Annotated in this window: 430 protein-coding genes, 2 tRNA genes, 1 other RNA gene and 2 pseudogenes (2 of these 435 only partly in view); 180 read left to right on the forward strand and 255 right to left on the reverse strand. The window is 66.2% G+C overall.

The features are described from left to right. Nucleotides 1-267: the 3' portion of a peroxiredoxin gene (locus K1T73_RS15025; RefSeq protein ID WP_220601479.1), read on the forward strand. 195 nt of this gene lie to the left of the window's left edge; 267 of the gene's 462 nt are visible here — the last part of the coding sequence; the start codon falls outside the window, past its left edge; the stop codon is at nt 265-267. 35 nt (nt 268-302) lie between these two features. Here the strand turns inward: K1T73_RS15025 and K1T73_RS15030 are convergent, their stop codons facing one another. Beyond that, on the reverse strand, nt 303-1,067 hold the full coding sequence (locus K1T73_RS15030) for a hypothetical protein (RefSeq protein ID WP_220601480.1): 765 nt from the start codon (nt 1,065-1,067) through the stop codon (nt 303-305). A gap of 274 nt (nt 1,068-1,341) precedes the next feature. On the opposite strand from K1T73_RS15030, the gene K1T73_RS15035 reads away from it, so the two are divergent. Then, entirely contained in the window at nt 1,342-2,658 is a 1,317-nt protein-coding gene (locus K1T73_RS15035; protein WP_220601481.1) for a M23 family metallopeptidase, read from the forward strand. Next, nucleotides 2,648-3,196, forward strand: a complete 549-nt coding sequence (locus K1T73_RS15040; protein ID WP_220601482.1) for a polymer-forming cytoskeletal protein — start codon at nt 2,648-2,650, stop codon at nt 3,194-3,196. The genes K1T73_RS15035 and K1T73_RS15040 overlap by 11 nt, the downstream gene beginning before the upstream one ends. A gap of 79 nt (nt 3,197-3,275) precedes the next feature. Here the strand turns inward: K1T73_RS15040 and K1T73_RS15045 are convergent, their stop codons facing one another. Beyond that, nucleotides 3,276-3,905 carry a TetR/AcrR family transcriptional regulator gene (locus tag K1T73_RS15045; protein WP_220601483.1) on the reverse strand — a complete coding sequence of 210 codons (630 nt, stop codon included), beginning with the start codon at nt 3,903-3,905 and terminating at the stop codon, nt 3,276-3,278. Between the two features lie 191 nt (nt 3,906-4,096). Here K1T73_RS15045 and K1T73_RS15050 point away from each other — a divergent pair, with 191 nt between their 5' ends. Then, the gene (locus tag K1T73_RS15050; RefSeq protein WP_259400292.1) at nt 4,097-5,035 is read left to right on the forward strand and encodes a homocysteine S-methyltransferase family protein; all 939 of its coding nucleotides are present in this window, start codon (nt 4,097-4,099) and stop codon (nt 5,033-5,035) included. Between the two features lie 63 nt (nt 5,036-5,098). On the opposite strand, the gene K1T73_RS15055 is transcribed toward K1T73_RS15050, so the two are convergent. The 7 genes from K1T73_RS15055 to K1T73_RS15085 form a co-directional block, all read right to left on the reverse strand. After that, nucleotides 5,099-6,553, reverse strand: a complete 1,455-nt coding sequence (locus tag K1T73_RS15055; protein WP_220601485.1) for an amidohydrolase family protein — start codon at nt 6,551-6,553, stop codon at nt 5,099-5,101. Next, nucleotides 6,550-7,485 carry a DUF6963 family protein gene (locus tag K1T73_RS15060; RefSeq protein WP_220601486.1) on the reverse strand — a complete coding sequence of 312 codons (936 nt, stop codon included), beginning with the start codon at nt 7,483-7,485 and terminating at the stop codon, nt 6,550-6,552. Before K1T73_RS15060 ends, K1T73_RS15055 begins: the two co-directional genes overlap by 4 nt. A 195-nt stretch (nt 7,486-7,680) precedes the next feature. After that, on the reverse strand, nt 7,681-8,265 hold the full coding sequence (locus K1T73_RS15065; protein ID WP_220601487.1) for an HNH endonuclease: 585 nt from the start codon (nt 8,263-8,265) through the stop codon (nt 7,681-7,683). Between the two features lie 248 nt (nt 8,266-8,513). Continuing rightward, nucleotides 8,514-9,254 (reverse strand): YebC/PmpR family DNA-binding transcriptional regulator, encoded by a 741-nt coding sequence (locus K1T73_RS15070; protein WP_220601488.1) that lies wholly within the window; start codon nt 9,252-9,254, stop codon nt 8,514-8,516. A gap of 108 nt (nt 9,255-9,362) precedes the next feature. Beyond that, complete coding sequence (locus K1T73_RS15075; RefSeq protein ID WP_220603770.1) at nt 9,363-11,078, reverse strand: SLC13 family permease; 1,716 nt, start codon at nt 11,076-11,078, stop codon at nt 9,363-9,365. Nucleotides 11,079-11,140: 62 nt separating this feature from the next. Then, entirely contained in the window at nt 11,141-12,085 is a 945-nt protein-coding gene (locus tag K1T73_RS15080; protein WP_220601489.1) for a DMT family transporter, read from the reverse strand. Beyond that, nucleotides 12,082-12,894: a TIGR00282 family metallophosphoesterase gene (locus K1T73_RS15085; protein ID WP_220601490.1), complete on the reverse strand. Its 813-nt coding sequence runs from the start codon at nt 12,892-12,894 to the stop codon at nt 12,082-12,084. Before K1T73_RS15085 ends, K1T73_RS15080 begins: the two co-directional genes overlap by 4 nt. A 103-nt stretch (nt 12,895-12,997) precedes the next feature. Between K1T73_RS15085 and K1T73_RS15090 the strand changes: the two genes are divergently transcribed. Further along, nucleotides 12,998-14,023 carry a hypothetical protein gene (locus K1T73_RS15090; protein WP_220601491.1) on the forward strand — a complete coding sequence of 342 codons (1,026 nt, stop codon included), beginning with the start codon at nt 12,998-13,000 and terminating at the stop codon, nt 14,021-14,023. A gap of 62 nt (nt 14,024-14,085) precedes the next feature. Here K1T73_RS15090 and K1T73_RS15095 read toward each other — a convergent pair whose 3' ends face one another. Both K1T73_RS15095 and upp read right to left on the reverse strand, forming a co-directional pair. Further along, a complete protein-coding gene (locus tag K1T73_RS15095) occupies nt 14,086-15,477 on the reverse strand; it encodes an SPOR domain-containing protein (protein ID WP_220601492.1) in 1,392 nt (463 codons plus the stop codon). 65 nt (nt 15,478-15,542) lie between these two features. Next, nucleotides 15,543-16,175 (reverse strand): uracil phosphoribosyltransferase, encoded by a 633-nt coding sequence (gene upp, locus K1T73_RS15100; RefSeq protein WP_220601493.1) that lies wholly within the window; start codon nt 16,173-16,175, stop codon nt 15,543-15,545. 177 nt (nt 16,176-16,352) lie between these two features. Here upp and K1T73_RS15105 point away from each other — a divergent pair, with 177 nt between their 5' ends. Beyond that, nucleotides 16,353-18,656 (forward strand): NADP-dependent malic enzyme, encoded by a 2,304-nt coding sequence (locus tag K1T73_RS15105; RefSeq protein ID WP_220601494.1) that lies wholly within the window; start codon nt 16,353-16,355, stop codon nt 18,654-18,656. A gap of 386 nt (nt 18,657-19,042) precedes the next feature. Then, a complete protein-coding gene (locus K1T73_RS15110; protein WP_220601495.1) occupies nt 19,043-20,935 on the forward strand; it encodes a propionyl-CoA synthetase in 1,893 nt (630 codons plus the stop codon). 78 nt (nt 20,936-21,013) lie between these two features. On the opposite strand, the gene K1T73_RS15115 is transcribed toward K1T73_RS15110, so the two are convergent. Together K1T73_RS15115 and K1T73_RS15120 are read right to left on the reverse strand one after the other, a co-directional pair. Beyond that, on the reverse strand, nt 21,014-21,211 hold the full coding sequence (locus tag K1T73_RS15115) for a CsbD family protein (protein ID WP_220601496.1): 198 nt from the start codon (nt 21,209-21,211) through the stop codon (nt 21,014-21,016). A 223-nt stretch (nt 21,212-21,434) separates the two neighbouring features. After that, nucleotides 21,435-22,196, reverse strand: coding sequence for an NAD kinase (locus K1T73_RS15120; RefSeq protein WP_220601497.1), 762 nt, complete (start codon nt 22,194-22,196; stop codon nt 21,435-21,437). 179 nt (nt 22,197-22,375) lie between these two features. On the opposite strand from K1T73_RS15120, the gene glyA reads away from it, so the two are divergent. Together glyA and K1T73_RS15130 are read left to right on the forward strand one after the other, a co-directional pair. Beyond that, entirely contained in the window at nt 22,376-23,659 is a 1,284-nt protein-coding gene (glyA, locus tag K1T73_RS15125) for a serine hydroxymethyltransferase (protein ID WP_220601498.1), read from the forward strand. Between the two features lie 68 nt (nt 23,660-23,727). Next, nucleotides 23,728-24,642 (forward strand): DUF817 domain-containing protein, encoded by a 915-nt coding sequence (locus K1T73_RS15130; RefSeq protein ID WP_220601499.1) that lies wholly within the window; start codon nt 23,728-23,730, stop codon nt 24,640-24,642. Here the strand turns inward: K1T73_RS15130 and K1T73_RS15135 are convergent. Next, a complete protein-coding gene (locus K1T73_RS15135; RefSeq protein WP_220601500.1) occupies nt 24,581-24,955 on the reverse strand; it encodes a hypothetical protein in 375 nt (124 codons plus the stop codon). The genes K1T73_RS15130 and K1T73_RS15135 overlap by 62 nt on opposite strands. 62 nt (nt 24,956-25,017) lie before the next feature. Here K1T73_RS15135 and K1T73_RS15140 point away from each other — a divergent pair, with 62 nt between their 5' ends. After that, nucleotides 25,018-25,797, forward strand: a complete 780-nt coding sequence (locus K1T73_RS15140; protein WP_220601501.1) for an alpha/beta fold hydrolase — start codon at nt 25,018-25,020, stop codon at nt 25,795-25,797. Here K1T73_RS15140 and K1T73_RS15145 read toward each other — a convergent pair. After that, entirely contained in the window at nt 25,773-26,774 is a 1,002-nt protein-coding gene (locus K1T73_RS15145; protein WP_220601502.1) for a polyprenyl synthetase family protein, read from the reverse strand. The genes K1T73_RS15140 and K1T73_RS15145 overlap by 25 nt on opposite strands. 55 nt (nt 26,775-26,829) lie before the next feature. Between K1T73_RS15145 and K1T73_RS15150 the strand changes: the two genes are divergently transcribed. The 3 genes from K1T73_RS15150 (at nt 26,830) to K1T73_RS15160 (ending at nt 28,078) form a co-directional block, all read left to right on the forward strand. Next, nucleotides 26,830-27,045, forward strand: coding sequence for a DUF2007 domain-containing protein (locus K1T73_RS15150; RefSeq protein WP_220601503.1), 216 nt, complete (start codon nt 26,830-26,832; stop codon nt 27,043-27,045). After that, nucleotides 27,038-27,799, forward strand: coding sequence for a tRNA1(Val) (adenine(37)-N6)-methyltransferase (locus tag K1T73_RS15155; RefSeq protein ID WP_220601504.1), 762 nt, complete (start codon nt 27,038-27,040; stop codon nt 27,797-27,799). The genes K1T73_RS15150 and K1T73_RS15155 overlap by 8 nt, the downstream gene beginning before the upstream one ends. Before the next feature lie 108 nt (nt 27,800-27,907). Next, nucleotides 27,908-28,078, forward strand: a complete 171-nt coding sequence (locus K1T73_RS15160) for a DUF465 domain-containing protein (protein ID WP_220601505.1) — start codon at nt 27,908-27,910, stop codon at nt 28,076-28,078. A gap of 64 nt (nt 28,079-28,142) precedes the next feature. Here the strand turns inward: K1T73_RS15160 and phbB are convergent, their stop codons facing one another. The 4 genes from phbB to K1T73_RS15180 all read right to left on the reverse strand — a co-directional run bounded on the left by phbB (nt 28,143) and on the right by K1T73_RS15180 (nt 31,941). Continuing rightward, nucleotides 28,143-28,865: an acetoacetyl-CoA reductase gene (gene phbB, locus K1T73_RS15165; RefSeq protein WP_220601506.1), complete on the reverse strand. Its 723-nt coding sequence runs from the start codon at nt 28,863-28,865 to the stop codon at nt 28,143-28,145. A 19-nt stretch (nt 28,866-28,884) separates the two neighbouring features. Then, complete coding sequence (locus K1T73_RS15170) at nt 28,885-29,727, reverse strand: patatin-like phospholipase family protein (RefSeq protein ID WP_220601507.1); 843 nt, start codon at nt 29,725-29,727, stop codon at nt 28,885-28,887. A 49-nt stretch (nt 29,728-29,776) separates the two neighbouring features. Beyond that, nucleotides 29,777-30,952, reverse strand: coding sequence for an acetyl-CoA C-acetyltransferase (locus K1T73_RS15175; protein WP_220601508.1), 1,176 nt, complete (start codon nt 30,950-30,952; stop codon nt 29,777-29,779). A gap of 152 nt (nt 30,953-31,104) precedes the next feature. Then, nucleotides 31,105-31,941 carry an EAL domain-containing protein gene (locus K1T73_RS15180; protein ID WP_220601509.1) on the reverse strand — a complete coding sequence of 279 codons (837 nt, stop codon included), beginning with the start codon at nt 31,939-31,941 and terminating at the stop codon, nt 31,105-31,107. 105 nt (nt 31,942-32,046) lie between these two features. Between K1T73_RS15180 and K1T73_RS15185 the strand changes: the two genes are divergently transcribed. Both K1T73_RS15185 and K1T73_RS15190 read left to right on the forward strand, forming a co-directional pair. Further along, the gene (locus K1T73_RS15185) at nt 32,047-32,625 is read left to right on the forward strand and encodes a DNA-3-methyladenine glycosylase I (protein ID WP_220601510.1); all 579 of its coding nucleotides are present in this window, start codon (nt 32,047-32,049) and stop codon (nt 32,623-32,625) included. A 205-nt stretch (nt 32,626-32,830) separates the two neighbouring features. Further along, a complete protein-coding gene (locus K1T73_RS15190; protein ID WP_220601511.1) occupies nt 32,831-34,339 on the forward strand; it encodes a D-alanyl-D-alanine carboxypeptidase family protein in 1,509 nt (502 codons plus the stop codon). A 39-nt stretch (nt 34,340-34,378) separates the two neighbouring features. Here the strand turns inward: K1T73_RS15190 and ccoS are convergent, their stop codons facing one another. The 5 genes from ccoS to K1T73_RS15215 all read right to left on the reverse strand — a co-directional run bounded on the left by ccoS (nt 34,379) and on the right by K1T73_RS15215 (nt 39,609). Then, a complete protein-coding gene (gene ccoS / locus K1T73_RS15195; RefSeq protein ID WP_220601512.1) occupies nt 34,379-34,537 on the reverse strand; it encodes a cbb3-type cytochrome oxidase assembly protein CcoS in 159 nt (52 codons plus the stop codon). A 3-nt stretch (nt 34,538-34,540) separates the two neighbouring features. Further along, nucleotides 34,541-36,724: a heavy metal translocating P-type ATPase gene (locus K1T73_RS15200; RefSeq protein ID WP_220601513.1), complete on the reverse strand. Its 2,184-nt coding sequence runs from the start codon at nt 36,722-36,724 to the stop codon at nt 34,541-34,543. 4 nt (nt 36,725-36,728) lie between these two features. Continuing rightward, a complete protein-coding gene (locus K1T73_RS15205; protein ID WP_220601514.1) occupies nt 36,729-37,184 on the reverse strand; it encodes a FixH family protein in 456 nt (151 codons plus the stop codon). Next, nucleotides 37,184-38,626, reverse strand: coding sequence for a cytochrome c oxidase accessory protein CcoG (ccoG, locus tag K1T73_RS15210; RefSeq protein ID WP_409077716.1), 1,443 nt, complete (start codon nt 38,624-38,626; stop codon nt 37,184-37,186). Before ccoG ends, K1T73_RS15205 begins: the two co-directional genes overlap by 1 nt. 89 nt (nt 38,627-38,715) lie before the next feature. Next, nucleotides 38,716-39,609, reverse strand: coding sequence for a LysR substrate-binding domain-containing protein (locus tag K1T73_RS15215; RefSeq protein ID WP_220601516.1), 894 nt, complete (start codon nt 39,607-39,609; stop codon nt 38,716-38,718). Between the two features lie 101 nt (nt 39,610-39,710). Between K1T73_RS15215 and K1T73_RS15220 the strand changes: the two genes are divergently transcribed. Further along, nucleotides 39,711-39,857, forward strand: a complete 147-nt coding sequence (locus K1T73_RS15220) for a hypothetical protein (protein ID WP_220601517.1) — start codon at nt 39,711-39,713, stop codon at nt 39,855-39,857. A 265-nt stretch (nt 39,858-40,122) separates the two neighbouring features. Here K1T73_RS15220 and ccoP read toward each other — a convergent pair whose 3' ends face one another. From ccoP to ccoN, 4 genes are read right to left on the reverse strand one after another with little or no spacing between them, the layout of a single operon-like run. Next, nucleotides 40,123-40,989: a cytochrome-c oxidase, cbb3-type subunit III gene (gene ccoP, locus K1T73_RS15225; RefSeq protein WP_220601518.1), complete on the reverse strand. Its 867-nt coding sequence runs from the start codon at nt 40,987-40,989 to the stop codon at nt 40,123-40,125. A gap of 5 nt (nt 40,990-40,994) precedes the next feature. Next, complete coding sequence (locus tag K1T73_RS15230) at nt 40,995-41,195, reverse strand: cbb3-type cytochrome c oxidase subunit 3 (protein ID WP_220601519.1); 201 nt, start codon at nt 41,193-41,195, stop codon at nt 40,995-40,997. A 9-nt stretch (nt 41,196-41,204) separates the two neighbouring features. Beyond that, nucleotides 41,205-41,975, reverse strand: coding sequence for a cytochrome-c oxidase, cbb3-type subunit II (ccoO, locus tag K1T73_RS15235; RefSeq protein WP_220603771.1), 771 nt, complete (start codon nt 41,973-41,975; stop codon nt 41,205-41,207). A gap of 58 nt (nt 41,976-42,033) precedes the next feature. Then, nucleotides 42,034-43,638, reverse strand: coding sequence for a cytochrome-c oxidase, cbb3-type subunit I (ccoN, locus tag K1T73_RS15240; protein WP_220601520.1), 1,605 nt, complete (start codon nt 43,636-43,638; stop codon nt 42,034-42,036). Between the two features lie 203 nt (nt 43,639-43,841). On the opposite strand from ccoN, the gene K1T73_RS15245 reads away from it, so the two are divergent. Beyond that, complete coding sequence (locus tag K1T73_RS15245; protein ID WP_220601521.1) at nt 43,842-44,681, forward strand: universal stress protein; 840 nt, start codon at nt 43,842-43,844, stop codon at nt 44,679-44,681. Nucleotides 44,682-44,752: 71 nt separating this feature from the next. Here the strand turns inward: K1T73_RS15245 and fnrL are convergent, their stop codons facing one another. Further along, nucleotides 44,753-45,499, reverse strand: coding sequence for a transcriptional regulator FnrL (gene fnrL, locus K1T73_RS15250; protein ID WP_220601522.1), 747 nt, complete (start codon nt 45,497-45,499; stop codon nt 44,753-44,755). A gap of 73 nt (nt 45,500-45,572) precedes the next feature. Here fnrL and hemN point away from each other — a divergent pair, with 73 nt between their 5' ends. Beyond that, a complete protein-coding gene (hemN, locus tag K1T73_RS15255; RefSeq protein WP_220601523.1) occupies nt 45,573-46,928 on the forward strand; it encodes an oxygen-independent coproporphyrinogen III oxidase in 1,356 nt (451 codons plus the stop codon). Between the two features lie 15 nt (nt 46,929-46,943). Here the strand turns inward: hemN and K1T73_RS15260 are convergent, their stop codons facing one another. The 5 genes from K1T73_RS15260 to K1T73_RS15280 all read right to left on the reverse strand — a co-directional run bounded on the left by K1T73_RS15260 (nt 46,944) and on the right by K1T73_RS15280 (nt 53,384). Continuing rightward, the gene (locus K1T73_RS15260; RefSeq protein WP_220601524.1) at nt 46,944-48,539 is read right to left on the reverse strand and encodes an ABC transporter ATP-binding protein; all 1,596 of its coding nucleotides are present in this window, start codon (nt 48,537-48,539) and stop codon (nt 46,944-46,946) included. Continuing rightward, entirely contained in the window at nt 48,536-49,642 is a 1,107-nt protein-coding gene (locus K1T73_RS15265) for an ABC transporter permease (RefSeq protein ID WP_220601525.1), read from the reverse strand. The genes K1T73_RS15260 and K1T73_RS15265 overlap by 4 nt, the downstream gene beginning before the upstream one ends. A 4-nt stretch (nt 49,643-49,646) precedes the next feature. After that, nucleotides 49,647-50,735, reverse strand: a complete 1,089-nt coding sequence (locus tag K1T73_RS15270) for a microcin C ABC transporter permease YejB (RefSeq protein WP_220601526.1) — start codon at nt 50,733-50,735, stop codon at nt 49,647-49,649. Nucleotides 50,736-50,742: 7 nt separating this feature from the next. Next, entirely contained in the window at nt 50,743-52,674 is a 1,932-nt protein-coding gene (locus K1T73_RS15275) for an extracellular solute-binding protein (RefSeq protein WP_220601527.1), read from the reverse strand. Between the two features lie 179 nt (nt 52,675-52,853). Beyond that, on the reverse strand, nt 52,854-53,384 hold the full coding sequence (locus K1T73_RS15280; RefSeq protein ID WP_220601528.1) for a cytochrome c family protein: 531 nt from the start codon (nt 53,382-53,384) through the stop codon (nt 52,854-52,856). A 120-nt stretch (nt 53,385-53,504) separates the two neighbouring features. Here K1T73_RS15280 and K1T73_RS15285 point away from each other — a divergent pair, with 120 nt between their 5' ends. After that, nucleotides 53,505-54,338, forward strand: a complete 834-nt coding sequence (locus K1T73_RS15285; RefSeq protein WP_220601529.1) for a prephenate dehydratase — start codon at nt 53,505-53,507, stop codon at nt 54,336-54,338. Between the two features lie 334 nt (nt 54,339-54,672). Then, nucleotides 54,673-54,999, forward strand: coding sequence for a magnesium transporter MgtE N-terminal domain-containing protein (locus tag K1T73_RS15290; RefSeq protein WP_220601530.1), 327 nt, complete (start codon nt 54,673-54,675; stop codon nt 54,997-54,999). An 81-nt stretch (nt 55,000-55,080) separates the two neighbouring features. Here K1T73_RS15290 and K1T73_RS15295 read toward each other — a convergent pair whose 3' ends face one another. Both K1T73_RS15295 and nudC read right to left on the reverse strand, forming a co-directional pair. Next, on the reverse strand, nt 55,081-55,548 hold the full coding sequence (locus K1T73_RS15295; RefSeq protein ID WP_220601531.1) for an SRPBCC family protein: 468 nt from the start codon (nt 55,546-55,548) through the stop codon (nt 55,081-55,083). Nucleotides 55,549-55,601: 53 nt separating this feature from the next. Further along, entirely contained in the window at nt 55,602-56,579 is a 978-nt protein-coding gene (nudC, locus tag K1T73_RS15300; RefSeq protein ID WP_220601532.1) for an NAD(+) diphosphatase, read from the reverse strand. A gap of 187 nt (nt 56,580-56,766) precedes the next feature. On the opposite strand from nudC, the gene K1T73_RS15305 reads away from it, so the two are divergent. The 3 genes from K1T73_RS15305 (at nt 56,767) to serS (ending at nt 60,209) form a co-directional block, all read left to right on the forward strand. Further along, nucleotides 56,767-58,662 (forward strand): bifunctional 2',3'-cyclic-nucleotide 2'-phosphodiesterase/3'-nucleotidase, encoded by a 1,896-nt coding sequence (locus K1T73_RS15305; protein ID WP_220601533.1) that lies wholly within the window; start codon nt 56,767-56,769, stop codon nt 58,660-58,662. 46 nt (nt 58,663-58,708) lie between these two features. Then, an RNA gene (gene ffs / locus K1T73_RS15310) (signal recognition particle sRNA small type) lies at nt 58,709-58,807 on the forward strand. A gap of 109 nt (nt 58,808-58,916) precedes the next feature. Beyond that, complete coding sequence (gene serS / locus K1T73_RS15315; protein ID WP_220601534.1) at nt 58,917-60,209, forward strand: serine--tRNA ligase; 1,293 nt, start codon at nt 58,917-58,919, stop codon at nt 60,207-60,209. Nucleotides 60,210-60,245: 36 nt separating this feature from the next. Here the strand turns inward: serS and K1T73_RS15320 are convergent, their stop codons facing one another. After that, nucleotides 60,246-61,328, reverse strand: coding sequence for a DUF2235 domain-containing protein (locus K1T73_RS15320; protein ID WP_220601535.1), 1,083 nt, complete (start codon nt 61,326-61,328; stop codon nt 60,246-60,248). 90 nt (nt 61,329-61,418) lie between these two features. On the opposite strand from K1T73_RS15320, the gene K1T73_RS15325 reads away from it, so the two are divergent. Continuing rightward, nucleotides 61,419-62,117, forward strand: a complete 699-nt coding sequence (locus K1T73_RS15325; RefSeq protein WP_220601536.1) for a hypothetical protein — start codon at nt 61,419-61,421, stop codon at nt 62,115-62,117. Nucleotides 62,118-62,132: 15 nt separating this feature from the next. On the opposite strand, the gene der is transcribed toward K1T73_RS15325, so the two are convergent. Genes der through K1T73_RS15340 form a run of 3 tightly spaced genes read right to left on the reverse strand, consistent with a single transcriptional unit; the run spans nt 62,133 to nt 65,681 of the window. Further along, nucleotides 62,133-63,599 (reverse strand): ribosome biogenesis GTPase Der, encoded by a 1,467-nt coding sequence (gene der, locus K1T73_RS15330; RefSeq protein WP_220601537.1) that lies wholly within the window; start codon nt 63,597-63,599, stop codon nt 62,133-62,135. A 52-nt stretch (nt 63,600-63,651) separates the two neighbouring features. Further along, entirely contained in the window at nt 63,652-64,977 is a 1,326-nt protein-coding gene (locus tag K1T73_RS15335) for a PQQ-like beta-propeller repeat protein (protein WP_259400296.1), read from the reverse strand. Nucleotides 64,978-65,015: 38 nt separating this feature from the next. After that, nucleotides 65,016-65,681, reverse strand: a complete 666-nt coding sequence (locus K1T73_RS15340; protein WP_220601538.1) for a hypothetical protein — start codon at nt 65,679-65,681, stop codon at nt 65,016-65,018. Between the two features lie 219 nt (nt 65,682-65,900). On the opposite strand from K1T73_RS15340, the gene K1T73_RS15345 reads away from it, so the two are divergent. After that, nucleotides 65,901-67,226, forward strand: a complete 1,326-nt coding sequence (locus K1T73_RS15345) for an efflux RND transporter periplasmic adaptor subunit (protein ID WP_220601539.1) — start codon at nt 65,901-65,903, stop codon at nt 67,224-67,226. Beyond that, nucleotides 67,223-70,960: an efflux RND transporter permease subunit gene (locus tag K1T73_RS15350; RefSeq protein WP_220601540.1), complete on the forward strand. Its 3,738-nt coding sequence runs from the start codon at nt 67,223-67,225 to the stop codon at nt 70,958-70,960. The genes K1T73_RS15345 and K1T73_RS15350 overlap by 4 nt, the downstream gene beginning before the upstream one ends. A gap of 284 nt (nt 70,961-71,244) precedes the next feature. On the opposite strand, the gene K1T73_RS15355 is transcribed toward K1T73_RS15350, so the two are convergent. The 10 genes from K1T73_RS15355 to K1T73_RS15400 form a co-directional block, all read right to left on the reverse strand. Beyond that, nucleotides 71,245-71,595 (reverse strand): hypothetical protein, encoded by a 351-nt coding sequence (locus K1T73_RS15355; RefSeq protein ID WP_220601541.1) that lies wholly within the window; start codon nt 71,593-71,595, stop codon nt 71,245-71,247. Further along, nucleotides 71,592-73,403 carry an ABC transporter ATP-binding protein/permease gene (locus K1T73_RS15360; RefSeq protein ID WP_220601542.1) on the reverse strand — a complete coding sequence of 604 codons (1,812 nt, stop codon included), beginning with the start codon at nt 73,401-73,403 and terminating at the stop codon, nt 71,592-71,594. The genes K1T73_RS15355 and K1T73_RS15360 overlap by 4 nt, the downstream gene beginning before the upstream one ends. A gap of 90 nt (nt 73,404-73,493) precedes the next feature. After that, nucleotides 73,494-74,753 carry a LysM peptidoglycan-binding domain-containing protein gene (locus K1T73_RS15365; protein ID WP_220601543.1) on the reverse strand — a complete coding sequence of 420 codons (1,260 nt, stop codon included), beginning with the start codon at nt 74,751-74,753 and terminating at the stop codon, nt 73,494-73,496. 163 nt (nt 74,754-74,916) lie between these two features. Then, a complete protein-coding gene (locus K1T73_RS15370) occupies nt 74,917-75,516 on the reverse strand; it encodes a superoxide dismutase (protein WP_220601544.1) in 600 nt (199 codons plus the stop codon). A gap of 142 nt (nt 75,517-75,658) precedes the next feature. Continuing rightward, nucleotides 75,659-76,702 (reverse strand): Hint domain-containing protein, encoded by a 1,044-nt coding sequence (locus tag K1T73_RS15375; RefSeq protein ID WP_220601545.1) that lies wholly within the window; start codon nt 76,700-76,702, stop codon nt 75,659-75,661. Between the two features lie 123 nt (nt 76,703-76,825). Further along, complete coding sequence (locus tag K1T73_RS15380) at nt 76,826-78,139, reverse strand: aspartate aminotransferase family protein (protein WP_220601546.1); 1,314 nt, start codon at nt 78,137-78,139, stop codon at nt 76,826-76,828. After that, complete coding sequence (locus tag K1T73_RS15385; RefSeq protein ID WP_259400297.1) at nt 78,136-79,218, reverse strand: phosphotransferase; 1,083 nt, start codon at nt 79,216-79,218, stop codon at nt 78,136-78,138. Before K1T73_RS15385 ends, K1T73_RS15380 begins: the two co-directional genes overlap by 4 nt. Beyond that, a complete protein-coding gene (locus K1T73_RS15390) occupies nt 79,215-80,501 on the reverse strand; it encodes an ArgE/DapE family deacylase (RefSeq protein ID WP_220601547.1) in 1,287 nt (428 codons plus the stop codon). The genes K1T73_RS15385 and K1T73_RS15390 overlap by 4 nt, the downstream gene beginning before the upstream one ends. Before the next feature lie 11 nt (nt 80,502-80,512). Then, nucleotides 80,513-82,075: an acetolactate synthase large subunit gene (locus K1T73_RS15395; protein ID WP_259400298.1), complete on the reverse strand. Its 1,563-nt coding sequence runs from the start codon at nt 82,073-82,075 to the stop codon at nt 80,513-80,515. Next, entirely contained in the window at nt 82,072-83,100 is a 1,029-nt protein-coding gene (locus tag K1T73_RS15400; protein WP_220601548.1) for a histone deacetylase family protein, read from the reverse strand. Before K1T73_RS15400 ends, K1T73_RS15395 begins: the two co-directional genes overlap by 4 nt. Nucleotides 83,101-83,251: 151 nt before the next feature. Between K1T73_RS15400 and K1T73_RS15405 the strand changes: the two genes are divergently transcribed. The 5 genes from K1T73_RS15405 (at nt 83,252) to K1T73_RS15425 (ending at nt 89,110) form a co-directional block, all read left to right on the forward strand. Beyond that, nucleotides 83,252-83,914 (forward strand): GntR family transcriptional regulator, encoded by a 663-nt coding sequence (locus tag K1T73_RS15405; protein ID WP_220601549.1) that lies wholly within the window; start codon nt 83,252-83,254, stop codon nt 83,912-83,914. A 106-nt stretch (nt 83,915-84,020) separates the two neighbouring features. Continuing rightward, nucleotides 84,021-85,586, forward strand: a complete 1,566-nt coding sequence (locus K1T73_RS15410; protein WP_220601550.1) for an ABC transporter substrate-binding protein — start codon at nt 84,021-84,023, stop codon at nt 85,584-85,586. 97 nt (nt 85,587-85,683) lie between these two features. After that, the gene (locus K1T73_RS15415) at nt 85,684-86,655 is read left to right on the forward strand and encodes an ABC transporter permease (protein WP_259400300.1); all 972 of its coding nucleotides are present in this window, start codon (nt 85,684-85,686) and stop codon (nt 86,653-86,655) included. After that, nucleotides 86,652-87,491: an ABC transporter permease gene (locus tag K1T73_RS15420; protein ID WP_220601552.1), complete on the forward strand. Its 840-nt coding sequence runs from the start codon at nt 86,652-86,654 to the stop codon at nt 87,489-87,491. The genes K1T73_RS15415 and K1T73_RS15420 overlap by 4 nt, the downstream gene beginning before the upstream one ends. After that, nucleotides 87,488-89,110 carry an ABC transporter ATP-binding protein gene (locus K1T73_RS15425; protein WP_220601553.1) on the forward strand — a complete coding sequence of 541 codons (1,623 nt, stop codon included), beginning with the start codon at nt 87,488-87,490 and terminating at the stop codon, nt 89,108-89,110. The genes K1T73_RS15420 and K1T73_RS15425 overlap by 4 nt, the downstream gene beginning before the upstream one ends. 53 nt (nt 89,111-89,163) lie before the next feature. Here the strand turns inward: K1T73_RS15425 and K1T73_RS15430 are convergent, their stop codons facing one another. From K1T73_RS15430 to K1T73_RS15455, 6 genes are all read right to left on the reverse strand, one after another. After that, complete coding sequence (locus K1T73_RS15430; protein ID WP_220601554.1) at nt 89,164-89,730, reverse strand: sarcosine oxidase subunit gamma; 567 nt, start codon at nt 89,728-89,730, stop codon at nt 89,164-89,166. Then, entirely contained in the window at nt 89,723-92,734 is a 3,012-nt protein-coding gene (locus tag K1T73_RS15435) for a sarcosine oxidase subunit alpha family protein (RefSeq protein ID WP_220601555.1), read from the reverse strand. Before K1T73_RS15435 ends, K1T73_RS15430 begins: the two co-directional genes overlap by 8 nt. Next, the gene (locus K1T73_RS15440) at nt 92,731-93,060 is read right to left on the reverse strand and encodes a sarcosine oxidase subunit delta (RefSeq protein ID WP_220601556.1); all 330 of its coding nucleotides are present in this window, start codon (nt 93,058-93,060) and stop codon (nt 92,731-92,733) included. The genes K1T73_RS15435 and K1T73_RS15440 overlap by 4 nt, the downstream gene beginning before the upstream one ends. Nucleotides 93,061-93,171: 111 nt before the next feature. Continuing rightward, entirely contained in the window at nt 93,172-93,375 is a 204-nt protein-coding gene (locus K1T73_RS15445) for a hypothetical protein (protein WP_220601557.1), read from the reverse strand. 114 nt (nt 93,376-93,489) lie between these two features. Next, nucleotides 93,490-93,798 carry a hypothetical protein gene (locus tag K1T73_RS15450; protein ID WP_220601558.1) on the reverse strand — a complete coding sequence of 103 codons (309 nt, stop codon included), beginning with the start codon at nt 93,796-93,798 and terminating at the stop codon, nt 93,490-93,492. A 139-nt stretch (nt 93,799-93,937) separates the two neighbouring features. Continuing rightward, nucleotides 93,938-95,182 carry a sarcosine oxidase subunit beta family protein gene (locus K1T73_RS15455; RefSeq protein WP_220601559.1) on the reverse strand — a complete coding sequence of 415 codons (1,245 nt, stop codon included), beginning with the start codon at nt 95,180-95,182 and terminating at the stop codon, nt 93,938-93,940. Nucleotides 95,183-95,445: 263 nt separating this feature from the next. On the opposite strand from K1T73_RS15455, the gene ccmI reads away from it, so the two are divergent. From ccmI to K1T73_RS15470, 3 genes are read left to right on the forward strand one after another with little or no spacing between them, the layout of a single operon-like run. After that, the gene (ccmI, locus tag K1T73_RS15460; RefSeq protein ID WP_220601560.1) at nt 95,446-96,678 is read left to right on the forward strand and encodes a c-type cytochrome biogenesis protein CcmI; all 1,233 of its coding nucleotides are present in this window, start codon (nt 95,446-95,448) and stop codon (nt 96,676-96,678) included. Then, on the forward strand, nt 96,675-97,151 hold the full coding sequence (ruvX, locus tag K1T73_RS15465) for a Holliday junction resolvase RuvX (protein ID WP_220601561.1): 477 nt from the start codon (nt 96,675-96,677) through the stop codon (nt 97,149-97,151). Before ccmI ends, ruvX begins: the two co-directional genes overlap by 4 nt. Further along, on the forward strand, nt 97,148-97,387 hold the full coding sequence (locus K1T73_RS15470) for a DUF1289 domain-containing protein (protein ID WP_220601562.1): 240 nt from the start codon (nt 97,148-97,150) through the stop codon (nt 97,385-97,387). Before ruvX ends, K1T73_RS15470 begins: the two co-directional genes overlap by 4 nt. A 56-nt stretch (nt 97,388-97,443) precedes the next feature. Here the strand turns inward: K1T73_RS15470 and K1T73_RS15475 are convergent, their stop codons facing one another. From K1T73_RS15475 to K1T73_RS15530, 14 genes and pseudogenes are all read right to left on the reverse strand, one after another. Beyond that, entirely contained in the window at nt 97,444-98,232 is a 789-nt protein-coding gene (locus K1T73_RS15475) for a hypothetical protein (RefSeq protein WP_220601563.1), read from the reverse strand. Then, the gene (locus tag K1T73_RS15480; protein WP_220601564.1) at nt 98,226-99,050 is read right to left on the reverse strand and encodes a sulfite exporter TauE/SafE family protein; all 825 of its coding nucleotides are present in this window, start codon (nt 99,048-99,050) and stop codon (nt 98,226-98,228) included. Before K1T73_RS15480 ends, K1T73_RS15475 begins: the two co-directional genes overlap by 7 nt. A gap of 67 nt (nt 99,051-99,117) precedes the next feature. Further along, nucleotides 99,118-100,140 (reverse strand): tRNA dihydrouridine(20/20a) synthase DusA, encoded by a 1,023-nt coding sequence (gene dusA / locus K1T73_RS15485; protein WP_220601565.1) that lies wholly within the window; start codon nt 100,138-100,140, stop codon nt 99,118-99,120. 132 nt (nt 100,141-100,272) lie between these two features. Beyond that, nucleotides 100,273-100,497 carry a hypothetical protein gene (locus tag K1T73_RS15490; RefSeq protein WP_220601566.1) on the reverse strand — a complete coding sequence of 75 codons (225 nt, stop codon included), beginning with the start codon at nt 100,495-100,497 and terminating at the stop codon, nt 100,273-100,275. Between the two features lie 19 nt (nt 100,498-100,516). Continuing rightward, nucleotides 100,517-100,915: an L-lactate permease gene (locus tag K1T73_RS18090; protein ID WP_409077748.1), complete on the reverse strand. Its 399-nt coding sequence runs from the start codon at nt 100,913-100,915 to the stop codon at nt 100,517-100,519. A 136-nt stretch (nt 100,916-101,051) separates the two neighbouring features. Continuing rightward, nucleotides 101,052-102,215, reverse strand: a pseudogene (locus K1T73_RS15495) (L-lactate permease); the annotation flags it as partial. A 93-nt stretch (nt 102,216-102,308) separates the two neighbouring features. Further along, complete coding sequence (locus K1T73_RS15500) at nt 102,309-102,755, reverse strand: universal stress protein (RefSeq protein ID WP_220601568.1); 447 nt, start codon at nt 102,753-102,755, stop codon at nt 102,309-102,311. Nucleotides 102,756-102,829: 74 nt separating this feature from the next. Further along, nucleotides 102,830-103,972: a gamma-glutamyltransferase family protein gene (locus K1T73_RS15505; RefSeq protein WP_220601569.1), complete on the reverse strand. Its 1,143-nt coding sequence runs from the start codon at nt 103,970-103,972 to the stop codon at nt 102,830-102,832. Between the two features lie 46 nt (nt 103,973-104,018). Then, a pseudogene (locus tag K1T73_RS17940) lies at nt 104,019-104,492 on the reverse strand (gamma-glutamyltransferase); the annotation flags it as partial. A gap of 42 nt (nt 104,493-104,534) precedes the next feature. Beyond that, a complete protein-coding gene (locus tag K1T73_RS15510; RefSeq protein WP_220601570.1) occupies nt 104,535-104,744 on the reverse strand; it encodes a hypothetical protein in 210 nt (69 codons plus the stop codon). Nucleotides 104,745-104,756: 12 nt separating this feature from the next. Next, nucleotides 104,757-106,397, reverse strand: coding sequence for an L-lactate permease (locus tag K1T73_RS15515; protein WP_220601571.1), 1,641 nt, complete (start codon nt 106,395-106,397; stop codon nt 104,757-104,759). Between the two features lie 563 nt (nt 106,398-106,960). Next, nucleotides 106,961-107,758 carry a hypothetical protein gene (locus K1T73_RS15520; protein ID WP_220601572.1) on the reverse strand — a complete coding sequence of 266 codons (798 nt, stop codon included), beginning with the start codon at nt 107,756-107,758 and terminating at the stop codon, nt 106,961-106,963. Nucleotides 107,759-107,794: 36 nt separating this feature from the next. After that, on the reverse strand, nt 107,795-108,778 hold the full coding sequence (locus K1T73_RS15525; RefSeq protein ID WP_220601573.1) for a hypothetical protein: 984 nt from the start codon (nt 108,776-108,778) through the stop codon (nt 107,795-107,797). Nucleotides 108,779-108,835: 57 nt separating this feature from the next. Next, nucleotides 108,836-109,222, reverse strand: coding sequence for a hypothetical protein (locus K1T73_RS15530; protein ID WP_220601574.1), 387 nt, complete (start codon nt 109,220-109,222; stop codon nt 108,836-108,838). A gap of 152 nt (nt 109,223-109,374) precedes the next feature. Between K1T73_RS15530 and K1T73_RS15535 the strand changes: the two genes are divergently transcribed. From K1T73_RS15535 to K1T73_RS15550, 4 genes are all read left to right on the forward strand, one after another. Continuing rightward, nucleotides 109,375-109,848, forward strand: coding sequence for a molybdopterin-dependent oxidoreductase (locus tag K1T73_RS15535; protein ID WP_220601575.1), 474 nt, complete (start codon nt 109,375-109,377; stop codon nt 109,846-109,848). After that, nucleotides 109,845-111,596: a PAS domain-containing sensor histidine kinase gene (locus K1T73_RS15540; protein WP_220601576.1), complete on the forward strand. Its 1,752-nt coding sequence runs from the start codon at nt 109,845-109,847 to the stop codon at nt 111,594-111,596. The genes K1T73_RS15535 and K1T73_RS15540 overlap by 4 nt, the downstream gene beginning before the upstream one ends. Beyond that, nucleotides 111,593-112,642 carry a response regulator gene (locus K1T73_RS15545; RefSeq protein ID WP_220601577.1) on the forward strand — a complete coding sequence of 350 codons (1,050 nt, stop codon included), beginning with the start codon at nt 111,593-111,595 and terminating at the stop codon, nt 112,640-112,642. Before K1T73_RS15540 ends, K1T73_RS15545 begins: the two co-directional genes overlap by 4 nt. 129 nt (nt 112,643-112,771) lie before the next feature. Further along, nucleotides 112,772-113,515, forward strand: a complete 744-nt coding sequence (locus K1T73_RS15550; RefSeq protein WP_220601578.1) for a Crp/Fnr family transcriptional regulator — start codon at nt 112,772-112,774, stop codon at nt 113,513-113,515. Between the two features lie 2 nt (nt 113,516-113,517). On the opposite strand, the gene K1T73_RS15555 is transcribed toward K1T73_RS15550, so the two are convergent. After that, the gene (locus K1T73_RS15555) at nt 113,518-113,952 is read right to left on the reverse strand and encodes a CBS domain-containing protein (protein WP_259400302.1); all 435 of its coding nucleotides are present in this window, start codon (nt 113,950-113,952) and stop codon (nt 113,518-113,520) included. Nucleotides 113,953-114,174: 222 nt separating this feature from the next. Here K1T73_RS15555 and K1T73_RS15560 point away from each other — a divergent pair, with 222 nt between their 5' ends. Further along, a complete protein-coding gene (locus tag K1T73_RS15560; RefSeq protein ID WP_220601579.1) occupies nt 114,175-114,660 on the forward strand; it encodes a hypothetical protein in 486 nt (161 codons plus the stop codon). A gap of 45 nt (nt 114,661-114,705) precedes the next feature. Here K1T73_RS15560 and K1T73_RS15565 read toward each other — a convergent pair whose 3' ends face one another. The 10 genes from K1T73_RS15565 to K1T73_RS15610 form a co-directional block, all read right to left on the reverse strand. After that, on the reverse strand, nt 114,706-116,598 hold the full coding sequence (locus tag K1T73_RS15565; RefSeq protein WP_259400303.1) for an alpha/beta hydrolase: 1,893 nt from the start codon (nt 116,596-116,598) through the stop codon (nt 114,706-114,708). A 181-nt stretch (nt 116,599-116,779) separates the two neighbouring features. Beyond that, nucleotides 116,780-117,664 (reverse strand): MBL fold metallo-hydrolase, encoded by an 885-nt coding sequence (locus K1T73_RS15570; protein ID WP_220601580.1) that lies wholly within the window; start codon nt 117,662-117,664, stop codon nt 116,780-116,782. 25 nt (nt 117,665-117,689) lie between these two features. Continuing rightward, a complete protein-coding gene (locus K1T73_RS15575; protein ID WP_220601581.1) occupies nt 117,690-118,127 on the reverse strand; it encodes a DUF6691 family protein in 438 nt (145 codons plus the stop codon). Nucleotides 118,128-118,131: 4 nt separating this feature from the next. After that, a complete protein-coding gene (locus tag K1T73_RS15580) occupies nt 118,132-118,566 on the reverse strand; it encodes a YeeE/YedE family protein (protein ID WP_220601582.1) in 435 nt (144 codons plus the stop codon). Beyond that, nucleotides 118,566-118,775 carry a DUF2892 domain-containing protein gene (locus K1T73_RS15585; RefSeq protein ID WP_220601583.1) on the reverse strand — a complete coding sequence of 70 codons (210 nt, stop codon included), beginning with the start codon at nt 118,773-118,775 and terminating at the stop codon, nt 118,566-118,568. Before K1T73_RS15585 ends, K1T73_RS15580 begins: the two co-directional genes overlap by 1 nt. Before the next feature lie 104 nt (nt 118,776-118,879). Next, nucleotides 118,880-119,554 (reverse strand): Crp/Fnr family transcriptional regulator, encoded by a 675-nt coding sequence (locus K1T73_RS15590; RefSeq protein ID WP_220601584.1) that lies wholly within the window; start codon nt 119,552-119,554, stop codon nt 118,880-118,882. Between the two features lie 252 nt (nt 119,555-119,806). Continuing rightward, nucleotides 119,807-121,132 (reverse strand): HlyD family type I secretion periplasmic adaptor subunit, encoded by a 1,326-nt coding sequence (locus K1T73_RS15595; protein ID WP_220601585.1) that lies wholly within the window; start codon nt 121,130-121,132, stop codon nt 119,807-119,809. Between the two features lie 25 nt (nt 121,133-121,157). After that, complete coding sequence (locus tag K1T73_RS15600; protein ID WP_220601586.1) at nt 121,158-123,104, reverse strand: calcium-binding protein; 1,947 nt, start codon at nt 123,102-123,104, stop codon at nt 121,158-121,160. Further along, the gene (locus K1T73_RS15605; protein WP_220601587.1) at nt 123,101-124,879 is read right to left on the reverse strand and encodes a type I secretion system permease/ATPase; all 1,779 of its coding nucleotides are present in this window, start codon (nt 124,877-124,879) and stop codon (nt 123,101-123,103) included. The genes K1T73_RS15600 and K1T73_RS15605 overlap by 4 nt, the downstream gene beginning before the upstream one ends. Nucleotides 124,880-124,971: 92 nt before the next feature. After that, a complete protein-coding gene (locus tag K1T73_RS15610) occupies nt 124,972-133,947 on the reverse strand; it encodes a peroxidase family protein (RefSeq protein WP_220601588.1) in 8,976 nt (2,991 codons plus the stop codon). A gap of 488 nt (nt 133,948-134,435) precedes the next feature. Between K1T73_RS15610 and K1T73_RS15615 the strand changes: the two genes are divergently transcribed. Next, entirely contained in the window at nt 134,436-135,725 is a 1,290-nt protein-coding gene (locus tag K1T73_RS15615; protein WP_220601589.1) for a sensor histidine kinase, read from the forward strand. 26 nt (nt 135,726-135,751) lie between these two features. Here K1T73_RS15615 and K1T73_RS15620 read toward each other — a convergent pair whose 3' ends face one another. From K1T73_RS15620 to K1T73_RS15635, 4 genes are all read right to left on the reverse strand, one after another. Further along, on the reverse strand, nt 135,752-136,423 hold the full coding sequence (locus K1T73_RS15620) for a response regulator transcription factor (protein ID WP_220601590.1): 672 nt from the start codon (nt 136,421-136,423) through the stop codon (nt 135,752-135,754). A gap of 175 nt (nt 136,424-136,598) precedes the next feature. Next, nucleotides 136,599-137,396, reverse strand: coding sequence for a metal ABC transporter permease (locus tag K1T73_RS15625; protein ID WP_220603777.1), 798 nt, complete (start codon nt 137,394-137,396; stop codon nt 136,599-136,601). Next, complete coding sequence (locus K1T73_RS15630) at nt 137,396-138,163, reverse strand: metal ABC transporter ATP-binding protein (protein WP_220601591.1); 768 nt, start codon at nt 138,161-138,163, stop codon at nt 137,396-137,398. Before K1T73_RS15630 ends, K1T73_RS15625 begins: the two co-directional genes overlap by 1 nt. Further along, entirely contained in the window at nt 138,160-138,678 is a 519-nt protein-coding gene (locus K1T73_RS15635; RefSeq protein WP_220601592.1) for a Fur family transcriptional regulator, read from the reverse strand. Before K1T73_RS15635 ends, K1T73_RS15630 begins: the two co-directional genes overlap by 4 nt. Nucleotides 138,679-138,734: 56 nt before the next feature. On the opposite strand from K1T73_RS15635, the gene K1T73_RS15640 reads away from it, so the two are divergent. Genes K1T73_RS15640 through K1T73_RS15650 form a run of 3 tightly spaced genes read left to right on the forward strand, consistent with a single transcriptional unit; the run spans nt 138,735 to nt 141,194 of the window. Beyond that, nucleotides 138,735-139,676 (forward strand): zinc ABC transporter substrate-binding protein, encoded by a 942-nt coding sequence (locus tag K1T73_RS15640; RefSeq protein ID WP_259400305.1) that lies wholly within the window; start codon nt 138,735-138,737, stop codon nt 139,674-139,676. Then, nucleotides 139,660-140,328 (forward strand): DUF1007 family protein, encoded by a 669-nt coding sequence (locus K1T73_RS15645; protein ID WP_220601594.1) that lies wholly within the window; start codon nt 139,660-139,662, stop codon nt 140,326-140,328. The genes K1T73_RS15640 and K1T73_RS15645 overlap by 17 nt, the downstream gene beginning before the upstream one ends. Beyond that, a complete protein-coding gene (locus tag K1T73_RS15650) occupies nt 140,319-141,194 on the forward strand; it encodes a nickel/cobalt transporter (RefSeq protein WP_259400306.1) in 876 nt (291 codons plus the stop codon). The genes K1T73_RS15645 and K1T73_RS15650 overlap by 10 nt, the downstream gene beginning before the upstream one ends. A gap of 13 nt (nt 141,195-141,207) precedes the next feature. On the opposite strand, the gene K1T73_RS15655 is transcribed toward K1T73_RS15650, so the two are convergent. The 9 genes from K1T73_RS15655 to K1T73_RS15695 form a co-directional block, all read right to left on the reverse strand. Then, nucleotides 141,208-142,167: a GlxA family transcriptional regulator gene (locus tag K1T73_RS15655; protein WP_220601595.1), complete on the reverse strand. Its 960-nt coding sequence runs from the start codon at nt 142,165-142,167 to the stop codon at nt 141,208-141,210. A 43-nt stretch (nt 142,168-142,210) separates the two neighbouring features. Then, entirely contained in the window at nt 142,211-143,107 is an 897-nt protein-coding gene (locus tag K1T73_RS15660; protein WP_220601596.1) for a homocysteine S-methyltransferase family protein, read from the reverse strand. 212 nt (nt 143,108-143,319) lie between these two features. Continuing rightward, nucleotides 143,320-143,808, reverse strand: coding sequence for a LysE family translocator (locus K1T73_RS15665; RefSeq protein WP_259400307.1), 489 nt, complete (start codon nt 143,806-143,808; stop codon nt 143,320-143,322). A 210-nt stretch (nt 143,809-144,018) separates the two neighbouring features. Next, nucleotides 144,019-146,463: an FAD-dependent oxidoreductase gene (locus K1T73_RS15670; protein WP_220601597.1), complete on the reverse strand. Its 2,445-nt coding sequence runs from the start codon at nt 146,461-146,463 to the stop codon at nt 144,019-144,021. Nucleotides 146,464-146,577: 114 nt separating this feature from the next. Continuing rightward, complete coding sequence (locus K1T73_RS15675; protein ID WP_259400308.1) at nt 146,578-147,204, reverse strand: LysE family translocator; 627 nt, start codon at nt 147,202-147,204, stop codon at nt 146,578-146,580. Continuing rightward, nucleotides 147,201-147,575, reverse strand: coding sequence for a GFA family protein (locus tag K1T73_RS15680; RefSeq protein ID WP_220601598.1), 375 nt, complete (start codon nt 147,573-147,575; stop codon nt 147,201-147,203). The genes K1T73_RS15675 and K1T73_RS15680 overlap by 4 nt, the downstream gene beginning before the upstream one ends. Next, a complete protein-coding gene (locus tag K1T73_RS15685; RefSeq protein WP_220601599.1) occupies nt 147,572-147,952 on the reverse strand; it encodes a GFA family protein in 381 nt (126 codons plus the stop codon). The genes K1T73_RS15680 and K1T73_RS15685 overlap by 4 nt, the downstream gene beginning before the upstream one ends. A gap of 1 nt (nt 147,953) precedes the next feature. Next, entirely contained in the window at nt 147,954-148,529 is a 576-nt protein-coding gene (locus K1T73_RS15690) for a helix-turn-helix domain-containing protein (RefSeq protein WP_220601600.1), read from the reverse strand. 450 nt (nt 148,530-148,979) lie between these two features. Further along, nucleotides 148,980-150,152 carry an acetyl-CoA C-acyltransferase gene (locus K1T73_RS15695; protein WP_220601601.1) on the reverse strand — a complete coding sequence of 391 codons (1,173 nt, stop codon included), beginning with the start codon at nt 150,150-150,152 and terminating at the stop codon, nt 148,980-148,982. A 98-nt stretch (nt 150,153-150,250) separates the two neighbouring features. On the opposite strand from K1T73_RS15695, the gene K1T73_RS15700 reads away from it, so the two are divergent. The 5 genes from K1T73_RS15700 (at nt 150,251) to K1T73_RS15720 (ending at nt 155,429) form a co-directional block, all read left to right on the forward strand. Further along, nucleotides 150,251-150,589: an STAS domain-containing protein gene (locus tag K1T73_RS15700; RefSeq protein ID WP_220601602.1), complete on the forward strand. Its 339-nt coding sequence runs from the start codon at nt 150,251-150,253 to the stop codon at nt 150,587-150,589. A gap of 47 nt (nt 150,590-150,636) precedes the next feature. Continuing rightward, nucleotides 150,637-151,083, forward strand: a complete 447-nt coding sequence (locus K1T73_RS15705) for an ATP-binding protein (RefSeq protein WP_259400309.1) — start codon at nt 150,637-150,639, stop codon at nt 151,081-151,083. Nucleotides 151,084-151,206: 123 nt separating this feature from the next. Beyond that, nucleotides 151,207-153,009: an ABC transporter ATP-binding protein gene (locus K1T73_RS15710; RefSeq protein ID WP_220601604.1), complete on the forward strand. Its 1,803-nt coding sequence runs from the start codon at nt 151,207-151,209 to the stop codon at nt 153,007-153,009. Next, nucleotides 153,006-153,857 (forward strand): EamA family transporter, encoded by an 852-nt coding sequence (locus tag K1T73_RS15715; RefSeq protein ID WP_220601605.1) that lies wholly within the window; start codon nt 153,006-153,008, stop codon nt 153,855-153,857. Before K1T73_RS15710 ends, K1T73_RS15715 begins: the two co-directional genes overlap by 4 nt. 174 nt (nt 153,858-154,031) lie before the next feature. Continuing rightward, on the forward strand, nt 154,032-155,429 hold the full coding sequence (locus K1T73_RS15720) for an aspartate aminotransferase family protein (RefSeq protein ID WP_220603780.1): 1,398 nt from the start codon (nt 154,032-154,034) through the stop codon (nt 155,427-155,429). A 122-nt stretch (nt 155,430-155,551) separates the two neighbouring features. On the opposite strand, the gene K1T73_RS15725 is transcribed toward K1T73_RS15720, so the two are convergent. Then, nucleotides 155,552-155,686 carry an aa3-type cytochrome c oxidase subunit IV gene (locus K1T73_RS15725; protein ID WP_220601606.1) on the reverse strand — a complete coding sequence of 45 codons (135 nt, stop codon included), beginning with the start codon at nt 155,684-155,686 and terminating at the stop codon, nt 155,552-155,554. A 335-nt stretch (nt 155,687-156,021) separates the two neighbouring features. Here K1T73_RS15725 and K1T73_RS15730 point away from each other — a divergent pair, with 335 nt between their 5' ends. Beyond that, nucleotides 156,022-157,596 carry a gamma-glutamyltransferase family protein gene (locus K1T73_RS15730; protein ID WP_220601607.1) on the forward strand — a complete coding sequence of 525 codons (1,575 nt, stop codon included), beginning with the start codon at nt 156,022-156,024 and terminating at the stop codon, nt 157,594-157,596. 35 nt (nt 157,597-157,631) lie between these two features. Here the strand turns inward: K1T73_RS15730 and hspQ are convergent, their stop codons facing one another. Continuing rightward, on the reverse strand, nt 157,632-157,958 hold the full coding sequence (gene hspQ, locus K1T73_RS15735) for a heat shock protein HspQ (RefSeq protein ID WP_220601608.1): 327 nt from the start codon (nt 157,956-157,958) through the stop codon (nt 157,632-157,634). Nucleotides 157,959-158,179: 221 nt separating this feature from the next. On the opposite strand from hspQ, the gene K1T73_RS15740 reads away from it, so the two are divergent. Continuing rightward, nucleotides 158,180-158,764, forward strand: a complete 585-nt coding sequence (locus K1T73_RS15740; protein ID WP_220601609.1) for a lytic transglycosylase — start codon at nt 158,180-158,182, stop codon at nt 158,762-158,764. 46 nt (nt 158,765-158,810) lie between these two features. Here K1T73_RS15740 and K1T73_RS15745 read toward each other — a convergent pair whose 3' ends face one another. From K1T73_RS15745 to K1T73_RS15760, 4 genes are all read right to left on the reverse strand, one after another. Next, nucleotides 158,811-159,419 (reverse strand): outer membrane lipoprotein carrier protein LolA, encoded by a 609-nt coding sequence (locus tag K1T73_RS15745; protein ID WP_220601610.1) that lies wholly within the window; start codon nt 159,417-159,419, stop codon nt 158,811-158,813. Between the two features lie 80 nt (nt 159,420-159,499). Next, entirely contained in the window at nt 159,500-160,087 is a 588-nt protein-coding gene (locus tag K1T73_RS15750) for an exopolysaccharide biosynthesis protein (protein WP_220601611.1), read from the reverse strand. A gap of 59 nt (nt 160,088-160,146) precedes the next feature. Further along, nucleotides 160,147-163,155, reverse strand: coding sequence for a DNA translocase FtsK 4TM domain-containing protein (locus tag K1T73_RS15755; protein ID WP_220601612.1), 3,009 nt, complete (start codon nt 163,153-163,155; stop codon nt 160,147-160,149). A 450-nt stretch (nt 163,156-163,605) separates the two neighbouring features. After that, complete coding sequence (locus tag K1T73_RS15760; protein WP_220601613.1) at nt 163,606-164,937, reverse strand: amidase; 1,332 nt, start codon at nt 164,935-164,937, stop codon at nt 163,606-163,608. Nucleotides 164,938-164,992: 55 nt separating this feature from the next. Between K1T73_RS15760 and K1T73_RS15765 the strand changes: the two genes are divergently transcribed. Further along, nucleotides 164,993-166,246: a UbiH/UbiF/VisC/COQ6 family ubiquinone biosynthesis hydroxylase gene (locus K1T73_RS15765; protein WP_220601614.1), complete on the forward strand. Its 1,254-nt coding sequence runs from the start codon at nt 164,993-164,995 to the stop codon at nt 166,244-166,246. Between the two features lie 27 nt (nt 166,247-166,273). Here the strand turns inward: K1T73_RS15765 and K1T73_RS15770 are convergent, their stop codons facing one another. From K1T73_RS15770 to K1T73_RS15825, 12 genes are all read right to left on the reverse strand, one after another. Then, nucleotides 166,274-167,149, reverse strand: a complete 876-nt coding sequence (locus K1T73_RS15770; RefSeq protein ID WP_220601615.1) for a hypothetical protein — start codon at nt 167,147-167,149, stop codon at nt 166,274-166,276. Between the two features lie 309 nt (nt 167,150-167,458). Next, complete coding sequence (locus K1T73_RS15775; protein WP_220601616.1) at nt 167,459-168,004, reverse strand: hypothetical protein; 546 nt, start codon at nt 168,002-168,004, stop codon at nt 167,459-167,461. Between the two features lie 205 nt (nt 168,005-168,209). Beyond that, on the reverse strand, nt 168,210-168,500 hold the full coding sequence (locus K1T73_RS15780) for an SCP2 sterol-binding domain-containing protein (protein ID WP_220601617.1): 291 nt from the start codon (nt 168,498-168,500) through the stop codon (nt 168,210-168,212). 70 nt (nt 168,501-168,570) lie between these two features. Beyond that, entirely contained in the window at nt 168,571-169,017 is a 447-nt protein-coding gene (locus tag K1T73_RS15785; RefSeq protein WP_220601618.1) for a molybdenum cofactor biosynthesis protein MoaE, read from the reverse strand. Between the two features lie 5 nt (nt 169,018-169,022). Continuing rightward, entirely contained in the window at nt 169,023-169,268 is a 246-nt protein-coding gene (moaD, locus tag K1T73_RS15790) for a molybdopterin converting factor subunit 1 (RefSeq protein ID WP_220601619.1), read from the reverse strand. After that, nucleotides 169,268-169,933, reverse strand: a complete 666-nt coding sequence (pgsA, locus tag K1T73_RS15795) for a CDP-diacylglycerol--glycerol-3-phosphate 3-phosphatidyltransferase (protein WP_220601620.1) — start codon at nt 169,931-169,933, stop codon at nt 169,268-169,270. Before pgsA ends, moaD begins: the two co-directional genes overlap by 1 nt. A gap of 56 nt (nt 169,934-169,989) precedes the next feature. After that, nucleotides 169,990-171,849: an excinuclease ABC subunit UvrC gene (gene uvrC, locus K1T73_RS15800; RefSeq protein ID WP_220603781.1), complete on the reverse strand. Its 1,860-nt coding sequence runs from the start codon at nt 171,847-171,849 to the stop codon at nt 169,990-169,992. A gap of 34 nt (nt 171,850-171,883) precedes the next feature. Further along, the gene (locus tag K1T73_RS15805) at nt 171,884-172,168 is read right to left on the reverse strand and encodes a hypothetical protein (protein WP_220601621.1); all 285 of its coding nucleotides are present in this window, start codon (nt 172,166-172,168) and stop codon (nt 171,884-171,886) included. A 37-nt stretch (nt 172,169-172,205) separates the two neighbouring features. Beyond that, the gene (locus K1T73_RS15810; RefSeq protein WP_220601622.1) at nt 172,206-172,988 is read right to left on the reverse strand and encodes an SDR family oxidoreductase; all 783 of its coding nucleotides are present in this window, start codon (nt 172,986-172,988) and stop codon (nt 172,206-172,208) included. Next, entirely contained in the window at nt 172,985-173,938 is a 954-nt protein-coding gene (locus K1T73_RS15815) for a calcium/sodium antiporter (RefSeq protein ID WP_220603782.1), read from the reverse strand. Before K1T73_RS15815 ends, K1T73_RS15810 begins: the two co-directional genes overlap by 4 nt. Next, nucleotides 173,935-174,105, reverse strand: coding sequence for a hypothetical protein (locus K1T73_RS15820; RefSeq protein ID WP_220601623.1), 171 nt, complete (start codon nt 174,103-174,105; stop codon nt 173,935-173,937). Before K1T73_RS15820 ends, K1T73_RS15815 begins: the two co-directional genes overlap by 4 nt. Further along, a complete protein-coding gene (locus K1T73_RS15825; protein WP_220601624.1) occupies nt 174,102-174,923 on the reverse strand; it encodes a S49 family peptidase in 822 nt (273 codons plus the stop codon). The genes K1T73_RS15820 and K1T73_RS15825 overlap by 4 nt, the downstream gene beginning before the upstream one ends. Before the next feature lie 192 nt (nt 174,924-175,115). On the opposite strand from K1T73_RS15825, the gene K1T73_RS15830 reads away from it, so the two are divergent. Beyond that, complete coding sequence (locus K1T73_RS15830) at nt 175,116-176,630, forward strand: YifB family Mg chelatase-like AAA ATPase (protein ID WP_220601625.1); 1,515 nt, start codon at nt 175,116-175,118, stop codon at nt 176,628-176,630. Here K1T73_RS15830 and K1T73_RS15835 read toward each other — a convergent pair. From K1T73_RS15835 to rsmI, 4 genes are all read right to left on the reverse strand, one after another. Further along, a complete protein-coding gene (locus K1T73_RS15835) occupies nt 176,617-177,513 on the reverse strand; it encodes an alpha/beta hydrolase (protein WP_220601626.1) in 897 nt (298 codons plus the stop codon). The genes K1T73_RS15830 and K1T73_RS15835 overlap by 14 nt on opposite strands. Next, nucleotides 177,510-178,445, reverse strand: coding sequence for a glutathione synthase (gene gshB / locus K1T73_RS15840; RefSeq protein ID WP_220601627.1), 936 nt, complete (start codon nt 178,443-178,445; stop codon nt 177,510-177,512). The genes K1T73_RS15835 and gshB overlap by 4 nt, the downstream gene beginning before the upstream one ends. Nucleotides 178,446-178,502: 57 nt before the next feature. Further along, a complete protein-coding gene (locus K1T73_RS15845) occupies nt 178,503-178,919 on the reverse strand; it encodes a YraN family protein (protein ID WP_259400312.1) in 417 nt (138 codons plus the stop codon). A 138-nt stretch (nt 178,920-179,057) separates the two neighbouring features. Beyond that, nucleotides 179,058-179,924, reverse strand: coding sequence for a 16S rRNA (cytidine(1402)-2'-O)-methyltransferase (rsmI, locus tag K1T73_RS15850; RefSeq protein WP_409077718.1), 867 nt, complete (start codon nt 179,922-179,924; stop codon nt 179,058-179,060). 88 nt (nt 179,925-180,012) lie between these two features. Here rsmI and K1T73_RS15855 point away from each other — a divergent pair, with 88 nt between their 5' ends. Beyond that, on the forward strand, nt 180,013-181,203 hold the full coding sequence (locus K1T73_RS15855) for a penicillin-binding protein activator (protein ID WP_220601628.1): 1,191 nt from the start codon (nt 180,013-180,015) through the stop codon (nt 181,201-181,203). Between the two features lie 46 nt (nt 181,204-181,249). Next, entirely contained in the window at nt 181,250-184,018 is a 2,769-nt protein-coding gene (locus K1T73_RS15860; protein ID WP_220601629.1) for a [protein-PII] uridylyltransferase, read from the forward strand. An 11-nt stretch (nt 184,019-184,029) separates the two neighbouring features. On the opposite strand, the gene K1T73_RS15865 is transcribed toward K1T73_RS15860, so the two are convergent. Beyond that, nucleotides 184,030-184,449: a hypothetical protein gene (locus K1T73_RS15865; protein ID WP_220601630.1), complete on the reverse strand. Its 420-nt coding sequence runs from the start codon at nt 184,447-184,449 to the stop codon at nt 184,030-184,032. A gap of 232 nt (nt 184,450-184,681) precedes the next feature. On the opposite strand from K1T73_RS15865, the gene K1T73_RS15870 reads away from it, so the two are divergent. Further along, on the forward strand, nt 184,682-185,974 hold the full coding sequence (locus K1T73_RS15870; RefSeq protein ID WP_259400319.1) for a peptidoglycan-binding protein: 1,293 nt from the start codon (nt 184,682-184,684) through the stop codon (nt 185,972-185,974). 84 nt (nt 185,975-186,058) lie between these two features. Here the strand turns inward: K1T73_RS15870 and K1T73_RS15875 are convergent, their stop codons facing one another. Together K1T73_RS15875 and trpA are read right to left on the reverse strand one after the other, a co-directional pair. Beyond that, the gene (locus tag K1T73_RS15875) at nt 186,059-186,511 is read right to left on the reverse strand and encodes a methylated-DNA--[protein]-cysteine S-methyltransferase (RefSeq protein ID WP_220601632.1); all 453 of its coding nucleotides are present in this window, start codon (nt 186,509-186,511) and stop codon (nt 186,059-186,061) included. 42 nt (nt 186,512-186,553) lie between these two features. Further along, entirely contained in the window at nt 186,554-187,345 is a 792-nt protein-coding gene (trpA, locus tag K1T73_RS15880; RefSeq protein WP_220601633.1) for a tryptophan synthase subunit alpha, read from the reverse strand. Nucleotides 187,346-187,513: 168 nt separating this feature from the next. Here trpA and ychF point away from each other — a divergent pair, with 168 nt between their 5' ends. Continuing rightward, nucleotides 187,514-188,611: a redox-regulated ATPase YchF gene (ychF, locus tag K1T73_RS15885; protein WP_220601634.1), complete on the forward strand. Its 1,098-nt coding sequence runs from the start codon at nt 187,514-187,516 to the stop codon at nt 188,609-188,611. Nucleotides 188,612-188,638: 27 nt separating this feature from the next. Here ychF and K1T73_RS15890 read toward each other — a convergent pair whose 3' ends face one another. Further along, complete coding sequence (locus K1T73_RS15890) at nt 188,639-190,054, reverse strand: UdgX family uracil-DNA binding protein (protein ID WP_220601635.1); 1,416 nt, start codon at nt 190,052-190,054, stop codon at nt 188,639-188,641. An 8-nt stretch (nt 190,055-190,062) separates the two neighbouring features. Further along, the gene (locus tag K1T73_RS15895) at nt 190,063-191,295 is read right to left on the reverse strand and encodes a putative DNA modification/repair radical SAM protein (protein ID WP_220601636.1); all 1,233 of its coding nucleotides are present in this window, start codon (nt 191,293-191,295) and stop codon (nt 190,063-190,065) included. A 211-nt stretch (nt 191,296-191,506) separates the two neighbouring features. Between K1T73_RS15895 and K1T73_RS15900 the strand changes: the two genes are divergently transcribed. Further along, a complete protein-coding gene (locus tag K1T73_RS15900; protein ID WP_220601637.1) occupies nt 191,507-192,745 on the forward strand; it encodes a hypothetical protein in 1,239 nt (412 codons plus the stop codon). A gap of 163 nt (nt 192,746-192,908) precedes the next feature. Here the strand turns inward: K1T73_RS15900 and K1T73_RS15905 are convergent, their stop codons facing one another. Beyond that, nucleotides 192,909-193,892: a tyrosine-type recombinase/integrase gene (locus K1T73_RS15905; RefSeq protein ID WP_220601638.1), complete on the reverse strand. Its 984-nt coding sequence runs from the start codon at nt 193,890-193,892 to the stop codon at nt 192,909-192,911. 183 nt (nt 193,893-194,075) lie between these two features. On the opposite strand from K1T73_RS15905, the gene K1T73_RS15910 reads away from it, so the two are divergent. Continuing rightward, complete coding sequence (locus tag K1T73_RS15910) at nt 194,076-195,041, forward strand: IS1595 family transposase (RefSeq protein WP_220601639.1); 966 nt, start codon at nt 194,076-194,078, stop codon at nt 195,039-195,041. 55 nt (nt 195,042-195,096) lie between these two features. Here K1T73_RS15910 and K1T73_RS15915 read toward each other — a convergent pair whose 3' ends face one another. After that, nucleotides 195,097-195,999 carry a hypothetical protein gene (locus K1T73_RS15915; protein WP_220601640.1) on the reverse strand — a complete coding sequence of 301 codons (903 nt, stop codon included), beginning with the start codon at nt 195,997-195,999 and terminating at the stop codon, nt 195,097-195,099. Nucleotides 196,000-196,587: 588 nt separating this feature from the next. Between K1T73_RS15915 and K1T73_RS15920 the strand changes: the two genes are divergently transcribed. Continuing rightward, nucleotides 196,588-196,737 carry a hypothetical protein gene (locus K1T73_RS15920; RefSeq protein ID WP_220601641.1) on the forward strand — a complete coding sequence of 50 codons (150 nt, stop codon included), beginning with the start codon at nt 196,588-196,590 and terminating at the stop codon, nt 196,735-196,737. Between the two features lie 173 nt (nt 196,738-196,910). On the opposite strand, the gene K1T73_RS15925 is transcribed toward K1T73_RS15920, so the two are convergent. Continuing rightward, the gene (locus K1T73_RS15925; RefSeq protein WP_220601642.1) at nt 196,911-197,186 is read right to left on the reverse strand and encodes a hypothetical protein; all 276 of its coding nucleotides are present in this window, start codon (nt 197,184-197,186) and stop codon (nt 196,911-196,913) included. Nucleotides 197,187-197,467: 281 nt separating this feature from the next. On the opposite strand from K1T73_RS15925, the gene K1T73_RS15930 reads away from it, so the two are divergent. After that, nucleotides 197,468-197,833, forward strand: coding sequence for a helix-turn-helix transcriptional regulator (locus K1T73_RS15930; protein ID WP_220601643.1), 366 nt, complete (start codon nt 197,468-197,470; stop codon nt 197,831-197,833). A 66-nt stretch (nt 197,834-197,899) separates the two neighbouring features. Continuing rightward, entirely contained in the window at nt 197,900-198,205 is a 306-nt protein-coding gene (locus K1T73_RS15935; RefSeq protein WP_220601644.1) for a hypothetical protein, read from the forward strand. Nucleotides 198,206-198,274: 69 nt separating this feature from the next. Here K1T73_RS15935 and tnpC read toward each other — a convergent pair whose 3' ends face one another. The 8 genes from tnpC to K1T73_RS15975 all read right to left on the reverse strand — a co-directional run bounded on the left by tnpC (nt 198,275) and on the right by K1T73_RS15975 (nt 211,575). Next, nucleotides 198,275-199,900, reverse strand: coding sequence for an IS66 family transposase (tnpC, locus tag K1T73_RS15940; RefSeq protein WP_220601645.1), 1,626 nt, complete (start codon nt 199,898-199,900; stop codon nt 198,275-198,277). 60 nt (nt 199,901-199,960) lie between these two features. Next, the gene (tnpB, locus tag K1T73_RS15945) at nt 199,961-200,308 is read right to left on the reverse strand and encodes an IS66 family insertion sequence element accessory protein TnpB (protein ID WP_220601646.1); all 348 of its coding nucleotides are present in this window, start codon (nt 200,306-200,308) and stop codon (nt 199,961-199,963) included. Then, the gene (gene tnpA, locus K1T73_RS15950; RefSeq protein WP_220601647.1) at nt 200,305-200,673 is read right to left on the reverse strand and encodes an IS66-like element accessory protein TnpA; all 369 of its coding nucleotides are present in this window, start codon (nt 200,671-200,673) and stop codon (nt 200,305-200,307) included. The genes tnpB and tnpA overlap by 4 nt, the downstream gene beginning before the upstream one ends. Nucleotides 200,674-200,937: 264 nt before the next feature. Then, nucleotides 200,938-204,039: a type III restriction-modification system endonuclease gene (locus K1T73_RS15955; RefSeq protein WP_220601648.1), complete on the reverse strand. Its 3,102-nt coding sequence runs from the start codon at nt 204,037-204,039 to the stop codon at nt 200,938-200,940. A 1-nt stretch (nt 204,040) separates the two neighbouring features. Beyond that, nucleotides 204,041-206,074 carry a site-specific DNA-methyltransferase gene (locus K1T73_RS15960; RefSeq protein WP_220601649.1) on the reverse strand — a complete coding sequence of 678 codons (2,034 nt, stop codon included), beginning with the start codon at nt 206,072-206,074 and terminating at the stop codon, nt 204,041-204,043. A 19-nt stretch (nt 206,075-206,093) separates the two neighbouring features. After that, the gene (locus K1T73_RS15965) at nt 206,094-206,765 is read right to left on the reverse strand and encodes a DUF4391 domain-containing protein (RefSeq protein WP_220601650.1); all 672 of its coding nucleotides are present in this window, start codon (nt 206,763-206,765) and stop codon (nt 206,094-206,096) included. Continuing rightward, nucleotides 206,762-210,022: a helicase-related protein gene (locus K1T73_RS15970; protein WP_220601651.1), complete on the reverse strand. Its 3,261-nt coding sequence runs from the start codon at nt 210,020-210,022 to the stop codon at nt 206,762-206,764. The genes K1T73_RS15965 and K1T73_RS15970 overlap by 4 nt, the downstream gene beginning before the upstream one ends. 347 nt (nt 210,023-210,369) lie before the next feature. Next, a complete protein-coding gene (locus tag K1T73_RS15975; RefSeq protein ID WP_220601652.1) occupies nt 210,370-211,575 on the reverse strand; it encodes an IS256 family transposase in 1,206 nt (401 codons plus the stop codon). Between the two features lie 336 nt (nt 211,576-211,911). Here K1T73_RS15975 and K1T73_RS15980 point away from each other — a divergent pair, with 336 nt between their 5' ends. After that, on the forward strand, nt 211,912-213,006 hold the full coding sequence (locus K1T73_RS15980; protein ID WP_220601653.1) for a tyrosine-type recombinase/integrase: 1,095 nt from the start codon (nt 211,912-211,914) through the stop codon (nt 213,004-213,006). A 915-nt stretch (nt 213,007-213,921) separates the two neighbouring features. Here K1T73_RS15980 and K1T73_RS15985 read toward each other — a convergent pair. From K1T73_RS15985 to K1T73_RS16035, 11 genes are all read right to left on the reverse strand, one after another. Further along, nucleotides 213,922-215,046 (reverse strand): hypothetical protein, encoded by a 1,125-nt coding sequence (locus tag K1T73_RS15985; RefSeq protein ID WP_220601654.1) that lies wholly within the window; start codon nt 215,044-215,046, stop codon nt 213,922-213,924. A 219-nt stretch (nt 215,047-215,265) separates the two neighbouring features. Beyond that, complete coding sequence (locus tag K1T73_RS15990) at nt 215,266-215,901, reverse strand: hypothetical protein (protein ID WP_220601655.1); 636 nt, start codon at nt 215,899-215,901, stop codon at nt 215,266-215,268. After that, nucleotides 215,876-217,069: an XRE family transcriptional regulator gene (locus K1T73_RS15995; protein ID WP_220601656.1), complete on the reverse strand. Its 1,194-nt coding sequence runs from the start codon at nt 217,067-217,069 to the stop codon at nt 215,876-215,878. The genes K1T73_RS15990 and K1T73_RS15995 overlap by 26 nt, the downstream gene beginning before the upstream one ends. Next, nucleotides 217,066-218,433 (reverse strand): 7-cyano-7-deazaguanine synthase, encoded by a 1,368-nt coding sequence (locus K1T73_RS16000; RefSeq protein WP_220601657.1) that lies wholly within the window; start codon nt 218,431-218,433, stop codon nt 217,066-217,068. The genes K1T73_RS15995 and K1T73_RS16000 overlap by 4 nt, the downstream gene beginning before the upstream one ends. Further along, nucleotides 218,430-219,008, reverse strand: a complete 579-nt coding sequence (locus K1T73_RS16005; protein WP_220601658.1) for a hypothetical protein — start codon at nt 219,006-219,008, stop codon at nt 218,430-218,432. Before K1T73_RS16005 ends, K1T73_RS16000 begins: the two co-directional genes overlap by 4 nt. A 623-nt stretch (nt 219,009-219,631) precedes the next feature. Further along, on the reverse strand, nt 219,632-219,982 hold the full coding sequence (locus tag K1T73_RS16010; protein WP_220601659.1) for a hypothetical protein: 351 nt from the start codon (nt 219,980-219,982) through the stop codon (nt 219,632-219,634). Nucleotides 219,983-220,243: 261 nt separating this feature from the next. Next, nucleotides 220,244-220,639, reverse strand: coding sequence for a hypothetical protein (locus K1T73_RS16015; RefSeq protein WP_220601660.1), 396 nt, complete (start codon nt 220,637-220,639; stop codon nt 220,244-220,246). A gap of 455 nt (nt 220,640-221,094) precedes the next feature. Further along, nucleotides 221,095-221,718: a hypothetical protein gene (locus K1T73_RS16020; RefSeq protein ID WP_259400320.1), complete on the reverse strand. Its 624-nt coding sequence runs from the start codon at nt 221,716-221,718 to the stop codon at nt 221,095-221,097. A gap of 29 nt (nt 221,719-221,747) precedes the next feature. After that, the gene (locus K1T73_RS16025; RefSeq protein WP_220601661.1) at nt 221,748-222,710 is read right to left on the reverse strand and encodes a DUF2971 domain-containing protein; all 963 of its coding nucleotides are present in this window, start codon (nt 222,708-222,710) and stop codon (nt 221,748-221,750) included. Between the two features lie 350 nt (nt 222,711-223,060). Beyond that, complete coding sequence (locus K1T73_RS16030; protein ID WP_220601662.1) at nt 223,061-224,731, reverse strand: hypothetical protein; 1,671 nt, start codon at nt 224,729-224,731, stop codon at nt 223,061-223,063. Continuing rightward, a complete protein-coding gene (locus tag K1T73_RS16035; RefSeq protein ID WP_220601663.1) occupies nt 224,721-226,550 on the reverse strand; it encodes a hypothetical protein in 1,830 nt (609 codons plus the stop codon). Before K1T73_RS16035 ends, K1T73_RS16030 begins: the two co-directional genes overlap by 11 nt. A gap of 941 nt (nt 226,551-227,491) precedes the next feature. On the opposite strand from K1T73_RS16035, the gene K1T73_RS16040 reads away from it, so the two are divergent. Beyond that, a tRNA-Ser gene (locus K1T73_RS16040) sits at nt 227,492-227,581 on the forward strand. 166 nt (nt 227,582-227,747) lie between these two features. Next, entirely contained in the window at nt 227,748-229,505 is a 1,758-nt protein-coding gene (locus K1T73_RS16045) for a DUF2793 domain-containing protein (RefSeq protein ID WP_220601664.1), read from the forward strand. A gap of 56 nt (nt 229,506-229,561) precedes the next feature. Here K1T73_RS16045 and K1T73_RS16050 read toward each other — a convergent pair whose 3' ends face one another. From K1T73_RS16050 to K1T73_RS16060, 3 genes are all read right to left on the reverse strand, one after another. Further along, on the reverse strand, nt 229,562-230,125 hold the full coding sequence (locus K1T73_RS16050; RefSeq protein WP_220601665.1) for a 3-hydroxyanthranilate 3,4-dioxygenase: 564 nt from the start codon (nt 230,123-230,125) through the stop codon (nt 229,562-229,564). 111 nt (nt 230,126-230,236) lie between these two features. Further along, nucleotides 230,237-231,121, reverse strand: a complete 885-nt coding sequence (locus K1T73_RS16055) for a DMT family transporter (protein WP_220601666.1) — start codon at nt 231,119-231,121, stop codon at nt 230,237-230,239. Nucleotides 231,122-231,131: 10 nt separating this feature from the next. Next, on the reverse strand, nt 231,132-232,085 hold the full coding sequence (locus K1T73_RS16060) for a dihydrodipicolinate synthase family protein (protein ID WP_220601667.1): 954 nt from the start codon (nt 232,083-232,085) through the stop codon (nt 231,132-231,134). Nucleotides 232,086-232,241: 156 nt separating this feature from the next. Between K1T73_RS16060 and K1T73_RS16065 the strand changes: the two genes are divergently transcribed. From K1T73_RS16065 to K1T73_RS16075, 3 genes are all read left to right on the forward strand, one after another. Beyond that, nucleotides 232,242-233,024 (forward strand): aspartate dehydrogenase, encoded by a 783-nt coding sequence (locus K1T73_RS16065; protein WP_220601668.1) that lies wholly within the window; start codon nt 232,242-232,244, stop codon nt 233,022-233,024. Between the two features lie 7 nt (nt 233,025-233,031). Next, a complete protein-coding gene (locus tag K1T73_RS16070; protein ID WP_220601669.1) occupies nt 233,032-233,976 on the forward strand; it encodes a LysR substrate-binding domain-containing protein in 945 nt (314 codons plus the stop codon). Nucleotides 233,977-234,084: 108 nt separating this feature from the next. Then, nucleotides 234,085-235,521, forward strand: a complete 1,437-nt coding sequence (locus K1T73_RS16075) for an NAD-dependent succinate-semialdehyde dehydrogenase (RefSeq protein WP_220601670.1) — start codon at nt 234,085-234,087, stop codon at nt 235,519-235,521. A gap of 19 nt (nt 235,522-235,540) precedes the next feature. Here the strand turns inward: K1T73_RS16075 and K1T73_RS16080 are convergent, their stop codons facing one another. The 13 genes from K1T73_RS16080 to K1T73_RS16140 form a co-directional block, all read right to left on the reverse strand. Then, entirely contained in the window at nt 235,541-237,154 is a 1,614-nt protein-coding gene (locus K1T73_RS16080) for an alkaline phosphatase family protein (protein WP_220601671.1), read from the reverse strand. Continuing rightward, nucleotides 237,151-238,347 (reverse strand): kynureninase, encoded by a 1,197-nt coding sequence (kynU, locus tag K1T73_RS16085; RefSeq protein WP_259400321.1) that lies wholly within the window; start codon nt 238,345-238,347, stop codon nt 237,151-237,153. Before kynU ends, K1T73_RS16080 begins: the two co-directional genes overlap by 4 nt. A 165-nt stretch (nt 238,348-238,512) precedes the next feature. Next, on the reverse strand, nt 238,513-239,340 hold the full coding sequence (locus K1T73_RS16090; RefSeq protein WP_220601672.1) for a DUF4328 domain-containing protein: 828 nt from the start codon (nt 239,338-239,340) through the stop codon (nt 238,513-238,515). A gap of 99 nt (nt 239,341-239,439) precedes the next feature. Next, entirely contained in the window at nt 239,440-241,395 is a 1,956-nt protein-coding gene (locus K1T73_RS16095; protein ID WP_220601673.1) for an FAD-dependent oxidoreductase, read from the reverse strand. Beyond that, a complete protein-coding gene (locus K1T73_RS16100) occupies nt 241,392-241,577 on the reverse strand; it encodes a hypothetical protein (RefSeq protein ID WP_220601674.1) in 186 nt (61 codons plus the stop codon). The genes K1T73_RS16095 and K1T73_RS16100 overlap by 4 nt, the downstream gene beginning before the upstream one ends. Continuing rightward, nucleotides 241,574-242,056 (reverse strand): hypothetical protein, encoded by a 483-nt coding sequence (locus K1T73_RS16105; RefSeq protein WP_220601675.1) that lies wholly within the window; start codon nt 242,054-242,056, stop codon nt 241,574-241,576. Before K1T73_RS16105 ends, K1T73_RS16100 begins: the two co-directional genes overlap by 4 nt. Further along, nucleotides 242,053-244,134 (reverse strand): FAD-dependent oxidoreductase, encoded by a 2,082-nt coding sequence (locus K1T73_RS16110; RefSeq protein WP_220601676.1) that lies wholly within the window; start codon nt 244,132-244,134, stop codon nt 242,053-242,055. The genes K1T73_RS16105 and K1T73_RS16110 overlap by 4 nt, the downstream gene beginning before the upstream one ends. Continuing rightward, nucleotides 244,134-246,185, reverse strand: a complete 2,052-nt coding sequence (locus K1T73_RS16115) for an NAD(P)-binding protein (protein ID WP_220601677.1) — start codon at nt 246,183-246,185, stop codon at nt 244,134-244,136. Before K1T73_RS16115 ends, K1T73_RS16110 begins: the two co-directional genes overlap by 1 nt. Next, nucleotides 246,182-246,841 (reverse strand): TetR family transcriptional regulator C-terminal domain-containing protein, encoded by a 660-nt coding sequence (locus K1T73_RS16120; RefSeq protein WP_220601678.1) that lies wholly within the window; start codon nt 246,839-246,841, stop codon nt 246,182-246,184. Before K1T73_RS16120 ends, K1T73_RS16115 begins: the two co-directional genes overlap by 4 nt. A gap of 34 nt (nt 246,842-246,875) precedes the next feature. Next, on the reverse strand, nt 246,876-247,979 hold the full coding sequence (locus K1T73_RS16125) for an ABC transporter ATP-binding protein (RefSeq protein WP_220601679.1): 1,104 nt from the start codon (nt 247,977-247,979) through the stop codon (nt 246,876-246,878). Beyond that, nucleotides 247,976-248,803, reverse strand: coding sequence for an ABC transporter permease (locus K1T73_RS16130; protein ID WP_220601680.1), 828 nt, complete (start codon nt 248,801-248,803; stop codon nt 247,976-247,978). Before K1T73_RS16130 ends, K1T73_RS16125 begins: the two co-directional genes overlap by 4 nt. Then, a complete protein-coding gene (locus K1T73_RS16135; protein WP_220601681.1) occupies nt 248,800-249,741 on the reverse strand; it encodes an ABC transporter permease in 942 nt (313 codons plus the stop codon). The genes K1T73_RS16130 and K1T73_RS16135 overlap by 4 nt, the downstream gene beginning before the upstream one ends. A 113-nt stretch (nt 249,742-249,854) precedes the next feature. Beyond that, entirely contained in the window at nt 249,855-250,982 is a 1,128-nt protein-coding gene (locus K1T73_RS16140; RefSeq protein WP_220601682.1) for a PotD/PotF family extracellular solute-binding protein, read from the reverse strand. Nucleotides 250,983-251,223: 241 nt separating this feature from the next. On the opposite strand from K1T73_RS16140, the gene K1T73_RS16145 reads away from it, so the two are divergent. Beyond that, nucleotides 251,224-251,838, forward strand: coding sequence for a GNAT family N-acetyltransferase (locus tag K1T73_RS16145; RefSeq protein WP_220601683.1), 615 nt, complete (start codon nt 251,224-251,226; stop codon nt 251,836-251,838). Between the two features lie 74 nt (nt 251,839-251,912). Here K1T73_RS16145 and K1T73_RS16150 read toward each other — a convergent pair whose 3' ends face one another. From K1T73_RS16150 to K1T73_RS16165, 4 genes are read right to left on the reverse strand one after another with little or no spacing between them, the layout of a single operon-like run. Continuing rightward, a complete protein-coding gene (locus K1T73_RS16150) occupies nt 251,913-252,947 on the reverse strand; it encodes an extracellular solute-binding protein (RefSeq protein WP_220601684.1) in 1,035 nt (344 codons plus the stop codon). A 34-nt stretch (nt 252,948-252,981) separates the two neighbouring features. Continuing rightward, nucleotides 252,982-253,788 (reverse strand): ABC transporter permease, encoded by an 807-nt coding sequence (locus K1T73_RS16155; protein WP_220601685.1) that lies wholly within the window; start codon nt 253,786-253,788, stop codon nt 252,982-252,984. Continuing rightward, nucleotides 253,788-254,717 (reverse strand): ABC transporter permease, encoded by a 930-nt coding sequence (locus K1T73_RS16160; RefSeq protein ID WP_220601686.1) that lies wholly within the window; start codon nt 254,715-254,717, stop codon nt 253,788-253,790. The genes K1T73_RS16155 and K1T73_RS16160 overlap by 1 nt, the downstream gene beginning before the upstream one ends. Continuing rightward, nucleotides 254,717-255,829, reverse strand: a complete 1,113-nt coding sequence (locus K1T73_RS16165; RefSeq protein WP_220601687.1) for an ABC transporter ATP-binding protein — start codon at nt 255,827-255,829, stop codon at nt 254,717-254,719. Before K1T73_RS16165 ends, K1T73_RS16160 begins: the two co-directional genes overlap by 1 nt. Nucleotides 255,830-256,070: 241 nt before the next feature. Between K1T73_RS16165 and K1T73_RS16170 the strand changes: the two genes are divergently transcribed. After that, complete coding sequence (locus K1T73_RS16170; protein ID WP_220601688.1) at nt 256,071-257,108, forward strand: agmatine/peptidylarginine deiminase; 1,038 nt, start codon at nt 256,071-256,073, stop codon at nt 257,106-257,108. Nucleotides 257,109-257,365: 257 nt separating this feature from the next. On the opposite strand, the gene K1T73_RS16175 is transcribed toward K1T73_RS16170, so the two are convergent. After that, complete coding sequence (locus K1T73_RS16175) at nt 257,366-258,520, reverse strand: amidohydrolase (RefSeq protein ID WP_220601689.1); 1,155 nt, start codon at nt 258,518-258,520, stop codon at nt 257,366-257,368. After that, nucleotides 258,517-259,479, reverse strand: coding sequence for a LysR family transcriptional regulator (locus K1T73_RS16180; protein WP_220601690.1), 963 nt, complete (start codon nt 259,477-259,479; stop codon nt 258,517-258,519). The genes K1T73_RS16175 and K1T73_RS16180 overlap by 4 nt, the downstream gene beginning before the upstream one ends. 118 nt (nt 259,480-259,597) lie before the next feature. Here K1T73_RS16180 and K1T73_RS16185 point away from each other — a divergent pair, with 118 nt between their 5' ends. The 5 genes from K1T73_RS16185 to K1T73_RS16205 all read left to right on the forward strand — a co-directional run bounded on the left by K1T73_RS16185 (nt 259,598) and on the right by K1T73_RS16205 (nt 265,036). Then, nucleotides 259,598-260,608, forward strand: a complete 1,011-nt coding sequence (locus tag K1T73_RS16185) for a TAXI family TRAP transporter solute-binding subunit (RefSeq protein WP_220601691.1) — start codon at nt 259,598-259,600, stop codon at nt 260,606-260,608. 100 nt (nt 260,609-260,708) lie between these two features. Further along, the gene (locus tag K1T73_RS16190) at nt 260,709-262,925 is read left to right on the forward strand and encodes a TRAP transporter fused permease subunit (RefSeq protein ID WP_220601692.1); all 2,217 of its coding nucleotides are present in this window, start codon (nt 260,709-260,711) and stop codon (nt 262,923-262,925) included. Between the two features lie 4 nt (nt 262,926-262,929). Beyond that, the gene (locus K1T73_RS16195; RefSeq protein WP_220601693.1) at nt 262,930-264,201 is read left to right on the forward strand and encodes an FAD-binding oxidoreductase; all 1,272 of its coding nucleotides are present in this window, start codon (nt 262,930-262,932) and stop codon (nt 264,199-264,201) included. A 74-nt stretch (nt 264,202-264,275) separates the two neighbouring features. Further along, complete coding sequence (locus tag K1T73_RS16200) at nt 264,276-264,485, forward strand: DUF2945 domain-containing protein (RefSeq protein ID WP_220601694.1); 210 nt, start codon at nt 264,276-264,278, stop codon at nt 264,483-264,485. Then, nucleotides 264,485-265,036 carry a DUF488 family protein gene (locus tag K1T73_RS16205; protein WP_220601695.1) on the forward strand — a complete coding sequence of 184 codons (552 nt, stop codon included), beginning with the start codon at nt 264,485-264,487 and terminating at the stop codon, nt 265,034-265,036. The genes K1T73_RS16200 and K1T73_RS16205 overlap by 1 nt, the downstream gene beginning before the upstream one ends. A 78-nt stretch (nt 265,037-265,114) precedes the next feature. Here K1T73_RS16205 and hisD read toward each other — a convergent pair whose 3' ends face one another. Genes hisD through K1T73_RS16220 form a run of 4 tightly spaced genes read right to left on the reverse strand, consistent with a single transcriptional unit; the run spans nt 265,115 to nt 270,042 of the window. Further along, nucleotides 265,115-266,392, reverse strand: a complete 1,278-nt coding sequence (hisD, locus tag K1T73_RS16210) for a histidinol dehydrogenase (RefSeq protein ID WP_220601696.1) — start codon at nt 266,390-266,392, stop codon at nt 265,115-265,117. 4 nt (nt 266,393-266,396) lie between these two features. Continuing rightward, nucleotides 266,397-266,528 (reverse strand): hypothetical protein, encoded by a 132-nt coding sequence (locus K1T73_RS17945; RefSeq protein ID WP_259400322.1) that lies wholly within the window; start codon nt 266,526-266,528, stop codon nt 266,397-266,399. A gap of 8 nt (nt 266,529-266,536) precedes the next feature. Beyond that, the gene (locus K1T73_RS16215; RefSeq protein ID WP_220601697.1) at nt 266,537-267,550 is read right to left on the reverse strand and encodes a D-cysteine desulfhydrase; all 1,014 of its coding nucleotides are present in this window, start codon (nt 267,548-267,550) and stop codon (nt 266,537-266,539) included. 56 nt (nt 267,551-267,606) lie between these two features. After that, the gene (locus tag K1T73_RS16220) at nt 267,607-270,042 is read right to left on the reverse strand and encodes an FAD-dependent oxidoreductase (RefSeq protein WP_220601698.1); all 2,436 of its coding nucleotides are present in this window, start codon (nt 270,040-270,042) and stop codon (nt 267,607-267,609) included. Between the two features lie 178 nt (nt 270,043-270,220). On the opposite strand from K1T73_RS16220, the gene K1T73_RS16225 reads away from it, so the two are divergent. Further along, on the forward strand, nt 270,221-271,744 hold the full coding sequence (locus tag K1T73_RS16225; RefSeq protein ID WP_220601699.1) for a trimethylamine methyltransferase family protein: 1,524 nt from the start codon (nt 270,221-270,223) through the stop codon (nt 271,742-271,744). 7 nt (nt 271,745-271,751) lie between these two features. On the opposite strand, the gene K1T73_RS16230 is transcribed toward K1T73_RS16225, so the two are convergent. After that, nucleotides 271,752-272,726, reverse strand: a complete 975-nt coding sequence (locus K1T73_RS16230) for a LysR family transcriptional regulator (protein WP_220601700.1) — start codon at nt 272,724-272,726, stop codon at nt 271,752-271,754. Nucleotides 272,727-273,081: 355 nt separating this feature from the next. On the opposite strand from K1T73_RS16230, the gene K1T73_RS16235 reads away from it, so the two are divergent. From K1T73_RS16235 to K1T73_RS16245, 3 genes are all read left to right on the forward strand, one after another. Further along, nucleotides 273,082-274,083 (forward strand): ABC transporter substrate-binding protein, encoded by a 1,002-nt coding sequence (locus K1T73_RS16235; RefSeq protein WP_220601701.1) that lies wholly within the window; start codon nt 273,082-273,084, stop codon nt 274,081-274,083. Between the two features lie 78 nt (nt 274,084-274,161). Continuing rightward, nucleotides 274,162-274,971, forward strand: a complete 810-nt coding sequence (locus K1T73_RS16240; protein ID WP_220603787.1) for a taurine ABC transporter ATP-binding protein — start codon at nt 274,162-274,164, stop codon at nt 274,969-274,971. Then, complete coding sequence (locus K1T73_RS16245) at nt 274,968-276,233, forward strand: ABC transporter permease (protein WP_220601702.1); 1,266 nt, start codon at nt 274,968-274,970, stop codon at nt 276,231-276,233. The genes K1T73_RS16240 and K1T73_RS16245 overlap by 4 nt, the downstream gene beginning before the upstream one ends. A gap of 99 nt (nt 276,234-276,332) precedes the next feature. Here the strand turns inward: K1T73_RS16245 and K1T73_RS16250 are convergent. Beyond that, a tRNA-Thr gene (locus K1T73_RS16250) sits at nt 276,333-276,408 on the reverse strand. Nucleotides 276,409-276,462: 54 nt separating this feature from the next. Beyond that, the gene (locus K1T73_RS16255) at nt 276,463-277,347 is read right to left on the reverse strand and encodes a hypothetical protein (RefSeq protein WP_220601703.1); all 885 of its coding nucleotides are present in this window, start codon (nt 277,345-277,347) and stop codon (nt 276,463-276,465) included. A gap of 175 nt (nt 277,348-277,522) precedes the next feature. On the opposite strand from K1T73_RS16255, the gene uvrB reads away from it, so the two are divergent. Next, nucleotides 277,523-279,718 (forward strand): excinuclease ABC subunit UvrB, encoded by a 2,196-nt coding sequence (gene uvrB / locus K1T73_RS16260; protein WP_310794399.1) that lies wholly within the window; start codon nt 277,523-277,525, stop codon nt 279,716-279,718. Nucleotides 279,719-279,755: 37 nt separating this feature from the next. Here the strand turns inward: uvrB and K1T73_RS16265 are convergent, their stop codons facing one another. From K1T73_RS16265 to rfbC, 5 genes are all read right to left on the reverse strand, one after another. After that, nucleotides 279,756-280,043, reverse strand: a complete 288-nt coding sequence (locus K1T73_RS16265; protein WP_220601704.1) for a hypothetical protein — start codon at nt 280,041-280,043, stop codon at nt 279,756-279,758. A 334-nt stretch (nt 280,044-280,377) separates the two neighbouring features. Continuing rightward, the gene (gene rfbA / locus K1T73_RS16270; RefSeq protein ID WP_220601705.1) at nt 280,378-281,256 is read right to left on the reverse strand and encodes a glucose-1-phosphate thymidylyltransferase RfbA; all 879 of its coding nucleotides are present in this window, start codon (nt 281,254-281,256) and stop codon (nt 280,378-280,380) included. Between the two features lie 111 nt (nt 281,257-281,367). Next, the gene (rfbD, locus tag K1T73_RS16275; protein ID WP_259400323.1) at nt 281,368-282,210 is read right to left on the reverse strand and encodes a dTDP-4-dehydrorhamnose reductase; all 843 of its coding nucleotides are present in this window, start codon (nt 282,208-282,210) and stop codon (nt 281,368-281,370) included. Then, nucleotides 282,207-283,253, reverse strand: coding sequence for a dTDP-glucose 4,6-dehydratase (rfbB, locus tag K1T73_RS16280; RefSeq protein ID WP_220601707.1), 1,047 nt, complete (start codon nt 283,251-283,253; stop codon nt 282,207-282,209). Before rfbB ends, rfbD begins: the two co-directional genes overlap by 4 nt. Continuing rightward, complete coding sequence (gene rfbC, locus K1T73_RS16285) at nt 283,250-283,816, reverse strand: dTDP-4-dehydrorhamnose 3,5-epimerase (protein WP_220603789.1); 567 nt, start codon at nt 283,814-283,816, stop codon at nt 283,250-283,252. The genes rfbB and rfbC overlap by 4 nt, the downstream gene beginning before the upstream one ends. Before the next feature lie 229 nt (nt 283,817-284,045). Between rfbC and dtd the strand changes: the two genes are divergently transcribed. After that, nucleotides 284,046-284,492, forward strand: a complete 447-nt coding sequence (gene dtd / locus K1T73_RS16290) for a D-aminoacyl-tRNA deacylase (protein ID WP_220601708.1) — start codon at nt 284,046-284,048, stop codon at nt 284,490-284,492. Here the strand turns inward: dtd and K1T73_RS16295 are convergent. From K1T73_RS16295 to K1T73_RS16305, 3 genes are read right to left on the reverse strand one after another with little or no spacing between them, the layout of a single operon-like run. Beyond that, nucleotides 284,483-285,151 (reverse strand): alpha/beta hydrolase, encoded by a 669-nt coding sequence (locus tag K1T73_RS16295; protein ID WP_220601709.1) that lies wholly within the window; start codon nt 285,149-285,151, stop codon nt 284,483-284,485. The two genes, dtd and K1T73_RS16295, sit on opposite strands and share 10 nt — an antisense overlap. Beyond that, on the reverse strand, nt 285,148-285,777 hold the full coding sequence (locus tag K1T73_RS16300; protein WP_220601710.1) for a DNA-3-methyladenine glycosylase: 630 nt from the start codon (nt 285,775-285,777) through the stop codon (nt 285,148-285,150). The genes K1T73_RS16295 and K1T73_RS16300 overlap by 4 nt, the downstream gene beginning before the upstream one ends. After that, nucleotides 285,774-286,502, reverse strand: coding sequence for a cobalt-precorrin-6A reductase (locus K1T73_RS16305; protein ID WP_220601711.1), 729 nt, complete (start codon nt 286,500-286,502; stop codon nt 285,774-285,776). The genes K1T73_RS16300 and K1T73_RS16305 overlap by 4 nt, the downstream gene beginning before the upstream one ends. 139 nt (nt 286,503-286,641) lie before the next feature. On the opposite strand from K1T73_RS16305, the gene K1T73_RS16310 reads away from it, so the two are divergent. Beyond that, on the forward strand, nt 286,642-287,859 hold the full coding sequence (locus K1T73_RS16310; RefSeq protein ID WP_220601712.1) for an MFS transporter: 1,218 nt from the start codon (nt 286,642-286,644) through the stop codon (nt 287,857-287,859). Nucleotides 287,860-287,878: 19 nt separating this feature from the next. On the opposite strand, the gene K1T73_RS16315 is transcribed toward K1T73_RS16310, so the two are convergent. After that, on the reverse strand, nt 287,879-288,697 hold the full coding sequence (locus tag K1T73_RS16315; protein WP_220601713.1) for a sulfotransferase family protein: 819 nt from the start codon (nt 288,695-288,697) through the stop codon (nt 287,879-287,881). A gap of 146 nt (nt 288,698-288,843) precedes the next feature. On the opposite strand from K1T73_RS16315, the gene K1T73_RS16320 reads away from it, so the two are divergent. Both K1T73_RS16320 and K1T73_RS16325 read left to right on the forward strand, forming a co-directional pair. Continuing rightward, a complete protein-coding gene (locus K1T73_RS16320) occupies nt 288,844-290,421 on the forward strand; it encodes a DUF5928 domain-containing protein (protein WP_220601714.1) in 1,578 nt (525 codons plus the stop codon). Nucleotides 290,422-290,434: 13 nt separating this feature from the next. Beyond that, nucleotides 290,435-290,818: an HIT domain-containing protein gene (locus K1T73_RS16325; protein WP_220601715.1), complete on the forward strand. Its 384-nt coding sequence runs from the start codon at nt 290,435-290,437 to the stop codon at nt 290,816-290,818. A 46-nt stretch (nt 290,819-290,864) separates the two neighbouring features. Here K1T73_RS16325 and K1T73_RS16330 read toward each other — a convergent pair whose 3' ends face one another. Next, the gene (locus K1T73_RS16330; protein ID WP_220601716.1) at nt 290,865-291,224 is read right to left on the reverse strand and encodes a cupin domain-containing protein; all 360 of its coding nucleotides are present in this window, start codon (nt 291,222-291,224) and stop codon (nt 290,865-290,867) included. Beyond that, nucleotides 291,221-292,171, reverse strand: a complete 951-nt coding sequence (locus K1T73_RS16335; protein ID WP_220603790.1) for an ABC transporter ATP-binding protein — start codon at nt 292,169-292,171, stop codon at nt 291,221-291,223. The genes K1T73_RS16330 and K1T73_RS16335 overlap by 4 nt, the downstream gene beginning before the upstream one ends. A gap of 74 nt (nt 292,172-292,245) precedes the next feature. Between K1T73_RS16335 and K1T73_RS16340 the strand changes: the two genes are divergently transcribed. The 3 genes from K1T73_RS16340 to K1T73_RS16350 all read left to right on the forward strand — a co-directional run bounded on the left by K1T73_RS16340 (nt 292,246) and on the right by K1T73_RS16350 (nt 295,692). Then, a complete protein-coding gene (locus K1T73_RS16340) occupies nt 292,246-292,425 on the forward strand; it encodes a zinc-finger domain-containing protein (RefSeq protein WP_220601717.1) in 180 nt (59 codons plus the stop codon). A 100-nt stretch (nt 292,426-292,525) separates the two neighbouring features. Then, on the forward strand, nt 292,526-295,327 hold the full coding sequence (polA, locus tag K1T73_RS16345) for a DNA polymerase I (protein ID WP_220601718.1): 2,802 nt from the start codon (nt 292,526-292,528) through the stop codon (nt 295,325-295,327). Next, nucleotides 295,324-295,692 (forward strand): hypothetical protein, encoded by a 369-nt coding sequence (locus K1T73_RS16350; protein ID WP_220601719.1) that lies wholly within the window; start codon nt 295,324-295,326, stop codon nt 295,690-295,692. The genes polA and K1T73_RS16350 overlap by 4 nt, the downstream gene beginning before the upstream one ends. Before the next feature lie 39 nt (nt 295,693-295,731). Here the strand turns inward: K1T73_RS16350 and K1T73_RS16355 are convergent, their stop codons facing one another. Together K1T73_RS16355 and K1T73_RS16360 are read right to left on the reverse strand one after the other, a co-directional pair. Further along, on the reverse strand, nt 295,732-296,535 hold the full coding sequence (locus tag K1T73_RS16355) for a hydroxypyruvate isomerase family protein (protein WP_259400325.1): 804 nt from the start codon (nt 296,533-296,535) through the stop codon (nt 295,732-295,734). Beyond that, a complete protein-coding gene (locus K1T73_RS16360) occupies nt 296,481-297,059 on the reverse strand; it encodes a DUF1285 domain-containing protein (RefSeq protein ID WP_220601720.1) in 579 nt (192 codons plus the stop codon). The genes K1T73_RS16355 and K1T73_RS16360 overlap by 55 nt, the downstream gene beginning before the upstream one ends. Nucleotides 297,060-297,128: 69 nt before the next feature. Between K1T73_RS16360 and K1T73_RS16365 the strand changes: the two genes are divergently transcribed. The 4 genes from K1T73_RS16365 to K1T73_RS16380 are packed head-to-tail and all read left to right on the forward strand — an operon-like array spanning nt 297,129 to nt 303,830. Next, nucleotides 297,129-298,136, forward strand: a complete 1,008-nt coding sequence (locus tag K1T73_RS16365; RefSeq protein WP_220601721.1) for a MoxR family ATPase — start codon at nt 297,129-297,131, stop codon at nt 298,134-298,136. Beyond that, nucleotides 298,133-299,023: a DUF58 domain-containing protein gene (locus tag K1T73_RS16370; protein WP_259400327.1), complete on the forward strand. Its 891-nt coding sequence runs from the start codon at nt 298,133-298,135 to the stop codon at nt 299,021-299,023. Before K1T73_RS16365 ends, K1T73_RS16370 begins: the two co-directional genes overlap by 4 nt. Beyond that, nucleotides 299,020-301,779, forward strand: a complete 2,760-nt coding sequence (locus K1T73_RS16375) for a DUF4159 domain-containing protein (protein ID WP_220601722.1) — start codon at nt 299,020-299,022, stop codon at nt 301,777-301,779. Before K1T73_RS16370 ends, K1T73_RS16375 begins: the two co-directional genes overlap by 4 nt. Continuing rightward, complete coding sequence (locus K1T73_RS16380; protein ID WP_220601723.1) at nt 301,776-303,830, forward strand: hypothetical protein; 2,055 nt, start codon at nt 301,776-301,778, stop codon at nt 303,828-303,830. Before K1T73_RS16375 ends, K1T73_RS16380 begins: the two co-directional genes overlap by 4 nt. Before the next feature lie 108 nt (nt 303,831-303,938). Here K1T73_RS16380 and K1T73_RS16385 read toward each other — a convergent pair whose 3' ends face one another. Further along, nucleotides 303,939-304,310 (reverse strand): hypothetical protein, encoded by a 372-nt coding sequence (locus K1T73_RS16385; RefSeq protein ID WP_220601724.1) that lies wholly within the window; start codon nt 304,308-304,310, stop codon nt 303,939-303,941. Between the two features lie 168 nt (nt 304,311-304,478). On the opposite strand from K1T73_RS16385, the gene K1T73_RS16390 reads away from it, so the two are divergent. Genes K1T73_RS16390 through glcF form a run of 5 tightly spaced genes read left to right on the forward strand, consistent with a single transcriptional unit; the run spans nt 304,479 to nt 309,050 of the window. Further along, a complete protein-coding gene (locus K1T73_RS16390) occupies nt 304,479-305,918 on the forward strand; it encodes an FAD-linked oxidase C-terminal domain-containing protein (protein WP_220601725.1) in 1,440 nt (479 codons plus the stop codon). Then, complete coding sequence (locus tag K1T73_RS16395) at nt 305,918-307,039, forward strand: FAD-binding protein (protein WP_220601726.1); 1,122 nt, start codon at nt 305,918-305,920, stop codon at nt 307,037-307,039. The genes K1T73_RS16390 and K1T73_RS16395 overlap by 1 nt, the downstream gene beginning before the upstream one ends. Next, complete coding sequence (locus K1T73_RS16400) at nt 307,036-307,377, forward strand: hypothetical protein (RefSeq protein ID WP_220601727.1); 342 nt, start codon at nt 307,036-307,038, stop codon at nt 307,375-307,377. The genes K1T73_RS16395 and K1T73_RS16400 overlap by 4 nt, the downstream gene beginning before the upstream one ends. A gap of 14 nt (nt 307,378-307,391) precedes the next feature. Further along, entirely contained in the window at nt 307,392-307,754 is a 363-nt protein-coding gene (locus K1T73_RS16405) for a hypothetical protein (RefSeq protein ID WP_220601728.1), read from the forward strand. Nucleotides 307,755-307,760: 6 nt separating this feature from the next. Then, on the forward strand, nt 307,761-309,050 hold the full coding sequence (glcF, locus tag K1T73_RS16410; RefSeq protein WP_220601729.1) for a glycolate oxidase subunit GlcF: 1,290 nt from the start codon (nt 307,761-307,763) through the stop codon (nt 309,048-309,050). A gap of 6 nt (nt 309,051-309,056) precedes the next feature. On the opposite strand, the gene K1T73_RS16415 is transcribed toward glcF, so the two are convergent. The 6 genes from K1T73_RS16415 to K1T73_RS16440 form a co-directional block, all read right to left on the reverse strand. Next, nucleotides 309,057-309,353 (reverse strand): 4a-hydroxytetrahydrobiopterin dehydratase, encoded by a 297-nt coding sequence (locus K1T73_RS16415; protein ID WP_220601730.1) that lies wholly within the window; start codon nt 309,351-309,353, stop codon nt 309,057-309,059. Then, on the reverse strand, nt 309,350-310,537 hold the full coding sequence (locus K1T73_RS16420) for a GNAT family N-acetyltransferase (protein WP_220601731.1): 1,188 nt from the start codon (nt 310,535-310,537) through the stop codon (nt 309,350-309,352). Before K1T73_RS16420 ends, K1T73_RS16415 begins: the two co-directional genes overlap by 4 nt. 33 nt (nt 310,538-310,570) lie before the next feature. After that, on the reverse strand, nt 310,571-311,338 hold the full coding sequence (locus K1T73_RS16425) for a glycerophosphodiester phosphodiesterase family protein (protein ID WP_220601732.1): 768 nt from the start codon (nt 311,336-311,338) through the stop codon (nt 310,571-310,573). Beyond that, on the reverse strand, nt 311,335-311,796 hold the full coding sequence (locus tag K1T73_RS16430) for a RidA family protein (RefSeq protein WP_220601733.1): 462 nt from the start codon (nt 311,794-311,796) through the stop codon (nt 311,335-311,337). The genes K1T73_RS16425 and K1T73_RS16430 overlap by 4 nt, the downstream gene beginning before the upstream one ends. A gap of 1,052 nt (nt 311,797-312,848) precedes the next feature. Further along, entirely contained in the window at nt 312,849-314,153 is a 1,305-nt protein-coding gene (locus tag K1T73_RS16435) for an HlyD family type I secretion periplasmic adaptor subunit (RefSeq protein ID WP_220601734.1), read from the reverse strand. Then, on the reverse strand, nt 314,150-315,877 hold the full coding sequence (locus K1T73_RS16440; protein ID WP_220601735.1) for a type I secretion system permease/ATPase: 1,728 nt from the start codon (nt 315,875-315,877) through the stop codon (nt 314,150-314,152). Before K1T73_RS16440 ends, K1T73_RS16435 begins: the two co-directional genes overlap by 4 nt. A 150-nt stretch (nt 315,878-316,027) precedes the next feature. On the opposite strand from K1T73_RS16440, the gene K1T73_RS16445 reads away from it, so the two are divergent. Both K1T73_RS16445 and K1T73_RS16450 read left to right on the forward strand, forming a co-directional pair. Further along, the gene (locus tag K1T73_RS16445; RefSeq protein WP_220601736.1) at nt 316,028-316,831 is read left to right on the forward strand and encodes a VacJ family lipoprotein; all 804 of its coding nucleotides are present in this window, start codon (nt 316,028-316,030) and stop codon (nt 316,829-316,831) included. Then, nucleotides 316,821-317,426 carry a phospholipid-binding protein MlaC gene (locus K1T73_RS16450; RefSeq protein ID WP_220601737.1) on the forward strand — a complete coding sequence of 202 codons (606 nt, stop codon included), beginning with the start codon at nt 316,821-316,823 and terminating at the stop codon, nt 317,424-317,426. The genes K1T73_RS16445 and K1T73_RS16450 overlap by 11 nt, the downstream gene beginning before the upstream one ends. Nucleotides 317,427-317,447: 21 nt before the next feature. Here K1T73_RS16450 and K1T73_RS16455 read toward each other — a convergent pair whose 3' ends face one another. Together K1T73_RS16455 and K1T73_RS16460 are read right to left on the reverse strand one after the other, a co-directional pair. After that, on the reverse strand, nt 317,448-318,257 hold the full coding sequence (locus tag K1T73_RS16455; protein ID WP_220601738.1) for a zinc-dependent peptidase: 810 nt from the start codon (nt 318,255-318,257) through the stop codon (nt 317,448-317,450). After that, nucleotides 318,257-320,419 carry a transglycosylase domain-containing protein gene (locus K1T73_RS16460; protein WP_220601739.1) on the reverse strand — a complete coding sequence of 721 codons (2,163 nt, stop codon included), beginning with the start codon at nt 320,417-320,419 and terminating at the stop codon, nt 318,257-318,259. The genes K1T73_RS16455 and K1T73_RS16460 overlap by 1 nt, the downstream gene beginning before the upstream one ends. A 329-nt stretch (nt 320,420-320,748) precedes the next feature. On the opposite strand from K1T73_RS16460, the gene K1T73_RS16465 reads away from it, so the two are divergent. Next, nucleotides 320,749-322,032: an ammonium transporter gene (locus K1T73_RS16465; RefSeq protein ID WP_220603793.1), complete on the forward strand. Its 1,284-nt coding sequence runs from the start codon at nt 320,749-320,751 to the stop codon at nt 322,030-322,032. A gap of 150 nt (nt 322,033-322,182) precedes the next feature. Here K1T73_RS16465 and K1T73_RS16470 read toward each other — a convergent pair whose 3' ends face one another. Next, nucleotides 322,183-322,560 (reverse strand): rhodanese-like domain-containing protein, encoded by a 378-nt coding sequence (locus K1T73_RS16470; RefSeq protein ID WP_220601740.1) that lies wholly within the window; start codon nt 322,558-322,560, stop codon nt 322,183-322,185. 112 nt (nt 322,561-322,672) lie between these two features. Here K1T73_RS16470 and mutL point away from each other — a divergent pair, with 112 nt between their 5' ends. Both mutL and K1T73_RS16480 read left to right on the forward strand, forming a co-directional pair. Then, the gene (gene mutL / locus K1T73_RS16475; RefSeq protein ID WP_220601741.1) at nt 322,673-324,517 is read left to right on the forward strand and encodes a DNA mismatch repair endonuclease MutL; all 1,845 of its coding nucleotides are present in this window, start codon (nt 322,673-322,675) and stop codon (nt 324,515-324,517) included. Further along, nucleotides 324,514-325,686 carry a DNA recombination protein RmuC gene (locus tag K1T73_RS16480; protein ID WP_220601742.1) on the forward strand — a complete coding sequence of 391 codons (1,173 nt, stop codon included), beginning with the start codon at nt 324,514-324,516 and terminating at the stop codon, nt 325,684-325,686. The genes mutL and K1T73_RS16480 overlap by 4 nt, the downstream gene beginning before the upstream one ends. Before the next feature lie 28 nt (nt 325,687-325,714). Here K1T73_RS16480 and K1T73_RS16485 read toward each other — a convergent pair whose 3' ends face one another. The 9 genes from K1T73_RS16485 to K1T73_RS16525 all read right to left on the reverse strand — a co-directional run bounded on the left by K1T73_RS16485 (nt 325,715) and on the right by K1T73_RS16525 (nt 332,225). After that, on the reverse strand, nt 325,715-326,092 hold the full coding sequence (locus tag K1T73_RS16485) for a hypothetical protein (protein ID WP_220601743.1): 378 nt from the start codon (nt 326,090-326,092) through the stop codon (nt 325,715-325,717). A 9-nt stretch (nt 326,093-326,101) separates the two neighbouring features. Beyond that, nucleotides 326,102-326,872, reverse strand: a complete 771-nt coding sequence (locus K1T73_RS16490) for a DUF6478 family protein (RefSeq protein ID WP_220601744.1) — start codon at nt 326,870-326,872, stop codon at nt 326,102-326,104. Nucleotides 326,873-326,934: 62 nt separating this feature from the next. Next, nucleotides 326,935-327,645, reverse strand: coding sequence for a hypothetical protein (locus K1T73_RS16495; RefSeq protein WP_220601745.1), 711 nt, complete (start codon nt 327,643-327,645; stop codon nt 326,935-326,937). 4 nt (nt 327,646-327,649) lie between these two features. Continuing rightward, on the reverse strand, nt 327,650-329,407 hold the full coding sequence (gene ilvD, locus K1T73_RS16500; RefSeq protein WP_220601746.1) for a dihydroxy-acid dehydratase: 1,758 nt from the start codon (nt 329,405-329,407) through the stop codon (nt 327,650-327,652). A gap of 154 nt (nt 329,408-329,561) precedes the next feature. Continuing rightward, nucleotides 329,562-330,119, reverse strand: coding sequence for a F0F1 ATP synthase subunit B (locus tag K1T73_RS16505; RefSeq protein WP_220601747.1), 558 nt, complete (start codon nt 330,117-330,119; stop codon nt 329,562-329,564). Between the two features lie 5 nt (nt 330,120-330,124). Further along, nucleotides 330,125-330,682, reverse strand: a complete 558-nt coding sequence (locus K1T73_RS16510) for a F0F1 ATP synthase subunit B' (protein ID WP_220601748.1) — start codon at nt 330,680-330,682, stop codon at nt 330,125-330,127. Nucleotides 330,683-330,778: 96 nt separating this feature from the next. Continuing rightward, nucleotides 330,779-331,015, reverse strand: a complete 237-nt coding sequence (locus K1T73_RS16515) for a F0F1 ATP synthase subunit C (RefSeq protein ID WP_220601749.1) — start codon at nt 331,013-331,015, stop codon at nt 330,779-330,781. Nucleotides 331,016-331,081: 66 nt separating this feature from the next. Further along, nucleotides 331,082-331,867: a F0F1 ATP synthase subunit A gene (locus K1T73_RS16520; protein ID WP_220601750.1), complete on the reverse strand. Its 786-nt coding sequence runs from the start codon at nt 331,865-331,867 to the stop codon at nt 331,082-331,084. Beyond that, nucleotides 331,857-332,225: an AtpZ/AtpI family protein gene (locus K1T73_RS16525; RefSeq protein WP_220603794.1), complete on the reverse strand. Its 369-nt coding sequence runs from the start codon at nt 332,223-332,225 to the stop codon at nt 331,857-331,859. The genes K1T73_RS16520 and K1T73_RS16525 overlap by 11 nt, the downstream gene beginning before the upstream one ends. A gap of 266 nt (nt 332,226-332,491) precedes the next feature. Between K1T73_RS16525 and K1T73_RS16530 the strand changes: the two genes are divergently transcribed. Beyond that, on the forward strand, nt 332,492-333,778 hold the full coding sequence (locus K1T73_RS16530) for an ABC transporter substrate-binding protein (RefSeq protein WP_220601751.1): 1,287 nt from the start codon (nt 332,492-332,494) through the stop codon (nt 333,776-333,778). Nucleotides 333,779-333,784: 6 nt separating this feature from the next. Here K1T73_RS16530 and K1T73_RS16535 read toward each other — a convergent pair whose 3' ends face one another. After that, nucleotides 333,785-334,513: a FadR/GntR family transcriptional regulator gene (locus K1T73_RS16535; protein ID WP_259400335.1), complete on the reverse strand. Its 729-nt coding sequence runs from the start codon at nt 334,511-334,513 to the stop codon at nt 333,785-333,787. Between the two features lie 109 nt (nt 334,514-334,622). Between K1T73_RS16535 and K1T73_RS16540 the strand changes: the two genes are divergently transcribed. Together K1T73_RS16540 and K1T73_RS16545 are read left to right on the forward strand one after the other, a co-directional pair. Continuing rightward, nucleotides 334,623-334,952 carry a helix-turn-helix transcriptional regulator gene (locus K1T73_RS16540; RefSeq protein ID WP_220601752.1) on the forward strand — a complete coding sequence of 110 codons (330 nt, stop codon included), beginning with the start codon at nt 334,623-334,625 and terminating at the stop codon, nt 334,950-334,952. Next, nucleotides 334,942-335,937, forward strand: a complete 996-nt coding sequence (locus K1T73_RS16545) for a DUF563 domain-containing protein (RefSeq protein ID WP_220601753.1) — start codon at nt 334,942-334,944, stop codon at nt 335,935-335,937. The genes K1T73_RS16540 and K1T73_RS16545 overlap by 11 nt, the downstream gene beginning before the upstream one ends. Before the next feature lie 2 nt (nt 335,938-335,939). Here the strand turns inward: K1T73_RS16545 and K1T73_RS16550 are convergent, their stop codons facing one another. The 3 genes from K1T73_RS16550 to K1T73_RS16560 all read right to left on the reverse strand — a co-directional run bounded on the left by K1T73_RS16550 (nt 335,940) and on the right by K1T73_RS16560 (nt 338,381). Then, complete coding sequence (locus K1T73_RS16550) at nt 335,940-336,851, reverse strand: DMT family transporter (RefSeq protein ID WP_220601754.1); 912 nt, start codon at nt 336,849-336,851, stop codon at nt 335,940-335,942. Beyond that, a complete protein-coding gene (locus K1T73_RS16555) occupies nt 336,848-337,729 on the reverse strand; it encodes a LysR family transcriptional regulator (RefSeq protein ID WP_220601755.1) in 882 nt (293 codons plus the stop codon). The genes K1T73_RS16550 and K1T73_RS16555 overlap by 4 nt, the downstream gene beginning before the upstream one ends. A 112-nt stretch (nt 337,730-337,841) precedes the next feature. Beyond that, the gene (locus tag K1T73_RS16560) at nt 337,842-338,381 is read right to left on the reverse strand and encodes a prolyl-tRNA synthetase associated domain-containing protein (RefSeq protein WP_220603796.1); all 540 of its coding nucleotides are present in this window, start codon (nt 338,379-338,381) and stop codon (nt 337,842-337,844) included. A gap of 111 nt (nt 338,382-338,492) precedes the next feature. Between K1T73_RS16560 and K1T73_RS16565 the strand changes: the two genes are divergently transcribed. The 17 genes from K1T73_RS16565 to sseA all read left to right on the forward strand — a co-directional run bounded on the left by K1T73_RS16565 (nt 338,493) and on the right by sseA (nt 350,471). Continuing rightward, nucleotides 338,493-339,299 carry a carbon-nitrogen hydrolase family protein gene (locus K1T73_RS16565; protein ID WP_220601756.1) on the forward strand — a complete coding sequence of 269 codons (807 nt, stop codon included), beginning with the start codon at nt 338,493-338,495 and terminating at the stop codon, nt 339,297-339,299. A gap of 158 nt (nt 339,300-339,457) precedes the next feature. After that, nucleotides 339,458-340,960, forward strand: coding sequence for a signal recognition particle protein (gene ffh, locus K1T73_RS16570; RefSeq protein WP_220601757.1), 1,503 nt, complete (start codon nt 339,458-339,460; stop codon nt 340,958-340,960). A gap of 120 nt (nt 340,961-341,080) precedes the next feature. After that, nucleotides 341,081-341,647, forward strand: a complete 567-nt coding sequence (locus K1T73_RS16575; RefSeq protein WP_220601758.1) for a GNAT family N-acetyltransferase — start codon at nt 341,081-341,083, stop codon at nt 341,645-341,647. Continuing rightward, the gene (locus tag K1T73_RS16580; protein WP_220601759.1) at nt 341,644-342,180 is read left to right on the forward strand and encodes a GNAT family N-acetyltransferase; all 537 of its coding nucleotides are present in this window, start codon (nt 341,644-341,646) and stop codon (nt 342,178-342,180) included. The genes K1T73_RS16575 and K1T73_RS16580 overlap by 4 nt, the downstream gene beginning before the upstream one ends. Nucleotides 342,181-342,210: 30 nt before the next feature. Beyond that, nucleotides 342,211-342,507 (forward strand): chorismate mutase, encoded by a 297-nt coding sequence (locus K1T73_RS16585; RefSeq protein WP_220601760.1) that lies wholly within the window; start codon nt 342,211-342,213, stop codon nt 342,505-342,507. A gap of 48 nt (nt 342,508-342,555) precedes the next feature. After that, nucleotides 342,556-342,969, forward strand: a complete 414-nt coding sequence (gene rpsP, locus K1T73_RS16590; protein ID WP_220601761.1) for a 30S ribosomal protein S16 — start codon at nt 342,556-342,558, stop codon at nt 342,967-342,969. A 21-nt stretch (nt 342,970-342,990) separates the two neighbouring features. Next, nucleotides 342,991-343,620: a 5,6-dimethylbenzimidazole synthase gene (bluB, locus tag K1T73_RS16595; RefSeq protein WP_220601762.1), complete on the forward strand. Its 630-nt coding sequence runs from the start codon at nt 342,991-342,993 to the stop codon at nt 343,618-343,620. Between the two features lie 124 nt (nt 343,621-343,744). Then, nucleotides 343,745-344,251 carry a ribosome maturation factor RimM gene (gene rimM / locus K1T73_RS16600; protein ID WP_220601763.1) on the forward strand — a complete coding sequence of 169 codons (507 nt, stop codon included), beginning with the start codon at nt 343,745-343,747 and terminating at the stop codon, nt 344,249-344,251. Nucleotides 344,252-344,354: 103 nt separating this feature from the next. Further along, a complete protein-coding gene (locus tag K1T73_RS16605; protein ID WP_220601764.1) occupies nt 344,355-344,516 on the forward strand; it encodes a DUF1328 family protein in 162 nt (53 codons plus the stop codon). Nucleotides 344,517-344,579: 63 nt separating this feature from the next. Then, on the forward strand, nt 344,580-345,392 hold the full coding sequence (gene trmD, locus K1T73_RS16610) for a tRNA (guanosine(37)-N1)-methyltransferase TrmD (protein WP_220601765.1): 813 nt from the start codon (nt 344,580-344,582) through the stop codon (nt 345,390-345,392). 275 nt (nt 345,393-345,667) lie between these two features. Further along, nucleotides 345,668-346,072, forward strand: coding sequence for a 50S ribosomal protein L19 (gene rplS / locus K1T73_RS16615; RefSeq protein WP_220601766.1), 405 nt, complete (start codon nt 345,668-345,670; stop codon nt 346,070-346,072). Then, the gene (gene rpmE, locus K1T73_RS16620) at nt 346,069-346,290 is read left to right on the forward strand and encodes a 50S ribosomal protein L31 (RefSeq protein WP_220601767.1); all 222 of its coding nucleotides are present in this window, start codon (nt 346,069-346,071) and stop codon (nt 346,288-346,290) included. Before rplS ends, rpmE begins: the two co-directional genes overlap by 4 nt. A 186-nt stretch (nt 346,291-346,476) precedes the next feature. Further along, complete coding sequence (locus K1T73_RS16625) at nt 346,477-347,967, forward strand: phospholipase D family protein (RefSeq protein WP_220601768.1); 1,491 nt, start codon at nt 346,477-346,479, stop codon at nt 347,965-347,967. Between the two features lie 2 nt (nt 347,968-347,969). Continuing rightward, on the forward strand, nt 347,970-348,683 hold the full coding sequence (locus tag K1T73_RS16630; RefSeq protein ID WP_259400338.1) for an endonuclease/exonuclease/phosphatase family protein: 714 nt from the start codon (nt 347,970-347,972) through the stop codon (nt 348,681-348,683). A 96-nt stretch (nt 348,684-348,779) separates the two neighbouring features. Further along, nucleotides 348,780-349,256 (forward strand): SsrA-binding protein SmpB, encoded by a 477-nt coding sequence (gene smpB / locus K1T73_RS16635; RefSeq protein ID WP_220601769.1) that lies wholly within the window; start codon nt 348,780-348,782, stop codon nt 349,254-349,256. A gap of 10 nt (nt 349,257-349,266) precedes the next feature. Continuing rightward, nucleotides 349,267-349,536 (forward strand): hypothetical protein, encoded by a 270-nt coding sequence (locus tag K1T73_RS16640; protein ID WP_220601770.1) that lies wholly within the window; start codon nt 349,267-349,269, stop codon nt 349,534-349,536. A 77-nt stretch (nt 349,537-349,613) separates the two neighbouring features. Continuing rightward, entirely contained in the window at nt 349,614-350,471 is an 858-nt protein-coding gene (sseA, locus tag K1T73_RS16645) for a 3-mercaptopyruvate sulfurtransferase (RefSeq protein WP_220601771.1), read from the forward strand. An 18-nt stretch (nt 350,472-350,489) separates the two neighbouring features. On the opposite strand, the gene K1T73_RS16650 is transcribed toward sseA, so the two are convergent. The 3 genes from K1T73_RS16650 to K1T73_RS16660 form a co-directional block, all read right to left on the reverse strand. Continuing rightward, complete coding sequence (locus K1T73_RS16650; RefSeq protein WP_220601772.1) at nt 350,490-350,828, reverse strand: hypothetical protein; 339 nt, start codon at nt 350,826-350,828, stop codon at nt 350,490-350,492. A 134-nt stretch (nt 350,829-350,962) separates the two neighbouring features. Then, complete coding sequence (locus tag K1T73_RS16655; RefSeq protein WP_409077719.1) at nt 350,963-351,592, reverse strand: TetR/AcrR family transcriptional regulator; 630 nt, start codon at nt 351,590-351,592, stop codon at nt 350,963-350,965. A 132-nt stretch (nt 351,593-351,724) separates the two neighbouring features. Continuing rightward, nucleotides 351,725-351,916, reverse strand: a complete 192-nt coding sequence (locus K1T73_RS16660) for a hypothetical protein (protein WP_220601773.1) — start codon at nt 351,914-351,916, stop codon at nt 351,725-351,727. 181 nt (nt 351,917-352,097) lie between these two features. On the opposite strand from K1T73_RS16660, the gene K1T73_RS16665 reads away from it, so the two are divergent. The 8 genes from K1T73_RS16665 (at nt 352,098) to K1T73_RS16700 (ending at nt 359,507) form a co-directional block, all read left to right on the forward strand. Next, entirely contained in the window at nt 352,098-353,030 is a 933-nt protein-coding gene (locus K1T73_RS16665) for an AEC family transporter (protein ID WP_220601774.1), read from the forward strand. 71 nt (nt 353,031-353,101) lie between these two features. Next, the gene (gene fghA / locus K1T73_RS16670; RefSeq protein WP_220601775.1) at nt 353,102-353,932 is read left to right on the forward strand and encodes an S-formylglutathione hydrolase; all 831 of its coding nucleotides are present in this window, start codon (nt 353,102-353,104) and stop codon (nt 353,930-353,932) included. A gap of 33 nt (nt 353,933-353,965) precedes the next feature. Continuing rightward, nucleotides 353,966-355,396 (forward strand): Si-specific NAD(P)(+) transhydrogenase, encoded by a 1,431-nt coding sequence (sthA, locus tag K1T73_RS16675; RefSeq protein ID WP_220601776.1) that lies wholly within the window; start codon nt 353,966-353,968, stop codon nt 355,394-355,396. A gap of 79 nt (nt 355,397-355,475) precedes the next feature. Next, nucleotides 355,476-355,925: a YaiI/YqxD family protein gene (locus tag K1T73_RS16680; protein WP_220601777.1), complete on the forward strand. Its 450-nt coding sequence runs from the start codon at nt 355,476-355,478 to the stop codon at nt 355,923-355,925. A gap of 162 nt (nt 355,926-356,087) precedes the next feature. Beyond that, on the forward strand, nt 356,088-357,053 hold the full coding sequence (locus tag K1T73_RS16685) for a DMT family transporter (RefSeq protein WP_220601778.1): 966 nt from the start codon (nt 356,088-356,090) through the stop codon (nt 357,051-357,053). After that, complete coding sequence (locus tag K1T73_RS16690; RefSeq protein ID WP_220601779.1) at nt 357,050-357,670, forward strand: HAD family phosphatase; 621 nt, start codon at nt 357,050-357,052, stop codon at nt 357,668-357,670. Before K1T73_RS16685 ends, K1T73_RS16690 begins: the two co-directional genes overlap by 4 nt. Further along, nucleotides 357,667-358,584 (forward strand): ornithine cyclodeaminase family protein, encoded by a 918-nt coding sequence (locus K1T73_RS16695; RefSeq protein WP_220601780.1) that lies wholly within the window; start codon nt 357,667-357,669, stop codon nt 358,582-358,584. The genes K1T73_RS16690 and K1T73_RS16695 overlap by 4 nt, the downstream gene beginning before the upstream one ends. Further along, nucleotides 358,581-359,507, forward strand: a complete 927-nt coding sequence (locus K1T73_RS16700) for an alpha/beta fold hydrolase (protein ID WP_259400339.1) — start codon at nt 358,581-358,583, stop codon at nt 359,505-359,507. The genes K1T73_RS16695 and K1T73_RS16700 overlap by 4 nt, the downstream gene beginning before the upstream one ends. A 62-nt stretch (nt 359,508-359,569) precedes the next feature. Here K1T73_RS16700 and K1T73_RS16705 read toward each other — a convergent pair whose 3' ends face one another. After that, nucleotides 359,570-360,886 (reverse strand): FAD-binding oxidoreductase, encoded by a 1,317-nt coding sequence (locus K1T73_RS16705; RefSeq protein WP_220601781.1) that lies wholly within the window; start codon nt 360,884-360,886, stop codon nt 359,570-359,572. A gap of 73 nt (nt 360,887-360,959) precedes the next feature. On the opposite strand from K1T73_RS16705, the gene K1T73_RS16710 reads away from it, so the two are divergent. The 3 genes from K1T73_RS16710 (at nt 360,960) to K1T73_RS16720 (ending at nt 363,055) form a co-directional block, all read left to right on the forward strand. After that, nucleotides 360,960-361,589: a TetR/AcrR family transcriptional regulator gene (locus K1T73_RS16710; RefSeq protein ID WP_220601782.1), complete on the forward strand. Its 630-nt coding sequence runs from the start codon at nt 360,960-360,962 to the stop codon at nt 361,587-361,589. Continuing rightward, nucleotides 361,586-362,488, forward strand: a complete 903-nt coding sequence (locus K1T73_RS16715) for a fatty acid desaturase (protein ID WP_220601783.1) — start codon at nt 361,586-361,588, stop codon at nt 362,486-362,488. The genes K1T73_RS16710 and K1T73_RS16715 overlap by 4 nt, the downstream gene beginning before the upstream one ends. Nucleotides 362,489-362,575: 87 nt before the next feature. Beyond that, nucleotides 362,576-363,055 carry a cytochrome c family protein gene (locus K1T73_RS16720; RefSeq protein WP_220601784.1) on the forward strand — a complete coding sequence of 160 codons (480 nt, stop codon included), beginning with the start codon at nt 362,576-362,578 and terminating at the stop codon, nt 363,053-363,055. 175 nt (nt 363,056-363,230) lie between these two features. Here the strand turns inward: K1T73_RS16720 and K1T73_RS16725 are convergent, their stop codons facing one another. After that, nucleotides 363,231-363,596, reverse strand: coding sequence for a hypothetical protein (locus K1T73_RS16725; protein WP_220601785.1), 366 nt, complete (start codon nt 363,594-363,596; stop codon nt 363,231-363,233). Between the two features lie 319 nt (nt 363,597-363,915). Between K1T73_RS16725 and ctaD the strand changes: the two genes are divergently transcribed. After that, the gene (ctaD, locus tag K1T73_RS16730) at nt 363,916-365,589 is read left to right on the forward strand and encodes a cytochrome c oxidase subunit I (RefSeq protein WP_220601786.1); all 1,674 of its coding nucleotides are present in this window, start codon (nt 363,916-363,918) and stop codon (nt 365,587-365,589) included. A 161-nt stretch (nt 365,590-365,750) separates the two neighbouring features. Here the strand turns inward: ctaD and K1T73_RS16735 are convergent, their stop codons facing one another. The 3 genes from K1T73_RS16735 to K1T73_RS16745 form a co-directional block, all read right to left on the reverse strand. Continuing rightward, nucleotides 365,751-366,605 carry a DUF1989 domain-containing protein gene (locus K1T73_RS16735; RefSeq protein WP_220601787.1) on the reverse strand — a complete coding sequence of 285 codons (855 nt, stop codon included), beginning with the start codon at nt 366,603-366,605 and terminating at the stop codon, nt 365,751-365,753. A gap of 66 nt (nt 366,606-366,671) precedes the next feature. Continuing rightward, entirely contained in the window at nt 366,672-367,907 is a 1,236-nt protein-coding gene (locus K1T73_RS16740; RefSeq protein WP_220601788.1) for a DEAD/DEAH box helicase, read from the reverse strand. A gap of 235 nt (nt 367,908-368,142) precedes the next feature. Further along, nucleotides 368,143-368,328, reverse strand: a complete 186-nt coding sequence (locus tag K1T73_RS16745) for a hypothetical protein (protein ID WP_220601789.1) — start codon at nt 368,326-368,328, stop codon at nt 368,143-368,145. A gap of 136 nt (nt 368,329-368,464) precedes the next feature. On the opposite strand from K1T73_RS16745, the gene K1T73_RS16750 reads away from it, so the two are divergent. Continuing rightward, nucleotides 368,465-369,349: a DMT family transporter gene (locus K1T73_RS16750; RefSeq protein ID WP_220601790.1), complete on the forward strand. Its 885-nt coding sequence runs from the start codon at nt 368,465-368,467 to the stop codon at nt 369,347-369,349. A 13-nt stretch (nt 369,350-369,362) separates the two neighbouring features. Here the strand turns inward: K1T73_RS16750 and K1T73_RS16755 are convergent, their stop codons facing one another. The 11 genes from K1T73_RS16755 to K1T73_RS16805 form a co-directional block, all read right to left on the reverse strand. Next, nucleotides 369,363-370,082, reverse strand: coding sequence for a ZIP family metal transporter (locus K1T73_RS16755; protein ID WP_220601791.1), 720 nt, complete (start codon nt 370,080-370,082; stop codon nt 369,363-369,365). Nucleotides 370,083-370,089: 7 nt separating this feature from the next. Then, a complete protein-coding gene (locus K1T73_RS16760) occupies nt 370,090-370,869 on the reverse strand; it encodes a succinate dehydrogenase iron-sulfur subunit (protein ID WP_220601792.1) in 780 nt (259 codons plus the stop codon). Between the two features lie 15 nt (nt 370,870-370,884). Further along, entirely contained in the window at nt 370,885-371,205 is a 321-nt protein-coding gene (locus K1T73_RS16765) for a succinate dehydrogenase (protein WP_220601793.1), read from the reverse strand. After that, complete coding sequence (locus tag K1T73_RS16770; protein WP_220601794.1) at nt 371,202-371,489, reverse strand: hypothetical protein; 288 nt, start codon at nt 371,487-371,489, stop codon at nt 371,202-371,204. Before K1T73_RS16770 ends, K1T73_RS16765 begins: the two co-directional genes overlap by 4 nt. Then, complete coding sequence (sdhA, locus tag K1T73_RS16775) at nt 371,489-373,291, reverse strand: succinate dehydrogenase flavoprotein subunit (RefSeq protein WP_220601795.1); 1,803 nt, start codon at nt 373,289-373,291, stop codon at nt 371,489-371,491. Before sdhA ends, K1T73_RS16770 begins: the two co-directional genes overlap by 1 nt. A 10-nt stretch (nt 373,292-373,301) precedes the next feature. Then, complete coding sequence (gene sdhD, locus K1T73_RS16780; RefSeq protein WP_220601796.1) at nt 373,302-373,673, reverse strand: succinate dehydrogenase, hydrophobic membrane anchor protein; 372 nt, start codon at nt 373,671-373,673, stop codon at nt 373,302-373,304. A 14-nt stretch (nt 373,674-373,687) separates the two neighbouring features. Continuing rightward, nucleotides 373,688-374,071, reverse strand: a complete 384-nt coding sequence (sdhC, locus tag K1T73_RS16785; protein ID WP_220601797.1) for a succinate dehydrogenase, cytochrome b556 subunit — start codon at nt 374,069-374,071, stop codon at nt 373,688-373,690. 213 nt (nt 374,072-374,284) lie between these two features. Then, nucleotides 374,285-375,316 carry a MaoC family dehydratase gene (locus K1T73_RS16790; RefSeq protein WP_220601798.1) on the reverse strand — a complete coding sequence of 344 codons (1,032 nt, stop codon included), beginning with the start codon at nt 375,314-375,316 and terminating at the stop codon, nt 374,285-374,287. Between the two features lie 2 nt (nt 375,317-375,318). Beyond that, the gene (locus tag K1T73_RS16795; protein WP_220601799.1) at nt 375,319-375,522 is read right to left on the reverse strand and encodes a DUF1737 domain-containing protein; all 204 of its coding nucleotides are present in this window, start codon (nt 375,520-375,522) and stop codon (nt 375,319-375,321) included. Between the two features lie 11 nt (nt 375,523-375,533). Then, nucleotides 375,534-376,085, reverse strand: a complete 552-nt coding sequence (locus K1T73_RS16800) for an NnrU family protein (protein WP_220601800.1) — start codon at nt 376,083-376,085, stop codon at nt 375,534-375,536. 3 nt (nt 376,086-376,088) lie between these two features. After that, on the reverse strand, nt 376,089-376,949 hold the full coding sequence (locus tag K1T73_RS16805; protein WP_220601801.1) for a CoA ester lyase: 861 nt from the start codon (nt 376,947-376,949) through the stop codon (nt 376,089-376,091). A 218-nt stretch (nt 376,950-377,167) separates the two neighbouring features. Here K1T73_RS16805 and K1T73_RS16810 point away from each other — a divergent pair, with 218 nt between their 5' ends. Next, entirely contained in the window at nt 377,168-377,461 is a 294-nt protein-coding gene (locus K1T73_RS16810; protein WP_220603800.1) for a hypothetical protein, read from the forward strand. 320 nt (nt 377,462-377,781) lie between these two features. Next, the gene (mdh, locus tag K1T73_RS16815; RefSeq protein ID WP_220601802.1) at nt 377,782-378,747 is read left to right on the forward strand and encodes a malate dehydrogenase; all 966 of its coding nucleotides are present in this window, start codon (nt 377,782-377,784) and stop codon (nt 378,745-378,747) included. A 62-nt stretch (nt 378,748-378,809) separates the two neighbouring features. Here the strand turns inward: mdh and K1T73_RS16820 are convergent, their stop codons facing one another. Next, on the reverse strand, nt 378,810-379,823 hold the full coding sequence (locus K1T73_RS16820; RefSeq protein ID WP_220601803.1) for a hypothetical protein: 1,014 nt from the start codon (nt 379,821-379,823) through the stop codon (nt 378,810-378,812). A 384-nt stretch (nt 379,824-380,207) separates the two neighbouring features. Between K1T73_RS16820 and sucC the strand changes: the two genes are divergently transcribed. The 12 genes from sucC (at nt 380,208) to lpdA (ending at nt 392,008) form a co-directional block, all read left to right on the forward strand. Then, the gene (sucC, locus tag K1T73_RS16825; protein WP_220601804.1) at nt 380,208-381,401 is read left to right on the forward strand and encodes an ADP-forming succinate--CoA ligase subunit beta; all 1,194 of its coding nucleotides are present in this window, start codon (nt 380,208-380,210) and stop codon (nt 381,399-381,401) included. Between the two features lie 5 nt (nt 381,402-381,406). Further along, nucleotides 381,407-381,997 (forward strand): hypothetical protein, encoded by a 591-nt coding sequence (locus K1T73_RS16830; RefSeq protein ID WP_220601805.1) that lies wholly within the window; start codon nt 381,407-381,409, stop codon nt 381,995-381,997. 92 nt (nt 381,998-382,089) lie between these two features. Continuing rightward, nucleotides 382,090-382,974 carry a succinate--CoA ligase subunit alpha gene (gene sucD / locus K1T73_RS16835; protein WP_220601806.1) on the forward strand — a complete coding sequence of 295 codons (885 nt, stop codon included), beginning with the start codon at nt 382,090-382,092 and terminating at the stop codon, nt 382,972-382,974. Between the two features lie 78 nt (nt 382,975-383,052). Next, on the forward strand, nt 383,053-383,718 hold the full coding sequence (locus tag K1T73_RS16840) for a hypothetical protein (protein WP_220601807.1): 666 nt from the start codon (nt 383,053-383,055) through the stop codon (nt 383,716-383,718). A 190-nt stretch (nt 383,719-383,908) separates the two neighbouring features. Continuing rightward, the gene (locus K1T73_RS16845; RefSeq protein WP_220601808.1) at nt 383,909-386,869 is read left to right on the forward strand and encodes a 2-oxoglutarate dehydrogenase E1 component; all 2,961 of its coding nucleotides are present in this window, start codon (nt 383,909-383,911) and stop codon (nt 386,867-386,869) included. Between the two features lie 3 nt (nt 386,870-386,872). After that, nucleotides 386,873-388,480 carry a 2-oxoglutarate dehydrogenase complex dihydrolipoyllysine-residue succinyltransferase gene (gene odhB, locus K1T73_RS16850; protein WP_220601809.1) on the forward strand — a complete coding sequence of 536 codons (1,608 nt, stop codon included), beginning with the start codon at nt 386,873-386,875 and terminating at the stop codon, nt 388,478-388,480. Nucleotides 388,481-388,483: 3 nt separating this feature from the next. Further along, nucleotides 388,484-388,747: a BrnT family toxin gene (locus tag K1T73_RS16855; protein ID WP_220601810.1), complete on the forward strand. Its 264-nt coding sequence runs from the start codon at nt 388,484-388,486 to the stop codon at nt 388,745-388,747. Beyond that, nucleotides 388,744-388,977 carry a hypothetical protein gene (locus K1T73_RS16860; RefSeq protein WP_220601811.1) on the forward strand — a complete coding sequence of 78 codons (234 nt, stop codon included), beginning with the start codon at nt 388,744-388,746 and terminating at the stop codon, nt 388,975-388,977. The genes K1T73_RS16855 and K1T73_RS16860 overlap by 4 nt, the downstream gene beginning before the upstream one ends. Before the next feature lie 231 nt (nt 388,978-389,208). After that, nucleotides 389,209-389,619 carry a hypothetical protein gene (locus K1T73_RS17950; protein WP_259400340.1) on the forward strand — a complete coding sequence of 137 codons (411 nt, stop codon included), beginning with the start codon at nt 389,209-389,211 and terminating at the stop codon, nt 389,617-389,619. A 34-nt stretch (nt 389,620-389,653) separates the two neighbouring features. After that, on the forward strand, nt 389,654-390,037 hold the full coding sequence (locus K1T73_RS16870; RefSeq protein WP_220601812.1) for a VOC family protein: 384 nt from the start codon (nt 389,654-389,656) through the stop codon (nt 390,035-390,037). A gap of 98 nt (nt 390,038-390,135) precedes the next feature. Continuing rightward, complete coding sequence (locus K1T73_RS16875; protein ID WP_220601813.1) at nt 390,136-390,546, forward strand: MAPEG family protein; 411 nt, start codon at nt 390,136-390,138, stop codon at nt 390,544-390,546. 73 nt (nt 390,547-390,619) lie between these two features. After that, nucleotides 390,620-392,008 carry a dihydrolipoyl dehydrogenase gene (gene lpdA, locus K1T73_RS16880; RefSeq protein WP_220601814.1) on the forward strand — a complete coding sequence of 463 codons (1,389 nt, stop codon included), beginning with the start codon at nt 390,620-390,622 and terminating at the stop codon, nt 392,006-392,008. Between the two features lie 206 nt (nt 392,009-392,214). Here lpdA and K1T73_RS16885 read toward each other — a convergent pair whose 3' ends face one another. From K1T73_RS16885 to K1T73_RS16895, 3 genes are read right to left on the reverse strand one after another with little or no spacing between them, the layout of a single operon-like run. Continuing rightward, on the reverse strand, nt 392,215-392,967 hold the full coding sequence (locus K1T73_RS16885) for a 1-acyl-sn-glycerol-3-phosphate acyltransferase (protein WP_220601815.1): 753 nt from the start codon (nt 392,965-392,967) through the stop codon (nt 392,215-392,217). Next, on the reverse strand, nt 392,964-393,839 hold the full coding sequence (locus K1T73_RS16890) for an ABC transporter permease (protein ID WP_220603801.1): 876 nt from the start codon (nt 393,837-393,839) through the stop codon (nt 392,964-392,966). The genes K1T73_RS16885 and K1T73_RS16890 overlap by 4 nt, the downstream gene beginning before the upstream one ends. A gap of 38 nt (nt 393,840-393,877) precedes the next feature. Next, a complete protein-coding gene (locus K1T73_RS16895) occupies nt 393,878-394,555 on the reverse strand; it encodes a cell division ATP-binding protein FtsE (protein ID WP_220601816.1) in 678 nt (225 codons plus the stop codon). 174 nt (nt 394,556-394,729) lie between these two features. Here K1T73_RS16895 and K1T73_RS16900 point away from each other — a divergent pair, with 174 nt between their 5' ends. Both K1T73_RS16900 and K1T73_RS16905 read left to right on the forward strand, forming a co-directional pair. Further along, on the forward strand, nt 394,730-395,605 hold the full coding sequence (locus K1T73_RS16900; RefSeq protein WP_220601817.1) for a zinc-ribbon domain-containing protein: 876 nt from the start codon (nt 394,730-394,732) through the stop codon (nt 395,603-395,605). 13 nt (nt 395,606-395,618) lie between these two features. Then, complete coding sequence (locus tag K1T73_RS16905) at nt 395,619-396,515, forward strand: DMT family transporter (protein WP_220601818.1); 897 nt, start codon at nt 395,619-395,621, stop codon at nt 396,513-396,515. Here the strand turns inward: K1T73_RS16905 and K1T73_RS16910 are convergent. Both K1T73_RS16910 and K1T73_RS16915 read right to left on the reverse strand, forming a co-directional pair. Then, nucleotides 396,512-396,925, reverse strand: coding sequence for a group III truncated hemoglobin (locus K1T73_RS16910; RefSeq protein ID WP_220601819.1), 414 nt, complete (start codon nt 396,923-396,925; stop codon nt 396,512-396,514). The two genes, K1T73_RS16905 and K1T73_RS16910, sit on opposite strands and share 4 nt — an antisense overlap. Nucleotides 396,926-397,040: 115 nt before the next feature. Then, nucleotides 397,041-397,628: a hypothetical protein gene (locus K1T73_RS16915; RefSeq protein WP_220601820.1), complete on the reverse strand. Its 588-nt coding sequence runs from the start codon at nt 397,626-397,628 to the stop codon at nt 397,041-397,043. Nucleotides 397,629-397,943: 315 nt separating this feature from the next. Here K1T73_RS16915 and ileS point away from each other — a divergent pair, with 315 nt between their 5' ends. Beyond that, nucleotides 397,944-400,919 carry an isoleucine--tRNA ligase gene (gene ileS / locus K1T73_RS16920; RefSeq protein ID WP_220601821.1) on the forward strand — a complete coding sequence of 992 codons (2,976 nt, stop codon included), beginning with the start codon at nt 397,944-397,946 and terminating at the stop codon, nt 400,917-400,919. A gap of 105 nt (nt 400,920-401,024) precedes the next feature. On the opposite strand, the gene K1T73_RS16925 is transcribed toward ileS, so the two are convergent. After that, the gene (locus tag K1T73_RS16925; protein WP_220601822.1) at nt 401,025-402,905 is read right to left on the reverse strand and encodes an acyl-CoA synthetase; all 1,881 of its coding nucleotides are present in this window, start codon (nt 402,903-402,905) and stop codon (nt 401,025-401,027) included. Between the two features lie 214 nt (nt 402,906-403,119). Here K1T73_RS16925 and K1T73_RS16930 point away from each other — a divergent pair, with 214 nt between their 5' ends. After that, nucleotides 403,120-404,145, forward strand: a complete 1,026-nt coding sequence (locus tag K1T73_RS16930; protein WP_220601823.1) for an extracellular solute-binding protein — start codon at nt 403,120-403,122, stop codon at nt 404,143-404,145. Nucleotides 404,146-404,201: 56 nt separating this feature from the next. On the opposite strand, the gene K1T73_RS16935 is transcribed toward K1T73_RS16930, so the two are convergent. Continuing rightward, the gene (locus K1T73_RS16935; RefSeq protein WP_220601824.1) at nt 404,202-405,620 is read right to left on the reverse strand and encodes an FAD-binding oxidoreductase; all 1,419 of its coding nucleotides are present in this window, start codon (nt 405,618-405,620) and stop codon (nt 404,202-404,204) included. 213 nt (nt 405,621-405,833) lie between these two features. Between K1T73_RS16935 and K1T73_RS16940 the strand changes: the two genes are divergently transcribed. From K1T73_RS16940 to K1T73_RS17025, 18 genes are all read left to right on the forward strand, one after another. Further along, nucleotides 405,834-406,172, forward strand: coding sequence for a hypothetical protein (locus K1T73_RS16940; protein ID WP_220601825.1), 339 nt, complete (start codon nt 405,834-405,836; stop codon nt 406,170-406,172). After that, a complete protein-coding gene (locus K1T73_RS16945; RefSeq protein ID WP_220603802.1) occupies nt 406,099-407,454 on the forward strand; it encodes a DNA-packaging protein in 1,356 nt (451 codons plus the stop codon). Before K1T73_RS16940 ends, K1T73_RS16945 begins: the two co-directional genes overlap by 74 nt. An 83-nt stretch (nt 407,455-407,537) precedes the next feature. Beyond that, nucleotides 407,538-408,722, forward strand: a complete 1,185-nt coding sequence (locus tag K1T73_RS16950; RefSeq protein WP_220601826.1) for a phage portal protein — start codon at nt 407,538-407,540, stop codon at nt 408,720-408,722. Beyond that, nucleotides 408,719-409,021: a hypothetical protein gene (locus K1T73_RS16955; RefSeq protein WP_220601827.1), complete on the forward strand. Its 303-nt coding sequence runs from the start codon at nt 408,719-408,721 to the stop codon at nt 409,019-409,021. The genes K1T73_RS16950 and K1T73_RS16955 overlap by 4 nt, the downstream gene beginning before the upstream one ends. Beyond that, the gene (locus K1T73_RS16960) at nt 409,014-409,427 is read left to right on the forward strand and encodes a hypothetical protein (RefSeq protein ID WP_220601828.1); all 414 of its coding nucleotides are present in this window, start codon (nt 409,014-409,016) and stop codon (nt 409,425-409,427) included. The genes K1T73_RS16955 and K1T73_RS16960 overlap by 8 nt, the downstream gene beginning before the upstream one ends. 31 nt (nt 409,428-409,458) lie before the next feature. Beyond that, nucleotides 409,459-410,013, forward strand: a complete 555-nt coding sequence (locus K1T73_RS16965) for an HK97 family phage prohead protease (RefSeq protein ID WP_220601829.1) — start codon at nt 409,459-409,461, stop codon at nt 410,011-410,013. Nucleotides 410,014-410,050: 37 nt separating this feature from the next. Further along, nucleotides 410,051-411,232, forward strand: coding sequence for a phage major capsid protein (locus K1T73_RS16970; protein WP_220601830.1), 1,182 nt, complete (start codon nt 410,051-410,053; stop codon nt 411,230-411,232). A 127-nt stretch (nt 411,233-411,359) separates the two neighbouring features. Next, nucleotides 411,360-411,959 carry a head-tail connector protein gene (locus tag K1T73_RS16975; protein ID WP_220601831.1) on the forward strand — a complete coding sequence of 200 codons (600 nt, stop codon included), beginning with the start codon at nt 411,360-411,362 and terminating at the stop codon, nt 411,957-411,959. After that, nucleotides 411,959-412,297 (forward strand): head-tail adaptor protein, encoded by a 339-nt coding sequence (locus K1T73_RS16980; RefSeq protein ID WP_220601832.1) that lies wholly within the window; start codon nt 411,959-411,961, stop codon nt 412,295-412,297. Before K1T73_RS16975 ends, K1T73_RS16980 begins: the two co-directional genes overlap by 1 nt. Continuing rightward, nucleotides 412,294-412,707, forward strand: a complete 414-nt coding sequence (locus K1T73_RS16985; RefSeq protein WP_220601833.1) for a DUF3168 domain-containing protein — start codon at nt 412,294-412,296, stop codon at nt 412,705-412,707. The genes K1T73_RS16980 and K1T73_RS16985 overlap by 4 nt, the downstream gene beginning before the upstream one ends. Nucleotides 412,708-412,730: 23 nt before the next feature. After that, a complete protein-coding gene (locus tag K1T73_RS16990) occupies nt 412,731-413,144 on the forward strand; it encodes a phage major tail protein, TP901-1 family (RefSeq protein WP_220601834.1) in 414 nt (137 codons plus the stop codon). 3 nt (nt 413,145-413,147) lie between these two features. After that, on the forward strand, nt 413,148-413,468 hold the full coding sequence (locus tag K1T73_RS16995; protein ID WP_220601835.1) for a gene transfer agent family protein: 321 nt from the start codon (nt 413,148-413,150) through the stop codon (nt 413,466-413,468). After that, the gene (locus tag K1T73_RS17000; protein WP_220601836.1) at nt 413,465-413,665 is read left to right on the forward strand and encodes a rcc01693 family protein; all 201 of its coding nucleotides are present in this window, start codon (nt 413,465-413,467) and stop codon (nt 413,663-413,665) included. Before K1T73_RS16995 ends, K1T73_RS17000 begins: the two co-directional genes overlap by 4 nt. Next, nucleotides 413,658-414,320 carry a phage tail tape measure protein gene (locus K1T73_RS17005; RefSeq protein ID WP_220601837.1) on the forward strand — a complete coding sequence of 221 codons (663 nt, stop codon included), beginning with the start codon at nt 413,658-413,660 and terminating at the stop codon, nt 414,318-414,320. Before K1T73_RS17000 ends, K1T73_RS17005 begins: the two co-directional genes overlap by 8 nt. Nucleotides 414,321-414,338: 18 nt before the next feature. After that, nucleotides 414,339-414,971, forward strand: coding sequence for a DUF2460 domain-containing protein (locus K1T73_RS17010; RefSeq protein WP_220601838.1), 633 nt, complete (start codon nt 414,339-414,341; stop codon nt 414,969-414,971). Beyond that, entirely contained in the window at nt 414,968-415,858 is an 891-nt protein-coding gene (locus tag K1T73_RS17015) for a DUF2163 domain-containing protein (RefSeq protein ID WP_220601839.1), read from the forward strand. Before K1T73_RS17010 ends, K1T73_RS17015 begins: the two co-directional genes overlap by 4 nt. After that, nucleotides 415,855-416,301 (forward strand): NlpC/P60 family protein, encoded by a 447-nt coding sequence (locus K1T73_RS17020; RefSeq protein ID WP_220601840.1) that lies wholly within the window; start codon nt 415,855-415,857, stop codon nt 416,299-416,301. Before K1T73_RS17015 ends, K1T73_RS17020 begins: the two co-directional genes overlap by 4 nt. Next, nucleotides 416,301-420,311, forward strand: coding sequence for a glycoside hydrolase/phage tail family protein (locus K1T73_RS17025; protein ID WP_220601841.1), 4,011 nt, complete (start codon nt 416,301-416,303; stop codon nt 420,309-420,311). Before K1T73_RS17020 ends, K1T73_RS17025 begins: the two co-directional genes overlap by 1 nt. Here the strand turns inward: K1T73_RS17025 and K1T73_RS17030 are convergent. Next, complete coding sequence (locus K1T73_RS17030) at nt 420,308-420,646, reverse strand: TraR/DksA C4-type zinc finger protein (protein ID WP_220601842.1); 339 nt, start codon at nt 420,644-420,646, stop codon at nt 420,308-420,310. The two genes, K1T73_RS17025 and K1T73_RS17030, sit on opposite strands and share 4 nt — an antisense overlap. An 87-nt stretch (nt 420,647-420,733) precedes the next feature. Between K1T73_RS17030 and cysE the strand changes: the two genes are divergently transcribed. Then, nucleotides 420,734-421,540, forward strand: a complete 807-nt coding sequence (cysE, locus tag K1T73_RS17035) for a serine O-acetyltransferase (RefSeq protein ID WP_220601843.1) — start codon at nt 420,734-420,736, stop codon at nt 421,538-421,540. A gap of 74 nt (nt 421,541-421,614) precedes the next feature. On the opposite strand, the gene K1T73_RS17040 is transcribed toward cysE, so the two are convergent. The 8 genes from K1T73_RS17040 to K1T73_RS17070 all read right to left on the reverse strand — a co-directional run bounded on the left by K1T73_RS17040 (nt 421,615) and on the right by K1T73_RS17070 (nt 428,594). Beyond that, entirely contained in the window at nt 421,615-422,544 is a 930-nt protein-coding gene (locus K1T73_RS17040) for a hypothetical protein (protein WP_220601844.1), read from the reverse strand. Nucleotides 422,545-422,728: 184 nt separating this feature from the next. Continuing rightward, on the reverse strand, nt 422,729-422,860 hold the full coding sequence (locus K1T73_RS17955; RefSeq protein ID WP_259400343.1) for a hypothetical protein: 132 nt from the start codon (nt 422,858-422,860) through the stop codon (nt 422,729-422,731). 121 nt (nt 422,861-422,981) lie between these two features. Further along, nucleotides 422,982-424,337, reverse strand: a complete 1,356-nt coding sequence (locus tag K1T73_RS17045) for a pyruvate dehydrogenase complex dihydrolipoamide acetyltransferase (protein ID WP_220601845.1) — start codon at nt 424,335-424,337, stop codon at nt 422,982-422,984. Between the two features lie 95 nt (nt 424,338-424,432). Next, nucleotides 424,433-424,690 carry a hypothetical protein gene (locus tag K1T73_RS17050; protein ID WP_220601846.1) on the reverse strand — a complete coding sequence of 86 codons (258 nt, stop codon included), beginning with the start codon at nt 424,688-424,690 and terminating at the stop codon, nt 424,433-424,435. Continuing rightward, nucleotides 424,687-426,102 carry a pyruvate dehydrogenase complex E1 component subunit beta gene (locus K1T73_RS17055; RefSeq protein ID WP_220601847.1) on the reverse strand — a complete coding sequence of 472 codons (1,416 nt, stop codon included), beginning with the start codon at nt 426,100-426,102 and terminating at the stop codon, nt 424,687-424,689. Before K1T73_RS17055 ends, K1T73_RS17050 begins: the two co-directional genes overlap by 4 nt. Nucleotides 426,103-426,105: 3 nt before the next feature. Next, nucleotides 426,106-426,495: a VOC family protein gene (locus K1T73_RS17060; protein WP_220601848.1), complete on the reverse strand. Its 390-nt coding sequence runs from the start codon at nt 426,493-426,495 to the stop codon at nt 426,106-426,108. A gap of 3 nt (nt 426,496-426,498) precedes the next feature. Next, on the reverse strand, nt 426,499-427,494 hold the full coding sequence (gene pdhA, locus K1T73_RS17065) for a pyruvate dehydrogenase (acetyl-transferring) E1 component subunit alpha (RefSeq protein WP_220601849.1): 996 nt from the start codon (nt 427,492-427,494) through the stop codon (nt 426,499-426,501). A gap of 98 nt (nt 427,495-427,592) precedes the next feature. Further along, the gene (locus K1T73_RS17070) at nt 427,593-428,594 is read right to left on the reverse strand and encodes a type I glyceraldehyde-3-phosphate dehydrogenase (protein WP_220601850.1); all 1,002 of its coding nucleotides are present in this window, start codon (nt 428,592-428,594) and stop codon (nt 427,593-427,595) included. Nucleotides 428,595-428,697: 103 nt separating this feature from the next. On the opposite strand from K1T73_RS17070, the gene ttcA reads away from it, so the two are divergent. From ttcA to yihA, 5 genes are all read left to right on the forward strand, one after another. Further along, entirely contained in the window at nt 428,698-429,582 is an 885-nt protein-coding gene (gene ttcA / locus K1T73_RS17075) for a tRNA 2-thiocytidine(32) synthetase TtcA (RefSeq protein WP_220601851.1), read from the forward strand. Between the two features lie 87 nt (nt 429,583-429,669). Further along, nucleotides 429,670-431,196: a GGDEF domain-containing phosphodiesterase gene (locus tag K1T73_RS17080; RefSeq protein ID WP_220601852.1), complete on the forward strand. Its 1,527-nt coding sequence runs from the start codon at nt 429,670-429,672 to the stop codon at nt 431,194-431,196. A 131-nt stretch (nt 431,197-431,327) separates the two neighbouring features. After that, on the forward strand, nt 431,328-433,172 hold the full coding sequence (gene yidC, locus K1T73_RS17085) for a membrane protein insertase YidC (RefSeq protein WP_220601853.1): 1,845 nt from the start codon (nt 431,328-431,330) through the stop codon (nt 433,170-433,172). Then, nucleotides 433,169-433,921 carry an MOSC domain-containing protein gene (locus tag K1T73_RS17090; protein WP_220601854.1) on the forward strand — a complete coding sequence of 251 codons (753 nt, stop codon included), beginning with the start codon at nt 433,169-433,171 and terminating at the stop codon, nt 433,919-433,921. The genes yidC and K1T73_RS17090 overlap by 4 nt, the downstream gene beginning before the upstream one ends. 2 nt (nt 433,922-433,923) lie before the next feature. Next, nucleotides 433,924-434,574 (forward strand): ribosome biogenesis GTP-binding protein YihA/YsxC, encoded by a 651-nt coding sequence (yihA, locus tag K1T73_RS17095; RefSeq protein WP_220601855.1) that lies wholly within the window; start codon nt 433,924-433,926, stop codon nt 434,572-434,574. Nucleotides 434,575-434,588: 14 nt separating this feature from the next. Here yihA and K1T73_RS17100 read toward each other — a convergent pair whose 3' ends face one another. Then, complete coding sequence (locus K1T73_RS17100) at nt 434,589-435,566, reverse strand: zinc-binding dehydrogenase (RefSeq protein WP_220601856.1); 978 nt, start codon at nt 435,564-435,566, stop codon at nt 434,589-434,591. A 283-nt stretch (nt 435,567-435,849) separates the two neighbouring features. Here K1T73_RS17100 and argB point away from each other — a divergent pair, with 283 nt between their 5' ends. Genes argB through K1T73_RS17120 form a run of 4 tightly spaced genes read left to right on the forward strand, consistent with a single transcriptional unit; the run spans nt 435,850 to nt 438,662 of the window. Then, complete coding sequence (argB, locus tag K1T73_RS17105; protein ID WP_220601857.1) at nt 435,850-436,698, forward strand: acetylglutamate kinase; 849 nt, start codon at nt 435,850-435,852, stop codon at nt 436,696-436,698. A gap of 46 nt (nt 436,699-436,744) precedes the next feature. Beyond that, nucleotides 436,745-437,539: a sterol desaturase family protein gene (locus tag K1T73_RS17110; protein WP_220601858.1), complete on the forward strand. Its 795-nt coding sequence runs from the start codon at nt 436,745-436,747 to the stop codon at nt 437,537-437,539. Further along, nucleotides 437,515-438,168, forward strand: coding sequence for a ferredoxin (locus K1T73_RS17115; protein WP_259400344.1), 654 nt, complete (start codon nt 437,515-437,517; stop codon nt 438,166-438,168). Before K1T73_RS17110 ends, K1T73_RS17115 begins: the two co-directional genes overlap by 25 nt. Then, nucleotides 438,165-438,662 (forward strand): histidine phosphatase family protein, encoded by a 498-nt coding sequence (locus K1T73_RS17120; RefSeq protein WP_220601859.1) that lies wholly within the window; start codon nt 438,165-438,167, stop codon nt 438,660-438,662. The genes K1T73_RS17115 and K1T73_RS17120 overlap by 4 nt, the downstream gene beginning before the upstream one ends. 47 nt (nt 438,663-438,709) lie before the next feature. Here the strand turns inward: K1T73_RS17120 and K1T73_RS17125 are convergent, their stop codons facing one another. From K1T73_RS17125 to crcB, 8 genes are all read right to left on the reverse strand, one after another. Beyond that, nucleotides 438,710-439,480, reverse strand: coding sequence for an amino acid ABC transporter ATP-binding protein (locus K1T73_RS17125; RefSeq protein WP_220601860.1), 771 nt, complete (start codon nt 439,478-439,480; stop codon nt 438,710-438,712). Between the two features lie 15 nt (nt 439,481-439,495). Further along, nucleotides 439,496-440,797, reverse strand: coding sequence for an amino acid ABC transporter permease (locus K1T73_RS17130; RefSeq protein WP_220601861.1), 1,302 nt, complete (start codon nt 440,795-440,797; stop codon nt 439,496-439,498). A gap of 1 nt (nt 440,798) precedes the next feature. Continuing rightward, complete coding sequence (locus tag K1T73_RS17135; protein WP_220601862.1) at nt 440,799-442,013, reverse strand: amino acid ABC transporter permease; 1,215 nt, start codon at nt 442,011-442,013, stop codon at nt 440,799-440,801. A 123-nt stretch (nt 442,014-442,136) separates the two neighbouring features. Then, entirely contained in the window at nt 442,137-443,156 is a 1,020-nt protein-coding gene (locus K1T73_RS17140; RefSeq protein ID WP_220601863.1) for an amino acid ABC transporter substrate-binding protein, read from the reverse strand. A 298-nt stretch (nt 443,157-443,454) separates the two neighbouring features. After that, a complete protein-coding gene (locus tag K1T73_RS17145) occupies nt 443,455-444,165 on the reverse strand; it encodes an ATP12 family chaperone protein (RefSeq protein ID WP_220601864.1) in 711 nt (236 codons plus the stop codon). Further along, the gene (locus K1T73_RS17150; RefSeq protein ID WP_220601865.1) at nt 444,162-444,848 is read right to left on the reverse strand and encodes an HAD-IA family hydrolase; all 687 of its coding nucleotides are present in this window, start codon (nt 444,846-444,848) and stop codon (nt 444,162-444,164) included. Before K1T73_RS17150 ends, K1T73_RS17145 begins: the two co-directional genes overlap by 4 nt. Further along, nucleotides 444,845-445,891 carry an RluA family pseudouridine synthase gene (locus K1T73_RS17155; protein ID WP_220601866.1) on the reverse strand — a complete coding sequence of 349 codons (1,047 nt, stop codon included), beginning with the start codon at nt 445,889-445,891 and terminating at the stop codon, nt 444,845-444,847. Before K1T73_RS17155 ends, K1T73_RS17150 begins: the two co-directional genes overlap by 4 nt. After that, nucleotides 445,888-446,265, reverse strand: coding sequence for a fluoride efflux transporter CrcB (crcB, locus tag K1T73_RS17160; protein ID WP_220601867.1), 378 nt, complete (start codon nt 446,263-446,265; stop codon nt 445,888-445,890). The genes K1T73_RS17155 and crcB overlap by 4 nt, the downstream gene beginning before the upstream one ends. Nucleotides 446,266-446,383: 118 nt before the next feature. On the opposite strand from crcB, the gene K1T73_RS17165 reads away from it, so the two are divergent. Continuing rightward, a complete protein-coding gene (locus K1T73_RS17165) occupies nt 446,384-447,655 on the forward strand; it encodes a glycerate kinase (RefSeq protein WP_220601868.1) in 1,272 nt (423 codons plus the stop codon). Between the two features lie 15 nt (nt 447,656-447,670). Here the strand turns inward: K1T73_RS17165 and rsmD are convergent, their stop codons facing one another. Continuing rightward, nucleotides 447,671-448,234 (reverse strand): 16S rRNA (guanine(966)-N(2))-methyltransferase RsmD, encoded by a 564-nt coding sequence (gene rsmD, locus K1T73_RS17170; RefSeq protein WP_220601869.1) that lies wholly within the window; start codon nt 448,232-448,234, stop codon nt 447,671-447,673. Continuing rightward, nucleotides 448,231-449,399, reverse strand: the 3' portion of a protein-coding gene (locus K1T73_RS17175) for an NAD(P)/FAD-dependent oxidoreductase (protein ID WP_220601870.1). It continues 43 nt past the right edge of the window; only the last 1,169 of its 1,212 coding nucleotides appear in the window; its start codon lies beyond the right edge, outside the window; the stop codon is at nt 448,231-448,233. The genes rsmD and K1T73_RS17175 overlap by 4 nt, the downstream gene beginning before the upstream one ends.

The raw sequence follows: 449,399 nt of genomic DNA on the forward strand, positions 1-449,399 counted from the left end.
ATCGGCATCTCCAAGGACAGCGTGGCGAGCCATGACAAGTTCGTGAAGAAACACGATCTCGGCATCCCGCTGCTCTCGGACGAGGACTCGGACGTCTGCGAACGCTACGGCGTCTGGAAGGAAAAGAAGATGTACGGCAAGACTTTCATGGGGATCGAGCGCACGACCTTCCTCATCGACGGCGAGGGGCGCATCGCGCGCGTCTGGCGCAAGGTGAAGGTGCCCGGCCACGCCGAGGAGGTGCTCGACGCGGCGCGCGCCCTCTGACGGCGCGCACGGAAAATGTCAACGATCCCGAGGCCTTATCCCTTCTGGCGCTCCGCCACCTCGGCCAGGCGCTCGTAGAACGGGCGGTGATGCGCGAGATAGTCGCGCAGGTGCGGCGCCTCCTGCGCGGCCGCCTCGAACTTCTCCCGCGCACGCTCGGCATAGCCCTCCTCCATCGGGCGGATGCCGCTCGTGGCGCTCGCGGTGCCGTGCCACTTCTCGATCGCCTCCCAGTCGTCGGGCGTCTCCTCGCTCCAGTCGAAGGCCTGCGGCGCATCGCCCAGACCGTAGCCCTCCCAGAGCCGTGTCATTTCGGCGCGCGGATCGTTGCGGATGTCCTCGGCCCGAAGCACGACCGGGTCGTGCCCCGCATCGCGCAGCCCCTCGTAGTGACGCCACTGCGCCTCGATGCCGATTTCCTCGCTCGTGAAGTTCTTGTCGAGCCTGTAATAGGACGCGATCGCCGCCTCGGGCATCCGCACGAGGAACGCGTGGCGCAAACGGTCGCGAAACCCCTCGTCCCCGAGCAGCCTCGGCATCACGTAATAGCTCATGTCCTTGAAGAAGACCGGCGCCGCCTCGGCGCGCGTCTCGATCATCTCGCGGATGTCCTCGTAGTGCTTCGGATGCTCCGGATCCACGTCGAAATGCGGCGTGACCCCGGCCCGGCGCCCGACGTAGTAGTCGTACATGAAAGGCTCGTGGGCACAGTCCAGGTCGCCGCGCTCGCGCATGATCCGCTCGGTGGCGGTCGACATCGACCTCGGATGTGCCCAGAGGGCCAGGACGGGATGAGCCATCGGCGAATACTCCTTTTGCGTGCCTTCATGGGCAAACTTGCGCCGACCGACGCGGTTGTCAAACCGCCCCCGGCTTCGCGTTCCGCATACACTTCACCGCCCAAACCGTTGCATATCGGCAATAATTCGCCACTCGGCGGGGATCAGCCGGGTTTTCTGGGCCCGGACTCGCAAATTTCTTGCCCACGGGTTATCCGCTCGGTATCGACTTGCCCCAAGGTGTGCCACCAGATGCGCACCATCCGAGGGCACGGACGAATTCAGAGGACGGATCTTGCGAACACGTTTGGCTATCCGGCTGCACGCCATTCTCGAGCGGTATTTCCCGGAACGCAGGGTCTTCCTGCGCTCGGATACCGAAACCCGGTTCATACGTCTGAAACCCGGCTCCCAGCTTCTCGCCTTCGCGGGCGCCTCGCTGGTGGTGTCGTGGACGATCATCGCGACGGCGATCCTGCTGATGGACAGCATCGGCTCGGGCAATTTCCGCGAACAGGCCAAGCGCGATCAGCGCATCTACGAAGAGCGGCTCAACACGCTCTCGGCCGAACGCGACAAGCGCGCCGAGGAAGCCCGCGAAGCGCAGGAGCGTTTCAACTCCGTTCTGGCACAGGTTTCGATCATGCAGTCGGAACTCCTGGCCTCCGAAACCCGCCGCCGCGAGATGGAAAAGGGTGTCGATGTCATCCAGACGACGCTGCGCCGCATCATGCGCGAACGCGACGATGCGCGTGAACAGGTGGCCTCGCTCACCGAAGCCGCGGGCGCCGACGGCGCCACGACCCTCGCCGGGGGCGACCCGGCCGACGGGCAGACGCTTGATTTCGTCACCGCCGCGCTCGCCGAGACGGCCGAGGAGCGCGACAAGGTCATCGCCGACGCGCAATACGCGATCCAGCAGGCCGAGGAGATGGAATACGAAATCCGCCTCATGCAGGACCGCAACGACCAGATCTTCCGCCAGCTCGAAGACGCGATGTCCATCTCGGTCGAGCCGCTCGACAAGATGTTCCGCAAGGCCGGCCTCAACACCGACTCGCTGCTCGATAGCGTGCGCCGGGGCTACTCCGGCCAGGGCGGCCCGCTCACGCCCCTCTCGATCTCGACCAGCGGAGGAGAGCTCACGCCCGACGCGATCCGTGCCAACGCCATCCTGAACCAGCTCGACAAGATCAATCTCTACCGGCTCGCCGCCGAACGCGCGCCCTTCGATACCCCGCTCAAGACCTCCTTCCGCTTCACCTCCGGCTTCGGTCAGCGGTGGGGAAGGCTGCACGCGGGAACCGATTTCGCGGGCGCACACGGCTCGCCCATCTACGCCACCGCCGACGGCGTCGTGATTCACGCGGGCTGGCAGTCCGGCTATGGCCGCCTCGTCAAGATCCAGCACGATTTCGGCATCGAAACCCGCTACGCTCACAATTCCAAGCTCTACGTGAAAAAGGGGCAAAGGGTATCGCGCGGGGACAAGATTGCTGCTATGGGTAACACCGGACGTTCGACCGGCACCCACCTGCATTACGAAGTCCGCGTCGGCGGCAAAGCCGTAAACCCCATGACCTACATCAAGGCTGCACGAGATGTTTTCTAAGAGCAAGATCAACGATCCGAGCCCCAAGCCCGCCGACCAGGGCGCGCCCAAGGCCGACACCAAACCCTCCGAGTCGTCGAAGCCCGCCACCTCCTCTTCGAGCGATTTCAAGGCCACCGCGCCCAAGGCGAAACCGCCCGCATCGGTCCTGTCGTCGGATTTGCACATCACCGGCAATCTCAAGACGACCGGCGACATCCAGGTCGAAGGCACCGTCGAGGGGGACATCCGCGCGCATCTGCTCACCGTCGGCGAAGGCGCCACCATCAAGGGCGAGATCATCGCCGACGACGTGGTCATCAACGGCCGCATCGTGGGCCGCGTGCGCGGCCTCAAGGTCCGCCTCACCTCCACCGCGCGGGTCGAGGGCGATATCATCCACAAGACCATCGCCATCGAATCGGGCGCGCATTTCGAAGGCTCGGTCCAGCGTCAGGACGATCCGCTGAACGGCAAGGCCAAGACCGGCACCCAGCCGCAGCAGGCCGGCGCCAGCGCGGCCCCCGCCCAGGCACAGGCGACCAGCTCCGCCGGCTGAGGCACGCCCCGGACACTCGCGGCGCGGCCCACCGCCGCCCGTTCGCAAAAGGCACCCTGTTTCGGCAGCGGTGCCTTTTTCATGCCGCCTCGCCCGATCCGGGCGGCGCGAACAGCAGCTTGATGTAGGTCCGCAACTGCATGATCTGCCGCGCGACCAGTTCCCGCTCCTCCAGCACCTTCTGCAGGATGATGGCGCCCTCCATGACCCCCGACACCATGTCGCCCAGCGCGTCGAGGTCGATCTCCTGCCGCGGCGGATGACGCGCGGCGATCTCGGCGAACATCGCCCGGAACCGCGCCCGCCAGGCAAGGATCGCGTGCCGGTTCAACGCCCGCACGCCATCGTCGAACAGCCGATCCTGGTAGGCTGCCGCCGCGATGATACAGCCCGGATGCCCGTTCGGCAGATCGCTCAGCATCTCCGCCATGAGCTTCAGCCCGATCAGCATCGCGTGCAGCGGATCGTCGTCGAGATCGCGCGCGCGATCGAAGATATCGTCGAAAAGCGCGTCCTCCGCGGCGATGTATCGCTCCAGCATGGCGCGGGCCAAGGCGTTCTTGTCCCTGAAATGATAGAAGAACCCGCCGCGCGAGATCTCCGCTGCCGCCACGATCTCCTCGATCGAGGTGGCATCGAATCCCTTCTCCAGCACCGCCTTTTCCGCGATGTCGAGGATGACGGATCTGCGGTCGGTTTTCCGCGCCATGCGCCCTGATCCACTGTACCACGAGTCCACTTGACCGCGGCTCCATGAGGGCCCCGCCAGCGGCAGCGCCTCAAGCATCTGAAATTACGAACGAAAAAATTGCCTCCTACCATACCACGCGTTCACTCGTCGCGCCACCGTTCCGCCCTGTATTCCCCTCCTATCGCAAGACAAGGAGAGACCCGATGCGAATGGACACTCTGAAAAACACCGACAGGTTCTACCTGTCCGACGGCGGGCTCGAGACCTGGATGGTCTTCGAGGAAGGCTTCGACCTGCCCTGCTTCTCGGCCGCCGTCCTTCTCGACACCGCCGAGGGCCGCGCCGCGCTCACCGCCTATTTCGAGCGGTTCATCGCGCTTGCCCGCGACAGCGGACGCGGCTTCGTGATGGACACGCCCACCTGGCGCTGCGGCGCGGCCTGGGCAGCCCCGCTGGGGCTCGGCCTGCACGAGACGCTGGCCATCAATGGCCGCGCGACCGCGTTCATGGCGGCCATCCGCGACCGGCACGAAACCGCGCAGCTTCCGATCCTGCTCAACGGGCTGGTGGGTCCGGCGGGCGACGCCTACGCACCGGACGTGGCGCTCGGCCCCGATGAGGCGTGTCTCGTCCACACGCCGCAGGTCCGGGCACTCGCCGCCGCGGGTGTCGACATGATCAGCGCCATGACCCTCACCCACGCGGGCGAGGCCGCCGGGATCGCGCAGGCCGCGGCCGAGATCGACCTGCCGGTCGTGATCTCCTTCACGCTCGAGACCGATGGCCGCCTGCCCTCGGGCGAGCCGCTGGACGAGGCCATCGCCGAGGTCGATGCATGGACGGGCGCCGCGCCGCTGCACTACATGATCAACTGCGCGCATCCCGACCACTTCCGCGATGTCGTGGCAAACCCCGCCCCCTGGCTCGACCGGATCGGCGGCGTTCGGGCCAATGCCTCGAGGATGAGCCACGCCGAACTCGACGCCTCCGAGGTGCTCGATGACGGTGACCCGGTCGAGCTCGGCGCGCTGCACGGGGATCTGCTGCGGCTGCTTCCGAACCTGCGGATCATCGGCGGCTGCTGCGGCACCGATCACCGGCACGTGGGTTGCATCGCGGGCCACGCCCACCGGCGCAGGGCCGCCTGAACCCGACCGGAAAGGGGCGGCGGGCACGACCACGCCCGCCGCCCGGGGCGGGCCGCCAAGGCCCTACGCCACCTCGCGCCGAAGCACCTGCCCGGGCCGCGCCCCCGTCGCGCGGCCCTCGCGCCAGATCACCTCGCCATTGGCGATCACCTGCGCGATCCCCTCCGCCCGCTGCGTCGGTGCCTCGAACGTCGCGCGGTCGCGCACCGTATCCGCGTCGAACAGAACGAGATCCGCGAACGCCCCTTCCCGCACCACCCCACGGTCGCGAAACCCGAACTCCGCCGCCGTCAGACCCGTCATCTTGTGCACCGCCGTCTCGAGGTCGAAAAGGCCCATCTCCCGGCTGTAGCGGCCCAGGACGCGCGGGAATGTTCCCCAGAGGCGCGGATGCGGGAACGTGTCATGCGGCAACCCGTCCGAGCCGATCATCGTCGGCGCGAAGGCCAGGATGCGGCTCACATCCTCCTCGACCATGGTGAAATAGACCGCTCCCGCCGGTTGCAGCCGCGCCACCGCCTCTTCGAGCGTGCCGCCAAGCTCGGCCACCACCTCCGCGAGGTCGCGCCCCGCCATATCCGGCCTCCCCCGCGACCACGTCACCAGCGTCCGGGGCGACCGCGCCGCATGTTCCGCCGTCAGGATCGTCGAGGACGCGACATAGGGATAACAGTCGAGGCTCACGCCCTGCGCCTCGCGCGCGCGGGCGATCGTGGCCAGCGTCTCGACCGAGCGGCCATGCATGGCGGTATCCGACAGCTTGTGATGCGAGATGAGCGTCTGCACCCCCAGCGCGCGCCCGATCTCGAAACTCTCGGCCAGCGCCGCGTCGCTCGCCTTGCCCTCGTCGCGCATATGGGTGGCGTGCAAGCCGCCGAATGGCACCATCGGGCGGCAGACCTCTATCACCTCCTCGGTGGTCGCGGCCCGCGCGGGCGGATAGGCGAGGCCCGTCGAGACCCCGATCGCGCCGGCTTCCATCGCCTCCTCGACCAGCGCCTGCATCACCGCGATCTCGTCCCCGGTCGCCGCGCGCTCGAGGTCCGCCATCGCGATCGCGCGCAGCGTCGTGTGACCAACGTAGCACGCCACGTTGACCGCCGCCGGTGTCTCGCGCAACGCCGCGGCATAGTCGGCGAAGGACTTGAAGCGGTACCACTCCCCGCTCGCATCCAGCAGATCGAGCGGCGGCGTCACCGGCTGCGGCACGGGCACCGGCATGGGGGCGAGCGATATGCCGCAATTCCCGGCCACCACCGTGGTCACCCCCTGGCTCACCTTCGCGGCCATGTCCGGATCGGCCAGCACGGCGCGGTCGTCATGGGTATGCGCGTCGATGAATCCGGGGGCGAGGATCAGCCCGCTCGCATCCACCTCCCGCGCGGCCCGCGCTGCCGACAGATCGCCGACCGTCGCGATCCGGTCACCGCTCACGCCGACGTCACCCGTCATGCGCGGCGCGCCCGTGCCGTCGATGATCGTCGCATTGCGGATGATAAGGTCATGGCTGCGTGTCATCGCGCGTCTCCTCCGGGGTCCCGGCACCAGACCATCGCCTCTTCCGCGCCACCGTCAAGCCCGATCCGGCCCTCAGCGATCCGCGCGTCGACATCCGACAGCACGACGCCCACGCGGCGGCCCCGCTCCCAGACCGGCGCGCCCGAGGCGATGACGGTCACGGGCCGCGTGCCCGTCGCGGGGCGCGGCTCCGCCACCGTTACCTCCGCCACCTCGCCCCGCGCCCCCAGCACGACCCGATCCGCGCCGCCGCCGGTCACCGGCACCCCGCCCGCGACCGGCGCCAGCGCATAGCGCCCCTCGCGGCCCATCAGCCGGGCGGCGATCACCTGGCTCACCACCTCTGCCACCTCGACCCCCGGCGGCGCGTGCAACGAGTTGCACAGAAGCGCAAAGCCCCGGCCCTCCGCGATCTCCGAGGCGTGACCGAGGTCGCGCCGCCGCGCCACCCGTTCGGAATTGGCCCAGGCCACCGCGCCCCCGGCGGCCACCGCGATCAGCCCCGCATCCGCCTCGGGCGCCGCGGCCATCACCGCGCCGACCGCCTCCGCAACCGGCACACCGCGCGCCATCCGGTCCAGCACCGCGCGGTTGAGCGGCACGCCATCCGGCCCCGCCCGGTTCGGCAGGCGATGCCCGGTAACAAGCCCGACCTGCCCCGCGCCGACGAGGAACTGGCCCAACGGCTCCGGCCGATCCGGCCCGCTCGAGATGATCGCGGCGACGCGCGCCTCCTCCATCCCGGCGCAGGGCCCGAGCGCGCGCACCCCGCCCCGCTGGCACGACACCTGCCGGTGATGCCCCGCCCGGTCGAGCACCGACAGCACCGCAAAGCCGCCCACGTCGCCGCGCCCGATCACCTCGGCGGCGCGCACGCCCTCGCGGACGGCCCGCGCCGCGCCCTCTCCGAATGCCGCGATGCCGATGGTCATCCCCGCTCTCCCCGCGCGATCTCGTTAACCTTTCGCGCCGCACGCCGCGTTAACGCCACCCGCGACTCGGCTTTCACCGACACGATACCGACATGATACCGACGTCGGAACCGACGCTCCGGACCCCGTTAACCAAGGGGCGCCCCGCCTTTGGAAGAATTTTCGACACCGAAGGCCGCGCGCCGCGTTAACCGCTCACGCTTCGAGCTCGGCATCCCAGTAGAGGAAATCGAGCCAGCTCTCATGCAGGTATCCCGGCGGGAACCTCCGGCCCATGTTGCGCAGTTCCTCGGCCTCCGGCGCCCTCGGCGCCTTGCGCAGGCTCATGCCCGCCCGGCGCAGGCTCTTCGCGCCCTTCTTCAGGTTGCAGCCCGAGCAGGCTGCCACCACGTTCTCCCAGCTTGTCCTGCCCCCCGCCGCGCGGGGCACCACATGGTCGAAGGTGAGGTCCCCCTTCGCCCCGCAATACTGGCACCGGAATTCGTCCCTCAGGAAAAGATTGAAGCGCGTGAAGGCCACGCGCTTCTGGGGTTTTACGTAATCCTTCAGGACGATGACCGAGGGGATCCTGATCTCCATCGAGGGGCTTCGGACGACATCCTCGTATTCCGCCACGATGTCCACCCGGTCGAGCCACCGGGCCTTCACCGCCTCCTGCCAGGTCCAGAGGCTGAGCGGGTAGTAGCTCAGCGGACGGTAATCGGCATTCAGCACCAGCGCCGGGTGATCCCGAAGCGCGCCCGGACTTCGCACGAATTCCGTCCTGAACTCCCCATCCATCCTCGGCGCCTCCACCCTCGCGCGGTCCCGTCTGGTGCCACTATATCCGGTGGACGACATCTGACAAGCCACCAGATGCAAGGGCGGTCTCGCGCGGGACCGGACGCTGCGCCTTGCGCGTATACGCCTTCTTAACCCGGCTGTGTCATCCTGGCACGATCACGTTTCGTGGGCCGTCCGGTCACCGCGCCCGCGCCCCAAGGATAAAAGGAGGATCCGCTCGCACGCGTGGGCTTCGCCGCCATGGGCTAAAGCTCCGCCATCACCTCGTCGGAGGCTTCGAAATTGGCCGTGACGCGCTGCACGTCGTCGTCATCTTCCAGCGCCTCGATGAGCTTCATGAGCTTCTGCATCCCCTCGAGGTCCATCTCGGTGGTGGTCACCGGCTTCCAGACGAGGCGCGTCGCCTCGCTCTCGCCAAGCGCGGCCTCGAGCGCGTTCGACACCTCGTTGAGGTCGGTATCCGCGCACCAGATGTAATGCGCGTCCTCGCCGCTTTCGACGTCCTCGGCGCCCGCTTCGATCGCGGCCATCATGATCGTGTCCGCGTCGCCCGCATCCGCCGGGTAGACGACCTCGCCCTTGCGCTCGAACATGAAGCCCACGCTGCCGGTCTCGCCGAGGTTGCCGCCGTTTTTCGAGAAGGTCGAGCGCACGTTCGACGCCGTGCGGTTGCGGTTGTCGGTCATCGCCTCGACGATCACCGCCACGCCGCCCGGTCCGTAACCCTCGTAGCGGATTTCCTCGTAATCCTCGGCGTCACCGCCCATCGCCTTCTTGATGGCGCGGTCGATATTGTCCTTGGGCATCGACTGCGCCTTGGCCTCCTTCACCGCAAGGCGCAGGCGCGGGTTCTTCTCGGGGTCCGGGTCGCCCATCTTGGCGGCCACGGTGATCTCCTTCGAGAGCTTGGAAAAGAGCTTTGCCCGCACCGCGTCCTGCCGCCCCTTGCGGTGCTGGATGTTGGCCCATTTCGAATGCCCTGCCATAGGGTGCCTCCGCTCAGATGGTTGGTTCGCGCCCCATATAGGGCAAGCCCCCCGTGCCCCGCAAGACAAGGCGCGCCGCCACCGCCCGCGCGCGCCCCGCCCCCGGGTTCAGAGCGGCCAGATCAGCGGGATGAGCGCCGAGGCCAGGAGCCCCACGCTCAGGTTGAGCGGCACGCCCACCTTCAGGAAATCGGTGAAGCGATAGCCGCCGGGCCCGTAGACCAGCGTGTTGGTCTGGTAGCCGATGGGCGTCGCGAAGCTCGCGCTCGCCGCCACCATCACCGCCACCACCAGCGGGCGCGGGTCTATGCCCATCGCCTCCCCGAGACCGATGGCGATCGGGGTGATGACGACCGCGACGGCATTGTTGCTGATCATCTCGGTCATGATCGAGGTGATGAGATAGACCGCGTAGATCACCACCACGCCGGGCATGAGCGCCAGGTAAGGTGCCAGCGCCTCCACGATGAGCGCCACCGCGCCCGAGGATTGCAGCGCGGCGCCCACCGCCAGCATAGAGAAGATGAGCGCCAGAAGCTGCCCCTCCACATAGGAAAAGGCTTCGTCCGCATCGACGCAGCCAGTGAGAAGCACCACCGCCATCGCGATCACCGCGAGCACGAGGATCGGCGCGACCCCGAGCCCCGCCAGCACCACGAGGCTCAGCAGCGCCGCCACCGCGAGCGGCGCGTGCCCCCGGCGGAACGCCCGCGCCGAGGGCTGCGAGACATCGACGAGGTTCATCTCCGAGGCCAGCCGCTTGATGTCCTCGGGCGCCCCCTCGAGCAGGAGCGTATCGCCGACCCGCACGATCAGGTCTTCCAGTTGCCGGCCGATATTCTGGTTCCGCCGATGCACCGCCAGCGGATAGACCCCGAAGCGCCGGCGCAGCCGGAGCGAGCCGAGCGAGCGGCCCACCATCTTGCAGTCGGGCGTGATGAGCACCTCGACCGTCTTCGTCTCGACGGCCGAGACCTGGTCGACGCGCTTGAGGCTCTTGTTGCGTTGCAGGCTCAGCAACTCCGTCATCTGCGTCCGCAACACGACCCGGTCCCCGACCTGGAGCTCGACCCCCTCGAGGTTGCGCCTGAGCGACTGGTCGCCGCGGATCACGTCGACGAGGCGCACGCCCTCCCGCTTGAAGAGCTGCACGCCCAGCACCTCGCGCCCGATGAGGTTGCTGTCCGGCGGGATCACCGCCTCGGTGAAGAACTTCATCTTCGAGCGATCCGACAGCATGTCCGCCATGCTGTCACGCCGCGGCAGCAGGTAGGGTCCGATGAACCGCAGATAGATCATGCCCCAGGCCACCAGCACCGCCGCCAGCGGCGTCACCTCGAAGATCGTGAAGGGCGCAAGCCCCTGCGTCCGCGCCACGCCATCCACCAGGAGGTTGGTCGAGGTCCCGATCAGGGTGAGCGTGCCGCCCAGGATCGCCGCATAGCTGAGCGGGATGAGCAGCTTCGACGCCGGGATGCCCATGGTCCGCGCGATCTGCACGAAGACCGGGATCATGACCACGACGACGGGGGTATTGTTCATGATCGCGGACCCCACCACCACGAAGAGCATGAGCATCGCCACCGCGAGCTTGGGATGCGTCCGCGCCTTGGTGTCCGCGATCGCGGTGAACGCCTCGAGCGCGCCGGTCCGCACCAGCGCCCCCATGATGATGAACATCACCGCGATCGTCCACGGCGCCGGGTTCGACAGCACGTCAAGCGCCGCGTCATAAGGCAAAAGCCCCAGGACCAGGAGTGCCGCGACCCCGCCCATCGCGACCACCTCGACGGGATAGGTCTCGCGGATGAACAGGACGAACATCACGGCGACGACCCCCAGGGCGAGCAACGCCTCGGCGGTCTCCGACAGGATGAAATAGGATGTCACGCGCGTGGTGCCTCTTCTGCTGGACGCCCATCATCCGTCATGGCGCGCCCCGGCACAAGCACCCGCACCGCCCTCGGTTGCACAAGGAACATCCCCACCATCATCACCGCGAGCGCGAGCCAGACCCAGGCCGAATAGCGCTCGTCGAGAAGGCCCATGGACCAGAGCACGCCGGTCGCCGTGACCACGTAGCTCGTCTGCGCGGCAAAGACCGACCCCGCCCGCCCGACGAGCCACACGTAACAGGCATAGACGATTCCGTGGACCGCCGCCCCCACCACGAGCGCAAGCTCCGGCAGGCCCACGCCCTCGAGCGGGTTGATCCACTGGCCCGTGACCAGCGACACGGGCAGCATGATGCAAAGCCCGATGAGCGACGCGCTGAAGATGACCTGCATCGGGTCGAGGCCCTGCGTGCCCCATTTCGCCACGAGGTTGCCCTCGGTCGCGTAGAGCATCGGCGCCAGCAGCGCCACCAGCACCCAGATCCCCGACCCTTCCGACAGGCTCGCCTTCGGACCCACGAGCAACACGATGCCCAGAAGGCCGCAGGCCACGCCGAGGAACCTGCGCGCCTCGAACCGTTCGTTCCCCAGCAGAAGCGCGATGGGCAGCGAGAACATCGCGACCGTCGAGGTGGTGATCGACATCACGCCTCCCGACAGGGTGATCGCGGCGATGTAGTAGAAGATGTCGGGCAACACCGCCCCGCAAAAGGCCACCATGACGAAAAGAGCGAGGTATTTCCGCCCGAAAACCAGCCGCTTGCCCCGCATCAGGATGATCGCGCCCAGCACGACGATGACCGTGACAAGCTGCCAGAAGATCAGGCCGAAGGGCTGATGCCCCGTGCTCACCGCCACCTTGGCCAGCGGGATCGTGAGGCCCCAGCCCGTCCCCATGACCAGCAGGACGGCATAGAGGAAAAGCCGCTCTCTCACACGCCGGCCTCCCGCAGCCGTCCGCCCTGCCGCACCATCTCGATCCGCGTGGCGCGGCCCGTGCGGTCGTCGGTCTCCACATAGACACCCGACAGCGTCGCCTCGCCCGTCGCGGGCTCGAACCGCGCGCCCGGCATCCCGGTGACGAAGCGGCGCATGGGCTCGTCCTTCTCCATGCCGATGACGCTCAGGTAATCGCCGCACATCCCGGCATCGCTCAGGTAGCCGGTGCCCCCCGGAAGGATCATCGCGTCGGCGGTCGGCACATGCGTATGCGTGCCCACGACAAGACTTGCGCGGCCGTCGCAGAAATGGCCAACCGCCATCTTCTCGCTCGTGGCCTCGCAATGGATATCGACCAACGCGGCCTGAACCGCACCGCCCAGCCGATGCGTGTTCAGCACCCGGTCCAGCGCCGAGAACGGATCGTCATAGGGCTGTTTCATGAAGACCTGCCCCAACGCCTGCGCCACCAGCACCTTGCGCCCCCGCGCATCGGTGAAGACCCGCGCCCCCTGCCCCGGCGCGGATTTCGCCACGTTGAGCGGGCGGATGATGCGCGGCTCCGCATCCGCGAATTGCAGCATGTCCTTCTGGTCGAACGCATGATCGCCCAGCGTGAGCACATCGGCCCCCGCCTCCAGCAAGGCGCGCGCATGACCGGCGTTGAGGCCACGGCCATTCGTCGCGTTCTCGCCGTTGACGACCACGAAATCGAGCCGCCACGCCTCGCGCAGGGCGGGAAGCCCACCGATCACGGCCTGCCGCCCGGCCCGGCCCATCACGTCACCAAGAAAAAGCAGTCTCATGCCGCGGAGTTAATGCGTTTCCCGCGCCCGCCGCAAGGCAATTGCCGCCCCATTCGCACGCTGTTACTATCGCCCCGAAGAGGCAGAGCAGGCCCGCACATATATGACCGCACTGAGCGAGTATGACCGGCTCGAGGCGACCGGCCTCTGGCGCGCCTCCCCCGAGGCACAGCGCAGCGAGGTGATCGTCTCGCTGGGCGACGCGACGCTTGTGCTCTCGGACATGGCCGAACGGCCGCTTGCCCACTGGTCGCTGCCGGCCGTGATCCGCGCGAATCCCGGCGAACGCCCGGCGGTCTATCATCCCGACGGCGATCCGGGCGAGACGCTCGAACTGGGCGAGGATGCGCCCGAGATGATCGCCGCCATCGAAAAGCTGCGCTCCGCCATCGCCCGGTCCCGGCCCCGCCCCGGCCGCCTGCGCCGCGCCATCGCCATCGCCATCGTCGCCGCGATCGTGGGCATGATCGTCTTCTGGCTGCCCGGTCAGCTTCGCCGTCACGCCGTCGCCGTGGTCCCCGCGGTCAAGCGGGCCGAGATCGGCGACGCCCTGCTCGCACAGATGCAAAGCGTCACGGGCGCCCCCTGCGCCGAACCGGGCGGCAGCGCCGCCCTCGCCCGTCTGGCCCAACGCCTCGCGCCGCCCGATGGCAGCTCGCGGCTCCTCGTCATGCCCGACGGCGTTACCGACACCGTGGCGCTTCCAGACGAGACGATCCTTATCTCGCGGCGACTCGTCGAGGATCACGAGGATCCCGACGTGCTGGCCGGCCACGTCATCGCGGCGCATATGCGGGCGCGCGGCGCCGACGAATTGTCGCGCCTGCTCGAGCGCGCGGGCACATTGGCCACGATCCACCTTCTGACGACCGGCGAACTGCCCGGCTCGGCGCTGCGGCAATACGCGCGCCACCTGCTCTCGACCAAGCCCGCGCCGCTCTCGGACGAGGTGCTGCTCGACGGGTTCCGCACCTGGTCCGTCCGCTCGACGCCCTACGCCTACGAACGCGACATCTCGGGAGAAAGCACGCTGGGGCTGATCGAGGCCGATCCCTTCGCGGGCCAGACGCTCGAGCCCGTCCTGCCCGACAGCGACTGGCTCCGCCTCCAGGGCATCTGCGAAAGCTGAGCCCGCCACGAAAAAGGGGCCACCGTCGCCGATGACCCCTTACTGGATTTCTGCGTGGCCTTTCAGCGGACCCGAGCGTTCCCGAACCCGGAGGCGCGCACCCGCGCGAGGCCCGCGCTCAGCGCGCTCTCGCCGCGAAACGGCCCGGCCATCACGACCGCATAGCTCTGGCCGCCCTTGTTGAGCGTCCCGAGCCGCGTGGTGATCCCCGTCCGCGCAAGCTGCCGGCCCGCGGCCTCGGCCTGCGCGCGGCTGGCATAGACACCCGCCTGCACGTAGCTGGGCGTCGCGCCCTCGCGCACGACCCTCGCCTGCGGCTGCGCCACGGCCTGCGGCTGCACCGCTTGCGCGGCGGCCCGCGCCTTCTCGGGGATCGCGCCCCGCGACGACACGATCGGCTGGCCCGCATGGCTCATCTGCTCGTAGGAGGTGTAGGGATGGCGCAGCCCGGGATAGGCCGGCGTCACCACGCGCCCCGTCTCGCGCACGATCAGTTCACGCGGCACCGTCTTGGTCCAGATCAGCTCCATCCGCCGCTTGCCCTCGAAATACTGGTGCGCCCGATGCGGGTTGAGCCGTCCGTCCATCCAGACCCGCTTGTAGCCCTCGGGCACCTGCACGCCCGCGGTCGCGATGCGCTGCTTGGCATAGACATGGCGCGGCGCCACGCGCACCGGCGGGCTCTGCACCGTTGCCGGGGTGACGGCAGGCTTGGTCACGACCACGACGGGTGCGGCGACCGCATGGCTCGGCGCCGCTGTCGCGGTGGTGGTCCGGTAGGTCCTGACCGGGGTATGGCCGCGCATATCGCCCGCCACGATCCCGTCATGCGGCGCCTCGGCCTGCGGGCCACAGCGCACGTCGGCGCCGCGCATGTGACGCGCCGAAACGGGGCTCAGACCCGGGCAGGCCGTGGCGACCCGGCGCACCGTCTTCGTCGGGGCGGGCTTGGCGACCACCTTCGGCGCCGGCGCGGTCTCGACCACGACGGGCTTGTAGACCGTCTGTGCAACCGGCCGCACGAGCTGCGGCGCGGGCTTGCGCGCCGGCTGCGCCTTGACCGCGACGGTCGGCTTGGGCTGCGGCTTGGGTGCGGCCCGCACCACCTTCTTCGGCGCGGGCTTGGCCTGCGCCACGGCGGCGGGTTTCGGTTTCGCCGCCGGGGCAGTCGCCGCGGGCGCGGGATCGGGCGCAGGCCGCGCCCCCGCCAGCGTCGGCTGATACCCGCAGACGACCTTGCGGCTCCGAGCGACGCGCGGCACCCATGTCACGTTACCGTCGATCCCCGCGCGGATGAACACACAGCCCCGGCTGTCGACATATTGCCGGCCCTGGTAGGATGCGGGCGGAAACTCCGCCGGCTCGGAGATGTCTCTCAAGGTCTGTGCCTGGGCCAGGCCCAACGCACCGGACGCCGCGATCACGGCGATCGCGATAACTCTGGTCAGTTTCATTTTGCCCCCACAAGATGTAGGGGAAGCTTGCCGCAATTCGGCTACGCAGTAAACCTAAATCCGCGTCACTTCGTCCCGAACATGCGGTCGCCGGCATCGCCGAGACCAGGCAGGATATACCCGATGTCGTTGAGCTTCTCGTCGAGCGACGCGGTCACGATCGGGACGTCCGGGTGCGCCTCCTTCATCCGCGCCACGCCCTCAGGCGCCGCCAGCAGGCAGAGGAAGCGGATATCCGTGGCCCCGGCCTTCTTCACGAGATCCACCGCCGCCGCGCTCGAATTGCCGGTGGCGAGCATCGGGTCCACGAGGATCACCAGCCGTTCATGCAGGTTGTCGGGCACCTTGAAATAGTATTGCACCGGCTGAAGCGTCTCCTCGTCCCGGTAAAGCCCCACGAAGCCGACCCGCGCCGAGGGGATGAGCTCGAGCATCCCGTCCAGCAGCCCGTTGCCCGCCCGCAGGATCGAGATGAGGGCAAGCTTGCGCCCCGCCAGGACCGGCGCATCCATCTCGCACAGGGGGGTCTCGATCCGCCGCATCTCCATCGGAAGCTGGTAGGTCACCTCGTAGGCCAGAAGCTGGCTGATCTCGCGCAGAAGCTGCCGGAACACGGCGGTCGAGGTGTCCTTCTCGCGCATGAGGGTAAGCTTGTGCTGCACGAGCGGATGTTTCACGACGGTCAGATGCTGGTCCATGGGCGCTCCCGGATTTCTGCCGGGCCGCCCCCGGGGCGGCCCTTCCTTCTTTCGGGTCCAAATACCCACAAACCCGGCCCGACGCCAGAGCACAGGACGCATTTGCACGTGCGCGGCCGCCGTGCGAACGTGACGTGACGACCGCCAACACCGCGTTTTCACGTGCAAGGACCCCCCATGACCGACACGCCCGACAGCGACACGCCCCCCTCCGCCCGCGAACTGGCCCGCAAGGCCGCGCTCGACTACCACGAGTTTCCCGAACCCGGAAAGCTCGAGATCCGCGCGACCAAGCCGCTCGCCAACGGCCGCGATCTCTCGCGGGCCTATTCGCCGGGCGTGGCCGAGGCCTGCCTCGAGATCGGGGCCGACCCCGCCAACGCCTCGCGCTTCACCGCGCGCGGCAACCTCGTCGCGGTGGTGACGAACGGCACGGCGGTGCTGGGGCTGGGCAATATCGGGCCGCTCGCGTCCAAGCCGGTGATGGAGGGCAAGGCGGTGCTCTTCAAGAAATTCGCCGATATCGACTGTTTCGACATCGAGCTCGACGAAAGCGACCCCGAGCGCCTGGCCGAGATCGTCTGCGCGCTCGAGCCCAGCTTCGGCGCGATCAACCTCGAGGATATCAAGGCGCCCGACTGCTTCATCGTCGAGAAGATCTGCCGCGAGCGCATGAATATTCCCGTCTTCCACGACGACCAGCACGGCACCGCGATCGTCGTCGGGGCCGCGGCCACCAACGCCCTGCGGGTGGCAGGCAAGCGTTTCGAGGATATCAAGATCGTCTCGACGGGCGGCGGCGCCGCGGGCATCGCCTGTCTCAATCTGCTGCTCAAGTTGGGCGTCCGGCGCGAGAACGTGTGGCTCTGCGACATTCACGGCCTGGTGTACAAGGGCCGCTCCGAGGACATGACCTCGCAGAAGGCAGCCTACGCGCAGGCCACCGACAAGCGAACGCTGGACGACGTGATCGAAGGCGCGGACCTCTTCCTGGGGCTCTCGGGCCCCGAGGTCCTGACGCCAGCGATGGTCGCGCGGATGGCGCCTGCGCCCATCGTCTTCGCGCTCGCCAATCCCACCCCCGAGATCATGCCCGATCTCGTGCGCGAGGTGGCGCCGCAAGCGATCATCGCGACGGGCCGGAGCGATTTTCCCAATCAGGTCAACAACGTCCTCTGCTTTCCCTTCATCTTCCGCGGCGCGCTCGACGTGGGCGCGACCGAGATCAACGACGCGATGCAACTCGCCTGTGTCGAGGGGATCGCGGCGCTCGCGCGCGCCACGACCTCGGCCGAGGCGGCGGCGGCCTACAAGGGCGAGGACATGAGCTTCGGGCCGGACTACCTCATCCCCAAGCCCTTCGACCCGCGCCTCTCCGGGATCGTGTCGACCGCCGTGGCACGCGCCGCCATGGAAACGGGCGTGGCCACGCGCCCCATCGCCGATCTCGACGCCTACAAGACCCGTCTCGACGCAGCACAGTTCAAATCCGCCCTGCTCATGCGTCCCGTCTTCGAGGCCGCCCGCAAGGAAACCCGCCGCATCGTCTTCGCCGAGGGCGAGGACGAGCGCGTGCTGCGTGCCGCGCAGGCCGTGCTCGAGGAGACCAACGAACAGCCCATCCTCATCGGCCGCCCCGACGTGATCCAGACCCGCTGCGAGCGTCTGGGCCTCGACATCCGGCCCGACCGCGACGTGACCATCGTCAACCCGCAGGACGACCCGCGCTATCGCGACTACTGGGGCAGCTATCACCGGATCATGCAGCGGCGCGGCGTGACGCCCGACCTCGCGCGCGCCGTGATGCGCACGAACACCACGGCCATCGGCGCCGTCATGGTCCATCGCGGCGAGGCCGAAAGCCTCATCTGCGGCACCTTCGGAGAGTTTCGCTGGCATCTCAACTACGTCAACCAGGTGCTCGGCAATGACGGCTACAGCCCGCATGGCGCGCTGTCGATGATCATCCTCGAGGATGGGCCGCTCTTCATCGCCGACACCCATGTGCGCGTCTTTCCCAGCCCCGAGAACCTCGCGCAGTCGGCCATCGGCGCCGCGCGCCACGTCCGCCGCTTCGGGATCGAGCCCAAGGTCGCCTTCTGCTCGCAATCGCAATTCGGCAACCAGGGCGAGGATTCCGGCAAGCGTCTGCGCGCGGCGATCCGCCTCCTCGATGAGCGCGACCCCGGCTTCTGCTACGAGGGCGAGATGAATGTCGACACGGCGCTCGATCCCGAACTGCGCGCGCGGCTCCTGCCCGACAACCGGATGGAGGGTGCGGCCAACGTGCTCATCTTCGCCAATGCCGACGCCGCCTCGGGCGTGCGCAACATCCTCAAGATGAAGGCCGGCGGGCTCGAGGTGGGGCCGATCCTGATGGGCATGGGCAACCGCGCCCATATCGTCACGCCCGGCGTGACGGCGCGCGGGCTTCTCAACGTGGCCGCCATCGCCGGAACGCCGGTCGCGCATTATGGCTGAGGCGAAATCGGGTGTAAGCAAGAAAAAACCGCCGGCACTCCTCGTGCCGGCGGTCGCCATTCGGAAGAAGATCACTTCTTCGTGGTTTTCTCACCCGGCTTGGCCGGCTTCTGCTTCTTGTCGCCCATGGCAACGTGACCCTTGAAAGCTGGACAGGCCCCATGCCCGTCCGCCCCGCCACGCTAGCGCGACTCGCCCCGCGCCTCTGTCGGATTTTCGACATGCCACAGGTCGAAAACCGACCTCGCGGGGATCGCGCCGACGACTTCCGCGGCCAGGGGATACAGCCGAGGTCGCTGCCAAGACGATATGTCACCGCCAACCCCCTTGCCGCCACGGCCCGCGCTGCGTAACACGTTTACCCAGTGGAAAGGCAGGAGGGTCTCATGCGCTACGAAGATGTCTATCAGGGCTGGAAGGACGACCCCGAGGGGTTCTGGATGCGTGAAGCCGAACGCATCGACTGGGTCACCCCACCCTCCCGCGCGCTTTTCGACCGGGGCGACCACATCTACGAATGGTTCGCCGACGCCGAGGTCAACACCTGCTGGAACGCTGTCGACCGCCATGTCGAGAACGGGCGCGGCGACCAGGCGGCGATCATCCATGACAGCCCCGTCACCGGCAGCAAATCGACCCTCACCTTCGCCGAGTTGCGCGACCGCACGGCCTCGCTCGCCGGCGCATTGCGGGCCAAGGGGGTCGAGGCGGGCGACCGGGTCATCATCTACATGCCCATGGTCCCCGAGGCCGTCGTCGCCATGCTGGCCTGCACGCGCCTCGGCGCGATCCATTCCGTCGTCTTCGGGGGCTTCGCATCGAGCGAGCTTGCCGTGCGCATCGACGATGCCAAGCCCAAGGCCATCATCGCGGGTTCCTGCGGGCTCGAGCCGGGGCGCGTCGTGGCCTACAAGCCGCTCGTCGACGGAGCCATCGAACAAGCGAAACACAAGCCCGACTTCACCATCATCTACCAACGCGAGCCCGAGACCGCCGACCTCAAGCACGGCTTCGATTTCGACTGGGACGAGGTGCAGGAGGACGTGGAGCCCGCCGAATGCGTGCCCGTGCGCGGCGACCACCCGGCCTATATCCTCTACACCTCCGGCACGACCGGCGCGCCCAAGGGCGTGGTGCGCCCCACCGCGGGTCATCTCGTGGCGCTCAACTGGTCGATGAAGGCTGTCTACAACGTGGATCCCGGCGACGTTTTCTGGGCCGCCTCGGATGTGGGCTGGGTCGTGGGACACTCCTATATCTGCTACGCGCCGCTCATCCACGGCAACACCACCGTGGTGTTCGAGGGCAAGCCCATCGGCACCCCCGACGCCGGCACCTTCTGGCGCGTCATCTCCGAGCACGGGGTCAAGAGCTTCTTCACCGCCCCCACGGCCTTCCGCGCGGTCAAGCGCGAGGATCCCAAGGGCGAATTCATCGAGAAATACGACCTGTCGTGCCTCAACGCGATCTATCTCGCCGGAGAGCGCGCCGACCCCGACACGATCGAATGGACCATGGAAAAGACCGGCAAGCCCGTCTACGACCACTGGTGGCAGACCGAGACGGGCTGGCCCATGGTGGCCAACCCCACGGGGATCGAGGTGCTTCCGGTCAAGATCGGCTCGCCCACCGTGCCGATGCCGGGTTACGACATCCACATTCTCGATCCCGAGGGGCATGAACGGGCCCCGGGCGAGCTTGGCTCCATAGCGGTCAAGCTGCCCCTGCCGCCCGGCACGCTGCCGACCCTCTGGAACGCGCCCGAGCGGTTCCGCAAATCCTACCTCTCCACCTTCCCCGGCTATTACGAGACGGGCGACGCGGGCATGAAGGACGAGGACGGCTACCTCTGGATCATGGCGCGCACCGACGACGTGATCAACGTCGCGGGCCACCGCCTTTCGACCGGCGGAATGGAAGAGGTGCTGGCCTCCCACCCCGACGTCGCCGAATGCGCCGTCATCGGCATCTCGGACGAGTTCAAGGGACAACTTCCGGTAGGGTTCGTCTGCCTCACCAAGGGCGTCGACCGCCCGGCCGAGGAAGTGGCGAAGGAGTGCATCCAGCTCGTTCGCGACCGGATCGGCCCCGTGGCCTCCTTCAAGCTCTGCTGCGTCGTGGACCGCCTGCCCAAGACGCGCTCGGGCAAGATCCTGCGCGCCACGATGGTCAACATCGCCGACGGCCGCGAATTCAAGATCCCCGCCACGATCGACGACCCGGCCATTCTCGAGGAAATCCGCGAGGCGCTCGAGGGGCTGGGACTGGCCAGGGAGTAAGGCGGCACTCCGCATGGAGACGAAAAAGGGCGGCCCGTCGGGGCCGCCCGTTACTCGTTACGCGATGCTGGCTGAAGTTCAGACGCGGGCCGCGAAGTCGTCGACCTGGCGTTCCGCTTCTTCCTTCGCGATGCCGTATCTCTCCTGGATCTTGCCGACGAGCTGTTGACGCTCGCCCGCGGCCTCGTCCAGTTCGTCATCGGTCAGTTTGCCCCATTGTTCCTTGGCCTGACCCTTGAGCTGCGTCCAGTTGCCTTTGATCTGGTCCCAATTCATGGCGTGTCTCCTCTCGGTGTTTCATGTCTGCGGCGCGCTCACGCGCCGTCCTGATCTGACAACCGGAGGCACCCCCGAAATGTTCCAGCCGACGGGTGCAATTCGTGAAAGCGGGCGAAATGCCGCGCGCGCCGTGTTCAGACCTCGGGCGACTCACCCTTCACCGACACGATACCGACATGATACCGACGTCGCACCGACGTGGGGTCCGGTCCGTTAACCTTCAGACGAACTGTTCGCGCAGAAGCCGCTCCTCGAGCCCGTGGCCGGGATCGAAAAGGATGCGGTGCCGGATATCCGGGCGCGATGTCACCTCGACCCAGAGGACGTTTTCCACGTGCCGGCTGTCGGCATCGGCCATCACCGGGCGCTTCTCGGGATTGAGCACGTCGAAGCGCACCTTCGCCGTCTTCGGCAAGAGCGCGCCGCGCCACCGCCTGGGCCGGAACGCCGCCACCGCCGTCAGCGCCAGAACATCGGATCCGATCGGCAGAATCGGGCCATGCGCGCTGTAATTATAGGCCGTCGAGCCCGCCGGCGTGGCCAGCAGCGCCCCGTCACAGACCAGCTCCTCGAGCCGCATGTGCCCGTCCACGTGGATCTGGAGCTTCGCCGCCTGCTGTCCGCCGCGCAGGAGCGATACCTCGTTGATCGCCAGCGCCTCGTGCAGTTCCCCGTCGGTAGTCTTCGCCTTCATCTCGAGCGGGTTGATCACTTCCTCGATCGCGGCCTCCAGCCGCTCAGGCAGGTCGTCCTCGCTGAAATCGTTCATCAGGAAGCCGACCGTGCCGCGGTTCATGCCATAGACCGGCACATCCAGTTCCTGCGTGCGGTTGAGCGTGCTCAGCATGAAACCGTCCCCGCCCAGCGCGACGATCACGTCAGCCTCGGCCTCGGGCACATGCCCAAACCTCTGGGCCAGTCGCGCGCGCGCATGTCCGGCCCGGTGCATCTCGCTTGCGACAAAGGCGATGCGGCGGCTCATGCGGGCCCTTGCTCCCCGTTTCCCATCGGCACAGACGGGCGCGCATCCACGACGCCCCGTCCCGACCTGCACCATCCATGTCGCAGGCTCAAGCTTTATTGTCGATTTAGCGGCTTACACGACGTCACCGTTTCCGATAGGAAATCGGGTCAACGACACCTTTTGCGGAGCTTTTCCCGATGTCTTCATCCGAGTTCTTCACCCAGCCTCTCAGCGAGCGGGACCCCGACGTCTACAAGGCCATTCGCGACGAGCTTGGCCGTCAGCGCGACGAGATCGAGCTCATCGCGTCCGAGAACATCGTCTCTGCGGCGGTGATGGAGGCGCAGGGTTCGGTCATGACCAACAAGTATGCCGAGGGTTATCCCGGCCGGCGCTACTACGGCGGGTGCCAGTATGTCGACGTGGCCGAGAACCTCGCCATCGACCGCGCCAAGCAGCTTTTCGGCTGCGAGTTCGCCAACGTGCAGCCCAACTCCGGCAGCCAGGCCAACCAGGGCGTCATGCAGGCGCTCATCCAACCGGGCGACACCATCCTCGGCATGAACCTCGCGTCGGGCGGGCACCTCACCCACGGCGCGGCCCCGAACCAGTCGGGAAAATGGTTCAACGCCGTGCAGTACGGCGTGCGCAAGCAGGACAACCTCATCGACTATGACGAGGTCGAGGCGCTTGCCAAGGAGCATCGGCCCAAGATCATCATCGCCGGCGGCTCGGCCATCCCGCGCCAGATCGACTTCGCCAGGTTCCGCGAGATTGCGGACATGGTGGATGCTTATCTGCACGTCGACATGGCGCATTTCGCGGGCCTGGTGGCGGCGGGCGAACATCCCTCGCCCTTCCCGCATGCCCACGTGGCGACCACGACGACGCACAAGACCCTGCGCGGCCCGCGCGGCGGCATGATCCTCACCAATGACGAGACCATCGCCAAGAAGGTCAATTCCGCGATCTTTCCCGGCATTCAGGGCGGCCCGCTCATGCACGTCATCGCGGCCAAGGCCGTGGCCTTCGGCGAGGCGCTGCGCCCCGAGTTCAAGGACTACCAGAAGCAGGTCCGCAAGAACGCCGTGGCGCTCGCCGACCAGCTCATGAAAGGTGGGCTCGACATCGTGACCGGCGGCACCGACACGCATGTGATGCTGGTCGATCTGCGGCCCAAGAAGGTGACGGGCAACATCACCGATGCGGCCCTCGGTCGCGCGCATATCACCACCAACAAGAACGGCATCCCCTTCGACCCCGAGAAACCCACGGTGACGAGCGGCATCCGCCTCGGCACGCCCGCCGGCACGACGCGCGGCTTCAAGGAGGACGAGTTCCGCGAGATCGCCGACCTCATCGTCGAGGTGGTGGACGGCCTGGCGGCCAACGGCCCCGACGGCAACGGAGAGGTCGAGGAGCGGGTCAAGGGCAAGGTCGCCAAGCTCTGCGCGCGCTTCCCGCTCTACCCGGACCTCTGATGCCCGCGAGGGATTGAATACCGGGGGCGGTGTTGGACAGACCGGCGCCGCCCCTGTCTTATGAACCGATGACAAAGCGCCCTGCGCACACCCCCACCACGACCCGCCGCCTCGAGCGCGCGCTCGGCGACCGGATGCGCGCCTGTCTGCCCGGATGGGTGGCGGAACTCGTGATGTTCGTGCTCAAGATGGGGTGGTCCGCGCTTTTCGGAATTTCTTTACTTTTCGCCATCATCCTCACCAAGGCGATCTGGCAGGGCGGATGGACCGTTCATCGCTACGACGCGCTTGTGCTGATCGCGGTGGGGCTCCAGGTGCTCTTTCTCGCGCTCAAACTCGAAACATGGGCCGAGGCGCGGGTCATCCTGCTCTTTCACGCGACCGGCACCGCGATGGAGATTTTCAAGGTTCACGCGGGATCATGGGCCTACCCCGAGGCCGGATTGCTGAAATTCTTCGGCGTGCCGCTTTTCTCGGGCTTCATGTATGCCAGCGTGGGCAGCTTCATGGCCCGGACGATTCGCGTCTTCGACATGCGATTCGCGCCCTACCCGCCTTTCTGGGCCACGCTTCTGCTCGCCACGGCGATCTACGTGAACTTCTTCGCGCATCACTTCGTGCCGGATATCCGCGTGGGCCTTTTCGCGGCGACCCTGATCCTCTTCTCGCGCACGCGGATCTGGTACCGGATCGGGGCCAACCTCTACTGGATGCCGCTCCCGCTCGCGGCGTTTCTCTCGGCGGTCTTTCTCTGGATCGCCGAGAATATCGGGACGATGACAGGCACCTGGGTCTATTCCGGGCAGGCACGGCTCGAGCTGGTGAGCATCGGGAAACTCGGCTCGTGGTACCTGCTGCTCTACGTGGCATTCGTGACCGTCACCATTGTCGTGCGCGGCCCGCTCAGCGCCGCGCCCCTGGTCAGATCAGATCTTGCCACCACAGAACCGCCAGAAGAAATGCCAGCACGATCAGCAGGTTGAAGACGATCCCGCCAAGCAGACCAAGGATCACGCCGCGCCGCCGGTCCTTGGGGTCGATCGTGTCGAGATGACTTTCGATCCGCTCGAAGGCGCGGTCGATCTCGGCCTCGTTAACCTGTCGCCAGATACGCGGATGCCCCCGCCTGGCCTGCGCATCGACCAGCACCGCGCCCTCGCGCCGCACCCATTTCGGAAGTCGCCGCCCCGCATGGCGAAGCGCGCGCGCAAGCGTCTTGCCCCGCGCGCCGAGCTTCTCGCGCAAGCGGGCTTTGAGCGCCTCAATCCGCGCGTCGAAGGCATCTGGGTCAATCATCGGCCACATCCCAAGGATTTCAGCGGTTTACGCGATTCCCCCGAGGCGGTAAACCTGCGCATATGCTGAACACCATCACTCATGGCCAACCGACCGGGCGCACCGGACTTCTGATCGCGCACGGGCTTTACGGCTCGGCGCGTAACTGGGGCGTGATCGCCAAGCGGCTTGCGGACACCCGGCAGGTCACTGCCGTCGACATGCGCAACCACGGGGACAGCCCCGGCACCGAAACGCACAGCTATCCCGAGATGGCCCACGACCTCGCCGAGGTGATCGAGGCCGGCGCCGTCCCACGGCATGTCATGGGGCATTCGATGGGCGGAAAGGCGGCGATGCTTCTGGCGCTCGAACGTCCCGACCTCGTGCAAAGCCTCATCGTGGCCGACATTGCGCCCGTGGCCTATGCGCATAGCCAAAAGGGCTATGCCGAGGCGATGCGCGACACCGACCTCGCGGGCATCGAGCGCCGCTCCGACGCGGCCGAGCGCCTCATGCCGCGCGTGGACAATCCCGACCTGGTGCCGTTCTTCCTGCAATCGCTCGACGTGAAAGAGCGACGCTGGAAACTCAACCTCGACACGCTCATCTCGGAAATGCCGAAGATCATGGATTTCCCCGATGTTTCTGGGAGTTACGCCGGGCCGACGCTCTTTCTCACAGGCGCAACCTCGGACTACGTGACCCGCGCCCACCGCGACCGCATCACGGCGCTTTTCCCCGCCGCCCGCTTCGTCAGCATTCCCGAGGCGGGCCATTGGCTCCATGCCGAGAAACCGCGCGAATTCGAGGCGGCGGTGCGCGCGTGGCTCGATCGTCAGGACACCCGCGCCACCACGTAGTCGGCCAGATCGGCCAGCAGTCCGCGCACGGGATGTTCGGGCAGACGCCGCAGCGCGTCATGCGCCTTCGCGACCCAGCCATGCGCGTCCTCGCGCGTGGCCTCGAGCGCGCGATGCCGGTCGAGCAGGGCGATGGCATGGTCGAGATCACCCTCCTCCTGCCGCCCTTTCTCGATCGTGCGGCGCCAGAACGCGCGCTCCTCGTCATCGGCCCGCGCGATCGCCTTGATCAGCGGCAAGGTGAGCTTCCGCTCGCGGAAATCGTCGCCCACATTCTTGCCCGTGACCGCGCTATCCCCTTGGAAATCAAGCAGATCATCAGCGATCTGGAAGGCAACCCCAAGCGCGTCGCCATAATCGAAAAGCGCGCGCGTCACGTCGTCTTCGGCCCCGGCGATCACGCCGCCCGCCTCGGTGGCCGCCGAGAACAGGGCCGCCGTCTTGCCCCGCACGACCTGGAGATAGGTGGCCTCGTCCGTCCCGATATCGCGCGACGCGGTGAGTTGCAGCACCTCGCCCTCGGCGATCGTCGCCGAGGCGTTGGCAAGAATGTCGAGCACCCTGAGCGAGCCGGTTTCCACCATCAACTGAAAGGATCGCGCGAAAAGATAGTCGCCCACCAGAACGCTCGACTTGTTGTCCCATAGCAGGTTCGCCGTGGGACGCCCCCGGCGCTGCGCGCTCTCATCGACCACGTCGTCATGCAGAAGCGTGGCCGTATGGATGAACTCGACTGTCGCCGCGAGGCGCACGTCGTGATCGCCCTCGTAGCCGCACAGGTCCGCCGCCGCGAGCGTGAGCATGGGGCGAAGCCGCTTGCCTCCCGCATCGACCAGATGTGCCGTCACCTCGGGGATACGCGGCGCGTGCTGCGACGACATGCGCCGGGCAATCTCGGCATTGACCGCGGCCATCTTCGGGGCGAACCGCTCTGCAAGGCGGTCATGAGGCTTCTGCGCGGCTTCGTCGAGGCTCATCCCTGGTCCCATCCTGCCGCTCGACAAACCGGGGCGGCAACCTTAAGTCCGTCTCATGAAACTACTTCTTCGCAGCACCGACCCGGCAACGCTTGCCTTCGCGCGGGCCCTGCTTCAGGGCGAGGGTATAGACTGCTTTGAAATGGACGTAAACATGAGCGTCCTCGAGGGCGGGATCGGCATTTTCCCCCGCCGCCTCATGGTGCGCGAGCGCGATCACGTCGCCGCAATGCGCGCCCTCCGCGACAACGGGATCGAGGTCGATGCCTGAGACGCGACGCGATGCGTTTCTGGGCGGGCGGCTTCATGTTCATCAGCCTGTCTCGGGCTACCGGGCGGGCGTGGATCCGGTGCTCCTGGCCGCGACAATCCCCGCCCGGGCGGGCGAGCAGGTGCTCGATCTCGGCTGTGGCGTCGGGGTGGCGGGCCTCTGCGTCGCGCAGCGTGTTCCCGGCGCGGCGGTCGCAGGGCTCGAACGGCATCCGGCCTACGCCGCGCTCGCCCGTCGCAACGCGCGCGAGAACGCGGCAGATTTCACCGTTTTCGAAGGAGATCTTGACCGGATGCCGGCCGAGCTTCGCGCGCGTCGCTTCGATCACGTGCTGGCCAATCCCCCTTATTTTCGGCGTGATGCCGGCACCGCCGCAGCCGACCCGGCGCGCGAGGTCGCGTTGGGTGAGCAGACCCCCCTCGCCCACTGGGTCGAGGCCGCCTCCCGCCGCACCCGGCCCGGCGGCACGGTCACCTTCATTCAACGCGCGGCCCGCCTGCCCGAGCTCCTGTCGGTGATGGCCGAACAGCTCGGAAGCATCGAGGCCCTGCCCCTCCTGCCACGCGGGGGCCGTGCGCCGCGCCTCGTGATCGTGCGTGGCCGCAAGGGCGGTCGCGCAGAATTCTGCCTTCACGCGGGCTGGATCCTGCACGCGGGCGAGCGACACGAGAAAGACGGCGAAAATTACACGAAAGCAACGGCTTCGGTCCTGCGTGACGCCGCGCCGCTGCCGTTTCCCGCGCGTGTCCGGTAAAACTCGCGGCAAAATGCCCGGCAGGATGCTGCGCGTGCGGCGTGACAGGTGCCGTGTTTTATGATGCACTCGGGACGTTGAACATTCATCCACGAGAGGAGATCGTCCATGAGCCTGAGTTCGCATGTCGAGGAACTGAAGAAAAAGCACCACGCGCTCTCGCTCCGGGTCGAGGAGGCGCAGCGCGCCCCCGGATCGACCGATCAGGAAATCGCGGAACTCAAGAAACAGAAGCTCAAGCTCAAGGAACAGATCGAGAAATTGTCGGCCCCGGCCTGACGACCATCCGATCCGTCACCAAGGCCGGCCTCATCGAAGGCCGGCCTTTCTCGTTTGGACGCACTCAGGCGAAATATTGTGCCCCGTTCGCCGAGATCGTCGATCCGTTGATGAACTGCGCATCATCCGAGGCAAGGAAGGTGACGCAGCGCGCGATCTCTTCCGGTTCGCCCAAGCGGCCCGCAGGGATCTGGGCGATGATCGATTCGCGCACTTTCTCGGGCACCGCCATGACCATCTCGGTGGCGATATAGCCGGGGCAAATGGCATTGGCCGTGATCCCCGCCCGCGCGCCTTCCTGGGCGAGGCTCTTCACGATGCCCAGATCGCCCGCCTTCGTCGCGGCATAGTTGACCTGCGCGAACTGGCCCTTCTGCCCGTTGATCGAGCTGATGACGATGACGCGTCCGAACTTGCGCTCGCGCATGCCGGGCCAGACCGGGTGGATGGTGTTGAAGACCCCGGTGAGGTTGGTATCGATCACCTCTTTCCACTGCTCGGGCGTCATCTTGTGGAAGGGCGCATCACGCGTGATGCCGGCATTGGCCACGACGATGTCGATGGGTCCGACCTCCTCCTCGACTTTCTTGATGCCCGCGGCGCTTTCCTCGTAATCCGCCACGTTCCACTTGTAGGTCTTGATGCCGGTCTCCTCGGTGAACTTGGACGCGGCGTCGTCGTTGCCCGCGTAGGTGGCCGCAACGGTATATCCTTCCGCTTGAAGTGCCTTGGAAATGGCTGCGCCGATGCCGCGGCTGCCGCCGGTGACGAGTGCGGTTCTACCCATGAATGATCTCCTCTGCTGGTTAGTTTTTCTGCAGGTTGTTCAGGAACAACTCCGCATCCTTGATACCCTGTTCCCACGTCCGGGCAATCTTTTCGGGATCGGTGAAGTCGATCTTGTCCGCCTCGGTCTCTTCCGAAGGTGCCAGGTAGAGCCTGTCGTCACGCTCCGGGATCCTGTCATAGTCGCGCGTCAGAAGGATGAGTGTCGTCCCTTCGTCCGGCTCCGGCAGCGGCGCCTGATCGGACATGCCTCCGTCGATCACGTCCTTTCCTTCCCACTTGGCCAGCGCGAAAAGCGGGGGAATCACGGCAGCGGCACAGATGAGCTCGACGAGCATACCCTCGCGCGCGGCCTTGCGCGCATCGACGCGCGAGGTGGTGATGCCCATGCGTTCGGCCCAGTTGAAATGCGGCCCCGAGACAAGATGCAGCTCGGCCTCGTAGGCAAGCGTCGCAGCGGTTGCGCTCAGATCGGCGAACGGCCCTGTCGGTGGGTGCGCGAGCAGGACGTGATAGTCAGGTCCCTCCGCCACGGCGTCGATCGCCTCGGGCGGGAAAGCCTCGGTGACGACCTCGCGATAGATTCGCTGGTGCGGCGTGATCCCCTCGTCCTCGATCAGATCGTCCAGCTTCAGGTTGCTGTCGAGATCGGAAAACGCCTCGCTCATGAGGCTCAGGATCTGCTCGCCCCTGTGGGCGATGAACCCGGCGCCGGTGAGCACGCCACCACTCACTGCCGTGATCCGCTCCGGGTTCGGCGCCACGCGGTCGCGGGCGACGTGCATGAACCCCCCTTGCCAGAAACAGCGCGTGCCGCCGCCGGAGAAGACGACCTGATCGAAGGGGGGATGCGGCCGGGCCATGTCGGAAAACGGCGAGGGCCCGCCCGAGCGGACCCCGCCTGCGCTTGGCTCAGCCGCGCTCGACGCACATGGCGACGCCCATGCCGCCACCGATGCAAAGGGTCGCGATCCCTTTCTTGGCGTCGCGTCGTTGCATCTCGAACAGCAGGGTGTTCAGAACGCGACACCCGGACGCCCCGATGGGATGGCCGATGGCAATCGCGCCGCCGTTGACGTTCACGATCTCGGGATCCCACCCCATTTCCTTGTTCACGGCGCAGGCCTGGGCGGCGAAGGCTTCGTTTGCCTCGACGAGATCGAGATCATCGACGCTCCAGCCCGCTTTCTCGAGCGCCTTGCGCGAGGCGCTGACGGGACCGACGCCCATGATCGCCGGGTCCAGACCGGCGGTCGCGTAGGACGCGATGCGGGCGAGCGGCGTGATGCCGCGTGCCTCCGCCTCCTCGGCGCTCATCAGGAGGACGGCCGCGGCGCCATCGTTGATCCCGCTTGCGTTGGCCGCCGTGACCGAGCCGTCCTTGGCGAAGGCCGGACGCATCTTCTGCATCGCCTCGATCGAGGCACCGTGCCGGATATATTCGTCATGCTCGACCACCGTCTCGCCCTTGCGGGTCTTGACCGTGAAAGGCACGATTTCATCCTCGAACCGGCCGGCCTTCTGCGCGGCCTCGGCCTTGTTCTGGCTTGCAAGGGCGAACTCGTCCTGCTGCTCGCGCCCGATCTGCCACTTCTCGGCCACGTTCTCGGCGGTCTGCCCCATGTGATAGCCGTTGAACGCATCCCAAAGGCCATCGCGGATCATCGTGTCGATGAGCGTCATGTCGCCCATCTTCTGACCTTGCCGCATGTTCTGACAATGGGGCGACATCGACATGTTCTCCTGCCCGCCCGCGGCGATGATCTTGGCATCGCCAAGCTGAATATGCTGAGCCCCGATCGCCACGGCCCGAAGTCCCGAACCGCAGACCTGGTTGATGCCCCAGGCCGCGCTTTCGATGGGAAGCCCGGCGTTCACATGCGCCTGCCGCGCGGGGTTCTGGCCCTGGCCGGCCGTCAGAACCTGGCCGAGGATCGTCTCGGAGACCTCCCCCTTGTCGACCCCGGCCCGCGCGCAGATCGCCTCGAGAACCGCGGCGCCGAGATCATGTGCCGGGGTATTGGCGAAGGCGCCGCCGAACGAGCCGACCGCGGTGCGCGCTGCGGATGCGATAACTACGTTTGTCATGAAAACTCCCACCGATGTTGCTGCGGGTCGGCGACGTGGCGGCCGAACTGCCACCCACGTGCGAATCCCCCGCCAGGTCGAGGTGGAATGTACCCCAGCCGCCGCAGTGCGGCAACGGGCCTGCCGTGCGCGCCGCGAAAGCCGTTCCGCGATCACGCATCGCGGCGTCGCGCCTCCTCGCGCAGCCAGTCGGGCCGCACGGTCGGCGCACCGAAGAAGTAGCCCTGCAGGCAGTCGACGCCGATCGATGCAAGGTAGCGCGCGTCGTCGGGCCGCTCGACGCTTTCGGCCACGACGAACATGTCGAACTGTCGTCCGATCGTGGTCAGTGCCTGGGTCAGGACCTGGTTGTCGGGATCGGTCGCGATACCGCGAATGAACTGACCGTCGATCTTGAGGATGTCGAAGAAGAACTGCTTGAGATAACGGAACGACGTATAGCCCGCGCCGAAATCGTCGAGCGCGAAGCTCACGCCCTGCGCCTGGAGATCCTTCATGAAATTGGTGACGAGTTCCGGCACGATCATGGCCGAGCTCTCGGTAATCTCGAGGATCAGCCGTTCCCCCACCGTGCGGTCGCGTTGCAACCCCTTTTGCAATGCGCGCATCCAACGCCCGTACCCGATCGAGCGCGCCGACATGTTGATGGACAAGCGCAGGTCAGGATACTGCGCGAGCGTGAGCAGTCCTTTCTCGATCGCGAGGCAATCAATGATGCGCCCCGTCTCGCTCGTCTCGATGGCGCCGATGAAATCGCGCGCGGGAATAATTCTCCCGGTCTCGTCGAGGATACGAATCAACCCCTCGTAGAAGGCTGGGCGGTCGGTCCGTTGCGACGGCACGACGGGCTGAAACGCAAGCATCACCTGCTTGTGGCGCACCGCGGCCTCGACCATGTCGATCACGGTCCGGTCGCGCGCCGATACGGCATAGGAGAGCGGATCCTGCTGATCGAGGGGGATATCAGCCCACTTGGCCCTGGCGCTCATGCGGCGTGCTCCTCATTCACTGGCGACACCATGCCCTCTCTGCGCTAAGGATCACTTAAGAAATCCGTTCAAATCGCGCACATCTCGCGAATTAAGGTCAGGACAATGAGTGAACGCTGTGGCTGGGTCGGACCGGACCCCATCTACGAGGCCTATCACGACACCGAATGGGCCGTTCCGGAATACGACAGCCGTGCCCTGTGGGAGAAGCTGGTGCTAGACGGCTTCCAGGCGGGGCTGAGCTGGATCACGATCCTGAAGAAGCGCGACAATTTTCGACGGGCATTCAAGGGCTTCGACCCTCATGTCATCGCGAACTGGGGAGAGGAGGATGTCGCACGCCTCCTGTCGGATCCCGGCATCGTGCGGCACCGGGGCAAGATCGAAGCGACGATCGGAAATGCCCGTGCCTGGCAGGTGATCGAGGCCGATCAGGGCTTCGACCATTACCTATGGTCCTTCGTCGGCGGGGCGCCGCTCCAGAACGCGTGGGAAACGCTGGCCGATGTGCCCGCCGAAACGCCGCTCTCGCGCGAGATTTCGCGCGATCTGAAGCGGCGCGGGTTCCGATTCTGCGGCCCCACCATCACTTACGCCTTCATGCAGGCCTGCGGCATCGTCAACGATCACCTGGTCAGCTGTCCGCGACACGCCGAGGTCCGCAGGCCGGGACGCGGGCGATGACCCAGCTTGCCACATTTCTGCCACATTGGCAGGTGTGGTTGACGCTCCCCGGCCTGCCCCAACATCTTGGACCCGGTTCATGTAACCTGCCGCAAAATCGTTATAATTGAACACTTTATTTGCCACTCCTCTTATGCTAGCCTGACATCAAGAACGAGAAGCCAGCCGGAAAACCGGCGGCGTGAGGCAGTAAAAGAGCAGGTTCATGAGAACGCGGGACACGCATCCGGTGCGTTTGATACTGGTGGCCTTGGCCGCCGTGTGGTTGTTCGTGGTCGTGCCGCTGAGCGCGGCCGCAGCCCCCTATGCCGCCATGGTCATCGACGCCCGATCCGGCGAAGTTCTTCATTCGCGCAATGCCGATACCCGGTTGCATCCGGCGTCTCTGACCAAGATGATGACGCTCTACGTGGTCTTCGAGGCTGTCGAGAACGGCGAGATCGGGCTTGATGATTACGTCACGATCTCGCGCCATGCCGCAAGCGAACCTCCCAGCAAGCTGGGCCTCAAGTCGGGCCAGAAGATCAAGTTGCGTTACCTGATCCGTGCAGCGGCGGTGAAGTCCGCCAACGATGCGGCCACCGCGCTGGCCGAAGCGATCGAGGGGTCCGAAGCCCGCTTCGCGCGGCGCATGAACCGCACCGCCAAGGCGCTTGGCATGACACGAACCACCTTCAAGAACGCCCATGGCCTGACCGAGCAGGGGCATCTCTCCACGGCGCGGGACATGACCACGCTGGGACGTCACCTGTTCTATGACTATCCGGGTTACTACAACCTCTTCTCCCGCACGAGCACCGACGCCGGGATCCGGAGCGTCAGCAACACGAACCGCCGCCTGCTCAGCGCCTATCGTGGCGCCGACGGGATCAAGACCGGATACACCCGTGCCGCCGGATTCAACCTCGTCGCAAGCGCGGAGCGGGGGCAGGAACGGATCATCGCCACCGTCTTCGGCGGTCAATCCTCGCATTGGCGCAACGCGCGCGTGGCCGAGCTGTTGGACATGGGCTTCAAAAGCGCGCCCACTCGCGTGGCATATAACAAACCCGCCAAGCCCGCCTATTACGGCAAGATCGACGGCGACGCGCCGGGCGGTGTCGGCAAGATCGTGCGCCTCGCGTCCGCCGCGGCGGTCAAGAAAAGCCTGCGCCCCACCGCGCGGCCCGTGCCTGAAACGCCTGTCGTGACCGTGGTGGCCAAGGCCGATATCGAGGAGGCGCTTCAACAGGCGCAAGCGGTCGAACTCACCCCAGAGACGACCATCGTCGAAAGCACCGAACCCGAGGCGCCGGCCGAGACCGAGATCGCGCGTGGCGCGGCGCAGCCCACGGCGGAGCCGGTCCCCGAGGCGGCGCCCGAAACAACCGTTCTGGCCAGCGTCAAACCGGAGCTTCGTCCGCAAGGCCTCGTGCTGAGCGATATCTCGCCCGAGCCCCCCGAGCAGGAAGTCGTCACCCGCATCTCGACATCGGGCGGACGCAACTGGGGCATCAATGTCGGCCGCTATCCAAGCCAGTACAAGGCCCGCCAGGTGCTTCTGCAAACCGCCCTGAGCGAGCTCGACACGCTGGACGAAGCGCTGCGCAAGGTGGTCGAGCGTCGGGGCGGCTATGACGCCAATTTCTTCGGCCTGACGCGCGAAACGGCCGACCTTGCCTGCCGGCGGCTTCAGGCCAAGAAGATTACCTGCTTCATGATCGATCCGGGCTGATCCCGGCCACCGGGACTCCTCTGCGATGGCGCGCTTGCCTCACGGTTTCGGATGATCATCCCATTCATCCGACAGGATGCGCTCGGCATCCCCCTCGGGGTCGTCATACTGGTTGCTTCGGACGGTATAGATGAAACCGACCAGGCCTACGCCGCCGAGCACCAGCGAAATCGGGATGAGATAGGCAAGGATGTTCATGTGTCACCTCAGGCGCAGCGCATTCAGTGAAACCGTGATCGAACTCGTCGACATGGCCAGCGCGGCCACGAGCGGTGTCGCAAGGCCCGCAACGGCCAGGGGCACGGCCACGATATTGTAGATCGTTGCGATGCGGAAGTTCTCGGTAATCCGCCTCGTCGCCTTGCGCGCCAGGTCGAGCGATCCGGCGACCGGCGAAAGGTTTCGCCCCAGAAGCACGATATCCGACGCGGCCCGTGCCGCATCAAGCGCCGACGCGGGCGAGATCGAGACATGAGCCGCGGCCAGCGCCGCCGTGTCGTTGAGACCGTCGCCCACCATCAGAACGTGGGCGCCTTCGGCAGTCAGCGCCTCGATACGCGCCACCTTGTCCTCCGGGCGTGTCTCGGCCAGCCATTCGTCGATCCCGACGCGTGCAGCCAGGCTCGCAACCGCGCGCTCGGTGTCGCCCGAGATCAGCAGCACGCGATGCCCGGCCCCCCGAAGTGCGGCGACCGTATCGCTCGCGCCCTCGCGCAGCCGGTCCTCGAAGGCGAACCGCACAGCGTCGCGCCGCCCCACGCGAAGCCAGGTCTCGGTGCTCGCACCTGTCTCGGCGTCAACCCAGGCCGCGCGACCCAGCCGGATCTCCTCACCGCCGATCTGACCGCGTATGCCGTAACCCGGGACCTCCTCCACGTTCTCGATCTTCGCGGGAGCCACTCCCGCGTCACGGGCCGCGCGCAGAACCGCACGCGCCAGGGGATGTGATGACCCCTCGGCAAGCGCGGCCGCCCGCGCGAGATCGTCAGCGTCGAACTCGTCGTTTGCGACGAGGCGCGGATCGCCCTCGGTCAGGGTCCCGGTCTTGTCGAAGACGACGCAATCCACCTCGGCCAGACGCTCGAGCGCGGTTTCATGCTTGATGAGCATCCCTTGCCGGAAGAGGCGCCCGCTCGCCGCCGTGGTCACCGCCGGCACCGCGAGGCCGAGCGCGCAGGGGCAGGTGATGATCAGAACCGCCGCAGCAATGTTCAGCGCCGTGCGCACGTCCCACGTGGCAAGGTACCACCCCGCGAAGGCAAGCGCGGCCAGGATATGAACCCCCGGTGCATAGAGTTTCGCCGCCCGGTCGGCGAGCGAGGTGTATCGCGCGCGTCCCGCCTCGGCGACAGCCACCAGGTCGGCCAGACGGTGCAGCGAGGTATCCGTCCCCACCGCCGTCGCGCGAATGACGAGCGGTCCGGAAAGGTTGATCTCGCCCGCCGAAACCGGCTGCCCCGGTCCCGAGAAGACGGGCAAGGTCTCGCCCGTCAGAAGCGAGCGATCCATCTCGGAGGTGCCCTCCACGACCTCGCCATCCACCGGACAGCGCGCGCCCGGGCGAACACGGATAAGATCGCCTTCGACCAGTTCCGCCACATCCACTTCCCGCTCCACGCCGTCCGCCCCGATGCGCCATGCGCGCGGCACCTCGAGCGCGGTCAACTCCTCGGCGGCCGAGCGCGCGACGGCGCGGGTCCGGTGGTCGAGATAGCGCCCCGCCAGCAGGAAGAAGGTCAGCGCGACCGCCGCATCGAAATAGGCGTGCTCCCCCGAAAGCGCGGTTTCCCACAGCGAAGTCACGACCGCGAGAAGAATGGCGAGGGAGATCGGCACATCCATGTTGAGCCGCTTGGCCTTCAGCGCCGACCATGCGTTGCGGAAGAAGGGTTGCCCCGAGAAAGCGATCGTCGGCAGGGCGATCGCTGCCGAGATCCAGTGGAAAAGATCGCGGGTGGCGTCCTCGGCCCCCGACCAGACCGACACCGAGAGCAGCATCACGTTCATGCTTGCGAAACCGGCGACCGCCATCCGCATCAGCAGGTCGCGTCCCGCGCGATCCGTCTCGGTCGCGCGCAGGCTCGACGCATCGAGTTCATGCGCCTCGTAGCCCATCGCCTCGACCGCGGCCACCAGTTGCGCGGCGGAGACATCATCGGCCGCAGTCACGCTTGCTCTCTTGCGGGTCAGGTTCACACGCGCCGCGCGCACACCGGGATGCTCCGACAGGCCGCGCTCGATCCGGGCGATGCAGGCCGCGCAGTGAATGGTCGGAAGTGAAAGGAAGATCTGCGCGTCCCGGGGCGCATCCCGTTCCGCCGCCGCCTCTGCGGCAGGGGCAGCCGTGCAGGCCGGACAGGCCGAGGGACGCAGGGCGACCGTCATGTCCTCACTCCTTGATGAGGACGACGCGGCGAGCAAACGGCGTTCCGTCGGGCGCGCGCGCCGTCATCCGGATATTCCAGTTCCCGTCACCCAGCTCGACCGGGGCGACATAACCGCTTTCGGTCATGCGGAAATCGGGCGTGACATCGGCGTACACATGCGTGGCACGGCCCACCGTCGCCTCGAGCGCGTCGACCTCGATCACCCGGCCCTCACGGTCACGGATCGCGAGGGTAAGAACACCGCCCTGATGACGGGCCGCCACGTCCCAGCCCAACGCGTCCTGCGCCGCGCGCCTCTCATCGAAGGTCTGGCTCGCGACGTAGGAATTCTTGACCTCAAGGCCCGGAAACGTCCGGATGGCCGAGACGGCAAGAACCAGGTTCACCGAAATGATGATCGCGAAGGCCGCGGCGAAGCCTGCGAACACGTGCCAGCCCTTGATCTCACGCATTTCCATCACCCGCCCCTTCCGTTGAAGACCGTATCCTTGTAGGCCCGATCGCCATTCTCCGCATCCTCGATCCAAAGCCGCACATCGGTGCGGTCCGCCTGCGCGGCCTCGGTGCCGGGGCCAGCCTCGATATAGAGACGCTGATTATAGGTCGAATCCGCCGGGACAGTCACTGTCTGATCCGGCTCCCCCTCGAGCAGAAGGCTCAGCTCGGGTCGATCGGCGATACTCAGCCGGAATTCGCGCGCCTCGCCGAGCTTGTTGAGAATGCGAACCTCGTAGCTGTTGCGGATCGTACCGTCGGACATGGTCACATAGGTCGGATTGCGCACAGGCGCGACCGTCATCTCGATATCCGAGCGAACGAACAGCGCGAAGAGAAGACCCACGCCCACGAGCGACCAGAGCGATGTGTAGAGGATCGTCCTGGGACGGAAGACATGCTTCCAGATCGGCTTGGGCGGTTTTCCGGCCCGTTCGTTCTTTTCGTCGGTCAGCGCCATGTAATCGATAAGCCCGCGCGGCTTGCCGATCTTGGCCATCACGTCATCGCAGGCGTCGATGCACAGGGCGCAGGTGATACACTCCATCTGCTGACCATCGCGGATATCGATGCCCATCGGGCAGACGTTCACGCAGGCCATGCAGTCGATACAATCTCCCTGCGGCGCGCCGGCCTTGACCGCCTCGGAATGTTTCCGCGGTTCGCCACGCCATTCGCGGTAGCCTACGACCAGCGTTTCCTCGTCCATCATCGCGGCCTGGATACGCGGCCAGGGGCAGGCATAGATACAAATCTGCTCGCGCGCGAACCCGCCGAAAAGGAAGGTGGTGCCGGTCAGGATGGCTATCGTGGTATAGGCGACCGGATGCGCATCGAGAGTGAAGAGATCGCCGAGAAGCGTGGGCGCATCGGTGAAGTAGAACACCCAGGCCCCTCCCGTCGCGACCGCGATCAGAAGCCAGACAACCCATTTCGTGAGTCGAAGCCGCGCCTTTCGGAAATCCCAGTTCTTCTGCCGGTGCAGGCGCAGGCGTGCGTTTCGGTCGCCTTCGATCCACCGCTCGACAAGGATGAAGAGGTCCGTCCACACGGTTTGCGGACAGGCATAGCCGCACCAGACCCGGCCAAGCGCCGAGGTGAAGAGGAAAAGACCGAGCCCCGCCATGACCAGGAGGCCGGCCACGAAATAGAACTCGTGCGGCCAGATCTCGATCCAGAAAAAGAAGAACCGTCGCGACGCCAGGTCGACCAGAACCGCCTGATCGGGCAGTTCGGGGCCGCGATCCCACCTGATCCAGGGCAACACGTAATAGATGCCCAGGGTGACGGCCATGATGATCCATTTCAGGTTTCGGAACTTGCCGTAGACCTTCTTGGGAAAAATCGGTTCGCGGGCGGCATAGAGGCCGGGTCCGCTGTCTTGCGATGTGTCTGCCAACGGCATCACTCCACGGGTTTGATTGGATCCACGGCCCGCTTCTCGCAGTCGTGGCCGGCATGGACATTGACCTGCATCAAATACTAGTCCCGAATTCAGCTTTTAGTCAGTGGGTCGGAAAGCCGCAGCTGCGTGCGCAGCCATTTGACGAAGACACGCGCGACGGGGCGAAGCACACCGGGACGTGTCACCACGTGATATCCCTTGCCGGTGTCATGCGTGTAGAGAAGGCGCAGCCGGTTGGCCTTGAGATCCTGCTCGACGAAGGTTCTGATGACCACGGCGACCCCCTGCCCGTCGCGGACCGCGTCCAGAAGCAGGTTGCCGGGAAGCTGGATGGACGTGCTGTCGCGCCCATCGAGCACGCCCGCATCCTTCAGCCATCGATTCACCTCCGACAGGCCGCCGTCCTGCAACACCGGGAACCGCGACAGCGCGCTCATGTCGCGCACCGGTTCGTCCCCCACGAGCGACGGTGCCCCGACAAGCACCATGGGCGAGGTAAAGAGGCATTCGCTTTCGAGCCCCGGCCACACCCCGGATCCATACCGGATCGCCACATCTATACCGCCCGGCTCGAGCGCCTGGATCTCGGGCGACGTGCTCAGGATGAGGTTGGTGCCCGGATGCGCTGCATGAAAGGCAGACATCTGCGGCATGAGCCAGGCCGAGGCGAAAAGTGGCGTCGTGGTAATGTGAAGGGGCCGGGCGGCATCGGCGCCTGTGATGGTCTCGACCGAGTGCGCGATCGCTCCGAACCCCGTGCGCAGCGCCTCGGCCAGTTGCTGCCCCTCCACCGTGAGCTTCATCGCGCGCCCGCTCCGATCCAGAAGCGTCGCACCCATATGCGCCTCCAAGGCCCGCAATTGCTGGCTTACCGCGGCATGGCTGACGTTGAGGGCGGCACCTGCGTCGACCACCGATCCGGTCTCAGCGAAAGCAGCGAAAGCGCGCAAGGCAGTCAGCGGTGGAAGGTCGAGCCAGTTCATGATGTAAGCCAGACTTTAATATCGGTTATATTCCTGCCTCGCATAATCCCCCAGAATAAGCAATTATATAAGCAGTCGAAACTCTCCAGAGGAGACGCGCCATGTTCGGAATATACGCCAGATCTTTCATGACTGCCACCCGCACGCCCGAGACGCCCGAGATGAATCACTGGGGCCGCCACATCCGCTTCGATACAAGGCGAGAGGTCGAGTTGATGGCGCAGACCGAAGGGCGCCGCCGTGACTGAAACGCCCGGCCGTTGGAAATGCACAGTCGGACACGCGCGCCGCGTCCGGTGGGCGCCGCGGTCTTGCAGCCGCACCGAGGCGCGAGCCTGAAGGATCCCGCCCATGAACGTGAAAGCCGCCCCGATCACCTCGGGGCGGCTTTCACGTCAGAGAGCTCCGGCAGTTTGATGTAGAGGCACCGACCCTTCGGGAAACGCGCGAACAGATCGAAGGGCCGGCACCCGCCTCGCGCCTTGCGGCGCGAGGTTTCGTGTGAGGCTCGCGTTACTCGCCGCCCCCCAACTGGTGAACATAAGCCGCCACCGCACGCACCTCCGCCTCGGTCAGACGGTTCGACCAAGGCGGCATCACGCCGAAACGGCTGTAGTTGATGGTTTCGACGATGGTGTCGTAGTCACCGCCATAAAGCCAGATCGCATCCGCGAGGTTCGGCGCGCCCTGGCTGGTGTCGCCGGTCCCGTCCTCCATGTGACAGACCGCGCAGTTGTCCATGTAGACCGTCTCACCCTCATCGACGAGGCCGGGATCCTTGGGTTCGCCCGAAAGCGACATGACGTAATTGGCCGCCGCGGCGATTTCGTCCTGCGAAAGGATTTCCTCGAAGGCGGGCATCTCGGAATAGCGCGCATCCGGGTCCACGTCGTTGCGGATACCATGGGCGATCGTGGTGTAGATCGATTCGATATCACCCCCCCAGAGCCATTCGTTGTCGAGCAGGTTCGGATAGCCCTTGGCTCCTGCCGCGCCCGACCCGTGGCATTGGGCGCAATAGGTCAGGAAAACCGACGCGCCGGCCTTGGCCGCATAGGCTTCGATCTCCGGGTTCTCGGCAAGCTTCGTCAGTTCGACCTCGGCCAGGGCCGCCATGTTCTCGGCATTGGCTTCCTCGAACCGCGCGATCTCGGTGGCGACCTCGGCCCGCGTCGAGTAGTTCAGCAGGCCCGGTGTGGCCTGGGTAAGCATGGGCCACGCAGGGTAGGCGATGACATAGCCGATCCCCCAGATGATGGTGGCATAGAAGGTCCAGAGCCACCAACGCGGCAGAGGATTGTTGAACTCCTCGATCCCGTCCCACTCGTGGCCGGTGGTCTCCGGATCCTGTTGCTGTTTCTTCGGCGGGGTCTTGGCCATGTCTTTCACAGCTCCCTTTTGTCGTCATCCGCGGGATCGTCCGTCGCGGGCTTGTCTTCGTGGCGAAACGGGATGTCCCGCGGCTCTTCGTATTTCTTCGTGGCGCCGGGCCGGAACACCCAGATGACGACGCCCACGAAGAACAGGAAGAGGAAAAGCAGCATCCAGCTGTCCGCGAATTCCCTCAAGGCGGAATAGGTTTCCATCCCTCGCCCCTAACGGTTGTCGACAGGCGTGAAGGTCGAGAAATCGACCAGCGTGCCCAGCATCTGGAGGTAGGCGATCAGCGCATCCATCTCCGAGATACCCGCGCGCATGTCGAAATTCCGCACCTGCACGCTCTCGCCGTAACGCTCGATCAACGGATCGTAATCCTCATCCGGGTTGGCCTGGACCTTGAAGTCGTATTGCGCGTTCGCGATCATGTCATCGGTATAGGGCACGCCTGTCATGCGATGCGCCTTGAGAAGGTCGGCCACGTGTTCTCCGTCGATCATCCGATCCTCGAGAAAGGCGTATTTCGGCATGATCGACTCCGGCACCACCGATTGCGGATCGCGCATGTGGTCCACATGCCACTCGTCCGAGTAGCGGCCGCCGACGCGGGCAAGATCCGGCCCGGTCCGCTTGGAGCCCCACTGGAACGGGTGGTCGTATTTCGACTCGGCCGCAAGGCTGTAATGGCCATAGCGCTCGACCTCGTCGCGCATCGGGCGGATCATCTGGCTGTGACAGACATAGCAGCCTTCGCGCACGTAGATCTCGCGCCCGGTCAGTTCGAGCGGCGTATAGGGGCGCATGCCTTCCACGTCCTCGATCGTGTTTTCCAGCCAGAAGAGCGGGGCGATCTGCACGATGCCGCCGATCGTCACCACCAGGAAGGCGAAGATCGTCAGAAGCGTGATGTTGCGCTCGAGGATCTGGTGACGGTCGAGGAACGACTTGCGCTTCGGTCTCTCGCCCACGCCCGATGCCGATTCCGGCATCGGAGGCTTCTTGTCTTCGGGCACGTCTTTTCTCGTTGAACTCATTTTCTGACCCTTCTCATTCAGCCGGCACGGCGGAGTTGCTGGCTTCGACGGCCGGACTCCGCTTCACGGTCATCCAGAGGTTGTAGCACATGATGATCGCGCCGGTGATGTAGAGCACTCCGCCCAAGGCCCGCACGACAAGCATGGGGAACTTGGCCGCCACCGTGTCGGCGAAAGAGTTGACGAGGAACCCGTTCGCGTCGACTTCGCGCCACATCAGGCCTTCCATGATCCCCGTCACCCACATCGACGCGGCGTAGAGAATGATCCCGATCGTCGCGAGCCAGAAATGCCAGCTCACGAGGCTCAGGCTGTAGAGCCGCTCGCGATGCCAGAGTTTCGGCACGAGGAAGTAGAGCGCGCCGAAAGTGATCATGCCGTTCCAGCCAAGCGCGCCGGAATGAACGTGACCGATGGTCCAGTCGGTGTAGTGCGACAGCGAGTTGACCGCGCGGATGGACATCATCGGGCCTTCGAAGGTGGACATGCCGTAGAAGCCGATCGAGATCACCATCATGCGGATCACCGGGTCGGTCCTGAGCTTGTCCCATGCCCCCGAAAGCGTCATGAGCCCGTTGATCATCCCGCCCCAGCTGGGCATCCAGAGAATGACCGAGAACACCATGCCCAGCGTCGACGCCCAGTCCGGCAGCGCCGTGTAATGCAGGTGGTGCGGACCCGCCCAGATATAGATGAAGATCAGCGCCCAGAAGTGAATGATGCTGAGCTTGTAGCTGTAGACCGGCCGCTCGGCCTGCTTGGGAACGAAGTAGTACATCATCCCCAGGAATCCGGCGGTAAGGAAGAAGCCAACCGCGTTGTGGCCATACCACCACTGCACCATTGCATCCTGAACGCCCGAGAAGACCTGCACGGATTTCGAGCCGAAGATCGAGACCGGGATCGTGATGTTGTTGACGATGTGAAGCATCGCCACGGTGATGATGAAGCTGAGGTAGAACCAGTTCGCCACGTAGATATGCGGCTCCTTGCGTTTCACGATCGTGCCGAGGAACACCGCGAGATAGGCCACCCAGACGATCGTCAGCCACCAGTCCACGTACCATTCCGGCTCGGCGTATTCCTTGGACTGCGTCGCGCCGAGAAGATAGCCGGTCGCTGCCAGCACGATGACGAGCTGGTAGCCCCAGAAGACGAACCAGGCGAGGTTGCCGCCCCACAGGCGCGCGGCGCTCGTGCGCTGCACGACGTAGAAGGACGTGCAGATCAGGGCATTGCCCCCGAACGCGAAGATCACCGCAGAGGTGTGCAGCGGACGAAGCCGCCCGAAATTGGCAAGGCCCTGCGCCCATTCGAAGTTGAGCTGTGGGAAGGCAAGCTGAAAGGCGATGAACGTGCCCACGAGAAAGCCGACCACGCCCCAGAGCGCCGTCGCGATCACGCCGGCGCGCACCACGCCGTCCATGTATTCGCCGGAAAGGTCCACCCTTCGAACGGGTTCATCCGTGCGGCGCAACACCCACAGGAAAAGCCCGCCCGCCACCAGCGCGATGGTCAACGCGTTGACCATGTAGGCCAGGTCGCGGGCGTAATTCGCGCCGATCAACGCGAAAAGCGTGATCAGGCCAAGCGCCAACAACTTCAGATAATTCGTCATGTATCTCGTCCCTTCGTCCTGTCCGCACGGCATAGGATTCGTCGCGCGGGCGCGTTCGACATCGCGGTAATGGTCGCTCGGTCCGGCAACCGCTTTGATCTGCATCAAGAAAGAGGCGCCGATTGTTTGATGCGCATCAACGACCGTCCCGATGCAGGATTCTAGCCTTCTGATCTGGATACCGATGCCGGAGGAGGCTCACAATGGCGTTCAAGACACTTTTTTCCGTTCTGACCGATACGGAGATGGGCGAGGACACGCTGCCCAGCGCCCTGGCGCTCGCGCAGACCTTCGATGCGCATCTCGACACGCTCTGTCTCGGGCTCGACCGCACGCAGGTCGCGAACTACTACGCGGGCGCCACCTCGCTTCTCATGCAGGAGGCCTATGATCGCGCCAAGGACGAAGCGAGCCGGATCGAGCAGGCGGCGCGCAAGGCGCTGTCGCGCAGCGATGCGCGATGGGGCTGCCAGGCCGAGGTCGCCCAGATGGCCGACCTGACCCGCATCGTGTCTCTGAATGCCCGGTTCGCCGATCTGGCCGTCATGCCCCAACCCTACGCCAAGGGTCGCGGCGCCGAGGTCGAAGCCGCACTCGAAGCCTGTCTCTTCGATGCGAGCGTCCCCGTCCTGGTTCTGCCCAAAGGCTCGCACCTGACAGAACGCCCGCGCCGCGTGCTGGTGGCATGGAACGAAAGCGCCGAGGCGCTCAGGGCCGTGAAATGCGCCCTTCCGCTCATCGAGGGCGCGGACCAGGTTCACGTGGTCCTGGTCGACCCGCCCGCGCATGGCCCCATGCGCTCGGACCCCGGCGGCCTACTGTCGCAATTCCTCGCCCGGCACGGGCACAAGGTCGAGGTCGAAGTCCTGTCTAAAACCCTGCCGCGCGTGGCCGATGTGATCGCCCGCCATGCCGGCGACATGGATGCGGACATGCTCGTGATGGGTGCCTACGGCCATTCGCGCTTCCGCGAGGCGATCTTCGGCGGTGCGACGCGCTACATGCTCGAACATGCGCCGCGCCCGGTGCTGATGGCCCGGTAGGCGCGGGCGTCACGCGACGTCGACCGCCGGGTCGATCGGATCCCGGCGGCGACCGGACGCAAGGCGCCGCATCAGACGAGGACGCCACCATCGGCATCGTCGCCCGCTTCGTCCATGAGGGCGTGGAAGTCGGGAACGGTCACATGCCGCTTGCCCTGAAGCTCGATCAACCCGTCGCGCCTCAGCGCGCTGATTTGCCGGCTGACCGTTTCGAGCGTCAGGCCGAGGTAATCGGCCATCGCCTCGCGGGTGAGAGGCAGGTCGAAGACGATCCGGCCCTTCGGCATCTCCTGGTGAAGCGATGCCGTCCGCCGCGCGATGATCGCCAGCAGCGACGCGATCTTCTCGCGGGCCGTCTTGCGGCCCAGCACCACCATCCATTCCCTCGCCGCATCCAGCTCGTCGAGCGTCATTTCCAGAAGCCGCTCGGCGATTTGCGGCGTCCGACGCATCATTTCCTCGAAGGGCTTGCGGCGGAAACAGCACATCACGAGGTCCGTCGTCGCCACCGCGTTATAGCTGGCAAGCTCGCGGCCGGGTCGCCCGATGAAATCGCTGGGCAGCAGAAGCCCCACCATCTGCGTGCGCCCATCTTCGAGCGTCTGGGTCAGCGTCGCGACCCCCTTGACCACCGAACCCACGAAATCCATCCGGTCCCCGGCCCAGGTCACGGTCTGCCCGGCCTCGAAGCTGCGATAGAACTTCATCTGGTCGAGCACCGCGAGCTCTTCGGATTCGCAGCGCGCGCAGACGGCACGGTGCCGGATCGGGCAATCGCCGCAATCGCGGGGGAAGGCTAGTGCGTCTGTGTTGAGCATGGTCTCGGGCCCCGCTTCATAGGTTGATCTGCATCAAGGATCGGCCGTGCAGACCTGCCGTAGAGCTAATCGCATGGACAGGAAATCACAACTGGCGGACCTGGGTCTCTTTGACGCAAAGGTGCCGCGTTATACAAGTTACCCGACCGCGCCCCATTTCTCGCGCGACGTCGGGGCCGACACGTTCGCCTCGTGGATATCATCTGTCGCGCCGGAATCAAACATCTCGCTTTACGTGCATGTGCCGTTTTGCCGCCGCTTGTGCTGGTTCTGCGCGTGTCGCACGCAGGGCACGCAGAGCGATGCGCCGGTGCGGGCCTATCTCGAGACGCTGCGCACCGAGCTCACCCTGCTGCGCAATGCTCTGCCCGAAGGCGTCCGCCTGTCGCGCCTGCACTGGGGCGGCGGCACGCCGACGCTTCTGTCACCCTCGATGATCGCCGACCTCGCGGGCGAGATCGCAGCGATCGTCCCGTTCGCCCCCGACTCGGAATTCTCGGTCGAGATCGACCCCAACGAGATCGACGGTGCGCGCCTCGACGCGCTGGCTGAGGCGGGGATGAACCGCGCCTCCATCGGCGTGCAAGACTTCGACCCCGAGATCCAGGAAAGCATCGGGCGCCGGCAGAGCTTCGAGTTGACCCGCGATGCGGTGGTCGAACTTCGCGCACGCCGCATCCATAGCCTCAACGCCGATATTCTCTACGGGCTTCCGCACCAGACCCCCGCGCGGATCACAGAAAGCGTGCAGAAGCTTCTCTCGCTGGCGCCCGACCGTGTCGCGCTCTACGGATACGCGCATGTTCCATGGATGTCCAAGCGACAGCAACTCATCCCGTCCGACACGCTCCCCACCCCGCCGGAGCGTCTCGACCTCTTCGAGACCGCGCGGCGGCTCTTCGTGTGGGATCACTACGCCGAGATCGGCATCGACCACTTCGCGCTACCCGACGACGGGCTCACGGTGGCGGCTCGGGCCGGACGGCTGCGGCGCAACTTCCAGGGATATACCGACGATCCCGCCGAGGTGCTCATCGGCATCGGCGCCTCTTCGATCTCGCGGTTTCCCCAGGGCTATGCCCAGAATGCCCCCGCGACCGGCGCCCATACCGCCGCCATCCGGGAGGGCCGGTTCTCGACCGCCCGCGGCCATGTCTTTTCACCCGATGATCGGCTTCGCGGCCGGCTGATCGAATGGCTTATGTGCGACTTCCGGATTGATCTCGACCGCGTCGAAGAGGAGTTCCCGGGCCAGCGCGCGCAGGTCGAGCGGATGCTCGCGCGCACCGATGCCGATTTCGCCGGTCATCTGAACCTCACCCGCAACGGGCTTGCCATCCCCGAGGACGCGCGCCCGCTGACCCGGATGATCGCGCGCAGCCTCGACGCCTACGACCTGAGCAAGGCCGGTCACAGCAGCGCCGTCTGACGCGGCGATCCGCGGTCACGCCGCGGTGCTGTCTTCCAGCGCGGCTTTCAGAAGCGTGCGCGCGTATTCCGTCTGCGGTCGCTCGAAGAGATCTTCGGCAAGCCCCGCCTCGACGATGTCGCCCTCTTTCATCACGACGATCTTGTGGCTCATGGCGCGCACCACGTTGAGGTCGTGGCTGATGAAAAGATAGGCCAGCCCGTGCTTGCGCTGCAACCGGCGCAGAAGCTCGACGATCTGCACCTGAACCGTCATGTCGAGCGCTGATGTCGGCTCGTCCAGGACGAGGAGCTTCGGCCGCAGGACCATCGCCCGCGCGATCGCGATACGTTGCCGCTGCCCGCCCGAAAACTCGTGTGGAAAACGGTCCATGGCGTCGACCGGCAATTCCACCTCGCGCAGCACCTCGGCCACCAGTTCGCGCGCCGTCCGGCCATCGGGCGTGCCATGCACGCCAAGCCCCTCGGCCACGATCTGTGCGCAGGTCATCCGCGGGCTGAGGCTTCCGAACGGATCCTGGAAAACGATCTGCATGTCCTTCCGATGCCGCCGCATCTCGCGCGTGGACCACCGCCGCACGTCCTCGCCACAGAAGGTGATCCCGCCCTCGGATCCAATGAGACGCATGGCGGCAAGCGCGAGCGTGGTCTTGCCGGACCCGCTTTCCCCCACGATACCCAGCGTCTCGCCCGCGCGCACTTCGACCGTGGCGTCCTTGACGGCTTTCACGTAGCCGACCTTGCGTTTGAAAAGCCCCTTCTCGATTGGAAACCAGACGCGAAGATTGTCGGTCCGCACGATGACGGGTGCGTTTTCGGCGACGCGCTCCGGCTCGCCCGATGGCCGCGCGGCCAGCAGCTTGCGCGTGTAGTCGTGCTGCGGCGCATCGAAAACCTCCCGCACCGGCCCGCTCTCGACGATCTCGCCGTCCTTCATCACGCAAACCCGGTCGGCGATCCGGCTGACGATCGCGAGATCGTGCGTGATGAAGAGCAGCCCCATGTCCTCCTCGCGCTTCAATTCGGCCAGAAGCTCGAGGATTCGCGCCTGGATCGTCACGTCGAGCGCGGTGGTCGGCTCGTCGGCGATCAGGATATCGGGCTTGTTGGCAAGCGCCATGGCGATCATCACCCGCTGCCGTTGCCCGCCCGAAAGCTGGTGCGGATAGGCGCCGAGCCGCGTTTCGGGGTCGCGCACCCCCACCCGGTCAAGAAGTTCGATGATCCTCTGCCGCGCCGCCTCTCCCGTGATGCCCTGGTGCAGTTCGAGGCTTTCGCTGATCTGGCGCTCGAGCGTATGCAGCGGGTTGAGCGAGGTCATCGGCTCCTGGAAGATGAAGCTGATGTCGTTGCCGCGCACGTCGCGCAACCGCTTCTTCGAGGCGCCGATCATCTCTTGCCCGTCATAGGTCACGGACCCTTCGACGATTGCCGATGGCCCGAGGAGCGAGACGGTGCTGAGCGCCGTTACCGACTTTCCCGATCCGCTCTCGCCCACCAACGCCACGGTTTCGCCCCGGTCCACGTCGAAGGATACGCCCCGCACGGCCGGCTTGATCTTGCCGTCCTGGCGGAAACTGACCTTCAGGTCGCGTATCTTCAGAATGCTCATTGGAACGTCTTTCTGGGGTCGAACGCGTCGCGCACACCCTCGAAGATGAAGACCAGAAGCGATAGCATGATCGCGAATGTGAAGAAGGCCGTGAAGGCGAGCCACGGTGCCTGGAGGTTCTGCTTGGCCTGCCGCGAGAGTTCCCCGAGGCTCGGCGCCGAGGACGGAAGCCCGTAGCCTAGGAAGTCGAGCCCCGCGAGCGTCGCGATCGTGCCCGTCACGATGAAGGGAAGGAAGGTTACCGTGGCCACCATCGCGTTGGGCAGCATGTGGCGGAACATGATCGTCATGTTGCCCACGCCCAGCGCCTTGGCCGCGCGCACGTATTCCAGGTTTCGAGCGCGCAGGAACTCTGCCCGCACGAGGCCGACAAGGGCCATCCAGCCAAAGAACACCATCACCCCGATCAACAACCAGAAGTTCCGGGGCAACACCGCGAAGAGGATGATGATGACGTATAGCTGGGGCGTCGATTCCCAGATTTCGATGATCCGCTGCATCACCAGGTCCACCCAACCCCCGAAATAGCCCTGCACGGCGCCGGCCGCGACGCCGATGATCGTGGTCAGCACGGTCACGATGATCGTGAAAAGCACCGACAGGCGGAACCCGTAGATGACCCGCGCCATCACGTCGCGCTTCGTGTCATCGGTGCCAAGCCAGTTCTGTTCGTTGGGCGGCAGCGGCGCTGCGCCGGGGCGGTCGACAGCGGTGTCATAGGAATAGGGAATGATCGGCCAGAGCGTCCAGCCCTTCTCGATTTCCTCGCCGTCGACCACGCCGTCCTGCGCATCCTCGATCACGCCCTCGGGGTCGTCGAAACAGCTCTCCAGCCCCCCCGAGACGATCAGGCATTCGACCTCCGGGTCGCGATAGATCGCCTCGGTCAGGAAATCGCCGCCGAATTCGGTCTCGGGATAGAACTTGAAAACCGGCGTGTAATACTCTCCGCGATACTGCACGAGGATCGGCTTGTCGTTGGCGATGAACTCCGCCGGCATGGTGATGACCATCAGCACGCTGAAAAGGATCAGCGACCAGAACGCCCGGCCGTTCTTCCGGAAATTGTACCACCTGCGACGCGCAAGACCGGACAGCGCCATTCCCTCAGCCCTCGCGCTTTTCGAAGTCGATGCGCGGATCGACCAGGACATAGGTGAGATCGGTCACGAGCTTCATCACAAGCCCAATCAGCCCGAATAGGTAAAGTGTGGCAAACATCACCGGATAATCGCGCGTAACCGCCGCCTCGAAGCCCAAACGTCCAAGACCGTCGAGCGAGAAGATCGTCTCGATGAGAACGCTACCGCCGAAAAACACCCCGATGAAGACCGCCGGAAACCCCGCGATGACGATCAGCATCGCATTGCGGAAGACGTGGCCGTAAAGCACCTTGCGCTCGCTCAGGCCCTTCGCCCGCGCGGTCATCACGTATTGCTTGCCGATCTCGTCCAGAAAGCTGTTTTTCGTCAGGAGCGTCAGCGTCGCAAAGCCACCGATGGACATGGCGACGACCGGCAGGGTGATGTGCCAGAGGTAATCGAGCGCCTTTCCGGCGAGGCTCAGTTGATCGAAATTGTCCGAGGTAAGCCCCCTGAGCGGGAATATCTGGTAGTAGCTCCCGCCCGCGAAGAGGACCAGAAGCAGCACCGCGAACAGGAATGACGGGATCGCGTAGGCCGCGATGATCACGCCGCTCGTCCAGGTGTCGAAGCGCGACCCGTCTTTCACGGCCTTGCGGATGCCCAGCGGGATCGAGACGAGATAGGCCAGCAGCGTCGACCACAGGCCAAGCGTGAACGAAACCGGCAGCTTTTCCAGCACGAGGTCGATCACCGTGATCTTGCGGAAGTAGCTCTCGCCGAAATCGAACCGGGCGTAGTTCCACAGCATGTTGACGAACCGCTCCAGCGGCGGCTTGTCGAGACCGAATTGCGCCTCGAGTTCCTTGATGAACTCGGGCGGCAGGCCCCGCGCGCCGAGATAGCCCTCGTTCTCGAAATCGCTCGCCTCGGTCGTCACGTCCCCGCCGCCGCCGGCGAAGCCCGAGAACGCATCGCCCTCGCCTTGCATGTTGGCGATGATCTGTTCGACCGGCCCGCCCGGCACGAACTGCACGAGGACGAAATTGATGGTCATGATCCCCAGAAGCGTGGGGATGATGAGCAGCAGCCTGCGCAGGATATAGGCGCCCATGTCGCGCTTACCTCACCGGGGCGCCGGCAGCCCTGAGCCGCTCCGCCTTCTCCGCGTCATACCACCAGAAATCGAGCGCGCCCAACGCGAATGGCGGAACGGGATCGGGATGGTCGTAGATGTCCCAGTAGGCCACCCAGTGATCGGGCGCGTATCCGTCCGGCAGCACGAAGAACTCGTAACGCAAGGCCCGGTCGAGCGCGCGGATGGTCATGTGCTCCTCCGCCTCGCTTTCGGTCATGAGCGATTCCTCGATGATCCGGTCCACCATCGGGCTCGCAAGGCCGGCGGGGTTGAAAAGACTGTATTCCGCCGCCTCGGAACCGAAGCGCTGCGCAAGCCCCGTGCCGGTGCCCAGCAGCGCCGGATACCCGTCGAAGATGAGATCATAGTCGCGGTCACGCTCGCGCTTGGTGTATTGCGCGGCATCGACGCTTTCGAAACGTGCGTCGATACCCATCTTCTGAAGGTTAGACACGAAATTCTCGGCGGTCGCGCGGGACGACGCCGATGCGTTGGCGCTGAACAGGAAATCGAGCCTCAGCGGCTCGCCGGCCTCGTTACGGCGCACGCCGCCCGCCCCCACGGGCCATCCGGCCTCGTCGAGAAGTTTCATGGCCTTCCGCAGGTTCTTGCGCGAGACGAGCCGGTCGGGATCGGACTCGTGCGGGGTCCAGGGCTCGGTGGTGAACATCTCCTCGGGCACGATGTCGCCGAGCGACTTCAGGAAATCGAGTTCGTCGCCCTCGGGAAGGCCGCTGGCCGCGAGCGGCGTGCCGGTCGAAAAGGAATCCTGTTGCTCGTAAAGCCCGTAGAGCAGCGACTTGTTCGTCCATTCGAAATTGAACCCCAGCGCCACGGCCTGCCTGACCTTGCGGTCCTTCAGCGTGTCGGACCCGAGGTTGAAAACGATCCCCGTCATGTTGGGCGGGAACCCGTCGGGGATCTCCTCGCGCTTCACCCATCCCTTCTCGATGGCCGGGAAATCGTAGAAGCTCGCCCATTGTTTCGGGTCGTTCTCCGTGCGGAATGTCACCTCGCCTGCCTTGAACGCCTCGAAAGCACCCGTCGAATCCGCGAAATACTCAAGCCGGATGGTATCGAAATTGTGCCGCCCCCGGTTGATCGGCAGATCCCATCCCCAATAGTCGGGATTGCGCCTGAACGTGACGCGGCGGGGCGGGTCCACCTCTTCGAGGATGTAGGGCCCCGATCCCGGCGAGACCTCCATGCGCGGTTCATCGAGCCGCGCGCCCGTCTCTTCGTACCAGTCCTTCGACCAGACCGGCACCGTGCCCACCTGGTCGATGAGGCTCCGGCGCGAGATACCCTCGGTGAAGTAGAACTTGACCGTATGATCGTCGATCACCTCGACCTTGGGGATCCTCTTGCGTACCGCGTCCGCATAGGATTTCAGCCCCTGGTCGAGAAGCAGATTGTGACTGAAAGCCACGTCATGCGCGGTCACGGGGGTGCCGTTGGAAAACCGCGCCTCGGGCCGCATGTAGAAGATGACCCAGGATTTGTCCTCGGGGTATTCGATCCGCTCGGCCAGAAGGCCGTAATACTCGTCGTAATGATCGGCGGGCAATGATCCCGACCCGGCAAGAACCTGGCCCAGAAGGCTCTCGTACATCACCGTCGACAGCGCAGAGGCGCGACCGAGCCGCGAGTAGGGGTTCATCGAATCGAACGTGCCGCTCAGGGCAAGCGAGATCTCACCGCCCTTCGGCGCATCGGGATTGACGTAATCGAAATGCTCGAAATCGGCGGGATAGGACAGGTTTCCGAAATACGAATAGCCGTGGCTCTCGATGATATCGTCCTGCGCGACTGCCGCTTGGCTGAGGGCGAAAGCCGCCACCGCCGCACAGCCGAGCCGCCGGAACGTGGCTCCGAGCCCGCGCAACGGGGCGCTGTGGCCACGGCAATCTTTCATCCTGTCGTTTTCCCGGATCATCAGGCGAAACCCCTCCACTTCACGCCGCAGGCTAAAACCTTTCCGACCTGTGCCGCAACCGGGCATTTCGCGTCACGCTGCTGCCGTCGCGCCCCCCGGCAGCAGAAAGCCGCCATCCCGCATCCGGGTGGCGGCCTTGAGTCGGCAGATCGCCCCGCTCAGTCGCCGATGCTGTCGAGATAGGCGATCAGGTTGGCGCGGTCGCTCGCCTTGTTCAGGCCGGCAAAGCTCATGGTCGTGCCCGGCGCATAACCGCGAGGGTCCTCGAGGAAAGCATCGAGATTCTCCGGCGACCAGACATCCGCGGCCTCGCTCAGCGCGCCGGAATAGCCATACCCCGAAACCGAGCCGACGTCGCGGCCCACGACGCCATAGAGATGTGGGCCGGTCGAATTGGCGCCATCCTCCAGCTTGTGACAGGCGCGGCACTTGCCGAAGACCTTCTCGCCCTTGCCCGGATCGGCCGCCGCGTAGAGTTCCTCGAACGACTGGCCTTCCTCGGCCGCGCCGCCGTCATCGTCGCCTTCGCCACCGCCTGCCTCGATGGCATAGCCCATCGCGTGCTCTTCACCGCCATGACCGCCACCGGTGTGATAGATCGTCTCGGCCGCCCACTTCCCCATCAGGAAGATGAGAAATGCGCCGCAGAAACCGCCTAGGATCTTGGTGAATGTCATCGTGTCGAACATAGATGCGTTTCCATTCCGTGTCTCTTGGCGGGTATCTATCCGCTTCCCTTGCTCGGGTGCAAGGTATAGTTTGCGCGACGAAACGCCCTCCCCCGGGCGCCCCGCGACAACGAGACGCCGATGACCGGAACCATAGCTTTTCAGGGCGAGCCGGGGGCCTATTCCCACCAGGCCTGCCGCGATACCTATCCCGACATGGACGTGCTGCCCTGCCGCACCTTCGAGGACGCCATCGCCGCTGTCCGCTCGGGCGAGGCGGACCTCGCGATGCTGCCGGTCGAGAACTCGACCTTCGGGCGTGTCGCCGACATCCATCACCTTTTGCCCGAATCCGGTCTCCACATCATCGGCGAAGCCTTCGTGCGGGTGCGGATCGCGCTGATGGCCCTGCCGGGCGTGACCCTCGACCGCGTGACCGAGGCGATGAGCCACACGATGTTGCTGGGCCAATGCCGGAGCTTCCTGGGCAGGCACGGCATCGCGCGCGTGACCGGGGCCGACACAGCCGGCTCTGCGCGGCACGTGGCCGAGGCGGGCCAGCCTCATCTCGGCGCCTTGGCCAGCGAGCTTGCCGGCGAGATCTACGGCCTCGAGGTCCTCGCGCGCGACATCGAGGACGAAGGAAACAACACCACGCGCTTTCTCGTCATGGCGCGCGAGCCCGACTTCTCGCGGCGCGGTGATCACGGCATGATGACGACCTTCGTCTTCCAGGTGCGCAACATACCCGCCGCGCTCTACAAGGCGATGGGTGGCTTCGCCACCAACGGCGTCAACATGACCAAGCTCGAAAGCTACATGGTCGGTGGGTCGTTCTCGGCGACACAATTCTACGCCGACATTGAAGGGCATCCCGACGATCCTCCTGTCGCCCGCGCGCTCGAAGAGCTCGATTACTTCACCTCCCACGTGAAGATTCTCGGCGTCTATCCCGCATCGGCCGAACGGGACTAGGTTTCCGTTCCCCCAAACCTATCGCGTGACCGCCGCTCCTTGGTGTGTGGCGATCACGCCGCCGCGCGCCCATCCGCACGTTATGTCACGTGGCGGAGAGGATCGCTTACAAATCGTGCCGCACCGCCCAAATGACACTCATGGCCTGGCCAAAGACGCACTGATCCCGATCGCGTCTCCAGCGTCGCTCGGCCCTTACTGTCGGGCCGAAACACGTCACGGAGCATCACGTAAACGCGAGAGGGGTTTCATTTCGGACCATTTGGTCACAAATATAATTCATCACCGCGGCCATACCCGCAAACTTCAATCTCTGTCTCGAAAGGACTTCACAATGCGTATCATCAAAATTGCCGCCTTCGTCGCTGCCACGGCCACCCCCGCCCTCGCCACGACGACCGCCCTTCAGACAGCCACCCCGTTGCCCACGATCGAGATCTCGGAACTCAGCGACGCCGAACGCAACGGTCTCTTTGCCGAGCTGAGTGGCCCCGAGCGCACGGAGCTTTTCGCCGAACTGAGCGGTCCCGAACGGACCGAGCTTTTCGCCGAACTGAGCGACGCCGAACGCAACTCGCTGTTCGCGGAACTGAGTGGCCCCGAGCGCAACGACCTCTTTGCCGAACTGAGCGGCGATGAACGCAACGGCCTCTTCGCCTGATCAAGTCAAGACTGCCGAGATCGGCCACCATCGGAGAAAGCGTCGGGTCATCCGGCGCTTTCCCGTCATGACACGGGCAGGTCAGGCGACCCGGTGATACCTCTCCTCGATATCGCGCGCATACCCGCCCAAACGCTTGTCGAACTTCCGCAAGAGCGATGAGCGCGCGAGCTTCAGCGATTGCACCAGAAGACGCGCCGAAAGGTTGCGCGGCGTCAAATCGATCGTCAGCACGAGGCGCGTCCGTGTGCGCGAGAGAGCCACGAGCTCCACGTCGAGCCTGCCCTCGAGAGCCTTCGACTGCGACACGAAGGCCATCGCCGTGGGCGGATCGTATTCCACCAACTCTATCGTCGTGCGTCGCGTCTTGCCACGAAACTGGAAACTTGCCTTCCACGTCATGCCGACGTCGATGGAGCTTCGCGTATCCACGCGCTGGACCTCCGCCCCGCGCCTGAGCGCGGACCGTTCAAGTCCGGCGAAGTCGGAAACCTGCGCGAAAACAAACTCGATCGGTGCCTCTATATCGTCCTTCGACGAGAATTTCATTGCTCTGCCCCACGCTTCGAACGCGTTATATCATGTCACCCGACACTCTCGCGTCAATCGAGGGTATCCGCAAGCCAGTTGCTCAGCAGGAAATGCGCGATGGCCCCCGCCCGCGCGGGTTTGATCGACGGATGTGCACCGGCCATCGCCTCGGTCAGATCCTCGCGCGAAACCCACAGCGCCGCCTCGATCTCGACCGGGTCGACGATGATGTCGGTGCTTGTGGCCCGTCCCGCGCATCCTATCATGAGCGAGGCCGGAAACGGCCATGGCTGGCTCGACAGGTATTCGACCTCGCCCACCTCGATCCGGGTTTCCTCCCGCACCTCCCGGCGCACGGCCGCCTCGACCGTCTCCCCGGGCTCCACGAACCCTGCGAGAAGCGAATACATCCCGTCTGGCCAGCCCGGCGAACGCCCGAGCAGCACATCGTTTCCATGTGTGATGAGCATGATGACGACCGGGTCGGTACGGGGAAAATGATGCGCCCGGCAGGCGGGGCAGGTCCGCTGCCACCCGGCCTGGCTGATTTCGCTGGGCATGCCGCACGCGGCGCAGAAGCGGTGGCTGTGATGCCAGGCATGAAGCGCCTTCGCCGTCGCCGCCAACTCCGCGTCGCGCGTATCGAGCCGGGTCAGAAGCCGCCGCAATTCCCAGAAGGCCTGGCTGTCGGGAAGCCGTGGATGGCGCTGCACGGTCTCGTCGAGAAACCCGCCGCCGGTCTGCGCGGTCTCGCCCTCCGGCTCCCAGTCGGAAAGGTCGCACGCGAAGACGAGGCGCCCTGTCGCCTCGCGCCCCAGGAGGAACCTCGGCATCTCGGGTGTCAGGACGGGATGATCCGGTCCAAGGCGAACCAGCCGCGCGCCGCCGCCGGGCGCCTCGGGTTCAACCAGCGGCTTTCCCCGCCAAAGCACGATCATCTCGGCGCCATGCGCCGCGACCTCGCGCCTGAGCGCGTCATCCCGCCCCCTCAGTTCCGCCGCCCGGTCGAGGCGCGATCCCCCGAATGTCACCGTTTCCGCCAGCCGCATGCACGCGCTCCCTCTCTCGGTCTCTGACTGGCACGGCGCGCGTCGGTGCTCAAGTGACATGAGGTCCACAGTTTTCAATCAACGCGAAGCCGTCTGCACAACTTTGAATTGATCGTCGCGGCGATATTGCTACGTTCGCAAGTATGAGCACGATACGCGGAAACCGGCGCGAGAAGATCTGCGCGAGATGAAGATCGACACGTCCCCTGATATGCAGGCCACCCCTGCGACCGGACAGGGCAGCACGCTACATCTGCGCATCCTTGCCACGTCGGACGTTCATGCCAACCTCATGCCCTACGACTATTTCCTCGACCGCGACGAACGGCCGTTCGGGCTGGCCCGTCTTGCCACGCTCATCCGCGCCGCGCGGAACGAGGCTCCGAATTGCCTGCTTCTCGACAATGGCGACATGCTGCAGGGCACGCCGATTTCCGACATGCTCGAAGATGCCGATGACGCCATCCACCCCGTCATCTCCGCGATGAACCACCTGCAATACGACGCGGCGGGGCTTGGCAATCACGAATTCAATTTCGGTCTCGACTGGCTTCGGCGAAAGGTGCGCGACGCGCGGTTTCCCTATGTCTGCGCCAATCTCTCGCCGCGCGAGGGCGCCCCCGCCAGCGCGGCGGCCTTCTGGTCGCCCTCGCACCTCCTTGACCGCACGTTCACCGCGATCGACGGAGGCCGCCATGCTCTTCGCATCGGCATCGTGAGCGTCATGCCGCCGCAGGTGACGACCTGGGACCGGACCCACCTCGAAGGCCGGATCGAAAGCGCCGACATGGTCGAGGCGACGCGCCGCGAAGCCGCGAAACTGCGCGCGGGCGGTGCGGATCTCGTGATCCTGCTTGCGCACACGGGGATCGAGGAGGGCGCACCGCATCCGGGTATGGAGAACGCCGCGATTCCCCTTGCGCGGCTTGGCGATATCGACGCCATGGTCATGGGCCATGTCCACTCCGTCTTCCCGTCCTCCGACTTCGCGGGCCTGCACGAGGTCGATCTCGAGAGGGGCACCATCGCCGGCACACCGGCCGTGATGCCGGGCTATCGCGGCTCGCATCTGGGCCTCTTGGACCTTGACCTTGTGCTCCGCGGGGAGCGCTGGGAGGTTCTGGCCGGACGTGGATCGGCGTGGCCGGTCGCGGCGGGCAATCGGGCCACCGTCGAAAGCGACAGCGCCCTGCGCAAACACCTCGCCCCCGCCCACAACGCCACCTTGCGCCGCACCCGCGCCAGCCTGGGCGAAGCCGACGGTCCGCTGCACACCTATCTCTCGCTCATCGGGTACAATCCCGCCGAACGGCTGATCGCCAGGGTTCAGCGCGCGGCCCTCTCGCGCGAACTGGCGGGAGGGCCGTTCGACGGCGTGCCGATCCTGTCCTCGGTCGCCCCCTTCCGCGCCGGCGGACGCAGCGGACCGGGCGCCTTTACCGACGTCCCGGCCGGCCCCCTGGCCCTTCGCCACGCGGCCGACCTCTACGCGTTTCCCAACACGCTCGTGGGCCTCGCGATCTCGGGCGCCGACCTGCGCGAATGGCTCGAAAGCGCGGCCATTCTCTTCAATACCGTGCAACCGGGCGCGCAGGATGCGCCGCTTCGGGCGCCGGACATTCCGCCCCATGTCTTCGAGATCGTCGACGGCGTCACCTACGAGATCGACCTGTCGCAACCTCCCCGCCGGTCCCTTTCGGGGCAGCTCGTCGATGCGCGCGCTCACCGGATCGCGAACCTGCGCCATGAAGGGCGCCCCGTGCGCGACGCGGACCGGTTCATCCTGGCCACCAACAACTACCGCGCCGCCGGTAGCGGGCCCTTCGCGGCGGCCCACCCCGCCGAAGTCGTGCACGAGGGCCAGACGTGGATACGCGACCTCCTGGCGCAACACCTGAGCGCCCATCGGCCCGTCACCCCCGACACGAGCCGCATCTGGCGCTTCCTGCCGATGCCGGGCACGACGGCGATCCTGTCCACCGGACCCGGTTTCGCCCAGGTGTGCCCGCGTCCCGACACGCCGCCCATCGAACCGCTCGGCATCGACCAGGACGGTTTTCTCCGCCTGCGGCTGGCACTTTGATACGCGGACGGTTGCATGGACCGGGACAAGGCCCTATGTGATGCGTCGAGAGGTTGGCGCGGGCAAGCGCCTCGCCAACCCGGTCAGGTCCGGAAGGAAGCAGCCGTAACGAGCCCCGCTTGGGTCGTTGTCCAGCCTCTCACCTCTTTCTCCTCCCCTTTCCACAGCTTGACCCCCGCGCACCCTACACGCGCGGCGCCTTCTGGTGCATAAGGCAACGCCAGAACGACTCACCAGACCAAGGATCCCGACCGATGCATGACATCCGTGCCATCCGCGAAAACCCCGAGGCCTTCGACGCCGCCCTCGCACGCAGGGGCGATGCACCCGCCTCGGCCGAGATCCTGAAGCTCGACGAAGCGCGCCGTGCCCGCATTCATGCCGCCGAAACCGCCCAGGCCGAACAGAACAAGGCCAGCAAGGAGGTCGGCGCCGCCAAGGGCCGCGGCGACGAAGCCGAGTTCGAGCGCCTGCGCGCCCTCGTGAGCGAGAAGAAGGCAGAGGTGGCCGAAATGCAGGCCGAGGCCAAGACGCTCGACCAGCAGATGACCGAGCTTCTCATGAGCCTGCCCAATGTGCCGATGGAGGATGTGCCGGACGGCTCGGACGAGGACGACAATGTCGAGATCCACCGCTGGGGCACGCCGCGCGAGTTTTTCTTCACACCCGTGGAGCACTACGAACTGTCGGGCGTCGCGCCGGGCATGGATTTCGAGACGGCCGCCAAGCTCTCGGGCGCGCGTTTCGTCGTGCTTTCGGGCGCCGTGGCCCGCATCCACCGCGCGCTCGCGCAGTTCATGCTCGACACCCATATCGACGAGAACGGCCTGACCGAGACCTGGACGCCCGTGCTCGTGCGCCCCGAGATGATGTATGGCACCGGCCAGTTGCCGAAATTCGGCGAGGACAGCTATGAGACGACGAATGGCTGGTGGCTCGTGCCCACCGCCGAGGTGACGCTCACCAACATCGTCAACGGCCTCACGGTGGACGAGGACTACCTCCCGCGCCGCTACGTCGCCCACACGCAATGTTTCCGCTCCGAGGCCGGCAGCGCGGGTCGTGATACCGCAGGCATGCTCCGCCAGCACCAGTTCGAGAAGGTCGAGATGGTCTCGATCACCCATCCCGACCGCTCGCGCGAGGAACTCGACCGCATGACCAGCTGCGCGCAGGGCATCCTCGAGAAGCTCGGCCTGCCCTATCGCACCGTCGTGCTTTGCACCGGCGACATGGGTTTCGGCGCGCGCCGCACACACGATATCGAGGTCTGGCTGCCCGGTCAGAACACCTATCGCGAGATATCGTCGGTGTCGGTCTGCGGCGATTTCCAGGCGCGGCGCATGAACGCGCGGTTCAAGCCCTCGGACGGCGGCAAGCCGCAATTCGTCCACACCTTGAACGGCTCCGGTCTCGCCGTCGGTCGCTGTCTCATCGCGGTGCTTGAAAACGGCCAGCAGGAGGACGGCTCGGTCACCCTCCCCGAGGTGCTCCACCCCTATCTTGGCGGCAAGACCACGCTTTCCTCGGACGGCACCCTCGCTTGACCCGCGGGGTGGGCGACCCGCCCACCCTCCTTCAGGCTAGCGCAGGCTTCCCGGCCGATACTCCGCCCGGCCTTCGAGCCTCTGGCGCACGCTCGGATGCACGTCCCTCTCGCGCGACGGTCCCTTTCGCCAGCGTCGAAACAGCCCCTGCCGACCACCCAGTCCCGGTGCGTCGGCCAGTGGATCGACCACCGCGCGCGGAAGCCGCGAACCCTCGCGCAACGCAAGCTCGGGCGCACCTTCCAGCATCCATTCCATGGTGATCGCGCTCAGGCCGCGCGCACCGCCGCTGCCGCCGACAATGCCGTGATTGCCGACGAACCACAGCTGCTGATAGGGCCGCGTCGCACTCACGTCGCCGCCGTTCAGACCGGGCTTTCCCGCTTGATCGTCGAGGTTGTCCCAGAGCGCGGGCCGGTAGAAAACCCGCATCTCGTCCAGCGCCACGGCGTGCCGCGCGCGCCGCACGAGCCGCGACAGCGCCATATCGTGGAAGCCGTATCGCCGGTTCCAGAGCGCCGCGACCGGGCCAAGGACAGCGGATGGGATACCCTTCGCGCCGACCGTATCCCAGACGCCGACAAAGGCGATCTGCACCAGCGACGCCCGCGCCCCCCGCGCCTCCAGGTCCTGGGGCGAGGTGGCGAACCCCGGCGACATCGCCGCGCGCTCGCGTTGGATATGCTCTTTGTCCGGCGCGTTCTCCGGACCGGCCTTTCGGTAAAGCGCATAGGCACGGTTGATCCCTTCGGGGCTGGTATCGGCCACGATGCCGCATTTGCGGATCATCCCGGCCACCGATCGCGCGGTATAGGCCCCCCGCGAGAACCCCAGCAGATAGATCTCATCCCCCTCGCGATATACCTTCGCGATGAACTCGTAGGCCTGCTTGACCTTGGTATCGAGGCCCCAGCCGAAGGCCCCGCCACCCCACTTGTTGACGAACCGGGCAACCGGGCCGTCATACCGCCGGTCAGTGCCGATACCGGGAAAATACCCCACCACCTGCCCTTGCTCCGGATCGCTCAGAAATGCGCGGCTCATCCGCACCACATGCGTGGGCTCAAGAGTATCGGGCGAATTCCAGGTGCCGTCACACAGTACCACGATACGGGTCATGACTTTCCTCCTTGACCGCCGCCCCGGCGCGCTAGGTTCAGGGTGCATGAAGGGTAAACGCCCACGAAACTCAGTAAATGGTGGAAAACCATGCCCTATCTCGTCCTGATCGCCGCCCTCCTCTTCGCTGCGGCGCCGCTGTTCTCGCCCGGATTCGGCGGCTACACGCCGGATCAATACCCGATCCCCCAGGTCTCGCCCCCGGCGCTTCCGGCCACCTATGCCTTCTCGATCTGGGGCCTCATCTATCTCTGGCTGGTCATCAGCGCCGGGTTCGGCGCGTTCAAACGGCGCGACGCCGCCGACTGGGCGCCGATGCGCCCGCCGCTCCTCCTGTCGCTTGCCGTCGGGGTGCCGTGGCTCACGGTCGCGACGATGAGCCCGGTCTGGGCCACCGTGATGATCTGGATCATGTGGGCCGGTGCGGCCCTCGCCCTCTGGCAGGCCCCCGCCCGCGATATGTGGCTCGCAAGCTTTCCGACCGGGCTCTACGCGGGCTGGCTCACCGCCGCGTCATCGGTGTCGACCGCGCTGCTGCTGGGCGGCTATGGCCTTTTGTCGCCGGCCAACGCGGCGCTGGCGGGACTGGCGCTCGCACTTGTACTGTCGCTTGCGATCATGGGCACGCGCGCCCGCCCCTACGGCTTCGCGGTGGCGGTGGTCTGGGCGCTCATCGCGCTCATGATCGGCAACTGGTCGGACGGGTCGACGCTCGTCGCCTGGGCCTCTGCCGGGGGCGCGGTGATCGTGGCGACCTCGGCGCTCCTCCAGCTCCGCAAACCGGTCTGAACCGGGCCGCGCGCGTCAGCGGCCGCCCGCCGGCCCCTTGCCCAGATGCTTGCGCAGGCGTGACGGCGTCGATTTCTTCCGGCCCTTGTAGGGGTTCTTGTCCGACTGGCTCCGCATGTAAAGGCGGATGGGTGTGCCCGGCATGTCGAAATCCTCCCGCAAGCCGTTCACGAGATAGCGGGTATAACTTTCGGGCATCTTGTCCGGCAGGCTGCACATCACCACGAACCCCGGCGGGCGCGTCTTGGCCTGCGTCATGTAGCGCAGCTTGATCCGCCGCCCGCCCGGCGCGGGTGGCGGATGCTGTTCGAGCATCCCTGCCAGCCAGCGGTTCAGATGCGCGGTGCTTATCCGGCGGTTCCACACGTCATGCGCCCGCATGATCGCGTCATGCAGCCGGTCGAGACCCTTGCCCGTCTTGGCCGAAACCGTCACCAGCGGCGCCCCGCGCAATTGCGGCAAGAGGCGCTCGAAGGCCTCGCGCAGGTCGCGCATCTTCTGGCTCTTCTCCGGCTCCACGTCCCACTTGTTCACCGCCACGACCACCGCGCGTCCCTCGCGCTCGGCCAGATCGGCGATGCGCAGGTCCTGCTGTTCGAACGGGATCGCGGCATCCAGAAGGACGACCACGACTTCCGCGAACTTCACCGCCCGCAGCCCGTCTCCCACGCTCAGCTTCTCGAGCTTCTCCTGAACCTTCGCCTTCTTGCGCATGCCCGCCGTGTCGAAGATGCGCATCGGCACCCCGTTCCAGTCAATGCTGAGCGAGATGGCATCGCGCGTGATCCCCGCCTCCGGCCCGGTCAGAAGCCGCTCTTCCCCCAGAATGCGGTTGATGAGCGTCGACTTGCCCGCATTGGGCCGGCCCACCACGGCCACCTGAAGCGGCCGGGCCGGGGTGGGCGCATGATCGGGCAGGTTCGTCTCGCCCTCCTCGTCCACCTCCACATCCACGACCGGCGCGGTTTCCTCGGCCTTCGCGGCGTGGGCGTCGGCCAGCGGCATGAGCTGCGCGTAGAGATCGTTGAGCCCCTCGCCATGCTCCGCCGAGAGGCGGATCGGCTCCCCAAGGCCCAGCGAATACGCCTCGAGCACGCCCGCATCCGCGGCCGACCCCTCGGCCTTGTTCGCGGCAAGGATCACATGGGCGGACCGCTTGCGCAGGATTTCGGCGAAGATCTCGTCGGTCGGCGTGACGCCGGTGCGTGCGTCGATGACGAAAAGGCATGCGTCCGCCATCTCGACCGCGCGCTCGGTCAGGCGCCGCATCCGGCCTTCGAGCGAATCGTCCGTGGCGGTCTCGAGCCCCGCCGTGTCGATCACCGTGAAGCGCAGGTCGGCAAGCCGCGCCTCACCTTCGCGCAGGTCACGCGTCACGCCGGGCTGGTCATCGACCAGCGCAAGGCGCTTGCCAACCAGCCGGTTGAACAGGGTGGACTTGCCCACGTTGGGGCGTCCGACGATGGCCAGCGTAAAACTCATCTCTTGGGCTCCGACCCTTGCGGCAAGGTCGCTCCTCTAGCGCATCACGCGCTCAACGGAAAGCGTGCAGTCGCCCGTTCGTCGAGACGACGTAAAGCGTGCCCCCCGCCACCACCGGGTTGGCCGTCGCTCCGCCCGGCACCTCGACGGTGCGGCGCAACGCGCCCGATGCGGGGTCGAAGAAGCGGATCAAACCGTCATTCGAGGCCACGACAAGCTGCCCGCCGGCCAGTACCGGGCCGTAATGGGCATAGATCTCGGCCTTCTTGCGCGGCCGGTCCTTCGTGAAGAACGGAAGCTTGTGCGACCAGATGCGCGTGCCGTCCTCGGCGTTGATCCGCACGAGCTCGTTGCGGTCCGAGATGATGAAGAGCGAGCCGCCCGCGGGCCAGATCGGGCTCAGCGGCCCCTCCTTCGCGGTCCAGATCCGCTCGCCGTTCCCGAGCTTGAGCGCCACGAGACGTCCCGAATGCGTGCCCACGTAGATCCGGTCGCCCACAATAAGCGGATCGCCCGTCACGTCGGTGACGAGTGCCTGCGACAGGCCCGAACGACGCCCGGCCACCTGCGCATCCCAAAGCCGCAATCCGCCCTTGCGGAACGCCCCCTGCAACTCGCCCGCGCCAAAGGCGAAGACGGCGTATTTGTCCGAAAGCGCCGGCGCGGGGCCGCCGAGAATGTTGTTGGCATCGGGCGCCGCGCTCAACCGCCATTGCACGCGGCCGGTGTCGGTGTCGATCGCCCAGGCTTCGTCATCGCCGGCCACCAGGTAGACCATCTCGCCCAGAACGGTGGGACTGCCGCTGCCGGTGCCGCGAAGCTGCTGCTCCCAGATCACCGCGCCCGACGCGGGATCGAGCGCCGTCAGCTTGCCGAATCCCGAGGTCACGAAAAGCTTGCCGTCGCCATGGGCAAGACCGCCCCCGCTCGCATCGTTTGCACTGTCGTTGAGCGGCACGAGGTTGCGCGACCACAATACCTTGCCGCCCGTGCTCACCGCCGTGACGGTCGCCGCGGAATCGAGCGTGAAGACACGCCCGTTCGCGACTACCGGATCGGCGGTGATGCGCGCCTTGCTGCCATCGCCCGACCCGATATTGGCCGACCAGATGCGGCGCGGGGCGGGGGAAAGCGCGGGATGATCGGCGCGTGTCGCGGGCGTGCCGCTGCGCTGCGTCCAGTTGGCGTTCACGCGCGCCGGACCCGTGGGCACCGGCGCGGTGCGATTCGGACGGCCCGCATTGTCGACAAGCCCGAAGCCCTCGTCGGCATCGGGGCGGATCTCCTCGCGCGGTCCCGGCAGGATCGGATCGTTCTTCGCGCAGGCGGCAAGGGTGCCAAGCACCACCAGCGCCGCCAAAATCGTCTTGCTGCTCACCACCATGTGCCCCCCGGCTTTCACACGTTGTCCCGCCGTCACCCGGCATCCTGCGCGGGCGCGACATCGCCGCCCAACGCCACGATCACCTGAGACACGCGGCGGCGCAAGCCTTGCGATGCCTCCGCGTCGGCCGCGATCTGCTCCAGCCGCTCGAGCGCGGCATCGGTCTCCCCTGCCTCGATGTCGAGATAGGCCAGTTGTTCCTCGGCCAGAAGCCGGACGATCCCCCCGCCCAGTGCCAGCCCGTCCAGGCGCTCGCGCCGTTCCTCGGGGCTCAACCCCGCCTCCGAGATGGCCGTGGCCTTGAGCGTCGCGATCTGGCGATAGACGAGCGGCACGTCGCCGCGATCGGCCAGCGTCAGAAGCATCTCGGCCGTCTCGGCCGGGCTTTCGCCGATCGCCTCGCCAGCGGCCAGAAGCGTCACCACCGCATCCGCACCCGGTGTCGGCGCGTCGATCGCGGCCAGGGCATCGGCCCGCGCCGCGCGGTCATCGGCTTCGAGCGCGGCAAGGATGTCGTCCCCCAGCGCTTCGGCCGCCGCGCGCTCCGATGCCTTCTTCCATTCGTTGTAGGCCGCGCCACCGACGATCAGGAGGACCAACAGCACCGCGATCCAGCCATATCGGCGCATCTGCGCGAAAAGCTTGTCGCGCCGAACCTCTTCGGTCACCTCGTCGATGAAACTGTCGGTATTACTCACGGATAGCTCGCTTGCCTCGAATGGTCTTCCGTCCCGTCTTAGCGCGTCACTCAAGTGGTGCCAAGGCCCGCGAAGGGCGGCACCCCGCCGCCGCTTGAAACGGATCGGCGAAAAGTTTAATCTGAACTGGATAGTTCAGCGTATTGAGTGTATGTGTCGCGCGGCGCCATGATGCGGTGGTTCGCAGGCTTGGTAGCTCGAACACGCAAAGGTCTTGTAATGCGTCTCTTTCCCATCCTGGCCGCCATCGCGGTTTCGGCGCTCATCTACGTCTTCGTGCTCGAACGCGACCTGCTCACCGGGGGCGCGGCGGACGAGGACGATGCGACCGCCGCGGTCTCGGACGCGCCCGAGGTGAACGCCGACGCGCCGGAGGACGGCTCACCCTCCCTCCCCGGTGTCGTGGTTCAGCGATCCACCGCGCGCGAGATCGACAGCGCGGTCATCCTGCGCGGCCAGACCGAGGCCGACCGCCAGGTCGAGGTGCGCGCCGAAACCTCCGGACAGGTCATCTCCGAGCCGCTGCGCAAGGGGACGTTCGTCGAAGCCGGGCAAGAGCTTTGCCGTCTCGACCCCGGCACCCGCGCGGCAAGCCAGGCCGAGGCCCGCGCGCGGCTGGCCGAGGCGCTGTCCCGCCTTCCCGAGGCCCGCGCCAAGGTACCCGAAGCCAAGGCCCGCGTATCCGAAGCCATGGCCCGCGTGGAAGAGGCCAAGTCCCGCCTCAACGAGGCCCGCATCAACCAGAACGCCGCCCAGAAGCTCAGCGAGGACGGGTTCGCCTCCGAAACCCGCGTCGCCGCCACCGAGGCCGCGGTGCGCGGCGCCGAGGCGGCGCTGGTCAGCGCCGAGGCCGGGCTGGAGACCGCGCGCGCAGGGGTCGAAGGCGCGGCCGCGGGGATCGAGGCCGCCAAGTCCGGCGTCGAAAGCGCCCGCGCCGCCGTTGCCGCCGCCGACAGGGAAGTGGAACGTCTGACCATGACGGCGCCCTTCGCAGGCCTTCTCGAATCCGACACCGCCGAATTGGGCGCGCTTCTGCAACCCGGGGCGCTCTGCGCCACGGTGATACAGCTCGACCCGATCATCCTGGTCGGCTTCGTCCCGGAAACCGCCGTCGCGCGTGTCGAACTCGGCGCCCGCGCCGGGGCGCGGCTGGCCTCGGGTCAGCGGACCGAGGGCACCGTCACCTTCCTGTCGCGCGCCGCCGACAGCACGACCCGCACCTTCCGCGTCGAGATCGAGGTGCCGAATCCCGATCTCGCCATCCGCGACGGCCAGACCGCCGAGATCATCATCGAGGCCGAGGGGCAGATGGCCCATCTCCTCCCGCAATCCGTGCTGACCCTCGATGACGAGGGCGATCTCGGCGTGCGCGTCGTGACCGAGGCCGAGGAGGCCCGGTTCATCCCCGTCACGCTTCTGCGCGATACGCCTGAAGGCGTGTGGCTGGCCGGTCTGCCCGACACGGCGAACGTGATCGTCGTCGGACAGGAATACGTGACCGACGGCGTGCGCGTTCAGGCCGCCTTCGCGGAGGCGGCCGAATGACCGGCATCGTCGATTGGGCCGCGGCTCGCGCCCGCATGGTGCTGGCCTTCATCGTGCTTTCGGTGATCGCGGGCACGCTGGCCTATGTGAGCCTTCCCAAGGAGGGCGAGCCCGACATCGAGATCCCGGCGCTTTTCGTCTCGGTCCCCTTCCCCGGCATTTCCGCCGAGGACAGCGAGACCCTGCTCGTCAAGGTCATGGAAACCGAGCTGTCCGATCTCGACGGCCTCAAGGAAATGTCGGGCACCGCCGCCGAAGGCTATGCCGGCGTCGCGCTCGAATTCGAGTTCGGCTGGGACAAGACCCGTATCATGGCCGATGTCCGCGACGCGATGAGCACGGCGGAGTCGAAATTCCCCGATGGCTACGAGAAATACTCGATCAACGAGATCAATTTCTCGGAATTCCCGATCCTCGTCGTCAATCTCTCCGGCGCCGTGCCGGAACGCACCATGGCGCGCATCGCGAGGGATCTTCAGGACCGGCTCGAGGCGCTGGAGCCGGTTCTCGAGGCCGGAATCGCCGGCAATCGCGACGAGATGGTCGAGGTCGTGATCGACCCCCTGCGCCTCGAGGCCTACAACGTCACCGCAGGCGAGCTGATAAGCGTTGTGCAGAACAACAATCAGCTCATCGCGGCGGGCGAGATCGAAAGCGATACCGGCGCCTTCGCGGTCAAGATCCCCTCCTCCTTCGACGAGACCCGCGACATCTACGACCTGCCGGTCAAGACCAACGGCGACCGCGTGGTGACGTTGGGCGATCTCGCACGGATCAACCTGACTTTCGAAGATCGGACAGGCACCGCGCGCTTCAACGGCTCCGACACGGTCGCGCTCCAGGTCGTGAAGCGCAAGGGTTTCAACATCATCGACACCGCTGCGCTGGTGCGCGAAACGGTCGAAGAGGCGCGCGCGGCCTGGCCCGAGCAGATGCGGGCGACCGTCTCGGTCGGCACCTCGGGGGATCAGTCGCGCACCGTGGAATCCATGGTGAAACAGCTCGAAGGATCGGTCCTCACCGCCATCGCGCTCGTGATGATCGTCATGCTGGCCGCGCTCGGCATCCGCCCTTCCCTGCTCGTGGGCTTCGCGATCCCGACCTCCTTCCTGCTCTGCTTCGCGCTTCTGGCGGTGATGGGGGTCACGGTTTCGAACATGGTGATGTTCGGCCTCATCCTCGCGGTGGGGATGCTGGTGGACGGGGCCATCGTCGTTGTCGAATACGCCGACAAACGCATTTCCGAAGGCTCGGGCCCCATGCACGCCTATGTCGAGGCCGCCAAGCGCATGTTCTGGCCGGTGGTCAGTTCCACAGCGACCACGCTCTGCGCCTTCCTGCCGATGCTCTTCTGGCCCGGCGTGCCGGGCGAGTTCATGGGGATGCTGCCCGTCACGCTCATCTTCGTGCTGTCGGCCTCGCTTCTCGTGGCGCTCGTCTATCTTCCGGTGGTCGGCGGCGTGACCGGTCGGCTCGAACGCTGGTTGAGCGAGCGCACCGAGGTGATCGCGTCGGGCTACTGGCTCTGGCACCTGCTCCTCTTCCCGCTCGCGGCCGTGGCGGTGGCGGTTTCGGCCCGCGCGGTTCCGGCGCTCATGGCGCTTGTCGCATCGCTCTTCACTTCGATGGAGATGAGCGCCATCCTGGTCTCGGTCATTCCCACGCTGCTCGGTGCGTTCGTCACGCTCCTCGCTGTCCTCGTCTTCGCCGCGATGGGTCTCGGCGGGGCCCTTGCGCTGCTGCTGGGGCTCGGCGCCGTCTTCACCCGCCTTCGCCGGGCACTGGCACGGCTTCGCCAGTGGCTTTTCCCGCCGCGCCCCGACCGCGTGACCACCGGACCGCAACGCACTCCCTTCGGGCGCTTCATCCACCTCATCGCCGGCAATCCCGTGGGGCCGCTCGTGGCCTTCGCGGCCGTCTTCGTGATCGTCGGCACGACGCTCATCTTCTACATGGGCAACAATCGCGGGGTCGAGTTCTTCGTGGAATCCGAACCCGAGAACGCCATCGTCTATGTCCGCGCGCGGGGCAATCTCTCGCTCGAGCAGAAGGACGACCTCGTCGCGCAGGTCGAGGACATCGTCATCCAGCACCCCAACGTGAAAAGCGCCTTCGCCTTCGCGGGCGACGGCGGGCTCGACAACAACACTGGCGGCGCGCAGCCGCCACGCGACACCATCGGGCAGGTCCAGCTCGAGCTTCTGCCCTGGGAGGATCGGCCGACCACGCGCGAGACGTGGTTCACCATTCCGCTCCTCGACATCGACGTCACGCGCGAGATCTCGGCGCCGGAAACCGATGGCGACCGAACCATCGCCGAACTGACGGCCGAGCTGTCGCGCCTTCCCGGCATCCGCATCGAGATCCTCGCGCTCGAGCGCGGTCCGGCCTCGGCCAAGCCCGTCCACCTGCGTCTCAAGGGCGACGACTGGAACGCGCTCGTCGCCGCGACCGAAATGGCGCGCGCCAGGTTCGACGAGACCCGCGGTCTCACCCTCGTCGAGGATACGCTGCCCCTCCCGGCCATCGACTGGCAGATCGACGTCGATGTCGAGAAGGCCGGCCGCTTCGGCGCCGACGTGGCGACCGTGGGCGCGATGGTGCAGCTCGTCACGCGCGGCATCCTGCTCGACACGATGCGGGTCGACACCAGCGACGAGGAAATCGACATCCGCGTCCGCCTCCCCGAGAAGGATCGCGTGCTCTCGACGCTCGACACGCTCAAGGTGCGCACCGCCGACGGGCTCATTCCCCTGTCGAATTTCATCACCCGCAAGCCCGTCGCCGGCCTCGCCCAGATCGACCGCGTCGATCAGACCCGCTATTTCGACGTCAAGGCCGGCGTGACCGACGGGCTGACCCGAACCGCGATCGACGCCAAGGGCAACGAGGCCACCGTGCCAATCAACCCCAACGAACGGATCGAACACCTGACCGAGTGGCTCGAGTCGGGCGTGCTTCCGCCCGGCATCTCCTACGAGTGGACCGGCGATCAGGAGGATCAGGCTGAATCCGGCGCCTTCCTCCAAAAGGCGTTCATGGGCGCGCTCGGCCTCATGTTCATCATCCTGCTTGCGCAGTTCAACTCGATCTTCAACTCCGTGCTGGTGCTTCTGGCGGTCGTGCTTTCGACCACGGGCGTTCTGATCGGCATGATGGTCATGAACCAGCCCTTCTCCATCATCATGACCGGCACGGGGATCGTGGCCCTGGCCGGGATCGTGGTGAACAACAACATCGTGCTGATCGACACCTACCAGGATTACGCGCGCTACATGCCCCGGACCGAGGCCATCACCCGCACGGCGCAGGACCGTATCCGCCCCGTCCTCCTGACCACCGTGACCACGATGGCGGGTCTCGCGCCCATGATGTTCGGCCTCAGCCTCGACTTCATCGGCGGCGGCTACACGTTCAATTCGCCCACCTCGCTCTGGTGGAAGCAACTTGCCACGGCGGTCGTGTTCGGGCTCGGGATCGCGACCATGCTCACGCTCATCTTCACGCCCTCCATGCTGGCGCTGAGGGCCTGGACGACGACCTACCTGATGTGGTTCTCGCACCTCTTGGCCGCGCTCTCGATGGGCCGCAGCAGCCGCGCCGCGCGGGATCTCGCCTTGTCGCGCACCGCCCGTCGCGCCACGCTGACCGAGGTTATCTGGGACATCGAGGCACCCGGCCGGGACACGGCCCGCACCGAGCCTGCCGGAAAACCGCTCCGCGCCGCGGAATAAGTCGGAACCACGCGCGCGATTCGGTCGCAAATGTGGCAGCTTTGTGGCCCGCCTGCGCGCGATTGCCTCCGGCTTTCGAAACAATGCGTTCTGCCGGGCGTGTCTTGTTTCCTGATTCCTGCCAAATCTGGCCTAAATTCGACAAATGCTTGGCGAACGCCGCGCGCTGGCGTATTCAGGTATCAACCAACAAGACGTTGAAGTTACCGGACCCTCCAGACCGGATCCAACGGCCCGCGCCTCTCTCGCGGGTCGTTTTCGTTTGCGCCGTGCGATCTTCCCGCTCACCGGTTCCCGGCCTCACCCCGCGCGCGCGCCTCCGGATCGAGCGCCTCCCAACACGCGGCATAGCTGCTGTTCTTCGGGTGTTTCCCGCCCTCGTCGGGCGCGCCGTCCTTCCACCAGACCGGACCGCGCTCGCCCAGCCTCCGTTTCGCCTCGTCCACGCGGGCGCGCGCCTCGCGCTCCTCGGTCGCAGTCGTCGCCTGCCCCACCGCGCGCCGCGCCTGCATCAAGGCCTTCACCGCGGCCCGGCGCTCGCTGTCGTCAAGGCGCGGATCGGTCCTGCGCCACAGCCGTCCCCGCGCCACGAAATAGCGTCCGTCGGGCGTTTCGGGGTAATCCTTGCGGCTCACGCCGCGCGCTCCGCCGCCTGCGTCCGCCAGAGCGCGGCGTATGGCCCACCGCGCGCGAGAAGCTGGGCATGCGTGCCGTCCTCGACGATGCGCCCCTCCTCCAGCACGATGATCCGGTCCGCATCGGCGATGGTCGACAGGCGATGCGCGATGGTGATTGCCGTGCGTCCCTCGGTCGCGCGTCTCAGCGCGTCCTGGATGTCACGCTCCGTTTCGCTGTCAAGCGCGCTCGTCGCCTCGTCCAGAAGCAGGATCGGCGGATCCTTGAGCAGGGTCCGCGCGATCCCAACCCGCTGCTTCTCCCCGCCCGAGAGCTTCAGACCGCGTTCGCCGACCTGCGTGTCATAGCCTTCGGGAAGGCCGAGGATGAAATCGTGGATCTGCGCATCCTTCGCCGCCGCCACGATCTCCTCGTCGCTGGCGCCCACGCGGCCGTACCCGATGTTGTAACCTATCGTGTCGTTGAAAAGGACCGTGTCCTGTGGCACCACGCCCACGGCCTCGTGCACGCTCTCCTGCGTCACCTCGCGCAGATCCTGCCCGTCGATCCGGATCGCGCCCGATTGCACGTCATAGAACCGGAACAGAAGCCGCCCGATGGTCGACTTGCCCGATCCCGACGGCCCCACGATCGCCACGGTCTGACCGGCACCGACCTCGAAGCTCACGCCCTTGAGGATCTCGCGCTCCGGATCATACCCGAAGTGCACGTCCTCGAACCGCACGACCCCGTCGCGCACCTCGAGCGGCCGGGCATCCCGGCGGTCGGTCACGTCAGGCGGCTGATCCAGCAGGCCGAACATCTCGCCCATGTCGACGAGGCTCTGGCGTATCTCGCGATAGACGGTGCCGAGGAAATTGAGCGGCATGGTGATCTGGACCATGTAGGCGTTGACCATGACGAAATCACCCACCGTCAGATCGCCCGCCTGCACGCCCAGCGCCGCCATCACCATGACCGCCACCAGGCCCGACGTGATGAGGACGGATTGCCCGAAATTCAGGAAGGAGAGGGAATAGGCCGTCTGGAGCGCCGCTCGCTGATAGCCCGCCATCGCGCGATCGTACCGTTCGGCCTCCCAGCCCTCGGCACCGAAATACTTCACCGTCTCATAGTTGAGCAGGCTGTCGATCGCCTTCTGGTTGGCGTCGGTGTCCTGGTCGTTCATTTCGCGCCGCAACCGCACGCGCCATTCCGTCACCTTGAACGTGAACGCCACGTAGGCCGCGATGACCACCGCCACGACGACCAGGTACCAGACGTCGAAGGCCAGCCAAAGCACCACGCTGATCATCAGCAGTTCCAGGATGAGCGGCCCGACCGAGAAAAGCAGGAAGCGGAGCAGGAACTCGACCCCCTTCACGCCCCGTTCGATGATCCGGCTGAGACCGCCCGTCTTGCGCGTGATGTGATAGCGCATCGACATGGCGTGGATATGGGTAAAGGTCCGAAGCGCAAGCTTGCGAAGCGCCCGTTGCGCGACCTTGGCGAATACCGCGTCGCGCAACTGCTGGAAACCCACGTTCATCAGCCGCGCCACCCCGTAGGCCACGGTCAGGCCCACGGCCCCCGCTCCCAGCATCCACGCGGCGCTCTGCCCCTCGCCCGAAAGGCTGTCGACGGCGGCCTTGTAGAAGAACGGCGTCGCCACCGCGATGAGCTTGGCGACGACCAGCGTGATCAGCGCGAAGATCACGCGCGCCTTGATCCCCGGCTCCCCCTCCGGCCAGAGATAGGGGGCGACACGCCGGATCACGCGCCATCCTCCGGCGGGCAATTCGGGCTCGGGCGCTTCGGTCTGGCTCATCGGTGTCGCTTCCTCGGGGCGTCAAACCCCCGAGATAGTCCGCTCCGCCCCGCTTGGCCAGAGCGCCGGGCGTTCCCCGTCAGGATCACCTCATTCGGGCAGGCTGAACACCTGGCCGGGATAGATCAGGTCGGGGTCGCGGATGCGGTCGCGATTGGCCTCGAAGACGCGCACGTAAAGAATGCCCTCGCCATAGCGGTCCCGCGAAATCGCCCAGAGCGTCGATCCCGGTTGCACGGTCACGACGTCGACGCGGGTTCCGCCCGGCTCAACTCCGGCGGCCTCGGCGCGGGCTTCGGCCTCGGCGATCACCGCCTCGTCCTCGCGTTTGAACGGCGTCTCCACGCGGGAGGTCACGCGCCCTTCGTCCGTCACCTCGTCGATCCGCAGGGTATAGACGCCCGTATCGACCTCGGGCAGGTCCGAGCGCCAGCGTCCATCCGCCGCGATGCGCGACGTGGTGATCGGCGTGTTGTCGAGATAGACGCGCACGAAGGCGCCGCCTTGCCCCCGTCCGGCCAACTGAACCTCGCCTTGCGCGTCATAGGTGATCGCGTCGAGTGCCACCTGGCTCAGGACCTGCGGCGCGCCCGCCGGCTGAAGAACCTCCACACCGTCCTCGTCGGCCATCAGAACCGTCTGCCCGGCGCGCTTCGTGGCGTCGGTCACGAGCTCGGCCTCCCCCTCCGCCTCGTCTTCCACCGTCCCGGTTCCGACCTCGGCCGCTTGCACCTCGGCGGCTTCGCTCTCTTCGCCCGCGATGTCATGCGCGCCCGGCTCGGCCCGATCGCGCGGCGGCGCCTCTTCCTCCGATGCCACCGGCTCGATCTCGGGCGGGGTCGGCGCGACGATCACCTCCTCGCGCGACAGGATCTCGCTCTCCTCGCCCTCGCGGCTCATGCGCAGCGCAAGAATTCGCGGCGTGTCCGACGGGGCAAGCGTCACGAACTCGGCAAACTCGCCCCCCGCGCCAAGCGTCGCATCGGCAAGCTCGGCGCCATCGAGCATGATCGTGGTGCGCCACCCCTCCGTGGCACGCCCGGCCACAAGCGCGCTGCCGTCGGGCTCCAGGCGGAAAAGGCTGATCTCAGGTGGCGCGGGCATGTCGGGTGTCGCCACGGCGTCGGTCCCCGACGTTTGCGCGGCCTCGCCACTCTCGCCGCTCTCGTCTGTCTGGATCGCGGTCTCGGACGGAACCGACGGCACCGCCGCCTCCTGATCGCCGCCGTCGGGCCGCAGATCCGGCACCACACCGCTCAGTACGAGACCGGCCGCGATGACCACCGCGACGGCCACGCCCCCCAGCGCCGCCATTGCCCGTCCACCGGCCGTCCCTGCGATCTTGCTCATCTCTTTCCCGCTCCCGATTGGGCGAGACTACCAATCGCGGAAACGCCGGTCAAAAGCCGGCGAGGAAGAGGAGCGGCGATCATCGACGTATGATGTAAAAAAGCCCGGCCAAAATGCTCGGCCGGGCCCCTCTCACCCTCTCGGAATGTCGCAGGACATGCGCCTACATGCGGCTGGCGACATTCTCCCAGTTGACCAGATTGTCGAGGAAGTTCTCGAGATAGGCCGGGCGCTTGTTGCGGAAGTCGATGTAGTAGGAATGCTCCCACACGTCGCAGCCCAGAAGCGCGGTCTGCCCGAAACATACCGGGTTCACGCCGTTCTCGGTGTTCGTCACCTTGAGGCTGCCATCACTGTCCTTCACCAACCACGCCCAGCCGCTGCCGAACTGGCCGCCGCCGGCGGACTTGAACTCGTCCTTGAACTTGTCGACCGAACCGAAGGCCTCCGTGATCGCCTTTTCAAGCTCGCCCGGCATCTTGCTGTCCTTGGGCGTCATCATCTCCCAGAACTGGTTGTGGTTCCAAAGCTGGCTGATGTTGTTGAAGATGCCGCTCTGGGCGACCGCGTTCTTGTCATAGGTGCCCTTGATGATCTCCTCGAGCGACTTGCCCTCCCACTCGGTGCCCTTGATGGCCTTGTTGCCATTGTCGACATAGGCCTTGTGGTGGATGTCGTGGTGATACTCCAGCGTCTCGGCCGACATGCCTTTGCCGGCCAGCGCGTCGTGAGCGTAGGGAAGATCGGGAAGTTCGAATGCCATGGGAGCCCCCTTTGATTGGTATGTCAAATCTCTATTGCATCACATGGTAGCTCGCGTCCTCCGACGTCAAGGGTCGAGATGCAATTCGCTCTGATAACCGGTGCGCCCTGCCGAATGTTCCGCGCCCTGACCGAAAATCCGCTCAGGCGGCGAGAACCCGCACCCGCCGATCCTCGATGCAGGGCCGCGCCGCCGAAATGAGCCGCCCGGGTATCGCGAGTTGCGGGAAAAGGCGCATGACTTCCCGCTCCGTCGGGTTCGAGCGCGGCGCGTCCGGGTCGGGCAGGTAGCTCTCGGTCGGCAGTCCGTTCGAAAGGACGATCTCGTGGCGATCGAACAGGAGATGATAATAGGTCACGTCCCCCGTCACGGCCTCGAGCAGGATGGTCCGGTCGTTCACCAGCTTCCGCGCCGCGACGAGGATCTCGGCATGTCCGAACATCACCTCGGCCCGCCAGTCGCCGATCAGGACGCGATGCTGCTGCGACAGGTGCAGATCTTGTGCCGGCCGTCCCTCGCCCAGCGCGTCCTGTCGGATCACCACCGGCCGGAAGGCCGGCTCCCGCGCGATGAGTGCCGCGGGAATGCGCGCGCAGCCGACCCAGCGCAGCGGCTGCGCCCCGTGATCGGCCGTCACCACCATGTCGCCCGCGGCCAGGGCCTCGACCGCCACGGGCCCCCGCGGCGTCTCGATCAGGGTGCCTGCCACGAAACAGGGTGGCGTCGCGAGGTCCGCATAGGGCTCGCTCGGTCCCTCGCGCGCGCTCACGACGGTAAGAGGCACTCCCGTCGGCGGGAAGCCTCCGACCCCGCCGGTAAAACTCAGCCCCTCGACCGTCGCGTAGGACGCGCCGCCGCCGGGCTCGCGGATGTTGAAGCCTTGATCCGTGTAGGTATTGCCGTCCGGGTCGCGCAGGGTCAGCTCGTATTCCGCCTCCACGATCCGGCCCGACGCGTAGGATACCCCGTCGAAGCTCTGCGCGCCGTTCAACGTCTGCCCGGTATCGTTGTCGTCGAAATCACTGTCATTGTCATCGATGCTGACCGCTTCCCACAGGTTCGAGTTCAGCGTGATCGTCTCGCCGACAAGGTGCGAGCCATCGCCTTGCGTGATCCCCGAAAGCTGCTCGCCGCCCGAAACGGAGATCTGCGACGCGCCAAGCGCATAGACTGTGAAAACGGGCATGACGGTCCTTCGGATCGAAAGAATATGCCACCGCCATTATCGCCGGATTCAGGTCACGTCATGGCACAAAAGCGGCGGCGCGCCGGCCGAACATGGCGCTTCGATGACCGGGCGCGGCCGTCCTCAGCGCCGCCAGGCCCCAAGCGCCGCATCCAGCGCCCCGGCCAGAAGCTCCGCCTCGTCCTCGCCCATCACGAGCGGCGGCCTGATCTTGAGACAATGCCCCTTCGGCCCCGTCGCACTGATGAGGACGCCGTTGCGGCGCATGTGGTTGACGACGAACGCGGCCATCTCCGCATCGGGCGCTCCGCCCGCCACGCAGTCGAGCGCCAGGTAAAGGCCCGCCCCTCGTACTGCGACCGTGTCGTCCCGGCCCTCGCAGATCCGGCCGATCGCCTCCTTCAGCATCCCGCCGATACGCCGCGAATTGTCCATAAGGCCCTCGCCCTCGATCACATCCATGACGGCCATGCCCGCCGCCACCGCCACCGGGTTGCCGCCGAAGGTGTTGAAATACCGCGCCTTCGCACCGAACTCGGCCACCACCTCGGGCCGCAACGCGACGCCCGCCACGGGAAACCCGTTGCCCATGGGCTTGCCCATGGTGATCATGTCCGGCGCGACCCCGTGCCGTGCGACACCCCACCACGCCTCTCCGCTCCGCGCGAACCCCGCCTGCACCTCGTCGGCGATGAAAAGCCCGCCCTCGGCGCGGATCACTTCGACCGCCTGGCTCAGGAATCCCGCCGGGTCGGGGTAGAGCCCGTCGCTCGAGAAGAGCGTATCGCAGAGGAACGCCGCCGGCTCGATCCCGTCCGCGCGCATCCCCGAGATCGCCTGGGCCAGGTCGCGGGCCATCTTCGCGCCCTGCTCCTCGGGCGGGACATTGACCGGATCGGGCGCGTCGATGACCCTGACCCGCGCACCGCGCGGCACATGGGGCCCCAGCGACGGCGACAGTTCCGCCACCGCCTCCGTCACGCCATGATAGGCGTTGCGCGTCACGATGACGCCGTCCCGCCCCGTATGGCTCCGCGCGATCCTGAGCGCGAGGTCGTTGGCCTCCGATCCGGTGCAGGTGAACATCACGTGTCCCAGACCGTCGGGCATGGTCGCCAGAAGCCGCTCGGCATACGCGACCACGTCACCGTGCAGATAGCGCGTATGCGTGTTGAGTATCCCCGCCTGCCGCGCGATGGCCTCGATCACCTTCGGATGGCAATGCCCCAGCGACGCGACGTTGTTGTATCCGTCAAGAAACCTGCGCCCCGCGCTGTCCCAAAGCCACACGCCCTCGCCCCGCACGATATGCAGCGGCTCCTCGTAGAAGAGACGATAGGCCGGTCCCATCGCCCGCGCCCGGCGCTCGATGAGCGCGGCATCCTCGGGGTCGAGCGTCACGCCCTTCCCCGCGTCAAAGGCGTTCACCATCGTCATCCCGTGTTCTCCCTTGCTTCTGCCGCGCGCGCGAATGCGTCGATCGCGGCCTGCGTGCCCACCCGGTCGAGCGCGCCGAGCCCACGTCGGGCCGCACCCGTATTGCGCAGGATATAGGCGGCGTTGCCCGGATACCTCCGCGCCCGCCACCCCGCGATCACGAGAGTCGTGGCATGGCGCAAGCGGATCAGATCGGGCAGCTGCTCGATCTCCCGCCGCTCGAGCGGCATCTGCGCGGCGAACCCCTCGATCATCCCACAGACCCGCCTCAGCGGCTCCGGCCCCTCGCCAAGCTGGTATGAAAGCGCCACCGCCAGATCGCAGGCAAGACAGGTTCGAACCATGTCGCCAAAGTCGATCAGGCCCACGGGCCGCGTCCCCGTCCCGTCCAGCAGAATATTGTGCGGGTTGAAATCGTTATGCACGACCTGCGCCCGGAGCCCGCCCAGGGCCGGCGCGATCTCATGGTCGAAACGGTCCAGAAGCGTCATGAGCCGCCCGCGTAGGCCATCCTCCGCCACCGCCTCCAGCATCGGTCGCAATGTGCCGGCCTGCCGCAGGTCCCATTGCAACCGATGATCCGCCGCCGGGTGGCTGAACCCCGCAAGCGCTCGGTTCAACCGCGCCAGGAACCCGCCCAGCCGCTTGAACACAGCCTCTCGCGGTGCCGCGTCGGCCATGATCCGCCCCTCGAGAAAACTCATGAGCCGCACCACATGAAGCTGCCCGCCCGCGCCCTCGATTTCCTCGATCGCACGGCCGCCCCGGCTCGGCACGATGCGCGGCACGGGCAGGCCGGGATCGACCCGCTCGAGATGCAGAAGCGCATTCGTCTGCATCTCCGTCACTCCGCGCGCCTCCGCCGCGTTCGTGATCTTCAGCAGAAGCGGCGGCCGCTCCGCCCGCTCGACACGGAAATTGGCATCCTTCTCGGCACCCAGCGGATGCAGCGTCCCATCGACCCCGTAAAGGGCGCGCAGCAACGCCGCCGCGCGCTCCGGTGCGACCATCGGCGCATCATGGCTCAGAAGATCCGGCCCCGGCGCGACATCGCGCCCGCCCTCCTTCGAAAGGCTCACCTCGCGTCTTCCACGCCGCACCACTCGGCGATGAAAAGCGCCATCGCCTGCGTGATCCGCTTGACCGACGGCAGGTTCACGCGCTCGTCGATGCCATGGATATTCTGCGAGATCGGACCGTAGCAGAGCGCGGGGATCTTGTTGTAGAGCGCATAGACCCGCGTATCGAGATACCCCGCCGTCACGAAACTCTCGAGCGGCGCGCCTATCGCCGCCTCGTGCGCCCGGCCCAGAACCGCCTCGGCCTCCGATCCGGGCTCCAGCACGTAGCCCTCCGCGAAGAACCCGTTGAACACGACCTCTGGCGGATTGTTCGACAGAAACGCATCCGTCTTGGCGAAATCGGCCACGCAGCTTTCGATCTCGCGCGCGGCATCCTCGGCGCTCCGGCCGGGGTAGATCGACACGCGCACGTCGATGGTGCACCAAGACGGCACGGACGACGCCCAGTCGCCACCGGCGATCTTGCCGATATTGAGGTTGATGGGATGCGGCTCCTCCTCGAAATGCGGATGCTCACCCTTCTCGTCGTTCCACCGGGCCTCCATCTCGCGCAGCGCACCCGCCACGCGATAGGCCGCGTCGATGGCATTGGCGCCTTCACCCATCTCACGCACATGCACGGGCACGCCGCGCAGTTTCACCTGGAACCACAGCACGCCGGTATTGGCGCGCACCAGTTTCTCGTCCTCCGGCTCGGGGATGAGAACCGCGTCGGCGGTATAGCCTTCGAGGAAGGTCTGAAGCGCGCCGTTGCCGGTCGATTCCTCCTCGACCACCGATTGCACGTAAACCGTCGCCGCCGGCCGCAACCCGATCCGCGCCAGCGCGTCGAACGCGAAGATATTCGCCGCCGCGCCCGCCTTCATGTCGCCCGCGCCGCGCCCGTACATCCAATCGCCCTTGATTGCCCCGGAAAACGGCGGATCGCTCCACATCTCCGGCAGGCCTTCGGGCACCACGTCCACATGCGATTGCAGGATGAGCGACCGGCCCTTTTCCTCGGCAGGGCGATGGATGCCCACCACGATGGGCGCCTCCGAGTGCTGGTCCGAGAATTTCGAACCCCCCGGATGCCGCTCGATCGCGTCCCGGTCCATGGCGAAGCGATCCATCGCCAGGCCGCGATCCTTCATCGCGGTGAAAAGGTAATCCTGCACCGCGTGCTCGCGCCCACGGAGCGACGGCATCCGCACGAGGTCCCGGGTAAAGGCAACCTGCTCGTCAAACCCGTCCTCGACGGCTTTCAGAATGCGGTCGCGCAGCTCCTTGTCGAGTGTCATGCCAGCCCCCTTCAGATCATGGCTTCGATGAGGAAGGGGCCCGGCTCCTTCACCGCCGATTCCAGCGCACGGACGAAATCCTCGACCGTTTCGACCCGCTGCCCCGGCACGCCCATCCCTTTCGCCAGCGACACGAAGTCAAGCTCTGGCCGGTCAAGGTTCAACATGCTGAGCGCGTCCTCCCCCGGCTGCGCGCCCACGTTACGCAATTCGCCCTTGAGGATTTCGTAGGCCCGGTTGGCAAGGATGATCGTGGTGACGTTCGACTGCTCGCGCGCCTGTGTCCAGAGACCCTGGATCGAATACATCGCCGATCCGTCCGCCTGAAGCGTCACGACGGGCCGGTCCGGCGCGGCGATAGCGGCCCCGGTGGCCAGCGGCACGCCGATGCCGATCGACCCTCCGGTCAGCGACAGCCACGAATTCGGCCGCGCGAGGTCGCCCGCGCCGTTCAGCTCCGCCCCGGACGAGACGGCCTCGTCCACCACGATGGCATTCTCCGGCAGCACATGCGCAAGCGCCGCGGCCATTGCCGGGAGCGTCAGCGTCCCCCCACCGGGCCGCCCGGGCATCTCGCGCGGCTGTGGCTCGGACGGCTGTGCGCCGACCCGGTCCGCCAGTGCCGCGATCGCCTCGGGCCCGTCCCCGTCGAGCCCCGCCAGCGTCACGGTCTCGCACGCCTCGGGCAAAAGCAGGCTCGGCCGCCCCGGATAGGCAAAGAACGCCACGGGCGGCATCGCCTCGATCAGGATCGCGCGGCGATAGGGTTTCAGCGTCTCGAGCGCCTTGTCGATCGGATACGGGATCTTCGCGATCTTCTCCCGGCCCTGTCCCCGCTCCGTCCGGCGGTTCGAGGTCGGCGCCAGCATCGTCGCCCCCGTCTTCTCGGCGATCCCGCGCAGACGCTTCAACGCGGCCTCGTCCTCGAGCACCGAGTTTCCCGCGATGATGACCGTGGGCTCGCCACTTTCAAGCGCGCGCACGGCGGCGGTCAGCGCGTCGTCGTCGAGCGGCTTCGGTCCCTCCGGCTCGACCACCGCGGCCATCTGCCCGCCCGCGTCCCAGCCGATATCCGCGGGCGCGATCAGCGTGGCGACCTGCGCGGGCCGGCCCTTCGCCGCCGCCAGCCCCTCCATCGCGTCACGCGCGAAACTGCCCGCGTCCGAGCCGGTGCGCACCCAGTTCGAGAAGGGCGCGACCGTCGCCTCCACGTCCGCGGTGAGCGGCGCGTCATACTTGCGATGGCGCAGCGCGTGATCGCCCACGAGGTTAAGGACGGGCGACCGCGCCTTCTTGGCGTTGTGCAGGTTGGCCGCCGAATTGGCGAAGCCCGGCGCAAGGTGCAGAAGCGTGACGGCGGGCTTGCCCGCCATCCGCGCATAACCGTCCGCCGCGCCCGTCACCACCCCTTCGAAAAGGCCCAGCACACAGCGCATGAGCCGCGTGCGGTCCAGCGCGTCGACGAATTGCATCTCCGACGTGCCGGGATTGGCGAAACAGACCTCGACGCCGCCGTCATGCAGGCTGCGCAGCACACTCTCGGCGCCGTTCATTTCGGTGGGATGGTCCTTCATGTGGTGGCCTCGCGGAAAGATGTCAGGAAAGCCCGCGCATTGTCGGCAAGAGACGGGCCGAGATAGCCCCCCTCCTGCACCAGCACGGTGGGAAGATCGAGCGCGGCAAGCCGCCGCGCCATCTCGGCAAAGCCCTTCGGATGAACCGCGACGGCGGCCAGCGGATCATCCGCCGCCATGTCGAACCCCAGCGACACGACCAGCGCCTCGGCGCCGAAATCCCGGATCGCGGCCAGACCCCGATCGAGAACCTCAAGCACCTCCGCCTCGCTCGCGCCCTGCTCGAGAATGAGGTTGAGCGTCGCGCCCTCCCCTTCGCCCGCGCCGGTCTCGTCGGCATGGCCCAGGAAGAAGGTGGGATAGGTCGCCGGATCGGGATGCAGCGAGCAGAAGAAGATGTCGCCGCGCTCGTAGAGGATATCCATGCTTCCGTTGCCGGTATGAACATCCACGTCAATGAGCGCCACGCGCCCGAATGTCGACCGCATGTGATGCGCGGCGATGCAGGCGTTGTTGAAAAAGCAGAACCCGTTCGAACAGTCGCGCATCGCGTGATGTCCCGGCGGACGACAAAGCGCATAGGCCACGCGCGCCCCGCCCATCACGTCCTCGGCCGCCGCGACGGCGCTCTGCGCCGACCAGTAGGCCGCGTCCCAGCTCCCCTCGGTCAACGGCGTCGAGGTATCCGTCATCCACCAGCCGAGCTGGCCGTGAATGTCCCGCGGCTCCTTGCCCCGCCGCACGCCGGGATGCATCGTCGGAATGGCAAGCGCGTCCTTGCCCGCGCTCTCCACGAAGCGCGCGTGGGCATCGGGCAGGAAATCGACATAGTCGGGATTGTGGACCGCCTTGATCGGCGCGACCCCCGCATCGTCGGGGGGCACGATCTCGAACCCTTCGCTTTTCAGCATGTCACGCAGGATGATGGCGCGCTGCGGCTGCTCCTGGTGCGGCATCGGTGCGCCGCGGCGGAAATAGATCTCGGGCGCGTGACCCAATTGGCGTTCATCGAAAAAGGCTTTCATCGCACCCCCTGGCTCTGCGTCGGGCGGGGCGCCTCGACCGCGTGGCGCGACATTCGCAGTTTCGCATTGCCGGTTCAACCGATTTGATGCATCATGCGTCAAAAACCGGCTTCGGACAGGCCCGCGCCGCAACGGGGAAACACCGCATCGGATGAAGGAAATCAGCCGCGATTCCATGGGTCAGGCGATCTATGACCGCATCAGCGCCGAGTTGATCGCGGGCCGGCTGCGTCCGAATCACAAGGTCACGATCCGCGGTCTTGCCGACACGCTCGGGACAAGCTCGACCCCCGTGCGCGACGCGGTGCAACGCCTGCTCCAGGACCGCGCGCTGGAACAGCGCTCGATGCGCGACGTGCGCGTGCCGGTGCCCACGGCGGCGGATTATCTCGAGATCGCCACGATTCGCACCGAGCTCGAAGGGCTGGCCGCCGCACGCGCCGCCGAGATCGCGGATGCGCGCGACACGGCCCGCCTCGGACGCCTGGTGCAGCGCAACGAGGAGGCGATGCTCGCCCGCCGCTGGCACAGCGCCGCCGAATTCAATCAGCAATTCCACTTCGCCCTGGCCGAGATCGCGGGAATGCCCGTGATGCTCGACATCCTGCACCGTCTCTGGCTGCGGATGGGTCCGCTCATCGCGGGCTATTACGCCAGCGCCGAGATCAGCCCGCTTCAGCGGCACGAGACGATCCTCGCCGCCTGCGAAGCCCGCGACCCTGCCCGCGCGCGCGCCGCGATGCGCGCCGATATCGAGGACGGGAAGGAAGGAATACTCGCCTATATCGCCTCCTTCACGGGGAAGGAGACCTGATGGCCCGGTGCAACGCCACCGGCCCGCGCGGGGTGTTCAACCGGTCACGATCGGTTAGGATTCCCCGCAACCGCAACCGCAAGACCGAAACAACGGGGAAATCAAAATGCTCAACAAACTGAGATTCGCGACCGCCGCGCTGGCGCTCGTCCTGGCGGGGCCATTGGCCGCTCAGGACGGCACACCGCAATCGGGCGGCACGCTCAACGTGGTGATCCAGCCCGAACCGCCGGGGCTGATGATCGGCCTGATCCAGAACGGCCCGACCCAGATGGTCGCGGGCGACATCTACGAAAGCCTCCTGCGCTACGACCACGAGCTTCAGCCGTCGCCGCAACTGGCCGAATCCTGGGAGGTTTCCGAGGATGGCAAGACCTACACCTTCAGGCTGCGCGAAGGGGTCAAGTTTCACGACGGCGAGGATTTCACCTCCGAGGACGTGAAATTCTCGGTCGACGAGTTTCTCCGCGAAAGCCACTCGCGCATGCGCACCTATCTCGAGCATGTCGAGAGCATCGAGACGCCCGACGATCACACCGTCGTCTTCAACCTCAAGCAGCCCTTTGGCCCCTTCATCGGCATCTTCGAGCCGGGCACAGCGCCGATGATCCCCAAGCATATCTACGAAGGCACGGATTTCGCCAACAACCCGGCGAACAACACGCCGATCGGCACCGGCCCCTTCAAGTTCGAGGAATGGGTGAAGGGCAGCTACATCCACCTCGTCAAGAACGAGGACTACTACATGGAGGGCAAGCCCTACGTGGACGAAGTCTATTACCATGTGATCCCCGATGCGGCCTCCCGCGCGGTGGCGTACGAGACGGGCAAGGTCGATGTGCTGCCCGGCGGCTCGATCGAGAATTTCGAGGTGCCGCGCATCCGCGAGATGGAAAACACCTGCATCACCGACAAGGGCTGGGAATTCTTCGGTCCGCTGTCGTGGATCTGGGTGAACAACAACAACGCCCCGCTCGACGACGTGAAGGTGCGCCAGGCGATGATGCACGCGCTCGACCGCGAATTCGCGAAATCGGCGCTCTGGAACGATCTCGGCAAGGTCGCAACGGGCCCCGTCTCGTCCTCGACGCGGTTCTACTCGCCCGACACGCCCGACATCTCCTTCGATCCCGAGAAGGCGAAGCAGCTTCTCGAGGAATCGAGCTATGACGGCGAGACCATCCGCCTCCTGGCGCTTCCCTACGGCGAGACGTGGCAACGCTGGGCCGAGGCGGTCAAGCAGAACCTCTCGGACATCGGCATGAATGTCGAGATCGTGCCGTCGGACGTCGCGGGCTGGAACCAGAAGATCTCGGACCGCGATTTCGACCTGGCCTTCACCTATCTCTACCAGTACGGCGATCCGGCTCTCGGCGTCTCGCGGACCTACATGGGCAACAATGCCGATCCCGGCTCGCCCTGGAACAACGTCGCCAACTACCAGAATCCCGAGGTCGACAAGATGTGGGAAGAGGCCGCGCTCATGGCCGATCCCGAGGATCGCAAGGCAGCCTATGCCAAGATCCAGAACCAGATCGTCTCGGACGTCCCGAACCTCTGGCTTCTGGAACTGGGCTTCCCGACGATCTATCGCTGCAACATCAAGAACCCGGTGAGCACGGCGCTCGGCGTCAATGACGGGTTCCGCGACGTCTGGATCGAACAGCAGTAACAGGGCACTCGCCCTCGAGGCCGGGGCGCCATCCGCGCGCCCCGGTCCAACCACAGGAAACCGCCGGAACAGGCGAACGACACGGGGACATCGGCGCGTGGCACGCTTCATACTCGGCAGGCTGGTCAAGGCGGTATTCATCCTGCTGGCCATCCTCGTCTTCAACTTCCTCCTCATACACGCGGCACCGGGCGACCCGGCCGCCGTCATGGCAGGCGAAGCGGGCGCAGCGGACGAGAAGTTCCTCGCCGACCTGCGCGCCCGCTTCGGCCTCGATCAGCCGCTCTACGTGCAGCTCTGGATCTACATCAAGGGCGCGATACAGCTCGACCTCGGCTTCTCCTTCCGTCAGCAGATGCCGGTCGCCGACCTGATCCTCGACCGCCTGCCCGCGACGCTTCTCCTCACGGGGGTGGCCTTCGTCTTCTCGCTCGTCTTCGGTGTGATCCTCGGCGTCGCCGCCTCGTCCCGTCAAGGCCAGTGGGGCGATACCGTGATCTCGTCCTTCGCGCTTCTCTTCTACGCCACGCCGCTCTTCTGGTTCGCGCTCATGGCGGTGGTGGTGTTCTCGGTCTGGCTCGACTGGCTCCCGGCCTTCGGCTACCAGACGGTCGGCGCGGGCTATACCGGCCTCGCGCACGCGCTCGACGTGGGCAAGCATCTCATCCTGCCCGCCACCACGCTCGGGCTTTTCTTCATGGCGATCTACATGCGCATGACCCGCGCCTCGATGCTCGAGGTGTCGCGCCTCGACTTCGTCAAGACCGCCCGCGCCAAGGGTCTGCGCCGCGGGCTGATCCAGCGGCGGCACATCCTGCGCAACGCGCTTCTGCCCGTCATCACGCTGGCGGGCCTGCAGGCGGGCCAGATCTTCGGCGGCGCGATCCTGACCGAGACGGTCTTCGCCTGGCCCGGCATCGGCCGGCTCATGTTCGAGGCCATCGCCCAGCGCGACTACAACGTCATCCTCGGGGTGTTCTACATCTCGGCCGCGATGGTGCTTCTGTTCAACCTCATCACCGATGTCGTCTACGTCATCATCGACCCGCGCATAAGGCTCACGAAATGAGAGAGTTCTGGAAACGCTTCCGCACCAATCGCGGCGCCGTCGCGGGGCTCGTCATCCTCGGCCTCGTCATCCTTGCCGCGATCCTCGCGCCCGTCCTCTTCCCGCAAAGCCCGTGGAAGATGGTGCAACGCCCCTTCCTGCCGCCCTTCGCGCAGGAGGGGCTCCTGCTCGGCACCGACGCGCTTGGCCGTGACGTGCTGGCCGGCCTCGCCCACGGCGCTTATGTGAGCCTGCTCGTGGGCCTCGTCTCGACCATCGTGGCGCTCGCCATCGGGGTCCCGGTGGGCGCGCTTGCGGGCTATTTCGCGGGCTGGGTCGACGACGCGCTCATGCGCTTCACCGAGTTCTTCCAGACCATCCCGTCCTTCGCGCTGGCCATCGTGCTGCTTGCCATCTTCCAGCCAAGCCTCACCTTCGTCATCATCGCCATCGCCATCGTCTCCTGGCCGCCCGTCGCCCGCCTCGTGCGCGGCGAGGTGCTGTCGCTCCGCACCCGCGAGTTCGTCGAGGCGGCCACGCTCTCGGGTCTCGGCAACACGCAGATCATCCTGCGCCATGTCCTGCCCAACGCGCTGCCGCCGATCATCGTGCTCGCCTCGCTCATGGTGGCCCAGGCGATCCTCCTGGAAAGCTCGCTGTCGTTCCTCGGCCTTGGCGACCCGAACGTCATGTCCTGGGGCTACATGATCGGCGCCGCGCGCACGGTGATCCGAACCGCGTGGTGGCTTTCGTTCCTGCCCGGCATGGCGATCCTTCTCACGGTTCTCGCGCTCAATCTCATCGGTGAGGGCCTGAACGACGCCCTCAACCCGCGCCTGTCGAGGAAATCGAAATGAGCCTGCTGAGCATCCGCGACCTCGCCATCGCCCTCCCCGAGGGGGCCGACCGCGACTATGCCGCCCGCGACATCGACTTCGATCTCGAGAAGGGCGAAATCCTCTGCATCGTGGGCGAATCCGGTTCGGGCAAGTCCATGTCGGCCAATGCGGTGATGGGCCTCCTTCCGCAGGGGGTGAAGCCGGTCAAGGGCTCGATCACCTTCGATGGGCGCGAGATCCTGGGGCTGTCCGAGAAAGAGATGCTCGACCTGCGCGGCCGCCGCATCTCGATGATCTTCCAGGAACCGCTCTCGGCGCTCAACCCGCTCATGCGCGTCGGCGCCCAGATCGCCGAGGTGTTCGAGGCCCACGGCGCGCTCTCCGGCGCCGAACGCCGCGCCCGCGCGCTCAAGCTTCTGGACGAGGTCGGCATCCCCGACCCCGAGGCCGCGATCCGCGCCTATCCGTTTCAGCTTTCGGGCGGTCAGCGTCAGCGCGTCATGATCGCCATGGCCCTCGCGCTCGAACCCGACATCCTCATCGCGGACGAGCCCACCACGGCGCTCGACGTGACGACCCAGGCCCAGATCCTCAAGCTCATCGAGGATCTGCGCCAGTCACACGGCATGGCCGTCATCTTCATCACCCATGATTTCGGCGTCGTGGCCGACATCGCCGACCGCGTGATCGTCATGCAGACGGGCAAGATCGTCGAGAGCGGCACCGCGCGCGAGGTGCTCCTGAATCCGCAGCACCCCTACACGCGCGCCCTGATCGACGCGATCCCCCGCCTCACCCGCCGCGAAGCGGGCGAGGCCGCGACGCGTGAACCCATCCTCAAGGTCGAGGGTCTCAACAAGACCTTCTCGACCGGCTCGGGCAAGCTCTTCGGCAAGCGGCGCGTGGTCAAGGCGGTGCAGGACGTCTCCTTCGACCTCTACGCGGGCGAGACCATCGGCATCGTGGGCGAAAGCGGATCGGGGAAATCCACCGTGGGGCGCTGCATAGTGCGCTTGCTCGATCCCGACTCGGGCCGGGTCCTCGTGGACGGCACCAATTTCGCCGACCTCTCGGGCGAGGCGCTCAAGGACAAGCGGCGCAAGCTCCAGATGATCTTTCAGGATCCCTATTCCTCGCTCAATCCGCGCGCCAAGGTTTCGCGCATCCTGACCGAGGGGCTCATCGCCTACGGCACGTCGCGCAAGGACGCGCGGGAGCGTGCGCGCGAACTCCTCTCACTGGTCGGGCTCGACCCATCGGCCATGGACCGTTTCCCGCACGAGTTTTCCGGCGGCCAGCGTCAGCGCATCGGCATCGCCCGCGCCCTCGCGCTCGATCCCTCGATCATCATCGCGGACGAGGCCGTCTCGGCGCTCGATGTCTCGATCCAGGCGCAGGTGCTCGACCTGCTGGCCGAGTTGAAAACGCGGCTCGACCTTTCGATGCTCTTCATCACCCACGACCTGCGCGTCGCCGCGCGGATCTGCGACCGCATCATCGTGATGCAGAAGGGCCGCATCGTCGAACAGGGACCGGCGGGCAAGGTGCTGCACGATCCCGACACCGACTACACAAGAAGCCTTCTCGACGCCATTCCGGGCCAGGAATACGAACGCGAACTCGAGGGCACCGCGTAGAACGCAAAACGCCCCGGCGAACCGGGGCGTTCCGTCGTTTCCGCAATCACGGCTCAGTGATAGCCGACTTCGCCGCCCGTTTCCGCCGCGGTCGAGAAGAGGTCGAACGCATATTGCGCCACCGAGCGGAAGCAGATCGCCTTCACCGTCTCGTCATCCGGCATCCAGAACGCGCCTGCGATCTGGGCCAGCCGCGTGCGGCGGAAATCGCCCGGTCCGAACGCGTCGCGGGCCATGTCCACCGGCGCGATCTTGGCCATCACGTCGCGGACCTGTGCTCCTTCGAGCACAAAGACCGCACGCGCGTCCGAAACGTTGACGGCGAGGAAATGCTCACCTTTCAGCGCCTTTTCCACCTTCGCCAGCGCGTCCTCGACCTTTGCATAGGGCACGAGGATCAGAAGCTCGTCAGGCGACATCCACGCGACCGCGGTCTCGCCCTCGCTCACGATCTTGCGCTGCGCCGGAACGTCCAGCCCGGCCGCGTCCTTGACCGCCGTCTTCACCTTCGCCGACCCGAGATCGCCGCGCAGCGTGATCATGCCGTGCAGCCCCGCCTCGCGGACGCGGACCATGCCCTCGCGGGACGCGCCCGCCAATGCGCTCTGAGCTTCAGACATTCTGCTTCTCCCCGTCCTTGTCGTAGAAGATTGGATCGACCACCTTCGCCTTCACGATCGACCCGTCGAGGCGCGGGAAGTCGATGACCTCGCCCATCCGGTCCGGCCCGTTATGCAGCAGGCCCATCGCGATCCCCTTGTCGAGCGTCGGCGAGTAGTAGGTCGACGTGACCCGCCCTTGCGTGTTGCGCTGACCGTTCTCGTTCTCGCCCTCGGCCACCGCGTAGGCACCCTCCGGCAGGACCGAACCGTCCAGCGTCTCGAGCCCCACGAGCTTCCAGCGGTTCGGATCGGCCATGTGGCTCCGCTCCTGCGCGCGCTTGCCCAGGTAGTCGTCCTTCTTCTTCGAGATCGCCCACTGCATGTTCAGGTCCTGCGGAATGACCGTGCCATCCGTCTCGTCCCCGATCATGATGAAACCCTTCTCGGCCCGCATCACGTGCAGCCCTTCGGTGCCGTATGGCATCACGTCGTGCTTCTTGCCGACCTCGAGGAGCTTCTTCCAGAGCTGCATGCCCCGGCTCGCCGGCACCGCGATCTCGTAGCTGAGTTCGCCCGAGAACGAGATGCGATAGGCCCGCGCCGGGATACCGTCGAGGGTTATGTCCTTCCACCCCATGAAGGTCAGGGCCTCGGCGCTGATGTCGTCGTCGGTCAGTTCCTCCAGCACCTCGCGCGCCTTCGGTCCGACCACGGCGATCTGCGCGTATTGCTCGGTCACGTTCGCGGTGTAGACCTTCCAGTCCCACCATTCGCATTGCAGCCAGTCTTCCATATGTCCATGGATGCTGTCCGCGCCGCCCGTGGTGGTGTGGCACAGGAACGTGTCCTCGTCGATCCGCGCCACCACGCCATCGTCCATCAGGAAGCCGTTCTCGTTGCACATCAGGCCATAGCGGCACCGCCCCGGCTTCAGCGTGCTCATCATGTTCGTGTAGAGCATGTCGAGGAATTTCCCCGCATCCGGCCCTTTCACGATGATCTTGCCCAGCGTCGACGCATCGAGCAGGCCCAGCCGCTCGCGCGTCTGGTTGATCTCGCGCTTGACGCTGTCGGCGTGGCTCTCCTCGCCCCGCGTGTAGCAATAGGGCCGCCGCCATTGGCCCACAGGCTCGAAGAACGCGCCGTTTTCCTCGTGCCACTGGTGCATCGGCGTGCGCCGCAGCGGCTGGAAGGTCGCGCCCCGCGCCTCGCCCGCGATCGAGCTGAGCGAGATTGGCGTGTAGGGCGGGCGGAAGGTGGTCGTGCCCGTCTGCGGGATCGGCTGGTTCAGCGCGTCCGACAGGATCGCCAGGCCGTTGATATTGCTCAGCTTCCCCTGGTCCGTCGCCATCCCCAGCGTCGTGTAGCGCTTCGCGTGCTCCACGCTCTCGAACCCCTCGCGCGCGGCGAGTTGCACGTCGCTGACCTTCACGTCGTTCTGGTAGTCGAGCCACGCTTTCATCCGCAGCTTGATCCCCGCACCCTGCGGCATGAGCCACACGGGCTCGATCGGGTTCTCGTCGTGGCTCTCGCCCTTCGGCGCGTCCTTGGCCTCCGCATCGAACCCGGCGGCCTTCGCGGCCTTCACACCCGCGGCCTGCGCGTCGGCCAGCGCAGCACCAAGGCCCATCTCGCCATTGGCCGCGCCCGCGACCACGACGAACGCCTCGCCATCCGCGCCGGTCGGCGCCTTATCCACATTGGGCCGGAAACACGCCTGTGCCTCGTCCCAGTCGAGCTTGCCGCCGCAATGCGACCACAGGTGCACCACCGGCGACCAGCCGCCCGACATCGCCACCGCGTCGCAGGCGATCTCCTCGAGAACCGCGCCCTCGCCCGCCTGGTTGCAGATCGCGACGCCCTCGACACGCTTGCCGCCCTTGACCTTGGCCACGCCCTTGCCGGTCTCGACCCGGATGCCGAGCGATTTCGCCTCGTCGCCCAACGCACCGGCGCCACCCGAGCGCGCGTCGATAATCGCGGGAACCTCGAGGCCCAGTTTCTTCAACGTAATTGCCGTAAGGTAAGCGTCATCGTTGTTCGTGACCACGACCGTGCGATCACCCACCGACACGCCGTAATCCACCACGTAGTCGCGCACCGCACTGGCCAGCATCACGCCCGGCACGTCGTTCCCGGCAAAGCTGAGCGGCCGCTCGAGCGCACCCGTCGCCGTCACCGTCTGCCGCGCGCGGATCCGCCACAGGCGGTGGCGGGGGCCCGGCGCGCCGGGGCGATGATCGTTCACCCGCTCGTAGCCGAGGACATAGCCATGGTCGTAGACACCCGCACCCATCGTGCGCAGGCGCATGGTCACGTTCTCCATCGCCTCGAGGTCCGAAACCAGTTTCTCCACGAACTTGTCCACAGGTTCGCCATCGACCTCGCCGCCATCCACGGGGGCACGTCCGCCCCAATGCGCGGTCTGCTCGATCAGCAGCACCTTGGCCCCGGCCTCGCCCGCGGTCTTCGCTGCAAGGAGACCCGCGATGCCGCCCCCGATGACCAGCACATCGACATAGGCATAGAAATGCTCGTAGCGATCCGGGTCACCCGCCTCGGGCGCCTTGCCGAGGCCGGCCGATTGCCGGATGAACGGCTCGTAGACATGTTTCCAGAACGGGCGGGGATGGATGAACATCTTGTAGTAGAACCCCGCCGGCAGGAACCGGCCCAGTTTCGAGTTGATCGCACCCACGTCGAAGTTGAGACTCGGCCAGTGGTTCTGGCTGATGCAGGTCAACCCGTCGTAAAGCTCGGTCGTCGTGGCGCGCTGGTTCGGCTCGAACCGCACCCCCTCGCCCAGCCCGACAAGCGCGTTCGGCTCCTCGCCGCCGCTCGCCACGATGCCGCGCGGGCGGTGATACTTGAACGACCGGCCCACCAGCATCTGGTCATTGGCCAGGAGCGCGCTCGCGATCGTGTCGCCCTCGAAGCCGCGCAACCGCTTGCCGTTGAATCGAAACTCGATCGCGCGGCCCTTGTCGAGAAGGCGACCACCCGTTGACAGGCGCGTGCTCATGAGAACTCCCTCCAGCTCCAGCCCGGCCGCTTGGCCGAGATCTTGTCCTTGATGTGCTTGGGCGGCTCGGTGGTCTGCGCGCTGTAGGTGCCGTAGACCTCCATCGTCACGGTGTCCCGCGCGGCCAGGAACCACTTGCCGCAGCCATTCGCGTGGCGCCAGCGTTCGAGGTGCGGACCCTTCGGGTTTTCCTTGGCGAAGAGATAGTCGTGAAACGCCTCGTCGCTCGACCCGGGGCCGTATCGCTTGAGATGCGCCTCGCCGCCCCCGGCGAATTCGGTTTCTTCACCTTTGACCCCGCAACAGGGACATTCGAGGATCAGCATGTGACACACTCCTCATGCGTTTGCGCACGACTAACACGGGCGCACCCCGAAAGGCGCGACCCGTGCGGTCGTTCGGTTTTCGTGAATTCAGCGGCCGCGTGCGCCGGTGCTTCAGTGGGTCGAACTGCCCTCGTCCACACCGTCCGTGGTAAGGGCGTCTTCAACGGCGTCGTCGGTCGCGGGGATCTCGATGTCATCGTCGTCTTGTCCCGCGACGACAAGGCCCACGGCAACCAGAAGGACGACAAGCAGCATGACGAGCCACTTGTAGCCCTTCTGGGGAGATACTTCGTGCGAGTCTTTCCGGTCGGACATGATCCACCTCCGGTCATTCGTATCCCGAAGGGAACGCCGAACGCCGTCGTGATGTTCCGCCGCGTCATCCTCGGCGGCGAGATATTCGCCGCCGGACGCCCCGCACGTGACGAATTACTGGTTGGTCGTGTCCTCGGCTGCGTCGCCTGCGTCGTCGGCTGCATCATCCACGCTGTCGGCTGCATCCTGCGCGGCGTCGCCCACGCTGTCGGCTGCATCCTGCGCGGCATCGCCGACGCTGTCGGCCGCGTCCTCGACGGCTTCGCTTCCGCCTTCGACCTCGACATTGATGTCGCCGTCATCCCCGGCATCGCCACCATACATGATCCACGCGATGACGGCGACGGCCACGACAAGGCCGCCCACGATGAAGGCCAGCGTGCTGTTGCTCGAACGTTCGTGCGGTTCTCTCGGATCTGACATGATCTATCTCCTGTGAAGTATGTCACAGGACATAACCGCGCCCCGCGCGGTTTGTTCCGGCAGGTGGCGGACATGCGCGAAAAACTGCGCTTCTCCGCTCCGTTGCCTTCCGGCAAGCCATATGCGCCGGGTGCCGCCATCAGTGTGCCACCCCCGCCGCGACGCTTTCGTCGATGAAACGGCCCTGGTGGAACCGGTCGAGGCCGAACTCGGCGCAGAGCGGCGAATGCCCCTTGGCCATCAGCTCCGCAAAGCCCCAGCCCGATCCCGGGATCGCCTTGAACCCGCCCGTGCCCCAGCCCGCGTTGATGAAGATGCCGTCCACGGGCGTCTTCGACAGGATGGGCGAGCGGTCGCCGGTCACGTCCACGATGCCGCCCCATTGGCGCAGCATCTTGAGCCGCGCGATCATCGGGAAGGTCTCGATCAGGGCGCGCACCGTTTCCTCGGCATGGTGGAAGCTGCCGCGCTGCGTGAAGGCGTTGTGCCCGTCCGTGCCGCCGCCGATGACCATCTCGCCCTTGTCCGACTGGCTCATGTAGCCATGCACCGTGTTGGCCATGACGACGCAGTCCATGCAGGGCTTGATCGGCTCGCTGACCAGCGCCTGGAGCGGCACGCTCTCGATCGGCAGGCGGAAGCCCGCCATGCCCGCCACGTCGCCCGAATGGCCCGCGACGACGATCCCGAGCTTGTCGCAATCGATGTCACCGCGATTGGTGGTGACGCCCTTGACCTTGCCGCCCTCGTTGCGGATGCCGGTCACTTCGCATTTCTGGATGACATGCATCCCCATGTCGCTGCACGCCCGCGCATAGCCCCAGGCGACCGCATCGTGCCGCGCCGTGCCGCCGCGCGCCTGCCACAGCCCGCCCAGGACCGGGTAACGCGGCCCGTCGAGGTTGATGATCGGCACGATCTCCTTGACGCGCGCGGGTGTGATGAATTCGGTCTTGACGCCCTGCAGCGCGTTGGCCTGAGCCGTCCGCTTGTAGCCGCGCACCTCGTGCTCGGTCTGGGCCAGCATGATGACGCCGCGCGGGCTGAACATCACGTTGTAGTTCAGATCCTGGCTCATCGTCTCGTAGAGCGAACGCGATTTCTCGTAGATCGCCGCCGAGGCGTCCTGGAGATAGTTCGAGCGGATGATCGTGGTGTTCCGCCCCGTGTTACCCCCGCCGAGCCAGCCCTTCTCGAGGATGGCGACATTGGTGATCCCGAAATTCTTGCCGAGGTAATAGGCGGTGGCCAGGCCATGCCCCCCCGCGCCGATGATGATCACGTCGTATTTCTTCTTCGGCTCGGGCGACGCCCAGGCCCGCTCCCATCCCATGTGATAGTTCAGGGCCTCGCGGGCGACAGCAAAAGCGGAATAGCGTTTCATGATCGGATCCGGGGTTATGGCAGAATCGGCCGCGGCGCGGCTGGAGTCGTGTCTACCAACCGGCCTCCGCCGCCCCGGCCATCCGTGCGACACCGACCGCCCACATTGCGACATCGCAACGGTTAATTTCGCGTCATCGCACCGTGCGCGCGCACCGACGTGATACCGACGTGGATACCGACATGGATACCGACGTCTCAATCAGGCCTTTTTTCCCGGGCGCCGGGTCGCTACATGGGGGGCGCAAGGAGGCCGCGACAGGCATGCTCTTCTGGATCGTCATTACTGCCCTGGCAGTTGGTGCTGCCCTCGTTCTCGCGCGGGGCCTGATCGCCGGCCGCATCGGGTCCGAGCCGCCCGCGGCCTATGATCTCAAGGTCTATCGCGACCAGTTGCGCGACCTCGACCGGGATCTCGCACGCGGCGTCGTCAGCGCCGAGGAGGGTGCGCGCCTGCGCACCGAGATCTCGCGCCGCATCCTCGCCGCCGACGCCGCGTTGACCAAGCAAAACAAGGCGAAATCGACCACGCGGCCGGGTGGCCGGATCGCCGCGGCGGGGCTTGTCGTGCTGCTCGTCGCGGGCTCGCTGCTGCTCTATCTCCAGCTCGGCGCACCGGGATATCGTGACCTGCCCCTCTCCGCGCGACTGGCCGCGTCCGAGGCTGCCCGTACCAACCTTCCCGCGCAGGCCGACCTGATGGAAGGCGGCGCGGATCCCACCGCTCCCGCCCCCGAAGTGTCCTCCGATTTTCTCGCCCTCATGGAGCAGCTTCGCACGGCGGTCGAGAAAAAACCCGATGATCTACGGGGGCTTACCCTCCTCGCCCGGAACGAAGCCCGGCTCGGCAACACCCGCGCCGCGCTCGCCGCGCAACGCCGCATCGTCGAGATCAAGGGCGACGACGCCACCGCCGCCGACCACGCCCTGCTCGCCGACCTGCTCATCTCCTCCGCCGGCGGCACCGTCTCGCGGGAGGCCGAAGCAGCCCTGCGCGCCGCGCTCGAACGGGACCCGACGCAGCCCGAAGCGCGGTATTATCTCGGTTATCTCTTCCTCCAGATCGACCGTCCCGACTCGGCCCTGCGCACCTGGGACGCGCTCTTGCGCGACAGTCCCCCCAACGCCCCCTGGGTGCCCGCCATTCTCGAAACGATCCCCGAGGTCGCCGCCCGCGCAGGCCAGCCCCGCTATACCCCGCCCGAGACATCCGCGCTCCCCGGCCCGGATGCGGACGCTCTCGAGGCCGCGCGCGGGATGACGGGCCCCGAACGCGCCGAATTCATCGGGGCCATGGTCGAGCAACTTTCCAACCGCCTCGCGACCGAGGGCGGCTCACCGGACGAGTGGGCACGACTGATCACCGCCCATGGCGTGCTTGGAAACACCGAACAGGCGCGCGCGATATACGACGAAGCCCTTGAAAGGTTTGACGGAAATACCGAAGCGCTGGCCGCGCTTCGCGCCGCGGCGGATCGCGCGGGCGTCGCCGAATGATCCACGACGACATCACGGACTTCGCCGCGGCCATGCCGGCCATGGGAACGCTCCTCGGTCTCGATCTCGGCACGCAAACAATCGGCGTGGCCGTCTCCGACACATTCCGCGCGGTGGCCAGCCCGCTCGAGACGATCAGGCGGCGCAAGTTCGGGCTCGATGCCGACCGCCTTCTGGACCTCGCCACCGCCCGGGCGGCGACCGGCCTCGTCCTCGGCCTGCCGCGCAACATGGACGGAAGCGAGGGACCGCGCTGCCAATCGACCCGCGCTTTCGCGCGCAACCTCTCGGCACGCACCGACCTGCCGATCACCTTCTGGGATGAACGCCTTTCGACCGTCGCCGCCGAACGCGCGCTTCTCGAGGCGGATACGTCACGAAAACGTCGCGCAGAGGTCATAGATCACGTCGCCGCCGCCTATATCCTGCAAGGGGCGCTCGACCGTATGCGCCATCTGAGGACCGCACCATGACCGACGCGCCAGTCTGGACCCGCGACGAGATCGAAAGCCCCTGCGTGCGCATCTGCGTCGTCCATCCAGAAGCGCGCATCTGCACCGGCTGCCTGCGCACCCTCGACGAGATCCGCGACTGGTCCCGCATGACGCCTCAGACCCGGGCCGAGATCATGTCCGACCTGCCCTCTCGCGCGCCCATGCTGCGCAAGCGGCGGGGTGGGCGCGCCGCGAAACTGGCGCGCGGAACCTGACCGGATCGCGGGATTTTCCTGCCTCCGGCGGGGATATTTCCGGCAAGAAGAAGGGATCAGGGCGCGCTCAGCCAGGTGTCGTCATTACCTTCGAACTCGGGCCGGAAATAGGCGATCATCCGTCCGTCTCTTGCGGCCGTCGCTCCCTCGCCCCAGGGCGCCACGCCATGCAGCGCGAGGCGATGGACGAGATAGGCCTCGCCCGGCGCCGCCGCCAGCTCGACGCGCGCGCAGGTCTCGAACGCCTCGCGCCGCGCCGCCTGGTAAGGCTCGGTCAGGTCGACCTCCGCCCACCGCTCCGGCGGGATCCCGGCAAGAGCGTCGCGGAAGGCCGTCCGCATGATCTCGTGGCTGCCTTCCCAGACGACGAGCGGGCTGGCCCCCGGTGAGGCCGCACCAAGCGGCAGGCCCATGATCCACGCGTGCCGTTCGATCAACCTTCGCCGCCGCTCGGGACCCGTGGCATGCAGCCCATCCACATGCGCCGCATCGCGTCTCAGACGGTAGCGGAACGCGCCCTCCCCCTCGCCCTTCCGGGGGCGCGGGTAGCCGGGATAGACGACCGAGACCTGGCCGCGATGCAGCGGCAGATCGCCATAGATGTCGCGCGCCGCGTCGATCGCCGCGCCCGCAAGGGGCGGGCCGCCCGGCACGGCGCCCGCGGCGTCATTGGGAAGCGTATCGACCCCCACGAACCAGGTGCCCTCGCATTGCAGCCATTCCTCGCGATGCGCGGGATCGGCCATCCGGAGAAGCGCTGCCGCACGCGCCGCGTGCGCCCAGGTCTCGACCGCTGCCTCGGCAGGAAAGCGGACCCAGCCGCGCGCGAAAAGTCCCGCTACCATCCCGCCGCCTTGCGCAGCATGTTGAGCGCGATGAGCGTGAGAAAGACCGCGAAGACACGCTTGAGCGGCTTCGGGTCCATCGCATGCGCGAGCCGCACGCCCAGCGGCGCCGTGAGCAGCGTCATCGCGATCACCACCCCGAACGCCACGAGGTTCACCGCCCCGACCGTCAGCGGCGGCCGCGTCTCGGGCGCGATCTCGAGAAACAGGAACCCCGACACCGAGGGCACCGCGATCAGAAGGCCGAACCCAGCCGCCGTCGCCACCGCGCGGTGGATGGGCCGGCCGTAGAGGCTCATCAGCGGCACGCCGAAACTGCCCCCGCCGATCCCCATCAGCACTGACAGGAAGCCCAAAACCGGCGACAGCACGGCACGAACGAGGCCCCCCGGCATCTGGGGCGCGATCTGCCAATGGGCGCGGCCGAACCCCATGTAGAGGCCCACCACAATGCCCAGGATTCCGAAAATCGCGGTCAGCGTGTTCGAGCGGAGCCCCGCGGCCACGAGCATGCCGCCAACCGCGCCCAGCACGATTCCCGGCGCCCAGGCGCGCAGGATGTCCCAGTCGACCGCGCCCTTGCGGTGATGGCTGAGGACCGACCGGATCGAGGTCACGATGATCGTGGCGAGCGACGTGGCAAGGCACATCTGCATGAGCTGCGCCCCGTCATAGCCGAGGGTCTGGAAGGTGTAGTAGAAGGCCGGGACAAGGACGATCCCGCCGCCCACCCCCAGAAGCCCCGCCAGCACGCCGGCAAAGGCGCCAATCACCATCAAAAGCACAAGCATCTGCAACAGCAAAGCGGTCTCGGGCATGTCGGGCCTCCCCTCGGGTGTCGCCGAGGCTTACACCGCCCTGCCCGCCGGGAAAAGGCGCGGAATGTCAGGCGGCGTGCTCGGGCGCCACTTCGGCCAATGCCGCCCGCACCAACTCGGGTCCGGCCCCCGGTCGTGCCGCGCCCTCCGACAGCATCCTCCGCCATGCCCGCGCACCGGGGCGTCCGGCGAAAAGGCCCAGCATGTGCCGCGTCACCTGGTGAAGCCGCCCGCCCCTGGCCAGATGCGTCTCGATATAGGGCAACATGGCAAGCGCCGCGTCCTCGGGCGTCGTGTCCGGTCCGCGCTCGCCGAAGACGCGCCGGTCGACGGCACAGAGGATATCGGCGGGTTGATGATACGCCGCGCGGCCCAGCATCACACCGTCGAACCCCTCCTCGAGAAATGCGAGCGTCGCGTCGAGCGTGGAGATGCCGCCGTTGACCGACAGATGCAGCCCGGGAAAGACCGCCCGCATCCGGCGGACGAGATCGTAGTCGAGCGGCGGAATATAGCGGTTCTCCTTCGGGCTCAGCCCCTGGAGCCACGCCTTGCGCGCATGAATGGCGAAGCGGCGCACCCCTGCCGCACTCACCCGCGCGAGGAACTCGGGCAGCACCTCCTCGGGGTCCTGATCATCCACCCCTATGCGGCACTTGACCGTGACCTCCACATGCACCGCCTCACGCATCGCGGCACAGCATTCGGCCACCAGGCCCGGCTCCTTCATCAGCACCGCGCCGAACGTGCCCGACTGCACCCTGTCGCTGGGACAGCCCACGTTGAGGTTGATCTCGCCATACCCCGCCTCGGCCCCCATCCGCGCGGCTTGCGCAAGCTCGTCGGGGTCCGACCCGCCCAGTTGCAAAGCCACGGGATGCTCCTCCGGCGCGTGATCGAGAAGATGCAGCGCGCCGCCCCGCACCAACGCCGGCGCCGTCACCATCTCCGTGTAAAGCAGCGCGTGCCGGCTCAACTGCCGGTGCAGGAAGCGGCAGTGCCGATCCGTCCAGTCCATCATGGGTGCCACCGACAGGCGCGCGGCGCGCTGAACCTCCGAACCTCCTCGTTTTACTGCCTCTCCGTTCATCACCGCTTGATCCGTCTTGCGCAATTTGGGGCCTTTTGGCCCCGTTTTCGGGGGTGGTGCAACAGAATGTTGCACCGAGCCTGAAGTTGTTGCGAGCTCACGACCATCGGCAAGGGCGCGGCGCTCAATTGATCACGAGACGCGGTCGTCCTCCGGCAGGCCGACCTTCGTGGGTTCCGGCAGCGGCTCCTTGCCGGGAAACAGCCGGCGCAAGGGTGGCAGCACGCCGCCGACGACAAGAGCGGCCAGTCCGGCCCACCACAGCACGGGCGGCCCGCTCGTGGTCCCGATGCTGATCAGCGGAAAGGCGATGAGCAACAGCACCAGCGAGATGCTCAGGGTCAGAAGTCGGTTCATGATCGGATTACCTCTCGCCTCACGGTATCAGCCACACAAGCAGCATGGTTGCCGCCCCGGTCAGAACAACCGCTACAATGGTCCAGGGCAAGGTCTTGCGAATGATCGCGCCTTCCTGCCCGGCGATGCCGGCCGTGCTGGCGCCGAGCACCACGTTGGCGGGGGCGATGGCGTTGCCGATCGCGCCGCCTGACGATTGCGCGGCGATGATACCGGCTTCGGGCAGGCCCTTCAACTCGGCCACGGATTGCTGCAAATCCGAGAACAATACGTTGGACGAGGTGCTGCTCGAGGTCATGAATGCCCCCAGCGCCCCGATGCTGCCGGACAGGAAGGCAAAGGCCATGGCCGGTGCCACCGCCGCGATGCCCAGGGCCAGCACATCGTTCTGCCCCGAATGGTTCATGATCTGGGCCATCGCCAGGAACGCGATCACCGGGACCGACGCGGGGATGGCGTCCGCCAGAAGATCCCGCAGGACCGAACGGCTGGCGGGGTCCTCGCCTGCGGCGCGGGCCTGCGCCGCGTAATACCCCCCGCGCCCGGAAGACGGCCCATGTGATCGCGGCCGTGATCATCAGGAACGTGCCCGGATGGGTCAGCGGCGAGAAGGGCGAATAGGGGGCGACGGCCTCGCGCACGATGCCATAGCCCGTCGTGACCTCCGGGAAGGGCAGGCCGACGCTGAATGCGCCCAGCGCCCTGTTGAGCGGCTCGATCACCAGCGCGCCGATGGTCAGCACGGTCAGCAGGACATAGGGCACGAAAGACATGGCAAAGCCCATCGGGGCCTCGGTCTCGGCCTGCTCATCCTTGCGCTCGCCACGCATCGCGGGACGGTCGGTGATGGTGTCGGGCATCGTGGCATACCGCTTCCAGCGCGACAGCGGGTAGAGCGCCAGCAATGCCAAGGTGGCCGGAATGAAGGTCGACAGCACCGGATCGACCAGCGTGATGATCGCCTGCCCGCCCCCATGAATGGCCGAGATGATCAGGACAAGCGGCCAGGCGTGGCGCAGCGCGGGTCCGCGCCCGTACATCCAGACCACGGTGAATCCGCCCAGCACGACCGGAATGATCAGCAGCAGACCGGTCTGGAACGCCACCTCGGTCGGATCGGCGAGATCGACGACCTGAAGTGTCGCGAGCCAGCCGACCGCCAGGGTGCCGAAGAATTTCGCCCACACATGCGCGATGATCGGGATCGCCACCGCATAGACGGGCCGCACCCCGAGCGCGACGAGCAGCGGCGCGACCACGGCGATCGGCGTGCCGAAGCCCGCGATCCCCTGCAGAAAGGACGAGAACACCCAGCCGAGGGCCAGCACCACGAACAGCTCGTTGCGGCTGAACCGGGTGATCCCCTGACGCAGCGCCTCGTATCCGCCCGCCTGGTCCGTCACCTGGTAGAGCAGCAGCGCGGGCCAGACGACGTAGAGGATGAACAAGGCATCCCAAACTCCCTTGGCCCCGCCGACGGCCAGCGTCTCGAGCGGGGTCTGGAAGACAAGAAGCGACACCGCGGCCGCCGTGAACATTCCGAACATGCCCGCCTGCGGGGCGGTCCAGTTCAGCAGCACCATGAGGATCATCAGCACGAGGATCGGCAGCAGCGCAAAGCCCCAGTTCAGAAGATCAATCGGGATTTGTAGATCGGTCATGTGACACCATGTCCTTTGCTTTCTGGTCTGGCCCCGGGTCGACAGCCTCTGTGGCATGGGACGCGACGATCGGCATCCAAAGGCGGCATGACGCCGCCCGCGCGGCGGAACGGGGCGCGACGCCCGGTGTAAAGGCTTCGCTTGCGGCAATCACCGTATCACCAGCACCGGAACGGATGTCTTGACCAACACCTCCGAGGTCTGGCTTCCAAGCAGCAACTTCTGGACGCCGCGCCGCCCGTGCGACGACATCACGATCAGATCGCAGTCTTTCAGCCTGGCGGTCCGGACGATGGCCTCTGCCGGAGACTCGTCGATCTCATGAACGAGATTCACCTCGACCCCATGCGCCTCCGCGCGCTCCTGAACAAAAGCGAACCGTTCTTTCGCGGCGCGCTCGAGCTGCTGGTCATAGCGGAGGACCGCATCGTCGACCCCCGCCGTTTGTGCCGCGCGCACCGCTTCCTGGTGCATCGGTTCCGACACGGTGATGATCGTGACATCCGCGCCAAGCATCTTGGCGAGCGTCAAACCATGCTCGACCCCTTGAAGTGCAAGGTCGGAGCCGTCGCTTGCGACGAGAATATTCTTGTACATGATCTTTCCTTTCCGAATCCCTGGTTGCGTTCCCCGAGCCATCGGCAGTGGTTCGGGGAACGCGATGCGAAGGTCTAATAACCCAGGGCAGACCCGTCTCCGCGTGGGTCGGCCCCACCCTCGTAGAACCCCGTGTCCTCGTTCCAGCGGATCGCCTGCGCGTGACCCACAAGGCTGTCCCAGCGGCCCACCCGTCTTACCGGTTGGCCGCGCGCCGTCAGCGCGCGGAGGACGTTCTCGGGAACGTCCGATTCCATCCAGAGATCGCTGGAAGCCATGCCCCATGTGCGCCCGAAGAGCCAGCGGGGTGCCTCGATCGCCTGTTGCACGTCATAGCCGAAATCGACCATCCGCGTCAGCATCGCGGCCTGCGTCTGGGACTGACCTTCGCCGCCCATCGTGCCATAGGCAATCGCCGGCGTGCCATCCTTCATGGCCAGCGCCGGGATGATGGTGTGGAAGGTGTTCTTCCTCGGCTCCAGCCGGTTGGGGTGGTTCCTGTCCAGCGAGAAGAAGCTGCCGCGGTTCTGCATGATGATGCCGGTATCGCCGCCCATCACGCAGGCGCCGAAATCGTAATAGGGCGACTGGATCTTCGACACCATCAGCCCGTCGCTGTCGGTGACGCAGAAATAGACCGTCCCGCCCCTCGGCGCGGGCTTGTCGAACTCGGTGCCGTAGCGCAGGCCGGCCTCGATCTCGCCGGGCTGGATCGCGCGATCGGCACGGATCAGCTTGCGCCGCTCGTCGGCGTAGTCCTTGCTCAGCAGCCTCTCCAGTGGAATGTCGACGAAATCGGGGTCGGTCAGCCATTCGTCGCGGTCCGCCGCGGCCACTTTCAGCGCCTCGGCCATGTGGTGATAATAATCCACCGTATTGTCGCCCCAACCGGCCACGTCATACCCGTCGAGCAGGTTCAGCATCTGGATGGCCGTCATACCCTGCGTGCTGGGCGGCAACTGGTAGATGTCATAGCCACGATACGTCGTGGTGATGGGCTCCACCCACTCGGCGGTGTAATCGGCGAAATCATCGGGACGCAGGGGCGATCCCTCGGGTTCCAGGCCAGCGCAGATACGCTCGGCCAACTCGCCCTCGTAGAAGGCCTCGCGCACGCCCTTCTTGGCCATCAGCTCCAGCGTGTCGGCCAGTTTGGGCTGCGCGATGAAGCTGCCTTCGCGCATCGGCTTGCCATCCGGCAGAAAAGTTTCCGCCATGCCGGGGGTATTTGTTCAGCAGATGCTCGTCCGCGACCATCCAGTCGCCCAGCGACCGGGTAACTGCAAAGCCGTGGCGGGCGTAATGGATCGCATCCTCGAAGAGATCGGCCCAGTCGAGCTTGCCGTACCGCTCATGCGCGATGCGAAAGCCATCGAGCGCGCCGGGCACCGTCAGCGCGGCCAGCGGGCCACGATCCGGGATGCGGTCGGTGTGGCCGAGCTCCTTGTAATGCTCGATCGTGGCCTTGGCGGCGGACGGACCGCTCGCGCGGATCGCCTCGACCTCCTTGACCTTGCCCCCCGCAAGCAGCCAGAAACCGTCTCCTCCGATACCGGACATCTGCGAATACACCACCGCCATTGTCAGGTTCAGTGCGATGGAAGCATCCACCGCGCTTCCACCCTGGCGCAGTGCCTTCATGCCGGATTCCGACGCCAGGTAATGCGGTGAGGACACCATGCCCCGTGCGGCGTAAACCGGTGGGCGGCCGGTGCGTGGTCCATTGGGATTTGCCATTGTGTCGCTCCTTTTTCAGTTCAGTAGATGCGCGTTCCCATGTCAGGACGCGGCGGTGTCGGTATTCGGGGGCCCGAGAATGAGCCGCTGAAGCGGAGGGATGAGCCCCCCGCAGCAAAGCGAAAGCAGGCCAAGCCACCAGAGCACGTTGGGACCGGCGGTCATGCCGAGGCTGACCAGCGGAAAGGCGGCGATCAGCAGGACGAACGACAGGCTCAGATAGGCGAGGCGGTTCCTGAACAAGGCGGTCATGGCACTCTCCTCCTATGCGCCGAACATGACGATCAGGACGGTCGCGGCCCCGGTCAGCACGAATGCGGCCAGCGTCCATGGCAGCGTCTTGCGCAGGATGTCGCCCTCGCGCCCGCTGATCCCGGCGGTGCTGGCGCCCAGCACCACGTTGGCGGGGCCGATGGCGTTTCCGATGCAGCTGCCGGCGTTCTGCGCGGCGAGGATGGTCGAGACCGGCAGCCCCTTCAGTTTCGCCATCGTCACTTGCAGGTCGGAGAACATGGTGGTCGAGAACGTCGAGCTCGACGTGGCGAACGCGCCGATCACGCCGATCCCGTTGGCCATGAACGCATAGACATAGGCCGGCGCGATCGCCGATATGCCATAGGCCAGCGCTTCGTTCTGGCCCGAGTGGTCCATGATCCGGGCCATGACCAGGAATGCGACGATCGGCACCGATGCGGGGATCGCGCTGGCAAGCAGGCTCGGCACAAGGCCGGGCTGACCATCGGGATGGCTCGCGTTCCACGTCTTGTAATAGCCATGCAGGTTGAAGATGACCCATGTCAGCGCCGCCGTGATCAGCAGGCTGGTACCGGGGTTCAGCAGGGGCGCCATCGGCGAATAGGATGCCACGGCTGAATTGGCGATGCCGTAGCCAGTCGAGACTTCGGGGAACGGCAAACCGATGGTGAGACTGCCCAACGCCTCCGACACCCGCCCGATCAGTGACGAGCCAAGGGCGATCACGGTCAACACGCCATACGGCATGAAGGACAGGGCCAGACCCATCGGCGCCGTTTTCTCGGCGATGTCGCCGGTCATCTCGCCGCGCATCGCGGGACGTTCGGGCATATCCGTGAACGGCTCTGCATAGCGGCGCCAGCGTGACAGCGGATAAAGCGCCAGCATCGCCGCTGCCGCCAGGATGAAGGTGGCCAGAACCGGCTCGAACTGCACGACCAGCACCTGCCCCAGCCCCTGGATCGCCGAAATGATCAGGATCAGCGGCCAGCCATGACGCACCGCCGCCCAGCGGCCATACATCCATACAATGGTAAATCCACCCATCAGCACCTGGATCACCATGAGCCATGCAGATTGCGTGCCGGTGGCCGCCGCCGTGAGCGGATCGAGGTCCACCACCTGCACCGTGGCGATCCAGCCGAGGCCCAGCGTCCCGTAGTACTTGGCCCAGATATGCGCGATGATCGGAATCGCCACGGCATAGACGGGGCGCATACCTATCGCCACAAGCAGCGGCGCCACCACCACGATGGGCGTGCCGAAACCGTCGATACCTTGCAGGAAGGACGTGAACACCCAGCCGAGCGCCACCACGATGAACAGCTCGTTGCGGCTGAAACTGACGATGCCCTGGCGCAGCGCCTCGTACCCGCCGGCCTTGTTCATCACGTGATAGAGCAGCAAGGCCGTCCAGATGACGAACAGGATCGGCGCCGAATCCCACACCCCCTTGGCGCCCGCGGCCGCCAGCGTGTCGACCGGCGTGCGGAACAGCACCAAGGCGACCGCTGCCGCCACGAACATGCCCGTCGTACCGGCCTGCTGCGCCGTCCAGCGCAATTGCACCAACAGGAACGCCAGCACGATGATGGGCGCCGCCGCAGCCAGCCAGTGAAGAAGATCTATGGGGATCGAAATGTCTTGCATGGTGGTACGATACGTCCCGTCAATGGTCACGATTTTCGGAGATCAGAGAGAAAGGCCTGGTTGAACCAGTCAGTTGGACGCGAGAATGAGCCGCCTCACCAACGTCATCCCCGAAGGAGGCCGAGATTTTCGATTGGTTTTTTGAATGCACCCCGACGCCCGATCGAACCCACAGTGTTCCCAGCGTTGCCGGTTATGGGACCGAGCGCATTGATCTCGGTTAACATGGGCCGCGGAGTTTCCCCCGGCGCCGCCCGCTCCGGGAAGCTCCTTGCCTGCCTCCGGGCTCGTGGCCGGCGGTCGATCATTCCGCGCTTCTGCTCCCCGTCAAAGAACGCGGCCCGACGAGAGCATGTCGGGGTTTTACTGCCATTGGGGCGCGGTGGCGTCCTGCGCTGATGGCGGGTCAACCATCATGGCACCCGCCATGACAATCAGCGCTGCGGCGATCAGCTTTAGCAAAGGCTACTCGTGGCCGCCGCTCATCGCTTCCCTGTCAGGGTTTCACGAAACCGCCGGTTCCCGCAAATGCTGCGTCAGACCGCCGCCGCGTTCCAAACGCCTCACTGTGGAAAACTCCATTGGTCGTGCTCGATGCGAAAGATGCGGACCGGCGCGCTCGGCTGTTGCGGGTCGGGGCGCAGGCGAAAGACTGCGCGATCGGGCCTGCCGAAATTGGTGAAATCGACGTTGACCGTGATCATGCCGCGCAACATCGGCTGGTCGGGGTCGGGGGCGATGCGGATGATCCGGCCTTGGAAATCCTGCGCGTCATAAAGCAGGTCGGCACCGTGCCCGGCCAACTCGGGCGTCATGCCGACAAAGAAATATCTCGCCGCGTTTGCGCGCGTGAACGGATAATCCGCCCGGCCTGTCGAGGCCGCCTCGGCCACGTAGAGGTCGCGCACCAGCCGCGCCGCCCCGTCGATCTGCGGATCGCCGATCGACCGCGCCTCCGGCACAACGGCCGAACCTCCCCCGGGCTGCACGCCCGTCCCGCCGGTATCCTCCATGATGAAGCGCTGCGCGACCCAGCCGGCCTTGGCGAAATCGGCGGTCTGCATCAGGCACCAGCGCTGCGGAAGGTTCGCGCGCTGTGCCTCGGTCAAGCGGTGATAGATCGACGGGATCAGAAGCGGCACACAAGTGATCTGTTTCAGGCCCCGCGCATCGGGCGCGAGCCTGTCGATCACGAGATATTGCGTTCCCGGACCCATCCGCATGTTCAGCATGTCGTCGCTGGCCACACCCGTCACGCGCCAGGCATCCGGGCCGTGGCCGTCGATCTCGGCCCGCACTACTGTGGCCCCCAACGTCACGGCCAAGGCCGCGACGACCCCGATCAGCACGTTTCGCATCATCCTACCTCCATGACAGGGCGTCGGGGAAGCTCCCGATCACGCCGGGTGCGCCGCGGGGCTGGCGGTGGCCGGTCCCGGCGCGGCCCCCAGCGCGCGTTCCTTCAACTCGCGGAACTTGCCCGACATCTGTTCGAGCCGCGCGTCCCATTCGGGATTGGGCTGCTGACCCTCGGTGGTGCGGAAGAAGACCTGAATCATGCAGGCGATGGCGAAGGGTTCCAGCAGCGCGGCCTTCACGCTCCAGGCGAAGAGCAGCGCGAAGACGACACCCCCCGCGGCCCATGCCCCCGGCATCAGGTAGACCACCAGCGCGGCGGGGGCGAGCATGACCAGGAACACGAGGAAACCCAGGCCGTAGACGATGAGCGCAAGCCACGCCGCGTTCCTGAGCATGACCTTCCAGTTCTGCCCGTAGAGCACCAGCGCCTCGCGCGCCGACTCCCACGCGTTGTCGGACCGGCTGCGAATGGCATGGGCAAGGATCACCTCGTCGACGAACCCCACCGCGACCCGAAGGAAGGCCGACAGGATCGCGGCCAGTTGCTGCGCACCCGGCACGGGCAGGACGGTGAGGATGCCGCGCGCAAGGCCCGAAATGGCGCGGATCACGCCCAGGATCAGCCGATCCAGCAGGAAAAGCACGCTGGCTTGCGGGAACCGCGCCTTGACCACCGAGGTCGCGTGGCCGATCTGGCCGCGCCCCTCGGGAAGCGGCTGGCCGTCGATCAATTCGACCAGCACGGCAATGTGTCCCGCCTTGACGATGTAGAGGACGTATTCGCGCGCCCAGTACATGATCGCGCCGAAGATCCCGAAACCCGCGAAACCGCCCCACATGGTCGACCCGGCGCGGAATTCCTCGTCCCCGAAGCCGCCGATGCCCCAGCCGATCCCGGCCCCCGTGCCGGTCGCCAGGATGTAGCCCAGCGTGATGCCGAAATAAACGGCGATGCGCATGAGGATGAACGGAAAGGTCCGTCCCATCATCCCCAGCGCACCGCCTATGTTGAAATCCCACATTGAAAAATTGCTCCCTGAAAACCCGCTGTGCCGTGGACTGTCGTCACTTGCGGCGCATCAAATCTCGCATTGGCTGTTCCCGTACTTGGCCGCACAGGCCCTCGCGGCGCAGGCCTTGATCTGCGCATCGCGCTGCGTCTTGCGGATATCCACCGTCTCGATCGCCGTGTAAGGCACCGAGACCGTCTCCGTTACCGGCTGGCAGATGGTGCTCGTACCGACCATCTCGCAATTCACCTCCCCTGTCGGACGCCGTTCGCTGCGATATTTCGTTACCGGCTCCTGCCGGTGCACGGGCGGGATCTTCAGCATCCACTCTGCCTCGCATTGCGTGCGCTCGGCGCGGTATTCCGGCGTGCCGCACGAGGACAGAAGGATCAGACCCGAGACACAGGCCAGCATTCCGACCCTCGGGGCCCCGGCCGGTCCATTCACCCGCATCATCTTCCCTGATTCCGTATCCCGATCAGAAGAATGACAGGATCGGGGCGGCCGCGCCCCGTTCGTTTGCAGGGGGCGGCGTGGTTATTTGAAGGCTAGGCAGTTTACCGGTTAACCTCGCGGTGCGAGAACAGGGGCAGAGGCTGGAGATCGACATGCAGAACCCAGTAGCGATAGGCTTGGCGATGGTTTTTCTGGCCGCGCCGGTCGGTGCGCAGGAGACCGCGCCGGTTCTGCGCATCACCGGCAACGTGGCCGGAGGTGCCGTCGAACTCGACATGGACACCCTACGCGCCCTTCCCCAGGTCACGCTCGAGACGTCGACGGTCGTCACGGACGGCACGCACCGGTTCACGGGGGTCCTGATGCGCGATCTGCTGGACATGGTCGAGGCGGATGGCGATCAGGTCACGGCCACGGCCCTCAATGACTACGCGGTCGATATACCCGTCTCGGATTTCCGTGATTACGACGTGGTGGTGGCCCACGCCATGGACGACGAACCGCTGGACCGGGCGGACAAGGGGCCGCTCTGGATCGTCTATCCCCGAGACGACCACGCCGAGCTTCAGGATATCCGCTACGATTACCGCTGGGTCTGGCAACTATCCGGGCTCGACGTGCAATGACGCGCACCGGCGGCTCCGCGCTCTGGCTGGCCTTGCCGCTCTTCGCCGTGGCCGCCTTCGCGGTGCTGCTGACGTCGTCACTCGTCCGCATGACCCGGCTCGAGGCCGACATGCGCGTCGAGGCCGAACAGAACATGCTCTGGGTCATGCACCAGAGCGAGGCGGCGGCGAGGCGCCTGACCGAAACCGCGCTTCTGGCCGAATTGGGCGAGGCGGATGCCGAGGACCTCGCGCTGCGCTTCGACATCCTGCTGAGCCGCATCGCGCTTCTCAACGCGGGTCCGCAACGCCGCTTCGTCGAAGACATCGGGGTGGCCGACGAGCTTGACCGCTTGACAGGGCGGCTCGAGGGGATCGACCCGGCTTCGACGCCACCGGCCGAGTTGCGAGCTGCCCTGGCCTCCTTCCCCTCCTTCTTCGCGAGGGCCGCGAACGAGGCGATGATCGCCGAGTGGGACAAACTCGGCGGGCGGCTGGAAACCTACCGCGACCAGATGCGAAAGACGATCATCGCCCTGATCGGGATCATGGCGGCGGGTGCCGTGCTGACCATCGCGCTCGTCATCGCTTTGCGCAAGTCGCGTCAGCGCAACCGGATGCTCCGGCAGGCGCGGAATTTCTCGGAACTGCTGATCGCGTCAAGCGGCGAAGGCATCGCGGCGCTGAATCGCGCCGGGCGCTGCACGCTGTGGAACGAGGCGATGACCGGGCTCGTGGGCCGACCCGCCGAACAGGCGGTGGGCCGTCCGCTCACCGAGGTGGCCGGGTTCTTCGATGTCGCACTGGTCCGCGAGGCCCTGGCGCGCGCGCTCGCCGGCGAAAGCACGCAACACCGGCTTCAGCCTCTCTTCCGCGACGGTGAAGACACGCCGCTTCACGTCGATCTGCGGATCTTCCCGATGCGCAGCGAAACGGGGATCGTCGGTGCGATCGTGTTCCTTCAGGACGCCAGCGACCGTCATGCCGCCGCGCGCAGGAACGCCGAGACGCGCGAGCGGCTGGAATACCTCGTGGCCGAGCGCACGCGCGAGCTCAATGACGCCCTGCGACGGGAACGCTCGGCCGCCGATCTCTACCGCAATTTCGCGACCATGATGTCGCACCAGTTCCGCACACCGCTGGCGATCGCCGACTCGGCGCTGCAACGGCTGATACGGCGCGGCGACCGGGCGGACCCCGACGAGGTGGCCGACCGCGCCACCCGTGCACGCGGTGCCATCGCCGGTCTGACCCGGCTCGTCGACAGCACGCTCGACGCCGCCCGCATCGACGTCGGCCAGATGAGCGCCCGGCGGGAACGCTGCGACCTCCTCGCGCTGCTGCATTCGGTCTGCGATCAACAGCACGCGGCCTCTCCCGCTGCCCGGATCCGCGTCTGCACGCAGGGTGACGCGGTGGCGATCTGCGATCCCGCCCATGCCGAGCAGGTGCTGAAGAACCTGATTTCCAACGCCGTGACCTACGCCGCGCCGGGCTCGGAGGTGTCGGTGTGCCTCGACGGCGATGGCGAGCATGTCACCTGCGACGTGCGCAACACCGGAACGGACATCGACGAGACCGAGCGCGAGCGCATCTTCGAGCGCAATTTCCGCGGCGCCAACAGCACCGGCAAACCCGGCACCGGCGTCGGCCTTTTCATCGCGCGCACCCTGGCGCGCATGCAGGGCGGCGAGGTCGCGCTCCTGCCGGGCGGCAATGGCACCACCTTCCGGCTGTCATTGCCGCGTCCAGAGGGCGACGCGGCATGAGCAAGGCCCCGCCCCCGCTCATCCTCGTGGTCGAGGACGAAGCCGCCCTGCGCGGCGATATCGTCGAGGAGTTGCAGGAGGCCGGCTATCGCACCGCGGCCGCCCCCGACGGGCACGCGGCACTGGCGCTGCTGGCAGACGTGGCGCCCGATCTCGTGCTATGCGATATCACCATGCCGGGTCTCGACGGCTACGGTCTGCTCGCGACCCTGCGCGAAAGACACCCCGACCTGGCCGAGGTGCCCTTCGTGTTCCTCACCGCGCTTTCCGATCCGCGCGACGTCGTCGAGGGCAAGCTGATGGGCGCCGACGACTACCTCGTGAAACCCGTCGATTACGACCTCATGCTGGCGACCATCGCGGCGCGGCTGCGCCAGGTCGCCCGCATCCGCCAAAGCCACGGCGGCGAGGTCGCGCGCCTGCGCGACGCGCTGTCGGGTCTCTCGGGGGGCGGCGCCGAACGCGCGCTCGACCTCGTGGCGCTCGGGATCGTCCTGCTTGACGGGCGCGGCCGCGTGCTCCACGCCAACCGCGCCGCGCGCGCAATGGCCGGGGCAGGCGATTTCATTACCCTGCACGGCGGCAGGATAGGTGCTGCCGAGACCGCTTGCGATCACGGACTGCGGCAGGCGATGGAGGATGCCCGCGAGGCCGCGCAGACCGGCGCGGACCGGGTGATCGGCACGGTGCTCGAAAACGCCGACGACGCGCGCACGGTGTCCGCGCTGGTCTGCGCCCTTCCGCACGATCCGGCCTATCCCTCCGCAGAGCACCGGGTCGCGGTCTTCCTGTCCCCGCCCGCGCGAGAACGCAGGGTATCGGAGCCGCTCCTGATGGACCTCTTCGGCCTCACGCCGACCGAAACCCGCGTCGCCGCAGCCCTCGCGGCCGGGGCTCGCCCGGCGACCATCGCCGAGGAACTCGGCGTGTCGCAGACCACCATCGCCTTTCACATGCGCAACCTCTTCGAGAAGACGGGCACGAACCGACAGATCGACCTCGTGGCCCTCATCCTCGCCGGCCCGATGATGATCGACACGGTCTAGACGCCTGATACCCTTTGCCGCGCGGCGCAACCGCTGGTCAAGGAAACCCCTGCCTGCTAGGGTAGATCGTTGGCAGAATTTGTCTCGCCTCACGAGAGAGCGGGACAAAGGCCCAACGTTGGGAGGACCATGGCTATAGAAGCCCATGAGAACCTGTTGCACGTTCCCGACGGACGGCGCGATCCGACGCTGATCGGCACCTTTCTGCGTGTGCAGCCGAAGCCCCGCATCGACACCGCCCCCAAGGGCAAGACCCTCATCCAGGAGGATGATTTCGCCGACCATTCCATGCTCCTGCTGGAGGGCTGGATCGCCTTTTCCAAGATGCTGCCCGACGGCGGCGTTCAGATCATCGACGTCATGTTGCCCGGCGATTTCGCCCTGATCGGCGCCGCCAACGCACCCGTCGCCGCCTGCTCGGTCGAGGCGCTGAGCGACGTGCGGTACATCAACATCCGCGCCGTCCACGCCAACGGGCCGGAACCCGACATGGCGAGGCTTCGCGAATTGATGGCCGCCGAGGTCGTCAGGACACAGTCCCGCACGTCCGAGCTCCTGCTGCGCATGGGGCGCGGCAACGCTTCAAACCGCGTGGCCTACGCCCTGCTCGAATTCTACATCCGTCTCGAGGTGATCGGATTGACCAGGGGCAACACCTTCGACTTTCCCATGACGCAGCACAAGCTGGGCGAGTTCACGGGCCTCAGCAACGTGCATGTCTGCCGCACGCTGCGACGGCTCGAACGCGACGGGATCATCGCCTACCCCGCGCCACACGAGATCTCCCTTTGCGACCTCGACGCATTGTGCGAACTGTCGGGCATCGACCTCGACACCTTCCGGAACGAGATCCTCGCGCGGCGCACGCCATAGCGCTACCGCGCCTCGACGATCTCGCCCAGCGTCTGACCCGCAAGTTCCTCGCTCACGTCATTGGCGATGTCACCGACGGTCAGCATCCCGACGACCTCCTCCTCCCCGTTCAGAACCACCAGCCGCCTGACCTGCAGATCCGACATGAGATACGCCGCCTGCTCGACCGTCTGATCGGCCAGGCAGGTCGCCACGCGGGGTGTCATGATTTCTGAAACGGGGCGATCGCACACGACCTTCATCGCCCAGCGCACCACGATATCGCGATCCGTGACGATCCCGACCAGCCGGCCGTTCTCGCATATCGGCAACGCCCCCACCTCGAGCTTCGCCATCAACGCGGCCGCGGCCTGCACCGGCGTGTCAGGCGTGATGACCGTCACCGGCTTGCGCATGATACGGTTGACCAGCATACCCAAAACTCCCGCATCGAACATGCGCCAATCATTAGGTCATCCCCGGCGCGATCGTGTTGACCCTTGTTAACGACCTGCGAAAAGTTCCTCCGGTACCGCGATCTCCGAACCTCCGAAAGCCTCGCGGCGCCCCGCTGCCCCGACGCGATCGGACAAGCGGCAAGCCGCTCAATTCGCCCACTCTGTCACGAAAGCATTGATGGCGGTTAATGCGGCGGCGGGTGAGCATGGTATGAATGATCCATGACCCAGAGAAAGGATCATCCCATGGCCAAGTCGAACAAGGACACGTCAAAGAAGAAATCCGCCGTCCACGCGGCGGATGATGCGCTCAACGCCGCACAGGTTCTTTTCACCGCGAACCCGGGCTTTCAGCCGCCGGGCATGCGTTTCCTCGTGGCGCAGGGACCGATTCAGGAGAACCTGCGGGACGAGGCCGAGAAATTCTCGTCGGCCTGGTTCAAGCGCCGCGAAGACGCCGGTCGCGCATTGCTCGAGACCGCCGTCAGGATGTCGACCGAGGGCCTGCGGAATCCCGTTGCCGCGATGAAGATCATGATGGACTGGCAGGTCGGGGCGATGGAGCGGGTCGCCGAGGATGCGAGGGATTGCACCCAGATGATGACCCGCTGCGCCGAAACCCTGATCGATCAGGAAATCGAGGCCGTGGACGACATGGCGAAGGGCACCGAGACCTTCGAGAACCCCCACCAATCCACGCCTGTCTGATAGGTTTCTCTCTCCAACCGGGGGCAGGTTGCCCCGCCGGCGCGCTCAGCGCTGGAAAACATAGGTCCCCGGCGCGTCACCCAACACGCCCGCCGGGGTCTCGGCCCCACCCATCGGCGGCGGTGTTCCGGTTCCCTTCGACTGGGCGCGCAGCCATTTGACGAATTCGGGCCACCATGACCCCTCCTTCAGCTCCGTCTGCGCACGCCAGTCCTCGGGCGCCACGTAATTGGCCGCGTGGGGTGTCTCGGTGATCTGGTAGGTCCGGCCCGCATGGCCCGGCTCACTGACGATCCCCGCATTATGTCCGCCCGACGTCAGCACGAAGGTGATATCCGTGTCCGACAGCAGGTGCAGCTTGTAGACCGACTGCCACGGCGCCACGTGATCGCCGGTGGTCGAGACGCAGAACACGGGCGCGGAGATATCCGTGATCGCGACAGGCTTTCCGTCCACCTCGTATTGGCCCTGCGACAGCGCGTTGTCCAGATACAGACGGCGCAGGTATTCGCTGTGCATCCTGTAGGGCATCCGTGTCGCATCGGCGTTCCACGCCATCAGGTCGAACATCTCCTGCCGCTCGCCCATCAGGTAGTCATGCACGTAGCGCGACCAGATCAGGTCTTTCGAGCGCAGTAGCTGGAACGCACCCGCCATCTGCTTGGTATCGAGATAGCCCTGGTCCCACATCATGTGCTCCAGGAACGATACCTGGCTTTCCCCGGTGAAAAGCTGCAACTCGCCCGGATCCTCGAAATCGACCTGCGTCGCCAGCAGGGACATGGATTTCAGCCGGTCATCGTGATCGCGCGCCATCTGCGCCGCCTTGATCGAGAGGAGCGTGCCGCCAAGACAATAGCCCACCGCGTGAATGCCCGTGTCCGGCACGATGCCACCCACCACGTCCAGCGCCTCGCCCACCGCATCGAGATAGTCGTCCATGCCCAGATCGCGGTCGTCCGCATCGGGATTGCGCCAGGAAACCATGAATACGGTGAAGCCCTGCTCGACCAGGTAGCGCACCAGGGAATTGTGCGGTGACAGGTCGAGAATGTAGTATTTCATGATCCACGCCGGCACGATAAGGATCGGCTCGGACGTAACGGTCTCGGTCTGCGGCGCGTACTGGATCAGTTCCAGCAGATGCGAGCGGAAGACGACCTTGCCGGGCGTCATCGCCACGTCACGGCCCGGCAGGAAGTCCTCGGCGCCGACCGGCGGCTTCCCGGTAATCGCGCGATCCCAGTCCTCGGCCATGTTCTCCGCGCCGCGAACGAGGTTGGCCCCGCCCTCCTCGATCGTCCTCGCGATGACCTGCGGGTTGGTCCACAGCATGTTGGACGGGGACATCATGTCGAGGATCTGGCGCGTGGCAAAGGACACCGCCTGTTCGTCTCGGCGTGACAGGCCGTCCACGTCATTGGTCGCGTTGTACCACCATTGCTGCGTCAGCAGGAAATTCTGGTAGAACAGGTTGTAGGGCCATTTCTGCCATTCCGGGGCCTTGAACCGCTTGTCATGTTCCAGCGGCAGGATGCAGGGCTCCGCGTCCTGTCCCTGGGCCTGACGGCTGGCCGCGAGCGCGAGGCGCGCGGCCTTCTGCGCCGCCTTCTCGACAAGCTGCGCCTGTTTTCCCGGCGATCCGGCAAGGTGCACGCCCCAGTTGAAGAAAAGCGACGACAGGCCGAAAGGCGTCAGACCCATCGTGAACCGCGCCAGGTAGGCCTTGATCGCGTGATCCATGCTCCGCTTGGTGTAATTGTCCGGCGTGACCCGGTCACATCGCAGACCCAGCTCCGGCGCGATCCGGTCCTTGGAGGGGTTGGCGCCTCGGGTGTCGGCCGTCGACGCGCGGCGCTGGGCCGGCTTTTCGGCCACCGGGTGCATCGGTGTCACGTTGTCGGTCTTCGCTCCCGATTTCTTGCTGACTTTCGCCATACCTTTTCCTTTCGCCGTCAGGCTGCGAACCGGCGGGCCCACACGCCGGTCGAAGCCTCATGGCGTACATCTCACCATGAACAGGACGCGTCGTCATTATCCTCGATCAACATCATCCGCAGGCCGGTCGCCGCGGAACCCGCCTGAGAAGATCGCGGCGAGCGGAACCCGCGTCGATCGCTCAAAGGGTGTTGATCGGCACCTTGAGCATCGGTCTGCCGTCCTTGTCGGTCGGCACCTCGCCGGCGCGCATGTTCACCTGCAACGAGGGGATGATGAGCCGTGGCATGGCAAGCTGCGCGTCCCGCTCGGTCCGGAACCTGACGAATTCCTCTTTCGTCCGGCCACCGCCCACGTGGATGTTATGCGCCTTCTCCTCGCCCACGGTCGTTTCCCAGGCGATATCCCGGCCATTCGGCCCGTAATCGTGACACATGAAAAGCCGCATCTCGTCGGGCAGTGCCAGGACCTTCTGGATACTGTCATAGAGCGTGCCCGCATCGCCGCCGGGGAAGTCCGCCCGCGCCGAGCCCCCATCGGGCATGAAGAGCGTGTCGCCGACAAAGGCCGCGTCACCCATCACATGCACCATGCAGGCGGGCGTATGGCCCGGCGTATAGATCGCGAAGGCCGGCATGTTGCCCACCATGTAGGTGTCGCCGTCCTCGAAAAGCCGGTCGAATTGCGAACCGTCGCGCTGGAACTCCGTGCCTTCGTTGAAGATCTTGCCGAACGTGTCCTGCACGACCATGATCTTCGATCCGATGCCGATCTTGCCGCCCAGCTTCTGCTGGATGTAGGGCGCCGCGCTCAGGTGATCGGCGTGGACATGGGTCTCGATGATCCACTCCAGCTTCAGGCCCTGCGTCTCGACCTGGCGGATCAGTTCGTCGGCATGGTCATGCGTGATCCGGCCTGCCGCATAGTCGATGTCCATCACGCTGTCGACGATGGCGCAGGCGTCCGAGGAGGGATCCTTGACGATGTAGCTTATCGTGTTCGTCGCCTCGTCGAAGAAGGCCTGGACCTCGGGCTTGATCTCCATGTTGACGGGATAGGTGGTCATGGTCGTGTCTCCTTCGGTATCGGGATCAATTCGCGGCCGTGGCGCGGCGCGCCGTGACGGATTGGGCGAACCGGGCCAGGAATATACCTGCCACGAGCGCGGCGGTATAGGCAAAGACCTCCCACCGGCCAGTCCCGAGGGCCGGCAACGCCCCGCCCGGACAGAACCCCGCGATGCCCCAGCCGATGCCGAACACGGCAGAGCCACCGACGAGCTTCAGGTCGATCGCCCGTGACGTGGGCAGCTTGAAGCCACCGTCGAAAATCGGTGCCGCGCGGCCGAAGACGAGCCTGTAGCCGATGAAGGTCGTCACGAACGCACCGCCCATCACGAAGATGAGCGACGGATCCCAGCTTCCGGCGATATCGAAGAAATTCAGCACCTTGGCAGGGTTCGCCATGCCGGAAATCGAGATGCCCACCCCGAAGATCAGGCCGATCAGATAGGTTGCGATCAGTTTCATGGGGTCAACCTCCGAGAACGTGTCGAACGACGAAGACGGTGGCGAAGGCGCAGACCATGAAGGTGAGCGTCGCCACGATGGACCGTGGGCTGAGCCGGGCCATGCCGCACACGCCATGCCCCGAGGTGCAGCCCGACCCGTAGGTCACGCCGACCCCCACGATCAGCCCCCCGATGACAAGCGCGGCGGTCGAACCCGGAACCTCCACGGCGGGCATCTCGCCCGAGATCAGCCACACGAGGGCCGGCCCCGTGACCATCCCGGCCAGCAACGCCGCGCGCCAGGCGAAATCCTGCCCCGACGAAGGCTGAAACAGCCCCGCCAGAATGCCGGTCGCACCCAGGACGCGCCCGAGAAACAACATCAGCAGGCTTGCGGCCACTCCGATCAGGACACCGCCCGCAAGAGATGCCCACGGCGTGAAAACGGTCTCGATCATCAGCAATCCCCACAGGTCTTGAGGCCCGCGATACGGTAAAGCGGGCAAGTCCCGACCAGCGCCGTCAGGATGAACACGCCCGCGACGATCAGGGCGAGCCAGTAAAGGATGCCGGAGCCGAGCATTGTCGTTCCGAACGCCGCGACCAGCAGCGCAACCGCGATGACGAGCCGCAAGCCGCGGTCGATACTTCCCATGTTCCTGCTCATGTCTCTCTCCTCTCGAGAATCGGTGAACGATCCATCGCACGAGATTCCGTGAACCGTCTGTGACTTCGTCACCAAACATCGCGACGCCGCGCTCGGACCTTGTATCACCCTTGTCCACCCGAAGATTTCACCAGCCGCGCAAGTCCTTCCTTGCCCACGAGACGAACCTCGCCGCGCGATTGCTCGACCCATCCCCGCCGCTGGAATTCCGACAAGGTGCGCGACACGACCTCGCGCGCCGTTCCCAGTTCGGTGCCCAGCATCGCGTGCGTGGCGCGCACGACACCGTCCTCATCCGCGAGTTCCAGCAATCGCGAGGCAAGCCGCACGTCCATCCGCTGAAAGACGATGTCGTCGATCAGGGTAAAGAGATCGGTGATCCGGCGCGAATAGGCGGCAAAAACGAACTCCCGAAAGATCGGCGACTTCGCGACAAGCGCGTCGAACGTCTCCCGCGGGATCGCAACGGCGGTCACGTCCGTCTCCGCGGTCCCTTCCGCCGAATAATCCTCGTAAGCCAGCATGCTCGCCGTCGTCAGCACGCAGCTTTCGCCGGCATGGACGCGATAGAGAAAAACCTCGCGCCCGGTGTCGGAGTTCTGATGCACCTTGACCGTGCCATCGAGGAGCAACAGCAGCTTGTCCGCCGCGTGTCCGGGGGCGAAGATCTGGGTTCCGGCCGGGACCGAGATGATCTGGCTTCCCGCCTCGAGCTCTTCCCGGATGTCCTTCGGCAGACGGGCAAGCCCCGCGAACCTGTCGATCCATGGCTCATCCATATTCCGGCACTCCCGCATTCGATCCAACGAGCACACACGGCGCACCGCTCATCCGGTCGCGCCGCCCGTTCTCTCCGTTGATCAAAGCGATCTGGCCGGGAAATACCAGCCCCCCGCGGCGAGGGGCAGTTACCGTCATGTCGGTGATAGGAGTGTTTCGCCCGTGTTTCGCGGGCGATGTCTCGAACAACGCCTCGCGATTTAGGCCAACGGCGCATCGGATTTGCGGGTCGCGATGCGCCGTTGAGCGATCTATTCCTCGCGGAAGGCGCGCTCGAACTGGTCGATCAGCGGCCGTGCGAAATAGGCGGCGGCGGTCTGTTCCTGCGTCGCGAGGTAGATCTCGGCCGGCATCCCCGGCATCAGCGCCAGCCCGTTCAACCGTTCGAGCTCCTCCGGCGAGAACGCCACATGTCCGATATAGAACGCCTCCCCCGTGGTCGGGGAGACCGAGGTCGCGGGCGAGATATGCGAGATTCGCCCGATGATCTCCGGCGTGGTGCGGTGATTGAACGCCGAGAACCGGACGCGAGCCTCCTGGTCGAGATAGACCTGGTCGATCGACGTGGTCGGAAGCTGCACTTCGACGCGCAGATCAGCCGATGACGGCACGATGGTCGCGAGAACTTCGGCGGGCGTGATGACGCCGCCTTCCGTGAAGACGGTCAGCTCGTTGATACGGCCAGAGATGGGGGCGCGGATCTCGGTGCGCGAAAGGCGGTCCTGGACCGCCGCGATCCGGTCCGACAGCTCGAGGATGCGCGTCTCCACCACGGCGAGCTCGCGCTGCGCCTCGGTGCGCGCCACCTCGTCGACGGCCAGCACGCGCATCTCGATCTCGCTGATCCTCGAGCGGGACCGCGCGATATTGGCGTCAAGCTCACCCAGCTTGCCCCGGAACTGCACGAGCTCGCGCTTGGCCTCGTCGACGCGCGGCGTCTCGATCAGGCCCTTTTCAAGCAAGGTGAGAAGGCGGGCATGTGTTTCTTCCACCAGGCCCAGCTCGTCCATCAACGCCGAGCGCTGCGAGACGAGCGCCGCGATTTCCTCGTTGACCTGCGCGACCCCGAGACGGAGCTGCTCGCGCTGGTTGGCGCGGTTGGCGATGTTCCCGGCGTGAAGGCGCATCTCCCCGGCGATCAGCTCGCCGTGCTTCGGATCGGACGTCATCAGATGCGCGGGAAAGACGACCTCCTCGACCCCGTCGCGATCCGCGACGAGCCTCGCGCGCCTGACCTCGGCTTCGTCGAGCTGCGTCGACAGGATCGACAGTTCGGCACGGGACTGCGCATCGTCGAGGCGGAACATCATCTGCCCGGCCTCGACCGTATCACCCTCGCGCACCGTGATCTTGGCCACGATTCCCCCGTCGCGATGCTGCACCTGCTTGAGATTCTGATCGACCTTGACGGTGCCCATCGCGATGACCGCGCCGGTCAGGTTCGCGGTGAAGGCCCAGGCCCCCACGCCGCCGACGAGCCCCACGAAAAGGACGGCCCCGAGAATGATGCGGCCCCGAAGCCGGTCCACCGCCTTTCCGCGTTTCGGTGCGGTCTTTGCCGATGCTGGTCTGGACATGGTTACGGTCTCCCCTACTCGTTCCTTACGCCTGCTCGATCACGAAGACATGCTCGCCATCGACGAACACCTCGAGATCGATGGTCGTGTCGCGGTCGAAATCCACCTCGATGACGGTCCGGCGATAGGTGTCGGTCCAGTCATAGCGATACTCGAGCCTCGGCTCGTTCGCGCCGATATTCTCGGCGTAGTTCTCGAGATCGTCCTCGATCCGCTCCTCGAAGCTCTCCTGCGCCTTGCGGAGCTCGCGGTGACTGGATCCCGATCCGAAGGAGATCCTGTCATCGAAATCGAAGTCGGTGATACGGAAGATCGAATGGATCACGTCGACCGTATCGCCCTGCACGAAGTTGAACAGGTCCTCACCGCCGTTTCCGGTCAGCGTGCCCTCGCCCGAACCGGCCAGGAAGCGGTCATCGCCCGTGCTGCCGACGAGGTGCTCGAAGTTCTCGAAACTGTCCTCGCCAACGCTGTCGCCCGAGACCATCTGCGTGATGAGGTCGATATCCACGGCTTCGCTCGCGCCGGAGTAATCGAGACGATCTTCGCCCTCGCCGCCGTCGAAATGATCGGATTCGTGGTCATCGTCGGCCACGACCACGTCGTCACCCGCTCCGCCCTCGACCCTGTCCGAGCCCTCGCCGCCGGTCAGCACATCATTGCCCGCGCCGCCCGAGAGCATGTCGTCGCCCGCCTCGCCCGAGACGATATCGTCGCCCTCGTTACCCTCCAGCAGGTCGTCGCCCTCTCCCCCGAACACGACATCGTTCCCCGTGCCGCCCTCGACCGTGTCGTTCCCCGCGTCACCGTGGATCACGTCATCGCCCGCCTCGCCGTAGAGCCGGTCATGTCCCGCACCCCCAGAGATCCAGTCGTCACCGTCGCCGCCGGCGATCATGTCGTCGCCATTGCCGCCCGACAGGCTGTCATTTCCGTCGCCGCCCGTGATGTTGTCGTCGCCCTCTCCCCCGAAGATCCGGTCGCGCCCGCCCAGCCCGGCGAGGTTGTCATCTCCCTCGTGGCCGTAGATGGCATCCCGTCCGCGCGTGCCGACCAGCAGATCGGCAAATTCGGTGCCGTCGAAGAGGTTCTCGACGACCGTGAGGATCGCGGATTGCACCAGGCTGATTGCGCCATCGGTGATCGTGTATTCGATCAGCACCTCGCCCAGGAAATCCGTATCCGCGACATAGCGCCACCCCTCGCCGCGCTGCTCCAGTTCGCCCGAGGTCAACGTGTCGATCGTGATGGCCGGCTCGTCGCTCGCCATGTGTTCCGTCCGCGACAGGAAGTAGGCCATCGACATCGCGAGGACCGCACCGCTCCCGACATCGCCAAGCTGCACCGGCCCGGTATTGCGCGGCATCCGGTCACGCTCTTCCTCGGCGGTCTCGTCGTCGGTGTCCTCTTCCTCGTCCGAAACCGCCTCCATGTCGTCGCTGCCGCCCGAGCCCTGGACAGCGCTCGCGCCGCCTGCGGCCGAGAATGAGGGACGTGCGGGATCCTCGTAGAGCCCATCGAAGGTCGTGAAGGGCGGCATGAAAGCGTTGGCCGCGCCCTCTGCCCCGTGCGCCGTGAACGACACCGGGTCGACAAAGATGCTCTGGAACCGGCCCAGCACGACCGGAAGCCACGCGGGCGCGTCCGACCCCTCCGCCTCCGGCGCCTCATCGGCCGCCTGGTCGAACTCGTGCGGCTCGCTCTTGGTGCGGCTCGGCGTCAGGGAGCCGGTCTTCGGCGGCGACGGCGCCTCGTCCTCACCCGTCGGCGCGGGCTCCTCCTCCGCGGCGGTCAGCACCGTTCTGGGCTCCGCCCAGAGGAAGGATTTCAGGTAAAGCCCCAGGCCCAGAAGCCCCACGGCCCAGCCGCTGAAGAACTTCGTGCCGTCTCGCTCCAGTTCGCGGAGGCTTAGCGGGTCGGTCGGGTCCGATGTCGCGGAGTCGCCCGAGCGTATGCTCTTGATATCGATCATGCGCGGCTTTCCTTCTTCTCGACCTGGCGTGCAGGCCGGGCCGTCGCCGCATCGGGCTTGGCCTCGGGTTTCGGCGCCTGCGTGTTCGCCACGGGTTTCGGGTTGAGGATTTCCTCGCGCGGTCCATATGCCGTGAGCTTGCCCGACTGAACGACGCCGATCATGTCACAGGCCTGAAGCGCCGAGGGACGGTGCGCGATCAGGATCACGATGCCGCCCCGCGCCTTCACGCCCTCGATCGCACGCGTCAGCGCGGCCTCGCCCTCGGGGTCGAGATGCGCGTTCGGCTCGTCCAGGACCACGAGGAACGGATCGCCGTAAAGCGCGCGGGCAAGGCCAAGGCGCTGTCTCTGGCCGCCCGAAACGGCGGTGCCCATCGGGCCGAGATAGGTCTTGTAGCCCTCCGGCAGCCGCACGATCATCTCGTGCACCGAGGCCGCCTTGGCCGCCGCGATGATGCTTTCCGGATCGGGCGCATCCGCAAGCCGCGCGATGTTCTCGTCCACCGTCGCGTCAAGCAGCGCGACATCCTGCGGCATGTAGCCGACATAGGCGCCGAGCGCGTCGTCACTCCATTGCGACAAGTCCGCGCAATCGATCCGCACGGAGCCCCGCAGCGGCGGCCAGATGCCGGTGAGGGCGCGGGCGAGCGTCGTTTTGCCCCCGCCGCTCGGCCCGATGATGCCGACGGCCTGCCCGGCCTTCGCCTCGAAGCTCACATCGCTCAGCAGGACCTGCCCCGTCGCGGGGGCCGCGACCGTGACATTTTCCATCCGGATCGACGATTTCGGCCGCGGCAGTTCCATCGGCGTCGGCTTGTTGTCGAGCACGTCCACCGTGTTGCGCAGCCGGCGCCACGCGGTCCGCGCGGCTTCCATGTTCTTGGCATTTCCGATGGCAAGGTCGATGGGCGCCATGGCCCGCGCCGACGCGATGGTCGCCGCGATGATCGCACCCGCCGAAAGCTGGCCCATGATCGTGAGATAGGCCGCAAGCCCCAGGATCGAGGATTGCAGCAGCATCCGCAGCACACGTGACACCGCCCCGTAGGTGCCGGAGATGTCGCTCGTGTGGGTCTGCAACTCGAGATGCCGCTCGTTCGCGGCGGCAAAGCGCGACACCGCCCGCGAGGCAAAGCCCATGGCCTTGAGCACCTCGGCGTTGCGGGCGTTCGAATCCGCGATCGCGTTGCGTTCTATGGTGGCCGCCACGGTCGAACTGCTCCAGCCGCGCGTGCGCAATTCCGTGACGATGGCGAGCGACGCGAGGACGAAGGCCCCCGCGATGGTCAGTGCCCCGAGCATCGGGTGCAGGAAATAGACGAAGGCGAGAAAGACGGGCATCCATGGCAGATCGAAGATCGCGATGGGCCCCTGCGAGCCGAAGAAGCCGCGCAGCGTGTCCACGTCGCGACCCCGCTCCAGCGCTTCGGAGGTGGAGTATCCGAGCCTCGGCATGTCCACCACCAGCTGGTGCGCCACGGGCGCGAGCCGCCGGTCGAGCCGCGCCCCCACCCGGACCAGGACCTGCGAGCGGATGATGTCGAAGACCCCCTGGAACATGTAGAGCCCGATCGCCAGGACCGAGATCGCGGCCAGCGTCGGGATACTGCCGCTCACAAGCGCGCGGTCATAGATCTGGAGCATGTAGAACGCCCCGGTGAGCGCCAGTATGTTGATGACGCCCGAAAGGAGCAGCAGGAACACCGCCAGCCCCTTCACGCTGCCCAGGATCTTCGCGGCGGCGTTCCCCGGCTTCTTGTCACGTTTCCCCATCTCTTCCTCCTGCATCTCAATCGTCTACGAGAACCGAACCGGTCGGTCCGGGCGGGGGAAATCCCGCCCGGACGGATGTCGCGTGAGCGACCTCACATCTGGAAATCGTCCTGGGTCAGGTCGTGATGACCCCGGATCGAGATGCTGAAGTCCGGTGCATCGCCGCCGTCGATGTTGCCCTGGACGACGGTCACATCGCCGTCGGCCCCGCTTTCGTGGCTGACGAGAAGCTGACCGGCCCCGGTGAAGGCGCCCGACACCAGCGTGAAGCTGCCGTTGCCGGCCATCCCCGCGCCGTCGGCGTCGATTGCCGAGAGGTCGATCTTGTCGCCCGGCTCGAAGGACTTGATGGTGTCGCCATCGGCATCCTCCGCCGAGAGGAACTTGTAGGTATCGTTCCCCCCGCCGCCATCCATCTCGTTGATGGCACGGCCGGCCGTGATCATGTCGTCACCGGCACCGCCGATGAAGTTCTCGACACTCCACAGGACATCGTTGCCCGTTTCGGTGCTCGAGGCGTGGCCCCGATCTCCCGGTCCGCTGCCCAGGTCGACTGTGACGTCCTCGATGATCCGCGACATGTCGAGCGTGTCGGTCCCCGTTCCGCCCGAGACATCGTCGCCGTAGTAGACGTCGTCGCCATCGCCCGAGGTCGCGGCGAAGAGATCGTCTCCGGCCCCGCCGACCACGAAGTCGTTGCCGGCCCCGCCCTCGATGAAGTCGTCGCCGCCCTCACCGAAGAGCCGGTCGTTGCCGCCGTCGCCGAAGACCATGTCACGTCCGCCGCCGGCAAGGACATTGTCGTCACCGTCACCGGCGAAGATCATGTCACGGCCGCCCATCGCCAGGATCGCGTCGCCTTCCGCATCTCCGAAGAGCACGTCGGCACCCGCCGTCCCGATGGTGGGACCATCCGCCGCCATCGGAGGCATCACGTTCCCGTCGTCGTCGTCATCGTCGTCGTCACCGGCCTGATCATCATCACCGGCGCCATCGTCGTCGTCACCGGCCTGATCATCATCACCGGCGCCATCGTCGTCGCCTCCGGCCTGGTCATCGTCACCAGCGCCATCGTCGTCGCCTGCATCGTCTCCGGCATCATCCTCGTCCGCCACTTCATCGGTCGCATCGAAGATGTTCTTGTCGAGATCCGTGAGGCTCGTGGTCCGGCTGACGATATCGGCGAAGGTCGTGTCCTCTCCGATCGCTTCGTAGAAGTCGAAGTTTTCGAACCGATCGAGATAGTAGAACCGGTCGCCCTCCTGGAGACGGTCGAGCTGCTCGTGAAGCACGACCCAGAAGGTCTGCCCGACCATGCCGCCATTGACCTTCTGTTCGACAAGACCACCAGTCCAGAGATCGACCCGGTCGATGCCCTTGACGATCATCGCGTCGCCCGTGCCCGGCTCGAGCGTGATATCCGGATTGGCCGCCTCGAAGGCCGCGATGTCCTCCGGTGTCTCGAGGACGAGATCGGAATAGGCCGCCTTGAGCTGTGCCATCACCTCGTCGCTGACGCCGTTGCGTGCCTGGAAGTCATCCCAGCTCGTGTAGGGCGACATGTCTCCGGCAAGGCCCACGGCCTCGGCGACATATTGATCGGTCGACGCGGCGAGCTGCGCCCGCACCTGGTTCATCGTGCCAAGCCCGACATCCCAGCCCCGCGCCACGTTGAACGCGAAGAGATCGGCGTTGATGCGGACAAGGTCGGACCGGATCGCATCGACGATCTTGAGATCGACCTCCTCGGCCGGTTGCGTCGCCGTGCCCCCGATGACGGGTGCGACACCATGCTGCGCGTAACCCGGTGCCGGGACGTAGCCGTCCGGCAGCGGCCCCGTGAACACGTCCGGATCGTTGGACGGGTTGAGGAAGGCATCGAAGAGCGGCACGTCAATCGGTGTGCCGTCAGGCCCCTCCAGCCGCACCGTTTGGCTGACCAGCGAATGACCGAAGCGATAGGCCGCCGCGCCGAACTCGTGGCTGATCCGCGCATCCACGTCGGGGTTGTATCCGCCCCAGCCGTGATTGTCGGTGCTGCCGTCGGGATTGCGCAGCCCGCCGAGAAGCTTGTCGGCGAACTCCTGGAAGACCACCCGCTGATAGTCGCTCTCGTTGAGCATCTTCGCGGCCTGGAATACCTCCTCGTCGGTGCCTTCGAACCCCTGTTGGAGCAGATTCTCGACGTGGAAGTTGTGGTTCCGCGCCCAGATCGTGTGGACCGAGGTCAGCGCGAAGTTCTCGTTCGCACGGCCATCGCCCGCAATCCGGTGATCCAGCAGGTTGATGAAGGGATTGGTGTCGAGCAGAAGCGGCTGACCCGATCCCAGGAAGTCCGAGGCAAGCGCCGCCACCATGGCGCCGTCGATCTCGCCCGTGACGTCATCGACCAGTCCCGGCATCATGTCCGCGAGCGTCGCGGCACCGCCGGGCAGCCCGGCATCCTCGAAGACGGTCTCCGCCTCCCAGTGATGCTCGATCAGGTCGCGCAGCGTCGGCAGGAGCTTGAATGCCGGGTCCGACGGATCGGCCTCTCCCGACAGAAGGCGCATGCCGACCCCCTGTGCCCCGTCGCTCTCGCGCAGGAACTGACCGACCAGTTCATGGCTGCCATAGGCCTGGTTCTGATCGACGAAGGGCGAGGTCATGTTCACATGCTGCGGCACGCCCTCGTCGTCGATATAGGCCACCTCCGCCCGCGACAGGTCGGCGGGATTGTCCGTGCCGATCCCGCGCTCCGCACCCGGCCCGCCGATCTCGACGGTGCCGAAGGCGCTATTCTTCGGGATGAAGTCGAGCCCGTGGTCGAAATACTGAGCGAAGGCCGTGAAGAGCTGGCTCGCGTTCAGCGCGTTCGGCGCGACACTGTCGTCCTGGTCACCCAGGAGGTTCGACAAAGCGCGCGGATCGAGACCGTCGAAGATCGGGTTGATCGCCCGGTTCCCGTTGCCGTCCGGCTCGCCATAGCGCGCCTCGGTCAGCCGGATAAACGTCTCGCCCGCGGTTCCGTAAAGCGGGTTGGCTTCGTTGTTATCCTCCCCGCTGAGGGTCCGCACGCCGGCCGCTTCCTCGGTGTCGTCGTCACCCTCGAAGGCGGGACGCCCCTGAACGAGGTTCTTCAGCCCCGCCAGATCGCTGTCACTGAGCGTGAAGCCACTGTTGGGCACATCGTCGTCGCCACCCACGACCTCGCCGATCGTTGGTATTCCACCCGACCCGTCGAAGGTCACGCTGGCGCCGCCACGGCTGACCGTGACCATGCCGTTCGCGTCCTCGCTGACCGTGGGATCGCCCAGGCCCGGAAGCTCGATGACGTCCTGCGGCCGCAGGTTGCCGACGATCGTGTCGTTCCCGCCCTCGCCGCGGAACACGATCCGGTGCGCCGAGTCCAGGGCCGAGATGTCGACCGTGTCGTCGCCGGACGTGCCGTTTATCGTGATCGTGTTGAGGTTGAGGCTCGTGGTCGAGAAATCACCGAAGACCTGGATGGTATCGCCGCCTGCCGTTCCGTTGGCCGGCGGGGTCGCATCCGTGCCGTTGATGATGATCTCCTCGATATTGTCGAGCTCGGCGATGATCCGGTTGTTGGCCACGCCGTTGCGCGTGATCACGATCTCGGTCGCGGCGGCCAGCCCGGTCAGGCCGGCGGCAAGCGCCGCGTCGCGGGTATAGATGCGGAAGGTCTCCGCACTCGCGTTCCCCGTGACCTCCACGGTGTCCACGTCCGCGCCGCCATCCACGATGTCACGTCCACCCGCACCAGTGGTGAAGTTCATGAGGATGGTGTCGTTGCCTGCGCCGCCGTTGATCACGTCATCGCCGCTCCGGCCGTCGATGATATCGGCGCCGCCATTGCCGTTGATGACGTCATCGCCCTGGACGATCGTGACCGGACCGATGAAGGGAAAGATGATCACCTGCTCGCTGTGGCCGGTCGCGATATCATCGCCCTCCGTGCCGACGAAATCGGGATCGAGGGCCGAGCCGGTCCAGACGTCTCCCACCTCGCTGGTCGGGGCCGAGACCACGGTCTCGAGCGCACCCAGCCCATCGGTGAAGCTTGCGGACACACGAAGCGTGCTGCCCACCTGTGCCTCGCCCGGCGTGAGGCTCGTGCCGGTCGCGCCCGGAATGTCGACCCAGTTCGTGCCGTCGAACGACTGCCACTGAACCGAGATCGGACCGGCGATGCCGTTGGCGTCCGCGATCGCCGAAAGATCCACGGTAAGAGGCTGGCCCTCGGTCGGTGTCGGATCGCTGATCGCGGGTGCACCGGTGGCGGGCTGCTGCACACCCGGTACCGGCGGCTCCGGCGGTGTGGGCGGCTGAATGTTGTCAACCGAGACGTCCCCATCGCGGAAGCGCAGTGTCTCCATGTTGTGCACCGTGTCGGTGCCGTCATTGACCACCACGTCCTCGTTGGTGCCGAACCCGGTATGCGCAACCCTGACGCTGCCGTTACCAAGCTCGGTGATCGTGTATTGGTCGAAATCGTCGTTGAAGACGGCCACGTCCACGTCACCCGCCTGTCCGCCGTCGAGGATCTCGCGCACGATGTTCATCTGCGCGGGCACGATCGTGCGCTCGACCAGAAGCTCGAAGAGGCTCTTGCCCACCCAGCTCGGATCGGCCGCGTCGTCGGCGGAGAAGACGTGCTTGAGCGTCGTTACCGTGGCAATCTCGTTCGCCGCGGTATTCTCGTCCGTGGGATCGCCCGTAATACGGATCCGCACGTTGAGCCAGCGGTCGCCGTCGATGATGTCGTCACCGCCGTTGCCGGTGATGACGTCCGATCCACCGCCGCCGAGAAGGATGTTGCCCTCTTCCCAGAACTCCTGGCCCGCGACGATCGAGACCAGGTCGGAAAGACCGTCGATCCGGTCGATACCCTCCTGGTTCAGGCCGTCGTTGAAGAACACGCCCTCGTTGCCGCCGACCGTGTCGCCCTGGATCTCGTCGCCGAGAGCCGGCGCCACGCGGTTATCGCCGATCAGCGTATCGTTCATGTCCCAGCCGGAAAGCGCCTCGACCTTGTCGAACCGGTTGCGCAGGATGTCCTGCTCGTCGGTCGTAAAGATCTTGATGCGCATGTCGGCATAGGCATCGTTCGCCATGCCCTGGAAGGTCGACCAGTCGAAGCCGAACATCCCCTCGTTGCGCATGACGCTGGCGCCCTGCACCATGATGTCGTCGCCCGATTCCGCATCGAAATCATGCTCGTCGGACCCTGCGAACATCACGTCATGACCAAGGATCTTGCTGTTGAAGAACAGCTCCGAGTTGTCGCCGGCGGTGGTGTCGAACCCACCCTGCGCCTCGATCCAGTCGTCGCCCTCGTTGCCGAGCAGGAAGTCGGCGCCATCGCCGCCGAGGATGAAGTCGTCACCCTCGCCACCGAAGACTTCGGAGGCATCGACCCCGAGCGAGATGGCGTCCTTGCCTTCGCCACCCATGAGGACGTCGGCGCCGTTCGCGCTCATCATCACGTCGTCGCCTTCCTCGCCCTTGAGGAAGTCGCCCTCGTCGCCCGCGTCGATGATGATGTCGTTGCCGCCACCGGCGTTGACCAGGTCCACGCCGAAGCCCGACTCGATGTAGTCGTCGCCGGCATCGCCCCAGATCCCGTCATCGCCGTCACTGGTGATGATCGTGTCGTTGCCGCTCGTGCCGCCGACGGAGACGTGCTCGCCGCCCGTCACGCGGATGTAGTTCGTCTCGACCGCTGCGGTGGTCGGATCGTCACGCACGACCTTGCCCATGCCCATCGCCTCGAGCACCGGGTCGTTGCCGACCGGATCGGGATCGAACTGATTGGCCTGGTCGACCTCGAGCGCGAAGTCGTAGGCCGCGAAGGGGTCGGCGCCGATATGGTGCCGCACCACGTCATCGGACGTGCCGCGAATGCCGTCGGGTCCGGGATCGGCAAGGTTCGTGTTGGCCAGGATCATCTTCGAGAAGGAGTTCTCTTCCAGCTCGTTGAGGAAGTTCTGCCCCTGCGTCCGCGTGAGATAGTAGAAGCGGTCGCCGTCCTGAAGCGCCTCCATCTGTGCCTCGAACACCGCCGTGAAGGTCGATCCCAGCATCCCGCCGAAGGGCATGATCCGCTCCGACAGGCCGCCGACCCAGAGGTCGATCGAGTTCAGGCCGCTCGATTCCGGCGTCCAGCCGTTCCGGCCCATCAGGAAGTCGAGCCGCTCGTTCTCGGACACCGCGCCGCCGCCGAACACGAGGTCCATCGCGGCTTCGCGCCGACCCTCCAGCGTCGTGGCCGCCTCGATCGTCGCATGTGTGCCATAGGCGGCGATCAGGTTGACGATCGTCATAGGCGTCTTGAGGTTCGCGGCAAGATCCGCCCAGCTTTCATAGGGTTTGAGCCAGGGCGAGTTCGTCTGCTGATAGAGCTCGGCGCGCGCTTCGTTGAAGGTCGGCATGCCCGTGTCCCGGCCCCGCGCGATGTTGATCGCGGCAAGGTCGAGCGGCAGGCCCAGAAGGTTGCTGCGCAGCGAGGAGACCACGAATTCGTCCATCGCGCTGCCGCGTTCCGTGGTCATGCCACGGATCACCGCCGCCGCTGCCTCGTCCGCACTCATCGCGCCGTCATTGTCGAAGGCCACCGGGTTCAGGAACGCGGCGATAAGCCCCATGTCGTCGGTGCTCACATCGCCCGTCGCCTCGTCGACCATGACACGCGGCATGTTGTCGGTCAGCATCGAGTGCCCGAAGCGATAGACCACGTTGGCAAACTCGGCAAAGATCGCCGGGTTGATATCCGTCACCGCGTTGAACACGAACGGGTCGATGTTGGGATGGATCTTGCGCCCGAACTCCTCAAAGACGAGGTGCTGATACTGCATCTCGGTCGCAAACCGGGCCCCCTGGAACAGGCGTTCGCCATCCCAGGTCAGCGTCGAGGGATCGGTCGGAACCGCATCGCCCGGCGCGAGATCGACCAGCAGCCATTCGTTGATGAAGTCGATATCGCCCGATTCCAGGATCGTCTTCTTCTGAAGCTCGATCTGCCGGTTATGCTCCGAGTGGAACACGTGGTGCACCGAGGTCAGGCCGATATTCTCGTTCCCGCGCCCGTCGCCGGTGATGAAATGCCGGTCCAGAAGCTCGTTGTCATAGGTGCCGCTCGCCTGCGGGTCGCCGGCGCTCGAGATGTCGGTGTCGGAATCGGCCGTCTTGAGCATGCCGGTCTGACCGTCGAACGGATTCGCGTTGTGAGCGATGTCATCGAGGAACGCGTGTCCGATCCGCACCGCGCCCGCGTCGAACGTGTTGACCGGCGTGGCAAGGTTGCCCTCGACCACCACATCATCGGCGGTGTTCGGGATGCCGTCCGGCCCGAGCCCCACCACGATCTGCGGCAGGCCGTTGGGTCCGCGCACGAATTCGCCATAGTCATCGGTTCGCAGCAGCGGAATGTTCAGCACGTCGCCATCGGTAAGCTCGATGCCCAGCATGTCGCGCGCTTGCGCCTTCACGTCGGCCCAGGTGGCCAGACCGCCATTCGGGCTGTCCAGCAGTCTGCCGGTCGAGACCGGGTTGCCGCTCGCGTCGAACTCGTATTCGCGCAGGAACACCTGGTGGGACGCGTGCGAAGTGTAGGTCTGGTTCTGATCGACGAAGGGCGTGGTCGTGTTCTGGCCCTCGTGCTGCGTATCGTCCGCCGTGCCCATGATACCGTCGGCACCGGGCCCGTCGACCGAGGTCGAGCGCGTGACCGCCATGAAGCGCAGGTGGTTCGGCAGGTCGTCCGCCGTGCCCGCGATGCCATCGGCGCCCAGGACAATCGGATCATCCGCCTCGAGCGGGATGTAGATCGTGCCGTTGTTGCCCTTCGTGATCAGGTCGAGACCGTGATCGAAGAACTGGCCGAAGAAGGTCATCCAACCGTTGAACGGCGCCGAGATACCGTCATCCGGCGCGATGTTCGGCAGCGCGGCCATGTCCACATTGTCGATCTCGATCTTGTTGCCGTTCGACACCGACAGGGCGACATTGTCCACGAGGACCTGCCCACCGCCGGTCTGCTGCACCTCGATGCGCAGCGTCTGGCCGTCGAGGCCGGCCGCGATCGGTCCGGAATTGAGCGTCACGTCCGCCCATTGCCCGTCCACCGGCTCCGGCAGCGCCGCGGTCGCGATGACCGTGGTCGCACCGAGCCCGTCAACCGCCACCAGCCGCGCGGTTCCGCCCGTCCAGGCCTGGTCGGTCCGGTCGCCCACGCTCAGGCTCAGCTCGTAGCTCGCGCCGGCGGTCAGCGGTCCGTTCTCCTGCGAAAGCGTCGCGCCCCCGACGAGCCAGGTCACGTTCGGTCCCAGGTGTCCCGCGGATGCCGAAATGCTGTCGATCGGCGCGAAAAGGCCGCCCAAGCCGCCCGTGATCGTCCAATCCGAGGGTGCGGTCGTCGTGTAATTTCCAAGCGGATTGGTAATGACACCGGGCGTTCCCGAGGTCAGCGGATCGCTCTCGAAGCTCGCATTCGCCACCATCACGTCGGCCGGCCCCTCACCGGGACGGATCGGAATCGCATCCTCGCCATAGCGCTCGTGGAACGCGGCAATGGCGGCATCGTTGGCGAACCACGCCTCGACGGCCGCCGGGTTGGCGACGCTCTGATCCACCACCAGGTTCGAGATGATCCGCGGGTCCGCATCGGCCACGTTGCCGGAATGCCCGCCATTGGTGCCCGAGGGCGTGCCGACGACGCTGTAATCGGTGTTCGTCACCACCGGGCCGCCCGGCGCTCCAAGCGGCATGACGTCGCCATCCGCGTCATCGCGGAAATTCGGGGTGAGCATCCGGGGCATCGCCTCGTCCGCCGCACCCCAGGTCTCGCGACCGGGAAGAAGGTTGTTGAGACTGCCATCCACCGTCCGAAGGCCGTAGGGCACGAGGGGGCTCGACAGCGCGGGTACCGCGCCCGGCGTGCCTTCGGGCACGACATTGCCATCGGCGTCGACATAGACCTCGGTCAGAGGTGTTCCAGCGGCATGCGCTTCGCTGATCTTGACCTGACGAAGAAAGAACTCGAGGTCCGCGACATTAAGTTTGACAGCCATGACAATACTCCCCATGTGCCTGGCATGTTCACCACGCAGGCGTTTTTTTGATTAAAATTCAACTAGCTGGTCCCTGCCCCCCCAACGACACTCGCGGCTGTGCGAATGCCGGACTAGGCAAAGGTTTCCCATCTGACCGAACAAGTTTCTCACCCTGAGCGAAAACCCGCTACGGGCAGAGGTCTTGCCTCGAGTCGATCCGAAGGTCCGACCATTCTTCCGACCAAGGTCCGTATGAATATTGGGACCAAGGACTAGGATGGCGTCGCCGGCCCCCGCCGTTAACCTCTGTTAATTTTTTGTTAACACGACGATTTTCGGCCAGTTCAAGGAAAGAGCGCGATTTTGACCCCGAAAAAACAGATTCAACTTATAGAATAATCTCGATTTCAGCTCAGCACATGGCTACGCCCATCTCACCGACCGCGAAAACCCAGAGAGAATCACCCGATTCGGGGCCGAGACGCGGCGTCCGGCACCCGGCCCTCGTGGCTGCGGCGCTCACCTGTCTTCTCACGCTCATCATGCTCGGCCTCGGCGTATTCATCATCCACGAATACCGCACGCTCCAGATGCATTCCTTCGCACGGATCGGAGGCGTGCATATCGACAGCCTCCTGGCGCCCATCGCGGTCGAGCACTTCGATGAATATGGCAAGGAGACCGCCGAAGCCGCGCGGCAGTTCCGGGAACTCGCCCGCGCGCATCCCGAGCTCGTGCTGCGGATCTGGCGGCTCGACGGCACGCTGGCCCTTTCCACGCTCGAAGGAAACGGCGAGACGCATGACCCGGAGGAACTGAACGTCGCGCTGACAGGGAACTCCATCACCAGCCTCGAGACCGCCGGCCCGGTCGAGACGGGCTTTCCGCTCGCGCCGCCGTTCTTCGAGGTCTACGGGCCGATCCGCGAGCCCGGCACGGACCGGATCGTCGCCGTGGGCGAGATATACCAGGATGCCTCCGAGATGCTGAGCGACCGCGCCTTCGTCGAGCGTACCGTTTGGGCGGCCACGGGCATCGCCTTCCTGGGAATGCTGGGGATGCTCGGCCTCGCGTTCAGACAGAACCACGAGCTTGGCGGCAGGTTGAGGGCCGAGGCCCGCATGACCGCCCTCAACGACCGTTTGCGCCGCGAGGCCGAGCAGGCAAGGCAGGCCGCCGCGCAGGCCAACGAGCAGGTTCTCAACCTCGTCGGTGCCGAACTGCATGACGGCCCGGTTCAGCTTCTGGCGCTCATGTCGCTCATGCAGGACGACAACGGCCGCGACGGCTCTGCCGGGCCATTGCCCGATGGCACGACGCTGCGCGGGCTCACCGATCAGGCGGCCCACGACCTGCGCGCCATGGCGGTGGGCCTGATCCTGCCCGAGCTCGAGGATGTCGACCCGGCAGGCGTCGTCACCCTGGCGGTGGAGCGGCACCGCGAACTCACCGGCACCGATGTCGATCTCGAGATGACCGGGCTTCCCGCCGACATGGACATGCCGCGCAGGATCTGCCTCTACCGGGTGATCCAGGAGGGGTTGGGCAACGCCTTCCGCCATGGCGCGGAGACCACGCCCCACGTCAGACTGGACGTCGAGGGAGACGCCCTTCGCATAATGATCGAAAGCGGCTCATCGCGCGACACCGAGGACGAGACCGCTTGGGACGGCCGGGTCTGGCATCTCGGGCTGCAAGCCATGCGCCGCCGGCTCGATGCCTTCGGCGGCGCGCATGAACTCGATCTTTCCGACGACAAGACTGTCCTTCGGGTCACGCTCCCGCTGGAAACCTGACCCGTCTCGCGACGCGGTGGAACGCCCTAGTTGAGCGGCCCCGTCCGCGCCGTCATCGACCCGCCATGCGCCAGCTTCTGCGCCGCAAGCACGACTTCGACGCGATTGCGCACGTTGAGCTTCTGGATGAGGACGGTCATGTAATGCTTGACCGTCTTCTCCGTCAGCGACAGCGCCAGCGCGATTTCGCGGTTCGTGGCCCCCTTCATCAGCAGGCGCAACACATCTTCCTCGCGCTTGCTGAACGACACGCGCGGCGTCCGGCGCTCGCTGGCCTGCTTTCTCAGGCCCGCGACCACACCCGCGGCCACATCGGGCGACATGTAGGTCTCGCCCCGCTGCACCTGCCGGATCGCGTCGACCAGGTCGTCGAGCGTGGTGCCCTTGAGCACGTAACCCACTGCCCCCGCCTCGAGCGCCGCGATGGCCGTGTCCACGTTGGTGGACGCGGTGAAGGCCATCACGCTCGTGCCCGAATACTCGTTCGCGATGGTCGCGATCGCTTCGAGAACGCGGCCGGGCATGGACAGATCGGTGATGATGACGTCGGGTTTTACCGTCTTCGCGATCTCCACCAGGTCCTGCGCCGTCTTTCCCACTGCAACGACGGAAAATTCGTCGTTCGATGCAAAAAGTTGGGAAATGCCGGACAACATCACCGGGTGGTCATCGGCAAAAGCCAAATTGCAAGTCTGCATGGAATCTCCCCAAAACACGTAAGAGAATTAAACAAGAAATTTCCGATATTTATCCTTATCAGCAGCATTAAAGAGTATTATGTTAACCTATTCCAAGCGGCAATTCAATGCCGACGCGAAAACTCACCGTTGACAAATGGGAAACGTCCTTCCGGTCGGCTCTAGAGGCGGGGCTTCAGCCCGCTTTCGCGCGGATCGCTCCCAGCCCGCCCAGCGCCGCGAAGAGAAGCGCGGCGACGCAGACGATCGACGGTCCCGCCGGCGTGTCGAGCACGTAGGCCGCGCGCAGCCCGGCCACCGCCGCCACGCTCCCGATGCCCGCCGCGACCACGGCCATGCCTTCGGGCGTGCGGCTCAGCGGCCGCGCGGCAGCGGCGGGGATGATGAGCAGCGCCGCGATGAGCAGCACCCCCACCACCTTGATCGCCACCGCCACCGTCACCGCCAGCGCGAGCGTCAGGACTAGTTGCTCGCGCTTCGGGTCGATCCCGCTCGCATGGGCCAGGTCCTCGTTCAGCGTCGCGGTCAGCAGCGCCGACCACCGCCAGCCCACGAGCCCCACGACCACCGCCGCCCCGATCCAGATCACGCCCAGATCCCCCCGCGACACCGCGAGGATATCGCCGAAGAGATAGGCCATCAGGTCGATCCGCACGCCCGAGAGGAACGACACCGCCACCAGCCCGAAGGCCAGCGCGGAATGCGCCAGCACGCCCAACAGCGTGTCCATGGCATAGCCCCGTCCGCTCAGCGCCCCCACCGTCAGCGCCATCATCAGCGCCATCACCATCGCCCCCGCGAACACCGAGATCGACAGCGCCAGCGACAGCGCGACACCGAGGATCGCGGCATGGGCGGTCGCATCCCCGAAATAGGCCATGCGCCGCCACACGACGAAACAGCCCAGCGGCGCCGCCGCCAGCGCCACGCCGATCCCGGCGAGCGTCGCGCGCATCATGAAATCGTCGAGGATCATTCCGCCATCTCCCTGCGCTCCGCCGGCCCGCCGTGATCGTGGGCGCATCCCGCGCCGTCGTGATGGTGATCGTGGTCATGGCGGTAAAGCGCCAGCGCCCCCATCGTCCCCGACCCGAAGAGCGCGCGGTATTCCGGCGCCGAGGCCACCACCTCGGGCGCCCCCTCGCAACAGACATGCCCGTTGAGGCAGATCACGCGGTCCGACGCGCTCATGACGACGTGAAGCTCGTGGCTGATCATCAGCACAGCACAGCCCGTCTCGGCCCGCACCGCTTCGATCTGGTGGTAGAACGCGGCCGATCCCGGCTGGTCGAGACCCTGTGTCGCCTCGTCCAGAAGCAGAAGGTCCGGCTCCCCGATCAGGGCCCGTGCCAGCAGAACGCGCTGGAACTGCCCGCCGGACAGCCGCGCCATCTGTGCGCCGCCCAGGTCCGGCACCCCGGCCCGCGCCAACGCCCGCGCCGTCACGTCCGCGCCCGCCTTGCGCGGCAGGGACAGGAACCGCGCCACCGTCATCGGCAGCGTCGGATCGACATGCAGGCGCTGCGGAACATAACCCAGCCGAAGCCCCTCGCGCCGGATCACGCGCCCGCCCGCGGGCCGCACCGCACCAATGATCGCGCGCAGAAGGCTCGTCTTGCCCGATCCGTTCGGGCCGACGATCGTCACGATCTCACCCGGCTCGATACCGAGCGAGACGCGGTCGAGCACCGTCCGCGCACCGTATCGCAGGCTCAGGTTCTCGGCCTCGATCAGGCTCACGCGCCCGCCTCCCCGCCGGCACAGGCCGGGCACACCCCCTCGGCCTCGACCACGGTGCGCTCGATGCGGAACCCCGTCGCGCGCGCCACCTCGCCCAGACGTCCGCGCGCGGGTGCCGAGGGCGCTTCGGCCACGCTGTCGCACAGGCGGCAGATCATGAAGGCCGGGGCGTGCGCCGTCTCGGGATGCGCGCAGGCGATGAACGCGTTGAGCCGTTCGATCCGGTGCGCGAACCCGTGCGCCACGAGGAAGTCGAGCGCGCGATACGCCACGGGGGGTTGCGAGCCGAACCCCGCCTCGCGCAGCCGGTCGAGGATCGCGTAAGCCCCGAGCGCGCGATGCCCCTGCAACAGGATCTCCAGCACCTTGCGCCGCACCGGCGTGAGCTTCAGATCCTCGCGCGCGCACCGCGCCTCCGCGGCGCCGAGCCCCCGCGCCACGCAACCGGCATGATCATGCCGGGCGAAGCCCAGCGCGCTCTCCGCCGGTACCTTTTCCTGCAACCCTCTTGCCATGATCCGCGGCACCCCCTAGAACAACTGTAATGTTATAAGATCACATGAGACCGCCCTTGTCCATCCGCCACCTCGCCCTCGCTTTCAGCCTCGCGCTCTGCGGTCCCGCCCTGGCCGACGCGCCCCGCGTCGTGGCCGACATCGCCCCTGTCCATTCCCTCGTCGCCCGCGTGATGGAGGGGGCAGGCTCCCCCGGTCTCATCGTGCAGCCGGGAGCGAGCCCGCATGAATACGCGCTGCGCCCGTCCGAGGCGGCGGCGGTCCAGGACGCCGATCTCGTTTTCTGGATCGGCCCCGAACTCACGCCCTGGCTTTCCGGCGCGCTCGACACGCTGGCACCGGGCGCCGACGTCACCGCGCTTCTCGAGGCCGAGGGCACCACGCAACTTCCGCTCCGCGAGGCCGCGCTTTTCGATGCGCATGACCCGCATCACGACCACGATGAGGCACACGACCACGACGACTCCCACGGCGATCACGCCCATGGCGATACCGACCCCCACGCATGGCTCGCCCCGGCCAACGCCGCGCATTGGCTCGACGTGATCGCCGCGCGCCTGTCCGAGGCCGACCCCGAGAACGCCGACCTCTACCGCGCCAACGCCGCCACCGCCCGCGACGATCTCGACACGCTCACGGCCGAGGTCACGGCGACACTCGCCCCCCATCGCGGGGCCCGTTTCGTGGTCTTCCACGACGCCTATCGCCATTTCGAACACGCGTTCGACCTTCCCGCCTCGGGCGCGATCACGCTTGGCGACGCCACGGCCCCAAGCCCCGCGCGGCTTGCCGAGATCCGCGAACGCATCGCCGGCGAAGGCATCACCTGCGTCCTGGCCGAGCCGCAATTCAATCCCGGCCTCGTCGCGACGGTCGTCGACGGCACCGAAGCGCGCATGGGCGTGATCGACCCGCTCGGCGCCGATCTCGAGCCCGGCCCCGCACTCTATCCCCAGCTCATCCGCAACATGGCCTCGACCCTTGCCGACTGTCTCTGATCTCCGTCCCGCGCGCCTTGCCCTCGCCGCACTCGCGATCGTCTCGGCGGAGACGGCACAGGCGCATCCGCATGTGTTCGTCGACGCGCGCGCGGCGTTTCTCGTCACCGATGAGGGGCAGCTTCACGCGCTCCGCATCTCGTGGACCTACGACGCCTTCACCACCCTGCGCCTCTTCGAGACACTCGATCTCGACCGCGATGGCGACGGGGCGCTCGACGACGCCGACCGCGCGGCCATCGTCGCGGGCGAAACCGATTGGCCACCCGAATACAAGGGCGACACCTGGCTCGAACTCGGCGGTGCGCCCCGCCCGCTCACCCGGCCCGAGAACGCCAGCGCCCTGATGGAGGACGAGCGGATCACCGTCACCTTCGACCTCCCGCTCGAAACTCCCGCCGACCTTGCCGGGCTCGAGGCGATCCTGCGCCTCTACGACCCGATCTTCTATTACGCCTACACGATCCACCCGGCCGCGGGCCTCGCGCCGGACCTGCCCGGGACCTGCACGACGCGGATCGTGCCCTTCGAGCCGGACGAGACCACCTTCGCGCTCAAGGAAAAACTTTCCGCCCTTTCGCGCGAGGAAACTCCCGAGGACGAGAACGTGGGCCGCCTCTTCACCGACGAGTTGCATCTCTCATGCCGATGAGGCTCATCCTCACCCTTCTCGCGCTCGGCGCGGGCGCGGCGCTCGCCTGGGCGATGCTGCCCTGGACCGAGATCCGCCACTGGATCACCACCGAGCAACGCGCGTTCCAGGACGTCATGGCGCGCGCGCTCCACGGTATCCGCGCGGGCGAGCCGCTGGCCCTCTGGACGCTGTGCCTCTCGACCGCCGCCTATGGTTTCGTGCATGCGATGGGGCCGGGCCACGGCAAGATCCTGCTGGGCGGCGCGGCGCTGGCCAGCCGCGCGAGCCTGCTGCGGCTCGCGGTCCTCACGCTGCTCTCCTCGCTGGCGCAGGCGGGCACCGCCATCCTCCTCGTCGGCGGCCTCGCCTTCGCGTTTCGCCTCGGCTCGGACGGGCTCGAGACGCTGGCCGAGCGCTGGCTCGCCCCGGCAAGCTACCTCGCCATCGCAGCGATCGGGGGCGTGCTCGTCTGGCGCGGGCTGCGCGGTCTCGCCGTGGCCCGCGGCACGGCACCTGATCCCTGCTGCGGCCACGCCCACGGTCCCTCGGCGCAGGAGGCCGCGACGCTTGCCTCCACACGCGACGCACTGGCCCTCATCGCCAGCATCGCGATCCGGCCCTGCACCGGTGCGCTTTTCGTCCTGGTGATCGCGGCGCGGTTCGATGCGTTCTGGGCGGGGGCGCTGTCGGTCGTGACGATGGGGCTCGGCACGGCCGCCTTCAACCTTGCCGTGGCGGGCTCGGGCGTGGCGGCCCGCCGCCTTGCACGGCTCGGCGCGGGTGGCGGTCGCGCGGTGCCCGCCCTCTCGGCGTCGCTCCACATCACCGGCGGCCTGCTCATCGCGGCACTCAGCCTCGCGCTCCTCCTGCCCTACCTCTCCTGAGCGCCGGGCCCCTTCACCGTGCCGTCGTCACCCCCCGCGCCCTGCGCCGCGCGGCCTGCGGCGTCAGGCCGAATTCCGCGCGATAGCGCGGCGTGAACCCGCTCGAGAACCCGCAGGCCAGCGCGATTTCCGAGATCGGCATCGACGTGTTGAGCAGCAGGTTGTTCGCCCGGTTGAGCCGCAGCGCACGGTAATACTCCGCCGGCCGCGCCCGCAGCCGCGCGGCAAAGCGCCGCTCCAGCGACCGGGCCGAGACCCCCACCAGCCGCACGATCTCGGCGATGGGCAGCGGTTCCTCGATATTGGCCTGCATCAGCTCCACCGCCCGGTCGAGCTCCGCGTCGCCGGTCAGCGGGCTGCGCCGCGTGCCGAAGGGCTGCAACGTGCCGAGGTCGCGCACGCGGTCATGCAGCAGGATGTCGGTCACTGTCGCCACCGTCGCCGCCGGGATATGACGCGCCATCAGCGTCAGCACCATGTCCACCGTGCTGCCCATCCCGGCGCTCGTGATGATCTGCCCCCGCTCCGTGGCCAGCGCCTGCGCCCCCTCGCCAAGCTCCATCCGTTCGGCCAGAAGCGCGCGGTTCTCCCAATGCGTCGTCAGGCCCGTGTCGCCACGCTCCTCGATGAACCGCGCCGCCGCCTCCGCAAGAAGGATGACCTTGGTGCCGCGCGCCACATAGGCGTCGATCACCCGCCCCATCGACAGGTCCGGATGCGCCGGGTCCGAATTGCCCAGGACGAAGACATACTCCGCCTCGGGCCGCGCGGCGAAGGGCAGCGTCTCGACCACCGCGTCCGACAGGCAGGCGACCGGCCCGCCCCGTCTCGAGAAGGATCGCCACGCGAAGGCCGGGCGCAGCATCACGCGGTTGGCAAGCCTCAGCTGGTCCACGACGCCCGCGTATTCCGTGAGGACGAACCCCTCGGTCAGCAGCAGGTCGAAACGGATGATGTCGCGCGGGTCGCTCATGCGGCGCACCTTGCCACGGCGCGCGGCGCCGCGCCATTCCCGCTCACACGATCTCGTGTCCCGCCGCGCGCAACCGCCGGGCAAGCTCGGCGATATGCGCGGGCCCCACCTCGCAGCAGCCGCCGACGATGCGCGCCCCGGCCTCGACCCAGCCCATCGCGAACTCCGCATAGGCCGCGGGGTCCAGGTCGCTGCGCGCCTCGAGCGCGTCCACCGTCGGGCGCTCGGTCAGGAACGCCTCGTCGATCCGCGTGAACCCGTTGGCATAGGCGCCGAAGGGCAGGCCGAACTCCGCGAGGATCGGAAGCCCCGCCGCCACCGCCTCCGGCCGCGAGCAGTTGATCAGGACCGCCTCCACCTCGAAGCGCTCCAGAAGCGGCGCGATCTCGCCCAGTCCCTCGCCCGAGCGCAGCCGCGTCCCGTCCTCGTCCTCGACCGTGAGCGCCAGCCACACCGGCACACCCTGCCCCGTCGCGGCCATGAGCGCGCCCTCGGCCTGCGCGACCGACGACATCGTCTCGATCAGCAGAAGGTCCACCTCGTCGCGCATCAGCGCCACGACTTCCGCGTATCGCGCGGCGGCCTCGTCGGGTGCGGGCACGAGGTCGGGCCGGTAGGAGGCGACGAGCGGCCCCAGCGATCCGGCCACCCGGCCCCTGCCATGCGCCGCCCGCGCCCGTCGCGCGGCCATCACGGCGGTGCGCAACAGCTCCTCCAGACGGTCCCCGATCCCCTCGCGGTCAAGCCGGTCGGGCAGCACGCAATAGGTGTTCGTCGTGGCGACCGTCGCGCCCGCCGCGAAATAGTCGAGATGCACCTCGCCCACCATCTTCGGATGCTCGATCATCACCTTCGTGGACCAGAGCGGCGTCGCGCGCTCGCCCGCCCGCGTGACCAGTTCCTGCCCGATCGCACCATCCAGAAGCGTCACCTGCGCCATGTCATTCTCTCCGTCCTGTTTCCGCGAAAGATAGCGCGGGCAGGCCATCGCGCCACCACGCCCGGCGGGTCTCTCCGCTACCGCGCCGCCTCGCGCATGTCCTTCAGCCCCAGGAGGATCGCCGCCCCGATCATCAGCGCGCCCGACACCCGGTTGAGCCACACGCCCGACAGCGCCCGGATCCGCCCCAGCGTTCTCCGGGCAAGCCAGCCCTAGGCGATCAGGATCGCCCCGTCGACCACGAGATACGTGCCCCCGAGGATAAGGAGCTGCGGCCAGATCGGCGCGGCGGGGTCGATGAACTGCGGAAAAAGCGCCGCGAAGAAGACGACGGCATAGGGGTTGGCCGAGGACGTGACGAAGCCCTGCCGGAAAAGGGCGCCGCGCGCGGCCGCACCGGGCGCGTCGGCCCCGCCCCGCGCCCGCATCAGCCGCAGGCCGATCCAGACGAGATAGGCCACGCCAGCCCATTTCACCAACGCCAGCGCATCCGCGTTGGCCGCGATCACGGCGGTCAGGCCGAACCCCGCCAGCGTCATCTGCACCGCGTTCGCGCCAAGATCGCCCGCCACCGTCGCCAGCGACCGCCGCAACCCGTGCCGCAGGCTGTTCGAGATTATCAGGAGCTGGCTCGTATCGGGCGGCGTCGCGAAGAACGCGGCGACGACACCAAGATACAGCAGATAGGTCTCTATCGTCATCGCGCCCCTCCTCCAGATCCCCCCGTCTACCCGCCCCGGGCCTGACCCGGAGCCTCTCCGATCCAACGCCCCGCCCCGGTCTCGACCCGCCGCCTCACCCAACCCGGTTCTACCCGCCCCGGGCCTGACCCGGGGCCCCGCCGATCCAGCGCACCCGCCCCGGGCTCGACCCGGGGCCTCAACTTCCGCACGGCCCGGCGGGTGCCGGCCTCACGCCCGCAACCGCTCGTTCTCCGGATCCCACATCGCGCCGTCGCCCTGCACCACCGCCGGACACCGCTCGCCATAGATCTCGACCTCGAGCTCGGTGCCCGGCTCCGCCAGGTCGGCCCGGACCATGCCCAGCGCCACCGAATGACCGACGCGGTAGCCCCAGGCCCCGCTCGTCGTCTCGCCGACGATATCACCGTCGTGCCAAAGCGTCGACATGTAGGGCGCGTCCGCCTCGCCCGCGTCCACCTTCAGCGCGACGAAGGCTTTCTTCCGTCCCCGCTGCTTCTCGGCCAGAAGCGCGGGCTTGCCGGGGAAGTCCTGCGGCTTGTCGAACTTCACGAACCGCTCGAGCCCTCCCTCGAGCATCGTGTAATCGGTCGAAAGGTCCCCCTTCCACGCGCGATATCCCTTCTCGATCCTCAGGGCGTTGAGCGCATACATCCCGAAGGGCTTGGCCCCCGCGTCGAGGATCGCGTCGTAGATCGCGGGCATGTCCTCGTTCGCGGCATGGACCTCCCAGCCCAGTTCGCCCGTGAAACTCACGCGGATGAGGAACGCGTCGCGCCCGGCCACCTTGCAATGCTGATGGCTCAGCCACGGCAGCGACAGGTCCGCATCCGTGAGCGGCCCCAGAACCTCGCGGCTTTTCGGCCCCGCGACAAGCAGCGCATCGCGCTCCCGCGTGGTCTCGCGCACCTCGACCCCCTCCGGCACCGATCGGCGGACAAGCTCGCCGTCATGCCATTGCGCCGTGGCGGCGGTGATCAGCACGAAACTGTCCTCCTCGAGCCGGATGCACGAGAACTCGGTCACGATCCGCCCCCGGTCATCGGCCACGTAGACAAGGTTCATCCGCCCCACCTTCGGCAGCCCGCCGGTGACGAAACCGCGCAGCCACTCGTCCGCGCCCGCGCCCTTCACCCAGAGCCGCGTGAACCCCGGCAGATCGAGCACGCCGCAGGCATCGCGCACCGCCTCGCATTCCTCGCGGATGCGCGGCTCCCACGGGCCGGCGCGGCCCCAGGTCTGCGTCGCTTCCTCGCTCGTGTCGTCACCGGGCTTGGCGAACCAGTTCGCGCGCTCCCAGCCGTTATAGGCTCCCATCACGCCGCCCAGTTCCTTCACCCGGTCATGCACCGGGCTGAGCTTGCGGTCGCGCCCGGCGGGCCATTCGTGATGCGGAAAATGCATGGCGTATTCGTGGCCATAGACCTCCATGCCCTTTTCGACACAGTAGTCGTGATCGGTATAATCGGTGTAGCGCCTCGGATCGCAGGACCACATGTCCCATTCCGGCGCGCCGTCCACGACCCACTCGGCCAGGACCTTGCCCGCGCCGCCGCCCTGCGCGATCCCGAAGGTGAAGACGCAGGCCTCGAAGGCGTTCTCCACTCCCGGCATCGGCCCGACAAGCGGCAGGCCATCGGGTGCGTAGGGGATCGGCCCGTTGATCACCTTGCTGATCCCCGCCTCGCCCAGAAGCGGCACGCGCGCCATGGCGTCGGTGACGATCTCCTCGATCCGGTCGAGATCCTCCTGCCAGAGCTGGAAGCTGAAATCCTCGGGCATCGGATCGCTCTCATCGACCCAATGCGCCCGGCAATTCGGCTCGTAGGGGCCCAGGTTGAAGCCATGCTTCTCCTGCCGCAGGTAATAGGACACATCCACGTCCCGCAGAAGCGGCAGCTTGGCACCCTCGCGCTTCGACCACGCCTCGATCTCGGGGATCTCCTCGCTCAGGAGGTATTGGTGGCTCATCACCATCATCGGCACCGTGCGCCCGCCGAAGGGCTTGAACCATTCGCCCACGCGCTGCGCGTAGTAGCCGGCGGCATTGACCACGTAGTCGCAGGCGACATCGCCCTTTTCGGTGTGGACGATCCACCCCTCGCCGTCGCGGCTCACCCCGGTGGCGGGACAGAAGCGCACCACGCGCGCGCCCATGTCCCGCGCGCCCTTGGCCAGCGCCTGGGTCACCTGCGCGGGATCGATATCGCCATCGTTCGGGTCAAAGAGCGCGCCCTCGAGGTCATGCGTCTCGATGAACGGATACCGTTCCTTTATCTCCTCGGGGCGCAGGATCTCCATCCCCATCCCCTGGTAGACGCCCATCCCCTTCGCGCGCTCGAATTCCTGCATCCGCTCCCGGCTGTGCGCAAGTCGCAGCGAGCCGGTCTGGTGATAGTTCATCGGGTAATCGACCTCCTCGCCCAGCCGCGCATAAAGCTCGGTCGAATACCGCTGCATGTTCATGATCGACCACGAGGTCGAGAAGGTCGGCACGTTGCCCGCCGCGTGCCATGTCGACCCGGCGGTCAGTTCGTTCTTCTCCAGCAGGACGCAGTCGGTCCACCCCTTCTTCGCCAGGTGATAAAGCGACGAGGCCCCGACGACCCCGCCCCCGATGATCACCACCTTCGCCTTTTTCGGCAGATCAGCCATGTCGTTCACTCCTTGTCATCCGGACGCGCACCCGCGCCCTTCTTCTTGCTCCAAATATCCCGGGGGAGGCCGCGGAACCGCCCCGCGGTTTCGCGGTCGGGGGCAGAGCCCCCGTCACTCCCACACCAGCCGTGCGGCAAGCCCTGCGAACATCACCGCCGCCACCCGGTTGAGCATCCCCGCCCGCGCCCGCAGCACATGCGCGAAGGCTCCCGCCGCCGCCCCCAGCGTCAGCGAAAAGGCAAGGCCCACCCCCATGAAGATCGCCCCCAACACCGCGATCTGCGCCCAGATCGGCGCCGCGCCGGGATCGGTGAATTGCGGGATGAAGGCGAATATGAAAAGCGCGGTCTTGGGGTTCAGCACGTTGGTCACGAACCCCCGTCTCACCGCCCGCCAGCCCGAGCGCGCCGCGCGCCGCTCGTCCTGCGCCCCCCGCGTCCGCCACGCCTGGACCGCCAGCCACAGAAGATAGGCCGCCCCCGCATAGCGGATCGCGTCATAGGCCACCGGCCACGCCATCAGGAGCGCCGACACACCCGCGGCCGCCATCGCCACATGCAGGGCGATGCCGAGGTTGATCCCCACGGCCGCGGCCATCCCCACGCGCGGCCCGCCCGCGATGCCGCTGGCCGAGACGAAGACGAAATCCGCCCCCGGCGTGAGGTTCAGCAGAAGCCCCGCGCCGATGAACGCCACCAGCAAGCCTGGATCGAACCCGGTGATCACGTCCCAGATCACGACTGCGCCTCCTGCGGCACCCCGTCGGCGATCTCGTAGTAATCGCCCTTGTCCGCGACGAAGATATGTTTCTCCAGGCGAAGCCCGGTCGGCCCGTCCACCGCGCCCAGCGCGACGCTCACATGGTCCTCGTCATGGGCCTCCCAGAAAAGGAAAGACCCGCAGCGCGGGCAGAATCCCCGCCGCGCGCCCTCGCTCGCCGCATACCACTTGACCGGGCCGTCGATGCGCAGCGCCTCGCGCGGCACCTGCGCCGACGCCCAGACATGCCCCGACTGCTTGCGGCACTGACCACAATGACAGGCCGATGCGCCCTCGGGCGTGGCCTCGGTCTCGAACGTGACGTCACCGCAAAGACACGTGCCCCTCATGGCTCTCCCCTTTCCTCGACGGCACCATCGCCGATCTCGTAATAGTCGCCCTTCGCCTCGATCCAGACATGCCGCCCCAGCCGCAGCCCCGTCGGTCCCTCGAGCGACCCCAGCGCCACCCGGACGCCATCCCCGGCGTCGTCGCGCCAGAACAGCGTCGATCCGCAGTCTCCGCAGAACCCGCGTGCCGCCGTCTCGCTTGCCCGGTACCACCGCAACCCCGCGTCGCGCTCGAATACCACCGCGTCCTTGCGCGCGCGTCCGGCGGCAAAGACATGTCCCGACTGCTTGCGGCACTGCCGGCAGTGACAGGCCAGCGGATCGTCGAGCGGGCCGGTCTCGAACCGCACCGCCCCGCAAAGGCACGAGCCCTTCACCCTAGTAGGTCGGCGGTGCGATCACCCAGATCGCCACCGCCGCCTCGTCATAGGGATTGACCCATTCATGCGCCTCGCCCCGGATGCGGAAACTGTCGCCGGGCCCCACGGTGAAGGTCCGCCCCTCGATCCACAGGTCGAGCCGGCCGGAGATCATGAACCCGACCTCTTGCGTATCCCGACGGATCACCTCGCCCGCGCGGCTGCGCGGGGCGAAGGTGGAATGCACCATCTCGAAATCGTCGGTCAGGTCCGGGCTCAGAAGCTCCTCGATCAACCCGCCCTCGCCCGAGCCCAGCCGCCGGCGGGCCCCCCGGCGCACCACGTAGCCGGCTTCCTCCGCCGGCGCGGCCGCGTGCCCGAACAGCATCGAGATCGGCACGTCGAGCGCCGCCGCGATGTGGCGCAGGTCGCCCACCGAGGGGGCCGACATGTCGCGCTCAACCTGGCTCAGCCATCCGACCGAACGCCCGAGCCGTTCCGCCAGCCAGCTCAGGGTGATCCCCCGCGACTTGCGCAGCGCGCGCAGATCGGCGCCGAGACTGCGCGCATCCGGAAGGTCGGGATGTTGCGTCATGGGCGATGAACCTCCGGCCGGAACGGCGGCCACGCAGCCATCCGCGCGCGCCCCCGTGAAATTTTGATATCTTTTTTCACGCTGCCCCAGCCGCATGAAATTTTCAATCGAAATTTCACGGAACGCACCGCGCGCCGCGTTAACCCGCCCCGTCACGCGAAACCGCACCGACGTGATACCGACGTGGATACCGACATGGATACCGACGTTCCGACACGGTGGCCTCACACCCCGTTAACCATGCCCTCGTCACACAAGGAAAAGGCCGGTCACCTTCGGCGATGACCGGCCTCGAGAAGGCGAAGCCGAAAAAGAATATCTTTCCGTGTCAGCTGCTTGCAGGCTCTTCTCCTGCTTCAGGTATCCCGGGAGAGCCGTGGAAGCCCCCGGGCTTTCGCGGCCGGGGGCGGCGCCTCCGGAGCCACGTCCCCCACCCGCGACCGGCCCGAATCAGACGCGCTCGATCGCGATGGCCGTCCCCTCTCCGCCCCCGATGCAGATGGCCGCGATCCCGCGCCGCAGGTCCCTTTTTTCCAAGGCGTTGAGCAGCGTCACCATGATCCGCGCGCCGCTCGCCCCGATGGGATGGCCCAGGGCGCAGGCGCCGCCGTTCACGTTGACGATGTCACGCGGCAGGCCCATCTCGTGCATGAAGGCCATGGGCACGACGGCGAACGCCTCGTTAACCTCCCAGAGGTCCACATCGCCTATGCTCCACCCGATTCGGTCGAGAAGCTTGCGCGCCGCGGGCACCGGCGCGGTGGTGAACCAGCCCGGCGCCTGCGCGTGGCTCGCATGTCCGACGATTCGCGCGCGTGCCGCCACTCCCTCGGCCTCCGCCGCCTCCCGCGACGCGAGGAAAAGCGCCGCGGCCCCGTCGCTGATCGAGCTCGAGTTGGCCGCCGTCACCGTGCCGCCCTCGCGGAACGCGGGCTTGAGTTGCGGTATCTTGTCGGGCCGCGCCTTGCCGGGCTGCTCGTCCTCGGCGATGACCGTCTCGCCGCCGCGCCCGCGCACCGTGACCGGCGTGATCTCGTCCGCGAAGGCGCCGGACTTCTGCGCCGCGAGCGCCCCCTCGAGCGAGCCGATCGCATAGGCGTCCTGCGCCTCGCGGGTGAACTGGTAATGCTCCGCGCAATCCTCCGCGAAGGTGCCCATGAGGCGCCCCTTGTCATAGGCGTCCTCCAGCCCGTCGAGGAACATGTGGTCGATCACCTGCCCATGCCCGATCCGCGCGCCGCCGCGCATCTTGGGCAGCAGGTAGGGCGCGTTCGTCATGCTCTCCATCCCGCCCGCGATCATGGCCTCCGCATGGCCCAGCGCGATGCGGTCGAAGCCCATCATCGCCGCCTTCATTCCCGAACCGCACATCTTGTTGAGCGTCGTCGCCGGGACATCCTCGCCGAGCCCCGCCTTGAACCCCGCCTGCCGCGCGGGCGCCTGGCCCTGGCCGGCCGGAAGCACGCAGCCCATCAGCACCTCGTCGGGGGTGAGCGCCCCCGCACCGTCCATCGCCGCACGGATCGCGGCCCCGCCGAGGGTCGGCGCATCCAGGCCGTTGAAATCCCCCTGGAATCCGCCCATCGGCGTGCGGGCCGCCCCGACGATCATCACTTCATTCATGGTCGCATCCTCCTGAAAATCTCCCCCGTGATCACCGAATGGTAACGTTTGGGGTCTAGCGTCATGCCCGAACCTACTCCAGATCAGGCAGACCTATCATGAAGCTCAGCAGCAGTCCCGCCAACGGGGCCACCCTCATCACCGTGAACGCGGACCGTATCGACGCCAGCGCCGCGATCCAGTTCCGCGACTCCCTGCGCGAGGCGACCGCGACAGGCACGGGCGATGTCATCCTCGATCTATCGCAGGTGACTTTCGTGGACTCAAGCGGATTGGGTGCCATCGTGGGGGCGATGAAACAGCTCGACCCGGTCCGCCGGATGCATCTCGCCGGTCTCACGCCCGATGTCGACAAGGTCTTTCGCCTGACCCGCATGGACACCGTGTTCACGATCCATCCCAACGCCGCCCATGCAATCCGCCGCGCCGCCGGCTGATGCCGTTTCCGGCCCCGAATTCGCGATCCCGCGCCGGAGACCTCGACGTGACTGACACATGGTCCGAAAACGGCTTCGAATGTGCATTCGACGCCACCCACAAGGCGGTGCGCAGCGCGCTCTCCGATATCCGCGCCTGGACCTGGGCGCGCGGTTTTCCCGATGCCGCCTGCGGCACGGTCGAGCTTGTGCTGGCCGAAGCGCTCAACAACATCGTCGAACATGCCTGCGCCGACATACCCGGCGCGCGGATCACCGTGAAGGCCACGCTCTTCAGGCACGCCATGCTGCTCACCGTCACCGATCCGGGCCGGCACTATCCCGATCACGTCCTGCCCGAGGGGGAGCCGCCGGTGCCCGACGTGCCGCGCAAGGATCTTCCCGAGGGAGGGTTCGGATGGTTCCTGATCCGCCAACTCACGCGCTCGCTCATCTACCGGCGCGAGCCGGGCGGCAATCACCTGTCGATGATGTTCGACATTACCGAGCGATGAACGCAGCGCGCGCTTCGCCCCGGCCGTCGCGCCGCGACCCCGCGCCGCCGCCCTTTCCGCGTGACCTCCGCCCCCCGACACGCTAAAGCGGGCCGCGACAGGAGCGCCAAGGATCCCGCCGCCATGACCGAACCGCCCCGCCCCAAGCGCGGCCCGCTCTATTCGCCGCAGGACCGCGACAACCTGCGCTGGTTCTGGCGGACCTACCTGCGCAAGCATACCGGGCGGCTCCTGATGGTGCTGGGCATGATCCTCGTGCAGGGTGTCGTCTATCAGCAATTCCTCTCGATGACCGAGAACGGTCTGCGCGTCATATTCGACAACGGCGCGCTGCATGAACTGGCCCTCGTCTGCCTCGCGGTCTTCTTCCTCTTCGCGGTGCGCGGGCTCATGTCGTATCTCGTTCCGCTCGTCACGGTGCGCGTCTCGAACCAGGCGATCTACGAGATGCGCCAGGATCTCCTCACGCATATCATGTCGCTCGACCTTGCCTATTTCGAACGCACGAAATCGGGCGAGATCATCCTGCGCCTCGTGTCGCACACCCAGACACTGGGCAACTTCATCGGCCTCGGCATCGCGAACGCGGTGCGTGACGCGGTCACGGTCATCATCGTTTCGGGCTACCTGATCTACAAGAACCCGATCCTCTTCGCCACCGCCGTGGTCGTCCTCCCCTTCATCATCTGGGTCATGAACTACGTCTCCGACCGCGTGAAAGAGGCGCAGGGGCAGGCCGAAACCGCCGTCGCCAACTACATGAACGGCATCGAGGAGACGGTCGCCGGCATGCGCACCGTCAAGATCGCGCGCCAGGAGAAGATGGAGGCAGAGCGCCTGCTGAAGGGCACCGCCTCCATCCGCGACCTGCTCAATCGCGTGCAGATCACGCAGGCGCTCGTGATGCCCTCGATCGACCTCTCGTCGGCCTTCGTCTACGTGCTGGTGATCGGCGGCGGCGGCTACATGGTCCTTTCGCCGCAATTCGACGTGGACGGCGCGGGCATCATCACCTTCCTGCTGGGCATGGTCATGGTCTTCGACCCTGCCCGCCTCCTCGCGCAGTTCTTCGGCGGGCTACAGTCCAATCTCGTGCTCCTCGACCGGGTCCGCGGCCTCTTCCGTGAGACGCCCACCATATCCGACAAGCCGGGCGCGACCGCCGATTTCGACACCGGCGCCGACATCGTACTGCATGACGTCACCTTCTCCTACGATCCCGAGCAGCCGCTTTTCGACGGGCTCGACATGACCTTCGAGGGTGGCAAGGTCTCGGCCATCGTCGGCGCCACGGGCTCGGGCAAGACGACGATCCTGTCGCTGCTCACGCGGCTCTACGACGTGCAGGGCGGACGGATCACCTTCGGCGACACCGACATTTCCGATCTCCAGGTCGGGGCGCTGCGCGGCGCCTTCTCGGTGGTGGCGCAGGACATCGTGATCTTCAACGCCTCGATCTGGGACAACATCCGCTACGTCAAGCCCGAGGCCAGTGACGAGGAAGTCTGGCAGGCCGCCCGCGACGCCGAGATCGCGGAACTGATCGAGCGCCGGGGCGACACCCCCGTCGGCCCCAAGGGGGCGCAGCTTTCGGGCGGTCAGAAACAGCGTATCGCCATCGCTCGCGCCTTCCTGCGCGACGCACCGATCCTTCTGCTGGACGAGGCGACCTCGGCCCTCGACCAGGCCACCGAGGAGCGTATCAAGCGCGCGCTCGACCGCCTCACCAGCGGCAAGACGACCATCGTCGTCGCCCACCGGCTCAGCTCCATCTCGGATGCCGACCGCATCTTCGTGCTTGAGGGCGGCAAGCTGGTCGAAGACGGGCGCCATGACGAGCTTCTCGCGGAAAACGGCCTCTACGCCCAGCTCTACAAGGCCCAGAAACGCGGCTATGACGGCAAGGCGGTCAGGCCCGCGCCATGAGCACGACGGTCTTTCTCATCGTGCTGGGGGCGGCGCTGCTTCATGCCGGATGGAACGCGTTGCTGAAATCGGGCGGTGACAAGTTCGCCGCGATGACAGCGGTGTCGCTCGGACACGTCCCGCTCGCGTCGCTCGCAGCTTTGCTGCTGCCGCTGCCCGCCCCCGAAAGCTGGCCATGGCTGCTTGGCGGGCTGGCGCTCCACGTGGCCTACCAGACCACGCTCACCCTGGCCTATCGCGCGGGCGACCTGAGCCATGTCTATCCCATCGCGCGCGGCTCGGCCCCGCTCATCGTGGCGCTCGTGTCGGTCACCGCACTCGGCGTCCACCTGACCGGGATGGAGCTCATGGGCGTCGCCATCATCGGCACCGGCATCCTCAGCCTCGCGCTGGTGCGCAAGTCCGACGGGCGGCGCAACCCGCGGGCGGCCGCGCTCGCGCTGCTTACCGGGTGTTTCATCGCGGGCTACTCCCTGGTCGACGGTCTGGGCGCGCGGCTCTCGGGCTCGCCGGTCGCGTTCTTCGGCTGGCAGGCGATCGGCACCGCGCTCGTCTTCGCGGTGCTCATCAACACGCTTCGCCCCGGCACCGTGCGCGGCGCGCTCACCGTGCAGAAATGGCGCGGCCTCATCGGCGGCGCGGCATCCTTCGTGGCCTTCGCCATGGTGATGTGGGCCTTCACCCAGGCGCCCATCGCGCTCGTCACCGCCCTGCGCGAGACCTCCATCGTCTTCGCGCTGCTGATCGGCGTGATCTTCATGGGCGAACGGCTCGACCTCGCGAAACTGGTCTCGACCTTCACCGCCCTCGCCGGCGCCGCCCTCCTGCGTTTCGCGCGGCACATGTAGAGGCCGGCCGCAGGAACGGTCCCCCGCGCACAGGCATCTTTGCGCCGCACCGCAATCTGGTGATATATTTCGCGGCGATCTGGCCCTAACGTCCCGGCTGATTCTCGGGTCACACATGATTTGATCAAATCCCGCGCCGACGCGCGGCCCCTCGCCAATGGAGGCACTGCAATGATGGACGGCAATCTTCTGAACGACATCGGCAAGGTGGTCGAGTCCGACCGCGCCCATGTCTGGCATCACCTCATCCAGCACGCCGGCTGGACCGGCCCGGACGCCAAGGGCGATCCGCGCATCATCGTCGAGGGCAAGGGCATGCGCGTCTGGGACCAGCACGGCAAGGAGCATCTCGATGCCGTCTCGGGCGGTGTCTGGACCGTCAACGTGGGCTACGGGCGCGAACGTATCGCCAACGCGGTGCGCGACCAGCTCATCAAGCTGCCCTATTTCGCGGGCTCCGCCGGGTCGATCCCCGGCGCGATGTTCTCGGAAAAGCTCATCTCCAAGATGCCGGGCATGAGCCGGGTCTATTTCACAAACTCGGGCTCCGAGGCCAACGAGAAGGCGTTCAAGATGGTCCGCCAGATCGCGCACAAGCGCCACGGCGGGCGGAAGCACAAGATCCTTTACCGCGACCGCGATTACCACGGCTCCACCCTTGCCGCGATGTCGGCAGGCGGCCAGGACGAGCGCAACGCGCAATACGGCCCCTTCGCGCCGGGCTTCGTCAAGGTGCCGCATTGCATGGAATACCGCGCGCAATGGGATCTCTCGGGCGAGGAATATGGCCAGCGCGCCGCCGACGCCATCGAGGAAGTGATCCTTGCCGAAGGTCCCGACACCGTGGGCGCGCTCTGCCTCGAGCCGGTGACGGCGGGCGGCGGCGTCATTCCCGCGCCCGAGGGCTACTGGCCCCGCGTGCAGGGGATCTGCCGCAAGTATGACATCCTGCTGCATATCGACGAGGTCGTCTGCGGCGTGGGCCGCACGGGCACCGAATGGTTCGGCTACCAGCATTACGGGATCGAGCCCGATTTCGTGACCATGGCCAAGGGCGTCGCCTCGGGCTACGCCGCCATCGCCTGCTGCGTGACGAACGAGAAGGTGTTCGAGATGTTCTCGGACGACGCCGCCGATCCCATGAGCTATTTCCGCGACATCTCGACCTTCGGCGGCTGCACCGCCGGCCCCGCCGCCGCGCTCGAGAACATGGCCATCATCGAGGAGGAGGGCCTTCTTGAGAACACCACGGCGATGGGCGACTACATGATCGACCAGCTTCGCGCGCTTCAGGACAAGCACGCGGTCATCGGCGACGTGCGCGGCAAGGGGCTCTTCCTCGGCGCCGAACTCGTGGCCGACCGCAGCAGCAAGGAGCCGGTGAACGAGAAGCAGGCACAGGCCGTGGTGGCCGACTGCATGGCCCAGGGCGTGGTGATCGGCGTGACGAACCGCTCGATCCCCGGCTTCAACAACACGCTGTGCTACTCGCCCGCGCTCATCGCGACCCGTGACGACATCGACGAGATCGTCGCGGCCACCGACAAGGCCCTGAGCAAGGTCTTCGGCTGACAGGCGCGGCGCGCGTCACGATGAAAGGCCTGCCGGATCGACCCCGGCAGGCCTTTTCATTGAATGATTTCAGAAGGATGAAAACAGGCGCGTCACCAGGAAGGCGAAGCTGCCGGCCCCGGTCAGGCGTTGAAGATCGCCAGGAAGATCAGGATGGCAATCGTGAGAATCCCGAGGCGGACCGACCACTTGATGAAGCCCTCGAAGGTCTTTTCCTGAACCGTGATGTCCATCTCGCCGTGCTTGTGCTCAGCCATGTCTTGGGTCCCTCGATAGGTCGCGAAATCTCTCGGCGACTGGTTATCTCATTCAGGGCGGCCTGTCACGCCCAAAGGCGGGCGCAATTCGCCGCATCCCGCGTCGCGGCATCGACCACCCGGAATGCCCCGAAATTGCCGCCTTTATCTCGCAATAGGGTCAGGAATCGCCGACATATCTGGAGGCGTAGCTGCAAAGGCTTCCCTCGGCGTCGCGCGTAACAGCCCCCACCCAGTGCGCGGCGCCGAGGTCTTGGCGTCCCCTTACATCCCGATTGGCAATCCGCCCCGCCCCGCATACTGTCGCGCAGAGCGACGACAGGAGGCACAGACCGATGCGCGATTTCCACCTTCCCGGCCGATCTCCGGTGCTTGCCACGAACGGCATGTGCGCGACCTCGCACCCGCTGGCGGCCCAAGCCGCGATTCGCGTGATGCAGGACGGCGGCAACGCCATGGATGCCGCGATTGCGGGCGCGATCCTCCTCGGGATGTGCGAGCCTCACATGACCGGGATCGGCGGCGACTGTTTCGTGCTCTGGTCGCGCCCCGGCGAGGGGGCATCGGCCTTCAACGGGTCGGGCACCACCCCCGCCGCGGCGAGCGCGGCCGCCCTGCGCGAACAGGGGCACGACACCGTGCCGCTCTCGACACCCGATGCGGTCACCATCCCCGGCGCGATCGAGGCGTTCTGCACGCTGAGCGAAACGCAGGGCAAGCTCGGGCTCGACCGGATTCTCGCGCCCGCCATCCACTACGCGGATGCCGGCGTCCCCGTGGCGCCGCGCGTGGCGCATGACTGGCCCGAGGCGGGCAAGGTGCTTCAGGGCCATGGCAGATCTCATTTCCTCAGGGACGGCCGCGCCCTCGTCACCGGCGACATCTTCCGCGCCCCCGGTCAGGCCGAGGTGCTGCGCCGCGTCGCGAAAGACGGCGCAAGCGCCTTCTACGAGGGCGAGGTTGCCGAGGACATGCTGACCGCCCTGCAGGCGATGAACGGCGTCCACACGGCCGCCGATTTCGCGGGCCAGAAGGGCTTCGCCACCGCGCCGGTGCGGGGCAGCTACAAGGGCACCGAGATCATCCAGCATCCGCCCAACGGGCAGGGCCCCACCGCGATCCTGATGCTCAACATCCTGTCGCATTTCGACCTCGCGGCGCTCGACCCCCTGGGGTCCGAACGGCTTCATCTCGAGGCCGAGGCGACGAAGCTGGCTTACGATGCGCGCAACCGCATCCTCGCTGACCCCGACCATACCGCGCGGCTCGAGTTCATGCTCGCCGACGAGACCGCCGCGAAACTGGCCGGGCTCATCGACCCGGCGCGCGTGATCGCCGCCGCGGCCCCGCTGACCGAGGCGGTGCATCGCGACACGGTCTACATCACCACGGTCGATGCCGACCGCATGGCGGTCTCGCTCATCTACTCGATCTTCCACGGTTTCGGCTCGGGCATCGCCTCCGAGAAGTTCGGCATCCTGATGCAGAACCGCGGCGCGGGCTTCACCCTCGAAGAGGGGCACCCGAACGAGATGGCCGGCGGCAAACGCCCCATGCACACGATCATCCCCGGCATGCTCGGCCGCGGGGGCGAGGTCACGATGCCCTTCGGCGTCATGGGCGGTGCCTATCAGCCCGCCGGACACGCCCGGTTCGCCACGAACCTCGTCGATTACGGAATGGACCCGCAACAGGCCATCGACGCGCCGCGCGCCTTCGCCGAGGACGGTCGGCTCAAGCTCGAGCGCGGCATCCCGGAGGCGACGGCCGGCGCGCTCGCGGACCTGGGCCATGACGTGTTCGTCGGCGCCAATCCCATCGGCGGCGCACAGGCGATCCTCATGCACGAGAACGGCGTGCTCGAAGGCGCGTCGGATCCCCGCAAGGACGGATGCGCCCTGGGGTACTGAGACGGGAATCGGGCTTTACGCCCGGCACCGCCCCCTCAGTTCAATTGGAAATGCAGCGGGTATTGGCCGTCTTCGAACGGACCGAAGAGATCGGGGATATCGGGATGCTCGACCGGCACGCCCGAGTAATCCGCGACGAGGTTCTGCTCGCTCACATAGGCGACGTAATAGCTCTGATCGTTCTCGGCCAGCAGATGATAGAACGGCTGATCCTTGACCGGGCGGCTTTCCTCGGGGATCGAGGCATACCATTCCTCGGTATTGGCGAACTCGGGATCGACATCGAAAACCACCCCGCGGAAGGGGTGTTTCTTGTGTCGGACCACCTGTCCGAGATTATATTTCGCGCGCGTCTTCAACATGCCAATGCAGCCCCTAAGCCGAGACTCTAGCGGGTTCAAGGGCGATTTGTCCAACCTCGAAGCCGCGTTTGCCGGGAAACAGTCTGTGAACCCTGCCATGACAGTTTGAAACGCGGGCGACAGGCGGGCGGTTCCGCGCGCGCCGGAAAATTCGCGATTCACAGGCGGGAGGGAATCCGCTAGACTCGGGTCAAAACAAAAAAACCGAAAGCGAGAGGCAGATGAGCAGATCCCTTCGCGCAATGGTGTTGTTGGCATTCGTCGCGGCCTGTGGCCGGGGCGGCGGCGTGGGTGAATCCCCCGACGGTCTCAACGATGCCTGCTCGATTCTCAGTCAACGACCGGGCTATCTCAGGGCGTTCCGCGCGACCGAGCGCAAATGGGGCGTGCCGGTGCATGTCCAGATGGCTACGATCTACCAGGAAAGCAAGTTCGACAGCGATGCGCGCACCCCGTTCCGCTACACGCTGGGCGTGATCCCCACGGGCCGGCAAAGCTCGGCCTTCGGCTACAGCCAGGCCCTCGACGGCACCTGGGAGGAGTACCTGGCCGATGCCGGGAGCCGGCGCGCGCGGCGCGACAACATCCGCGACGCGACCGATTTCATGGGTTGGTACATGAACGGCTCGCGCGAGCGTCTGGGCATCCCGCTCCATGACACGCGCAACCAGTATCTCGCCTACCACGAGGGGCGGACGGGCTTCTCGCGGGGCTCCTACAACGCGAAACCCTGGCTTGTCCGGGTCGCGGGCGAGCTCGAGGCGCGGGCCAACATGTATGAAAGACAGCTCCGCCGCTGCGGCTGAACCGGGTCGGAGAAGGCGGGCCACCTCCGGCCCGCCCCCTTGGCGTCTACCGTTCGATCGGCCGCAGGTCCTTGAGGCCGGGGATCACGAACTTGTCGTTGCCGAAATTCCCGCCGCGCTTCAGGTCGCCCAGGATAACGGTGGTCTTCGAGCCGTTCCCGTCATTGATCACCCATTGCCTGAGTTCCACCGGGTTGCCGGTAAAGACCAGCTCGATGTTGCCGTATTCCGGGTGCGCCGGGTCCTGCGCGGTCACGATGGTCTTGTTGCCCTCCTGCCGGTGGCCCGTCACCATCCGGGCGCGCGTGAGGTCCACGTTGCGCGCAAGTATGATCGAAAGCGGCGTCTGGTTGAGCGGGTAGCCCTGCGGCGGCTCGTTCGACTTCCCGTCGATGATCCCGACGGTCGAGCCGTCCGAGATCACCAGCGTCTTGTCGGGCGGCGCGTATTCGAACCGCACGCGCCCCGGCCGATTGAGCAGGATGCGCCCCTTCGCGATCGTGCCGTCATCGTTGATCTGCGTGAAATCCCCGCTCGCCGTGGTGATCCCGTTCAGGTACTGCGACAGTTGCGGTAGCGGCAGCTTCTGGGCCATGGCCGGCACCGAGGTCGCCAGCACGGCGGCGCAGACCGCCACCAGATGTCTCAATCTCATCGCAACGCTCCTTTCGTCGTGACGTGTTCTGCACCCGATATAGGGGCATCGACCGCTGTTATGCGATAGCAACCGGGCATTCACGCCGATATCAGCATGTTCCACGCGGTTATCAAGGCCACGCCCGCCGCGACGAGCCCGACCAGCATCAGCACGCCGTCCCGCGCCGTGAGCGCGAGGCCGATCACCGCGATGGCCAGCATCGGCACGATCGCGGCGAAGGGCACGAGTTCGAGGGGCGGAACGAGTATGCACAGCCCCACCACCGCAACCGCGGCCGCAATTCGCGCGGTCTTGCCGGTCAGGCTCTCGAGACGGCTACCCAGCCACTTGTCCATCCACCGGGCCACCGGACGCGCCTTGTCGGCGGACTTGCGCACCCGGTCATCGCTCACGGATCGCTCGCCGATCATGTCGGGAAGCCAGAAATGCGTGCGCCCGACGAGGATCTGCACCGCGATCAGGACGATGATCAGCGCGAAAAGCGTGGGAACCCCCGGAATACCGCCCAGCGGTGACACCACCACGAGCGCGGGCACGAAGATGAGCGGCCCGAAGCCGCGATGCCCGATCGCCTCGACCATGTCCCGGACCGAAACCTCGCCCTCGTCCCCTGCCAGGTCCTCGACCGCATCGACGAGGTCGGTTGCGTCGTTCTTGTCGCTCATGCGTGGTCCCCTTTCCTGGTGCCGGGAGGCCAACGCCCCCGGCTCGAAAAGGTTCTCGCTTACTGCTCCGGCACGAGGATCTCGCGCTTGCCAACGTGGTTTGCCGGGCTCACGAGGCCCTCGTCCTCCATCTGCTCCACGAGGCGCGCGGCCTTGTTGTAGCCGATGCCGAGCTTGCGCTGGATATAGGAGGTCGAGCATTTGCGATCCGTCAGGACGATCTGCACCGCCTCGTCGTATTGCGCGTCCTCGCCCGTCGTGTTTCCACCGAGGCCCAGAACCGCGTCGATATTCTCGGCCTTCTCGTCATCCGGCCCCTCGACGACGCCGCCCACGTAATCGGGCGGGCCATAGGCCTTGAGGTTGTTCACCACCTCCTCGACTTCCTCGTCGCTGACGAAAGGCCCGTGACAGCGGATGATCTTCGAGCCGCCCGCCATGTAAAGCATGTCGCCCATGCCCAAGAGCTGCTCGGCGCCCATCTCGCCCAGGATGGTGCGACTATCGATCTTGCTCGTCACCTGGAAGCTGATGCGCGTGGGGAAGTTGGCCTTGATGGTGCCGGTGATCACGTCGACCGAGGGCCGCTGTGTCGCCATGATGAGGTGGATGCCGCTCGCCCGCGCCATCTGCGCAAGGCGCTGGATACAGGCCTCGATCTCCTTGCCCGCGACCATCATCAGATCCGCCATCTCGTCCACGATCACGACGATATAGGGCATTTTCTCGGGCGCGAATTCCTCGGTCTCGAACACCGGCTCGCCGGTCTCGTCGTCGAAGCCGGTCTGCACGGTCCGGCTGAACATCTCCCCCTTGGCCTGCGCATCCGCGACCCGGCCGTTGTAGCCCGAGATGTTGCGAACGCCCATCTTGGACATCTTGCGATACCGGTCTTCCATCTCGGCCACGACCCATTTGAGGGCGACGACGGCCTTCTTGGGGTCGGTGACGACCGGGGACAGGAGGTGCGGAATCCCGTCATAGACGCTCAACTCGAGCATTTTCGGGTCGATCATGATCAGCCGGCACTCATCGGGCGTGAGCTTGTAGAGCAGGCTCAGGATCATCGTGTTGATCGCCACCGACTTGCCCGAGCCGGTGGTCCCCGCGATGAGAAGATGCGGCATCTTGGCCAGGTTCGCGACGATCGGGTCGCCGCCGATATCCTTGCCCAGCGCCAGCGGAAGCTGCTGGTTGCCATCGCCGAAATCGCGCGTGGCGAGGATCTCGCGCAGTACGACCATCTCGCGGTTGTCGTTGGGAAGCTCGATGCCGATCACGCTGCGCCCCGGCACGGTCGAAACCCGCGCCGAAAGCGCCGCCATGGACCGCGCGATGTCGTCGGCAAGGCCGATCACCCGGCTCGCCTTGAGGCCCGGAGCGGGCTCCAGTTCATACATCGTGACCACGGGACCGGGCCGCACGCTCACGATCTCGCCCTTCACACCGTAGTCGTCGAGCACCGATTCGAGCATCCGCGCGTTCTCCTCCAGCGCCTCGTCGCTCAGGTGGTGACGCTGGATCGTCTCGGGACTCGTCAAAAGATTGAGGGGCGGAAGCTCGTATTCCACCTGTGGCTTTTCCTCGAATTGCAGGCTGGGCTGCGCCTCGGCGGCGGCCTTGGCCGAGGGTTGCGGCGCCTTGCGCGGTGCGTGCTGCACGACTTTCCTGGGTTCGGCCACCGGGATCCGCGGGGAGGGGGCGGACTGCCACGCCGCGGGCGCGGCCTCGTCGATCAGTACGTCATCCTCGTCGGGATAGCTCACATCGGTCTGCATGGACGCGTCCGCCGCTTGCGGCATCCACGCGGCACCGGGCGCGAAGCTGGCCGCGCTGGCCGATAGCGGCGGTTCGGGCGGAAGCGGCGCGGCGGCTGCGGTCAGGGGCGGCTCGGGCGGCAGGTTGCGCACGCGCGGGATGCTCGTGTCGAGGACAAGCGGCACGGGCCCCCGCCCGCGGCCCTTGGTAAGCGGCGCAACGCTCTCGGCCTGCATGGCAGGGCTCTGCCGCACGCGGGTCTTGATCACGTCCGCGATCTTTGCGCGGATACGGTCCTCTCCCTGCGGGGCCGGGGCGGCCATCATGGTCGCTTCTTCACGCTCGGCCTCGGGTTCGGGATCGGCGCGGCGCATCAACGACGGCATCCGCGCCAGAAGGCCTCCTGCCTTCTGCGGCGGCGATGCCGTCTCCGCCTCCGGCCGGGTCGCCACCGGTCGCCGCACGGGCGCGGGCTCGGCGCGCGGTGTCACCCGTTCCTCGTATTGCGTCCCGCTTCCCCGGCTCAAGCGCGGCGCCACCACGGTCACGCGCGGCTCCGGGGGCATCTCGATGCGCGACTGCGCCGCCTCAACCCGGCGCGCCCGGCGTTCGGCCGCGCGCTCCGCGCCGGTGCGCGCCGCACGCATCGCGCCATCCGCTCCGCGGCCCGCCAGCGCGGCAAGCCACGAATAGGTCATGATGACCCCCACCACGAGGAACCGCAGAATGCGCTGCAACTCACGCCGCGAAAAGCCGAGGACGAAGGCTCCAAGCGCCACCGTCGCCAGCCCCAGCACGAGGGCAAGAAGTTTCAGCCCGACGCTTGCCGAAACCGGCAGGATGCCCAGAAGCGCACCCAGGACGGTATCCCCGAAGAGCCCGCCAAGGCCGAAGCTATGCGCCTCACCCCAGTCCACGCCGGGCGGCAGCGCCGCACAGTAGAGCGACAGCACGGCCAGCCAGATCGGCGCGAAAACCGCCCGCCCGGTCGCGCGCTCCTGCCCGCGATGCAGCACGAATCGCACGCCCCATACGCCGAGAAGTGCGGCGATGCCCCAGGCACCCCAGCCGATGATCATGAAGACCGCCGCCGACATCTTGGCCCCCAGCGCACCCAGCCAGTTCTGGACGGGCGCATCCACGGCCGAAAGCCAGCTCGGATCGTCCGGGCTGTAGCTCGCGAACATCGCCCAGACGAGCGCACCCAGTGCCAGAAGCACGAGACCCAGAAGCTCCTTGCCGCGCTTCTCGATCACCTCCGCCATGTTGCTGTCCAAGAGCGGATCGCGCCCGCGTGCCTGATATGCCATGTTGCCCTCGTCCTCGTTTATCCGCCGAACCGGGCTGACGGGGGTTGCCCGCTCATGCACCGTTTCGTCCATTGGGGCCGCGCGCGCGGCCCGTGCCGTCAAAAGTCTCGACCATGGAAAACAGCTATCCCGCACTGCACACGCCTGAAGGGCCGCGAGCGGAACACGGGATGACGAGTTGCCGAAAGGGAAATCCGCTCGGAAAACATCTCGAAACTGCCTCTGGTCACGGGATCGTTGCTGCCCCGTTTTGCCTGAATCTACCCGTGCCCCGCTTTCAGGTCCAGAAAAACCGCCTCAAGCCAATGGATTTGTGGCATTTTTGGCAACGTGCCGCGACGACCCCCTCCGCGCCCTTGTTAGGCGGGACCATCGGCGCACCATGGTGAGGAGCAGACGGCGGTCGATGCGCGCTTTCATCGGGCCCGAATGCCCAGGAAACATGCGTTCTCAGGCGAGCGCATCCTCCGCCGCCTTCGCGACCCGCAACAGCCGTTCCTCGCCCATCGCGCTGCCGCACAGCATCACACCGCAGCTCGGCACGCCGGTGGGCAGGGTGATCGCCGAAAGCCCCATGAGATTCGCTACCCGCGTATTGCGCAGCGTCAGCAGGTTCTCGGTGACGTAATAGTCGTCATCCTCCATCAGCCGCGTGGCATCGGGCGGCAGGTTGGCCGAGGTGGGCAGGATCACCGCATCGAACCCCGCCATCCGCGCTGCCCATTCGCGCCGCAGCGCGTCGAGCCTGCGCCACGCCGCCACGTAGTCGGGTCCGCTCACCTCGCGGCCCAGCTCGAAGCGTTCGCGGATTGGCCGGAACATCTTGTCCGGCGCCGCCTCGATGGTCTTGCCCCAGATGCCATAGGCCTCTGCGGTGAAGAGGACGCCCGACATCGGCATCGCTTCCTCGATCTCGGGCGAGGCGATGGCCACGATCTCCGCCCCGGCATCCCGGAACCTGGCGAGGGCGCCCTGGTAGGCCTTGAGCGGACCGTCGCGCACATCCTCCATCACCACGCCCTCAAGCGCCGCGAATCGCATCCCGTCAAGCCGCGTGCCCCCGAGATCGACGGCATCCCGCCGTCCCTCGAGCGCGGCAAGCGCCAGCGCGCAATCCTCGACGCTGCGTCCCAGCGGTCCCACCGTGTCGAACCGCGCAGCAAGCGGCACGATCCCCCGATCAGGCAGGCGCCCCGAGGTGGTCTTGAGACCCACGAGGTCATTCCATGCCGCCGGGATCCGCACAGATCCGCCCGTATCACTGCCGATGCCGCAGGCCGCGAGGCCAAAGGCGACGCTCGCACCCGCACCCGAGGAGGATCCGCCCGGCACCGCACCCGGATCGTTCACGTTCGGTGACGTCGCGGTCATCGGGTTGAGGCCCAGCCCCGAGAAGGCCAGCTCGCTCATATGTGTCTTGCCCAGACAGACGAGCCCCGCGATCGTCGCGGCCTCGAGCACGGCGGCGTCGCGCTCCGGCACCCGCCCCTTGAGAAGCTGCGAACCCGCCATCGTCTCGGTCCCGGCACTGTCGAAGAGGTCTTTCCAGCTCACCGGCACCCCGTCGAGCGGCCCGCGCCGCTGGTCCGTCCGGGCGCGTTTTGCCGCTGCTGCCGCCTCGGCGCGGGCGCGCGGCGCGGTGACGACGCTATAGATACGGTCGCGCTCGGGATGCGCCTCGATGGAAGCAAGGTAGGTGTCGGTAAGCGCCTCGGCATCTATCTCGCCCGCGCCGATCCCCCGGCCAAGCTCCGCCGCACTCATCCAGAGCCACTCCTGCATCGCGTCTCTCCCCGCCCCGTGGTCAACCCGCGCGACGGTAGCGTCCCCGCGACGCATGGACAATCCCGCCGCGACCATCATATTTGGCCGCATGGAAAGACGCGATGACATCCTGATCGTGGGCGGCGGTCTCGGCGGACCGGCCTTGGCGCTCGCGCTCGCGCGGGCGGGCTTCGGCGTGACCGTGGTCGACGCCCAATCCGAGAAGGTCCGCAAGAATGCCGCCTTCGACGGGCGCGCCTACGCACTGGCACTGGCGTCGGTGCGACTTCTGCGGCGGCTCGGGATCTGGGACAGGCTTGACGGCAACACCCAGCCGATGCTCGAGATCAAGGTGTCGGACGGGCGCGCCGGCGAAGGTCCGCTTTCGCCCTTCTTCCTTCATTTCGATCACGCCGAGATCGAGGAAGGGCCGATGGGCCACATGGTCGAGGATCGCTTCCTGCGTCGCGCATTGCTCGATGCCTTGGCCGAGAGCAACCGGATCACCCATCTTTCGGGCGAACAGGTGACGGCGCAGGAGGTCGACGCGGGCCGGGTGCGCCTCACCTGCGCCTCTGGGCGCGAGATCGAGGGCGCGCTTCTCGTCGGCTGCGACGGGCGCGCCTCGGGCACGGCGGCGCGGGCAGGCATCTCGCGCACAGGTTGGTATTACGGTCAGACGGCGCTTGTTGCCGCCATCGAACACGAGCTTCCCCATAACGGCGTCGCGCACCAGTTCTTCATGCCCTCCGGTCCCCTCGCCATCCTGCCGCTTCCCGGCAACCGAAGCTCGATCGTCTGGAGCGAGACCGACGACACCGCCGCCGAATTCGCCGCGCTCGACGACACGGGCTTCATGGAGGTGCTGCGCCCCCGTTTCGGCGATTTCCTGGGCGAGATCGCGCTGCGTGGAAAGCGCTACACTTACCCGCTGAACCTCACCCTCGCCAACAGCTTCATCGCCCCCCGCCTCGCGCTCGCCGGGGATGCGGCTCACGGGATGCACCCCATCGCGGGGCAGGGCCTCAACGCCGGGCTGCGCGACGTGGCGGCGCTGGCCCAGGTGTTGTCGGAGGCGCGCACGCGGGGCGAGGATATCGGGGCGGCGGACGTGCTGGCCCGGTATCAGCAATGGCGCCGCTTCGACACCGCGACGCTCGCGATGACCACCGACCTGACGAACCGGCTCTTTTCCACCGACAACCCGCTCCTGCGTCTCGGGCGCGATATCGGCATGGGTGTCATCAACGGCTGGCCCGGACTGCGCCGAGGTCTCATGCGCGAGGCCGCGGGCCTCACCGGCGATCTGCCCGAACTGATGCGCTGAACGGCTCTCGTTCAAGAGAATCTCGGCCTACCGCACGGCCTTGTCCCGCACCTTCACCCGCTCCATCTGCATCAGGATATCGAGCATCCGCTTCTGTTGCGCCGTGTGACCGTGCTGGGCCTCGATGTTGTAATAGGTGCCGAGATTGTTGAGCACCACGTAGTTCGAGAGTGAGCAATCGTTGCGATCGGGGCGGACATGCTCGTAGATCGCGTTGACCTTGGCCCTGTGCAGCCGCGCGATGACGTCTTGCGCCCCAGCATTCCGGTCAAGCGGCCGGGTCCCCGCGAGAAGAATGGCGTCGTCTTCGTCCCCGTCGCCGGGTGCCATCCGTCCCGTCATCGCCGCGCTCTGGCGTGCCGCGCTGATTCCGCCGCTGCCACCGTTGCCGCTATGGCCGTTGGCGTTGTTGTGCAGCGTCAGGACGAAGCCGGGCCGCGTGTTGCGCAGATCCATCAGGACCCTGGTGAAAATCGGCGCCGGTTTGCGGCGCATCTCGCGACACGTGACGGTGCCGGCCTTGCTGGTGCCGAAATTCCGGTTCGGGTCCTGCCCCCGGAACTCGCGCCCGTCGCCCGCCTCCACCGCGACGATCTTGCCGCCATATCTGCGAATCCCGTAGACGGCTGTGTCGAAGGCCGATTGCTCGTTGTCGTGCAGCAGGAAAATGGTCGGCCCCCGCCTATGCCGCGTGTTCTCGATCACTGTGAACCGCCACGATAGCCCGTCCTCCTCGATCGCGATCTGCGAGATGCAGATGCCCGCACCCAGCACCGCCGCATTTCGCTGCACATCCGCGTCGCGCACCTGCGCCGGGTTCAGACACCTCTCACCCCCTTGGGCGCCCGCCATGCCTGCGGCCCCGAAGAAAAGCGCCGCGCTCAGCCCGATCAAACCTTTCATACCTGCCCGTCCTTTCGCGCTCACTTCGGCGACAGCCGGAGAAAGCCGTAGCCGCAATACCCGTTATACAACTCCGCATTGAGCATCGGGCCGGAAATCGACGTGGGGTTCTCGGGACGCGGACTTACGCCGTCACGGGTGGCCGAGAGAAAGGAGTTCTAGTTGATCGTTCCTCGCCACCTCGCCAGGCCGCGCGCTCGTCACGCCCGTTCGCAGGGATCGATACAGGCGACCTTGGCGCCCGTGACAGGCTCGTGCGACAGGCGGCGAGAAGGATCTTGCGGCCGGGTCCTCTGATCAAGTCTCTCCTCAATTCGCGCTCTTGGGCGACATGACGACTTCGATCTCACCATCCGGCATTTCGGACAGCGTGACCTCGCCCTCGAGCACATGGCCGACAGCCGAGTCGAGCGTCGCGGTGATCTTCATCGGATAGGCGGCTGTCGCCTGCGGCACCGGCAGCGTCACGTGATAGGGCGGTCCGCCCTCGGTGGTGACGGATTTCGAAACGGGCGTGCCGGACCCATCGGCGGTAACGGTCAATTTCGATCCCGGCGGCACCATGAGGCGCACGTAATACGTCACGCGCAGGTCGAGATCGCGGGTGGCTTCACTTGGCACGGGTGTGCTCCTGGTCGGGGCGGGGCTGGCATTGGCCGGCTTGGCCTTGGGCTTGGCGACAGGCTTCGCGCTCGAGACGCTTGTCACGGTCTGTGCCGAGGGCACAACCGCCTGCTCCTCTCCCGTATCCCGGCCCCGAAAACCGTTATCCTCACAGCCCTGCACCGCCATCGCGGCGACCAGGAGGCCGAGCATTCGCCCTCCACGCAGCGCCTTTTTCGAAACTGTCATCATGCCTGCTGTCCTATAACCGGTCCGCTCAATGTAGATACGCTCCAGAGTGTGCGTCGGGCCAAGGCGGAATTCCACCGCAAATCGTGTCCTGCCTCGACGGAGTCCGGTCCGCCCGCACTCGTCCTGCCGACGCCACGTTACCGGTCGGATGCGCCCATGCTCATTCTGATGGCGATGCAGGCAACGGAGGTGGACCGAGCGGCCGTTATCCCGTCAGAATTCCGCTGACCTTGAGCGCGCGCTGGGCGTTGCCTTCCACCTTCAGCTTGCCGGACATGTAGGCCATCACCGGGTTCTGCTCTCCCGAGAGGATCGCGCGAAAGACCGCATCGCTCGCCATCAGGACCACGTCCGCCGCGTCGTCGCCTTCCCGCGCGCCTGTCTCGTCAAGCATGACGGACCCCTCCCCGGTCACGACCAGTTTCGCGGTTCCACGGATCGCGCCGCGCGCCTTCGGGTCGAGGCGACTGACATAGGCTTGGATGATCTCGGACATCGGGCACTCCCTCGACGGCTCGGATCATACCTATGCACCGCCCGGGAGCCTCCGCAATTCAGACCTCGCGTCACTTCGTCCAGCGATCGAGCGCGGCCTCGTCCTCGTCCTTGGCGGCCACCCAATCCGCACCGTCGCGACCATGCTCCTTCTTCCAGAAAGGCGCGCGCGACTTGAGGTAATCCATCAGGAATTCGGCCGCTTCGAACGCGGCCTTGCGGTGCGGCGCGGCGGTGGCGACCATCATGATCATCTCGTCCGGGGCCATCGCGCCATGACGGTGCAGGACCAGGACGTCACCAAGCCCCCACCGCGTCCGGGCCTCCTGCGCGATCTCGCGCAGGGCCCTTTCGGTCATGCCGGGGTAATGCTCGATCTCCATCCGGTCGAGGCCGCCCGCCACGTCGCGCACGATGCCCGTGAAGGTCACGATCGCGCCCATGCCTTTCTGCCGCGCGGCGAAGGCGCTCGCCTCCCGGCCGAGGTCGAACGGTTCGGCCTGCACGCGAATATCCATCGGTCTCAGCCCCCGGTCATCGGCGGAAAGAACGCCACCTCGCGCGCACCGGCGATCTCGGCGTCGAAATCGGCCAGTTCCTGATCGACCGCCACGCGCAGCGCCCGCTCGTCGGCGAAGGCCGCGTCATACCGCGCCTCACGCGCGCGCAACTCGGCCACCAGTTCGCGCACTGTCGCGGCCCCGGTCTCGACCCTCTCGCGCGGCAGGCCCACCCGCTCGCGCACCCATGCAAAATAAAGAACATCCATCAGCGGTCATCCTTCAGATACGGCATCGCCTTGGCGAAATAATCGACCCCCGTCACCAGCGTCAGTGCCGCGGCGACCCACAACAGCACGACACCTGTCCACCATGTGATGACGGAGGCGTAGTAATTCCAGACCAGGCCGACATGATCCGCCGCGCGTCCGGCCATGATGTCATCGACCATCCGCGTGTCCATGCCCGCCGTCCGGTCGAGGATGTTATGCTCGAACACACCCGTCGCGAACAGAACCGCGATCGCCACCATCTGCGCCGTCGTCTTCCACTTGGCAAGCTTCGTGACCTTCAGCAAGCCGGCGGTATCGCCCAGGAACTCGCGGAGACCCGACACGAAAACCTCGCGAAAGATGATCAGCGTCGCGGGCAGGAGGAACCAGGGGTTCATCCCCGAGAAGCCCGTGATGACCATCAGCGCGATCACCACCATCGCCTTGTCGGCAATGGGGTCGAGCATCGCGCCCAGCTTCGTCTCCTGCTTCCAGCTTCGGGCGAGGTAGCCGTCGAACCAATCGGTGATCGCCGCCACGACGAAGAGGATGAGCGCGAACCAGTCCGCCCACGGCCGGGTGAAGTATAGGAACATCACCGCGACGGCGGGCGCCGCCAGAAGACGCAGGATCGTCAGGAGGTTCGGGATCGTCAGTGTCATGCGCCAGACCCTATCGCGCGGTCGGACCGGGGGAAAGCGGCGATTGGCGCGCCGTCTCACCCCTTCTCGTGGAAGAAATCATAGACTTTCTGCGCCAGCGCCTCGCTCACGCCCTCCACGGCCTTGAGATCGGCGACGTTGGCGCGGCTCACCGCCTTGGCGCTGCCGAAATGCGCCAGCAGCGCACGCTTGCGCGCGGCCCCCACGCCCGGCACCTCGTCGAGCGGGTTGGCGCTCACCGCCTTCGACCGCTTGGCGCGGTGGGTGCCGATGGCGAAGCGATGCGCCTCGTCGCGCAGGCGTTGCACGAAATAGAGCACCGGGTCGTTGTGCCTCAGCGCCTTGGGTTGCTTGCCCACGCGATGAAATTCCTCCTTGCCGTGGTCGCGGTCGATGCCCTTGGCCACGCCCACCATCGCGATGTCCTCGACCCCCATCTCGCGCATGATCGACGCGACCGCACTTACCTGCCCCGCGCCCCCATCAATGAGCAGCAGGTCGGGCCAAAGTCCTTTCTCGCGGTCGGGATCTTCCTTCAGCAGGCGCTTGAAGCGTCGCTTCAGAACCTCCTTCATCATGCCGAAATCATCACCCGGCGTCAGGTCATCGCCCCGGATGTTGAACTTGCGATACTGGTTCTTCATGAACCCTTCGGGCCCTGCGACGATCATCGCGCCCACGGCGTGCGCACCCTGGATGTGGCTGTTGTCATAGACCTCGATCCGCTCGGGCGGCGCGTCGAGATCAAACGCCTCGGCCAGCCCCTTTAGCAGCTTCGCCTGCGTGGCGCTCTCGGCCATGCGCCGCGCCAGGCTCTCGCGCGCATTCCTCAGCGCCGCATCGACCAGCTCGGCCTTCTCCCCCCGGACCGGCACCAGGATCCTCACCTTCCGCCCCAGCTTTTCGCTCAGCGCCTCCTGCATCAGGTCAGGATTTTCGAGCGCATGGCTCAGGATCAACTGCCGCGGCGGCTCCTTCGTGTCGTAGAACTGCCCGATGAATGCCTCGAGCACCTCGGCTTCCTCCACGTCGGCGCCCACACGCGGATAGAAATCGCGATTGCCCCAGTTCTGCCCGCCCCGGATGAAGAACACCTGCACGCAGGCCTGGCCCTTCTCGAGATTGAGCGCGATCACGTCCGCCTCGTCCACGCTGCGCGGGTTGATGCCTTGCGCGCTCTGCACCTGCGTCAGCGCCTTGATCCGGTCGCGCAACGCGGCGGCGCGCTCGAACTCCATCGCCTCGCTCGCCTCCTGCATCTGCCGCGCGAGCTTCTCCTGGATCTCGGTCGATTTCCCCGAGAGATAGCGCTCCGCGTCGCGCACCTGGCCCGCGTACTCGGCCTTGTCGATATAGCCCACGCAGGGCGCGGTGCAGCGTTTGATCTGGTATTGCAGGCAAGGCCGCGTGCGCGTCTCGAACATCGCGTCCGAGCAATTGCGCAGCAGGAACACGCGCTGCAACTGCGCCAGGGTCCGGTTGACCGCGCCTGCGCTCGCGAAGGGGCCGTAATACGCCCCCTTCTCGCGCTTGGCCCCCCGGTGCTTCTTGATCATCGGGAAATCGTGCTCTGTGACGAGGATGTTCGGAAAGCTCTTGTCGTCGCGCAGAAGCACGTTGAACTTCGGTTTGAGCTGCTTGATCAGGTTCTGTTCGAGCAGCAGCGCCTCGGTCTCGGTCCGCGTGGTCAGGAACATCATCGAGGCCGTCTCGCGGATCATCCGGGCGATCCGGCCCGTGTGCCCCGTGGGCCGCGCATAGCTCGAAACCCGCGCCTTGAGGTTGCGCGCCTTGCCCACGTAGAGCACCCGCGCCGAGCTATCGAGCATGCGATACACTCCCGGACTTCCGTCCAGCGACTTGAGGTAGTCGCGGATCACCTCGTGGCCGCGTTTCTGGGTGGTTTCCTCGCTCATGCCGACCTTGCCGATTCCCGTCTCCGCCTCCGCATCATATCGCCACCGCTTCAAGAGGAAACTCGTCCACGCATTCTGTGGATAAGTCTGACGATAACTTCGGGTGAACCGGAAATTTCCTTTGTTTCCGTGCTGCTTCGTTAATATGCTCAAAAATTAGGCAGTTCTGCAACCCATTGATTTCACGATAAACTTTCTTTTCGGCTGAACAACAAGCTGAAAACACTAAGGATTTCAGCGCCTTTGTGACAAACAGCGGTCGCGGTGCAAAACTTGCATCGCCGACCCTCCTTTTGGCAGGTTCCGAAATCTGCTGCATCGCGGCATCGCGGCCCTGCGACACTCGTCGACAAGGGCTACTCGACCCCCACGATATCGGGCGTCCGCCATCCGAGGTGCTGCCCCCCGTCGACGCAAAGAAGCTGCCCCGTCACGGCCTTTGCATCGAGGAAGTATGCCAGCGCACCGACAATGTCCTCCACGTCCGCGCCGCGTTGCAAAATCGTGCCTTCCCGCTGCGCGGCGAAATGTGCCTCGCTCTGCCGCTCCGCCCTCAGCGTCGGGCCGGGGCCGATCGCGTTCACGCGCACATGCGGGGCAAGCGCCTGCGCGGCGGTCCGGGTAAAGGCCCAGAGCCCCATCTTCGCGATCGTGTAGGACATGAACTCGGGCGTGAGCTTCCGCACCCTCTGGTCGATCATGTTGACCACGAGGCCCCGCGCCACCGGCTCGCCCCCTGCGTCGATCTCCGCCTCTGGCATCGCCTCCGCAATGGCCTGCGTCAGGACCACGGGCGCACGCAGGTTGCTCTCCAGGTGCCGATCCCAGCTTTCGCGCGTGACGCTCCCGATCCGGTCGTGCTCGAAGATCGACGCGTTGTTGACCAGCACGGTCAGCGACCCGCCAAGCGCCTTCATCGCGCGCGGCACAAGCTCCTGCATCTCCGCCTCGATCGTCAGGTCGGCTTGCAGCGTCACTGCCTCGCGGCCCATGGCCCGGATCTCGTCGGCTACCTCCCGCGCGGCCTGCTCGGAGCCCGCGTAATGAACCGCGACGTCAAAGCCTCGCCGCGCGAGTTCCAGCGCCATCGCGCGGCCCAGCCGCCGCCCGGCCCCTGTCACCAAAGCCCTGTCGCTCATGCCAGCACCACGTAAATATATCCCAGGTAACTCACCGTCAGGATCACACCCCAGACGCGGCCGATATCCCGCCGGAACATCACGAACGGCACCAGCACCAGCGACGATGCCAGCATCACCCACAAATCGAAGCGGAGGAATTCGGGATCGACGGGGATCGGACCGACAAGTGCCGTAATACCAATAATGGCCAGCAGGTTGAACATGTTCGACCCGATCACGTTGCCCAATGCCACGTCCGCCTGCCGGCGCAGCGCCGCCATCACGGTCGTCGCCAATTCCGGCAGCGACGTGCCGAGCGCGACGAGTGTAAGCCCGATCACCGCATCGCTCACCCCGTAGTGGCCCGCGATGATCGACGCGTTGTGAACGAGCAGGTCGGCCCCGAGGGGCAAGCCGATCAGGCCCAGGACAAGAAAGACGACGATCTGCCACCAGGGCATGTCCGGATCCGCGCCCTCGATCTCTTCTTCGTCGCGCGCGCGATCCTTCGCGACCCGCCGATGCGCCTTCGCCTCGCGAAACGCGCCCCCCAGGACATAGGCCAGAAGCGCCAGCAGCACGATTGCCGCCCAGATGTCGAAGATTCCCCGGAAGGCCAGCGCGATGAAGACCACGGTGGCCGCCATCATCTGCACGTATGTCTTGCGGGTTTGGCACTGACTGGTGTGCAGCACCGAAAGGATCGCGGGCAGGCCCAGCACCAGAAGGACGTTCGCCGTGTTGGATCCCACCACGTTGCCCAGCGCCAGCCCCGCCTTGTTCTCAAGGACCGCGTTGATCGCGATGATAAGCTCTGGCGCCGACGTGCCGAAAGCCACGATGGTCAGGCTTACGATCAGCGCGGGCACGCCCACGCGCAGGCTCAGGTTCACCGCCCCCTTCACCAGCGAATCCCCCGCCAGCAACAGGATCACGAGACCCAGCCCAGCATAGGCCCATACCATCATCCGCGCCCGCCCCGGCCGCATGTGCAAGGCCCCTTGCCGATGCGATACCGCCCGCAGGATTTGCACTTCATCGCGTCCAGCCGCGCCTGCCCGGGGAACCGCAGTTTGCCGAACATGGCCAGGACACCCATCGCGACGAGGAACAGCAGGACGATCTTGACAATCATGGGCGGATACCGAACCGCGCGAACTCCGCGCGCTCCTCGATCGCGCCCAGCGCGTCCTCCGCCATGCTCGCGCCGAACCGCGCCAGGAGGCCTTTCTTTCGGCCATAGCGCAAGAGCTTGACCTTGCGGCCGTAAAGCGCGCGCAGCTTCGGTTCGAGATGCGCCTCGCCATCGACCAGCCCGAGGCTCACCGCGCGTTTCCCGATCCAGAACTCGCCGGTGAATAGATCGCGTTCCGAGGTCAGCCTGTCGCCCCGCCGTGCCTTCACCTGCGCGATGAACCCCTCGTGCATCTGGTCGAGAAGCGCCTCGAGCCGCGCCACGTCCTCTTCCTTCTCGGGCTGGAACGGGTCGAGCATGCTCTTCGACTCGCCCGCCGTGTGAACGCGCCGTTCGATCCCCTGCCGGGCCAGGAACACATGCGCGCCGAACCCCGCCGAGATCACTCCGATCGAGCCCACGATCGAACAGTGATCGACCCAGATGTCATCCGCCGCGGTGGCGAGCCAATAGCCCCCCGACGCCGCCACGTCCTCCACGAAGGCATGGACTGGCACGTCGTGCTCCTCGGCCAGCCGCCGTATCCGCGCTGCGATCAGCGCCGATTGCACGGGCGATCCGCCCGGCGAATTGATGACGAGCGCGACCGCCGCGGGCTTGCCGCGCCGGAACGCCTTTTCCAGCACCGGGCGCATGGCCTCGTCGCTCAGCGCCGAGCGCGGCCCCGAGCCGATCGTGCCCATCAGGCGCACCACCGCGACGCGGGGATGCGCCCTGGACCACGGCAGCCGAGATTTCAGGGAGGACCAGAGCTTCATGAAGGCCGATGTAGATCGCACGACGCCATGAAACAAGAAGCACCGCCCCCGCAATTCGGTCCTATGACAAAAAAGTAACCGGACCACGCCACGTCGTCCATGCAGGAAACAAGCATCTCCACGCGTTAACCATTCGCTAACCACGTCGCCCGTATCGTTAACCAGTCGAAACCATGACAAGGGGCCGCGCCGATGGTCGCCCGCGCCTATACCGTGGCCTTCCAGGGGGTCGAGGCCCGCCCCGTCGAGGTGCAATGCGCCGTCACGCCCGGACTGCCCGGCTTTTCGCTCGTGGGCCTGCCCGACAAGGCCGTGTCCGAGGCGCGCGATCGGGTCCGCACCGCGCTCAGCGCCATGTCCATCGCGCTTCCGTCGAAGCGCATCACCGTCAATCTCAGCCCGGCTGACCTGCCGAAGGAGGGCAGCCATTTCGACCTGCCCATCGCGCTGTCGCTGCTTGCCGCGCTCGAGATCATCCCCGCCGACGCCGTCGAGGAGACGACCTCGCTGGGCGAATTGTCCCTCGACGGCTCGCTCATGCCCGTGGTGGGCGCGCTTCCCGCCGCCATGGCCGCGGCCGAGGAGAACCGCACGCTGCTCTGCCCGCGCGCCTCCGGCGCCGAGGCGGCCTGGGTCGAGGCGACCCGCGTGCTGGGCGCGGCCACGCTTGCGGACGTGGTGCGCCACTACACGGGGCAATCCCCCCTGCCCCCGGCCGAGCCCGGCGAGGTGCATGGCGATCCGTCCGGGCGCTGCCTGCGCGATGTGAAGGGACAGGAACGCGCCAAGCGCGCACTCGAGATCGCGGCTGCGGGCCGGCACCACCTTATGATGACCGGCACTCCCGGCTCGGGAAAGTCCATGCTGGCCGCGCGCCTGCCGGGGATCCTGCCGCCTCTCACGCCGGGCGAGGCGCTGGAAACCTCGATGATCCACTCGCTCGCCGGGCTCCTCGACGAAGGCGGCATCAACCGCGCCCGCCCCTTCCGCGAGCCGCACCACACCGCCTCCATGGCCGCCATCGTGGGCGGCGGGCGCCGCGCCGGTCCGGGCGAGATCAGCCTCGCGCATAACGGCGTGCTCTTCATGGACGAGTTTCCCGAGTTTCCCCGCACCGTCCTCGAAACCCTGCGCCAGCCCATCGAAACGGGCGAGGTGGTGGTCGCCCGCGCCAACGCCCATGTGCGCTACCCGTGCCGCTTCATGCTCGTGGCCGCGGCCAACCCCTGCAAATGCGGCTACCTGCCCGACCCCGCCCGCGCCTGCACCCGCGCCCCTGTCTGCGGCGAGGACTACATGGCCCGCATCTCCGGCCCGCTCATGGATCGCTTCGATCTCAGGATCGAGGTGCCGCCCGTGGCCTTCACCGATCTCGACCTGCCCGCCTCGGGCGACAGTTCCGCCGAGGTTGCCGCGCGCGTCACTCGGGCACGGGCGGTGCAACAGGACCGCTACGCCGCCCGGGCCGACATGCGCCTCAACGCCGATGCCGAAGGCGAGGCCCTCGAGGAGGTCGCGACCCCCGATACCGAGGGCCGTGCGCTGCTCGCGCGCGTGGCGGAACGCTTCGGGCTCACCGCCCGGGGCTATCATCGCGTCATGCGCGTGGCGCGCACCATCGCCGATCTCGACGGCTCGACCGAGGTCCGCCGCCCCCATGTGGCCGAGGCCGTGAGCTACCGCATCACCGGCCTCAAAGAGACCTGATCCAGCCGGCCACCTCGCGCAGTGTCGCCCGACCCTCGGGCAGCACGTTGTGAAACAGCGGCCAGACATGCGGCAGGTCGTGATGCTCGCGCAACTGCACCTCCACGCCCTGCGCGCGCAGCCGCTCCGCCATCCGTCGCGCGTCGTCGCGCAGGATCTCGGTATCTCCGACGCAGAGCCAGACCGGCGGGGCGCCCGCGAACCCGGCGAAAAGCGGCGAGGCGCGTGGATCGGCCGGGTCGTGGCCGGCAAGATACATCTCGGCCATCTCTCCCGCACGCTCGGCCGGAAGAACCGCGTCGCACGCCGCGTTCTCGCGCAGGCTCGCGCCCGAAAAGGTCATATCGGTGAGCGGCGAGAAGGCGAAGAGGCCCCGCGGGCGGCGCAATCCCAGCCGCACGATCTCGCCCAGAATTGCCAGCGCCAGGCCACCGCCCGCGCTGTCTCCGCCGAGGATGACGCCCCCCGGCTCGGCCTCGAGCGCGCGATAGGCGCAAAGCGCATCCTCGACCGCGGCGGGAAACGCGCGATCGGGCGCCTTCGCATAATCCGGCAACACCACCCGGCACCGTGCCTCGCGGCTCAGCGTGGCCAGCATCGCAGCATGGGTGCGCGGACTTCCGAAGACATAGCCGCCGCCGTGCAGGTAAAGGACGACCGGCCCCTCCCCGGCCTCTCGCGCGCGGACATGCAGCGCCGGCACCTGCCGCCCGCCATGTTCCAGGGTCCCCTCCTCGCGCGTGGCGCCCCGCGGTCCGTGCAGGAAAAGCCGCGCCTTCAGCTCGAACGACCTGCGCAGCCGCTGGGGGTCTTTCGCCCGCGCGAGGTGGGGCCGCTCGACACGGCGTAGCCAGGCGTTGAGCAGGGACCTCGCGACGCTCATGCCAGGCGACGGTCCACCGCGTCCCAGATGAGGCCCGCGACGTTGGTGCCGTCGAACCGCTCGAGTTCCTGGATGCCGGTGGGCGAGGTCACGTTGATCTCGGTCAGGTAGTCGCCGATGACGTCGATCCCCACGAAGACCTGCCCCTTCTCGCGCAGGAGCGGCCCGATCCGCGCGCAGATCTCGCGGTCGCGCTCGCTCAGCGCGATCTTCTCGGGCCGGCCGCCCACATGCATGTTCGACCGCGTCTCGCCCTTCGCGGGCACCCGGTTTATCGCGCCCACCGGCTCTCCGTCGACGAGGATCACCCGCTTGTCGCCCTTGGCCACGTCGGGCAGGAATTTCTGCACGATGAGCGGCTCGCGGCTGAACCCGCTGAACATCTCGTGCAGCGAGGTGAGGTTGCGATCGCTCTCGACCAGCAGGAAGACACCCGCGCCGCCATTGCCGTAAAGTGGCTTGAGGATCACGTCGCCGTGGCGGTCCTTGAAGGCGCGCAACGTGCCGATATCCCGCGCGATGGTGGTGGGCGGCATGAGGTCGGGGAAATCGAGAACGAGAAGCTTCTCGGGGAAGTTCCTCACCCAGAACGGGTCGTTCAGGACGAGGGTCTGCGATGCCAGCCGGTCGAGGAGATGCGTGGTGGTGATATAGAACATGTCGAAGGGCGGGTCCTGCCGCAGCCAGACGACATCGAACTCGCCCAGGTCCGCGACCTGCTTTTCGCCCAGCGCGTAGTGATCGCCCCTGACCCGCTGCACCGTGACGGGCCAACCCCGCGCCGTGATCCGGCCCTCGTCGTAAGCGAGCTCGTCGGGCGTATAGTAGAAAAGCTCATGCCCGCGCTCCTGCGCCTCGAGCATCAACCGAAACGTGCTGTCGGCGTCGATATCGATGGGGCCGATCGGATCCATCTGGAAGGCGATTTTCATTCCATGTCACTCCTGCTGCACAGGACTTACATGGAACATGGCCGCTCCCGGTTCAATTCAGAAATGGCCGAACGCGTTTTCCATGATCTCGATCCGGCCCACACCGTCTACCGTGGCCAGATCGAAGCGCACCTCCGCCAATTGCCCTTCCGGCACATGCGCTAGGTATTCCGACCCCGCCGCATAGACCCGCTCCATCTGCGCGGGCCGGAAGCTTTCGACGGCCCGGTCGCGGGTCTTCGAGGTCTTGACCTCGACGAAGACCACCACGCCATTCTCGCGGAAGATCAGGTCGATTTCTCCGGCCTGCCCGCGCCACCGTTGCTCGAGGCAGACCGCACCGCGCGCAAGATACTCGAGGCGAACCTGTTCCTCCGCCGCGCTTCCAGCGAGGTAGGCCATGAGCCCGCGCGCCCTCAGCGCCTCCGCGGCAGGCGCCCGCCCGGTCCGTCGCGGCATCGCCGTCACCGTCATCCCGTCTTCCCTCCTGCCACCATGTCGCTCAGCCTCTCACCATAGCCAATCCGGAGCCCGCCACCTCTCAACCTACCACCCCCCGCCCAAACCTTCCGGATATTTATACCAAGACAGTTAACGTTTCCCGAATGCCCGTCACCCCAGCCCCTCCGACGCCAGTGACAGCGCCAACTGGTAGACGCTGCGCCGTTTCGCGCCCGTGGCCTGCGCCACCGCGTCCGCCGCGTCGCGCACCGACATCGTCTCGAGCGCGGCGCGCAGCATCTCCCGGAGGTCTTCCTCTCCGGTCGCGTGCGCTCGTCCCTTTCCCACGACGACCACGATCTCGCCCTTGAGCGTGCGCTCGGCGCAGATCGCGGCCAGTTCCTCGAGCGTCCCGCGCAGCACCTCCTCGAATTTCTTGGTAAGCTCGCGGCACAGGGCCCCCTCCCGCTGCCCGCCCAGCACCGCGGAGGCATCGCGCAGCATTGCCGCGACGCGCTTGGGTGATTCGTAGAAGACAAGCGTCGCCTCGACCCCGGCCAGCGCCTCGAGCGCGGATTTTCGCTGGGATGCCCCGCTCGGCAGGAAGCCCGCGAAGAGGAACCTGTCGGTGGGCAGACCGGCGAGCGTGAGCGCCGTGATCACCGCCGAGGGGCCCGGCGCCGACGTCACCTCGTGGCCGGCATCGCGCACCGCGCGCACCAGATCGAAGCCCGGATCGGCGATCATCGGCGTGCCGGCCTCCGACGCATAAAGCACTGACCTTCCCGCCGCGATGTCCGCCATGATCCGCGCCCGCGCGGCCTCGCCGCTGTGATCGTGGTAGGACAGGATCGGCCGCCCGCCCGGCGCGACGCCGTGGATCTCCATGAGCCGCCGCAGGCTTCTCGTGTCCTCGGCCACCAGCACATCGCAGGACGCCAGGAGATCGAGCGCGCGCAGCGTGATGTCGCGCGCGCTGCCGATCGGCGTCGCGACGAGGTAGAGGCCGGCGGGCATCCGCGTGACCATGGGATTCATCTCTGGACCCGCCCGGTTGAGGGTTTATGATCGCTCCCGACAGAAGTGGCGGGCCGAACCCGCCGCCCCGAGGGAATGAGGTCCAGCCATGTTTGCCGTTTTGCCAGATGCCCGCAAGGTCGCGAGCCGTCTTTTCGTCCTGATGTCGCTCCTGTGGCTCGCCGCTTGCGACGGGGTGGCGGTCCCCGGCGCGTCGGGCGGCGGCTCGGGTCAGCGGATCGACACGTCGGCGCCCATCCCCGTGGCGCTGCTGGTGCCGCATGGCGCGGCCAACTCGGGCGAAGCGCAGCTTGCCCGCGATCTCGAGAACGCCGCGCGGCTCGCGGTGGCCGACCTCCAGGGCGTGCGCATCGACCTGCGCGTCTACGGCACGGCCGGGCAGGCGGCGAACGCGCAGCAGGCCGCGCTCAAGGCGGCCGCGGACGGGGCCAAGATCATCCTCGGCCCGCTCCACGCCGAATCGGCCAACGCGGTGGCGGTCGCCATGGCGCCGCGCAACGTGAACGTGCTGGCCTTCTCCAACAACGCGACCATCGCGGGCGGCAACCTCTTCGTGCTGGGCAATACTTTCGAAGACACCGCTGACCGCGTGCTCGGCTACGCCCGGCGCAACGGCAAGTCCAAGGTGCTGATCGTGGCCTCCGACAACCTCGCGGGACAGGTGGGCCAGGAGGCGATCGCCAAGGCCGCCGCCCGCAATGGGATGAGCGTCGCAGGCCGCGTCGGCTACCAGTTCTCGCAGCAGGGCGTCGTCGCCGCCGTGCCGCGCGTCGTCTCGACCGCCCGGTCGAGCGGGGCCGACACGTTGATGCTCACGTCCAACACCGCCGGCGCCCTGCCGCTCTTTGCCCAGATGCTTCCCGAGAACGGGCTCGGCCCCGACGCCATCCAGTGGGCGGGCCTCACCCGCTGGGACCAGCCGCCGCAGACGCTCTCGCTGCCCGGGCTTCAGGGCGGGTGGTTCACCCTGCCCGACACCGCCCGCGCGACGCAGTTCCGCAACCGGTTCAAGGCGACCTACGGCAACGACCCGCACGCCATCGCCGGGCTTGCCTATGACGGGATCGCGGCCATCGGCGCGCTTGCCCGCTCGGGCCGGTCCGATGCGCTCACCCGTGGCTCGCTCACGCAATCGGCGGGCTTCCAAGGCACGGGCGGCGCCTTCCGCCTCCTGCCCGACGGCTCGAACCAGCGCGCCATGGCCATCGCCACGATCCGCAACAACCAGATCGTCGTGCTTGACCCGGCGCCGCGCAGCTTCGGCCGCGGGGGCTTCTGATCCGCGGGCCGCAGCGGACGGGGGCGGATCGGGACGCCGGGCTGACATGAAGGATCCGGGCGCGCTTCCCGACGATCTCATCTGCGACGCGCGCGAGATATTCGACTCACGCGCCGTGCGCGAGGCGATCGACGCCGCGGCGGAGACGGCCCCCGATGCGCGCCGGTTGCGGGCCGAGGCAACGTCCTGCCTTCTCGCCGCGCGCAATACCGGGCGCGCGGCCATCGCCGACGCACTGGCCGACACCCCGTTCGAGGCGCGCGCCGCGGCGCGCTCCTACAGCTGGTTGACCGATCAACTCGTCATCGCGGCCTACGACACCGCCATCCGCCACCTGCACCCCCGCCCCAATCCCACCGAGGCCGAGCATATCGCGCTGCTCGCCGTCGGCGGTTACGGACGGGGTGAAATGGCGCCCGAGTCGGATGTCGACCTGCTTTTCCTCACGCCCTACAAGATCACCGGATGGGCCGAGAGCGTGATCGAATCCATGCTCTACATCCTGTGGGACCTGCGCCTAAAGATCGGCCATGCCAGCCGAACGATCCGCGATTGCCTGCGCCTGGGGCGCGATGACATGACGATCCGCACCGCGCTCCTCGAACATCGCTACATCACCGGCGACGCGCGGCTCGCCGCCAGGCTCGACCACCGCCTCTGGCGCGACCTCTTCCGCAGCACCGAGCGTGAATTCATCGAGGCCAAGCTCGAGGAACGCGACGAACGGCACGAGAAACAGGGCGGCCAACGCTACATGGTCGAGCCCAACGTCAAGGAGAGCAAGGGCGGGCTGCGCGACCTGCAATCCCTCTTCTGGATCGGCAAGTATCTGCACCGGGTCGATCACGTCTCCGAACTGGTGGGCCTGGGCATGTTCACCGAGGAGGAATTCGACCGCTTCGCCCGCGCCGAGAATTTCCTCTGGGCGGTCCGGTGCCAGCTTCACCTCGCGACCGGGCGGGCCAACGACACGCTCAGCTTCGATCTCCAGGTCGAGATCGCCGAGCGCATGGGCTACGAGGATTCGGGCGGTCGCCGCGCGGTCGAGCACTTCATGCAGGCCTATTTCCGCCACGCCAACGCCGTCGGTGAGCTCACGCGCATCTTCCTCACCAAGCTCGAGGCGATGCACGTCAAGGCCGAGCCGCTGCTCCAGCGCCTCCTGCGGCGCAAGCGCAAGCTGAAACCCGGCTACGAGGAGGTGCATGGCCGCCTCGCCATATCCGACGAGGCCGAATTCCTCGCCGACCCGATCAACCTCCTGCGCCTCTTCGAGGAAGCGCTGCGCACCGGGCTGCTCATCCACCCCGACGCGATGCGGCTGGTGACGGCCAATCTCGACCTCATCACCCCCGAGCTGCGCGCCCGCCCCGAGGCGGCCCGGCTCTTTCTCGGGCTCCTGCTGAAACATGGCAACCCCGAGCGCGCGCTCAGGCGGATGAACGAGCTGGGCATGCTCGCGGCCTTCATCCCCGAATTCGAGCCCATCGTCGCGATGATGCAGTTCAACATGTATCACCACTACACCGTCGACGAGCACACCATTCAATGCATCTCGTATCTCAGCCGGATCGAACGCGGGCGCCTGACCGAGGAGCTGCCCATCGCGTCCTCGATCCTCGAAGAGGGGGTGAACCGCCGCGTCCTCTACGTGGCGTTGCTGTTGCACGATATCGGCAAGGGCCGGCCCGAGGACCATTCGATCCTCGGCGCCCGTATCGCGCGCAAGGTGGCACCGCGCCTGGGGCTCCGACCCAAGGAAGTGGATACCGTCGAATGGCTGGTGCGTTATCACCTCCTGATGTCCGACATGGCCCAGAAACGCGATATCGCCGACCCGCGCACCGTGCGCGACTTCGCCAAGCTCGTGCAGACGCGTGAGCGTCTGGACCTGCTTTGCGTGCTCACCGTCTGCGACATCAACGGGGTGGGCCCCGGCACGTGGAACAACTGGAAGGCGTCGCTCATCCGCGCGCTCTATCGCCAGACGCGCCGCGCCATGGAGGGCGGGCTCGAGGCGCTCAACCGCGAACAGCGCGGTTCCGAGGCCAAGCGCAACCTGCGCGAGGCTCTGCCCGACTGGGACAAGTCCGCGCTCAAGCACGAGACGTCGCGCCACTATCCGCCCTATTGGCAGGGTCTGCACGTCACGGCCCACGTGATCTTCGCCCGGCTGCTGCGCGATCTCGAACCGGGCGGCATCGGCATCGATATCGCCATCGACGAGGACCGCGACGCCACCCGCGCGTGTTTCGCGCTCGAAGACCATCCGGGCCTTTTCTCAAGGCTGGCAGGAGCCTTGGCCCTCGCCGGGGCGAACGTGGTGGACGCGCGCACTTACACCTCGCGTGATGGCTATGCCACGGCGGCCTTCTGGGTGCAGGACGCCGACGGTCACCCGTTCGACGCCGCGCGCCTGCCGCGCCTGCGCCGGATGATCGACAAGACCCTGAAGGGCGAACTGCTCCCCCGCGATGCCATCGCCAGCCGCTTCCCGGTCAAGAAGCGCGAACGCGCCTTCCGCGTGCCCACCCATGTGACCTTCGACAACGACGGCTCCGAGATCTACACGATCATCGAGGTCGATACCCGCGACCGGCCCGGCCTGCTCTATGATCTCACCCGCGCATTGGCGGACGCGAATGTCTACATCAATTCCGCCGTGATCGCGACCTATGGCGAGCAGGTCGTCGACACCTTCTACGTCAAGGACATGTTCGGCCTGAAGTTTCACTCCGACGCCAAGCAGCGCGCGCTCGAACGCAAGCTCCGCGCGGCCATCGAGGCCGGGGGCGAGCACGCATCGCGCCAATAGGCACCCGAAGGCTATTTCACATGCACGACGTAGCTTCGGCGGAAGACCTTCCCGCGGCCTTCGGTCGATTGCCAATCGATCTCGAACCGGTCTGTGCCCGGCGTTCGGCCGGCCGTGTAACGCGCGAAATGGGCGTCGATGCTGCGATCAGGACATTGATGCGGGCGCGTCTTGCCCTTGCGAACGGTCACCTGGCCCAGTTTCGGCGCCGTCCTGAACCGTGGCTGCGGCGGCACCTTCTGCCAGACGCAGGTGCGCCCGTCGATGTTGTACATGATCTGAAGCTCCACCGTCTCGCCGCGCGCCACCTCGATGCGCGAGGTCTTGGCCTGCGCCTCGGCTGACTGCGGCAGCGCCCCTATCGCCATCGCGCAGCACAGGCCCGCCAAGGCCCATCTGCGCGCGTGGCTCACGCGAAATCGTCCCATCATTCCCGTTCCCTCCTGCCCCGACAGGTCATCAGCATAGAGGGTCACCCCGAAGAAGAAACCCCCGCGCCATCAAGGCGGTGTGGCGCGAGGCTGGCACGACGACCCGCTCCGCAGGGGGTGTGGCTCGCTTGCCACCGCGCTGCCTGCCCTGTCATCCGGCATGTGGCGCCCCTTGCCTGGCATTTCCTCCCGGCTAAAGTTCGGTCTTCGTCAACCACTTGCGGATATTTCCTTGTTCAGACTGCTCGCCCCGCCGCTCCTGATTGCGACCCTCGTCGCGCCCGTGTTTGCCGAAGATGCCGAGTTTGCCGCGGAACTGAATCGCATCGACACCGATTTGTCCGAGGTCGAGGCAACGCTCGAGGATCACCCCGGCGGCCTTATCCACGGTCTCGCCGCGGCCCGGCGCGAGGCGCTTCTGCTGGCCCGCCGCCTGATCGAGAACCGCCAGCTTGCCGAAGCAGGCGCGGCGACGCTCGACCTTTCCGCGCCCGCGACCCGGCCCGATCCCGACCTCGCCGCCCGCATCCTCGAGGACATGGCCGCCACGCAGAGACGCATCGACGCCGCTCTGGCCGAGGCGGCAGCCGCGTCGGGCGTCCTGCAAGCCACCGCGCTCGTCCGCGTCGAAACCGAACGCCTTTCGCTGGCGCAGCTTCAGATGGCCTATCTCCAGGCCAGCTACGGCATCGCCATCCCCCTTCCCGACGCCGCGCCCGAGGCGCCCGCAGATGCCGGACAGGCCGCCCGATCGACCAAGGCGGGCGCTGCCGCCACCACGTCGCAGGTCGCGACCCCCGCCGCGATAACCTGGGCCGACGCGCGCTTCACCGATGTCGATTACAGCCTCGCACCCTTCGAACTGGCCCACCGGAACGGCCACCGCATCTCGGGCTGGTGGACCATCGAGGAAGGCCGCGCGCCCGTGGATGACAGCGTCCAGATCACCGCGATCAACTACTCCGCCTACGAGCCGCGCAGCTTCTCGGGCCTCACCGCCCTTGTCGCCCGCTGCACCGAGGGGGAAACCGCGCTCATCTACGTGCAGCCCGATTATCTCGTCCCCGATCTGAGCCGCAATTCCTTCGCGATGACGCTCAGGATCGACGACCAGGCCGCGCGCGCGGACCGCTGGAGCGCGCTCACCACCAACAAGGGCGCCGGTCTTTTCGGCACCCCCGCCGAGGACATGATGCGCGCGCTCATCGACGCCGACCGCGTCTTCCTGCGCCTGACCGAGAAGAACGGTCGCCACCATGATGCGCTTTTCGACCTCGCCGGTCAGCGCGACGCCTTCGAGGCCGTGGCCGGGGCCTGCGGCTGGACCACCCTCTCGCTGTCCAGCGACGACACCCGCGCAATCCAGGAACTGCTCGCCGAGGCGGGATTCGATCCCGGCCCCACCGACGGCCAATGGGGCCCCGGCTCGCGCCGCGCCATGCGCGCCTTCCAGGCCGAGCACGCGCTGCCGGAAACCGGCCAGCCGGACCGCGAAAGCCTCGGGAAACTGGGCTTCGACCCCTGAGAAAACGCCTTCATCTTGCGTCAAGTCTCGCGGGAGGCTCCTCGGGCCGGCCCCCCGGCTCCACCCGTTCGGAACAAACCGGCGTCAGATCAGAAGCCCCGCCGCACCCTCGTGCCGCAGGAGCCATACCTTCGTCTCGACCCCGCCTGCGGCCGAGAACCCGCCCAGCGACGCGGCGCCCAGAACCCTGTGACACGGGATGAGGATCGGGATCGGGTTGCCACCGCAGCCCGCCCCCACCGCCTGCGCCGGCACGTCGAGGTCGCGGGCGATGTCGCCATAGGTGACGGTCTCACCGAAGCCGATTGCGCGCATGCGGTCGCAGACACGGCGCTGGAACTCCGATCCCTCGACGCGAAGCGGCAGGTCGAACACCTCCCGCGTGCCGTCGAAATAGGCGGCAAGCTGCGCCTCCGCCTCCAGAAGCTCGGACGTCGCATCGCGCGCCCCCCGCCGCCATTCCAGCCGCGTGATGGCGCCCTCGCGGGCGGTCAGGGTGAGCGGTCCCAGCGGGCTTTCGATCATGCGTTCGGTCATGCGGACAGTCTGCCGGTCACCGGCAGCGCCGTCCAACCCGGATCACGCGGAATGCGCCCCATCGGCAAGCGACTTGACGAATTCCAGCACCTCCGCGGCGGGCTTTCCCTCGGCGATGGCGCCCACGATGGCTGACCCGACGACCGCGCCATCGGCCACGCCGGCGATCTCGCGGCTGGTCTCGGGCGTGCGGATACCGAACCCGACGATCACCGGCAGGTCAGTCTGCGCCTTGATCCGCTTGACCTCGGGGCCCACGTCGCCCGCCTCGGCGGCCGCCGCGCCCGTGATCCCGGTGATCGACACGTAATAGACGAAGCCCGACGTGTTCTCGAGCACCTTGGGCAGGCGCTTGTCATCGGTGGTCGGCGTGGCGAGGCGAATGAAGTTGAGCCCCGCCTTCTGCGCCGGAATGCACAGCTCATCGTCCTCTTCGGGGGGCAGGTCAACGATGATGAGACCATCGATACCGGCCGCCTTCGCATCCTCGAGAAACCGCTCCACGCCCCGATTGTAGATCGGGTTGTAATAGCCCATGAGCACGATGGGCGTGGTGTCGTCACCCTCGCGGAACGCGCGCGCCATCTGCAACGTCCGCTCGAGCGTCATGCCCCCCTCGAGCGCGCGTTGCCCGGCAAGCTGGATCGTGGGTCCGTCGGCCATCGGATCAGTGAAGGGCAGGCCCAGCTCGATGATGTCGACGCCCGCGCCCGGCAGGCCGCGCACGATCTCGAGCGAGCGGTCGTAATCGGGATCGCCCGCCATCACGTAGGCGACGAAGGCCTTCTGGCCGGCTTTCCTCAACTCGGCGAATTTGGCGTCGATGCGGCTCATGGATGCGGGACCTTCCTGGGGGATGTTCGGCCCGATTTGCCCAATTTGGGCCGCGAACGCAATGGGGCGCGCGGGGAATGTGAGTATTTGGGCCGCGACGGCGCCGCGCGGCTTGCACTACCGGGGCCGCGCGCCTAGAAGCGCCCCGCACCGAGCAGGAGATGGATCATGGGCTTCAGGATGGGAATCGTCGGATTGCCGAACGTGGGCAAGTCGACCCTTTTCAACGCGCTGACGCGGACGGCCGCGGCGCAGGCCGCGAACTTTCCCTTCTGCACGATCGAGCCCAATGTCGGCGAGGTAGCCGTGCCCGACGCACGGCTGGAGCGGCTGGCCGAGATCGCCAAGTCGAAACAGGTGATCCCCACCCGCATGACCTTCGTCGATATCGCGGGCCTAGTGAAGGGCGCCTCGAAGGGCGAGGGTCTCGGCAACCAGTTCCTCGCCAACATCCGCGAGGTCGACGCCATCGCCCATGTCCTGCGCTGTTTCGAGGATGGCGACGTCACCCACGTGGAAGGCCGCGTCGATCCCGTGGCCGACGCCGAGACGATCGAGACCGAGCTCATGCTGGCCGACCTCGAGTCGATCGAGCGACGGCTTCAGAACATCGTTCGCAAGGTGCGCGGCGGCGACAAGGAGGCGGTGCAGCAGCAGCGCCTGCTCGAAGCCGCGAAGGCTGCGCTCGAGGACGGGCGCCCCGCCCGCACGGTCGAGGTGGATGCCGAGGACACGCGCGCCTGGAAGGGCCTGCAACTCCTGACGACGAAACCCGTCCTCTACGTCTGCAACGTGGCCGAGGAAGACGCGGCCAACGGCAACGCCCATTCGGCGCGCGTGGCCGAGATGGCCGAAGCCGAGGGCAACTCCCACGTCGTGATCTCGGCCCGCATCGAGGAGGAGATCAGCCAGCTCGATGACGAGGAGGCCGCGATGTTCCTCGAGGAGATGGGACTCGAAGAGGCCGGCCTCGACCGGCTCATCAAGGCCGGCTACGCGCTCCTGAACCTCGAAACCTATTTCACCGTGGGCCCCAAGGAGGCACGTGCCTGGACCATCCCGGCGGGCACGACCGCCCCCCGTGCGGCAGGCGTCATCCACGGCGATTTCGAGAAGGGCTTCATCCGCGCCGAGACCATCGCCTATGACGATTTCGTGGCCCTGGGCGGTGAACAGGCGGCGAAGGACGCGGGCAAGATGCGCGCCGAGGGCAAGGGATACGTCGTCAAGGACGGCGACGTTCTGCATTTCCTCTTCAACACCTGACACGTCGCGCTGACGGAATCCGCGCGCTCACGCCGCCTGCGCCACCCTCTCGCGTGCGCGCGCCAGGTCGGCGGTGAAGGCCGCGCGGAGCCGTTCGGCCTCGGCCCGGTCGGGCAGGCGCAGCAGGTAGGACGGATGGATCGTCACGAGTACCGGCGTGCCGTCGCCCGCCGTCTCGATCCCGCCGCGCCGCTTCATCAGCCCCGCGCCCGATCCCGTGAGCGCCTGCGCCGCCGTGGCCCCCATCGCGACGATCAGCGCGGGTTTCACCTGCGCCCGCTCGGCGTCGAGCCACCAGCGGCACGCCTCCACATGGCCCGCATCCGGGCGGTTGTGAATGCGGGCCTTGCCGCGCGGGGTAAACCGGAAATGCTTGACGGCGTTGGTGAGATATACCTCGTCCCGCGCGATCCCCGCCGCCGCCAACGCCCGGTCGAGCACCTGACCGGCGGGTCCGACGAAGGGCCGCCCGGCCAGGTCCTCTTGGTCGCCCGGCTGTTCGCCCACGATCATCAGCCGCGCCTCCACCGGCCCCTCGCCCGGCACCGCCTGCGTCGCCGGCCCGTGCAGCGGACAGCGCGTGCAGGCATGGATCGCCGCCGGAAGCGCCTCGGTCGGCCCCTCCCAGCGCGAGCGATGCGCCTCGAGCTGGCGCCCGACACGGCTCGCCACGACCGGGGGCAACGTCGGCGCGGCCTCGGCCATCGTCTCGGCCCGCGCCTGCGCGCCCCGGATCAGCTCGGGGATCGCACGCGTCTCGGGCATGTTCTTCCAGTATTTGCGCGGCATCTCCGAAGTCATCGCCTGTACCTTGAGCCGCGCGGGATTGAAGATGTTGCAGTAGTACGTCGCCCAAAGCTCCTCGGTCGCGTCCTCGGGCAGATCGGGCGCCGCCTGCCCCGGCAGCAGACGCAGCTTGCCCGCCTCGAACGCCGCCGTCACGTCGGGCGTGGCGATGACCCAGTCCATGTCGCCGAAGCGTTTGGCAAAGAAAGGCGCGGTCGGCTCGACCGTGTGATGCGTGGGCTCGAACCAGGCGACGAAGCGGCGCCGCGTCTCGCCCCCCGCATCGCGGAACCGCACGAAGGCCTTCATCTTGTGCTGACAACGGCGCACGTTCCTGGCCATCCGCTCGAGCGCGGCCACATCCCCGTCCGAGGGATCACGCAGCGCGCGCGGATCTTCCCGCAACCGCCAGAGAAGCGCGTAGGCCCGTGCGAAACGCTCGGGGTCACGGTGCCAGATCGCCGTGCGCGCGAGCGTCACGAACTCCTTCGACACCCGCAATTCCCCCCGTGGCTCGGGCGGCGGCGCCCCCTCGAAAAGCGCCATCGCCGCGCCCTCGAGACGCCATGACACCGCCTCGGGCGCGACCCCGTTCGTCGCAAGCCCCCGCGCCGCCGCGCGCCAGGCATCGAACGTGCCGATGCGCGGCAGGGTCACGTGATGGCTCACAACAGCAGCAGTTGCTCGGGCGGCGGCACGAACTTCGCCCGCAGGTTCTCGGCATCGAGCGCGCGGCCCGGTCGCCACCCCTCGAGGCAGATGAAGTCCCGCGCCTTCTTCAGCGGCACACCCATCCGCGCCAGGTCCTCGTAACGCAGCCGCCGGTGCCGCCGCGCCTCCAGGATGCGCCCGACGCTGCGCGTTCCGAACCCCGGAACCCGCAACAGCATCTCGCGCGGCGCGCGGTTCACGTCGACCGGAAACTGCCCCCGGTTCTGCAAGGCCCAGGCAAGCTTGGGATCGACCTCGAGGTCGAGATTGCCACCCTCCGCCGCGCCGGTGATCTCGCCCAGATCGAAGCCGTAGAACCGCAAGAGCCAATCCGCCTGGTAGAGCCGATGCTCCCGAGCGAGCGGGGGCCGCACGAGCGGCAGGTTGGCCGAGGCATCGGGGATGGGCGAAAAGGCCGAGTAGTAGACCCGCTTGAGCTTGTAGCTCGAGTAGAGCGTCGTGGCGCTTTGCAGGATGGTCGCGTCGTTCGAGTCGTCCGCGCCCACGATCATCTGCGTCGACTGCCCCGCCGGGGCGAACTTCGGCGGCCGCTTGCCGGTATGGCTCTTTTCCTTGCGCGCCTCCTTCTCCAGCCGGATGTTGCCCATCGCGCGCCGGATCTGGCCCGCATCCTTCTCGGGCGCGAAGGCACCGAGGCTCCGGACCGTGGGCAGCTCCACGTTGATCGACAGCCGGTCGGCGAAAAGGCCCGCCTCCTCGATCAGTTCCGGCGCGGCATCGGGGATGGTCTTGAGGTGGATGTAGCCGTGGAAATTCTCCTCCTGGCGCAGCTTGCGCACCACGCGCACCATGTCGCGCATCGTGTCGTCGGGCGAGCGGATGATGCCCGAGGACAGGAACAGCCCCTCGATATAGTTGCGCCGGTAGAACTCGATGGTCAGCGTCACGATCTCGTCCACCGTGAACCGCGCCCGCTCCACGTTCGACGAGACGCGGTTCACGCAATAGGCGCAGTCGTAGATGCAGAAATTCGTCATCAGGATCTTGAGCAGGCTGATGCAGCGCCCGTCCGGCGCATAGGCGTGGCAGATCCCGCTCCCACCCGAGGAGCCGAGCCCGCCCTTCGCACTGTCGCGCCGCGTCGTGCCGCTCGACGCGCAGGACGCATCGTATTTCGCGGCGTCGCTCAGGATGGCGAGCTTTTGCTGAATGGATTTCACGGTCATTTGTTCTTGATATGTTCGCATCTTCGCAATTGCAATGTCTTGGAACACTCCGGACGAGCTGGCCACAAATACGCGCCTCGCCGATATCCTCGTCACACAGCAACGTCGTTCATCACGAAAACACAAAAAATTAATTATTTCAGGGGTATTGCTGTTTCTCTCCACAACGTTAACCAGTCAACCTGGCTGATTTGATAAACCGGAGAGTGTAATGATCCAGAAGACCCGCATATGCCCGTGGCCCCACATTTTCGCAACCTTGTTCCTGTTTCTGAGCCTGAGCGCACCGGCACAGGCTTGGTTTTTCGGAAAGGATCATCCGGGCGAGGCTAGGATCGAGGAGATCGTGCGTGCCGACCTTCCCGAACACATGGCCATCGAGGAGATCGAGATCGGCAGTCAGGATACCCGCGAGGGCCTGGTCGAGTTCTCCGAGTCACGTGTGCGGGTCACGTTGGCCCCACGCGAGGCACTGTTCACGACGGCGGGCACCCTCGAGGACAGGACGACCCTGCTGACGCGGATCGGCGAGCCCGGCACAGGCGTCTCCCTGTTTGCGCTGGTCCGGGCCAGGGCGACCGGCGAAGGCTGGGACGGTCAGATCTTCTGGGACGATGACGAGGCGATCAGCGATCTCGGCTGGCCCCGGTCGCGCTTCGGCGCCGACGCGATCGTGCAGGGAACGCCAGAGCATGAGGAGCATCTCGCAATGCTGCAAAAGAGACGCGAAGATGCGGAGCGCGCGCGCCTCGCGCTTCAACGATCCGTCTCGGGCAGCTTCGAAGGCACGGTATCCTGCGGCTATAGGCATTACGAAATCGCGAAGCTTGTGACCGATGCCGTGGAGGGCACCGGCACCCTGACCTATCGCAAGGTCGCAGCTGCGCCCACGGAATGGAGCAGCAAGAAGATGACGGTGGAACAGGTGGGCACCACGCCGACCTTCCGCGTCTCCGGCGGTGACTGGGACTTTTCCGTCGCACCCGCGGAGGATGGTGCGACATTCTCGAACCCGTATTGCTCCATGGACATCTACCCGCTGGGCGACACGCCCGATGCCGTGGCAACACAGCGCGCGGTCCGGGCCGAGTGGCTGGGGCGTCTATCGGCGGGGTCGATCCCCGCACGCGCCGCGATCGGCGACAAGGAACTCGACGTGACCGTCACGATCACCGAGCGTCGCGAGCATGGCTTCCAGATGCACATCGATCACCCGATGCATCTCAACGGACGGTTCAACCTCAGCGGCTGGCGCAGCCAATCGACCGTGGATATCCGCTTTGCCGATGCGCCCGTGCCGCTGCATCGCGCGGGCACCGTCGAAGGGCGCGGCGATCCGATGCTGGTCAACAGATGCGGCCTGGTCGCCACGTTCAAGCAAGACGGCACCCTGCGCCTGCAGGAGGGCGAGGGTTATACCTGCGGCGCATGGCTCGATCTCACGCCCTGAGCACCCTGTCGCGCCGGCACCCCGGAGGTGCCGGCGCATCGCGGGATTTTGGCCTTGTTTCCCGACCACGACACCGATAAACCCGCCAACGGAGACGTGGCCGAGTGGTCGAAGGCGCTCCCCTGCTAAGAGAGCGGACATTTCCTGTAACATCTTTATTTCCTTACGCTTTCTGCATGAATTTTTGCGTGTTGCCCGGATCTTGCCCAAAGTCCCACCCATAGTCGTAGAGCTGCGCGGCGAGGTCTGCCGGATAAGCCTTGCGATAGTCGCGCGCCGTGTCGGACTTTGCCCAACCGCCGCGGTCAAGGAGAAGGTCATGATTGCCGACCTGTGCCGAGTGGAAAGTCGCCCAGGTGTGTCGAAGCGTGTAGCAAACCACATCTTTGGGTAGACCGGCCGCCTCACAGAGCTTGCGGAATTGCTTGGCGATCTGCCCGCCGCCATGGTCTCTCAGTTTGAATGGTTTGCCGCGCGACGACAGGAACGCGTGCCCTTTCTTCGGCAACTCACCGATCAGCTCGATGGCTCGATCCGGGAGGTAGACCCATCGGGCCCGAGCAAGTGTCTTGCCGGCGCCATCCTCGACGGCCGGAATCCAGACCTCGTTCGTGGACCAATTGAAGTGCTCAACCTTGACGGCGAAGGTTTCGCCGGGACTGCAGCCCGTTGCGACCATGAAGACGATGATCTTCAGCAGGCGATGGTCCTTGTCGTAGACATGCGCCGTTTCCGGTGCCATTGCGGCCTGGATCAGGGCCTCGAGTTGCGCCGGAGAAAGATATCTGCTCCGCACATTCTTCTTCCTGCGCTCTCTCCGATTGCCGGTAATGAAGTTGATCACCGCGTAGATCGGGACCGTCACCTGGCATTGGATCGTCGAAGGTGTCCAGCGGATCCCGGCTTCTTTGAATCTCAGCTCCGCGATGTCACTTCCGGCGCGCAGAATCCTCGGATGATCGATTTCGTCGATCCGCGTATAGACACCAAAATAACGAATGATACGTTTCAGATACCGGCGGTTACCGGTGTGCCTCATGTAGAGGATTGCTGCCTCGGCGAAGGTCCGCGAGGGATTCAGAACCTTCTCCCAAGCCTTGTCGAACTCCATCTCGGCAAGACGACATGCAAGCTCGAACTTGTTCACGTCGCGTATGCCAAGGCGCTTTCGTATGCGTCTTCCGCGGACGTAGAAGTCGCACTCGTAGTCGTCTTTCTTCCACTTCGGCGTCCATGGCTCGGGGGCTTGGGGGCCTTCGTTGGGCGATTGTATATTTGACAAACCCATCCTCAATTCCTATATTGGAGACAGGAAGTTGAGGAAAAGCAAATGTCCGTTCTGTCCAAAGCCTACATGCACGACGAAGCCGCAGCCTTTGCGCATGTCGAGAGCATCATCTGGCCCGATGGTCCGGTCTGCCCGCATTGCGGCGTGGTAGACAGCGCCTATCGCCTGACCGGCGTTCGCACCAAGCCCTCCAAGAAGAACCCCGAAGGCAAGGAGCGTCACGGCCTGTGGAAGTGCCGCGAGTGCCGCAAGCAGTTCACCGTCCGCAAGGGCACCATCTTCGAGGAAAGCCACATTCCGCTGCACCTGTGGCTGCAAGCCATTCACCTGATGGTGTCCAGCAAGAAGGGCATCAGCAGCCACCAGTTGCACCGCGTTCTGGGCGTCACCTACAAGAGCGCTTGGTTCCTGACCCACCGCATCCGCGAGTGCATGCGCGATGGCGCGCTGGCCCCGTTCGGCAGCAACGGCGGCGCGGTGGAAGTTGACGAGACGTTCATCGGCAAGGAACCGGGCGTCGTGAAGGCGAAGAACGCCCGCGGCGGCTCCCACAAGATGAAGGTTCTGACCCTCGTGGATCGCGACACCAAGCGCGCCCGCAGCGTCGTGGTGGACGATCTCAAGAAATCCACCCTGATCCCGATCCTGCGCGAGAACATCGCCAAGGAGGCGTTTATCCTGACCGACGAGGCAAGCCAGTATCAGGGCCTTGCGATCAGCCCCGACTTCGGCGGTCACGATTGGGTCAACCACAGCGCCGAGGAATACGTGCGCCCCGGCTTTCCCGAGGTCCATACCAACACCGTCGAAGGCTTCTACAGCATCTTCAAGCGCGGCATGAAGGGCGTGTATCAGCACTGCGCCAAGAAGCACCTGCACCGTTATGCGGCGGAGTTCGACTTCCGGTACAATACCCGGATCGCGAACGGCATTGATGATACGGAGCGTGGCGAGATTGCCCTACGTGGCGCGACCGGTAGGCGCCTGACCTACGCAAGACCTGACTAAGAATACGAAAGGGCGGGGATGATACCCCGCCCTGCCGTTTGCGACGTGAACTGAGTCAGTCCTCGAGTGCTAGTTTCTGCGCCTCAAGCACCCGGATCATCTTCTCGATCTCCTTGGGTCCGATGTCGCCTTCGCCCTTGAAGTTGATCGTAACGATTTTGTCCGCACCGACCTTGGCGCGGAACCATTCGGAGAACCCCTTTTCCACGATGCCAGTATCTGTGTGGGGCGGGATCACTGGCGGCGTAGGGGTTGCGGTCCGTTCTACTGTGACTTGGCTCATGGGTATCCCTGTGTCGCTACCCTCGACCGCGAGCCAATCCCCTTCTGGCGAGACCCAGCGAACGCGGCGAGGCATTTCAAATTGTAGCACGCCTTGGCTCTCCCATTGGATCATGTCACCTACCGACGCGCCGCCGAACGTAGTTTCCTCGTCCGGCGATTCTGATTCTGCGTCGTCGTCCTGGGTTTCTCCATGACTTTCGCTTGCGCCCAATGACTGGACGAAGTTCATGGTGTTTATGAACGCCTTGGCCGCCGGGCCGACAGCGGAGGGGTTAAATCCCTCGCGGTTGAGATATGTCACGACACCTTCCATTGGCGGCAGGTCGACTCCGTCGAAGCGCTCCATTATCTCGCGAAACAGCTTCGGCTCAAGCGCCGCCTCTTTCAAATTGCGGGCCTTGTCACTCTCTGATTCTGGGTGAAGGATTGCGCGCGCACGTCCGGTGACTCGCATCATCCCCTTCCCCGCACGCTCAACGAGTCCGAATGAGGCCAACGCAGCCAGCGCTTTATTCGCCGGCCCTGTTGAACCGGAATACCCCAACAACTTTGCACCATCTTCGCGATCAACGGGGGATCCTCGATACTGCGCCTCAATCTTCCCCACCGCCATAACAGCGTCTTCAAGCGACATGCTGGGGTATGCGGGACTTCGGATAGGTTTGGTGTTCATGGCTGGCCTCCAATGTAATCATTGCTAACCAGTTAGCATGTATTCCGAGTAACAGCAAGCGCAATGACTTTTACTGTTGCGACTTGCGGCGACGCGCCTTATAACCTCAATCATGGGATTCCTCTTTCGGAACCCCCAACATGATGTGTGAGGCGACGAGCAATGAAAAGACCGGAACAGCCCCTGCGGGATACCACCCAGGCACAGACCTGACCGTAGGGGAGAAACAAGAAAACCGGCCACAAGGACCGGCTTTCGTGGTGGCTTCATAGGGGCGCAGCCCCGTCAGATACCATCTGTTGCAGGATCAATCTGACATTTGCTGCGCCCCATTTCAAGGGAAACCCTCTTGCTGGGAGATGGGGCATGAAAGATGTGTTCGTGAACGCATATCATCGCATCCGCTTCGGTCGCTTGGAGTTCGTCTGCGCCCACTGGCGCAGTCGCCCGGCCTAAGCTGAGACGATGATTGGGCGCAACCGGGCTAGGCGTTAGCGGTTCGGCGGCGGGAAGCCTGTATGAAACCTGCCTTGGGCGGCCTTCGGGTCGCCCCTTTTTATGTCGAGAGAACAGCGCTATCCTGTGCGCATGGAGAAAGAGAAATCCCAACTAGACCGCTTCAAGGAAGCCGCCCGCCAGTTAGAGACGGACGACGACGAGGAGCGGTTTGAAGAACGGCTTAAGGAGCTGGTGAAGCAGAAGCCGAAGGACGAGCCGAAAGCCACATCAGATGATTGAAGCTATCGTCGCGGTCCTCTTCCTGATCGGGGGGCTATGGCTCATCTGGCAGTTGTTCGCGCTGGTAGGAGATATGGCCGAACGCCGTGGCCAAGATCGCCTACTCTGGCAGGTTGCCGCCTTGGTCATAAATCCGTTCGCGGCAATGCTATTGCTTTGGCTTTTCTGTAGTCTCAAGGAACCATACGCCTAAGCGGCACCCTCAAGGTCGCGGGTTTGTCAAATATACAATCTCCCTTCGTTGTCCATGTCATTGCCTCCCTGAGACCCTCGATGTGAGCGCGGTAGAAGACGGGTCGGCGGCCGCGCCATTCGCAGACGGCGAAGTCCGTCTCGAACTTTTTCCGAATGTCGAAGAAGTAGCGGACGGATATGCCCAAGGCCGCGGCCGCTTCGGTTCTGTTGAGCGCGCGCTCGACTTCGCCGCTCTGCTCCTCGCAAAGGGTCATTTCAAACTCCTAAGTCCCTGAATTTGTTTTGACCCTTTGAACCATTTGACTCGAACATCTGCTCGAGCCGGTCGCTGAGGTCCGGGAGCGGCGGTGTCATCAAGCTGTCTGAGTAAGCTCGACGGCACCGGCTCCCGAGACGCGAAGCTTGAGTTCTCGCGTCAATATCGGCAAACTTCAAGTAGCTCGATTCGGTGACCTGCGTCAAGGTATGACCAGTTCCACTCGTGCTCCACATGCGTTTCCCGATGCTCTCGGGGCTGACTTCTGGAGGTGAAGCAATGGCAAGAACGGCAAGAAAGGGCGAAATCTCGATGAGCCGTGAGGCCATCGGCCTCCTGAAGGCGGGCAGAAATGCGTTGCATTGGTCACAGGACGACCTGGCGGACAACGCCGGAGTGTCTTCCGCCACCGTCAAGAGGATCGAAAGCAAAGCCGAGAAGATCCGAAAAGAGGCGCTGAAGGAACTGGGGATCAAGGATCGGGGCGCACCCATTCGCCAGGAGAGTATCGAAATGATGCTAAGCGCTCTGGAAAAGGCCGGAGTGTCCTTTTGGAGCAATGGGCGTGAGGTCGGCATGTCCGTGAGGGCAGGATCGCAGGATCAAGCGTTTTTCGATATCGCGAAGAAGGTCACCGCGAAATGACTGCCCCCCAACTCTTGGTCGCGATCGAATTGTGACCCAATCGCGAAATACTTGTGAGAAATTAGCATGACTGGCTTCTTATTGACACTCGACCGTCTCAAGAGACTAAAACAACAAGCGGCTCTTTCGATCCCACACGCCAAAGCCGGACATCGACCAGAAATCGTCGCAAGATTCCTGGGCTGGCGGACTTATGCTTCGCTCCTGCATGACCTCAGGTCCGAGGGGCAATTCATCGAAGGCTTCGATATCAGTGGCGCTATCGATTTTAGCCGACAGATCGGCGTCGACCTGGACGAGGAGGACCTCGACGAATTGGCGGAGCGGCTCCAGGACGAGTTCGGCTCCGAGGCTGACTACAGCCGCTATTGACCTTCGATGCAGGTATTTCCTCGGGCATCGGCCAGTTTTTGGATGTAACCGGCCGGTAAGGACCGCAGCTCAAGCGACGGCCTTTGCCTCTTTGGATTGTGGCACCCAGTTCCACGGCAGCAGCTCGTCGAGGCGATTGATCTTGTGATCTCCGATGCGGGCAAGGATGTCTGCCAGGTAGGCTTCGGGGTCGTGGCCGCTGAGCTTCGCGCTTTCGATGATCGTCATGGCTTCCGCGAGGGTTTCACCCCCGGCATCGGCCCCGGCGAAGAGCCAATTCTTCCGACCAATCACCACCGGCTTGATCGCACGCTCGGCCGGGTTGTTGTCGATGGCCACGCGGCCGTCCTCCAGGAAGAGCGTGAAGGAGGGCCAGCGGCGGAGCGCGTAGCGGAAGGCTTTGGCCAGTGCGCTCTTGCCGGAGACCCGGCCGAGCTGGGCCTCCGACCACGCCTTGAAGTCCTCCGCCAGCGGGCGCGTGCGGGTCTGCCTAACGCGTCGCCGCTCTTCGGCGGAGCAGCCGGTGATCTCGCGTTCGATGTCGTAAAGCGCGCCGATACGGTCCAGCGCCTCCCGGGCGATCTCCGACTTGGTGCCGGTCCAGACATCGTGGAAGTCCCGGCGCAGGTGTGCCCAGCAGGCGGCCTCGCGGATGCGCATCGCGCCGGTGGCATCTGGCTCATAAAGCGCCTTGAAGCCCGTATAGGCGTCCGCCTGAAGGATGCCGCTGAACTCGGCCAAATGGCGGTGCGGATGCGCACTCTTTCGGTCCGGTGAGAAGAAGTAGGCGATGCCGGGCGGCGCAGTCCCGCCCCAGGGCCGGTCATCCCGGAGGTAGGTCCAGATCCGGCCCTCCTTCACGCCCTTTCCCAGTCCCTCGAGCCGCTTGGAGCGGTCGAGCACTCGCACCGGGGTGTCGTCGGCATGGAGGCGGTCGGCGGTCATCACGTCAGCCCTGATCCGCGCCACGAGCGGAGAGAGCACCCGCACACCCTGGCCGCACCAGTCGACGAGCGTCGAGGCCGGGATATCCGCGCCCATGCGGGCGAAGATCTCGTTCTGTCTATACAAGGGAAGATGATCGTCGAACTTGGAGACAAGGATGTGCGCCAGAAGGCCCGGTCCCGCCATGCTGCGCGGGATCGGGCGTGCAGGCGCCGGGGTCTGGGTGATCTTCTCGCATCTCCGGCAGGACTTCTTCGGGCGCGCCGTCTCGATCACCTTCAGCCGCGCGCTGATCAGCTCGAGGATCTCGCTCATGTCTTCACCGACGAGCCGCAGTTCGCCCCCGCAGTCGGGGCAGGCATCGCCGGGGTCGAGCACGATGCGCTCGCGGGGCGTTGCCTCCGAGACCTTCGGTTTGCGCCGCATGGAAGCAGGTTCCGCGACTGCGGGCTCTGCCTTGGGCTCCTCCTCGGGCTCCCGGGCGGCGGAAGCCGCGACCTCCAGTGCCTCGAGGGCCAGCTCGAGTTGTTCGATCTCGCGTTCGATCTTCTCCGAGCTTGCACCGAACTTCTGTCGCTGGAGCTTGGCGATCCGGATCTGGAGCGCCTGGACGAGGGCTTCGTGCGCCTTCAGGACGGCCGTAAGCCGTGTCGTCTCCGCCCGCATGGCCGCGTTCTCGGCCTCGAGCGCGGCGATCATCGCGCGCAACTTGGCAGGATCGTCAGGCGGAAGGGAGGCGGCTTCGGACATGCGGGACCTTACCATCCCGTGCGGTCCATAACCAGTAAAACAAGGGGGTTGAGAGAAGTATCAGCTCACCCGGGCCGGAGGCGCACCCCAGTCCGGACGGCGCCAGTCGATGCCTTCCCAGAGCATCGCCAGCTGCGCCGAGGTCAGCCTCACGGCGCCGTCTCCGGCGGCGGGCCACGGGAAGCGGCCTCGCTCCAGGACCTTGTAGTAGAGGCAGAAGCCCTGACCATCCCAGTAGAGAAGCTTCAGCCGATCTCCCCGGCGCCCACGGAACGCGAAGACCGCGCCGCTCGCCGGGTTTTGGCGCAGGACGTCCTGGGCGAGCGCGGCCAAACCGGCGATCCCCTTGCGCATGTCGGTGGGCCCGCAGGCCAGGTAGACGCGAACCCCCGTTCCCGGTCCGATCATGCCGCTTCCACCGCCCGGATCAATCGGGTCAGCACCTCTCCATCCATGCCGCTGTCGAACCTCAGGCAGCGGCCGTTGCTCAGCCGCAGTTCGACAGGGCCAGACCGTGACGGCGCGGATGCGCTTACCCGCGCCTGAGTCCCGCTGAAATCCACCGGCAAGAAAACGGCCCCGCGATCCCGCGACCATAGGCCCTTCTTCTTCAGATCGCGCCGCCAGCCGTAGAGCTGGGAGCGCGTGATCTCGTGGCGCTGAGCGATCTGCGTCACCGACGCACCGCCGACGCCGACCTCCGACAGGATCTCGAGCTTCTCGTCTTCGCTCCACCGCCGGCGCCGCTCAACGCCCAGAACCTCGCCCAGCATGGCCCCTCCTAATAAGACACGTCGTTAAGGACGTCGTTATGCACGTGTCTTAGCTCGGAACCCCGCCGTCAGGCAGGCGGCCTCAATCGGGCGGTTACTTTTGGATTGATATCATCCACTTGGCATCGGCTCGTCGCGCGGCCAAGGAGACCCGGATACGGACGCAATGAACCAAGCCCCGGCATTGCTGAACAATGATCAAGGCTGGGAGAGGCGTGACATGAAGACAGCGTGACGACTTGGGATTCCAATAGTTTTGCGTGTTCAGGTTGCTTCCCTGACCAGGTTCATGAGGTCAGCGTAGCTCGTCGCCACGTCGTACTTCACCTTATCCTGCACGATCTTTTCGCCGATTTCGGCAAAGAACCTTCGAGCGCATTCGATCTTTGTTTGCTCAAGTTCGCGCATTTTCATCGACGGATATTCGGACTTGGTTTCCGCGACGAAATACAAGTGCTTCACCTCGTCCTTCTTGAAGGCGATCGCCCAATCCGGATTGTAGTCGCCAACCGGAGTGGGAATAAGGAACCCTCTTGGCAGTTTGGAGTAGACCACAATCTCACTGCTCGTATCCAAGTCCCTGACGAAACGTCGCTCCACGTCGGAGTCGACGATCGCGTAGTCGTAGACATGGTGGTTCAGCTTGTCTGTCGCCTTCTTGAAGTCGTTCCCGGTTTCGCCCGCCGTGAAGATCGCGGAGTCATACTCTTCTTCGATCGCACTATACGTGAGCTGTTCGACGATCGCTCCCGCCTTCTGCTCATTGATCCGGTGCGCAGCTTCGGCGATGAATTGTTCCGGGTTGCGATTGAACTGGCCGAAGATTGCCGGTTCGATACGGGACAGGATGGTTCCAATCGTCCGTCTCGTCAGGTTCGTAGCCTCGGAGATACTTCCAACCAGGTCATAGCTTACTCTTGAATGAGCGCTTTGCCCCGTTTCGGACCTGACCCTGCCTTGCGCGAATGCCTGACCGCTGCGGAGATCCTCGTCGGTCACCCCGTCGTTCAAGGTGCCTTCGGTGACCAGGTATTGAAGCGCCGGTATGTTCCTGAGGTTCTTATCCAGGCTTGTGACGCAGCTTTGGATCAGTTTTTCGGTCTCGAACTCGACCTGATATACGGCTTTTCGGTTGATGCGTCTCCAGAGCTCCTGAAACTCCTGCTTGTGAAAGTTGGCGTTCAGTGGGTTCTTTTTCGGCGCGCGGCCATCGTTGAACATGTCGGCCACCTTCTGGCCGTTGAACACCGTGTCCACGAGCTTGAATGCTTCCTCCTCGTGGCCGGCGAACGCCTCCGGCAACTGCGCCAGTGTCTCGGATTTCCGAGCTTCATGATATTTCGCGGTGATGGCTCGGTCTTCGTCGACATAACCGTTTTTGATCAGGTAAAACTCGAGCTTGCCAGCCAACGCCTTGTCGACCTTCAGTTCGGAGTCTTCCGACTTTAGCAGTTTCCCTTCAAAATACGCGGCGTTCGCGGCCCTCGGGCGCTCCGACAGGTTCTCGACGATCTCCTGCTGGAGGCCAGACACGAAGCCCTTGTAGCTCTCGCTCGCCACCACGGTCAGAACGTTGATGTCATGAACCGTCGCGGGCAAGTCCATGCGTTCGCCAACCTGATTGACCGATATGCGCAGGCCGCGCCCAACCTCTTGCCGGCGAGAAATTGTGTTCTGGCTCTCGTTGTGCTTGAGCATGCACATGACGAAGACGTTCGGGTTGTCCCAGCCCTCGCGCAAGGCGGAGTGAGAAAAGATGAAGCGCGTCGGCTCGTCGAACGACAGCAGGCGCTCCTTGTCTTTCAGGATCAGATCGTAATCGCTGGGTTCCGTCGACTGCCCCTGCAATTCGCCCCTCGCAGCGGCCTTGGGGTCCGTCATGCGTCCCCTCTTGTCGATGGAGAAGTAGCCGCGATGGGTCTTGGCATGGTCAATGTCAGCCAGATATTTGCGGTAGTCCTCGTTCTCCAGAGGCAGTTCGTCGAGGATTTCGTCCTTGGCGTTCGCATACTCCTCTTCGAAGATGCGCGCGTATTCGCCCTTTTCGTCCTCCCGCTCATAGTCGCGATACTTGACGACCTCGTCGATGAAGAAGAGGGAGAGAACCTTCACGCCCCGGGCGAAGAGCGCTTGTTCGCGCCGCAAGTGGGCCGCGATGGTTTCCCGGATCTGGATCCTGCGCTTGTCATCCTCTGTCACGTCGTTGGAGGCCTGCCCGGCCGACAGAACGTCACCGTTGGTGAAGTGCAGCGTATCGTCTCTGGCATCGATGTCAGAGATGACGAAGCCGCGGTATTGCTCCAGCCCCTTTGAGACGTCGAACAGGTCGCGCCCCTTCTCGAGCTTGCGCAGGACCCGCTTGATGCCGCTCCCAGTCTTGACTTCCAGCTCGACCCGAGCCACGGGAGCCGACTTCGAAATGTCGATACCTTCGAGATAAAGGTAGGCATTGGTGCCGGTCAGGCCCTTGGTTTCGATCCCGCGGACCTCGATCTTCTTGACCAGCTTCTGGTTGAAGGCGTCCACGGCATCCAGGCGATGGACCTTGTTGTGCACGGTCTTGTGCGTTGCCGAGTATCGGAGAATGAAGAGCGGGTTGAACTCGGGCAGAGCCTTTTGAGTTTCAGGGCCTTCCATCTTCTGCGGCTCATCGAGGATCAGGATCGGTCGGTTTTTGGCGATCACGTCGATCGGTCGGCGCGATTGAAAATCATCAAGCTCTCGGTAAATTCGCCGAGCCGCCTCACTGGCGTTCTTCTTCTGAGATGCGGCGAAAGCCTGAACATTGATGACCATCGCATTGATCCCGGCATCGGACGAAAAGCCCTCAAGATCATGGGGACGCGATGAATCGTAGGTGAAAGCTCGGATCTTCTTGCCGAACTCTTGTTGAAAGTGTTCGGCGGTCGTCTGCAGGGACTTCGCTACCCCTTCGCGGATCGCGACGCTGGGCACCATGATAATGAACTTGGACCAGCCATAGCGCTTGTGCAGCTCGAACATCGTGCGGATGTAGACGTAGGTCTTGCCCGTGCCGGTCTCCATCTCGACATCGAGGTTCAGCTTGGCGCCTGGCTTGTAGGTGGCCGGCTTGGCCCTGCCATTCGCATCGACGTAGTTCGTCAGTGACTGGGATTGGGGCAGCATAGCGCCACGCTGCACCGCCACGACATTCTCCAGCAGCACGTCGTCGGGCAGCTTGATATCGGCGTTGCCGAAGCCATCCTCGGTCGACCGCATCTGGCGAGTGTCGCCGGGATCGATGGTGTATTTCAGATTGTCCTGCCGTGGCTGACCCTTGAAGCAATCGACCACCGCGTTGACGGCGTCGAGTTGATAGGGCTGGGACTTAAACTTGATCTTCATCTCAGATTGCCTTCACTTCGGTGTCAGGCGAGAGGGATTTGAAGATTTGGCGCACGTTGATCTTGGTCGCGTCGTCCTTGAAGCCGGTGTCCTTGAACACCACGCGCATGGGCTGGCGCTCTGCCAGCATCTTGACCAATGCTTCGTCCACGCCGTCATCGAAACAAGCCATCAGGGCGGTGCCCGCGACGCTGAAGACGGTTTTGCCATCAATGGTATCACTGCTGATGGGCAGGGTCAGGTCAACGCCCCAATCGACCAGCACCTGGAAGAGCAGGTCTTCGGGCGAGCGATCGGGCTTGATGTTCTCGACACTGGAGAGGAGGTCTTTTTGCGACGTCGCATCCGGTGTGTAGAAAACGTCAGCCATGTTGGAACTGTCGATCTTCAGGACGCGGAATCCGACATCCTTGTTCCAGTCGGGATGGCACTCACCTTCGAGGATTTTTTGACCTGCGCGGCGAATGCGTTCTTTGGATATTTCAGATATTGTTGGCTCCAATGAAGCTTCCATGCAGAAGTTATAAGCTTCCTTGCTATCCTTGTTGTCTGGCTTGATCCGCTCAGGATATTGCATGCTTATAAATTTTCGCCCCTTGGGTTCGTCAGCTTCAAGAGCCATTAACGCATGCGCAAGCGTCGACGACCCAGCAAATAGGTCCATGCATATATGTCCTTCGGATGTGGTGAAGGAAATCAGTCTCTCAAGAAGCAAAACCGGTTTTGGATTAGAGAAGACCTTTCGTCCCTCTGGGAATAGCTCTTTTAGGTCGTAGGGGCCTGTTCTTCCGTCGAGATCGAATACGCTTGAGAGTTTGTCGCTAAACTCTGACGCATATACTTTCAACTCAACAATTTTTGTGTGGTCCTCTCCAAAGAGGATGCGGTCCTCTCTGAGAAGACGTTCCATTGTCGCCTGAGGAAAGCGGTATCCCATAAGTGGTTCTTTGCAGGGTTCCCCGGTAATAGGGTGCGGAACGTCATACCGATATCCTTCCTTCCCCGGGTTATGAACGCTCTGGCTTCCAGTATATACTCCACCCTCATCGATGTATTTGTATCGATCGAGTGGGCCCAATTGTGACTTATTTTCTCGGAACCAGTCAGTGTATACAGATTGCCGCTCCTCTTGTGTGGAGGCTTCTGAGAGAATTTTATCGCCGACAGACTTCAGGACATCTTTGATCGCAGACACGGAACTTCGCCATACGCCTTCAAGGTCTTGTTTGCTCTTAGCAAACACATGAATGCTTTCATGCTCTACCGCGATGTTAGTGGGATTATTGTCAGTTGCATTTTTCCAAATTAGTGTCCCCACAAAGTTAGATTCACCAAATATTTCGTAGCAAATCTGAAGCGCGTTTGAGGTTTCAGAGTCATCAATCGAAATGACTACCACCCCATCTTTCGCAAGAATGTTCTTGCATATGCGCAGCCTTGCATACATCATGCTTAACCAGTCCGAATGAAAGCGTCCGTTAGCCTCAGTGTTGGCCACGAGTCGCTCACCGTCTGATGAGATTTGGTTGGACTGGGAAAGAAATTCGAAGGTGTTTCCAATAAAATCGTCTCGATAAACGAGGTTCTCTCCCTTTTTTCGGTTATAGGGAGGGTCAATATAGATCATCTTGACGTCGCCAAGATACATCTCCTGAAGCAGCTTCAATCCCTCAAGATTATCGCCCTCAACAAACAAGTTGCGGGTCGTGTCGAAATCTACGCTCTCATCGCGATACGGGCGGAGGGTCTTGGCAATTGGCGCGTTCGCCGTGATCAGGGCCTCACGCTTGCCTGGCCAGTTCAGATGGTAACGCTCCTGAGGCCCCTCAACGATGTTATCGGATAGCTCCTGCCGCAGTTGATCGAAGTCTACCTTCAACGCCAGCTTGCCGTCTTCGTCTCGCGCCTCGGATACGCAGCCGGGGAAAAGAGCACGGATCTTGGCGATGTTGTCCTGCGTCAGGTCCGGGCTGTGCATCTTCAGTTTTTCGACACCTTCGAAAGACACCGGTTGCACTTGGTTGTCGTCGCTCATGCTCGTTCCTCCACCCTGTTCAGTCGGGCTTTTTCAAATGGTCAAGGGCCTTCTGCGCCTCTTGCAGCTGTCCATGCAACGTCATTTTGATGTTGAATTGCGTCTCGCGTTTCATCTTTGATTTCAACTGGCTGATCTCGCGCTCCTTGGCCTTGATCGCCTCGAGCCTCTCCAGGCTCGCGTCGATGTCCTCTTCCGCAGCCGGTTCAATCGGCATCAGGGCCGTGAGCAGCTGATCGTAGAGTCCGCCGAGGTTCAGCGACACCGGCAGGGCCGCGCACTCTGTCTCTTCCGGCAACCACGCGCTGCGCAGGTGTTCCCCAACCAGCACCCACTTGGCGCTGTCTGCCTCCGAAGGGCGCTTGCGGGCCGCGGCGACCTGTATCTGACCATCCCGACGAAGCTCGAAGATCAACGGGAAGGGGACCGCGCGATCGATCGCGCGCAGGACGTCGGGGTGCAACTCTGTGGTCTTGAGCGTCAGGCGGAACACCTGGATCTCCGGCACCTGCTTGGTGGCAGGTAAACGGATCGTCTCCGGCGCCAGCTTGTAGGCCCAGGTGATCTGGTCCAACTCTTTCACGAAGCGGTCTTTCAGCGCTGTGCTCGCGCCCACGGCGTCGTAGATGCGGGCCTTCGGCACCACGCGCTTCAGCTGAGCCTGGTCGGGATATCGGAAGAGCGCAGTCAAAGCTGGTCTCTCACGACAATGAAGGCAATCAGCTCGAAGTCATCGATGCCCGCGATGGTATGCGTCAGGGCTGAAGTGTGGCCTCCTGCGAACAGGCTGTCGATGTCACGCTCCTCCTTCACCTCGATCATCGAGCGAATAGCATCACTCAAGAGCGCGGAGTATTTCTCCATGCTCCGGCCATCCTTGGTCTCCGCGTTGAAGGCTTCGCACAGGTCCTTCACAGGAGCGGGGTGTGACTTACAGCTGGTGCGCACGAGGTCGAGCAGACGTTTCACCTGCGTCTGGTCGACGACCACCTCCCCGTCTTCCGAGATGTAGACCAGGTAGTATGGGTGGAGCCGGTTCTGATGGTTGATGTTCACCGTGTCATGGATGTTGCGCAGGGCGAAAATAACCCCCGGGACCAGTCCGCGCTTCGCGTCGGAAGGCACCACGGCGTGCAGCCCGTTCGGCACTGTTGCGAGGTCGCCGTTCTCCTTGATGTAGTTGAGGAGATCCATGCGGAAGTCATTGAGCCCAAGATCAGTGATCGAGATCCCGGTCTTCACGTCTTCCAACTCGATCACCTCGTTCTGGAGGCGCTGAAGCTGCTCCTTGCGGTAGGCTGTCTCCGAGCTCTTGGCCGTCAGAACGTTGTCTTCCCCGGTGCCGGTCACATCGACAATATGCATCCGGTTCTCAACCCGTTCCTTCAGGTTGATATACTCGTCCAAGGAAATGTCCGGCCAGTAATTCGACAGCTGGATCGAGGTGTTCGGTGAGCCGATGCGGTCGATCCGTCCGAACCGTTGAACGATGCGAACCGGGTTCCAGTGGATGTCGTAATTGACCAGGTAGTCACAGTCTTGAAGGTTCTGACCTTCGGAAATGCAGTCCGTTGCGATCAGGATGTCGAGTTCAGTCGGCTCGTCCGGGAGGATCTTGTCCTTCTCTTTGGCGACCGGTGAGAACAGCGTCAGAACGGACTGAAAATCGAACGGCTTTCCGAGGGTTGTCTTGGGATTACCTGTCCCGGTGACTATGCCAGTATGAACGCCTGCCGAATCCTCAAAATGAGGTGCCAGCTGAGCGTAGAGATACTTCGCCGTATCAGCGAAAGCCGTGAATACAATGACCTTGCGGTTCCCGGGGTTGAGCGGCTCGGCCATCTTTCCCGAGATCTCGTTGACCAGATGCTGCAGCTTCGCGTCGTCCTCCGGCTCAACCCGGTTCATTTCGACGATCAAGCCATCGATGATGATCTGGTCGGCTGAAAGCTCCTGCTTCCAGGCTTTGACGTCCATGTCGGCGAGTGCGATCTTCACGGTTTTCCCGACTGAAAGACCTGAGAGATCATCATCCTCTTCGGCGAGTTCTTCGTCGATTTCGAGCTCCACGATGGAGTCGGAGCCACCCAAAGCCTCAAAACGAGCGATGGCCTTCAAGGTGCTCTCGATGTTCTTCGAAAGGGATCCCAGTGTCATGCGAAAGGCATGAACCGAGCTTTCAAGCCGTTTCAATAGATTGGTCGTCATGAGGGCTTGCAAGCTTCGTTCACGGTCAGCTTGTCTGAGTGTGCCCTTTCCGCCTTCGGTCCTGGTGTCGTAGAGCTCTTCGTATTTCCTGACGCGGCTCGGATAGATGTAGTTGACAGGCGCGTATACTGCCATTTTTAGACCAGTCAGCTGGCCATAAATTTCATTAAAGCCAATGATGTCTTCGCGGGTCGTGATCGGGAGATGGTGCGACAAGGGCGGCAGGCGAGCCGGAAACTTTCCGATATCTGCAGTATCGTAAAAGGTCTCGATGTGTTTGCGAGATCGGGCAATCGTCACGGCATCCAGAAGCTCAAAGAAGTCAAAGTCTAACTTCCGCAAGATGGTTGCGGCTGTCCGCTGCTCGGGGGGCAGCTCCGACCAAGCATTGAATGCCATCTGGGCTCGTCGAAAAATCTCCTCGACAGATGTCTTCGTCCGGAGGTTCTTGCTCAAATCATCTGACTGCCCTTCGTAGGCCAGAGCAAGCTGGTTGCGCAGGTCGGTGAAGCGATTGTTGACCGGTGTGGCGGACAACATCAGGACCTTGGTCTTGACCCCAGAGCGGATCACCTTGTTCATCAATCGCTGGTAGCGGGTCTCGCGATCCTTGTAGACATCATTATTCCGAAAATTGTGGGATTCATCAATTACAACAAGGTCATAGTTTCCCCAGTTAATACGATCGAGTCGCATGCCAAAAGACTCTCCAGAAGTTCGCGATAAGTCAGTATGGCAGAGGACGTCGTACCGGAAACGGTCCTTCGCAAATATGTTTGTAGTGAGATTTGCGTTATAGTTTCTCCAGTTGTCCACAAGCTTTTTTGGGCAAAGAACCAGAACGTCCCGATTTCGAAGTTCATAGTATTTTACGACCGCCAGAGCTGTGAAAGTCTTGCCGAGCCCTACGCTATCAGCGAGGATGCACCCATTGTAAGTTTCTAATTTGTTAATGATACCTACCGCGGCGTCCTTCTGGTAGTTGAAGAGCTTCTTCCAAACCAAACTATCCTGGTATCCGGTCTTATCATTTGGCAACACATCCTCGTCTACCTCCGAGAGGAAGTCTGAAAACAAGTTGTAGAGGATAACGAAGTAAATTCTTTCGGGACCATTCTCATGATAAACGGACTCGATATGATCCAAAACCTGTGACGTCACATCACTAAGCTTCTCGCCATCGGACCACAATTGATCGAACAGGCTGAGGTAAGTCTTTGTGAACTGTGGTTCGTCGATAGCTTGCGAGAGGCTCGAAAGGGCATCCCCGGCTTGGTAACCAAGGTCCACTGCGGTGAAGCCAGAAAGAGGCGTATAGGCGGTGTCGCTCGCCGGCGTTCCAACATGAGCAAACTGCTGCATGGGTGCGCTTGTGGCGTTCGACCGGAAACGAGCTTTCCTTCGAATCCAATTTGCACATTCGCGAGCAACCGCCCGCTGTGTCATTTTGTTGCGAAGCTTTATTTCAAACTCACCACCAGATACTGCTCCCTCTCTTATCTCACTCGGAATAAAGAACTGACGGCGCTCTTTTCTAATCTTGTCTACCGCACCGTTTGGAACAAACGTTGGAGATGTAAAGATAAACCGAAACTCATCGATTTCTTCGAGTTGGTCTCTTAGCGCTTCGTATGCATAAATTGAAAAATAGGCAGCGGCGATCGATAGACGATCGGCACCTTGGAGTGACGATTTTAGGTCGTCGCCAAGCAAAGTCGTCACATTATCAACGATCCGCACCCTCTACCTCATGTTCTTCAAGTCTTTTTGCGTTTGTCTCAGACTATAGCCTGTGCTGGCGAGCGCAACGTCTCGAATCGCCGGTTCTGACCAGCCTCGGAAGGCCCGCATCTCTGCGAGGTCGTCGGCACTGAGGTTGAGGACCTCTGCATGCTTGGCCGAGGGCTCTTCGGTCTGCCGATCAGTTGCCTGAAACGGGAGGTCGGAGCAGAATATACGACCGACTTCGACAATCGGGCCGCCAAATACTACGCGGGCATATACCAACGGACGTTCGCACCCGTATCAAGCCGCCCGGGTCACGTCCGTCAAGTTGGTGTAATTTCGCGGATGGCCTGAGTGCATGATCAGGCGGCTTCTGTTGTGATGCTGAGAATGGGGTCGATCTCTTCGGTGTCGATCTGGGCGAAGGCCTCGACCATCATGTAGCGGCTTGCGGTCTGCCATTCGTCGTTCTGTTCGAACAGCACCGCGCCGATCAGGCGCATGATGGAAGCCTCGTTCGGAAAGATGCCGACGACGTCTGCCCGGCGCTTCACCTCCTTGTTGAGGCGTTCGATCGGGTTGGTCGAATGCAGTTTCGTGCGATGCTGTCGGGGAAAGGACGTGTAAGCCAGCACGTCGTGTTCGCTTGCGTCCATCAGGTCGGCGAGCTTGGGCCAGCGTGGACGCAGCTGCTCGGAGACCTTGCGCCAGGTCTCGCCGGCATGGGCGCGGTCGGGCTGGTCGAAGACCTGCCGGATCGCGGCGGCGACGACGGTGTGCTGACCGCGGGAGACATGCGCGAGTGCGTTCCTCATCCAGTGAACGCGACATCTTTGCCAGGTCGCCTCAAAGACCCGGGCAATGGCGGCCTTGAGACCGGTATGCGCATCGCTGATGACCAACCTGATACCGCCGAGGCCACGGGCCTTCAGCGAGCGCAGGAACTCGGTCCAGAAGGTCTCGGCCTCCGAAGGTCCGATCCCCAGACCGATGATCTCGCGCCGCCCCTCGGTGTTGGCGGCGACGGCGATTATGGCTGCGACCGGCACGATGCGCCCGCCCTGGCGGACCTTGAGATAGGTGGCATCCAGCCAGAGATAGGGCCACTCGCCGCTGAGCGGGCGGTTCAGGAACTCGCCGACGCGCTCGTCGATGTCCTTGCAGAGCTTTGAAACCGTGCTCTTCGAAATGCCCGAGAGCCCCATCGCCTGGACCAGATCATCGACACGCCGGGTCGATACCCCGCCGATCCACGCCTCCTGAATGACCGCGACCAGCGCTTGCTCCGAGGTCTTGCGGGCCTCGAGGAAGCCGGGAAAGTAGCTGCCCTGCCGGAGCTTCGGCACCCGCAGGTTCAGCGTTCCCAGACGGGTATCGAGGGCGCGCTCCCGATACCCGTTTCGCCAGGTCGTGCGTTCGCCGCTGCGCTCGTGCCGACCGGCGCCGATCAGGCCCTCGACATCGGCCTCCATGATCAGCTGCAGAACCGCCTCAGCGACAGCGCGTAGGAAGTCGCCCTGGTCGTGCTTTGCGAGAAGCTCGGAAAGGTCCATGTTCGTCTTGGTCATCGGGGTCTCCGTGTGGTCCGTGGTTGAAGTCGCCAAACTCCACCTCGACCATACACCTCGATGGCCACCCGGGATCACACCGTCGACGGCGCCGAAATTACACCACGTGCTCGGACACTAACGCCGCCCGAGTGTGTGTTCGGGAACGTTCAATCGATCATCGCATCGACACTACCACTCCGCCAAAAGGCTCGACGCGACTTAAACTTCCGCTTCCCGGAATTTCTTCTTCGTGCCGAGGCGAAGTAGCCAACCTCCTTTTCGTGAGACCGGCAACTTCGAGCGTGTCGCTGCGGCGCCCAAAGTTGCTCTGGATGAGATGGAGGGCACGAACGCTTGGCAAACCCATGGACACCAATCTGGAACGAAAAACACGCCGCTTGGGCCATCGACTTTCGGGTGGGGCCACGCCGCATCCGCCGAAGGCTCCCAATAGCCGATAAGTCCCAACGCAAGATTGCCGAGAAGCTGGCGGAAAAAATCTATCACTCAGCTTGGCGGGACGAGCTTCAGGCCGAACAGAGGCCGAGGAAGACATCCTTCGTCAAGGCAGCGGAATTGTACGAGGCAAGCGGGGGAGAGGCCCGGTTCCTGCCAAAGCTCAAGCGGTATTTTGGGCGCGATACATCCATCGAGGACATCGACGAGGTTCGCATCATGGAAGCTGCCGCAGCTCTCTACCCGGAAGCGCGACCCGACACGATCCGGCGTCAGGTGCGTGTTCCCATACGTTCAATACAAAATTTCGCCGCTGGGAAACGTCGACAGAAGTCGACCGACACGCGGAGGGTTCGCTGGCTCAGCCCAGAAGAGGCAGAAAGGATGCTTCACGTAGCCAGCGATCCTGATGCGATTGCTCTGCGTGACCCACGACGTGAGACATTGCGCAAGATCGCCTTCATGCTCGGCACCGGTGCGGGGCCCGGCGAGACGATGGCGCTCGATGGAAAAGGTTGGAACCCCGCCACACGAGAGTGGTGGCTGCCGGGCACTAAGACGACTTTTCGCCCGCGCTTCGTCTTCCTGCCAAGGCGCGCGCTTGAGCTGATTGGCGAGATACCAGCCGAAGGTCCGGCCTTCCCGGCTCCTAATGGCCGACCCTACAAAATCCATCCAAACCGGGGCGCTCAGATGGCGCTCGCCTTCGGAAAGGTGCGCGATGCAGCCGGATTAGGCCCGGACGTCGTCCCCTACACGCTTCGTCATACTTGGGCGACCTGGTTTTACGCTCAGACCAAGGACTGGGCCGCTTTGCTCGATCATGGCGGATGGGGGCGCTCGGACACTGCAAACCGCTACAGGAAGATCGCGCCAAAGAACCTTGCGAACCAGCTTCTTGCCTATGGTTGGGACTTTCGGCCTGAGGAAGGTGAACCGGTTCGTTTCGGTGAGCTGATATCGGTTCGGTTTCGTTCAGACGAACCGGAATGATCTTCTCTACGCACCTGCCGCCCGAATCCAGATCTAACTTTGCGGGCGGGATCACTAAGAAATGGAGGCGCAAATGCATCCGTCCAGAACCACCCTACTCACCGCGCCGATTCCCATTGCCATCTCATTGGAGCTCGCACTGGATTGCCTTCACGGCTATCTGGACTGCGAACTGGGGAGCTTGGAGGACCTGCTCGACACTACGGATCAGGTACTTGCGATCGATGACATATGCACACTCAGCAAAATAAACTTGGATCGGTATGGCGAGCCGCTCGATACAAGACAAAAGCTCGAGCTCGCAATGCTGTGTCTGATGCGCCTGTATGAGACCGTATGGTATACGCCGCGAGATGATCCGTCCACTGCCAATGCAGCCACAGCGCTCGATAATTGGTTAAACAGTGCGGAGGTCATATTAAAAGAAATAATCGACATAATATACCACTCCTTGGCGTCGTGAGTTTAACGCCGATAGGGGCAGCGTAAGATTCGGCATCGATGGTTCAATCTCTGGAAGCTGATGGCCGTAGCCGTGTAGGATGAAAGACAACCGTTCACCCGGTGCCAGAAAGTTGACATGCGAGGGGACTTAGAGAACTCCGAGTTTGACTGCGGCGTGGCTGGCCGCGGTATTCCTCACATATCTGACATCGAGCGGCACGCCTTCGGCTTCGCCTTTGCAGATGGCGACCAGGGCCGTGAGGTCGGCCGCTCCCAACTTGGTCTGGCTACATATTCGAAGTAGTGCGTCGCGCTGCCACACCGGTAGTTCCACCGACCAATTTAGTATGTCGGCAAGCACTGCTGTCTCTTTAGTGAGATCATCTCCCTGCGCTTCCACATTTCGCCCCTCTTGCCAAGTCTGCTTTGGCCGCCTTTCTCCCTTGAAGCTTATTTCCGGCGCCCACTGGTTCAGGTGCTGCCGATGATGCGGCGCTCCTCACCGAGCGGGATGATCCAGCCGCCGGCTCGATCAGGTCGGGAAAATTCATCTGGACCCACAATCTGCGTCAGGCGGGTACGAACTGTTTCCATATCCGCATCTATAGCGGCGCGGATAAGGTCACGCTCGATGCCGACGAAAACCGGCCGGAGGTTGAGGCGAGCGAGCGCCTCCTGATCTGCAGGCGCGACGTCCGTCTCAGTGACAGGCCCGGCACGAGTAACGATCCCTCCGACCAGCGCGCCCAAGGTTGTGTCTTTTTCTACTTCTTTTACCGGCACAGCATCCAACAATGTTCGCACGCGTCGGAGGTCACCTTGTAGCCTCCGCTCGAAGGGCTGGCGGGTCAGGCCGCGGAGGGCGCTGGCGAGTTCGGCATGCCCGAGCGATTTGATGAGATTGGCGATATGGAGGCGTAGAAGCCCGATGAAAAGAGCATCTATCTCCTCCGTTTTGATCGGCTCGCCTTCATCCACCGGATCGCGGACTGAGAGGTGAGCGTTGGTCGGACGTGGCGCCGCAATTCCCCATCTTGTCGCAATCGCGATCCGCTTCACTGTAACCTTACTTCCTCCGGCGGTGATATCTATCCGTCCGGCCTGAGCCCAGGCGCGGCTCAAGGCCTTGGCCGGGCCGGCAGCATCATGGCAGCCTTTTGCCTCCGCCACGGTCAACGAGGACAGATCCGATGCACAGGCAATCCAGTCGGGTAAGTCTCCGCGGGACAAGCGCGTGACTTTGACCTTGCGGCGCCGATCGAGGTCGACAACGCGGCTGCCGAGGTGCGCGAAAATCGAGAGGTGGAAGTAGCGCTCGAGATAAGCTCGAGCCACAAAACGGCCGAACAAGCCGGATAGCGCGACCTTAACTTCCCGGGCCTGTCCAAGCGGTTCCCGAAAGACAAAGGGGGTCCCGGCGCCGGTTGGCGTCAACAATGCTTCCAAGATAGACCACGCGCCATATGCAGCCCCTGGAGTCTGCAAGACTTCGCGAATTCCAGCGTCTTCGATCTCCGAGATTTTCAAGTCAACTGTCGCCCCAGTGACGGGACTCAATGCTGCCGGATCGAAACTGTGCAGGAAGGTCCTTGTCATAGCGCCAAAGCTCGCTCAACAGAACAGATCCCGAAAACGAGCGGTAGCTTGCTCAATGATTGGAGGGACATCATTCGCGTAAACATTTTTTGCATCATTCTAAGCGACGAAGCCGAATGCAATGATCGAAGTCAAGTATTCACGGCCGAACCATGATCTATTCTTCAATCATTAGACAGTCACACGTCGTCAGGTTCGACTTTTCTGGAGAGATCAGGCTTAGTTATGGGATGGATTAAACCAGATACGGGACCGCACTTCCCGTGGCAAGGATGTGCAGGACATTGCGGCTTCCGGACCAATGATCTCACATACTCTGGAAACGAGTTCCTTTGGAACACGCATTCGTGCGATGCGCAGTGCATTCAGTAAGGCGTTGGCCTGTCCGCTTTCTTCCAGAAGATTTCTCACAAGATCGCTGGTCAACAGCCCAGCGGTCGAGACAACAGCCAGCTCGGGATACATTTCCGAACATAAAAGACGTGCCTTTCTTTCGTCAATCAGGGCTACGCCGGAAAGTTCGACGGCACAGCCGATGGTTGACGCTTCGCCGTCGTCAAGGGTGCGCAGCGTCGATCCGTCGATAAGACTTTCATAGACGGTCAGGGCATCCTCGCCCAGGTTGACACGGTGTGCGTGGCCCTGCTTGCAGAGCTCGTCCAAAGCATCGGCGTCGTGATACCCGTTCCGGCGGCCATTCTCCAGTTCGGCGGAGACATTCTCGGGAACGGCAAAGCGGCAGGGAAGTCCTCCGAGTATATCGGCGGCGCGGCCTGTTGCGTTCAGATTGATAAGAACACTCGTATCGGCGATGAAAACGGCATCTGGATCAGCGAGGCAGTTTAACCAGGTCATTTTCCTCGCCTTCTTCAGCCGCTGCGCTATCGAGCAAGGCACGAACGCTGTATCTGTCCAGATGGAGAAGGCGCAGGAGCTGACCTTCGCTGTAGATGCCCCGCTTCCAGGCCTCACCGGCCAAAAGCGCCAGCCGTGGCGGCAGCGTGGTGCCGGTTTCCGAGATCGGGAAGTGGCTCTGCGGAAGGTCTCCCAGAACCTGACGGGCTTGCTCGTCGGTGATGCCGCCATTCGCCTGAAACCAGTCCCACGTTCCCTTTCGAGCAAGACCCAGTTCTTCCAGACGGCGGACCATGGCTTCGCGGGCCACGCCGAACGCATGTGCAAGCAGAATGATATGGCGTCGGGTCAGATGAGAGTGACCGGCCGTAATGTCCTGGAAGCGCTGACGAACGGCGCGGGACGGCGTCAGGAAGCCACGGGAAAAGCTGTTGGCATAGCGCTCTTCGCGAGAAACGAAGAGCGAGCTTTCGGTCAGCACTTCCGGCTCGCGGCGAGACGATATGAAGTGCCCGAGTTCGTGTGCGGCGGTCGTCATAAGCCGGGAGCGGGGATGCAACGCATTCAGGAGCATGCAGGCCCCGGCCCGATCGTCATAAGCGAAGAGCCCAGAGATTTTTGAGTTCAGCGGACAAAGATAGACCCGGATGCCGAGCTGAAGATCCAGAACGGAGACGATATCGCCGACAGGCCCCGGCCCGATACCCAGCCAATCGCGCAAGTCCTGAGCATCCGCTTCGGCCTGTGCAACAACGGAGCGGTTATCTCCCGGCAGGATCGGGCGCTCCGGCGGATACCGACGTTCCCGATGAATCCCGAGGGCATTTTCCAGCTCAAGCTCCGCCGAGACAAGATCGTTAAGGAGGCGGCTCGACGACTCAACGGCATCGTCTTCGCTCTCACTGAGCTTCCGGAATTGCGGGGCAAGGTTGAGCTGAACCGCTTCCCGTCGGAGGATCGCGTTCGCGGAAGTGCCGTAGGCTGCGGCGAGCTTCTGCAACTCGTCGATGCGAATCCGGCGCTGACCTTTTTCTATTGCAACGACGGTCGTTCTGGCCGCTCCGATAACCCCGGCGGCGTCTGCCTGGGTCTTCTTCGCTTCTTCGCGGGCAAGCCTCAGGCGTTCGCCGATCTCCCGATCCGATAGTCTTTCTGCGGTGGCGTTCATAGTTTGCCACGCCGCCTTTCCGCCAGGAAAGAGCGGGCTCCCAAGCTGTTCATGTAGGTCTCCCATTCGGTTTTGTGTTGTTCGAGCAGGGCTCGCAGGTGGGTTTGCGTCTCATCGATGGACGCGCCGAGTGCCAGACCGAGCTGTGCGGCTTGGACGCGAACCTCCGGCCGCGCCGCGTCTTCGGCCATATCGGCCAGATGGTCGAGATGCAGGAACCCGGCATGGGCGTATTCCGCGAAGGCACCTCCGGCATGCCGAAAGCGCGGATCGACCGCCGCCGCAAGGTCCGGGGCGCTCAGGTCGGGTGCAGCGTACACGTCAGGCCGCTCACAAAGCCCAGCCGCATGAACGCTCATGCGTCGAAGCATGCAGGCAGCACAGACGCCGCATTGCCGCCATTCCCCGGCGATGGACAGCCAACGGCTGCTACGCCAGCAGGAGCGGGTATCCCACCAATCTTGCCCCTCAGGCAGGGCAGCATACTCCCGAAGGGTCTGGCCTTTCGTGTGCCAGAGCCGCGGGAAGCGGAATCGGATATCTCGCCCGAACAAGGCGCGGAAATACCGCTCCATCTTCCGTGCAAACACAGGATGGTTCCGATAATCGGGGTAGGCGTGTGCCACGCCGACCAGTGCAGGCCCGATAGCGCCTTGTCCGCTTTCAGGAATGACGATTTCAGCAGCACCGGATAGGTAGGCGGCGACGCCGGCGATCGAAGAGAACTTGAACCCCCGGTTTCTCGCCGTGGAATCCCTGTTCGGCCCGATATTCGAAAGCTCATATGGGACACCGGCGAAGGGGACAGGCTGGGCGAGCCCTCGCCGTCGCTTTGGCGTGCCGGTACCGAGCCTGACCTTCACAAGCCGGTTGCCCATCTCCTGGCGCAGCAATCCTGCAACCACCCTCGAGTCCATGCCGTCGCTATAGGCGATGACCGCTCGGGTATCGGGCGAAAGATCAAAATGCGCCGTCGGGACGGCAACAGATGGTGACGTTCTTTGCGAGAATTCGAAAGACCAGTCGTCGCCGGTCAGAAAGCCGACAGCATCGATCAGAGCGTTCTCAACTTCTCCGGCCTGCCATCGCGCCGCATCGTGGACCGGTATGTTCAGAGCGAAGATACGACGCCAGCCATGAGCCGGACGTCGAACGGTGCGGTCGGCATACTCGACGGCCGCAGCGACGAGCATGGCATCAAGCACAACCGGTTCCCGGTCGGCAAAGGCATAGGTCTCAAGGGATGCCGTCGAAAATCTGATAGCATCGATGGACAATCCCCGATTCCCGGCACGCGCGATTGCGCCAGGCTCCAGAAGATCGATGGCGGTTTCAGGAATCTGCGGTGCGTTGGTGACGGTCATAGCGGCATCGCCGGGCCGTCGTCGATCCCGGTCCTCCGCACAAGAGACGTGGCGCGTGAGGCCTGCACTTCGGTCTGACTGTGGCGACGGGCAATATCACCGAAATCGCACCGACCGCCGACGGCAGCGAGACGGTCGCGCATATGGCGGGCGCTACGGTCTCCGGCCTTGCGCTGATAGTGCTCTTCGATGCTGCGGCTGTGGCTTCGGAAGTTGCGGTCGAGTGCATACTGGAGCCCGCGTTGGCAGGCCGTTTCTCCCCGATCTCCTTCCAGAACGGCTTGGATAGCTCCATCTATGGCTGCGTTGCCGATTGCCGACCCGCGACATTCAATCCTGGAACGGTCAAGTTCGGTCACGACCGCGTCTCCATCTTGAGCGAACAGAGAAATTTCCGGGCCGACGCCGAGGATGCTGCGCAGGGAGCGGATGGGTACCTCGCGGAGGTCGCGCTCAAGTGCTCTCAAAGTCGCATCGGCAACATCGGAAATCGACCATGCGTCTTTGGAGGCCCGCTCGGCGACAGGCTTCCAATGCGACTTCAGGGGCAGGCTTCTATGCGGTCCGTCACTCATGGCGACCTCCTTGTCAGGTTGATAAGCCAGTTGACCTGACAATGTCAACATCTCTGAGGTGCGCACCTGACATCGGGAGCTGAGGGCCTCTGCAGCAACCTTGCGGCGCTGCAGAGGTTCTGGCTGCATATCTTGCCGAGACGTGGAGCTCGCTCACCTGACCGACACAGTCTGTAGTGGTTCTGAGAAAGAAAGGGCGGCTCTTGCCGCCCCGTGCTTGTGATGTTTTCCCTCGCTACGGTTCTTGCCAGCTACTCAAGGCTGCTTCGATGCGCGCATAGGCCTGAAGGATCTCATGGTTTGAATGCCTCCCGTCGCAGCATTGGTGGCCGTAAGTGTCCGCGCCAGAATGGTTTATCTCGTAGCCGAGTGCGAGGAACGCTTCGCGTGCCGCCGGGCTTGGGGAAACAGGATGTCTCGGGGAAGTCATCACCGTGATGCCTGCGATCTCACGGCCGTATTGGACGTAGTGTCGGTCGACCCAGACGAGGGCCGACGGTAAGCGGTACTTCTGGACGAGCCATAGCGTGACATCGCAGATGTCCTGCTCGAGACCGAATTCCTCCGGGTAGACACTCAGACGGCGCTGTCTCGCGACCTGCAGGGCACATAGCGGTGCGGGCTTACCCGGCATGGCGGAACCTCGCGAGCAGCTCGCTCACGCGCGCGCCGTGCCATCGTGCCATGTCGGAGGCCGGCAGGCTGCGCTCATGGCTGATCCGGTCCAGCACGGAGGGTGCTTGCTGCGACAGGATGCGACGGATGTCGAGGAGAGCCTGCTCGACGGCATCGGCATCGGGGAACCGTTCGGAGACCGCCCCATGCAGATCGCAGAGAGCGTCAAACCCGCTTCGGTCGTCGAGCGCATCCAGGAGGTCGCAGAGGCTCGCGCCGTGCCGGCGCAGATGTTTTTCTGTCGCCGCCACCGCGTCGAAGCGGACTTGGCTGGTGTTGACAGTAGTGGAGTTGAGCATGATTTTCTCCCTTTCATGCATGAAAACGGTGCTGGTGGTGCCTGATTCATCGGCGTCATAGTCCGTGCATCGTGGGGGAGAGGTGGGTTGGGCTGGCTCCTTTCGTTTGGTGACTTGCGCGGGTGCCTTGTCCTGATGATCAGGACATTGGTCATTCTCCGGGAGCACGAAGGAAAAAGAGGTAGGCTGGCCGATTTTCCTTGTTGAGCGGCTGCGTCACGCCGGCCGCCGCGCTGGACGCGGGGCGGCCGGGGGCGAACATCAGAGGATCCGGCTGACTTCGCTTGGAGTGATCCCCGCGCCGCGCAGCACATCATCGAGACCGTCAGCGAGCAGGCAGAGTTCAGGCACGATAGGATCCTCGGGCTCGAGCAGGTTGAAGCATCCTTCGCTCCCCCATTCGTCTTCATCGGCCTCGTCGAAGAAGAGGATCGCGCGCAGCTGGAGAAGCAGGCGCCGGAGACGGCGGGGGATCGACCCGGGCTGTTCCAAGCCGTCGCGGATCGCGTTGAGGAGCCGCGCGCCGCGCCTGTCTGCGAGCAGAACGGCTGCATTGCCGAGCGCCTCGTCGTGATGAAAGAAAAATTCCCTCAGTGCCAGCTCGCCGGCCGACATCGAGCGGGCTTCGGTGCTGGTGGTTACTCTCGAATGAAACATGGAGACCTCCTTGTGATTGTTTCGTCCGGGCTTCGTCCCGGGTCAGGAAGGAGGGGAGGTCCTTTGCGCTGTCCGTCGCAGTGCCTCGCGCCGCGGCTGGAGGGCGCCGAAATCAGCGAGCGGTCAGATGTTGGATGGTCACTGCTGCGGGACACCTCGCTTGTTTCGTCTGTCACAAGCGAGATTGGCCGGATGCGCTGGAGGCGAAGCATTTTTCCGGGTAAAAAATGAAAGAGTCTGCTTTTTTGCCCCCGGCATCTTCGCGGGCGCGCGCAGCAATGAGAGCGTCTAAATCCGGGTGTAAGATGTCGTCCCGATTAACAAGGGGATGACACCTACGTGCACGGGGTGTTCAAGGACAAGATAGCAAGCACGGGTGTAAAAAAGCCCATTGATCAGACGTTCGAATTACTCAGACACAGGTCAAACAAGCGCCTATGAATATGCTGGCCATCTCACGGTAGAGCACCTTGAAGATCATCCAAATAGCCGTCGCACCCGGAGAAATAGCCGTCCAGTCCGTGCATCACATCCGCAAGCTGATGTAAGTCAATTTCTTGATGTGCAAGCGCTACGAGTTCTCCTTTAGTATCGACCGGATAACGATAGGAGAAGGATCGTGGATCGACCCTTGCGAATTCCAGGACGATCTCCCCAACGATCCTGTCGGCGCCTTCAGCGTCTTCATGACCGTATCTTTCAAGAACCTGCGAGAAGGTTTCCCAAAGCACCTTTAGATCGTGAGTATTCCAATTGGCAGGAATGCCCACGGTCTGACCGTAGGTGGCAATCAAATACTTCAGCGAAAGCTCTATGAATTGCCGGTAGTTAAAGACAACCGGAAAGACCAAGGTATCGCCTTCATGGCGGTCGCGCGCGACATGGGCGACCATAAGGTCGGCGGCCGTCTTGTAGCCGGTCATCATCATGACCATGCGACCATGACCGACCTGGTCGATGTAGGCGTTCTGACCCCAGTTATCCGACTGCCTAAACGGCACATCTCCTTCTGTTGGCCATCGAAAGTCCGTTCGAAGAAGGGACTGGAAGTCAGGTTTCTCTGTCGTCTCGTCTGTCATACGTCCGGCAATCCCATCGCCCCCCGTGACTATTCTGAGCCGTCACGCGGAGCTTCCTCGACATCAAGATCGTCAAAGGCCTCGATGTAGCTGCGGGCGCGGCGCGGGAAGTGCGCCTCAAGCTCGTCGACGTCCATGCGGCACTTGCGAAGCTTGAAGGTCCCACGTTGCTCCCGCATTTCATAGAATTGGATCGGCCGTTGACGGTCATCGAGTGCTCTGAAGATCGTGTACTTCAGGGCGGACCCACATCTCATCCCGAAAACAACCTCTTCCAGTTCCAAAGGACAGTCCTGCAGGCCCCGGTTTCCAATGAGCCGCCACTCCTGCTCGTAGCGCCAGGAACTGGCCTTGCGCAGCAGGACGGCATCGTCGACGCGTCGCCGCGCAGCCGGGTCATGATCCATGATGGCAACATCACTCGCCTTGACGTTTCGGCTACCTCCATAGTCGATTTTCTTGAGTCGATCTGCCGAGTCTTTCGGAACCGAATATCCGGCGCATATGCCTCGGTGCTGATCGCCATAATGGCTCCACATCAAAGGACATGTGGCTCGGGCGCCAAACGACACGATGCCTCTGTCGTAGCGCCTCAAAAGCTCTTCCTCGAGATACTGTGTCAGCAGAAAAAGCTCCGGATCCGCCATCTCAAAGGTGGGATCTCCGGCGTTGTACCTGATCTCGCTCAACAGCCGGTCGGCGCGCTTGCGGCTATGGCGGGCGATGTGTTCGATAGTCCGTGGCCCGCGGTATTTCAGGGACTTCGCCGCCGTCGTCATCTCAGCGTTCGTGCGCTGCTCAACGAGATGGCTCAGGATCCGCTCGAGCTCATCAGCGGAAATGTCACCTTCGACGTTGGGCCGGCTGTCGAGCGGATCGTTGAAATCGGCTGGATCGGAGAAGTAGAGTTGATCGGCCACCAGCATGTCGAGCACCCTGCCACTGAAGGCGCGATACTTGAAAACTCGGCGGGGTGGGGTGTGCTCGTTCAAGTCTTCCTCCTGCAATCGTGTTACCTTCGATGCCTTTTTATTGCGCTAATCGTCCGCGAGAAACCCGCTGCCTCGCTATGCTTGCTGCCTGACAACTCATTGGTGGGAATCGTGAAGTCGGAGACGACAACAGCCTCGTTCTCGCCGCCGGACCAATCGCCGCTACTCATCCGTGCAAGCTATGCTCGGTCTTTCCGAATGTCATCGACAAGTTCTGAAGCACATTGGCTGCTCGGTCCCTGCGGTAAGGATCGGTGCTGAGCCAGCTACGGTCGGGTGCTGCTATCTAATCGGTGGCCGACGCCTTGGAGCGCCAGGAGCTGATGTTCATCAGCAGGCGACTTTTCCCTTTAGCATAGCACTTCCAATTCCATCTCGATTGGCGGGAAGTGCTTTTCAATGATGTCATTTGAGAAGCCCGAAAGTAGGAGGCCGTTCGCTTCGAGAAGCAATGCGTCGTGCATGGCTTTCCCTTGATAAAATCGTGCCGTTCTCGAGTCCCGCTGTGCACACAGAGAAAGCGCCATCTCCACGCCTTTTCTACCCATCCTTCCGAGTTCCGTATGGACAACGGTGCGGGCGATATGTGGACCACATTCGATGTGACGTTGCCAAAGGTTCGCCACTCGTCGGTTCGACATGTGTCGGCCATTCGCATGTGCAAACAGAGCTTGTTTCGACTGAAGCGCTTCCTGTCGCTTCATGCCAAGGTATGTCTCGTCGCATCCACGCAACAGCAGCGCGTCGAGAAATGGCGTGACGAAGTCACAGACCTCCCCGTGGAACTCCGTGCCGCATTTACTGGTGCGTATATCGAGCCGATACCGCTGCCCGGTATGGGTCATATGAACACCCCAAAGAAGATTAGTGTCTTTCACACGCAGCGGGATCAGCGAGAAAAGCGCCAGCGTGGCGGCCGCGTTCAGCTTCGCCACGCGGAGTTCGAGGGATCGTTCGTTTCGAGAGGCTGCGAGCAAGTCAATGGCGCGCCCGAGCACACCGTCCACCGAGTCCAGCTCGTCCAGTCTGGCAAACTTTTTGGGGATATCTGCCCGCTTCTTGCGGAAAAAATCCTGCTCTATGTTGCGCAGGTCTGCCATGATCTCTCGATCGAGGCCAAGCACCTCCGCAAACCGTCTGAGGGCGGAAATATTGATCTCGATCGTCGCGTTTGTCGTCCCGCGTCCCTTGAGCTCGTTCACAAGTGCTAAGGCCGTTCCTCTGTTGATCTCGCACGGCAGCTCGAGGTCCTGGCAACAGAAACATAGCGTCCGGAGCGCAGTCTCTACAGTAGGGAGAAAACCCGGCGAGAGCGGTGTGCCTTCGCCGCCGCCGGCTTCCACACCAGCGAGAATATTTTGCCACTCCGTCGGCAAGGCGGAACTGCTCACTGACTTCTCGAGCGGCCAACTGGAACGCACTTTTCTCCCGGACCCGAACCGTCTCGCCCGTAAGGCCGAAATCGCCAGGTCAAGTTCTACCGCCACGCATGGAATTTGCGGGATCTCCAGCTTTTCGAACGTCGCCTTGAGTGCGGTCAGTGGAACCTCCGTAGCCCACTTTCCGGCAAACTCGACATAGTCATGGGAATTGGGAAAACGGATGCGGCGTTCGTGAAGATACCGCAACCACTCATCAAGGCGGCTGACCTCATGTATATGGAGATTGTCCATCCTGCTCTGGGGGAGGAACGACAGCCACCACTCAGCTTGCAGGATCTCGCTTCTCATCCGAACGCCATCGACGCGCCGCCTGTGGTCGACCACGGCCGCGTGCAATTCCGTTCTCAGAAATTCCCGATCTGGCAACACGCCGAGAAGAGATTTCTGAAGGTCGGCCAGGACGCCGCGGGTCGCAACATCCGCGGCGAAATCCAGAAAGACAAAGCGATCAACATGGGGGACGTCGCGATCCTTCAACCAGCGCTGAAAGCGCTGGATCCGAAGGGTGTGCTTGCCACGCGGACGGTCCCCCGGTTGGATCCTGAGGAGATCGCACGACGAGATCGGGTCATGCTGCACTGGGAAACTCCTTCGTCAGTTCCTGCTGGCCGGCGAGCACCAGTTTTTCGTGATCGATCCAGGCGTAATTGTCCCGGCAGACCGCCTCCGTGTCACCGAGACGTGCGGTGACGAGAGACCAGTTCCCGGGGTTTTCCGCGACAATGATCGAGGCCTGACCGTGACGGAACATGTGCGGATTCAGACCGGGAAACCCACATTCGGCTGCACAGTCGGACCACCACGACTTGAACGTTGCGTAAGGCAGAGGCCGCCCCTGTTTCTGGACTGCCGGAAAGAAATGAACGTTGTCCTTATGGTCGCCAAAGAGCGGCCGGATGACCTTTTCATACCAGCGAAGCGTTTCCAGACCGCGCAACCGGCTTGTTGCCGATATTGTCGCAAAAAGCGGCTTGCGGTTCTTCACGAACGCAGGCGGCATCATGATGCGCCCGTCATCCGCCTTGCGATGTCCGAGGCAGAGCCAGGCGGCGCTGCCGCGGAAGGTCGTCATCAAGACGCTTGAGACGCGCGCCGGGATTGCATCGGTTTCCAGGGCCGCGAAGGCCGCACATGTCCCGAAGCGACGCGCCTTCTCGAGGTGCCGCTCGGCTTCACGGCCCGTCGTCATCTGGGCTGCCTCCAGGTGCAGGATGGCCTTTTTCCTGAGTTGGATGTGAAGCGACAGGAACCGAATTCGCGCGTTCATGTCGGTGACGACCTTCCTACAGAAGGAGCGGAGGCGCGGGGACATCTCGGTCCGATTTCGGCGACCGATCTTCAGCCACGAGTCGGTTTTCAAGATCGTCCTGACAGAAGACGCATCTTCGCCGTTGCGCTCCAGCAGTGGAATGAGGCAGTCGAAATAGCCCCAAGCCGTGCGAGGCGTGATGGCCCCGGGCCCATCATTTTTATGCAGGTCGCGAAGCATTTGAACGACAGCGACCAACACGCGCTCATCGAAGGCCGACGCGATGGTGTTCAGTCCGACAAGTTGCAAAGCGCCGGCGCGTTCTGCCGTCGTGAGAATCTTCTTGGCGGCATTGAGGTAGGGCTTGGGGGAGACACCGCCCACAAAGGCATTGTCTGTAATGGACCAAAGGCCCCTTGAGGCCAGGTCGACCCAAGTTTCCAGCTCCTGCATCAACGGCTCCGGAATCGCGACTTTCTCAGCGCGTTCTGGCCGGACGAAGCCAATGGGCTGCGTTGGGAGGATACGCTGTAGCCGCCGATCCGTTATGACCCGTGACTGATCGATGAGATCGAGGGCCTCTACGACAGCGTCCTTTGCCGCGGGCGTGGGTGCCGCCCGGTAAAGGCACAAAGCGACGTCCGGATCGATGTCGCTCACCCGGACCTCCAGCTTTCTGGCGGTATCCGCGCAGCTTTGGATACAGATGAGCCGCTTCGGATGACGCTCGAACGGTGAGGGAAAGCCCTTCTCTGCGATTTCTCCCAGCACAGCCAAAAGCGAGGCCCAATCGTCGCGCCGCGCCCGGCGTTCCTTCTGAGCCGCGATGATGCCAGTCGCGCCATTGATAGCCGCCGAAACGTTGCGCTTCCAGCGCTTTGCAGCGCAGAAGGTCTTGCCCCAAGAGCGATCGTAGTCCCTGTTCGGAAAAATGCTCTGAAATTGCTCCGTGCAAGCGGGAATTCGGTCAGGCACCCGACCGATCAGCCTTGCCGCTTTTCGGACGGCTTGCGCATAGGTTCGTCGAGCGGTTTCCCCGAGAGGGCATTCGTCGCGTTCGAGCCACTCGAGCACATCCTGGAGGTTCTTCTCTCCGGCTGCTTTGTCGCCAAGACCATGAAAACTATCTTCAAAGGGATTGAAAGTCATGGGTGTCATTTCCTTGTTTTGGCCGTTCATCGTTCAGATTGGCCGTTCTTCGTTGTGACGAAGCGGAAATTGACAGGCACTCTGCAAGAAAAGTCGCAACAATCTTGCCGGGTGTTTGTCATCTTTTCCGTTCTTCGTCGGGGGTGTCATTTAATCGTTCCCGGTGGCCGCAGATCGCGCTGCAGCCCACGGATCGAATGAGTTGCACACGGGATTTCGCTGCCGGGGCTTCGAGGCCTCAGGCGAGATCATCGCCGTCGTCGAGGCGCGCTTGTAGTGAGGCACAGGCAATCCTGCCTGCCAGGCGCGCAGCTGTGCCCTTCGCCAGAGCATTGGCTTTTTCCGGAGCGGGATAGGGTCCGGAAAGCTCGCATCTGGCTTCGCCAAGCCGCGTCGCCTGGCGGAGCGCGGTGACTCCCCCAGGATGCCTGCGACGTCGTCCGCCGTGCAGTGTGGCAGCTTCAGTTCGTCCCAGCGCGATCGGGGAGGCGGCGCGAGCCCCTCGGCTCTCCAAATGGAAGACCACGCGTATCGGCCGCTGACGTTGCGGACGCCGATTTTCCGCGCGAGCTCACGGGCGGCCCTGGCCGAAGGCAGTCTCCAATACGTAGCGAGCTCTTCGGCACTCGCCGAACCCGGATCCTTGCTGTTGGTCTTCATGTCGGAGCCTCCTTCTGGAAAGGAGATCGGATCGTGCAGACCCGGCCGGAAACGGCGTTGGCAGTTTCAAGAGCGCGTTCGGCCTGCGCGGCCTCACAAAACGCTTGACGCGTCCGAGGGCGCTTTCGCTGTAGGGGAAATTGACCAGATCTTGCCCAAACTCGGTGCCGTTCAGTGCCTCTCAGTGCCACTTGAGCCGGTTTTCGGGTGTGGTAAGGTTTTTCAGCGGAAGGGCAGAATCGCCTTGTAATCCCTATGTTTGCTTGGCTATACGCGTCGACGGAGACGTGGCCGAGTGGTCGAAGGCGCTCCCCTGCTAAGGGAGTAGACCCGCAAGGGTCTCGTGGGTTCGAATCCCATCGTCTCCGCCACCCACCCCATATCACACGATCCGCGCGGTCTGTCGCATTGATCGACCCTACCAACCTCCCCGGAACCATATCGCGCCCCTGTCCCGCAGGGCGTCCGCACCGTTAAGGGTTTCGTGACTCCGGGGCGGAAGGATCGGGCGCGACATTCACCCGTGGAGGACCCGCCTTGTCCGATTTCGCCCAGACTTCCCCGCATCTCGCCCTGCCCTATCTTCAGCCCGCGCAGGCCCAGAAACACGTCACCCACAACGAGGCGCTGCGCCGGCTCGATGCGCTGGTCCAGATCGCGGTGGTCTCGGCCGCGCGGACGGCGCCGCCCTCCGCACCCATCGCCGGCGCGCGGTATCTTCTGCCCGGCGACGCGACCGGGGCCTGGGCCGGGCAGGCCGAGGGCACGCTGGCGGTTCACGAGGAAGACGGCTGGGCGTTCTATCCGCCCCGTGCCGGCTGGACCGCATGGGTCGAGGACACCGCGCGGCTGAGCGTGTTCGACGGGACAGCCTGGCGCGATGCGACGGCCCTGCCCGAGCTTCAGAACCTGCCGCAACTGGGCGTCGCGACCGTGGCCGACGAGACCAACCGCCTGGCCGTCGCGGGCGACGCCACCTTGCTGACCCATGCCGGTGGCGACCACCGGGTCAAGATCAACAAGGCCGCGGCCGCCGATACCGCCAGCCTGCTGTTCCAGACCGGCTGGTCCGGCCGGGCCGAGATGGGCACGGCGGGGACCGATGATCTCGAGATCAAGGTCAGCGCCGACGGCACCACCTTCCACAGCGCGCTGGTGGCCGAGGCCGCCACCGGGCGCGTCCGCTTCCCGCAAGGGGCCGAGGGGATCGCTCCCGCCGCGTTCGGCGACGGACCGCTCGCCACGACGAGCTACATCAACTCGCGCGGAACGGATCTCGTGGCGAACGGCACCGGGCTCCTCGGCAACGGCTACAACTATCCGGCGGACTTCACCTACGATCCGCAGATCGCCCCGAACCTGCCCGCCAGCTTTGCCTTCGCCGGGCATTACCCGGGCCTTCGGTTGATGGACGAGCGGCTCGCCGTCGATCCCAACCAGGTCTACCGCCTGTCATCCTATCTTCGGCAGGAGGGGCTTCCCGGCGACTGGACGGCCCATCCGCGTGGCGAGCGGCACAAGCACTACATGGGGCTGCTCTGCCATGACCGTGACGGGTTGGCGATCGAGGCCCCCCACCACAAGCGCTATCACCATGCCGGCATCGACAGCCGGACCACGCTCGCCGCACCGCTGGCGCCGGGCGACACGGTGATCCACCTGGCCGACGCGTCGGGCTGGAACCAGGACACGGCGGCAAGCTGGGCGCGCGGCATCATCCTTTTCGGATACCGCAACGCCGAAGGGTTCCTCTACGAGGATTACAGCCGCCTCGTGATGTTCGACCTGTTCGACCTCGGCCAGGTCGACAAGACCGCCAACACCGTCACCCTGAACCAGCCGCTGCCGAGCCTCTTCCACAATCCCGCCGATCCGTCCGGGGTCTGGCCAGCGGGCACGGCGATCGCCAATTCCACGTCGGGCAGCTATTACAAGTACAGCTTCTACGCGTCCTTCGTGCCGTCCGAGACCGACCGCTGGTTCCGACTGACGAACCATATCGGCGGGATCGACCGGTCCGGCACCGACAGGTCCGGCAATTTCGCCCCCGGCACCGCCTTCGCGAGCGTGCTGTGGTTGCCGAACTACACCAACCGGCCCGGCGGGGCCGATGGCCATCCCGATACCGGCGCCGCGCACAAGGTGTGGTTTGCAGGCGTTTCCGTCACGCCCGAGCCGCTGGCGGTGATGCAGCCCGCGGCCTCGGGCGGGCAGGAGATCAAGGTGCCGCAGGGCGATTTCGCGAGCGGCGCGCTGACGCTGGTTCCGGCCGGACTACGGACCGAGATGCTCTGAGCTTTCGCGAACGGGGGCGGCCCTCATCACGGGAACCGCCCCCCGGGCATGCTCGGTCAGAGCTGAACCCAGTCGGCGGGCGGCTTGCCCTTGCCGGGGTGGACCTCGCCGCAACCGGGGCAGGTCCGCGCCTCGGTGCTGTTGTGGAACTTGTCGTAGATCTTGGGCAGCGCCGTCACGATCCCGTCCGGCCCGTCGAGCGTCACTTCCTCGCGATGCACGAGGCCCTCGCAGTTGAAGCAATACCACTCGAACCCCTCGGTCATTCCGGGCTGACGCGGGGCCTCGACGACGATCCCGATCGACCCTTCCTGCGGACGCTGGGGCGCGTGCCGGACATGCGGCGGCAGCATGAAAACCTCGCCCTCGCGCACCGGCACGTCATAGATCTTCCCGCCATCGGCGATCTTCAGCATCATGTCGCCCTTCTGCTGAAAGAACCATTCCTCGACCGGATCGTCGTGAAAATCGACGCGGGTGTTGGGGCCGCCCACGACCATGACGATCATGTCGCCTTCCTTGTGCAGCAGTTGGTTGCCCACGGGCGGGCGCAACTTGTCGGCGTTCTCCTCCACCCATTTCTTGAAGTTGAACGGCTTGAGTGTCGGGTGATTTGACATGTGCTTTCCTCCGGCTGGCACTGCATCTCCAGAGGCAAGCGTAAGTCAACTTGCCCCGAAGAAATAATGAATTCCGGGAAATCCGTTATCGGTTATCCCGATAGCGGGATGCTATGACATCAGGAGGACCGTGCCCGCGACGGCAAGGAGCGCGGGCAGCCATATCCGCCGCGCGGTCACGGCCCCGGCCCCGATCAGGACCACACCCAGAAGGGCGGTGAAGAAGACTTCGAGCGACCCCAGCGTCGCGACCACGACGACCGGGGCGGATTTCAGCGCGAAGAACTGGAATATCTGCCCCGCGCTCAGTGCCGCCGCCGTGAGCCAGTGCCAGGGCCCCCGGTCGGTCAGCAACCGGCGCAACCGCGCGGGACCGCCGGCGCGGGTCAGCGCGGCACCCATCATCCACGCAAGGCCCGCCAGCGCGCCGATGAAGGTGCCGAACGCAGCGTCGGGAAGCTGATCGAGCCCGTGGCTTCGCAGCACGTAGGAGACCGCGTAGAACGCCGCCGACCCGACGCCCAGAAGCCAGCCGAGCCCCGGGCCGTCCCCCGGTGTCCGCGCGGGCCGGCCGATATGGAGCATCACACCCGCAATCACCAGACCGGCCCCGAAATAGGTCTGCGCGGCGGGAAACTCCGCCAGGAACACCACCCCGATCGGCAGCGCGATCACCGGCGTCAGGCGCCGCAGCAGGCTGGCCGCCACGGGGCCGATCTGCTCGGTCGCGCGGTACATCGTCGTGCGCCCCAGAACCATCGAGAAGAGCCCCGCCGCGAGAAAGACGGCGATGGGTTCGACCGCGTCGAGGCTCGCCACCGCCGCGAGACGGACCTGCCCCCAGCCCAGCCACAGGGCGCCGGACACCGCCGCCGTCAGCACGACCGACAGGAACACGCCGTTGTCGCCGCGCGCCGAGGCCTTGCCCCTGACGATCGTGACCCCGGCCAGCCCGTAGGACAGGGCCGCGAGGAGCGCGAACCCTTCGCCGGTCATGCCGCAAGCATCAGAGTTTCAGGCCGCAATTCTCGAAGGCTTTCGACGTCGCGGCCTTTTCCGCGTCGGTCAGTTCCAGCATCGGGTGACGCACGCGCCCGCCGACCTGGCCCAGCAATTCCTGCCAGTATTTGCCATGCGCCGTGGGCTTGCCGCCGGGCCTGGTGCGCTTGATCGCGTCGCGCACCGGGTCGAGGCTGTCGCGCACGCGCCGCGCCTCGTCGAACTTTCCGGCAAAGGCCAGCTCGGTATATTCGCGCATCCGGCGGTCCTTCGCGGTCTGCAACTGGTAGGGCGGCGAGGAACAGAGGTAAAGCTGCCAGCCCAGTTCCTCGATATTGTCGAGCCATTCTTCCTCGGACGAGGTCGAGACCAGGATCTTGTCACCCACCATCTTCGTCAGCCGCGCATACATCTCGCGCGGGACCGAGTATTTGATCGCCATGATATTGGGCAGCTCGGCAATGCGCGCGCAGGTCTCGGGCTCCATCAGGTAGCCGCTGTCGGGATGGCTCCACATGGCGATGCCGATATCCAGACGGTCGCAGAGATACTTGTAATAGTTGTAGAGAACCTCGTCGCGCTCATGGCAGAAGCTCAGCATCGGCGCGTGCACCACCACGTAATCCGCGCCGCACTCCTGCGCATGGCGGCCAAGCTCCAGCACGGTATCGACGTTCTGGTCCGAGATCGACATGATCGTGCCCGCCTTGCCCGCGCACTCGTCGGCGGCGATGCTCATGTTGCGCTTGCGCTCGTCCACGGACATCGACCAGAACTCGCCCTGCTTGCCCGCGATGAAGAGGCCCCGGATCTCCAGGTCGTCGATCCAGTGACGGATATTGCGCCGCAGCCCCGCCTCATCGAGCGCGAGGTCATCGTCGAACGGGTTGAGCGCGGCGGCCCAGATGCCCCGCATCGTCTCGCGGGCATGGGCCTTGGCCTCGTGCTTTGCATATTCCATGGTAGGGCTCCGAAGGATCGTGGCGGTTGCTTCGCCACCACTAAAACGCCCGGATCGCATGAATGCCAATCGGAACGGCCTGAATTGGCTATCCAAAAATACTATAGCAATCGCGCTGGAGTTTCATTTATAGACTCCGGGTGAGGAGAGACGCTTATGAAGATCGGACTTGTCGGCGAAGGTGCCATCGGTCGTTTCGTGGCGGAAAAGCTCGGCGCGGCCGGGTACGGCCCGCACGTGGTGCTCGTGCGGCCCGCGCGGCTGGACGGGCCGAACGGTACGCGCGTCCGCCGCGTCGGGAGCGTGGCCGATCTACCCTCCGATCTCGATCTGATGGTCGATTGCGCCGGGCACGCGGCGCTGATCGAACACGGCGCGGCGATCCTCGGGCGCGGCATCGACCTGATTACCGTGTCACTCGGCGCGCTGGCCGACCCGGACCTGGAGCGGTCCCTCACCGACGCGGCACGATCCGGCTCCGCGCAGCTTCACCTCGCAAGCGGCGCCATCGGCGCGCTCGACTGCCTGCAGGCCGCACGGGTGGGCGGGCTCGCCGAAGTCACCTACACGGGCCGCAAACCCCCCGCGGGCTGGCGCGGCTCCCCGGCGGAGGACCGCATCGACCTCGACCGCCTGACCGCCGCCGCCACCCATTTCGACGGTACCGCACGGCAGGCGGCAACGGAGTATCCCAAGAACGCCAATGTCGCCGCCGCCGTGGCACTCGCCGGGATGGGCTTCGACAAGACCCGCGCGCGGCTGATCGCCGATCCGGACGTGACCGCCAATATCCACGAGATCCACGCCTCCGGCACTTTCGGCAGCTTCAGCTTCCGTATCGAGGGCAAGGCCCTGCCCGACAACCCGCGCAGTTCCGCCCTCGCCGCGATGAGCGTCATCGCCGCCATCGAGCGCCGCCGCGCCCCGGTCACGACCTGAGGCACGCATGGTCTCCAACCACACCCGCATCGTCGACCGCGCCCTTACGCGCCTCAAGCTGCGTCAGCTTCGCCTGCTGGTGAAGGTGGGCGAACATGGCAACATCCAGCACGCCGCGCGCGATCTGGGCATCTCGCAGCCCGCCGCGACCAAGATGATCCAGGATCTCGAGATCGACTTCGAGGTTCAGCTCTTCGAGCGCACCAATCGCGGCGTCGTGCCCACCGTCTTCGGCGAGGCGCTGATCCGGCACGGCAAGCTCATCTTCGCGCAGGTCTCGACCGCCGCGCAGGAGCTCGATGACCTGAACGAGGGCAACAGCGGCCGCGTCGTCGTCGGCACCCTGCTCGCCGCCTCCCCCAACCTCCTGCCCCGGGCCATCAAGCGGCTCCTGCAGACCCGGCCCAACGTCGCGATCAAGATCGTCGAGGGCACCAACGAGGCGCTGATGCCCGCCCTGCGCTCGGGCGAGATCGACATGATCGTCGGCCGCCTTCCCAGCCACCGGCACCGCGCCCGGATCGAGCAGGAGACCTTCTTCGACGAACGGGTGATGATCGTCGCCGGCCCGCAGCATCCGCTCGCCGGGGCCGCCGACGTCTCCTTCGAGCGGCTCAAGCCCTATGGCTGGATCCTGCCCCCGGTCGAAACGACGCTCCGGCGGCAGACCGACCAGTTCTTCATCAAGCAGGGGCAATACCTGCCCGCTATCGTGATCGAGTCGGTCTCCTACCTCGCCAACCGCGCGCTTCTGCGCTCGCATGACCTGATCGGGTTGCTCCCGGCCCACGTGGCGGCGCTCGACGTCGAGGCCGGGCTTCTGGCCTCGATCGACTGGGACGTGCCGTTCGGCGGGCGGCCCGTCGGCGTCTCCTATCGCGGCAAGAACAGCCTTTCGCCCGCAGGCCGCGCCTTCCTGTCCGCCCTGCGCGACGAGGCGGCGGCGAGGTGAGTTGCCGGGGTATCACGGAAACCGATACCAGTATCCGTTCAATTCAATTGAGCCAATTGCCGCGAATATGTGACCTTCGTCCCGACAGCATGACTTCGAGAGGGTCCCATGAGCAACTATCCCGATCTCAAACTCTATATCGGCGGTGAATGGCGCAAGACGCCCGAGGACATGGCGGTCGTCAACCCGGCGACCGAGGCCGAGATCGGCCGCCTCCCCCGCGCCCGTGTCTCGGATCTCGACGACGCGCTGAGCGCGGCCGAGGACGGGTTCCGCACCTGGCGCCGCACCGCCCCCCGCGACCGCGCCGATCTCATGCTCAAGGCCGCGCGGCTCCTGCGCGAGCGGCAGGAGGAGATCGCGCAATCCATCACCGCCGAGCATGGCAAGCCCCTCAAACAGGCGCGGCTCGAGGTGATCCGGGGCGCCGAGTTCATCGAATGGGACGCGGGCGAAGCGACCCGCACCTATGGGCGCGTCATCCCCTCGGCCCACGGCGTGCGCTACATCGTGCATCACGAGCCGGTGGGCGTGGTGCTGGGCCTCTCCCCCTGGAACTTCCCCATGAGCCAGCCCTGCCGCAAGATCGCGGGCGCGCTGGCCAGCGGCTGTTCGATCATCCTCAAGGCCGCCGAGGAAACCCCGGCCGGCGCGCAGCATATCGTGAAGGCGTTCCACGACGCGGGCCTGCCCGCGGGGGTGCTCAACCTCGTATTCGGTGAACCGGCCGAGATCTCCGGCCACCTGATCGCGCAGGAACCCGTACGGCTGGTGGCCTTCACCGGCTCGACTGCCGTGGGGCGGCACCTGACCACGCTCGCGTCGGAAAACATGACTCGCGTGCTGATGGAACTGGGCGGCCATGCGCCGGTCATCGTCTGCGAGGATACCGACGTGGAGAAGGCGGCCATCAGCAGCGCCGTCCGCAAGTACCGCAACGCCGGGCAGGTCTGCACATCGCCCACCCGCTTCTTCGTGCATGAGAGCATCTTCGAGCCCTTCGTCGAAGGCTTCGTCAAGCGCGCCAAGGCCACCGTCGTCGGCAACGGCATCGAGGACGGCGTCGAGATGGGGCCGCTGGCCAACGACCGCCGCGTGCCCGCACTGTCGGCCCTGGTCGAGGACGCGCGCGCCAAGGGGGCGGAGGTGCTCACCGGCGGCGGACGGATCGGCAACAAGGGTTATTTCTTCGAACCCACCGTCCTCGCCAACGTGCCCGAGAACGCGAATGTGATGCAGGAGGAGCCCTTCGGCCCGCTCGCCGTCATCAACCCGGTGGCGTCACTGGACGAGGCGATTTCCAACGCGAATGCAACGCCCTTCGGCCTCGCCGCCTACGGCTTCACCAACCGCGCCGACTATATCGACCGGATGACCGACGAGGTCGAGGCCGGCAACATCTCGTTCAACACGCTCGAGGCGTCGCTGCCCGAGACCCCCTTCGGCGGCGTGAAGTCCAGCGGCTATGGCCGCGAGGGCGGCACCGAGGGGCTCGAGAATTACATGAACGTCAAGAACATCTCGCACAGCATGGAAATCGTCTGAGCACGGGGGCCGGTTCGGATCAGGACCGGCCCTTGGGCGCCTTCTTGCCGCGCGCGACATCGGCCTCGTCGTAGAAGCCGATCCAGATGCCCTCATCCATCTCGATCTCGGTCAACGCCTCGACCCGCGCGTCGCTCATCGTGGTCCGGTTGCGCAGCCGCTCGGTCCAGCGCAGCAGCGCGGCGCCCAGCCTCTCGCGCGTGGCGGCATGGGCGGGATCGTCACCCAGATCGGTGAACTCCTGCGGATCGCTGTCCAGATCGAACAGCATCGGGCGATAGCCGGTCACATGCACCATCTTCCAGCGCCCGTCGAAGAGCATCACCGCCCGGCTGTCGCGCACCGCGCTCCCCAGCAGCACCCGCGCCTCGCGAAAGGCGAAATCATATTCCGAAACGGCGATGTCGCGCGGCCAGCCTCCTTCGCCGTGCAGAAGCGGCAGCAGCGAATGCCCTTCGAGGATGTGATCCGGCACCGCGCCCCCCGACGCCTCTATGAAGGTCGGGACAAGGTCGATCGCCTCGACAAGGTCGCTATTGACCTGCCCGCGCGTCGCGTCGGCGCGGCGGTCCGGGTCGACCACGATCAGCGGGATGCGCACCGATTGCTCGTGAAACAGCTCTTTCTCGCCCAGCCAGTGATCGCCCAGGTAATCGCCGTGATCCGAGGTAAAGACGATCAGCGTGTCGTCCAGCTTTCCCGCCTCTTCGAGGTGCCGCATCAGCACCCCGATCTGGTCGTCGATCTGCGTGATGAGCCCCATATAGGCCGGGATCACCGCGCGGCGCACCTCGTCGCGGGACATGCATTTCGACGTGCGATGCGCTTGGTAGGCGGCGAGCAGCGGATGGGGATCCGCGCGCTCGGACTCATCGCGGGTGGCGGCGGGAACATCGTTTGCGCCATACATCTCATGATAGGGCGCGGGCGCGATATAGGGCCAATGCGGCTTGATATAGCTCAGATGCAGGCACCACGGATCGTCGCCCGCCTGCGCGATGAATTCGATGGCGCGAGTAGTGGTGTAGTTCGTTTCCGAATCCTCGGCACGCACCCGCGCGGGCCGGCGGGCGTTCTTCATCAGCCAGCCTGAAAGGATCGCGCCATCCGCATCCTCGGCGGAATTGGCCCAGTCCTGCCACGGATTCTCGCCCTCGTACCCTTGGGCGGCGAGGTAGTCGTTGTAATGCGACGGCTGCTTGCCCCCCGTGGGATGCACGCCATCCAGCCTGTCCCACACCTCGAAGCCGCATTCCGCCACCAGCGCGCCGATCTCCGACGCCTTCGACACGCCCAGACGCTCCATCCCCTCGGTATCGGCGGTCATGTGGGTCTTGCCGCAGAGCACCGTGCGCAGGCCCAGCGGGCGCAGGTATTCGCCCAGCGTCCGCTCACCCAGCTTGAGCGGCACCATGTTCCACGTCGATCCGTGGCTGCGCACATAGCGCCCGGTATAGAAGCTCATCCGGCTCGGCCCGCAGATCGGCGATTGCACATAGGCCCGATCGAAGCGCAGGCCGCGTTCGGCCAGCGCGTCGATATTCGGGGTGCGGATCGACGGATGGCCCGTGCAGCCGAGGTAATCCCACCGCAGTTGATCGCACATGATGAAAAGGATGTTCTTCGCGGTCATGTCACGAGCGAGCGCTTCTGGAACCTCTCATCCTTCCAGCGTTCCTCCTTCAGGATCGCCTCCAGCTTGTCCACCGCGCCCAGGATCTCGGCCTCCCCGATGAAAAGCGGCGTGATGCCGAAGCGCATGACATCCGGCGCCCGGAAATCGCCGATCACGTTGTCGGCGATCAGCGCCTGCATCGCGGCATAGCCGTTCTCGTATGCAAACGAGACGTGGCTGCCCCGCGCCATCGGGTCGCGCGGGCTGACCAGTTTCAGCGCGGGACAGCGCGATTCGACCTCGCGGATGAAAAGCTCGGACAGGTCCACCGATTTCGCGTGCAACGCGTCCATGTCCACTTGGTCCCAGATATCCAACGCGCCCGACAGCAGCACGAAGGATGCAATGGACGGCGTGCCGATGCGCATCCGCTCGATCCGGCCGGGCATGGGGCGGTAATCGGTGTCGAAGGCAAAGGGCGCCTCGTGCCCGTACCAGCCCGAAAGGAACGGCTCGACCGTATCCAGAAGGCGCGGCGCCACGTGGATGAACGCGGGCGAACCCGGCCCGCCATTCAGGTACTTGTAGGTGCAGCCGATGGCGAAATCCGTGTCGCACCCGCCCACATCGACCGGCACCGCGCCCGCCGAATGCGCCAGATCCCAGACCACGACCGCGCCGACGGAATGCGCCTTGTCGATGATCGCGCGCATGTCATGGCGCCGCCCGGTGCGGTAATCTACCTCGGTAATCATCACCACGCCGACCTCCTCGGTGATGCCGGCCATCAGATCCTCGGGGTCCGGCGTGCGCAGCGTGTAGCCGGCATCCTTCAGCTTGATCAGCCCCTCGACCATGTAGAGATCGGTGGGAAAATTGCCATTGTCCGACAGGATCACGTGGCGATCCGGCACCATCGCCATCCCGGCGGCGACCGCCTGAAACACCTTGATCGAGAGGGTATCGCCCACAACGGTCGTCCCCTCGGGCGCGCCGATCAACCGTCCGACACGGTCGCCCAGCGTGTTGGTCTGCATGAACCAGTTTTTCGTGTTCCAGCCCTTGATGAGCTCGGTGCGCCATTCGTCGTTGAGGAAATCCGTCATCGCCGGCACGGACGCCTTCGGCATCGGCCCCAGCGAATTGCCGTTCAGATAGATCATGCCCTCCGGCAGGTCGAATTGCCGGCGCATCGCCTCGAAATCGGTCAATGTCTCATCCTCACGTTGCAATAATCGCGGCCAATCGCCTGCCTCAACGTACACGAAAAGAGCGTCCCGCGCGTCGCCTCACGGGGGAAATGGATATTCGAAAAGCTGATAGCGAACCGCCGCGACACACCGCGAAGGTTGGCGCCGCGACGCGGCCTCACCGGGCTATGCGCTGCGCCCCGTCACATGCCCCGCGTCGCGCAGGGACCGGCGCTCGGCAGTCGTCACCGCGTCCACCAGCATCCATGTCACGAAGAACGACACCGCGCCGGCCAGGTACATCATCATCGAGAAGACCACGTAGGCGCGCGCCTGCGACGATGACGAAACACCCTCGGCAAAGATCATCCCGATCAGCAGCCCGAAGGCCACGTTGCCCCAGAACACCCCCCACCAGAGCGGCAGAAGCCAGTGCCGATCCTGCGTGATCCCGAACCCCGTGACCAGGTTGCGCATCGCTTCGTAGGGTTTCCAGAAGAACGCCACCGGCACGAAATACCAATAGACCGCGCCCGCGGGTGTCACCGATTGCGGCCCCCTGAGCGCCACGAGCGTGTCGGTGCTCTTCTTCTTCCACACGAGATAGAGCACCGTCGCCACGATCGAGGGCAGAAGCGTGACCGCCAGCAGGCCGGGGCTTGTCTCGAGCGCGAGCGTCATCGCATAGCGCGCCTCGGGCGTGCCCTGCACCGCGATCAACACGGCCGCGATGATCGAGACACCCGCCGACGCGTGCAGGAAGATCGCAAGCGTGCGGGCGATGCCGGTGACGTCCTGCGCGGCGGGCCGCGGCCCAGCGGGCGCGGCGGCGGTCAGCGGCGCGGCGGCCTGCGTGCCGGTGGGCAGGGGCGCGCCCGTGGCCCCCGCCTCCACCGCGCTTTCGCCGCCCCGCGCCACGGCTGCGCCCAGCGCCTCGCGGATATCCTCGAATTCGGCGCGCGTGATCTCGCCCCGCGCGAACCTCTCGGCGGCGATTTCCATCGCTTTCGACATGGTCTTCGGCCCCTCTCCGTCCCTCTCCCGCGCGGGATCATGGCGCGCCCCGGCCTCCCGATCAAGACTTGGCTTGCCGGGCGCCGCATCCGGGCTTGCTCAGACCGCCGCGCCCGCCCGCAACCCCTCGAGCACGGCCTCCTCGACCGTGCGCGGGCTCAGGCAGTCGCCGATCTCGTGCAACTCGCCCGCCCACCCGTCGAGCGCGCGGGCAAGCGCCGTGTCCGGCGCGTGACCCAAGGCGGTGACAAGCGTATCGGTCGCTTCCATCTCCACCGGCTCGCCGCTCAGGACATGCTGGAACCACGCGCTTTCACCGTCCGCCCCGAAAAGCCGCAGGTAGGGCGCGATCTCGACCCCCAACCGATGCAGATCGCCCAGCCACTTGTCGCGGACATATTGCGGTATCGCCTGTCCCGCCATCGGCGCGTTGACCGCCAGCCGCACGTGGCAGCCCTTCCGCGCCAGCATCTCGGCAAGGCCCAGCCCCACCCAATCCGCGCGCCAGTCCGCGATCACGACCCGCGCGCCGGTGTTGGCCCCGTCGAGCACCTGCCACGCATCCAGCACATGCGCCTCGTCCACCCCCTCGATCGCCGGCGCATGGGGCCGCGCGCCGGTGGCGGCGATCACGACCTCGGGCGCTTCCGCCTCGACCATCGCGCGCGTGACGGGCGCCTTCAGCCGCACCGCCACCCCCGCGCGTTCGACCTCGCGGGCCAGGTTCGTCGTCACACCCCCGAACTCCGCCCGCCCCGGCAGCGCCTGCGCCAGGTGCACCTGCCCGCCCAGCCGCCCGGACGCCTCGCAGAGCGTCACCTCGTGGCCGCGCCGCGCCGCGGTCACGGCGGCCTTCATCCCCGCCGGCCCGCCGCCTGCCACCAGCACCCGGCGCGGCCGCTCCGCCGGCTCCATGCGCCCGAACTCGAGCTCGCGCCCCGTCTCGGGCCGCTGGATGCACGAAATCGGATAGCCGTTCAGCATGTGCCCGATACAGGCCTGGTTGCAGGCGACGCAGGCCCGGATATCGTCAAACCGCCCCTCCTGCGCCTTTGCGGGCATGTCAGGGTCCGAGATGAGCGCGCGCGTCATCCCGCACATATCCGCCTGCCCGGTGGCCAGTATCCCTTCCGCGTCCTGCGGCTGGTTGATCCGCCCGGCGACAAAGACCGGCAGGTCCACGCGCGCCCGGATCGCGGCCGCCAGCGGCGCGGTATAGCCCACCTCGCAGGCCATCGGCGGCACGATATGCGTCGACCCGGCCAAGCCCGCCGAAGTGCCCGCCGCCACGTTGAGGTAATCGAGCACGCCATCCCCGGCCAGCGTCACGGCGATATCGGCCATCTCGACCTGTTCCAGCCCGTCGTGATCGCGATCCTCGCCCGAAAGACGCAACCCTACGACCAGCCCGTCACCCGCCCCGGCCCGCACCGCCTCCAGCACCTCGCGAACGAAGCGCAGGCGGTTGTCATCACTGCCGCCATAGGCATCCGTGCGGCGGTTGATCCGCGGGTTCAGGAACTGGCTCAGGAGGTAGCCATGCGAAGCCACCACCTCGATCCCGTCAAGCCCCGCGCGCGCCATCCGCCCGGCCGCCGCGCCGAAGCCCGCGACGATCTCGCGGATCATCGCGACCGGCATCTCGCGCGGCATGACGTGGAACCGCTCATTGGGCACGACCGAGGGCGCATGCGCCACCGGCAGCGTCCCGTCCGCGGCAAGGCCCATCTCGCGGCCCGGATGCGTCAGCTGCCCGTAAAGCCGCGCGCCATGCGGCTGCACCGCGCGGGCCAGCATGGCATATCCCGCGATGCATGCATCGTCATGGGCCCCGATCGCAGCGCGGCCCGAGTCGCCCGAAGGATGCGCCCGAGCAGCCTCGAGGATGATGAGCCCCGCCCCACCCTCGGCGCGCGCCGCGTGATAGGCCGCCATCCGCGCGGTCGGCTGGCCGTTCTCGAGCATCACCGTCATGTGCCCGGTCGAGAAGATACGATTGCGTATGGTCTGCCCCCGGATCGTCAGCGGCGAGAAGAGGTGGCCGAGCGCCGTCATTCCCCGCTCGCGTCGCGCAGCTTCTCGCGCTTCTCCGCCAACCCCTGCTTGCGCGCGTCGCAACTTGAGCAGCCGTAGTCCGGCTCCGCCGTAACCTCGCCGCCGCCCCGGGTGATCAGCACCACACCCGCCGCCAGCGCCGCCATGCCCAGCACCCCCGCCAGAAGCGCCGCCCGCCTCATGGCGCGGCCCGTTCCAGGTAGGCGCGCAGGTGGCGCGCGCTGTCGGCCTCTCCCTTCGCCTCGGCCTCGAGGAAGGCGATCGCCGCCGTCTCGTGGCGCGTCAGTTCCCGCAGTGCGGGCAGATCGCGTTCGGGGGCCATCGCCTCGAGCCGCGCGAAATCCTCCATGTAGCGCGGGAACTCCCTGCGCCAGCGCGCGATCAGCGCGTCATACTCCGCCCCGACCGACGCCGCCTGCTTGCGCCCCTCTGCGTGCAGCTCGTCGCGCGGGCGCGGGGTCAGGCCGTGTCGCTGCAAAAGCGGGGCGGTCACCTCCGCCGCGCGCGTCTCCACATCCGCCAGAAGCTGCATCTTCTCGCGCGCGTCCCCCTCCAGCCGCTCGGCGATCGCGGTGAAATAGGCCTCCCCCTCGATCTCCTCCTCGTAATAAAGTTGAAGCGTCTCGAGATAGGTCTGGCCGGGAACAGGTTCATCGTTCATCGCTCGCCCTCCTCGCGTAGATGCACGCCCTCGTCCGTGCGTCCCACGTCCACGCGGTCATGGCGCAACGGGCGCGGCGCCTCGTCCAACTCGCGCGCATAGCGATGCCCGGCATAGACCGCCGCCGCGATGATCGCGGGCGCGTTGCAATCCCCGATCCGCGCAAGCGTGAAGGGCAACTCGCGCCCCCCGAGCGCCTGCCACAGCGCATCCTCCGGCGCGCGCTGCGTCACCATCACGACCGCATCCGCCGGGCGCGCGCTTTCCGCACCCGTGTATTGGCACCGAAGCCGCACTTCGCCCCCGTCGAACCACGTCAGCGCCTGCGACACCACGCAGTCCACCCCCATCGCCATCAGGTGCGCGCGCACCCGCCACCGCTCCGAGGTCTTGCCGGCCCAGTCCGAGATCGCGTCGCGCGGGGTCACGAGCGTGACGCCCCGCCCCGCCTGGCGCACCATCTCGGCCACGGCACCGCCCATGTAATAGCCGTCCTCGTCATAGACCACGACGCGGCCCTCGGGCATTCGCCCGGCCAGGATGTCGTCGGGGGTGAAGATCGCCGCACCCTCCCCGGCCACTGCCGCGCGCACGCCGTCGTCGAACCGGTCCCGAAGCCAGCGCGCCCCGGTGGCCAGCGCCACGTGATCGGCGCCCACGGCCAGCACGTCCTCGGCCCCCATCCGGCTCGCACGGAAAATGTCCACATTCACCATCTCGCGCATCTGCCCCTCGCGCCAGTCGCGCACGCGCGCATATTCCGCGAATCCCGGCATCGTCGCCTCGCGCGTGACCCGCCCGCCCAGGTGCTCCTCCGCCTCGGCCAGCATCACCCGGTATCCCCGTTCGCCCAGCGCCCGCGCGGCCTCGAGCCCGGCAGGCCCCGCGCCCACGATCAGCACGCTCTCGCTCTCGCCCTTGGGGTTCATCCGCTCGGGATGCCACCCCTTGCGCCACTCCTCGCCCATCGTGGGGTTCTGCGTGCAGCGGATGGGCGTGCCGATACTGTCGCCCGAGTAGCAGATGTTGCAACCGATGCACTCGCGGATATCCCCGACGCGGCCCTCCTCGATCTTCTTCGGCAGGAACGGGTCGGCGATGGACGGGCGCGCGGCCCCGATGAAATCGACCACGCCGCGCCGCACCCATCCCGCCATCGTGTCGGGCGAGGTGAAGCGGCCCACCGTCACCACGGGCTTCGTCGTCACCTGCTTGACCCACGTCATGTAGGGCTCAAGCGCCCCCTCCCGTGCAAACCGCGACACACCCATCTCGAGGCTGTAGTCGGCGATGTTGATGTCCCACAGGTCCGGCAGTTCGGCCATCATCTCGAGCATCTCGCGCCGCTCGCCCGCGATGGGGCGGCCGTCCTCGCCGATCTCCTCGTCCGCCGCGAAGCGGACGGCCACGGCACAGCGGTCGCCCACCGCCTCCTTCGCCTCCTCGATCAGTTCGCGGACAAGGCGGGTGCGGTTCTCGAGACTGCCGCCATATTCATCCATGCGCCGGTTGATCCGGGGATGCAGGAAGTTCGACAGAAGGTAGGTATGCGTCGCATAGACATAGACGATGTCGAACCCCGCATCGCGCGCCCGGATCGCGGCCTCCCGGTGCCAGCGGCGGAAGTCACGGATATCGGCCTTGTCCATCGCCCGCGCCTGGAACGGATGACCGGCAAGGTTGGGCATCGCGCCCACGTCCATCGGCACCTCGCGCGTCAGGATATTGGCCGACCGCGCCCCGCCATACCAGAGCTCGGCCGCCGCCAGCGCCCCGTGCTCGTGCACCTTCTCGGTCATCAGCCGATGCGCCCGCACGTCGCTTCCGTCCCAGAGCGACGCCGACGGATGCGGCAGGTCGTCCGAGGTGGGATGGATCGAGTTGTATTCCGTCGACACCACGCCCCAGCCGCCCTCGGCCTTGATCCCCCGCATCGCGGCCAGGGTGCGCGGCCGCAGGTAGCCCATGCCGGTGCAATGCGGCACCTGGTAGAAGCGGTTCTTCGCCGTCACCGGCCCGATCTTCACCGGCTCGAACAGGATGTCATAGCGCGGATCACGCGTGGTATCGCGGGGCATCAGCTCTCCTCCGGCGCGAGCTGGGCGATCTCGCGGGCGAAGGGCACCGCGTCCGCCGCGCGCTCGCCCAGTTCGCGCGCATAGCGATGGCCCGACCACACGGCGGCGGCGATGGTGCCGGGGGCGAGCGCGTCACCGATCCGGGTGACATTTTCGGCCCCCGCCTCCTGCAGCGCGTGCCACAGGTGCTCTTCGGGGCGGCGCATCGTCACCGGCACGACACAGGCGCAGGCCACCTGCGTTTCGCGACCCGTGTAGACACAGGCCAGCGTCACCCGGTCCCCCGCGATCGCCGAGAGCGTGTGCAGGGGCACGATGCGCACGCCCATCTCCATGAGGCGCGTCTGGATGCGTCCCTGCTCGAGCGTGAACCGCGTCCATTCCGACACCACCGGCGCCGGCGTGACGAGCGTGACGGCATGACCTTCCGCGCGCAGCTTCTCGGCCAGCGCGCCCCCCATGTAATAGTGATCGTCGTCGAAGATCACGACCGGCCCCTCGGGCGCCTTCCCGGCCATCACGTCATCGGGGCCGAGGATGGTCATGCCCTTCGCGGCGGGGATGGGGCCCGCATGGCTCCGCCCCTCGCCGGTGGTCACCCAGTGCGCGCCGGTGGCCAGCGCCACGTGATCGGGCGCAAGCTCCGCGATCATCGCCGCGTCCACCTCGCTTTCGAGATAGACCTGCACATTGGGCATCTGGCCGATCTGGTAGGCGCGGTAATCCACCACCCGGAACCACGCATTGAGGCCCGGCAATTCCCGCTCCCGCAGGAGCCGCCCGCCCAGCGCGCTGCCCTTCTCCGCCAGCGTCACCTCGTAACCCCTCTGCCCCAGCGCCCGCGCGGCCTCGAGCCCCGCCGGACCCGCGCCCACCACCAGCACGCTTTCCCTTCTGTGCGCGCGCGCGATGCGCTCGGGATGCCAGCCGCGCCGCCACTCCTCGCCCATGGTCGGATTCTGCGTGCAGCGAATGGGCGCGACCTGCTGGTCCCCCGAGACGCAGATGTTGCAGCCGATGCACTCGCGGATATCCTCGACCCGCCCCTCCTCGATCTTCTTCGGCAGGAACGGGTCGGCGATCGACGGGCGCGCGGCGCCGATGAAGTCCATGTGCCCCGACTTGACGAGCGACACCATCCTGTCGGGCGAGGTATAGCGCCCCACGCCCACCACCGGCTTTGACGTCACCTCCTTGACGAACCGGGTGTAGTCCTCCTGGAAGCCTTCCTCGGCGAAGCGCGAGGACTGGCTGTCATGCTCCCAGGCCGAGACGTTCACATCCCATAGGTCCGGCAGGTCGGCCAGCATCTCCACCAGGTCGCGCCCCTCGTTCCCGGCCTCGATCCCCGCCGGGCCGCTCAGCTCATCGACGGCGAACCGCAACGCGATGGCGCAACTGTCGCCCACGGCCTCCTTCGTGTCCTCCAGCACCTCGCGCAGGAGGCGCGCACGGTTCTCGAGGCTCCCGCCATATTCATCGCTGCGCGTGTTTCGCGCCCGGCTCAGGAAATGCATGAGCACGGTCAGCTGGTGCCCCGCATACACGTAGATCACGTCGAATCCGGCCCGCTTCGCGCGCGTCGCGGCCTCCACGTGCAACCTGCGCATCTCGCGGATGTCGGCGCGGTCCATCGCGCGCACCTGCACCGGAAGATGCGCATCCACCGGGCGCACCGACGGCCCCACCGGCACCTCGCGACTGTAGAGGTTGGCCGCCGCCCCGCCCGGATGGGCAAGCTCGATCCCCGCGAGCGCGCCATGCGCGTGCACCGCGTCGGTCATCCGCGCCATGTAGGGAATGTCGGCGTCGTCCCAGAGCCGCCCCTCGTTATAGGGCGTGCTTTCACCCGAGACGTGGAAATCCACCTCCTCGGTGCAGATGACGGCCCAGCCGCCCTCGGCCTTGATGCCCCGCATCCGCGCGACCGACGAGGGGTGCATCCGCCCCATCCCGTTGCAATGCGGCACCTGGTAGAACCGGTTGCGCGCCGTCACCGGGCCGATGCGCACCGGCTCGAACAGCACGTCGTAACGCGGATCGCGGCTCATTCCGCGCCGGCTCCGAAATGCCGCGGAAAGATCGCGGCGAGGTAGGCCGCCACCCGCGCCCGTGCATCCTCGGCCCCGAATTCCTCGGGATAAAGCAGCATGTTGAGCCAGAACCCGTCATACATTCCCTCGAGCGTGACCGCCACGTCGCGGGGCGTCACCGCGTCATAGCCCCCGGCCTCGCAGATCTCGGCGCACAGCGCCGAGGACGCCTCCCACCGCTCCTCGTCGACGCTCGACATGACCTCGCGATAGGCGCCGCGGAACTCCGGATCGCCGTAGAAGGCGAACCAGACGGTGAGCTTGCGCCGGTTGCAGAGATCGGGATGGAACTGCGCCCGTGCCATCGCCGCCAGCCGCGCCTCGGGCGCCTCGCCCGCCGCCGCGATCGCGCCGCGCCAATAGCGCAGGTATTCATCCGCCAGGTGGCGCAGCGTCTCCTCGAACAGCGCGCGCTTGGTCTTGAAGTGGAAATTCACCAGTCCCAGCGACAGCCCCGCGATACCCGTCACCGTCGTCATCGTCGTGCCCGGAATCCCGTGCCGGCTGATCGACTCGATGGTGGCGTCGATCAACTGCCGGCGCCGCACTTCGCGCGACGCGGTGCGGCGGACGGGCCTTTGACCCGTGTCGAGGTTCACGCTCGCCTTGCTCATCTCCAGCCCGCCTCGGTTCCGGGCGCGGCCCGCATCACTCCGGCGCGAGGACGACGACCGCCGATTCGTCCCAGCTCAGCCAGACATCGCTGTCCCAGTCGTCGCCCGCGACGCGCACGCCGGTGTTCTGTTCCGACACGGCGATGGGTTTCGAGGCGCCGTCGACCTCGACGAAGTAATGGCTCCGCTCGCCCAGGTAGGCGGCGTTGCCCATCCGCCCCTGCACCGAGTATGCGGGCCCCGCGCCGTTGGGCCGTTCTTCAGACAGCACGAACTTCTCCGGCCGGATCGCCACCTGCACCTTGTCGCCTTCGGAAAAATGCCGCTCCCCGCTCGTGCCCGTCAGCGTGCCGAGCCCCTCGGCCTCGACCACCACCTGCGGCCCCTTCGCCTCGCGCACCTTGGCATCGAAGAAGTTCATCGTCCCGATGAAGGATGCCACGTGCCGGTTCTTCGGCCGCTCGTAGAGACCCGAAGGCGTGTCGAGTTGCAGCACCCGTCCGTGGCTCATCACCGCGATCCGGTCCGACAGCGTCAGCGCCTCCTCCTGGTCGTGGGTGACGAAGACGAAGGTGATGCCCACCTGCCGCTGAAGGCTGCGCAGCTCGAGCTGCATCTGCTCGCGCAACTGCTTGTCGAGCGCACCCAGCGGCTCGTCGAGCAACAGCACCTTGGGCCGCAGGATCAGCGCGCGCGCCAGCGCGATCCGCTGCCTCTGCCCGCCCGAAAGCTCGTTGGCCTTGCGGTCGCCATACTCGGGCAGCGCGATCAGCTCGAGCATCTCGTCCACCATCTCGTAGCGCTTCGCCTTGCTCAGCTTCTGGCGGCGCAGGCCGTAGGCGATGTTGTCGCGCACGTTGAGATGCGGAAAGATCGCGTAGCTCTGGAACACCATGTTGACCGGCCGCCGGTGCGGCGGCACCGAGGTCATCGGCTGACCGTCGATGTAGATCTCGCCATTGGTCGGCGTCTCGAACCCCGCGAGCATCCTCAGAAGCGTGGTCTTGCCGCAGCCCGACGATCCCAGGAGCGAGAAGAACTCCGCCTCGGCGATATCGATGGTCACATCGTCGATGGCCTGGAAACTGCCGAAATACTTGTCGACATTCTGGATGGAGATATAGGCGCTGTCGCTCATTTGGTCTTTTCGCCCTTTTTCGGGCCGCCGAAGGCGGCGTCACGGTTGATCCACTGGCCGAGGAAGACGATCACGAAGGATGTCGCGATGATCATCGACGACAGCGCGAGGATCGACGGGAACTCCTGCGGGAAGCGAAGCTGACCCCAGATATACATGGGCAGCGTCGGCTCCGTCCCGGTGAGGAAGAAGGCCATGATGAACTCGTCGAACGAGATCGTGAAGGTCAGCAGCAGGCTCGCGAGGATGCCGGGAAAGACCATCGGGAAGGTCACCCGCCAGAAGGTCCACCACGCGTTCTCGCCCAGATCCGCGCTCGCCTCCTCGATCGAGCCGTCGAACCCCTCGAAGCGCGGCAGAAGCGTCGCGATCGCGAAGGGCAGGCAGACGATCATGTGTCCGATCGTCACCGTGTAGAGGCTCAGCGGCACGCCCATCTGGCTCAGGAGAACCAGCAGCGCCACGCCGAAGATGATCCCCGGCACCACCAGCGGCAGCATGACGAAGCCCACGATCGGCCCCTTGCCCGGCATCCGGTAGCGCGTGATCGCCTTCGCGGCGAAGACGCCCAGGCCCGTGGCGCAGATCGCCGTGGCGATCCCCACCTTCACGCTGTTCATCAGCGCGTTCCACACCGGCTCGCGCTCGAAAAGCTCGCCATACCACTTGAGCGTGAAGCCCTGCAGCGGGAAGCGCACGTAGATCGAGTCGTTGAAGCTGAAAAGCGGCAGGAACAGGACCGGCACGTAGAGGAAGATCAGGAACAGGATCGCGTAGATCTGCAACGGCCTGTTCGGGCGGTTGATGTAATTCTTCTCGCTCACAGGATACGGTCCTTCACGATCTTGGTGGTTACCATGAAAATGCCCGCGATGGCCGCGATGCAGAGCATCAGGATGATCGCGAGCGTCGCGCCCATGGGCCAGTTGTTGACCGGCCCGAACTGAAGCTGGATCAGGTTGCCGATCATCAGCCCGTCAGGCCCGCCCAGAAGCGCGGGCGTGATGTAGTCGCCCGTCGTGGGGATGAAGATCAGCAGGCTCGCCGCGATCACGCCCGGAAGCGACAGCGGGAAGGTGACGCGGAAGAACCGCGCGACCGGCCCGTCGCCCAGGTCCGTCGCCGCCTCCAGCAGCGAGCGGTCGATCTTCTCGAGCGAGACGTAGAGCGGCAGGATCGCGAAAGCGGCCCAGGCATGGGCCAGCGTGATCACCACCGCGTTCGGGCTATAGAGCAGGAACTCGAGCGGTGCGCGGATCAGCCCCGCGGACATCAGCGCCGAGTTGATCACCCCCTCGTAGCCAAGCACCACCTTCCACGCGAAGACCCGCAGCAGGTAGCTTGTCCAGAAAGGAAGCGTCATGAGGACGATCCACAGCATCTTGTTGCGGTGAACGTGAAACGCCACGTAATAGGCCATCGGGTAGGACAGGACGACCGTCGCCACCGTCGCCCAGCCCGAGATCCAGAGCGACCGGCCCAGAAGCGCGCCGTAAAGCGGCTGGTTCCACGCGGCTTCGTAATTGGCCGTCGTGGGCGTCATGTCGAAGCCGAAGCCCTGCGCGGTCCAGAGGCTCATGGTGACGAGGATGATGAAGGGGATCACGATCCCCAGCGTCAGGAAAAGAAGCGTCGGGCTGATGAGCGTGTATCCCCGCGCCACCTCGCTGCGCTGAAGCAGGCCGGAGAAGCCGCCGCGCGACGCGGGCTTGGGCTCGGGCCTCTCGACGGCTTCGGAAATCTGGGCTGGACTGTCGCTCATGTCGGGATCGCCTTTCGCTCGGGAAAAGGACGGTGCTCGGGGGCGACCGAAAGCCGCCTTCCGGCCGTGGCGTCATGGCGGGGCGGACGCGATGGACCGCCCCGCCAAGCGGATCAGAAACCCGCCTTGATCTGCTCGAACGTGGCGTTCATCTTCGATTCCCACTCCTGCGTTTGCGGGATCTGGAAATGGCCCGCGCTCAGGATCTCGGTGGGATCCTTGCTCAGGCCGAGACCCGTCAGCGTCTCCTCGTCGAACTCGTCATAGGTCTTGGCGTTCGAGTGGCCGTAGCCGTAATCGCCCACCAGGAACTTGCCGGTCTCGACGCTGAGCAGCGAGTCGATCACGTCATAGGCCGCCTCGAGATTGGGCGCGTCCTTGTGGATCATCAGCCCGCAGACCCAGGTCAGCGCGCCCTCCTTGGGTTGCGCGAACTTGACCGGCACGCCCTCGTTCTGAAGCTCCACCGCCGACGAGTTCCACGTCAGCGCCGCGACAAGCTCGCCCGAGGCCAGCGCCTGTTCGAGGGTCGTCGTGTCGTCGGTATACATGCGGATCAGCGGCCGCTGCTCGCGCATGACCGCGCCGATCTTCTCGAACGCCTCGTCGGTGTCGAGCTGATCGAACGGCACACCCGCCTTGATCGCGCCGACCCACCACGCATCGGCTCCCGCGCCGAGGCTGCCGAGACGCCCCTCGTAGCGCTTGTCCCAGAGCATGTCCCAGCTTTCCTCGCCCTCGAGCTCGAAAAGGTCCGTGCGGTAGGTGATCGAGCTTTGGCCCCAGTCGAAGGGAATCATCCAGTTGCCACCACCCTCGGCATCGTTGCCCTGGAGGTCGATGAGCTCGGGGATGATGTCCGCGCCATGTGTCAGGCGCGAGCGGTCGACGGGCTGGAACAGGCCCGAGGCCGCCCAGCGCGGCACCGACTGGTTGCAGGGGTGCGACACGTCCACGACGAAGCCGCCGCGGATCTTGGTGAGCGCCTCCTCGGACGCGCCGAAAATGGCGAAATCGGGGTTCTCGCCGCCATGCTTCTCGCGGTATTCGGCAAAGAACTCGGGGATATCGTAGCCGCCCCAGGTGAAATAGGTCGCCTGATCGCCTTCCGCCGCGCGCAGCGCCTTGGCCCCCAGCGGCACCGTGGCCATGCCCACGCCCGCGGCCATCAACGAGCGGGTAAAGGCGCGGCGGCTCATCTTGCCTTCGCGGACCGCACCCAGTTGATCCAGAACATCCATGTCGTAACTCCCTGTTATGTCGCGGCCGGCGTCTCCCGGCCCCTGGTCTCCGTCAGTGCGGATGCCCGCGCTGGCGGCCTGTTGTGGAAAACCGGCACGGCCCTCCCTGACCGCCCGATTGAATACTCATTCAATTCGGTGTAACCCCGCCCTGTCAAGAAAACTTTTCCCGGCGCGGGTGCGCGCCGCCACCTGCACACGCATCGCCCGGACCCGGTTCGCGCCATGCGGGAGGGTCACGATGTTGCACATGCCCGCCGATCCCCTGCCCGACGAGGCGCTCGTGATCGACACGCCGCGCCTTCGCCTGCGGCCCTATGCGCAGACCGACCTCGCGCTCGCCACCGCCACGCTCACCGACCCCCGTGTCACGCGCTATGTCTGCGATCCCAAGACCCCCGCCGAGGTGGCCGCGCTCATGCCGCTCATCACGCGGCGCGGCGCGGGCGGCCGCCTCGGCATGTGGGCGGTCGAGCGCCGCGACACCGGCGCGACGATCGGGGACGGCATCCTGACCCCCCTGCCCATCGACGCGCCGGATACGGACTGGGCCTCGCTCGACCCCGGCCGCTACCCCGATGCCGAGATCGAGGTGGGCTACATGCTCCTGCCCGAGGCCTGGGGCCAGGGCTTCGCCACCGAGATCTGCACCGCGCTCCTGCGCTTCGCCTTCACCCGCACGGCGCTTGCTGAAATCGTCGCCATCACCGACCCCGACAACGCCGCGTCCCAGCGCGTCCTCGTCAAGTCCGGCATGATCCCCGAAGGCGCGCGCCGCGCCTATGGCGAGACCTGCCCGGCCTTCCGGCTCACCCGCGACCAGTGGCACGACGGGGCGACGCAGCCGGAGCCCTGAAAGAACGTCGTCCCGCAACGCGAAGCGGGCCGCCCCACCGGAACGGCCCGCCACAGATCACCGCTTGCGCGACCTCACTTCTTCAGGTTGGTCCAGATCTGGTCATAGACCTTCTGGGTCTCCTCGTCGCAGACCTCGATGAACTCCGACTTCATGCCCTCCGGCGGGTTCTGCTCGGGCATGGTCTTGAGCTCCTCGTCGAGATACTCGTCCACGCCCTTCACGCCCGCCTTGTAGCGCGCGTAATTCGTGATCGCGCCGGCGTTCTCGGGCTCGAGGATGAAATCCATGAACTTGAGCGCATTCTCGCGGTTGGGCGCGTCCTTGAGCAGGACGGCGTTGTCCATCCACACGATCATGCCCTGCTCAGGGTATGCGTATTCGACATTCGCCCCCTCCTCGCGCGCCTTGGCGCCGAACCCGTTCCAGATCATGCCCGCCGCCGCATCGCCCGAGACAAGCACCTCCTTCGCGGTGTCGGAGTTGAACGAGGCCCAGAACGGCTTGGCCGACAGCACCAGCTCGTTGAGCGCCTTGAGCTGGTCGCGATCCGTGGTGCATTGCGGAATGCCCAGGTGCAGCGACGCCAGCGTCAGCGTCTCGCCGGGCGTGTCGAGCACGTTGATCTTGCCCTTCAGCTCCTCCGGCGGGTTGAAGATGATGTCGGTGGTGTTGATGTCGCCGTCATAGACATCGCGGTTCACCATGAACGAGGTCGAGCCCCACTGGTAGGGGATCGAATGCTTGCGGCCCGGATCGAAGGGCGGATCGGCCCATTCCTCCTGGATGTTGTCCTTGTTCTCCAGCTCGCCCTCCTCGATCGTGTCGAGCAGGCCGTTATTGGCCATGATCTTGACCATGTAGTCGCCCGGAAACGCGATGTCGTAGGTGCCGATCGCGCCCGCCTTGAGCGACGCCAGAAGCGCCTCGTTCGAATCGAACGTGTCCATCGTGACGTCGACGTCGTATTCCTCCGAGAACTTGTCGAGGATCTCCTGCGGGATGTATTCGAACCAGTGATAGAGGACGAGCTCGCCCTCCGCCTGCGCCGCCGTCGCGCCAAGCGCGAGCGCCATGGCCGTCGCGGTGGTCTTCAGCATGATCTTCATGTCTTTCCTCCTTGTTGAACTTTTCTCTTTCGGATCAGGTGAGCCTGTCCTTCCGGCTCACGAAATACGAGATCGTGACCATCAGGATAGACACCCCCAGAAGCATGGTCGAGATCGCCATGATGTTGGGCTTGATCCCCTGTTTCACCGCGCCGAAGATCGCCGTGGGCAGGGTCTCGACCCCGGCGCCCTTGACGAAGTTGGTGATGATGAAATCGTCGAGCGAGATGATGAAGGCCAGCAGGAAGCCCGAGATGATCCCCGGCATCATCATCGGCAGCAGGATGCGCGTGAAGGCCTGCCGCTTGGTCGCGTAGAGGTCGAGCGCGGCCTGCTCGTAGGTATCCTCGATCCCCTGCATCCGCGCCGCGATGGGCATGTAGGCGAAGGGGATGCAGAACGCGATATGCGCCAGCAGGATCGTCAGGTATCCGCGCGTGAACCCGATCGCGTTGAAGAAGATGAGCGTCGCCACCGCCGTGACGATCTCGGGCACCATGAGCGGCATGCTGATCAGGCCGAGCGACAGCATCCGCACCCGGAACTGCCCGCCCCGGACGATGGACGTGGCCGCCAGCGTCGCGATGATCGTGGCCGTCGCCGCCGCCGTGATCGCGATGGTGAAGCTGTTCCACGCGGCAAGCTTGTATTTCTCCGATTCCGGCCCGGTGAACACGTCCACGTACCACCGCAGGCTGATCCCCTCCCAGTTGGTGATCGAACGGCTGTCGTTGAACGAGTAGATCGTCACCACCACCAGCGGCGCATAGAGGATGACGAGGCACAGGATCGTCATCGGCAGGAAGCCGGTATAGCGCTTGATGTCGTTGCGCGCGGCCATCACGTCGCCTCCTTCTGCGCGCGCGCCTGGTAGCGGGCGAAGACGATGAGAATGATCAGCACCGAACTCAGCAGGATCATCGATGCCGCCGCGCCGAAGGGCCAGTTGCCCGCGTTGCCCTTGAACTGCTCCTCGATGAGCGAGCCGATCATGAAGTTCTTGGCACCGCCCAGCAGGTCCGGCGCGAGGAACGAGCCCAGCGACGGCACGAAGACCAGGATGCAGCCCGCGATCACGCCGGGCTTCACCGCCGGAAGCAGGATGCGGCGCAACGTGACCCACTTGCTCGCGTAGAGGTCCGCCGCCGCCTCGCTCAGCGCGAAATTGTAGCGCTCCACGCTGGCATAGATGGGCAGCACCATGAAGGGCAGGTAGCTGTAGAACAGGCCGAGCTGCACCGCGAAATTGGTGTTCACGATCCGCAGGGGATCGTCGATGAGACCCGTGGCCAGCAGCAGATCGTTCACCGGCCCGTTGTCACGCAGCATGAACTTCATCGACACCGTGCGGATCAGGAGGTTCACCCAGTAGGGAATCGTGATGAGAAAGACCCAGACCGGCCGCACGTTCTCGGGCCGCGTCGCGATGAAATAGGCGGTGGGAAAGCCGATGACGAGGCTGAGCAGCGTCGCCGCCCCCGCCTGCCAGATCGACCGCCAGAAGATGTTGATATAGGTCCACTCGATCTGGCACGGCTCGTCGCCGAAGAGCCCCCGGCTACAGAAGAACTGGTCATAGGCGGCCAGGCTGAACTCCCAGATGACGCCGCCCCGGAATTCCTTGGTGAGGAACGAGTAGACGAGCATCATCAGCACCGGGATCAGCACGATGCACACCAGCACCACCCAGGACGGCAGCAAGAGCCAATAGCGCGCCTCCGCGTAGGTGTCCGTCCGCGCCGTTCCGCCCGTGGCCGCCCCTCCCGCCATCAGTCCACCAGGAGGCGCGCGGCCCCCCGCTCCATGTTGACATAGGCCGTGGCCCCCGGCTCGAAGATGCGCTTCGTGCCGCGATCCGAGTTCGACGTGCGCACCGAGATGACCGGCCCGTCCTCGAGGTCGAGCACCGTCTGGATATCCGTCCCGATGAAGATGTTGTGCCGCACGGTGCCCTTGAGGCTCTCGTCCTCGACCGGCGCGTCCGAGAGGTAAAGCCGCTCGGGCCGCACCGACAGGTGCACCTCGCGCCCCGCATCCACCCCCTCGACCGCGTCGCAGGTGAGCGCGTGCCCGCCGCCCAGGTGGCATTCCGCCCGGCCGCCCTCGACCCGGTCCACCGTGACCTCCAGAAGGTTCGTCTCGCCGATGAAATCGGCAACGAACATGTTGTGCGGCCGCTCGTAGATGTCGCGCGCATCGCCAAGCTGCTGCAACTCGCCCGCCGACATGACCGCGATCCGGTCCGACATGGTCAGCGCCTCTTCCTGGTCATGGGTCACGAAGATGAAGGTGATCCCCGTCTCGCGCTGGATCTCCTTCAGCTCGAAGCGCATCGCCTGCCGGAGCTTGAGATCGAGCGCCGACAGCGGCTCGTCCAGCAACAGCACCTTCGGATCCGGCGCCAGCGCCCGCGCCAGCGCCACGCGCTGCTGCTGCCCGCCCGAAAGCTGGCCGGGCTTGCGGTTCGCGAATTGCGACAGTTGCACCAGTTCGAGCATCTCGCCCGCCCGCCGCCGCGCCTCCGCCTTCCCGGTGCCCTTCATCTCGAGGCCGAAGCTCACGTTGTCTAGCACTGTCATCAGCGGGAAGAGCGCGTAGTTCTGGAACACCGTGTTCACCGGGCGCTTGTTCGGCGGCAGCGTCTCGATCTCGTCCCCGAAGAGGAAGATGGCCCCCTCGGTCACGTCCTCGAATCCCGCGATCATGCGCAGGAGCGTGGTCTTGCCGCAGCCCGACGGCCCCAGGAGGGTGAAGAACTCGTTATCGCGGATCGACAACGAAATACGCTTGAGCGCGGTGAAATCGCCGTATCTCTTGACCGCGTCGCGCACGTCGACCGCAATCCTTTCGCCGTCCGTCACGCGGCTCTCCCCCTTCGCCATGTCTCTCCCTCTCGCCCCCTGTCCGGGCCTGCTCCACGCTCGGGCATCCGGCCGGGGACGTCAAGTTGTCGCACCCCTCCGGCGCGGCCCGGCAGAGCATATGGCCCCGCATCTCAAGGGAAAGTCGGCCTTGCGAAACCAATGGTTAGGCAGTCGCTAAGCCGGGTGCGGCCCGAAAACTGGGCGAGTCGCGCCTCATGGTGTATCGTCCCGGCGCATGACACAACCCAGGGGTGCCACCATGACCCGCCATGCCCGACTCACGCCGAAATCGGCCGGCTTCTCCATGCCCGCCGAATGGGCGCCCCACGCCCGGACGTGGATGATGTGGCCCTCCCGACCCGAGGTCTGGGACGACATGGCCGCCACCTGTCGCGCCTACACGGCCGTCGCCCATGCGATCCGCGACTGCGAGCCGCTCACCATGCTCGTCCGCCCCGAGGACGCCGCGACGGCCCGCGCCATGCTGGGCGCCGATATCGACCTGCTCGAGGCGCCCATCGACGACAGTTGGGCGCGCGACGCGGGGCCGTGCTTCCTGGTGAACGCGGCGGGCGAGCGCGCGGGCGTCTCCTTCCGCTTCAACGCCTGGGGCGGCAAGTATCACCCCCATGACGGCGACGATGCCGCGGGTTCCGTGATCCTCGACGCCGCCGGCGTCCGGGCCTTCGCCTCCGATCTCGTGGCCGAGGGCGGCGGCATCGCCGTGGATGGCGAGGGCACGATCCTCACCACCGAAAGCTGCTTTCCCAATGCCAACCGCAATCCCGACTGGACGCGCGACGCGATCGAGAGCGAACTGAAGGAGATGCTGGGCGGCGACAAGGTGATCTGGCTCCCCGGCAACGCGCTCGAGACCGAGACCGACGGGCATGTCGACGGCATCGCCGCCTTCGTGGCCCCCGGCGTCGTCATGGTCGAGGCGCTGACGCCCGATGCGGGCGAATGGCACCGCATCGCCGAGGACAACATCGCCGCGCTCACCGGCCAGACCGACGCACGGGGCCGCCCGATCACGCTCGTCCGCATCCCCGAGGCGTCCGACGCCGACAGCGGCGGACATGACGACCGGTTCTGCCGCAGCTACGTCAATTCCTACATCTGCAACGATGCCGTCATCATGCCCGAATACGGCATCCGCACCGATGACGAGGTGCGCGAGATCTTCGAGGGCCTCTTCCCCGCCCGCCGCATCCTCGGCGTCCCCGTCTCCGCCATCGCCATCGGCGGCGGCGGCATCCACTGCATCACCCAGCAGGAGCCGGCGGGGCGGGGGTGATCCGAAACGGTCGTGAAATTTCGCCCTAAAATTTCACGATATTCACATCAGCATACCTGACCTTTCCCGACCGCGCGCACCGTTAAACCGGCCTCCGGACCGCCTGCGCACCGACGCGATACCGACGTGGATACCGACGTGGATACCGACGTTGCGAAATGCTCCCGTAACCCCTGTTAACCAAGGCCCCGCGCGCCGATTCGCGGTACGAGACCCGCACATGCCGTCCCGGTCCGTTAACATCCCGTCAGGACGGGTTAATCCCGCGCGCCGCGTCGCGGCAGCCGGTCCCGCACCAGCGCGTGCCAGAACGCGGCGCCGATGGGCAGCAGCGCGTCGTTGAAATCATAGTCCGGCGCGTGCAGCGGCCGCCCGTGCGCGCCCGTCTCGCCATTGCCCAGAAGCAGCAGGCACCCCGGCACGCGCGCCGTGAACTGCCCGAAATCCTCCGAGAAGCTCATCGGCTCGCGATCCGCGATCACGGTCAGGCCCTCGGCCCGCGCCGCGCGCAGCACGGCCTCGGTCGGGCCGGCCGCGTTGATCGCCTCGACGAAGGCCGCCTCGAAACCGAAGCCCGCCCTCACCCCGTGCGCCGCCGCCACGCCCTCGACGATCCGCCGCATGAACCCCGCGACCGCCACCCGGTCATCGGGCACCCTTGCGCGCACGTCACCCCGCAGCACCGCGCGCCCCGGCAGCACGTTGCGCGCACCATCGGTCTCGATCTCGGTCACTGACACCACGACCCCCGCGCCGGGGGCCATGCGCCGCGCCACCACCGTCTGGAGCGCAAGGACGATCTCGGCGGCCACGGTCATCACCTCGGCCCCCGCCTGCGGCATCGAGGCATGTCCGCCCTGCCCCTCGAGCGTGATCTCGAACAGGCTTTCCGACGCGCAGATCTGCCCCACCCGCGTCGACACCTCGCCCAGAGGCGCGCCCGGCAGGTTGTGGATCGCGTAGACCTCGCTCATCGGGAACCGCTCCAGCAAACCCGCCTCGATCATCGCCTGCGCGCCCCGCCCGTTCTCCTCGTCCGGCTGGAACAGGAACACGACCCGGCCGTCGAAATCGCGCGCCCGGGCCAGCCGCTCGGCCGCGCCCAGAAGCATCGTCATGTGCCCGTCATGCCCGCAGCCATGCATCCGGCCCGGCACCTCGCTCGCGTGGTCGCGCGCGCCCGTCTCGGAGATGGGCAGCGCGTCCATGTCGGCACGCAACCCGATCGTGTCGTTGCCCCGCCCGGCGCTCAGCACGCCCACGACGCTCACCCCGTCCTCGTGCACCTCGACCCCCAGCTCGCGCAGCCGCTCGGCCACCCGCGCCCGCGTCTCGGTCAGGTCGAACCCCGTCTCGGGCCGGCGATGGAACGCCCGGCGCATCGCGGTCAGCCTGTCGGCGAAATCGGTCATCCATCCTCTCCGTCCGGGGGCGTCTCGACGCGCGGCTCGCTCCCCAGTTCCTCCATCAGGCGCAACACCTCCTCGCGCCACGCCGCGCGCATCGTCTCGGCCAAGACCGAGACCGGGCGGAACCGCGGCGCGAGAATCGCATAGCGATAGCGAAGGTCCTCGGCCAGCGGACGGATGGTCACATCCGCCATCGCAGCGCCCGCCGCGTTAACATGTGCAACGGTCAGAGGGTCAAGGATCGCGCAACATTTTGCGGCTATCACGAATTGCAGGATGGGCAGGAAGGTCTGGCTTTCGATCACCGGGCGGAACCGCAGCCCCCTGGCCCCGAACGCCTCGAGCACCTCGCGCTGATGCACATGCCCCGCCTGCAGCGCGCCCATCGGCATGCCGTCGAGATCGGCAAGCGAAACGGCGCGCGCCTCCGCCAGCGGATGCGTCCCGTGGACCGCGACGAAACACCGGCCCGACAGGATCTCGGCGTCGTAGAGGGTCTCGGCCTCGGGGGTGTCCTGTGCGTCGGCAAAGGCGAAGTCGATGCTCTGCGCCCGCGCCAGCTCGGCGATCTGAACCGAACTGCGCGCCGAGAGCGACACGGTGATCTCCGCGTCCTCCTTCATGTGCCGCGCGACGAAGCGCGGGAACAGCATCGACACCGGCCCCGGCATCGCCGCGATGCTGAGCGCCCCCGCCCGCCCCTCGCGCAGGCTCTGCATCGTATGGCGCACCCGGCTCATCTGGCTCAGAAGCGCGCTCGCCTCGGTCAGCAGGTAATGCGCCTCCGGCACGGGCTTGAGCTTGCGCCCGTCGCGCTGAAAGAGGGTCAGCCCAAGCTGATCCTCCAGCGCCCGGATCGCCGCGCTCACCGCCGGCTGGGTGCGCCCCAGCTTCTGCGCCGCGTCGGAAAGCGAGGCCGAGGTCATGGCCGCGTGAAAGGCTGTAAGCTGCGAGAAATTCATCCCGAAATGATAACCCAATTCTATCGAAACAAAAGATATTCAAATTTGCATTTATTCCGCCCTCCGTTACGGTGAGCGGGATGACTCGTGGCCCATGCCACTCATTTGGGAGGAAAATATGACGTTATTCTCGAAACTTACCGGGGCGGCCCTCGCGCTCGGGTTGACCGCGGGCGCCGGTCTCGCGCAGGAACCCACCTTCTTCCGCATCGGCACCGGCAGCGCGGGCGGCACCTACTTCCCCATCGGCGGGACCATCGCCAACGGCATCTCCTCGCCCCCGGGCTCGCGCCCCTGCGAGGAAGGCGGCCAGTGCGGCGTGCCGGGTCTCATCGCCATCGCGCAATCCACCACCGCCTCGGTCTTCAACAACACCGCCGTCCAGAACGGTGAGCTCGAGGCCGGCCTCGCCGCCGCCGACGTGACCCGCGAGCAGTATCTCGGCGAAGGCACGTTCGAGGGCAAGCCGCACGAGAAGCTGCGCATCGTCGCCAACCTCTATCCCGAGGATCTGCACCTCGTCCTGCCCGAGGGCCAGTCGATCGAAAGCCTCGCCGACCTCGAGGGCAAGCGCGTGGGCATCGCACAGGCCGGGTCGGGCACGCAGGTCGCCGTGCTCAAGATGCTCGAACTCTGGGGCGTCAACCGCGACAACATGGACGAGGCCGAACTGAACAACAGCCAGTCCGCCGAACGCCTCGCCGACGGTCAGCTCGACGCCTATTTCTACGCCGCCGGCTGGCCCGTCGCCGCGATGGTGCAACTGGCCACCACCAAGGGGATGGAACTGCACAGCTTCTCCGAGGAGGATCTCCAGAAGATCAACGAGGCCATCCCGGCCTACATCCCGTCCACGATCCCCGCGGGCGTCTACGAAGGCGTCGATTACGAAGTGAAAACGCCCGCCGTGTCGGCCCTTCTGATCGTGTCCTCCGACCTCGACGAGGACCTGGTCTACGGCATCACCGAGGCGCTCTGGAACGACAACACGCGCAACCTTCTCGACAACGGTCATGCCAAGGGCAAGCAGATCACCCTCGATACGGCGCTCGACGGGGTCATGAACCTCGGCGTGCCGCTTCATCCGGGGGCCGAGAGGTTCTACAAGGAAAAAGGCATGATCGAGTGATCCGGCCTGCCTGACGATCGGCGAGGGGGCGGCGCGCGTGACACGTGCCGCCCCTTTCCGTCTCGGGCACCGGCAAAAGCACAAGCGGGAGGGGCAAGCCATGACGAACGGCAGCAAGGACGTGGCCGAGGAACTGACAGCCGAAGAGCTTTCGGCCATCGAGCAGAAATACGACGAGGGCGCCGCCACGCGCTCGGTCAGCCCCCGCTTCGCCGCCTTCCTGCGCTACGTGGCGCTGACCTTCGCGGTCTATCACTACCTCACCGCCGGCTTCGCCCTCCCGGCCGATTTCTGGCACATGGGCTGGCACCTGTCGGGCCTCTTCATCCTCATCTACGCGCTCTACCCGCTGGTCAAGACGCGCACCGCCTTCGATCTCAACACCGGCGCGCTGCGCCTCGGCGGGGTGCCGTTCTTCGACGTGATCCTGATGGTGCTGGGCGTCGCGGCCTCGCTCTACGTGGGGCTCGCGTGGCGCGGCATTCCGGCGCTGGGGATCGAGGAAATGACCTTCCGCATGGGCAATCCGAACGGCTATGACATGCTTTTCGGCGTGATCCTCATCGTGCTCGTGCTCGACATCGCGCGGCGGACGCTGGGCTGGATCCTGCCCGCCATCATCTGCCTTTTCATCTCCTACGCGCTTTTCGGCCCCTATTTTCCGGGCATCCTTCAGCATCCCGGCGTCAAGCCCAACACCTTCGTCAGCTCGATGTATTTCCCGCAGGAGGGGATTTTCGGCGTCACGCTCTGGGTGGTCTCGACCATCGTGTTCCACTTCGTGCTCTTCGGCGTCATCGCGCAGCGCACGGGTCTGGGGCAGCTCTTCATCGACAACGCCACCATCCTCGCCGGGCGCTACACGGGCGGACCGGCCAAGGTTTCGGTGGTCTCCTCGGCCTTCTTCGGCACGATCTCCGGCTCCTCGGTGGCCAACACCGTCTCGACGGGCGCGCTCACCATTCCCAACATGAAGCGCCTGGGCTATCCGGGCCACTTCGCGGGCGGGGTCGAGGCCGCGGCCTCGGCCGGCGGGCAGATCACGCCGCCCATCATGGGCGCGGCGGCCTTCATCATGGCCGAGTTCCTCGAACTGCCCTACACCACCATCGTCATCGCGGCGATCTTCCCGGCGCTCCTGCATTACGTCGGCGTCTTCGCCGTGGTCCACCTGATGGCGCGCAAGCTGGGTCTCCAGGGTCTCGCGAAGGAAGCACTGCCCAAGCTGGGTGCGGTCTGGCGCGACGGCTGGGCCAATATCGTGCCGCTGGTGGGGCTTTTGGTGGTGCTCTTCTCGGGCTACACGCCCTACATGTCGGCCTTCTGCGGCATCTCGCTCGCGCTCATCGCGGGGATGAGCCGCTGGAAGGAGCCGCTGTCGCTGGTCTACATGGTCGGCTTCATCGCCTTCGTCATATGGAAATACATGGGCGGCGGGTTCGATTTCACCATGTCGGGGATCCTCGTCGCAGCCGCCCTTCTGGGCGCGCTCAACCCGCAGGACCGCATCGGCCTGAAAGAGATGGGCGATACGTTCGAGACGGGGGTGAAATACGCCCTCGCGGTGGGCGCGGCCTCGGCCGCGGTGGGCATCGTGATCGGTGTCATCAACACCACCGGCGTGGGTTTTCGCATCGGCTTCATGGTGACGCAGGCGGCGACCAACCTCGGCAACGACCTCGCACCCCTTTTCACCTACGGCGCGTTCGAGCTTTTCTCGGTGCAGGATCTCACGCTGTTCCTCAGCCTCGTCTTCATCGCGCTCGCCTGCATCCTGATGGGCGCGGGCGTGCCGACGACGGCGCTCTACATCATGCTCGTCTCCGTGGCGCAGCCCGCGCTGGCACAGCTCGGTATCCCGCCCATCGCAAGCCACATGTTCGTCCTCTACTACGGCGTCGTGGCCGAGATCACGCCACCCGTCTGCACCTCGGCCTACGCCGCCGCCGCCATCGCCAACTCGAACCCGTTCCGCACCGGCATCTCGGCCTTCACGCTGGGGCTGGGCAAGGTCGTGGCACCGATGGCCTTCGTCTATGCGCCGGTGCTTCTCATCGTATCCTCCACCGGCTTCGACCTGTGGGAGTTCACCTATACCGCGACCACCTGCATCATGGGCGTCATCGCGCTCTCGGCGGCCGTGGTGGGTTACTGGCTCACGCCCATGAACGTGGTGTTCCGCTGGCTCATGGGGTTCGCCGGGATCGTCTTCATCGCGCCCTCGCTCCAGGCCGATCTCGTGGCGCTCATCATCGCCGCGCCCGCGATCATCTCGCAGGTGATCGCCAAGCGCCGCGTCAACGCCGCGCCGGCCTGAGCCCATGGCGACGGACGCGCCCGTCACGGTGCTGGGGGCCGGTATCGTCGGCATCTGCACCGCCCTCTCGCTGGCGGAGCGCGGGGTGCCCGTGCGCCTCGTTGACAGGGGCGATCCGGGGCAGGAGACCTCCTACGGCAACGCGGGCGTCATCTCGCCCTGGTCGGTGATCCCGCAATCCATGCCGGGTCTCTGGCGCCAGGTGCCCCGGCTCATGTGGGGCCACCACCGCCCGTTGGGCGTGCGCCTCGGCTTCTGGCCGCGCATGATCCCCTGGGGGCTGCGCTTTCTCGCCAACGGTTCCGAGGCGCGGGTCCGCGAGGTGGCCGACGCGATGTCTGTCCTCTGCGCGCCTTCGGTCGATCTCTACCGCCGCCACCTCTCGGGCACCGGCCACGAGGGCCTTCTGGTCGACAGCAGCTATGTCCACGCCTTCCGCGAGTCTTCCCGCGCCACGCTCGACGCGCTCGACGCGCGCATCCGGATGGAAAAGGGCGCGCGACTCGAGATCATCGGCGCGGACGAACTCCGGCGGCTCGAACCCGCCCTATCGCCCCGGTTCGAGGCCGCGCTCCTGATCCATGGCCAGGCCCGCGCCCTCGCCCCCGGACGCATCGCCACGGTGCTGACCGACAAGGCGCGCGGCATGGGCGTCGAGGTGATCCGCTCCGAGACCCGCGCGCTCGTCCGCTCCGGCGAGGGCTGGCGGATCACCTGCGCCGATGGCACCTATGACGCCCCGCGCGTCGTCGTCTCGATGGGCGCCTGGTCCATGCGCCTCCTTGCGCCGCTGGGTCTCCGGCTCCCGCTCGTGGCCGAGCGTGGCTATCACGTCGAATTCGCCGACCCGGGGATCACCCTCGCGAACTCCGTCACCGACACGGACGCGAAATTCGTCGCAAGCTCCATGGAGGGCGGGTTGCGCGTCGCCGGTCAGGCCGAGTTCGGCCATGTCGACGCGCCCCCCGACCCGCGCAAGCACGCGCGCCTCATCCGCCTTGCGCAGGAGGCGCTGCCGGGGCTCGACACGGCGCGCCCGACCCTCTGGATGGGCCGCCGCCCCTCCTTCCCCGACAGCCTTCCGGTCCTCGGCGCCGTGCCGGGCCTGCCGGGGTTGCACGTCAATTTCGGACACTCGCATTACGGGCTGATGATGGCGCCGAAATCCGGCGAGATACTGGCCGAGATCCTCACCGGCACCACGCCCAACGCCCCGCTCGCCCCCTACCGGGCCGACCGCTTCGACCGAGCGGCGCGCGCGTCATGGACGTCTTGACGCGGGTTATCCGAGAACCGCGGGGAACCCCGGCGGCGGCTATGGGTAGGTATCAGGCAAGGCAGGAGGATGTCATGACCAAGTTCAAGGTCGGCGACCATGTGAAATGGAATTCCGAGGCGGGCTACGTGACCGGCAGGATCACGAAGATCCACACCAGCGATTTCGACTACAAGGGTCACACCCGGCGCGCCTCGAAAGAGGATCCGCAATACGAGATCGAGAGCGACAAGACCGATCATGTCGCGGCCCACAAGGAAGATACGCTGACGAAGATCGACTGATGGCGAGCGGCTTCCGCACCGTCGGTCATTCAAACCGGAGCTTGCAGGAATTCGTCGACATCCTGCGCGCCGCCGGGGTGCAGGTGATCGCGGACGTGCGCAGCTTTCCCCGGTCGCGCAGCAATCCCGCCTTCAATATCGACAGCCTGCCGGACGACCTTCGACGCTACCAGATCGGCTATCGTCACTTTCCAGATCTCGGCGGGCGGCGAAAGATCCAGCCCGAGGTTCCGGATACGCTGAATGCGTTCTGGCGGAACCGCAGTTTTCACAATTACGCGGATTACGCGCTGTCCGATCGGTTCGGCCGGTCCTACGACGAGCTTCTCGAGCTCGGCCGGGACCGTCGGGTTGCCATCATGTGTTCGGAGGCCGTCTGGTGGCGGTGCCACCGCCGCATCATCGCGGACTACCTTCTTCTCGACGGGAAGGACGTCTTTCACCTGATGGGAAACAAGCGCGAGGAGACCGCCACTCCCACGCCCTCGGCCACCAGGACCGGGGACGGAAAGGTGATCTATCCCGCCGCTGCCGCGGATACGCCCTCATAGACCCCCGCACTCCCCCGGACGCGCCCTACCGTCGAGCGATGGCAAACGGCGTCTGCCGGGCCACCACAGCCTGGAGGCTCAGGCTGGCCGCGGCCTCAACCGCAATTCGGCGGCGCGCGCATGGCCCTCCATCCCCTCGACCCGGCTGATGCGCGCGGTGCGCAAGGCCAGCTCGTGCGAGGCCGCCGCGTTGCAGCGCTGCCATGTCACCGTCTTGGTGAACTTGTGAACCGATAGCCCGCCGGTATAGCGCGCCGCGCCGCTGGTCGGCAGGACGTGGTTGGGGCCCGAGGTCTTGTCGCCGAACGCAACGGTGGTTCCATCCCCCAGAAAGAGCGAACCATAGGCCGTGAGCCGGCCCAGCCACCACTCCAGGCCCTCGGCCTGCACCTGCAAATGTTCGGGCGCGTAGCGATCCGCCACCCGGGCGGCCTCTTCGCGGGTGTCGCACAGGATCACCTCGGCGCGTTCGGCCCAGGCGGTGCGGGCGGCGCCTGCGTTCGGTGCGGGCAGGCTGTCGATCACGGACGGCACTCGGGCCATCACATCCTCCGCCAGCGCCCGGTCGGTGGTTACCAGCCAGACGGGGCTGTCCGCCCCATGCTCGGCCTGGCTGATCAGGTCCCAGGCGACGGTTTCGGCAGAGGCGGTGTGATCGGCGACGACCAGCGAATCCGTCGGCCCCGCGAACATGTCGATGCCGATTTCGCCGAACAGCATACGCTTGGCCTCGGCGACATAGCTGTTGCCGGGACCGACGAGGATATCGGCGGGCCTGCCCCCGAAGAGACCTCTGGCCATGGCGGCAATCCCCTGCACGCCGCCCAGATTCAGGATCAGGTCGGCGCCGCAAAGATCCATGGCGAAGACGATGGCGTCGGGGATGCCGATCTCGGCGCGGGTCGGCGACACGGCGGTGATATGCGGCACGCCCGCGACCTTGGCCGTGGTGATCGTCATCAGCGCGCTGGCAATATGGCTGTAGCGCCCGCCGGGCACGTAGCAGCCGGCGCTTGAGACCGGGATCTGCTTTTGACCGGCGATGAGGCCCGGCATGACCTCGACCTCGCACTCGCCCATCGTCGCCTTCTGCGCCTCCGCAAAGCGCTGGATGTTCGCCTGCGCAAAGCGGATGTCGGCCTTCAGGTCTTCCGGCACACGGGCGCAGGCGGCGCGGCGGGCCTCTTCCGACAGAACGATCTCGCCGGTCCAACCGTCCAGTTTCCGTGCGTAATCGCGCGCCGCCGCCTCGCCCTCGCGCGCGATATTGGCCAGCATGATGGCGACGATGTCCCGAATATCCTTGTTCTCGGTCGCAGGGCGGGCATCGGCGGATTTCAGATAGGTGATGGCCATGGCGTCAACTCGATCTCATCTGGATGTGGTCGCGGATCGCGCGGGCACGCACGGGCGGCACCCGCCGGCCCGTGTCGATCGGCAGCGGAACGTGATCCGCCTCGCCCCCCTTCAGAAGCCGCTGTCGAAGCATCATGCCCATGATCAGAGCGTGACCCAGCGATCGCTGTTGTCGAAGGCGAAATCATAGCCCCCGAGGGCCGCCGCGCCGCCCGTATGAAGGAACACCACCCGTTCACCCTTGAATTCCCCCTTGCGCGCAAGGTCGATGAGGCCAGCCGCCCCCTTGGCCGAATAGCACGGATCCAGAAGGATCCCCTCCAGTTCGGCGAACATGCGAATCGCCTCGAGGCCGCTTGTCGTGGGCAGGCCGTAACCCTCGCCGACGTAATCGGTGTTGGCGATGACATGCCCGCGCTCGACGACGCCGGGACAGCCCAGCTTCTCGGCCGTCCTGCAGGCGAGGTCATAGACCATCTGCTCCTGCTTGGGCTGGGGCGCGCGGGTGCCGATGCCGAGCACCGGGATCTGCGCATTCATGGCGCACATGCCCGCCACGAGGCCCGCCTGGGTGCCGGATGATCCGGTGGCATGCACAATGCGGTCGATCTTGAGGCCCGTTTCATTGACCTGGGCCAGCAACTCGAAGGCGCAGTTCACGTAGCCCAGCGCGCCTGTCGGATTCGATCCACCGCCGGGAATGACATAGACCTTGTGTCCCTCGGCGCGCTTCTTCTCCGCGGCGCGCTCCATCTCGGCGGGCATGTCATGGCCGCCGGGAAACTTCTGCGTCGTCGCGCCGTGCAGATGATCGAGCAGGACGTTGCCATTGCCGTTGTAGTTGGGATCGTCATAGCCGGTGCGATCCTCCAGAAGGATGTGGCAACCCAAGCCGAGCTTGGCCGCGGCCGCAGCGGTCTGCCGGCCGTGATTGGTCTGGGTGGCGCCCTGGGTCATCACCATGTCCGCGCCCTCCTCCAAGGCTTCGGCCATCAGGAATTCCAGCTTGCGGGTCTTGTTGCCACCCGTCGAGAGGCCGGTGCAATCGTCGCGCTTGATCCAGAGATCGACGCCCAACTCCCTCGACAGGCGTTTCATGGGTTCCAGAGGGGTGGGCAGATGGGCAAGGTTGATGCGCGGGAAGCGGGACAGGTGCATGGTAGAGTCCTCCTGATTGAGAGTTGTGACCGACCCGAGCCCCGGGTCATGCGGCGCTACGCCCGCATCAGCGCGTGATCCGGGTCATAGGGCGACGGCGCGATGACGGTGGCCCCCACGAGATCGCCGCAAAGATCGATCTGCATGGCGCTTCCTTCGCCGCTCAGACCCGGCTCGACGAAGGCATAGGCCAGGTTCAGTCCGACGCGGTGGCCCCAGTCGCCCGAGGTCACCGTGCCCACGACCTTGCCGTCCTGCATGACCGAGGCGCCGCCGCGCGCGGGGGCATGATCGGCGTCCAGCGTCAGCGTCACCAGCTTCCTGTTCGGGCCGGTCTCGCGACGACGCAGAAGCGCCTCCTTGCCGATGAAATCACCCTTGTCGAGTTTGACGAACCGGTCCAAGCCGGTCTCGAACGGATCGAACTCCGTCAGGAGATCGGCTTTCCAATGCAGGAAACCCTTTTCCATCCTCATGGACTCGACGGCTCGCGCACCGAAGATTGTCAGCCCATGCGCCTCGCCCGCCGCCCGCAGTGCCAGGTAGGCGGCATGGAGCGAGGCATTCGGAACATGTATCTCGTAGGCAAGCTCGCCGGAGAAGCTGACGCCCAGCACGGTGGCCGGGGCGAAACCGATGAAACATTCGCGAACGCTGAGCCACGGGAAGGCTTCGCGCGACCAGTCGCCACGCGAACAGGCCGAGAGGACGGCGCGTGCCTTGGGCCCGGCCAGCACGAGGATCGTCTGGTCATTGGTCAGGCTGCGGATCGTGACGTCTTCATCGCCCCTCAGATGCGCCCGAAGCCAGTCCATGTCGTGATATTCGCTCGCCGCCGCCGAGCCGTACCAGACGCGTTCGGGCCCCCGGTCGCTGGCGGGCAGGTTGGCGATCGTCGCCTCGCCCTTGACCATGCCATGATGGTTCAGGAGGTATCCCAGCCCGACACGGCCCGCGCGCTTCGTGACAGTGCCGCAGACCATGCGATCGAGGAAGCTGTGCCGGTCCGCCCCGGTGATTTCGAACCTGTTGAAGCCGTTGACCTCGCAGAGGCCCACGTTCTCCTGCACGTTCCGGATCTCGGCGGCGACGATGGGTGTCGCCTCGTCGAAATCGAAGCCGAGGGTGGGGTGAAAATCGGGGTCCGGCTTGATGTAGTCGACCCGTTCCCATCCATTGACGACGGTGAACTCCGCACCTTCGGCGGCAAGGATCGGCGTCAGGGGCGTGGTCTTGGCAGGGCGGCCCGCCGGGCGATGCTCGTGCGGAAAATGAAAACGGAACTCGTTCTGGTAGTCCTCGATCGCCTTGAGCGCCGTCAGCTCGACATTCGCATGGCCGGTAAACCGGCGCGGATCGATGACCCATGTGTCATAGCACGCCTCGCCATGCACGATCTGCTGCGCCAGAAGCCAGCCATGCCCGCCGCCCTCGCCCAGACCCGCGCGCAGGCCGATGATGCAATAGGCGTTGCGCTTGCCGGGGATCGGGCCGACCAGCGGCGCACCGTCGATCGTGTAGGTGATCGGGCCGTTGACGACGCGCTTGATGCCGACCTCGGCGAGGACCAGCATCCGCTCGAACGCGCCTTCCAGCACGTCCATCACGCGGTCCAGGTCATCGGGGCACAGATCGTTGGAGAAGTCCGGGCTGATCCCGTCCATGCCCCATGTCTTGCAGCCCTGTTCGTAAAAGCCCACGAGAAGCCCGTTCTTCTCCTGGCGCGAGTAGTAGTCCGAGATCGGGCAGCGCAAGAGCGGCATGCGGTGGCCCGCCTCCGCGATCGCCGGGATGTCCTCCGTGACGAAATACTGGTGCTCCATCGACGCGACGGGATGATGCACGCCCATCATCGCCCCCACCTCGTTCACGCGGTAGCCGCAGGCGTTCACCACGATATCGGCGTCGATCTTGCCCTTGTCCGTTTCGACCGTCCAAGTGTCGTCGGCCCTTTGGATCAGACCCGTCACACTGGTCTGGCGATAGACCTCGGCACCGGCCTTGCGCGCGTGAAAGGCCAGCGCCTGGCAAAGCTGCGCCGGGTCGATATCGCCATCTTCGCCATCCCAAAGGCCGCCCAGCAGGTTATCGGTCGAAATCAGCGGATGGCGGCGGGCGCATTCCTCGGCGTCGATCACCTCGTAGGTGACACCCATGCCGCGCGCCATCGAGGCGAAATGACGATAGCCCTGCATCTGCGCTTCGGTGTTGGCCAGGCGGATGCCACCATCACCATGATGATAGCCCACCGGATAATCCGGGTCGTCCCGCAGCTTCTTGTAGAGGGCGATGGAATGGCTCTTGAGACCGACCATCGTCTGATTGGCCCCGAAATTCGTGACCTGAGCCGCGGAGTGCCAGGTGGTCCCCGACGTCAGCTCGTCCCGCTCGATGAGCACCACGTCGGTCCAGCCTTCCTGCGTCAAGTGATAGAGCGTCGAGCACCCGGCGATCCCGCCACCGATGACAACTACCTTGGTCCGCGATTTCATCTGACCCTCCGACATGCCTGGGCGAAGTAAGCGGCGCTCGGCATCGCTTCGGCAATGACCGGCAATGCGAATGTCAAAATATCGAATGCAGTTTGCGATGGGATGATAGTAAGTCGGAATGAATTGCGCGGCCGATCGAATGTGCGGATCACTCGTTCCAAACAAGGCGAGGCACAACATGACACCGCTGCGCGGAAGGCGGACCGGACGTCGCGAACGCATGGCACTGCGCGCGGCCAAGCCCCTGCTCGACCCTTGCCCGCCCGGTCAGGCCGGTGGCCGCTACAAGCCCCTGACCGAGGCCGAGCTGCACCGGATCCACGACACCGCGCTCGATTTGCTGGAACGGCTCGGAATGGGCGAGGTGCCACCGCGCCTGCGGGACGATCTGCTTGCCGTCGGAGCGAAGGATAGCGGTGCCGGACGTATCCTTTTCCCACCCGCACTCGTCGAGGCCGCCATCGACCAGGCAGCCCGAACCTTAGTGCTACACGGGCGCGATCCGGCCCGCTCGATCGAGGTTGGCGGCAACCGGGTCTATTTCGGCACCGGCGGAGCGGCGGTCCAGACGCTCGACATCGAAAGTGGCACCTACCGGCCCGCGACACTGGCGGATCTGCACGATTTCACGCGGCTGCAAGACACCTTGGCCAATGTCAGCTGGTTTACCCGCTGCTGCATCGCCACCGACATCCCGGACAATTACGATCTGGACGTGAACACCGTCTACGCACTGCTCAGGAACACGACCAAGCCGACGGCCACCGCCTTCACCCTGGCCGAACATGTGGGGCCCATCGCCGGAATGCTGGACATCGCCGCGGGCGGGCCGGGCGAGTTTGCAAAGCGCCCCTTCATGAAGGCGCATATCAGCCCCGTCATCTCGCCCATGCGCTACGGCGAGGATGCGGTCGATGTGGTCTACGCGTGCATCCGGCACAACATCCCGATGTCCTGCATCACCGCCGCGCAGGCCGGGGCGACCGCCCCCGCGACGCTGGCGGGATTTCTGGCGCAATCGCTGGCCGAGACGCTCGCGAGCCTCGTCATGGTGCATGCGATCCAGCCCGGATTTCCGATGGTGTTCTCGAACTGGCCACTGGTCGTGGATCTGCGCACCGGATCATTCTCGGGCGGCAGCGGCGAGACCGCGGTGCTCAACGCCGCCTCCGCGCAACTCTCGAACTGGCTGGGCCTGCCGTCGGGGGTGGCCTGTTCGATGACCGATGCGAAGGCGATAGATGCGCAATACGGAATGGAGAAGGGTATCACGTCCATGGCGGCCGCCCTCGCCGGCGGCAACCTGATCTACGAAAGCTCGGGCATGACCGCGTCGCTTCTGGGCGCCAGTTTCGAGGGGTTCGTGCTGGATGACGAGATGCACTCGCACAACTACCGCGCGTTGCGGGGAATCGAGGTGACAGATGAAAACCTCGGCTTTGACGCGATCTGCGATGCGGTGCTTGGGCCGGGGCATTTCCTGGGAAATCCGCACACCTATTCCGCGATGGAACGCGATTATTTCTATCCGTCGCTCGCCGATCGGGACGAACCGCGAACCTGGGGCGCCAAAGGCGCCGAGGACGCCTGGTCGCGGGCAAGGCGCCGGGCGCAGGAGATCCTGCGCGACCATCACCCCGCTTACCTGAGTGTCGAGCAGGACAGGGACATCCGAGCCCGGTTCGACATTCTCCAGGCGTGATGGCCCCTCACGAGACCAGGGCGAAACTGTCGGCCAGCCACGGGTTGCTCTGGGTCAACGGGGCGATGGCATGCTGGTGGATCAGGCCGCGCAGCTTGCTTTCCACAAGATCGACCAGCGAGCGCGAGCAATCCGGCGTGGTGACGATCGCCAACGTGCGCGAAAAGGTCTTGCCGGGAAAGCGATGCATCCTGAGTTTCGAATGAAACCGCTTCGCGCGCGAGAAATGCAGCGGGGTGGTGATGGTCCAGCCGGCGCCGGCGGACACCATCGCCATGAGGGTCTGATGGCTGCTGCATTCGAACCTTTGAGGCGGGGATATGCCGATCCGGCGCAATTGCGATTCGATCTGCTGCGCGATCATCAGGTTGCTGGAGAACCGCAGGAACGGCAATTTCGTGCGGCCATCAACGATCTCGGTCAGGGATTTCTCGTTGACCAGGGGCAGGACCAGGACGAACGGATCTCGCAGCAGCGGCCGATCCTGCAGGTCGCGGACCGTTTCGCTGGGAGTGGTCGTCACGCCAAGGTCCAGTTGGCGGTCGCGCAGCATCCTGATTATCGAGTGACTCGAGTCGGTGTGATACATGAAATCGCAAACCGGCATCTGCGCAGACAGAAAGACGGCCAGTTCCGGCGTTATGTCGCTGTCGAAATCCTCGATCGTTCCGATCCTGAGAAAACTTGCCTCCGAGATCGTCCCGGCCGAGGCCTCGGCCTTGGCCTTGCGGATCGAGTGGAGCGCCTGGTCGATGTTGCGTAGAAAGGCCATGCCCTTCGGGGTCAGGATCATGGGTCGCCGCGCATGATTGAACAGCTCGACGCCGAGGTGATCCTCGAGGCTGCGAATGTGATACGAAACCGTGCTGATCGTGAGGCCCGATTCCTCTGCCGCCGCCTGAAGCGATCCCTTCTGCGCGCAGATCTGAAACAGCTCGAGCCATTTGAGGTTGAGGTCTTTGGATGTGGATCGGCGAGCCATCGAACCTCCCCCGCTCATCGCGAAACGATGTTAGTTCCTAAATTAACGAAACGTAATTTTCAATTTCTTCCACCTACCGGATTTTCATCGGTCCCCGCATCAATCCGTGGAAGCCTCGAGCGCGGCAGCAGGATGCTCGTCGCGCAAGAAGCCATTTCGACTGGAATTCGCAGTCACCGTCCTGCCGGCGCAGGGGCCACCGGGCTGTGGCACGACGTGGCAAGGGCTCGTGTGCGACGCCGCAAGGGCTTCCGCAAGTCCGTCACGAGCGCATCGCGGCGCAACGATACAACAAGATCCCGGGGCCGGCCGGCGCCATAGCGATCAGATCGAAAAACAACAAGGAGGACCACCAATGAAACATGAAAGCAAGTTGGCAACACTGTTGGCGAGTGTCATCGCGACCTTCGCCGCGCAAGGTGCCGCCGCGCAGGAACAGATCACCGTCGGCTATTTCCAGGAATGGCCGATGCCTTTCCAATACGCCAAGGTCGAAGGCATGTATGACGAGGCACTGGGCATGAACGTCCAGTGGCGCGCGTTCGACACCGGCACGGCCATGAGCGCGGCGATGGCCTCGGGCGACGTGCAGCTTTCGGTCAGCCAGGGCGTGCCGCCCTTCGTGGTGGCGACAAGCGCGGGTCAGGACCTGCAAATCGTCGACGTTGCCGTAAGCTACTCCGAAAACGAGAATTGCGTCGTGCGCGAGGAGCTCGAGATCGACAAGGACAGCGCGGGCGAGCTCGCCGGCAAGAAGGTCGCCGTGCCGCTGGGCACCGCCGCGCATTTCAGCTTCATCCAGCAGATGAACCATTTCGGCGTCGATATCGGCTCGATGCAGGTCGTCAACATGGCCCCGCCGGAAGGCGCTGCCGCCATCGCGCAGGGATCGGTTGACATGGCCTGCGGGTGGGGCGGCAGCCTGCGGCGGATGCTGGAGCACGGAAACAGCCTGCTGACCGGCGCCGAGAAGGAAGAGCTGGGCATCCTGATCTTCGACGCGACAACGGGCCCGGCCGACTTCGTCGCCGAGAACCCAGATGTCGTCGCGACGTTCCTCAGCGTGACAGCCGAGGCCAACCGGATGTGGAACAGCGGCGAGAACACCGACAAGATGCTGCCCGTCATCGCCAAGGACGCCGGGATGGACGAAGCCGACGCGGCCGCCACGATGGATACCTTCACCTTCCCGACGATCGAGGAGCAGCTCGGCGAGAAATGGCTCGGCGGCGGGGTGCAAACATTCATGAAGGGCGTGGCTGACGTCTTCGTCGAGGCCGGCAGCATCGACGCCGCCAAGGATGACTACTCCGGCAACGTCAACACAGGCCCGCTTGAACAGGCCGGCGCCATGTGATCGGGTTGTGTGCGGGCGCGCGAGATGGTGCGCCCGCACCTGATGACCAGTGACCAACTCAAGGGTGCGCGGGGCCGTATGTCGACACTTTCGATCAGTAACCTCTCCATGCGGTTCGATCTTCCGAACGGAAGCCACGTGCAGGCGCTGAAGGATATCTCGCTCGACATAAACAGCGGAGAATTGATGAGCGTCCTCGGGCCGTCAGGGTGCGGCAAGACGACATTGCTCAATATCGTCGCCGGGTTCCTCGCGCCGACCGAGGGCCGCGTGACCCTGAACGATCACGCCGTCACCGGCCCGGGGGCCGAGCGTGGCATGGTGTTTCAGCAGGGCGCGCTCTTCGAGTGGATGAGCGTCAGGGACAACGTGAGTTTCGGACCACGGATGGCTGGCCGGAAGAAACGGGACTACATGGAGAACGTGAACCATCTTCTCGACGTGGTGGGCCTTCGCGACTTCAAGGAAAAGTCGGTATACGAGCTTTCCGGCGGGATGCAGCAGCGCGTCGCGCTGGCGCGGTGTCTTGCGAACGAGCCCGACGTGATCTTGATGGACGAGCCGCTGGGCGCCCTGGACGCGCTCACCCGCGAGAAGATGCAGGGCCTGGTGCTCCGCCTCTGGAAGGAGACCGGCAAGACGATCATCCTGATCACCCACTCGGTCGAGGAAGCGCTGCTTCTGGGTGAGCGGCTCCTGGTCATGGCGCCGCGGCCGGGACGCATCCACAAGGAATATCGCCTTCCTTTCGCCGCCGAGGGGGTCGGCAAGGATCTGCGGCTCGTCAAACGCGATCCCGAGTTCGGCAGGAAGCGCGAAGAGATCCTTTCCATGATCTGGGACATGGAAGAGGAGATCATGGGCCGCACCGAGGAGGCTCCGGCATGATCGTCTTGGCTCTCTACATCGCTGCCTTCGTCGGGGCGTTTGTCATCGTGCGCCTCGGCATACGCAGGATGATGGTGCGCCACGATTTCACCTCGCTCAAGACCGTGACATTCGGTGACGAAAGCGCCGTGAAACCCGACCGGTGGGCCAGCATCATATCGATCGTCACCCTCTTCCTGCTCTGGGGGGCGTTTACCGGCTCCGACTGGGTGCCCATTCATGCACCCGGACCCTTCGTCGGAGACACGGAGTTCACCTATACCGTGGAAGCGCCGGATGGTGCGCGCGACGATGCGACGGTCCATGCCCGCGTCTATCCCGAGGGAGACTCCGGCGATCCGCAGACCGTGGAGCCGGGGTCGGGCTTCGCGAAGGACGACTCGATCGCGCTCGCCGCCTGGCGTTCGGACCTCGTGCTGGTGGACAAGAACGACGAGGTGACGCGCGATGACGGCGCCAGGATCGTCGCCATCGACGGCAAACCGGTGGTCCCCGGAAGCCGGGTCGAGGTGGCCGACGGGGTCGTTACCGTCACGGCCAAGGGATCGCTGAATTTCGTGCCCGACGCAGGCATGCAGATGGAGCCGATCTGGCTCCCGGCGCCCGAGGCAGTCGTCGCCCGGATCAAGGAAATCTCGAGCCAGGGCTACCAGGGCTTCACCCTGTGGGAGCATCTCTTCTGGTCGCTCTTCCGCGTGATCGTCGGCTTTCTCTGTGGCGCGCTCATCGGCATCCCCCTCGGCTATGCCATGGGTCTCAGCGACTGGTTCCGCGGCTGGTTCGATCCGATCGTCGAATTCATGCGCCCGGTGCCGCCGCTGGCCTTGATCCCGCTCGTCATCATCTGGGCGGGAATCGGCGAGACCGGCAAGATCATCCTGCTATTCCTTGCGGCGCTCTGGATCATGGCGATATCGGCCCGCGCGGGCGTGTCGGGAGTCGCGATCTCCAAGGTGCATGCCGCCTATTCGCTGGGCGCCAGCCGCTGGCAGATCCTGCGCCACGTGATCGTGCCCAACTCCCTGCCGGAGATTTTCACCGGCGCGCGGGTCGCCATGGGCGTGTGCTGGGGAACCGTGGTCGCCGCCGAACTGGTCGCGGCCGAAAAAGGGGCGGGCATGATGATCATGGTCGCCAGCCGTTTCCAACTGACCGACATCGTGCTCATGGGGATCATCCTGATCGGCGTGATCGGCTTCACGATCGACATCCTGATGCGCAAGGCCGAGGATTGGCTGGTGCCCTGGAAAGGACGCACCTGAGACGCGCCGCCCGGCGGTGGAAAACCGTCACGGAAGGAAAGGCGAGAGGTCGAGGGAGTGGATCGAAACTCGATCAATCAATACATTGATATGCCTATATGGTGCCCCCACACGGACTCGAACCGCGGACCTACTGATTACAAATCAGTTGCTCTACCAGCTGAGCTATAGGGGCGCCGGGCGCGGACTTAGCAGGCGGGCGCGCGCTTGGCAATCCCGCGCGGGTCCCTCACGGCGCGAGGAGCGTCGTTCCGGGGATGCGCGTCACGGCGTAGAGGTCCTCGTCGTAAGCCTCGCTCAGCTCCTCGACCATCGCCTCGGTCCAGCCCGGCAGGTCAAGCTCCTCCTCGATTGCCTCCTCGTCGGCGAACTTGTCGAGAAAGGCCACGATGACGCGGCGCTTCTGGATCTCGGTCATGTCGGGGTGGCTGTCCATGTAGCTGAGGAACCGCTTCATCCCCGGCGCGGTCATGATCTCGCGCAGCAGCAGGTATTCGCCGTCGAGCCGGATCGTCGGCTCCACCCCGGCCATCTCGCGCAGGATCTCCGACCAGATGAGCGGCGTGTCCTCGTTGCACCAGACCGTGATCGGCACCTGCGGACAGTCGCCATGCACCCGCTCAAGCATCTCGGACCACCGCATGTCATGCGGGTCGCCCCCGCCCAGGTATTCCGACACCGTGCGATAGCGCGTCTCCTGCGTCATCGCGGGAAGGAAGCTCGCCGGGTTGCGCAGCGCGAAGAAGAGTTCGAGGTCGTCGCCCTCGAAGATCCGCTGGAAGATCTCCATCCGTTTGCCCGCCGCCGGATAGAACTGCCCGGTGCTGACGGCCATGCGGGGCGTGCCGAAGAAGCCGTGGTTCGACAGGACGATCCTCTCGGGCTCGGGCCCGTCCTCGAGCCCCATGTGCCGCATCATCTGCGCGCGGGCGTCCGCGGGCGGCAGCCCGGTCGCGCCCGCGTCATTCAGCAGATCGCGCAATTGCTTGCGATAGGTCGAGGGATGCGGGACATGCGTGCCGAGCTCGGACAGGACCGGCTCGTTGCCCATCAGGCACTTGAGCAGCTTCTCGTCGTCCGTCATATGCGCGCCGGCGTGAATGATGACCTGCATGTCGCTCCTGCCATTCGAGGGCATTCTTGGGGTGTCTACCCTGATTTGGCGTCAGGCTACAGGCCGATCAAGGCCAAAACGTGACCCCGTTCTGACCTCATCGCGCCCGCGCCGGACCTTGAAGATCGCGCGGAATACGACACATTGGGGGATGACTCCCAGAGGACCGCATTCCATGCCCTACGCCCATTCCGACAGCGCGCCACCCATGTTGCACGCCCCCGCCCCCGATGTCGCCCGGCGCGAGAAGCTCGAGGGCGGCAAGCGGTTCGAGATGGTGACCGAGTTCTCGGCCGCCGGGGATCAGCCCACCGCGATCGCGGAGCTGACCCAGGGCATCGACGAGGGCGAACGCGACCAGGTGCTCCTCGGGGCCACCGGCACGGGCAAGACCTTCACCATGGCGCGCGTGATCGAGGAAACCCAGCGTCCCGCCATCATCCTGGCGCCCAACAAGACCCTCGCGGCGCAGCTTTACGGCGAATTCAAGGGCTTCTTCCCCAACAACGCCGTGGAATATTTCGTCAGCTACTACGACTACTACCAGCCCGAGGCCTACGTGCCGCGCTCCGACACCTTCATCGAGAAGGAAAGCCAGATCAACGAACAGATCGACCGGATGCGCCACTCGGCCACCCGCGCGCTCCTGGAACGCGACGACGTGATCATCGTGGCCTCGGTCTCGTGCATCTACGGCATCGGCTCGGTCGAGACCTACGGTGCCATGACCCAGGACCTGAAGGTCGGCCACGACTACGATCAGCGCAAGGTCATGGCCGATCTCGTGGCGCAGCAGTACCGCCGCAACGACCAGGCGTTCCAGCGCGGCTCGTTCCGGGTGCGCGGCGACTCGCTCGAGATCTTCCCCGCCCACCTCGAGGACCGCGCCTGGCGGCTGTCGTTCTTCGGCGAGGAGCTCGAGTCGATCACCGAATTCGATCCCCTCACCGGCGAGAAGACCGACAGTTTCGACCAGATCCGCGTCTATGCCAATTCGCACTACGTCACGCCGAAACCGACGATGCAGCAGGCCATCATAGGCATCAAGAAGGAGCTGCGCACGCGGCTCGATCAACTCGTGGGCGAGGGCAAGCTCCTGGAGGCGCAGCGGCTCGAACAGCGCACGAATTTCGACCTCGAGATACTCGAGGCCACCGGCGTCTGCAACGGGATCGAGAACTATTCGCGCTACCTGACGGGGCGTGCGCCGGGTGAGCCGCCGCCCACGCTCTTCGAATTCATCCCCGACAACGCCATCGTCTTCGCCGACGAAAGCCACGTGTCGGTCCCGCAGATCGGCGGCATGTATCGCGGCGACTACCGGCGCAAGTTCACGCTCGCCGAACACGGCTTCCGCCTGCCCTCCTGCATGGACAACCGCCCGCTCAAGTTCGAGGAATGGGACGCCATGCGCCCGCAATCGGTGTTCGTCTCGGCCACCCCCGCGGCGTGGGAGCTCGAGCAGACCGGCGGCGTCTTCACCGAACAGGTGATCCGCCCCACGGGCCTGCTCGACCCGATGGTCGAAATCCGCCCCGTCGAGACGCAGGTGGACGACCTGCTGGACGAGGTGCGCCGCGTCGCCGCCGATGGCTACCGCACGCTCGTGACCACGCTGACCAAGCGCATGGCCGAGGACCTGACCGAATACCTGCACGAGCAGGGCATCCGCGTGCGCTACATGCACAGCGACATCGACACGATCGAGCGGATCGAGATCCTGCGCGACCTGCGGCTCGGCGCCTTCGACGTGCTGGTGGGCATCAACCTTTTGCGCGAGGGGCTCGACATTCCCGAATGCGGCCTCGTGGCGATTCTCGACGCCGACAAGGAAGGGTTCCTGCGCTCCGAAACCTCGCTCATCCAGACCATCGGGCGCGCGGCGCGCAACGCCGATGGCCGCGTGATCATGTATGCCGACCGCATCACCGGCTCGATGGAGCGCGCGCTGGCCGAGACCGACCGCCGCCGTGCCAAGCAGATCGCCTATAACGAGGAACACGGCATCACGCCGGCCACGATCAGGAAGAACGTCGACGACATCCTCGCCGGTCTCTACCAGGGCGACGTGGACATGAACCGCGTGACGGCGAAGGTGGACCACGCCATCGGCGGCAACCTCCAGGCCCATCTCGACGCGCTCCGCGCCGACATGCGCAAGGCCGCCGAGAACCTCGAATTCGAGGAAGCCGCGCGGCTCCGCGACGAGGTCAAGCGGCTCGAGGCGGTCGATCTCGCCGTCGCCGACGACCCCCTCGCGCGCCAGCAAGCAGTCGAGAAGGCGAGCGCCGAGGCCGTCAAGGGGCGCGGCCGCTCAACGGCGGGGCGTCCGGGGCAGCGGGGCGGGAATGTGAAAAGGCGGAAGAGGTAGGGTGCGCATTCACGGCGCACCCCTTCCTTTCTGCCAGTCAATTCGACCAGTTCGCTCCGACATCATAGCCTTCGGCCGTCGGCTTTTCGGCCAGGTGCTCCGACATGCGGCCCCAAAGCGCCGCCACCTTGTCCGCGTTCGAGTCCGAGATCTGGCGGCTCTCGACGATCGCCACGACATAACCGTTGCCATCCTCATTGGCGACGTTGATGAAATGCTGCATCCCCGGAAGGCCCATGATATCGGATTTCATCGTCTCCATCTGGGCTATCGCTGCCTCGCGCGCACCGGGTTTCAGCTTGTATCGCGTAACACGTGCAAACATCACAAATCCTCCCTTATTATTATTGTTGTCGAGTCTTCGAGATCGCGCATCTTTCTCTGCGCAGGTCTGCCATAACATATTTGGGCGTCGTTTCGGGATATTTCGTCGCTTTGCGAAAGGCCGGACAGCCATGGTGCGTAGTTCCTGCGCACCATGGCTTACCTACCAAGCCGAACCGCCGGTTCAACGTCCGGCTCGTGACCGCCTGAAACCGCGCACCCCATACGACGCCTCGCCTGACGCTGCACCCTTAACAGATACGCACCCCGGCGCCTTCGACATCTCGCCGCATCATCCTCACGCCGGACGATGCCATCCCCGAAGGCCGCCCCGCTCAGCCCTCCTTCAGCAACCGCTTGAGATAGGCGCCATACTCGGTCTTGCTGTACCGGTCGGCGAGGCTGTTGAGTTGCGCGCTGTCGATCCACCCCTGTTCATAGGCGATCTCCTCGGGGCATCCGGCCTGCAGGCCCTGCCGCGATTGCAGCGTGCGCACGAAATTCCCGGCGTCGAGCAGGCTGGCATGGGTGCCGGTGTCGAGCCACGCGTAACCGCGGCCCATCTGCTGCACGCTCAGGCTGCCCTCGTCGAGATAGGTCTGCAGGAGCGACGTGATCTCGAGCTCGCCGCGCGCCGAGGGGGTGATCGTGCGCGCCCTCTCGGACGCGCTGGCGTCGAGGAAGTAAAGCCCCGTCACAGCGTAGTTCGAAGGCGGCTCGGCGGGCTTCTCCACGATGCCGGTCACCGTCCCGTCGCCATCCATGGCCACCACGCCATAGCGCTGCGGGTCCGCGACGCGATAGCCGAAGACGGTGCCCCCGGTCGTCCGCGCATCCGCCGCCGCCAGCAGTTCGGGCAGCCCGTGCCCGAAGAAGATATTGTCCCCCAGCACCATCACCGAAGGCGCCCCCGCCAGGAAATCCTCGGCCAGCAGGTAGGCCTGCGCCAGCCCGTCCGGCGACGGCTGCCCGATATAGGTCATCTCGAGACCCCATTGCGATCCGTCGCCCAGCAGCCGCTCGAACTGTGCCCGGTCGCCGGGGGTGGTGATCACCGCGATCTCGCGTATCCCCGCGAGCATCAGGACCGACAGCGGGAAATAGATCATCGGCTTGTCATAGATCGGCATCAATTGCTTCGATACCGCGCCGGTGATCGGGAAAAGCCGCGATCCGGTGCCCCCGGCCAGGATGATCCCCTTACGTTGCGTCATTGCCAAACTCTCCGCATCTGATCTCACCGCCCTTCCGCACCGCTCTCCGTGCGCTTTGCCTAGGGGAACACCCGCCCGACAACAACATCGCCCTGTCCCGCGCCATCGCCCTCAACCCCTGAGCGCATCCAGGACGTCGCGCAACCCGGCCTTCCAGTCCGGCATCGCGATCCCGAAATCCCGTGTCAGGCTCTCCCCGTCGAGGCGCGAATTCTCCGGGCGCGTCGCTGGCGTCGGATACTCCGCCGTCGGGATACCCGTCACTTTGACCCCCATGCCGGCCTGCGCGAAAATCTCGCGCGCGAACCCTGCCCAGCTTGTCGCGGGGCTGCCCGCGAAATGATAGGTGCCGCCCTCCTGCCCGTCCGTCATCGCGCGCGCCATCGTCAGCAGGCAGGCCGCGATATCCGCCGCGGGCGTCGGTCCGCCGACCTGATCATCGACCACGCGCAGCTCGTCGCGCCCCGCGCCGAGGCGCAGCATCGTCTTGACGAAATTCGTTCCGTGGGCGGAAAACACCCAAGACGTGCGCAGGATCGCGTGCGTCCCGCCCGCCGCGCGCACCGCCCTTTCCCCGGCCAGCTTGGTGCGGCCATAGACGTTTCGCGGGTCCACCGGGTCTTCCGGGGTCCACGGGCGCGATCCGCTGCCGTCAAAGACGTAATCGGTCGAAACATGCAGGAACGGGATGCGCCGCGCGGCACAGGCACCGGCGATCGCGCCGGGGGCCGTGGCGTTGACCGCCTGCGCCTCGGCCCGCTCCTCCTCGGCGCGGTCGACCGCCGTGTAGGCCGCGGCGTTGATGACCACGTCGGGCGCGTGCGCCTCCACCGCGTCGCGCAGCGCCTGCGGGTCGCGCAGGTCCGCCTCGGCCCGGCCCAGCGCGACCACCATGGCCCGCCGCGCGAGCTCGGTCGCGACCTGGCCGGTGCGGCCGAAGATCAATATCCTCACCGCCCCGACCCCCGCCCCAGCCGCCGGCCCACGCCCTCGCGATCCTGCAGGGCACGCCACCAGTCCTCGTTGTCCAGATACCATCTCACGGTCCGCTCCAGCCCTTCCTCCAGGGTGCAGGACGGTCGCCAGCCGAGTTCGGCACGGATGCGCGACGGGTCGATGGCATAACGCAGATCGTGGCCGGGGCGGTCCGTGACGAAGGCGATCTGCTCCGCATGGGGCGCCGGGCCGGGCTTCAGGCGGTCGAGGATCGCACAGATCATCCGCACGAGGTCGATATTGCGAACCTCGTTCTCCCCGCCGATGTTGTATGTGCGCCCCACCGCGCCCTTCGCCAGCACCGTCAACAGCGCGTCGGCATGGTCCTCCACGTAGAGCCAGTCCCGCACGTTCTCGCCCTTGCCATAGACCGGCACGGCCGCGCCCGCGAGCGCCCGGAGGATGACGACCGGGATCAGCTTCTCGGGAAACTGGTAGGGCCCGTAATTGTTCGAGCAGTTCGTGACCACCACCGGCAGGCCGTAGGTCTCGTGCCAGGCGCGGACGAGGTGGTCGCTCGCCGCCTTCGACGCCGAATAGGGGGAGTTGGGCGCATAGGGGGTCTCCTCGGTGAAGAGCCCGGTGGCGCCCAGCGTGCCGTAGACCTCGTCGGTCGAGACATGGTGGAACCGGAACCCGTCCGGCCGCCCCTTCGCCTCCCAGAGGAGGCGCGCGGCCTGCAACAGGTTGAACGTGCCGTTGATGTTGGTCTTCACAAAGGTTCCCGGCCCGTCGATCGACCGGTCCACGTGGCTTTCGGCCGCCAGGTGCATGACCGCATCCGGGGCGTGGCGGTCGAACACCGCCTGCACGGCCCCGGCGTCGCGGATATCGACCCGCTCGAACGCGTAGGCGGGATGCCCGGCCACCTGCACCACGTTCTCGAGGCACGCGGCATAGGTCAGTGCGTCGAGGTTGACCACCTCGTGACCGGCGGCGATCGCCTGCCGCACCACGGCCGATCCGATGAACCCGGCACCGCCTGTCACGAGTATCTTCACGGGCCGCTCCATTCGAACGGGCTCTTGAGGCCGGCAAGGTCCGGGGCGCGCGCGTCCTTGTCCGAGAGGATCGCATCGGCCTCGGAAATGCCCCAGTCGATACCGATGCGCGGGTCGTTCCACCGCAGCGCACGGTCACAATCGGGCGCATAGTAGGCGGAACACTTGTAGATGATCTCGGTGTCGGGTGCGCGGGTGACGAACCCGTGGGCAAATCCCGCCGGCACCAGAAGCTGGCGCGCGTTCTCGAAGCTCAGCTCGTAGCCCACCCATTGCCCGTAGGTCGGGCTGCCCTGGCGGATATCGACCGCCACGTCGAAAAGCACACCGCGCCCGCAGCGCACGAGCTTGTCCTGCGCATGGGGCGGCGCCTGGAAATGCAGGCCGCGCACGGTGCCGGCGCGTTCGGAGAGCGAATGGTTGTCCTGCACGAAATCAATGTCGATTCCCGTCTCGCGCAGCGTGCGCCGGCTCCAGCTTTCGCTGAAGAAGCCGCGCTCGTCGCCATGACGAAGAGGCGTCAGCAGAAGCACGCCCGGCAGGGCCGTTTCCTGAACATCCATCATGCGCACTTTCCGTCTCTCGCTGGGCTCGCTAGTAGCAATGCCCCCTGCTCTTGTCACGATGAATAACCCCAAATGATGAACCAAGGGTTGACGGGCGTCGGGTTCCGGCCTGCGTGCGCTGGCGTCACGATCTGCGCGACTCACCTTCCACCGACGCGATACCGACATGGATACCGACACGATACCGACGTAGGGTGCGGCCCGTTAACCTTTGCGAGGATTTCTCATGCGCGCCCTTCTGCAACGCGTTTCGGACGCCCGCGTCGCCGTCGATGGCCGGGTGGTCGGCGAAACCGGCCCCGGCCTCCTGGTCTTCGTCTGCGCCATGCAGGGTGACGGCGAGGACGAGGCGCGGAAACTTGCCTCCAGGGTCGCCAGGCTGCGGATTTTCAGGGACGAATCCGGCCGGATGAACCGCGCGCTCCTGGATGCCGAGACCCCCTCGGCCCTTGTCGTGAGCCAGTTCACCCTCGCCGCCGATACCCGAAGCGGCAACCGCCCCGGTTTCTCGACCGCTGCACCCCCCGAGGAGGGCCGCCGGCTTTACCAGGTCTTTACCGATTGCCTCCATAACCTCGGCATCGCCACGCAGACCGGCGAATTCGGCGCCGACATGGCCGTCACGCTCACGAATGACGGCCCCGTCACGATCTGGCTGGATACTCAGTCATAGCCGAGCCGCGTGCGCATGAAAGCCAGCGCGACCTGAAGGCCGTCCGGCGCGATCCCGTGCGCGGTGCCCTTCATCACGTGGGCATAGACATCCTTCCACCCCGCGCCCTGCAACGCCTCCGCCGCCTCGGGCAGGGATTGCGGCGGCACAACGTCGTCCGCGTCCCCGTGAACGAGCAGCACCGGGGGCCGCACGACCACCTCGTCGGCCAGCAGGTCGGGCCGCAGGAGCCGCCCCGAAAACGCGACGATCCCGGCCACCGCGTCCTCGCGGCGCGGCGCCACGTGCAGCGCCATCATCGTCCCCTGGCTGAACCCGAACAGAAGAACCTGCTCGGGCAGCAGGTCCTCGTCCACCATCAGCGCATCGAGAAACGCGTTCAGATCCTCGGCCGCCGCGAGCAGGCCGCGCTCGGCCTCCTCCTCGCTCGAGCCATCGATCCACGGGATCGGAAACCACTGGTAGCCCGTGGGCATCATCGGGATCGTCTCGGGCGCATCGGGCGCCACGAACGCGGTGTCCGGCATATGCTCGCCCAGCACGTCCGCGATCCCCAGAAGGTCCGCCCCGTTCGCGCCATAGCCGTGCAGAAACACCACCACCGAGCGGGTCTCGCCCGATCGGGCCTCCCGCCGGCCCGCCTCAAGAACGCGCGTCATCTGATCCCTTCCCGTTGTGTTTCGACCCTGTAGTAGGCCCAGAGGATGCGCGCCGCAACCGATCTCCACGGGCGCCACGCCTGTGCCATCTCGCGCATCTGCCGCTCCCTCGGACGCTCCGGCAGGCCATAGAGCACGCGCGCCGCCTCCTGCAACGCAAGATCGCCATGCGCGAACACATCCGCCCGGCCGAGCGAGAACATCGCGTAGATCTCCGCCGTCCAGGTCCCGATCCCCGGCACCTCCACCAGCCGGTTCACCACCGCATCGGACGGCATCGCGCGCAGGCTTCGGAAATCGATCCCCGCCTCCGCCAGCGCGCGGGCATAGCGCATCTTCTGGCGGCTCAGCCCCACGGCGCGCAGGGCGTCCTCATCCGCGGCCGCGACCGCCTCGGGCGTCACCAGCCCGGCCGTCTCCATCCGGCCCCAGATCGCGCTGGCCGAGGCGACCGAAACCTGCTGGCTCACGATCGCGCTCAGAAGCTCGGCGAAACCCTCCGGCTTGCGCCGCAGCGGCAGCGGCCCCACCAGGCCGCGCGCCTCGGCCATGCGCGGGCAGAGCGCGGCCAGGGCCTCGGCCCCCTCTTCGACGTCCTCGGATGTCTCGATGATCCGCTCGCTCATATCCCCTCCAGCCAGTTCACCGCCGCGTCCACGCTCGTCACACAGGGCGCGTCCGGCGGCGCGGACCGCGCGATCATCGCCACGCGCAGCCCCTCCTCGCGCGCCGCGACCAACTTCGCCCGCGGACCCTCGCCGCCCGCGTTGCGCAGGATGAGCCAGTCGACCCCGAGCGCGCGGAAGAGCGCCCTTTCCCCCTCGACCGAGAAGGGCGCCGTGCCGTGCACGAACCCGCCGCGCGGAAGGGGAAAGGGCTCGTCGGTCGGTGTCAGGACGCGGCAATGGATCACGCTTTCACGCAGCCCCGCGAAGGCACCGAGGCTCTCGCGCCCCGTGGCGAGGAACGCCACTTCTCCGGGCTCGATCAACCCCGCCGCCGCCTCTGCATCCGGCACGATGGTCCAGCGATCGCCCGGTCCGGCCGTCCATTCCGGCCGTTCGAGCCGGCAATAGGGCACCCCCGCCTCCCGGCAGAGGGCCACCGTGCGGTGGGTTATCCGTTCCGCAAAGGGATGCGTGGCATCCATCACCGCACCGATCCCCTGCCCGCAAAGGAACGCGCGAAACCCGGCCCCGCCCCCGAATCCACCGGTCCGCACCGGCAGGCCCGTCTCCGCCGCGCGCCGATCCCGCCGCGCAAGCGACAGCAGCGCCGGCATCCCGCGCGCCGCGAGCACCGCGGCAAGCTTCAGCGCCTCACCCGTGCCACCCAGAACGAGAATGCTCATGAAACGCTCAAACCCAAGACCGACAGGAGGACCGCGAAGGCCATCTTCCGGCGGACTATAGGCGCGCTCCCCGCCTGCGCCAATCGCGAAACGCCGGGCGCCCTTGCGGCCTCCTCGAAACGGGCGTAGCACATCGCCCATGACCGATGTGACCTACCCCGACGACGACGCCCGCGCGCGTCGCAACGTGATCGTGCTGGTGCTCGCCCAGGCGATCCTCGGGGCACAGATGGCGATGGTTTTCGTCGTGGGCGGACTTGCCGGTCAATCGCTGGCCTCGAATGTCTGCTTCGCGACGCTGCCCATCTCGCTCATCGTGATCGGCTCCATGCTCTCGGCCAATCCGCTGTCATGGTTCATGCAGCGTGCGGGCCGCCGCGCGGGGTTCATGCTCGGCGCGCTCGCGGGTGCCGTCGGCGCGGCGATCTCGGCCTACGGGCTCTACCTCGCCTCCTTCCCGCTCTTCCTGCTGGGCAGTCTCGTCACCGGGATCTACATGTCCGCGCAGGGATTCTACCGCTTCGCCGCCACGGACACGGCGAGCGAGGCGTTCCGCCCCAAGGCGATCTCCTACGTGCTCGCGGGCGGGCTGGCGAGCGCGATCATCGGGCCGCAACTCGTCAAGGTGACGAGCCAGGCCATGGTGATCCCCTTCCTCGGCACCTACTTCGCGGTGATCGTCATCAACCTACTGGGATCACTGCTCTTTCTCTTCCTCGACATCCCGAAGCCCCCGGTCCCGGCCGAGGACGCGCCGCGCGGGCGCACCCGGTGGGAACTGATCAAGACGCCCCGCATCGCCGTCGCGGTGATCTGCGCCATGGTCTCCTACGCGCTCATGAACCTCGTGATGACCTCCACGCCGCTCGCCGTCGTGGGCTGCGGCTTCACCGAGGGCGCCGCGGCGGACGTGGTCACGGGCCACGTCCTTGCCATGTTCGCGCCGTCCTTCTTCACGGGCCACCTCATCGCGCGGTTCGGGGTCGAGAAGATCCTGGGCCTCGGCCTCGTGATCCTCGCCGCCGCGGGGGCCGTGGCGCTTCAGGGGGTCGACCTGGCCAACTTCTTCATCGCGCTCGTGCTGCTGGGCCTTGGCTGGAATTTCGGTTTCATCGGGGCGACCACCATGCTCGCCGGCGCGCATGAACCGCATGAGCGCGGGCGGATGCAGGGCCTCAACGACCTGCTGGTCTTCGGCGGCGTGACCGTCGCCTCGCTTGCCTCGGGGGGTCTGATGAACTGCTCGGGCGGCACGGCCGAGGCGGGCTGGGCGGCGGTCAACCTCGCCATGGCACCCTTCCTCGCGCTTGCCGGCGGCGCGCTCATCTGGCTGGTGATGCGGCCCAGGGACGCCTGAGCGCCGAGGGCGCCGCCACCTATTCGCCGAGCTTCTTGTGAACTTCCTCGAGGTCGATCTCGCCCACCGGCATCTTGTTCGACGGGTCTTCGCGGTCGTATTTGAACAGCTCGAAATCGCGCTTGTAGATCTCGTAGACCAGGTGCATCGACAGGTCGTCGAAGTAATCCTCCACCGGGTGCGCGCGCTTGGGCCCGTGCCCCTCGCTCTCGTTGAAGCGGGGGATCTTCTTGATGTCGACCTTCTTCGGCGTGTCGATCGCCTTAAGCACGTCGCTCATCCCGTCGTTGAACTTCTCGGTCCAGAAGATCTTGTCATAGGTCCCGCCATTCACGATGAAGGTCGAGATATGCCCCGACATGGCCGACCAGTGGATGTCGGGCTCCATCGGGCGGCGCCAGCGGATCGTGTCGCGCGCGAACAGAAGGAACCGGCGGAAGCTCTTGATCTGGTCGAACTCCTGCTTGCCATCCTCGCCGCCCACCTCGATCCCGTATTTCTGGATGAGGAGCGGAACGAGCTTCCCGCGATAGCGCTTGCCGTTGCGCTGGATGCCGCAGATCTTGTCGAAGAAGGAACTGAGGATGCGGGTATAGGGATTGCGCACGCAGGTGAACGCGTAGGACTTGTGCGACGTCACGTTCTCGGTGATGAGCGGCTGGCTCTCGTCGATGGCCCATTTGTGCATCCCCGACATGGCGTCGTGAATGTCACCGTCGAAGAACTCGCCATGATCCGAGTAATACATGATCTGACCGATGGTCGAGCAGGCGCATTTCGGCACGACCCGATAGACCACGCTTTCGCTTTCCGTCATCCACGTGCCGGGAAACCCCATACCCTGCCTCCAAACCGCCTCTTGGGCGCATTTCGCCCCAGCCGCGCCCTTCTTCCCAAAAAAGCTAATAATGCCTGTTTATTCAACGCTTATTCAGCACTATCACTGTAAACAATCCCGCAAACAAGGGCCAGTCTGTTTCCCGTATGGCAAAGATCGCGTATATTCTCCTGTGTCACAAGGACCCGGATGCCATCATCGGACAGGCCGAGATGCTGACGGCCGCGGGCGATTGCATCGCGATTCATTTCGATGCCCGCGCCAGCGCCACGGCCTATGCCCGCATCCGCGAGGCGCTGGCCGACAATCCCAATGTCGTCTTCGCGAAGAAGCGGATCAAATGCGGCTGGGGGGAATGGTCGCTCGTGCAGGCCACGCTCCACGCGGTCGAGGCCGCGGTCGAGGCGTTCCCGCGCGCCACGCATTTCTACATGCTGTCGGGCGATTGCGCGGCGATCAAGTCGGCGAAATACGCCCATGATTTCCTCGATGCCGAGGATGTCGACTATATCGAAAGCTTCGATTTCTTCGACAGCGACTGGATCAAGACCGGCATCAAGGAAGAGCGGCTGATCTACCGGCACTGGTTCAACGAGCGGAATCGCAAGTGGCTCTTCTACGCCTCCATGGGCCTGCAGAAACGCCTCGGCCTCTCGCGGCCGATCCCGCCCGACATCCAGGTCCAGATCGGAAGCCAATGGTGGTGCCTGCGGCGGCGCACGATCGAATGGATCCTCGATTTCACCCGCCGCCGGCGCGACGTGATGCGCTTCTTCCGCACCACCTGGATCCCCGACGAGACGTTCTTCCAGACCCTCGTGCGCCACCTCGTCCCCGAGGCCGAGATCAGGACACGCACGCTCACCTTCCTGATGTTCACCGACTACGGGATGCCCCAGACCTTCTACAACGATCACTACGACCTCTTGCTGTCGCAGGATTTCCTCTTCGCGCGCAAGATCAGCCCCGAGGCGGTCACGCTCAAGCAGCGGCTGGGCGCGCTCTATTCCGACGACGAGGCCACGTTCCAGATCTCGAACGAGGGGCGCTCTCTCTTCAAGTTCCTGACCGGGCGGGGCCGCATCGGGCGCCGCTTCGCCATGCGCTTCTGGGAAACCGAAAGCACGCTGGGCCGCGAGCGTGAGCTGATGATCGTGGTCTGCAAGAAATGGCACGTCGCCAAGCGGCTGCTCGACCGCATCCGCCAGGTCACCAACATGCCGGCGATCGAATACCTCTTCAACGAGGAGGCGACGCCGCTCCCCGACCTCGGCGGCATCCAGTCCACGATGGAGAAACGCCACCGTCACCGCCGCGCGCTCATGCGGATGCTTTTCGACTATTACGAGACCGATCAGCTCATCGTCTGCATGGACCCGGCCAATCTCGACCTGCTTCAGGATTTCTGCAGCGACCGCTCCGTCACCCGCCTGCTCGAGGTGCAATGCGTCTTCACCGACGACTACCTCATCGGCCACGCCATGCGCGTCGGGCTCGCCGGTGAGCAGACACCGCTCGAAACGCTGGAACGGCTCCTGCCCACGATCCGCTCCGACATGACCTTCGAAAGCGACCGGATCCGCGACGCGGGTTTCGAGAACCATTTCACCATGCGCGAGAGCGACAGCCCGGACGAGAACGCCGCCAAGATCGGCCGCTTCCTTGACATCCCCCCCGACAAGGCCCTTGAAATAGCGCGCACCGATTACCTGTTCGCCGACTGAGAAGGGGCCGACCATGGGCTACGAGTATGACGACCAGAATATCTTCGCCAGGATCCTGCGCGGAGAGATCCCCAACGACACCCGGCTCGAGACCGAGCACACGCTCGCCTTCAACGACATCAACCCGCAGGCGCCGGTGCACGTGCTGATCATCCCCAAGGGGCCCTATGTCTGCTACGATCACTTCGCCTCGCTCGCGAGCGAAGCCGAGATCGTCGATTTCACCCGCTCCGTCGCCGATGTCTGCCGGATGACCGGCGTGGCGCCGGGCTCGGGCGGCGAGGGATACCGCGCCATCGCCAACACCGCCGTCCATGGCGTGCAGGAGGTGCCGCATTACCACCTCCACATCCTCGGCGGGCGCAACATGGGACCCATGCTCTCGCGCCGCGACTGACGGGGAAGGCATCCACCCGGCCCGGATATTCGATCCCGGTCGGGCCTCACCCCTCCTCGATCTCGGTCTGGATCCAGCGGTCGCTCAGATGGATGTCGGTGGTCTCGAGCGGGCCGGGGCCGAGATTCTCGAACTTGTGCGGCACATGCGCGGGTCCCATCAGGATGTCGCCCTCGCTCGCCTCGATCACCTCGTCGCCGATGGTATAGAGCGCGCGGCCCCGGCGGATGATGAACACCTCGTCATAGGGATGAACGTGCAGGCCCGGCCCCGCCCCCACCTCGTCGCTCGAGAAGAACAGGACCGTGACGCCGGTGTCGAGCTGCGCGCCCTCGAAGCGGCCCTTCCACCGGCCCTCCTGCGCCTGCCAGTCCGCGGCCCGCAGACGTTTCGGCGCGCGGCTCATTGCGCGGCTTCCTTCGCCGCGACCGTCCGCGTGAGGCTCAGGAACACCTCCTCCAGGTCGGCCTCGCGGGTGCGCACGTCACGGATCGTGATCCCCGCATCGCGCACCGCGTCGAGCACCGCGCCCGCGTGCAGCTGACGCTGGTTGTAGCTGATCGAGAGCGTCCCGTCCTCGCGCGTCTCGACACTCATGCCTGCGGCCTCGGGCAGGCGGTCGACCGGCGTCTCGGGCGTCACGATCATCGTCTTCCCGTCGAGCCGTCCCAGCAGGTTCGCCGTGCTGTCGCGCGCCACCAGGTCGCCGTGGTTGATGATCGCGATCTCGTCGCACATCTCCTCGGCCTCCTCGAGGTAATGCGTGGTCAGGATGATCGTCATCCCGTCCGCGTTGAGCTTGCGCACGTTCTGCCACAGCATCTGCCTCAGCTCGATATCCACCCCCGCCGTCGGCTCGTCCAGCACGAGAATATGCGGATGATGCACCAGCGCCTTGGCCAGCAGCAGCCGCCGCCGCATCCCGCCCGAAAGCGTGCGCGCATAGGCGTTGGCCTTGTCCTCGAGCCCCACCAGCGCGAGGATCTCGTCGCTCTTACGGTCGCGCTTGGGCACACCGTAAAGCCCCGCCTGCACCTCGAGCGCCGCGCGCGGCGCGAAGAAGGGATCGAGGTGAAGCTCCTGCGGCATGACCCCGATCGCGGCGCGGCTCTGGCGCGGGCTCCGGTCCTGGTCGAAACCCCAGATCCGCACGTCGCCCGCCGTCTTGACCACGAGGCCCGCGAGAATGTTGATGAGCGTCGACTTGCCCGCGCCATTGGGTCCCAGCAGCCCGAAGACCGAGCCGCGCGGAATGTCGAGGTCGATACCCTTGAGCGCTTCCTTGGCGGGCGTGCGGCCAGATCCGCCATAGGTTTTCCTCAACCCCCGGATTTCAATGGCATTGCCCGACATCGCCCTCTTGCTCCTCATGGCCCGATCGCCCATATTCGCGGATACGTGATTAGCCGCCGAAAGGAAATGCCCCGATGGTCACAGCCGTGCCCGAAACGAGGATCGTCGATACCTACCGCGTCGCCTGTGACGGCGGCGAGGGCGCCCTGGGCCATCCGCGCGTCTGGTTGCAGATCCCGCGCGAGGAGGGCTGGGTCGAATGCCCCTATTGCGACGCGCGCCTCGTGCACAAGGATTTCGAGGGCAAGGTCTGATCCACCCCCAAACCCCCAGGGTATTTTCGGCAAGATGAAGGTGGCGGCGATCCTTCGGGCATGAGATATGTCGGGCGGTCGCTGAGCAGGGGGTAAGATCATGAGCACCGGATTCGGCAAGGGCTGTCATCTGCATCTCATCGACGGCTCGGCCTTCATCTTTCGCGCCTATCATGCGCTGCCGCCGCTCACGCGGAAATCCGACGGGCTTCCGATCGGGGCGGTCTCGGGCTTCTGCAACATGCTGCAACGCTATGTCTCGGACGATCACGGCCCCGATGCGCCCACCCATATCGCGGTGATCTTCGACAAGGGCAGCCACACGTTCCGCAACGATCTCTATCCCGAGTACAAGGCCAATCGCGAGGCGATGCCCGAGGATCTGCGCCCGCAGATCCCGCTCACCCGCGAGGCCACGCGCGCCTTCAACATCGCCTGCCACGAGATCGAAGGATACGAGGCCGACGACATCATCGCCACGCTCGCCTGCCAGGCGCGCGACCTGGGCGGGCGGGTGACGATCATCTCCTCCGACAAGGACCTGATGCAGCTTGTCGGCGGCGGGGTCGAAATGCTCGACGCCATGAAGAACCGCCGGATCGACGCCGAAGGCGTCGAGGAGAAGTTCGGTGTCGGCCCTGATCGCGTCGTGGACGTGCAGGCGCTGGCCGGTGACAGCGTCGACAACGTGCCCGGCGCGCCCGGCATCGGCATCAAGACGGCGGCACTGCTCATCAACGAATTCGGCTCGCTCGAGGCGCTTCTCGACCGTGCGGACGAGATCAAGCAGCCCAAGCGCCGCCAGACGCTGATCGACAGGCGCGAACAGATCGAACTGTCCAAGCGTCTCGTGCAGCTCGACTGCGACACGCCGCTCGACTTCTCGCTCGACGACCTCGAGGCGCGCGACCCCGATCCCGAGACCCTGCTGGGGTTCCTGGCCGAGATGGAGTTCCGCACCCTTTCGAAGCGCATCGCCGACGCGCTGAAAGTGGAGCCGCCGGTCATCACCGACGAGCCGCCGCAAGGCGCGGAGGAAGCCGCGCCCGACTGGCCCGGCATCGACCCCGACGCCTACGAGCGCATCTCCGACATGGCCGCGCTCGGGACCTGGATCACCTGCATCCGCGCGCAGGGCTTCGTCGCCATCGACACCGAGACCACCTCGCTCAACGAGATGCAGGCCGAGCTCGTCGGCATCTCGCTGGCGCTCGAACCGGGGCAGGCCTGCTACATCCCGCTGCGCCATCGCGACGGGGACGCGGACGATCTCTTCGGCACCGACGCGCTGGCCGACGGACAGCTCGACCGCGACGAGGTGCTGGCCGCGCTCAAGCCGGTTCTGGAGGATGAAAGCATCCTCAAGATCGGGCAGAACGTGAAATACGACGCCAAGATACTCGCGGCCCATGACATCGGCCTTGCGCCCTTCGACGACACGATGCTCATGTCCTACGCGCTGAACTCGGGCGTTCACAACCACGGGATGGACACGCTTTCGGAGCGCTATCTCGGCCACGCGCCCATTCCGATCAAGACGCTTCTGGGCACCGGCAAATCCGCCAAGACCTTCGACCGCGTGCCCATCGACGAGGCTGTGAAATACGCGGGCGAGGATGCCGACATCACCCTGCGGCTCTGGCATCTCTTCAAGCCGCGCCTATCGGCCGAGCGCGTCACCACCGTCTACGAGACGCTCGAGCGCCCGCTCGTTCCGGTCCTTGCCCGGATGGAGCGCGCGGGTGTCATGGTGGACCGCGACACGCTCAGCCGGATGTCGTCCAAGTTCGCGCAAAAGATGGCCGCGCTCGAGGCCGAGATCCACGAGCTTGCGGGCCGCAGCTTCAACGTGGGCAGCCCCAAGCAACTGGGCGAGATCCTCTTCGACGAGATGGGCCTCGACGGCGGCAAACGGGGCAAGACCGGCGCCTATGCCACCGGCGCCGACGTGCTCGAGGACCTTGCCACGCTGCACGAGCTTCCCGCCCGTGTCCTCGACTGGCGGCAGCTCTCCAAGCTCAAGTCGACCTATACCGACGCGCTCCAGGATCATATCGATCCCGGCACGGGCCGCGTGCACACCTCCTACGTGCAGACCGGCGCCTCGACCGGGCGGCTGGCCTCGACCGACCCGAACCTGCAGAACATCCCCGTCCGCACCGAGGAGGGCCGCCGCATCCGCGAGGCCTTCGTCGCACCCCGGGGCCGGGTGCTCGTCTCGCTCGACTATTCCCAGATCGAGCTGCGCATCCTCGCCCACGTCGCGGGTATCGACGCGCTCAAGCAGGCCTTCCGCGAGGGCCAGGACATCCACGCGATGACGGCGTCCGAGATGTTCGACGTGTCGATGGAGGAGATGACCCCGGAAATCCGCCGCCGTGCGAAGGCGATCAACTTCGGCGTCATCTACGGGATCTCGGGCTTCGGCCTCGCCCGGAACCTGCGCATCCCGCGGGCCGACGCGCAGGGGTTCATCGACCGCTATTTCGAGCGTTTCCCGGGTATCAAGGATTACATGGACGCGACCATCGCCTTCGGCAAGACGCACGGCCATGTCCAGACGCTTTTCGGGCGCAAGATCCACACGCCCGAGATCGACGCCAAGGGGCCGCGTGCGGGCTTTGCGCGCCGCGCCGCGATCAATGCTCCCATCCAGGGCACTGCCGCCGACATCATCCGCCGCGCCATGATCCGCATGCCCGACGCGATTCACGGGCTGCCCTGCACGATGCTGTTGCAGGTCCACGACGAACTGCTCTTCGAAGTGGACGAGGGCGCCGTCGACGAGGTGGTCGCCGCCGCGCGCGAGGTCATGGAAGGCGCCGCCGACCCGGTGGTCAAGCTCGACGTGCCGCTCATCGTGGACGCGGGACAGGGCGCGAACTGGGCGGAGGCGCATTGATCCTGCGGCGTCTTGCGACCTTCGCGATGTGCGCGACGGCGGCAGGCACTTGCGCGCTGGCCGACGACGTGACCTACGTGTCGTCCTACGGCGACGAATACAGCTACCAGACGAATGAAAACGGCGCGGTGCTCACCTCGCTCTATCCGAAGGCGTGGTTCATCGAAGGCGGCGCCAATTCGCGCATCGAGCGTGGCGCGGACGTGCTCTATCTCGGCACATCCTGCGATGCCCGTCACGGCGTGTTCGGCGATGGCACGTGGTGGTGGGCGAATGGCGGGTTCGGGGCGGATTTTCCGGGCCTCGAGATACGCTTTCCGCGCCAGGAGATCCGGGGTGATTTCGGCATGAACTGCCGCAAGTGACGGGGCCGGCTTCTCCGCCGTATCGGCGCGGCAACGGCGCTAGCGGTCCATCCAACCCAGCCCGTCCCCCGTGCGCCCGCGCGGGTGATACTCGCCGCTCACCACGCCCATGAACCCCTGCGCCTCGAGCAGGTCGAGGAAGGCGCCCTGATCGTCGGGCTCGTGCCGGTCCTCGACGCCCGCGACCTGAACGTGAAAGACCCGATGCCCCACCTCCGCCCAGGTTCCCGCCACGTCGCCCGTGATGCGCGCCGCGTGGTAGGCATCGAACTGGAGGCCAAGCGTCGGCGCGCCCACCTCGTCCAGCAGATCGCAGGCCAGCGCGAAATCGCCCAGGAAATAGCCCGGCATGTCATCCGCGTTGATCGGCTCGATCGTCAGGCGCTGCGCCCCCGCCTCGGCCACGGCCCAGCGCAGGTTGTCCACGAAGGTGGTCCGCGCGGCTCGGCCCTCGGCCAGCCCGGCCATGACATGGACGACCTCGGCCCCGAGCGCCCGCGCCCATGTAAGCGCCGCGCCGAAACCCTCGCGAAACCGCGCCTCTGCCCCCGGCACGGCGGCAAATCCCCGTTCGCCGGCCGCCCAATCCCCGGCGGGCGTGTTGATGAGCGCAAGCGGCATCTCGGCCGCGCGCAACGCATCGCGCAGCGCACGCACGTCCTCGGCATAGGGGAACAGTATCTCGACCGCGTCGAAGCCGTCGGCGCGGGCCGCCGCGATCCGCTGCGTCAGCGGGCGATCCGGGTAGAGAAGCGAGACATTCGCGCCAAGGCGCAGCTTGCGACGGCTCAGCTCGGCATCTCCTCCGAGGGGATGAAGCGGAAGAACACCCCATCCGACCACACCCCGAACCAGCCCTCGTGATGCGCGCCCATCTCGACCAGGCGGTAGAAGCTCTTGCGGTCGATCAGCGCCTCGAGGTTGCGGCGCACGTTGACATAGGGCGCGGGCTCACCGCTCTCGCCGTCGCGTTCCACCCGGATCGGGTGTTCGGGGCCGGCGACGACCCGGTCGCCCACGTTGGTCTCGAAGATCAGCGCGCGCGCCTCGCCCGCGCCCTCGGCTTCGACATCCACCGCGACGAAGGGCGCGTCCTCGACCGTGATGCGCCATTTCTCGACCGGCGTGACGAGGAAGTAATCCTCGCCCTCGCGCTTGAGAATGGACGAGAACACCTTGACCAGCCCGCGCCGCTCGATCCGCGCGCCCTCGTGATACCATGTGCCGTCGCGGGCGATGCGCATGTCCATATCGCCGCTCAGCGGCGGGTTCCAATCCTCGACCGGGGGGCCGCCCTTGGCCTGTGCCGCACGGGCCGCGTCGGCAAGGCTCTCGGCTGACGTGGACGTGATCGGTTCCTTGCTCATTGCTTTTGCCATTTCCAACACAAGGTTTACAGTTGCTCCAGAGGATATAGCGCAGCCGGAGATTTTGCCATGAGTGACGACACCGACCTTGTCGCGGAGATCGAGAGCCTCGAGGGCAAGCTCGCACAGGCGCGCGCCTCGATCACGCGCGCCTTCATCGGACAGGAGCGCGTCGTCGACCTCTCGCTCTCGGCCCTTCTGAGCGGCGGGCACGGGCTGCTGATCGGGCTTCCGGGGCTCGGCAAGACGCGCCTCGTCGAAACGCTGGGCACGGTCATGGGCCTTGACGCCAACCGCGTGCAGTTCACGCCCGACCTGATGCCGGCCGACATTCTCGGCTCCGAGGTGCTCGAGACCGGCGCCGATGGCAGCCGCGCGTTCAAGTTCATCGAGGGCCCGATCTTCTGTCAGCTTCTGATGGCCGACGAGATCAACCGCGCCAGCCCGCGCACGCAATCGGCCCTCCTTCAGGCCATGCAGGAACGGCAGGTGACGGTGGCGGGCCAGACCCGCACGCTCGCGGCGCCGTTCCATGTCCTCGCCACGCAGAACCCCATCGAGCAGGAAGGCACCTACCCCCTCCCCGAGGCACAGCTCGACCGGTTTCTCGTGCAGATCGACGTGCCCCATCCCGACCGCGCGACCGAGGCGGCGATCCTTCTCGCGACGACCGGCGCGACCGAGCAGGTCTCGCACAGGGTCTTCACGCCCGAAGAACTCATCGAGGCACAGCGGCTCCTGCGGCGAATGCCCGTGGGCGAAGGCGTGATGGACGCGATCCTCGACCTGGTGCGTGCCTTCCGTCCCGGCGATCCGACCGCCCCCGACGCGGTGCGCGCATCGGTCGCCTGGGGGCCGGGGCCGCGTGCGGCACAGGCGCTCATGCTCACCGTGCGGGCCCGCGCCCTTCTCCAGGGGCGGCTCGCGCCCGACGTGACCGACGTGGCCGCGATGGCGCACCCGGTGCTCACGCACCGCATGGCGCTCTCCTTCGCGGCACGGGCGCAGGGTGTGAACCTCGCACAGCTCATCACCGACACGACCGAGAACGTCACCCGCGCCGAGGCCGCCGCGTGACGGATGCCGCCGCCCTCCGCTCGCGGGCCGAGGCCGAGGCCGCGCGGCTTCCGGCCCTGCTGGCCCGGGCCGAGCATCTGGCGGGCACGGTCCTCATGGGCGAACACGGGCGCCGCCGCGCCGGGCAGGGCGACGATTTCTGGCAGTATCGCCCCGTTCAGCCGGGCGATTCCCGCCGGCATATCGACTGGCGCCGCTCGGCCCGGTCGGATGCCGAATTCGTTCGGCAACGCGAATGGCAGATCGCGCAGAGCGTGATGATCTGGGTCGATCAGGCCGCCTCCATGCGCTTCGCCTCCACCCCCGACCTGCCGCGGAAATCCGACCGCGCACAGCTTCTGGCGCTGGCCGCGGCGATCCTGCTGGTGCGCGGCGGCGAACGGGTCGGGCTCACCGGTCACAACCTGCCGCCCCGGCGCGGCATGGGGCAGGTCGCGCGCATCGCCACCGCGCTCCTGGCCGAGGATGCCGAGGATTACGGCACGCCCGACCTGGCGGGGCTGGTGGCGCAGGGCCACGCGCTCTTCGTCTCGGACTTCCTTGGCGACCTCGGCACCATTCGCGCGGCGCTCACCTCCGCCGCCGACCGGGGCGTGCGCGGCTGCCTTCTGCAAGTGCTCGATCCCGCCGAGGAAAGCTTCCCCTATCGCGGCCGCACCATCTTCGAGAGCGTCGGCGGCACGCTGGCCCATGAAACCCTCAAGGCCAGCGAACTGCGCGACCGCTACCTCGACCGTCTCGCCGCCCGCAAGGACGAGCTTCGGGCGATCTGCGCGTTGACCGGCTGGCGCCACTTGTGCCACCACACCGATGCGCCCGCGCAATCCGCGCTCCTGTGGATCCACGCCGCGATGGCAAGCGGGCCGGGGCGGGACGCGGGGCGATGACACTCGGTCCCATCGCCTTCGCGACGCCCTGGCTTCTCCTGGCACTCGCGGCACTGCCGATCCTCTGGATCCTCCTGCGCGCCGTGCCGCCCGCGCCGATCCGCCGCCGCTTTCCCGGCGTCGCGCTCCTTCTTGGCCTGCGCGACGACGACAGCGTGACCGACCGCACGCCCTGGTGGCTCCTGCTGCTGCGCATGCTCGCCGTGGCCGCGGTGATCATCGGCCTCGCCGGGCCGATCCTCAACCCCGACCGCCAGGCCGACGCCGCGCGCACCGGCCCGCTGCTCATCCTCACCGACGGAAGCTGGGCCAGCGCACGCGACTGGCCCGCCACCCGTGCAAGGCTCGACACGATGCTGGCCGAGGCGGGCCGGGCCGGCCGACCCACCGCGCTCGTGCAACTCTCGGCCCCTGACGAGATCAGCTTCCAGGCCGCCGAAACCTGGCGCAGCCGCCTCTCGGGCCTCGCCCCCCATCCGTGGGAGCCGTCGCCCGAAATGACCGCCCGCTTTCTCGCCGCGCTGCCCGATGGTTCGCTCGAGACGCGCTGGTTTTCCGACGGGATCGCCCGCGAGGACCGCGACACCCTGCTCGACGCGCTCGAGGCGCGCGGCCCCGTCACGATCCACGAAGGCGCGCGCCCGCTCCTGACCCTCGCGCCGCCGGTGATCGAGGACGCGGCGCTCTCCGTCACCGCAACGCGCCTCCTGCCCGGCGCCGAGCAGACCGTCACGGTCACCGCCCACGGCACCGACCCCTCCGGCACGCCCCGCGCGCTGGCAAGCCTCCCGCTCACCTTCGCGGGGGGCGAGACCGAGGCCACCGGCGCGCTTTCGCTGCCCACCGAACTGCGCGCGCGCGTGACACGGTTCGAAATCGACGGCCAGGGCCACGCGGGCGCCGTCACGCTCACCGACGATGGTCTCACCCGGCGCGAGGTGGCGCTCGTTGCGGGCCGCGCCGACCGCGAAGGGCTCGAACTTCTGTCGCCGCTCCACTATCTCGAACAGGCGCTCGCCCCCACGGCCGAACTGCTTTCGGGCGCGCTCTCGGACGTGCTTCCGGCCAATCCCGGCGTGATCGTGCTGGCCGACGTCGCCACCCTCTCGGGACAGGAACAGGCCGATCTGCTGGCCTGGACCGAGGCCGGCGGCACGCTCCTGCGCTTCGCGGGTCCGCGCCTCGCGGCCTCGGACGTCTCACGCGATGCCGAGGCACCCCTCATGCCGGTGCGCCTGCGCTCGGGCGGACGCACCGTCGGGGGCGCCATGAGCTGGGGCGAGCCGAAGGCGCTGGCGCCCTTCCCCGAGGACAGCCCCTTCCACGGCCTGCCGATCCCCGAAGACGTCACCGTCACCTCGCAGGTCATGGCCCAACCCGACCCAACCGTCGCCCAACGCGTCATCGCCGAACTGGCGGACGGCACGCCTCTCGTGACGCGCAAGCGCGTGGGCGCGGGGCAGGTGGTGCTCTTTCACGTCACCGCCAATGCCGAATGGTCGACCCTGCCGCTCTCGGGGCTCTTCGTGCAGATGCTCGAACGCCTCTCCGTCACCTCGGCCACCGGCGAGACGCTGCCCCCCGACCTCGCCGACGCCTCGTTCCAGCCGGTGACGGTGCTCACCGCGTCGGGCCGCCCCGAGGCGGGCGACACGCTTCCCGGCGTGACCGGCGCGCGCCTTCTGGCCGAGCCGCTCGGCCCCGATCTGCGCCCCGGCGTCTACGAGGGGCCGGATCGCCGCGTCGCGCGCAACGTCCATGACGCCGACCGCGTGCTCGCGCCGGTCCGCTGGCCGGCAGGCACGCCGGTCGAAAGCCTCGCGCGCGCGGCCGAAACGCCACTCGGCGGATCGCTCCTCGCGGCGGCGCTCGTGGCGCTCATGGCCGACATCATCGCCTCCCTGGCGCTCTCGGGCCGCCTCTCGCCGGCCCGCGCCCGCCTGTCCGGTGCGCTGATCGCCCTGGCGCTCGGCCTCGCCCTCGCCGCACCCTCCCCCGCCACCGCGCAGGACCGGACGGCCCCCGAGGAACTCGCCCTCGCCCATGTGCTGACCGGCGACAAGCGGCTCGACGACCTCGCCCATGCGGGGCTCACCGGCCTCGGCCAGACGCTCTTCTTCCGCACCTCGGTCGAACCCGACCCCCCCGTCGGCGTCGATCTCGAAACCGACGAGCTCGCCTTTTATCCGCTGCTCTACTGGCCCGTCACACCCGAGCAGCCCATCCCCTCGGATGCCGCCTATGCCCGGCTCAACGACTATCTGCGCACCGGCGGCATGATCCTCTTCGACACGCGCGACGCCGATATCGCGGACTTCGGGGCATCGTCGAAGAACGGCGCGTGGCTCCAACGCCTCGCCGCGCCCCTCGACATCCCCCCGCTCGAGCCGGTGCCGGCCGACCACGTCCTCACCCGCGCCTTCTACCTGCTGCAGGACTTTCCGGGCCGCTACATGGGTCGCCCCGTCTGGGTCGAGGCCGCCCCGCCCGACGCCGAGCAGATCGAGGGGATGCCGTTCCGCAACCTCAATGACGGCGTGACACCCGTGGTGATCGGCGGCAACGACTGGGCCGCAGCCTGGGCGGTCGATGGCGTGGGCAACCCGCTGCTGCCCGTGGGCCGCGGCTTCGCGGGCGAGCGGCAGCGCGAACTGGCGCACCGCTTCGGCGTCAACCTCGTGATGCACGTGCTGACCGGCAACTACAAATCCGACCAGGTGCACGTGCCCGCCCTTCTCGACAGGCTCGGGCAATGACGGCCGAGATCATCTTCGACCCGCTCCTGCCGCTCTGGCTGGTGGCCGCGCTCGGGGGCATGGCCCTCACCGGCGTGGCGCTCGCCCTCTGGCGCGGGCTCTCGGGCTGGGCCTGGCGCGGGCTCGCGGCGCTCGTGGTGATCGCGGCCCTCGCCGGTCCTGTGTTTCAGCAGGAAGACCGCGCGCCGCTCTCCGACATCGTGCTCGTGGTCGAGGACCGGAGCGCCAGCCAGTCGCTCGCGGACCGCGCGGCCCAGACCGGGTCCGCCGCCGATGCGCTGGCCGCCCGCCTGTCGGCGCGCGAGGGGACCGAGGTGCGGCGCGTCACCGTGCCGGACGGGCCCGACAACACCGGCACCCTCGCCATGACGGCGCTCGCCGAGGCGCTGGCCCGCGAACCGCAGGGCCGCGTCGCGGGCGTGTTCCTGCTCTCCGACGGGCGGGTGCACGACCTCGACCGCGCGCCGGGCCTGCCCGCCCCCCTCCACCTCCTGCTCTCGGGCGAGGAGGACGACTGGGATCGCCGCCTCGTGGTCGAGAACGCCCCCGCCTTCGCCATCCTGGGCGAGGAGGTGACGCTCACGCTGCGCATCGAGGACACGGGCGCGACACCCGCGTCCGAGGCGGGCGATACGGTGCCCATCGACATCTCCGTCGACGGGGCCGAGCCGCAACGCTTCACCATCGAGAAAGGGCGCGACATCGACGTGCCGCTTCGCCTGCCCCATGGCGGACGCAACGTGCTGCAATTCTCCACGCCCGCGGCAGAGGGCGAGCTGACCGACCGCAACAACAGCGCGCTGGTGCAGATCAACGGCGTGCGCGACCGGCTCTCGGTCCTGCTCGTCTCGGGCGCGCCGCATCCCGGCGGCCGCACGTGGCGCAACCTGCTGAAATCGGACAGCTCCGTCGATCTCGTGCATTTCACCATCCTGCGCCCCCCCGAGAAACAGGACGGCGTGCCGGTGGGCGAGCTGTCGCTCATCGCCTTCCCCACCCGCGAGCTCTTCCTCGAGAAGATCGAGGATTTCGACCTCATCATCTTCGACCGCTACAAGCGGCGCGGCATCCTCCCCGCGATCTACCTCGAGAACGTGCGCAACTACGTCGAGAACGGCGGCGCCGTGCTCGTCGCCGCCGGCCCCGACTATGCGTCGGCCGACAGTCTCTTCCGCTCTCCGCTCGAGGCGATCCTGCCCGCCCGCCCCACCGCCCGCGTCGTGACCCGACCCTACAGCCCCACCGTCACCGATCTCGGCCAGCGGCATCCCGTCACCGCCGGCCTCGCCTCCGAGCACGAAGGTCCCTGGGGTGACTGGCTGCGCCAGATCGAGGTGACGGATCCCACCGGCGACGTCGTCATGTCCGGCGCCGACGACCGCCCGCTGCTGGTCCTCGACCGGGTCGAGGAAGGGCGCATCGCGCTCCTCGCCTCCGATCACGCCTGGCTCTGGAACCGTGGCTACGAGGGCGGCGGACCACAGCTTGAACTCCTGCGCCGCCTCGCGCATTGGCTGATGAAGGAACCCGAACTCGAGGAAGAGGCGCTCTGGGCCACCGCCACGGGCCAGTCCATGCGCATCATCCGCCGGTCCCTCGGCGAGGCGGTGCCGCCCGTCACCATCACCACCCCCTCGGGCGATACGGTCGAGGTTCCGCTCTCCGAGACCACGCCCGGCCGGTTCGAAGCCACCTACGAGGGGCCCCAGATGGGCCTCTACCGGCTCGAGAACGGCGAGCAGACCGCGGTGATCGGTCTCGGCCCGGCGGCCCCCGTCGAATTCGAGGAAACCATCGCCTCGGGTGCTCCGCTCGCGCCTGTGATCGAGGGCACGAATGGCGGTGTCGCGGCGCTCTCGGACGGTCTGCCGCGGATCCGCGAGGTCCGCGCGGGCCGCCCCGCCTCCGGGCGTGGCTGGCTCGGGATCACGCCGCGCGGCGCCTACCAGACGCTCTCCGTCACCCAGACCGCGATCCTGCCGCCCTGGCTCGTGCTGCTGCTCTTCGCCACGCTCATGCTCACCGGCTGGCTGCGCGAGGGCCGGAGATAGTCACCGCCCCCGCGTGGCCGCGACGACCTTCGCCTGCCACCCCCTTCTTCTTGCCCATGAATATCCGGATCCCGACCCGTCCATCCGCGCGCACGGATCGCCCCGGCGCTAACGCGGCAGCGGCACGCGAAAGACCGCATCGCTCCACCCGTCGCGCGAACAGCGCGGGCGCACGAAGACCGCTTCCGCCCCGTCGGGCGGCATCACGTTGCCGAGGCTGCGGGTGAAGGGCTGCTCGTCCACATGCGGATGCAAGAGCTCGCGGAATCCCAGGCGATTGCCCTCCGCATCGAGAACCTCCCACCCGTCGGCATAATGATCCCACCCCGTATCGGGATGCGCGATTGTCACATGCACACGCCAGCCCATGCCGGTCTTCTCGGGCTCGGCATCCACCACCTCGGGCGCCCCCGCCCCTGCGGGCGGCGCGAGAGCGAGCGACAGCGCGGCGAAGGCCGCGAGGAAAGGAGGTCTGGACATGGGCCGAGCATAGCGCCTTCGCGGCGATCCGTCACGCGCCGGATCGGCCATCGCAGCTTGCCAGCCCCCCTCGTTGGCTTTACTTTCTTGCCTGTAACGCGACCGTGGCGCGTTTCGCCGTCATCCGCCCGATCGCGCCGGGGGCGAAACGCCGCAGGAGAGCCCAAGATGGACATGCCCGCCCCGGATGCCCGCATCCTCGCGCTGAAACCCGCCCTCGTGGACCGTCTGCGCGGGGTGCTGCCCGCGGACGCGGTCATCTCGGACGAAGTCGAGACGCGCGCTTACGAATGCGACGCGCTCACCGCCTATCGCTGCCCGCCCATGGCCGTCGTCCTGCCCTCGTCCACCGAAGAGGTGTCGCAGGTGCTCGGCATCTGCCACGAGATGGGCGTGCCCGTGGTGCCGCGCGGCGCCGGCACCTCGCTGGCCGGCGGGGCGCTGCCCACCGCCGATTGCGTCATTCTCGGGATCGCGCGCATGACCGAGGTGCTGGACATCGACTATGCCAACCGCACCATCCGCGTGGAGGCCGGGCGCACCAACCTTTCCGTCACCGGCGCGGTCGAGGAGGCTGGCTTCTTCTACGCACCCGACCCGTCGAGCCAGCTTGCCTGCGCCATCGCGGGCAATATCGCGATGAATTCGGGCGGGGCGCATTGCCTCAAATACGGCGTGACCACCAACAACCTGCTGGGCGTCACGCTCGTCCTCATGGACGGCACCGTCACCGAACTGGGCGGGGCCCACATGGATGCGGGCGGGCTCGATCTCCTGGGTCTCGTCTGCGGCTCCGAGGGGCAGCTCGGCGTCGTGACCGAGGCCACCCTGCGCATCCTGCCCAGGCCCGAAGGCGCTCGCCCCGTGCTCATGGCCTTCGACTCGAGCGAGGTGGCCGGCGCCTGCGTGTCGGACATCATCCGCGCCGGCGTCCTGCCCGTCGCGATCGAGTTCATGGACCGCCCCTGCATCCGCGCCTGCGAGGCCTTCGCCCATGCCGGATACCCCGATTGCGAGGCGCTGCTCATCGTCGAGGTCGAGGGCTCCGAGGCCGAGATCGACGCCCAGCTCGCCACCATCACCGGCATCGCCCGCCGCCACGATCCGCTCGAACTGCGCGAGAGCACCTCGCCCGAGGAAAGCGCCGCGATCTGGCTGGGGCGCAAATCGGCCTTCGGCGCCATGGGCCAGATCAACGACTACATCTGCCTCGACGGCACCATCCCGGTGAGCGCGCTGCCCCACGTCCTGCGCCGGATCGGCGAGATGTCCGAGGAATTCGGCCTCAAGGTGGGCAACGTCTTTCACGCGGGCGACGGCAACATGCACCCGCTCATCCTCTTCGATGCCAACAAGCCCGGCGATCTCGAGAAATGCGAGGCTTTCGGCGCCGAGATCCTCAAGCTCTGCGTCGAGGTCGGAGGCTGCCTGACGGGCGAGCATGGCGTGGGCATCGAGAAACGCGACCTCATGGGCCATCAATACGATCCCGCCGATCTCGAGGTGCAGATGGACGTGAAGGACGTCTTCGACCCCCGGTGGCTTCTGAACCCTGCCAAGGTCTTTCCGCTCGCCACCAGCGAAACGCGCCGGGTCGCGGCGGAGTGATGACACCCGAAACCGAAGCCGACCTCGCCGAGATCGTCCGCGGCGCCAACGACCCGCTCAGCATCGAGGGCGGCGGCACCCGGCCCATCGGCGGCCCGCGCGGCGGCACGCGCCTCTCGACGCGGGCGATGACGGGGATCACGCTCTACGAGCCGGGCGCGCTCACTCTCGTGGTGCGCGCGGGCACGGCGCTGGAGGAGGTCGAGCAGACGCTCGCCGCCGAAGGTCAGGCCCTCGCCTTCGAGCCGATGGACCATCGCGGCATCCTCGGCACCACCGGCACGCCCACCATCGGCGGGGTGGTCGCGATGAACGCCTCGGGTCCGCGGCGCGTGTCCTCGGTGGGGGCTTGCCGCGATCATCTTCTGGGGGTGCGCTTCGTCGACGGGCAGGGACGCATCGTCAGGAATGGCGGTCGCGTGATGAAGAACGTGACGGGCTACGACCTCGTGAAGCTCATGGCGGGTTCCATGGGCCGGCTCGGCGTGCTGACCGAAGTGTCGCTCAAGGTGCTGCCCGCCCCGCGCCATACCGCCACGCTCTCCTGCGAAGGTCTGGCCGACGGGGCGGCGGTGGCGCTGCTCGCCCGCGCGCTCGGATCGCCCTACGAGGTGACGGGTGCCGCGCATCTGCAAGCCGGGGCGTCGGGCGTGTCCCGCACGCTCGTGCGGATCGAGGGCGCGGAAGCCTCCGTCGCCTATCGCGCGGAGCAGCTGCGCGCGCGGCTCTCGGATGCGGGCGAGATCACGCTCGAGACCGACCGCGAGGCGAACGCCGAGACCTGGGCCGGCATCCGCGACGCGGCGCCTTTCCACGACCACCCGGGCGAGGTCTGGCGCCTCTCGGTCAAGCCCTCCGACGCACCGGCGCTGGTGGCGGGCCTCGAAGACGCGCGCGCGATCTACGATTGGGGCGGCGGCCTTGTCTGGCTGACCCTCCCCGAGGGCGCGGACGGCGCCGCGCTGCGGGACGCGGTCTCCGGGCTGGGCGGGCACGCGACACGCTATCGCGGCGGCCGCGGCCCGGCACTGCATCCGCCCGCCCCGGCCATCGCGACGCTCGAGGCGGGCCTGCGCGCGCGCTTCGACCCGCGCGGCATCTTCGCGGGGCCCCCGGCATGAGCCCGGCCCTTTCGCTCTTCCTCGTGGGTCTGCCCATCGCCACCTTCGCGATCTTTGCCTGCCTTCCCAACTGGCGCAGCTACCTGGTCGGCTGGGCGATCTTCGCGGTGCTTTTCGCCATCGCGGCGACGGCTCCCTTCCCGGTCTCGTCCTCCACCTCGATCCGCGGCATCGACCTGCCACCCGTGCGCTGGAGCCTTCTCGCCGCGCTGGCGACGCTCCCGGCGCAGGGCTGGCGCGCCTGGCGGCACCGGCAGGATCGCGCGTCGCATTACCACCTGGTACTGTTGCCCTCCATCGCCCTGCTGATCCTGGCGGGTTTCCAGATCCTTCCCTGACGCGAGGACCCACCTTGATCGGCCTGTTCATCTTCATCTTCGGCGTGCCCCTGGCGGTCTTCGTGATCCTTCTGATGCTGCGCGACTGGCGAACCTATCTCATCGGGCTGGGCGTGGTCGCGCTTCTCTGCGGGATCGGCGCGCTCATGATCTACCCGCTTTCCCCGCCAGGCGGCCCCGACGACTGGTTCCACGGGATCGAGCAGGTGCCGCTCTGGGGCGCCGCGCTCGCGGCCCTCGCGACGCTGCCCGCACAGGGCTGGCGCGCATGGCGCCGCAAACGGGGCCAGCCCACCCATTACGCAGCGGCGATCGCCCTCACCGTGGGCGTGATCCTTTTCGTCATATTCGGCCCCAGCGTTTTCCTTCTCCGGTAGGACATCATGCAAACGAATTTCTCCGAGACTCAGCTCCGCGACCCCGGCACCAAGCGCGCGAACGAGATCCTGCGCGCCTGCGTGCATTGCGGTTTCTGCACGGCGACCTGCCCCACCTACCAGGTGCTTGGCGACGAACTCGACAGCCCGCGGGGCCGCATCTACCTCATCAAGGACATGCTCGAGAACGAGCGGGTGCCCGACGCCAAGACCGTCAAGCACATCGACCGCTGCCTCTCGTGCCTCGCCTGCATGACGACCTGCCCCTCGGGCGTGCATTACATGCACTTGGTCGATCACGCGCGGGAATATATCGAGGACAACTACAAGCGCCCCCTCTCGGATCGCGCATTGCGCTGGGTGCTGGCGCGCATCCTGCCCTACCCGACGCGCTTCCGGCTGGCGCTGCTCGGGGCCAAGATAGGCCGCCCCTTCGCGCGGCTCATGCCCGACGCCCGGCTGCGCGCCATGCTCGAAATGGCGCCCGAGACCATCCCCCCGGTCAGCCGCAACGACGACCCGCAGACCTTCCCGGCCAAGGGCGCGAAGGCCAGGCGCGTGGCACTGATGACCGGCTGCGCCCAGCGCGCGCTCAACACCGACATCAACGACGCCACCATCCGCCTCCTGACGCGCCTCGGCTGCGACGTGGTGGTCGCGAAAGGCGCGGGCTGCTGCGGCGCGCTCACGCATCACATGGGCAAGACGCAGGAAAGCCACGCGACCGCAGCGCGCAACATCCGGGCATGGACCGCCGAGATGGAGGGGGACGGGCTCGACGCCATCGTCATCAACACCTCGGGCTGCGGCACGACGGTCAAGGATTACGGCCACATGTTCCGCACCGAAGACCTCGCGCCCGACGCCGCCCGCGTCTCGGACATCGCGATGGATGTCTCGGAACTGCTGGTGCAGCTCGACCTGCCCGAGGGCGCGCCCAAGGGCCTCACCGTGGCCTATCACGCGGCCTGCTCGCTCCAGCATGGCCAGAAGATCAAGAGCTACCCCAAGGACCTGCTGAAACGCGCGGGCTTCGACGTGGTCGAACCGGCCGACGCGCATCTCTGCTGCGGCTCGGCGGGCACCTACAACCTCATGCAGCCCGCGATTTCGGCGCAATTGCGCGACCGCAAGGTGCGCACGCTCGAGGCCCGCGCGCCCGACATCATCGCGGCGGGCAACATCGGCTGCATGATGCAGATCGGGCGGGCCACCGACATTCCCATGGTCCACACGGTCGAGCTTCTCGACTGGGCGACCGGCGGCCCGAAACCCCCGGCGCTGGCCAAGGCCTGACCCCGCTCACCCGGCGAAGGAATCCATCTTCCGCGCGAGCTTCACGTCAAGCGAACTCAGCCCGCCCACGTCATGCGTGGTCAGCGTCACCTCGACCTTGTTGTAGACGTTCGACCATTCCGGGTGGTGATTCCACTTCTCGGCCCAGATCGCCGCGCGGGTCATGAAGCCGAAAGCCTCGGTGAAATCGTCGAACTCGAAACTCTTGGCGATGGCATCGCGCCCCTCGACCATGCTCCACCCGTTGTCGGTCAGCGGCGTCAGCATCGTCTTGCGCGCCGTGTCGCTCAGCTTCTCGGTCATTGGTGTTCCTCCTCCGCTGTCTTCCGAAAGGGACCGTAGCCCGTCAGGACCTCGATATCCTCGTCCACGGCCGCGCCCTCCGCCTCGAGATAGTGCGCGACGGCCTGCGCGAAACCCGGATCCCCGATCCAGTGCAGCGAATGGACGGGCTTCGGCAGGTATCCGCGCGCCAGCTTGTGCTCTCCCTGCGCGCCCGCCTCCACGCGCGCGAGGCCGCGAGCGATCGCGTAATCGATCGCCTGATAGTAGCACAGTTCGAAATGCAGATGCGCATGCGCTTCGGCGCAGCCCCAGTAGCGGCCGAAAAGCGCCCGGCGCCCGATCAGGTTCATCGCCCCCGCAACCGGCTCTCCGCCGCGCAGCGCCAGGATCAGCAGGACGTCATCGCGAAGCCGGTCATGCGCCAGGTCGAAGAACGCCCGCGTGAGATAGGGCGTCCCCCATTTCCGCGCGCCCGTGTCCTGGTAGAAGTGCCACATCGCCTCCCAATGCGCGGGCTCGATCGCGTCGCCCGTGAGATGCACGATCTCGCCGCCGAACGCCTGCGCCGCGCGGCGCTCCTTGCGGATCATCTTGCGCTTGCGCGAACTCAGATCGGCGAGGAAGGCATCGAAATCGGCATATCCCCTGTTCTCCCAGTGATATTGCTGCCCCTTGCGCGCCATCAGGCCCATCGCCTCGCCCGCCGCGCGCTCGGCCTCGGTGCAGAAGGTGACATGAAGCGAACTGAGACCGTGCCGCTCGGCCATCTTCACCGCGCCCTCGACCAGCGCGGCGCGCCCGATCTCCTCATGCCCCGGCCGGGTCAGGAACCGGCGACCCGTCACGGGGGTAAAGGGCACGGCGATCTGCAATTTCGGATAGTATCGCCCGCCCGCCCGCTCATAGGCATGCGCCCAGTTGTGATCGAAGATGTATTCGCCCTGGCTGTGCCCCTTGGCATAGAGCGGTGCGACCGCGATCACCTCGTCCCCCGCCCGCGCGCACAGGTAATGCGGCTCCCACCCGGTGCCGGGCCCCACCGATCCGCTCTCCTCGAGCGCTGCGAGAAAGCGGTAGGTCGTGAACGGGTCCTCGGGCCGCCCGCCCTGCGCCGCCTCGGGGCAGGCACAGGCATCCCACGCGGCCTGCCCGATCTCGGACAGGCGGTCATGCAGGGTGACGGTGATCTCGGTCTCGGCCATGTCAGGTGAAACTTGGGGTGGTGCGGGCATGGATCAAGCGGGATGCGCCGCGAGGTATCCCTCGAAGGTGATGTTGTCCGCGCGCCGCCGCGCCACCCGCTCCTCCGCCTCGGACCGGACGGTCCAGCACAGCACCCGCGCGCCGCCTGCCCGCAACTCCGCCACCCGCGCACGGCCCAGGTCGCTCGCCTGGTGACTGACGAAACTCGCGCCCGCCGTCTCGTAATCGGGGATCTCGCGCAGCCGCCTGCGCACGTCGCGCCGCAAAAGCGGCCAGTCGGCGAGCGGGTAAGCGCAGGTGACAAGCCCGCGCGCCCGGTCCGGGCAGAGGTCCCGCAGCGCGATCACCGAATGGGGGTTGAACGACATGAGCGCCGCGTCGCCCGCATATCCCGCCAGGTCGGCGGCGATCGCGGCCTCGAGCCGGCCGTCGGTGCGGCCCATCTGGCCGTGTTGGTCCTTCACCTCGATCAGAAGCGGCACCCGCCCGGCCACCAGCGCCAGCACCTCGGCCAGCGTCGGAATCCCCTCGTCCCCGCCCTTCAGCGCCAGCGCGCCCAGCGCATCGGCATCCTGTTGCGCGATCGGCCCGCGCCGCCCGGTCAGGCGGCCCAGGTCATAGTCGTGAAAGACCATCGCCCGCCCGTCGCGCGAGGGCTGCACGTCGATCTCGATGCCATAGCCTCGCGCGATCGCGGCACGGATCGCCGCGCGCGAATTCTCGGGCCGCGCGTCGCCGAGATCATGCAGGGCCCGATGCGCGATCGGCGCGCGCAGGAACGCGTCGGGCAGCGGGATCATTCGATCTCGAAGATCCCGTCGATCTCGACCGCGACGCCCAGGGGAAGCGACGCCGCCGACACCGCCGCGCGCGCGTGCTTGCCCGCCTCGCCCAGCGCCTCTCCGATGAAGTCCGATGCGCCGTTGATCACCAGCGGCTGGTCGGTGAAATCGGGCGTCGAGTTGACGAACCCCGTGAGCTTCACCACCTGCTTGAGCCGGTCGAGATCGCCGCCGCAAGCCGCCTTCACCTGCGCCAGGAGCGCGATGGCACAGACCTTCGCCGCCCGCGCGCCCGCCTCGACATCCATGTCGTCGCCCAGCTTCCCGGTGATGAGACCGTTCTCGTCCTTGGCGATCTGGCCCGAGACATGGACAAGGTTGCCGGTCTGCACGAAGGGCACGTAATTCGCCGCCGGGGCGGGCGCGTCGGGCAGGGTCACGCCCATCTCGGCCAGTTTCTTCTCGATACGTCCCATCTGCGGCGCTCCTTTTCCTGTCATCTCTCGCGGGCCCTCGGCCCATCGCCGCGACGCTACCCGCGTGCGAGGCGAAAGAAAACACCGAAACGTGCCGGGCAGGCGGCGGTCCCCCCGCGCGGGGACCGACCCCGGTGCACCCGGCTCGCGGCGCACCCCTGTCCGCGCGACGCGGCTTCGGGCCGTCGCGAGGGACGATGCGGCTCGGACGCCAACCCCCGCCGCGACGCACCCGCCGCGACGCTCGTCACGCCTCAGCCCCCCGCCTCCTCGCGGCCCCATCCGCGCATCCTCGACGGGCGCGACCATCCCTCGCAGCCACGCCGCCACGATTTCACGCAGTCCCGACCCGCCACACCCGTTCCGGCGCACCTCGCGAGGACAACAAACCATCAGGCGCACCCTCCCACCAGCCAACGCCTTGAAACCGTGAGGCCCAAGCGCCGCACCATCCGCCGCGGTGCCACGGCCGGATATCCCTGTCGCTCGGTCCCGGTTCGATCCCCGTGCCACCCCTCGAACCGCGCCGGCCGCAGGGTCCGAGGCGATCCGCGGGGCTGCACCCGGCTCGCTCGCTCGGGACGTCACCAAGCGGACGCCATTCGGACCTCTGCCCGAGGTTCTCCTGCGCCGCGTCGATACCGATCCGGCGCGACCCGGCGCCCGAGCCGAGTGCCGGTTCCTCGACACACGCGTGCCTGCTCCTGCGTTTCTCGTGGCCCGGCCCGATAGCGTCAGCCGCGAAATCGCCCCCGACGAGGACGTCCGAAACCACCGCGCAGCCGCGCGTTCCGTTCGTCTTTCCGACCTCCGCGCCCGATCCCTCCCGCAAACCGTCCGGGTTACGCCTAGGGATCCGGCCTGACCCGACGCGCCATTCCGCCGCCCGCCCTATGCACGCCTGCGCCGCGCCTTGTCCCGCCCGCCTGTTCGTCGCCCCGTGCGACATCGCCTCGACCGCGGCGCGGATATCCCAAAGCTCGTCTCGCGCTCCGCTGCCGCGCGGCCGGGACACCGGCCCGACACCCCCTCTCTCATCGCCGCGCCATCACTCATTCCCGAAAGGCCGTCGCGAAATACCGGGTCAGCGGCTCCGCGAGATAGGCGAGCGGTGTTCGCTCGCCCGTGGTGAAGAACGCCTCGACCGGCATGCCGGGGACGAGCGTCACCCCATCGGGAAGCCGCCGTTCCTCTCCGGGGTCGAGCGCGATCTCGGCGCGGTAATACGGCGCGTCGCCACCGTTGTCGTCGACGAGATGCGCCGAGATCACGCGCACGCGCCCGGCGAGGCGCGGCGCATCGCGCGCGGACGTGGCGCCGAGGCGCAGACCCACGGCCTGGCCCGCGCGCAGCCTGTCGATATCGGCGGGCCGGATCCGGGCCATCACCTGCGGGCGTTCGCCGTCCGGCACGATGGCAAGCACCGGCTCGGCCGGGCGCAGGACGGCCTGCCGCGCGTGGATGCGCAAGCCATGAACCACCCCTCCGACCGGCGCGCGCAGGTCGAGCCGCCCGATCCGCGCGCCCAGCGCGGCCAGCCGTTCGCGGGTTTCGATCTCGGTGTGGCGCAGGTCGCGCAGCTGGCCGATCGTCGCCTCCCGCTCGCGCGCGGCGCGGCGCTTTCGCTCGATGGCGATACCCGCCATGTCGCCCTCCATCCCGGCCATGGCGGCCCGCAGCTCGGCGCGCGCGCCCTCGAGCCGCGCCGCCTCCCGCCGCAGCGCAAGCACCCGCGCGGCGGGGACGAGACCGCCCGACAGGAGCGCCTCCTGGCCCGCCAGTTCCTCGGCGATCAGCGCGGCCTGGCGGTCGAGCGCCGCGGCCTGTTTCCGCGATTCGGCCACCTGCCGTGCCAGCTGCCGCAGCCGCCGGTCGAATTCGCGCCTCTCGGCCGCGCGCGCCTCGGCCCAGGCGGCATGGAGCCGCCGTTGACCGGCCATGAGCTCGCCCACCTCCGGACGGGCCGCCGCGGCTCGAAGCTCGGCGCCGAAGGCCGGGGCGGCGCCTGCGTCGCGCGCTGCCTCGAGCCGGGCACGCCGTGCCAGCAGCTCGAACAACCGCGCCTCGGCCACCGCGCGCTCGGCGGCAAGTGCGCCCGCCTCGAGCGTCACGAGCACGTCGCCCGCCGCCACCCGGTCGCCGTCGCGCACGTGAAGCCGCGCAACCACGCCACCCTCGGGATGCTGCACGACCTGCCGGCCCGAGGCGAAATCGACCGTGCCGGGCGCGATGAAAGCTCCCGCGATCCGCGCCGTGACGCCCCAGCCACCGACACCGGCCAGAAGGATCGCCAGCACGGCACAGGCGACGAGGACCGGGCCACGCGCCGCGCCGGGGGAGGTCGCGCGCCGGTTCATGACGCTTTCCGCGCGCCACCGGCGGGCGAGGCGCCCTCCCCCGCCGCGGCCCGCGCCGCGCGGCGGTCGGCCAGCTCCTCGAGCACCCGGTCGCGCGGCCCGAAGGCCCGCGCGAGGCCGTTCTCGAGCAGCAAGAGCAGGTCGCAGGCCTCGACGCTGGATGGCCGATGCCCCGTCAGGATGACCGCGCCACCCGCCTCGGCGAAGCGGCGCACCGCGGCCGTGACCCCGGCCTGCCCTGCGCTGTCGAGCCCGGCATCGGCCTCGTCGAGGACCAGAATGACCGGATCGCCATAGAGCGCCCGCGCCAGGCCGATCCGCTGAACCTCTCCGCCCGAAAGCGGCGCGCCGTCGCGCGCGAGCACCGTGTCGTAGCCCGCCGGCTGGTCGAGGATCATCTCGTGCGCCCCCGCCCATCGCGCGGCGGCGATCACGGCCTCCGGGTCCGGGTCGGGATCGAGCCGCGCGATATTGGCGGCGATGGTCGCATCGAAAAGCTCGACCCGCTGCGGCAAGTATCCGACGAGACGCCCCAGCCGGTCCCCGGCATAGCGGTCGAGCGGCGCGCCATCGAGGCGGATCTTGCCGGCGACCACGGGCCAGAGCCCGGTGAGACCCCGCGCCAGCGACGATTTCCCGGCGCCCGACGGGCCGATCACGCCCAGCACCTCGCCCGGCCGGACCGAGACGCTCAGCCCGCGCAGCGCCGCGCGCACGGCTCCGGGTGCTGCGATGCTGGCCTGCTGCACGTCAAGCCGCGCCGCCGGTCGCGTCAGCGCGAGCGTCGCGCCTTCGGGCGGCGTGTCGCCCAGTGCCTGCGCGAGTCCGCGCCAGCCGCGCCGCGCCTGGTCAAGCGCGCTCCACTGGCCGATCACCTGCTCGACCGGGCCAAGCGCCCGCCCCAGGAGGATCGAGCCCGCGATCATCGCGCCGGGTCCAAGCTCCCCGCCGAGAACGAGAAGCGCGCCGAGACCCAGCATCGCCGATTGCAGGAAAAGGCGGATCGCCCGCGTGAGCGACCCGAAGCCCGCGCCGAGGTCGGCCACCCCGACTTGCCCCCGCAACGCCGCGTCCGCCGCGTCCCGCCACCTGCGCCGCGCGCCTTCACGCATGCCCAGGCCGCGCACCGTGTCCCCCGCCTCGCTCAGGCGGTCGGCGGCCAGGTCCGCACGGCGCTGCGCGGCCATGGCGTCGGCGGCCGGCCCGCGCAGGGCAAGCTGGTGAAGCGCCGACACGGCCACGAGCGTCATGCCCCCGGCAATCGCCAGGATCCCCAGCCACGGATGGAAGATCCATATCCCCAGCAGGAAGACCGGCACCCAGGGCAGGTCGAACAGCGCCAGCATGACCGGCGAGACGATCACCCGCTGCACCGCCTCCAGATTGCGGACCGGGGCGGTCCCGCGCGGGCCCAGCATCGCGTCGAAGAGCCGGTCGCGAAGGGCGTCGTGGAACCGCGCGCCGATCCGCGCCATGATCCGCCCGCGCGACCAGTCGAGCAGCGCCATCATCGCGAAAAGGAACGCGGCCAGCATGGTGAGCGACAGAAGCGTCGCCTCCGACCCGCTCGACAACACCCGGTCATAGACCTGGAGCATGTAAAGCGGCCCGGTGAGCATCAGGAGGCTCGACACGAGGCTCAGAAGGCCCGTGAACCACAACAGCCCCCGGCTCTGCCTGCGCAGGGCCGCCAGTTCGCGCCCGCCCTCATGCGGCCGGCTCATGAAACCATCCCGCGCGGCCCCGCATGGACACGCTTTTTTTGCCACGGGACGGGCGCAACGATCACCAACACTGTCACCTCGGGCCGGATTGCTTTACCTATTCACGGAGATTTATTCGATTCGGGTTTCGATCTTGTGAAGCTGCTCAGCATGATTCCGACCGCCGGACCTCTTGTCCGCGCCGCGCTCCTGGGCGCGGTTCTCGTCACCGCCGCCTGCGCCAAGCCGGATCCCGCCATCACGCGCGGCACCCCCTACGATCCGTGGGAGGAAAGCAACCGCAAGAACCATGCCTTCAACAAGGCGCTCGACCGCAATGTCCTGCGCCCGGCCGCGCGCGGCTATTCCGCCTTCATGGCCGATGACGTGGAAACCGCGATCAGCCGCTTTTCCGAGAACCTGTCGCTGCCGCGCTCGATCGTGAACAACATCCTTCAGGGCAACGGGCTTGGCGCCACGACCGACACCTATCGCTTCGTCGTCAACACGACGCTGGGGCTCGGCGGGTTCTTCGACCCCGCCACCGAACTCGAGATGCCCGCGAATACCGACGCCGATTTCGGCCAGACGCTCTACACCTGGGGCGTGAACGAAGGGCCTTACGTCGAGCGGCCCTTCTTCGGCCCCGCGACACGCCGCGCCGCGATCGGAACCGTGGTCGATCTCTTCACCGACCCGATCAACTACGTGGTGCCGACGCCCGAGCGCTATTACGGCACCGCCGCCTCGGTCTCGTCGGGGCTCACCTCACGCGGAAGGTTCTCGGACACGATCGATTCGATCCTCTACGAGAGCGCCGACAGCTACGCGGCGACGCGCTCGATCTATTTGCAGAATCGCCGGTTCAAGCTGGGCATGGGCCGTGACGATCCCTATCTCGATCCCTATGACACCACCCCCGGCGCGTCCTCCTCGGGCGCCGATTCAGTTTACGAGGATCCTTATGACCAATGAATTTTCCCGCCGTAGCCTGCTTGCCACCGGCACCGCCGCGCTGGGCGCGGTCGCGCTCGGCACGCCCGTCCTCGCCCTGACCGAGGGCGAGGCACGCGCGCTGATCGACAGGGTCGTGGCCGACATCAACCGCGTCATCGCTTCGGGCAAGTCGCTGGGCGCCATGATCGGCGATTTCGAGCGTATCTTCCGCACCTATGCCGACGTGAACATCATCGCCCAATCCACGCTCGGCGCCGATGCGCGCCGCGCCACCCCGGCACAGCTTCGCGCCTATACCGACGCGTTCCGCGGCTACATCGCCCGCAAGTACGGCAAGCGGTTCCGCGAGTTCCAGGGCGGGCAGATCATCGTCAAGTCGGTGCGCAGCGTGAAATCCTGGCAGGAGGTCATCGCCACCGTGAACCTGCGCGGCCAAAGCCCGTTCGAAGTGCGCTTTCTCGTCTCCGACAGGTCGGGCCGCGACCTCTTCTTCGACATGGTGATCGAGGGGATCAGCCTGCGCCTCACCGAACGTCAGGAGATCGGGGCCATGCTCGACCGGCGAAACGGCAATATCGACGCGCTCATCTCCGACCTGCAACGCGCGGGCTGAGCGCGTCACCCGGCGGAACGTCTACCGCCATTCCGCCGGATCGAGCCTCAGCAGCCTCGCGAATTGACGGTAAAGCGCGGGTTCCGCGCGCCGCATCTCGTCCGCGCGCTCGAAGAACGCCTCGAGCGCCACGGCAAAGAACTCCTCGGGGCCCTCCGCCCCGTAGGGATCGAAAAGGCCCGCGTGTCCCCGCTCGACACGGGCGAGATGCGCGTCATAGGCCGTGTCGAACGCCTCGGCCCACGCATCCGCCTCGGCCCGATCCGCCACCGGCGGCAGGCCATCGGTATCGCCCGACAATCCGTCGATCTGGTGGGCGAACTCGTGCAGGACGACGTTGTGCCCGTCGGTATCGTCCGCGCCGCTCTCCTCCACGTGCTGCCACGACAGCACCACCTGCCCCCGCGACCAGCTTTCGCCGATCCGCGTGGTTTCGTGCTCGGTCACGACGAACCCGTCATGCTCGGCCTGCCGCGAGCGGAAGGCGCCCGGATAGATCAGGATCACGGCCAGGTCGTCATACCAGAAATCGCTGTTCGCCACGATGAGACAGGCCTGCGCGGCGATGGAGAGGCGCATCTCCGGTGTGACCTCGAGCCCGTCGCAGCCGACGAAATCCACCTGGTCCAGGAAAAGGTTGATCCGCCCCTCGAACCCCGCGCGCAGCGCCTCGGGCAACCGCCGCGAAAGCGGCACTTCGCGCGCCACGATCGCGCGGGCCTCGGGGTCGAGCCCCTCGCGGAACCGCGCCGTGCGCTGGCGCCGTCGCCACACCTGCCAAAGCGTCCAGAGCCCCGCGGCCACCGCCACGCATGCCAGGAAGCCCCACACTAACGATCGACGCCCAGAAGCTGGCGCAGGATGTTCTCGATCGGGCGGGCGCGGTTCTGCTCGCGGCGCGGGACCTGCTGCACCCGCGGCTGGGGCTGCGGCTCGGGCTGGGGCGGAACGATGTCACGCGCCATGGGCAGGGGCCGAACCTCCATCCCCTCGTGCACGCGCACCATCGTCTCGCGCCAGATATCCGCCGGAAGGCCGCCGCCGGTCACGCCCTTGAGCGGCGTGTTGTCGTCATAGCCCATCCACACCCCTGCGACGTAATCGGCCGTGAAGCCCAGGAACCACGCATCCCGCGCGGCCTGGGTGGTGCCGGTCTTGCCCGCCGCCTCGCGGTCCGGCAGCTTCGCGCGCGTGCCCGTGCCGCTGGTCACGACCTTGTTCATCATGAAGATGAGCTCGCGCGCGGCCTCCTCGTTGATCACTCGCTCGCCGATGCCGCCGCCCGTCCCCATCAGCGGCTCGTCCTCCCCCAGAAGGCGCAGCTCGATCAGGCCGTAAGGCTCCACCGACGACCCGCCGTTGAGGATGCCCGCATAGGCGCCCGTCATCTCCAGAAGCGTGCTTTCCGACGCGCCCAGCGCCAGCGCCGGTCCATCGGCCAGGTCGCTCTCGATCCCGAAATCGCTCGCCACCTTGCGCACCCGTTCGCGGCCCACGCTCTCGCTCACCTTGACGGCGGGGATGTTGTAGGATCGCGCCAGCGCCTCGGTCAGCGTCACGCGCCCGTGGAACCTGCGGCTGTAATTCGACGGGCACCACTGCCCCGATCCGGGGATGTCGAGGCAATAGCGCTCATCCACCACCGTGTCGAACGGGCCGTGCCCCAGTTCGAGCGCCGTGGCATAGACGAAGGGCTTGAAGGCCGATCCGGTCTGGCGGTTGGCCTGCGTCGCGCGGTTGAAGGCGCCCGTGACCTTGGTTTCGCGCCCGCCCACCATGGCGCGCACGGCGCCGTCGGCGCTCATCACGACGATCGCGGCCTGCGCCTTCGATCCCTCGCTCACCTTGTTCTCGAAGATGTATTCCATCGCCGCCTCGGCCGCGCGCTGGATGCGCTGGTCGAGCGTGGTGCGGATGATCACGTCCTCGGTCGTGTCGCGGGTGAAGAACTCGGGACCCGAATCCATGATCCAGTCCGCGAAATATCCGCCCGCCTGCGCCTCTGCCGCCTCCGACAGGGTCGCGGGCTCGGCCCGCGCGATGGCCATCTCCTCCGAGGTGAGATACCCCTGCTCGTTCATGAGCTTGAGGACCGTCGCCGCCCGCGCCTGCGAGCGCTCGAGGTTGGTCGTCGGCGAAAGCCGCGTGGGCGCGGTCAGAAGCCCGGCCAGCATCGCGCCCTCGGCGGCGTTCACGGCACTCGCCGACTTGCCGAAATAGCGCTGCGCGGCGGCCTCGGCGCCATAGGCGCCACCACCGAAATAGGCGCGGTTCATGTAGATCGACAGGATCTCGTCCTTGGAATACTTGACCTCCATCGCGAGCGAGAAGATCGCCTCCTTGACCTTGCGCCACATCGTCGTGCGGCGGCAGTCCTGCACGTAATCCCGTTCGCTCTTCCAGACCTCCTTGTCATACTCGACACCAAGGCACAGCAGCTTGGCCGTCTGCTGCGTGATCGTGGACCCGCCATGTCCGCTGAACGGTCCGCGGCCCTCGCTCAGGTTGATGCGCACCGCGCCGGCCACGCCGCGCGGGCTGATCCCGAAATGGCGATAGAAGCGCTTGTCCTCGGTTGCCACCACCGCGTTGCGCAGGTGACGCGATACCGTGTCGGTCGTGACCACGCCGCCGAACTGGTCGCCGCGCCAGGCGAAGACGTCGCCGTTACGATCCAGAAGCGTGACCGATCCCCGCGACCGCCCGTCGAGAAGGACATTCACCTCGGGCAGCGTGGTGTAGACATATCCCACCGCGATCGCGACGATCAGCGCGACGATCGCCGTCAGACGCCAGGTGATCCCCCAGACCAGGCGCAGCACCCAACGCACGAGCCCCGAGAGCAATCCCACGATCCCGCCGCGGCGCGGTTTCGCCGTGCGCCGCGCCTTGCGCGCGGGCGCCTTCGCCCGTTTCGGCGCGGGTTTCTTCTTGGTGGGGCGCGTGCGCCTATCCGCCACCAGTCTCGGCTTCTTGCCGCCTCTGTCGCTCATGTCCGCTCTTCTGCTGCTGCCCCGAGCCTCTGGTTTTCGGCCACCATAAAGACTTTCGCGGCAAACGTGAAACGGAGACTTCACCCCCGGCACCGGCACGCCGCCCGGTCACAATCCCCGGCGCACACCCTGCCCAATTTCCGGGGCTTTCCCGCCGCGATGCACAAATTTCGGGCAAAGGGCGCCGGATCCCCGCCCGACCCTCACGTCACGCTTCGCGCCAGCCGGCCTGCCCGCTTTTCTGCACGTGCAAAGAAACGCCCGCGCGTTGCGGGCCCGCAGCAAAGGGGACTTCCGTGATCCGCTTCCGACCCATCCTGGTTCTCGCCATGACCTTTCCCTCCCTCGGCCTCGCGCAGGGCACCGACACCACACCGCCCGATACCGAGATCGGCTTCATCTTCACCACCTTCATGTTTCTCGTCTCGGGCGTCCTCGTCTTCTTCATGGCGGCGGGCTTCGCCATGCTCGAGGCGGGGCTCGTGCGCGGCAAGAACGTGACGATGCAACTGACCAAGAACATGGCGCTCTTCTCGCTTGCAGGACTCTTCTACTACCTCGTGGGCTACACGCTCATGTATCCCGGTGACACCTGGGCCATCCCCGGCCTCCTCGGCTCGCTCTCGCCCGCCCTGCTCGAGCCCGTGGGCCTCGCCGGCGCGGCGCCCGACCTCTCCTATGCCTCCGTGGGCTCGGACTTCTTCTTCCAGCTCATGTTCTGCGCCGCCACGGCGTCGATCGTCTCGGGCGCGCTAGCCGAGCGGATCAGGCTCTGGCCCTTCCTCGCCTTCGTCATCCTGCTCACCGCCGTGATCTACCCGGTCCAGGCAAGCTGGAAATGGGGTGGCGGCTTTCTCGACGCGGCGGGGTTCCAGGATTTCGCGGGTTCCACCGTGGTTCATTCCGTCGGGGGCTGGGCGGCGCTCACCGGGGCGATCATCCTGGGACCGCGCCTGGGCAAGTACAAGAACGGCCGCGTCAACCCGATGCCCGGCTCGAACCTCGCGCTCGCCACGCTCGGCACCTTCATCCTCTGGCTCGGCTGGTTCGGCTTCAACGGCGGGTCACAGCTCTACATGGACACGGCAGCGCATGTGGCTGACATCGGCCGCATCTTCGCCAACACCAACCTCGCCGCATCCGGTGGCGCTGTCGCGGCGCTCCTGCTCACCCAGGCGCTCTATGACAAGCCCGACCTCACCATGATCCTCAACGGCGCGTTGGCCGGTCTCGTTTCGATCACCGCCGAGCCGCTTGCGCCCACGCTGGGCCAAGCCGCGCTCATCGGCGGGGTGGGCGGTGGCATCGTGGTCCTCGCCGTGCCGCTGCTGGACCGACTGCGCATCGACGACGTGGTGGGCGCGATCCCGGTGCATCTCTGCGCGGGCATCTGGGGCACTCTTGCCGTGCCGCTCACCAATGACGACGCGGGCCTCCTGACGCAGCTCTACGGTGTCGCTGTCGTGGGCGGGTTCGTCTGCACCGTCTCCGCGCTCGCCTGGCTCGCGCTTCGGGCCACCATCGGCCTGCGCGTGGGGACGGAAGCCGAGGAACGCGGCCTCGACATGCACGAACTCGGGATGGAAGCCTACCCGGATTTCGTTCGCACCTGACCGCTGCGACCCGGCGCACCACCGCCGCCGGGTCGCTCCGACCGCGCGCCCTCTTAACGATTGCGCCGAGTCACCCTCCACCGACGCGATACCGACGTAACACCGACGTGGATACCGACGTGGGGTCCGGCCCGTTAACCTTTCGGGCGATCAGCCGTTCACATCCTTCGGTGCCCCGGTGGACAGCTCGATCGCCACATGCGGTTTCTCGGCCTTCTTCCACGCCGCGAATCCGCCCTCCATATGCGCGATCCTGTCGATCCCGGCCTCCAGCGCCTTGCGGGCCATCTTGCCCGAGCGCGTATCGCTGCCGCACATCAGCACGATCTGCTTAACCCCCTGATCCGGCAGGCCTTCGGGTTCGAAATCCGGCATCGGCATCAGCAGGGATCCCCGCACATGCTCCATCATGTATTCCTGGGGCGAGCGCACGTCGACAAGGACGATCCGTCCGTCGCGCCAGGCCTCGTGCACCTCGTCCACATCCCATGTCTCGAGGGTCTTGCCGTTCACATCTTCGGTCTTCATCCTGAGCCTCTCATCGGTTAATGGTCACCCTTCCAACACGCCCCCCGGCGCCTGCGTTCCACCTTTCTATTCCAGTGGCCGAATCGCGCCATATCATGCTAGGTCTTGTGGTATGGCCGACCCCATCCACCATATCAGCGACACGCGCCCCGTCATCCGTCAGCTCGACGACGGCGCGATCAACCGTATCGCGGCGGGAGAGGTCGTCGAACGCCCCGCGTCGGCGGTCAAGGAACTCGTCGAGAACGCGCTCGACGCCGGCGCCACCCGGATCGAGGTGGCCTATGCCGATGGCGGCAAAACCCTGATCCGCGTCACCGATGACGGCTGCGGTATGACCCCCGAGGACCTGCCGCTCGCCCTGTCGCGGCACGCCACCTCCAAGACCTCCGGCGGCGACCTGCTCAACATCCTCAGCTTCGGTTTCCGCGGCGAGGCGCTCCCCTCGCTCGGGGCGGTGGGCCGGCTGCGCATCCAGTCCCGCGCACGCGGCTTCGATGCCGCCGAGATCACCGTCGCGGGGGGCGAGATCGGCGCGGTGAAACCCGCCGCGCTCGGGCGCGGCACCATCGTCACCCTGCGCGATCTCTTCTACGCCACGCCCGCACGGCTCAAGTTCATGCGCTCCGACCGGGCCGAGGTTCAGGCGATCTCGGACGTGGTCAAGCGCCTCGCGATGGCCGAGCCCTCGGTGGGCTTCGTCCTGCGCGACGTCTCGGGCGGCGGCGAGGGCCGCGTGACCTTCCGCGCCGACCCCGAGCAGGGCGAGCTTTTCGACGCGTTGAGCGCCCGCCTCGCCCGCATTCTCGGCGCGGATTTCACCGAGAACGCCGTGCAGATCGACGCCACGCGCGACAGCCTTCGCATGACCGGGTTTGCCGCCTTGCCCACCTATTCGCGCGGCGCGGCCGTCTCGCAATATCTCTTCGTCAATGGCCGCCCGGTCCGCGACCGGATGCTGACGGGCGCCCTGCGCGCGGCCTATCACGACCTTCTGTCGCGCGATCGTCACGCGGCGGCGGCGCTCTTTCTCACCTGCGATCCGACGCTCGTGGACGTCAACGTGCACCCCGCGAAATCCGAGGTCAGGTTCCGCGATCCGGGGCAGGCGCGCGGCCTCATCGTCTCGGGGCTGCGGCACGCGCTGGCCGAGCACGGGCACCGCGCTGCCTCGACAGTGGCCCACGCCGCCCTGGGCGCCTTCCGCCCCGAACCGCAGGGCGCGCGCATCTACCAGATGGACCGGCCCGGCCCGGCCGCCCGCGCCACCGCCTACCGGGCGCAGGTACCGGGCTTCGCCGATCTGCAATCGGCCTATTCCGCACGGATCGACGCCCCCGAGGAGGTCCCGCGAGGAACCAGCGGCGCCGACCCCGACGCCCCTCTCGGCGCGGCGCGCGCGCAATTGCACGAGAATTACATCGTCGCCCAGACCGCCGACGGCATGGTCATCGTCGATGCCCACGCCGCGCATGAACGTCTCGTTTACGAGAAATTAAAGACCCAGATGGCAGAACGGGGCGTGGCCTCGCAGGCGCTCCTGATCCCCGAGATCGTGGACCTGCCCGACACCGACCGCGATCGCCTGCTCGATGCCGCGGCCGAGCTTGAAAAACTCGGGCTCGTGATCGAGGCCTTCGGCGGCGGCGCCGTCGCGGTGCGCGAAACGCCCGCCCTTCTGGGGCAGGTGGACGCGCGCGCGCTCTTGCGCGACGTTCTGGACGAATTGACCGACCAGGGCAGCGCCGACACCATACGCGACCGCATGGACGCGATCCTCTCGCGTGTCGCCTGCCACGGCTCCGTGCGCACCGGTCGCCGCCTCTCGGCGCCCGAGATGAACGCCCTCCTGCGCGAGATGGAGGCGACGCCGCATTCCGGCCAGTGCAACCACGGCCGTCCCACCTACGTGAAACTCAGCCTTGCCGACATCGAACGGCTTTTCGGACGCACATGATCACCATCGGCGACACGACCCTCGACCTGGGCGACCCGCTCACCCTTGCCGCGCTCATCGGGGGCGTGCTTCTGCTGCTTATCGTCCTGCTCCTGCTGATGGCGATCCGTGCGGCCTCCCGCTCGGCCCGCATGGCCGAACCGCTCGCCCAGCAGATCGGCGGCCTTTCCCAGCGCGTCCAAGGGCTTAGCGACGGTCAGCACCAACTTGCCGGCGGCCTCAACCACGTCTCCGAGGCGCAGGCCGCCGCGCAATCCAACCTTCTGCAACTGATGGAAAAGCGCCTCTCCCAGGTCTCCGAGCGGATGAACGAGAACCTGCACGGCTCGGCCCGCCGCACGGCCCAGTCACTCGGCGAGTTGCAGCAACGCCTCGCCACCATCGACAAGGCGCAGGAGAATATCACCAAGCTCTCGGGCGACGTGCTCACCCTTCAGGACATCCTGTCGAACAAGCAGACCCGCGGCGCCTTCGGAGAGATCCAGCTCACCGACATCGTCGGCAAGGCGCTGCCTTCGGACAGCTTCACGCTTCAGCATACGCTCTCGAATGGCAAGCGCGCCGACTGCCTCATCCACCTGCCCAATCCACCCGGCCCCATCTGCATCGACAGCAAGTTCCCCCTCGAGGCCTACGAGGCGCTGCGCCGCGCCTCGACCGATTGGGAGGTCAACGAGGCCGCGAAATTCCTGCGCACATCGGTCAAGAAACACATCCGCGACATTTCCGAGAAATACATCCTCGACGGCGAAACGGCCGATGGCGCGCTCATGTTCCTGCCGTCCGAGGCCGTCTATGCCGAGCTTCACGCCAACTTCCCCGAGCTCGTGCGCGAGGGGTTCGCCGCGCGGGTCTGGATCGTGTCGCCCACCACCTGCATGGCCACGCTCAACACGATGCGCGCCATCCTCAAGGACGCCCGCATGCGCGAGCAGGCCGGCGCGATCCGGCGCGAGCTTGGCCTGCTCTTCGCCGATGTCGACCGTCTTTCGACCCGCGTCGAGAATCTCGACCGCCATTTTCACCAGGCGTCCAAGGACATTTCCGACATCAAGATTTCCGCCGACAAGGCCGGCCGCCGCGCCAGGCGCCTCGATAATTTCGACTTCGAGGAGCTTGCCCCCGAAACCGAGCCGTCGGTCGTCAAGCTGGGCACCAAGGACACCTGACGGGGCTTGAGCTTCGGACGATGCTCCGTCACCCCGTCTCGAGGCAATGCCGCCGGAACGCGCGCTTGAGCATGTCCAGCTCCTCGCGCAGGAGCGTCACTTCCGCGCGTATGTCATAGCTCAGCGCATCCCCCGAAAGCAGCGCGAAGCTCGCCAGCGTGTCACCCGATTTCGCGTCGTTGATCAGGAATGTCTGCACCCCGTCCGAGATCAACTCGACCGGAATGGGCACGCGCACGACCCAGTGCCGGGCGGCGCGATCCTCGACGACCTCGACCCCGCGCACGGGCTCTCCCAGATGCGTGACCGCGATCTCGGGTTGCGTGTTGCCCTCGGCCTCGGTGGTCAGCACCCCTTCCCAGACCCCTTCGAACAACCGCGTTTTCGTGAGTGTCAGATCGCTCATGCCAAGCTCCTAGAATTCCGCGCGCGGTCGCCTGCTGAAGGTCAGGTCGCGCAGGACGACCTGGCTCATCTGCGGGTTCTCGAAAATGATGTCGACCCAGGCCCGCTCGATCCGCTTCTCGTTGAGGTTCGAGTAGGCGAGGTCGAACTCGACCATGATCTCGTCCTCGTGAAGCGGCAGTTCGCGCACGATCTGCTCGGTGTTGGGTCCGTGCTTGATGTTGAGCCGCGCGAAGATCTCGAGCGGCTTTTCCATCTCCACGATCGTGCTCATACGCAAGAGATGCCCCTTGGTCAGACCGTCCACCGCCTCGTGCGGCAGGTCGAGCACCAGCGAAAGGAACGAGCCGTCGAAGGCAAAGACGTCCATCCGCAAGCCATAGGGCGCAAGGTCCGCCTCCCGGTGATTGCGCAACTGTCGCAGCGAGAGCTCGGATCGTGCACAATCGTGAAACAATGTGAGTTCGGCGCCGAGCTTGGACTTGCTTTCGACCGCCGACCGCCCCGGCACGGGCAGCGGCCTGCGCCACAGGTCTGGCCGCCACGCCCAATCGGTGCCGTGCGGCTTGGGAAAGGCGTTCGACCCCATGAGCGGAAGCGCCAGGCGACTATCGGCCACGGCGAGCACTTCGTTCATCGAATACAGGTACTTGCGCGCCAGCGCCCGAGTTTCGCGAAGCTCGTCCAGGTCCATCTCGGGCGCGCGCCGCGCCGCCTTGGCCCAACGCCGGATGCCGCGAAGGTGGCGCACGTCCTTACCGATCAAATTCCGAATTCGCATCTGGTCGGGCCTCTTGGTGGTCACGTCCGTTCTAACTTGCCCGAGGGGCTCCTTCCAGAGGATTAACTCTCGTTCGGAAACAATCGTGAAAAGAAGCCCCTGCTTCCGGTGCTGCTGTCCCGCGTCGACGTCGAGAGGGTCGCGTCCGCTTCCGGCACCTCGCTCCCGTCGGACTGCGCCACGGCACGGCGCACGGGGCTTCGCGCGCGCAGCCGCTCGGCCAGTTCGATCATCAGCGCCTGCCCCGCCGCACCGCGTGCCACCCGGCTGCCCTTCGGCGCATAGAGCGCCAGGCCCGTGAGATGCCCGTTGATCAGCATCGCCGCGCGCCAGTGTGCCGCGTCACCGCCGGGAATGCCGACCTCGCCGCCGGTAGCCAGATGCACGATCGCCACGCCGTCCCCGTCGATCCGCTCGAACACGCGGGCCGGGCGCAGCGTCGCGGCCAGTTCATCGGCGCTCGGCTGAACGGCCGCCCCGTCGCGCGGCAGGACCGAGACGGTCATCACCGCCGGGTCGACGGCCATGTCGGGGGCGCCGCTGAGGCTTTCGCAACTCGCGATCAGAAGGACATGCCCGCCCCGGCGCTTGGCAAGGCTGCCGCGCTCGATGCAATAGCCCGGCGGCCCGGAGACGACCACCTCACCGCCGAAAAGCGATGCCTCGCGAAGCGGCGGTGCGTCGCTCTCGCCGAAGGCCGAGAGCGCTCCGCCACCCAGATCACCGCATCCGCCAAGCGCAAGGGCCGCCCCGAGCCACGCGAACCGTCGCACGCGCTCAGAGGTCCATGTAGACATGCCGCTCGGCCTCGGCGCCCGGATGGGTCACCGCGCCCTTGTAGGTCTCGCCCACCAGCTTGGCGAACTTCCAGAGCGCGCCGCTGGCATAGATCGTCTCGCGCGGGCCTTTCCAGGCGGCGCGGCGCCGGGCGAGTTCCTCGTCGCTCAGATCGACGCTGAGGTCGCCCTTCACCGCGTCGATGGTGATCATGTCGCCCGTTTCGATCAATGCGATGGGACCGCCCTGCGCGGCTTCCGGCCCCACGTGGCCCACGCAGAAGCCCCGTGTCGCACCCGAGAAACGGCCATCGGTGATGAGCGCCACCTTCTTGCCCATCCCCTGGCCACTGAGCGCGGCGGTGGTGGCCAGCATCTCGCGCATGCCGGGGCCGCCCGCGGGGCCCTCGTTGCGGATGACGATCACCTCGCCCTCTTCGTATTTGCGCGCCTTCACGGCCTCGAACGCGTCTTCCTCGCATTCGAAGACGCGCGCGGGGCCGGTGAAGACCTGGTTCTCGGCCGGGATGCCCGCCACCTTCACGATGGCGCCTTGCGGGGCGAGATTGCCCTTGAGGCCCACGACGCCGCCGGTCTTGGTGATCGGGGTCTCGATCGGATAGATCACCTTCCCGTCTGCCTCGCGCTCGATCCGGTCAAGCTCCTCGCCGATGGCCCGGCCCGTCGCGGTCATGCAATCCTCGTGGATCAGACCCGCCTTGCGCAGTTCCTTCATGACGACCGGGATGCCGCCCGCATCGTAGAGATCCTTCGCCACGTATTGCCCACCCGGTTTCAGGTCGACGAAATAGGGCGTGTCGCGGAAGATCTCGCACACGTCGTCCAGGAAGAAGTCGATTCCCGCCTCGTGCGCGATGGCCGGAAGGTGCAGCCCGGCGTTGGTCGATCCGCCGGTGCAGGCGACGACCCGCGCGGCGTTCTGCAGGCTCTTGAGCGTCACCACGTCGCGCGCGCGGATGTTCTTCTCCAGAAGGTCCATGACGGCGCGGCCCGACGCTTCGGCATATTGATCGCGGCTCTCGTAGGGGGCGGGCATGCCCGAGCTGTTCATCAGCGCAAGACCGATCGCCTCGCTCACGCAGGCCATGGTGTTCGCCGTGAACTGACCGCCACACGCCCCGGCCGACGGGCAGGCCACACGCTCCAGCGCATCGAGCGCCTTGTCGCTCATCTGGTTGTTCTGGTGCCAGCCGACGGCCTCGAACATGTCCTGCACGGTCAGGTCGCGGGTGCGGAACTCCTCGGGGATCTCGTCGATCTGCGGCGCCTTGCCCGGCAGGATCGACCCGCCGTAGATGAAGACCGACGGCACGTTGAGCCGCACCATCGCCATCATCATCCCCGGCAGCGACTTGTCGCAGCCCGCAAGCCCCACGAGCGCATCGTAGCAGTGCCCGCGCATGGTCAGTTCCACGGTGTCCGCGATCGCCTCGCGGCTGGCGAGCGACGACCGCATCCCCTCGTGACCCATCGCGATGCCGTCGGTGACGGTGATCGTCGTGAACTCGCGCGGGGACCCGTGCGCCTCCTTCACACCGCCCTTCACGGCCTGTGCCTGGCGGTTGAGCGCGATGTTGCACGGCGCCGCCTCGTTCCAGCAGGTCGCCACGCCGACAAGCGGCTGGTGGATCTCCTGCTCGGTCATGCCCATCGCGTAGTAATAGGACCGATGCGGCGCGCGCGCCGGACCTTCGGTCACATGACGGCTGGGCAACTTGGCTTTGTCGAATTTGCTCATGGCTGGCCTCCCGGGGAATGTCTGCCGCAGGAATAGGCGCTCGCGCCGGGTGACACAAGCGCAGGCAGGCCGCACGGGACACGAAAAACCCCCGGGGCCGCAAGGCGCCGGGGGCGGGATCCGCGGGGCGCGGGCACGTCGCCCGCCACGCCGGTCAGTGCAGCTTCTTGTCCACCGTCTCGATCGACTCGTCGATCAGCGCATTGGCCTGCTGAGCGGTCATCTGCTTGGCCATGACATCCTTCGCGGCCGCGACGGCCACCGCGACGGCGCGGTTGCGCACCTCGTTGACGGCGTTCGTTTCGGCCGAGGCGATCTGCTCCTCCGCGGCCTGAAGGCGGCGCTGGATCGAGACCTTGATGTCGCTCTTGGCCCTCTCCGCGGCCGTGGCGGCCTCGGACTTGGCGTGCTGGACGATCCGGTCGGCCTGGTCCTGGACTTCCTTATGCTTGCGCTCGTAGCTCGCCAGCAGCGACTGCGCCTCCTCGCGAAGCGACCGGGCCTCGTCGAGCTCGGACTTGATCCCCTCGGCCCGCTTGTCGAGCATCCCGCCAAGCTGGCCGGGCACCTTGAGGTAAAGCAGCAGCGCGATGAACAGGAGGAACGCGATCAGCACCACGAAATTCGTGTTGCCGAGCGAGAAGAACGGGCCGCTCGCGGCAAGCGCGGGGCTCGCTGCGAAAAGTGCGATGAGGGTTGCCGTGATACGCATGATCCTTACCCTTTCATCCGTGCATTGACCGCGGCGGTGACGGTGCGGGCATCGGCCTTGCCGCCCATGGCCGCGACCAGTTCCTTCGCGGTGTCCTTGGCGACCTCCTTGATGGCCTCCATCGCGCCTTCGCGGATCTCGGCGATCTTCTTCTCGCCTTCCGCGGTCTTGGCAGAGATCTCGGCGTCGGCCTTCGCCATCGCGTCGTCGATATCGGCCTGGATCTCGGCCTTGGCCTCGGCGATGATCGCCTGCGCCTCGGTCCGCGCGTCGCTCAGGGCCTTCTCGTAGGCCTCCTCGGCCTCGGCGGCCTTGGTCTTGAAATCCTCGGCCGCGGCCAGGTCGTTGGTGATCGTGCCCTGCCGCTCCGCGAGGATCGACGCGATGCGCGGCAACGCGATGCGCGACAAGATGAAAAAGAGCACGACAAGCGTGACCAGCAGCCAGAAGATCTGGTTGCCCATCCACTCGGGACAAAGCTGGGGCAGGCCGATGGCGCCGCCAGCGGAGTCGACGCATTGCCCGGCTTCTTCCAGTTCCAGCGGGCTTGTCTCAGTTGCCATGTCGGCATCCTCCCTCGGGAAGCGTTCCGTTTACAGGGGGGAAGGGCGGCACGCGCCGCCCCTCGCCCCATCCGCAAGGATCGTGTGCTTCGAGGCTCAGACGGCGAACATCAGCAGAAGCGCGACGAGGAACGAGAAGATCCCCAGCGCTTCGGCGAAGGCAATGCCGATGAACATCGTCGCGGTCTGGCCTGCGGCGGCCGACGGGTTGCGCAGGGCACCGGCCAGGTAGTTGCCGACCACGTTGCCCACACCGACGGCTGCGCCGCCCATGCCGACCGAAGCCAGACCTGCACCGATCAGTGCGCCCATTTGTGCGATATCGCCTTCCATGATGTATCTCCTTACGTTGGAATTGCGGTAATTTCGGGTGTTCTCGGGGTGGGGTTCAGCCCACCGTCAATGCGCCGGATGCAGGGCATCCTTCAGGTAGACGCAGGTGAGGATCGTGAAGACATAGGCCTGGATGAACGCCACCAGCACCTCGAGCGCGTAGATCGCCGTGATCGCGAGGATCGACAGCGGCGTGACGAGGATGCCGATGCCCACCGAGATCGTGATGAGCGGCGCGAAGGCCGCGAAGACCTTGATGACCGCGTGACCGGCCATCATGTTGCCGGCAAGACGGATCGAGTGGCTGACCGGCCGCACGAAGTAGGAAATCACCTCGATCAGCGCGAGGATCGGGCGCAGCACGAGCGGCGCCGAACCGATCCAGAAAAGCCCGAGGAAGCCCGCGCCGTTCTTGACGAAGCCGATCACCGTGACCGACACGAAGACCAGGAGGGCCAGCACCGCCGTCACCCCGATATGCGAGGTCGAGGTGAACGCACCGGGCAGAAGCCCCAGGAAGTTCGAGAAGACCACGAAGACGAAGATCGTCATGATATAGGGGAAATACGGCAGCGCGTCCTTGCCCGCCACGTCCTCGACCATCTTGCGGATGAAGCCGTAGCACAGTTCGGCGATGGACTGGATGCGCGTCGGGATGACCGAGCGGCCCGAGGTGCCGAGGATCAGGAGCGCGACCGCCGCCAGCACCGTCATCACCATCCAGAAGCTCAGGTTGGTGAAGGTGAAGGTGCCCACGGGTCCGTCGCCGAAGAAAGGCTTCAGGATGAACTGGTCCATCGGATGAAAGCTGAGGCTCTCGCCCCCTTCAGCACCTTGCGCTTCAGTCGCCATGCGTCTGCGTCCCTTTGCCTTCGCCCGCGTCGTCGGGCGCCATCTTCTCGGCCTCTTCGGCCACCTGTTTGCGCTGGATTTCCTCCGCGCTGCGGATCATCGTCTTGATCCCGGCGGCAAGGCCCAGCAACGTGAACAGCACCAGGAAAAGGGGCAATGTCCCCAACAGGCGGTCAAGCCCGTACCCGATGCCGAAACCGATCAGAAGACCGGCCACAAGCTCGATCACCATGCGCCAGGCCAGTTGCGCCTGCGAATAGTGCTCTTCGGTGTGGGACTTCTCCGCCTTCGGCGTCTTCAGGGCGGCGATCCGGGCTTCCAGCGCGGCCAGACGCTCCTTCTCATCGCCTTGCGACACGATACGTGAACCCCCACATCGGTTGGCGCCATTGCTATGCGGGGGTGGGTTCGGAGTCAAGCGCGCCGCACCGGCCCGCGCACGAGCCGCAATAGTCTGTTTTATCTCGATATTCCTGGCAAGATGACGATCCGCGCGTCGCGCGCCGCCGGTCAGATCGCGCGCGCCGCCGGCCCGGGGCATATTCAACCGGATGGTTGAGGTTCCGGGCCCGCCCCCGCCACCGCGCGCTTGCTTTTCGCCGCGGCTCGGGATGCAATGCGCCCATGACAGGTTCCAGTTTCGCCCATCGCCTCGCCGTGCGCAGCGCGCTGCCCCGCCACTCCGTCGGGATGCAGGATAGCGTCGATATCGGCTTTCTCGGCCCGCTCACCGGCCCGGTCCAGAGCTGGGGGCTGCCGGGCCTGAACGGCTGCCGGATCTGGGAGGACTGGATCAACAAGGCAGGCGGGCTGCTCATCGAGGGGCACCGGTTCCCGATCCGCATCCACGCCTTCGATTGCGGCTATGATCCCGACCGCGCGATGGAGGGCGCCCGCAGGCTTGTCGAGCAGAACAAGGTCAAGCTTCTGATGATGCTGGGCGGCGACACGCTGACCCCGGTGCGCGGGTTCCTGACCCGTCACAAGGTGCTCACATCGACGCTCCTGCCGTCGGACCTGTCGCCCGACACCCCCTATCTCATCGCCCCGAGCGAGCTTCACCCCATCTTCAACGTCACCGGCGTCGACTGGCTTGCCCGGACGCGGCCGGAGTTGAAGACCGTCGCGATCTGCAGCCAGACCGACGCGCTCGGCCTGCCCTCGCTCGCCACCTACCGCGCCGCGTTCAAGGCGGCGGGCATCGAGATCGTGGACGAGGTGCTTTACGATCCGTCCGAGACGGACCCGCGCGGTTTTCTCACGCCCATCCTCGCCCGGCGGCCGGACATCCTGTGCTGGTGCACGAGCTATGCGCCCATGGTGGACGCGATGACCGAGTTTGCCCATGCGCAGGGCTTCGAGGGGCAGATCGTGTCCTGCACCATCGACAACTACCCCCGGCTGATCCAGCGCACCTCGCCCGAGTTCATGGAAGGGGCGGTGTTCCAGTTTCCCGATTTCGACGACCCTCTCCTGCGCGAGAAGGCCTTCTTCTTCAACCGTCCCCACGTGTTCTTCGAGGAATACAACCGTCGCTTCCCCGGCACCTGGAGCGCGGTCAGCTGGGAGTATGTGGCCATTCTCGAGATCTGGCAGGCCGCGGTCGAGAAGGCCGGAAGCACGCGTCCCCCGTCCGTGCTGGCCGCGATGAAGCAGCTCGGGCAGGTCGTCCACGCCTTCGGTCCCGCCGACTGGTGGGGGGCCGAGATGTTCGGCATCGACAACGCGCTCGTGGGCGACTGGCCGGTGGTGACGATCCGCGAGGGCAAGGCGCGGATCGCCGAATTCGGCTCGATCCGCGGCTGGCTCGACCGCAACGGCGTTCTCCTGCGCGAGGAGATGTCGGAACTGGGCCAACTCTGGGAACAGCGGGTGCGCCAGACCATAGAGGAAGAGGAGGACGTGGACTGAGCCGCCTCAATCGTCCTGTAGCAGCAGCCGGTTTTCTTCCATCAGGTTCAGCTTCACGAATTCCACCGCCGCCTCCACGTCCCGCGAGGCGATAGCGTTGAAAAGCGTGTTGTAGCGCCTCTGCGCGTCCTGGATGCGATTGGGTGTCAGGTGCCGGCGCAGAAGCGCGCTGCGAAAGCTCTGGTGGCTCGCCTCGATCGCAAGCTCGTAGCACGAGGCCAGAAGCGGGTTCTCGGTGCCGCGCGCGATCTTGAGCAGCATCTCTTCCTCGAGCTGCACGAACTCCGCCACGTCGGTGCGCACCGCCTCGAGCCGGCTGAGCGTCTTGTCGAGATCCTCGATGGCGCGCGGCGGCATGTTGATCACCGCGAGGCGCACGATCTCGGGCTCGAGGATGCCGCGCACCACGAGGTGATCGAGCGGGCTGGTCTCCGACGCGATGGAACCGACCGAGGGGCTTTGCGGCGTGTCCGAGCGATAGGTCACGAAGCTGCCCGACCCCGCGCGGCGGCGGATCACGCCCCGCGCCTCGAGCACGTCGAGCGCCTCGCGCACCGTGTTGCGCGCGACCCCCAGTTCGGAGGCCAGCGTGCGCTCGGACGGAAGGCGCGTGTCCACCGGGTATTCCTCGGACTTGATCCGCGCGAAAAGCGTGTCGATCACCACCCGCGCGGTCGCGCCGATGGACTGGTCCGGGTCGATCGGCATCGTCTCGTCGGTGGGGGATGCGGCCATGATCCTGCCTGTCTCGTCACTCTGCCTTCCCTGTTTATCATCGAATTACGGCGCTTTCGAGCCTTTTGGAGAGTTGACGCGGCGCGGCCTTCGGGGCTTATGGAAACGCATGGCCAACACCCTCGACACCGTCTTCGCGGCGCTCGCCGATCCGACCCGGCGGCAAATCCTCACGATGCTGCTCGAGGACGACATGGCCGTGACCGACGTGGCCCACCCGTTCGACATGAGCCTCGCGGCCATATCCAAGCACCTGGGCATCCTCACCCGCGCCGGCCTCATCACGCAGGAACGGCGGGGCCGCGTGAAATGGTGCAAGCTCGATCCCGACGCGCTGCGCGATGCCTCGATCTGGATGCAGAGCTTCGGCCAGTTCGAGGCCGTGAACCTCGACGCGTTCGAGCGCTTCCTGCGCGCGGAGCTCGACCATGACGACTGAGACGGGCGCCGCCGCTCCCCTCGATCCCGGCACGCTGCCCCCGCCGCGGACCGAGCTCATCCGCGACGCGACCGTGATGCCGATGGGGCCGGGGCGCGACATGCCGCATGGCGTGTTCCGCGCGGACGGCAGCTTCTGCGACGCATCGCGCACGCTCATCTCGAAGAACCGCTTCACCGGCATTCCGCCCGCTCCGGGCGAGGCCGGGACTTTGCCACTTCGCGGCCGCTACCTCTTTGCGGGGGTGGGACGGCACCATTTCGGGCATTTCCTGATGGAGGGGCTGGGCCGGCTCTGGGCGCTGGAGCAGACAGGCGAGGCGATCGAGGGCATTCTCATCGTCCCCATGCACGACAAGGACATCGAAAGCGTGCTGCGCCGCCGTTTCCTGCCTTTCTACTCCTGGCTCTGCGACGCCCGCCCGCTCTGGCTCATCGACCGTCCCGCGCGCGTCGACGAGGTGAGCGTGCCGACCCAGGGGTTCGGACATGGCGACTGGAGCGTCGGCACGCCCGAGTTCCGCCGCTTCATCTGCGACCGCATCGCGGCGCGCATCACGCCCGAGGGCCCGCGCCGCATCTTCGTGTCGCGCACGCAGCTCAAGTCGGCCGAGCAGCGGATGTATGGCGAGGAACGGCTCGAAAGGGCGCTCATCAAGCGCGGCTACGTGGCCTTCCATCCCGAGCAGTATTCCATCGCCGAACAGCTTCAGGTCTACATGGCCGCCGAGCGCATCGTGGGTGTCGACGGCTCCGCCTTTCACCTGGCGCCCTTCGCGATGCGTCCCGGCGCCCGCGTGGGCCTGATCCAGCGTCGGCACCGGCGCGCGCCCTTCGATGCGCTCTGTGCCCAGATCCGCGCCTTCGCCGAGGTCGATCTCGTTACGCTCGACGCGCTCACCTCCCCCGAGGATCTCCGCGAAGGGGCGGCGCCCGTCGACATCAGGCGGCTGGTGCGGCGGCTCGGAGATGCCGGATTCTTCTGAGGTCAGGCGCGCGGGGCCCGCAACCGCGCGCGCGCCTCGTCGTCGCGCAGCAGAAGCGCGAGCGCCACGACCGTGAGCACGACCCCCACGGCGATGAGCGCGGGCGGCACCCCCTGTCCCAGCGCCGCCTGCCAGACGATCACCCAGCTCGGGGTGAGATAGGTATAGGCCATGACCTTGGCGCTCGGCAGGCGCAGCGTCGCATATTGCACCATCACGAAGGTGAGGGCGGTGGCGAAAAGGGCGGTATAGAGGATCGTGACCCACACGATCCCGGGCAGGGCGGACCACTCCGTCGCCACGATCTCGCGCCAGCCCACGAGCGTGATGAGCGCCGCGGCCGCCACCATCGCGCCCAGCGAGAAGACAACCGCCGGCTCCCCCCGGTTCAGCTTGCGCACCAGCGGCGTGTAGGCCGCGTGCGCCACGCAGCCCCAGAAATAGATCGTCTCGCCGCGGCCCACCTCGAAACGCGCGAATGCATTCCAGTCGGCACGGAAGATCACCCAGAGCGCGCCCACCGCCCCGATGGTGAGCGCCAGCGCCATGCGCGGCGTGGTGATCTGGCGCAGCAACAGAAATCCGAACCCCGCCGAGAGGATCGGGGTGAGCGTGAAGACCGCCGCGGCAGAGACCGGTGGCGCGGTCTTGAGCCCCTCGAACATCAGCACGAAGTAGAGACCCATCGAGGCGCCCAGCACCAGGTAGCGCCACGGCGCGCGCAACGCCTCTCGCGAGATGCCGACCGTGGCAAGCGCCGCCGCCCCCACGAGGCACGAGGCAAGGATGAACCGCACCGAGTTGAGCGCGACCGGCGCGATATGCGGCGCCGCCATCGAGCCCAGCGCGAAGCTGCCCGCGATCAGACCCGAGAAGACGAGCATCGCCAGATGTCCGCGCGCCGCCTCGCTCATGTGGTCTCCCACGCCGTGGCGGCCTCCTTGAGGAAGGCGAGGAAGGTCTGCACCTTCGTCGTCCGGTGCAGGTCCATATGTGTGACGAGCCATAGCTGCGACGCCCAGTCGTCCTGCGGCGGATGCAGTTCGACCAATCCTCCCAGTTCGCGCGCCTGAAGCCGCGTCATGAACCCGATGCCCAGCCCCTCCTCGATCGCGCGGCGTTGCGCGTGCACGTCCCCGCTGCGAAACACGACCCTTTCGGGCGGCACATGCGCCTGCATCCAGCGAAAGAAGGGAGCACGCGACTTGGTGTCTTCGGGGCCGACGAAGTCATGCGTGGTCAGATCCTCCGCCGCGCGCGGATCGCCACGCCGCGCGATATAGGCCTCGCTCGCGTAAAGCGTGGTCTCCAGCCGGACGAGCGGTTGCACCACGTTGTCGGGCTGATCCGGCACCGCGCCTGCCCGGATCGCCACATGCGCCTCGCCGTATTCCAGCCGGAAGAGCCGGTCGCCGGCCAGGAACCGCAAGACCACCTGCGGATAGGTCTCGCGGAACGCGGCCAGCACGGGGATCAGGAGATAGCTCAGCCCGCCCAGGGAGGTGACGACAAGCTCTCCCGCGACACCGTCACCCAGCCCCTTGATGCGCCCGGCAAGCTGTCCGAACTGGTCGTCCGTCGCCTGCGCCACCTGCAAGAGGTCGTTGCCCGCCTCGGTGGGCGTGTAACCGCGTGCATGCCTCTGGAACAGCTTCGCCCCAAGCCGTCCCTCGAGCGCGTCGATATGCCGGATCACCGTCGCATGATGCACGCCCAGCACCTCGGCGGCGCCGCTGACCGTCCCGATCCGCGCCACGTGGTAGGCCGTGCGCACCTCGTCCCAGTTCTCCATCCCGCCCCCTGTGCGGCTTCAAACGATATGACCGAAACCGTAGCGACCTGCGTGTTTCCGCACAACGGGTGGCCACCACGCCGGCAGGATTTCCCGGCTCCCGTGTGACGCGCTAGAGCTCCAGCCACGTCACCTCGACGCCCCATCTCTCGAGCACCGCCAGCAAATCGTCGGGTGCAAGGCCCACCGTCCGGTCATTGACCAGAGGGTGCACATGGATGAGCCGCCCCCGCGACAGCGCCGCGTCCATGAAAAGGCGCACGCCCGTCTTGGCCCCTGTCACCATGGCAAGCGGGCTCACCGCGCCGGGCCGAACCCCCAAATGCTCCATCAGCCGCGCGGCCGAGCCGAAGGACAGCCCCGGCGCACCCATAGCCTGCCCCAGTGCCTTCAGATCGACGTCGCGATCCTGCTCGAGAACGACGAGATGATTCCGCTTCTTACGGTCGCGCAGGTAGAAATTCTTGACGTGGTGGATGCCCGCCCCGTCCGGCAGAACGTCGCCCTGCACCGTCTTGGCGTCGTCCACGGTGCGCAGCGGAATATGCTCGTGATACTCGAACGCGACGCCCGTCGCCCCCAGCGTCTCCAGAAGCGCGTCGGACGTCACCGGCAGATCGCCCTGGTTGGCCGAACTCGCATCCCTGTCCATCCCTTCGGTCATCTCGCGCGTGCTCCCGCTTGCCTCGTCGCCCGAGATATCGCCCCCATGCCGCGCGGAGGCAATGGACAATCCCGCGCGACTTGCGCCATGATCGCGCGCATGGAACTCGCACTTTACCAGATGACCGCCGAACCCGAACCGCGCTCGCGCCCGCAGCGCATCATCGACGCCATGGCGCGCGCGCGCTCCTTCGGTGCCGACCTCATGGTCGCGCCCGAACTCGCCCTGTCGGGCTACGGCGAAGGCGATCGCCTGCGCGACCTCGCGCAATCGGCCTCGGGCGCATGGGTGCAGGAAATGCGCGAAGCCGCCGAAGGCATCGGGATCAGCCTCGTCGCGGGCTTTCCCGAGCGCCGCCGCGACGGCCTGAGCATCTCGGCCATGGCGGTCTTCGCGGACGGGCGCGAGCCTGTGATCTACCGCAAGGGCTTTCTCTACCGTCCCTACGAGAAGGACATCTTCACCCCTGCCGGCCCCAACACCGTCACCTTCGAGCTGAACGGGCTGCGCGTCGGGATGCTCATCTGTTTCGACGTGGAGTTTCCCGAATGCGTCCGCGCGCTGGCCCTGGCGGGTGCCGATCTCGTCGTCGTGCCCACGGCGCTGCCCGCGCAGCAGGGCAGCGACTTCATCGCGCAAAGCCTGATCCGCGTGCGCGCACATGAAAACCAGGTTTTCGTCGCCTATTGCGATCATGCCGACGCCGACGACCGCTTCGCCTACCAGGGCATGTCGTCGATCGTGGCACCCGACGCCTCGGTCCTCGCCTCCGCGCCCGAAACCGGCGAGGCGCTCATCACCGCCACGATCGACCCCGCGGCCTACGCCGAATCGCGCGAGATCAATCCCTATATCGAGGAATGGCGCGCCGCCACACGGGTTGACTCGGACGCCGCCCCGGCGTAAACGCCGCCCCGTATCCGGAAGTCGCCGACGCTTCCGGTCCCTTGGCACCCTGCCGGGATCGCCCCCCACCAGCGAGTTTCGCCCGTGGGGGCCTTTGTGATTTGAGCCGCCCTTCTTATCTCGAAGGGCAATGACGCAACCGGCAAGGAGGCCGCGGAATGTTTGAAAATCTGTCCGAACGCCTCTCCGGCGTCTTTGACCGGCTGACGAAACAGGGCGCGCTCTCCGAGGAGGACGTCAAGACCGCCCTGCGCGAGGTGCGCGTCGCCCTGCTCGAGGCCGACGTCTCGCTGCCCGTGGCGCGCGATTTCGTCAAGGCCGTGCAGGAAAAGGCCACCGGGCAGGCGGTCACCAAGTCCGTCACGCCCGGCCAGCAGGTCGTCAAGATCGTCCATGACGAGCTTGTCCATGTCCTCACCGGCGACGAGGATCCCGGCAAGCTCAAGATCGACAACCCGCCCGCGCCCATCCTCATGGTGGGTCTGCAGGGCTCGGGCAAGACGACGACCACCGCCAAGCTCGCCAAGCGCCTCAAGGAGCGCGAGGGCAAGCGCGTGCTGATGGCATCGCTCGACGTGAACCGCCCGGCGGCCATGGAACAGCTGGCCATCCTCGGAACCCAGATCGGCGTCGACACGCTGCCCATCGTCAAGGGCGAGGACCCGGTGCAGATCGCCAAGCGCGCCAGGACGCAGGCCAGCCTCGGTGGCTACGACGTCTACATGCTCGACACCGCCGGCCGGCTGCATATCGACGCCGAGCTCATCGCGCAGGCGGCGGCCGTGCGCGACGTGGCCAACCCGCGCGAGACGCTGCTGGTGGTCGATGGCCTCACCGGTCAGGACGCCGTCAACGTCGCGACCGAGTTCGACGACAAGATCGGCGTGACCGGCGTGGTCCTCACCCGCATGGACGGCGACGGGCGCGGCGGTGCGGCCCTCTCGATGCGCGCCGTGACGGGCAAGCCGATCCGCTTCGTGGGTCTGGGCGAGAAGATGGACGCGATCGAGACCTTCGAGCCCGAGCGCATCGCGGGCCGCATCCTCGGCATGGGCGATATCGTCAGCCTCGTGGAAAAGGCGCAACAGACCATCGAGGCCGAGCAGGCCGAGAAGATGATGCGCCGCTTCCAGAAGGGTCAGTTCAACATGAACGACCTCAAGATGCAGCTCGAGCAGATGCAGAAGATGGGCGGCATGGAATCGATGATGGGCATGATGCCCGGCATGGGCAAGATGGCCAAACAGGTGCAGGAGGCCGGCATCGACGACCGGATGCTCACCCACCAGATCGCGCTGATCCAGTCGATGACCAGGAAGGAACGCGCCAACCCCAAGCTCCTGCAGGCCAGCCGCAAGAAACGCATCGCGCGCGGTGCGGGACTCGAGGTTTCCGAGCTCAACAAGCTTCTCAAGATGCAGCGCCAGATGGGCGACATGATGAAGAAGATGGGCAAGATGGGGAAAGGCGGCATGCTGAAACAGGCCATGAAGGGCATGTTCGGCAAGGGCGGCCCCAGCCCCGAGGACATGGCCGGCATGGACCCGAAGGCCATCGAACAGGCCGCGAAGCAGATGGGCAAGGGCCTCCCCGGCGGGATGCCCGGTCTTGGCGGCGCCGGCCTGCCCCCCGGTCTCTCGGGCCTCGGCAAGAAGAAGTGACGCAATGGTGGACCGCGCATCATACCCCGCCCCTGGCGCAACTTGCGCGCGGAGGAACGAGTATTTGAGGCAAGATGAAGCAGCGCGTGCCCGCTTGCGCGTCCGGCGGAGCATGTCGTCATGACCGCGCTTCCCGATATCCGGCTCGAGACCGGGCGTCTCCTTCTCCGTCTTCCCGAGGCGGCGGATTTCGACGCCTATTGCGCCTTCGCCCTCGACAGGGAACGTGCGGCGGGCTTCGGGCTCGAGACGAACCGCGCGCAGGCATGGCGCTGGTTCGCCTGCAACCTCGGCCATTGGGCGCTCCACGGCTACGGCTATTTCACGATCGTCTGGAAGGAGACCGGGGCTCCTTGCGGGATCACCGGCATCTGGAACCCCGAGGGCTGGCCCGAACCGGAAATCGGCTGGGTCGTCTACGAAGGCTACGAGGGCCTCGGCATCGCCCGCGAGGGGGCGGAGCGCGCCCGCCGCTGGGCCTACGAAACCCTCGGCTTCACCACGCTGACCTCCAACATCGTCCCCGGCAACGATCGCTCGGTCGCGCTGGCCGAACGTCTGGGTGCCTCCTACGAACGCACCTACGAGAACGTCCACATGGGCACCGAGATGCTCTACCGGCACCCCTCGCCTTCCGAGCTGGGCCTCGAGGTCGATGCCGATGGAAGCCCCGAGGCCTACGCATGACCCACGCCACCCGCCCCCTGCCCGAGAATGCGCCCACGGTCGACACCCCCGACCTGATCCTGCGCGGCTATCGCGAAAGCGATTTCGAGGCGATCGCCGCCTTCGGCGCGTCCGAACGGGCGCGTTTCGTGGGCGGGCCGATGAACCGGTGGGACAGCTGGCGCGCGCTTCTCGCGGGGATCGGCCACTGGACCCTCCGGGGTTACGGCATGTGGATCGTGGAGCACCGCGCGAGCGGCGAAGTCGCGGGCCGCGTGGGCATCATCTTCAACGACGGCTGGGACGAGCCCGAGCTTGGCTGGCACATTTTCGAGGGCTTCGAGGGGCGCGGTTTCGCCCACCAGGCCTGCCTCGCGGCACGCGCCCACGCGGCGAAGGCATGGGGTCTCGACGGTGTCATCTCCTACATCGCCGCCGATAACGACCGCTCGCTCCGCCTCGCCCGGCGCCTCGGCTGCGTCCACGAACGCGACGGCACGCTGCTCGGCGAACCCTGCCAGATCTGGCGCCACCCCCGGGAGGCGATGCAATGAGTCCCGCAACCGCTTTGAAAGGCGCATCTCATGTCTGACGCGTCCAAACTCGCCGCCGAACTGCTCAAGAGCCATCGCGACAGCATCGACCGTCTCGATGCGGTGCTCGTCTTCACCCTGGCCGAGCGGTTCAAGCACACGCAGGCCGTTGGCGTGCTCAAGGCACAGCACGACCTGCCCCCCTCCGATCCGCTGCGCGAAAGCCAGCAGATCGAGCGGCTCGAGCGCCTGGCGCGCGAGGCCGATCTCGACCCCGAATTCGCCCGGAATTTCCTGAATTTCATCATCGGCGAAGTGATCCAGCACCACAAGAAACACCAATCCTAGGAGGGGGTCCGCCCCCGTCCGACCCAGCCATTCAAAGGAGAAACGACAATGGCCATGAAAATCCGTCTCGCCCGTGGCGGCAGCAAGAAACGCCCCCATTACTCGATCGTCGCCGCCGATTCGCGCATGCCGCGCGACGGCCGCTTCATCGAGAAGCTGGGCACCTACAACCCGCTCCTGCCCAAGGACAGCGAGGACCGCGTCAAGATGAACATGGAGCGCGTGCAATACTGGCTCGACCAGGGCGCGCAACCCAGCGATCGCATCTCGCGCTTCCTCGAAGCGGCGGGCCATATCGAGAAGAAGGAACGCGCCAACCTCAAGAAGGGCGAGCCGGGCCAGAAGGCCAAGGAACGTGCCGAGGAGAAGGCCGAGAAGGCCAAGGCCGCAGCCGAAGCCGCCAACGCCCCCGCCGAGGAACCGGCGGCCGAGGCCGAGGCCGAGGCGGCGACCGAAGAGTAACCGGGCAACGGGCGGCGGATCATGCCGCACTTCTCGGAAGACTTCCGGGCCGATCTCGACCGGCTCATGCGGTGGCGGCGCGACGTGCGCCGCTTCCGCACCGATCCGGTCGACGAGCCATGCCTCGATACCTGCCTCGCCGCCTTTCTCACCGCCCCGTCGGTGGGCCTGAGCGAGCCGTGGCGCATCCTGCGCGTCTCCTCCCCTGCGGCGCGTGGCGCCGCGCTTGAGAATTTCCGCACCGAGAACGACCGCGCGCTGGCAGGCTACGAGGGACGCCGTGCCGCGCTCTACGCCGGGCTGAAACTCTCGGGCATGCAGGAGTCGCCGGTGCAACTCGCCGTCTTCTGCGACGAGGCGACCGGGAAGGGCGCCGGTCTCGGCGCAGCCACCATGCCCGAGATGCGCCGCTATTCCGTGGTGGGCGCGATCACGCAGTTCTGGCTTGTCGCGCGCGCCCACGGGCTCGGCGTCGGCTGGGTGTCGATCCTCGACCCCGACCGCCTTGCGCGCGATCTCGACGCGCCCGGAGACTGGCGCCTCGTGGCCTATCTCTGCGTCGGCTGGCCCGAGGAGGAAAGCGAGACGCCGGAACTCGAAACCGCCGGCTGGGAGGATCGCCGCGCGTCCCTCCCGATCGAGGAGCGTTGACCATGCCCGCTCGCTTGCGCCTTGCCATTTTCACGCTGCCGGCGTTCCCTGCGGGAATGATGATGGAAACCGACCAGGTAACGGCGGCCGGCCGCGGAGGCGACCGCGGCCCCAGGGGGCTGTCATGACCGATCTCATCTGCATCGGCGCCATCGCGGGCGCCTTCGGCGTGCGCGGCGAGGTGCGGCTCAAGAGCTTCACCGCCACCCCCGACGACATCGCGACCTATGGCCCGCTCACCACGCAGGACGGCGCGCGCGATTTCCGCGTGACGCTCACGGGCCAGACCACCAACGCGCTCACCGCGCGCCTCTCCGGCGTCTCCACCAGGGAGGAGGCCGACGCGCTGCGCGGCACGCAGCTTTTCGTCGCGCGCGACCGCCTCCCCTCGCTGCCCGACGACGAGTATTACCACGCCGACCTGATCGGCCTCGAGGTCGTCGATACCGGCGGCACGACGCTGGGACGGGTCAAGGCCGTGCTGAACCACGGCGCCTCGGACATCCTCGAGATCCACGGCCCCGGACTCAAGTCGAGTGTCCTGCTGCCCTTCACCCGTGCGGCCGTGCCCACCGTCGATCTCGGCGCGGGCCGCATCGTGGCCGATCCGCCCGAAGGGCTCTTCGACTGAGGGGCGGCAGCCCTCGCGGGAACCAAGCGTGACCTCACGATGTTGTGAGTGCAGGATGCCGATCCGGCAGCCGTGAGGACAACAGTGAACGAGGACTAATTACATGCTTGAGTGGATTCTCATACTTCTCGCCATCGCGGCCATCGCGGCCATGCTCGGCTTCGGTCGTCTGTCGGGCGTCGCGCTTTCGGGCGCCAAGATCCTGATCGTGATCGCCCTGATCCTGTTCCTGCTGGTGGTGCTGGGCGTCATATCATTGGCCTGACGGGTCCGGCGGCCCCCGAAGATAGGAGTTTGCATGCTCGCGTCGATGACCTAAGACGCGGGCATGTCCGCATCTGACGACACCCCCAGCCGCGCGGCGGGCCGGAAGGCCGTTTCCGTCTCGACAAGGCCGCGCGAACTCATGGCCGACCGTCCCCGCCTGGCCGGGGCATGGACCGCGCGCGTCATCACCCTTCTGCCCGAGGCGTTTCCCGGCGTGTTGGGACACAGCCTGACGGGCCGCGCGCTCGACCAGGGGCTCTGGGCGCTCGAGACGACCGACCTGCGCAGCCATGGCGAGGGCAGACACCGCAATGTCGACGACACGCCCGCCGGCGGCGGCGCCGGGATGGTCCTGCGCCCCGACGTGATGGGCCGCGCCATCGACGAGGCCATGGCAGGCACGCCGCCCGACTGGCCGCTCGTCTATCTCAGCCCGCGCGGCACGCCGTTCACGCAGGCCATGGCCGAGGATTTCGCCGCGCGCCCCGGCCTCACCCTTATCTGCGGCCGCTTCGAGGGGCTCGACCAGCGCGTCATCGACCACTACGGCATCCGCGAGGTCTCGATCGGGGATTTCGTGCTGACCGGCGGCGAGATCGCGGCGCAGGCGATGATCGACGCCATCGTCCGACTGCGGCCCGGAGTGCTCGGCAACGCGGCCTCGACCGAGGACGAGAGCTTTTCGGACGGGTTGCTGGAACATCCCCAATACACCCGCCCGGCCGAATGGCGCGGGCACACGATCCCCGAGGTGCTGACCTCGGGCGATCACGCGCGCATCGCCCGCTGGCGGCGCGACAGGGCCGAGGAGATCACGCGCGACCGCCGCCCGGACCTCTGGGCCGCGCGCGGCGACCGCGACACCCGGAGCTGACGCCCGCGCCCTCCTCGACGCTTGATCCGCGCGCCGATCCCGCCTATACGTCCGCTCGTTCGGAATCGCCTCGGCGGCTCCGGGCCTGTTTCCGTTGGGCACATTCCGGTCGGCCGCTTCTGCCGATCCCGCATCGCCCCGCGAAACAGCTTCGACAGATAACGACGATCCGATCTCGGGCGGGCACCGCGGTGAACCCGGACGAAGACCACGAGCTCTCGGAACGCGACACACCTTTGCGGACACCAACCGCAAGCAACCCAGGAGAAGATCAGATGAACCTGATCGCAGAAATCGAGGCCGAACAGATCGCCTCGCTCGGGAAGGACATTCCCGATTTCAAGGCCGGCGACACCGTGCGCGTCGGCTACAAGGTGACCGAAGGCACCCGCACCCGCGTGCAGGCCTTCGAGGGCGTCTGCATCAGCCGCAAGAACGGCGAGGGCATCGCCGGGTCGTTCACCGTCCGCAAGATTTCCTTCGGCGAAGGCGTGGAACGGGTATTCCCGCTCTACTCGACCAATATCGAAAGCATCGAGGTCGTGCGTCGGGGCCGCGTCCGCCGGGCCAAGCTCTACTACCTGCGCTCGCGCCGCGGCAAATCGGCCCGTATCGCCGAGGACGCGAACTACAAGCCCAAGGATGACGGCAAGAAGCCTGTGCAAGGATCCTCGACATGAAAAAAGACATCCACCCCGATTACCACCTCATCGAAGTCAAGATGACGGATGGCACGACCTTCAAGATGCGCTCCACTTGGGGCAAGGAAGGCGACACGCTCTCGCTCGACATCGACCCCACCGTGCACCCCGCGTGGACGGGCGGCTCCTCGCGCCTGATGGACGCCGGCGGCCGCGTGTCGAAGTTCAAGAAGAAATACGAAGGTCTCGGCTTCTGAGCCACGGACCGACCCGACGCAGGAAAGCGCCCGCCCGAAAGACGGCGGGCGTTTTCACGTTTGACCCCATGCGATCCCTCGCAATCCGGCGTGGGATGCCTACCTTCGAATCCTGACCCATGCCGATTCCGGGCCGCGCTGCCGGACGCCCCGGACGCGCGGCGCCCATGACCCAAGGTATCCGATTTGCGCCTGCCCTTTTCGCTTCCCGACGTCTCCGACCGCCCGACGAGCCTTCGCCCGCCGCCGCGCACCGACACCGCGCTGGGCGCGGCGATGCGCCGCGAAGGTGAAGGTCATGACGCGGCGCATTCCGGTGTCCGGGTGCTGCAATCCGGGCGCGACGCGCTTGCAGCGCGGCTCGCGCTGATCGAGGCAGCCGAGGTCGCGGTCGATGCGCAATACTACATCTGGCACGATGACGTGTCGGGGATGCTCATGTTCGACGCGCTGGAACGCGCCGCCAGGCGCGGGGTGCGCGTGCGGCTGCTGCTCGATGACAACGGGATCGACGGGCTCGACCCGTTTCTCGCCGCGCTGAACGAGTGCGAGAATTTCGAGGTCAGGATCTTCAACCCTTCCCCGATCCGCCGGCTTAAGATCCTCGGATTCGCGCTCAATTTCTTCCGCATGAACCACAGGATGCACAACAAGGCGCTCATCGTCGACGGCGCGGCCACGATCATCGGGGGCCGCAACGTGGGCGACGAGTATTTCCAGGTTCACCAGGACATCTTCTACATCGACACCGACGCCATCGCCACGGGCCCGGTCGTGACCGAGACGGCGAAGATCTTCGACGAATACTGGAACAGCGCGCCCGTCATCGAACTCGAGCGTGTCGTGGGCGATGTCGCCGATCGCCCCGCCTACGAGGCCCATCTGAACGAGATCCGCGCCCGGGACGAGGCATGCGAGCTTCGGGCCGAGGCCGACAGTTTCGCCCATGAGATCACCCATGGCGACCTCGCCTTCGAATGGACCACCGTTTCGGTCATCGCCGACGATCCGCGCAAGGGCCTCGGCAACGCCAAGAGGGATCAGCTTCTCATTCACCGCATGGGCGAGATGCTGACCCGCTCGACGCATTCGCTCGACGTGGCCTCGGCCTATTTCGTGCCGGGCAAGACCGGGGCGCGGTATCTCACCGAACTCGCGCGCAAGGACTGCAAGGTGCGCGTGCTGACCAACGCGCTCGATACCACCGATGTCTTCCTCGTCCATGCCGGCTACAGCCGCTACCGCAGGACTCTGCTCAAGGCCGGCGTCGAACTCTACGAGCTGAAGCTGCGCGCCGCGGCCGAGAGGACACCCGACCAGCAGGTGCTGCCCCTCGGCCTGTCCGGCGGCAGCCTTCACGCCAAGACCTTCGTGATGGACGAGCGCGAGGTCTTCATCGGCTCCTTCAACTTCGATCCCCGCTCGGCGCGGCTCAATTGCGAGATGGGGTTCCTGATCGACAGCCCGGAAATCGCCGCCACGGTGACGCAGAGTTTCGAGAGCCTTCTGCCGCGCATCACCTACCAGCCCCGGCTGACGCCCGAGAACAACATGGTCTGGATCGAGGAGCGCGAGGACGGCAAGGACATCATCTACCAGCGTGAACCGGGCGCGAACCTGTTTCAGCAGATCGCATTCGCGATCATCCAGCGCCTGCCCATCGAATGGCTTCTCTGACCATGCCCGAACCCCCGTCCTCCTCGCGCCTGCGCATCGCAAGCTACAACATCCGCAAGGCGGTAGGCCTCGACTGGCGGCGCGATCCGGGGCGCATTCTCGACGTGCTGGCCGAGATCGACGCCGATGTCGTCGCCCTGCAGGAGGCCGACAAGCGCCTCGCACCGCGCCCCGGCGTGCTGCCCATCGACCGGCTCCGCGACGAGCTCGGGTATGACTTCGCCGATCTCGCCCCCAACGATCAAAGCCACGGATGGCACGGCAACGCGCTGCTCTACCGCAAGGGCCTGCTCAGGCCCGCACACACGCGTCGCCTGATCCTCCCCGCGTTCGAACCGCGCGGCGCCGTCGCCGTCGGCTTCGATGCGCCGCGCTTCGATCTCCTGGGCGTGCATCTCGGCCTGACCGCGGGGACGCGCGCCCGACAGCTGAAGGCGCTGCGCGCCGACATGGCCGATCAGGACCACCCGGTGATCGTCGCGGGCGATTTCAACATGTGGCGCGGCGCCGACAGCTTCGAGGCGGTCTTCGGCCCCGATCTCACCCTGCTCGAACCGGGGCCGAGCTTCCACGCCGCGCGGCCCACCGCCTGCCTCGACCGGTTCATCCTGTCGCATCCCGACCTGCCCCATTCCGTTCACGTCCACCACAGCCCGCGCGCCGCGCGCGCCTCGGACCATCTTCCCATCGTGCTCGACATCGACCTGCCGCGCTGAGTTCCTGCTTCTTTCCGGTTGCCGATACTCCACGCCCACGCCTGCCGCGGGCGCGCCGCTCTGGACAGGGGCCGTGCCGGCCTCTATCTCCCTCCCATGGCCAAGCCCAAGGACAATCCCAACTACAAGGTGATCGCCGAGAACCGGCGTGCGCGCTACGATTACGCGATCGAGGACGATCTCGAATGCGGCATCATCCTCGAGGGCTCCGAGGTGAAATCCCTGCGCGAGAACTCCGCCAACATCGCCGAGAGCTATGCCGCCGTCGAGGACGGGGAGCTTTGGCTCGTCAACTCCTACATCGCGCCCTACGAACAGGCCAAGACCTTCGGCCATGACGAGAAGCGGCGCCGCAAGCTCCTGGTGTCGAAACGCGAACTCGCGCGCCTCTGGAACGAGACGCAGCGCAAGGGGATGACCCTCGTGCCGCTCGTGCTCTACTTCAACCATCGCGGCATCGCCAAGATCAAGATCGGCATCGCCAAGGGCAAGAAGACGGTGGACAAGCGCGCCACCGAGGCCAAGCGCGACTGGAACCGCCAGAAACAGCGGCTCCTCAAGGATTTCGGCTGAGGCGGCGCGGATGTACCTGATGCTCTGCCTGATCTCCGGGGCCGTCGGGGGCGTGTCGCTGGGGCGGTTGCGGGCACCCATGGGCCGGCTGCCCGCCACGCTGCTGGGGCTCGCGGGCGGCGGCGCGGCATACGGGTGTCTCGCGCTTCTCGGCGCCGGGGGCACGCGCACCGGCGCGGTGGACACGGGCGTCACGCTGACCCAGGTGGGCGCCGGGGTCGCGGGCGGCGCGATCCTCGTCGCACTTCTCGGCTGGGCGCGGCGCCGCGCCGGGCGCTGAGGCACCCGCGGCCTTGCACCCCGTCCGACGCTTGTGTAGCCCTTGGCGCGTTGCGACCCCCATGAGGCATTCCGACCATGGCACAGGACGATCCCACCACGCTTGTCTCGACCGCATGGCTGGCCCGGCACATGAAGGATCCCGACCTGCGCGTTCTCGACGGAAGCTGGTATCTGCCCGCCGCCGGCCGCGATCCGCGCGCCGAATACGAGGCCGCGCATATCCCCGGTGCGCGGTTCTTCGACATCGACGAGATCTCCGATCACCGCTCGGACCTGCCGCACATGGCCCCGCCGGTCGAGAAATTCATGTCGCGCGTCCGCGCGCTCGGCGTGGGCGACGGGCACAAGGTGGTGGTCTATGACGGCATGGGCCTCTTCTCGGCCGCGCGCGTCTGGTGGCTCTTCCGCCTGATGGGCCACGACGACATCGCGGTGCTCGACGGCGGCTTGCCCAAGTGGCAGGCCGAGGGCCGCCCGGTTGAATCCACGCCTCCCGTGATCCGCGACCGTCACATGACCGTGCGCCGCCGCCCCGAGTTGGTGCGCAACGTGACCGAGGTGGCGCAGGCGTCGAAGCTGGGCGATCACACGATCCTCGACGCGCGCGCCGCCGCGCGTTTCCGCGGCGACGCGCCCGAGCCGCGCGAGGGGCTGCGCGCGGGCCATATCCCCGGCGCGCGATCCGTGCCCTATACCGACCTTCTGAACGACGACGGCACCATGAAGGAGCCCGACGCCCTGCGCGCCGTCTTCGACGCGGCGGGGGCCGATCTGTCGAAACCCGTCATCACGACCTGCGGGTCGGGCGTGACGGCGGCGGTCATCAACCTCGCGCTCGCGCGGCTGGGCAAGACCGATCACGCGCTTTACGACGGGTCATGGACCGAATGGGGCGCGTTCCCGACCGTGCCCGTCGCGACCGGCGACGCCTAGACCGGGAACCCGGCCGATCTAGGCAACGCAGCCCTTCCTGATCTGCGATTGCTGCAGGACCTGCTTGTGGCCCTTCAACTGCGCGATCTGGTCCGCGACATTGTCACCCGACAGGGTCGAGACCGGCAGGCCCAGAAGGATCACCCCCGCGGTGTCGTTGCTGCGCGCCTTGCGCTGCGCGGCCGAGGCCGACCCCAGCGCCGCATCGACGCGCGCCGCCTCCGCGGCAAGCTGGCGGCACGAGAAACCGTTGTAGGTCGTGGGCGAGATGTAGGCGGGCGCGATCGCCTCGGGCTTCTTCGCGCAGGCGCCGGCCGCCGCGAGGGCCGCCAGCATCAGGAAATGGGAACGTCTCATGTTGTCTCCGAACTTGAACAGGATGAACTCGCGGCGCATCCACGCCGCAGGGGCGGTCCTAGCCATCGGATCGGAAAGAACGGATTAAGACACGGTGACGAATTGCACGCGGATTTCGTAAAATGCCCGCGGCCTCAGCCGGATTGCTTCACGCCATACCGCGCGAGGAACATCTCGACCACGCCGGTCACGACCCGGTCGATGGCCGCATCGTCGCAGGCGCATTGCAACCCGCAGATGCACTTCACGAAAAGATCGCTCTTGCAGAGTTCGCCGAACTGGCTGGCGGCGAGGTCCATGTCGTCGATCTCCAGATCGCCGCGTGCCACGTAGGCATCGAGGATCGTGCCCAGCTTCTCGCGCAGCATCCCCGGACCCGACGCGTAGAACCGCTCTCCCAGCTCGGGAAAACGCTGCGACTCGGTCACGCAGGTGCGGAACATCTGCAAGCCGAATTCCGACAGGAAGAACCGCACGACCAGCTCGGCGGCCTCGCGCAGGGCGTCCTCGACCGACTTGCACTCGGGATCGAAATCCTTCAGCGCGGCCTCGGCCTGCCGGTTGCACTCGATCCGCGCGATCTCCGAGAAGAGAAGCCGCTTGTCGGGGAAATAGGAATAGAGGGTCGCCTTCGACACTCCGGCCTCGCGCGCGATGTCATCGACGCTCGCCCGCTCGAACCCGTCTCGCAGGAAGATCGTGCGCGCGCCTTCGAGCACCTGGTCGAACTTGCGCCCCTTCTTGATATCGGCGCTCATTTCCATACCCGCACCCTTCCAGTCGTTACCGGCCATACCTTAGCCACGCCGGCCCGCACGGGGCAAGCCAAGGTTGCGGGGCGACGGTCGGGAGGAGCGGCCCCCGTCGCCCCGCCACGCGAAACGCGGAGGCGGGGATCACTTCCGCAGATCGTCCGCATCGCGTGTCACCGGCTGGGGGGCCGGATCCGGATAGGTCAGCGTCGGAGTGAGACCGCTCAGGTCGGGCGATAGGGCCGCCACGGGCGCCGCGACGGCACCAAGGCCGAGGCTGATCGCGATCGCGGTAAGGGTGATCTTCAGGGGGTAGGTGCTGATTCTGCGTGTCATTTTCTCATTCCTTGACTGAACTCTTCGGTTCACTTTGCAATCTAAACCAACAAGTTCACTTTGCAAGAACAAAATGAACTGAACTGTTCACTTTTATTTCTGGCACCCGCATTCCTGCGAGCGCCCATCCTCTGCGTGCCTTGTCGATTGACCCCGCCTGCCCGCGTGCTACGAACCCGCCATGCTGGCCGTCTTTCTTCAGACCATCCCCTTCTTCCTCATCATCGGCCTCGGATACGGCGCCGGGCGCACCGGCTTCTTTCCCGAACCGGCGACGGCATGGCTCACGAAATTCGTGTTCTACTTCGCGCTCTCGGCGATGCTCTTCCGCTTCTCGGCCAATCTCTCCATCGCCGAGGTGTTCGATATCTGGTTCGTCGCCGCCTATCTCTGCGCCACCGGCGTCGTCTATCTCGCGGCGACCGGCATCGCGATGCTGCGGCGCCAGACGGTCGAGGTGGCGGCGGTCGAGGCGCAATGCGCCGTGATCGGCAACGTGGGCTTCCTCGGCATCCCCATGCTGACCCTCCTGATGGGCGAGGATGCGATCGTCTCGATCATGCTCGTCCTCGCGGTCGATCTCATCGTCTTCGGCTCGCTCATCGTGATCCTCGTCACCGGCTCGCGCGACGGGCGGATGAATGTCCGCGTGCTCGGCACGGTGGGCATGGGGCTTCTGAAGAACCCGATGATCGTCTCGATCGTGCTCGGGCTGCTCTGGTCGGGCCTCGCGCTGCCGATCCCGCAGGTGATGAACGATTTCCTCTCGCTCCTGGGCGGGGCGGCGACGCCGGGCGCGCTCTTCGCCATCGGCGCCTCGCTCGCGTCGAAATCCGCCGAGCGTCCGGTCATCGCGGGCTATCTCTCGGCCTGCAAGCTCGTGCTGCATCCCGCCGCCGTGGCGGTCGCGGCGCTGCTCGTCTTCCCGGTGGCCCCCTACCCGGCCGCCGTCATGATCGCCGCCGCGGCGCTGCCGGTCGCGGGCAACGTCTATATCCTCGCCCAGCACTACGGCGTCGCGCCCCAGCGCGTCTCGGCCTCGATCCTCATCTCCACCACTCTCGCCGTCGTCACCGTGTCGCTGGTGATCGGCTGGGTTTCGGCGCTTTACTGATTTCCGGCTTTCGACCGGGGCGCGAAATGCGCTAAGCCTGTGGGCGACCTGACAAGGAGTTGAGGTGAGCCATGGAAACGAAATCGGAAAACGCCTGTTTCGGCGGGGTGCAGGGCGTCTACACCCACGCCTCCAAGTCCACGAATTGCGACATGACCTTCGGCCTCTTCCTGCCCGCCGAGGCGCGCGACGGCCCGGTGCCGCTTCTTTGGTATCTCTCGGGCCTCACCTGCACGCATGAAAACGCCATGACCAAGGCCGGCGCCCAGGGCTGGGCCGCCGAGCAGGGCATCGCGCTCGTATTCCCCGACACCTCGCCGCGCGGCGAGGACGTGGCCGACGACGAGGCGTTCGACATGGGCCAGGGCGCGGGTTTCTATGTCAACGCGACGCAGGACCCATGGGCCAGCCATTTCAGGATGTGGGACTACGTGGCCGAGGAACTGCCCGCGCTGCTGGGCGACAATTTCGCCGTCGATCTCGACCGGCAGTCGATCACCGGCCACTCGATGGGCGGCCACGGCGCGCTGACCCTCGCGATGGGGCTCAAGGGGCGCTTCCGCTCGGTCTCGGCCTTCTCGCCCATCTGTCACCCGACCGAGAGCGACTGGGGCCGGAAGCAGCTTGGCGGCTACCTGGGCGACGACACCTCGAAATGGGCCGCGCATGACGCCACGCTCCTGATGCGCGAATCGGGGTTCGACGGCCCGGTCCTCACCGACACCGGCACCGAGGATCAGTTCTCGGACCTGCTCAACACGGCCGATCTCTTCGCCGCCGTGGCCGAGCGCCGGCAACAGGCCACGTTGCGCCTGCAACCGGGCTATGACCACAGCTATTTCTTCGTCTCGACCTTCATGGAGGACCACGTGAGCTTCCACGCCGAAGCGCTCTACGGCTGAAGCCGGACCCAAGCCCCGAGACCGCGCCGCACCATGTCGAACAGCACGCATTACGATCTTGTCATCATCGGCTCCGGCCCCTCGGGCCGGGCCGCCGCGATCCAGGCGGGCAAGCTCAAGCGGCGCGTGCTCGTGGTGGACCGCAAGGACCGCCTGGGCGGCGTATCCGTGCACACCGGCACGATCCCCTCCAAGACCCTGCGCGAGACCGTGCTCAACCTATCGGGCTGGCGCGAGCGCAGCTTCTACGGCCGCTCCTACCGGGTGAAGGACGACATCGACGCCGCCGACCTCCAGGCGCGGCTTCACAAGACGCTCGACTACGAGGTCGACGTGCTCGAGCACCAGTTCAACCGCAACCATGTCGATACGCTCATGGGCCTCGCGCGCTTTACCGGCCCGAACGAGATCGAGGTGGCGACCGAGGCGGGCGACACGACGACGCTCACCGCCGAGCGCTTCCTGATCGCCACGGGAACCCGGACCCATCGCCCCGATTACGTGCCCTTCAACGGCACCACCGTGCTCGACAGCGACGAGTTCCTCGAGCTGGCCCAGATCCCGCGCAGCCTGACCGTGGTGGGCGCGGGCGTGATCGGGGTGGAATACGCCACCATGTTCTCGGCCCTCGACGTGCGCGTCACCCTGATCGAGCCGCGCGACACCTTCCTCGACTTCATCGACCGGACCATCATCCAGGAATTCACCCACCAGATCCGCGAGAACGGCGTCGACCTGCGCCTCGGCTCGGCGATCGAGAAGATCGAGGACACCGGCACCCATGTCGAGGTGACGATGGCCAACGGCCGTCATGTCCGGTCCGAGATGCTGCTCTTCGCCGCCGGCCGCATGGGCGCGACCGAGCGGCTCGACGTGAAGGCCGCGGGGCTCGAACCCGACCGCCGCGGGCGGCTCGAGGTGGATCGCAAGACCTACCAGACAAGCGTGCCGCATATCTACGCCACCGGCGACGTGATCGGGCACCCCTCGCTCGCCTCCACCGCGCTTCAGCAGGGCCGCGTCGCCGCCTGCCACGCGCTCGACACGCCCACCCTGCCCGAAAGCCCGTGGTTTCCCTACGGCATCTATTCGGTTCCCGAGATCTCGACCTGCGGCATGTCCGAGGAAGAGATGCAGGAGCGCGGAATCCCCTACGAGGTCGGCATCGCGCGCTTCCGCGAAACCTCGCGCGGGCACATCATGGGGCTCGAGGACGGAATGCTGAAGATGCTGTTTTCGCTCAAGACGCGCCGGGTGCTCGGCGTGCAGATCGTGGGCGAGGGCGCCACCGAGCTCATCCACATCGCGCAGGCGGTCCTGAACCTCAAGGGCACGGTCGATTACTTCGTGCAGAACACCTTCAACTACCCCACACTCGCCGAGGCCTACAAGATCGCCGGCCTCGACGCCTTCAACCGCATGCCGATCCCCGAGGAGTACAGGGTGGGCAATAAAAAGGGATGATCTGAGATTTCTTCGGAAGAAGAAAATCTCCTATGAGAATCCGCACGACTTACCTGCCCGCCACCGAACGGATTGCCCCATGCCCATCTATGTCGACGCAGATGCCTGCCCCGTGAAGTCCGAGGTCGAGCGCGTCGGCACCCGCCACGGCACGCGGATCTACATCGTCTCGAACGGCGGCCTTCGCCCCTCGCGGAACCCGCTCGTCGAGACCGTCATCGTGCCCGACGGCCCGGACGTCGCCGACATGTGGATCGCCGAGCGGGCGGGTCCGGGCGACGTCGTGGTGACGGGCGACATCCCCCTCGCGGCGAAATGCGTCGAGGCGGGCGCCCGCGTGCTCAAGCACAACGGCGAGGCGCTCACGCAGGCCAATATCGGCAACGCGCTCGCGACCCGCGACCTGATGAGCGACCTGCGCGCCGCCGATCCCTTCCGCCAGGGCGGCGGTCGCGCCTTTTCGAAGGCCGACCGGTCGCGTTTTCTCGACGCGTTGGAACGCGCCCTCCGACAGGCAGCGCGGGACTGACACCGGCCCTCCCGCCCTTCCCCGCCCCGGGCTTGGCCCGGGGCCTCCTGCCATATCCTCGCGACGCGACCCGCGGCACGGGAGAAAGGGCGACCTCTCGCCTTTACATTCCGCGTCCGCTCCCTTTTCCTTGCCCCGTCGCAACCCCCCGGAGTCGCGCGGATGACGACCACGACCCTGCCCCGCTCCAACCTTCTCGGCGCGCTCTGCGTGGCCGTGGCGGCATTGTGCTTTTCGCTCAACGACATGGGGATCAAGTTCCTGTCCTCGGACTACGCCCTGCACCAGGTGGTCTTCATCCGCTCGCTGGTGGGGGCGGCGACGCTCTTCGCACTGGTCATGCCCTTCGCTGGCGGGTTCCGGCTCGTCCGCACGCGGCGGCTGCGGTGGCACCTGGCGCGCGGGCTTTGCGTGGTCTTCGCCAACTCCTTCCTCTTCCTGGGGCTCGCGGTGCTGCCCATCGCCGACGCGGTGGCGATCTTCTTCATCTCGCCGCTCGTCATCACGCTCATGTCGGTCATCTTTCTGGGAGAGACGGTCGGGCCGCGCCGCTGGGCCGCCATCGCGGTGGGCTTCGTGGGCGTCCTCGTGATCGTCCGCCCCGGCACCTCGGCCTTCCAGGTGGCGGCGCTCTTCCCGATGATCTCGGCGGTGCTTTACGGGACGATGCACATCATCGCCCGCCGCATCGGCAGCACCGAGAGCGCGGCCACCATGACCTTCTACATCCTCGTGTCGTTCATGGTGGTCTCGGTCCTCGTCTGGGCCGTCGCGGGCGACGGGCGCTATGCCACCTCCGATCACCCCTCGGCGCAGTTCCTGCTGCGCGCGTGGCGGCCCGTGGACCGCGACGACATCGCGATCTTCGTGATGCTCGGCACCTCGGGCGTGCTGGGCGGGCTCCTCATCAGCCAGGCCTACCGCATCGCCGAGGCCGCCTTCGCCGCGCCGTTCGAATATGTCTCGATGCCCATGGCGATCATCTGGGGAATCACCGTCTTCGGCACCTTTCCCGTGCCCTCCGCCTGGATCGGCATCGTGCTGATCGTGGGCTCGGGGCTTTTCCTGATCTGGGCCGAGTCGCGGCGCGCGAAACCGCCCGTGCCGCGCTCGGGGGTCTATAAATGACCGTCCGCGCCGTCATATTCGACATCGGCAACGTGCTGATCCGCTGGCACCCCGAAGGCTGGTTCGACGCGCGCATCGGCCCCGCCCGCCGCGCGTCGCTGTTCGGGGCCGTCGACATCCACGCCATGATGCAGCGCATCGACGCGGGCGCCCCCTTCGGCGCCACGATCGAGGAGACGGCCATCGCACATCCCGGCTGGACCGCCGAGATCCGCGCCATCCGCGACCACTGGACCGAGATCGCGCAGCCGGCCATCGACGGCTCCGTGCGCCTCCTGCACGCGCTGCGCCGCGCCGGCGTCCCGGTCTTCGCGCTGTCGAATTTCGGCGCCGAGAACTTCCCCCTTTCCGAGGCGCAATTCCCCTTCCTGCGCGATTTCGACCGCCGCTACATCTCGGGGCGGATGGGGCTGGCGAAACCCGACCCGGCGATCTTCGCCGCGGTCGAGGCCGATTGCGGACTGCCCCCCGAAACCCTTCTCTTCACCGACGATCGCGCCGACAACATAGCGGCGGCCCGCGCGCGCGGCTGGCGGACACATCTCTTCACCACCCCCGACGCGCTGGCCGCCTGCCTCACCTCCCACGACCTGATCACCGAGGAGCAGATCACATGAGCTTCACCCATATCCCCTTCGCCGAAGGCGAGGCCAATCTCGACTGGATGGACCTCATCCGTGCGCTCGAGGCGGGCCACCGCCTCCCCAAGGCCGAAATCGGCGACACCTTCCTCTACCGCGATCCCGACACGCTGCTCTCGCGCGCGGCGTGGATCGACGGGATGGGTCTCGCCGTCAAATCCGCCACGATCTTTCCCGGCAACCCCAAGGCTGACAAGCCGATGGTGAACGGCGCGGTCTGCCTCTATTCCGACGAGGACGGCACGCTCGAGGCGCTCATCGACTTCCATCTCGTGACCAAGTGGAAGACCGCCGGCGACAGCCTCTACGCCGCCACCCGCCTCGCCCGGCCCGACAGCCGGCGCATCCTGATCGTGGGCGCGGGCACGGTGGGCCGCAACCTCTTCTCCGCCTATTCCGCCGCCTTCCCCGATGCCCGCTTCACCGTCTGGAACCGCACCCGCGCCAATGCCGAGGCGATGGCCGGGGACTGCCGGGGCCTTGAGGTCGCGGACGATCTCGAGGCGGCCGTGAAGGAGGCCGATATCGTCACCTCCGCCACCATGTCGACCGACCCCATCCTCAAGGGCGCCTGGTTCCGGCCCGGTCAGCATATCGACCTCATCGGCGCCTATCGTCCCGACATGCGCGAGGCGGATGACGAGGCGCTCACCCGCGCGCGCGTGTTCGTGGACAGCTACGACACGACGGTGGGCCACATCGGCGAGATCAAGATCCCGCTCGAGGCGGGCAAGATCGCCCGCGACGATATCCTCGCCGACTACTACGAACCCGAGAGCTTCGCCCGCCAGAGCGATGACGAGATCACGCTCTTCAAGAACGGCGGCGGCGCGCATCTCGACCTGATGACCTCGCGCTACATCCTCGACGCGTGGCAGGGGGCGGCGTGATCTGGTGGGCCCTGGGGGGCGTCGCGGCGCTTCTCTACGCCCCCTTCCTGCGCGACCTCGCGCGCAAGCCCATGACCGACCGGGTCCGCGCCGCCGCGCCGGGCGATATCCTCACGCTGCCGCGCGGCAAGACGCATTACCGGTGGCACGGGCCCGAGGGCGGACAGGTCATCGTCTGCATCCACGGGCTGACCACCGCCTCCTATGTCTGGGGGCCCATCGCGGAGGAACTGGCCGCGCGCGGCTACCGGGTGCTCACCTATGACCATTACGGGCGCGGCTATTCCGACAGGCCGCGTGGCGACCAGGACCCGGCCTTCTTCCGCGACCATCTCGATCACCTGCTGGACGCGCTCGCGGTCGAGAAACCCGTGGTCCTTCTCGGCTACTCGCTCGGCGGCGCCGTCGCCGCCGACTACGCGGCCCACCGCCCGGCCCGCGTTCGCGAACTGGCCCTTCTCGCGCCGGCGGGGCTCGGCCACGATCTCGGCCCCGCCGCCCGCCTCGTGGCGAACCACCGCCGGCTCGGGCAATGGCTCATGCACCTCACCTACCCGCGCTCCTTCCGCGCCGCGACCCGAGCGGAACGCGACCTCGAGCAGAGCTCGATCCCCGGCATCGTCGATCTGCAACTGCGCGAGCTCGATTACCGCGGCTTCGTGCCCGCCGTCTGGTCGTCGCTCCACCACACGCTCGACCACGATCTCGACACGGAGCACCGTGCGGTGGCCGAGGCCCGCATCCCCACCCTCGCGATCTGGGCCGCCGAGGACGACATCATCCCCGTCGCCGGCGCCGACCGCCTCGCATCGCTCAACCCCGCGGCGCGCAACGTCATCATTCCCGGGGCGGGCCATGCGCTTGCCTACACGCATACCGACAGGGTGCTCGGCGCGCTCGACCGGCTCGAAACCCGGCCCTGATCCTTCTTCTTGCCGAAAAATATCCCGGGAGCGCGAGGGCAGCGCCCTCGCTCCGCCCCCCGTCACGCCTCATGCCGGTTCCGCCAAAGCTCCCGGGCGAACCGCGCGCGCACGCCCATATCGAGAAACGGGCGCGGCGGCAGGGGCGAAGGGGTGCCCAGGCTCTCCATGTCGGCGATGAGCGGGTTGTCCTCTCCTGATGCCATGTCGGCGGCAAGGATGCCGCCGAAGGTCCCCTTCGTCACGCCCACCGCGTTCTGGCAGGTGGCGGCCCAGATGTTCGGCGCCACCCGCCCGAAGCCCGGCGCCGCGTTGCGCGACAGGCAGACGAAACCCGACCAGGTATGCGCCATCTCGACCGCGTCCAACCCCGGAAACCGCGCGTCGAAAAGCCGCTTGTGCCGCCGCGCGACGGCCCGCCGCCCGGCTTCCGGGAACCGTTGCGACGGGCAATAGCTCAGGCCCTGCCGGATCAGGATGCGGTGATCGTTGGTATGACGCATCGTGATCCCCGCAAACGCGTTGGCGGGCGTGAGACCCCAGGGGCGCGTCACGCCGTATCTCGCGCGCTCCGCCTCGGTCAGCGGGCGGGTCAGGCTCGCATGGGCGACGAGGTGCAGGAACCGGCCCCGGAAGGCGCCGAACCGCTCGGCAAACCCGTTCGCGGCAAGGATCATCTTCGGCGCGCGCAGCGAGCCGTCGGGCGTCGTGAGCGTGACGCCGTTCGAGTTCTCGAACGCGGTCACGGGCGAATTCTCGTAGAGCGTGACGTTCTTCGGCAGGCTGTCCGCCAAGCCCCGGCACAGCGCCGCGGGGTTCATCAGCCGCCCGCCCGGCGTGCGGATCGCGGCGGTGAAATGCGGGCTCCCGAGCGCGGCCCGCAGCGCGCCGCCCTCGATCCACTCATAGGGCTCGCCCAGCGCCTCCAGCTCCCGCGCGAAAGGCTCCAGCACCTCGCGCCGCCCGCGCTCCGAGACGGCGGTGTGGTATTTTCCATCCGCCGACCAGTCACAGGCGATGCCCTCCGCCTCGATCACGCGGTCGAGCTCTCCGATGGCGAACCGCGCCCGCCGCATGAACCGATGCGAGCCGTCAAGCTCGTCGAGCGACGACCCCACGTTGTGCGGCAGGTCGATGGCGAAGCCCGAATTGCGGCCCGAGGCGTTCTCCCCGGCCTCCCCCGCCTCGATCAGGGCGATCCGCGCGGCCGGATGCAACTCGGCCAGCCGCCGCGCCGCGCCCAGCCCGGCATAGCCCGCACCCACGACCACCCAGTCGGCCCGCACCTCGCCCGCCAGGGGCGGATTGGGGCTGCGCGGGGGCAGGATCGCGCTCCACCCGTTCGCGCGATCGTCTCCCGGCAGTCGCGTGATCCGCATCTTCGGCCCTCCCTGCTTGACAGGAACCATACATCCCTGCATGTTTCCGGACAACCCTGTACGGAGCCGCCCCGTGACCGCCCCCCGCCCCATGCGCAAGACCCGCGAGGACTGGCTCGATGCCGCCATCGGGCTGCTCAAGGCCGAGGGTATCGAGGCGGTGCAGATCACCGCGCTCTCCCGCGCGCTCGGCATCACGCGGGGCAGCTTCTACTGGCATTTCGAGGATCGCGCCGACCTGCTTGCGGCGGTGCTCGACACCTGGCGGGCGCGCAATACCGGCGTGATGCTCGATGCCCTTGCCGGGGCGCGCGGGCTCGATGACGGGCTGCTCGCACTCTTCGCGGTCTGGGTGGACCATACCCGCTTCGACCCCGCGCTCGACCAGGCGGTGCGCGACTGGGCCCGCCGCGCGCCCGACGTGGCGGCCAGCCTCCGCGCCGAGGACGACGCGCGGATCGCCGCGATCGCCGCGTTCCTCGACCGTCACGGCTTCGACCGCCCCGAGGCGTTCATCCGTGCCCGCGTCATCTATCTCACGCAAGTCAGCTACCACGCGCTCGGCATCACCGAGAGCGTGCCCGAGCGACTGAGCTATCTCGACCCCTATTTCCGCTGCTTCATCGGCCGCCCCCCCGACGCCGAGGCCGCGCGGGCCTATTTCGCCGGCTATCTCGCCACGCTCGGGCGCGATGCCCCATGACCGACCACAAGACCCTCATCGCCAGCCTGCCCGCCGACACGCTCGCCCGGCTGGGCCAGCGCAGCGACCGGGCGGGGCTCTTGCATCTCGCGGGCCATGTCGGGCTGATCGCGGGCCTGGCGCTCTGGGTCGCGCAGGGCTGGTGGCTTTGGCCGCTGGCGCTGCTCCCGCTGGGGATCGCGATCTGCTTTCTCTTCACGCTCGAGCATGAATGCACCCACAAGACGCCGTTTCGGACGCCCTGGCTCAACGAATGGGTGGGCCATGCGGCGGGGCTCCTGATCCTGCAACCGTTCGAGTGGTTTCGCTACTTCCACCTCGCCCATCACCGTCACACCAACGATCCCGACCGCGACCCCGAGCTCCTCTCGGGCGCCAAGCCCGAGACGCGGGGCGAATTCATCCGGCACGTCTCGGGCCTGCCCTACTGGTGGGCCATGGCGCGGCAGACATGGCGCAACGCGCTGGGCCGCGATCCGGGGGATCATGTGCCCGCCCGCGCGCGGCCCCGTCTCCGGCGCGAGGCGCGCGTGATGCTGGCGCTCCATGCGCTGGCCGCAAGCAGCCTCGCCGTCACGCCGCTTCTCTTCTGGATCTGGCTGCTCCCGGCCCTTCTGGGCCAGCCCTTCCTGCGGCTCTACCTGCTGGCCGAGCATGGCCGCTGCCCCCGCGTGGCGAACATGCTGGAGAACACGCGCACCACCTACACCAACCGCATCGTCCGGTTTCTCGCGTGGAACATGCCCTACCACACCGAGCATCACACCCTCCCCGCGATACCCTTCCATCAGCTCCCGCGTCTCAACGCGCTCATGCGGGACCGCCTGCGCATGACCTCCGCGGGCTACACGCGGTTCACCCGCGCCTATCTGGACGATCTGCGGAACCGGAATGGCTGAAATCCGCTTTTGTGCTACACATCCCTGGCAGGAAGCCTATTGTCAGGGATGGAAACGCGAAACTTGTGAAGGCACGAAAGGTTGATCATGAAACACCTAATCGCACCGACGCTTGCCGCATTGGCATTCGCGCTCCCGGCACATGCCGAGGGCGATGCCGACAAGGGCGAGAAAACGTTCAACAGATGCAAGTCCTGCCACGCGATCGCCGACGGCGATGAAGACATCGTCAAGGGCGGCAGGACCGGCCCCAATCTGTATGGTATCATCGGGAGCACCGCGGGCACCGTCGAAGATTTCAGCGGCTACGGCGATTCGCTCGTCGCCGCGGGCGAGGCGGGCCTCGTCTGGGACGAGGAGAACCTGGCGGAATACGTCAAGGATCCCCGCGGCTTCCTCAAGGACTACCTCGACGACGATGGCGCCAAGAGCAAGATGACATTCAAGCTCAACAAAGGTGGTGAGGATGTTGCGGCCTATCTCGCGACGTTCAGCGCGGACGAAGATGGCGACTCCGATTCCGAGGAAGGCGCCAGCGAGGACGCCGAAGGTTCCGACGCGTCCTGAGCATCGGACACCCACAGGAAAAGCGGCCGCGATCACCCGCGGCCGTTTTGCTTGGCGGACATGCGTCCGTCAGGGCGCCCGCCAGATCGCTCCCGACCGCACCGCGTTCGACTTCCGAACACGAAAAAACGGCCGCGATCGCTCGCGGCCGTCTCGTATCCCAAGGAAACGACGCTTAGCCGCGCATTTCCTTGCTGTTCATGATGTCGTCGAGATTCGCCTCGGGATCGGCTTCGCACATCTCGCGCATCTTCACGACCACGTCTGAGCCGCGTGCCATCTGGGCGCGCTCTTCCTCGCCGCCGGCCACGTTGTCGGCCGATTCCGTGTCAACGGTCGCCGCGTCGTCGCCGCCCATGTCGGCGTCGTCGCCACGGGCCATGTCGCGGGCTGCCATGCGGCCACCCATGTCATACATCACGCCGAGTTGCTCATCGGGGCTCATCGCGTCGAATTCGGCACAGGTCATCGCCGCTGCGGGCATCGCCATCGCTGCGGTCAGGCCGGCCACGGAAACGGTCTTGAGCATGAAGTTCTTCATTTCTACCTCCAGGTTATTCAGAAGGGCGCACTTGGCTGTCCGCCTTCCAGTTGAGAATTCATGGAGGCCCAACCACCGCCCGCGCCGGTAGTTCCCGAATTTCTGGACCGATGCCGGATTTTTTTGCATCCGACAATCGCGAGGCGGCGCCCCGACCCGTGATTTCACACATGCGGGCTCAGAGCGTCGCCCGGTGCGGTATTTATTTGATCTGCGTCAATTTCGAACATTGCCCCGCTCGGCCCGGCGGACTAAAACATCCCATGATCAGGGGCGCCTTCCGCGTGCCCGCGCCACCAATGTCAGCAGGAGGCACCAAATGGCAGACGCAGCCATTCAAGGCCACGACCACCACGACGATCGCGGGTTCTTCACCCGCTGGTTCATGTCCACCAACCACAAGGATATCGGTATCCTCTACCTGGTCGTATCGGCCTTCGTAGGGCTGATATCGGTCCTGTTCACCGTCTACATGCGGCTCGAGCTGATGGAACCGGGTGTCCAGTACATGTGTCTCGAGGGCGCGCGCTTCATCGCGGACAGCTCGGCGCCCTGTACCCCGAACGGCCACCTGTGGAACGTGATGATCACCTACCACGGCATCCTGATGATGTTCTTCGTGGTGATTCCGGCGCTCTTCGGCGGTTTCGGCAACTATTTCATGCCGTTGCAGATCGGTGCGCCGGACATGGCGTTCCCGCGCATGAACAACCTCAGCTTCTGGCTCTATGTCGCGGGCACGTCGCTCGGCGTCGCGTCGCTCCTGTCGCCCGGCGGCAACGGTCAGCTCGGCTCGGGCGTGGGCTGGGTGCTCTACGCGCCGCTCTCGACCTCCGAGGCGGGCATGTCCATGGACCTCGCGATCTTTGCCGTCCACGTCTCGGGCGCAAGCTCGATCCTGGGCTCGATCAACATGATCACGACCTTCCTCAACATGCGCGCACCGGGCATGACGCTCTTCAAGGTGCCGCTCTTCTCGTGGTCGATCTTCGTCACCGCATGGATGATCCTGCTCTGCCTGCCGGTGCTCGCCGGCGCGATCACGATGCTGCTGACGGACCGCAACTTCGGAACGACCTTCTTCGATCCGGCGGGCGGCGGTGATCCGGTGCTCTACCAGCACATCCTGTGGTTCTTCGGCCACCCCGAGGTTTACATCATCATCCTTCCCGGCTTCGGCATCATCAGCCACGTCATCGCGACCTTCTCGCGCAAGCCGATCTTCGGCTACCTGCCGATGGTCTGGGCGCTGATCGCGATCGGGGTCTTGGGCTTCGTGGTCTGGGCGCACCACATGTATACCGTGGGCATGTCGCTCACCCAGCAGAGCTACTTCATGCTGGCGACGATGGTCATCGCGGTGCCGACGGGGGTCAAGGTCTTCTCGTGGATCGCGACCATGTGGGGCGGGTCGATCGAATTCCGTACGCCGATGCTCTGGGCGTTCGGGTTCCTCTTCCTCTTCACCGTGGGCGGCGTCACGGGCGTCGTGTTGGCCCAGGCGGGCGTCGACCGGGCCTATCACGACACCTATTACGTGGTGGCGCATTTCCACTACGTGATGTCGCTCGGGGCGATCTTCGCCATCTTCGCGGGGGTCTACTTCTACTTCCCCAAGATGACCGGCAAGATGTATCCCGAATGGGCGGGCAAGCTGCACTTCTGGGCGATGTTCATCGGTGCGAACCTCACCTTCTTCCCGCAGCACTTCCTCGGCCGCCAGGGCATGCCGCGCCGCTACATCGACTACCCGGATGCCTTCGCGTTCTGGAACTACTGGTCGTCCATCGGCGCCTTCATCTCCTTCGCGAGCTTCGTGTTCTTCTTCGGCATCATCGCCTACGCACTCCTGCGCGGCACCCGGGTGACCGAGGCGAACCCGTGGAACGAGTATGCCGACACCCTGGAATGGACCCTGCCCTCGCCGCCGCCCGAACACACGTTCGAGCAGCTTCCCAAGCGCGAGGATTGGGACAAGTCCCACGCGCACTGATCGCAGGGCACTACCCGAACTTGAAAGGCCCCGGTTCCCGACCGGGGCCTTTTTCGTGGCTGGCCGACCGTGCGCCGCATTCACGATTGCCGCGACTCACCTTCCACCGACGCGATACCGACGTGGATACCGACATGGATACCGACGTGGGGTCCGGCCCGTTAACCTTCGGAAAATCCGTGGCTGCGGTCATACCCGTTCACCTGCGGCGGCGCCCATCCTTCGAGCGCGCCGGCCTCCGGCTCGAACACCTCGACCAGGAGCGGATGGCACACCGCCACATCGCTCGAATGCTGGGCCGAGCAATCGCCGCCGGGACAGGCGCTCAGCGCCCCCAGAAGGTCGATTTCCGCAAGGAATTCAAGGTAATCGTCGGGCCGCACGGGGCTTGCCTTCATGAAATACTGGCCCGTGTCCGCGGTGAACCCGGTGCACATGAAGACATTCAGCACGTCATGCACCGCCCGTTCCGCCGCCTCCCGGTCGAGCCCCGTCGCCCCGGCGAGCGCGCGGGTCAGGTTCGAGTGACAGCAATGGTGATACTGCGACCCTGCCAGCAGGTTTCCCGTATAAGGATCGCAGCGCGTCCCGATCACGTCATGCACCGACCCACCGAACGCATCCCGCCCGTACCAATCAAGCGTATCCTCGACGATCGTGGCCATCGGCCGCAGATAGGGGAAGGACGACCACATCCGCTCGCCTGTGGTGAGATGCGTGCCATGCAGCGCGCGCGTCTTGCCGGAATAGAACCGCTCGTCGAGATTGTCCGCATGCCACAGGTTCAGGTCCCCGACTTGCGGGCCCTCGACGCTCGTGATGCGAAAGAACTGCCCCGCCTCGACCCTGAAAGTGCAGGCGTCGCGCGGGGCGGCGACGGCCTCGGCCACCTTGCGCGCGCCCGCCCGTGCCCTGCGATAGAGCGCGAGCGGCACCTCGGGCAGCGTCTCGTTCGGATAGCAGATGACCGGCGCGACGGCGCGGCGCGCGGCGGCGTCGGGGGGCGGGGTGGGCATGGCGCGGCGCTCCTCTCCTCGGGATCACCGCGTCACTCTTCCGCCCTCACCGGCGCTTGTAAAGGCTCAACCGGCCTTGCGGCTGCGACCCCGGCCGCGGCCCGGACGGCGCCCACGGCCCTTGCCCGGCGCGCCACCCGGCCGGCCCTTGTTGGCCGCCAGCTGCACCCCTTCCCAGGGCCGCCCGCTCGCCACCGGCACGTCCATCTTGAGCACCTTCTGGATGTCGCGCAGAAGCTCCGCCTCGTCCGGCGCACAGAACGCCACCGCGCGGCCCTCGGCCCCCGCCCGCGCGGTGCGCCCGATCCGGTGGACATAGCTGTCGGGCACGTTGGGCAGGTCGTAGTTGTAGACATGCCGCACGTCCGGGATGTCGATCCCCCGCGCCGCCACGTCCGTCGCCACCAGGACGCGCGCCTGCCCGTCCTTGAACTCCTGAAGCGCACGATCCCTCTGCCCCTGGCTCTTGTTGCCGTGGATCGAGGTGGCCGCGAATCCCGCGCTCTCGAGGTTGCGCTTCAGCCGCTCGGCCCCGTGCTTCGTGCGCGAGAAGACCAGCGCAAGCTCCTCGCGGTGCTCGTCCAGCAGCTCCTTGAGAAGCCCCGTCTTTTCCGCCTGCGCGACGAAATGCACCGACTGGGTGATCTTGTCCGCCGCCTTGCCGGGGGGCGAGACGTCGACCCGCACGGGCGAGGTGAGATAGGCCTGCGCGATCTCGTTCATCTGCTTGGGCATGGTGGCCGAGAAAAGCATCGTCTGCCGCTCCGCGGGCAGGGCCGCGGCGATCTTGCGCAGCGCGTGGATGAAGCCGAGGTCGAGCATCTGGTCCGCCTCGTCGAGAACGAGGAACCGCGTGTTGCCCAGCTCGATCGCGCGCCGCTCCATCAGGTCGATGAGCCGCCCCGGCGTCGCGACAAGGATGTCGGTCCCGCGTTCCAGCCGCTTGACCTGCATGTTGAGCGACTTGCCGCCCACCACGATATTCAGCCGCAGGTGGCTCTTGCCCAGGTATGTCTGGAGGTTCTCGAAGATCTGGTTGGCCAGTTCCCGCGTCGGGGCCAGCACCAGCCCGCGCACGCCGCGCGGTCCCGGCTTGACCTGCTCGCTCAGCATGATCTGCGCCAGCGGCAGGCCGAAAGCCGCCGTCTTGCCGGTGCCGGTCTGCGCCAGCCCCATCAGGTCGCGCCCGTTCAGGGCCTCCGGGATCGCCCGCATCTGGATCGGCGTCGGATCGGTGATGCCGCTCTCGGTCAGCCGGTCGACAAGCCGGTCACTCAGACCCAGCATCTTGAAATCGCTCATGAATTATTCCTATTCCGGCCTCGGCCGGTTCTGGCCCGCTTGGGGCGACGTCAGGTATGGGAGAGGCCCCGACGGGGCATCCCATTGGCATCCTGCGTGATCTGGACCCCGGTGAAACACGCCATCGTCTGCGCCCATGCTCTTTCGTGCTGGCGTCCCCGCTCACGCGGCGGGGGACAATGGCCTTCCCCGCCACATGGGCCTTCGCGCGGCGCAAGTCAACGACAATCTCGGATTACGCCCCGTCCCGTGGCCGCAGGCACCGTTCGGGCGGGTCGAGGCCTTCGGACACCGCGCCGCAATAGGCGCAGCGCCATTCGCCCGCATCGCGGTCCTTGCGCCAGCGGCAATACCGCATGTCGCGCCGCGCAAAGATCAGCATCAGCACGAAAGCGATGACAAGACCCGCAACGATGATCATCCGCGCCTCCCGGTAATGGCTTGTTAACGCGCTTGGGGCAGGATGTTTCCCGTAACACGAGGCACACCCCCGATCCCAGCCCGCATGTCGTTTCCCGGCTGGACGACGCTTCCCGCGCCGCTCTACAGTCCGCCGCATGGCCCGGCTGACACCCTCCTCCTCCGCACCCGCGGGGCTCACACCGCTCGACATCCTGCTCGGGGTGACGGTGGCGCTCGTCTGGGGGATGGGGTTCGTCTTCGCCAAGGCGGCGATCGCGCATTTCCCGCCCATCCTGCTGATGGCGTTCCGCTTTTCGGTGACGGCCCTCGCCCTCGTGTGGTTCGTGCGCATCCCCCGTGGCCAGCTTCTCGCGCTCTTCGCCATCGCCTTCGTCGCGGCGGGGTTCCAGTACGGGCTGACCTTCACAGGCCTCAAGCAGCTCGACGCCGGGGCGGCCGCCCTCATCGTGCAGCTCGAGGTGCCGTTCCTCGTCATCATCGGCGCGCTCTTTCTGGGCGAGGCTCCCGGCTGGCGCAAATGGATCGGCATCGCGCTGGCTTTCGTGGGCGTGTGGTACATCTCCGGCGCACCGCGCATCGCGAGCGAATGGCCCTCGGTCCTCATGGTGATCGGCGGCGCCTTCTTCTGGGCGGTCGGACAGGCGATGATCCGGCGGCTCGAGCGGATCGACGGCCTCACCGTCACCGCGTGGATCGCCGTCATGGCGACGCCACAGCTTTTCCTGGGTTCTCTCCTCGTGGAACGCGACCAGGTCGCCGCCATCGCGAATGCGGGGCCGGTGGTCTGGCTTGCCGTGCTCTATCTCGGGCTCGTCATGACGGCCTTCGGCTACGGGCTCTGGAACACGCTTCTGCGCCGCAACCCGGTCAGCCAGGTGGCGCCCTTCCTTCTCCTCCTGCCGCTCTTCGCGCTCGTGGGAGGGGTGGTGTTCCTGGGCGAGGATCCGGGCCCGCAAACGCTCATCGGGGGCGCGCTGGTGATCGGCGGGGTGGGGTTCATCCTTTTCAGCCGCGACTGAACACCCCAACGCCTCAATGCAGAACCACGTGCCCCGCGAGGCCGAGCAGGAAGCCCGCGACCCCGCCCAGCGGCGGCCCCCAATGCCGTTCGAGCCGCACCTGCGGCGCAAGATCCTGGAAAAGCAGGTAGACGATCCCGCCTGCCGAGAACATCATGATGACGCCCAGCACCGCGGGCGATCCGCTGAGGAAAAGAAGGCCCGCGAGTGCCGCCAACGGCCCCACGGGCACCATGAGACAGAAGAGCGCGAAGAGCCGCCAGCGCCCGGCCTCGCCGCTTCCCCCGGCCATCTCGCGATAGGCGTTGAACCCCTCGGGCAGGTTCTGAAGGGCAATCATCAGCGCAAGCAGCACCGCGGTCGAACCCTGGTCCGCCAGCATCGCGCCCAGCGCCATCGCCTCGGGAAGGTAGTCGAGCATCATGGCGGTGAACTGCGCGGCCTTGCCACCTGACCGGGCCAGCGCGCGGTCCACCACCATCAGCGTGAGGCCACCCAGCGCAAAGCTCAGAAGCGCGATGCCGCCATGCGCCCGGTCGATCCCCTCGGGGATCAGCACCAGAGCCACCGCCGAGAGAAGTGCACCCGCGCCGAAGGCCACGATCCCGTGGCGGAACTCGTCCTCGTGCCAGCGGGGCAGCAGCCGCCCGATCATCGCCGCGCCCGCCCCCGCCGGAATGGCCAGGCCGGCCACCGTGGCCAGGATCAGCGCGTGGAGGAAATGCTCGGGCACGCCCCGCTCAGATCGCGCGTTCGACCATCATCTTCTTGATCTCGGCAATGGCCTTCGCGGGGTTGAGGTTCTTGGGGCAGGTCTTGGTGCAATTCATGATCGTGTGGCACCGGTAGAGCTTGAACGGATCTTCCAGGTCGTCGAGCCGCTCGCCCGTCGCCTCGTCCCGGCTGTCGACGATCCAGCGATAGGCATGCAACAGCGCGGCCGGCCCGAGATACTTGTCGCCGTTCCACCAGTAGCTCGGACAGGCGGTCGAGCAGGAGGCGCACATCACGCATTCGTAAAGCCCGTCAAGCTTCTCGCGGTCCTCGATCGACTGCTTCCACTCCTTCGCCGGCCGGTTCGTCTTGGTCTCGAGCCAAGGCATGATCGAGGCATGTTGCGCATAGAAATGCGTCAAGTCGGGGATCAAATCCTTGACCACGGGCATATGGGGCAACGGATAGATCTTCACGTCGCCCTTCACCTCGTCGAGCCCGTAGATACAGGCCAGCGTGTTGATCCCCCCGATATTCATCGCGCACGAGCCGCAGATACCCTCGCGGCAGGAGCGGCGGAAGGTGAGCGTCGGGTCGATCTCGTTCTTGATCTTGATGAGTGCGTCCAGGACCATCGGCCCGCACTTGTCCATGTCGAGGAAATAGGTGTCGAGACGCGGGTTGTCGCCGCTGTCGGGATCGTAGCGATAGATCTGGAACTTGCGGACATTCGTGGCACCCTCGGGCTCGGGCCACGTCTTGCCCCGCGTGATGCGCGAGTTCTTGGGTAGGGTAAGCTGAACCATTCCTGGACCTCCGTCTCAACCGGCAAGCAAGGTGATGCTCTGCTCGGCAATGCAGTTCACGGCCTCGCGGCGGCTGGCGATGGCCAGCACCTCCTCGACCGTCGATTGGGTGACGCCGGTGACCGACGCGCTCGCGATGTTGAGGATTTCAGCCGCGCTCGCGGCGTCGATGATGCAATCCGTGACCGGCGCGGCGTTCACGCCCGGAAACCGCTGGGCGACCACGCTGTTCACCACCGTCTTGGCCCTGTCGCGCGCCACCGCGTCCGCCGCGTCGTTCGCGGCGGTGCAGCCGGCCAGCGCCGCGGCCGCGAGGATCACCGCAAGCCTTCTCATGTCGCACCCTCCGCAAGGCAGGCATTGGCCTTGTCCATCTGGTCGTCCGACACGGCCCCGCCCGAGACGATGCGCACGATGGGCCTGCCCTCGTCGAAGAACGTTTCGGTCTCGTAATCCCCGCGCACCCCTGCACGCGCCGCGCAAAGCTCGAGCCGCTCGGGCGGCCCGCCAAGCCTGGGCGGCTCCTGCGCCGGAACGGGCGCCGAAGAGCCCCCGCTCGCCTCGCAGGCGGCGAGCGGCAGGACCGCGAGCGCGGGCCATATGGCACGCGACAGCGGCATCAGAACGTGCGTTCCTTGGGCGCGATCTTCTTGAGACTGATGCCGCCCTCGTCCTCGGTGGTCAGCGGCTCCTCGATGATCGGGCGATAGCTCAGCTCCACATCGGTGCCGTCCACGCGGGCGATGGTATGAACGCGCCAGTTCTCGTCGTCGCGCTTCTCGTAATCCTCGTGCGCATGGGCACCCCGGCTCTCGTGACGCGCCTCGGCGCCGTGGATGGTGGCCAACGCGTTCGGCATGAGGTTGGTCAGCTCCAGCGTCTCCATCAGGTCGCTGTTCCAGATCATGCCACGATCCGTGACCTTGAGGTCCGAGAGCTTCCCGGCGATCTCGGTCATCCGCTCGACCCCCTGCTTGAGCGTCTTCGACGTGCGGAAGACGGCCGCGTCCTCCTGCATCGTGCGCTGCATCTCGTCGCGAAGCTCCGCGGTGGGCGTGTCCCCGTCCGCGTGACGGATTCGGTCGAACCGGTCCAGCGCCTTGTCGACCTGCTCCTTGTTCGTGCCCGGAACCGCGCTGTCGTGGTCCACCACCTTGCCCGCGCGAATGGCCGCGGCACGGCCAAAGACGACGAGGTCGATGAGCGAGTTCGAGCCCAGACGGTTCGCGCCATGCACGCTGGCGCAGCCCGCCTCGCCCACGGCCATGAGGCCCGGCACCACCGCGTGCGGATCGTCCTCGGTCGGATTCACCACCTCGCCCCAGTAATTCGTGGGGATGCCGCCCATGTTGTAATGCACCGTCGGGATGACCGGAATCGGCTCCTTGGTCACGTCCACGCCGGCAAAGATCTTGGCGCTTTCCGAGATCCCCGGCAGCCGCAGGTTCAGCGCCTCGGGCGGCAGGTGGCTGAGGTTGAGGTGGATATGATCGCCCTTCTCGCCCACGCCGCGCCCCTCGCGGATCTCCATCGTCATCGAGCGGCTGACATAGTCGCGCGGCGCCAGGTCCTTGTATTGCGGGGCATAGCGTTCCATGAACCGCTCGCCCTCGGAATTGGTGAGATAGCCGCCCTCGCCCCGCGCGCCCTCGGTGATCAGGCACCCAGAGCCATAGATGCCGGTCGGATGGAACTGCACGAACTCCATGTCCTGCAAGGGCAGGCCCGCACGGGCCACCATCCCGCCGCCATCCCCGGTGCAGGTATGCGCCGACGTCGCGCTGAAATACGCCCGGCCATAGCCGCCGGTGGCCAGAACGACCATCTTGGCGTTGAAGACATGCATCGTGCCGTCCTCGAGCTTCCAGCACACGACCCCGGTGCAGGCCCCGTCGGTCATGATCAGGTCGATGGCGAAATACTCGATATAGAACTCGGCCTTCTGCTTGAGGCTCTGGCCATAGAGCGTGTGCAGGATCGCGTGGCCCGTCCTGTCGGCCGCGGCACAGGTGCGCTGCACGGCCGGGCCTTCTCCGAACTCGGTCGTGTGCCCGCCGAAGGGGCGCTGGTAGATCTTGCCTTCCTCGGTGCGCGAGAACGGCACGCCGTAATGCTCGAGCTCATAGACCGCCTTGGGCGCCTCGCGCGCGAGATACTCCATCGCGTCCGTGTCACCCAGCCAGTCCGACCCCTTCACGGTGTCGTACATGTGCCACTGCCAGTGATCCGGCCCCATGTTGCTGAGGCTCGCCGCGATGCCGCCCTGCGCGGCCACGGTGTGCGACCGCGTGGGAAACACCTTGGTCACGCAGGCCGTGCGCAACCCCTGCTCGGCCATGCCCAGCGTCGCCCGAAGACCGGCGCCGCCGGCTCCGACGACCACGACATCGTAATCATGCGTCTCGTATTCGTAAGCAGCCATCTCGACCCCTTCAAAGCGCGATTTTAGCGAGAGCGAACAGGCCCGAAGCCGTCAGCCCGTAAGAGAGTACGGCAACGCTGATGATGAGGATCTTGCGCGTGGTGCCGCGCGAGTAGTCATCGATCATCGTTTGTGCGCCACGCCGGAAATGCTGCATCCCGGCAAAGATCACGAGCGCCGTCAGGATCGCGATCGCAGGGTGGGCGAAGGTCGCCAGAACCTCCTCGCGGTCGCCTCCCAGCGCGCGACCGAAGATGACGACGAAGACCGGCACGATCAGCGCGAGGCCCACCGCGCTCACGGTCATATGCCAATGGTCTTCGGTCCCGGTGCCCGAGGCGCCCTTGCCCTCGGCCCGCTTGCGGGCGGTCAGATATCGCATCTCTCGCCTCCCCTTCAGATGATCAGAAGTGTGAGCACGGTCAGGACGACCGAGCCGATGACACAGACCCAGCCCAGCATCTCGGCGGTCCGAAGCTCGAGTCCCTTGCCCGCATCCCAGTAGAGATGCCGCAGCCCCGCCAGGTAGTGATACCACACCGCCCAGAGCGACAGCACGAAGACCAGGTCGCCGAACCACGAGGTGACGACCGCGTCGGCCGTGGCGAAATACTCGGGTCCGGCCGCCGCCGCCAGGAGCCACCAGACCCCCAGCAGGAACGCCACGATAAGCGCGTTGCCCGTGATCCGCGTCAGGATCGAACTGACCGACGTGATCTGCGGGCGATAGATACTCAGGTGGGGTGAAAGCGGGCGGTCGCCCCGGTTCACATCTGCCATGGTGTCGCGTCCTTCATGTCTGCGGCGGCGTCGCGGGGCGCGCGCGTCCGCGCCCGGCGTCACCGCCTTCACGAGTCGTTTTAACGCGCCGGGGCGCAAAGCACAGGGGAAAAGACGAATAACCCCCGCGAAAAACCGTCTCACCCGGGAATATGTGATCACCCTAAATTTTCAGTGATCACATAACGCTCTTCCGCGACGCCCCACACCGGCCTAGATCGGCACGAGCGCCCAGTAGTCGAGGTCGAGCAACACGTCCGCGAGGTATTTTCCGTCACCGCCCCGCAGTGCGCCGGGCGCACCGCCCTTCGTCGCCACCAGCCGCAGCCGCAGCGCGCCGATGCCCGGCACATCCGTCTCGGCCTTGTCCAGCACCTCCGACCAGGCGCGCACCGTATCGCCGGCGAAACACGGATTGGCATGTGCCCCGGCATTGAGGCCCACGATCATCTGCGCGTTGGCCAGCCCGTTGAAACTGAGCGCGCGCGCCATCGAGATCACGTGCCCGCCATAGATGAGCCGCCGCCCGTCCGGTCGCGCCGACGCATCGAAATGCACCTTGGCGGTGTTCTGCCACAGGCGCGTCGCCATCATGTGCTCGGCTTCCTCGATGGTCACGCCATCCACGTGGTCGATCGTTTCGCCCGGCTCATAGTCGCCCCAGCGATGCGGCTCGCCGGCGAGTTCGAAATCGTAACCCGAGAAGTCCAGCCCCTCGGGCACCATCAGGTCGCCCGCCTCGAGCGCGGGCTTCAGGTCGGGGATCACCGGCTCGGGCGCGGCGCTTCCCTGCTCCCGCTTGCGCACCATCACCCAGCGCACGTACTCGAGAACCGCCTCGCCATGCTGGTTGGTTCCCGTCGTGCGGACCCAGACCACGCCCGACTTTCCGTTCGAGTTCTGCTTCAGCCCGATCACCTCGGAGCTCGAGCGCAGCGTATCTCCCGGCCAAACGGGCCGAAGCCACCGCCCCTCGGCATAGCCCAGGTTGGCCAGCGCATTGAGCGAGATGTCGGGCACCGTCTTGCCGAAGACCGTATGGAACGCCGCAAGGTCGTCCATCGGGCTCGCGCGCAATCCGCAAGCCTGCGCGAAGGCATCCGACGAGTAGATCGCGTGCCGCGCCGGGTAGAGCGCGTGATAGAGCGCGCGCTCGCCCGCGCCGATCGTGCGCGGCACCGCATGGCCGATCGTCTCGCCGACCGCGTAATCCTCGAAGAACCGGCCCGGGTTGGTCTTGGCCATGCTCACTGCGCCCCGAGCTTCGTGTCGGGCGAATAGGTGCCGGGCGCATCCTTCACTACCGCCTGGCCGCACCGCATCACGCCGTTGGCACTATCGAAGGCATAGGTGGGATCGCCGTAAAGCTCCCAGCCCTTGTTCAGCGCATCCGTCACCTTGTGACAGAAAGCCGAGGTATCGTCCTCGGTCAGCAAACGATAGAGTTTCATGCTCTCTCTCCTCAATGCGGGAAGGGCCACACGCCCAGCCATGCGTGAATCGCGGCGATGACCGCGAAGGCCACCACCGTCATGACGACAAGGATGATGTCGCGGCTCGCCGGTCCGGGCTCGGGCCGGTCCCAGGGGCCGGCGCGGTTGATCACGATCACCTCCGCCACGGCCCAGGCGAGGAGTCCGCCGAAAAGCAGGATCGACACCGCGTCGCCGTTGACCAGCAGGTGCGCCACCGCCCAGACCTTCACCGCCGTGAGTTGCGGATGCCGCATCTTCCCGCGCAGCCGCCCCTTGGTCTCGCTCATCGCGAAGAGGAACACGGCCCCCACCATCAGCAGGTTGTTGAGATGCACGGTCCAGGCGGGCGGGGTCCAGACCGGGATGAACTCCGCCATGCGGTAGCCCACGATCATCAGGACGAGGCCCAAGCCCACCCCCAGCGCAACGATCCCGCGACCGGCATTGCCCATCGCCGCCCGCCGCTCGGGCGCGATCCGCTTGAAGAAATGCGCCAGCGCCCAGAGCGCCAGCCCGAGAAGAACAAGTGCAAACCCCATCGCTCAGGCCTCCGCCATTTCGGCCACCGCATCCGCGCGGGCCAGCACGCGCCGGGCGGCGACGACATGCAGGTTCTCGACGATCTGTCCGTCCACCACGGCGATCCCCTGCCCCGAGGCCATGCTGTCCTCGTAGGCGGCGATCTGCCGGCGCGCGAGGTCGATCTCCGAGTTCGTCGGCGCAAAGGCCACGTTGGCGCCCTCGATCTGCGCCGGATGGATCAGCGTCTTGCCGTCGAAGCCCAGGTCCCGCCCCTGCTCGCACTCGGCCTTGAGGCCCTCGCCGTCGCGGAAGCGGTTATAGACCCCGTCCACCGCCACGATCCGCGCCGCCCGCGCGGCCATCACGATGGTCTGGAGCGCGGTCATGAGAGGCATCCGGTCCGCGCGGTATCGCGCGCCCAGATCCTTGATCAGGTCGTTCGTTCCGGTGACGAGCCCTGCCACCCGCGCATGCGCCGCGATCTCGCGCGCGTTGAAGACGCTGGCCGGCGTTTCCATCATCACCCAGATCGGCAGGTCGCGCGGCAGGAGATCGGCAAGGCTGTCCACGTCCGGCGCGGCGTTCACCTTGGGAAGCAGGATCGCGTCCGCCCCCGCGTCGCGCAACACCCGCACATCCTCGAGACCCCACTCGGTCGTCAGCGCGTTGATCCGCACGATCTTGGCGCGCTTGCCGTACCCGCCTTCGGCCAGCGCGCGCTTGAGCGTCTCGCGCGCCTCGGCCTTCGCGTCGGGCGCCACCGCGTCCTCGAGGTCGAAGATGATCGCATCGGCGGCAAGCGTCCGCGCCTTCTCGAGCGCGCGTTCCTTCGAGCCGGGGATGTAAAGCACGGAGCGATAAGGATGGGTCGTCATGTCCATGGCGGCACCTTTCCGGCGGGGCTTGGAATTTTCTTGCGCAGGGATGCCACTTTTCGCGGGAAACCTTCAAGGGGTTTCCCGCCGCGACGCAACGCAACCGGCGGACACGGGCGCAAATGTCCGCGTCGTTAACCCTGTTTTCAGGGTTCCTCGGCCACTCTCTCATCACGAACAAGGCAGGGACCCAATCAGAAGGAAAGGGTGATGTCATGAAACGGATGATGATGGGCGCGGCCGTGGTCGCCATTCTCGGCGGGCCGCTCGATGCCCAGGGCCGCAATTGCGCACCGCGCGACGTGGTGGTCGAACGCCTCGCCTCGAAATACGGCGAATCGCGGCAGTCGATGGGCCTCGGCGCCAACAACGCGGTGATCGAGGTTTTCGCGTCCCAAAGCTCCGGCACCTGGACGATCACCGCCACCAACGTGCGCGGCGTGACCTGCCTCGTCGCCAGCGGCCAGGCGTTCGAACAGATGGCGGAGGGCCTCCCGATCCCGGGCCAGGACGCCTGAGCAAAGGCACCGGGGCCGCCGCTCTGCTCTCCCGCGCCGCGGCCCCGTCCCGCCGATCAGAATCGCCCCGCCTGACCCGGCAGCGGCCGGGGCCCGAGTCCGCCGCACCGCTCGCGGCGTCCGGCAAGGCGTCCGAGGACCGCCAGCCCCGCCCCGAACGGGCATCCCCTCCGAAAACCGTGTGACCGTGCGGATTTACCGGCGCGGACAGGCATCCGCGCCGGCCCGTCACGCGGGATGCCGCGGCGCGGCGCCCTTGCACGGCTCCGCGCAAAGGTCTACGCCATTCACGGAAATTCACACTCATGCGGAGATCACCCATGGCCAGACCCAAGATCGCCCTTATCGGGGCAGGACAGATCGGCGGCACGCTCGCCCATCTCGCGGCCCTCAAGGAACTGGGCGACGTCGTCCTCTTCGACATCGCCGAAGGCGTGCCCGAGGGCAAGGCGCTCGACATCGCCGAATCCGGCCCTGCCGAGGGGTTCGACGCGACCCTCAAGGGCACGCAGGACTATGCCGACATCGCCGGCGCCGACGTCTGCATCGTGACCGCGGGCGTGCCGCGCAAACCGGGGATGAGCCGCGACGACCTTCTGGGCATCAACCTCAAGGTCATGAAATCCGTGGGCGAGGGCATCCGCGACAACGCGCCCGACGCCTTCGTCATCTGCATCACCAACCCCCTCGACGCGATGGTCTGGGCGCTGCGCGAATATTCGGGCCTTCCGCACAACATGGTCTGCGGCATGGCCGGCGTTCTCGACAGCGCCCGCTTCCGCCACTTCCTCAGCCTCGAGTTCGGCGTGTCGATGCGCGACGTCACCGCCTTCGTGCTCGGCGGCCATGGCGACACGATGGTGCCGCTGGCACGGTATTCGACCGTCGCCGGCATCCCGCTCCCCGATCTCGTCAAGATGGGCTGGACCACGCAAGAGAAGCTCGACGCGATCATTCAACGCACGCGCGACGGCGGCGCCGAGATCGTGGGCCTCCTGAAGACCGGCAGCGCCTTCTACGCGCCCGCCACCTCGGCCATCGAGATGGCCGAAGCCTATCTCAAGGACCAGAAGCGCGTACTGCCCTGCGCGGCTTACGTGGACGGCGCGCTCGGCCTCGAAGGGATGTATGTCGGCGTGCCCACCGTGATCGGCGAGGGCGGCATCGAGCGGGTCATCGAAATCCAGATGAACGATGACGAACAGGCGATGTTCAAGAAATCGGTCGATGCGGTCAAGGGGCTGGTCGAGGCGTGCAAGGGCATCGACGAGGGCCTCGCGTCCTGAGGCAACCACCCGTCCGAAACAGCGATGAACACGCGCCCCATCGGGCGCGTGTTTGTCTCAGATCACTGTGCGGCCTCGGTCTCGTCCTGCGCGTCGTCCTCGGATTCGGGCGCGTTTGACCCCTCCGACGCGCCGCTCTCGTCCTGCGCGTCGCCCTCCGACTCCTGCGATGCGCCATTACCGGAATTCGACCGGCCCTGAGCCGCCGCTTCCCCCGCATCCCCGCCTTCACCCCCGGCGGACAACTCCTCGATCCGCTTCTCGATCTCCAGCAGTCGGTTCGACCGGGTTTCGACATTCTGGGTCAGGTTGGTGAGCAGCGCCTGCAACTCGGCGCGTTGTTCTTCCGCCGCGGCCACGTCTTGCGTCAGGGCCTCGCGCCGCTCGGCAAGCTGGCTCACCTCGGCCGCCAACGTCTCGCGCTCTTCCCCGAGCGTCCTCGCGCGCTCCTCGAGCGTCGCGACCTCGTCGGCGAGCTTGGCCCGCTCCTCGCTTGCGGTCTGCAAATTCTTCTCGTTCCGGGCAAGCTCCTCGCTCAACGCCGCCGCCTCCTCGTTGAGCTTGGCGAGCGTCTCGCGCAATTGCGCCTCTTCCGCGCGCGCCTCCTCGAGACGGGCACCCACGTCCTCCAGCTCGGCGCGCTGTTCGGCCAGCGCGGCCTCGGCCTTCTTGCTGCGCTCCTCGAACCCCGCGATCTCCTCGCGCAACGGCTGCGCATCGGCCTCGAGCGCGCTCAGCGTCTCTTCCTGCTGCGCGATCTTCTGCGCCAGGGCCTCGCTCTCCTCGGTGCGCTGCGCCAGCGTGTCCTCCGCCTCGCGCAACTCGTCCAGCCTCGGCTCGAGCTCGGCGATCTCGGCCCTGACGCTGTCGAGCGTTCCCGCCGCCTCGCGCTGCGCCTGCAATTGCGTCTCGGCGCGGTTGCGCGCCGTCTCGGCCTGCTCGACGCGACCGCCAAGCTCCATCTCCGTCTTCGAAAGGCTCGTGCCGAAATATATCGCGGTCCCCCAACCGATCACCGCGACCGTGCCCAGCAAGAGCACCTTCGCGCTCATCCAGCTTGTCCCGTCGTTTGCCATTCTCTCCGTCCCCCTTCAGCATGTCTTCCTGACAGCCCCGGCCGCGAGCCGGGTCCAATGTCCGAACCGCTCAAACCCCACATGGTTCCCGCGACGGCCGCGCGCAGCGCCCGAGCCCGACGCGGGGACGCCCGCGAACCGCGATCGGATGCCGCAAATGGTCCCTGCGAAACCTCCCCCACGTCAACGCCTCAAGCAGCAGTGTTCCGGGCTTCCGCGCACGGAAAAACCGCGATACGTCGCCTTGTGATCACGGCAAATTACCATGTGATCACGATACCGGGAAATATCGCTCAAATTAGCGTCATCGCCCAGAATCCCCTTTAACTTCGCCGCAAGCTGCACACTATGCCAAGCCAATTCGGACCAACACGGGATAAGTTCATGAACATCCACGAGTATCAGGCGAAGGCGCTGCTGCGCTCCTATGGCGCGCCGGTTTCGGACGGTCGCGTCGTCCTGCGCGCCGAAGAGGCCAAGCGCGCGGCGAGCGAGATGGACGGACCTCTCTGGGTGGTCAAGGCCCAGATCCACGCCGGCGGCCGCGGCAAGGGCAAGTTCAAGGAACCGGGCGCCGGAGACGAGGGCGGCGTGCGCCTCGCCCGCTCGGTCGAGGAAGCCGCCGAGGAAACCAAGAAGATGCTGGGCCGCACCCTCGTGACCAAGCAGACCGGCGAAGCCGGCAAGCAGGTGAACCGCGTCTATATCGAGGACGGATCGGGCATCGAAAGCGAATTCTACCTCGCCCTTCTCGTCGATCGTCAGACCAGCCGCGTGAGCTTCGTCGCCTCGACCGAGGGCGGCATGGACATCGAGGAGGTGGCCGAGAAGACCCCCGACAAGATCCTGTCCTTCAGCGTCGATCCCGCGACCGGCTACCAACCGTTCCACGGCCGCCGCATCGCCTTCAACCTCGGGCTTTCGGGCAAGCAGGTGAAGCAATGCGTTTCGCTGATGGGCACGCTCTACAGGATGTTCCTCGAGAAAGACATGGAGATGCTCGAGATCAACCCGCTCATCGTCACCGACGAGGGCGATCTCAAGTGCCTCGACGCCAAGATGGGCTTCGACGGCAATGCCATCTACCGCCACTCCGACATCGCCGAGCTGCGCGACACGACCGAGGAAGACCCCAAGGAGCTGGAGGCGTCGAAATACGACCTCAACTACATCGCGCTCGACGGCGAGATCGGCTGCATGGTCAACGGCGCGGGCCTTGCCATGGCGACGATGGACATCATCAAGCTCTACGGCGCCGAGCCCGCCAATTTCCTCGACGTGGGCGGCGGCGCGACCAAGGAGAAAGTGACCGAGGCGTTCAAGATCATCACCTCGGACCCGCAGGTGAAGGGCATCCTCGTCAACATCTTCGGCGGCATCATGCGCTGCGACGTCATCGCCGAGGGCGTGGTCGCGGCGGTCAAGGAGGTGGGCCTCAAGGTGCCGCTGGTCGTGCGGCTGGAAGGCACGAATGTCGAGCAGGGCAAGGAGATCATCAACAATTCAGACGTGGACGTGATCGCCGCCGACGACCTCAAGGACGGCGCGCAGAAGATCGTGAAGGCGGTGAAGGGGTGATGTCGATGCCCCGATCACTTCGCGACGTGGCATTGGGAGCTTGCGCTTTCCTCTACGCCACTGCCGGTCCGGCGCTCGCCGAAAACGCCCTAATCGAGGACGTCTGGCAAGCCTTTGAGGAGCATTGCGGCCCCGTGATGCGGACTAAAGGCGTAGATCCCGACGCGTTCGACAACCTGCCGTCCGAGCACAGGATCTCGAAAAGCACCGACGGCCGCCGGATCCAGGTGGATCACCAGACACAGGACATGAAATGGTCCGTCTCTGCCGCGCAAAGTGACCTGGCCGCAACGCGCTACATCTACTGCATGGTTGGATATCATAACTTGCAGCCGCTGGAGGACTTCGACGGTATCGTAGCCGCCTTGCGGGAGCGTCTCGAAAAGAGCAATGCCTCCGACATCGCAGGAGGCGAGGACGAATTTCTCAGGATCACTCCACTTTATGCAACACCCGGAAGCGGTCTCGACCAGACAGTGCACATGGATGCGATCGGCGTATTGTCCGAACCCGATTTTGTCGCACAGTTTCAAGTTTATTCCTACGGCATCAGCATTGGAACGCTGGCCGTTTTGCCCCTGCGCGAGGTTCAATGACATGATGACCAGTCGCGACTTCCAAGCACTTGACCTATAAACGAACTTTGCCCGCTTAGCGGCCAAAACAGAATAGTTAGGAGCCCAAAAACATGGCCATCCTCATCGACGAAAACACCCGCGTGATCTGCCAGGGCCTCACCGGCTCGCAGGGCACCTTCCACTCCGAACAGGCCATCGCCTATGGCACCAAGATGGTCGGCGGCGTAACCCCCGGCAAGGGCGGGCAGACGCATCTCGATCTTCCGGTCTTCGACAGCGTGCACGAGGCCAAGGACGCGACCGAGGCTGATGCCTCCGTGATCTACGTCCCGCCGCCCTTCGCCGCCGACTCGATCCTCGAGGCGATCGACGCCGAGATGGAGCTGATCGTCTGCATCACCGAGGGCATCCCCGTGCTCGACATGATGCGCGTCAAGCGCGCGCTCGAAGGGTCGAAAAGCACCCTGATCGGCCCCAACTGCCCGGGCGTCATCACCCCCGACGCCTGCAAGATCGGCATCATGCCCGGCCACATCCACAAGCGCGGCTCCTGCGGCGTGGTCTCGCGCTCGGGCACGCTCACCTACGAGGCGGTCAAGCAGACGACCGACGTCGGCCTGGGGCAGTCCACCTGCGTCGGCATCGGCGGCGACCCGATCAAGGGGACCGAGCATATCGACGTGCTCGAATGGTTCCTCGCCGATGACGAGACCGAGTCGATCATCATGATCGGCGAGATCGGCGGACAGGCAGAGGAAGAGGCGGCACAGTTTCTCGCCGACGAGAAGAAGGCGGGCCGCTGGAAACCCACGGCCGGCTTCATCGCCGGCCGCACCGCCCCTCCGGGCCGCCGCATGGGCCACGCGGGCGCCATCGTCGCCGGCGGCAAGGGCGGCGCCGAGGACAAGATCGAAGCCATGCGCAGCGCCGGGATCGTCGTGGCCGAAAGCCCCGCCGGTCTGGGCGAGGCGGTGCTCGAGGCGATCAAGGGCTGAGATGACGGGATATGCTCACACGGCAACTGCAATGACGCGCGCAATGGCCCACGCCGCGGCTTGGCGGAGAGTCGGGCGATGACGAAACGTGCCCTCCTCTTCCCCCTTCTCGCGCTCGCCGTGGCCGCGCTGGTCTGGTGGTTCTCTGCCGAACCGGCGCAGCAAGGCAGCGTGGCCGATGACGTGGTCCGCCTTTTCGCGACGATCCCGGATGAGGACACGACAGACACCCGCATGGGCGAACTGGGCTGGACACCGCTGCCCGAGGACCGGCACGAGGAACTTGCCCGCGCCACCGCGCTTTTCCACATCGCCACGCGCCGCGCCGGTGACGCGGACTTCGACGCCGAGGCCGAGCGCACGCAGTTCCTCGCCCGCGTGAGCGATGCGCGCGACAGCCTCGCTCAACCCGGCCTGCAGGCCTTCGGCCGCACCGACACCGCTGCCATGGCGATGATCGCGCCCGTGCAGGGCCTGCCCGCCGCCACCGGCTGCGACCTGTTCCTGACCGACGCCGACGGGCGCGCGTGGTTCGACCGCCTGACCGCGCCGCACGAGACGAGCAGCACCCAGAACGGCTGGGCCGAGGCGACATATACCGAGGGCCAGTTGCCCCGTCCCGGCCTCTGGGTCGCCAACCTCGCCGTGCTGACCCCGAATGACGAATTGACCGAATTCCTTGGCGGAGTGCCCGCGCAGACGATCCTGTCGCGCAACGCCTTCCGCGGCGAGATGCCGAAATGACCGGACCGCGCGAACCCCTTCTGGCACTCGCGGCGGGGCATGCCCGGCCGGCTGCACTCCCGCACTCCTCCGCGCCGCCGGGGGACGATACCATGACACGACATCCCGGACGTGTCATCGACATGAGCATACGCCGCACTACCGTGAACCCCGTATTTCTTCCATGCTCGCAATCCCATGAGGTGAGCCAATGACCGACCAATCCCCCAACGACCAGTTCCACGCCTCGAGCTTCATGCAGGGCCACAACGCCGAGTATCTCGAGCAGCTCTACGCCCGTTACGCAAACGATCCCGACGCGGTCGACCAGTCCTGGCGCGAGTTCTTCGCGCAGATGGACGACAGCGAGATCGAGGTGAAGGCCGAGGCCGCCGGCCCCTCCTGGGCGCGCGCCGACTGGCCGCCGATGCCGATGGACGACCTGACCGGCGCGCTCACCGGCGAATACCCGCCCGAGATCGAGGCGAAGGAAGCCGCCAGGAAGATCGCCGCCAAGGCAACCGAGAAGGGCGTCGAGGTCTCCGACGAGGCGATCAAGCGCGCGGTGCTCGATTCGGTGCGCGCGCTCATGCTCATCCGCGCCTATCGCATCCGTGGTCACCTCATCGCCGATCTCGATCCGCTCGGCCTGCGCGAACAGACCTACCAGCCCGAGCTTGATCCCCGGTCCTACGGCTTCACCGAGGCCGACATGGACCGGCCGATCTTCATCGACAACGTGCTGGGCCTCCAGGTCGCCTCGATCCGCGAGATCCTCGACGTGGTGCGCTCGACCTATTGCGGCACCTTCGCGCTGCAATACATGCACATCTCCGACCCCGAGCAATCCGCCTGGCTCAAGGAGAGGATCGAGGGCTACGACAACGAGATCCGCTTCACCCGCGAAGGGCGCAAGGCCATCCTCAACAAGCTCGTTGAGGCCGAGGGATTCGAGAAATACCTGCATGTGAAATACATGGGCACCAAGCGGTTCGGCCTCGACGGGGGCGAGTCGCTCATCCCGGCGATGGAGCAGATCATCAAGCGCGGCGGCGCGCTCGGCGTGAAGGACATCATCATCGGGATGCCTCACCGCGGCCGTCTCTCGGTGCTGGCCAACGTCATGGGCAAGCCCTACCGCGCCATCTTCCACGAATTCCAGGGCGGCTCCTTCAAACCCGAGGACGTGGACGGCTCGGGCGACGTGAAATACCATCTCGGCGCCTCGTCCGACCGCGAGTTCGACGGCAATTCCGTGCACCTTTCGCTCACCGCGAATCCCTCGCATCTCGAGGCGGTGAACCCCGTGGTGCTGGGCAAGGCGCGCGCCAAGCAGGACCAGAACCACGACAAGGAGCGGACGACCGTGCTCCCGGTGCTGCTTCACGGTGACGCGGCCTTCGCCGGGCAGGGCGTCGTGGCCGAGTGTTTCGGCCTGTCGGGCCTCAAGGGGCACAAGACCGGCGGCACCATGCATATCGTGGTCAACAACCAGATCGGCTTTACCACCGCGCCGCATTTCTCGCGCTCATCGCCCTATCCCACCGACATCGCGCTGATGGTCGAAGCGCCGATCTTCCACGTCAACGGCGACGACCCCGAGGCGGTCGTGCACGCCGCGAAGGTCGCGACCGAGTTCCGGCAGAAGTTCAAGAAGGACGTGGTGATCGACATCTTCTGCTACCGCCGCTTCGGCCACAATGAGGGGGACGAACCGATGTTCACCAACCCCATCATGTACAAGAAGATCAAGCAGCAGAAATCCACCCTCTCGCTCTATACCGAGCGCCTGGTCAAGGACGGCCTGATCCCGGAGGGCGAGATCGAGGACATGAAGGCCGAGTTCCAGGCGTTCCTCGCCGACGAGTTCGAGGCCGGCAAGGATTACAAACCGAACAAGGCCGACTGGCTGGACGGCAAGTGGTCGCATCTCGACCGCAAGGACGAGGATTACCAGCGCGGCGAGACGGCGATCGACGGCGACACCTTCGACGAGATCGGCCGGGCGCTGACCACGGCGCCGGACGGCTTCCCGCTGCACAAGACCGTCCAGCGCCTGCTCGAGAACAAGGCCAGGATGTTCGAGAGCGGCGAAGGGTTCGATTGGGCCACGGCCGAGGCGCTGGCCTTCGGTTCGCTCCAGCTCGAGGGATACCCGGTGCGCCTCTCCGGCCAGGACAGCGCGCGCGGCACCTTCAGCCAGCGGCACTCGGCGCTCATCAACCAGGAGACCGAGGAACGGTATTACCCGCTGAACCACATCCGCAAGGGCCAGGCAGGATACGAGGTCATCGACTCGATGCTCTCGGAATACGCGGTGCTGGGCTTCGAATACGGCTATTCTCTGGCCGAACCCAACGCCCTCGTGCTGTGGGAGGCGCAGTTCGGCGATTTCGCCAACGGCGCGCAGATCATGTTCGACCAGTTCATCTCGTCGGGCGAATCCAAGTGGCTGCGGATGTCGGGGCTCACCTGCCTTCTGCCGCACGGCTACGAGGGGCAGGGGCCGGAACATTCCTCCGCCCGGCTCGAGCGGTTCCTCACCATGTGCGGCCAGGACAACTGGATCGTCGCCAACTGCACGACGCCGGCGAACTATTTCCACATCCTGCGCCGGCAGCTTCACCGCACCTACCGCAAGCCGCTCATCCTGATGACGCCCAAGTCGCTGCTCCGGCACCGGCTCTGCGTTTCGAAGAAGGACGAGTTCACGACCGGATCGTCCTTCCACCGCGTGCTCTGGGACGATGCGCAATACGGCAACTCCGACACCAGGCTGGTGGCGGATGACAAGATCAGGCGCGTCGTCCTCTGCTCGGGCAAGGTCTATTACGACCTGCTCGAGGAGCGCGACAACCGCGGCATCGACGACATCTACCTGATGCGCATCGAACAGTTCTATCCCTTCCCGGCCCAGGCGATGGTCAAGGAGATGGAGCGTTTCACCGATGCCGAGATCGTCTGGTGCCAGGAAGAACCCAAGAACCAGGGCGCCTGGTCCTTCATCGAGCCCAATATCGAATGGGTGCTGACCCGCATCGACGCCAAGCACCAGCGGCCCGTCTATGTCGGTCGCCCCGCCGCGGCCTCGCCCGCCACCGGCCTGGCCTCCACCCACAAGCAACAACAGGAAGCGCTGGTCGACGCCGCGCTGACCATCGAAGGGAATTAAGTCATGACCACCGAAGTCCGCGTCCCCACACTTGGCGAATCCGTGACCGAGGCCACGGTCGCCACCTGGTTCAAGAAGCCCGGCGACCCCGTTGCCGCCGATGAAATGCTCTGCGAACTCGAAACCGACAAGGTCACGGTCGAGGTGCCCGCACCCGCCGCCGGCACGATGGGCGACATCATCGCCGCCGAGGGCGAGACCGTCGGCGTCGACGCCCTGCTGGCCACCATCGAGGAAGGCGAGGGCAAGGCGGCGGGCGATGGCGGCAAGAAGACCGCCGCGGAGCCGAAACCCGAGCCGGAGCCCGAGGCCAAGCCCGAGCCCGACGAGGCCAAGACCAGGCCGGCCAAGCCCGAAACCAACGGCGACAAGGGCAATGTCGACGTGATGGTGCCCACCCTGGGCGAATCCGTCACCGAGGCGACCGTGTCCACATGGTTCAAGAAGGTGGGCGACGACGTGGCCCAGGACGAGATGCTCTGCGAGCTCGAGACCGACAAGGTCTCGGTCGAGGTGCCCTCGCCCGCCGCCGGCACGCTCGTCGACATCCTCGCGCAGGAGGGCGACACCGTTCAGGCCAACGGCAAGCTCGCGGTGCTTTCGGGCTCCGCCGACGGCACCATCTCACCCGAGATCCGCCCCGAGCCGATGGACAAGGAAGCGAATGGCGGCCAATACAGCACGCCGCCCGCCGGCCGTGACGCCGAAGATGTCGAGGATGCGCCCTCCGCCAGGAAGGCGATGGCCGAGGCCGGCCTGTCGCGCGACGAGGTCGAGGGCACGGGCCGCGATGGCCGCGTCATGAAAGAGGACGTGGCCCGGGCCAGGTCCTCCGATACCACGAGCGCGGCGCCGAAACCCTCCGCGGCCCCCGCCGGCCCGCAACGCGCGCCGAGCCCCGCCGAGGACGCCTCGCGCGAGGAACGGGTCAAGATGACCCGCCTGCGCCAGACCATCGCCCGCCGCCTCAAGGAGGCGCAGAATACCGCGGCCATGCTCACCACCTACAACGAGGTGGACATGACCGGGATCATGGCACTCCGGTCCGAGTACAAGGAGGAATTCCAGAAGAAGCACGGCGTGAAACTCGGCTTCATGTCCTTCTTCACCAAGGCCTGTTGCCATGCGCTCAAGGAGGTGCCCGAGGTCAACGCCGAGATCGACGGGGACGAGATCGTCTACAAGAACTTCGTGCACATGGGCATCGCCACGGGCACGCCGACGGGTCTCGTGGTGCCGGTCGTGCGCGACGCCGATTCCATGTCCTTCGCCGAGATCGAGAAGGCCATCGCCGAGAAGGGCGCCCGCGCCCGCGACGGCAAGCTCTCCATGGCCGAGATGCAGGGCGGCACCTTCACGATCTCGAACGGCGGCGTTTACGGCTCGCTCATGTCCTCGCCCATCCTCAACCCGCCGCAATCGGGCATCCTCGGCATGCACAAGATCCAGGAGCGTCCCATGGTCGTGAACGGCGAGATCGTCGCCCGCCCCATGATGTATCTCGCGCTCAGCTACGATCACCGCATCGTCGACGGCAAGGGGGCGGTCACGTTCCTCGTGCGCGTGAAGGAGGCGCTGGAGGACCCGCGTCGGTTGCTGATGGATTTGTGAGGGGTGAGCGAAGGCTCCGTCTATGAATGGGACGCCGACAAGGCCGAGGCGAATCTGGCCAAGCACGGCGTCCCGTTCGAGCATGTCCACGGTTTCGACTGGGCGACAGCCATTCAGCGTGAAGACAAGCGGTTCGATTACGGGGAACGGCGCATGACAGCCCTTGGCAAAATCGGCGACCGTGACCACGTATTGGTCTATACTCTCCGGAACCAGCGCATACGGGTCATCTCCCTGCGCAAGGCCAACACGCGAGAAGCAAGATGAACCAACGCTCCAAACCCCCGGCCGACTATGACGAGAACCCGCCCCTTGGCGAAGATTTCTTCGCCGAGGCGCGGCCCGCGCTCGAAGACCCTGAACTCGCGCGCGTTCTGGCAGCCAAGAGCCTGGAATACCGCGAGGCCCTCCGCTCGATCATCGAGGCGCACGAGGCCGGAGAGCCGCTCGACCGCGCCATCGCCGACGCCCGCGCGGCGCTGACGGCGGCGCAGTGAAGGATGCGTGGCATTGAGGCCCGTGTGGAATTCTTCTCGGTCTGGAAAGTAGCGGAGGGAAGGGAATGACGGAAAAGGAACTCGCTGACTTGTTGCGACAGCATTACGAAACTGCCCCTTATCGAAGGAAGCACTCGCATGTCGTTCTGTTCGGCATCAAGTATTCCGAAGCTTTGAAATCACACTCCATCGCCTCTGTCTGCGAAATGTCAGGCATTGGAAAGTGGGGGCATGACCCCCGCCCCCACCGCCCTCACACTCGCCGCCCTCCTGCAAGTGGCCCAATACGTCCTCATGGCCGTCCCCGCCTTCCTGGGCTGGACCGCGGCGATCAACATGCCCCTGATGCCCGGCACCCTGCCGCGTGCCGAAGGCCTGGTCTGGCCTGTCATGGCCCTGTGCGCCGTCACCGGTTTCAGCATCTGCGCCCTGTCGGACTCGTTGCGCGGAACGTCCTTGTTGCCAACCGCCGCACTGTCGCTCGGCCTGCTCACGGGGGCATTGGCGCTGCGGCTCACGGTGCTGCCATTGCTCGACACCGCATCGCCGCTCGCGCTGGTCGGCGTCCGCGAGGCGCTGGCGATTTGCAGCGCGGCCTATCTCGGCTTCGCCATCGCGCTCCTGCGGAGACGGCGCAGATGAACGCCACCCCAATTCCGCCCCCGAAAGGAACGCCATGTCACGGATCACCTTCGACCACTGCGTCATCCATGTCGGCGACTGGGATCGCTCCACCGCCTTCTACCGCGACGTGATGGGGGCCGAGATCGTCCCCTACGGCAAGGGCGCGATGTTCCGCTTCGGCCCGGTGCAGCTCAACACCCACGGCCCCGACCAGATCGGCAGCCCCCGCGCGAAGCGGCCCGTCATGCCGGGCGGCAGCGACCTCTGCTTCGAATGGCACGGCACGATTCCGCAGGCGCAGGCGCATCTGCGCGCGCACGGTGTCGCGGTCGAGCTTGGCCCCGTCGAACGCCTCGGCGCCAAGTCCACCGGCACCAGCCTCTATTTCCGCGACCCCGACGGCTCGCTGCTGGAGTTCATCGTCTATGAGGACTGAACGCGCGCGCCGGGCAGAGCGCAACACCCGCCCCCTGCTCCGGGGCATCGACACCACTCAGGAGGTCCCGGGTCAGGCCCGGGATGCGTAGCGCATAAATGACCCCAGAACTCACCGCCCTCACCCTCGCCGCGCTGCTGCAGGTCGTGCAATTCGTCCTCATGGCCGTTCCCGCCAATCTCGAACTGGGTCCGGGCAAGACGCTTTCCCCGCGCGATCCCGACCGCATGGAAAAGCCCATGGCCGAGCAGGTCAGCCGCGGCACCTCGCGTCTCTTCCGCGCCCTCAACAACCATTTCGAGGGGCTCATCCTCTTCTCCATCGCCTGCGTGGTGATCTCCGTCACGAACCAATCCACCCCCTTCACCACCACCTGCGCCTTTGCCTACCTCGCCGCGCGCGTGCTCTACGTTCCCGCCTACTATTTCGGCTGGGTCCCTTGGCGTTCGCTCATCTGGGCGATAGGTTTCCTCGCGACGACATTCATGCTGCTCGCCGCGCTTCTCTGACCCTTCTTCTTGCCCCAAGTATCCCGGGGTCCGGGGCAGAGCCCCGGCGACCGACCAGAAAAGGACCACCCCAATGGCACAATACGACGTCATCGTGATCGGCTCCGGCCCCGGCGGCTATGTCGCCGCCATCCGCTGCGCGCAGCTCGGCCTCAAGACCGCCTGCGTCGAGGGGCGCGAGACGCTGGGCGGCACCTGCCTCAACGTGGGCTGCATTCCCTCCAAGGCGCTCCTGCACGCGTCCCACATGCTCCACGAGGCCGAGGAGAACTTCGCCAAGATGGGGCTCAAGGGCAAATCGCCCTCGGTCGACTGGAAACAGATGCTCGCCTACAAGGACGACACCATCGGCCAGAACACCAAGGGGATCGAGTTCCTCTTCAAGAAGAACAAGATCGACTGGCTCAAGGGCTGGGGCTCCATCCCCGAGGCCGGCAAGGTCAAGGTCGGCGACGAGGTGCACGAGGCGAAGAACATCATCGTCGCCTCCGGCTCCGAGCCTTCGCCCCTCAAGGGTGTCGAGGTGGACGAGAAGGTCGTCGTCACCTCCACCGGCGCGCTGGAGCTTGGCAAGATCCCCAAGAAGATGGTCGTGATCGGCGCGGGCGTGATCGGGCTCGAGCTCGGGTCGGTCTATTCCCGCCTCGGCTCCGAGGTGACGGTCATCGAGTTCCTTGACCACATCACCCCCGGCATGGATGCCGAAGTGCAAAAGACCTTCCAGCGCACGCTCAAGAAACAGGGCCTCACCTTCATCATGGGCGCCGCGGTGCAGAAGACCGAGGCCACCAAGACCAAGGCCAAGGTCACCTACAAGCTTCGCAAGGACGACAGCGAGCACGAGCTGGATGCCGATGTCGTCCTCGTCTCGACCGGCCGCAAGCCCTATACCGACGGGCTCGGCCTCTCCGACCTGGGCGTCGAGATGACCGACAAGGGCCAGATCAAGACAGATAACCAGTGGCAGACCAACGTCAAGGGCATCTACGCCATCGGCGACGCCATCGCGGGCCCCATGCTGGCCCACAAGGCCGAGGACGAGGGCATGGCCTGCGCCGAGGTGCTGGCGGGCAAGCACGGGCACGTCAACTACGGCGTCATTCCCAGCGTGATCTACACCCACCCCGAGGTCGCGGCCGTCGGCAAGACCGAACAGGAGTTGAAGGACGAGGGACGCGAGTACAAGACGGGCAAGTTCTCGTTCATGGGCAACGGCCGGGCCAAGGCGGTCTTCGCCGGCGACGGGTTCGTCAAGATTCTCGCCGACAAGAAGACCGACCGGATCCTCGGCTGCCACATCATCGGCCCCTCGGCGGGCGATCTCATCCACGAGGTCTGCGTCGCGATGGAGTTCGGCGCCTCCGCCGAGGACCTGGCCCTGACCTGCCACGCCCATCCCACCTTCTCCGAGGCGGTGCGCGAAGCGGCGCTCGCCTGCGGCGACGGACCCATCCACGCCTGAGTGACGGGCCGGGGGCGGCGACGCTCCCGGCGCATTTTCCTCCCGAATGAGTGGCAACGCCCGGCAAGGACCGGCCGGGCGCGCGCATCGTTAGGATTTCGCCTGCGGCGCAAACACCGACGTGGATACCGACGTCGCACCGACGTGATACCGACGCGGGTTTCCGGCATTAACCTTTGGCGCGACTCACCCCTGATGGACCCGCGTCAGGTTTCGCGCTCCGCTGCCTCTCGCGCATCGAACCCCGCCTCCGCCATCAACCTGTCCGACGCCGTCTCGACCGCCTCCTCGAGCTCGGCCAGGAATATCTCGCGCGGCTTACCCGGTTGAATCGGCGGCAGGAATTCAACCACCGCCGTTCCGGGCGTCCGGTAGATCCCCTTCTTGGGCCAGAACAGGCCCACATTCGTCGCCACCGGCACGCAGGGCTGGCCAAGCTCCTGGTAGAGGATGGCCGTGCCCACCTTGTAGGGCGCCCTCACCCCCGGCGCGATGCGCGTTCCCTGCGGATAGATGATGAGCTGCCCGGCGGCCAACCGACCCCTTTCCACATCCTTAACCATTTTCTTGATAGCCTGGCTGCGCTTGCCGCGATCCACCGGCACGCAGCCCAGTTTCAGCGCGTATTGCCCGATGATCGGCGCATACATCAATTCGCGCTTCATGATGAACTTGCCCGCGGGGATCGACTTGAAGATGAGGATGATATCGAGAAAGGACTGGTGCTTGGCCGCGATCATCGCCTCGCCCTGGGGCGGCGTGCCCCGCACCTCGCAGCGGATGCCGACCATCCAGCGCGCCGACCACACGGCCCAGCGCGACCATGTCTTGCACGCGGCGATCGCGCCCCGCCGGTCCAGAAGCGCCCAGGGCAGGAACACGACCCCGATGGGAAGCATCATGCCATAGACCTGCACCACGTAGATGAGCGAGCGAAACCATTGAACCGCGTATCTCATGTCATCCCCCGCAGCGTGGTGCGCGCCGCCATCGCCGTCGCCGCGAAGGCGACGCCCGCTCCCAGGATCGGGATGAGCAACGGCCAGAGCCAATGCCACCCCTGGAAGCCGAGCCCGGTGAGAAAGCCGCCCGCCACGTCCGTCGAGGGCAGGATCAGCGTCGCGAGGCATCCCAGGACGGTGCCGACCCCCGCGCCGATGAGGCCGCGCAGCGTGAAGCGCCGCACGAAGGCCTGCGCGATGTAGCTGTCCTGCGCCCCGACGAGACGCAGCACCTGGATCACCTGCGCGTTCGCCGCAAGCGCGGCGTTCGCGGCGAGCGTGATCATCGCGGCCATCGTCCCGCCGATGAGCAGGAGCGACAGCCATCCGAGAAGGCGCAGACGCGACGCAGCCTTGATGAGCGGCTTGCGCCACCGGGTGTGATCGTCGAGCACCGCGCCCGGCGCTTCCGCCGCAAGACGCAGGCGAAGGCCCTCCGCGTCGAACCCTTCGCCGTCCTCGATGATCTCGATGAGGCGCGGAATGGGCAGGCGATCGACCGGCAGATCGGGGCCGAACCACGGCTCCAGGAGTGCGCGCTGTTCCTCGTCGCTGAGCGCGCGGGCCGAGGCGATGCCGGGTGTCGTCTCGAGGACCCTGAGCGCGGCCTCGGTCTGGGCCGCCATCTGGCCCTGCGGCGCCGAGATGCGCAGCGTCGAGGCGCGCGCCAGTTCGTCGCCCCAGCGATCCGCAAGGCGGTCCGTCGCCAGCGACAGCGCCATCGCGAACACGGCGAGGAAGGCCATCGCCGCCGCGCTGAAAAGCGTCAGCCGCGCGGTGAACCCCGTGGGCGGAACGACCCGGTCGGCCTGCCCGTCGCCGGTGATCATCTCGCGAAAGGTGCCGAGGAAAGGTGCGATCCGGTCTTTCACAGGTCCGCCCCCGCCAGTTGCAGGCGCCGGCTCGAGATCCGCAGCACACGCGCCTGCACATGCGGCTTGGCCGCGCGGATGAGCGCGAGGTCGTGGGTGGCGATCACGATGGTCTTGCCCATGCGGTTCAGCTCGACCAGAAGCCGCATCAGGCGTTGCGACATCTCCCAGTCCACGTTGCCCGTCGGCTCGTCTGCAAGGATCACGTCGGGCGACATGATCACCGCCCGCGCCAGCGCCGCGCGCTGCCGCTCTCCTCCCGAAAGCTCGGGCGGCAGGGCATCGGCGCGCGCCTTGAGGCCGACCCACCCCATCAGCTCGCGCAGGTTCGCCACCTCGTTCAGCGTATCGCGCCCCGACACGGCCAGCGGCAGCGCGATGTTGTCGCTCACGCTCAGGTGGTCGAGAAACTGGCAATCCTGGTGCACCACCCCGATGCGGCGGCGCGCGAGGGCGACATCGTCGCGGTCCATGTTGCGCACGTCCACGTCAAAAAGGCGCGCCTGTCCTGCCGTGGGTATGAGCGCACCGTAGCAGAGCTTGAGAAGCGTGGTCTTGCCCGCCCCCGATGGCCCCGTCAGGAAATGAAAGGACCCCGGCGCGAGGCGCAGGGAAATCTCGCTCAGAAGCTCGCCCCCGCCATAGCTGTAGGCCACGTTTTCCAGCTCGATCACGGCTGCCCCTTCTCTGCCCTGCCCGTTCCCTAAATGCCTCAGCGGCCCGCCCGTTGCAATCGCGCCCCGTCAATTCCGTTGCGCTTTTCGGCCAGTCGGGTAGAGCATATCTTGTAGGAAGAGGGCGGAATACCCGGGAAACGGGTTCGCCTGGAGGCTGAGACAGGTGATTGCATGCGACTGACCTGCCCCAACTGCGAGGCGCAGTACGAAGTGCCCGACGAGGTGATCCCCGAGACCGGGCGGGACGTGCAATGTTCAAGCTGTGGCGACACCTGGTTCCAGTATCATCCCGATCACATCCCCGCGCACGAACCGGACGACCTCGAAGCGGACGAACCCGACAATCCCGCGAACTGGCAGGACCTCCCCGACGAACCTTCCGAGGCCGAGGACGCCGCCGATGACAGCGATCTCGCATCCCGCGATGACGACGCCGCATCCGACCCCGAACCGGCGCCCGCCCCGCGCGAACTCGATCCCGAGGTGCGCGACATCCTTCACGAGGAAGCAAGGCGCGAGACCGCCGCACGCGCCGCCGAACGCGGCGGGCTGGAAACGCAGACCGAGCTCGGCCTCGCCGCACCGGCCGAGGATGAAAGCGCACGCCGCTCGCGCGAGGCGCAGGCGCGCGTGGCCCGCCTCCGGGGCGAGACCGCTTCCGCCGAAACCGAAACCGAGATCGAGGCCAGCCACTCGATCGACCCGACCTCGCGCCGCGACCTCCTGCCCGACATCGAGGAGATCAGCTCCTCGCTTCGGTCCGAGGATGGACGCGACGGAAACGGCCAACCCGATGCGGATTACCCCGATGCGGCCTCGGTTCCGTCCGGGTCGGGGTTCCGCCGCGGCTTCCTGCTCGTCGTCGTGCTCGCCGCGCTGGCCGCGCTCGTTTATGCCTACGCGCCCGCACTCGAGGCAGCGGTGCCCGCGCTTGCCGGCCCTCTCGACGCTTTCGTCACCCAGGTCGATCAGGCGCGCCTCTGGCTTGACGGGCAGGTGCGCGCCCTGATGCTCTGGCTCGACGGTCAAGCCTCGACCGCGTCCTGAGTGGGCGCCTTCCATGTTCCGCCCGTCCTCACCCCTTGCGCCGGTTTTCCTGACCGCGCTCGCGGCGATGGCGTGGGGGGTATGGTGGATCCCCGTGCGCTACCTGACCGGCGTGGGCATGTCGGGTGCGCAGGCGGGCATGCTGCTCAATCTCGGCGCCTCGCTCGCGGCCGTCCTCTGCCTCGTCGCGCTGCGCCAGAGCCCCGTGATCGGCCCCCGCGCGCTTCTGGGCGGCGCGTTGGTCGGGGTTGCGCTGTCCACCTACTCGGTGGCCTTCGCCCATGCGGACGTGGTGCGCGTGATCCTGCTCTTCTACCTCGCCCCCGCCTGGAGCAAGATGATCGAATGGGGCTTCATGGGCGCGCGGTGGCGCTGGGCCTCGACGCTCACGGTCGCGGCCTCGCTCGCCGGCGCGGTGCTGATCCTCGGGGGCCGCATCTCGACCGAAGAGCTGGCCGTCGGTGACGTTCTCGCCGTCGGCTCCGGCGTCGCCTGGGCCGTCGGCGCGACGCTTATCTTCACCGGGCGCAAGTCGACGGCGCTGACCCTCACCACGGTAACGATGATCTCCGCCACGGCCGTGGCCGCGCTCCTGGGGCTCGTGCTGGGCGAAGCGATCGTTCCGCGTGGCCCGGTCAGTGCCCTCACCGTCGGGGCGGTCCTGGGCGCGGTCTTTGCCCTGCCCTGCATCTTCGCGACACTCTGGAGCGCGCAACGACTGGCTCCCGCGCTTCTCACCTTTCTCTTCACGCTCGAGATCTGCGCCGGCGTCATCTCGGGCGCCATACTCCTTGATGAGCCATTCGGCCTCGTCCAGGTGGCGGGCACCTGCCTCATCGTTGGCGCCGCGCTGAGCGAGGTGGCCTTCGCGCTGCGCGAACGCCGCCGCGCGGCGAGGCGGGCCGTTTAGCGCAGGATCGGTGGTTCGTCCCGCGGCCGCCTCATCTGCGTCAGGCCAAAGATGAACCCGTCGCCGATGCGATGGGCCAAGGCCGAGAAGGATCGCGCGGTCCGGGGGTCGAGCTCCTCGGAAAGCACCTCGTCAAAAAGGCCCAGCCAGAGCGGAAAATGCTCGGGCTGCACGTCGCGCGCCTCCATGTGGATGCGCATGGGATTGCCCGAATAGCTCCGCTCGCGCAGGATCGCGTTGCGCCAGAAACGGGCGATCTTCTCCTCGTGGGCGGGCCATTCGTCATCCGCGATATGCGCCGCGAAGACGGGGCCGAGATCGGGATGCTTGCGGATGCGCGCGTAGAAGCTCGTGACGACGCGGTCGATCTCTTCTGGCGTGATCTCGAATAGAGCAAGGGGGTTGGCCATCGCATGTTCCTTCGTCGGCTGCCCCGGTGTCGACCCTGGTGCCAGCGGGAGCAATGACGCTCAATGTCGCAGCGGCGGGACGAGGCCTCCGCGAACAAGACGCGAGAGCATTCCCTCACTTCTTCTTCGTCAGGCCCTGTTCTGCCGCGAACCGGTCGATCAGATCGGCCATGGGCTTCGTGTCGTTGCATTCGAAGACCACGTAGGACATCACCAACTGCAATTTACCGGGGGAACCTGGATCGCTCAGGTCATAGCTTTGGGCGTAATCTTCATAAGCCACCCTGTAAAAGTCGTTCACCGGGTTGAGCGAAAGCCTCACGCTCTCTGATACCATATCCATTACCTGCTTGCAGGTGTGCGTCCGGAAATCGACCTCGGGGATATCGACAAGGCCCCAGCGCGGTGCATCCGGGTTGAGCTCGAGCGACTTGACGGCGCGGTCGAACACCTCCCCCACCGTGATATCCTTGTCGAACCCCTTGCTCTCGGGTGTCATGCAGACCGCTCCGAACCGGTCGGCCAGCGGGCTTCTGATCCGCGTCAGTGCCTTGTCGTCGAGTCCCGCCAAGGCCGTCTCCATCACCTGCCCAAGCGGGCTTTGCGGGACGAGGCTTAGGGCAAGACCGGCATCCTCACCCGCGTTCTCGGCCAAGTAGGTCATCGTGTCCTCGGCCAGGACCTTGCACGGCTTTTCCGCCATCTCGTCCGGCAAGGGATGTGCGACACCGACGCTCGCGATCAGGCAGCAGGCTAAAGCGAAAAACGGTCTCACGGAATCTCCATAGGCGTTTCGGCGTAGTTTTGGCGCAACCGGCATGGCGCGGCAACCGAAATGCCCGATGGACGTCACAAAACGATCGTCCTATAACGCCGCCCATGACGTATCCCATAGCGATCATCGTCCGAATTACGAGCCCGGCGGCCTGAGACCAGACGACCCGCCGGAGCCAAGGTGCATGCGATAGCGCGCCGCCCCACCCCATGATCGAAATGACAGTGGCAAAGGACGTCACACATGTGCTCAGACACGCCCGACTACAAAGACACGCTGAACCTGCCCCAGACCGATTTCCCGATGCGCGCGGGCCTGCCCAAGCGCGAGCCGGAATGGCTCGAGCGTTGGAACGATCTCGGCATCTACACGCGCCTGCGCGAGAAGGCCGAGGGCGAGGCGCGCGAACCCTTCACGCTGCATGACGGCCCCCCCTATGCCAACGGGCACCTGCATATCGGCCACGCGCTCAACAAGATCCTCAAGGACATGGTCGTGCGCTCCCAGCAGATGATGGGCCGCGACGCGCGCTACATCCCTGGCTGGGACTGTCACGGCCTGCCGATCGAATGGAAGATCGAGGAACAGTACCGCGCCAAGGGCAAGAACAAGGACGAGGTCGATATCGTCGATTTCCGTCAGGAGTGCCGCCGCTTCGCCGAAGGTTGGATCGACGTGCAGCGCGACGAGTTCAAGCGGCTGGGCGTCACGGGCAAATGGTCGAAGCCTTACCTCACGATGGATTTCCGCGCCGAGCGGATCATCGCGGAGGAGTTCCAGAAGTTCCTGATGAACGGCACGCTCTACCAGGGCTCGAAGCCGGTGATGTGGTCGCCCATCGAGAAGACTGCACTCGCCGAGGCCGAGGTCGAGTATCACGACAAGGAGAGCTTCACGATCTGGGTGAAGTTCGAAGTAATCCGTCCCGGCCCCCGAGCCGGGGCCTCCGACGGCGAGGCCCCGGGTCAAGCCCGGGGCGGGGAACTCGAGGGCGCCCATGTGGTCATCTGGACCACCACCCCCTGGACCATCCCGTCGAACAAGGCCGTCGTCTATGGCGAGGATATCGCCTATGGCCTCTACGAGGTGACGGACACGCCCGAGGAATGCTGGGCAACGGTAGGCGACCGCTTCCTGCTGGCCGACAAGCTGGCCGCTGACGTCATGGCGCGCGCGCGGCTCGAGGATAGCATGTGGAAACGCGTGCGCGACGTATCCACCGATGAGCTGTCGAGCCTCACCCTGCAACACCCCCTCGCCGGGGCCGAGGGCGGCAACGGCGAATGGGACGCCCCCCGCGATTTCCGCGCCGCCGATTTCGTGACCGACGAGGAGGGCACCGGCTTTGTCCACTGCGCCCCCTCGCACGGGATGGAGGAGTTCGAGCTGTATCGTGGCCTGGGCATGCTCGAGGAAGTCATCACCTACAACGTGACCGAGGACGGCACCTTCCGCGAAGATCTGCCGTTCTTCGGCGGCAAGGCGATCCTGCGCGCAAAGCCCAAGAAAGGCGACTGGGAGGGCGACGCCAACGCCGCCGTCATCGCCAAGCTCACCGAGGTCGGTGGCCTTCTGGCGCGTGGCAAGATCAAGCACAGCTATCCGCATAGCTGGCGCTCCAAGGCGCCGGTGATCTACCGCAACACGCCGCAATGGTTCGCCGCGATCGACCGCGAAGTGGGCGATGGGCAGGACACCTACGGCAAGACGATCCGCGAGCGCGCCCTGCGCTCGATCGACGAGCTCGTGACCTGGACACCGAGGACCGGTCGCAACCGGCTTTACTCCATGATCGAGGCGCGGCCCGACTGGGTTCTGTCGCGCCAGCGCGCATGGGGCGTGCCGCTCACCTGTTTCGTCAGGAAAGGCGCCATGCCCACCGACCCGGAGTTCCTTTTGCGTGACGGGAAGGTCAACGCCCGCATCCTCGAGGCGTTCGAGGCCGAGGGCGCGGATGCCTGGTACAAGGACGGCGCCAAGGAGCGATTCCTGGGCGAGGACTACGATCCCGACGAGTGGATCAAGGTCGACGACATCCTAGACGTGTGGTTCGACTCGGGCTCGACCCACGCCTTCGTTCTGCGTGACCGCGATGACGGGTCCGAGGACGGGCTGGCCGACCTCTACCTCGAAGGCACCGACCAGCATCGCGGGTGGTTCCATTCCTCGATGCTGCAAGCCTGCGGCACGATGGGCCGCGCGCCCTATCGCGGTGTGCTGACCCATGGTTTCACGCTCGACGGCAAGGGCAACAAGATGTCCAAGTCGCTCGGCAACACCGTCGCGCCCGACGAGGTGGTGCAGCAATACGGTGCCGACATCCTGCGGCTCTGGGTGGCGCAGTCGGACTATACCGGCGATCTGCGCATCGGCCCCGAGATCCTGAAAGGCACCGCCGACAGCTATCGCCGGCTGCGCAACACCATGCGCTTCATGCTGGGCGCGCTCGCGCATTTCCGCGAGGAGGATCGTATCGAACCCGCCGATATGCCCGAGCTGGAACGCTGGGTGCTGCACCGGCTGGCCGAGCTCGACCGGAAAGTGCGCACGGGCTATTCCGCCTATGACTTCCAGGGTGTCTTCCAGGCGCTGTTCCAGTTCTGCACCGTGGACCTTTCGGCCTTCTACTTCGACGTCCGCAAGGACGTGCTCTACTGCGACGGCGACAGCACGCGCAGACGGGCGGCACGGACGGTGCTCGATCTGCTCTTCCACCGGCTGACGACCTGGCTCGCCCCCGTGCTGGTCTTCACGATGGAGGAGGTCTGGCTCGAACGCTTCCCCGGCGAGGAAAGCTCGATCCACCTGCACGACATGCCCGAGACGCCGGATGCGTGGTTCGACGAGGCGCTGGCCGCGAAATGGGCCCAGGTGCGCCGCGCGCGCCGCGCGGTGACGGCGGCGCTCGAGATCGAGCGCACGGAAAAGGTCATCGGCTCATCGCTCGAAGCGGCGCCCATCGTCCACGTGCGCGACGGCGAGACGCTGGAGGTGCTCAAATCCGTCAATTTCGAGGATGTCTGCATCACCTCCGACATCGCGCTCACGCCCGATCCGGCCCCGGCCGAGGCGTTCCGCATGCCCGAGGTCGACGGGGTTGCCGTGGTGTTCGAGAAAGCGGCGGGCAGGAAATGCCAACGCTGCTGGAAGGTGTTGCCCGACGTGGGCGCCCATGCGCATCCCGAAACCTGCAAGAGATGCTCGGACGCGTTGGGGTGAGATGAACCCGTCCCGGGCCTGACCCGGGACCTCGCGCCAGATACTCGTTCGATTGCTCCGGGGCGTGAGGCCCCGATCAAGGCCGGGGCGGGATGCTGCGGGCGGTCAGTGCGACGCGCGCTCCCAGGGTCGGACGAAATCGCCAAGCACGCCGCTGATCGCCGCGTCATCCGCGTCGCCCTCGACCTGCGCGACAAGGCCGCGCTTCTTGTCGTCGATCACGTGAACGACACGCGCATTCACGCCCGCCTTCTCGAGTGCCGCGTTATAGACCCGCGCGATCGCGCTCTTGCGCAGGTCGGGCTTGAACACCTTGCCCACGGCGGTCTTGGGCAGCTCGTCCATGATCTCGATATACTTGGGCTGCGCGGCGCGCTCGTGGATGTGCTCCTTGCAATGCGCCATCAGCTCGTCCTCGGTGACCGTCCCTCCCGAGACCAGCTCGACATAGGCCGAGGGCAGCTCTCCGGAATGTGCATCCGGCTGGCCTATGGCGCCGGCCATGGCCACCTGGTCATGCGCCATGAGCGCCTCCTCGATCTCGGCGGGGTCGATATTGTGACCGCCCCGGATGATCAGGTCCTTCGCCCTGCCCGTGATCCAGAGATAGCCATCGGCGTCGATGCGCCCGAGGTCGCCCGTCCGCAGGAACCCGTCATAGTAGTATAGGTCGACGTTCTTCGTCGCGTCCGTGTAGGTGTTCCCCGGATAGACGCCGGGGCTGGAGATGCAGATCTCGCCGACCTCGTCCACCTCGCATTCCACGGGTCCATCATTGGTCATCTTAACGATCTTCACCTTGGTGTAGGGAAACGGAACGCCGACCGAGCCGACCTTCTTCTCGCCCTCGGGCGGGTTGCACGAGACAAGACACGTGGCCTCGGTCAGGCCATATCCCTCGATCACCGTCATGTTGGTGGCGCTTTCGAACCGCCGGAACAATTCCAGCGGCATGGGCGCACTGCCGGAAAACGCGTTCTTAACGGTCGAAAGATCAGCATCGACGGGACGCTGCATGAGGGCCGAGACCGCTGTCGGAACCGTGATGACGAATGTGATCTTCCACCGCTCGCAGAGCTTCCAGAAGTTGTCGAAGACGCCCTCGCCGCGATATCCCGCCGGCGTCGGGAAGACGACCCGCGCGCCCGACTTGATCATCGCCATGAGGATCACGTGACACGCGAAGACATGGAAAAGCGGCAGCGGGCACATCACGCTATCATACTCGGTAAAAAGCAGCCTATGCCCGATCCAGCCGTTATAGATCATGCCGGAATAGCGGTGCTGCGCCACCTTGGGCATCCCCGTCGTGCCGCCGGTGTGGAAATAGGCCGCAACCCGATCTTCCTTGCTGGCCTCGAAATCGAGCGTCGGGGCCTGCTTGGCAAGCGCCTTGTTGAAGTCGCGCACGTCGCCATGGCGCTCTCCCGCGATCTTGGGACGGATGAGCGGCACGATCCAGCTCTTGGGCGGCTTGAGATAACGGTTGAGGTCGATTTCGAGCACCGTGCCCACGTCCGGCGCGTCGCGCACCGCCTCGGCCGTCTTCTGCGCGATGTCGGTCTTCGGGAAAGCCCGCAGCGTGACCACGACCTTCGCCTTGGTCTCGCGCAGGATGGCCGAGATCTGTTCGGGTTCGAGCAGCGGGTTGATGGGGTTCACGATCCCGGCCACGGCTGCACCGATCGTGGCCACGGCCGTCTCGACACAGTTCGGCAGGACAAGTGCCACGACATCGTTTTCGCCGATCCCCAGCGAGCGGAAGAGATTGGCCGCGCGAGAGACCTCGCCATGGAACTCCGACCAACTCAGCGTGACAGCGGGGTCGCTCGGGCCGGAAAGAAGTTGATAGGTGATCGCCGGGCGATCCGGGAAGGCCTGCGCGGTGGTGCTCAGCATTTCGTAGAGCGTTTCGGGCTTCTCGAGCGCCTCCCAGGTCGATTCCGCCTCGATGTCGAGCACGTCCTGGCGTGTCTGAAAACTCATCTCCGTATCCTCCCTTGCGAGCCGTGTCGCCCGCCTCTCCCCTTTTGCATGACCATGAGCGCGATTGAATCGCCACGCAAGTTTTACGCAGCGTTTTCGCAAGTTCCGCGGCCCTGTTCGACTGCGCGGGAGAGGCGCGAAATATGACTTGACTAAATTAGTCGGAAACCGCAGGAATGACCTATAAATTTTGTCAGAAATGCGAGGATCCGCTATGACCAACTCCAAACTGCGCTGCGCACTCGGCGCCGCGTTCGCACTGGCCACATTGGGCAGCGCGGCAATGGCCCAGGAGGTGAATATCTACTCGAGCCGCCACTACGATTCGGATGACAAGCTCTATGCCAAGTTCACCGAGGAAACTGGCATCACGGTCAACCGGATCGAAGGAGAAGCGGACGAGTTGATCGCGCGGCTCGAGGCGGAAGGTGACAACAGCCCGGCGGACGTGTTCATCACCGTCGACATCGGCCGCATGGGCCGTGCCGAAGAGGCGGGGCTGTTGCAGCCGGTCGAATCAGAGGTGATCGAGAACGCCGTTCCCGCGCATCTTCGCGACCCCGAGAACATGTGGTTCGGCGTCTCGCAGCGCGCCCGCATCATCTTCTATTCCAAGGACCGCGTCGAGAACCCGCCGCGCACCTACGAGGCGCTTGCGGACGAGGCCATGAAGGGAAAGATCTGTATCCGCTCGTCCAAGAACATCTACAACCAGTCGCTCCTCGCCTCGATCATCGAAGCGGACGGCGAAGACGCCGCGCGTGACTGGGCCGAGGGCATCGTCGCCAACATGGCCCGCAATCCCGAGGGCGGCGACACCGATCAGCTTCGCGGGCTCGTATCGGGCGAATGCGACGTCGCCGTCGCGAACCATTACTATTTCCTCCGCGGCTTCGACCAGGAGGTCGATGGCCTGACCGAGGGTCTCGACGGCATCGGCTGGGTCTGGCCGAACCAGAGCGATCGCGGCGCGCACCTGAACCTCGCAGCCGCTGCCATGGTCAAATCCGCCCCGAACCCGGACGCGGCCAAGACCTTCCTCGAGTTCCTGACGAGCGAATTCGCACAACAGCACTTTGCCAGCCAGAACAACGAATATCCCGCCGTGCCGGGGATCGGGCTGGACGAGGATACCGCGCGGCTGGGCTTCTTCATCGCCGACAATGACACGATGACCGCGTCTTTCGGTGACAATGCCGCGAAAGCCCAGAAGATCTTCAACGAGGTGGGCTGGCAATAAGCCACTGCAAAGCTTGACGAGAGGCCGGTGCCGGGACGTCCTTGCACCGGCCTTTTCTATCTGGATCGCAGGACCGCGCCGGGGTTCATGATGCCCGCCGGGTCGAGCGCGGCCTTGATCGCCCGCATCGCCGCAAGCTTTGTCGGATCGCCATAGCGTTCAAGATCATCCACTTTCAGGCGGCCGATGCCATGTTCTGCGCTCACCGATCCTCCCATCTCGTGCACGAGGTCATGCACCGCCCGCTTGATCCGGTCGCGGGCGGCCGGATGATCCGCGCGGCTTTGACCCGCGAGGGGAAAGACGTTGTAATGCAGGTTCCCGTCGCCGAGATGACCGAAACAGTTGATCCTGAACTCGCCGATCTCGGCGATGACGCTTTCGGCGCGCTCGATGAACCGCGCGATCTCGCCCAGCGGCAGAGAGATGTCGTGCGAACTGACCGAACCGATCCGGCGATTGGCCTCGGGGATATGCTCGCGCACATCCCACAACTCCGCCCGCTGCGCCTCGGATTGCGCGATGATCCCGTCATCGACCAAGCCGGCTTCGAACGCTGCCTCGAAGAGCGTCTCGAGCGCGCCTGAAGGCTCGAGACCCTGCGGCAACCCCACATCCATCAGCACCATCCATTCGGGCGGCCGCTCGAAGGGAAGACGGATTTCCGGCAGCGTCTCCCGCAGGAAATCGAGGCCCGCGCGATGGATGATCTCGAAGGCGCTGACACACCCGCCCATCCGCTGTTGCGCGAGCGCCAGCAAGGTGAGCGCGGCCGACGGATCGCGCACCGCAAGAAGCGCCGTGCCCTCGCCCGCCGGACGCGGCACAAGCCGCAGCGCAGCGGCGGTGATCACACCCAACGTCCCCTCGGACCCGATCAGAAGGTTGCGCAGGTCGTATCCGGTGTTGTCCTTTCTCAGCCGCTTCAGCCCATGCCAGATACGCCCGTCCGGCAGAACCGCCTCCAGCCCCAGGCACAGGTCACGCGCGTTGCCATAGCGCAGCACGTTCACGCCACCCGCGTTCGTCGCCAGAAGTCCCCCGATCCGGGCCGTGCCCTTCGCCGCGATGCTGAGCGGGTAGAGGCGATCATGGTCGCTCGCGCGATCATGTACGTCCGACAGGATCGCCCCCGCTTCGACGATCATGACGTTCTCTTCGGGATAGACCGCCCGCACCCGTGTCATCCGCTCGAGGCTGAGCAGAACGGGCGCGTCGCCGTCGGGCATGAGCTGGCCCCCGACAAGGCCGGTGCCGCCACCATAGGGCACGACGGGAATACGTGCCTCGGCGGCCTTGCCGACGATCCGTGCCACGTCCTCGACGCTGTCGGGCGCGATCACGACGCCGACCTTCCCGGTCCATCGGCCGCGCGGCTCCTCGAGATAGCGGGGCTCGGCGTCACGGAACGCGGCGGCCGGGAGATCGGCCTTCAGCGTTTCGATGAAATCGGAGGTCACGGGAGATAGTGTCATGGCGCGACCGTATCGCGTCCACCCGGGAGGGTGAAGATGAACAATTCATTGTCCCGCCGGGCGCCACCCCGATTTGACGCAGCGCACGGTCTCTCGTATAGGTTGTGTCACGCTGGATGAAGCGTGTGAGCGGTCAAGGGGTCCCCTTCGACCGCTTTTTTCGTGCCTTTGTTCCAGGGGCACCCACCAAATCACACGAGGCAATGAGCAAGCATGACAGCAGATGCGCGCGGCGCGATGCCGCACGGACTGATCATCTCGATCGTGAAGCTGCAACAGCAGCTTTGCGACATGAAACTCGAACTCGAGTCAATTCAGAACCAGTTGCGCGCCGGGACCCCCGGCGTGCTCGGCAATTCGAGCCGGCTGATCGCGGATATCCGCCAGTGGCTCAAGATCGCATTGGAAGCGGAGGCAGACCTTGAAAGACGCAGAAAGAACACCGAACCGGAAAAGATCGGCCACGACCTCGACCTCGCTGCCGCACGGCGTTCGATCAGGTGCAGACTGGATCGTCTCCGGCGGTCCAGAACGTCAGAAGACGTTTCTTGACGGGCTGAGCGAACGTGAATTGCTCGCACTGCCCTATCTCTTCGAATTCTGGGCCTTCGATCATCAATTGCCGCCCGAAGGCGATTGGAAGAACTGGGTCATCATGGGCGGCCGCGGCGCAGGCAAGACGCGCGCGGGCGCCGAGTGGGTCCGGTCCTGCGTCGAAGGCAGCCGCCCGCTTGACCCCGGACGGTGCCGCCGCCTCGCCCTCGTCGGCGAAACCGTCGAGCAGGTGCGCGAGGTCATGGTGTTCGGCGAGAGCGGGATCATCGCCTGTTCTCCACCCGACCGGAAGCCTGACTGGCAGGCGACGCGCAAGGCGTTGGTCTGGCCCAACGGCGCGGAAGCCCGGATCTTCTCGGCCCACGAACCCGAAGCCCTGCGCGGTCCCCAATTCGACGCGGCATGGCTGGACGAACTGGCCAAGTGGAAAAAGGCGCAGGACACGTGGGACATGCTGCAATTCGCCTTGCGGCTGGGGGATGATCCGCAACTCTGCATCACGACGACGCCACGCAACGTGGGTGTCCTGAAAGCCATTCTCGCGGCAAGCTCGACCGTCGTGACCCACGCTCCCACCGAGGCGAACCGCGCCAACCTGGCCGACAGTTTCCTCGAGGAAGTGCGGGCGCGCTATGCCGGCACGCGGCTGGGACGGCAGGAGCTCGACGGTCTCCTCATGGAGGACACGGAGGGCGCCCTCTGGACACGCGGCGACCTCGAGGCAGCCCGCGTGCCGCAGCCGCCGGAGCTCGATCGGATCGTCGTGGCGGTCGACCCACCCGTCACGGGACATTCGGGCTCGGACGAATGCGGCATCATCGTTGCCGGCGTGCGCCGGACGGGCCAGGTGCAGGATTGGCGCGGCTACGTGCTGGCCGACCGGTCGGTCAGCGGCGAGGGGCCCGCGGGCTGGGCCAATGCCGCCGTGCGCGCGATGGAGGAGTTCGGCGCCGACAGGCTGGTGGCCGAGGTGAACCAGGGCGGTGACCTGGTCGAGACGGTGATCCGCCAGGTCGATCCGCTCATCCCCTTCAAGGCGGTTCACGCGACACGGGGTAAGTCTACCCGTGCCGAACCCGTGGCGGCGCTCTACGAACAGGGCCGCATCCACCATGCCCTCGGTCTCGACCGGCTCGAAGATCAGATGTGCGCGATGACCAGCCGGGGGTTCGAGGGCCGCGGCAGCCCGGATCGCGTGGATGCCCTGGTCTGGGCGATCCATGATCTCATCATCGAGCCTTCCGCGAAATGGCGCCGGCCGCGGGTGCGCGCGGTCTGATTCAGTTTTCTTAAACTTTTTCGGGTGGACTGCCTTTCGAACCGGACGGGCATCCACCCGATTTCATTCAGGAGTAGCAGCGCATGATTCTCGACCTATTTCGCCAGACCGCCGCCGAGAAGGTCACGCCGGAAGCGAAGGCGAGCGCGACCGGGCCGGTCGTGGCGTGGCACAGCGCCGGAAAGGTCGCGTGGAGTCCGCGCGACACCGTCAGCCTTACCCGCAACGCCTTCAGCGGCAATCCCGTGGGGTTTCGTTGTGTCAAGATGATCGCCGAGGCCGCAGCCGCCCTGCCGCTCGTGCTTCAGGACAACGCGCAGCGTTATGTCGATCACCCGCTTCTTTCGCTCATGCGCCGGCCCAACACAGCCCAGGGTCGGGCCGAGTTTCTCGAGGCGCTTTACGGGCAAACCCTCCTGACCGGCAACGGGTATGTCGAGGCCGTGGGCGACGAGGCCGCCCTCCCGCTCGAGCTTTATGTTCTGCGCTCCGACCGGATGAGCGTCATTCCCGGCAGCGACGGTTGGCCCATGGGCTACGAATACAACGTGAATGGCCGCAAGCATCGGTTCGACACCCGCGACGGCCATCCCGTCATCTGCCATTTCAAGACCTTTCACCCCCAGGACGATCACTACGGCCTGTCACCGCTGCAATCGGCGGCCCAGGCCATCGACGTGCACAACAGCGCCAGCCGTTGGTCGAAGGCGCTTCTCGACAACGCGGCCCGTCCGTCGGGTGCGATCGTCTATCGCGGCTCCGATGGTCAGGGCAGCCTCAGCGCCGACCAGTACGACCGGCTCGTCAGCGAGATGGAAAGCCACCACCAGGGTGCGCGCAATGCCGGCCGCCCCATGCTTCTCGAGGGCGGGCTCGACTGGAAGCCCATGGGGTTCAGTCCGTCGGACATGGAGTTCCAGAAGACCAAGGAAAGTGCCGCGCGCGAGATCGCGCTCGCTTTCGGGGTGCCGCCCATGCTTCTCGGGATCCCCGGCGATGCCACCTACGCCAACTACCAGGAAGCCAACCGCGCCTTCTACCGTCTCACCGTTCTGCCCTTGGCCGCGCGGATGAGTGCCGCGCTCTCGCACTGGCTCGTGGGTTTCACCGGCGACGCGCTCGAGCTCAAGCCCGATCTCGACCAGGTGCCGGCCCTCGCGCTTGAGCGTGACGCGCAATGGGCGCGGGTGTCCCAGGCCGACTTCCTGTCGCGCGCCGAGAAACGTGCCCTGCTGGGGCTTCCCGCCGATGAGGAGGAGGACGCGTGACCGATACCGGGCGACCCCTTGGTGAACGGCCGCCCTACGTGCCCTTCGAAAGCACGCAGGCGATGTTCCGTCACATGGAAAAACGCATCTCCGCGGTCGAGGCGCATCTCTCCGCAATCGAAACCGACCGCGCGGTGAGCGAGGAAAAGCGCAAGTTCATGGAAGCGCGGTTCAACGAGATCGACCGCCGCCTCGACAAGATCGACGGGCATATCTCGCGTCTCGTCTGGCTCATCATCGCGGCAATTCTGGGAGGGTTCATGTCTTTCGTCATGCAGGGAAGTTTTCTGAATGGGTAGTCTCAGGTTCCTTGCGCGCGCGCCGTGGGTGATGAGCCTCGGCCTGGCGCTGACGCCCGCGATCTTCGCCGTCGGTCCCTGGATCGAAAGCCGCGCCTTTCCCGTGACACGCGACACGGTGATCCGGCAGCCCCACACCACCGGCGCCGGCGTGAGCCTCTTCGTGAGCTTTCGGAAGGTGCGCCAGTGCGAGTTTCTTTCGCTCGCCTGGTATCGCGGCCCGGTGCGGCACATCGTTGATTTCGAACCGACGGCCGAGCAGGCCCCGCGCACGAGACCGAGCGGCGAGCAACTCGCCGGCCCTTGGCTCATCCGCGACTTGGCCTCGCTCAGCGGAAGCCGTGCCATCGCCTATCACCGCTGTCATCCGCTCTGGATCACGGTCACCGAATTCTACAACGCATGACCCCCGGCGGGACGTCAAAAGGAGCTTTGAAATGTCACACGAAACCGGACTCGAGAGGAAATTCTGCACCTTCGGAGACAGCCTCGGCGTCGCCGAGGGCACCAGGATCGAGGGATATGCCAGCTTCTTCGGCTGCGAGGACCAGGGCGGCGACATCGTCGAACCGGGGGCCTATGCCCGTTCGCTCAAGGCGCTCTTCGACAGTGGACGGCAGGTCAAGATGCTCTGGCAGCACGATCCGGCGCAACCCATCGGCGTCTGGGACGAGGTGCGCGAGGACGCGCGCGGGCTCTACGTCAAGGGGCGGCTTCTCGACAGCGTGGCCCGCGCCCGCGAGGCCGCGGCATTGATCGCCGCCAACGCCATCGACGGGCTCAGCATCGGCTATCGCACCGTCCGGGCGACGAAGAATGACAAGGGCCGCCGGCTCTTGAAGGAACTGGAGCTTTGGGAGGTGTCGCTCGTGACGTTCCCGATGCTTCCCAGTGCGCGGATCGGCGCCAAGGGCGATACGCTCGACGCCACGGACCTGCGTGAATTGGCGGCGGCCATCACGGACGCACGCCGCGAGTTGGCGCGAGACTAGCGCCAGGGACCACCCCAGACAGCAACAGGAACAAGCGATGAGCAAACCCGAGGGAACCTCTCGGACCGGAGAAGACGTGTCTCCGGTGGCCGAGGTGAAGTCCGCGATGGCGGGATTCATGACCGACTTGAAGGGCTTCCAGTCCGAAATCGAAACCAGACTTCAGCAGCAGGAACAGAAGATGACAATGATCGAACGCAAGACCTTCGCCCCCTCGCGCCCGGCCCTCGCCTCCTCGGCGGAAACGGAAGCGCCGCACCAGAAGGCGTTCAATGCCTATCTCCGTTCCGGAGACGACGACGCGCTGCGTGGCCTTCAGCTCGAGGGCAAGGCCATGTCGAGTTCGGTCGCCGCGGATGGCGGCTACCTCGTCGATCCCCAGACGGCGGCGACGATCAAGTCGACCCTGTCGTCCACCGCGTCGATCCGCGCGATCGCCAATGTGGTGAGCGTCGAGGCCACGTCCTTCGACGTGCTGATCGACCATACCGATGTCGGCCATGGCTGGGCCACCGAAACCTCGACCGTCACCGAGACGGGCACGCCGTCGATTGACCGGATCACCATTCCCCTGCACGAGTTGAGCGCGCTCCCAAAGGCGTCGCAACGCCTGCTCGATGACAGCGCCTTCGACGTCGAGGGCTGGCTCGCGACCCGGATCGCGGACAAGTTCGCGCGCGCCGAAGCATCGGCCTTCATCGGCGGCGATGGCGTCGACAAGCCCACGGGTTTCCTCACCAAGACGGCGGTCGATGATGACGTCTGGACCTGGGGCAATCTCGGCTACGTGCCCACCGGCGCCGATGGCGATTTCGGCGGCCCTGACGCCATCGTCGACCTGGTCTACGCGCTGGGCGCCGAGTATCGCGCCAACGCCACCTTCGTCATGAACTCGAAAACCGCCGGCGCGGTGCGCAAGATGAAGGATGCCGATGGCCGGTTCCTGTGGTCCGACGGCCTCGCGGCGGGCGAGCCCGCGCGCCTCATGGGCTACCGCGTCCTGATCGCCGAGGACATGCCCGACATCGCCAGCGGCGCGATGGCCATCGCCTTCGGCGACTTCTCGGCGGGCTACACCGTCGCCGAACGCCCCGACCTGCGCGTGTTGCGCGATCCGTTCAGCGCCAAGCCCCACGTCCTTTTCTATGCCACGAAACGCGTGGGCGGCGACGTGAGCGATTACGCGGCGATCAAGCTTCTGAAATTCGCCGCTTCCTGAGCGTAGGCGTCCCGGCGGTGGGGGTTCGCCCCCACCCAGGGCACGCATGCCGCGCACCCGCAGAGGAACGGCGCGGGCGACATGTGCCTAAACCCCGGAAGGGTCCGGGAATTTTCGGAGTAGATCCATGATTCTTATCGAAGAAACCGCTGTCCCGCAGGCCGCCCTGCCTGTCGAACAGTTCAAGGCGCATCTTCGCCTTGGCACGGGGTTTTCGGACGACGATGTGCAGGACGCCGTGTTGGAGAGCTTTCTTCGAGCCGCGCTTGCGACGATCGAGGCACGGACCGGCAAGATCCTGATCGAGCGCGAGTTCTCGTGGGAGCTGACGCGCTGGCGCGGTGTCACGGAGCAGGCCCTGCCTGTTGCGCCCGTCGTCCTCGTCCTCGGTCTCGCCATACGCAACCGGATGGACGACGTGACGCTGATCGACCCGGCGAGCTACAGGCTCGTCCCGGATTCTCAGCGCCCGATGCTGCGCGCGATGGGGACGAGCCTGCCCACCATTCCGCGTGGCGGCACCGCCGATATCCGCTTCATCGCGGGTTTCGGCGCCGACTGGGGCGCGCTTCCCGCCGACCTGGGGCAGGCCGTGCTGCTTCTGGCCGCACATTTCTACGAGAACCGCAGCGAAACGGCGATGGCCGAGGGCAATATCCCCTTCGGCGTCTCGAGCCTCATCGAGCGCTACCGCACCGTGCGCATCCTCGGCGGGAGGGGGCGCTGATGGCTCGGGTTCATCTCAATCGCCTCCTCACGCTCGAGTCGCCCCGCCGCGTCGCGGATGGCGCGGGCGGCTATGCCGAAACCTGGCAGGAGATCGGACAGCTCTGGGGCGATATCTCCGCCCGCACGGGCCGCGAGGCCGTCATCGGCGAGACCCCCCGCTCGACCACCGGCTATCGCATCACGGTGCGGGCCGCCCCACACGGGGCCCCGTCCCGGCCGAGGCCGCATCAGCGCTTCCGCGACGGCGCGCGCCTCTACCGGATCGAGGCAGTGACCGACCGCGATCCGCACGCGCGCTTTCTCACCTGCTATTGCGAAGAGGAGGTCGCGGTATGAGCTACGGCGTTTCATCGGCCCTGCAATCGGCCATCTATACCCGCCTGACCAGCGACCCCGCCCTCGCGGCACTGGTCGGCACGGCGATCTACGACGCGCTGCCCGCGGGTGCCCTGCCGTCCCTCTATGTCGCCCTCGGCCCCGAGGACGTGCGCCCCGCGCATGACAAGACGGGCGGCGGCGCGTGGCATCGGCTCAGGCTCTCGGTAGTGACCGACGGCGCGGGCTTCCAGGCGGCCAAGGAGGTCGCAGGCGCGATCAGCGACGCGCTCGCCGATGCGCCCCTGCCGCTCAGCCGGGGTCGTGTGGCGGCGATCAATTTCCACAGGGCGCGCGCACGCCGCGAAGGCAGCGGCGATATCCGCCGCATCGACCTCGTCTTTCGCGCGCGCACCGAAGACATTCACTGACCCTCAAAATCGGAGTAACACGCATGGCTGTTCAAAATGGCAAGGACCTCTTGATCAAGGTCGACCTGACGGGCGACGGGAACTTTCAGTCCGTGGCCGGCCTTCGCGCCACCCGCATCAGTTTCAACGCCGAAAGCGTCGACGTGACAAGCCTCGAGAGCCAGGGCGGCTGGCGCGAGCTTCTGTCGGGCGCCGGCGTCAAATCGGCCTCGATCAGCGGCTCGGGCATCTTCCGCGACGAAGGCTCGGACGAGCGCGTGCGCCAGATCTTCTTTGACGGAGAAACGCCCGATTTCCAGGTCATCATCCCCGATTTCGGCATCGTCGAGGGCGCCTTCCAGGTCGCCTCGATCGAATATGCCGGCACCCATGACGGCGAGGCGACCTACGAGCTTTCGCTCGCCTCCGCCGGGCAACTCACCTTCACGGCGGCCTGACCGATGGCGAATCCCTGGGCTGGCGAAGCCACACTCGTCATCGACGGCAAGCGTCACGTTCTCAAGCTGACCCTCGGAGCCCTGGCCGAGCTCGAGGCGACGCTCTCGTCCGGCTCGCTCGTGGACCTGGTCGAGCGGTTCGAACGCGCCGAGTTCTCGACCCGTGACGTCCTCGCGCTCATCGTCGCCGGCCTGCGCGGCGGGGGGTGGAACGGGCGGGCCGACGATCTCTTCACCGCCGAGATCGAGGGCGGCCCGGTCATGGCCGCGCGCGTCGCGGCCACCCTTCTTGCCCGCGCCTTCACCCTGCCGGAGGGCCCATGACCCCGCTCGACTGGGCTGGCCTCATGCGCGCCGGGCACATCCGGCTCGGCCTGCAACCGGCCGAATTCTGGGCGCTTACCCCGGCGGAACTCTCGCTGATGCTGGGTCATGGCGGGCCCGCACCGATGGCAAGCGACCGGCTCAGGGAGCTCATGGACGCCTACCCCGATCAAACCGAAAGGTCCGAAAATGGATGACTTGGAAAGACTGGACGATCTGGAGGCCCAGATCGACCTTCTCGAAAACACGTTCGGCGGCGCCGCCGACATGGCATCGGCCTTCAGCAACGAGATGGCGCGCGTGCGCGGCGCCTTCGCGCGCACGGGTCAGGACGTCGCCACGCTCGAACGCGGGATGAGCACCGGCCTGCGCCGCGCGATCAAGGGCGCGGTGGTCGACGGAGACAGCCTCTCGACCTCGCTGCGTTCGCTTGCCAACACGATGATCAACACCGCCTTCAACGCCGCCGTGAAACCCGTCACCGACCATGTCGGCGGCCTGCTGGCCAAGGGCGTCGGCAACCTCGTGGGCGGCCTCTTCAAGTTCGAACAGGGCGGCAGCTTCGCCCAGGGCCGCGTCATGCCCTTCGCGAATGGTGGCATCGTCAACGGGCCTGTCACCTTCCCGATGCGCCGCGGCACCGGCCTCATGGGCGAGGCGGGGCCCGAGGCGATCATGCCGCTTGCCCGCGGCCCGGACGGCAAGCTCGGGGTGCGCAGCGCAGCAGGCGCGGCGCCGGTCAACGTGGTGATGAACATCTCCACCCCCGACGCCGGCAGCTTCCGCCGCAGCCAGGGCCAGATCGCCGCACAGCTCGGTCGCGCCATCGGGCGCGGACAACGCAACCGCTAGGACAGGAGGGACAGATCCATGAGCTTTCACGAGATCCGCTTTCCCGCCAATCTGAGCTTCGGCTCGGTCGGCGGACCGGAACGCCACACAGACGTGGTGACGCTGGCCAACGGCTACGAGGAGCGCAACACGCCCTGGGCACATTCGCGCCGCCGTTACGACGCGGGCATCGCCATGCGCGGCCTCGACGATATCGAGACGCTCATCGCCTTCTTCGAGGCGCGGCAGGGGCAGATCCACGGCTTCCGCTGGAAGGACTGGTCCGACTACAAGTCCGGCCCCGCGCTGGCCGAGCCCGATTACCGCGACCAGATCATCGCCATCGGCGATGACGTCACCGCGTCGTTCCAACTGGCCAAGACCTACCGCTCGGGCGATCACAGCTATCGCCGCCCGATCACCAAGCCGGTCATCGGCACGGTCAGGCTCGGCCTGTCGGGCGACGAGCAACAGGAAGGCGTCCATTTCGAGGTCGACACGACCACCGGCATCGTGACCTTCGCGCACCCGCCCAATGCCGGGCTTCAGATCACGGCGGGCTTCGAGTTCGACGTCCCGGTCCGCTTCGACACCGACCGCATCCAGACCAGCGTGGCGAGTTTCCAGGCGGGCGACGTGCCCAATGTTCCTGTGGTGGAGGTGCGGGTATGACCGGGATGAACCCCGACCTAGCCGCGCATCTGGAGGGTGGCATCACCACCACCTGTCGCTGTTGGTCGCTTACGCGGCACGATGGCGTGGTGATGGGCTTCACCGATCACGATGGTGCGCTCGCCTTCGACGGCATCACCTTCCGGGCCGATACCGGCCTCAGCGCGCTCGCCCTGCAACAATCCACCGGTCTGTCGGTCGACAACACCGACGCGCTCGGCGCGCTTTGCGATGCGGCGATCCGCGAGGACGACATCGAGGCGGGGCGCTTCGACGGGGCCGAGGTCCGCGCATGGCTCGTCAACTGGGCCGACGTGACGCAGCGCCATCTTCAGTTCCGAGGCACCATCGGCGAGCTGCGCCGCGCCGGCGGCGCGTTCGAGGCCGAGCTGCGCGGGCTGACCGACACGCTCAACCGTCCGCTGGGCCGCGTCTACCAGAAGCCGTGCTCGGCCGTCCTGGGCGACACCGCATGCCGCGTCATCCTTGACGCGCCCGGCTACAGCGCCGAGGTTGCGGTCCTCTCGGTCGAGGAGCGGCGCGTCTTCACCTTCCCACCCCTCCCGGGGTTCGAGGGCGGATGGTTTCAGCACGGCCGCCTTTCGGTCGCAACAGGCAATGCGCAGGGCCTGGCCGGTGCCGTCAAGCACGACAGCGGCGATGCGGATGCCCGCGTGATCGAGCTTTGGCACCCGCTGCGCGCGGCGATCGACGCGGGCGATCAGGTGATCCTGCGCGCCGGATGCGACAAGCGCGCGACCACCTGCCGGGCAAAATTCGACAACCTGCTCAACTTCCAGGGCTTCCCGGACATCCCCGGCGACGACTGGACACTGACCGACCCGTCGAAGGCGGGCGATCTGTCCGGGGGGAGCCGCCGCAGATGACCGACCGAAACGCACGTATCGTTGCCGCCGCGCGCGGCTGGATCGGCACGCCCTATCGCCACCAGGCGGCCACGAAAGGCGCCGGGACCGACTGTCTCGGCCTCCTCCGTGGCGTCTGGCGCGAAGTGCTGGGAACCGAGCCCGAACACCCGCCCGCCTATTCGATGGACTGGTCCGAGCCCTCGCGCTGCGAGGTGCTATGGGCCGCGGCCGAACGGCATCTCGTGCCCAAGCCGCTCGACCGCGAAGCGCCGGGCGATGTCCTGCTCTTCCGCATGCGCGACGGCTCGGTCGCCAAACATCTCGGCATCGCGGCGCGTATCGGCGCCGAGGCCAGCTTCATTCATGCCTATTCCGGCCATGCCGTCGTCGAAAGCCCGCTCAGCGCGCCCTGGCGCCGACGCATCGTGGCCCGGTTCTCATTCCCGCAGGAGGTGCTCTGATGGCGACAATCGTTCTTTCGGCAGTCGGGGCCGCGGTCGGCGGCTCGGTCGGCGGCTCCGTCCTCGGGCTCTCGGCGGCGGCCATCGGCCGTTTCGCGGGCGGCGTGATCGGCCGCTCCATCGACCAGCGTCTCCTGGGTCAGGGCTCCGAAGTGGTCGAGACGGGCCGCGCCAACCGTCTCCGCCTCACCGGCGCGGGCGAAGGCGACGCCATCGCGCAGGTCCACGGGCGCATGCGCGTCGCGGGGCAGGTGATCTGGGCCAGCGAGTTCCTCCAGGACGTCACCGTCACAGGCGGCAGCGGCGGCGGCAAGGGGCGGCCCCGTCCTCCCCGCCCCACCACGCGCAGCTACAGCTACTCGGTAAGCCTCGCCATCGCGCTCTGCGAGGGCGAGATCACGCATCTTGGCCGCATCTGGGCCGACGGCACCGAGATCGCGCCCGACAGCCTCACCCTGCGGCTCTACAAGGGAACGCGCGACCAGCTTCCCGATCCGCGCATCGAGGCGATCGAGGGCGCGGGCACCGTGCCGGCATATCGCGGGACGGCCTACGTCGTGATCGAGGATCTCGATCTCGGCACCTACGGCAATCGCGTGCCGCAATTCACCTTCGAGGTCACGCGCCCCGCCCAGCCCGACGCGACCGGCGCCACCGCCGACCCGGCCCACGCGATCAGCGCGGTGGCCCTCCTGCCCGGAAGCGGGGAATATGCGCTGGCCACCTCGCCCGTCACGATGAATTTCGGCCCCGGTTCCTCGGGCCTCGCCAATGTCAACACACCCGCCGCCAAGGCCGATTTCGCCGTCGCGCTCGATGCGCTCACGGGCGAGATGCCCAATTGCCGCGCAACCTCCCTCATCGTGAGCTGGTTCGGAGACGACCTGCGATGCGACCACTGCACCATCCGGCCCAAGGTCGAGCAGAAGCTGCACGAGGCGTCCAACATGCCCTGGCAGGTGGCCGGCCTCACCCGCGGCACGGCCGCGCACGTGCCCGAGGATGCCGACGGGGCCGTGGTCTACGGGGGCACGCCCACGGATGCCGCGGTGATCGAGGCCATTCAGGCGCTTCGCGACGCGGGGCAGGAGGTGATGTTCTACCCCTTCATCCTGATGGACCAGCTGGCCGGAAACGCGCTTCCCGACCCCTACGAGCCTGATGCCACGCAACCCGCGCTGCCCTGGCGCGGGCGCATCACCCTGCCCGTCGCCCCCACCCGCGACGGCACGAGCGACGGCACTGCGACCGCCGAGGCCGAGGTGGCCGCGTTCTTCGGAACCGCGTCTGCCTCCGACTTCTCGATCGACGCCCACGCGGCCTCCGCGCCAGCCACGGCCACCGGGATCGGCGCCCTGCTCCGCTACAGCGGCCCCGTCAAGCGCAGCCCGGTGCGCTATTCCGGCCCCGACGAATGGAGCTACCGCCGCTTCGTCCTCCACAATGCCGCGCTCTGCGCCGCCGCGGGCGGGGTCGAAAGCTTCTGCATCGGCTCCGAGATGCGCGGCCTCACGACGATCCGCGGCGCGGATCACAGCTTCCCGGCGGTGGCGCAGCTCATCGCACTCGCCGCCGAAGTGCGCGCGCTTCTGGGACCTGACGTCAAGATCAGCTATGCCGCCGACTGGTCCGAATATTTCGGATTTCAGCCGCGGGACGGATCGGGCAACCGCTATTTCCATCTCGATCCGCTCTGGGCCGATCCGAATATCGACTTCATCGGCATCGACAACTACATGCCGCTTTCGGACTGGCGCGACGGGATCGACCACGCCGACGCGGGATACGGCTCGATCTACGATCTTGGCTATCTCAAGTCGAATATCGAGGGGGGCGAGGGCTATGACTGGTTCTACCACTCCGCCGAGGCCCGCGCGGCCCAGATCAGGACGCCCATCACCGACGAGGCCGAATCCGAACCCTGGGTGTGGCGCTACAAGGACATCCGCAACTGGTGGGCCAACGGGCACCATGACCGCATCGACGGCGTCCGGCTCGAAACGCCGACCCCCTGGGTGCCCATGTCGAAACCCGTCCGCTTCACCGAGTTCGGCTGCGCGGCCATCGACAAGGGCACGAACCAGCCCAACAAGTTCCTCGACCCCAAATCCTCGGAATCCTCGCTGCCACACCATTCCTCGGGGCGGCGCGACGACCTGATGCAGATGCAATATCTGCGGGCGGTGATCGACTACTGGCGCGATCCGTCCAACAATCCCGTCTCGCCCGAATACGACGGGCGCATGATCGACATGGACCACGCCTATGTCTGGGCGTGGGACGCGCGACCTTTCCCGGCCTTTCCGAACAACCGCGCGCTCTGGGCCGACGGGGCGAACTACGCGCGCGGCCACTGGATCACCGGGCGCATCTCGGGCCGCACGCTCGCCTCGGTCGTGGACGAGATCGCGACACGCTCGGGCCTGCGGCATCACCACGTCTCGAAGCTGCACGGCTTCGTGCGCGGCTATTCCGTCGAACAGGTAGGCGCGGCGCGCGCCGCGCTTCAGCCACTCATGCTGCGCTACGGCTTCGACGCGGTCGAGCGCGACGGCACCCTGACCTTCCGCACGCGCGACGGCATCGCCGACGCGGTGATCGACGCCGACACCCTCGTGCGCGATCCGCAATCCGGGGAGACGGTCGAGGAAACCCGCGCCAGCGCGGCCGAGATCGCGGGCCGCGTCCGCCTCCGCTTCGTCGAGGCCGATGCCGACTACGAGGTGATCGCCGAAGAGGCGATCCTTCCCGACGACGCCACCCACGCGGTCTCGACCTCCGAGATGCCACTCGCCATGACCCGCGCCGAGGGCCGCGCCACCGTCGAGCGCTGGCTCTCCGAAGCGCGTGTCGCCACCGACACCCTGCGCCTGACCCTGCCCCCCTCGGCGGCGACCCTTGGCGCGGGGGACGTGATCGCGCTGCCCGAGGATGGCGGGCGCGGTCTTTTCCGCATCGACCGGGTGGAACAGCTTGGCCTTGTTCAGCATGTCGAGGCTGTGCGCATCGAACCCGAATCCTATCGCCCCCTCGATATCGTGGACGAACCGCCCGCCGCGCGGCCCTTCACGCCGCCGGTGCCGGTGTTCCCGCTTTTCCTCGACCTGCCTCTCATGACCGGCGACGAGGTGCCGCACGCCCCCCACGCCGCGCTCGGCGGCAAACCGTGGCCGGGCTCCGCCGCCATCTACAGTTCCGAGGCCGATGCGAATTACCGGCTCGACACCCTGATCGACCTTCGCGCGCGCATCGGCGTGCTGGAAACCCCCCTCGCGGCGGCGCCGCCGGGGCTCCTCGATCGCGGCGAAGCGCTGACCGTGCGGATGCTCCACGGCACACTCGAAAGCGTATCGACCGCCGACATGCTCGCCGGTGCCAATCTCTGCGCCATCGGGGACGGCACGCCGGACGGCTGGGAGATCATCCAGTTCCGTGACGCCGAGCTCGTGGATCGAGACACCTACCTTCTCGGCCACCGCCTGCGCGGGCAGCTGGGCAGCGACGCGCTCATGCCCGCGCAATGGCCCGCGGGCAGCTACCTGGTGATGCTGGACGGTGCGCTGCAACAGATCGGCCTCTCCGACGCGCAGCGCGGCCGCGCCCGGCATTACCGGATCGGCCCGGCGGGGCGTCCGCTTGACGATCCGTCCTACCGCCATGCCGCCCTCGCCTTCGACGGGGTGGGGCTCAAACCCTACGCGCCGGTGCATCTGCGCGCAGACCGGGGGCCCGAGGCGCTCGACGTGACGTGGATACGCCGCACCCGCATCGACGGCGATCGGTGGGACACGCCCGAGATTCCCCTGGGCGAAGAGCGCGAGCTTTACGTCCTCCGGGTCCGGCAAGGAGAAACGGTCCTGCGCGAGACCCTCACCGACGCTCCGCGATGGGCCTATTCCGACACCGACCGGGCCGGCGACGGCGTCACCGGCAGCTTCCGCATCGAGGTCGCGCAGGTCTCGAGCCTCTTCGGCCCCGGCGCCTTCGCGGCGCTCGATCTCGCGGTCTAGCCCTTCGCGCAGGCGATGCATTTCTGCGCGGCCGGATCGAACTCCAGCCGCGCAGGCGCGATCTCGTCGCCGCAATCCTCGCAGAACCCGAACTCGCCCTCGTCGAGCCGCCTCAGCGCCGCCGTCAGCCGCCGCCGCTCCGTGTCGCGTCGCGCGGCACTCGCCTTGGCCATCGCCTGCCCCTGCAACGCGTCCATCCGCGACAGCCGCCCGACCGATTGCTGGTCAAGCTGCACCGTCGCCTGCGCATCCTGGCCCAGCGCGTCCTCGTGCTCCAACGCGGCCAGCCGCGCCGCGATCAGCGCCCGGAAATGCCCTGCCGAAGCGTCATTCATCACCCTGCTCCCCGCCATCACGCCTTTGCATTTTGCCTGTCCCCGCTATCTGGTATACTACGCCCCGACGCCCGAGGAGCACGCTACATGGCACATACACACGCTAAACTGTCCGAATTCGATCCGGTCTGGAAGCAGATCACCGAAGAGGCACAGGACACGATCGCGCAGGAACCGCTGATGGGCGGGCTGGTGCATTCGTCCATTCTGCACCACAAGACCATCGAATCGGCGCTGGCCTACCGCATCTCGCTCAAGCTCGCGTCGAGCGAGATGCCCGAGCAGATCCTGCGCGAGATCTGCGACTGGGCCATGGCCAGCGACGGCGACATTTCGCTCGCCGCACGCGCCGACATCGTGGCCGTGAACGACCGTGACCCGGCCTGCGACCGCTTCCTGTTGCCGATGCTCTTCTTCAAGGGGTTCCAGGCGGTCCAGGCCTATCGTATCGCGCACTGGCTGTGGAACAATGACCGCAAGGACATGGCGCGCTTCTTCCAGATGCGCTGCTCCGAGGCCTTCGGCGTCGACATCCACCCCGCCGCCCGGATCGGCAAGGGCATCATGATCGACCACGCCCATTCCATCGTCATCGGTGAAACGGCCGTGGTGGGCGACAACGTGTCGATGCTCCACTCCGTCACCCTTGGCGGCACCGGTAAGGAGGAGGAGGACCGCCATCCCAAGATCGGCGACGGCGTTCTCATCGGCGCGGGCGCCAAGGTGCTGGGCAATATCAAGGTCGGCCACTGCTCGCGCATCGCCGCCGGCTCCGTGGTCCTTGCGGAGGTGCCACCCTGCAAGACCGTCGCCGGCGTGCCGGCCCGCATCGTCGGCGAAGCGGGCTGCGATCAACCCTCCGTCGCGATGGATCAGCTTCTGGGCGTGCGCTGATCCGTCTCGCCCGGCCATTGGCACTGGAAGACCGGGCCCATCTCGTGGGCCCGGTAAGAGACGATGGTCAAGTCTCAGTAGGTCGTGTCGATCAGCGTGGACAGCGCGTTATGACGCGGCTTCATCGTCGCATGCGACACGCTGTTGAGCGGCGCGCCGGTCTTGCCCCCTCCGAGCGGCATGGTCAGCCCCAAGCGCACGGTATCGGCGTCGACATCACCGGCGCCGGTCTCGATGTTCGACCGTGCGAGCTCGAGTGAAAGCTGCGCGGGCACGGCCGCGACGCGCGACAGATCGTAGCCCACACCAACACCGAAGGTCGTCACGTCACCTCCCGCGCCGTCGGCATCGGCCCAGTTCACACCGCCGAACGTGGTCCACCCCGATCCGAACCCGTGGCTTCCGCTCAGACCGATGCTGTCGATATTGCCCGTGCCGCCCGGTCCCGAGATTTCGCTTCTGAGCAGATGGCCTCCGACCTCGGTACGGTCCGTTGCCTGATAACGCAGGTTGATGCCATAGTCCGTCCAGTCCACGCCCGAGGGCAGGCTGGGAGAGGTTTCGCTCAGACCGATATGGAATTCCGCGGCAAGAACGTCCGTCACGTAGCCGGTCTTGATCCCATAAGACAGGATATCCGCGTTCGTGGCGAAGCCGCCGCCGATATCCTCATCCACGTTGATGAAATCGAGATATCCGCCCAGCATGAACCCCGACGGAAGCCGGCTGGCCAGCTCGAGCCCGAGATCGACCGCCTCGGTGTCGTTTCCCGACCCGTCCGGATCCACCTTCTTGAGCGAGCCGTTCATGCCGATGGTGAAACCGTTCTGGAAATCCACCTCGCCGATACCGTCCAGCGTGTAGGAATTGGCGTCACCAAGTCCGTCCGAAAGCGACGTGTGCCCATAGCCAAGCGTTGCAGCGCCCGAAAACTCCTGCGCCGAACCCGCGCCCGATACCAATATACCCGCCGCCGCGAGCGTCACTGTCCGTGTGAACAACATATTCTCACCTTTCACGTTATAGTTGTTAACGTCGGCAGGTGAATCATTTGCTCACGGCACGGGCAATCCCACTTTCTCGATGCTTTTCAAACCATTGCGCGTGTTGCGAAAAATCTACAATCATGCGTCGGAGAGCGGGCGGACCGCGCGGATCGCGACACGCGGCCCGGCGACCTGACACCGGTCAAAGGCGCTCGACAGTGACGGGTGAGGGTGCCTCGAGTTGATGAACTTCCTCGAGCTGCCCCCTCTCCCATTGCCAGGGGGCCATCGCCATCAACGCAACGGTGGCCGCCATCGCCAGAACCTTCGTCATGTCCACCTCCGTATCTCGCGTTCGGGAACCTACGCGGCAAGGATGAACATTCCGTGTGTGCTATACAAAAACAGCCCGCGCGCGGCGGGCTGTTATCGGATAACAAGCATGTGGGCGTCGGTCAGGCCAGCATCACCATCGGGTTTTCGAGGTTCTGCACGATTTGCTCCAGAAGCTCGGCGCCCAGCGCGCCGTCGATCACCCGGTGATCGACCGAAAGCGTCACCGACATGACCGTCGCCACCGTCAGCTCGCCATCGGCGCCGACAACCGGCTTCTTCACGCCAGCGCCCACCGCGAGGATCGCGCCATGCGGCGGATTGATGACCGCGTCGAAATTGTCGATGCCGAACATCCCGAGGTTGGAGATCGCGAAACTCCCGCCCTGGTATTCATGCGGCGCGAGCTTTCGGTCGCGCGCGCGGGTGGCGAGATCCTTCATCTCCGCGCTCAAGGCCGACAGCGACTTCATCTCGGCATCCTTCAGGACCGGCGTGAACAGTCCGCCCTCGATCGCCACGGCCACGGCCACATCCGACGGGCGCAGCTTGAGGATCCGGTCGCCGGCCCAGACGGCATTCGCGTCCGGCACCGACTGAAGCGCCAGCGCACAGGCCTTGATGATGAAATCGTTGACGCTGAGCTTCACGCCGCGCGCGTCCAGCTCCTTGTTGAGCTGGCCACGGAATTTCAGCAGCGCGTCGAGCCGGATATCCCGCCGGAGGTAGAAATGCGGGATCGACTGTTTCGCCTCGGTGAGGCGCGCGGCGATCGTCTTGCGCATCCCGTCGAGCTTCATTTCCTCGAACTCGCGCCCCTCGTACATGGCGGCGACCTGGCTCGCAGATGGCCCCGTGGCGGCGGGTTTCTCGGCGCCCCGGGCCTGATCCGGGGCCTCGCCGGTCGTGGGCGCGCTGGCCGCCTTGGGCTTCGCGGCCTCCACGTCGGCCTTCACGATCCGGCCACGCGGGCCCGATCCCTCGATCTGCGCCAGGTCGAGCCCCTTCTCCGCCGCGATCCGCCGCGCCAGCGGCGACGCGAAGATGCGCTTCCCGTCCTTCTCGGGCGCCGCCGGGGCCTTCGTGTCGGACGTCTCCGCCCCCGATGCCGGCGCACCTTCCTCGCCCGAATATCCCCCCGTCGTCGGCTCCTTCTCGGGGCCGGGCTTCGTGCCGGTGCCCTCATCGGCGGGCTTGGGTTCGGCGCTCACGTCCCCGATGTCATCCGCGCTTTCCCCTTCCTCGAGCAGGACGGCAATAGGCGTGTTGACCTTCACCCCCTCGCTGCCCTCCTCGACCAGCAGCTTGCCGATCTTGCCCTCGTCCACGGCCTCGAATTCCATCGTGGCCTTGTCGGTCTCGATCTCGGCCAGGAGGTCGCCCGAGCTGACCTCGTCGCCCTCCTTCACGAGCCACTTGGCCAGCGTCCCTTCCTCCATGGTGGGCGAGAGGGCGGGCATCAGTATTTCGATCGGCATGTGTTTATCCCCTCAATCGTCGAAGGTTGTCACGGCGAGGCTCGCCGGAGATGTCTCGGCACGGGTCATGCGGTCACGCAAGGTCGGGGCGGTCGTCATCCCTCCACCTCCTCGACCAGCACGCGGTCCCACGGCGACTTGACCCAGCCGCCCTCGATCCGCGCGGTATAGGCGCCGAGGATGCTCGGAAGATTCGCCTTGAGCCACGCGCGGCGCGCCGCATCATCTGCGGCCTCCCCGATCTCGTCATCGACGAAGGCGCGCGACACGACGATGCGATAGCGGCTGTCGTCGCCCGGCCCCTCGAGGACATAGGCATCCCGGCTTTCGTGAAACTCGAACGCGTCGCTCATCTGTATGTCACCCGGTTCACCGCCTCGATCACTTCGGCCGTCGAGGTCAGCGCCAGCTTCTCGAGGTTCGCGGCATAGGGCATCGGCACGTCCTTGCCCGCGCAGTTGATGACCGGCGCGTCGAGATAGTCGAACGCCCGCTCCATCAGCGTTGCGGTGATGTGGTTGCCGATGCTCGCCACCGGGAACCCCTCCTCGACGGTCACGCAGCGGTTGGTCTTCATCACGCTCGCGATCACGGTGTCATAGTCGAGCGGCCGCAGCGTGCGCAGGTCGATCACCTCGGCGCTCACCCCTTCCTCGGCCAGCTTCTCGGCGGCCTCGAGCGCATAGGTCATCCCGATGCCGAAGCTAACGATGGTGACGTCCTCGCCCTTGCGCCAGACGCGCGCCTTGCCGAACGGAACGGTGAAATCGTCCATCACCGGCACCTCGAAGGACTTGCCGTAAAGGATCTCGTTCTCGAGAAAGATCACCGGGTTCGGGTCGCGGATGGCGGTCTTCAGAAGGCCCTTGGCGTCCGACGCGGAATAGGGCTGCACGACCTTCAGCCCCGGGATATGCGCGTACCACGCCGCGTAATCCTGGCTGTGCTGCGCGGCGACCCGCGCCGCGGCGCCGTTCGGTCCCCGGAACACGATCTGGGTGCCAAGCTGTCCGCCGGACATGTAGTTGGTCTTGGCGGCCGAGTTGATGATCTGGTCGATCGCCTGCATCGCGAAGTTCCACGTCATGAACTCCACGATCGGCTTCAACCCGCCCCAGGCCGCGCCCACCCCGATCCCGGCAAAGCCGTGCTCGGTGATGGGCGTGTCGATGACGCGCCGCGATCCGAATTCCTCGAGCAGGTTCTGCGTGATCTTGTAGGCGCCCTGGTATTCGGCCACCTCCTCGCCCATGATGAAGACCGTGTCGTCGGCGCGCATCTCCTCGGCCATCGCCGAATTGAGCGCCTCGCGCACCGTCATCGTCTTGGTCTCGGTGTCCTCCGGCCAATCTGGCTCGGTGTTCGGGCTCAACTTCTCGGCCTCGGCCGGCCCCTTGGCGGGCTTCGCCTCTGCCGGAAGCGGCTTGCCCATCGCCTCGCCATCGTCTCCACCCTGAGCAGGGGCCTCGTCCTCACCGCCGGCCTCCTTGCCGCCAGACGCGTCGATATCCTCGGCGCTCTCGCCTTCCTCCAGCAGCACCGCGATGGGTGTGTTGACCTTCACCCCCTCGGTCCCTTCCTCGACCAGCAGCTTGCCGATCTTGCCCTCGTCCACGGCCTCGAATTCCATTGTGGCCTTGTCGGTCTCGATCTCGGCCAGGATGTCGCCCGAGCTGACCTCGTCACCTTCCTTCACGAGCCACTTGGCCAGCGTGCCCTCTTCCATCGTGGGGCTGAGCGCGGGCATGAGAATCTCTGTCGGCATCGCTTACTGTCCTCCCTCGTCCGGGGTGATCATCCCGACGATATTTCCTTCTCCGTCCTCGACATAGGCACAGCGCCCGATGCCGGGATAATCCTGCGGGGGCAGCGCCTCGGCACCGCCATGGGTCAGCGCCCACCGGTAACGCGCATCGCAATCGGCGACCTCGAAGGTCATCGTGCCACCGCGCACGGGGCTTCCGGCCTCGGGTGCGTCGCCGGCCCGGCGCATCATGCCGCCCGTCACCCCGTGCATCATGCCGATGACGTCACCTTCGATGAGGTGATAGCCCACGTCCCTGCCCTCCGGCATCGGCTCGAACTGCCAGCCGAACAGCCCGGCATAGAACGCCTTCGCGCGCTCCACATCGCTTACATGTATCTCGAAATGCGGCATGTTTCACGCCTCGACATAGACATCTGTCCAGAGCTCGGACACGTCCGGCTCCGGGCTTTCCTTCGAGAACTCGGCGGCGTCGTTCACGATGCTCTTGATCTCCTTGTCGATCGCCTTGAGATCGTCCTCGCTTGCGTGCTTGCCCTGGAGAAGCAGGTCGCGCACATGCTCGATGCAGTCCTTCTCCTCGCGGATCTTCTGCACCTCCTCGCGCGTGCGGTATTTCGCCGGGTCCGACATGGAATGACCACGGTAGCGATAGGTCTTGATCTCGAGGATATAGGGGCCCTTGCCCTCCCGGCAGCGGGCCACGGCCTTCTCGCCCGCGGCCTTCACGGCCAGCACGTCCATCCCGTCCACGGCCTCGCCGGGAATACCGAAGGCCTCGCCCCGCGTGTAGATATCCGGCGTCGAGGTCGAGCGTTTCTGGCTCGTGCCCATCGCGTACTGGTTGTTCTCGATCACGAAGATCACCGGCAGCGACCACAGCGCGGCCATGTTGAACGTCTCGTAGACCTGACCCTGGTTCGCGGCGCCGTCGCCGAAATAGGTGAAGGTGACGTTGTCGTTGCCCTTGTACTTGTCGGCGAAGGCGAGCCCCGCGCCCAGCGGCACGTTGGCGCCCACGATGCCGTGACCGCCATAGAAATCCTTCTCCTTCGAGAACATGTGCATCGAGCCGCCCTTGCCCTTGGAGTATCCCCCCTCGCGCCCGGTCAGCTCGGCCATCACGCCATTCGGGTCCATCCCGCAGGCCAGCATGTGCCCGTGATCGCGATAGGTGGTGATCCGCTTGTCCCCCTCCTTCGCGGCGGCCTCGAGCCCGACGACCACGGCCTCCTGCCCGATGTAAAGGTGGCAGAACCCACCGATCAGGCCCATCCCGTAAAGCTGGCCCGCCTTCTCCTCGAATCGGCGGATCAGCAGCATGTCGCGGTAGTAGGATTTCAGCTCATCGGCGGAAACATTTGGTTTCTTGGCCTTTTTCGGGGCTGCCATTGGCAATCGCCTCCCTCGTTGCGCATATAGTTTAGCGTTAAACTACTTTATACACGATCTGCCCCCATATTGCGAGATCGAATTGACGCGGCGTCCGTTCACGCCGCGCGCCCGGCGATGATCCGCGCCATGTCGAGCATCCGGCACGAGAATCCCCACTCGTTGTCGTACCAGCCGAACACGCGCAGCAGCCCGCCCATGCTCACCGAGGTTTCATGCCCGCACATCACCACCGATTCCGGCCGCATCCGCAGATCGCTCGACACCAGCGGCTTCTCGGTCCAGCCGAAGACCGGGCCCTCCTCCACCGCGGCGCGCAGCACTTCGTTCACCGCCGCCACCGTCACCTCGCGCTCGGTCTGGAGCGTCAGGTCGATGGCCGACACGCTCGCCGTCGGCACCCGGATCGCGCGCGCCTCGATCCGGCCCGCGAGGCGCGGCAGGACAAGGCCCGTCTGGTGTTGCGCGCTCGTGGTCGTGGGCACCATCGACAGCGCGGCGGCGCGGCTCCGCTCCGGCGCACCGCGCGGCTTGTCCACGGTCGGCTGCGACCCGGTATAGCAATGCACCGTCGTCATCTGCCCGCTCAAGATCCCGAAGGCCCCGTCCAGCAGCCGCGCCAGCGGGGCAAGCGCGTTCGTCGTGCAGGACGCGTTCGAGATGATGCGCTCGTCGCGCAGCACGCCCTCGTTCGCGCCGAGAACCACGGTGACATCCGCCTCCTTCGACGGCCCCGAGACCAGCACCGCCCGTGCCCCCGCCGCCAGCCCACGCTCGGCCACCGCGCGCGTCCCGGCCATGCCCGTGCACTCGAGAACCACGTCCACGTCCGACAGGTCGAGCGCGCTCAGATCATCCTCGGAATGAAACGGGATGCCCCGGCCATTCACGATGAGCCGCCCGCCGCCCGTCTCGACGGTGCCGCGCCAGGGGCCGAAAACGCTGTCATACTCGAAGAGGTAGGCACAGGTCTCGAGCGGCTCGATCTCGTTGATCGCGACCAGCTCGAAATCGTCGCCGTTGCCCATCAGGATGCGCAGCACGGCGCGCCCGATCCGTCCGAACCCGTTGATCGCGATGCGAATGGGGCGCTTGCCCATGCCGATTCTCCTCTCCCGTCCCCCAATCGCTAGACCTTTTGCCGGCCACTTGCCACCCACGGGCCATCTTGTGCGGGGGCCGGGCTTACTCTATCTCCCGCCCATGCTCGACGATCCCGACGATATCCACGCCCTCTTCCAGGGCGCCCCCCGCAGCACCGAGTTCCGCAAGCTGCGCAAGCGCATCGTGCGCCAGGCGCGCGAGGCGGTCGAGGATTTCGGCATGGTCGAACGGCGCGCGGACGGCGCGCGCCCCCGCTGGCTCGTCTGCCTGTCGGGTGGCAAGGACAGCTACACGCTCCTCGCCGTGCTGCACGAGTTGCAATGGCGCGGCCTCCTGCCGGTCGATCTGCTGGCCTGCAACCTCGACCAGGGTCAGCCCGGCTTCCCCGCGACGGTTCTCCCCGAGTTTCTCGAGAAGATGGGCGTGCCGCACCGGGTCGAGTATCAGGACACCTATTCCGTCGTCGTCGACAAGGTGCCGGCGGGCCGAACCTACTGCGCGCTCTGCTCGCGCCTGCGTCGCGGCCATCTCTACCGCATCGCGCGCGAAGAAGGATGTTCGGCGGTCGTGCTGGGCCATCACCGCGACGACATCCTCGAGACGTTCTTCATGAACCTCTTCCACGGCGGCCGCCTCGCCACGATGCCGCCCAAGCTCGTGAACGAGGAGGGCGATCTCTTCGTCTATCGCCCCCTTGCCTACGTGGCCGAGACCGATTGCGAACGGTTCGCGCGCGCGATGAACTACCCGATCATCCCCTGCGATCTCTGCGGCTCGCAGGACGGGCTTCAGCGCCAGCAGGTCAAGCAGATCCTCGACGGGTGGGAGAAGAACAGCCCCGGCCGCCGCCAGGTCATGTTCCGCGCCCTCATGAACGCCCGGCCCTCGCATCTTCTCGACCCCAAGCTCTTCGATTTCCTCGGGCTCGAGCGTCGCCCCGAAGGGGATGATGACAATTTTACGGAAATTCCCCGGCTCCGTTAAGGGGCGGTTCTTGCGGCTCTGGTAGGTCTCCCCGGGCAATCGCGCCGCCGGTCGACAGGCCCGCAAGCGCTGACCCAAGGGGGGACCATGCCGCGCATACCGCATAAACGCCACTTCAACGGTCGCGAATTCCTGCACGGGCTGGCTCAGGTTCCCGCCTGGCTTGCGCTGGTTCCCGTGGCGGTATTGCTGGTTCTTCAACCCGGCGGTGCCCGTCTTGCGGCGCTGCTCGGCGCGGCGGTCATCTCGTGCCTCTGTCTCGCCGGGCTCCTGCTGCGCGGCTCCGCCCCTGCCGCGCGGCGCGACGTGCTTCGCGGCGCCCGTGCCCAACTGGTCGAGCGTCTGTCGGCCCGGATCGCGCGCGCCTCGGCCACCGGACGGCGCACCGGCTGCGTGCTCCTGCGGATCGACGACCCCGATGCACTGCGCGCGCGACATGGCCGCCGCGTCCTGAAACGTGCGTTTTCGCGCCTCGCCGCACGGCTGGGCGAGCGGCTGCGCGACGGGGATGAAATCCTGCGGCTCGACGGTTTCACGCTGGGCGTGGTGCTTTCGCCCGTGAACCGCCTCGACACCGGCGACATGCTGCACCTGGCGGGCCGCCTGCAAGCGGCGGCCGAGACCCCGCTGCCGGTCGAGGGGCGCATGATCACGCTTCCGGTGTCGCTGGGCCTCGCCTGCTGCGCGGACAAGCGGCACGGCGCGGCACTTCTCGACGCGGCGCTCCTCGCGCTTGACGAGGCGTCGCATCATGGCCCCTCCGCGATCCGCATCCACGCCTGCGACATGCGGCCGCGCGATCCCGCGCCGCTGCCCCCGGACCTCGCTCATGCGCTCGGGAACTCGGAAATCCTTCCCTGGTATCAGCCGCAGATCTCCACCGACACGGGCCGCGTGACGGGGGTCGAGGCACTGGCGCGCTGGTCCTCGCCCGCGCGCGGCATCGTGTCACCGGCGGAATTCCTTCCCGCGCTCGAGGCGGCGGGGCGGCTCGATCAACTGGGTGGCATCATGCTGACCCGCGCGCTCGACGACCTGCGCCGCTGGGACGCCGCCGGTCTCGACGTGCCGAGGGTAAGTCTCAATTTCTCGGTCGAGGAACTGCGCGACCCGCACCTGCCCGACCGCATCGCCTGGGCGCTCGACCGGGCCGAAATCGCTCCTCCCCGCCTCGGCATCGAGATCCTCGAAACCGTGGCGGCCACCGCCTCGGACGACGTGATCGCCCACAATATCCGCCGCTTGTCGTCCCTGGGCTGCCTGGTCGATCTCGACGATTTCGGCACCGGCCATGCCTCCATCGCCTCGCTGCGCGGCGCGCCGATGGACCGGCTCAAGATCGACCGCTCCTATGTCACCCGCGTCGACCGCGACCCGAAGCAGCAGCGCCTCGTCGCCGCGATCCTGCTGATGGCCGAACGGCTCGACCTCGACACGCTCGCCGAAGGGGTCGAGACACCCGGCGAACACGCCATGCTCGCGCAGCTTGGCTGCGGGCATGTGCAGGGCTTCGTGATCGCGCGCCCCATGCCCGCCGACCAATGCGCCGATTGGCTGGCCGCGCATGTCTCGTCGCTCGCCCCTCTGCCCGCCATCGGCGGCAAATCGGTCTGAACGGCCCGCGCTCGGACGGGTCCGGCCCGCCGCGTCACATCTGCCACGCGGGCGGGAATCCCCTTGACCTTTGCCCCCGCACTCTGTTGAACCCCCGGCAACCCCTTTCCAAGGACGGATGCGCCGGCGCAATGGACGATCAGAACAAGAACCTCATTCTCGCAACCGTGCTCAGCCTGCTCGTGATCGTGGTCTGGCTCGTCGTGTTCCCGGCGCCCGAACCGACGACAGCGCCCGACGAAACCGCCACGGCCACCGACGCGGCCCCCGAGGGCGACACCGCGCTCACTCCCGGCACCGCCGGAGCACCGGCCGCCACCGGCGAAACGCCCGCCGCCGGCGCGGCCGAGGCCGAGGCCGAGACCTCGGACGCCCCCCGCATCGGCATCGACACCCCCGCAGTCGCCGGCTCCATTTCCCTGCGCGGCGGGCGTATCGACGAATTGTCGCTCAAGAACTACCGCCAGACGCTCGAACCCGGTGCCGACATCGTCCACCTGCTGAACCCGACCGGCACGGCCAAGCCCTATTACGCACTCTTCGGCTGGGCCCCCGGCGCGGGCCTCGACCCCGAGGGCGTGCCCGGCGCCAACACGCTCTGGCAGGCCGAGGACGGCGCGACGCTCACGCCCGACAGCCCCGTCACCCTCACGTGGGAGAACGGCGCGGGCCTCACCTTCACGCGCGAGATCAGCGTCGACGACAAGTACATGTTCACCGTCACCCAGTCGGTCGAGAACACCGGCGAGGGCGCCGCCACGCTCGCGCCCTACGGCATCATCGCCCGCCACGGCCTGCCCGCCGATCTCAAGAATTTCTTCATCCTGCACGAGGGCGCCATCCGCATGGCCGATGGCGAGTTGAACGAGATCGACTACGACGATTTCGAGACCGCCTCGGCCCATGAACAGATCGCCGTCAGCGAAGAGGGCTGGACCGGCTTCACCGATCATTACTGGATGACGGCACTCATCCCGGTCACCGATAGCGGCTTCTCGATGAGCACCTTCCAGGACACGCGGCGCGACATCTACCAGACCACCGTCAAGCAACCGGCCCTCACGCTGGCGGCGGGCGAATCCGCCGAGGTCACCACGCAGCTCTTCGCCGGGGCCAAGGAATACGAGACGATCCGCGCCTACCAGGAGGCCGGCGTCGCCAAGTTCGACGATTCGATCGACTGGGGCTGGTTCTTCTTCCTGACCAAGCCGATCTTCGCGCTGCTGCACTGGCTCAACTCGGTGATCGGCAACATGGGCTGGTCGATCATCCTGCTCACCCTCATCATCAAGGCGCTGCTCCTGCCGCTCGCCTACAAGTCCTACGTCTCGATGGCCAAGATGAAAGAGCTTCAGCCCGAGATGGAGAAGATCAAGGAACGCGCGGGCGACGACCGCCAGCAGCTCCAGAAGGAGATGATGGCGCTCTACAAGAAGGAAAAGGTGAACCCCGCCTCGGGCTGCCTCCCGATCCTCCTGCAGATCCCGATCTTCTTCTCGCTCTACAAGGTGATCTTCGTCACGCTCGAACTGCGCCACGCGCCCTGGTTCGGCTGGCTGCGCGACCTTTCGGCGCCCGACCCCTCGTCGATCTTCAATCTCTTCGGCCTCCTGCCTTGGGCCGCGCCCGAACCCGGCTCGATCCTGGCGCTCATCTTCATCGGCATCCTGCCGCTGCTGCTCGGCATCTCCATGTGGCTCCAGCAGAAGCTCAACCCGGCACCCACCGACCCCACGCAGAAGATGATCTTCGCCTGGATGCCCTGGGTCTTCATGTTCATGCTGGGCAGCTTCGCCAGCGGGCTGGTGATCTACTGGATCGCGAACAACACGATCACCTTCGCGCAGCAATACGCCATCATGCGCAGCCAGGGCTACAAGCCCGACGTCTTCGGCAACATCGTGTCGAGCTTTAAGCGCGACAGGTCGAAGCCCGCGGATGACGCCGCGAAACCCAGGAAAGGGGACAAGTCTTGACCACCGGCGCGCAGATCAACGCACTCTGGCGCCACCCGATCAAGGGGCACGGGCGCGAGGAGCTTTCCTCGATCACCCTGGCCGCCGGTCAGACCATGCCCTGGGACCGGCGTTGGGCGGTGACGCATGAGGGGGCCAAGACCGATGGCTCCGAATGGGCGCCCTGCGCCAATTTCTCGCGCGGGGCCAAGGTGCCGGCGCTCATGGCCATCTCCTCGGTCAGCGACGAGACGGCGGGCACCGTCACGCTTTCGCATCCCGACCGGCCCGACCTCACCTTCGATCCCGACACCGACGCACGGGCCTTCCTCGACTGGGTGCGGCCCCTCATGCCCGAGGACCGCGCGCAATCCACCGGCCTCGTCCGCGCGCCGGATCGCGGGATGACCGACACCGATTTCCCCTCGATCAGCCTCATCAACATGGCCTCCAACGCCGATCTCGCGATGCACCTGGGCGAGTCGCTCTCGCCCCTGCGCTGGCGCGGCAACATCCTCTTCGAAGGGGCCCTGCCGTGGGACGAGGAGAAGTGGATCGGCCAGACCCTCGCCATCGGCGACGCCCGGCTTCAGGTCCGCGAACCCATCGTGCGCTGCCTCGCCACCGCGGCCAACCCCGACACGGGCGAGCGGGATCGCGACACGCTGGGCGGGCTCGACCGGCTGCGCGGGCGGCAGGAATTCGGCATCTATGCCGAGGTCACGCAGGGCGGCACCATCTCGGTCGGCGACCGGATCGAACTCGCCTGACCATGAAACTCCCCTTCCCCCTCGCCGCCGAGCCCGACGACGCCACGCGCGAGGCGGGGCGCAAGCTTCTCACCGGCGACGTGGAGTTTCTCAAGGGCGTCGTCGCCATGTCCGGACTGCCCCCGGGCGACCGGATCGAGGTCTGCTTCGCGGGACGCTCCAATGTCGGCAAATCCAGCCTCATCAACGCGCTCACGGGCCGCCGTGCGCTGGCCCGCGCGTCCAACACGCCGGGCCGAACGCAGGAGGTGAACTTCTTCACCCTGGCCGACACCCATTACCTCGTCGACCTTCCCGGCTACGGCTATGCCAACGCGCCGCTCGAGGTGGTGGCGAAATGGCAGGCGCTGCTGAAATCCTACCTCGCGGGCCGCGCCAACCTGCGCCGCGCCTTCGTGCTGGTCGACGCGCGCCATGGCGTGAAACCGGTGGACGAGGAGATCATGTCGCTTCTCGACGGCGCCGCCGTGACGTTCCAGACCGTCCTCACCAAGGCCGACAAGGTCAAAGAAAAGGACCGCGACCGTATCCTCGAGCAGGTGCGAGGCCGCCTCGCCGCACACCCGGCCGCCTTTCCCGAACTGATGGTCACATCCGCCGAGAAGGGCTGGGGCATCCCCACCCTGCGCGCCGCCATCGCCACGCTCGACTGACCGGGGTCCTCCGGTCAGGGCCGCAGCAGGATCTTGCCGCCACGCCCCGATTCCTGCGCCGCGGACATGGCCTTCGTCACATCGTCAAGCGCGTGGGTCTCGCCCACGTCGAGCGGCAAATCGCCCTGCGCGGCAAGGCTGACCAATTCGCCGATCATCTTCTCGCGCTGCGTGTCGCTCATGTGCTGACCCAACCGCGCCGCCCAGAACCCCCTGATCGTGAGCTGCTTGAAGATCATGGGCCCCGAGGCGATCGGCATCGGCTCCCCGGTGGCGGTGCCGAACACGACCAACTCGCCATTCTCGCCCAGCAGGTCGATCAGGTCGGCGCCCGTCTGGCCGCCCACCGCGTCGATGGCCGAGACCGCGCCCGCCTTGCCGGTCAACTCGCGCACACGGGTTTTCCAGCCGTCCTCGCTCGTGTCGATCACGTTCTCGGCCTCCACCTCGCGCATTTCCTCCGCCGCGCCCTCGCGCCGGACCAGGTTCACGAGGTTGACGCCCCGCGACCGCGCCAGCGTCACCATCAGCTTGCCCACCGCTCCGTTCGCGGCGGTCTGCACGATCCAGTCGCCCTTCTCGGCCTTCAGCATCTCGAGAAGCGCCAGCGCACTCAGCGGCATGGCGATCAACTGCGCCCCCGCCTCGTCCGGGATGCTGTCGGGCAGGGGCAGGACACCGTCCGCCTCCGCGACGAAATACTCCGCCCAGGCCCCGCGAATGCCGGCGGCGCTGATCCGCTGGCCCACCATCGCGTCATCGACCCCCTCGCCCGCGGCCTCGACCACGCCCATTGCCTCGGACCCGCCGATCGCGGGCAGGTCCGGCGTCACGCCATAGGTGCCGCGCACGGTCCAGAGATCGTGATTGTGGATGGGTGCGAACCCCATCCTGACCAGGACCTGGCCCTGTCCCGGCTCGGGGCGGTCCGTCGTCTTGCAGGCCAGAACCTCGGTCGGCTCTCCGAAACTCTCGTGAATCGCGGCACGCATGTCGTTGCTCCTCTCTCGGTGGGGAAATGTGGTCTCGGTGGTTAACGCGCCGCGCCGATCCGCGTTCCGTGGGCCGGATCGTTGAGGCAATCCTGCCGCACCGCACGCCGCGTTCACGATCGCTCCGACTCACCTTCCACCGACGCAATACCGACGTGGATACCGACGTGGATACCGACGTGGGGTCCGGCCCGTTAACCTTTCGACGACACGCGGCCCTTGCGCGGTGCTGGCCAAGCGGCGATAACCGCCCAAACGTCTTTCAAAGGCCCGGAACCGACCCATGAACCGCGACTGGATCGCCACCGCCCGCACCCTCTCCGAGGCGCTGCCCTACCTGCAACGCTATGACGGCGCCATCGTGGTCATCAAGCTCGGCGGCCACGCCATGAGCAGCCCCGAGGCGATGGACACCTTCGCCCGCGACGTGGTGCTGATGCAACAGGTGGGCGTCAACCCGGTCATCGTTCACGGCGGCGGACCGATGATCAACCAGATGCTTGAGAAGATTGGGATAAAATCCGATTTCCTCGGTGGCAAACGCGTCACCGACGCGGCCACGATGGAGGTGGTCGAGATGGTCCTCTCGGGCACCGTCAACAAGCGGATCGTGCAGGCCATCAACGCCCAGGGCGGGCGCGCCGTGGGGCTCTCGGGCAAGGACGGGAATCTCATCACCTGCGACCCCGCCGACGCCACGCTCGGCCTCGTGGGCGAGCCCGCCGAGGTCGACCCGCGCATCCTTCGGACCCTTTTCGCCGACGGGTTCATCCCCGTCATCGCCCCCCTCGGCGCGGGGCGCGCGCAGGAGACATACAACATTAACGGTGACACCGCCGCCGGCGCCATCGCCGCCGCTCTCAAGGCCGACCGCCTTCTTTTGTTGACCGATATCGACGGCGTGCGCGGCGCAAGCGGCGAGATGCTGACCGAACTCACCGTTGAGGACATCCGAAACATGATCGCCGAAGGTGTGATCGCCGGGGGCATGATCCCCAAGACCGAAACCGCCATCGCCGCCATCGAAGGAGGGGTGCGCGCGGTGGTTATCCTCGACGGGCGCGCGCCCAACGCGCCGCTTCTGGAACTCTTTACCGATCACGGCGCCGGATCAAGAATCCGTGCGTCCTGATCCCCATCCCTTGCCGCGCCGCCGTGCCCGGCTCATCTTCTGACGCATGGAGCACGAAGCCCTCATCCGCGTCTCGATCTTCCTCGGCATCTTCGCCGTGCTGGCCCTGATCGAGGTCTACGCCCCCCGCCGGGCAAGGCAGCAGCCGCGACGCACCCGCTGGATCACCAACTGGGGCATCGTGATCCTCAGCACGCTGGGCCTGCGCGCGCTCGCCCTCGCCATGCCGCTCTTGGCCGTGGGCGCCGCGCTTGATGCCGAGGCGAACGGCTGGGGCCTCATGAACCAGGCCGAGCTGTCGCTTTGGCTCACCGTGCCGCTCACCGTCGTGCTCTTCGACCTGGCGATCTGGGCGCAGCATCTCGTGACACACAAGGTGCCGATCCTGTGGCGTCTGCACCGCGTGCACCATGCCGACCGCGATTTCGACGTGACGACCGCGATCCGCTTCCACCCGGTCGAGATCGCGCTGTCGATGCTCTGGAAAATCGGTCTCGTCTACCTTCTGGGGCCTCCCGCGATTGGTATCGTGGTGTTCGAGATCGTCCTCAACGGCACCGCCATGTTCAACCACGCCAATATCGCACTCCCGCCGCGCGCCGACGCGCTCCTGCGCAAGGTGATCGTCACGCCCGACATGCACCGCGTCCACCACTCGATCGACCGGGCCGAACATGACAGGAACTACGGCTTCGCGCTCTCGATCTGGGATCGGCTCTTCGGCACCTACCTCGCGCAGCCGAAAGACGGGCACCAGGCCATGACAGTCGGGCTCGAATGGCAGGACGACCGCCCCTCCAAACTCGGGTGGAGCCTATGGCTGCCGTTTCGCAGAACCTGACCTTCGATCGCATTGCCGATCACGTCGCGCGCGACAGGCTCATGGTGCTGGGCGCGCTCCACGAGAAGGGCGACACGGTCCTGCTGCTCGGACCCGGCAAGGGATTCTGGGCGATGTTCCGCACCCAGCCCGAGTTTCAGGACGGTGGCCCCGACCCCATGGACCGCTGGTCCGAACGGGTCATCACCGGTATCGCCCAGACCCTTGATGCCGAGGCTCTTTTCCCCTTCGGCGGCCCACCGTATCAGCCGTTTCTTCGCTGGGCGCTCTCCTCGGGTCACGCGTGGTCCAGCCCGGTCGGGATGCTCGTCCACGCAACGGCGGGCATGATGGTCTCCTTCCGGGGCGCTCTGCGGGTCTCCGGCGAAATCGCGCTGCCCCCGGCCCCGACGGCCTCGCCCTGCGAAAGCTGCGAGACGAAGCCCTGCACCACCGCCTGCCCCGTGGACGCGCTCAGCGACGCGCATTTCTACAAGGTCGACGCGTGTCATGCCTATCTCGACACGCTGCCGGGCGCGATCTGCATGAAGGGCGGCTGTCTCGTGCGCCGGGCCTGTCCCATCAGCCAGAGCTTTGTCCGTGACCCGGCGCAATCGGCCTTTCACATGGGATATTTTCATCCGTCATGACACCGCTCCGCCTCGTCCTCATGCGCCACGCCAAGTCAAGCTGGAACCATCCCGGCATGATGGATCACGACCGCCCGCTCAATGACCGGGGCCGACGCTCGGCACGGGCGATGGGCGATTGGCTTCGTGCGGTGAACCATGTGCCGGACCAGATCCTGAGCTCCACCGCCACCCGCACCCGCGAGACCGCGGCGCTTCTCGGTTTCGAGATCGCCCCCGATTTCACGCGCAAGCTCTACCATGCCGGCCCCGACGAGATGATGGGCGTCCTCAACGGTGCCACGGCCCGCACCGTCCTGATGCTCGGCCACAATCCCGGCATCGCTTGGTTCGCGGACATGCTCCTTGGGAGACCGCCCGAACACCCGCGTTTTGCCGATTACCCCACCTGCGCCACCCTCGTCGCGGAGTTCCCCGCAGATGCGTGGCCCGATGTTGCCGAGGGCTCCGGCACCGCCCTCCAGTTCGCGGTCCCGCGCGACCTGATGACATGAAAAAAGGGGCGGCAACCGCCGCCCCCGTTCACCGGATCCCGGTTGCGTCAGTGACCCAGGATCTGGCTGAGGAAAAGCTTCGTCCGATCGCTCTGAGGGTTGCTGAAGAACTCCTCCGGTTCGTTCTGTTCGACGATCTGACCCTGGTCCATGAAGATCACGCGGTTCGCCACCTGCCGGGCGAATCCCATCTCGTGCGTGACGCAGATCATCGTCATCCCCTCGTTGGCGAGCTCCACCATCGTGTCGAGCACCTCCTTGATCATCTCGGGGTCGAGCGCCGAAGTCGGCTCGTCGAAGAGCATGATCCGCGGCTTCATGCAGAGCGACCGCGCGATCGCGACCCGCTGCTGCTGACCACCCGAAAGCTGACCGGGATACTTGTCGGCCTGCTCGGGGATCTTCACCTTCTCGAGGAAATGCATCGCTGTTTCCTCGGCCTCCCGTTTCGGGATCTTCCGCACCCAGATCGGGGCCAGCGTGCAGTTCTCGAGAATCGTCAGGTGCGGAAATAGGTTGAAGTGCTGGAACACCATCCCGACCTCGGACCGGATCTTGTCGATATTCTTGATGTCCGAGCTCAGCACGGTGCCGTCCACCTCGATCCGGCCCTGCTGATGCTCCTCCAGCGCGTTGATGCAGCGGATGAGCGTCGACTTGCCCGAGCCCGACGGTCCGCAAACGACGATCCTCTCGCCCTTGTAGATCGTCAGGTCGATATCACGCAGCACGTGGAAGGAGCCGTACCACTTGTTCATGTTCTCGATGCTGATCGCGATTTCGTCCGAGATCTGCATCTTCTGTGCGGTTTCTGCCATTGTCACACCCCTCCCCTAGCGGTGATCCGTATTCAGCTCGCGTTCGAGCCATTGTGAGTATTGCGAGATGCCGTAGCACACGATGAAGAATAGGAGCGCGGCAAAGCCCAGAAGCTCCCAGTAGACCCCGTTCCACTCGGTCGAGGCAAGGATCGGGCCGCGGATCATGCCGATCAGGTCGAACATCGAGATGATCGAGACGAGCGTGGTATCCTTGAAAAGCCCCACCGCCACGTTGACGATACCCGGGATCGAGATCTTGAGGGCCTGTGGCAGGATGATGAGCCGCATCGCCTGCGGGTAGTCGAGCCCCAGGCTGTCCGCGGCCTCGTACTGACCCCGCGGCAGGGCCGCCAGGCCACCCCGGATCACCTCGGCGATATAGGCCGAGGCGAACATCGTGATCATGATGATGACCCGCAGGATAAGGTCGAAATTCGTGCCCGGCGGCAGGAAATAGGCCAAGACGACGTTCGCCACGAAAAGCAGGGTGATAAGCGGCACACCCCGGATGAACTCGATGAAGACGATGCACACCCATTTGATGATCGGCATCCGGGACTGACGCCCGAGCGCAAGCGCGATCCCGAAGGGCAGCGACAGCGAGACGCAGACCGTTCCGAGGATCATGTTGAGCATGAAGCCCCCCATGTCGCGCGAGGGCACCGCCGGCAATATCGTGTTTGACGACAGACCCTCGACGAAGAGCCCGCCGATCCACCACACGACGACGGCCGCGGCGATGGCACCGAAGAAGGCACCGGCAAAGGACTTCTTCACCACGACCGACCAGACCACGTAGCCCACGACAAAGCCGAGAAGGGCCACGATCGGCGCAAGGATCGGCCCGCCCCAGATGAGCCAGTAGGCCAGGAACGGATAGATCGCCGTGAAGAGAAGCATCTGCCGCGGCAGGTACTTGAAGAACATGACCGGCGCCGCCGCCACGAATAGGAGCACGAAGGCCAGCGTCGGACGCCAGTATTCCTCGGACGGATACTTGAACCCGAAGAGAAGCTGGTTCCAGCGTTCGGCCAGGACCGCGAAACATCCGCCCCTGGCCCCTTCGAGAATGTCCCGACAGGCCCGGACCGAAGGCGCGTCCCAGATGCCGTTGAGAAGCCAGGGAAGCACGCCGGCCAGAAGGTAGTAAAGAGTGATGAGGGCCAGGACCGTCAGGATCGCGTTCGGAATGGTCGAGAACAGGTTCTCCCGCATCCATTTGACCACCCCACGCTCGGTGACCGGCGGTTCCCGCTCGGGGAGCATTTCGCGGCGGACAAAGGCGTCGATCTGATGCTGCATCATGTCAGACATATCAACGCTCCTTCAGCCGGATGGAATTGTTGTAGACGTTCATGACCGCCGAAATCGCCAGAGAAATCAGCAGGTAGAACAGCATCAGAAGCAGCACCGACTCGATCGCGCGACCCGTCTGGTTGAGGGTGATCCCGCCAAGCGTGCCGGTGATGTCCATGTAGCCCACCGCGATGGCGAGAGAGCTGTTCTTGGTGATGTTGAGATAGTTGGAGATGAGCGGCGGCACGATCACCCGAAGCGCCTGCGGCAGCACGACGAGGTTCATGATCCGGCGCGGACGCAGGCCAAGCGACGCGGCAGCCTCGGTCTGACCCCGCGACACCGAAAGGATCCCCGCGCGCACGTTCTCGGCGATGAAGGCGCCGGTGTAGATCGCCAGCGCGAACCACAGCGCGATGAGCGATCCGAGGATCTGAATCCCCCCCCGGAAGTTGAACCCGCCCAGCTCGGGATATTCAAGGCTGATCGGCATCCCCAGGATGAAGTACGCGACGATAGTCGGCAGGAAAAGGATGGCGACGGTCGGCCACCCCATCGGGAGAAGCTTGCCCGTGTCGTAGAGAAGCTTCGTCGCATAACGACGATAAAGCACGGCGCCGATGATGGAGGCAACGAAAACGAACAGCACGACCCAGCCGAGCGGCTCGAAGATCGGCTTGGGAATATAGACGCCGCGATTGGTGAACGCGAAGGCACCCAGCACCATCGAGGCCTCGGCTTCATCCCCCCGAAAATCACGCGGTGCGGGCAGCACAGCCGTCATGATCGTGAAGATGATGATGATCCAGATGAGGACCGGCACGTTGCGGAACGCCTCGACATAGGCCGCCATGAGCTTGCGGACGAGCCAGTTGTTCGACAGTCGCAGCACGCCCGCGATGACCCCGAAGATCGTCGCGGTGACGCAGGCGAGGAACGCCACGAGGAGCGTGTTCAGCACGCCCACGACCGCCGCCCGCCAGTGCGAACTGCGGCTGGTATACTCGATCAGCGTCTGGTTGATGTCGTAGTTCGAGGGTTCTTCGAGAAATTCATACGAGATGTTCAGACCTGCGGCCCGAAGGTTCGCCGCAAGGTTGGACCCCAGGTAGGCGAAGGCCGCAATCAGCGCGACGAGGGCGATGAACTGAAACGTGTAGGACCGATAGCGCGTGTCGTTCAACAGCATGGATAGCCGGAACGACTCCTTCTGAGGGTCGGTCATTGCGGTCATTTGAATGTATCCCCGTGTTCCGGCCCTGTTGTTTTTCCTGCGCCCGAGAGTGCAGCGGGTCCGGTATTATTGGTCTCTGCGAGAGCCGAGGGCGCGACGATTGCCGCGCCCTCGGTATTGGTCTTAGCGGAACGGGGGCGAGTAGAGGAGACCGCCATCGGTCCACTGCGCGTTCAGACCGCGCGCGAGGCCGATCGGCGTGTTCTCACCGATGTTCTTCTCGAACAGTTCGCCGTAGTTGCCGCCCGCCATGATGGCGCGCTTGGCCCAGTCCTTGTCGAGACCGATCATCTCGCCCAGGTTGCCCTCGGTGCCGAGCAGACGGTTGACTTCCGGATTGTCGCCGGCCTGGGCCGACATGTCGCCCACATTGGCCGAGGTCACGCCGTATTCTTCGGCGGCGATCAGGGCGTTCAGGGTCCAGCGGACCACGTCACCCCATTCGTTGTCGCCGTGACGGACGAGCGGGCCGAGCGGCTCTTTCGAGACGATTTCCGGCAGGATCACGTGATCGCCGGGGTTTTCGAACGCGGCACGCGTCGCGGCCAGACCCGAAGCGTCGGTCGTGTAAGCGTCGCAGGCGCCCGCGATGTACTGCTGCTGACCTTCGGCGTTGGTCTCGATCGGCACCGGCTCATAGCTGATGTTGTTGGCGCGGAAGTAGTCCGCGAGGTTCAGCTCGGTCGTCGTGCCGGTCTGGATGCAGACGGTCGCGCCGTCGAGTTCCTTGGCCGAGCTGACGCCCAGGCTCTTGGGAACCATGAAGCCCTGGCCGTCGTAGTAGTTGATGCCGACGAAGTCGAACTTCAGGTCGTTGTCACGCGAGAAGGTCCACGTGGTGTTGCGCGCCAGCATGTCGATCTCGCCCGAGGCAAGTGCCGTGAAGCGGGTCTTGCCGGTGGTCGGCACGAATTCGACGGCGTCGGGATCGCCCAGAACGGCGGCGGCCACGGCGCGGCACAGGCCGACGTCGAAGCCTTCCCAGCGGCCGTTTTCATCCGGTGCGGCAAAGCCGACAAGCCCGGTGGTGACGCCACAGTTCAGCTTGCCGCGCGCCTTGACGTCGTCAAGTGTCGCGGCCGCCGATGCACCGGCGGCAAGGCCGGCAACCGTCAGCGCACCAAGAAATACGGATTTTTTCATGATTACCTCTTCCTGATTTTTCGCCCTCTCCCAAAGGCGTTTTTACCCCGGCCATTCACGGACCGGAACGAAACACGGAGGCGCAGTCGCCCCCAGCGCGCCCGAGTTTGGATGGATTCATCGCGAAAGGTCAAGGGCCGCATAACGAAAATCCATGTTTTGACGCAGCAGTTTATCCAAGACCTTGTGAATGAACGGGGAAAAGCGAGGCTTGGCCGGCCGCCCGTTTTCGGCCCGATCCGCCGCGACGAGCAAGGTAACGCAGGGTAAGGTTGGCAGGCGCCGCGAGGCGGTCCGATCAGTCGCGGGAGAGGACAAAGAACCGGGCCGCATGCAGAAACGCCGCCTTCTTCCGCGCCGCGAGGGCCGCGGCCTCCTCGTCGTCGCCCCATTGCTCGCGCTGCCAGTCCTCGTCCACGCGCGACACGCGCCAAAGCTCCTCGGGCGCGGCACGGCCCATTTGCGCCGCAAGTCCGAGGATCAGCGAGCCGGAGAGGCTGACCAGATCGTGAAGCGCCGTGAGGGCGAAGATATCCTGCGCCCTGACCCTTTCGCGCAGCGCCCTGACCGCGCGGGGATCTTGCGGGTGGGGCATGACCCCGTTCACGGCGATCAGCGGGGCTGACAGGTCCGATTCGGCCCAATCGAGATACGGCGTCCATTCCGCGGCCTGCCGGGCTGCGAGTTCGGCGGGCGCCTCGGCGCGGTAGCACAGCAGATCGCTTTCCCCATAGGCGGCGATCATGTCGGCAACCTCGTCCTTCTGGACCGCGACCTTGTCGATCGCGGCGTTGGCGCTTTGGGTGAAGGGCATCGCGCGTGGGTCGATCACGCCCTCCTGCGCGTCCCATTCCGCGGCGATCTCGCGCGCCAGCGCCTCGGTCGGCACCACGAGGGGGCGTTTGGCCGGCGTGCGCACGGGACGCCCATCCAGGTGGACGGTGTGCCCCTGATCGGCCTTCTCGACGGTGGCGGCGTCCCAGAAACGCCGCGCCTTCCATTCGCTCATATCACCGTTCCCCACATCGTGTTCAACACGCCCGGAAGGGCATCGAACGCGTCTATGACCGCGTCGGCATGGCGCAGGGTGTCGGGCGGATGATACCCCCAGCTGACCGCGATCGCCGTCACGCCCGCCGCGCGCGCCATGTCGAGATCGTAGACCGTATCGCCCACCATCACCGCATCCTGCGCGTCGACACCGGTTTCAGATAGCGCGGCCTCGATCATCGCGGGATGCGGTTTGGACGGGTGATGATCGGCCACCTGCCGCGTGACGAAGACACCCTGGAGGCCGTGCCCCTCGATCAGCTTGTCGAGTCCGCGCTGCGATTTTCCCGTCGCAACGCCGAGCAGGACGTCCGGCACCGCGCCCAATCGGTCGAGAATGGCGCGCGCACCGGGATAGAAAGGCGAGGATTGCGCCACGCCGGAGCGGGCACGCAGCGTCATGTAGGCATCCTTGTAACCCGCGACCATCCGCGCCCGCACAGCCTCGTCCCGGTCGGGCGCCAGGCGCAGCATCGCCTCGGGAAGCGAGAGGCCGACGATTCCCAGAACCTGCTCGCGGTGCGGCATCGGGAGGCGTTCGCCCGCGAAAGCGGCGGACATGGCCGAAAGGATGTCGGCCTGGCTGTCGACCAGGGTGCCGTCGACGTCGAAGATGACCAGTCGGAGCCGCGCATCTTTCATGGCTGAGGCTCCTCGAACGGATCCTCCGGGACCTCGTCGGCCTGCCACTGAAACAGGTCCCATGTTCGCAGCATGTGCTCGGGCATGGGCGCGGTGAGATGCAGCGTGGCACGCGTCACCGGATGCTTGATCGTGAGCGAGCGGGCGTGAAGGTGAAGCTTGCGGCTCACGTCTCCGCCAAGCTGCGCGCCCCAGCCGTCACCGAGGTTTTCCTGCCCCGAGCCGCCGTATTTCCCGTCGCCGATGATGGGATGGCCCAGTTCGGCCATGTGCGCACGAAGCTGGTGGGTGCGGCCCGTTACCGGCACGAGCGCGACCCAGGCCGTGCGCTGACCCGCGTTCTCGAGCACCGCGTAGTCCGTGGTGGCATGCTTCGCGCCGGGGGTCTCGTCCACCGCGCGGGGATGCAGGCAGAGCATCTTCTCGCCCTCGCCACCCTTGCCGTGGCCCGGCGCCTTGATCAGGCCGTATTTTATCGTGCCCATCCGAGGTTGCGGCACGCCCGCGACGGCGGCCCAGTAGATCTTGCGCGTGGCGCGGTGGCGGAACGCGGCGGTGAGCTTCGACGCGACCGAGCGCGACCGGGCGAGAAGCAGCACGCCCGAGGTATCCTTGTCGAGCCGGTGGACCAGGCGCGGGCTTTCCTCGAGACCGAAACGCAGCGCGGCGGCGAGGCCATCCACGTGCCGCGTCTGCTTTGACCCGCCCTGCACCGGCAGGCCCGGCGGCTTGTTGAGGGCGATGACATGATCGTCGCGATAGATCACCGCCTCGCGGATCATGCGGGCATCGGCATCGCTCACGCGCGGGGTGAGGGGCCGGGGCTCGGCCTCGGGGTCGGGAATGGGGGGGATGCGCACCGTCTGGCCCGCCTCGAGCCGTGTCGCGGGTTTGACGCGCCCGCCGTCGATACGCAACTCTCCCTTGCGGCACATCTTCTCGATACGGCCCTGCCCCAGATGCGGAAACATCCGCCTGAGCCAGCGGTCGAGCCGCTGGTCGGCGTCTTCGGCGCCGATGGTGAGCGTGCGCACTCCGCTCATGCCCAGACCCCGCGCGCCAGTGCCGCCCCCGCCGCGAGCGCGGCGATGGAGAGGATGACGGAAAGGCCGATATAGAGCAGGGCACTGCCCCAGTGCCCGCGCTCGAGCAGCATCACCGCCTCGAGCGAGAAGGCCGAAAAGGTCGTGAAGCCGCCGAGGATGCCGGTCATCACGAACAGGTTCCAATGCGCCACCCCGCGCAGAACGGACCAGACCACGAAGAGCCCCATGAGAAACGAGCCCAGCACGTTGACCGACAGGATGGCGACGGGAAAGCCCGACTGGACGTGCCGCACCAGAGCGAGGCCCGCGCCGTAGCGAAGCGCCGCGCCGATCGCGCCGCCCAAGGCGACCTGAAGGAAGGACATGATCATGCGCGCGTCCATCGCGCGGGGGCACGGCTTTGTCAAGCTGGGCGGATCAGACCCCTTGACAGGTGGCGCCCCTGTTGGTGATAGCGCCAACATGGCTTGTTGAAAGGGGCGGCGCTTCATGACCGAGATCAGCGACATTCCCGAGTTCCTGCGGGCGCTTTTCGACCGGGCGGTCGAGGTGGCCGACCCGATGCAGAGCCTCGCCGCCGCCCTGCCGCAGAAGCCCGAGGGGCGGTTGGTGGTCGTGGGGGCGGGCAAGGCGTCGGCCCGGATGGCCGAGGCGGTAGAGGCGGCCTGGGGGCCGTGCGAGGGGTTGGTCATCACGCGCTATGGGTATGCGCGGCCCTGCGAGCGCATCGAGATCGTCGAGGCCGCGCATCCGGTTCCCGACGAGGCCGGCGCGGCGGCCACGGCCCGGATGCTGGAGTTGCTGGAAACACTGGGTGAGGGCGACACGGTGCTCGCCCTCATCTCGGGCGGGGCCTCGGCGCTGCTGACCTGTCCGGCAGGGCGGATCACGCTGGCGGAAAAACAGTCGGTGAATCAGTCGCTTCTGTCCTCCGGGGCACCGATCGGGGCGATGAACGTGGTGCGCAAGCACCTGAGCCGAGTGAAGGGTGGGCAGCTTGCCGCGGCGGCGCATCCGGCGGAGATGGTCGCGCTCCTGATCTCGGACGTGCCCGGCGACGACCCGGCGATGATCGGGTCGGGGCCGACCGTGGGATGCGAGAGCACCGCCGCGGAGGCCCGCGCGATCCTCGAGCGGTACGGGATCGACATGCCGGCCAGTGTGCGCGCGGTCCTGGCGGGTGAAACCGGCGTCGTGGCACCGGGCGATGCGCGGTTGGAGAAGGTCGAGAACATCCTCTACGCCGCACCGTCGCAGTCGCTTGCGGCCGCGGCGCGGATGGCGGAGGAGCGCGGCGTCGAGGCGGTGATGCTCGGCGATGCGCTCGAGGGCGAGGCGCGGGAGGTGGCGCGGGCCCAAGCCGATCTGGCGCGACGGACGCGCGCCGAGATGACGCGGAACGCGGCGCCGAAGCTCCTGCTGTCCGGTGGGGAACTGACCGTCACGCGGCGGGGTGACGGCATCGGCGGCCCCAACGCGGAATTCGCGCTGGCGCTCGCGCTGGCGCTGGACGGGGCGGAGGGCATCCATGCGATCGCCTGTGATACCGATGGCGTGGATGGCGCGGCCGAGGTGGCGGGAGCGGTGATCGGACCCCACACGCTGGGCGCTGCGCGAGACCAGGGGATCGACGCAGAAGAGGCGCTGGCCCGCAACGACGCGCACCGCTTCTTCGATGCGATCGGCGCGCAGGTGGTGACGGGACCGACGCTGACAAATGTCAATGATTTCCGAGCGATACTCGTCCTTCCGCCTGCCTGAAAGCGGGGTGGGCCCTCAAGGTGCGACCAGTCTCAGGATCGAGATGGCGGTGTCTCCATACTGGCGCGTATGGTCAAGGCGAACCCCCTCCGGTGGAGCGATCGTCGCGCCTTCCTCCCAGACGATGAGGGCGCCGGGAGCGAGCCACTCCCCCGCCATCGCGTTGGTGAGCGCCACCTCACCCAGCCCCTTGCCGTAGGGCGGATCGAGAAACACAAGATCGGCCTTGGGCCCGTCGTTCCGTCCGAGCCGCCGCGCGTCGCGGCGCAGGAGGCGGGTGCGGTCCTCGGCCCGGCAAAGCGCGATGTTCTGCGCGATGAGCCCCTGTGCCACGCGGCCGCTTTCGACGAATGTCACCTGCGACGCTCCGCGCGACAGTGCCTCGAGCCCGAGCGCGCCGGTGCCGGCGAAGAGATCGAGCACGGTCGCGCCGGTGACGGGATCGTTGTAGCCGGCCTGGAGCGCGCTGAACAGGCTTTCGCGCACCCGGTCGGCCGTGGGCCGAAGCTGCGCGGCGCTGTCGCCCTTGCCGAGGCTGGCGAGGCGCCGGCCCCGGAAATCTCCGGCGATGATCCTCACGCCTTGAGCAGCGCCTTGAGGTCGGTTTCCGGGTCGGCCACGGCATCCGGGTCGGCAGATTTTCCGTTGTCTATCAGTCGCTTGCCGACCATGTAGGCGCGCGGATCGTTCATCGCGTCCACCGCCACGAGCTCACCGTCACGATAATACCAGAACGAGACACCGTGACCGTCACCGCCCGGTCGGGTCACGATCCGGTCATACCCGGCATTGAGCCCGGCGATCTGGAGTTTGACGTCATACTGGTCGGACCAGAACCACGGCTGCGGCACGTAATCCTTGCCGGCGCCCATGATGTTCTCGGCCACGCATTCGGCCATGTCGATGGCATTGGGCACGCTTTCCAGCCGAAGCCGCCCGCCACGCCAGGGGAAGGAGGCGCAATCTCCGGCGGTCCAGATGTCGGGATCGGAGGTACGCCCCTGCGCGTCGGCGGCGATGCCGTTGTCGATCTCGAGCCCCGCGGCCTCGGCCAGAGCGGTCTCGGGGGCGATACCCACGCCCACGATGACGAAATCGACGTCGATCTCGCTTCCGTCGCTGAGGCGCGCGCCGGTGACGCGGTCCTCGCCGAGGAGCGTCTCGAGACCCACGGCCTCGCGGATGGTGACGCCGTGGTCGCCGTGCAGCTTGCGGAAGAAGTCGGAGGTTTCGGGCGCCGCGACGCGTTGCAGGATGCGGTCGGCCATCTCGACCAGCGTGACCTTGAGTCCGCGCGAGCGCGCGACCGCCGCGGCCTCGAGCCCGATATAGCCGCCGCCGACGATAAGCACATGCGCGCCCTCCTGGAACTCGGGCGCCATCGTGTCCACGTCATGCAGATCGCGCACGGTGTAGACGCCACCGAGCGTGCCGCCGATCGCGGCCGGGAGCCGGCGCGGCGCGGAGCCGGTGGTGAGCACGAGTTGCTTGTAGGGCAGCCGTTCCTCGCCCATCACGATCTCATGCGCATCACGGTCGATGGCGGTGACGGTGGCGTCGAGCCGCAGGTCGATCCCCTGATCGGCATAGAAGCTCTCGGGGCGGAGATAGAGCCGTTCAAGCTCCATCTCGCCCAGCAGGTATTTCTTGGACAGCGGCGGGCGCTGATAGGGTGGCACCGGCTCGGAGCCGATGAGCGTGATGGACCCTTCGAAGCCCAGGTTGCGCAACTTGGCCACGAGCG

Origin of the sequence: Roseovarius sp. SCSIO 43702 (assembly GCF_019599045.1) — a bacterium.
Taxonomy (GTDB): Bacteria; Pseudomonadota; Alphaproteobacteria; order Rhodobacterales; family Rhodobacteraceae; genus Roseovarius.

Excerpts from the sequence above, each read along its gene's own strand:
- K1T73_RS15765 (WP_220601614.1), top strand. The coding sequence starts at position 164,993 with ATGGACAATCCCGCCGCGACCATCATATTTGGCCGCATGGAAAGACGC.
- nudC (WP_220601532.1), bottom strand. The coding sequence starts at position 56,579 with ATGCGGCTGGCGGAAACGGTGACATTCGGGGGATCGCGCCTCGACCGG.
- K1T73_RS15030 (WP_220601480.1), bottom strand. The coding sequence starts at position 1,067 with ATGGCTCATCCCGTCCTGGCCCTCTGGGCACATCCGAGGTCGATGTCG.
- K1T73_RS17955 (WP_259400343.1), bottom strand. The coding sequence starts at position 422,860 with ATGACGAAGGTTCTGGCGATGGCGGCCACCGTTGCGTTGATGGCGATG.
- ilvD (WP_220601746.1), bottom strand. The coding sequence starts at position 329,407 with ATGAGCAAATTCGACAAAGCCAAGTTGCCCAGCCGTCATGTGACCGAA.
- K1T73_RS16695 (WP_220601780.1), top strand. The coding sequence starts at position 357,667 with ATGAGCTTCACCCATATCCCCTTCGCCGAAGGCGAGGCCAATCTCGAC.
- glcF (WP_220601729.1), top strand. The coding sequence starts at position 307,761 with ATGCAAACGAATTTCTCCGAGACTCAGCTCCGCGACCCCGGCACCAAG.
- K1T73_RS15440 (WP_220601556.1), bottom strand. The coding sequence starts at position 93,060 with ATGCTGATCCTCGAATGTCCCTGTTGCGGGGTCAAAGGTGAAGAAACC.
- K1T73_RS15055 (WP_220601485.1), bottom strand. The coding sequence starts at position 6,553 with ATGACACGCAGCCATGACCTTATCATCCGCAATGCGACGATCATCGAC.
- K1T73_RS16480 (WP_220601742.1), top strand. The coding sequence starts at position 324,514 with ATGATCACCATCGGCGACACGACCCTCGACCTGGGCGACCCGCTCACC.
- K1T73_RS16220 (WP_220601698.1), bottom strand. The coding sequence starts at position 270,042 with ATGAAATCGCGGACCAAGGTAGTTGTCATCGGTGGCGGGATCGCCGGG.
- K1T73_RS15220 (WP_220601517.1), top strand. The coding sequence starts at position 39,711 with ATGTTCGGAATATACGCCAGATCTTTCATGACTGCCACCCGCACGCCC.
- K1T73_RS15065 (WP_220601487.1), bottom strand. The coding sequence starts at position 8,265 with ATGGATGGGGAGTTCAGGACGGAATTCGTGCGAAGTCCGGGCGCGCTT.
- K1T73_RS17100 (WP_220601856.1), bottom strand. The coding sequence starts at position 435,566 with ATGCGTGCCGCGATTCACGAGAGTTTCGGAGAGCCGACCGAGGTTCTG.
- K1T73_RS17015 (WP_220601839.1), top strand. The coding sequence starts at position 414,968 with ATGACCGGGATGAACCCCGACCTAGCCGCGCATCTGGAGGGTGGCATC.
- K1T73_RS15425 (WP_220601553.1), top strand. The coding sequence starts at position 87,488 with ATGAGCCTGCTGAGCATCCGCGACCTCGCCATCGCCCTCCCCGAGGGG.
- K1T73_RS15560 (WP_220601579.1), top strand. The coding sequence starts at position 114,175 with ATGACCCAGAGAAAGGATCATCCCATGGCCAAGTCGAACAAGGACACG.
- K1T73_RS15400 (WP_220601548.1), bottom strand. The coding sequence starts at position 83,100 with ATGAAAGCCTTTTTCGATGAACGCCAATTGGGTCACGCGCCCGAGATC.
- K1T73_RS15605 (WP_220601587.1), bottom strand. The coding sequence starts at position 124,879 with ATGGGGAAACGTGACAAGAAGCCGGGGAACGCCGCCGCGAAGATCCTG.
- K1T73_RS16860 (WP_220601811.1), top strand. The coding sequence starts at position 388,744 with ATGAACCAACGCTCCAAACCCCCGGCCGACTATGACGAGAACCCGCCC.
- K1T73_RS15810 (WP_220601622.1), bottom strand. The coding sequence starts at position 172,988 with ATGAGCGACAGGGCTTTGGTGACAGGGGCCGGGCGGCGGCTGGGCCGC.
- K1T73_RS16065 (WP_220601668.1), top strand. The coding sequence starts at position 232,242 with ATGAAGATCGGACTTGTCGGCGAAGGTGCCATCGGTCGTTTCGTGGCG.
- K1T73_RS16765 (WP_220601793.1), bottom strand. The coding sequence starts at position 371,205 with ATGAGAAGGCTTGCGGTGATCCTCGCGGCCGCGGCGCTGGCCGGCTGC.
- K1T73_RS16560 (WP_220603796.1), bottom strand. The coding sequence starts at position 338,381 with ATGGACAGGGATGCGAGTTCGGCCAACCAGGGCGATCTGCCGGTGACG.
- K1T73_RS16225 (WP_220601699.1), top strand. The coding sequence starts at position 270,221 with ATGACACCGCTGCGCGGAAGGCGGACCGGACGTCGCGAACGCATGGCA.
- K1T73_RS15650 (WP_259400306.1), top strand. The coding sequence starts at position 140,319 with ATGCCGATGAGGCTCATCCTCACCCTTCTCGCGCTCGGCGCGGGCGCG.
- sdhC (WP_220601797.1), bottom strand. The coding sequence starts at position 374,071 with ATGGCAGATGTGAACCGGGGCGACCGCCCGCTTTCACCCCACCTGAGT.
- K1T73_RS15160 (WP_220601505.1), top strand. The coding sequence starts at position 27,908 with ATGAGCCTGAGTTCGCATGTCGAGGAACTGAAGAAAAAGCACCACGCG.
- K1T73_RS16795 (WP_220601799.1), bottom strand. The coding sequence starts at position 375,522 with ATGAAACTCTATCGTTTGCTGACCGAGGACGATACCTCGGCTTTCTGT.
- K1T73_RS16845 (WP_220601808.1), top strand. The coding sequence starts at position 383,909 with ATGACCGACCAATCCCCCAACGACCAGTTCCACGCCTCGAGCTTCATG.
- K1T73_RS16485 (WP_220601743.1), bottom strand. The coding sequence starts at position 326,092 with ATGAGCGATCTGACACTCACGAAAACGCGGTTGTTCGAAGGGGTCTGG.
- K1T73_RS16965 (WP_220601829.1), top strand. The coding sequence starts at position 409,459 with ATGTCACACGAAACCGGACTCGAGAGGAAATTCTGCACCTTCGGAGAC.
- K1T73_RS17115 (WP_259400344.1), top strand. The coding sequence starts at position 437,515 with ATGGCTGCCGTTTCGCAGAACCTGACCTTCGATCGCATTGCCGATCAC.
- K1T73_RS15780 (WP_220601617.1), bottom strand. The coding sequence starts at position 168,500 with ATGTCCGAGATCATCCAAGCCTATGTCAGTCGCCTCGACCCGAAGGCG.
- hisD (WP_220601696.1), bottom strand. The coding sequence starts at position 266,392 with ATGGCCATCACCTATCTGAAATCCGCCGATGCCCGCCCTGCGACCGAG.
- K1T73_RS15270 (WP_220601526.1), bottom strand. The coding sequence starts at position 50,735 with ATGGGCGCCTATATCCTGCGCAGGCTGCTGCTCATCATCCCCACGCTT.
- K1T73_RS15130 (WP_220601499.1), top strand. The coding sequence starts at position 23,728 with ATGACAAAGCGCCCTGCGCACACCCCCACCACGACCCGCCGCCTCGAG.
- K1T73_RS15285 (WP_220601529.1), top strand. The coding sequence starts at position 53,505 with ATGACCGGAACCATAGCTTTTCAGGGCGAGCCGGGGGCCTATTCCCAC.
- K1T73_RS17125 (WP_220601860.1), bottom strand. The coding sequence starts at position 439,480 with ATGGCAGAAACCGCACAGAAGATGCAGATCTCGGACGAAATCGCGATC.
- K1T73_RS15580 (WP_220601582.1), bottom strand. The coding sequence starts at position 118,566 with ATGATCGAGACCGTTTTCACGCCGTGGGCATCTCTTGCGGGCGGTGTC.
- K1T73_RS15420 (WP_220601552.1), top strand. The coding sequence starts at position 86,652 with ATGAGAGAGTTCTGGAAACGCTTCCGCACCAATCGCGGCGCCGTCGCG.
- K1T73_RS15230 (WP_220601519.1), bottom strand. The coding sequence starts at position 41,195 with ATGGAAACCTATTCCGCCTTGAGGGAATTCGCGGACAGCTGGATGCTG.
- odhB (WP_220601809.1), top strand. The coding sequence starts at position 386,873 with ATGACCACCGAAGTCCGCGTCCCCACACTTGGCGAATCCGTGACCGAG.
- K1T73_RS16520 (WP_220601750.1), bottom strand. The coding sequence starts at position 331,867 with ATGGCGACTGAAGCGCAAGGTGCTGAAGGGGGCGAGAGCCTCAGCTTT.
- K1T73_RS15325 (WP_220601536.1), top strand. The coding sequence starts at position 61,419 with ATGCCCTATCTCGTCCTGATCGCCGCCCTCCTCTTCGCTGCGGCGCCG.
- K1T73_RS15545 (WP_220601577.1), top strand. The coding sequence starts at position 111,593 with ATGAGCAAGGCCCCGCCCCCGCTCATCCTCGTGGTCGAGGACGAAGCC.
- K1T73_RS16435 (WP_220601734.1), bottom strand. The coding sequence starts at position 314,153 with ATGAACCGGCGCGCGACCTCCCCCGGCGCGGCGCGTGGCCCGGTCCTC.
- trpA (WP_220601633.1), bottom strand. The coding sequence starts at position 187,345 with ATGAGCCGCATCGACGCCAAATTCGCCGAGTTGAGGAAAGCCGGCCAG.
- fghA (WP_220601775.1), top strand. The coding sequence starts at position 353,102 with ATGGAAACGAAATCGGAAAACGCCTGTTTCGGCGGGGTGCAGGGCGTC.
- K1T73_RS15180 (WP_220601509.1), bottom strand. The coding sequence starts at position 31,941 with ATGAGCGCCAGGGCCAAGTGGGCTGATATCCCCCTCGATCAGCAGGAT.
- K1T73_RS15045 (WP_220601483.1), bottom strand. The coding sequence starts at position 3,905 with ATGGCGCGGAAAACCGACCGCAGATCCGTCATCCTCGACATCGCGGAA.
- K1T73_RS16075 (WP_220601670.1), top strand. The coding sequence starts at position 234,085 with ATGAGCAACTATCCCGATCTCAAACTCTATATCGGCGGTGAATGGCGC.
- K1T73_RS16565 (WP_220601756.1), top strand. The coding sequence starts at position 338,493 with ATGGAACTCGCACTTTACCAGATGACCGCCGAACCCGAACCGCGCTCG.
- K1T73_RS15260 (WP_220601524.1), bottom strand. The coding sequence starts at position 48,539 with ATGAGCATTCTGAAGATACGCGACCTGAAGGTCAGTTTCCGCCAGGAC.
- K1T73_RS16490 (WP_220601744.1), bottom strand. The coding sequence starts at position 326,872 with ATGCGAATTCGGAATTTGATCGGTAAGGACGTGCGCCACCTTCGCGGC.
- K1T73_RS17130 (WP_220601861.1), bottom strand. The coding sequence starts at position 440,797 with ATGTCTGACATGATGCAGCATCAGATCGACGCCTTTGTCCGCCGCGAA.
- K1T73_RS16770 (WP_220601794.1), bottom strand. The coding sequence starts at position 371,489 with ATGCCGCTGTCGCGTGCCATATGGCCCGCGCTCGCGGTCCTGCCGCTC.
- K1T73_RS15860 (WP_220601629.1), top strand. The coding sequence starts at position 181,250 with ATGAAGGATCCGGGCGCGCTTCCCGACGATCTCATCTGCGACGCGCGC.
- K1T73_RS16990 (WP_220601834.1), top strand. The coding sequence starts at position 412,731 with ATGGCTGTTCAAAATGGCAAGGACCTCTTGATCAAGGTCGACCTGACG.
- sdhD (WP_220601796.1), bottom strand. The coding sequence starts at position 373,673 with ATGCGATATCTGACCGCCCGCAAGCGGGCCGAGGGCAAGGGCGCCTCG.
- K1T73_RS15070 (WP_220601488.1), bottom strand. The coding sequence starts at position 9,254 with ATGGCAGGGCATTCGAAATGGGCCAACATCCAGCACCGCAAGGGGCGG.
- K1T73_RS16170 (WP_220601688.1), top strand. The coding sequence starts at position 256,071 with ATGACCCGCCATGCCCGACTCACGCCGAAATCGGCCGGCTTCTCCATG.
- K1T73_RS15115 (WP_220601496.1), bottom strand. The coding sequence starts at position 21,211 with ATGAATTGGGACCAGATCAAAGGCAACTGGACGCAGCTCAAGGGTCAG.
- K1T73_RS16295 (WP_220601709.1), bottom strand. The coding sequence starts at position 285,151 with ATGACGCGCGTTCTTGAGGCGGGCCGGCGGGAGGCCCGATCGGGCGAG.
- K1T73_RS16320 (WP_220601714.1), top strand. The coding sequence starts at position 288,844 with ATGGCAAAGATCGCGTATATTCTCCTGTGTCACAAGGACCCGGATGCC.
- K1T73_RS16840 (WP_220601807.1), top strand. The coding sequence starts at position 383,053 with ATGACGAAACGTGCCCTCCTCTTCCCCCTTCTCGCGCTCGCCGTGGCC.
- ychF (WP_220601634.1), top strand. The coding sequence starts at position 187,514 with ATGGGCTTCAGGATGGGAATCGTCGGATTGCCGAACGTGGGCAAGTCG.
- K1T73_RS15830 (WP_220601625.1), top strand. The coding sequence starts at position 175,116 with ATGGTCGCCCGCGCCTATACCGTGGCCTTCCAGGGGGTCGAGGCCCGC.
- serS (WP_220601534.1), top strand. The coding sequence starts at position 58,917 with ATGCATGACATCCGTGCCATCCGCGAAAACCCCGAGGCCTTCGACGCC.
- K1T73_RS15820 (WP_220601623.1), bottom strand. The coding sequence starts at position 174,105 with ATGATTGTCAAGATCGTCCTGCTGTTCCTCGTCGCGATGGGTGTCCTG.
- K1T73_RS15185 (WP_220601510.1), top strand. The coding sequence starts at position 32,047 with ATGAGTGAACGCTGTGGCTGGGTCGGACCGGACCCCATCTACGAGGCC.
- K1T73_RS16035 (WP_220601663.1), bottom strand. The coding sequence starts at position 226,550 with ATGACTTTCAATCCCTTTGAAGATAGTTTTCATGGTCTTGGCGACAAA.
- K1T73_RS15990 (WP_220601655.1), bottom strand. The coding sequence starts at position 215,901 with ATGACCTGGTTAAACTGCCTCGCTGATCCAGATGCCGTTTTCATCGCC.
- K1T73_RS15910 (WP_220601639.1), top strand. The coding sequence starts at position 194,076 with ATGTCCGTTCTGTCCAAAGCCTACATGCACGACGAAGCCGCAGCCTTT.
- K1T73_RS16145 (WP_220601683.1), top strand. The coding sequence starts at position 251,224 with ATGTTGCACATGCCCGCCGATCCCCTGCCCGACGAGGCGCTCGTGATC.
- K1T73_RS16640 (WP_220601770.1), top strand. The coding sequence starts at position 349,267 with ATGTACCTGATGCTCTGCCTGATCTCCGGGGCCGTCGGGGGCGTGTCG.
- K1T73_RS16310 (WP_220601712.1), top strand. The coding sequence starts at position 286,642 with ATGACCGATGTGACCTACCCCGACGACGACGCCCGCGCGCGTCGCAAC.
- K1T73_RS15095 (WP_220601492.1), bottom strand. The coding sequence starts at position 15,477 with ATGAAACTGACCAGAGTTATCGCGATCGCCGTGATCGCGGCGTCCGGT.
- rfbC (WP_220603789.1), bottom strand. The coding sequence starts at position 283,816 with ATGGATGTTCAGGAAACGGCCCTGCCGGGCGTGCTTCTGCTGACGCCT.
- sthA (WP_220601776.1), top strand. The coding sequence starts at position 353,966 with ATGTCGAACAGCACGCATTACGATCTTGTCATCATCGGCTCCGGCCCC.
- K1T73_RS15140 (WP_220601501.1), top strand. The coding sequence starts at position 25,018 with ATGCTGAACACCATCACTCATGGCCAACCGACCGGGCGCACCGGACTT.
- K1T73_RS15365 (WP_220601543.1), bottom strand. The coding sequence starts at position 74,753 with ATGAGCAAGATCGCAGGGACGGCCGGTGGACGGGCAATGGCGGCGCTG.
- K1T73_RS15805 (WP_220601621.1), bottom strand. The coding sequence starts at position 172,168 with ATGCAGCAGATTTCGGAACCTGCCAAAAGGAGGGTCGGCGATGCAAGT.
- K1T73_RS16060 (WP_220601667.1), bottom strand. The coding sequence starts at position 232,085 with ATGGAATATGCAAAGCACGAGGCCAAGGCCCATGCCCGCGAGACGATG.
- K1T73_RS15520 (WP_220601572.1), bottom strand. The coding sequence starts at position 107,758 with ATGATGCGAAACGTGCTGATCGGGGTCGTCGCGGCCTTGGCCGTGACG.
- K1T73_RS15540 (WP_220601576.1), top strand. The coding sequence starts at position 109,845 with ATGACGCGCACCGGCGGCTCCGCGCTCTGGCTGGCCTTGCCGCTCTTC.
- K1T73_RS16580 (WP_220601759.1), top strand. The coding sequence starts at position 341,644 with ATGACCCACGCCACCCGCCCCCTGCCCGAGAATGCGCCCACGGTCGAC.
- K1T73_RS15435 (WP_220601555.1), bottom strand. The coding sequence starts at position 92,734 with ATGAGCACGCGCCTGTCAACGGGTGGTCGCCTTCTCGACAAGGGCCGC.
- K1T73_RS15550 (WP_220601578.1), top strand. The coding sequence starts at position 112,772 with ATGGCTATAGAAGCCCATGAGAACCTGTTGCACGTTCCCGACGGACGG.
- K1T73_RS17110 (WP_220601858.1), top strand. The coding sequence starts at position 436,745 with ATGGAGCACGAAGCCCTCATCCGCGTCTCGATCTTCCTCGGCATCTTC.
- K1T73_RS16155 (WP_220601685.1), bottom strand. The coding sequence starts at position 253,788 with ATGGCCGCGCGCAACGACATCAAGCGCTATACCGGCTTCCTGCCGATG.
- ccmI (WP_220601560.1), top strand. The coding sequence starts at position 95,446 with ATGCTCTTCTGGATCGTCATTACTGCCCTGGCAGTTGGTGCTGCCCTC.
- sucC (WP_220601804.1), top strand. The coding sequence starts at position 380,208 with ATGAACATCCACGAGTATCAGGCGAAGGCGCTGCTGCGCTCCTATGGC.
- K1T73_RS15110 (WP_220601495.1), top strand. The coding sequence starts at position 19,043 with ATGCGCTACGAAGATGTCTATCAGGGCTGGAAGGACGACCCCGAGGGG.
- yidC (WP_220601853.1), top strand. The coding sequence starts at position 431,328 with ATGGACGATCAGAACAAGAACCTCATTCTCGCAACCGTGCTCAGCCTG.
- K1T73_RS17155 (WP_220601866.1), bottom strand. The coding sequence starts at position 445,891 with ATGAGCGGAGTGCGCACGCTCACCATCGGCGCCGAAGACGCCGACCAG.
- ccoO (WP_220603771.1), bottom strand. The coding sequence starts at position 41,975 with ATGCCGGAATCGGCATCGGGCGTGGGCGAGAGACCGAAGCGCAAGTCG.
- K1T73_RS16470 (WP_220601740.1), bottom strand. The coding sequence starts at position 322,560 with ATGAAGACCGAAGATGTGAACGGCAAGACCCTCGAGACATGGGATGTG.
- K1T73_RS16230 (WP_220601700.1), bottom strand. The coding sequence starts at position 272,726 with ATGGCTCGCCGATCCACATCCAAAGACCTCAACCTCAAATGGCTCGAG.
- K1T73_RS15345 (WP_220601539.1), top strand. The coding sequence starts at position 65,901 with ATGCGTCTCTTTCCCATCCTGGCCGCCATCGCGGTTTCGGCGCTCATC.
- K1T73_RS15505 (WP_220601569.1), bottom strand. The coding sequence starts at position 103,972 with ATGGCGGAAACTTTTCTGCCGGATGGCAAGCCGATGCGCGAAGGCAGC.
- K1T73_RS15725 (WP_220601606.1), bottom strand. The coding sequence starts at position 155,686 with ATGGCTGAGCACAAGCACGGCGAGATGGACATCACGGTTCAGGAAAAG.
- K1T73_RS15595 (WP_220601585.1), bottom strand. The coding sequence starts at position 121,132 with ATGTCCAGACCAGCATCGGCAAAGACCGCACCGAAACGCGGAAAGGCG.
- K1T73_RS15380 (WP_220601546.1), bottom strand. The coding sequence starts at position 78,139 with ATGACGATGGTGAACGCCTTTGACGCGGGGAAGGGCGTGACGCTCGAC.
- ttcA (WP_220601851.1), top strand. The coding sequence starts at position 428,698 with ATGCTCGACGATCCCGACGATATCCACGCCCTCTTCCAGGGCGCCCCC.
- K1T73_RS16460 (WP_220601739.1), bottom strand. The coding sequence starts at position 320,419 with ATGAGCGACAGAGGCGGCAAGAAGCCGAGACTGGTGGCGGATAGGCGC.
- K1T73_RS16070 (WP_220601669.1), top strand. The coding sequence starts at position 233,032 with ATGGTCTCCAACCACACCCGCATCGTCGACCGCGCCCTTACGCGCCTC.
- K1T73_RS15120 (WP_220601497.1), bottom strand. The coding sequence starts at position 22,196 with ATGAGCCGCCGCATCGCCTTTGTCGCAAGCGAGATGCACCGGGCCGGA.
- K1T73_RS15655 (WP_220601595.1), bottom strand. The coding sequence starts at position 142,167 with ATGAGCGACCCGCGCGACATCATCCGTTTCGACCTGCTGCTGACCGAG.
- K1T73_RS16140 (WP_220601682.1), bottom strand. The coding sequence starts at position 250,982 with ATGGATGTTCTGGATCAACTGGGTGCGGTCCGCGAAGGCAAGATGAGC.
- K1T73_RS15575 (WP_220601581.1), bottom strand. The coding sequence starts at position 118,127 with ATGAAACTGATCGCAACCTATCTGATCGGCCTGATCTTCGGGGTGGGC.
- K1T73_RS17025 (WP_220601841.1), top strand. The coding sequence starts at position 416,301 with ATGGCGACAATCGTTCTTTCGGCAGTCGGGGCCGCGGTCGGCGGCTCG.
- K1T73_RS17145 (WP_220601864.1), bottom strand. The coding sequence starts at position 444,165 with ATGAGCGAATGGAAGGCGCGGCGTTTCTGGGACGCCGCCACCGTCGAG.
- K1T73_RS16890 (WP_220603801.1), bottom strand. The coding sequence starts at position 393,839 with ATGATCACCGGCGACGGGCAGGCCGACCGGGTCGTTCCGCCCACGGGG.
- K1T73_RS15370 (WP_220601544.1), bottom strand. The coding sequence starts at position 75,516 with ATGGCATTCGAACTTCCCGATCTTCCCTACGCTCACGACGCGCTGGCC.
- K1T73_RS16305 (WP_220601711.1), bottom strand. The coding sequence starts at position 286,502 with ATGAGCATTCTCGTTCTGGGTGGCACGGGTGAGGCGCTGAAGCTTGCC.
- K1T73_RS16255 (WP_220601703.1), bottom strand. The coding sequence starts at position 277,347 with ATGCAGGTCATCATTCACGCCGGCGCGCATATGACGGACGACGAGAAG.
- K1T73_RS15715 (WP_220601605.1), top strand. The coding sequence starts at position 153,006 with ATGAGCACGACGGTCTTTCTCATCGTGCTGGGGGCGGCGCTGCTTCAT.
- K1T73_RS16605 (WP_220601764.1), top strand. The coding sequence starts at position 344,355 with ATGCTTGAGTGGATTCTCATACTTCTCGCCATCGCGGCCATCGCGGCC.
- K1T73_RS15845 (WP_259400312.1), bottom strand. The coding sequence starts at position 178,919 with ATGACGGTGACGGCGATGCCGCGACGGACCGGGCGGGCGCCTGCCGCG.
- K1T73_RS15585 (WP_220601583.1), bottom strand. The coding sequence starts at position 118,775 with ATGAGCAGGAACATGGGAAGTATCGACCGCGGCTTGCGGCTCGTCATC.
- K1T73_RS15190 (WP_220601511.1), top strand. The coding sequence starts at position 32,831 with ATGAGAACGCGGGACACGCATCCGGTGCGTTTGATACTGGTGGCCTTG.
- K1T73_RS15150 (WP_220601503.1), top strand. The coding sequence starts at position 26,830 with ATGAAACTACTTCTTCGCAGCACCGACCCGGCAACGCTTGCCTTCGCG.
- upp (WP_220601493.1), bottom strand. The coding sequence starts at position 16,175 with ATGGACCAGCATCTGACCGTCGTGAAACATCCGCTCGTGCAGCACAAG.
- polA (WP_220601718.1), top strand. The coding sequence starts at position 292,526 with ATGAGCACCGGATTCGGCAAGGGCTGTCATCTGCATCTCATCGACGGC.
- K1T73_RS15750 (WP_220601611.1), bottom strand. The coding sequence starts at position 160,087 with ATGAGCGACAAGAACGACGCAACCGACCTCGTCGATGCGGTCGAGGAC.
- argB (WP_220601857.1), top strand. The coding sequence starts at position 435,850 with ATGAACCGCGACTGGATCGCCACCGCCCGCACCCTCTCCGAGGCGCTG.
- K1T73_RS15865 (WP_220601630.1), bottom strand. The coding sequence starts at position 184,449 with ATGATGGGACGATTTCGCGTGAGCCACGCGCGCAGATGGGCCTTGGCG.
- K1T73_RS16315 (WP_220601713.1), bottom strand. The coding sequence starts at position 288,697 with ATGGGGTTTCCCGGCACGTGGATGACGGAAAGCGAAAGCGTGGTCTAT.
- fnrL (WP_220601522.1), bottom strand. The coding sequence starts at position 45,499 with ATGCTCAACACAGACGCACTAGCCTTCCCCCGCGATTGCGGCGATTGC.
- tnpB (WP_220601646.1), bottom strand. The coding sequence starts at position 200,308 with ATGATCGGACCGGGAACGGGGGTTCGCGTCTACCTGGCCTGCGGGCCC.
- K1T73_RS17135 (WP_220601862.1), bottom strand. The coding sequence starts at position 442,013 with ATGACCGCAATGACCGACCCTCAGAAGGAGTCGTTCCGGCTATCCATG.
- K1T73_RS16105 (WP_220601675.1), bottom strand. The coding sequence starts at position 242,056 with ATGAACGATGAACCTGTTCCCGGCCAGACCTATCTCGAGACGCTTCAA.
- K1T73_RS15690 (WP_220601600.1), bottom strand. The coding sequence starts at position 148,529 with ATGACGCAACATCCCGACCTTCCGGATGCGCGCAGTCTCGGCGCCGAT.
- K1T73_RS16585 (WP_220601760.1), top strand. The coding sequence starts at position 342,211 with ATGTCTGACGCGTCCAAACTCGCCGCCGAACTGCTCAAGAGCCATCGC.
- K1T73_RS15955 (WP_220601648.1), bottom strand. The coding sequence starts at position 204,039 with ATGAAGATCAAGTTTAAGTCCCAGCCCTATCAACTCGACGCCGTCAAC.
- K1T73_RS15875 (WP_220601632.1), bottom strand. The coding sequence starts at position 186,511 with ATGACCGAACGCATGATCGAAAGCCCGCTGGGACCGCTCACCCTGACC.
- K1T73_RS15290 (WP_220601530.1), top strand. The coding sequence starts at position 54,673 with ATGCGTATCATCAAAATTGCCGCCTTCGTCGCTGCCACGGCCACCCCC.
- K1T73_RS15170 (WP_220601507.1), bottom strand. The coding sequence starts at position 29,727 with ATGGCCCGGCCGCATCCCCCCTTCGATCAGGTCGTCTTCTCCGGCGGC.
- K1T73_RS16465 (WP_220603793.1), top strand. The coding sequence starts at position 320,749 with ATGACCTTTCCCTCCCTCGGCCTCGCGCAGGGCACCGACACCACACCG.
- K1T73_RS16010 (WP_220601659.1), bottom strand. The coding sequence starts at position 219,982 with ATGCTCAACTCCACTACTGTCAACACCAGCCAAGTCCGCTTCGACGCG.
- K1T73_RS16430 (WP_220601733.1), bottom strand. The coding sequence starts at position 311,796 with ATGGGACGTATCGAGAAGAAACTGGCCGAGATGGGCGTGACCCTGCCC.
- K1T73_RS16190 (WP_220601692.1), top strand. The coding sequence starts at position 260,709 with ATGACGAACGGCAGCAAGGACGTGGCCGAGGAACTGACAGCCGAAGAG.
- K1T73_RS15785 (WP_220601618.1), bottom strand. The coding sequence starts at position 169,017 with ATGGATATTCGCGTGCAGGCCGAACCGTTCGACCTCGGCCGGGAGGCG.
- K1T73_RS16680 (WP_220601777.1), top strand. The coding sequence starts at position 355,476 with ATGCCCATCTATGTCGACGCAGATGCCTGCCCCGTGAAGTCCGAGGTC.
- K1T73_RS17165 (WP_220601868.1), top strand. The coding sequence starts at position 446,384 with ATGACCGAGATCAGCGACATTCCCGAGTTCCTGCGGGCGCTTTTCGAC.
- K1T73_RS16725 (WP_220601785.1), bottom strand. The coding sequence starts at position 363,596 with ATGAAGAACTTCATGCTCAAGACCGTTTCCGTGGCCGGCCTGACCGCA.
- K1T73_RS15825 (WP_220601624.1), bottom strand. The coding sequence starts at position 174,923 with ATGAAGCTCTGGTCCTCCCTGAAATCTCGGCTGCCGTGGTCCAGGGCG.
- K1T73_RS16000 (WP_220601657.1), bottom strand. The coding sequence starts at position 218,433 with ATGACCGTCACCAACGCACCGCAGATTCCTGAAACCGCCATCGATCTT.
- K1T73_RS15590 (WP_220601584.1), bottom strand. The coding sequence starts at position 119,554 with ATGGATGAGCCATGGATCGACAGGTTCGCGGGGCTTGCCCGTCTGCCG.
- K1T73_RS15920 (WP_220601641.1), top strand. The coding sequence starts at position 196,588 with ATGGAGAAAGAGAAATCCCAACTAGACCGCTTCAAGGAAGCCGCCCGC.
- K1T73_RS16265 (WP_220601704.1), bottom strand. The coding sequence starts at position 280,043 with ATGTTTGCACGTGTTACGCGATACAAGCTGAAACCCGGTGCGCGCGAG.
- K1T73_RS15740 (WP_220601609.1), top strand. The coding sequence starts at position 158,180 with ATGAGCAGATCCCTTCGCGCAATGGTGTTGTTGGCATTCGTCGCGGCC.
- K1T73_RS16750 (WP_220601790.1), top strand. The coding sequence starts at position 368,465 with ATGGCCCGGCTGACACCCTCCTCCTCCGCACCCGCGGGGCTCACACCG.
- K1T73_RS15855 (WP_220601628.1), top strand. The coding sequence starts at position 180,013 with ATGTTTGCCGTTTTGCCAGATGCCCGCAAGGTCGCGAGCCGTCTTTTC.
- K1T73_RS15995 (WP_220601656.1), bottom strand. The coding sequence starts at position 217,069 with ATGAACGCCACCGCAGAAAGACTATCGGATCGGGAGATCGGCGAACGC.
- rsmI (WP_409077718.1), bottom strand. The coding sequence starts at position 179,924 with ATGAATCCCATGGTCACGCGGATGCCCGCCGGCCTCTACCTCGTCGCG.
- K1T73_RS17150 (WP_220601865.1), bottom strand. The coding sequence starts at position 444,848 with ATGAAAGATGCGCGGCTCCGACTGGTCATCTTCGACGTCGACGGCACC.
- K1T73_RS17950 (WP_259400340.1), top strand. The coding sequence starts at position 389,209 with ATGACCCCCGCCCCCACCGCCCTCACACTCGCCGCCCTCCTGCAAGTG.
- K1T73_RS16515 (WP_220601749.1), bottom strand. The coding sequence starts at position 331,015 with ATGGAAGGCGATATCGCACAAATGGGCGCACTGATCGGTGCAGGTCTG.
- K1T73_RS17005 (WP_220601837.1), top strand. The coding sequence starts at position 413,658 with ATGGATGACTTGGAAAGACTGGACGATCTGGAGGCCCAGATCGACCTT.
- K1T73_RS17060 (WP_220601848.1), bottom strand. The coding sequence starts at position 426,495 with ATGCCGCATTTCGAGATACATGTAAGCGATGTGGAGCGCGCGAAGGCG.
- K1T73_RS16550 (WP_220601754.1), bottom strand. The coding sequence starts at position 336,851 with ATGAGCGAGGCGGCGCGCGGACATCTGGCGATGCTCGTCTTCTCGGGT.
- rfbA (WP_220601705.1), bottom strand. The coding sequence starts at position 281,256 with ATGACGCAACGTAAGGGGATCATCCTGGCCGGGGGCACCGGATCGCGG.
- K1T73_RS16415 (WP_220601730.1), bottom strand. The coding sequence starts at position 309,353 with ATGACCGAGAAGCTGAGCGACACGGCGCGCAAGACGATGCTGACGCCG.
- bluB (WP_220601762.1), top strand. The coding sequence starts at position 342,991 with ATGCCGCACTTCTCGGAAGACTTCCGGGCCGATCTCGACCGGCTCATG.
- K1T73_RS16810 (WP_220603800.1), top strand. The coding sequence starts at position 377,168 with ATGATGATGGGCGCGGCCGTGGTCGCCATTCTCGGCGGGCCGCTCGAT.
- K1T73_RS15105 (WP_220601494.1), top strand. The coding sequence starts at position 16,353 with ATGACCGACACGCCCGACAGCGACACGCCCCCCTCCGCCCGCGAACTG.
- K1T73_RS16875 (WP_220601813.1), top strand. The coding sequence starts at position 390,136 with ATGACCCCAGAACTCACCGCCCTCACCCTCGCCGCGCTGCTGCAGGTC.
- K1T73_RS16185 (WP_220601691.1), top strand. The coding sequence starts at position 259,598 with ATGACGTTATTCTCGAAACTTACCGGGGCGGCCCTCGCGCTCGGGTTG.
- K1T73_RS16715 (WP_220601783.1), top strand. The coding sequence starts at position 361,586 with ATGACCGACCACAAGACCCTCATCGCCAGCCTGCCCGCCGACACGCTC.
- K1T73_RS16900 (WP_220601817.1), top strand. The coding sequence starts at position 394,730 with ATGCGACTGACCTGCCCCAACTGCGAGGCGCAGTACGAAGTGCCCGAC.
- K1T73_RS15530 (WP_220601574.1), bottom strand. The coding sequence starts at position 109,222 with ATGATGCGGGTGAATGGACCGGCCGGGGCCCCGAGGGTCGGAATGCTG.
- sseA (WP_220601771.1), top strand. The coding sequence starts at position 349,614 with ATGGCACAGGACGATCCCACCACGCTTGTCTCGACCGCATGGCTGGCC.
- K1T73_RS15500 (WP_220601568.1), bottom strand. The coding sequence starts at position 102,755 with ATGTACAAGAATATTCTCGTCGCAAGCGACGGCTCCGACCTTGCACTT.
- K1T73_RS16120 (WP_220601678.1), bottom strand. The coding sequence starts at position 246,841 with ATGAGCAAGGCGAGCGTGAACCTCGACACGGGTCAAAGGCCCGTCCGC.
- K1T73_RS15280 (WP_220601528.1), bottom strand. The coding sequence starts at position 53,384 with ATGTTCGACACGATGACATTCACCAAGATCCTAGGCGGTTTCTGCGGC.
- K1T73_RS15935 (WP_220601644.1), top strand. The coding sequence starts at position 197,900 with ATGACTGGCTTCTTATTGACACTCGACCGTCTCAAGAGACTAAAACAA.
- K1T73_RS15680 (WP_220601598.1), bottom strand. The coding sequence starts at position 147,575 with ATGAGGGGCACGTGTCTTTGCGGTGACGTCACGTTCGAGACCGAGGCC.
- K1T73_RS15835 (WP_220601626.1), bottom strand. The coding sequence starts at position 177,513 with ATGAGCGTCGCGAGGTCCCTGCTCAACGCCTGGCTACGCCGTGTCGAG.
- glyA (WP_220601498.1), top strand. The coding sequence starts at position 22,376 with ATGTCTTCATCCGAGTTCTTCACCCAGCCTCTCAGCGAGCGGGACCCC.
- ccoN (WP_220601520.1), bottom strand. The coding sequence starts at position 43,638 with ATGACGAATTATCTGAAGTTGTTGGCGCTTGGCCTGATCACGCTTTTC.
- K1T73_RS16235 (WP_220601701.1), top strand. The coding sequence starts at position 273,082 with ATGAAACATGAAAGCAAGTTGGCAACACTGTTGGCGAGTGTCATCGCG.
- K1T73_RS15760 (WP_220601613.1), bottom strand. The coding sequence starts at position 164,937 with ATGCAGGAGTGGCTCTGGATGAGTGCGGCGGAGCTTGGCCGGGGGATC.
- K1T73_RS15600 (WP_220601586.1), bottom strand. The coding sequence starts at position 123,104 with ATGATCGATATCAAGAGCATACGCTCGGGCGACTCCGCGACATCGGAC.
- K1T73_RS15295 (WP_220601531.1), bottom strand. The coding sequence starts at position 55,548 with ATGAAATTCTCGTCGAAGGACGATATAGAGGCACCGATCGAGTTTGTT.
- K1T73_RS16080 (WP_220601671.1), bottom strand. The coding sequence starts at position 237,154 with ATGACCGCGAAGAACATCCTTTTCATCATGTGCGATCAACTGCGGTGG.
- K1T73_RS15450 (WP_220601558.1), bottom strand. The coding sequence starts at position 93,798 with ATGTCAGATCCGAGAGAACCGCACGAACGTTCGAGCAACAGCACGCTG.
- uvrC (WP_220603781.1), bottom strand. The coding sequence starts at position 171,849 with ATGAGCGAGGAAACCACCCAGAAACGCGGCCACGAGGTGATCCGCGAC.
- K1T73_RS15205 (WP_220601514.1), bottom strand. The coding sequence starts at position 37,184 with ATGGAAATGCGTGAGATCAAGGGCTGGCACGTGTTCGCAGGCTTCGCC.
- ccoP (WP_220601518.1), bottom strand. The coding sequence starts at position 40,989 with ATGGCCAAGACCCCGCCGAAGAAACAGCAACAGGATCCGGAGACCACC.
- K1T73_RS15480 (WP_220601564.1), bottom strand. The coding sequence starts at position 99,050 with ATGCCCGAGACCGCTTTGCTGTTGCAGATGCTTGTGCTTTTGATGGTG.
- K1T73_RS15900 (WP_220601637.1), top strand. The coding sequence starts at position 191,507 with ATGATCCAGAAGACCCGCATATGCCCGTGGCCCCACATTTTCGCAACC.
- K1T73_RS15570 (WP_220601580.1), bottom strand. The coding sequence starts at position 117,664 with ATGACCACCTATCCCGTCAACATGGAGATCAAGCCCGAGGTCCAGGCC.
- K1T73_RS15620 (WP_220601590.1), bottom strand. The coding sequence starts at position 136,423 with ATGCAGACTTGCAATTTGGCTTTTGCCGATGACCACCCGGTGATGTTG.
- K1T73_RS17040 (WP_220601844.1), bottom strand. The coding sequence starts at position 422,544 with ATGTTGTTCACACGGACAGTGACGCTCGCGGCGGCGGGTATATTGGTA.
- K1T73_RS16960 (WP_220601828.1), top strand. The coding sequence starts at position 409,014 with ATGGGTAGTCTCAGGTTCCTTGCGCGCGCGCCGTGGGTGATGAGCCTC.
- sdhA (WP_220601795.1), bottom strand. The coding sequence starts at position 373,291 with ATGGCTGCTTACGAATACGAGACGCATGATTACGATGTCGTGGTCGTC.
- K1T73_RS16330 (WP_220601716.1), bottom strand. The coding sequence starts at position 291,224 with ATGAGCCGCGCGCCGAAACGTCTGCGGGCCGCGGACTGGCAGGCGCAG.
- sucD (WP_220601806.1), top strand. The coding sequence starts at position 382,090 with ATGGCCATCCTCATCGACGAAAACACCCGCGTGATCTGCCAGGGCCTC.
- K1T73_RS16830 (WP_220601805.1), top strand. The coding sequence starts at position 381,407 with ATGCCCCGATCACTTCGCGACGTGGCATTGGGAGCTTGCGCTTTCCTC.
- smpB (WP_220601769.1), top strand. The coding sequence starts at position 348,780 with ATGGCCAAGCCCAAGGACAATCCCAACTACAAGGTGATCGCCGAGAAC.
- K1T73_RS15555 (WP_259400302.1), bottom strand. The coding sequence starts at position 113,952 with ATGTTCGATGCGGGAGTTTTGGGTATGCTGGTCAACCGTATCATGCGC.
- K1T73_RS17080 (WP_220601852.1), top strand. The coding sequence starts at position 429,670 with ATGCCGCGCATACCGCATAAACGCCACTTCAACGGTCGCGAATTCCTG.
- K1T73_RS16995 (WP_220601835.1), top strand. The coding sequence starts at position 413,148 with ATGGCGAATCCCTGGGCTGGCGAAGCCACACTCGTCATCGACGGCAAG.
- dusA (WP_220601565.1), bottom strand. The coding sequence starts at position 100,140 with ATGAACGGAGAGGCAGTAAAACGAGGAGGTTCGGAGGTTCAGCGCGCC.
- K1T73_RS16360 (WP_220601720.1), bottom strand. The coding sequence starts at position 297,059 with ATGAGCAAGGAACCGATCACGTCCACGTCAGCCGAGAGCCTTGCCGAC.
- ctaD (WP_220601786.1), top strand. The coding sequence starts at position 363,916 with ATGGCAGACGCAGCCATTCAAGGCCACGACCACCACGACGATCGCGGG.
- K1T73_RS15395 (WP_259400298.1), bottom strand. The coding sequence starts at position 82,075 with ATGAAGGACCATCCCACCGAAATGAACGGCGCCGAGAGTGTGCTGCGC.
- K1T73_RS16200 (WP_220601694.1), top strand. The coding sequence starts at position 264,276 with ATGACCAAGTTCAAGGTCGGCGACCATGTGAAATGGAATTCCGAGGCG.
- tnpA (WP_220601647.1), bottom strand. The coding sequence starts at position 200,673 with ATGCTGGGCGAGGTTCTGGGCGTTGAGCGGCGCCGGCGGTGGAGCGAA.
- K1T73_RS15730 (WP_220601607.1), top strand. The coding sequence starts at position 156,022 with ATGCGCGATTTCCACCTTCCCGGCCGATCTCCGGTGCTTGCCACGAAC.
- K1T73_RS15305 (WP_220601533.1), top strand. The coding sequence starts at position 56,767 with ATGAAGATCGACACGTCCCCTGATATGCAGGCCACCCCTGCGACCGGA.
- K1T73_RS16365 (WP_220601721.1), top strand. The coding sequence starts at position 297,129 with ATGAGTGACGACACCGACCTTGTCGCGGAGATCGAGAGCCTCGAGGGC.
- K1T73_RS15135 (WP_220601500.1), bottom strand. The coding sequence starts at position 24,955 with ATGATTGACCCAGATGCCTTCGACGCGCGGATTGAGGCGCTCAAAGCC.
- ffh (WP_220601757.1), top strand. The coding sequence starts at position 339,458 with ATGTTTGAAAATCTGTCCGAACGCCTCTCCGGCGTCTTTGACCGGCTG.
- K1T73_RS17000 (WP_220601836.1), top strand. The coding sequence starts at position 413,465 with ATGACCCCGCTCGACTGGGCTGGCCTCATGCGCGCCGGGCACATCCGG.
- K1T73_RS16335 (WP_220603790.1), bottom strand. The coding sequence starts at position 292,171 with ATGTCGGGCAATGCCATTGAAATCCGGGGGTTGAGGAAAACCTATGGC.
- K1T73_RS16215 (WP_220601697.1), bottom strand. The coding sequence starts at position 267,550 with ATGCACCTGTCCCGCTTCCCGCGCATCAACCTTGCCCATCTGCCCACC.
- mutL (WP_220601741.1), top strand. The coding sequence starts at position 322,673 with ATGGCCGACCCCATCCACCATATCAGCGACACGCGCCCCGTCATCCGT.
- K1T73_RS16055 (WP_220601666.1), bottom strand. The coding sequence starts at position 231,121 with ATGACCGGCGAAGGGTTCGCGCTCCTCGCGGCCCTGTCCTACGGGCTG.
- K1T73_RS17020 (WP_220601840.1), top strand. The coding sequence starts at position 415,855 with ATGACCGACCGAAACGCACGTATCGTTGCCGCCGCGCGCGGCTGGATC.
- ccoG (WP_409077716.1), bottom strand. The coding sequence starts at position 38,626 with ATGCCGTTGGCAGACACATCGCAAGACAGCGGACCCGGCCTCTATGCC.
- K1T73_RS15720 (WP_220603780.1), top strand. The coding sequence starts at position 154,032 with ATGGACGGCAATCTTCTGAACGACATCGGCAAGGTGGTCGAGTCCGAC.
- K1T73_RS16165 (WP_220601687.1), bottom strand. The coding sequence starts at position 255,829 with ATGGCGAAGGGGGAGAGCCGCGTGACGGACGGCGAAAGGATTGCGGTC.
- K1T73_RS16575 (WP_220601758.1), top strand. The coding sequence starts at position 341,081 with ATGACCGCGCTTCCCGATATCCGGCTCGAGACCGGGCGTCTCCTTCTC.
- K1T73_RS16790 (WP_220601798.1), bottom strand. The coding sequence starts at position 375,316 with ATGGCCAAGACCAACCCGGGCCGGTTCTTCGAGGATTACGCGGTCGGC.
- K1T73_RS15245 (WP_220601521.1), top strand. The coding sequence starts at position 43,842 with ATGGCGTTCAAGACACTTTTTTCCGTTCTGACCGATACGGAGATGGGC.
- crcB (WP_220601867.1), bottom strand. The coding sequence starts at position 446,265 with ATGATCATGTCCTTCCTTCAGGTCGCCTTGGGCGGCGCGATCGGCGCG.
- K1T73_RS17030 (WP_220601842.1), bottom strand. The coding sequence starts at position 420,646 with ATGAATGACGCTTCGGCAGGGCATTTCCGGGCGCTGATCGCGGCGCGG.
- K1T73_RS16720 (WP_220601784.1), top strand. The coding sequence starts at position 362,576 with ATGAAACACCTAATCGCACCGACGCTTGCCGCATTGGCATTCGCGCTC.
- K1T73_RS15915 (WP_220601640.1), bottom strand. The coding sequence starts at position 195,999 with ATGAACACCAAACCTATCCGAAGTCCCGCATACCCCAGCATGTCGCTT.
- K1T73_RS15200 (WP_220601513.1), bottom strand. The coding sequence starts at position 36,724 with ATGACGGTCGCCCTGCGTCCCTCGGCCTGTCCGGCCTGCACGGCTGCC.
- cysE (WP_220601843.1), top strand. The coding sequence starts at position 420,734 with ATGGCACATACACACGCTAAACTGTCCGAATTCGATCCGGTCTGGAAG.
- K1T73_RS16735 (WP_220601787.1), bottom strand. The coding sequence starts at position 366,605 with ATGCCCACCCCGCCCCCCGACGCCGCCGCGCGCCGCGCCGTCGCGCCG.
- K1T73_RS16095 (WP_220601673.1), bottom strand. The coding sequence starts at position 241,395 with ATGACGGCGCTCGGCCACCTCTTCTCGCCGCTGACGATCCGGGGGCAG.
- K1T73_RS15090 (WP_220601491.1), top strand. The coding sequence starts at position 12,998 with ATGACCGCACTGAGCGAGTATGACCGGCTCGAGGCGACCGGCCTCTGG.
- ccoS (WP_220601512.1), bottom strand. The coding sequence starts at position 34,537 with ATGAACATCCTTGCCTATCTCATCCCGATTTCGCTGGTGCTCGGCGGC.
- K1T73_RS16020 (WP_259400320.1), bottom strand. The coding sequence starts at position 221,718 with ATGACAGACGAGACGACAGAGAAACCTGACTTCCAGTCCCTTCTTCGA.
- K1T73_RS16555 (WP_220601755.1), bottom strand. The coding sequence starts at position 337,729 with ATGGAGAACTGGGACGAGGTGCGCACGGCCTACCACGTGGCGCGGATC.
- K1T73_RS16180 (WP_220601690.1), bottom strand. The coding sequence starts at position 259,479 with ATGAATTTCTCGCAGCTTACAGCCTTTCACGCGGCCATGACCTCGGCC.
- rpsP (WP_220601761.1), top strand. The coding sequence starts at position 342,556 with ATGGCCATGAAAATCCGTCTCGCCCGTGGCGGCAGCAAGAAACGCCCC.
- K1T73_RS15475 (WP_220601563.1), bottom strand. The coding sequence starts at position 98,232 with ATGGTAGCGGGACTTTTCGCGCGCGGCTGGGTCCGCTTTCCTGCCGAG.
- K1T73_RS15975 (WP_220601652.1), bottom strand. The coding sequence starts at position 211,575 with ATGACCAAGACGAACATGGACCTTTCCGAGCTTCTCGCAAAGCACGAC.
- K1T73_RS16685 (WP_220601778.1), top strand. The coding sequence starts at position 356,088 with ATGACGACCACGACCCTGCCCCGCTCCAACCTTCTCGGCGCGCTCTGC.
- K1T73_RS15565 (WP_259400303.1), bottom strand. The coding sequence starts at position 116,598 with ATGGCGAAAGTCAGCAAGAAATCGGGAGCGAAGACCGACAACGTGACA.
- K1T73_RS16530 (WP_220601751.1), top strand. The coding sequence starts at position 332,492 with ATGACAGGTTCCAGTTTCGCCCATCGCCTCGCCGTGCGCAGCGCGCTG.
- K1T73_RS16445 (WP_220601736.1), top strand. The coding sequence starts at position 316,028 with ATGATTCCGACCGCCGGACCTCTTGTCCGCGCCGCGCTCCTGGGCGCG.
- K1T73_RS15635 (WP_220601592.1), bottom strand. The coding sequence starts at position 138,678 with ATGGCAAGAGGGTTGCAGGAAAAGGTACCGGCGGAGAGCGCGCTGGGC.
- K1T73_RS15525 (WP_220601573.1), bottom strand. The coding sequence starts at position 108,778 with ATGTGGGATTTCAACATAGGCGGTGCGCTGGGGATGATGGGACGGACC.
- K1T73_RS15060 (WP_220601486.1), bottom strand. The coding sequence starts at position 7,485 with ATGACCATCGGCATCGCGGCATTCGGAGAGGGCGCGGCGCGGGCCGTC.
- K1T73_RS16205 (WP_220601695.1), top strand. The coding sequence starts at position 264,485 with ATGGCGAGCGGCTTCCGCACCGTCGGTCATTCAAACCGGAGCTTGCAG.
- K1T73_RS15320 (WP_220601535.1), bottom strand. The coding sequence starts at position 61,328 with ATGACCCGTATCGTGGTACTGTGTGACGGCACCTGGAATTCGCCCGAT.
- K1T73_RS16175 (WP_220601689.1), bottom strand. The coding sequence starts at position 258,520 with ATGACCGATTTCGCCGACAGGCTGACCGCGATGCGCCGGGCGTTCCAT.
- K1T73_RS15925 (WP_220601642.1), bottom strand. The coding sequence starts at position 197,186 with ATGACCCTTTGCGAGGAGCAGAGCGGCGAAGTCGAGCGCGCGCTCAAC.
- K1T73_RS16420 (WP_220601731.1), bottom strand. The coding sequence starts at position 310,537 with ATGGCCGAGACCGAGATCACCGTCACCCTGCATGACCGCCTGTCCGAG.
- K1T73_RS16870 (WP_220601812.1), top strand. The coding sequence starts at position 389,654 with ATGTCACGGATCACCTTCGACCACTGCGTCATCCATGTCGGCGACTGG.
- mdh (WP_220601802.1), top strand. The coding sequence starts at position 377,782 with ATGGCCAGACCCAAGATCGCCCTTATCGGGGCAGGACAGATCGGCGGC.
- K1T73_RS15960 (WP_220601649.1), bottom strand. The coding sequence starts at position 206,074 with ATGAGCGACGACAACCAAGTGCAACCGGTGTCTTTCGAAGGTGTCGAA.
- pdhA (WP_220601849.1), bottom strand. The coding sequence starts at position 427,494 with ATGGCAGCCCCGAAAAAGGCCAAGAAACCAAATGTTTCCGCCGATGAG.
- K1T73_RS17055 (WP_220601847.1), bottom strand. The coding sequence starts at position 426,102 with ATGCCGACAGAGATTCTCATGCCCGCGCTCAGCCCCACGATGGAAGAG.
- K1T73_RS16440 (WP_220601735.1), bottom strand. The coding sequence starts at position 315,877 with ATGAGCCGGCCGCATGAGGGCGGGCGCGAACTGGCGGCCCTGCGCAGG.
- K1T73_RS16690 (WP_220601779.1), top strand. The coding sequence starts at position 357,050 with ATGACCGTCCGCGCCGTCATATTCGACATCGGCAACGTGCTGATCCGC.
- K1T73_RS15665 (WP_259400307.1), bottom strand. The coding sequence starts at position 143,808 with ATGACGATAGAGACCTATCTGCTGTATCTTGGTGTCGTCGCCGCGTTC.
- hemN (WP_220601523.1), top strand. The coding sequence starts at position 45,573 with ATGGACAGGAAATCACAACTGGCGGACCTGGGTCTCTTTGACGCAAAG.
- moaD (WP_220601619.1), bottom strand. The coding sequence starts at position 169,268 with ATGGATGTTCTTTATTTTGCATGGGTGCGCGAGCGGGTGGGCCTGCCG.
- K1T73_RS16380 (WP_220601723.1), top strand. The coding sequence starts at position 301,776 with ATGACGGCCGAGATCATCTTCGACCCGCTCCTGCCGCTCTGGCTGGTG.
- K1T73_RS16110 (WP_220601676.1), bottom strand. The coding sequence starts at position 244,134 with ATGCCCCGCGATACCACGCGTGATCCGCGCTATGACATCCTGTTCGAG.
- K1T73_RS16240 (WP_220603787.1), top strand. The coding sequence starts at position 274,162 with ATGTCGACACTTTCGATCAGTAACCTCTCCATGCGGTTCGATCTTCCG.
- K1T73_RS16980 (WP_220601832.1), top strand. The coding sequence starts at position 411,959 with ATGGCTCGGGTTCATCTCAATCGCCTCCTCACGCTCGAGTCGCCCCGC.
- K1T73_RS16975 (WP_220601831.1), top strand. The coding sequence starts at position 411,360 with ATGATTCTTATCGAAGAAACCGCTGTCCCGCAGGCCGCCCTGCCTGTC.
- K1T73_RS16740 (WP_220601788.1), bottom strand. The coding sequence starts at position 367,907 with ATGAGCGATTTCAAGATGCTGGGTCTGAGTGACCGGCTTGTCGACCGG.
- pgsA (WP_220601620.1), bottom strand. The coding sequence starts at position 169,933 with ATGACACTGACGATCCCGAACCTCCTGACGATCCTGCGTCTTCTGGCG.
- K1T73_RS16510 (WP_220601748.1), bottom strand. The coding sequence starts at position 330,682 with ATGGCAACTGAGACAAGCCCGCTGGAACTGGAAGAAGCCGGGCAATGC.
- K1T73_RS17050 (WP_220601846.1), bottom strand. The coding sequence starts at position 424,690 with ATGAGCGACGCGTTCGAGTTTCACGAAAGCCGGGATGCCTATGTCCTC.
- K1T73_RS15040 (WP_220601482.1), top strand. The coding sequence starts at position 2,648 with ATGTTTTCTAAGAGCAAGATCAACGATCCGAGCCCCAAGCCCGCCGAC.
- K1T73_RS15430 (WP_220601554.1), bottom strand. The coding sequence starts at position 89,730 with ATGTCTGAAGCTCAGAGCGCATTGGCGGGCGCGTCCCGCGAGGGCATG.
- K1T73_RS16385 (WP_220601724.1), bottom strand. The coding sequence starts at position 304,310 with ATGTCCAGACCTCCTTTCCTCGCGGCCTTCGCCGCGCTGTCGCTCGCT.
- K1T73_RS16805 (WP_220601801.1), bottom strand. The coding sequence starts at position 376,949 with ATGGACATGACGACCCATCCTTATCGCTCCGTGCTTTACATCCCCGGC.
- K1T73_RS15215 (WP_220601516.1), bottom strand. The coding sequence starts at position 39,609 with ATGAACTGGCTCGACCTTCCACCGCTGACTGCCTTGCGCGCTTTCGCT.
- K1T73_RS15535 (WP_220601575.1), top strand. The coding sequence starts at position 109,375 with ATGCAGAACCCAGTAGCGATAGGCTTGGCGATGGTTTTTCTGGCCGCG.
- K1T73_RS16540 (WP_220601752.1), top strand. The coding sequence starts at position 334,623 with ATGGCCAACACCCTCGACACCGTCTTCGCGGCGCTCGCCGATCCGACC.
- K1T73_RS17945 (WP_259400322.1), bottom strand. The coding sequence starts at position 266,528 with ATGATGCTTCGACAGCGGCTTCTGAAGGGGGGCGAGGCGGATCACGTT.
- K1T73_RS15350 (WP_220601540.1), top strand. The coding sequence starts at position 67,223 with ATGACCGGCATCGTCGATTGGGCCGCGGCTCGCGCCCGCATGGTGCTG.
- K1T73_RS15775 (WP_220601616.1), bottom strand. The coding sequence starts at position 168,004 with ATGATGACAGTTTCGAAAAAGGCGCTGCGTGGAGGGCGAATGCTCGGC.
- K1T73_RS15405 (WP_220601549.1), top strand. The coding sequence starts at position 83,252 with ATGAAGGAAATCAGCCGCGATTCCATGGGTCAGGCGATCTATGACCGC.
- ileS (WP_220601821.1), top strand. The coding sequence starts at position 397,944 with ATGTGCTCAGACACGCCCGACTACAAAGACACGCTGAACCTGCCCCAG.
- K1T73_RS16135 (WP_220601681.1), bottom strand. The coding sequence starts at position 249,741 with ATGAGCGACAGTCCAGCCCAGATTTCCGAAGCCGTCGAGAGGCCCGAG.
- K1T73_RS16450 (WP_220601737.1), top strand. The coding sequence starts at position 316,821 with ATGACCAATGAATTTTCCCGCCGTAGCCTGCTTGCCACCGGCACCGCC.
- K1T73_RS15985 (WP_220601654.1), bottom strand. The coding sequence starts at position 215,046 with ATGACAAGGACCTTCCTGCACAGTTTCGATCCGGCAGCATTGAGTCCC.
- K1T73_RS16005 (WP_220601658.1), bottom strand. The coding sequence starts at position 219,008 with ATGAGTGACGGACCGCATAGAAGCCTGCCCCTGAAGTCGCATTGGAAG.
- K1T73_RS16925 (WP_220601822.1), bottom strand. The coding sequence starts at position 402,905 with ATGAGTTTTCAGACACGCCAGGACGTGCTCGACATCGAGGCGGAATCG.
- K1T73_RS16325 (WP_220601715.1), top strand. The coding sequence starts at position 290,435 with ATGGGCTACGAGTATGACGACCAGAATATCTTCGCCAGGATCCTGCGC.
- K1T73_RS16915 (WP_220601820.1), bottom strand. The coding sequence starts at position 397,628 with ATGGCGGAAAAGCCGTGCAAGGTCCTGGCCGAGGACACGATGACCTAC.
- K1T73_RS16375 (WP_220601722.1), top strand. The coding sequence starts at position 299,020 with ATGACACTCGGTCCCATCGCCTTCGCGACGCCCTGGCTTCTCCTGGCA.
- K1T73_RS15695 (WP_220601601.1), bottom strand. The coding sequence starts at position 150,152 with ATGAATGAAGTGATGATCGTCGGGGCGGCCCGCACGCCGATGGGCGGA.
- K1T73_RS16340 (WP_220601717.1), top strand. The coding sequence starts at position 292,246 with ATGGTCACAGCCGTGCCCGAAACGAGGATCGTCGATACCTACCGCGTC.
- K1T73_RS18090 (WP_409077748.1), bottom strand. The coding sequence starts at position 100,915 with ATGGCCCAGATCATGAACCATTCGGGGCAGAACGATGTGCTGGCCCTG.
- K1T73_RS16630 (WP_259400338.1), top strand. The coding sequence starts at position 347,970 with ATGCCCGAACCCCCGTCCTCCTCGCGCCTGCGCATCGCAAGCTACAAC.
- K1T73_RS15710 (WP_220601604.1), top strand. The coding sequence starts at position 151,207 with ATGACCGAACCGCCCCGCCCCAAGCGCGGCCCGCTCTATTCGCCGCAG.
- K1T73_RS16545 (WP_220601753.1), top strand. The coding sequence starts at position 334,942 with ATGACGACTGAGACGGGCGCCGCCGCTCCCCTCGATCCCGGCACGCTG.
- K1T73_RS16015 (WP_220601660.1), bottom strand. The coding sequence starts at position 220,639 with ATGTTTCATTCGAGAGTAACCACCAGCACCGAAGCCCGCTCGATGTCG.
- K1T73_RS15265 (WP_220601525.1), bottom strand. The coding sequence starts at position 49,642 with ATGGCGCTGTCCGGTCTTGCGCGTCGCAGGTGGTACAATTTCCGGAAG.
- K1T73_RS16090 (WP_220601672.1), bottom strand. The coding sequence starts at position 239,340 with ATGTCGAAAGCGATGGAAATCGCCGCCGAGAGGTTCGCGCGGGGCGAG.
- K1T73_RS16245 (WP_220601702.1), top strand. The coding sequence starts at position 274,968 with ATGATCGTCTTGGCTCTCTACATCGCTGCCTTCGTCGGGGCGTTTGTC.
- lpdA (WP_220601814.1), top strand. The coding sequence starts at position 390,620 with ATGGCACAATACGACGTCATCGTGATCGGCTCCGGCCCCGGCGGCTAT.
- K1T73_RS16195 (WP_220601693.1), top strand. The coding sequence starts at position 262,930 with ATGGCGACGGACGCGCCCGTCACGGTGCTGGGGGCCGGTATCGTCGGC.
- K1T73_RS15175 (WP_220601508.1), bottom strand. The coding sequence starts at position 30,952 with ATGACAAACGTAGTTATCGCATCCGCAGCGCGCACCGCGGTCGGCTCG.
- der (WP_220601537.1), bottom strand. The coding sequence starts at position 63,599 with ATGAGTTTTACGCTGGCCATCGTCGGACGCCCCAACGTGGGCAAGTCC.
- K1T73_RS15490 (WP_220601566.1), bottom strand. The coding sequence starts at position 100,497 with ATGAACCGACTTCTGACCCTGAGCATCTCGCTGGTGCTGTTGCTCATC.
- K1T73_RS16905 (WP_220601818.1), top strand. The coding sequence starts at position 395,619 with ATGTTCCGCCCGTCCTCACCCCTTGCGCCGGTTTTCCTGACCGCGCTC.
- K1T73_RS16665 (WP_220601774.1), top strand. The coding sequence starts at position 352,098 with ATGCTGGCCGTCTTTCTTCAGACCATCCCCTTCTTCCTCATCATCGGC.
- K1T73_RS15700 (WP_220601602.1), top strand. The coding sequence starts at position 150,251 with ATGAAGCTCAGCAGCAGTCCCGCCAACGGGGCCACCCTCATCACCGTG.
- K1T73_RS17010 (WP_220601838.1), top strand. The coding sequence starts at position 414,339 with ATGAGCTTTCACGAGATCCGCTTTCCCGCCAATCTGAGCTTCGGCTCG.
- K1T73_RS15145 (WP_220601502.1), bottom strand. The coding sequence starts at position 26,774 with ATGAGCCTCGACGAAGCCGCGCAGAAGCCTCATGACCGCCTTGCAGAG.
- K1T73_RS15770 (WP_220601615.1), bottom strand. The coding sequence starts at position 167,149 with ATGAAAGGTTTGATCGGGCTGAGCGCGGCGCTTTTCTTCGGGGCCGCA.
- K1T73_RS16930 (WP_220601823.1), top strand. The coding sequence starts at position 403,120 with ATGACCAACTCCAAACTGCGCTGCGCACTCGGCGCCGCGTTCGCACTG.
- K1T73_RS15515 (WP_220601571.1), bottom strand. The coding sequence starts at position 106,397 with ATGCAAGACATTTCGATCCCCATAGATCTTCTTCACTGGCTGGCTGCG.
- K1T73_RS17070 (WP_220601850.1), bottom strand. The coding sequence starts at position 428,594 with ATGGGCAAGCGCCCCATTCGCATCGCGATCAACGGGTTCGGACGGATC.
- dtd (WP_220601708.1), top strand. The coding sequence starts at position 284,046 with ATGCGCGCCCTTCTGCAACGCGTTTCGGACGCCCGCGTCGCCGTCGAT.
- K1T73_RS16125 (WP_220601679.1), bottom strand. The coding sequence starts at position 247,979 with ATGAGCGACAGCGCCTATATCTCCATCCAGAATGTCGACAAGTATTTC.
- K1T73_RS16660 (WP_220601773.1), bottom strand. The coding sequence starts at position 351,916 with ATGACACGCAGAATCAGCACCTACCCCCTGAAGATCACCCTTACCGCG.
- K1T73_RS15670 (WP_220601597.1), bottom strand. The coding sequence starts at position 146,463 with ATGGCTGATCTGCCGAAAAAGGCGAAGGTGGTGATCATCGGGGGCGGG.
- rplS (WP_220601766.1), top strand. The coding sequence starts at position 345,668 with ATGAACCTGATCGCAGAAATCGAGGCCGAACAGATCGCCTCGCTCGGG.
- rimM (WP_220601763.1), top strand. The coding sequence starts at position 343,745 with ATGACCGATCTCATCTGCATCGGCGCCATCGCGGGCGCCTTCGGCGTG.
- K1T73_RS16160 (WP_220601686.1), bottom strand. The coding sequence starts at position 254,717 with ATGGCGGGAGGGGCGGCCACGGGCGGAACGGCGCGGACGGACACCTAC.
- K1T73_RS15815 (WP_220603782.1), bottom strand. The coding sequence starts at position 173,938 with ATGATGGTATGGGCCTATGCTGGGCTGGGTCTCGTGATCCTGTTGCTG.
- gshB (WP_220601627.1), bottom strand. The coding sequence starts at position 178,445 with ATGAAAATCGCCTTCCAGATGGATCCGATCGGCCCCATCGATATCGAC.
- K1T73_RS15390 (WP_220601547.1), bottom strand. The coding sequence starts at position 80,501 with ATGACACTCGACAAGGAGCTGCGCGACCGCATTCTGAAAGCCGTCGAG.
- K1T73_RS16115 (WP_220601677.1), bottom strand. The coding sequence starts at position 246,185 with ATGAGCCGCGATCCGCGTTACGACGTGCTGTTCGAGCCGGTGCGCATC.
- K1T73_RS16760 (WP_220601792.1), bottom strand. The coding sequence starts at position 370,869 with ATGGTTCAGCTTACCCTACCCAAGAACTCGCGCATCACGCGGGGCAAG.
- K1T73_RS16970 (WP_220601830.1), top strand. The coding sequence starts at position 410,051 with ATGAGCAAACCCGAGGGAACCTCTCGGACCGGAGAAGACGTGTCTCCG.
- K1T73_RS16425 (WP_220601732.1), bottom strand. The coding sequence starts at position 311,338 with ATGATCCCGCTGCCCGACGCGTTCCTGCGCGCGCCGATCGCGCATCGG.
- yihA (WP_220601855.1), top strand. The coding sequence starts at position 433,924 with ATGAAACTCCCCTTCCCCCTCGCCGCCGAGCCCGACGACGCCACGCGC.
- K1T73_RS15510 (WP_220601570.1), bottom strand. The coding sequence starts at position 104,744 with ATGACCGCCTTGTTCAGGAACCGCCTCGCCTATCTGAGCCTGTCGTTC.
- uvrB (WP_310794399.1), top strand. The coding sequence starts at position 277,523 with ATGCCCTACGCCCATTCCGACAGCGCGCCACCCATGTTGCACGCCCCC.
- K1T73_RS17120 (WP_220601859.1), top strand. The coding sequence starts at position 438,165 with ATGACACCGCTCCGCCTCGTCCTCATGCGCCACGCCAAGTCAAGCTGG.
- K1T73_RS15455 (WP_220601559.1), bottom strand. The coding sequence starts at position 95,182 with ATGAAACGCTATTCCGCTTTTGCTGTCGCCCGCGAGGCCCTGAACTAT.
- K1T73_RS15410 (WP_220601550.1), top strand. The coding sequence starts at position 84,021 with ATGCTCAACAAACTGAGATTCGCGACCGCCGCGCTGGCGCTCGTCCTG.
- K1T73_RS16910 (WP_220601819.1), bottom strand. The coding sequence starts at position 396,925 with ATGGCCAACCCCCTTGCTCTATTCGAGATCACGCCAGAAGAGATCGAC.
- K1T73_RS15755 (WP_220601612.1), bottom strand. The coding sequence starts at position 163,155 with ATGGCATATCAGGCACGCGGGCGCGATCCGCTCTTGGACAGCAACATG.
- K1T73_RS15660 (WP_220601596.1), bottom strand. The coding sequence starts at position 143,107 with ATGGCGCAGGTGACGCTTCTGGATGGTGCGATCGGGCAGGAACTGGTC.
- K1T73_RS16745 (WP_220601789.1), bottom strand. The coding sequence starts at position 368,328 with ATGATCATCGTTGCGGGTCTTGTCATCGCTTTCGTGCTGATGCTGATC.
- K1T73_RS16940 (WP_220601825.1), top strand. The coding sequence starts at position 405,834 with ATGACAGCAGATGCGCGCGGCGCGATGCCGCACGGACTGATCATCTCG.
- K1T73_RS15375 (WP_220601545.1), bottom strand. The coding sequence starts at position 76,702 with ATGCCCGTTTTCACAGTCTATGCGCTTGGCGCGTCGCAGATCTCCGTT.
- K1T73_RS15470 (WP_220601562.1), top strand. The coding sequence starts at position 97,148 with ATGACCGACGCGCCAGTCTGGACCCGCGACGAGATCGAAAGCCCCTGC.
- ruvX (WP_220601561.1), top strand. The coding sequence starts at position 96,675 with ATGATCCACGACGACATCACGGACTTCGCCGCGGCCATGCCGGCCATG.
- K1T73_RS15275 (WP_220601527.1), bottom strand. The coding sequence starts at position 52,674 with ATGAAAGATTGCCGTGGCCACAGCGCCCCGTTGCGCGGGCTCGGAGCC.
- K1T73_RS17045 (WP_220601845.1), bottom strand. The coding sequence starts at position 424,337 with ATGCCGATCGAAATACTGATGCCCGCCCTCTCGCCCACCATGGAGGAA.
- K1T73_RS15050 (WP_259400292.1), top strand. The coding sequence starts at position 4,097 with ATGGACACTCTGAAAAACACCGACAGGTTCTACCTGTCCGACGGCGGG.
- K1T73_RS16300 (WP_220601710.1), bottom strand. The coding sequence starts at position 285,777 with ATGAGCGAGCGGATCATCGAGACATCCGAGGACGTCGAAGAGGGGGCC.
- K1T73_RS16935 (WP_220601824.1), bottom strand. The coding sequence starts at position 405,620 with ATGACACTATCTCCCGTGACCTCCGATTTCATCGAAACGCTGAAGGCC.
- K1T73_RS16390 (WP_220601725.1), top strand. The coding sequence starts at position 304,479 with ATGGACATGCCCGCCCCGGATGCCCGCATCCTCGCGCTGAAACCCGCC.
- rpmE (WP_220601767.1), top strand. The coding sequence starts at position 346,069 with ATGAAAAAAGACATCCACCCCGATTACCACCTCATCGAAGTCAAGATG.
- phbB (WP_220601506.1), bottom strand. The coding sequence starts at position 28,865 with ATGGGTAGAACCGCACTCGTCACCGGCGGCAGCCGCGGCATCGGCGCA.
- K1T73_RS17140 (WP_220601863.1), bottom strand. The coding sequence starts at position 443,156 with ATGAAAAAATCCGTATTTCTTGGTGCGCTGACGGTTGCCGGCCTTGCC.
- tnpC (WP_220601645.1), bottom strand. The coding sequence starts at position 199,900 with ATGTCCGAAGCCGCCTCCCTTCCGCCTGACGATCCTGCCAAGTTGCGC.
- K1T73_RS15155 (WP_220601504.1), top strand. The coding sequence starts at position 27,038 with ATGCCTGAGACGCGACGCGATGCGTTTCTGGGCGGGCGGCTTCATGTT.
- K1T73_RS16400 (WP_220601727.1), top strand. The coding sequence starts at position 307,036 with ATGAGCCCGGCCCTTTCGCTCTTCCTCGTGGGTCTGCCCATCGCCACC.
- K1T73_RS16650 (WP_220601772.1), bottom strand. The coding sequence starts at position 350,828 with ATGAGACGTTCCCATTTCCTGATGCTGGCGGCCCTCGCGGCGGCCGGC.
- K1T73_RS15445 (WP_220601557.1), bottom strand. The coding sequence starts at position 93,375 with ATGTCCGACCGGAAAGACTCGCACGAAGTATCTCCCCAGAAGGGCTAC.
- K1T73_RS16505 (WP_220601747.1), bottom strand. The coding sequence starts at position 330,119 with ATGCGTATCACGGCAACCCTCATCGCACTTTTCGCAGCGAGCCCCGCG.
- K1T73_RS15895 (WP_220601636.1), bottom strand. The coding sequence starts at position 191,295 with ATGACCGTGAAATCCATTCAGCAAAAGCTCGCCATCCTGAGCGACGCC.
- K1T73_RS15610 (WP_220601588.1), bottom strand. The coding sequence starts at position 133,947 with ATGGCTGTCAAACTTAATGTCGCGGACCTCGAGTTCTTTCTTCGTCAG.
- trmD (WP_220601765.1), top strand. The coding sequence starts at position 344,580 with ATGTCCGCATCTGACGACACCCCCAGCCGCGCGGCGGGCCGGAAGGCC.
- K1T73_RS16800 (WP_220601800.1), bottom strand. The coding sequence starts at position 376,085 with ATGGGGTTTGCACTTGTTCTTCTCGGGCTGGCGCTCTGGGCGCTGGCG.
- K1T73_RS15075 (WP_220603770.1), bottom strand. The coding sequence starts at position 11,078 with ATGTTCGTCCTGTTCATCCGCGAGACCTATCCCGTCGAGGTGGTCGCG.
- K1T73_RS16535 (WP_259400335.1), bottom strand. The coding sequence starts at position 334,513 with ATGGCCGCATCCCCCACCGACGAGACGATGCCGATCGACCCGGACCAG.
- K1T73_RS16395 (WP_220601726.1), top strand. The coding sequence starts at position 305,918 with ATGACACCCGAAACCGAAGCCGACCTCGCCGAGATCGTCCGCGGCGCC.
- K1T73_RS16705 (WP_220601781.1), bottom strand. The coding sequence starts at position 360,886 with ATGCGGATCACGCGACTGCCGGGAGACGATCGCGCGAACGGGTGGAGC.
- K1T73_RS16150 (WP_220601684.1), bottom strand. The coding sequence starts at position 252,947 with ATGAAGATCATGCTGAAGACCACCGCGACGGCCATGGCGCTCGCGCTT.
- K1T73_RS16100 (WP_220601674.1), bottom strand. The coding sequence starts at position 241,577 with ATGAGGCGGGCGGCGCTTCTGGCGGGGGTGCTGGGCATGGCGGCGCTG.
- K1T73_RS15360 (WP_220601542.1), bottom strand. The coding sequence starts at position 73,403 with ATGAGCCAGACCGAAGCGCCCGAGCCCGAATTGCCCGCCGGAGGATGG.
- K1T73_RS16950 (WP_220601826.1), top strand. The coding sequence starts at position 407,538 with ATGATTCTCGACCTATTTCGCCAGACCGCCGCCGAGAAGGTCACGCCG.
- K1T73_RS16820 (WP_220601803.1), bottom strand. The coding sequence starts at position 379,823 with ATGGCAAACGACGGGACAAGCTGGATGAGCGCGAAGGTGCTCTTGCTG.
- hspQ (WP_220601608.1), bottom strand. The coding sequence starts at position 157,958 with ATGTTGAAGACGCGCGCGAAATATAATCTCGGACAGGTGGTCCGACAC.
- K1T73_RS16985 (WP_220601833.1), top strand. The coding sequence starts at position 412,294 with ATGAGCTACGGCGTTTCATCGGCCCTGCAATCGGCCATCTATACCCGC.
- K1T73_RS16885 (WP_220601815.1), bottom strand. The coding sequence starts at position 392,967 with ATGAGATACGCGGTTCAATGGTTTCGCTCGCTCATCTACGTGGTGCAG.
- K1T73_RS15745 (WP_220601610.1), bottom strand. The coding sequence starts at position 159,419 with ATGAGATTGAGACATCTGGTGGCGGTCTGCGCCGCCGTGCTGGCGACC.
- K1T73_RS15085 (WP_220601490.1), bottom strand. The coding sequence starts at position 12,894 with ATGAGACTGCTTTTTCTTGGTGACGTGATGGGCCGGGCCGGGCGGCAG.
- K1T73_RS16655 (WP_409077719.1), bottom strand. The coding sequence starts at position 351,592 with ATGGAAATGAGCGCCGATATCAAGAAGGGGCGCAAGTTCGACCAGGTG.
- K1T73_RS15930 (WP_220601643.1), top strand. The coding sequence starts at position 197,468 with ATGGCAAGAACGGCAAGAAAGGGCGAAATCTCGATGAGCCGTGAGGCC.
- K1T73_RS16050 (WP_220601665.1), bottom strand. The coding sequence starts at position 230,125 with ATGTCAAATCACCCGACACTCAAGCCGTTCAACTTCAAGAAATGGGTG.